This window comes from Psychromicrobium lacuslunae (assembly GCF_000950575.1).
Taxonomy (GTDB): domain Bacteria; phylum Actinomycetota; class Actinomycetes; order Actinomycetales; family Micrococcaceae; genus Renibacterium; species Renibacterium lacuslunae.
The window spans coordinates 2691450-3148285 of record NZ_CP011005.1 but is presented as its reverse complement, the minus strand read 5'-3'; the positions used below and the strand labels follow the sequence as shown (position 1 = coordinate 3148285).

Genomic DNA, 456836 nt, shown 5'->3' with positions numbered 1-456836 from the left:
GACCAGTAGACCGACCTGGCCTCCCGTGGAATCGCGGTACTGATCATGCCGCTGGCCAGAATGTATAACAGGATGATGTACTGGCCGCGGTCATGGGTGAGCTTGAAGCCGTCATCGATCTTGGCCTGGTCATACCAAGACGGCAGCTGGCGGGCCTTTTCAATGAAATCGTGCAAGTCTTTAGGCAGTCCATCCGGCAACGGCTGATTGTTCTTCTTCCAGGTCGCCAGTAACGCATTGACCTTGGCGGTCTCACCACGAGAAATTAGCCCGGCCACCACCGGGTCGGCTTCGTCATCCCAGACCCATCGCGGATCTGCCCCGGTCCCGGAGCCAACCACTGAACCGGTGGGCGACCACGACCAGGCATTGGCGGCGGTGGCGAGGCTCAGGGCTCCCACCGTTCCAGCAGCTCCGCCAGCACGCAGTAAATTGCGCCTATTGAGTTCCTCCATTGCAACCCATCTCCTCCAGGAGTGAAAACACTCGGATAGAATAAAATCTACATGAAACGATGATACAAATAATGTAACTTTGTATCAGGAAGGTAGCATGCGTCACACCGAGGCGCAAGGATTGCCGATGATAAACTACCTTTCCGCGAGCGCAATGGAGGCGATGGTGAGTTCACTTCTCCCGGACCGAGACGCGCTAGCTGCGCCCGGAACCCTCTTCGAACGAGCCTGGGCGGATCTGGTCGAGCGAGCCGATGAGGCGGACGAAACCACCACTCGAGTGCTTGACGCCGCACTAGAAGAGTTCTGCACGATCGGCATTCAGCGCACCACCATGGAAGGCATTGCCCGGCGCGCAGGAGTCTCCCGAATTACCGTCTACCGACGGTTCGCGAACAAAGACGTGATGATCGAGCGCGTGGTACGCCGGGAATTCCGGCGCTACTTTGAACAATTCTTGCTTGAGGTGGCTGGCGCCGATTCGGTGGCCGAGCGCGTGGTGATTGCCTTCGTCAGCTCGGTGCGAGCCATCCGTAGCAATCGACTGATTGGCGGACAACTGAGCGCCGAGCCAGGTTCGGTGCTTCCTTCGCTGATTGGCGATGGCGGCCAAACCTATGCCGCGGTCTGCCAATTCGTCGCTGGTCAGCTACGCCGCGAACAGCGGGCCGGAAATGTTTCCGGTGAGCTCAACGTCGACTTGGTCGCCGAGATGATGGTGCGACTGACCGCCTCGTTTCTACTGCTACCGCACCTCACCTTGGATCTTGATGGCGAGCAGGAACTCCGGGAGGTTGCCGAGCGATTCCTGGTGCCAATGCTGCAAATAAACTAGCGAGTCACCAGAGCAGGACCGGCTTGATCACACTTCCGCCGCGTTTCTGCGCGGCGACCGCCTGATTGATCTCCTGGTACTGATACCTGGTCACCAATTGGTCAATGCTGAAACCACCGCGCTGATGACGCCCCACCAATTCGGGGATAAACACCTTCGGGTCGGAATCCCCCTCCAGGGAACCACTTATTGTCTTTCCGTGGGCGAGCAGGTCCATTGCGTCGACGGAGAGCGGCCCCTGCGGAATGCCAACCATTACGAGCTTCCCCCGTCGTCGCAAGGAACTCAGCGCCGAGCTGAGCACCTGTGGAACACCGGTCGTGTCCAGCGCATGACTAGCGCCTCCGTCACTCAGTTCGCGAATCTTCGAAACAGCGTCTTCAGCGAGCGGGTCGATCGCAGCGCTCGCACCGAGCAAAAGAGCCAATTCACGTCTTTCAGCCGACGGGTCAACCGCAATAATGTTCAGCAATCCGGCGGATCGCGCCGCCAGCAGTGCAGCAAAACCAACCCCGCCAACGCCAAAGATGACCAGCGTAGACTCGGGCAGAGGTTGCAGCACATTCAGCACTGCACCCGCTCCGGTCTGAAAACCACAGCCCAACGCTGCCAGCACGGCAAGGTCTAAACCGTCCGGAACCTTTATCGCATTGTTCTGATGCACCACAGAATGACTGGCAAAACTGGACTGGCCAAAAAACGAACCAGCCAAGACCTCGCCGCTCTTGCGCAGGGTGGCCGAACCATCAGTGCGCAGTCCGGGACCGCCGAAAGCATTATTGAGCTCAGCTCCATGCCGGCAATAAGCAGGTGCACCGCGACGGCATTCGCCACACTGACCGCAGTGGCCAAAGGTCAGCACCACCGAGTCGCCCGGCATTAGCCCACTCACCGCGGCTCCCACCGCGATCACAATTCCGGCACCCTCATGACCCAGCACAATGGGACCGGAACTCCAAGCTTTGGCATGCAGGTCAGTGTGACAGATACCGGTGGCCACCAGTTTGACCAGCACCTCCTCCGGCCGGGGCTCGTCGAGATCGACCTCCTCAATCACAAACGGAGCGGTCGACGAAGGGGAAACCGCCGCGGTCACTTTCATCACGAGGCGTCCCCAACTAGCTCAAGGAAAAAGTAGTACAGCTTGCCTTCGAAAAGCACCCTGTTCGACTTGCCATTCATCACGCCGAGTAGGGTACGTTGATCAATTCGTTTGAAATGGTCGAGCACCGGCCAACCATCGTAGACCATGGTGGCGGTGACCTCACCGCGAAACTCGACCTCCCATAAACTCGCCTCGCCGTGAGCGGTTTCGGTGTCAGAAAACAGCCTGCCATCCTCGTCATATCTGATCAAAGGCTTGGCATCTTCGGCCGAATTGAAGGTTTTTCCATACCATTTCGAGGCTTTCAGAAGCTCGTGCGTCGGGTGCCCGGGACCGAAATCGCCACCCTTCCAGCGACCGAGAATTTCGTCGACGCGCACGGTTGGCAGGCTGGCCCACAAGGCATCCAGCTCTGCAGAGGCCATTTCACCGCGAGCCAATAATTGCTCAAAAGTCGTTCCTGTTCCGTTGCTCATGAGATGACCTTTCTGCGAAGGGTTGTCAGTGGAGTCAGCTGGGTCTATTGTGAATCCCAATTAACTTATCTGGCAAGCGAAGACGCTTAGGAGTAGTCCCATGACCGGTCTCAGCGGCACTAAAGACGACGCGGATTTAGTGATTCTCAACCCTCGGGACGGCAGCCTCGTCGCCAGTTATCCGATACTCGATCAGGAAGCCGTCACTGCCACGGTGAGCTCGGCACGGCAGGCTGCCAGCTGGTGGGCAGCCCAGGACTTCGCCGCCCGGAAACGATTATTGCTGGCTTGGAAAGCAGAAATCGCGCGCGATGCCGAAACCATTGCGAGCTCCATTGCTGCCGAGACCGGCAAACCAGCCGGGGATGCCCTGCTGGAGGTGATGCTCACCCTGGGGCATCTGGACTGGGCCGCCAAGAACGCGAAGAAGACCTTACGTCGACGCCGGATGCCGGCCGGGCTGATGAACTACAACCAGAGTGCCTCGCTGGGATATCAGCCTTTTGGCGTGGTAGGCGTGATCGGCCCCTGGAACTACCCGCTCTACACTCCGATGGGGTCGATTTCCTATGCGCTCGCCGCCGGTAACGCGGTGGTTTTCAAACCGAGCGAACTGACCCCCGGAGTAGCCACCTTACTCGCCGAAAAGTGGCAGCAGGTATGCCCAGAACCGGTATTTCAGGTAGTCACTGGTGATCGGCGTACCGGAGATGTGCTGGTGAGATCCGAGGTGGATAAGGTGGCTTTCACTGGTTCCACCGCCACCGCAAAGAAGATTATGGCCGCTTGTGCCGAATCACTCACCCCGCTGGTCGCCGAGTGTGGCGGTAAGGATGCGCTGATCGTCGCAGCCGATGCCGATCTGCAGGCAGCGGCAGATTTCATCGTCTTCGGCGCAATGGGTAACGCCGGACAAACCTGCGTCGGGGTGGAACGTGTCTACGTTGAAGCTCAGGTTCATCGCAAGCTGCTGGAACTGGTCGTTGCGGGGGTGGCTAAACTCTCTTTCGAAGGCGACGGCGCCGCTTATGGTCCACTGACCCTGGGCAGTCAGGCCGAAGTGGTCAGCGCACACGTTGCCGATGCCCTGGAACGTGGCGGAAGAGCCGCCTGGGGCGGTCCTGAATCGATCAGCGGACGCCGAGTGACACCCATCGTGCTGACCGACGTGCCGGAAGAATCACTTTCCATCCAGCAGGAAACCTTCGGCCCCACCGTGGTGATCAATCGGGTCGAGAGCATTGATGATGCAATAGCTCGGGCTAACGCCACCGCATACGGCCTCGGGGCCGCCGTGTTCACTCGTGACAAACGTCTCGGCTTGGCGATTGCCGAACAACTGCGGGCCGGGGCTGTCACGGTGAATTCGGTGCTCGGCTTCGCCAGCATTCCCGCTTTGCCCTTTGGCGGGGTCGGCGGTTCCGGCTTCGGCCGGATTCACGGGGCCAATGGATTACTGGAATTCAGCGTGGCTAAGTCGATTGCTCGGCAAAACCGCAAAGCCGCTTTGAACTTACTGACCATGGATCGCAGCGAGCGGGATATGAACCTGGTTTCCCGACTCATCCCGCTACTGCATGGTCGGGGAAAGCCAAGAAACTAGCCGGTTACACCAAGCGTCAGCAGCAGGAGTTTAGTCAGTCGGCGCTGAGTCGCAGCATTCGTGCGGTGGTGCAATAAGGTGCCGATATCCTGCACCACGCTCAGCGCGGCATGCACCAAAATCATCGCTTCCTTAGCGGTTAGCTCCGGTCGAGCCCCTTGCAGCAGCTCTACCCAGACACTCAAATGCTGTCTTTGCATGGTGCGTAGACCTCGCTGCACCGTCTCGCTCAGATTGCCGACCTCGGCAAAATAGACGGCGGCCAGCTGATAGTTCGCGAAAGAGTAGCGCACATAGTCATCGCAAAGAGCGGCGAGCGCATGGCCGGGATCGGCCGATGAGTTCACGGCGCGCGTCGCCGCTTGTTCAAGCTCTGCCGCCGCCCTAGAACAAGCCTGACGCAGAATGTCTGCCTTGCTTTCAAAGTGTCGGTAAACCCCGGAAGGAGTCAGCCGCACGGCGAGCGCTAAATCCTCAATCGTGGTCTCGTGATAACCCTGGGCATGGAATAGCGCGATGGCCTGAGTCATCAACTGCTCCCGGCGCTTCTTCGCCACCGGAAGCACACTTCGCTCGGCTGGCTCAGTGCCCGCCGCCGGCAGATCGCCGTCGAGGATGCGCCAGCAAGCAGCAGCCAGCAATTCGCGTAGCTTACGGGCCGCGACCACGGTGTGATGCACTGTGACACTGGAGATCACCGCCATCACTGCACCGGCCATCAGCCCTCGATCAACCTCGTCGAGGTCAGCCCGATAATTCGCCAAGGGAATCTGCAAGCGAGATCTCAACGCGGCAAAATCGCTGCCGAGTCTAGCCCGATCCGCCTCTTGCAGGTATCGCCCCTCCCAGCGATAAATCCCAGCCCTGGCGCGCAACTCAACTATCACCGAGATGAAGTCGTCGATCAGCGCGCCGAGCGCCTGTTCAGCTTCTTGACGAGAATTATGCGGCAGCTTCGCCGATTCTTCGGTGGCTTCAAAGAGCCTTGCCACCATGCCGAAAACCACTCTGACGAAAAGCGCGTATTTATTGGGTACATGACGATAGAGCGCTGGTGCGGAAATGTCGAGTACGTCAGCCAGGTCCTGCATGCTGACATTGTGATAGCCGGACTGCGCAAACGCTTCGGCGGCCACCGCCTCGATGGTTTGCTTCCGATTCCGAGGTCGTTTACGAGCCGGCGGCGACAGCGGCCCCTCAACTACGGCATCTCGAAGATCACTCACCCTGACACCCTATCCCCTCCGGCAGCTGACGCAGCGGCAGGCTCGGAGCAAAGCCCACAGCAGAGACCGCGGGAAAACACCGTTCGTAACGAGCTCAAAAAAAGTGAATCATCGTTAACAAATTGCTGACATTGGGCTAGCTTGGTGGAATACTAAATGAAAGCCACAGCCGCCACGGAGCGGCTGGGAAATCGTACAAAGATGTAGGAGAGGTGGCTCGATGTCATTGGACGCTGGGGGGATGATACCCGCCACGATGCGACGAAATCATTGGATGAACCAGGTGCTGGGACATGCCATTATGAAACCCGCAGAGACCGCTTTTAAATATCTCGGTGAGACCACCAATTGGTCTCAGGCCGCGCAGCGGATGGATGCCTTTGCGGCGGCCCTGCAACGTCGTGGTGTGAAATTCGGTGACCGAGTTTTGCTGCTGACGCTCAATCGTCCCGAAGCCATCGAAGCGGTGTTCGCAATCAACCGGCTTGGCGCAATTGCGGTGCCGATCAATATTCGACTGTCTCCGCCGGAGATCGCCTATATAGTGGACGACGCCGACGCCGACGTGCTGATTGTGGACGAACCGCTGGTTCCGCTGATCGGCACCCTCGCGCAGTTCACTGACCGTCCGCAAAGAATCGTGGTGATTGGCCCGGCTGGCACCGGACAGGAAGCTTTTGCTGACCTCGCGGCAGAGGATACGGCAGGATTCCAGGCCCCTGACGTCCCCGAGGACAGCACCTGCCTGATCATGTACACCTCAGGCACTACCGGTAAACCCAAGGGTGCCATGCTCAATCACATCAATATGTATTCCCAAGCGGTGACCTGCATTCGCGCCAATGACGTCTTCGATGAAAGCGACATTTCCTTCCTCACCGCCCCGCTCTTTCATATCGCCGGTCTCGGCTCGATCGCAGCGAACTTCATCATCGGCATACCCACCGTGATTCACCCACTCGGCGCTTTCAACCCCAGCGAATTACTTGATGCCTGGGAGCGGGAGAATGCCACCATTGTTTTCAATGTGCCGCAGCAATGGCAAGCAATTTGCGCTGAGCCCTCGGTCAAAGACCGGAATCTGAAGTTGCGGATCATTAGCTGGGGCGCGGCTCCGGCCTCGGACAGCTTGCTCAGAGCGATGGCTGATTCCTTTCCGCAGGCTACCAATGTTGCGGTTTTCGGGCAGACCGAGCTCTCCCCGATTACCTGCGTACTCAAGGGCGCGGATTCGCTGCGCAAACTAGGCTCGGTGGGCAAGCCAGTCCCCACTTTGCAGTACCGGATCGTAGACGCCGCGATGAACGATGTTGCACCCGGGGAAATCGGCGAGATCCTCTACCGTGGGCCGAACTTAATGTCTGGCTATTGGCGCAAGCCGGAAGCCACCGCCGAGGCGCTTGAGGGCGGCTGGTTTCACTCCGGAGACCTGGTACGCCAGGACCCCGAGGGTTTCGTCTGGGTGGTTGACCGGAAAAAGGACATGATCATTTCCGGCGGCGAAAACATCTATTGCGCTGAGGTTGAGAACGTACTTTTTGGGCATCCGAAAATTATTGAGGTGGCTATTTACGGCCGGGCCGATGAACGTTGGGGCGAGGTGCCGGTAGCTGCTCTCGCCTTGCATCCGGGTGAGGACATTTCGGTGGCAGAGTTGCAGGACTGGCTCAGTGACAAGCTGGCGAGATTTAAGCAACCCAAAGATCTGGTGATACTTGATGCCTTGCCGCGCAATGCTGCGGGCAAGGTCAATAAACTCGCCCTGCGCCAGGGCGACGCTCAATCGTTGACGGCCTAGGGACCGCCTTGGCTCAGCAGAGGGCTCAGAAAGGCGAGCAGCAGCCAAAAAATGACCAGTCTCTCATCAGTGGAGCGAGAGCTGAAGTTGGCGTGGTCAGCAACCGCGCTGAGGCACTGACGCTGCCCCGGCCAGCGCTGCTGGTCATTGAGCCGATTGAGAAGTACCTAGATGCCCGTGGCTTTGGTTCCGGGCCGTTGCGCTGGCGCAGAATAGGTGATGGTCAATCCAATATCACCTTCCTGATCGAACGTGATGGGCTGGTTTTAGTGCTGCGGCGCGGACCGCGCCCACCGCTACCGCCGTCCGCTCACGACATGGTTCGAGAGGCACGAATCCAGCAAGCGGCGGCAGCAGCGGGCTTACCGGTAGCTAAGATCCTCGATATCTGCGAGGATCTGGACTTGCTGGGTGTACCGTTCTACCTGATGGAGTTCGTCGACGGACTGGTCATCACCGATGAACTTCCGGAACAGTTCCACGACCCGTTGGAACATCGCGCGATTTCCGAATCCGCGGTGCTCACCCTCGCTCAGCTTCACCGCGCCGATGTTAGCGCCGGGCCGTTAGCGCAGTTAGGTAAGTCGGAAGGCTATTTGAGCCGTCAAGTGAAGAGGTTTAGCGCGCTCTGGCCGGGAAACACTCAGCGTGAGCTGCCACTCTTTGACCGCTTGAGTGATTGGCTCGCCGGTCACCTTCCTGAGTCCTCGGACGCTGCCTTAGTGCACGGCGATTACCGGATCGGAAACTTGCTTTACGCCCCGCACTGCCCTGCTCGGGTGAACTGTGTGCTGGACTGGGAGATGTCGACGCTGGGCGATCCGCTCGCTGATCTAGGGTACTTCCTGGCAACCTACTCGGCGCCCGGTGAGCAAGCCACCCCACTGGACCTCACACCGGTGACGGCGAACCCTGGGTTTCCGAATCGCTCGCAACTCGCCAAGCTCTATCAAGCAGAAACCGGCCGATCCATCGACAACCTGCCTTGGTACCAAGCCCTGGCACTGTGGAAAGGGGCGGTTTTTTGCGAAGCAATCTATTCGCGATGGTTACGGGGCGAACGGCCAGAGGACACCAGCTTTGCGCCGGGCCTGGCCAGCGGAGTGCCTCGTTTGCTGGAGGCCGCTAGGCAGACTCTCGAATTGGAACTCTAGCCGCACCAACAAGGTCGTAGCCGAGCAGCCGAGCTTATCGCAGCCTGGTCTAGGCGCGGCCGCCGTGCTCCCCCGCTCGGTTGAGCACAATATTTGAAAGCACTGTCCGCGGACTCATCCGAAGCAAAGCAGCGACAATTTCCACCAGATCGGAGACCGGGATCATGCTTTGCTGCGGAATGGTCTGTCGGGTCCAAGCACTCATTTCGGTGTCAACGTAGCCGGGTGAGAGCGCAGTGCCGGACACACCCGAAGCTGACTCCTCGGCATTCAACCCGGCGATCAGGGAGATCAGGGCCGCCTTGGCGGCACCATAAGCGGCTAGACCTGGCTCCGCGTGCACACCTGCTATCGAGGCCAGCGCGATAACCTTGGCCCCGATCTCTGGCCTGGCCGCGGCGGCGGCCCGAAGCGCCGGCAGGGTACCTTGAATGAGTTTGAAGGGAGCCCGTACGTCCACGGCAAAGGTCTTATCGTAACGGTGCGAGGGATACTCCGCGACCGTTCCGGCAGTCCCGACACCGGCCGAAAGAATAAGCGCATCTAGCCGTGAACTCCAGGCAGACTGGGCATCCAGTATGGCTTGCAGATCTTGATCACTCGCCATTTCGGCCGGCACCGTAAGCACCTGGGCCGCGCCCAAAGAAAGTAGCGCTTGGCGCGCCTCCTCGAGGCTCTCGAGGTTCCTGCCGCTGATTAATAAATGCCAGCCTTGGCTAGCTAGGTGTTCAGCGATGCCACGACCAATGCCGCGGCTGGCTCCGGTGATCAATGCGTGCATCGGTTTTTCCTTTACTGAGCTGGGCCGAGGAAGCGTTCGCTCGGCGTGCTGCCATTGAGATTTGCGCGTAGCACCCGTTTCGCCACCGACCATCGGTGGGTTTCACTAGGTCCGTCGTAGATCCGGAAGGCGCGGACTTCGGTCCAAATCCGGGCCAGTGGCAAGTCTTGCGACATACCCCTGCCGCCGCACAGTTGCATGGCACGATCGGCGATCCTACCGACCGCCTCGGAGACCCACACCTTGGCGGAAGCGGTGCTAATCCCGGCATCTAGGCCGGCGTCGAGATCCTGGCAGGCCTGCTCAATCAGCCCCTGACTAGCCGCAATATCAAGTTCATTGTCGGCGATTAGTTGCTGGGCCAGGCCCAGATCGCCGAGCCGCTGACCAAAGAGCCGCCGCTCGGCCACTGAGGCGACGGCTACGTCATGAGCGCGCAGCACCGCGCCAAGCCAGCGCATCGCGTGGGTGACCCGGGCTGGACCCAGCCGCACCTGAATCCCTGCCATTCCGGCGTCGACCTCACCTAAGACTTGCTCGTCGGGAATGAAGAGATTCTCGAACTTCACCTCACAGTGGCCGCCAAGCATCGAATTATCGATGGTCGGCAGGTGCCTGCCCACGGTAATACCTACCGCATCCGCGGGGCTGAGGAACATGGTGGCACCACCGGCGTCGCCCGGCGCCCCGGCGGTGCGCGCCATAATGATAAAAAAGGCGGCTCCAGTGGCTCCGGTAATGAAGGTCTTCGAGCCATTGATCCGCCAGCCACCAGGCACTCTCTCGGCTCGGGTGCTGAGCGCTCGCGGATCCGCCCCGGCGCCGGGGTGAGGTTCTGTCATGGCGAAGGAGGAGCGAACCTGCCCACTTGCCAGCGGTGCCAAATATTGTTCGCGCTGGGCGTCGCTGGCGAGCCGGTCCAGCAAGTGCACATTGCCTTCGTCTGGGGCTTGAATATTCATCGCCAGCGGCCCGAAAAGTGAATATCCGGAGGCTTGGAAAATTTTGGAGCGCGAACGCATGTCCAAGCCGAGTCCACCAAATTCGACCGGCGCATGCGGAGCAAACACCCCGGCTTCACGGGCTGCCGCCTGCAGACTTCGGCGGGCCTGGTCGCCGCCAGCCGCCTCGATATCGCCGCCAAAAGCGTCTTCCATCGGTAGCACTACCTCGTTGACGAGCGCCCGGGTACGAAGCAGCAATGCAGTGAGCTCTTCCGAGCTGCGAGGGCTATCTCGAATTTCCGCCGCGCTCATTACGCCTCCCTCATAATCAACGGCCGACCTTGCCGAAAAGCTTCGCGATTGGCGCCAAAATCAACGGACGCGCAGCAAACCAGGCTCCCGCAATCAGTAAGAGTGAGCAGGCGAAGATGACAAAACCGAACCAGTTCACCGCATCCTGATTACCATACATATGGTTCAGGTTCCGCAGCGCACCGGTCGCCAGCACCAGGGTGACGTGCACGATGATGAAGACCACGAAGTAGAGCATCACCGGGAAATGCACTGCTCGGGCCAGCCCGATCGGGTAGGCCTTACTCAGCCGCTTGGCCTTCTTTGGCCACAGCCCCGACATCCTGAACCCGCTCAAGGCGGCCAGCGGAGCGGCAATGAAAATTGTGGTGAAGTAAGCCAATAACTGCAAGGCGTTGTAGTTAACCCAGCCGTTTTCGGTCGGCCAGCTAAGCGAGGCATACTGCCAAGCGGCCGAAAGTGCGTTCGGGAAAACATCCCAGCTGGTCGGCACCACCCGCATCCACTGGCCGGTGCTGAACAGCAGCACCACGAAGATCACGCCATTCACCAGCCAGAGCAGGTCAAGGGCTTGATGGAACCAGAGCGTCAGGCTGATTTTCTTGCCGCCACCCTTAGGCCACCTACTCGTCCACGACAGCGGCGCGCGTTCTTGCGTGCGCACCTGCCAGCCGCTGCGAATGATCAGTACCATCAGGAAGACATTGAGGAAATGCTGCCACTGCAACCAGAGGGGTAGACCAACAGGGGCGTCCGAGGGCAAGGCACTCTGCCCGTGGTAGCTGGCAATGAAATGACGACCAAAATCGAAACCACGCAAACCACGTGCCAGCAGGACGATTCCGCCAGCAATTAACACCAGAGCTACCGCCCACCAAAGCAGCTTAGTGGTTTTGGAGCTGAGCCGGGGTTTCCGTGCCACCGCTAGTTCAGGTTCTTGCTCCGAAGTGGCTGGTTGAGCCTCCACCAGCAGCGGCGGGACGAGCGGGGCCGCCGCTGCGGAGACGACCGGAACCGAAGGTTCCTGCTCCGTTTGCTGATCGGCAAGCAGCGGCGCAGCTTCTGCTGCTAATGCCGCTGCTTTCGGCTCAGCAGCGCCACTCGGCTGAACCCGTTGTGGTGCCAGTGCGGCAGCGGGCCAGGGCTCTCCGCCCGGCGATCGTGGCAGGCCGCGGCGCAATGCCACCCCGTCAAGTGGTTGATCTTCGACGGCTGAGGACTGCTCCGCGGCCACCGCCGCCAATTGATCCGACTCTGCCTGATCAATGCTGATCGACACTGTCGCAGCTTGTACCTCAGTTCGCCGCGCCGTCACGGCGTCTTCGGACTCTGGCTGGCTAACGGTTGAAGGGGCTATTGCCACCTTGGCAACAGTGGGCGAACTTGGCTGCCCCACCGGAGCGGGTGGCCAGGGCTCACCGCCAGGCACTCGGGGCAGACCACGGCGCAGAGTTTGGAAGGTTGCCGTTGCCGGTTGTTCCGGCTGCTGAAGCTCGGCTGTGGCGTGAGCCTCGGTCGATGCGGCGCTAGCAGCCGAGGCCTCGGGAACTAAGAGTCCAACCGCGGCCGTCGGTGAGGCATCCGAAGTGGCGCTTTCGGCACTAGAGATCACCGGCGTCGCAGGTTCTGCCAAAGCTTGCCCGTTGGCAAATGGGCGGACGCCAGCGGGCGGCCATGGCTCACCACCAGGCTCACGCGGCAAGCCGCGTCGGATCGGCTGGGCTTCAGCCATCACTCAGCCTTTCCGCTGCTCGAGGGCCGAGATAAGTTGCGGCACCACGGTGAACACGTCGCCCACCACACCGAAATCGGCTATCTCAAAGATCGGTGCCTCTTTATCCTTATTGATCGCCACAATCGTTTTGGCGGTCTGCATTCCGGCCCGGTGCTGAATCGCGCCGGAGATTCCCAACGCAATATAAAGCTGAGGGGAGACCGAAACACCGGTCTGCCCGATCTGGCTGCTCTGCGGCACAAAACCGGCGTCGACCGCTGCCCGGGAAGCTCCGACCGCGGCACCCAGCGCATCGGCCAATTGATCGACTAAGACGAACTGCTCTACTGAACCTAAACCGCGGCCACCGGCGACGACCTTAGCAGCACCGCGCAGTTCCGGGCGGCTCGAAGTAGCGGGCGCATCATTCACCGCCGAAATTATCGCCACCGGCTTACCCGACCCCGTCACCTCAAGAACCTCGAGCTCTAGCGGCTGGGCTTCAGCTCGCTCCTCTACCGCTCCGGCTCGCACGGTAATAATCGGCGCGCCAAAAGTCGCCGCGCTATCGACATTGTACGAACCGCCATACACCGAGTGATGGGCCACCACACCCTCAGCATCACGGGAAACTCCGACCGCGTCGACGGCGAGCGCCGAACGGCTCCGGACCGCGTACCTACCGGCAATTTCCCGACCATCGACGGTATGAGATATCAAAATCGCCTGCGGTTTAACCAGCTCAGCCGCGCTGCTCAGCGCGTCAAGACCGGGAACAGTGATCTGTTTGAAATAGCTTTCGTCTTCGTATTGCAAGACCTGCCTTGCGCCCAAACTGGCTGCCTTCTCCGCGGCGGCTTGGCCGTAACCTGGACCTGCTAGCAGCAGCGCCACCGGGGTGCCTATTTGCGCTGCCGCACCGAGCAATCCGGCGGTGCTCGGGTGCACCTCACCCAGATGATTGGTCTCTACCAGCACCAAGATTGCGTCGTCAGGATAAGTCGTCATTGTCATTCTCCTTAGGCCAATCGGTTCTGTACCAGGAAGGCGGCAAGCTGCTCGCCAGCATCTCCCTCGTCAATAATCACGGTGCCGCTGCTCCGGGCTGGTCGCTCACCGGCCGCGATCATAATGGAGCGGGCAGCCTCTGGATCGTTCGGCTCAACGGCTAGCTCTTCGAGGGTCAAGGTCTCCAGCGGTTTCTTCTTGGCCGCCATAATTCCCTTGAAATTCGCGAACCGGAGGTCCGGCAATTGCTCGGTCACCGAGATCACCGCTGGCAAGCTCGCCGAGGCCTGCACCGTGCCGCCGTCGATGGCGCGCTCTCCGCTCACCTCGGCGTCGGTGATCGCCACCGAGTTCAGATTAGTCAGCTGTGGTAGCTCAAGGATTTCGGCGATCATCGCGTGCACCACGCCCGCTCCGCCATCGGTACTGCTATTCCCCGCGATCACCAGGTCGTAGTGGCCACGGGCTACCGCTGCCGCCAAAACCTGCGCGGTCAGCACGGTATCTGCACCCAGCAGTCCAGCGTCAAGCACGTGTACCGCGCTATCGGCACCAGCGGCTAAGCCTTTGCGCAACGTCACGGCCGCCGATTCCGGCCCCGCCCCGAGCAGCACCACCTCGGTGCCGGGATGTTCGGCGGCATAGCTAATTGCCACTTCCAGTGCTCGCTCGCTGACCTCGTCCATGACTTTGTCGCTGGAATCTCGCTCGGCCAAGCCGGTTTCTAGATTGAGGGTACGTTGGCCGTAAGTGTCTGGGACTTCTTTGGCTAAGACAACGATCTTCATGCCGCACTTCTCTCATTGTGATGGACAAGCAAACTCGCTAGGACTTCACTGAATGGTATGTCAAAAAAGCTACACCCGCAGTCCGCCAACCGCTCCGACGCCCAGACTCTTCGGCGCCGCACAGCGGAACTAAAAAGCCATCAATCTAGATTCATCCAGGCCAGCTGTTGTCCCACGAACGGTATTGGTACTAATGTGAATGTTAATTAACTTACAGCAAGTGAGCGAACAGTTCGAGCCCAAGAGGTCAATGAAGATCGGGAGAGATAAATGGTGTTGTCACGGAAGCTCTACCAGGAAGAACACGAGCAGTTCCGCGAAATAGTCCGCGCCTTCGTTGAAGAGTATGCGCGCCCCAACGTCGAGCGTTGGCAGCAAGAGGGGAAGGTGGACCGCTGGCTATTCACCGCAGCGGCCGAGGCCGGAATTCTGGGCTTCAGCATTCCGGAGGAGTTCGGCGGTGGCGGTTCGGATGACTTCCGCTTTAACGCCGTGATGGGTGAGGAACTGGCCAGGCACCCGGTCTCGGATGGGATGGCGGGGATAGCGCTCTCGAACGACATTGTGATTCCATATTTCCTCGATCTCACCAATGACGAGCAGAAGTCCAGATGGCTGCCCGGGATCGCTCGTGGCGAGCTGATCACCGCCGTCGCAATGACCGAACCCGGCACCGGCAGCGACCTGGCCGGAATCCGGACAAAAGCTGTGCGCGACGGCGATGACTACATCGTCAATGGCTCAAAAATCTTCATCTCCAACGGCCAGAACGCGGATTTAGTGGTGACCGCAGTACGTACCTCAGATGATCCGCACAAGGGCCTCAGCCTGTTGGTGATCGAAGGGAGCAGCGAGGGGTTTTTCCGCGGTAAGAACCTAGAAAAGATCGGCCTGCACGCCCAAGACACCAGCGAACTCATTTTCGATAACGTCCGGGTTCCGGCAGCTAATTTGCTCGGCGCTGAAGGTGCCGGCTTCCTCGGTCTGATGAAGAATCTGCCACAGGAACGCCTATCGATCGCCGCTGCCGGGGTGGCCGCCAGCGAGGGCATCTTGGAACGAACAATTACCTATGTGAAGGAACGCCAGGCCTTTGGTAAGTCCATCGGCTCCTTCCAGAACACTCGCTTCGAACTGGTGGAGATGCACACCGCAGTTCAGGCCAGCCGCGCCTATATCGACGAATGCATTACTCAGCACACCGCGGGAAAGCTCAGCGCCGTCGATGCCGCCGCGGCCAAATGGTGGACCACCGAGCAACTCGTCAATACCGTGAATCGTTGTTTACAGCTGCACGGTGGTTACGGCTACATGCTCGAATACCGGATCGCGCAGGACTATCTGGATGCCAGAATTACCACTATCTATGGCGGCACCACGGAGATCATGAAAGAAATTGTCGGCCGGGATCTCGGCCTGTAAATATCTAGCAGTTGCGAAAAATAGGAAGGCAGACCATGCCAGAGGCATACATTTACGACGCCGTTCGCACCCCTCGAGGTAAGAATAAAGGCGGTGCGCTGCACGGCACCAAGCCGGTTGACCTGGTAGTTGGGCTGATCAAGGCACTAGAAGCTCGCAATCCTGGGCTCGACCCGCAAGCCATCGACGATATTGTTCTCGGCGTGGTCTCCCCGGTTGGCGAGCAGGGCGGCGACATTGCCCGCACCGCAGCCTTGGTCGCCGAACTGCCGGAGACGGTGGCAGGTGTGCAGATCAACCGCTTCTGCGCCTCGGGCTTGGAAGCGGTCAACCTAGCCGCCCAGAAAGTCGCCTCCGGCTTCGAGGATTTGGTCTTAGCGGGTGGCGTCGAATCGATGTCCAGGGTGCCGATTGGCTCGGACGGTGGCCCCTACGCCCAGGACCCGACGACCGCCTATGATGCCTATTTTGTGCCACAGGGCATCGGTGCAGACTTAATTGCCACCCTGGAGGGCTTTAGCCGCGAAGACGTCGACGCCTTTGCCGCGCGCTCCCAGGCCCGAGCCGAGCAGGCTTGGCAAGAAGGGCGGTTTGAGCGCTCGATTGTACCGGTTAAAGATTTCAACGGCGTCACGCTCTTGGATACCGACGAGCATCGCCGCCCCGGCTCTAGCGTGGAGAGCCTCGGCAAGCTGCCGGCCTCCTTCGCAAAACTCGGCGAACAGGCCGGTTTCGACGCGGTTGCTCTGCAGAAATACCATCAGCTTGAGCGAATCAATCACGTCCATGGCCCAGGCAACTCTTCCGGCATCGTCGATGGCGCCTCGCTGCTGGTGATAGGTAGCGCCGAGATCGGTGAGCGGTTCGGCCTGACCCCACGGGCCCGGATTGTCTCGACCGCGGTAACCGGTTCAGAACCGACCATTATGCTCACCGGCCCCACTCCTGCCACTCAAAAAGCTCTTAAGAGAGCCGGTTTAGAAGTGGCAGACATCGACCTCTTCGAACTTAACGAGGCCTTCGCCGCCGTGGTGATGAAATGGCAGAAAGACCTCAACATTCCGGATGAGAAAGTCAATGTCAACGGCGGTGCTATCGCACTCGGCCATCCGCTTGGCGCTACCGGCGGGATGATCCTCGGCACCTTGCTTGACGAGTTGGAGCGTCGCGATCTCAAGCGCGGCCTGGCTACCCTCTGCGTCGGTGCCGGAATGGGCATCGCCACCATCATCGAACGTCTCTGACGCCCACCCACTACTTTGACCTTCTTGGAGGCAAGCATGACTGAATCAGCAGTCCGTTATTCACGTGCCGAGGACGGCATCGTGACGATTACCTTTGATGATCCCGACAGCGCGGTGAACACCATGAATGACGCCTATAAGCAGGGTCTCCACGAGGCGGTGAACCGTTTAGAAGCAGAGCTCGATTCCGTCACCGGAGTAATCCTGGCCTCGGCCAAGAAGAGCTTCTTCGCTGGCGGAGATCTGAATCGGCTGCGCGCCGCCGACCCTGAGCACGTCACCGAACAGACCCAATACGTCAATGAGGTCAAACAGGATTTCCGACGCCTGGAGACGCTTGGTCGGCCAGTGGTCGCAGCGCTCAACGGCACCGCCCTGGGCGGCGGCTACGAGGTCGCGCTCTCCGCGCATCACCGAATTGCCGCTGACGTGCGCGGCAGCCAGATCGGGCTGCCCGAGGTCAGCCTCGGCTTGCTACCGGGCGGCGGCGGAATCACCCGCACGGTGCGGATGCTCGGCTTACAGAAAGCGCTCACCGAAGTGATTCTGCCGGCCACCCGATTCAGCCCCAGCCAAGCCTTGGAGCTCGGCCTGGTGGACGAGATAGTGGACGACGTCGAGGCACTAGAACCCGCAGCGCGGGCCTGGATTTCGGCCCACCCCGATGCCGCCCAACCCTGGGACTTGAAAGGCTTCAAGATCCCCGGCGGTGCACCGACCAGTCCGGCACTCGCCTCGGCGCTACCCGCGTTTTCTTCGACCTTACGCAAGCAGCTCAAGGGCGCACCGCTACCGGCACCACGGGCCGCGCTGGCCGCAGCGGTGGAAGGCGCCTACGTCGACATCGATACGGCGCTATTAGTGGAGACTCGCTACCTGGTTAGCCTGACCATTGACCAAGTCGCCAAAAACATGATCAAGGCGCTGTTCTTCGATCTGCAACACATTAATTCCGGCGGCAGCCGCCCCCAGGGTTTCCCGAAACACACGGTGCAAAAACTCGGCGTGTTGGGCGCTGGCATGATGGGTGCCGCAATTGCCTACGTTTCGGCTAAAGCAGGCATTGAGGTGGTACTCAAAGACGTCAGCCTTGAAGCCGCTGAGAAGGGCAAAGGCTACGCTCAGGCGCTCGAGGAAAAGGCGTTGGCGGGTGGCAAAACCACTGCCGAAAAGTCAGCGGCACTGCTAGCCCGGATCACTCCGGCCGCCGAGGCCTCGGCCTTCGCCGGAGTCGACTTCGTGATTGAAGCGGTGTTCGAATCGGTACCGGTGAAACAGGGCGTCTTCCAGGAAATTCAGGACGTGGTGCAACCCGATGCCGTGCTCGGCTCAAACACCTCCACGCTGCCCATCAGCACCCTCGCCGAGGGGGTCAAGCGACAGAGCGACTTCATCGGCATTCACTTCTTCTCCCCCGTCGACAAGATGCCACTGGTGGAAATCGTCCGTGGTGAGAAAACTAGCGACGAAGTACTGGCAAAAGTTTTCGACTATGTGCTGCAAATTCGTAAAACCCCGATCGTGGTCAATGACTCCCGCGGTTTCTTCACCTCCCGGGTGATCGGTAAGTTCATCGCTGAGGCCGTCGCTGCGGTGGGTGAAGGAGTGGAGCCGGCGAGCATTGAGCAGGCCGCCTTGCAGGCCGGCTACCCCGCCGGTGCCCTACAGCTCCTCGATGAACTCACGCTTTCGCTGACCCAAAAGATCCGAGTAGAAACCCGTCAGGCTGAAGAAGCCGAAGGCAAGAGCTGGGTCGAGCACCCTTCCGAAGCGGTGATCGACTGGATGGTGGACGACGCCGGTCGGATCGGACGTCGCGAGGGCAAGGGCTTCTACGACTACGACGAAAATGGTCGGCGAACGGCGCTCTGGCCAGGTCTTCGGGACAAGTATGGTTCGGGAAAACGGGAACTGCCGCTCAAGGACCTGCAAGAGCGGATGCTGTTCGCGGAAGCTTTGGACGCCATCGACTGCCTGGACAACGGCGTACTCACCAGCGTTCAAGACGCCAATATCGGCTCGATCTACGGCATCGGCTTCCCGGTCTGGACCGGCGGCGTGCTGCAATATGTCAATCAGTACCAGGGTGGTTTGACCGGCTTCGTTGACCGGGCACGGGAGCTGGCAGTCAGTTACGGCGAACGGTTCGAACCTCCGGCGTCACTAGTGGCCCGAGCCCAATCAGGCGAAATCTACGAATAGGAGCGAAGCATGGAGCCACTAACTAAACCTCGACTGCGTAATCGCTTCACCGAGGCTCTCGGCATCGAGTATCCAGTGGTGCAGGGCGGCATGATGTGGGTGGGCCGAGCCGAGCTGGCCGCGGCCGTCTCGGAAGCCGGCGGCCTCGGCATGATCACCGCTCTGACCCAGCCGACACCCGCCGATCTGGCCGCAGAAATAGCTCGCGCCCGGACTCTCACCGACAAGCCGTTCGGCGTCAACCTCACTATCCTGCCCTCGATCAGCCCACCACCCTACGATGAGTATCGCCAAGTGATCGTGGATTCCGGGGTGAAAATCGTGGAGACCGCCGGCTCCAGCCCGGAGCCCCATATGCCGACTTTTGCGGCTGCTGGTATCAAGGTGATCCACAAGTGCACCAGCGTCCGGCACGCGCTCCGCGCCGAGAAACTCGGCGTCACTGCGGTATCGATTGACGGCTTCGAATGCGCCGGGCACCCGGGTGAGGACGATGTGCCGGGCTTGGTGCTGATTCCCGCCGCTGCGGACGCCTTGAGCATTCCGTTTATCGCCTCCGGCGGTTTTGCGGACGGGCGTGGCTTAGCTGCGGCGTTAACGCTCGGTGCGGACGGCGTAAATATGGGTACTCGATTTATGTGCACCACCGAATCGCCAATCTCGCAGACCGTCAAGGAACGAATAGTGGCGGCGAGCGAACTCGATACTAATTTGATCTTCCGCAGCTTGCGGAATACCGCCCGGGTGGCAAAAAATTCAATTAGCGATCAAGTCGTGGAGATCCTGTCCGCTGGTGGACAGTTCCCCGATGTGCAGCCCTTGGTGGCGGGTGCCCGGGGACGAAAGGTCTTCGAAAACGGCGACCTCGAGGCTGGAATCTGGTCTGTCGGCTTAGTGCAAGGACTGATCCGCGACATCCCCGACGCCGGAGAGTTAGTCCGGCGCATCGTCGTGGAGGCTCAGACGGTACTCACCGAACGCCTGAGGTTGTTTAGCTAACCGGCGTTAGTTAGTACTCACCAAGGGGTTCTGCTGGACGGCTGTGGAGCAGGTCTACCCCTTTGGCTTCATCAGGTCGGCGCGAAGCCATGGCGTGCGGATGGTCTTGCGAATCTGGGCGACTGCGTCAGGGCTAACGGCGGATAGGCCGAGTGTGTAGAGAAGGTTATCGCGTTCGCGCATGACAGTTTTAGAGATGCTTGGGTCGATGGCTTTGATTCTTTCAAAGATCTCGAGAAAGCGGGAATGATCCGCGACTGGCGGGATGCCGACAGCTTTCCTGATGGCCTCCGTGAGAACACGAAGCTGGATCAGTTCTGGTACTTGATTGGCGAGGGGATCATCACGGAAGAGTTCGAGCAGTTGATCGACGTCGCCAGCCTCAATCAACGGCGTGAAGGCATAACAGAGAAAAGCTTCACCGATGCGCTTATCAGCGGTAACTTTGACCGCTGCTTCCCAGCCCTGGTGAGCAGCGACACCGCTCACTAGGTACTGCTTGAGCCACGGCATGGAATGTTTTTGCTGACCCGCTTTGAAGTTTTTCCAGATAGCGAAGAACGCCTTGGTATCCCCACGGTCGGCATGGTACCGACCGATGCAGCGCCACCCGGACCACTCAAAACCGGCAATATCAGGATGACCGAGCTCGCTGGCTGCAGCCTCAAGGTCGTCCTCAGCAATGCGCCGGCTAACGATCGAGGCTTGAAGATTCCTCGCGTACAAAGCACTGTGCGGACGGGATGCCTCGACAATTTCGTGGGCCTCCTCGACGCTGAAGACGCCACCGCCAATCAGCACACAGACAGCATCATCAAGGCCAAACGGCCCGTTACGGTTCAGAACCAGATGGGCCATGCTCGCAAACCGTGCGCCGAGTCCGCCAGAACCCGGCGAAAATATCATCGGATTATCGTCCGGTTGTTCTACTCTCTCCTGCAGCACTGCCCTGGTCTGTTGCTCAAAGGGCACGATTCCGGACGGAGTCGGATACGACGGCGGGTACCGGCTATCCTCAATCTCGTTTTCAGTGGGTTGGTAACGCAGTGCATCGATAGCTAGAGACTTCAAATCCTGTTCTGGGCTCACACCACCATGATGGCACGCTCAACCGACAACGAATATCCAGCAGACCAGCATCCCAACTCCACTGGGCCGCTGGAGTGACCGCGACGGATACCGGAATCGAGCTTGCCGGGCTTGGTAATGCCGACACGCTCCTGCCCGTAGCTAGCCGAATTAATCGCAGTGGAGAGCGAGTCCTTCAACTGGCCAATCGTAAGGTTGCTGGTTGTGCAAACCATAAGAACATTCCAGTCTTTTGGCCTTTTTGGCTCAAATGGCCAAAGAGCCACTTTGCCATTGCGCAGGAGGGTTGGGGTTTCTCAACGGAATTTTCTTGATTCTGAAGTAGTTATGGCTATTGCTGGTTCACTTAAACTCTAAGGAGCTGCTATGAAACTCACTCCGGCATCATCGCGCACCAAGGCCGTGCACGGCCCAGGCTTCGGCAAAGTGCTGATGACCGCTACTTCGGTCTTCACCATGGTTTCGCCCTATTTAGCCGATTTCAACCACAGCCACGTCTTCAACCCGAAGTGGACTCCACACGCGAAGTTCCACAACGGCCAGACCATGAGTATGGGTGCCGCACTCGGTGCCAGCGCCCTAGTAGCGCTGTGGAAACGCGGCGAATTCACCCGAAATCGTTTAGACGCAGCAACAACCTTCGCCTCGTTGTACTGGCTAACTCAAGCTTCGGCAGTGCTCTACCCGGGTTCAAAGATGCTCGACGCCATCGACGATAAACCCGCCAGCAATAAGGCCCCGCAATGGGCAATTTTTGGCGGCATCCTGGCGCTCAATCTGGTGGCCTATCGAAGCGAGCGCCGAGGGTTGCGAAGAGTACAAGGAAATTCAAGCGACTGAGTGCTTGCCTCAGCCAGAAATGCTCGTAGGACAGGCATTTCTGTCTGTCCCACGAGCATTTCCGTATTAGCCCGCAGCTAACGCTTTACGGCGTGGGGGTTGCCCATTTGCCGCCGATAGTCCACGAGGTCATCTCGTTGTATTTGTCGGAGGAATCAGCGCCGCTGATTGAGCCACCGTTTTGCCCTGCATAAAGTACCCCAGAGTTATGGCGAAGCATCCGAGTCGCATTCGCGTACCACTGAAGCTGGTGCGAGTCCGCCCCATTCTTACCCAATCGCGCACACCAAGTAGCCAGATCTGCTTTCGGATTAGCGGTGACACCGACCTTGGCAGTGGAAGCATTCGCGTATAGATACTGGCCCGGCAGGTTGACCGCCTCAAAGCTGTAACACTTTGAATCCGCGAGACCTGGAACAATCTTCCAGCTCGCTTCTTGGCGGAGCGCAAGTGGCGAGCTTGCAGTAACTACAGCGAGATACCCCAACCCGTTTGAGTTGCGTACCGACGCACCCTTGGAGCCTTCGAGAGTCGCCTGGATAGAGATGAAATTATTGGGCTCGACCAAGTGGTAGTTGGCTTGGTTTACCACAACCGCTGTCCACTGCTGCTTGGCCCGGTTGGACAGCACACGCTGTGCCAATTTTTCCTCGACGCCTTGAGTTATCCCGTTTGCATCAATATAGAGCCCCGAACCAACGTTCTGAAGGACGAACTGGCCGCCACCAGCGGGAACCGCCTTCCAGTCCTGGAACTTATTTTGCGGATCACAGACCGCCTGGGTGATCGCAGAGAATTCCAATGAACTGCTTCCAGCAACGGAAAGACACTGTTTGGCGTACTCCTGCTTGAAATTGTAGTTACCTGCACCTGTTATTGAAACCTCCCAAAGCTCACGGGTGCTGACAGCGCAGGTGACGGACTGCTGCACAGTTTCAGCAGTCTGGGAGAAAATCGGAAGTCCGAGGCAAGTATTGGTAATACCGTTGTTCTTCAGTTGGATGATTGAGCCATCCGACACCCCGGGAAGCTTCTGTCCACCGGAGATGGTCTGCTGAATCCAGTCGCGAGCTGCAGCATCGTCGACCCGGGTGGCAAAAGCTCCATCCTTGGTCTGGGTGGAGCCGATGCAGGTCTTCTGCCAGGAGCGCGAGTTGAGCGCGACCAATTCTTGACCCTCGGGTGTGACCCGGATTCCCGGCGCACCAGAATCGCCCAGGCACAAGCTGGCATCACTCGGATTGAAGCCGGTGACAGTCACTTCTTTGGCGTTGACGGCGTCAACGTTGAAGGATGCCTTGTGCACTTCTTTAGGCACCCACTGGTCTTTGGTCCTGCCCCAACCGATGAAATCCAACTTATCCCCCGCCACCGGAGCAGTGCTGCCCAGTTTCATCGGAGTGAAGTTGAAAGCGGGCGTGGTCAGTTTAGCCAGAATAAGATCCCGGCCATCAGCGCCTTTATAAGGCACCACCCATGAAATCGGATTACCGGCGTTCTCCCGCCAGGTTGCTTCGGATCCAAAGAGAGCTTTTGCTGGCAGCGCTGGCTTACCGACGACGAGCGCCGGGTCGCTGGCGTAGTCGGCCGGGTTCTTGACGAAGCAGCTACTCACCGTAGCGACCCAGGAGGAATCGATCAGCACACCGGTACAGCTTCCGTAGCCGGTGACGACCTTGGCTACGTTGAGATTTTCGGTGTCGGGCGGCACGACATCGCTGGACAGCGCAGACGCCGGGATGGCACCAAGGCCAGCAACAGTTACTGCCGCGACGGCAATGATTCCCGCTACCCGGCCTCGATGACCTTTGAATGATTTAAACATCTGAATTCTTTCTACAAGTTGAGTCGGGGACGGTTTAGCTGAGGCGGATCTCAAAGAGTGTGACGTCGCCTTGGCTGCCGTTGAAAGTCTTTAGTCCGTTCGCCGCAACATTTGTCTCGACCCTTGGACCGTCGCCCTTCACGGTGTAGACCTTGATCGCTTTGTCGCCCGCAATTACTCCGGTAGAGCCGGGGATTTCCATCTTGAGCCAGCCCTGAGTGCCGGCGGTCTTGAAGCAAATCCCCTCCCCACTGATATAAGAACTAACTCGGATCTGGTTTCTCTGGTTCTGATCGCAAGTAGTTAGCGAAATATTGCCATCGCCCTCTTTCAAGAGGATGTTGGACTCGGCCGCAATCAGATCAGCATTGGGGTGGATGTAATTCTCTACGGTGTAGGTCGGTTCGAGCGGCGTACCGATTGGCTCCACGGTGTAGCCAGGCTCATCGGAATCAGCTGCAATGGCTTGAGGAGCCATCAGGCCCGCACCAGTAAGTACGGCGACTGCAGAGAAACCCCAACAGGCAATTTTCAACGTTCTAGATCTAGATCGCTTCGGTGTGTCTATAGTCATGCACATTCCCCTCGAATGGCAGGCAGCATCGCTGTCGTTGGTGGTGGAAGAGGTGCAACCAGTGATGATTGGCGGTTGCGTGCCACGAGCCTAGCAGCCGCCAATGAAGGTTTTCGACGAATATTGGGCCAACTAGAAAACTTCCAATGACTTCCAGAAAAACTTCCAATGGTTTTGCTGTGAAGGGTCATTTTGACGTGTGAGACTTACTTACGTTGCCAGCCGCAACATCTACCTCAGTCCCCCGACGGCGGAAAATTCTGCCCACTAGATCGGACCATCACAGTGCCTCACTGCCTCCGTCTCATCCAGCGTTTTGCTCCCGCTACGGGCCGAATAGGCTTAGGAATATTACTTGCCTTCGCTCTCGTCGCCGGACTCATTCCGGGCCTTTCCGGTATTACTGCGCCACCTGCCCAGGCGCTACCGAATGCGGTCACAACGGGAATCACAGCGGTGCAACCTGCGACCGACAAGGCAGGGGTCCTTGAACTGTGGAAAAAAGGTGGCCCGACCACCAAGTTGGCGGCCAAAGCGGCGCTACTAGCCGATGATGCTGGGCTCCAAGACTTCATTAGCACAGGCCAATATGTTGCCTTGCAGCAGGATTATCGAACAACCGCCTTGCAACTATCGCTGGTGGGTCGATACGCCACCCGAACCGCGGCAGAAGCAGCCATTAATGATGGTACTTGGCAGGCGCTGCAGAAATTCGTGACCACAGGCTGGCAGGCCGCCTGGCTGTTGGATGACCGTGCTGCCACTTTCGATGCCACCCAGGACGGCAGTCCGATGGTGAAGAAAGCAGCCGAAACCGCCCTGGCCTCCGGAGATATTGCGGTTCAGAATTTCATTGCTACTGGCAAGGCCAACATCGAAAAGAACGACAAGATCGCGGCAGTCTACGGCCTCACCGAAGCCACTCCCAACGTCTCGGCTGCGGCAGCAGAGGCGTTAAAGTCGAGCAACCCCGAAGCCATTGACGACTTCCTGCGCTACGGCCAGTTCGTGGCAGCCGCTCGCGATGCCGAGACTGCAACAGTTACCCAACTGGCAAATCAAGCGAAAAGTGCCTCTAGCTACGCCATTGCTTCCACCAAGAAAGCTCAACTCGCCTCTGACCAGGCGGTAAAAGCTGCTCAGCTAGCTAAAAAATCTGCTCAGCAGGCAGCGGCAGAAGCAAAGGCAGCAGCCGGTTCGGCGAAAATCGCCGGGGCAGCAGCATCTCGAGCCGCATCGCTGGCCAACCAGGCAGCGAAAGCCGCTCAACTAGCCGTCAGCGCAGCTCAAGAAGCGCGTCAAGCACTTTCCCAGGCTGCGGCAGCAGCGGCCAACGCGGCAGCCGCAGCGGCGCGCACCGAAGAAGCGGCGGCGAACGCTCAGAACGCCGCCGCCGACGCGGCCACCAATGCTGCCAAAGCGCAAGCGGCGAGGACCGCAGCCACTAATGCACGAACTGCCGCAGCTGGAGCACAGAAGGCAAGCGACGCCGCTAACCAGGCGATTATTGCTACGAATGCCTCCAAGGCAGCATCCAGCGCGGCAGCTGGCGCAGGCCAAGACTCTGCTGCAGCCGCGGCAGCGGCCGCAGAAGCCGCACAGCAATCCGGTGTCTCGGCGTCGGAAGCAGCTGAGGCGAATGCGGCGGCAGCTCGAGCGAATGCCGCTGCCAACCGAGCTACTCAGGCATCGGCAACTGTTGATTCGTTGGCAAACCAAGCTGCCCAGCAGGCTGATATTGCTGGAATCGCGGCCCGGGCAGCTGTTACCCACGCGAATGCCGCTGCCAACGCTGCCGACGATGCAGCGGGGCATGCCGTCGATGCCGCTACCGCGGCAACCAAGTCAAAGCAGTACGCGGCTGCAGCTAAAACAGCCGCCGATGCTGCCACTGCCGCTGCGGATAAAGCCGCTCTGGTGCAAACCCAGGCCCGTAAGGCAGATCAGGAAAGACTGGCCGCCGAACGTGAATACCTGTTGGCCAATGCCCGTGAAGATAAACAACTTGCCGACGCGCAGAAGAAGAGTAAGGATGACGCTCAAGCGCAGGCAACAGCTGCGGCGGCCACAACTAAGACCTTGATCTCTCAGCTGACCGCTCCGGGCGCAGATCTCAATGTTCGGCTGCCTGAGGTGAAGGCAGCCGTCTTCGGTGTACTGGAGATTGGCGGCCCTTGGCAGCAAGCCGGAGCGCAACAGGCGATTATTGGTGATCCAGAGACACTCAAGGCATTCATCGTTGATGGCTACAACAATGCCTTAGAACAGGATGAGTGGGATCAAGCCCTCGAGCTGGCAGAGAACGGTCCGGAGAAGCTCCGAGCTCCAGCAGAGGCAGTTCTCTACCAGGGGGCCGCTGCAATACACGACTTCCTCACGGAGGGCCGGTGGAAAATCACGCAGGCCGACGATACCGCCTTGGCTTATCAATACACGGAAAAGGGCGGTTACGCGGTAAAGAAGGCCGCTGAGACAGCGATTCGGGCTCAGACCACTGCTGCTCTTCGGGTCTTCTTTGAGCAAGAACTGGCTGTTGCGACGCTCGCAGATGAGCGGGCCACGATCTTTGACATCACCGCAACAGCGACGCCCGAACTGAAAGTTGCCGCTGAAGTAGCCCTTAGCGGTCCAGACTCCTATATCCACAAGTTCTTGACTGTTGGACGTCCTGAAGCGACCAAACGAGACCAAGAAACCGCCTCCTACAACGCTTCAATAGAAGTACTCGTGGCAAAGGCAAAGGCCGACGCTGCAATGGCGCGCAAGAATGCAGCACTTGCCGCCCAAGTGGCGGCGATTGCCAACAAGGCTGCTGCGGATGCTCAAAAAGCTGCCGACCAGGCGAAGGCCTACGCGGCCGACGCTAAGAAATCAGCCGACCTTGCTGTTGGCTATGCCGCTCAAGCGCAGCAGTCAGCGGACCAAGCTGCACAATCGGCACAGACCGCACGCACGGCCGCAAATCAGGCTCGCGCCGATGCTCAATCTGCGGCGATCGAGGCATCAAATGCGAATAACTCAGCTGCTCGAGCTCAGGGAGCCGCAGCCGCAGCTTCGGTGGCCGCCTCACAGGCGGCGGCCTCTGCTACTCAGGCTGGTAAGGATGCAAAGGAAGCTGCAGCGGCTGCGACCGCTACCTCCGCAATTGCTGCCAAAAAACAGCAGGAAGAGGAGGAGGCTCGTCGCGCCGCGTTGAAAAGTGGGCTCGGCAAGCCAGGTATGACCTCTGACGAGGAAGCCACCGCGCTCGCTACCGGCGGGCCTGAGGAGCTACAAAAACTCAAAGATGCCAAAGCCACGGTAAATGGTGGCGACATCACCCAGATCATCCTCCAAGAAGTTGGCTCCGCGCTGCTCGACGTGCTTGGTATCAACGACATCCTCAATTGCCTCAAAGGTGACATCTCTGCCTGTCTCTGGGCCGCTGTCGGGTTCATTCCGTGGGGCAAATTAGGTAAAGCAGTGGGTGCCATTGCCGGTTTGATTGCCAAGATTCCGAAGGTCATGGAACGCATTGACAAGTTCAATGACGCAATCAGATTCATTACCAAACACGCCGAAGAAGCTGTCCCCGCGGGTAACCTGAAGCCCATCCCGTGTAAGACCGGTTTCTCAGCGGCCTCGGCAATGCGAGTGGCAGCCAGCTGCCCGTTACCCTCAGTCAATGCGCATCCTGACAGCATTGCCCAGGCCGCAGATCCAGCGAATATCACGAAGAAATTACCCCAAGACACTAAGGTCAATCCAAAGGCACCAGATCTGTTGAGCACAGACCGTCCAGTAAGTCGCAATCCAATACAGAATCAGTTCGTCCAGGATCGTATTGCTTACCTCAAATCCCTAGGTATTGAAGACATTCGAGTCGATCAGCAGCAGCTAAGCCACGGGGTTCGTACCGGTATTAATCGTCCTGACTTGCAGTACACCTTCAACGGCAAGCAATACTACGAAGAGTTTGAAGCGCCCGGTTCTCCACGGGGACCGAAGCATCAACAAAGGCTACACGATAACGATCCGAACAGCTGGGTGTTTGTCTGGGAAGGCATAGGCTAGTCCGGTGATGATGTTATGAAGACGCTCGGCAATGAGGTTTATGCTCCGATCACCGATGCGATCGGTTTTCTCAAAGCTCCATTGGAGGTCGTCGTCGATACTTTGGTATCTTGGCGCATCCGTTTGGAACGTCAGGTCGAACTCTCTGAGGTCGATGGCGCGCTGAGTTCTTGGGAAAGTTCATTAGGACCCTTGGAGTCGGGGCCGCGTTCCCGAGAACTACTCATTGCTACCAAAGGTGATTGGATCGCTTGGGTGAGCAACAGCGCCCTCGGCACCAATCCATTCAGCGCAGTGGAGATGCTGGCGAAGTATTCTAGCTCCGCCGCCGTGATGGTTTCCGCCAAGCCGCACACCTTGAACAGTCCCAAACTCAAGGGCGTTAGCGCCGGACGCTACGGTGGATGTCGTTTCGACTACTGGGCGCCGGGCGCGAATGGAGAACTTGAGAAGCTGAAACACGTGATGGTCGCCCATTCCGGCGGCAGTAAGTGGCTCTTCTTCAACCAGGGTGAACCTCAGCCCTTCGAAGAACCCGAAGCTTACGAACGCCCCAGGGTTCGCGAACGCTTTACTTCCGAGATGCTGGAACGGTATTGCCAAGCCCTCGGCATCGATGTCTTCAACGAGGACTTCTACGGGCCACGAGCAGTCCTCGTAGACTCCAAAGTCAATGATGTTCCGCCCACTATCAGCAGAACCCTTAAAGAAACCCAAGAAATCATGGGCATCGTCCCCGGTCGTTCCGCAGAATTTCCCGGATGAGCAGTAGTCTCGCCCTCCACCACGCTCTTCAGGCGGCGGAGCTTCCGCTCCCCGCTGCTAAAGCTCAGTTACGCGGGCACGCTATTGCCATCTGGACCGAGCCGACCACCAATGTGCTAGCTTTTCTGGCCTTGCACGATTCCTTAAAGGATTGGCGATTCATTCTGTTGGGCTCAGACCCTTCGGTGCCAGTTCAGGATCTCATTGGGCAATGGCAGGAACTTTCCGCTGGTGTTTGCAACTCGTTCCAAGGCGCCTCTGGGATTACCGAAGCTCAGGCTCTTGCGGAGTTCGGAGTTTCGTCGTTGGAAAACTCGACGCTGGCAACTCAAATTCGGTCCAAAGGGCCGAATGTCAGCGAGTCGGCTAACCTGTCCGGCACTCTGATCGCGGTTCAGATCATTTCGCCGGCGACCTTACCCGCGCTGTTTGAATGGGAGGGCGCTGACAATCTCGGCTCCCGAGCTGCCCTCTCGGCGCTGCTGGCACGATGGCAGCGACTCTGGGGCGCTGAGTTGTTCAGGCTCTCTGACACCGACGAAGCAACCCTGAGCTTGCTGATCCGAAACTCGGGTCGAATCTCGGAAAAACAACTCGCTCTCCGCGCGGAACTTTTAGCCGCCTGTGACGAACTCAGAGTCACCAAGCTCTTGGACACAGCGGACGAAATCTACGAACTCTGGTGGGACTAGCCAAAAACAGCTACTCGACACACAAACAGAAAGGGTGGCCCGCCGGGTCGAGATAGACCCGGAAGCTGGTACCGGGCTGATTCTGATGCTTGGTAGCACCCAACTGGAGCACGGCGGCCTCCGCCACATCGAGATCGGCGACGAAAAAATCAAGATGAAATTGCTGAGGCACTTCTTGGTTCGGCCACTGCGGCGGGTTGTAGTCGGCGACCTGCTGGAAGCAGATGCTCTGCCCCAGACTGGATTCGAGTTCAGCCCAGTCATCAGAGAGATTCAGCCTGCCGTCCACTATTTCGGCGTAAAAACGCCCGAGTGCGGCGGGATCCGGACAGTCCAACACAACATTGGGGAATCGTGAACTAATCATGATCCCAGCCTAGGCACAATTGCGGACAGCTAGCGTCCTAGTCGCGGAAATCGGTCCTGTTGATCACGGCTCTGGTACCGCGACAGGCTTGCGAGTAGGCTCCGAGAAGTACGCTGCTACGACGAAAGAGAATCACCATGGGCACCCTCACCACCGCAATGTTCATGACCCTTGACGGGATGACCGAGACCCCCGAGGGCGCGATGATCGCACCAGCCTGGTCGGCGGATATGGAAAAATATTGGTCCGGCAGCAATGCCCGGGAAGGTCAAATGCTGCTTTACGGGAGTAAGGCCTTCGAGTTCAATGCGCAGTTCTGGCAGGAAGCCGCCGAGAATCCGAAGAACCCCGAGGAACATCGACGGTTCGCCCGCACCATGAATGCGCTGCCCAAAGTGGTGTTCTCTTCTAGCCTGTCCGAAGTCGGCTGGAATGCCAAGGTCGAGAGTCGTCCGGTCGCCGAGGCGGTGCCGCAGATTAAGGCGGAGTTCGATGGTGAGATCGTTGCCGTGGGCGGCATCAGCATCGTTTCCTCACTGATCGAGGCTCGACTGGTCGACACCTACAGATTTCTGCTGACTCCACAGATCGCTGGCGCGGGCCGGTCAATCTTCGATCAAATCAACACCACAACGAAACTTGAACTCATTTCGAGCCAGACCTTGGACACCGGCTCGGTGCTGCTCAACTACCAGCCAAGCGCTTCCTAAATCACCGTCAAACAGTTAGCAAGTTCGCGGCAAGGCTTAGCTCTGATCACTCTGATTCAAAGTTGGAGCAGATTAAGAGACTTTTCTCGGACAGCTGTCAGGCTTCCCTCCTATCGTTGTTGACTAACCCGGGCAAAGAAGCCCCGGTTGAATACCCCGATTGTCACAAAACGACGGAAGGTACCTCATGAAATTGGTAAGAATTGCCGCAGCGACGACCGCAGCCGCGGCCATCGCCCTGTCCGGCGCAGCTGTTTCCGCTGCCGCCCCTGCCCCGCAAGGTCGAGCCATTTCGGCCGTTCAGCCTAGCCCCGAGATTGTCGGCGGCAATAAGGCGAGCATTGCCGACGCACCGTTCGCTGCCTTGCAGCTGGTCAACGGTAGCGCCAACTGCTCCGGTTCACAGATCGCCGCGACCTGGGTAATCACCGCAAAGCACTGCATTGAGAACACTTCTGCCAGCTCAATGAGTGTGCAGCTCGGTGCCTCCGAAATCGGCGGCGGCACCACCGTCGAGGTCAAGAAGGCGGTTGGTTGGAGCGGCGGCGACGTGGCGCTGCTGGAATTGGTCAGCCCTTACCAGAACACCTATGCCTCGCTATCGGCGAGCAACCCGGCCACCGGTGCCGCAGCCAAGATCTTCGGTTGGGGTGCCATCAACACCACCCCGACCTACCCGGATTACTTGAAGAAGGCTTCGGTCTCCATCGTCGGCACCAATAGCAGCAACTGGCCTGGCCCGGCAATTGTTGAAAAGGGCGTTGACGGCCAGGCTCTATGGGGCGATTCCGGTGGACCGTTGATCGTCAACGGCAAGGTTGTCGGAGTTTGCTCCGGCCCGCTGCAGGGCGCTCCCGGCACCATTACCGGCACCGTGATGTACGCTTCGGTGATCGCTGCAGGCTCCTGGATCAAGAGCACCAGCGGAGTCTCCGGCTCCTAAGCTCAGCAACTGAGTTGTGGAGGGTGTCGGTTCGTGCCGATGCCCTCCACAACTTTTTAAGTCAGCAGACGATCGGCATGTTTTCTCGCTCAAGACACCAGATTGAGAGCAGCAGACCCTTCGCCGAGCAGTTGAGCGAGAGCCTGCAGCTGAGGGCTGCTCTGATCGGTACGCCAAATTAAAGCTAGCTGGCTTGAGCGTTCTAAGCCGCGCACCGGCACAAAGCGGACATCGCTTCGCCCGTGATGTTCGACCAGTGGTCGGCAAACCAGCAGGGCTTGCCGACCCGAGCTGACCAAGGCGATACCCTGCTGGATCGAACTGATTCCGGTGCTGGACTGGATCGGCGAACCGCCGGGAGTGACCGGTGGAGTGCGCGAGGTCTTCCAATAGTCGGGGGCATCGCCGGTCCGGTGTAAGAGGTCAACCCCAGCGAGTTCTTCTACGCCAACACTCAGCTGCTCGGCCAGCGGATGATCGATGCTGACGGCAATGAATTGGTCCTGTGGCGGGAAGCAGAAACCAATTGTCAGCTCCGGCTCATGCACCGGCAGTTCGGCGAGCGCGGCATCGACCTCGCCTTCCAGAACTGCGGCAAAGGGCGAGCCGAGCGGTAGATCTTGGCTGTGCACAGCGATGCCGTACCGCTCTTGCAATAGCCGAAAGGTGGCGGCTATTTCTTCATAAACCATGCCAGTGAAGCCAATCCGCAGTTCCTCGACCGCGCCACGCAGAGCGCGCTCTCGCGCCCTGCTAAAGGTCCTCATGAGCGACCGATAAGCCGGACGGACATCTCGGACGAATTGCTCGCCGATCCGGGTTAGTCCAACCCTTCTGCTGGTGCGTTCAACTAATCTGGCACCCACCCGCGCCTCTAGTTCGGCAATCAGCTGGCTCACCCGCGACTGCGAGTAACCCAGCCGTCCCGCAGTGCGGCCGAAGTGCAGTTCCTCAGCTAAAGTGATCAGGCACTCGATCTGCTGGATATTCGCCTGATGCATGGTTGGAAATTCAACGCTCACCCAATAAGTGTATCGATCAATCACTTTGGCTTATCGATCAAGTAGAAAATCGATGTTGTTCGCAACACCGATCGACGGTGAACTGAGAGATATGAGTTCACCGTCACGCATAGCTGTCGCAGTTCGCCAAGATCGAACTTCGGCTAGTCAATGGGCCGCCGTCGGCCTGCTCACCCTAGCCACCTTCCTCGCGGTGACCTCCGAGATGCTTCCGGTCGGCGTGCTCACCCCGATGGCGACGGGCCTTGGCATCCCGGCGGGTAACGCGGGAGCCAGCCTGACCATCACCGGACTGGTTTCCGCGGTGGCCGCACCGCTGGTACCGCGGTTATTGGGCGACCTTGATCGCCGAAAGGTCCTAGCCCTAGCAATGCTCGTCCTGGTGCTGGGCAACGCTCTCAGCTGCATCGCCAATGGTTTCGCACTATTGGCGATGTCACGCGTTGTGCTGGGCATCGGCATGGGCACGGTCTGGGGATTAGCGGCGGCCATCGCCGGCCGATTGGTGGCACCTCGTCATGCTGCCCTCGCGGTGTCCTTCACGGTCAGCGGCGTGGCTTCCGCTTCAGTTCTCGGAGTACCGCTAGGCACCTTAATCGGCAATTCCTTTGGCTCGCGTGCAGCCTTCGGTTCGCTCAGCGCCTTTGGCGTGCTCATTGCTGCTGCCCTGCTATTTTTCCTGCCGCCGCTGCACCGCCCCCAGCCGATCAAAATCGCTGGTTCGGCTGCCCCTTCCCTACCGTTGCTCCGTCCCGCTGTGATCGGCGGCCTTATCTTGGTGGTGCTACTAGTGGTTGCGCACTTTGCCAGCTACACCTATGTGCGTCCCATGCTCGAGCAACGCGCCGGCCTGGCCGCCGATCAGATCGCACTGCTGCTCTTGATCTATGGCGCCTTCGGGCTGCTCGGTAATTTCGCTGCCGGGGCGGCAGCAGCCCGACGGCCTCGGCTCACGGTCTTGCTCTTAGCGGTCGGGATCACGGCTTCGCTGGTCTTGCTAGCGCTCTTTGGCGGCAGCGCCCTTGCCGCCAGTCTGACTATTGGACTCTGGGGAGTTGCTTACGGCGGACTTTCGGTAGCTGCTCAGCTCTGGATGACGGCGGCAGCTCCGGATCGGGTGGAGCACATCACCGGGCTCTATGCCGGGGCCTTTAATGCCTCCATTGCAATAGGCGCCTTTGTTGGTGGCCTGCTGGTAGAAAACAGCGGGCTCTCCGCGCTGCTCTGGACCACCACGGCGCTGGCTCTGGCCGCCTTGCTCAGCGGGCTAGTCGGCCCCGGACCGAAAAGTGGAAATGCGCCAGACTAAACCCTGCGGTTCAGCCGATTCCGAGGATGCGTCGAACGTCCCAGAGATGATGATAAGCATCATGCGCATTGTTCCGGGCAATATCACTCGCCCGTTGAAGGCCACGAGCAGCATGTCTGAGCTCGATACCCTCCTGATGAGCTGCACCAAGCACAGCAACCCAGGCCTGGGCGCTAAGCTCCAACGACCAGAGCGCGGCGGCAAGCGGAATTGTAGGATAGCCGCGCGCAACAGCCAGCTCGTCTGGGTCGTAACCTGCAACCTCAAGCTGTCCGTCCAGCCTGGCTGCCTGCACTCGTTCAGACCATTGCCGCAGATTATCAGCCACATGACTGATGTATTCGGCGACCGACCAGCCAGAACCTGCCTCACGGCCCGAACTACCTGCACCGACCGCAGCGAATTCTGCTGGCATCTTGCTGACCCAGCCAATCGCCTGCTCAGAAGCCACCGACCAGTCAAAGCCACATTCCCGGCATGGATCTCCGAACAACGCAGCACCCCAAGTCTCCATACTGGAATCTTCTCACGGAGGCTAACTTGGCAGATAGCCGTCGGACGGCAACCAGTCCTTACTCAGAGATCCGGCAGCTTTCTTGTCGGCTCAGAGCTGTTTCATCTCAATCGCGACCTTGCCGTGGGCATGACGAGAGCGCTGGAATGCCACAGCTTCGGCGAACTGCTCGAGCGAATACACAGCTGCGATCGGCACCCCTAGTTCACCGCTGGCTATCAGATCGGTGAGTTCCTCAATGGCGCCCGGCCGGGCATCGGCACCGCCAATTGCTTGCACACCCGTCGGCGGGTTTTCGGATTCAATTGTGACAATGCGCCCAGCTGGGGCGCCTAGTTCCAATGCGACCAGCGCTACTTGGGTGCCGTAGAGGTCCGCAGCGGCATCGATCGAGCCGTTCGTCAACTCAATCAACTGCCTCTTCAAGTCGGTTGAGTAATCGACGGGTTCGGCTCCTAGCGATCGAAGATAGTCGAAAGAAGATGCCGACCCGGTGCCGATCACCCTGACCCCAGCCCGGACCAGGAGTTGGGTCAGAATCGATCCGACACCACCCGCCGCAGCGCCGACCAGTACGGTTTCGCCTGGCTGCACAGCGAGTGCATCCGCGACCGCAGAGGCGGTACGACCGGCAATATCGAGAACTGCCGCACTGAGATCGCTGATTGAATCCGGGGTACGACGCAGGCTTCGGTGATTTTCTTCCAGCACGATTGAGCTGGCCACGGCGGCACCACGGGCGCCGCCGAACACCCGATCGCCAACCCGCCAGCGCGTCACCTGCGGACCAATCTCGGTCACCACTCCGGAAAAGTCATTGCCGAAGCCAGCGGGTGTGCTGATACCGAACATCTCGGCAAGTTCCGCCGACTCAACAATCTGCCAGTCAACGGGGTTGAGGCCCGCGACCGAGACAGTAATGCGTAACTGGCTGTCCGCGAGCGGTTTTTCCGGCAGTTCACGAAGCTCCAGAGCCCCGACATCACCGAACCGATCATGCATCACTGCCTTGTTCGAAGTCATGCAGTTCACAGCAGCGAACCCATAGCAGTTATTCCTTTCGCTCACTCAGCGAACACCCAAATCAGGACAATTGCGGAGGTCTAGTCATCTTCGAGATCCATTTGGTTATTCTAGTGCTAGAATAACCAAATGGATCTCACCCCGGCAGAGCTCACGATTCTGGGCCTGGTAGTGGAACAAGCCCGGCACGGCTATGAGCTGGAGCAGCTAATCGAGCAGCGCGGCATTAGGCAATGGACCGATATTGGTTTCTCCTCGATTTACTATCTGCTCGGCAAACTGCAGACCAGTGATCTCGTGCAGACCGCCGAAGGTTCGACTGGCGCCAAGTCCCGCAGAGTCTTTCAAGCCACCGAGAAGGGCAAAAATGCCGCCGCCAGCGCCGCATTAGCGTTTATTGCCGAGGCTCAGCCGATTCCGCATCCGCTACTCGTCGGGCTTTCCAATATGTCGCTGCTCAGCGCCGACAATCTCCGGCTCGCGCTGGTTCAGCGCCTTGGCCAGATCGAAGTCCGAATCGCCACTGTCAAGGCTGCCGAAGAGCTGCAAGCACCGCTGCCGATGCCGGCCCGCGAAGTTTTCTCCTACTCCCTCAGTCTCTTAGAGGCGGAAAGGTCGTGGCTCGTGTCACGAGTACAGGTGTCATGATGAGCAAGCTCAACCATTCACTTCAGAGCCTGGCCGGTCAGCACTGTGAGACCACTGCCCTCGGCGTGCTGCTCTCCCATTCCGGAATCGACCTCTCAGAGCCGATGCTCTTCGGCTTGGGCAGCGGCCTGTCTTTCATCTACTGGGACTCGAAAAAACAAGACTTCCCGTTCCTTGGCGGCAGGGTGAAACCCTTCCAGCTGACACAGAGCCTGGCTGCCAGGCTTGGCCTGACTTTGCACAGCCAAGAGACAAGTTCCGCTCAGAAAGCCTGGGAGCAAGTGCGAAGTTCAGTCGATCAGGGCATTCCGGTTGGTCTGCAACTCGACAGCTATTACCTTGACTACTTCACCTCTCGGGTGCATTTCGCCGGCCATATGGTCGCGCTCTACGACTATGACGAGGAAACTGCTTTTATCGTCGACACTGAGCAGCAGGGTGGTTGCGTCTCAACAAGTCTGTCCAGCTTGCGGCTGGCACGAGCCGCAGGCGGAGCGATGTCGGCCCGGCATCGCTCGTTCACGCTCACGCTTCCAGACTCAGGGTCAATCAATCTGGCTTCCGCCATTATTCCGGCGATCACGGAATGCGCGCAAAGCTTCCTGGCACCGCCCATCGCCAATCTGGGTCATCGCGGCATTCGGACTACAGCGAGCCGGATCACCGGCTGGTTTGACCGAGTCGAAAATCCACACCGCGATCTGCCCATTATCGCCACCCTGATGGAGCGAGCTGGCACCGGCGGCGCACTATTTCGCAGGATCTACCGAGATTTCCTGACCGAATGCCTTCCGCTAGTAAGCGAAACTGGGTCCAGCGCGGCAAGCACATCGCTTGAGCGCGGTCGGGATCTCTTCGCCGAATCCGCTCAATTGTGGACCCAGGTCGCCGGGCTCATTGAGCGAGCCGGATTGGACGGTGACCCCGCCACCTTGCAGCAGGCGAGTGGCTTGCTGAACAGCATCGCAGAACTTGAGACCGCTGCGATGACACTACTCGCCTCACTCGACAGCTCAGCTTAGTTGTCCGCCTTGCTGGCGTTGCTTAGGGTCGCAGCAGAAACGCCTCAATCACTCGATGCACCTTATCGATAATTGAATGATCACCGAGGCGGAGCGAGGTGTTGGCCGAGCGAAGCAGCGCATCGATTTGGAAAGCCGTGAGTTCCGGGTCGATTGCGGCGATCTGCTCTTGACGGACCGCTTCAGCTAGCTCTGCGGCGAGCAGGTCAATCCAGTCCTGCTGGGCACGAACCAGAGCATCCCGTAGCGGCCCTGGTCGACTGTCGTACTCGGCCAGATTGGCCACTTGAAAGCAGCCACCGGCGAAAAGCGGGCGCTCGGCGTAGTCGATCCAACGCTCGATCAGGGCACGCAGCCTGGCGACACCCCGTGGCTTCGTCAGGGCGGGCCGAACGACGAAGTCGATGATCTGTTGATGGGCATGGTCAATGGCGGCCAGCTGTAGGGATTCTTTGCTGACAAAAAGACCTTGTACACCCGCTTTACTCAAGCCGGTGGCGGTAGCCAATCGGCCAAAGCTGAGTTGCTCTAGACTCTCCAGGGAAGCGATGTCGACAGCAGCGCTCAGGACTAGCTGACGCGAACGAGAGCCTCGAAGCATCCGCCGATCAGTCACGTCAGCCACTCGGGATGGCTCACCCTCCACGGAAGGTTCCTTCGATTGTTTGAGACCATCAACCATACGGTCGATTGTACGCTTCGTCGCCAGCACCGCCCACGGTTTTTAGCAGCTGGACAGCATTTCCTCAGATGCTGCAAGCGGTCAATACTTCGGCAATTTTCCTTCTAATATCTTGATTTAACAATCCGTCCGACCGTATTGTTAAGTCATGAATCCTGCAGATGATTTCTTTGCGGAATCAAGCGATTCCGAGGTGCTACCGCTGAGCACGGCCGTTGAGTTACTTCGCGGATCTGATTGGCGGCGGTTTGCGGTATTCGGCGACAGCCTCTCGCTGGGTGTCGGCGATGCGACCCCTGGCTATCGAGAGCTCGGCTGGCCGGACCGGCTCGCCCGAGTGCTTTGGGAGCTCGATCCGGAAATGCGGTACCTGAACACCGCACAAATCGGCGCCACCACGACGCAGGCACTCCAGACTCAGCGGCAGCAGATCGACTCGTTCCGGCCCGATCTGCTGCATCTGAACAGCGGAGCGAACGACATTATGCGGCGCCAACTCGACTGGGATGATATCGAGAGTAAGCTGCGCGCCATGTGGCAGTGGGCGGCCAGAACCGGCGCCCAGTTATCGGTTTTCACGCTAGGACGCGCCTTTGTCATACCGAAGATCGAGGATTGGACCAGTCGGATCACCAGGCTCAATGAGCTGACCAGGAACCTGGCCACTGAATTCAACGCAGCGCTCGGCGAGGCCTGGGACCACCCGCTTAACAATCGAGCTGAGTTGCTGAGCCAGGACCGTATTCACTTCTCCACCAGTGGCCAAGCCGTGCTCGCGAGCCTCATCGTTCAAGCTCTTGCCGATCGACTCAATCAGCCCTCAGTGCCAAAAGGATTGTCGATCAGATAACGCCAGAAGCCGTCCTCCCCGCGACTAGCCACATCTGTTGCGGTACCTCGCACATCGACAGAGTCCCCGGAGGCGTTGAGTCCGGAGATCTGCCAGTCCACAATGAGCAGAGCAATGTCATCCACCGAGTAAACCTGGCGAAGCTTGACGTCGATCGGCACACCCAGCGCCACCATCTCGGCATTTGCCGCGCTCCGGCTGGCCCCGACGGTCAAGTGCCCAGGGGCACTGATGAAGAGGCCTTGCGGGTGATAAAGCCGTTCGATCAGTTCCGGATCGCCGGTGTTGAAAGCCGCCGCAAAGGCGAGCGGCAAGGCTTCGGGACTGCTTGCTGAGAATGGATCGTGCTCGGCTGCGAGAATGTGCTTAGTCATATCTTCAGCGAAGCAGGAGGCGAAATGACTCACCAAACGGTAAGTCCCCGATGGGATCAGGAGCTTGTGCCAAGCGAGGCCGGGCAGAGCCAAGCACCGACACCGGATTGTCCGGTTGAGGTTGCGTTGGCCGCGGTTTCCGGCCGATGGACCACACTGCTGTTGCGCAATCTAATCTCCGGAGGCCCCCAGTCGTACTCCGAACTGGCGGCCTCACTACCAGAGCTCAGCGATAAGGTGCTCACCGAGCGACTGGATGAACTCCGAGCCGCCAGGTTCGTAGAAAAGACGCTGATCAGCGGCTTCCCGGCGCGGAGCAGCTATCGCATCACCGAGCACGGCCTCCGGCTGCGCCCGCTGTTGATTGAGTTATACCGCACCGGGACCGCGCTACAGGCAAGCTGAGCGCCGGCCGGTAAAGTTATTACTGGCTTACTTCACCTGACTGGTTACCGAGCTGACTGGTGACCGACTGTCGGGATTACCGGGTTACCGGGCCGAAGGTATAAGTAGCGCAGTAGCCGGTCGAGATCGGCCCGCGCTTGACCACAACCCGCCAGCTCGTACCCTTCGCCGCATTTGCGGTAAGTACCACCCCGGGCCGAGGCATGGTGTTTCTGACCTGCGTCACCCAACCGCTACTCGTTTTCTTTTGTAGCAACGCGAGGTCGCTAGTGCGCAAATTCGTCAAAACCGCCTGAATGCTTCCAGCGGGCCTGACCCACTGGAAGAGCGAAGGTTTGCTAAGACCATAAAGCGAAGCGGCGCAACCTGCGGTTGAGGCTTCAGCGGCAGGAGCGGCGCTCACCGCTGTCCCGAGGCTGCTAGCAACTAACGCCAAAACAGTCACACCGCGGACAAGATTTTTCTTCACGATTTCCCCTCAATAGATCTGGTACAAGAACCATAGGGGGTGCGCACAGGCGGAGCAATGGGCAGCAGTACCCATCAAAATAGGTAAATAACCTGGGTGTTCAAATCGGTTGAAGGACCGGGTTTGAACACCCGTGCGTTGGTGGGCCCTGAGGGGCTCGAACCCTCGACCCACGGATTAAAAGTCCGATGCTACTGAGTGGCTGGGGGTCTGCTGAGGTCACTGTTCGTTGAATTTAAGGCGATTTCTTTAATTTTGTGTGGCTGGGGGTCTGCCTGAATCCGATTCATAGGCCACCAAATAGGCCACCAAAATAAACAAAAAAGTAGCCCTCCACCGTCGCATGAGTGGAGGGCTACGTAGCTTCACGCCCTGGGGCGGTTGGCTCATGCCCACGCTCAGAGGCGGGCATGGTCGGGGAAGACGAGATCTAGTTTAAACCGGTGCAGGCCAAATTAATAGTGGGCGTAGAATTTTGGCATGTGCGGGCGACTGGTAGGCGTGAAAACTAAGCAGGGTATGGAGTATCGGCTGCAGATGTTGGCTGATCCGGCGTATTGGGCGTGGGTGAATAGGTTTTGGGCTGAGTTTGATCAGCGTATCCGGGTCGGGAATTACAATGCTGGCCCGATGCAGGAGCTCCCGATCATCCGCGAGCAACTGATTGAGGGTGAACCGCAGGGCAGTGTGGATATGGCTTTGTGGGGTTTGCTGCCGGTTTGGGCGAAAGAGAAGAAGCAGGCCGTCCGCGCATTCAACGCCCGCTCGGAGACTGCTGCGGAGAAGCCGACGTTCCGGAGCGCGTATAAGAAGCAGCGCGCCCTAATCCCGGCCAGTGGATACTACGAATGGCAGAAGCTCGACGCCAAGAACAAACAGCCGTTCTACATCTACCCCGAGGCCGGGGAAGTACTGTTCTTCGCTGGGCTGTATGAGTGGTGGCAAGAAGACAAGGACAACCCTGATTCGTGGATTCTTTCGACTACGATTCTGACCGCCGCTGCTTCGGATGATATGGCAGTGATTCATGACCGCATGCCTATTGTGATGCCGCCAGAGATGGGTAGGGATTGGATCGACTCGACACAGACGGACCCAATAGCCGTGACCGCAATGCTGGACGAAGCTGTGGCGCGCATGCCGGGCACGCTCACAACCCGCCCAGTCGGCCCCGAGGTCGGCAATATCCGCAATAACGGGCCGGAGCTGATCGAGTCAAGAGTCTAAGCTTGGCGACCGAGTGACTTGGGCGTTGGGCCGCTGGTCAAGCAGTCTAGCTGTCAGGGCGACGTACCAGCCTAGCGGCCTTGGTCCGGTCGGAATTTTTACGAATCCTTCCGATGCTTCTTTGTCCAGTAGCTCTTGAAGCTCAGCATCATGCTCGCCGCGAAGTTTTCGGATTGCGCTGACTTTAGCGGGCGATGGGGCATACATTCCAGATTCCCAGCCGCGAATCGTGCGTGGGTTAATGCCCAGATCTATTCCGAGTTCTTTGAAGGTCAAACCTACCAGGTGTCGTATCGCTGCAACTTGTGCGGGAGTCATAGTTTCTCCTGATCTGGGCGGGGAGGGCTAACCCTCCCCGCCTTGGCGTCAAAGGTTGAAGGTGACGATTCCCTCAATAGCATTTGTGTGAGGGTTGACGACGTTGAGGTCCACTGATCGATCAACTCCCAAGGATTCCTTCCAATTGGCGTGAGCTAGGACGGCTGCGCGAGCTTCATTATCTAAAACCACTCGAGCAGTCTGCGCGTTGTAGTCAACGGCCCAAATGGTAGGGAGTGAGGGAAGTGCCTGGTGGGAGGCAACGAACTTGGCGATTTGCTCCGGATTTGCGGTTTTGAGTTCATTCAACAACATTTTGGTTTCTACTCCTACCCTGCCTGGGACTTCCCCATTGGCTATACTTGAATCATAACACCCTAAAATAGGGTGCTGTCAAGTCGAGTGTAGAAATTTTTTCGTCACTTTTGCACCTTTGCGCCGCGACATCACGGCATGCAGCTCGCTTACCGTCGAGGGTTCCTGGCGGGTTGCCACTTGCCGCCGCGCCCGAACTCTGGCTGCTCAGCCTCGTGCCTGCGTCGCACGTTGAAAGCCGGGTACCAGCGAGTCACCCAGCCCGAGTAGTACTCCACGTGCTCCGAGTGCCCCACTTTGACAAACATTTTCGTCCACGCCCCGGCGATACCTTCTATCTCCATGGGCTTTTGATCAGGGTAGGTCAGCGTCACCCACACATAGACCCCTTTTGGTGGGCGGTGAATCTCTGACTCGTCAATCAGCTCTTCTGGTATGTGGCGCGGCACAGGAGCATCAAACTTCGGTGGGGTTCGGTCACCCGCCCACTGCTCCTGCTTTCCCATGCGGTTAAAGTTAGAACAAGTGTTCGAACGTTGCAAGGTGGTGGTCGGGGTGGGAAAGCTTTTGAGATTTCCTTGATAAGGGCTTGCAATGTCCTCTTTAGTGACATAGACTATTTTTATCAGGTTAGGGAAAAGCCCAAGACCAGAACCCTAAAAGGGGAGAACACCATGAACATCTTCGAAGCCGCAGTTTATTTGAACACCAGCGCTGATCAGGTCAAGTCCAAACTGGAGGAAATCGCTCAGGAATGGCTGGCCCTGGGCATTGAGACCCCCGTCATTGACAATGACGCTATCGACCCGGACGCATACCGCGAGCTACAAGAGCAGCTTTAGGACTGAGGGTGGCGAGCCCCCGAAGCTGGGGGTCGCCACCCTAATTTTTGGATGGAGTGAATAATCTTGAGTTCAACAAGAATCTCTGCGAATCTTTCGATTGCTGGTCAGTCAGCTGATAGTAGGAAGGCTAGCCGACTATCGACACAGCGTATAGAGCAGCTACCCCGTGAGGTGCGCCAAGCCGCGATCAGTGCCTTGGCAGATGACACCGCAGATGATGATGCTCTGGAGCCGTTGCTGGAAGCTTCTCAAGCTGCCCTAGAGGAAGTCGGCGCGACCTGGCCCGAGGGTACGAGCATTTTTGACGCCGAAATCCTTTACGACTTCAATGTCGAGGAAGCGATGACGGCTGCTGAGCTAAAAGTCGTGCGCGAATACCTCGGCCTGACCCGTGAGTGGTGTGCCGAATATTTCGACGTGGCCCTGCGCCAATGGAACCGGTACGAGTCAAGTGAGACACCCATCCCGGCGCGCATCCGGGAGGGTATGGAACACATCGAAGCGGAAACAGCAGAAAACGTTGGCCGGTATGTGGAAGCGTTAGAGGATGCCACGGACGTGGTAGTGCAAACCTACCGAGTCAACGCGGACTTCTGGGCTAAGCACCCAGAAACAACCTATTCAGCCCAATGGCATCGCGCCGTGATCGCCAGGGTCGCCCAAGAAGTGCCAGGCCTCACCATCGAGTTCTACACGCCCGTGATCGCAGCCGGAAATGACTCGTAATGGCTCGTCACTGGAGTGAGGAGGATGACCGTCGCCTGCTGGAGCTTTGGGGGCGCTGGGAAGAGGCATCGGAGGTGCTGGGAAGGAGCGTCAATGCAGTCCTCGCCCGCACCCGTGCGCTTAAGAATTATCGAGTCACCGAGAAATATGGTGTGGAGCCGAATGTTGGTCCTATCTGGACGAAGGAAGACGACGAAGCTCTTTCAGATCTTTGGTGGACCATCCAAAGAGATCCAAATAGTCGGGCCATGGTCGCTGGCACTCTGGGACGGACGGTGGGGGCCATTGAGGCGAGAGCAATGCGTATTGGTCTCAATGATGAAATTTCGAGGCCGTTTTCTTATGCCAGGTATTGGCAGCACAAGTACCTTGCTGATCGCGGATACTCAGCCCAGCAGATTGTGGAAATTTTAGGTGGCAATCAGTGGGTTGTCTATGATCTCTTAAACCGCCTCGGTTCCACGATGAAGCACCCAACCCGCGAAATGCGCTTCCCCAGGCTGTCCCGGTGCACCGTGTGCGATACGCCACCTCACCGGCTTGGACTGTGCCGGTTGCACTATCGACGGCTTTTGGGCGGTCAGCCATTGCACGAGCCGAAAGGCACCCGCCGTATGCGGGAGAGCACAGCCGAGCTAACTTCCCGCGTGGCGAATCTTCGGGAAACTGGCCTGACATGGAGAGAGATTGGTGAAATCCTTGGCAAGTCAGAGAGCCGTGTCCAAGAGATCGGCAAAAATGCTGGGTTCACTGGTGCTGTGGAAAAGCCAAAAAAGCATGGAATACCTGCCCGGTGGCAGGAAGGGTGCCGCTGCGACGAATGCATGACGGCGATGAACGAATACAAACGCTTGGAGCACGCCAAGGCTGCACAAAAAGCTGCCAATGCGCTCGAAGCAGGCGGACACCTACCAGGACAAGCCTGCCCCTGCGACCAGTGCCAGGCCGTCAAAGCCAAGCAACTCCGAGAACGCAACGGCCGCACACAGTTATCAGCAACCAACAACGGCAAGCCCTGGAGCGGCGACGAGGACGAATATATCCTGACCTCCACCGAACGTATCGAGGACAAAGCCGCAACCCTCGGACGCACTTACGCCGCAGTGGACAACCGCCTCCGCGCCCTACACAAAATGGGTCAGCAAATAGACTAATAGACTGACACCATGAGAATTGAAGCGCTGATACGTCCTACCGAGACCCGTGCACTCGAAGCAGAGGCCGACGACTACGAGACCGCCCTGTCCGCTGTGGAGGCCCAAGTACCCGACGGCTGGCAGATGATCCAGATTCGCAGGGCTAAGTAGCCATCTGGCCGCCTGCCGCCTACCGGGTTACTCACACACTCCGTAGGCGGCAGGTCTCTTAACGACGAAAAGCGGCCTCACCAATCCGCAAAGAATGGTGAGGCCGCTTTCACGTTTAGGAATTGCTATTGCTTGGGTGTTGCGCCGATGCCAATCTTGGTCAAGAACTCATTCACGACCGGTATGGCCATGACTCGAGTAATACCCCCGGTGACGAGTAGCACGGCTCCTGCTACGCCGGATGCTGCGGCAGGGTCGTGGTTGGTCGCTGCTTGGTAGATCAGCGGCGCGCCAGCGATAAGCGGCAGTATCAGTGCTAGACCTGTGCGAAAAGCTGTGCGCCAGGGGAAACGAGTTTGGGTAGGTTTGAGGGCTTCGTGATCGCCCATAGTTGCTCCTTAGAAGGGCAGGAAGGCAGTCAAGCCTTCGGTGAATGATTGAACCAAAGAAGCTGCGACGAACATCACCGCTGCAAAAATGACAAACACGGCTACCCAGCAGCCGCAGATAAGAGCAACCAGTACAACTGCTCTGGTAGCCCTACTGGGCTTCGGGTTGCGACTTGTCATTGACATTGACATCGACGGTCACCACAGACTCGGCCAGGGCCGCTGCGGCACCCTCCTTAGCCCACTGGGTGATCTCCTCCTGGGTGAACGTGGCACCCTGCTTTTGTGCTAGCTGGGTCACCATCTCATTGAGGACATTGAGCTTGGCGTGAGACTGGCCGTGCCAAATCTGATTCTGCCGAGCGTTCGCATTCACAGCTACAGCAAGGTTGTTCAGTTTGGAGTGGGTGAGGCCTTGCTGGCGTTGTATTTCGTCGTATTGTGCCACAGTAAAAAGCTCCTTCGGGGTTGGCTGGGTTGATCCTTGTTTTCTGGTGTAGGCGTCCCAGGCTGCTCGGTCGCCGGTGAAGATGTTGAGGTCGAGAGCGCCATTCCAGCCGGGCAGGCGTCCCGTGGCCGTGTATTGCCACAGTGCTGCTGACGGCCAGTGCACGAGGTGCGGCGGGGCAGAGAGTGCTCCGTATCCTTGAGCGCCGGAGGAAGGGTACTGCGCGATCCAGAGCGCGTAATCAGCGGCAACAACCGGGGACCAGTCGTAGGAGTTCTCAGCCGCCTGATTCATGTAAATCACTGGGCGCACACCGGTAGCAGCGTAGACGGTGTCGAGCCACGTTTTGGCCCAGCCCACATCTGCGACGTTGTCGCCCTCCCAGTCCAGCACGAGCATGGCTTCGCCGTGATAGCCCTTGGTTTGGGTCAGGAAGTGATTAGCTTCGCTGGTGGCGCTGCCCTGGTAACCGGCTTCGTGGGCGAAATGGTAGATCCCGCGCGGCTTGCCTAATGCTTTGGCTTGCTGGAATTGTGCGTCGCAGCCTTGGCTGACAAAACCGGTACCGCCTGTCGCTTTGATGATGACAAAGTCAGCAGGGACGGCGGCCAGATTAATCCCAGCCTGCCACCCTGAAATATCGATCCCATTCAGGCTCATGAGGTTCCTCCTGTCGGTGTAGTGGTCGGTGGTGTTTGGAGGACGCAGGCAATGTCTGTTGAACCAGGGGCGACGGGCGTGCAGAGCTGTTTGCTGCCGTCTGCGGCGGTGATTGTGATGCTTGATACCGGGTCGCCCTTCGGGCCCTGCGGGCCTGCCGGGCCTTGTGGACCTTGCGGGCCTTCTTTGCCGGGTGCGCCTTCTTTTCCTTGCGGACCCTCAGCTCCGGGTGCACCTGGTGCGCCGTCCACACCTGCCGGGCCTTGCGGCCCAGTAATGGTTTGACCAGCCACGCCGGGTTTACCATCTGGGCCAGGCTTGCCAGCGACTCCTTGGGGGCCGTCTTCACCTGCTGGCCCTTGTGGGCCTTCGAAGCCGCGCGGGCCTTGTGGGCCTTGGGCTCCGGCGACGGGCGGTGGCGTGTCTTGACCGGTTTGCTGTTTCACCTCGGATGCGACCTGGCACAAGTTTTTGCCCTGCTGATCTTGGACGATGAGTCCCTGCTTGCAGAGCTCCAGGGTACGGGTTGAGACTTCTTGGGCTTTGACCCGGTCGGCCTGCGCTTGGGCCAGTGCAGCGTCTTTCTGTCCGATCACGGCGGCGTTTTGATATAGCAGTCCACCGAGTAGCAGAATGACAAGAACGAGCAGTAGATACCCGATCAGGCTTCTTTTCCGCTCTAATTTAGTCATCGATCACGCCCTCTTTCGGTGGTTTTGGGTTCCGGTTCGGGTAGCGGCAGTCCATGAGAGCTTCATAAAGTTCACGATTCGCCGCTTCGAGTTCACTGATCCTGGAGTCCTTACTGGCGATAATGCCCGTTTTCTCGCCCCGCAAATCCTTCGAAGTGCGGAGGTACCAGATAGCGCACGCACCAATGACGACGATGATGAATCCGAAGACCCCCAACTGCGCGAACAGCCCACCGAGAGTCGTGCTAACCAGTCCGTCCACATGTATGTCCCTCCCTGGGTTAGCTGAGTAGTCCGCCGCGTCGGCGGGCGATGAAGTTCCGCACCAGGTGCACCGGGCCGGTGGCCGCGACGCCGGTTCTCAAGCCGACCCATGTTTGGCCTTGCAGGCTGGAGTCGGTGACGACAATGACTTGAATGTCTTCGATGTAGCAGCGGACGTTCCCGCCGACGTTGACCACCTTGAGTTTGTGGAAAACATTCGCCGGGGCCGACACGGCTGCGGTGCCGAGCTGGGTTGCGGTCCCACCGACGACTTTGTAGAGCCGGGCGTTGGCCCCGTTCGATTCGATGCCGAACATCAAATAGTTGTTGGCGTCTTGGACGCGGCAGAGCAGATAAACCCCTGACGCCCCGCCCCAAGCCACCTCAGCCTCTACCTCGTTATCGCCGGTGAGCGTGTTGGCATAGATGACATTGAAACCATCTGAGCGGTTGTCAAAAAGGGTGCCGCCGGAGATGACGGGGCCGGTACCGACCCAGTCAGTGCCGTTATCCGACTGCCCAATAGGCCCGTCAGCCCGATCAAACGCATCCGCGACAGCAACCGTGTTGGCGCGGTCAAGTGCTTTGTCGGCGAGCTTCGCTGCTGCGTCACCGTAGGGCGAGATCCCGCCGCCCTCAATCAGGTACCTCAAGGAAAGTTTCGAAATACTGGAACTCACCTCAACGGTGGTGGGGCAGAAGATTTGCCCCTTACCGACCTCGACCGGGCCTGAATAGGTCCAGAAGCCGGGGTTAGTGCGCTCCACCAGGTGCGGGGCCGTCCACGTCGCGCCGAGGTCTTGTGACACCCTCATCACACCGTGCTGAGCGACCTGCGCACCGGGCAGGTTCCGGTACACACAAATCAGCGTGTAATTCGAGGTGATCAGATTCGACGGTCGCCCCGAGCCCACGAAAGCGGGGGCCGGGTTCGTCCACGTCGTGCCGCCGTTGAGACTCTTGGTGATGCCGATCCGGTCCGCGTTCCCCCAGCGGAACATGATCACGACGTACTGGCCCTGAATGCTCGCGTAGGGCTCCTGGAAGTCGGTCCCGGCTTGGACGCCGTCAGCGAATTTCACTGGCGCACCCCAGGTGGTTCCGCCATTGGTGGACTTCGACCAAAACACGCTGTCCTTAGCATCGGAGGTGTTTTGCTTCCCATACCACGTCGCCAAAAGATTGCCATTGGGGAGGGTGATGATCGGTGCCGTGCCTGCACTGTACGGGTGCGGGTCAATCCTGATCTCGCTACCCCATGTCGCGCCCTGGTCTTGGGAGATCCGCAAGAAAAACCCTGCCGCATTCAGTGACGCGGTGCCCTTGATGTAGGTGACATAAAGGATTTTCTTATCCGGCGAGGTCGAGGTGGTGGGGTCACGCAAATCCACACCAGTTGTCGGGTCCGTGAAAATCGTGGTCGCCGCAGTCCAGGTCAATCCCTGATCCGATGAGTAGGCGGCCTTCACCACACCGTCACGGGCCGCAATATGGTCAGCACCTTCACGCCAGACCAGGAAAATCCGGCCATCAGCCAACACTGTCGCGGACGGAAACGCCGCATACTTGGAGTCGATGCCGGGCACGACACGGGTTTGCCCCACCCTGACCGTGCCGGTACCCGAGGACGGCAGGACCGTGGCCCCGGATTTGATCGCGTCAAACGCGGCTTTCTGCGCCACCGAAATCGGCTTATTGATGTCGGTGGTGTTGTCCACGTTGCTGAGCCCAACCAGGGCCTTGTCAGCGGTTGCCCATTCGGTCGTTGAGTTGTCGGATTTTCTCCGAAGGACCTGCAACGCTGCCCCGCCAGTGGGGACTCCTGCCCCGACCGGACCAGCATCGCCCTTATCGCCCTTGTCACCTTTCGGCAGGGTCAAGTTCAGGGTCTGGTTAGGTGGGTTACCGGTGATGCTCGCCCCAGCAGTCACACCACCAGTGACGGTACCAATGGCGAGTTGGTTGGCGGGGCCGGGCACGGTCGAATCAGCACCCGTATCCCCCTTATCCCCCTTGTCGCCTTTGGTGATAACCGCTGTTGGGCCTTGCTTGACGGCCAGCAGTTCAGAGAGTTGCCCGCCACTAGCGGGGACGTTGAAAACCATCGGCAACCGGGTTGTGCCTTGGGTTTGGTCGTCGCTGGTCGGCCAATCAATATCGAGCTGATACCAGCGCGCCGGATTCAACCCCTCGGTCGGGGTGAGATCCACACTGAACGAACCATCCCCGCCCGGTTTAATGATCTCTTTGCGCGGTGCCAGTAGCGTGCCTGCTTGGAATGATGCGCCGTCCATCCAGAACGTCAGCTTCACCCCTTCAATGGTTTGCGCGCCGAAGTCTTTGATATTGCCGGTAACGATAGCCAAGATAGGTCTCCTATTGTGGTGTTGCGAAAGTGTTAATGTCGGAGATCGTGCCGACGTGATCTGTTGAGCCGCCGTTCGGTCCAGCAGCAGCACCAGGGGCGAATTTCCACCGCACCCTGAGCCGATAAATGCCGGGCGGTACGATCACGTTTTTCATCATGGGTAAGGGCACTTGAGAGCCGCCGATAAACCCGTTCTGGTCAGTGTGCGAGACGGCTTGCACCGTCCCGGCGATCTGCACATCAGCGTCCGGGCCAGTGAGGTACATCTCAGCGAAGATCGTGGACTTGTAGCCATTGGCCTTGAATACCGCCGCGGTGGCTTGGAGGTTGATCCTGCCCGTCCGGCTCGTGAAAACGGGCGTGGAGACGATGAGTTGCCAATCCGATGCCGAACCACCCGAGGCAATCGTTTTCGTCAAAGTGCCCGGATACGCGCCGGTGGCTGAGCCGAAAGCCTGATCCGACAGTGGAACCATCTCCCCAGAGTTCGGGTCACGCAGCGACAAACCAATAGACGGGCCAACCAGCACTTGCAGCACATTGCCGGTGAAAACGGAAAGGTTATCGCCGGTGAGTTCGACCCGGTCGGGTCCGTCATTGGTGCGGATCGTCGCCCCAGTGACGACCATGCCGTCGATAGCCTCAGCCGCTAAACGGTCAGCACGGGACGCTTTGGCTTGCAGTACCTCAACCGCTTGGGCGAGGCGTGCCAGGGTTCCGGCGAAATCGGGAGGGTATTGGGTGCCCATTTAGCCCTCCTCAGCGTCGGTGGGTTCCTCAAACAAAAGTTGCGCGGTGTCTTTTTCGCCGCGTTTAGCGGGCTTGATCGTGTACCCGATACACCGGCGCACCTGGTCCAAGGTTGGGGTGCCGTCCTCCAAAGCTGGGTGCATCAAATCGACCAGCCGCACCCGCACATAAGCACCAAGAATGCCGGGATCGATCGCCTCCAGATCACACGTCACGTCCAGCAGCCTGGTGCTGCCGTTCATGGTGTCGCGTAAATGCGCGGCGTCGGCGTCGAGGTTCGCTTTGATACTCATGCCCTGACGGGTGACGGTCTTATCGGTGCGGAGCCCGCCAGCGGCCAGAATGTCGGTCGCGTCGAAAACATCCGACATGGGGGCGGGTACGTCGGTGCCACTGGAGCCTTCCGGTGCTTCACCACGTATCCGCCAGGACGTTGCCCCAGCGGTGCGGTCCCGCGTCTCCGTATAAGACCTAACAGCGGCGGCTGGGATGGTGTACCCGTTTGGGCGAGCCAGGGACGGGTAAGCCAGGATCAGGGTGCGTTGCCGCTCCCACGGCGTGCCGGTCACATCAATAACCCAGTCAAACCCGTCGGCACGGTTCGCCATCGTCGCCAGCATCGCACCCCATTTAGTGGAGTCCTCATCCTTGAAAGACAGCTGCCGTTTCACCCCGGATAACCCGCTATCAGGGATGGTCAGCCCAATATCGGAATCTGGCGTGCCCGTCGCTTCAATGACCATGCCGCGCGCCCACACGAACTGATCAGCAATCGATTCGTACTGGTTCCGGCGCGCTTCGCGCCGGTCAAGGTACCCCTCAAACGTGGCCCCGGCGAGAGTCACCGTGAGCTTTCCACCATCGGAGCTGATGGAGTCTTTATCGAGCAGCCCGCCCCACCAAATCAGATCGCCCTGCGCCAGATACATCGACAACGATGCTTCGGAGCCGACACAAGTCAGCAACCTGCGGGCAACATCTTCATTGGGGATTTCGATCTTGGCCGAAAGTTCACCAGCTTTGCCGATATATCGGGTCGCGGTCTCTACGTCGGCTTCGAACTGGCCCAGGGTTTCATCACCCCTGACGCGGGCGATGAATAGCCGCCAGGTCATTAGCCCTCCGCCGAGGTCGGGGTCATCTGAAACGCCTCAACGTCCACAGTGATCGTGAAGTTATTCGGTGCACCAGAAAGATTCTTTGACGTGAGCATGACCCACACCCCCTCAGTGGTGGCATCACGAACCGACACATCGAAGCGCTGCATGCCCGTAGGTAGGGAGCTGAGCGTCACCGACAGCAGCGGGGGCACGGTGAACCGTCCGACAGGGAAGCCAGCGAAGGCGTTGACGATCTGCTGACCCGAGGTCACCGTGACAGTGAGCTTTTGGGCGTGGGAGGCGTAGCGTTGCCCTGGACGCCACTGCCCCGGCAACCCATAAAGCTGTGCCGCTTTGTCCTGCACCGTCCACGACGTTGCCCCCGCTGGGACGGGGATTGTCCCCAACGACAGCGCACCAGCCGGGGTTAGCGGCGGTACCGGCGAGCCCGAAGCAGGGTAAGCACCGGGTAGGACGGTGATCACCGCTGAGGGAGTGCCCGCGCCACCGATTGCGTCCGGGTCAGTGACCTGGGCGATCAGCCGGTCAATGCGGTTCCGGGTCGCATCAGAGGTGCCGACGCTGAACGGCTCATCCTGGGTAATGGTTACCACGTACGCGCCCTGTGCGGTCGAAGCAGCAGGGACGACCATACGGCCTTGGGAAACGGTGCCGCTCATCCCCGACGTATTAGCCACCGTGCACCCGGAGGCCACCCCACCGACAACTGCGAGGCCGTTGCTTTGAACCATCGCCGCAAGAGCATTGCGATAAATCTGCCCGGTCACGCCGAAGCCCTGTGCCTGACCCTTCAGAGCGGAGACTACAAGAGACATAAAGTGCTCCTTAGATAATGGCGTCGCGCCAGTAAGCGGTCAGTGAAGCCTGGTCCGAACCGGTACCGTTCAGGGCCAGGGTTGATTCGCCCGGTGGAATGAAAAGATCCTCGATGAGTGCGCCCCGGATCGACCCGTACCGCGACGCCGAACCGTTCAGCACCACGGTCGAGGGCGCAGGCCGGATCACGAGGGTATCCCCGGCCTGGAGTGGGAACGCCACCCGATAAGCCCGGACCCGCTCCGGCGTATACAAGGTAAAAGCCGGGTCTTGAAGCGGACCCTTCAACTCGATGTTCAAGGGCGTGTCATACGTACCCTGATTCGTTAGTGTCGCCCGGTTACTGTACCCGCCCGTGTTCGCCGGGAAATCGAACGGCAAATCGAAATCAAAATCCAGGCCAGGCGGTGCCTGATAAGGGTGCAGGACTGCTTTGTGCTCCGACAGCGAGTAGCGGCGCGGGTCTTGAGCCTTCCACTGCAACGACACCGGCACGATATTCCCGAACCCAATAGGCAACGGGATGGATCGGCGGATGATCCTGGCGTTGACGAACTCGGGCCCGAACCCCTTATCCGTCAGCAACCGGCCAATCTGGTCAATGATCGGTGTGGCTCTGAGCAACGCCATCCGAAGCTCGTGGGTTTCTTGCTGGGTGTCTCCCACAATGTCCAGATCCAGGGTGACGGTGCGGGCAGTCGGCAAAAGCCTGCCATCCTGCCCGCCCGCCGACTGAGGATTAGCCGCCGAACCGTCATCAACCCCCGGATCGTCATCCCAGCCCTCAAGATTCTTCACGAAATACCCGGTACCGTCGCCCAGTTGAAGGCCGTTCCAGCTGACCCGGTACATGCCGGGTGTTGTTTGGTAGATCATGCGAACACCAAACCTCCCGCCTTCGCGCGTGCTTTGAACTCCAGCTCGTTCGCCACGTCGGCTGCTGTGTCGTCCTTCTGCACGTACTGGTTTTCGATGTGCACGAGAGGACTGTTGCGCTCTGACAGGCTCGCTGCGCCCAGCCCTCCGCCATACTCAGGCGCTGCTGGCCGGTAATGAGCGAGAGAAGGAAGCTTGGGCACTGTGACAAGGCTTCGGAGTGAAGCATCGACCTGAGCTACCCCGCCATCAATGCCTTCGACCAAACCGGCTGGGATCATCGCGCCGACCTCATCACGGAAAACGGTCGAGGGCGAATGGATCCCCAAAGCGGCTTTGAAAGGCTCCACAATCCAGCCCGGAATCATCCGAAGGAAGAAGTCGCCAATTCCGCGTAGCAGTGACCCAGCCCCGTCCAGGAGCCCCTGAATCATGTCCCGGCCAATATTCCACAGCGAGCTGCCGAGGCCACTCAGGAAGCCGAGGATCTGGCCTGGCATTTTCCGGAAGAAGTCGAGGAATCCGCCAATGAACCCGGACACACCGTTGGTGACGTTCCGCCACGTCGAGGCGAAGAAATTGCCTATAGCGCCAAGCACGTTGGACACAATTGACCGGGCAATGTTCAGCCCAGCACCGATGACCGAACCAACGATCTTAATAGCACCGGAGATCACGTTCACGATGGTGTTCCAGATCCCACCGAAAATGTTCTTGATCCCGGTCCACACCATCGACCAATTGCCCGAAATGATGCCGGTCACGACCTGGATCACGCCCTGGATGATCTGCATCACCGATGTGATGATTGAGGCGATCACCCCGAACACAGTGGTCACCACCGGCATGAGCGCATTAATGATCGGGATGAGCAAAGAAGCGATCTGTGTAATCAAAGGTGCAATCGCGGCGACGATGACGCCGAACAGGGTTGCGATAGGCGGCAGGACAGAACTCACCAGTTGCATTACCGGTGGGATGATCTTTTGGAACAGCCCAATCAGTGGCGGCAGGATTGCTGAGATGAGTGGACCAATCGCGCCGATAATGGTTGTGACGATTGAGGCCAAAGGCGGCAGGATCGAACTCACCAGGTTGGCCACCACCGGAATGAGCTGTGAGAACAGGCCCACCAGGGGCGGCAAGATCTGGCTGATCATCGGAGCGATAGCGGCCACAACCGAGCCGATCACTCCAGCCAGTGACCCGAGGGCTTGTCCGATGACGGGTACAAGGCTGGAGATCGCTGGCAGGATCGCCTGGAAGGCTTGTCCCAAACCGGTGGTGAGCGACTGGGCGACTTGCCCCAGTGCCGGGAGAACAGCCTTGAGTGCCGCACCCAGGGAGGTGGCCAGGGTCTGGCCGAGCTGGGAGAACATCGACCCTATTTGCGGCAGCAGCGGGGCTAGGGATTTGAAGATCAAACCCAGCGGCGACAGCGAAGAAGCTAGCTGGACGACTTGCGGGATGAGGGGGCCGAAGCTTTGCCCCAGCGTGCTGAAAACAGAACCAAGATTCAGACCAGTGAAGTAGCCTTTGATGTTGCTGAAGACTGCTCCTACCGCATCCCTGATGCTAAACAGCACGCCAACAATCTTCGAGTCCTCTTCAAGGCCGAGAGCCTTACGAAGACCGCCAGTGAAGTCGCCTTTAGTGAAGAGGGCAATCAATCCGGTGGTGATTGCGCCAATCCGGTCAGCCATCGCCTGGACATGACCGGCGAAGGCCAGCACCGGGGCACGCGCCGCTGAGAATCCACGGGCTATTAGTTGAATGACCGGGACCAGCACGGCGCGGCCAAGATTTCCGAAAGCGGTCAGTATTGGCAGCGCTGTGGACCCGACAGCCACCTTGAGTCCTTGCATGGACATGGTGAACTGGCGGATGGACGACTTCGACGCCCCAAAAATTTTCTGGTCAGTCTCATCCAGGACCAACCCCATTTTCCCGGCCTGCGCCGTCAGCTCAGCAATGCCCGCTGATCCTTTGTTCAGGAAGGGCAGGAGCGTAGCGCCGGAACGGCCAAAGAGCTGCATGGCGAGAGCGGTTTTTTGGGCACCGTCCGGCATGGCTTTGAACTTGTCAGACAGCGCGGGGAGGATCTCAGACATGGGCTTGACCTGCCCGGAAGCGTCCAGGAAGTTCGTGCCCAGGGTCTTGGCCATCGCGGCTGTTTTTGTGCCGTCCTGCGCAGCCTTACCCAGATTCTTGGAGAAGATCGTCATTGACGATTGGGCGGCGTTCACGTCAACACCGGAGAGTTGGATGGCTGCGCGCAGCCCCGAGAATTGCTGGACGGAGCCGCCCGCGATCCGACCGAAAGCGTTCACAGCACCCTGGTAAGACTGAAACTCTGCCACCGAGCCTTTGATGAACTTGCCGACGCTGAAGGCTGCCAAGGCACCGGCAACGGGGACTGCGAACTTCTTCAGCCCGCTAACAAAAGCACCACCGAGTGAACTGGAACCGGCCTGCCCGGCCTTCGCTGAGGCCGGGGCAAGCTGGTTCGTAATGCTCTGTTGAGCCCCCGGCATGGCCGGTATGAGGGTGATGAATGCCCGCGCAAGTTCAACGCCTGACGCCATTCTTGGCCTCCATCCATTCCTTCATGACGGCGAGATCTTGCGGTTCACCGCCGATCACACCTGTCTGCGCCCAGTTCTTTTCGAGTTCTTTGGGCTCGATCCGCTCTAGAGGCGGTTGCGGCCTTGGCAGTGGCTTCGGCCTGCGTCCCTTACCGCCACCCATCGCATGCGTGAGTAGTGCTAACTGGTCGAAGATGAGCGCCTGGATGTAGGTTTCTTCCGTCCAGGGAGTCCAGCCGGGTTGTGACCTTCTGAGTGCCGAATCATGCGGCCCCCACCTAATGGCCGCCCACACATCAGTCCACGAAACGTCGAAGCCGAGATCGTCTAGGCTGATCCCGGCTTGCAGTAGGTCGTAGCGAATGGCTGGGCGGTTTTCCTCTATGAGGCGGTAGAGGCCTCGGATTCCCCCAAGGACATTTCCGAAGCTTCTGACCACGCGTTGAAGAGCGCTTCGAGCTGGAAGATCTCGCCAAACTGTCCCAGCACTTCGGGGAGGTATTCAGCGAAAAGCTCGTTCATTGCTTGCGCCTGAGAGAGCGTTTCCATTTTGAGCAGCAGCTCAGGCTTCAGGAAGCTGAGCTTCGGGATTGAATGCACCTTTTTCGAACCCGGCATGGTGAACTCGAAACGGTTCTGCTTGTATCCAGCCTTAGAAGCTGGGACTTGAAAAACGGTCATTGCCTGGACCTTTCATAGTGGCTTGCCCGGACGGTTTGGTAGCGGCGGCGGGAAGGTCCGGGCAGGTAAAACCCGCCGCCGCTAGTTGTTAGGCCGCAGTGGTGTCTTCGATGAACAGGTAGGCTTTGTTACCTTCAGCATCGGGGGCGGCGGAGATGGTGATTTCGTAGCCGGAAGCGTCCTCATCGGTCCACTTCACTTCGCCAATGTCGGTGATCTTGCCGACCGGCACGACAACACGAATATCGAAATTGCCGTCGCGCATCTCGAAAGACCAGACACGGTTTTCCAACTCTTTCGAGTTGATCGAAACCTTGGTGAGCTTGCCAGTCACCGAAACGTTGTCCTTGTGGTAAACCTCGGCAAGGACGCCTTTAGTGGTTTCAATCAGCGTGAGTTTGTACTCAACGTCATGGCTGGTACGGATGACCTTTACCGTGTCGCCACCCCACGCCTTGATCTTGGCGCTGTCGGTGGCGATGGTCTGACTCAGGCCATCGTCGGAGACGTAGCCGAGACCGCCGAACGGTTCAGGTAGGGCGGTCGCTGCGGTGGTAGGTAGAGTGGTGCCGATATCAGCGACGTAGACGCCGCCAGTAGATTTCGGCTTTCCTACAAGAACTTTGGTGGCGTCGTTCGCCATGATTACCCCTCGTGGTCGTTGCCCGGACCTTGAAAGGGTTAGAGACTGATTTGTTTGCCCCGCACGCCAATCTGATAGGTGGCGATGTAGCGGGTCTGGGAGGTGAGCGGGTCAGGGAAGTTGGCTGGTGCGGCGAACTCATCCACCCGGTAGAACTGCACATCGTCTACTTGGTCGATGCGGTGAATGAACCCGCGACAAAGCTGTGCGATATCCTCGGCAGTCACCTCGTCATCGGCGTAAGCTTCGACAGTAATTTGCGCCCGGTCGTAGATAACGTTCTGACGCGCGCCCCCAGTGCGCAGCACACGAACAAACGCTCTCGGCCGCTTGACCGGGACCTTAGTCCCTGCCTTCACACCTGCTTGGTCGGTGAGCGCCAGCATGTTCGTCAAGTATTTGCAGAGAAGCTTCTCGATGTCGGGGAAGCGGATAATCTCAACGGCCACTGTCCACCGACCCTAGTAGTGAGTGATTGATGGCCTCGTCGCGTTTTGCTTCCGAAGTCTCGGTAGCAACGAACACCACAGGGCGACCTCCGCCATAGCCACCGCGAATCATCGTCACCTCGACACCATCACCGGCAGCAGAACGGATTCGCCCGCCGCGAGCGAGAAGGTCAGCGACCACAGCTGGATCAGCGAGTAAGGCTTTCGCCCCGGATGAGTTCATTTCGACTTTGAATTTCTGGGCCATTACCCCCTCCATTTCTTGAGGTAAATCACGGTGTGGTCAAGAACGCCGGTATCCCATCGCTCGGGTTCGCCGTCAATCTCGTACTCAACCCCTTGGTAAATCGCACGGTCGAGGGCCTGAACATCAGCCCCGGCTGGAGCGTGCACAGTGAACTGAATGAGCACACCGTTTCGGTTAGCTATGACCTCATCGGTTGCCCCTGGAGTGATGAGGCAGTTAGAAATCTCTAACGCCTGCGCCTTCGACCAATCCTGCGTCTCGTTGTCGTGACCGTCATCCACCAGCGGTGCTCGTAAACGAGTGAAGGATTGCCGCATGAGCGATGGGAGCATTACAACCTCCCAGTCAAGCGGTACGGTTCGAGCATGGCCCGTTCGTGTTCCATGAGCACTGTTCCACCCGCGACCCCAGGGGCCACGGTCGCGTAAGTTATTGACACCTGCCCCGCTTGCTCGCGGGTAATCCCAGCAGGCGACGAACCGGCGCGAGCGGCAACGGAGCGGATGATTTCAACAACATCAGGCGCAGCGTCGAAACCGTGTTTGACAGTAAGGCGCACACCTCGGAGCCGGTTGGTCCAGCGGCCCGTCGCCCGAACAAATCCAGACTTAGACCATTCAAGTGTTTGAGCATCTAAGGTGACGCCATCAACCACGGCCGCCGTGATTTCCTTGACCATCAGGCTAGGTAGTTGCAGCGTGCATGAACCAGAGCCGTCGAGAATCATCTCTTCGGTGATCACTGGTGCTATGTGCCAACCGCAGTAGGCTCTCACGGCAGCTTCAGCGGCCTCTAGGCGTGATTGTTCAGTGTTAGCGCTTGGATCGGGAAGCAGGCTTGGGAGCGTCATCTGCCACCGCCTTATCCTCTGGCTTGACAGCCTTATGCACAGGCTTGTCGGCTTTGACTTCGTTAGCTCCCTGGGGAACTTCTTCGTCATCGAACTGGTACGTGGAACCGGCGTACTCGTACTCTTTCAATCCCATAATTTTTCCTTCCGTGGAGGACGTGTTGGGCTCCCTTTCGGGGAGCCCAACACATCGATTAGGCGGTTGGCGCGGCCAAGGACACCTTGACGAAAGCGGACGGGCGACGAACTGCCAACAGCAAACGGCGTTCAGCCCGGATGGTGATCCGGTTATTTGTGAAGTCGTCTTCGTTGGAGTTCGTAGCATCCACGCGGACGCCTCCCTTAGAGACGGTGCTGGCAGCCTGCTTGAACGAGCCGACCAGCGCAGTTCCCTGCGCAATGGCGGGGGTCACAACGGTTGGCAAACCCCAAACAGGGGGCTTCTCCAGGATGGCTCCACTGCCGTACTGTCCTGCGAAGAACCCGCCGCCGAAGTACTGGCCGTTAGCGTCCTTGGACAGGCGTAGTGCTTGATAGTCGAGCGGGTGCATGACGACACCATCCGCCGACAAGCCAGAGCCGGTTTCGACCTTGGTGGATGCCGAGAAAATCGCGTCAGCGACGCTCAGCGAGTTAGCAGTCGTGCCACGGTCCTGGGTCTGGATGCCGGACCGGTTCAGCAAACCGCGCAGATTGTTGCCGGTGCCACTGCCATTGAGCAGCTGGTTTTCGATCATGAGCGCCAACTGGTACAGCAGACGTCCGTCGATAGCGGACTTCAAGAACGGCAGATCTTCCGCCAGCTCGTCAGATTCGCGAATCCAACCAGCAACCTTTTTCAACGCCTCAGTGACCGCAGTAGGGTCGCCGAAATGCAATTGCGGCTTCTGACCGTTTTCGTTGACCAACTCGAAGTCGCCCTCAACGAGAGCGTTCTCCACGAAGTAGGTCAAAGCAGCACCCGAAAGGGTTTCTGCACCGAGCAGATCCTCGATGGTCAACCGGCGACGTAACCCCGTAACAATGTTCTGATCAACCTGGGTCAGGATCGGTTTGGCCCACCCATCCGGACCGCCCGTCACCTGCGGGTCAGTTGCGGCCTTGTATTCGGGAGCGCTGATGTCGATCCGGGACTTACCGTTCGTGCTCTTCACTGCCACGAGCTGGTCCCCAGCGCTCTTGACGAACCAGTCCCCCAGGCTGGACGCCTTGACGCCGTCAACGGGCTCGACAGGTTCGCTACCGCTGAGCGAATCCAACAAGTCAGTTCCGCTCTTCACGGATGCCTCACGGGCCTTAGCGGCTTCAATGTCGGGCTGGATAGTGTCCAGCCGGGCGATCTGCTCAGGGGTGAGATTATCTTCCTTGGCGGCCTTGATCAGTGCTGCAAGTTCCGCCTTCAGTTCTGCGAGAGTTTTCACAGAAGTTCCTCCAATGCGAGAGTTTTCAGTGAGATCTCCAGCCCGCTGATATCGACGGACGCCTGAGCGGCAGGTTCCTGAGACTTGGCCGGTGAAGGCTCCTGGTCCGTGACCTGTTGGCTGGCGCTGGCCTTACCTTCGTCGCTGGTTGCTGCATCGAGCAGCGTTTTGAGTGCGGTTTTCGCCGCGTCGAGTGCGGTGATCGTGTTGTTCACGAGTTCCGCGTTTTTGGCCGATAAGACCCGGCCAGCCTTGACGCCGTTGATGGCACCAAGAAGTTCTGATTTGACCGATAAAAGCTCGGTGTCTTGGTTGGCCCCGACAAGGGTCGGCCCAACCTCGTACAACTTGAGGGCGCGCAGCTCGGTCGCTTTGACCCCGTCAATCTCGGTCGGGCCCGAGTCCATCACCGAGTAGGCGAAAGAAAACTGGGTAACCCTGCGTCCCTTGAGGAGTTTGTACACTTGGGCGGCTTTGGGATTATCTAGATCCAGCTGAGCCTTGACGAGTAAACCCGTGTCGGTTTCGGATGCCTCGGTGACCGTGCCAATGTGCGAAAACGGATCGGGCGAGTCATGTGACCACACCACCGGGATCGGGTCTCCCTTGGTTGCCCAGTCAGCCAGGGTGGCAGCAAACGCACCCTTAGCGACCACGTCGCCGTAAGAGTCGATGTTGCCGAACACCGACACAATGGCCTCGAATGTTCCGTCACCGCTTACGCCGACCTCTTTGAATTGGGCGTCAATATTTTTTGTCAGCATCGCGCCCTCCTAAGGGCATAAAAAAAGACCCTCAAAGGGGTCTCGATCATTTGGGTTAGCTCGTTCAGGGAACAGTGATCTCCACGGTGCAGGTGCAGTTAGCCACACCCTCCGCACCAAGAACCGGATCTCCCGGCCAGTTCGCTCCGTTCGAGAACGACTCACCGGCCGGCACCGTCTCGCCGTCCATCGCGGCATGCTCAGGTCGGGGATTAGCAGCGTTGACGACCCAAGTTTTAGTTGACTCGGCAGATTGCTGCTGAGCTGCCTCCGTAACGGCAAACCCACTGAAAGTAGTGCTTAGCGTGGTTGAGATGGAATCTCCGCGCGCGTCCTCAGCATCGTCAAAAACGGACTCTGGTGATGTCAGCGGGTCGCCGTTCTCGTCTTCTCCCGGATCGGCGAGTGCCTTCTGTAACTGGGCCAGGGTGGTTGCGTTGATCATTCCGGCCCGTGACTTGGCGACCGCTTTCAGGAACGCAAGTGTCCGATCAACGTCGTACTCGTCCGGGTCATAACCAAGCTGCGCCAGGGCATCAGCGCCGACTTTGCTACTGACTGCTACCGCCGCCTTGAACAGGTCGTCACCGAGTTCCTTGTCCCACCGGTCGCCATCCCACCAAAGCGGGTTGTCTGACTTCGCGCTGAGCCTGGAGAGCACAACTGAGCGTTGGCGTTTAAAGAATTTCTTCACCACCGCCGCAGTGGCCGCTACCGATTCGCTATCACCGCCCGCCTTCAGCTTCGTCCGCCCTGTCTTAGCCAGGACTTGGGAACCTTTAGGTGCTGAGTCGCGAGGGGATGCTTGACCTCCCACTAAGACGTTTAGGGGTGTCACCAATTGCGCCGCTTCGCCACCTAGTGCAGGCATGTTCTCCAGACCGCGCGCCTCGTCCGCTGTCATCCACGGACGACCAACGGAAGAGGAAAGGACCGCCGCCTGCTCATCAAAGCTGGCTGCGAGTTTCGCCTTCACATTGAATTCCATGTACACGCCGGGACGCGGGTCGATCAGAGGTACGAGCTTGGCGTTGATGCGGTCCTGGATCATTTTCAGCCAGGGTCCGAGCGTTTCCCCGTAGAGCATTTTGCGAAACTCTCGCACGTTTGCGTAGGAGACCCCGCCAGTTGCGCCGAGCATTGCCGGGTTGATGTGCCATGCCCGAGCCACCGTTTCAACGGCTAGCTGGGTGGCTTCGAGCCATTGCTCTTCGCGGGCGTTGAACCGAGGCGTGCTGATGATCATGCCGTCTTCAAGAACAGGCATGCTGCCCTCTTTGCCGCCATTCGCACGGTAGGCGGTGAGGTCTTCCTTGAAGCGTTTAGCGCCGTCATCAGTCCATTTAGGGGCGTCCTTCGGTCGGGCAATGTATTGGCCGATCTGACCGCCGTTCTTCCAGATCGCTGCCCTAAACTTTTGCGCCGCGAGCTGCTCCGCGAGCATGTCTTTCAGGGAGACCACGACAGGAGATCCCCTGTCGGAATAATTCGGTGTCCAGCTACGGAAATGCAGCAGGTTCTTCAGAGGAATCTCGACAGGAGACGTTGCGCCGGGGGCGACGTACCTGATTACGAGCGACCCATCAACCTCGGAACCTGAGGCGACCTGGATACCCGAAACAGCCAATGGACGGATCTGCCACCCTGCACTGTTCTGAGCAACCACCCACCACGCCTCGTCATATAGAGCGATGTCTGAGACGAGGGAAACTTTCAGGTCATACCCCGTCATTGCAGGGTTCGGGTTCTCCAACAGAGCCGAAACAGGCGAATCATTGAGGCGCACACGGTCAGTGTCAGAGACCCTCTGATAGACCGGCCAGCCGAGCTGGCCAATGTTGCGGGCCAAGAAATCAACCACCGTGCGCACGTTGGTCTGGGTCGCCCACAGTTGTGCCGGGGACATCCGATTGACCTTCTCGAAAAGCTCGATCATTTCGTGCCACGTCGGTTGTGGATTCGGAATGGTCACAGTGTCATAAGTCACTGAACCGGCAGGCTTGCGGAACATGTCCAGAATTCCCACTAGACCACCACCAAACCTCTAGAGTTGTACGAACTAACTGGCTGATCAGCCTCACGAACAGATGCCATGTCGAGAGCCCACATCGCCTGTGCGCAAGCAATCAGCGGTGGAACATCGACCGGCGAATTCTTCCGATCCCACACCGAAACATCCCCCAGCGGACGCATAACACCATCCGCCGCAGCGGCATCAAGGACCGGCTGGGGAACATGGAAAACGGTCCGCGCCTTCACCGCATCGAAGAAGCGTCCGTGAGCTGCGCCAAGATTTGAACCTTCGCACCGAATGACCGGCACGCCCGCCGCTTCCAAATGCTCAATGAGCGAGGACGCTGGAGCGCCACGGCCCTGGATGACCACGGCCTCGGCACCGGTCGCAGCGAAGTTCTCCGACAGGAACGGAACAATCCACTCCGTGCCAGCGCGCTGCGAGATCACCTCAACGTGGCGGTTGTTGTCCGGGCGCAAACCGGCAGCGGAAATGTAGCCCATTTCCCGGTTATGTGAAACATCGACGGAAAGGAAAATCTTGGAATCTTCAGCAATTGAGGAATCCGGTTGCGATCCGCCCTCCCACACGCCCTGACCGAACACCGACTCCACGGCGGCTGTAACCCACTGGCACAGATTCTCGGTGCGGAAAACGTGTTCAGGGACGCCGTCCTCTCCCTGAGCGCCCACAAGAGCAGCTTTAGAAGCCAGCATGTCCTCGGTGACGTAGGCGATGCCGTGTTCGTCCTCGTGCCCCATTGACGGGTTGGCCTGAGCCCACCCTTCACGATCCCAAATGTCGCAACCCTCAGGCGCTGACCATTCAAAAATCCCTATCGTAGTGTCGTGGCCGTTCGCGAACTGCTCCGCGTCCATCAAGCCAGCAGTCACATAGCGATCCCACTCATCCAGACGATCCAACGCCTGCTTCCGCAAACCACGCAACACAGCAGACTTGCCCGTGCCAGCATTCGACACCGCTATCGTCTGCGAAGAGAAACGAGCATTTGTAGTGTTAGTCAGCGCAGACCAAGACTCCCAATCCCGCTGCTGACGCAACTCATCAAAAGCAAGATCCGTCGTAGACAGCCCACGACCGCCATCATCCGAAGCGGCCTCACACTTATAACGAGACCCATTCGTCAACTCCAAGTACTTGTTACCGTTCACCGCAGACTTATGCGCCACATAGCCTCGAACCCTGGAACGCTGCAAAGCCTTCGTCGTCAGATCAAGGATCTCCTCAGCCGCATTCAACTTATGCGCTGCACCAAGGATGAGCGGCGGCTCCACTTCCGGGCCATCCCACATCAGCATTCGCCACAACAAGCGCGTAGACATGATGAACGACTTGCCGTTCTGTCGAGCCACCAAAAGCAAAACAGTCTTGAACCGCAAAACCGGGAACTCATCCGAAGCGAACGAACCGAGCGCTAACTCAAGGGAGTGAATCAGAAACCACTTCTGCCAAGGGTGAAGGCGACGGCCAACAAGCTCAGCAGCCTCAATAGCCTCGAACCCAAGAGAAGTCTCAGGCGTCAACTCCCGCAAAGGCCGCGTCCACAACCTCGGCTCAGTTTTACCCAGCCTTGGCTTTCGCTTTCCGCTTCTGCTTGAGTTCGTCAACAGGATCAACCTCCACGGCCTTATCGCCCGTCAACGCCTTACGCGAACCAGGAGTCAACCCCAAAGCCTCGCAGTACCGCAAAAAAGTGGGAAGAGAAGTGTTGTCATTCGCCGGAACCTTCGGACGATCCCCCGACTCCGCCGCGTCCTCAAAAGCCCAGCCAACAATTACATCCCACGCGTCGATCTTTCGAGCCAACGAAAGCAACGCCTCAACGGCGGCGGCATCAACACCATCACGGTCAACATGAGGGGCAGCCTCAATAGCCTTTACGCACGACTCGAAAACAGACACAAGCACCCCTCCCTGCTGCTAGAATCCTGCGCGCGACCCCAGGCCCAAACACGCGGGGGGAGAGGACAGTTACTGGGGCGAACCTGGCCGGTGAAATCTTTTGTGAAGACGTGGACGCCCCTACCCTGCTGGGTTGGGTTTGTTGAACCAGTTTCGGGTTAGTGTTCCGAGTCCGTGAAGATCGGTGTGTTGTTTGTTTGATCGTTGACGGTTGCATCCGCGGTGGCTGTGGCGGAGGTTCGTTGGGTCTTCAGCGAATTGCGGGTGGGTTGACCTTGGGTAGAAGTGGTCTGGTTCCCAAACATCGTCGTTGGTTTGGTCTGTGATTGTGTAGTCGATGGGTTGTCCGCATAGCCAGCAGGGAGCGTTGGCTTCTTCGCCTTGTGCTCTGAACTGTGGCCGGATCTTTGTCTTCCATCGTCGGCTTGTCTGCCCATCACCAGCCATGCAGCCCCCTAGTTTGCCACCTGAGCGGTGGTTCACTTGCGCTTCGGGTTAAATGGGTGATGGCCCGGGAGCTTAGCTCTACCGGGCCATCAGTGTGATTGATTCTGGAGACAGCTGTGCTGGCTACTCAATAGTTTAAGTGTTCGATGAGCGGATTACAACTGTGTAGTTTTGTTCGTGTCGGCGGGTTCGTAGTCGGTTGCTTCTTTCAGATACCAGAGCTGTTCGCCTTCCCATTGGGTGAGGCAGACAGCGCATTGTGCTGTCAGATTTTGGATGGTGACGGCGAGGTTGATTTCTCCTTCAGCGTTGATGACCTGTCGTGCACCGCATTGGGGGCAACTGATTTTGAGTTCAATGGTTTTGGGCGGGTCGAGTAGTGCCCTGATTTGGGTGTTCCAGTGTTCGACGGTGCGGGCGGCTTGGGTGATGTCGTGGTCGTTGGTGAGTGCGAGGGACCAGGCCTGGATGATTGATTCGAGTGTGCCGGTGGTAATGCCTTTATGTGCTGCTTTGAGTTGTTGCGCTTTGTAGGAGATCCGCTGGTAAAGGTCGTGCGCTGCCGGGTTGATGGGTATTGGTGCGCTGTTCGCACCTGATGCGCCCCTGCCGCCGCTGCCTTTTACAGCCTCCCTTAGTTGGTTCAGTAGTGACGCTTCGGTGGTGAATGTCTTGGACCCGTCGTCCCGGATAATGGTGGCCGCGTGCGGTCGGGTGAGTTCGTGCACTAACTGGTTGAGTTTCGTCGTCATTTATCGAGTGTTCCCGTCGTGATGGTTTTGATCTGGGAACGGAACCCAGCAACGATTTTGAGGGGTGTGTGCGGGTCGATGTTGTGGGCTAGAGCTGTCTGGATGAATTGGTGCAGCTCACCTAGTGTCATGCCGTCGCTGGTCTCTGCGTAACGGGTGATCTGAATCGGCATTCGCGCCTCCTTGGTCCGGTGTGGCTGTGAGTTGTCGGCGTGCATTGTGCTCGCCCAAGGCTTTGAGGAAGCCGGAGAAGGTTGCGATCACGTAATCGGATAGGAAGACGAGAGCCTTCCCGGCGATTTCCACTATTGCGTTTACGGTGCTTGGAAGAGTGGCTACCTGGTTCGCTAGCTCGTTGACGGCTCGTTTGCGTTCACGCCGGAACCTGCGCCTGCCAGCTCGGTCTTTCATTTTCGGAAAGAACTCCGGCGTTCTTGGCGTCTGGCCCCTACTCATCCGGGCTTCCTTGCTCAAGTTTCCTGCGACGACGCACAAGGATGTTCCTGACAATGCTGCGAACTGAGGTCGCGATAACGAGGATGTTGAGCACCAGCCCGAGAGTGAACGCTATAGGTGACCGCTCAACAGTGTTGGAGATGTTGGCGAGAATTGCCCCAAACCATAAAGCCAGAGTTAGCCGCCAGTCGAACTGCTCCCGCGTGATCTGTTCGTATTTGCGGGCAACAAGAGCATGTGTTGTCAGGGCTGCTGCTAAGGCTACCGATAAGCAGAGCAGCGACGTTGCTAGTAATTCCATTGTTGCCTCCTTTTGGGCATGAAAAAGGACCGCCGATAGACGGTCCATGGTGTGCGGTGGTGTTACCTGGCTGTCGCTTGTTCGAGTTTGCGGAGTCGGACTTCGATCTGGTTGTGCCAGGCGTAGTGTGCATTCCCTCGCGCTTTTAGCCTGCCCGGGTTTCGATCTTCGAAGAGTTGTCCGCATAGGTTGCAGATGTCTACCCACCCGTTGACCGGGGGCCGGTAGAGTTCATCACGCATAATTGGTTCTTGTTGTCGTCTGATGGCTTCGGCGGTGATGGCTTGGACTTGTTCCACGGTTACGCCTGCTTCTTTCGCGGCGGCTAGCTCTTGGTTGATTTGGGCCATTTGTGTTCTCCTTGGTGGGGGTGTTCTGCTAGTGCCCAGTCAATGTTTTGCTGAATGGCAGCGAGTGTTCCCCACATTTTGGCGTCTCGGTTTGATCCCGCTTTGACTAGTTCGGCTTCCTCTTCCTTTAGCACTAGCCCGATGCTTTCTCGAAGTGCCTGCATCGCTTCGTGAAGGTTCTCGTGTTTGGTCATTAGTTGCCTGCTTGGTCGTAGTTGGATGTGGTGACAAACTCTAGGGGCCTACTCATAACGCCACTCCATCCACGCTGAGGTAGCCGCTAATTTCCGTCCATGCGGCCTTGTCGCTTATTGGTGTGCCTTCTGGTGCGACCATCAGCACCCCTGTCTTTGATAAGGGCTTGTCATCGGGGCCGCCGATAAATTTTGCATCCCAGTTGATGCTGCGTAACCACTGCTCCAGCCGCCTCTTCGCTAACCGTCCGGCTGCGCGGTGTTTCATGCGTGGGAAGTCCGCGGGCGTGCGTGCAAGTTGGCCCCGGCTCATGAGGCATTATCCTCTCTGAATTCCTTGAGCCAGCCCTGAAACTCAGTGGGTTCTTCCCTGCGAAGCAAAGTCTCGTAGCCGGGCCACGAAAGGACGCGCAAAGGGAATCGGCGTTCTTCGAACTCGGTCAGCAGCACAGTGTGCGTGGTGTCTTCTTCGCCGTCTTCGTTCTCGGAGTACTTGGGCCTCCAAGCGTAGGTGACATCGTCCCACTCGTCGTCAGCGATGATCCAAGGCTGCCCCCAAGAATCAAGAACGACCATAGCCTTGTGTCCGCTGTAGCAGTCCCAGTCGTAGTAGTCCTGCATTGCTTGAGCTAGTGCAGTCTTGTCCTGGATGGTTACGATGCGGTAGCGCTGGTCATAGTGACACTTGGTGCAGTTCCCACACTGGCAATCAAAGTTGATCCCGCTCATGCTGCACCGTCTTGGTTGATTCGCCGCGCAGTGAGAGCCACATCACGCCATTTCTGCTTACTTCTCTCGCCAAGTAAGCGATAGGGAGCAACCCCCGATCCGCGCTCACCACCAGCCCAGGTCTCATAAAATCGTTGCGCTTCGGCCTCTAATGCGTTGCGGTCGGCTTCGGCTTCCATGTCCGCCAACCGTGCCGCCTCAGCCTTGACCGCGAATAGGTGCTTCCTCAGTTCCATGACGGCGTCACCGATAAAGACTTCTGACCCCGCGCCGAACCCAGCGGCTTCAAGCATGTTCAAAACCAGTTCAGGGACTTGATTGTCCGGAACATTGACACTGTAGCCTGAGGTGGTTATGACGATCTTCGGGGCGCGGGAAATGCCCCCAATCTCCAGAGTTTCGCCATCACTGTCGGTAAAGATGTAAGTCATCATTTGCTCGCTTTCTGCCATGCCCCGACTTGGCGGGTGATCAGCTCTTCGCCTGTGACCTCAGCAATATGGCGCGCTCCCGCCTCGTCCTCATAGACCCGGACAGTTCCTTGTTCGTCACGCGTGGCCCACTCGGTCGTGGTTTCCGGCTCCGGGAACGCGTTCAGGACTCTCTTTAGTTCTTGAATAACGCCCAAAGCGCCTTCGTCAAGACCCTCGTTGTAGTCGTCAGTGCGCTGCCCGGCATGGTCGTCTGCATCCCGCTCAACCGAAAGGATCAGCCGAAGTAGTGCTTGGCGTAGGTTGTCACTCATCGTTTTCATCCATCTGGTCGAACTCCTGAACTGCACGCATCAGAAGTTGGGGTTGAGCTGCGGCAAGAAGTGCCTTGAAGCCTTCAGTCCTGTTAGCGAAGCCTGAGACGTGGATCGTTATTTCGCTGCCGCTGTCCATTGTGAGTTTCAGTTCGAAAAAGTCTTGAGTCGTCTCACTCATCGTTGTCTCCTAGGTGTTTGGTGATGGCCTGCACGGTCGGGCACGGCCAGTTATCGTCGCAGCCTTTACACCAATGGGGTTTTTCATCGTCGCCGAAATAATCGCGGCTGTCATTGAATTCCCACACCCCTCCATCCCTGTGTACCTTTAGCACGTCTAAGACGGCTTGTGTGAGTGGTTGGAGGTTGTTCCGCGCCTCAATGATGAACTTGTCATCTTTTGGATCCTTTACCCATGGGTCGCCTGCGATGCTGGACGAAAGAAGCGGCTCACCGTCCGCGTCGACAAGGCAATCAAACCCGTTCACCGTCCAGGGTCCGGGTGTTGCTGCGGCCTCAACCGTAAGCAGGTCGCGTAGGCGCTCAGTAGCGGTCATAATGCTTCGTGTCCTTTTGGGGTGAGTGTGTAGTCGGGCCGGGCGTAGCGGGTGAAGCGGCTGATGAAGCCTTGAGTCTCTAACCATTCGAGAGCGGCCCAGTTCTCGGCAGTGAAAGCCAGCGCAGGGGTCATGCTGCTCGGCTCGTATAGGCGATTCTCAGCCACGGCTCGCAGTACGTGGACTTGGGTCGGGGTCAGGTCGCTCACAGTATTTCCTCCTTGGCACGGTCAGCCAACGTTCTGATTTGTCGGACCACCTTCCGCATAGCCTTGACCACGGCCGGAATTCTTATGAGGTGCTTTTGCTCAGCGTCGATGAGCTGCCAGTCTTCTTCAAGCCATCTGGCGGCTTCGTTGAGCGTTTCGGCCCTTATGCGTGCGTCACGGGCAGCAAGCCAGGGTGAAGCAATGATGTTGTCTGCAACAAATGCGCAGATCGTGGGGAAGAATTGGCTCCCAGATGATCGGTAGATGAGGGCGGCTAATTGTTCTTGTTCGCTCATGACCGCTCCTTCGTCTCGCTGCGGCGCTTCTTGCGCTCTTCCTCGATCAGTTCCCAGTTCTTCGCCCGGTCAAACGCGATGCGTGATTTACGCTCAAGAACCGACCTGACAACCAAGTTGGCCTGAGTGGTCGCTAGGTCAGCTATCTCGCTGTCACCCATTTCTTTCAAGCTGATCATCGGGGCTCCTGTTCGGTTGGTTGGGTGGCTTTGTGCTTCGGCTTGTGTTCACTGTCCCAGTGATGATCTTCAAGCTCCCGTGCATCGTCCTCAGAATCGACGGCCCGCGACTCCCACTCGCAGGCCCAACAAGTGCCAATGTGGAGCGTGATCATTTCGACTCCAGTTCGGTTGGTTCGGGGTATTCGACTCCCCAAGTTGGGTGGCAACGCGAAGTACGCTTTTCGCCGTCTAGCCGGACTCCGATGTACTGCTCAGGGAAAGAGACGATGACACCGGGCCGCCCCTCAACGGTCACTCTCACGCCGCGTTTAGCTGGCACACCGTAGTAGCGGCGAACATATGCCGCGCTCATTGCTCTGTCTCCTTGGTGGTGACGGTCGCAGGCAACCAGTCAGTGATGTGCTCCGGGTCGTGCCACGGGTAACCATCAACGTATTGGCTGGATATCCAGGGGCAGGCCTCGCCACTGGTGAGCATCATCCGCCACCCGTCCTCGTTCCTGACCCCGCGCACCTCATACGCAATAATCACGCTGCCAGGCTCGGTAGGCAGTTGCGGGGCCGGACGATCAATAAGGGTCAGCTCATCGTCTGGGCTGTAGTTTCTGATCACGCCCCTAGTCGTCGCAAGGCGAATCCACTTGCCATTCTTGTATGGTTCAACTTTGGCGACCGGGAACGTGAAGACCGCCGCCATGTCGGCTATATCGCGGTTTTCTCGCACGGTGTCGCCGGGCCGCACATCACGCGCAAGAATCGGGCGGCTCATGCTGACTCCCCGAAATCAAGCACACCCTGAGACAATCGCCGTGCCGCTATCTCGCAATACTTTTCCTCCAACTCGACCCCAATAGCTTTGCGACCTAGAGCCTTTGCCGCTATCAAAGTTGAGCCTGACCCAGTGAAAGGGTCTGCAATAATACCGGGGGGACATAGTGTGATTAATCGTTGGAGTACGTCTTGCGGCTTGGCGTGCGGATGGACTCCCTGGGCATACGACCTGTGGCTTCCCGCGCCAGTGGGGATAATTGAAGAATTTACCGCAGGGCGTTGAGGCCAGTTGCCGATCCTGAAAATCGGTTCCCAATCTTTGCGCCAGATTGTGGAGCCTTGGAGGCCGCTATCAGCTGGTTTCTTCCAGACCAGGACTCTTCGTGTTTCGTTGGGGAATGGCTTTCTGATATCGCCAAAAACTAATCCGGGCTTGGTCCCCCAGAGCTTCAGGGCGGCGTCTCGTGTGCTGATGTCTTCATCATTTTGGATGCCAGGATGAGGTCTGCCGTTGGAATATCCTGACTGCTGCCACCCTATCCCGTAAGGAGGATCGGCGACGAGGACATCGGCTGTGGTCCAATCGGTCTCTTCTAAACAGTCGCCGTGAAACAGAGTCACTTGATCATCCTGGTAATAAAGGCTCATTTCGTGGCCTCCGCTGCGATCTCGTGCTGGATCAAATCGGCGGGTACTTCGATGGTGGCGGTAGGTTCGAGTGGTTCGAACGCTGCGGCGGGGATGCGGAATCGGACCTTCACGATAATGGCACCAGGTTCAAGCCTGTCCGGCCTTTCTTGGGTGACCTTGATAACCCGAAGAGTCCTATAGTAGCCAGCTGAGCGATTGGCTAGCTGGACGAAACCAGTTGCTTCAAGATGTTGGGCGCTCATTTCGCGGCCTCCTTTAAGTAGGAAAGCCGCCCTGGGGCGGCTCGTTTTCGTTGTTTTTCTCATGAACGCGGCAAATGCGAAGTCAGAGTAGATCTTCGATCACCAGCTCAACCCTTGGCGTACCGGCAACGCCTCCTCGAACGTCTACCAACAGGTGTTTGTCGTCGTCATCAGGTAGTAGCCCATAGTCGATCAAGCCATCAATGATGGGTTTGATCGTCGGCGCGAAGTTGAGGGCGTCGGACCGGTTGGACCTTGCCCGGTGAATGGTGGCGGTGATCCGTGCTTTTTGCAGGTGTGGTAGCTTGGCCTTGATAGCGTAAACCTTGGCCGCTTCCCGCCAAGTTCGGCCTATCCTCCAGCGCGCCATATGGTGTCGCCGGTCATTGGAGTTCAACCACTCATCAGCCTTCGGAATGGTGAGCGTTACGAGCATGGTTCGATCTCCAATGCTGCGCGGTGGTCATCCTGGACTACTTCGAGAGCAGTCCTGAGAGCTGACTCCCAATCGTTGAAAGTCTCGTAGACGGGGTGAGGGTTGCCCACCCATGCGATATGCCACGTACTTCGACCTGGGGTCTTCGAGCGGTAGACAGACATCCTCGAATCGGGTTGCGGATCAGAAAGGCGGCTCATCATTGTTTGGCTCACCCCAGCTCGCATTCTGACTAGCAGTCGGGGTGGACCACGGGTTATCCCCATCCCCTGCTTTGGGTTTGTCGGTGATGATTTTCATCGCCGGGTCAGTGACCGCCAGGACGGACATGTTCTCCCCGTTTTGGCCCTGCCAAGTCTCGGTTTTCGATGGTCCCGAGATCTCAACGTGTGTCCCCTTTTTCAATCCGGCATTGCCCCACAGCTCAGCGAGAGCGCCGAAGAAGGTCACTTTCCACCAGGTGGTGCCGGTCTGATCCCATCCACCACTCTGGTTCCGTTTTGAATGGTTTTCGGGAACCTTCAAGGTCAGTATTGCTAGGCCGTTCTGACTGAATCTGAGATCCGTATCAGCGGACAGCCAGCCGTGAAAATTCACTTGAGCCATTAGTTGCTCCTTCCATAGGCTGGTTGCCAGCCTCGTTGTGTAATGCGGGAGTAGGCTCCCTCAAAAGTCAGTTCCACTGCGCCGGTAATGCCGTGACGGTTTTTAGCTACCGCGATATTCATCAATGATGGGTCGCCGTCCAGGTCGCGGTGCAAAAGCAAAACCACGTCGGCGTCCTGCTCCAACGCCCCGGTCTCGCGAAGATCGGCAATGGACGGGCGTTTGTCTGTTCGGGACTCTGACTGGCGGTTGAGCTGCGACAAAGCCAGAACGGGAACATCCAACTCTTTGGACAGAATCTTCAAACCCCTGGAGATCTCAGCTACCTGCTCTTGACGCGACCGACGATCCCCGGTGGGTGCCGAAATCAGTTGCACGTAGTCCACGACCACCCCGGCCAGTGGTCCTTTCCGTGCAACAGTCCGGGCAGCTGATCTGATGGAGGTGATGGTTTGGAAGGACCGGTCGTCAATAAAAAGTGACCGGTCAAGGTCTTTACGTGCCTTTGCTACCCGATCCCAAGCCTCATCAGTTAGTGAGCGCCGGTCAATGTCTTTCACGGACACTTTCGCGATCTGGGCTATCGCCCTGGACTGGAGTTCGTTACGGGTCATTTCCAGTGATGCGAAAAGCACGTTCCCGTGACGGGTCAGGTCCAAAGCCGACTGCAACCCGACCACCGTTTTGCCAACGCCGGGCCTGGCCCCGATCACCACCACCGCACCCGGACGCCACCCGCCGAGCAGGTAGGAAAGGTCATCCCACGCCGTTGGCGTGAATCTCACCGGTTCCGAAAGATCATTCAGCGTCTCGTCAATGGTTTCACCCATCGACCGCAAACTCCCCTCATCAGTGCGCACAGCCGAATCCACCAGGGATCGGGCCTCCTGCAACGCTGATTGGGAGTCAGCGCCACTCATCACCACCTGATGAGCCTTAGCCAAGGCCGCACTCAAGCGCCTCAACCCGGCCTTATTCGCCACAATCCCCGCATAGTACGACCCACTCGCCGCCGTCGGAACTGCTTGCACCAGTTCGTGAAGGTAGACTGCGTCGCCGCACTTGTGAAGTGTCCCCTGCGCGGACAGTTCAGCCGCAACCGTCACCGGATCAACTGGCTCCGAACGATTGAACAACCCCAGGCAGGCGGTAAAGATCATTTCATGTGCTGGACGGTAGAAATCCGCTGCGGACACGACCTCGACCACATCAACCAGTGCCGACCGGGAAAGCATCACACTGCCCAGCACCGACCGTTCAGCATCAAGGTCCGCTAAAGGCTGCGCCTCAACCATCCCGAACCACCGGACGCCAATACGCTGACGATGATTGCTGGACGGTGTCGTACTCGTCCATCCAGCTACCGGCGTTCAGCCAAGTCGCGGGTTGTTTCCAGAATTGACGGTCCCTGCCCTCAATGGCGACCAAGTACTTTTCGAGACCATCCATGATCTCGCCAAGGCTCGCTTTCTTCCGGGCTGCTTTGAACGCTCTCCTTGCAGCCTCCTTACCTTCCTTCTTCGGATACTTCGAATAGAACTGGGTGAATTCTTTCTCGTTCGATGCGTGAGCATCGGACAAGTGTTTGTTAACTGTTCCCCTGTTCCTCTGTTCCTCTGTTCCAGCACTGAGGATGCTTTGAGGACTCACTGAAGACTCAGTGAGTGGTTCGTGAGTTTCAGCATCGTCGCAGGTCGGAAGGGGGTACCGGCCCGGAGTTGGCCGATTTATCTTCTGATGAAGCTCCCAATTCGTGACATGCAAAAATCGCTTTCCAGAGACCGAATATCTGTGGATAAGTCCGGCAGAAAAAAGCCTGTCTAACCCTTCTTGAACGCTCACTGAGGACTCACTGAGTGGATCTTCCAACGCGAAAAGGTCAGCCTGAATGATCCGTGAGTCATCACGCCCAACCCCGTTATCATCCACATAGGACCACAAGCCGATGAACAGCAGACGGTCCGCGAGAGCCAGCGAGGCGATGTCCTCCGACCGCCAAAACTCTGGTTTGATCGTTCTGATCCTCACCTCTCACCCCACACGCCTCTGACCCTGCCGCCGAGTCCGTACCAGACGAAGTAATGGCGTCCAGTGTGGCCTTCACGGCGGTTGCACGCGTACTTGTTACCGCGAGACAGGCAGCATGTTTCTGGGCGCTTAGCGGGCACTGTGATCATTTCTTCCGCCACTTTCCAAAGCTCCCTAAATCCATTTCGTTCGGGTCACGCTCACCGCGCGCAAAATCAATGGCATACGCCTCGGCCTGAGTCAGCGCCGAGTTGATAACAGAGCGCGGAGCAAAGACTGGATGGCACCGACAGTCCTTATTTCCACAGCCGGTGAAGTTGTTGAAACACTTTGCGCAATGACCTCTTCCGCTCATGCTGCATCGCCTCCTATCCGGCTCATATTGATTCGGGTGCCCCGACTGGTGAGAGTCCATCTGACGCCCTCCCAGTCCTCTAAAGGTTCCTGGTCGGGTGCTTGCCCTACGCCGAGCCGGAAACCGCGTGCGGCTGCCTCCAGCGGGTGCGATTCGATAAACCCGTGACATTGTGTTGTGCCGGTTCCGTGGACGAGTACAAGGTTCGCCGGGCCGTTGACCCAGTCGGTTTTGGTCCCGCCCATGCCTCGGGCACGGCGGTGTTGGAGTGAGTACCAGCCCGAGTTCACATCGACCCATCCACCGCACCACTGGCAGCGAGAATCGTCCCGCAAAACGACGAGAGCCCGAACCCTTGGTTTTGGTCCGGTCACTTCTCCAACTCCAAAATCTGGGCCCAAGTCAGCGAACCGCTCTGAATGAGCAAGGGCAGGGTTTCGTCAATGTCTTTATCTGGGAGGGCCTTCACGTAGGAGGTTCCCAACCTTTTCTTCAGACCGGGGATCTCGTCCCCGCTGTCAGGATCAAAAGCGCCACCGTTAGCTTTCGCTCGCGCCTTCACATCAGCCACAGCTTGTTCGCTGACGTAGGTGACGGTTTTGAGCCATTCGGGCCGGTTGGCTTTCACCCATGCTTCGAAAGCTGCGAAGTCGGTGATGTCCCAGGACTCGGACTCTGCGGTTCTTGTCACTGAGCCGAGTTTGATCCGACCGACACCGTCAACGTCGATGGCTGCAACTCTCCGCTCGGTGGGTAGCATGGCGTCAGAGAAAGCGGCCTTGTGTCGCGTTTCCTCTTCCGTGACACGCTTACGCAAGGCGGCTAGGAGGACGTACTTGGATTCTTGCGAGAGTTCGCTCATGGGATAACGGTCCCTTCAATGGGTTTTTCGGTTGGTTTTGCGGCGTCCTCGATGAGTTTCAGGAGGTCAGTTTCGGTGCCAGCAGCTTTCGCTTCACGCCATGCGGTTTTGAGCCCGTCAAGGTTGCCTTTTTCCCACTTGATGCGGTTCTCCACCGTGGCCCGAGTCCACGGCTTCACGGCCGGGGCTGCCTGTTCGGCGGGTTCCTGATTTTCGTCTGGCTCTTCACCGCGCTTCTTCAGCAACGCCGCCTCGGATTTCGACCACAGGTAGGTGCCTACGCCGTGCCGCATGGCAGCGTTGCGCAGGAAGTCGCCAATCATTTCTTTGATCGCGTTCGGTCCGCTATTGCGTCCAGGGTCGCCGTAGCCGATCCTGGTCACCCCCAGGACAGTGAGCTTGCCCCACATGCCACCGTCGGACATCAGCGGGGTCCCCCCGGCAGTGAGGGCCATCGGCTCCCACACCCAGAACGGGTCAACCTCATTCAGGCGGTCGGTGATCCCCGCATGCCCCACATAATCAAGGTGGATGGAGCGTGCATGATAGCCGCCGCAAAAGTAGCCATCCGCACTAGCCACGGTTCCTTCCCGGCACTGGGCACGGTTCTGGTCATCCCGCTTCATCTGCCGGGGCAACTTCTCGATCTCGGACTGATCAAAGGGTTTGGACAGCAGAGCCCGCCGCTGCTCGAACTCTTTATCGGTCATGACCCGCCCGTCCGGCAGGTGCACTTCATTCGCTGGCATGGCAAGCCTTTCGATGATCCTCAGCGGCCTCGTCGGCGACATCGCTGAGCCCGCTGAGTAGGTCGGTTTCGTCGTCCCGCATCTCCAGGAGCAGGGACAGCATTTGGTCGTGGGAGGTCATGGCGCAATCACCGCGCTCAGATAGGAGGCGAAAGCTAATGGCCCAAAGAAAACGACGCACACCAGAACGGTGTGCGTCACTAGTCGGGCTAAGAATTGGCGGGCCTTCATTTCGCCTCACCGATCAGCGCGGCTAAGACTTCGACTCCGCCGCGTTGCCTACCCTTCTCAAGCATGAGGAAAAGGCGCGGATAAGCTTGCCGGAGAACGTCTTGGTTCTCATGATCCGCGTGCCCGTAAGCCTCGATCAGACGCTCAAAGAAGCTGCCCGGCCTCCAGCCGCGCGAATCCCCCAAAGCCCACAACGCCCACCGGACGCCGTCCTGCTCGCTCACCCAGTTATTGGAATCAACAAAAACGGACATCAGACCGACCGGCCTTTCAGCAGCCGTAAAGCCTTGCCCATGGCGCGTCGAGCTTCACGGTCCCGACCCGTTGCGATCAACACCTCAGCCCGGCCAATCAGCCGCCGAACAAGCAGATACTGTCGTACACTCATATCAGTACTCTTTTCTCTTTTTGGGTACACAAAAGGCGGTCACCCGGCATGGTGACCGCCTGTACTATTTCGTTAGATCAAAACTTCTTCAGGTCTCAACGGAGGATTATGTCTAAGGACACCTGCATGACCCTGGCCCAGATCCTCCCCGTGCTCCTACTTGCGCTAGCCTTCGAGCCCGGATCAATTTTTCGGAGACCGCCCGGCCACAAATACGCTTGGCTGGAACTGCCAATGAGGCTGTTTCTCGCTTTGGTGTTGTTCTGCCTGGTTTTCGGCGAAATTTGCATGGTTCTAGCTGTTCAGCTCGGCGGAACAAACGAGCCTATATTCCTTGTTTCATCGTTTGGGGGGTTAGTCAGCGCTCTACTCATCATCGGGTTCTCGATCTTCAACCGACTTTCGACACCGAGCCTTCAACGGCTCAACTATGTACGCAAGAAACACGGCCTTCCACCAAGGCCAGAGACCGCCGATCAAAACGAAACCAATCATGATGGGGAGCATCAACCAAGGATTGGCAAGCACGCTCGCAACCCAGACTAAGCCAGGATCACTATCCGAAGCTCCACACTGCCCTGCACTCAACGACATGCCTGCACCGCGTTCAAGGACGCCTCAATGTTCCTGAAAGCTTGCTGGGGTGTTGGGTCGGCGTGAGCGAAGATGCGCTCCAGATCAAGGTCCATCATCCTCGCCTGCCGTTTGCAAAGCTTGATAGCCAGGCGACGGGCCTTACTACGACCCAGCACTAGGAAATGCTCCGCAGCATACTCAAGCAACCTGCGCTCATAACCGGTCGCGGTTGCTGGCAAACTATTTTCGGGCATGACAAAAAACCTCTATTTCAACGTCCGTGGGCGAACCTCGGAACGGGGGGATGTGGGGTGGGGTTAGGTAGTTCGGCTTTCAATGAACGCTTGAAGATCATCAGCACGGATGCGCTTCTTCACCCTTGCGGAGCTTCCAACGTCGGCGACCCTTAGTTGGCCACTGTTGATTAGGTCGTAAACGTAGTCTCGGGATACGGCGAGCAACGTAGCCACTTCGGTGACTGGATACAGACGCACTGCGCCAGTCTCGCCACTCACGAAATGGCCCTAGCTGCGACAGAGCTTGAAGCGGCATCCAAGTCCTTTTTCCATTGACTAACAATCTTCAAGCTGGCATTGCTCAGATAAGCTTCACTAGCCTGAACTTTGCAGTTCTCAACTCGCGAAAGGTAGGAAGCGCTGGTGTTGGCGAGCTTCGCCACCTCTTCGAGAGTGAGGCCAGCCTGTTGCCGCAACTCCCTGAGTACCCAGCCGGATTCTTGTGTCGATCTCATGGAAAAAATAATGCGCTTTTTTGACAGCTTAGTCAAGTAGCTTGGGATCTTTTTGTCTCGTTCTAGTAAGCACTTGACAAATAGTTGTAGACTGATGTGCATGAACTCGCTAAGCTCTGACCAAGAGAAAAGATTGGGAAGTATCGATTGGGGTCGCACTTCTCTGAAAGATCGTTTGTCTTATGGAAGCTTGATCCGTGACCTACGAATCGGCAAGAACATCACGCAGGAAGGCCTCGCAGAGATCGCAGGCGTTTCGCGTCAAACTGTAAGCAACATCGAGTCGGGTAAGACAGCGGCTCAGCCTGCTGTCATGGAGAGCATCCTGCGCGGCCTAGGGGTGGGGCGTGCGAGTGATGTGTCACCAACGGCTAACCGTTATCTCGCGATCCTCGGACCGATGATCGACGCATTGGACGATGACGTGCTGGATGAAGCAATGGCAAAGGTTGTGAAGGTTTTAGTCGAGGCGATCTCGGACCCGAAGGGCGACAAGGCAGCTAAGTCCTCCGTTGATCGCATTGGAAGGCTACTCGGATGATTGCAGTAGTAACAACTCAGTGGATCGTTCTAGTGTTATACGTTCTTTCTATCTTGATGAGGCTGCCAGAGTTTGTTAGACCCCGCGCCAGTCAAGGTGAGGTTCCAAAGCGAAACTTAGCTTTGTTTTTCTTTTTCGTCCTCATAGCTGTAGCGATGGCCCTGTCTATCCCGATGTTTTATACCCCCATAGACCAATTCCTTGGAGGGCAGAATGTCGCCAATCTAATTCTCAGGTTTTGCCTTTACGGAGCCTTCCTCCTTCTCGGCAAGCGAGTAGCCGAAGCATACGAGTCCGATGTGGCAATCAAAGCTGTTGTCGGCCCGGTCGGCTGGATAATCTTCGCAGCGATGTCAGGGCTGCTCGTGGTGTTTTTCGTCCAAAGCTACACTCCATACAGTTTCGCAAGCTTAGGAGCATTTGAAGCGCAAAGTAGCGTCAAGCTGTACTCAATGCTGGGGTTCCTTTACCCAGCTTACGTCGCTGTGTGCATTATTGGCGTGATGTTCAGGAATACGATGCAGCGCACCATTCCCATAAGGTACCGGAGCGCATCGGTCATCATGTTAATTGGGTTGTTTGGCGTGTTCCTCTTGCCCGCCATCCAGTCGCTAACCTTCAGCATGAAGGAGCTAATTCCACTTCAAGGAATCCTTTCATACTCAAGCCTTGGGCTCATTGCAACCTCCTTCATAGTGCTGTGGTTCTCAGCGCGGTTACATCATCACGATCAAGAAGAGGAAGAGACTTACGAAAACGTGATCCACCTGCGGCGAGTCCAGGGTTCATTTCCTGACGACTCCCCAGCATAGGCCTTGGTTATGCTGGGACAATTAGCCTTGAGATTCCCAAACACTTGAACTAGGAGCGTAAAGATGGCAGATCAATTACTGCACAAATTCACATCACATATTGCGGGAAAGAATGCCCAAGTCAGCATTTTTGATGATCGTGTGGAGTGGGCTCGACCGCGTGGGATCTCTGGCGGAAAAATCACGGCTGGCATCCTGACAGGCGGCGTCTCAATGCTCGCCACCGGCGTGAAGGGCGGCAAAGCTGGCACAGAGATGATCCCGGTCAAGAGCATTACCAGCGTGGCCACGAAACGCGACGGAATGCTGAACACCATCGTGTCCATCATCACCTCCGGGAACAGTATCGACTTCAGGGTGTCCCATAACGAAGCGAGCATTGTGGCGACAATTGTTCGGCAACTTATTCTCGGACAGCACCCTTCCCAGTCCTTCGAAAACTCAATACAGAACGACGCACCTCAACAACCGCAATTCGCGACTCAGCCACCCACTGCGCCATCCAGCCCTGATGTTATGGCTCAACTGACCCAGCTCGGCCAACTCAAAGAGCAGGGAATCCTCACCCAGGCGGAATTTGATGCCAAAAAGGCCGAATTGCTCGGGCGGCTCTAATGGCCCGCCGCCGGTCGAAAGGTGAAGGAGTCGCAGCGTACCAGACTAGCGATGGCCGATGGCGCGCAGAAGTAAACCTGGGTACTACTGGCAGTGGCGCCCGGAAGCGGAAAACAATCTACGGGGCCAGCCGGGCCGAAGTGGACGCCGCTCTGCGAGCCGTACTCAACCAGCGGGATCAGGGCATTATGCAGCTCGGCAAGACCCCGACTCTGATCGGTTGGATGGACTACTATCTTGAGAACCTTTGCCAAGCTAGCACTCGAACCGTCGAAGAGTACAAGTCAAAGATCAACCTTTACCTGCGGCCAACGACAGCAGGAGGCAAGAAACTCAGCGACCTTGCATACACCGACTTCGAAGGCATCTATTCGGGGATGATCCGCAAAGGTCTCTCATCCACAACCGCTGCACATCTGCATCGCGCTCTCTCACCCGCGCTCAAAGAGGCAGTTCGGAAGGGCGTGTTGGCGGTAAATCCGCTATCGACGGTCAAAACGCCAAAGGTCAGTGAATTTGAGGCTGAGGTGATTGATACCGATGATGCTAGACGGCTGATCCAGGCTGCTGAACAGCAGGTGGATGGCGTGAAGTGGATGGTCGCGCTTGCCCTCGGACTGCGGCAGAGCGAGCGCCTAGCCCTCGGTCTGGATCAGGTCAATCTTGAGACAGCCACTTTACGTGTGAATCGTTCGCTGACACGTCCACGATGGCAACACGGTTGCAGCAGCGACCCCCGCACTCCTGTTTGCGGTAAGCAAGCCCATTGGTGCCCATCGAAACACAGTGGTGGGGTGCGTGTGAAAGTTCCAAAGTCTGAGGCTGGTAAGCGCACCATCTCCTTGCCGCAACCCATCGTGAAAGCGTTCCGCAAGCACATCAAGGCGCAGCAGAAACGCCACTTAGAGTTAGGCGGCTATTCTCAATTTGAATACGAGGGAGGCGCGCCTTACGATTTGGTTTTTTGCAAAGACAATGGGCGACCGCTAGAGGCATCCGCCGACAACAAGGCTTGGAAGGCGTTCCTACGCTCCGCAAACGTGCCAGAGGCTCGACTGCACGATGCGCGGCACACAGCCGCTACTACGCTTCTCCTGATGGGCGTTGATGGTCGCGTAGTGATGGACATTCTTGGCTGGTCTCAGATCAGCATGTTGAACCGCTATCAGCACATCATCAGCGAGATGAAACAGCGCGCCTCGGATGCAATGACCGAAGCGCTGTGGCAAAAGCCGGTCGAAACCGCGGAGGTCATCGACTTCACGGCGAGACGGCTAGCCAAGAAAGGCTAAATTTCGCCATAGGCCACCAAAAAGGCCACCAAAAACAAAAAGAACCGCAGGCTGGAAACTCTTCATGAGTCTCTGACCTGCGGTTTTGTTGGTGGGCCCTGAGGGGCTCGAACCCTCGACCCACGGATTAAAAGTCCGATGCTCTACCATCTGAGCTAAAGGCCCCGACCAGTCCGTAGCAGCCTGCCGGGAGGTCCCAGCCAGCTAGTACAAATGGACTTTAATACCTTACCGCACACCATGCCGGGATCGGCAATCGAGCTAACCCAGATAACCCAGCCAACCCAGCTCAGATAACACTGCGGGAGCAAAGCGGTGCGCATCCTCGACCACGTCGGCGCACAGGAGTATCGTCAAACCATGAGCGAAGATGCAGGAAACCGCAGTCCCAGGCCGCACCGACCGGTGCCATTGGCGCCCGCAGACTTCGAGCCATTCGCCGGTGGCGCCGACCCGGCCAGGGTGTCCGAGGCCGCGCATCTCGCCGCGCATGCCCTGGTTCATCACGGTCGCGCCAATGACGATCCAGAGGTCACCGCACGCTTAGTCAGCCTCGCCGATCAGCAAGGCCTTGAGGTCATCGCCGAGCTTTGGGCGGAGAGCCCGGCCCGTTCATTACCCGGCGCACTGTGGCGACTCTACGCACTCCGGGCGGCTACTCAGCGCGATCCGGAACGGGTTGCCGTCTACTTCAAGGCAGGCAAGGACACTGCCCAGGTTTCTCACGTAGTGGCCGGGGTCGCTGAACCGCCCGGCGCAGACGAACTCAAAACTATGACCGACGCCATCCTTTCGGGTGCCTTCGATGGAGATTTCGACGTCGCACTGGAACGCTCGGCAGCGTTTTGCCGAGTCGTGGCGCTCGGCCAGACCGAAGTCGCTGATCAGCGTGAGGCCAGCAACGAGGAGCATGCCAGCAAGCTCACTCTGAGCGCGCAGCGACTGGTAAAAACTGCCGAAGACCTAGAGCATGCCGCCTCGGCCTGGCGACGTGGAGAACTTGACTAAAAACCTGTTCAACCATTCGATGGAACAGTAGGCTGAGTGCATGATTCCGCAGCCCATGGCCGCCCCCGCACCAACTCCCTCAAGGACCATGCCGCGCCTGATCGGAGCACTCCTCGGCCTGGTGCTGACGCCACTCGGTTTGTGGCTCCTTGCCACTGGCGGTCTACAACTCAATCGGGCACTGCAACGATTTCAGCTCGAGGGCAGCAACTTCTGGTTGCCATTACTACTAATACTGCTCAGCGCGGTCATCCTGGCAACGGTCTGCGGATCCGCTAAGCTCAGCTCGCTCGCCCCGGGGGTAGCGGCAATCTGGGCCCTTCCACTGCTGATCACCATGTTGGCTCCGAGCAGCTACCTTGATTTCCGCAAGTTCCTCAACTCATTACAGATAAAAACTTTAGGCTTCGATCCGATGCTGAGCGGAATCGCTGGCTGCTTGGCTTTCATCTTTATTCTGCTCGCGATAGCCGCCGCCATCCTGCGACGGCGACAGTTCGGCAACGGTCTTGGCGCTCTCAGCGCACTGCTCAGCGCTGTGCTCACCGTAGCTGGCTTGCTGCTCTGCGCTGTCGGCTCCGAGCAATTACGAACCGAAATCCTGGAGCGATACAACCTGGACGGCGTTTCGATTATTAGCCTGCTGCCGGTGTTATCTGGTCTAGTGTTACTGGCGCTAGCCTTTGCCTGCGCGGCTCGCAGCGCCGCCGGTCTGATGATCGGCGGAGTGGTCACCTTTTTGTTCGGGCTCTGGTATCTGCTGTCGTATAGCAGGGGAAGCCTTCTGCCAATTCCGCGGTTCGGCATTGCAATAGACTCCGCGCTGATCAACCGAGCCGGTACCGGCATCATCTTCGCCAGCTCACTCATGCTGATCGGTAGCGGAATCGCGCTGTGGAGTATCCGGAATACCTCGCAACAAAGGGCGATGCTGAACGTTCAGCAGTCGTTTCCGCAACAGCCATTCTCAACGACGCGGTAACCAGGTTGTGACCAGGACTGTCCGGCTTCGTTGACATCGGCGGGCGAAGGCGGGAGACTAAAGGTGGTGTCGAACCGCGGAACCCCCGGGCTCCATCTTTTAGCCGCTTCGAGCGGCCTAACGCCGAGAGGCGCTCCCGGTTCGGCACCATTTTCATGCCGCCAACCGTTTTGCCGGTCACCTTGCTTAGCACGCCGCAGTTGGTAACTTTGAGGCGCTAGTATGTCTTTCAGCGCGGGAACGCCCCATCCCGGCATCGCAGTTGTAGACCGCAAGGACCCCCGTTGAAGTTTCGCCTCTTCCCCCAAGAACGCGCTGGCTTGAGCATTCTCGCTCAAATGGCCCAGCAGCTGGTCCTTGGCGTACACACGCTCTCCGAAATCTTCGGAGCACCACTCCGGGAATACCCGGCACTGACCGCACAGATCCGTGAGCGCGAGGCTGAATCCACCGAGCTACACTATGCCCTGCTCACTCATATGCGCACCAGTTTTATTAGCCCGCTGCCACGCGAGGACATTTACGCGCTATCCAGGATCTTGCATGAGGCTATGGAAACTCTCGATGGCGCCGCCGAATTATTGGCGGTCTACAAGATCGAACGGATCCCGCTTCGCGCCTCCGATCAGCTTGAGGTGATCGCACGGCAAGCCGAGTTGACGGTGAACGCGATGAATTCCCTCGACGACCTCGACGGCCTGGAAGATTACTGGCTGGAGATTCTCAGGCTCGCGAAACGCGCCGAACGCACCCATTTGGTGTTCTCTGCGGAGCTACTTCAGGAACACAAACCTAGTACTTATGTCAGGCACCGTGACTTTGCCAATCACTTGGTTGAGGTGACCAGAGGTTTCAGATTGCTGGCCACCAGAGTTGGCAGCATCATCGTCAAGGAATCCTGAGCATGGCGCTCGCCCTTTTTGTCGTGGTTTGTGTTCTGACCGCTGGTTTTACCGTCTTTAACGGCCTGCGGGATGCCCCTTCCACGGTCGCGGTGGCGGTACGGACCCGAGCCCTAACTCCGACCATCGCGGTAATCCTGGCCGCGTTTTTCAATCTCGTCGGCGCCCTCTTCAGTGGCGCTTTCGCGGCCACTCTTGGGGATCAGCTTTTTGTGCTCAGCCCCGGTACCGCAGGACTCGCGGTATTAATCGCAGCACTAGTTGCAGCGCTGCTCTGGGGGCTTTATCAGTGGTGGCTAGGCTTTCCGTCTTCCTCGACGCATGCCTTGATCGGCGGTATTGCCGGCGCTTCGGTGGCTGCCATGATCAAGGGCGAACAACCACCTAGCGGCTTGGTCGAAGCGGTGATCTGGTTGGTCGTGTTGCCATTGCTGATCTCCCCCGTGGTGGCCTTCTTGCTGTCCTATCTAGTGGTTTTCCCACTCGCCTGGTTGTCACGTTACGCCCAGCCAAACAACATCAACCGTCGGTTTCGCCGCGTCCAGGGCATTGCGGCTAGCGCCGTCGCCTTCGGGCATGGACTACAGGACGGTTCCCGGGTTGCCGCACTAATGCTCTTCGCAATTTCTGCACTGGGCATCGGCTTGCCCGACGAGTCCATCTGGTGGGTGGTGGCGGCCGCCGGAGTATTACTCACAGCTGGCACCCTGATCGGGGGCTGGCGGATTGCCTATACGCTGGCAAACCGGCTGGTTCGAGTGGATCCGCTGCGTGGCCTGGTGGCTCAGTCGGTGAGCGCCGTGATGTTATTCGTCGGAGGCTTCGGCTTGCACCTGCCACTGGCGACAACTCAACTCACCACCGCGGCTATTGTCGGGGCGGGAGCTAATCAACGTTTTGCCACCAGCAATGCCCGGCTGAGCGGAAAAATTGCCTTATCCTGGCTGCTCACTCCGGCATGCTGCGCAGTGGCGGGTGGCATTTTCTACCTAGCCCTCACTCCACTGTTCTAGGCGCAGCTCAGCCCAGCTAGCACCGGCCACCGTGGTGAACGGCCGAGTTCGCGGAAAAGTCTCGGATTCGCCAGTAATTACCAGCGAATCCGAGACTAAACCGCGAAGTCGACACTGTGGGAGGGCCCTAAGAGCGGGGCGCGAGGGCCCCACCGTGGCGACGAAGTCGACACCGTGGGAGCGCCCTGCTCGTTATCCGAAGCGGCCGGATACGTAGTCTTCGGTCGCCTTGACCGAGGGGTTGTTGAAGATCGTGGTGGTCTCCGCGTACTCGATCAACTTGCCTGGCTTACCGGTGCCAGCGATATTGAAGAATGCGGTCTTCTCCGAAACACGTGCAGCCTGCTGCATATTGTGCGTCACGATCACCACGGTGAAGTCAGACTTCAACTCGTTGATCAAATCCTCAACCGCCAGCGTGGAGATCGGATCGAGCGCCGAGCAAGGCTCATCCATCAGAATCACCTCGGGCTGTACGGCAATCGCACGCGCAATGCAGAGCCGCTGCTGCTGGCCGCCGGAGAGGCCTGAACCGGGCTTGTCCAGCCGATCCTTGACCTCGTTCCACAGGTTAGCGCCGCGTAGTGACTTCTCCACCAGGGCCGAGGCGTCGGATTTGGAGATTCGCTTATTATTCAGCTTCACCCCGGCCAACACATTGTCCCGGATCGACATGGTCGGGAACGGGTTAGGCCGTTGGAAGACCATGCCAACCTTGGTGCGCACGGTAACCGGGTCGACACCCGCACCGTAGAGGTCCTCGCCGTCCAGCAGCACCTCACCTTTCACACTGGCACCGGGAGTCACCTCGTGCATCCGGTTCAAGGTACGCAGGAAGGTCGTCTTGCCACAGCCGGAAGGGCCGATGAAGGCGGTTACCGAGCGAGGCTCAATATTGATGTTCACACCTTCGACGGCGAGGAAGTTGCCGTAGTAGACATTGAGGTCGTTGACGTCAATTCGCTTAGACATGATGGGGCTTTCTCTTAGTCGACAGCTCAGCGGCCGGTCTTGGGGGCAAAAATTCGGGCAATCAACCTGGCGATCAGGTTCAACAACATCACGATGATGATCAGCACCAGTGCAGCAGCCCAGGCTCGCTGATCGCTGGGGCCAATCGTGTTCGGTGAGGTCGGGTTGAGGATCTGGGTGTAAATGAAGGTGGGCAGTGAAGCCATCCAGCCCGCGAAAGCGTTAAAGTTGATCGAGGTGGCGAAACCTGCGGTAACCAGAATGGGTGCGGTCTCACCAATCACCCGGGCAATCGCCAAGGCAACGCCAGAAGCAATGCCGGAGATCGCCGTCGGGATGACCACCTTAGTGATAGTGCGCCACTTACGCACCCCGAGCGCGTAGCTAGCCTCGCGCAGCTCATTGGGCACGATCTTGAGCATTTCCTCCGAGGAACGCACCACCACCGGGATCATCAGCACTGAAAGCGCGACGGCAGCCACGAAACCGGTTTTGGTACCGGGGCCAAAAATCACGCCGAAGAGCGCCACCGAGAACAGGCCAGCGACAATTGAGGGGATACCGGTCATCACGTCCACGAAGAAGGTGATGGCTCGGGCCAGCGGTCCGCCCTTTGAGTACTCAACGAGATAAATAGCGGTCAGCAGACCAATCGGCACCGAAATAATTGTCGCCCACAGCGTGATCAGCAAGGTGCCGATAATTGCGTGATAAGCACCACCGAGCACCGGGCCGCCGGTCGCGGTGGCATTGTCCTCGACGCCCGTCACACCGTTCATCGAGGTGTTGAGGAAGCCGGGATCCAGCAAGCCGGGCACACCTTTTTGCAGCACAATCCAGACCACCGAAATAAGCGGTAGCACGGCAATAATGAAGGCACCATAAACCAAGAAGGTAATGAATTTATTGTTAGCCTTACGGCCGCCCTCTACCACTCGGGTCACAATCGTTGCCGCGATCACGAAGAAGATCGCGGTGAAGATGACAAAGCCGACCGGATTGAAACCAATCAGCGCGGAGAGCGCGGCACCGAGCACAGCAGCTCCGACGAGCACTAGCCAGAGCGCATAGGGAGGCAGTTGCCCTCGGGTCAGCGAGGACTTAGTTCTGGTCAAAGTAGCGTTGGCCATTTAGTTCGCCCCCGAGAATTCTTTGTGGCGGCTGACGATCCAGCGCGCAATCATGTTGACCACCAGGGTGATCACGAAGAGCACCAGGCCAGCAGCGATCAGCTCATTGAGCCTGGTGCCGAAAGCCTCCGGGAAGTTAAGTGCGATTTCCGCGGCAATGGTCTGGTTACCGGTCTTAATCAGGCTGGCGATCAGCGGGCCAGCGGAGAGCACTAGAGCCACCGCCATAGTCTCGCCAAGAGCACGGCCCAGGCCGAGCATAATTGCGCTAATAATGCCGGGGCGGCCGAAGGGAAGCACCGCAACTCGGATCATTTCCCAACGAGTCGCACCCAGCGCGAGTGCAGCTTCCTCGTGCAATTTAGGTGTCTGCAGGAAGATTTCACGACACAACGAGGTGATGATCGGAATCACCATCACCGCGAGCACGATGCCAACCGTCAACAAAGTGCGACCGGTGTTCGAGGCCGGTCCGGCGAAGATCGGAATCCAACCGAGATACTTTGCCAGCCATTCATACACCGCGGTCAGTTGCGGCGCTAAGAAGGCGACGCCCCAGGCGCCGTAGACCACCGAAGGAATTGCTGCCAGCAGGTCGATCAAATAGCCGAGCCCCTGGGCCAACCGCCGCGGTGCGAAGTGGGAAATAAAGAGCGCGACACCGATCGAAATCGGGGTAGCGATCACCAAAGCGATCACCGCGCCGATCAGGGTGCCAACAACGAGCGGCAGCACATAGTTGAAGAAACCTGCGCCACCGGTGAGGTCGGCCGGTTCGGCCAGAAAGGTCGGAAACGCTTGAACGAGGAGGAAGAGTGCGACCAGAAAGAGGACGGCGAGAATAAGACAACCAGCCACTAGAGCGGCGGTGGAGAAAATCTTGTCCCCAGCGCGATCGGCACTGGAACTTTTTGTCAGAGCAGGTGAACTCACCTAAGGCCCTTCCGGCTTGTTGGTGGAACTGCCAAACCGGTTGTGCCACACCTCAAGTGCGGCACAACCGGTTAGTCAGAAGCGGTTAGGAACCGACCTTGATGGAATCAATAGCCTTCTTGGCCTTCTCGGTCAAGGAGGCGGACAGCGGAGCATTCTTAGCGGCCGCTACAGCGTCCTTCTGACCCTGCTCGCTCACTACGTAGTTACCGAAAGCCTTGACCAAGTCAACGACCTTCTGGTCCTTGTAGGTCGAGCAGAATACCTGGTAGCTGACCAGTACGACGGGGTAAACGCCACTCGCGGTGGTGGTGCGATCCAGCTTGATAGCGACGTCATTCGGGCCGCGACCATCGGCGACCTTGGAGAGCTCAACAGCCTTAGAAGCGCCCTCAGCCGAGATCTTCACGAACTCGCTGCCGACCTTGATGCTGGCAGCGCCCAAGGCGCCCACTGCGGACTCATCGGCGTAGGTGATAGCACCGTCGGTCTGAGTAACCTGCTTGACCACGCCGGAAGTACCCTTAGCGTTCTCGCCACCGAGCGCGGACGGCCAGTCACCACTAGCCTTGTCCTTCCAGACCTCGGGAGCGGCCTGCGCCAGGTAATCGGTGAAGTTCTGGGTGGTGCCGGAGTTGTCCGAGCGGTGCACCGCGGTGATCGTGGTGGAGGGCAGCGTGACGCCGGAGTTCAGCGCGGCGATCGCCGGATCATTCCAGGTCTTGATCTCGCCACGGAAAATCTTGGCGGTGGTGGCCGCGTCCAGCTTCAGCTCCGGAACGTCCTTGAGGTTGTAAGCAACAGCGATCGGGGAGATGTAGACCGGAACGTCAATGGCGCCGTCGGGGCCGCAAACCTTCTTGGACTCGGTGAGTTCGTCGTCCTTCAGGTAAGCGTCCGAGCCAGCGAACTGAGCCGCACCGCTGATCAGCGCCTTACGGCCAGCGCCCGAGCCGTCGGGTGAGTACTGAACCTGGGCGCCCTGGTTTGCAGCGGCGAACTTGGTCTTCCAAGCGTCCATCGCGGAGGTCTGCGAGGAGGCCCCAATGCCGGTCAGGGTACCGGTGACCGAAGCGCCAGCGGGGCTGCTTCCGGTGTTGTTAGAGGAACCTGGGGTGGCGTTGTCCGTGCCACAAGCGGTCAAGGCGATGGCGCCTACCGCGATAACTGCCGCGACGCGGCCGTAGCGAAGTACCTTCACTGTATTGTGCCCCTTCCAGGGATCTAGCTGAACTGGCGAGCTCCCCCAAAGACAGGGCTGCACCTCAACTGTGTCTATATTTGTGTCTGCATTGCGTAGCTGTACAAGATTGAACTTAGGGGCCAGAGGTAAAGAGATTGATCGGAGTAGGTGAACAAAGGGTTAACAGATATTGGCTATTGCGTTCCACATAGACTTAAGCCATGCCTGCCATCCGGCGCCCCCTGCCGAGCACAGCAAATTTTCTGCGTAACCGGAGCCAGATCGGGCTGCGGCGCAGCGGCGACTCGATTGTGCCCGCCATTCAAATGACCATCTGCGCGGTGGCAGCTTATGCCTTCGCGGAGTATGTGCTTGGGCACAGCGGACCGATCTTTGCCGCCACCTCATCACTTATCGCACTCGGTTTTTCCCGAGACCCTCGGTTGCGGCGCGTGCTTGAAGTGGCAGTTGGCTGCACCCTGGGCATCATTATGGGAGAGCTGGTACTGAGCTGGGCCGGAAGCGGAATCTGGCAGGCAGCAGTGGTGCTCTTCCTCTCCATTATGTTGGCCCGGTTTCTCGACGGTGGCGTCATCTTCGCCACCCAGCTCGGCCTACAATCGGTTTTGGTGATCCTGCTGCCACTGCCCACTGGCGGCCCGTTTAGTCGCAGCTTGGATGCCGTGGTGGGCGGTTGCTTTGCCTTGATCATCACGCTGCTGACCCCGCGCGATCCACGGAAGGAGCCACAGCAGGATGCCCGAAAGCTGCTCGCCGAGCTCAGCGAAATTCTGCGCGGTTGCAGCCAAGCGCTGGTGAATAGCGATTCAACCGCGGCCTGGCACGCCCTGGTGCGAGCCAGGAACGCCCAGCCACTGATCGATCAAATGCGCAACACGCTGCGCGCCTCTGGCGAATTAGCCAGCATTTCCCCCGCCTACCGGCGTTATCGCGGTGAAATTGTCTCACTCAAGGATTCGCTGGAGTATATCGATTATGCGATGCGCAACGCCCGGGTATTCACCCGTCGGTTGACCAGCACAATCAATAATGCCGCGCTGAGCGATACCGCTGTACAGGGCATCAGTCAGCTCCTGGAGGACGCTGCCAATGCGGTAGACCTGCTGGCGGTGGGGCTTGCCGAACGGGATGCCACCGCAAGTGCCGTGAATCTGCACAGCGCCCGCGCTGAACTGGTGATGGTGGCCGCTGCCTTGCACCCCAAGACGCTTGGTGTGCAACGCATCGAAGGCGAAACTCTGGTAATGCTGTTTCGACCTTTAATGGTTGACCTACTCGAAGCCGCTGGGATGGAGACCGAGGAAGCTAAGCAAGCTCTGCCAAAGATTTAGCCAAAGATCTAAGCTAAAAATCTCGGTGGCCTAGCGCGGCCCGAGCACGCAAAAATCATTGCCTTCGGAATCGGCCAGGCACACCCAGGGCACCTCGCCCTGCCCCAGGTCAACCTCGGTGGCACCTAGAGCCAGCAACCTACTAACCTCGGCGGCCTGATCATCACCCGAATAAGGCATCAAGTCCAGATGTACCCGGCCTGATTCGGCCCTTAGCACCGGTGTGCGGACGAATTCCAAGTATGGTCCGACGCCCTCTGCCGAGCGCAGCCTGGCATGCTCATCACTCAGCTGGTGAACCTGCCAGTCGGTTGCTTCGCCCCAAAATCGGGCCATTTCGCGCGGGTCGGCGCAGCTCACCAGCACCGCGGCGATCGGGCCGGTGTCCCGGTAGATCGATCGCGGCTCCAAAACCCTGAATAAATTGCCTTCCGGATCGGTCAAAGCGACCCAGGGCACCTCACCCTGGCCAAGGTTGGCCGGGCTCGCGCCGAGCTCGACTAAGCGCTTTACCAGCGCCTGCTGCTCGGCCACTGAACTGGAGTTGAGATCGAGATGGAGCCGGTATTTCACCGTCTCCGGATCCGGGACTTTGACCACGTCGATGCACAGTGCGCTCGGGTCCGGCCAATTGAAGTTCAGTGGCTCGACGTTTGTCACGCCGGGACCCTCGCTGGCAATTCCCCAGTGCAGGGCTTCCGCCCAAAATCTGCCGAGCGCCGCATCATCGCGTGCCTTGAAATTCACCTGAACTGGTCGCAATGCCATAACGCCGATCCTATCTCAGCCGCCCACAGTGCTACTCGCCCGGCTCTGAGCGAGCCAGATGCGCCAGACGCGCCAGACGCGCCAGACGCTGCAGCGCAACAACAGCCGAGCGTCGGTGCTAGTCGGTAGGCTCGTAATATGGCAAAAACTGCGGGCTCCGTTTCCGGCCGACAAGGCAGTAGTTCTAGGAGCAATAGTTCAAAGGGCAATGCCTTCAAGTGCACCGAATGCGGCTGGACCACGGCGAAATGGGTTGGTCGTTGCGGCGAATGCCAAGCCTGGGGCACCGTTGAGGAGGTCGGTACCGTTGTCGCGCGGACCACCGCAGCCAGCAGCGTTACGGTGCCGGCGAGCAAGATCGCCGATATTGATGCCACCGAATCCGCCTATTTGCCAACCGGTGTCGGCGAACTCGACCGGGTGCTTGGCGGCGGTGTGGTGCCCGGTGCCGTGGTGCTACTGGCGGGCGAACCCGGCGTCGGTAAGTCAACGCTGCTGCTTGACGTAGCCGCAAAGTTCGCCCGCAATAATGGCACCGTTCTCTACGTCACCGGGGAAGAATCCGCTGCCCAGGTGAAACTCCGCGCACAACGCATCAATGCAATGGCTGATTCGCTCTACCTGGTGGCGGAAAATGATCTCGGTAGCGCGCTCGGCCAAGTCGAGCAGCTGAAACCTAGATTGCTGGTGGTCGATTCGGTGCAGACTCTCAGCAGCGCGGAAGTTGAAGGTTCGGCGGGCGGCGTCACTCAGGTCAGAGAGGTCGCGGCCTCGCTGATCGCGGCGGCGAAGCGGCTGAATATGACTACCCTGCTGGTCGGCCATGTCACCAAAGAGGGCTCGATCGCCGGACCGCGCTTACTTGAGCACCTGGTCGATGTAGTGTGCCAGTTCGAAGGCGAGCGACAATCCAGACTCCGGATGCTCCGCGCCGCGAAGAACCGCTACGGTCCGACCGATGAGGTGGGCTGTTTCGATCTCAGCGAGCAGGGCATTGAGGGACTTGCCGATCCCAGTGGGCTCTTCATCTCACGCACCAAGGAGCCGGTCTCCGGCACCTGCATTACGGTCGCTCTGGAAGGTAAACGACCGCTGCTTGCTGAGGTGCAAAGCTTGCTGGCGAAGAGTTTGACCTCGCAACCCCGGCGGGCGACCAGCGGACTAGATTCCTCACGAGTGGCGATGCTTCTCGCGGTTTTACAGCAACGCACCAAAGCGAACCTGAGCGAGGTTGACTCCTATGTGGCCACGGTGGGAGGCGTAAAACTCACCGAACCGGCTACCGATCTTTCGATTGCGCTCGCGGTGATGTCAGCGAACACCGGCAAGCCGCTTCCGGCCCGGCTAATCGCCTTCGGCGAGGTTGGTTTAGCCGGCGAGGTACGACCGGTGCCCGGTATTAATCAGCGCATCCAGGAGGCGCACCGACTCGGTTTCAGCCATGCGGTAGTGCCTGCCAGCCCGCATGGGCCCGGTCCGGTGCCCGAGGGTTTCTCGGTCCGTGAGGTGCATCAGCTCAGCGATGCGCTCGGCCTACTTTTTCCCTGAGCGGCATAAACACTCAATCGTTCGCGGCCTTCCGCGCAAGACACTACTATGGGGCTATTGGCCGGGAACTGGTTCCACGGTCGATTTCAGTTGAATAAGCGCCGCCAACCATGGCGAGAGCGCTTGACGAAAAGGAGCGGCCATGGTTCGCAGCCCCGAAGACTCATTGCGGGCGACGCTGGCTCGTGTTGCGCCGGGAACCGGGCTTCGTGATGGCCTAGAACGGATTCTGCGCGGTCGCACCGGCGCTTTGATTGTCTTGGGGTTCGACAAAACCATCGAGTCATTATGCTCTGGCGGCTTTGAGATTGACATCGACTTCGCCCCCACTCGACTGCGTGAACTGGCGAAGATGGACGGCGCGATCGTCTGCGATAAAGACGCCTCAAAAATTTTGCGCGCTGCTGTCCAGCTAGTACCCGATCCGAGTATTGAAACCCAGGAGTCCGGCACTAGGCATCGCACCGCTGAGCGGGTAGCTATTCAGACCGGTGCGCCGGTAATCTCGGTGAGCCAGTCCATGCAGATCATTGCGCTCTACGTTGACGGCCTGCGCCACGTTCTGGAAGGTTCCGAAAAAGTGCTCGCCCGCGCCAATCAGGCCCTGGCCACCCTGGAACGCTACCGGGCCCGACTGGATCAGGTCACCTCCTCGCTTTCAGCTCTGGAGATTGAGGCGATGGTGACGATCCGTGATGTCGCGGTAATCCTGCAGCGCCAGGAGATGGTGCGCCGGATTTCAGAGGAAATCGCCCAGTATGTGCTGGAACTCGGCGTCGACGGACGACTGCTCTCGCTGCAACTGGATGAACTGACCGTCGGCCGCGGTCCGGGCAGCGAAATGGTGATCCGTGACTATTCAGCGGCCGAAACCGGTCAGGAAGACATCGACCTGGCGGTCGCTGCGCTTCATGAGATCGGCCCCACCGAGCTGATTGACCTGGCTAAGATCGCCGGTATCGTCGGGCTAATGGATAGCAATGGCTCCTTGGAGACAGTGATCCATCCACGTGGCTACCGGCTGCTTTCCAGCTTCAAGGCGGTGCCTAGAGCGGTAGCTGATCGCTTAGTGGAGCATTTCGATGGTCTGCAGAATCTGATGGCTGCCACCATTGAAGAGCTGATGGCGGTTGAAGGTATTGGTGAGCAACGCGCCCGCACCGTGCGGGAAGGCCTTTCCCGAATTGCCGAAGCGAGTTTGCTGGATCGCTTCCTTTAGGAGAGCAGCTTAAACACCGCTTTGCCACTGGTTTTGTCCCCCAGTTTCACGGTCAGGGTGTATTGCGCGTTCGCTCCCACGCCTGGCTTAGCCGCAACCGCGCTGCAACCGGCTACCGTGCGGTTTCTGGGCCATGGGAAAACAGCTTTCTCCGAGCCACCCGGGGCAATGGTCTTCTTCAAGTCGCTGGGCTTGTCCTGGCAGTCCTTGGAAGAAAAGATTCGGTCCTCTCCACTGAGCACCAGAAACTCCATTTGTGAGGTACCTACATTGACTTCGCAAGGCGCCTCACCTGAATTGCTGACGGTCAGCGTAAAGACCGGGTTCTTTCCGGCCGAATAGCTCGCTGCATCGGTGGTTGCCTTGACCGTCACCTTGCTCTGATCACAACTCGGCCTTGCCGATGACGCCACACTCGGTGTGGTGTCTTTCGGCGCAGCGCTGGGCTGAGAATTAGTCGGGTTAGGCGAGTCTGCAGCCTGAGGTTTGCTGAAATGACCAACCAACATACTGATCACCGCGACTAAGGCGGCAATCACCAAAATAGCCAGCACACCGACTACCAAACGACGACGCCGATAAACCGCGGCTGAGGGGCGGCGCGCTGGGCCTCCGTTGTGATTCGCCATATCTCAAGGTTACGGAAAAACTCCCTCGGGACTGACCTGCCCACGCCGCCTCGACCGGATTAGCTTCTCAGCTTCAGGCCGAGTAAACGGTGACCTCAGCACTGCGGATGATGTCCCGTACCGCGTCGACGTCGCGTTCCTGATTAGCCGGTGAAATAGATCCGGTGAGCTGCACAGTATCGGTGAACTCACCGCTTTGAATGCTGGCGACCGCCATCACCTGAATCAAAGTACCGACCTGGGGGTGTACAAAAACATACTCATGGACATGCCAGTCCTGGCCGTTGAGCGTAACGTCAACGCTATCGAAGAGCTCTACCTCATTGAGTTGAGAGGTCGCCTGCTCAATGCTTTCGGTGGCCTCGGCCAGGCTGCGCGGTGTGGCTAGTCGGGTGATACTAAGCACCAGGTTCGAGGCGAACTCTCCTGATTCCTCGGGTCGCACCCAGGCGGCCAAGGTGTCTTGCACGGCCCGAGGTAGCCAGCCCTCAGGAACTTCGACGCTAACGGAGGGGAAACCAGGAAACTGTGCCGAGGGGAAACGTGAAACTGTCATTGTCAGTCCTTCAAGCTTTGAATTGAGTAATGGTCTAGAACCAGTTGCCAGGGTTCATATTGGAGATGATCTTACGCGGTGAGATCTTGAGTTCGCCGCCCACCGTTGCGCCGATTCCTAGAGCTGCTCCAATTTTGAAATCCACCTTCACTTCATCATAGGTAATTGATGCGCTGGCTTTGGCACGCGCGCCGACACCGGCCATTGCCGAGGCATCCACGCCAGCTTCCATACCGGCGATTTGAGCCTTGGCGGAAGCTTTTGCTTCCACCCCGGCGAAGGCGTCGGCGTTCGCCGAGGCACTGATGCCGTCAAGGCCAATATGAGCTTTAGCATCTGCTCCGGCCCGCGCACCAGCGAAGGCACTTGCATCTGCGCTGCCCGAGGCCAGGCCGTAAAGCGCCGAACCACCTGCATGCACCGACGCCTCGGCCCCGGCCATCGCACTTGCCTCTGCTTTGGCATTCAAGCCCTCGGCCAAACTGGCACTCGCTTCCGCGCTAGCACCGGCTTTAGCGCCAATAAAGGCTTTAGCGTTGGCGTCGCCCTTGGCCAGTCCACCGGCCACCTCGCCGGAAGCCTTCGCTTCGGCACCTGCGCCGATAGCTGCATTAGCTTTGGCCTCCGCCTTCGCGGTGCCGTTCTCCACGGTGGCTCCCGCGGTCGCCTCGGTTTTAGTACCAGCCCACGCCTCCGCCGAAGCCTTTCCGGTCAGCGCGCCGCCCAGCGCGGAACCTTTAGCTTCGGCCTTAGCATGCGGACCCCAATAGTTCACGGTGGAATTTGCGCCTGTCCCGGCGGTGCCCGGAGTGTCCTTGCCACCGCTCGAACGGCCACCCGCACCGTCGACCGCTGAGGCCTGCTCCTGCTCTTTGGCTTGCTCGATCAAGCCCTTGCTGGTGTTGCGCAGCATATCGGTGGCATTCATCAACTTTGGTCGGAAAGTTGATGACCAATTCCCACGGAAGGCGTGGGAATCCGGGCCGCCCCAGCGCACACTGGAGATCCTCCCTTGAATCCCTGATGCCGCTGCTTCCAGTTTCTCAGCCGAGGCATTCATTTGGCGTGCTAGGTCCCGCAAATCTTCGGGATTAGCGCCAAGCATTTCGCCAGCCATTGGCTCTCCTTGGTCTGTACGTGTAACTCTGTGCGTGGTCGGTTAGCTGTTCAAAATAGTAAGTCTCTTCAAAAGATATTACGTTTGACTCGATGAGAAACGCCATGGATAGAACTCCCCATTCAGCGCTACCGCTGTTACAACGAAGCATTACCGACTGGTTTTCGGCGCATGCTCGTGAATTGCCTTGGCGCTCCCCCAACCGTACTCCGTGGGGAGTGCTGGTCAGTGAAATCATGCTGCAGCAGACCCCGGTGGTTCGAGTGCTGCCCCGGTGGCAGGAGTGGTTGGATCGTTGGCCGACGCCGGCTGCACTGGCCGCAGAGCCAGCCGGTGAAGCGGTTCGGGCCTGGGGACGGCTAGGCTATCCACGCCGCGCGCTCCGTTTGCATGCCGCGGCCAGCAAGATCGTCGCCGACTACGACGGCGTGGTGCCCGGCACCGTCGAGGAACTGAAGTCCCTGCCCGGGATTGGCGATTACACCGCCGCCGCGGTCGCCGCCTTCGCCTTCGGCCGGAAGGCCACCGTGGTGGATACCAATATTCGTCGAGTGGAAGCCCGGCTGTTTTCCGGCACCGCACTCCCGGCGCCGAGCTTGAGCGCGGCAGAGATGGCGCTGGCTGAGGCGGTGTTGCCCGAGGCAGTGAGTGACTCGGTGGATTGGAACGCCGCCGTAATGGAGCTCGGTGCGCTGATTTGTACCGCGCGCTCGCCACAATGCCAGGAATGCCCGGTACGCACGGAGTGCGCTTGGATTGCCGCCGGCGAGCCGGAGCCTAACTACCAGCCCAAAGGGCAACCCTGGGCCGGCACCGATAGACAGTTGCGTGGCGCGGTGATGGCGGTGTTGCGTGCCGCCGAGGCCCCCACCCCCTGGGAAGTTTTTTTCCGTCCCGCAGTGCAGCTCGACCAGGCCGAACTGAGCCTGCCGCTCAAACATCTCCACGCGCTAGAGAGCGAGCCGAGTCGTTTGGAAAACATTTTGGAAGGCCTGCTCAAGGACGGTTTAGCAGAACGCAGCGAGGCGGGCTTGGCGTTGCCTCGCTAGTAATAAGTCGCGGCTAGCTAATTACGCCAGCCTGGTGACGCCCGCATGCTCCGCCCACTCCAAATCTAGGGCCCGGAGCAAGCCGTCAATCGAGAAGTAGCCGAGCAATCTGATGAGAACCAACTAACATCAAACCAGTATTTCCGATCTGGCTATTAAATAAGAAGCCAGAGGTCGAAACTATTGAAGGATGACTACCCGGACCGCGAATCAACGGAACCGCCCACCTAACAACGGTCTTCGGCGCATGAACGCGATAGAACAGTGGCAGGCTGGTCGCAAAGCTCGTCGGATACTTCAATTAGTCCTAGGTCTGCTGGGTTATGGTGCTGCAGTGATGACGCTGGTGCAGTCCGGCCTGGGTGCTGCTAGCTGGAATGTCCTTTCGGAGGGAGTCAGCCACACCTTTGGCATCTCCTACGGCTGGGCCACAAATGTGATCGCGGTGCTGGTACTGCTGGCCTGGATCCCATTACGGGAGCTACCGGGTCTTGGCACCGTCCTCAATGTGCTGATGGTTGGGGCGGCGGCTGATCTGACTGCCACACTGTTGCCGCAACCAAGTAATCTGACCGTTCAGTTCGGTTATCTGCTGATCGGCACGGTGGCGCTTGCCTTCTTCGATGCGCTCTATCTGGGCGCGCAATTTGGCTCCGGGCCAAGAGATGGCATCATGACTGGCTTGGTGCGGATCACAGGCTGGCCCATCGCCGTGGTCCGTACCTGTATTGAGGTCGTGGTTGCTTTTAGTGGCTGGTTGCTCGGCGGTACCCTCGGCTTCGGCACGGTTATCGTCGCTCTGTGCATGGGCCCACTGGTGGCGACTTTCCTGCCGCGAGTAGCGGTCCGGCTCCGCTAGCCGAGCAGCAGCAAGCTCATCTCTCCACAGATCAGCGATAACAGGGTCATCGCCCCTTGCTCTTCTCACCACGAAGGGTCATCACTGTGCTGATTACCCGAGCTACATTGCTGCCATCGGAGCGCTTTAGCTCGCATTGGTATCTCGAAATTGTGTGGCCGACTTGGATCGGCGTGGCTTCGGCACTGAGGGTATCCGACCAGACCGGACGTAGAAAGTCTGCATGGAGATCAATGCTGGTGAAGGATTCACCTGGAAGCATCAAGGTGGAGTGTGCGGTGCCAATAGCCGCATCCGCCAGTTCTACTAAGAGCCCACCATGAATGGTTCCTTGCTGATTACCGTGTTGTGCGGGCTCGACGACGAGTTGCAAAAGTGCAGTACCTCGGCCAACTTGAACGATCTCAATACCGAAAAACGTGGAAATGGCGGTTGGGTACCTCATCTCAGAAAGGCCAGAGGAGTCCTTGCCTGCCAAGTGCAGTTCTAGCTGCCTAAGCACCGGCAATTCGGTTGGTTGCTCAGCTTCACTCACCGACTCAGGATATCTGCTTCCCCGACCACATCTTAGATCTCGCCGAAACCGCTCGTTACCTCACTCCGCACCAAATCAACGGCACGCTGTGCGTCCGGACCGCTTGCCGTCACCTGCAGCGTGGTTCCCTGCCCTGCCCCCAGGGTCATCAACATCATCACCGATTGCCCGTCAACCCCGTTGATCTCTATTTCGACGTTCATCGCACCGAGTGCGGCGGCCAAGGTCGCCGCTGGCCGAGCGTGCAGGCCCATCGGATTGATCAGTTCGACGGCGGTGCTGATCACACCGCTATTCGCTGCCGCGTTGGTCTGCTGCTGCCCTTCAGTGAGAGTCGAATCGTCGGAGGTCCCGCCCAGTGGACTGGTGCCGAAGGCGGAAACAACACCGGAGGCCGATTCAGCCGCACTTTGCACCGCAGCCAAAGCGGCACCGGATTGCGCTGCCACCGCAGCGGCTACCGCCCCCTCGACGACTGGGGCTTCCGCCAGCCTGATCGACTCTGGGTTTCCCAGCAGTTCCAGCGCGGTCTCAGCCGTCATCACTGCCGATCCTAAGTCGGCTAGTACCAGCACACCGTCGCCGACATCGGCTGTGGCAAGAGCGGACGATATTTTTGTCAGCGAGGTGCCCAGAGCCGATTGCCCGGCGGCATCCGCGTCCATTCCTCCGGCGGCTAAGATCCGCACCTCGGGTGCCATCTGCCCAGCTAGTTCAACGACGCCCTCAGCGAGCTTTTGACTGTGCGAGACGATTACTAGCGATACAGTCATGCCGCCTCCCGGGCAGTCTGAGCCGCTGCCCCAAGGAGCAGAGCGGTCGATTGCGCACCCGGGTCACGATGCCCGGCGCTGCGCTCCCCTAGGTAGCTGGCTCGACCCTTGCGAGCGACTAGCGGCTCGGTATCCTTGGCGCCTTGTTGCGCTGCCGCCGCGGCAGCGAACAAAACTTCCATCTCACCGAGGCCGTTCTGCACCGCCTCATCGGCCGCCTCGACGGCCGGCGTCCAGGCATCGATCATCGTCTTATCGCGAAGTTCCGCCTTGCCGCGCGCGACTATGCCGTCGCGGGCGGCGGTGAGCGCCACGGCAACGGTCTCGGCATCCCAGTTAGCGGCCGTGCTGGTAGCGGAAGCAGCACGCAGAAAAGCTGTTCCGTAAAGCGGTCCGGCAGCACCACCAACCACCGACATCAGGGTCATCGCAACCATCTTGAGCACCTCTGCGGGGGTGTTATAGACGACATCCAGTTTGGCCACTACCGCTTGAAACCCACGGTCTAAATTCTCGCCGTGATCGCCATCGCCGATCAGCCGGTCCAGCTCACTCAGCGCCATCCTCTGCTCGGCAATTATTGCGGCACTCGCCCGCATCCAGGCCACCGCCCAGTTCGTGTCCAACATGCATCTACCTCTTCCGGCTCTTACGGTCGCTTCCTAAACTCCCCAGCGCAACGCCGCGGTGTGCACCGGCGCATCCCACAACTCGGTGAGCTCCTGATCCAGCCGCAAAACGGAGATCGAACAGCCTTGCATCTCCAGGGCAGTGATGTAGTTCCCCACCAAGGAGCGCTCAATGGTAAATCCTCGCTCGGCGAGCAACTGGCTGGCCCTGCGGTAGACAATGTACAGCTCGCTAAGCGGAGTGCCGCCCATTCCGTTGACGAAAAGCAAGACGGACTCTCCTGCTGACAGATTCAGATCCGTCAGCACCGGTTCCAGCAAGCGGTCGGCGATGCCATCGGCTGCCTCCATTGGTATCCGATGCCGCCCTGGTTCGCCGTGAATGCCAATACCGATCTCGATTTCATCATCGGCCAACTCGAAACTCGGCACTCCGGCATGTGGGACGGTGCAGGCACTCAGCGCGACGCCCATGGTGCGCACATTGTCATTCACCCGCTGCGCAATCGCGGTCACCTGTTCCAGATCGTCACCGCGTTCGGCGGCAGCACCGGCGATCTTTTCGACCAGCACCGTGCCCCCGACACCGCGACGTCCCGCGGTGTAAAGCGAATCTTCTACCGCTACATCGTCGTTTACCAACACAGTGCTTACCTGCACACCCTCAGCAGTCGCCATTTCGGCGGCCATTTCAAAGTTCAGCACGTCACCGGTGTAATTCTTGACGATCTGTAGGACGCCGGCCCCCGAGTCGGCGGCCAAGGTCGCCGGGATAATGGCATCCGGTGTGGGCGAGGTGAAGACAGCACCGGGTACCGCCGCGTCCAGCATGCCAAAGCCAACATAGCCTGCATGCAAGGGTTCGTGGCCGGAACCTCCGCCAGAAACCAAACCGACCTTATTACTCTTAGTCTGCTTGCGACTGATGAACAGCGGGTCTGGGTGAATGCTCACCAGATCCGGATGAGCTAAGCCAAAACCTTGAACAGATTCACTGACCACGTTTTTGGGGTCATTAATGAGCTTTTTCACAGCCACCTCTCTCCCTCGCGAGCGTGTACTAAGCCTATCGCTCGAGGGCCCCACGTCGAGCCTGCGAGACGAGGGAGAGCAGTAGGCGCTATCCCCATGGGCTCCCGAAACTCGTACCTCGTCTCAGGCCCCTCGCCCACGTGGCCCCAGCTCGAGGGCCCCACGTCGAGCCAGCGGCTAATCTCGCAGTCTCGCCGCGACACCTTCTAGTACCAGCTCCATAGCGAACTCGAAATGTTCATGCTCGGCGCCGTCATCGTCGCTGAATGCGTTGGCTTGCACCAAAGGTGCCAGCTCAGGGAATTCTGCCGCGGGCAAGAGGCTGGCTAAGGCGGCCTCAAACCGTTCACTCTCGTCCCGGCTGCTTTGTTGATTGCGGCCCTGGCGCATATCGCGAGTAAGCCGGGCATTAGCCATCGCCAAGGAACTCAAGGTGAGCGCGGTGTTGAGCTTTTCCCTGCCGCTGAGCGCCGTGCCAGAAAGGGCCTGTAGTGCAGACTCAAGCCAGCGAGTCTGGAAGTAGGTCATCGGTGCGCTACCGATCGGGATATCGGTCACCCAAGAGTGCTCCAAGATCCGGTAATAGACCGCCTCGGTCCAAGCGCGGCACTGAGCCTGCCAGCCGTGAGCGAGGTTGATGCTCGCCGGCACCGCACCGAACCCGGCATCCAGCATCAGAATGAGGAGATCCTCTTTTGAGCTGATGTAACGGTAAAGACTCATCGCAGTGAACCCGAGTCGGTCCGCCACGCTCTTCATGGATACCGCGGCTAAGCCACCTCGGTCAGCCAGCTGGATCGCCGCCTCAACAATCTTCGCGACACTCATTCCCGGTTTGGGCCCCCGGGTGCCGGTGGGCACTAAACCCCAGGAAAGCGCCACCCCAGCGGGCAGCAGTTCAAGCGGAGTTAGCTCTGCCGGTGCACCGCTCGGTCGCGAAGTATTAGCCATCAAATCTCCCTGCCCGCGACCATTTCACACCATCTACTCAAATCGTTTACCCGCTACACAATACCGTGAGTTCGTGGTTTAGTCTCGGAATCGTTGGTAATTACTAGCGAATTAGAGACTAAACCACGAACTCAGCGGGAGCCAGCTGCGGGGTTTAGAGCACTCGGAGCATTCGGGTATTGCCGAGTGTATTGGGTTTTACTCGGGCTAGGTCCAAGAATTCTGCAACGCCCTCGTCATGCGAGCGCAGCAGTTCCGAGTAAGTTTGCGGGTCCACCGCCGACTGATCCGGCATCACCTCAAAACCGTGGCGGCGGAAAAAATCAACCTCAAACGTCAGGCAGAATACCCGGCTAATACCCAGTGCCCGAGCACGCTCAATCAGCTCCTCCACCAGGGCATGCCCGACGCCGCGCCCCAGCCAATCAGGTGCGGTCGCCAAGGTGCGAATCTCAGCCAAGTCCTCCCACATCACGTGCAGAGCGCCGCATCCGATCACGCCGTCGGCGGCATCCTGCGATGCGGCCTCGGCGACGAGCATTTCTTGAATGCCTTCGAAATAGGCGACTGTTTCTTTAGCCATCAACACTCGGCGCGCCGCCAACGGAGCAACTAAGGCCTTGATGCTCGGCACATCGGTGGTACGCGCTGGTCGAATATTGAAACTACTCACCTAAATATCTTAGGCATCCAACCGAGCTCAGAGGCCAAGCTCCTTCACCGGATCAACCCTTTGGCCGAGTACATGCTCGGCCAGGAAACTCTCCACCACCGAATACCAGACCCGAGCGTGCTGCGGTTTCAAAATCCAATGATTTTCATCCGGGAAATACAGGAAGCGATGGACGGTATTGCCCTCATCGTCTGCGGGCCTACCGGAGGAGGCCAGCAACTCATACCAAAGCCGAAGACCCTCACCAATGGGCACCCGGTAATCTTTGTCTCCATGAATCACCAACACTGGGGAAACGATATTGGCCACGGCATGATGCGGTGAGTTCTCCGCGGCCATTTGGGCGCTCATTTCGCGACGCCAGTACATCGCCATATCGGTGCTGGTGCTGAAGCCAGGCAACTCCCACAGGCTGGCGTGGGTAACAATCGCTTTAAAACGATCGGTGTGACCGGCCACCCAGTTCGCCATGTAACCGCCGAATGAGCCACCCATGGCGGCAGTCCGTTCAGCATCAATGTCAGCTCTAGCCACCGCGGCATCCGTGATCGCCATCAGATCGCTAAACGGCTCGGCACCCCAGCGTCCCCAACCACGCTGAATGAAATCCTGTCCATAGCCAGTTGAGAGCGCGGGATCCGGCAATAGCACGGCATAGCCGCGGGCCGCCATAAGCATCGGGTTCCAACGCCAGGTCCAGGCATTCCATGAGCCCAATGGACCGCCGTGAATCCAAAGCAACAAAGGATGAGCGGTGCTGGTTTCCTCTTCGGGCAGCACCAGCCAAGCGCGCACGGTCGAGCCGTCCGCCACCGTGGTGCTAATTTCTTCGATTTTGCCTGGCAGCTCGGGGCGTTCCACCGGTCCGCGCAGGGCACTAACAGTGCCATCGGAAAGTTCTACCCGAACCACCTCAGCGGGGAATGCGTAGGAGCTTCGCAGTGCATAAACCTGCTGACCATCGGCTGAAACGTGCACATCGGTATAGGCGGCGTCGTCACTGGTGAGCTTACGAACCTGGTTCGTCTCGGTGTCAATCAAGAAGATCGGTGATCGGCCATTGTCATCGGCTGTCACCACCAGCGTCTTGTTATCGGGCAACCAGGCTGCAGGATTGCCCCAACGATCCCAATCCGCCGCTAGCGGCGTCAGTTCACCGCTGCTCAGCTCAAGCAACCAGAGGGTCATGGTCACCGCCTGCTCGGGGGTGCTGTCGCTCTCTTTGATAATGATCGCGCGCTTACCATCCGGGCTTATCGGCCCCGGATAACAGTCTTCGCTCCCGGCAGCAACGACAGTCCGCTCAGCGGTGTCTAGCTGAATCCGCTCAACCCTAATCCTGACGTCGGCCTTGGCCCCCGGAATGGAAACATTCACCAGGGCGAAGCTGCCGTCTGGGCTGAGCTCGACATGCTCCTCAAACAGGCCCTTGCCAATATCTGGCGTGACCGCACGCAGTTCGCTGCGGATCTGCTGTTCCTTAGTACCGGGAAATTCCGGATCTTGCTGTCGACGCTTCAGCACAAAGAGCCGGTTTTGATCCGGGCCGAGATCGTGATCCCAAAAACGAACCGGATAGCCCGAATGCAGAATGGCTGAGACTTTCCGCTCTTTCCGGGCTTTGCGCAGTTCCTCATCGCTCTGCTCGTCAGCAGCACCGGGCAAAACCGCCGCATTCACCAATACGGTTTCCGAGCTGGTGTTCACGCTGAAGCCATTTACCCCGCCCGCACGCTGATGCAGCAGCTCGGCCTCGCCACCGCTCGCCGGGAGATACCACAGCGCACTGCCATCCTGCTCGTCATCGGCGTCGGGGTCCGGCCGCGAGGAGGTGAACAGCAAACCACCGTCAGCGGTGAAAGCTGCCGATGACTCGCCCTTGGCGCTGCGGGTCAGTCGACGTGCTGGCGCAATACCCGCGGTGTCGATCTCCCAGAGGGCGTTTCGATATCCAGTTTTCTTAGTGTCCAGGGTGGCCACCGTAGTGACTAGACGACTGCCATCCGGGCTCAGAGTCAGTCCGTTCAGCCGCGGAATGGCGAGATAGTGATCAAGGTCGTGGAAGGGCGTTTTCGGCTTCGCTGCCGAAGGCTGATCTGTCATTCCTCTGGTCTATCACACCCGGTAGCTAGCCTGCAGCCTGCGCAGCGGCAGCATCCTCTGCGGCAAACCTGGCGGTTTCCCGGCTGACAAAGCGCCGCCACTGAACCCGGTTGAAGATTATGCTGACCGGAATGATCAGCAGCCACGAATAAAGTGCAATATCAGTGCTAATGAAGGCAAAAGGTATGGAGAGCAGGAAGACGCCCCAAACCGGCACGGTGGCATGCAGGGAATATCGATAGAGCGCTTCGGAGACTTTCTCGTCCATCAGCTCGGCACGTCGCGCATACCACCAAAGCAGGTTGAGACTGAGCGAAATTGCCGCCACCACAAAGGCGTAGAGCGCCACCGGCCACGGCGATCCGGCATTCACGAAAAGCAGGCTGGTGGGTACCGGCATGAAGGCGATAAAAAACAAGAACAGCAAATTGAGCTGTTGAAGTCTGCCGTCATACCGGGCGATCCCGCTGAATCGGCGATGATGGTTGATCCAATTGACGCCGACCAGAATAAATGAAAGCAGAAAGCCCGCAAAGGCCGGCATTTGCTCGACTATCGCCTCATTGATCTCTTCAACACTGGGGTTCGACGGCAGCTCCACCCGTAGATCCAAGACCAAGAGAGTCATCGCAATTGCGAAGACAGCATCCGAAAAGAAAACCGTCCGCTCAGTATTAGGCCCATGCCGCAACGCTTGGGCAGAAGCTGTGACACGGTCGGCAATGCTGGCACTCTGATCGTTCATAGGCCGATCATAACCGAGTGATCTAGCAGCAGAGTCGAAGAATCTGCGCCCCGCAGCTAACCCGCAGCTAACCAGTCACGCCGAACTGGTGCATTAGCCAAGGCAGATTGTTCGCCATCGCAGGTCGCCAGACATCCCAGGAATGACCACCCGCTACGGTCTGCAGAGTGACCTGCGCCTTGGCGCCCTTGAGCGCCCGATAAACTTCTTCACCCTGCGGTCGATACGGGTCGTCCTGTCCCACTAAGACAATCGCCTTCGACGACTCCAGCTTCTTGGTTTTCAGGACGTCCAGCGGGTTGACCGCGGCAAAAGCCGCTGCATCACCGTTGAAGTAGTCGTTGATGATTGCCGGGTCGCCACCCTTTAAGTAGGGCCCGCGCTCTCCCGAGAAATCCAAGAAGATCGGATACTCCTTGGCAGCGGTAACACCCAATTGCATGGCACAGGTGCCGCCATAGGAAAAACCGCCAATAGCAAACTGCTTGCCGCCGGCCAAGCCGAGCCCGAAAGTCTGACGCACATAATTTGGCACGTCGACCGAGAGGAAGGTGGCCCCCTTGGCTCGGGGTGAATCCATGCATAGCGGCCAGCTCACACTGCTTCCACTGGTCACATCCGGCATCACCACAAGAGGCGCCAGTCCCTTGTGTGCTGCAGCATAGCTGTTCATCACCGCGACGATTCCACCTCGTTGCCAGTCAATGGCACCTCCTGGATTGCCATGGATCAATACCAGCACCGGAACATTTGCCGGCGTCTTAGTCCGATAAGCCGGCGGTAGATAAATATAGGAATCTCCGGAATGCACTTGTGAGACGGTCGCCGGAATCTTGACCTTGAGCACCTTTCCTTCCTTGGGCATATCCGCGGGCGGCCGCCAACTGGAGGCCTTGACCAGCGGGGTGCTCTTGGTGATGGTGGACTTTTCCGCAGTGTCCGAGGAACTGATGCTCTGAATAGCCACTCCGTTATCGCCCCAGAGGCTACCCGCTGTCGGGAAATAGCCAAAGACCTGATTGATCTGCAAGCTGACCGCGAGCAATACCAGCAGCGTTGCCAAAGGAGCCAATAGCTTGGTGTACCAGCGTCGAGATTTCAACATCCGGGGTACCACGAGGGCCAATGCGGCAATTGCCAGGGCGGCGAAAATATAGGTCCGCCACCGTAGCGGCTCACCCCAGAGATTCAGCATGTTCTCTGTGAGGAATTTCAGCCCCAAGGCTAAGAGGCCGCCACCGACTAAGGCAAGCGGGACCGCGATCTTGAGATGCTTGACCGGACCGATGATTAGCCAGAGCAAGCCGAGCAGACCGAGTATCGGGAAGACAATTGAGACCCAGCCCGTAGTCAGCTGCAGCGCGGACAATAAACAACCTCCCTGAGACGCGAAACGCGCCCACAGTTGAGGTCGCCCTAATAGTTATACCGACTCAAAATGTGTGCGCGTTGTGAAAAGCAGTGGGCTGGGTCCGCCACTCGGGACGGACCCAGCCCACTGCTCTGTCAATCACTGCTCTGTCAATATCGGCTAAGCTCTCGCCGACGACGATTTTCTCGACTAAGAAATCGGAGCGATCTCCGGGATCCGCGGTTTGGCGTTCCCTTCGAAGGTGAACTTGGCTTCGTCTCCCTCCCCCTCGACGTCGATCACCACAATCTCACCGGCCTTGAGCTCACCGAACAGGATCTTCTCGGAGAGCTGATCCTCAATCTCACGCTGAATCGTCCGGCGTAGCGGTCGAGCTCCCATTGCAGGATCGTAGCCACGAGTCGCCAACAGGTTCTTGGCGGCGGTGGTCAGCTCGATGCCCATGTCCTTTTCTTTGAGTCGGTTCTCCAGTTTGACCACCATCAGATCGACAATCTCAATGATCTCTTCCTGGGTGAGCTGCGGGAACACCACCACGTCATCAACGCGGTTCAGGAACTCGGGGCGGAAATGCTGCTTGAGTTCCTCGGTGACCCGAGCCCGCATCCGGTTATAGCTGGTCTGGGTATCGGTGCCCGACTGGAAACCAGTGGCCACGCTCTTGGAGATATCGCGGGTACCCAAGTTGGTGGTCATAATGATGACCGTGTTCTTGAAGTCCACCACGCGGCCCTGAGAATCAGTCAGTCGACCATCTTCCAGGATCTGCAAAAGCGAGTTGAACAGATCAGCGTGAGCTTTCTCCACCTCGTCAAAGAGCACCACGGAGAACGGACGACGGCGGACCTTCTCGGTCAGTTGGCCGCCTTCTTCGTAACCAACGTAGCCTGGAGGGGCGCCGAACAGCCGGGAAACCGTGTGCTTCTCCGAGTACTCGGACATGTCCAGAGTGATCAGCGCGTCTTCCTCGCCGAACAGGAACTCTGCCAACGCCTTAGCCAACTCGGTCTTGCCGACGCCGGTTGGGCCGGCGAAGATGAACGAGCCACCGGGACGCTTGGGATCCTTGAGTCCAGCACGAGTACGACGGATAGCCTGTGAAAGCGATTTAATCGCCTCGTCCTGGCCCACCACTCGCTTGTGCAACTCATCTTCCATCTTGAGTAACCGGCTGGACTCTTCCTCGGTCAGCTTGAAGACCGGGATACCGGTGGAATTCGCCAGCACCTCGGCGATCAGTTCTTCGTCGACCTCGGAAACGCTATCCAAGCTGCCACTGCGCCAAGCGCGGTCCTTATCGGCCCGCTCTGTGATCAGTTTCTGCTCGGTATCGCGCAACGCCGCAGCGCCCTCGAAATCCTGAGCGTCGATGGCAGCTTCCTTCTGCACCTTGACCGCAGCGATTTCCTCATCCATCACCTTCAGCTCTGGCGGTGCTGTCATCCGACGAATGCGCAACCGGGCACCGGCCTCGTCAATCAGGTCGATGGCCTTATCAGGTAGGAAGCGATCCGAAATGTAGCGTTCAGCCAAAGTAGCGGCAGCGGTCAGAGCTCCGTCGGTGATAGAGACCCGATGGTGCGCTTCGTAGCGGTCGCGGAGCCCCTTGAGAATCTCAATGGCATGACCGACATTGGGTTCAGCCACCTGAATCGGCTGGAAGCGCCGCTCCAGGGCTGCATCCTTCTCGATGTGCTTACGGTACTCGTCAAGTGTGGTGGCACCGATGGTTTGTAGTTCACCACGGGCCAGCATCGGCTTCAGAATCGAAGCCGCATCAATCGCGCCCTCGGCTGCACCGGCACCAACCAGGGTGTGAATCTCGTCGATGAACAAGATGATGTCGCCGCGGGTACGAATTTCTTTGAGTACCTTTTTCAGTCGCTCTTCGAAATCGCCGCGGTAACGCGAACCGGCGACCAAGGACCCGAGGTCCAGGGTGTAAAGCTGCTTATCTTTGATAGTTTCCGGCACATCACCACGCACAATGGCCTGAGCCAAGCCCTCGACCACCGCGGTCTTACCAACGCCGGGCTCGCCGATCAGGACGGGGTTGTTCTTGGTGCGCCGCGAAAGCACCTGCATGACACGTTCCATCTCGTGTTCGCGGCCGATCACCGGATCGAGTTTGTTTTCACGAGCGGCCTGGGTGAGGTTGCGACCAAACTGATCCAGCACCACCGAGCCAGCCGGAGTACCTTCCTGCTGTCCCTGCCCGACGCCGGCGGCAGCCGACTCTTTGCCCTGGTAACCGGAAAGCAACTGAATGACCTGCTGCCGAACACGGCCCAGATCAGCGCCCAACTTGACCAGAACCTGGGCGGCAACACCCTCGCCCTCACGGATCAAGCCAAGCAGAATGTGCTCGGTGCCAATGTAATTGTGACCAAGCTGCAAAGCTTCACGCAGCGACAGTTCGAGCACCTTCTTGGCGCGCGGAGTAAAGGGAATATGGCCGCTCGGTGCCTGCTGCCCCTGGCCAATGATCTCCTGAACTTGCTCACGCACCGCATCGAGGGAAATATTGAGCGACTCCAGCGCCTTAGCGGCAATGCCCTCGCCCTCGTGAATGAGCCCGAGCAGAATGTGCTCGGTACCAATGTAATTATGGTTGAGCATGCGGGCTTCTTCTTGGGCCAGCACCACAACTCGCCGAGCTCTGTCGGTAAATCTTTCGAACATTTCGCCACACTCCTAGCTACTACTAGCCATCTCTAACAAAGATGCTACGCAGTTTCTGCCAGGAGTGTGGCGATGTTCGCCACAGGGAAAACTCGGGAATAAATTAAGCGTTCGCCTTGTGGTAGGCGGCGACGATGTCCGCCTGAATTCGGCCTCGATCACTGACCGTGTGGCCGTTCTCCCGGGCCCAGGAGCGGATCTGCGCTACCTCGTTGCTCCGGCTGGCGGCATTCTGCTGGCGAGCTTTTGGCCCACGCGCCGCTAATTTACGACCTACGGCCGCGAAGGGCTGAATGGCATCCCGCAATTGTGCGGCGTGCTTGCTGGACAAATCGACTTCGTAATTGACGCCGTCAAGTCCAAACCTAACCGTTTCCTCGGCGGTTCCCCCATCGAGGTCATCCACCAGGATGATCTTTACTTTTTGTGCCATTATTTCGCCCCTAGATTTTTTTATTACAGCACGACATCCATCGCGCCTAAATATTGATTATCTATTGCTCAGGGTCGCTAGTCAAAAATAAATTCCTGTAGGTCCTCTGTGTGGAGAATTGTGGATGATCCACCAAAAGTTCAAAATTTTTTAATCTCGCTTAAATACGCGACGCAGGTTGGCCTTATATTCATGGCAGATTTCAGTGGAGGCATGCACGGAATATGAATAAAACAGATTACTCGGTTTTTTTAATGCGTTGATCGGCCTCTTGCTCCGCCCGGGCCAGGGCTTGCCGCTCGGCTCGATCAGCATTGAAAATCGCTTTCATTGCGAAGAAAAACACCAGCCCCACGCCGAGCGATGGCACAATGACGGCTAAATACTCCATTGACTAGCTCCTCTGCGCATCGGGCTTGAGCAACGGAAAAAGAATAGTTTCCCGAATACCCGAATTCGTGAATAGCATGACAAGACGATCAATGCCCAAGCCGATTCCTCCCATCGGCGGCGCGCCATATTCCAGCGCACGCAAGAAGTCCTCATCCAATTGCATGGCCTCGGGATCACCTCCGGCAGCACGCAAGGATTGTTCGGTAAGCCGCTCTCGCTGGATTACTGGATCAATCAGTTCAGAAAAAGCGGTGCCCCGCTCCATTCCACCAATTATTAAATCCCATGCTTCGATAAGTCCTGGCTTACTACGATGCGGCCTGGCCAATGGTTGAGCCGAGGGCGGATAATCGTAAACAAAAGTAGGCTGCAATAACTGCGGCTCAACCAATTCACCGAATAGCTCTACCACGAGTTTCTCGGCGTCCCAGGCCGGATCGACCTTAATCTCATGACGAGCCGCCAGCGCGCGCAAGGTAGTCGCTTCGGTCTGCGGCGTGATCTCTTCGCCCACCGCTTCGGAGAGCCCGGGATAAACCGCCAGCCAGCGCCACTCGCCGTCTAGATCAATGGTGCCCTTTGCTGTTTCAATCTTCCGGCTGCCCAAAAGATCAGCGCAGTTCAAAATGATTTGCTTCATTCGCTCGGCCATCACGAATTGATCGGCATAGGCTTCGTAGCATTCCAGCATGGTGAACTCCGGGCTGTGCGTGGAGTCCACGCCCTCGTTGCGGAAGATTCTGCCCAGCTCATAGACCCGGTCAATACCGCCCACCACAGCTCGCTTGAGGTACAACTCCAAAGCGATTCGCAGAGTCATTTTCTGGTCGAAAGCGTTCACATGAGTCTCAAACGGACGTGCGCTGGCCCCGCCGTGCACCAACTGCAGCACGGGACCTTCTACCTCGACGTAGTCGAGGCCGTTCAGCGTCTCGCGAACAGCTCGAGTTATTGCCGCGCGGGTGTAAACCATCTGCCGGGCTTCCTCGCGAACCATCAGATCCACATATCGCTGGCGAACCCGGTTTTCCTCGTTCAACTCAGCGTGCAACACCGGCATCGGGCGCAACGCTTTCGACGCCATCTGCCAGGAATCAGCAAGCACCGATAGCTCGCCGCGCTTGGAAGAAATCACCTCGCCGTGCAGAAAGACATGATCGCCGAGGTCGACCAGGGCTTTCCAGTCCGCGAGCGCTGTTTCGCCAATCTTGGCCAGGCTCAGCATGCCTTGCAAGCGGGTACCATTCCCCTCCTGCAAGGTGACAAAGCATAATTTGCCGGTATTGCGGATGAAGACCACCCGGCCAACAATGCCGACCAGTTCGCCGGTAGTTTCATCGGCTTCCAGACTGCCGTACTTCTCCCGGATCTCGCTGAGACTGTGAGTTCGGGGTACACCGACCGGATACGCCTGATGCCCATCGGCCAGCAGACTGGCTCGTTTGTCCAGCCGAATCTGCATCTGTTCGGAAATCTGGTCTTCGGTGGGCGGGGTCTCTAATTCAGTCACGAAAACCTATTTTACCGGTAGCAGCGCTCCAGGCTCATTCCGGCTGAACTCTCCGCGCTGAGCACGGGCAGCCAGCAAAAATACCACCAGGCCGCAGAGCGTGACCACTGCCCCCGCCCAGAGCGGTGAGGTATAGCCCCAACCGGCAGCCAGGGTCAGCCCGCCGAGCCAAGCCCCGAAGGCGTTGCCCAGGTTAAAGGCTGCAATATTGGCTCCCGAAGCCAGCGTCGGCGCCTTATCCGCATACGCCATAATGCGCAGTTGCAAACCAGGCACCGTGGCAAAGCCGAAGAACCCCATCAATATCAGGCAAATGATCGTCATCAGCTGACTACTGGCGCTAAGCGCGAAGAGCACAAGTACCCCACTGAGCACGAAAAGCAGTATCAATAAGGTTCGTCCGAGCTGCTTATCGGCGGCTCGGCCACCGACAATATTGCCGATAAATAGACCGACGCCGAATAAGATCAGCAGCCAAGGCACGGTCGAGGGGCTGAATCCGCTGACCTCGGTCAGCGTGAAGGCAATGTAACTGAATCCACCAAACATCCCGCCATAGCCAAGCACCGTGATCAAAATAGAAAACCATACTTGAGGAATCCGGAAGGCAGCGAACTCGGTGCGCAAGGCGCCAGCCTGCGCCTTTTGCTCCGCGCCCACCCGATTCGGCACCAGGATGGCTATGCCAATAAACGCAATCACGCCAATGGCAGTGATAACCCAAAAAGTTGCCCGCCAGCCAGCCGCTTGCCCGAGCATAGTACCCAATGGGACGCCAAGAACATTGGAAATTGTCAGTCCGGCAAACATCATTGAAATGGCTGCGGCTTTGCGATTCAACGGCACCAGTTGAGCGGCCACCACCGCTCCGATGCCAAAGAAAGCACCGTGGCAAAGCGCAGCGACCACCCGGCCAAGCAGCATTAAGCCATAGCTAGGCGCGAGTGCTGACACCAGGTTGCCAGCGATAAAGAGAATCATCAGACCTAGCAGCGCCTTTTTGCGGTCAAGTCTGGTGAGGGCTGCGGTCACCGCGATAGCACCGACCGCGACGCTCAAGGCATAACCCGAAATCAGATAACCAGCAGCTGTTTCACTGACCTTGAAGTCGGCAGCGACTTCTGGCAGGAGGCCCATAATGACGAATTCGGTGAGCCCGATGCCGAAGCCCCCCAGCGCGAGAGCGAATAGTGCAATGGGCATACCAGATCTCCTCTGTGTGCAAATAAGTGCGCCTGCATTAATTGCACACGCTCGCTATATAGTTGCACACGCGCTATATCGGCGCAAGCTGTTAGTATTGTGCTGGAGTAGCTCCAGGAAGATTCCGGAGCGCCAAAGCAGGAAGGTCGGAAAGGTATCGTGTCGATCGCTGACGACGCCGTCGAGATCAGAGCGCAGGGTTGGCGTGCTCTGGCGGCGCTACACGGGATTATCGAAACCGCCTTAGAGAAATCACTACAGAGCGAGCATCAACTCTCTGTGGTCGAGTACACAGTGCTCGATGCGCTCAGCCGACAAGACGGCTGGCATATGAGAATGCAGCAACTAGCTCGCGCCGCCGCACTCTCCTCCAGCGCGACCACCCGCTTAGTTGCCAGACTTGAGGAACGAAATCTGCTCGCTCGCTATCTGTGTGCGGATGACCGCCGTGGGATTTACACCGAGCTGACGAAGGCCGGTCAACAATTACTCAAGCAGGCTAAACCCAGTCACGATCGCACCCTACATGCGGCCATTGCGGAGGCGTCGGAGACCCCTGAACTACAAGCTTTAACTCAAGCTTTCCAGCAGATCTATCCAGAGGCCGTGGCCGGGGCTCACTGAGCTTTCACGCTGAGCGGCATATTGTCTATCAGCCGGACCTGGCCCACCTGCGCGGCCAAAAGCGCCAAGGCTTTGCCCCTGAACGGGCTGTGCCGACAATTTTCCGCCAGCGGCACAAAGCTCTCCTGGTCGACCACTTCAAGGTAGTCGAGTTTTACCAAAGGCTCGCTCTCAATCAGAGCGATCGCTGAGTCGATATCGAGTGGCTCTTGGGCATCCGCCTGCGCGGCGAGCTGCCGCAAAGCACGTGATAGCACCAAGGCAGCGTCACGCTGCTCGGCGGAGAGGAATCTATTGCGGCTAGATAATGCCAGACCGTCCTCGGCCCGCACTGTGGGCACCCCAACGATCTGCACAGGAAAGTTGAGGTCGCTGACCATCCGGCGCACCAGGGCTAATTGCTGCGCGTCTTTTTGACCGAAATATGCCCGGTAACTGCCCATCGCAGGCGTACCGGCATGCAACAACTTGGCCACCACAGTGAGGGCACCATCGAAGTGCCCCGGCCTGGAAGCCCCCTCAAAAACCGTACCCAGCGCCCCGGAAGATACTCGCACCTGTGGTTCGCCCTGCGGATACATCTCTTGTAGCGGGGGTGCAAAAACTAATTTGACCCCCACCGATTCCAGCAACTCGGCATCAGCATCCAAATCACGGGGGTAACGCTCAAGATCGAGGGCATCCCCAAACTGCAAGGGATTGACGAAGATCGACGCCGCCACCACCGATTCAGAAACCACCGCCTGACGGGCTAACTCAGCATGTCCGGCGTGTAGCGCCCCCATCGTCGGCACTAAACCAAAAGACGGCGACTCGTAAGGGCTCAGAAGCTCGGCGCTAAGCTGCCGAAATTCAGCGATGGTTCGGGCTATCCTCACAGCTCCCCTTCCAGGGCTTGCGTTATTTCTGCTACTTGAGCGGCGCTGAGCTTATCCCGGGCGACGGCTCGTAGAGCGGTGCTTTTCGCCATCGCCTGGTAGGCCGTCAAGATCTCCGCCGACGATTCAGCGAGCGCTTGCACATGGGCCTGCACGGTACCACTGTCACCTCGGGCGACCGGGCCGGTCAAAGCATTCTCACCCGAGGCTAGAGCGTTCTCCAGGGATGCTCTTAGCAGCGGGCCGAGAAGCCGCTCCGGTTGCGGCACCCCGATTTTCTCAAGTAACTCACTGGACTGCGCCACCAAGGTGACGAGATGGTTAGCGCCATGCGCTAAGGCAGCATGGTAGAGCGCTCGATCGGCCTCCGCAATCGGCACCGGCTCGGCACCCATTTCGACCACCAGCGCTTGTGCAATCGGCAGCATGGCCGGGTCAGCGGTCACCCCGAAGCTGCAGTCCGTCAGTCTGGCCAGGTCCATGCTCAGACCGGAAAAAGTCATCGCCGGGTGAATGGCCAGTGGGATGGCCCCGGCTTCCCGCACCGGCGCCAGCACTCCGACACCAAATCTTCCAGAGGTATGGGCTACCAGTTGTCCCAGCTGCCAAGCCCCAGTTTGGGCTAATCCGCTCACCAATTGGCTGAGCGCATCGTCGGGCACCGCTAACAGTACAAGTTCAGAGCGTTCCACAAGTTCGGGAATCTCCAGGATCGGAATACCGGGCAGCAGGCTCTCGGCGCGATCTTTTGACTGCTGCGAGATAGCCGACACCCCGACGATGCCATGACCGGCTGCCCGCAAGGCAGCCCCCAACACCGCTCCGACCTTGCCTGCACCAATAATGCCGACGCCGAGCCGTCCCGGACGTTCAGCCGATCGATCCATCGGGCGCCTCCTGCTCCGTTTCAGCTGCCGCTGACTTGGCTGCAGACATCCAGTGTTCCGGCTTCGCTATCCGCCGAGCCTTTGCGGCCCGCTCGGCCTGTTCGGTGAAAAGTGCTTTAGCTGCCTCGAGGTCTAAATGACGGACTAGGGGTTTAATCGGACCGGGTGTTGAGTGCAATTCAAAGTCGGCCAAACGCAACCAGCGTTGCAGCAACCCTTGCTTTAATTGCAGCGACTGGGTTCTTTCGTGGGGCACCACTTGGAGGCGCCGGGTGAGCACGCCATGTCGGCACAGGAGCGCGGTCTCGGTGGCTCGGTAGGCATTGCGTCGCCACACGAATGGGCCGAGCCAGGCGGCACGACTCGGTGAATGATTGAAGCCTTCGGCCTCTCCCTTACCGCTCAGCCCGGCCGCAAAAACCTGCTGCGGATTAGCTACTCCGGGATCAGGGAAGACCAGCGATAACACCGAAAGCACCTGCTGCGCTGTGCCTACCGGCAGCAGCGTGCTGCGGTTTTCATGCGCTTCATTTCCGTATCCGGCAACATTGAGATGAATCCGATACCAGCCGAAGATCCGCCAAATCAGACCTTGGCTGATGCTGACTGCTTGCACCCGCCCCGGCGGAATGGTCTGGGAACGGGTTTCCAGCAGCCCATAGTGCAGCCGGACCCCATCTGGGGAGACCGCGACGCGGAAGTTAAAGTCCTTGCTAAAGGCCCCCCAATAGCCAGCGAAGAGACCGAGCAGTGCAGGTAGGAAGCCGATCAGTGCCGCCCACCAGCCTCGCAGCACCAGTATCACCAACACCACGCAGACAATCAACAGCGAGACGCTGAGCGCTGAGAAGACGGTCGCACCGATAATCCGCCCCGGTGAAAGCCGTAACACTTCCTGCTCGGGGGCTTCCTCAACTCGGCTGGGATGTTCCGGATCGATGGTGACCCCAGCCGCTCGCGCCAGAATCGCTGCGCGTAGCCGCTTCGCCTCATCCAGTTTCAGGAAGGAAAGCTTCATTGCCGATTTACCGGCGTCGGCGACTTCGAATTTCAGCTCCGCCAGATTGAAAATCCGAGCTAACAGCGGTTGCACCACGTCGATCGCCTGAACGCGGTCTATCCTGGCCTGCCGCTGCTGACGGAAGATGAAACCAGAGTTTATTCGAACGTGATCGTCAGTGACTTGGTAGCGCGTGAAGAACCAAGAAAGCACGAAAGCTACGCCAAAAATCAATATAGCGCCAAGGATCACCAGCAGCACCACCCATACCGGCAGACCGCCAGTGTCGGATCGCTTACCTGAAGCAGTGCTCTGGACGAGTTGTTCAATAAAATTTCGTCCGAAGATCACCATCACCGCAACTACCGCAAGCCAGCCGCGAATGGCCGGCGAGGCCGGATGGACACGATGCCACACATCGCTCGCGTCGGTGTGGAAAACGGGTTCGGCACTACCGTTGCTGGCGCTCATCGTGAGCTCACAGCCCGGCCAGCTTCGCCTCACCCAAGGAGGAGAGCTGCTCGCGTAGCCGCGCGGCCTGCTCGGCGGGCAAGCCTTCAATAGCGGCATTTGTGCCCGGCGAGGCAGTATGCAGTTTCAGAGTGGCTAAACCGAGCGCTCGTTCTATTGGGCCAACCGAGACGTCAACGTACTGCATCCGCCCGTAGGGCACCACAAGTACCTTCTGAAACAGCAATCCCCGGCGAATCAAGAGGTCTTCGGCTCGCTCGGCAAAGCCTAGCGCCCTTACTTGCCGCGGGATGAGCAGCAGCCGCCAAAGCTGGACCACGGCCGCGCCGATCAGCAATAACCAAGCCAGCCAGAGCGGGAAACCGGGCCAGATACCGAGCAGCCGGAAGCTCAGCGGCAGCGCAAATAGCAGCAATATCACCAGGCTGCCTATCCCCTCACGCAGGAAGCGGAGTTGTACCAGCTTTGGCGAAACTCTTAGCCATTGAATACCGGCCGGATCGATCGGCTCACTCACGCTGAACTCCTAGAAAACCATTGGGGGTCGAAAGAAACCTTACCGCGCCCGGGTCAATTGATGTGTCATTCCAGCCAGCTAGGGCCACGAATTTGCGCCGGTTAGGCCGAGCCTGCTGCCGAATCCGCGCCGTCTTCGGGTGGAATTCGGCAGAATCGCTCGACGATGATGCCCGCCGCGACCATCGCCAACGAGCCCAGCATAAGCGCCACCGGCGCGCCAAGCACTGAGATGGAAGCGCCGTAGAAGGTGGTGGTCAAAGCGTCCACTAAAGCCCCGAAATGCCAGCCCAAAATAATTGCCCCGGCATAAGCGCTGGCCTGCGCCAAAATCAAGGTGCGAGCGGCCAGGATAGGGCTGAGATCCTTTTCATGATTGCCGTTGCGCCAACGCCGCACTCGGACGCCCAAGATGACAACCAGCACAATCACCAGGGCCAAGGTGATTAGCGCACTATAGGGCAGCACTGGCGTCGGCAAGCCCGCCCGATTTGCCAGCACCGTGACCAGCCAGCCAAGTAACGCCGCTACCAGCGCGATGACCAGCAGCCAACGAAACTTGATCACCGACATCCTTGACTTCATGACTGCTCCATCGAGGCGTCGAAGTCTTCCACTCCGCCGAGATCCTCAGCCGCGGCGGCAAGTTGCCGGACCGGAACGCCTAGCAAGGTCGCCGCCGGGTCCATCAGCAACCACGGAACCAACACGAAGGCACGCTCTGCGGCTCGTGGATGTGGCAGAGTCAGCTCGGGGTCATCCTGCTCCAGCTGATCGTAAACAATAATGTCAATGTCCAAGGTGCGAGGCCCCCAGCGCACCACTCGTTCCCTGTGGTGTTTAGCCTCAACAGCTTGGCAATGCCGCAAGAGCTCAAGCGGCTCGAGATCAGTTTCGATCTCCATCACCATATTGAGATAAAGCGGCTGATCCTCAGGCCCGCCCACCGGCTCGGTCTGTACCACCGGCGAAACGTCACAGAGTCGGACCAGCGGATGGTCAACAATATCTGCAACCGCCTCGGCCAAAGTATCCGAGCGTTCGCCAAGGTTTGAGCCGAGCGCTAGGACTGCACGTACTGTCATCAGCGTTCCCGATAAACCGTGATCGAAACGTCGCCGAAAGGCACCTGAATGGGGGCTTTCGGCTTATGCACGGTGAGCTCAACGGCTTCGATGTCGAAGTCTTCTAGAATTCGCTGCGCGGTGCGTTCGGCCAAGGTCTCAATCAGATCGAAAACCTCGCCGGTGATCATCGCCTTTATCAGCTCAGCCACTTCGGCATAGTTGGCTGTTTTACCGAGCTCGTCATTGCGAGCCGCCGCTCGCACATCGGTGAATAACACCGCGTCAACGATAAATGGCTGGCCATCGCGTTTCTCCCGTTCGAAAACTCCGTGGTGGCCGATTGCGCTGACCCCGGTGATGCTGATTCGATCCGCTCGCTTGAGCGCAGTCACTAGTGTCGCGCCTGAGTGCTTTGGTGCGCGGCGTTCATTCGCGCGGCCACTTTCGCAGCATCTAAATTCCCCACCACGTCATGGACCCGGACGCCCCAAACACCTTTTGCCGCGACCAGCGCGGTGGTCGCCACCGTCGCCGCATCACGCTCAGCGGGGGCAGCCGCCTTGCCCGAGGTGGTTAGCAAGGAGCCGAGGAAGCGCTTCCGGGAAGTGCCGACCAGCAGCCGGTGACCCAGCTGATGAAACAGTTCTAGTTTGTCCAGCAGCTGCCAGTTCTGATCAGCGGTCTTGGAGAAACCAATACCCGGGTCGATGATCAACTGCTCAGGCTTTACCCCGGCGTCATAAAAAACCTGGCGGGCAGCGCTTAGTTCCGCGATCACGTCCTGCACGGTGTTTTCGTATTTAGTCAGCGAATCCATGGTTTGCGAATCGCCGCGTCGGTGCATCAACACATACGGCACCTGGCGGGCAGCAACCAGGGACACCATTTCAGGCGAAACACTCATACCGGAAACATCGTTAATAATCGCCGCGCCAGCGTCAATGGCTTTCGCTGCCGTCTCAGCATGCCGAGTATCGACGCTAACCAAAGCACCAGCCTTCACCATCGCCTCGACCACCGGCATAATCCGCTCTTGTTCGGTGGCCGGATCCACTTCATCGGCCCCCGGCCTGGTGGACTCACCACCAATATCAATCACGTCGGCGCCGGCGTAGAACATCCGCAGACCATGCGCAATAGCGGTGTCCAAAGAGTTGTAGGAACCGCCGTCGCTGAACGAATCGGGGGTGACGTTCAAGATACCGAATACCACCGCACGGTCAGTTGGCAGTCGATCAAAACTCGCCCGATCACGCGGTGGGCGGAGAGTGGGCAGGGGCGAGGTCGCCGGACCGGTTCCGGGAGCAGCAGCTAGCGAATCCATTGATTGATTACCTTCTATTTTCCTAAGATCAAGCTCATGGCCTCGGCGCGAGTAGCTGGTTCGTGCAGAATGCCACGAACCGCCGAGGTAACGGTCTTGGCACCCGGTTTACGGACGCCTCGCATGGACATACACATATGTTCGCACTCAACCACCACAATTGCACCGCGTGGTTTGAGGTGCTCCACCAATGCGTCCACAATCTGGGTGGTTAGTCGCTCCTGAACCTGCGGACGTTTCGCAAACACATCCACCAGCCGAGCCAGTTTACTCAGCCCGGTCACTTTTCCATCATGTGACGGAATGTAACCGACGTGGGCGAAGCCGTGGAATGGCACTAGGTGGTGCTCGCAGGTCGAGTAAAACGGAATGTCTTTGACCAGCACCAGCTCTTGATGAGAAATGTCGAAGGTCCTAGAAAGCACATCGGCCGGATCCTGCTGTAGACCTGAGAACACCTCGGCGTAAGCCCTGGCTACCCGAGCCGGGGTGTCCGCCAAACCACTGCGATCCGGGTCTTCACCAATCGCTAGCAGAATCTCTCGGACCGCCCGCTCTATTCTGGGTAGGTCCATCCCGAGCGCACTTTCACTAAACGTGGGTCTCTCGTCATCGTCTTCACACACGGGCACGATCCTATCTGGAATCCTTCGGCTTAGCTCGATCCGGACTGCGCCGGGCCTTCGGATCCGTGCCCCAACTGGCCGTCGGTTTCGCTGCTCTCACCGGGGGCCCCGTGCCCGCTACCGGGCTGGCCGAGCTCTCCGCCGGTACCGCCGCCTGGCGCATCCGATGGACCTAGCAGATTCGCTGATGCAAGCTGCTCCTGAGGCGAAACGCTATCCGGATCAGGCTCGCCAGCAGCAGCGGCATCTCGGCGTTCTCTTTCGGTGACCACCGGGGGAATATCAGAAACCGGGCGACTATCCGCGGAAAGCCAAATATCGCGCAATTCACGCTTCCGAATATCGTGGAAGACCTCTTCGATCTCCTGCTGGTTGAGTGTCTCCCGCTCCAAAAGCTCGAGCGCCAACCGGTCCAGCACATCACGGTTTTCGATCAGTACGGCATAGGCCTCATCGTGCGCCTGCTCAATAAGCTTGCGTACCTCAAGGTCGATAGTGGCAGCCACATCTTCGGAGTAGTCCCGCTCCCGGCCGGCGTCGCGACCCAGGAAAGGTTCGCCACTGCCACTACCAAGCTTGACCGCCCCGATCCGCTCGCTCATGCCATACTCCATCACCATCTTGCGAGCCGTGGCGGTTGCCTTCTCAATGTCGTTGGAAGCGCCCGTAGACGGATCGTGGAAGACAATCTCCTCAGCTACCCGGCCCCCCATCGCGTAGGACATCTGGTCCAGCAGCTCATTTCGAGTCACCGAATATTTATCGTCGTCAGGTACCACCATGGTGTACCCCAGGGCACGACCACGCGGCAAGATGGTGATTTTAGTAACCGGCGCGGAGTATCGCAGTGCAGCTGCCACTAGGGCGTGGCCGCCTTCGTGGTAGGCGGTGATCTTCCGCTCACGTTCCTTCATCACCCGAGTGCGCTTTTGCGGACCAGCCATCACTCGGTCAATTGCCTCGTCCAAGGCCCGGTCATCAATCAACTGGGCGTTGGAACGAGCGGTCAGCAAGGCCGCTTCATTGAGCACATTTGCCAGGTCAGCACCGGTATAGCCCGGAGTCTTCTTGGCAACGGCGTTCAGATCAACACCTTGCGCCATCGGCTTGCCCTTCGAGTGCACCTGCAGAATCTGCTCGCGGCCGATCCGGTCCGGGGCTTCCACCGGGATCTGCCGGTCAAAACGGCCCGGTCGGAGCAAGGCGGGATCGAGCACATCTGGTCGGTTGGTGGCAGCGATCAGAATCACATTGGTCTTCACATCGAAGCCGTCCATCTCAACCAGCAACTGGTTAAGGGTCTGCTCACGTTCATCGTTTCCGCCGCCAATGCCGGCACCACGGTGCCGACCAACGGCGTCGATCTCATCAACGAAGATAATCGCCGGGGAGTTAGCCTTGGCTTGCTCGAACAAGTCGCGAACACGGCTGGCGCCGACGCCGACGAACATCTCCACGAAGTCTGAACCGGAGATCGAGTAGAACGGCACCCCGGCCTCGCCGGCAACGGCGCGAGCGAGCAGGGTCTTACCGGTCCCGGGCGGCCCATAGAGCAGCACGCCTTTGGGGATTTTCGCGCCAACTGCCTGGAACTTCTGCGGCTCTTGAAGGAACTCTTTGATCTCGTGAAGTTCCTCAACGGCTTCATCAGCACCGGCCACATCGGCAAAAGTCACCTGCGGCATATCTTTGGAAATCAACTTGGCGCGGGATTTGCCGAACTGCATCACCTTCGAGCCGCCGCCCTGCATCCGGGAGATCAGGAACCAGAAGATTGCACCGATCACCAGGATGGGCAGCACCAGGGAGAGGAAGCTAGCCAGGAAGTTATTCTGCACCGGCTGATCGTCGTACTTAGCGACCTTGGCGGAGCTCAGATCGGAGATGACATCTTTAATCCGATCCTGCACCACGAAAAATTGAACATTCTTACCGAGGTTCTGATTGTCCTTGGAGAAGTCCTCCTTCAGGGTCAGATCAACTCGGCCCTCGGCATAGATCTTCGCCGATTCAACCTTCTGGTCGCTGATCAGTGAAATGCCGTCCGAGGTATCGACTCGTGCGGAACCCCCGATATTGAGCAAGGAAAACCCGAGAATCGCCAGTGCTAATACGACGACGATCCAGACGATCGGGCCCTTGAGGATCTTCTTAATATCCATGTACTCGAGGCTTAACCTCGTCCTTCCTAAATACTGATGCTCACTTCGGTCTGCGAACTCGGATAAGTTACACACCGTCCGCCAACATTCACGCACGACAAGGCTCTGAAGTTCCCCTAGATATCGCGCTGTTCCCTGAGAGCGGAAAGTAGGCTGATTACTAAGCCTTGATTACTCGTAAATGTGTGGTGCCAAGGTCCCGACAAAATCTAGGTTGCGATACTTCTCGGCGAAGTCCAAACCATAGCCGACAACGAATTCGTTGGGGATCTCATAGCCAACATATTTGACGTCGATCTCGACCTTAGCTGCATCGGGTTTGCGCAGCAGGGTGCAAATCTCAACGCTTGCCGGGCCGCGAGAAATCAGATTGGCACGCAGCCAGGAGAGGGTCAGGCCGGAATCGATGATGTCCTCCACAATGAGCACGTGTTTGCCCATCAGATCGGTCTCCAGATCCTTGAGAATCCGCACCACACCTGAAGACTGAGTGCCAGAGCCGTAGGACGATACCGCCATCCAGTCCATCGTGACGTGACTGTGCAAGGCCCGAGCCAGGTCGGCCATCACCATCACGGCGCCCTTCAGCACGCCAACAATGAGCAGATCGCGACCCGCGTAATCCGCATCGATTTGGGCCGCCAGCTCAGAAACTCGCTGCTGAATCTGTTCTTTGGTGTACAAAACGTGCTTGAGGTCTGCCTCGACGTCGCGTGAATCCACGATGCTCCTGAGTTGAATGATTAGGGTGCGGCTAACTGTCGCGTCTCACCACTAGCTTCCCATATTTAGCGGGCTGCTTTGAATCCTGCGCCAGCACAGCCCGGGAAAGCCGATAAACGCTAACACCACCGGAAAGCTGCACCGGCCCGGCGGAGCCCCTTCGATTCAACAAGGCCTCGGCAGCCAGCAGTCGTTCAAAACTGGGCTGGGATCCTGCCATCTCGGTCACCGCGAGCGCCAAAACTCGCTGCCGGATTGCCGGAGCCAGCTGGCGCAGCGCTTCCTCCGCTAAGAGAAGCTCATCGCGGTTCGGGGAGAATTCCACCAAGTCGCGGTAGGCGCGCTGTGCAAGTTCATCCAGATAATCCGCATCCTGGGACAGAATGCGAGCTGATCGGGCCAGCGACTCGGCGATTCCCGGGCCTAACTCTGCCTCCATGACCGGGAGCACTCGATAGCGAGCCCGGGAACGGGCAAACTGTGGATCTTGATTCGTCGGATCCAACCAGGGCCTGAGCTCCTCCAGCTGACAAATTTCCACAGTTTCGGCCCGTCGCAAGCTAAGAAAGGGCCGGGCGTATTGGACTCCGGAAGAACCCTGTCGACGTGCCGGCATACCGGCCAGTGAACGGGTTCCAGAACCACGCGCCAAGCCGAGCAGCACCTGCTCAGCCTGATCGTCTAGGGTGTGCCCGAGCATCACCATTGCGGCCCCGTGCTGATCGGCGGCGGCCTCTAACGCAGCGTATCGGGCTGTCCGCGCAGCTGCTTCAGGTCCCTGCCCTTCGAAAACTTGCACGGCGCGGACTTCTACCGGGCTCAGCCCGAGGCTCTGCAGGATCGCAGCGGTGCGCTTTGCAATGTCAGCGCTACCTTGCTGCAGGCCATGATCCACGACCACCGCACCCACCCGGACCGTGCCGCGTCGAGCGAAGAACGCGGCTACTGAGGCGAGGGCAAGTGAATCGGGGCCACCACTGCAAGCAATCAGCACCAGGTCATCAGAACGTAAATCAGCTATTTCCTGGCTCACCAGCGTCCGAGCCTTAGCGATCAGCGGGCGCAAGCGGCGGCGAGAGGGCGAAACGGAGAAGCCCTCCGTTGGCATCTTTAGATCCCCATCCTGGCTACCCATAGCTCTGGCTGATGAATCTCATCTTCGGTGGGAAGATTTTCGGCAGACTGCCAAACTCGGTTAAAGCCCGGCATCCCGACCTGATCCACCACGGCACGCACAAACTTCGCACCGTCGGTGTACTGCCGCATTTTGGCGTTCAGACCGAGCAGGTTCCGAATGAACTTTTCAATCGCACCCCGGTCCTTACCTCGCGAATTAAAGCGCTGGCGAATGGTTTTCACGGTTGGCACAATCGAGGCATCGACCGCATCCATCACCACATTGGCATGCCCCTCTAGGAGACTCATCACCGCGGTCAAATGCGATAAGGCCGCTTTTTCTTGCGGATCTTGCAGTAAATCCAGTAGTCCGCCGCGGGAAGAATCATTCGACTTCGCTGAGCCAGGCAAGCTTTTCATCGCTGCGCCCAGACGGTCTCCCAAGGAATCAATATTTCCCAGCAATAATCCGCTGAGCTTATCCACCTCGCTCAGCATGTGGTCGCGCAGCCAAGGGGCTGCCGCGAACTGGACTCTGTGAGTTTGTTCATGCAAGCAGACCCAGAGTCTGAAATCCGCCGGATCGACGCCAAGCTCGCGCTCCACTGAAATAATATTCGGGGCCACCAAGAGCAACCGCCCAGCGGCGGGCACCGTGGAATTACTGACCAAGGCAGCAAAGGGATCGTACTGCCCCAATACTTTGGAGGAAAGAAAAGCGAGAATACCGCCGAGTTGCGCACCCGTCACCGTGCCGCTCACCGTGCGTGCCATTGGGTTCAAAGCTTTTTGCGCCTTGGCTCTCTCCTCCACCCGTGCCAGGGTGGAGGCCAGCATCACCGAAAAGCCCTGAGTGTTCGCCTTGGCCCAGGAGGCTCTATCAACGATGAGAACCTGCGAATCCCGAAGGTCAGCTGCTGCGTCCAGACCAGTGATCTGATGAACGTAGGGCACCGACTTATCAGCCATTCTTCGCAAGTCAGCTACCGCATCGCTGATCTCCAGTCCGCTCAGGTTCGGGCCAGCCGGAGTCAGCTTGGCCGCCGTCGTCGCGGCTAGTTCCCAATTAATCAGTGTGCTCATAGAGCCATCACATCACAGAAGCCTACGAACCGGCACAGATTCTGCTCTCGGCCAGATTTAGGCTCAGCGGCAGCCACAGCCAGCCAGAATTGCCGCTGACTTATCAAGTATCGGGCGCACGCTAGCCGGGCCGTTGCTGAGGTCATTGGCCATAAACGAGAACACCAGCAATCGTCCGTCGCGGTCGACAACATAACCCGAGAGCGTCAGCACCGTGTTCAAGGTGCCCGTCTTTGCCCGCACTAGCCCAGCCCCGTCCGCGGTGGCGGGGTCGTTGAAGCGCTGACTCAGCGTACCGGTCAAACCGCCAATTGGCAGGCCGCCCAAGGCAGCATGTAAGACCGGGTTATCACTCGACGTCATTGCCCTGACGGCTTGAGTGAGTTGCGCTGCACTCACTCGATCTCGAATCGCCAGCCCGGAGCTATCAGCCAGCACCAAACCATCGGTGGCGATACCGAGGGCCCCGATGGTGGCGGTTGTCAGGGCTGTCGCCTCGGTGAAATCGCCTGCTTTGCCTTGCTGCACGGCGGCCAGCCTGGCCAGTACCTCAGCCAGGTAATTATCGGAGTTCGCCAACATGTAATTAACCTGCTCAGCAATCGTTGCGGACTCGACCTTGGCCAGCTCAGCACCCTTGTTAGTTGATTGGCCAGCCTGTGGTCTATCAACCTCGCTGCTGACCGCGACCCCCTGCTTAGCCAGCGCCGCAACAAATGCTTGGCCAGCAGCTAAGGCAGCATCCTGCGGTCTACCGGCACTCGCTTTGCTCTCGGGCTGCGCCGAGTTGAGTGCTATCGGGTAGATCGGCGCAATCTCACCGGCCGCGACGTCCTCTGGCTGCCATTCCGGGCTCAGCGCTGGCCCGCTGAAAAGCGAGTCATCGATAATTACACTGACCGGGGTGGAGACTTTACCCAGAGCTTTTGCAGTGAGCTGCGCCAAGGTCTGTAGCCCCGCATGCCCATTGATTTCCTCAGGTGTTGATGCGCCGCTGCCTAGCAGCACGTCTCCGCCAGCCTGCAAAACAATCTGATTAGGCTCTGCCCCGGCCAGCACCCGCGTGCTGAATCGCTTAGTGGAATCAATGTTTTTCAAGACACTCAGCGCGGTCAGTAACTTCAGATTGGAGCCAGGGATCACCGGCCGCTCGGACTGACGATCGTAAAGAGTTTGACCGCTGATACCGTCAACCACCTGACCGGTCATACTGCCAATCGGCGCACCGAGACTTGCGTCCAGCAGGACGGCAAGCTGGCTAGTAGTCGGCAGCGGCGCGTCCTTGCTCAGATTGCTGATCACCCCTAGCGGGCTGAGTTTCTGTGGCGGTCGCTGTGCCGCTGGCGGGCTTTGCTCGGCCTGAGCGTCAGGCGGCACTACAAAAGCTGGCACCGTATTGATGCCTACTGGAATCGCAAGTGCCGCCAATACGAGGGTGAGCAAGACGGCCCGGGACAGGCGGGCGGTTCGACTCATCCGATGCTTCTCCAGTTGCGTTAGTTTTTCAGGGCTTCACGAAGACTTGTATCCTCAATACTAAACGGAACGGTAGTTCGCAGTTGTTCTTAGATTCCACTCAAGGAGCCTTCATGAAGCATGATGTGACGATTGAAATCCCCCGCGGCTCGCGGGTCAAGTACGAAGTAGACCACGAAACTGGTCGAGTTCGCCTGGATCGGGTGCTTTTCACCTCGATGCAATACCCCACCCACTACGGTTTCTTCGATAACACCCTGGGCGAAGACGGTGACCCGCTGGATGCCCTGGTGCTCATGCAGGAATATGATCTTTACCCCGGAGTGATAGTTGAAGCACGTCCGATTGCGGTCTTTAATATGACCGATGACGGCGGTGGAGACGCCAAGGTGCTTTGCGTGGTCGACGACGTGCGTTACAACCACATTCAGGAACTGGCCGATGTCGACGAGTTCCTGGTGAAAGAAATCGAGCACTTCTTCACTCGCTATAAAGACCTGGAACCCGGCAAATGGGTTAAAGCTGAGGGCTGGGCTGATAAGGCGGCCGCCGAAGCCGAGCTTGAGGCTTCGATTAAGCGCTATGCCGATCACGGCTAAGTAATCAAACTCAATCAGTTGCCCGGATGATGCTTTCTTGATCATCCGGGCAACTTTTTTAACGGGTTTTGCCTGCGGCTTGCCCGGACGCTAGCAACGGGGAGTTCTGCCCATAGCCAGTAGCATCGTCGGCGGCTAGCATTTTGGCAGTATGCGGAGTTGTATCCGACAAGCCGCTAATCACCAGCAGGGGGAACCATGGAAGGCTTCATTGGAGCAAACCCGCAAGAGCTTCGCGATTTCGCTCAGCAGGTTTCCAAGACTGCGAGTAGCATCCGTGAGCAGGGCAATATTCTCACCGCAGCCATTAATTCCCCCCAGGGCTGGAAAGGCCCGGATGCTAACCAGTTCCGACAACACTGGAATTCCTCACAACATCCTTTGCTGAATAGCACTGCCGATTCCCTGCTCGATGTGGCTAAAACGTTAAACCGCAATGCAGCTGAGCAAGAGAAGACTAGTTCGGTAGACGCCGGAGGCGGAATCGGCTCAGCCGCAGGCGCAGGCGCAGCCGGAGGCGGAATCGGCTCAGCCGCAGGCGCAGGCGCAGCCGGAGGCGGAATCGGCTCAGCCGCAGGCGCAGGCGCAGCCGGAGGCGGAATCGGCTCAGCCGCAGGCGCAGGCGCAGCCGGAGGCGGAATCGGCTCAGCCGCAGGCGCAGGCGCAGCCGGAGGCGGAATCGGCTCAGCCGCAGGCGCAGGCGCAGCCGGAGGCGGAATCGGCTCAGCCGCAGGCGCAGGCGCAGCCGGAGGCGGAATCGGCTCAGCCGCAGGCGCAGGCGCAGCCGGAGGCGGAATCGGCTCAGCCGCAGGCGCAGGCGCAGCCGGAGGCGGAATCGGCTCAGCCGCAGGCGCAGGCGCAGCCGGAGGCGGAATCGGCTCAGCCGCAGGCGCAGGCGCAGCCGGAGGCGGAATCGGCTCAGCCGCAGGCGCAGGCGCAGCCGGAGGCGGAATCGGCTCAGCCGCAGGCGCAGGCGCAGCCGGAGGCGGAATCGGCTCAGCCGCAGGCGCAGGCGCAGCCGGAGGCGGAATCGGCTCAGCCGCAGGCGCAGGCGCAGCCGGAGGCGGAATCGGCTCAGCCGCAGGCGCAGGCGCAGCCGGAGGCGGAATCGGCTCAGCCGCAGGCGCAGGCGCAGCCGGAGGCGGAATCGGCTCAGCCGCAGGCGCAGGCGCAGCCGGAGGCGGAATCGGCTCAGCCGCAGGCGCAGGCGCAGCCGGAGGCGGAATCGGCTCAGCCGCAGGCGCAGGCGCAGCCGGAGGCGGAATCGGCTCAGCCGCAGGCGCAGGCGCAGCCGGAGGCGGAATCGGCTCAGCCGCAGGCGCAGGCGCAGCCGGAGGCGGAATCGGCTCAGCCGCAGGCGCAGGCGCAGACTAAGCCGACTCAAACTCCCGGTGGGGAGACCTCCCCATGGTCAACCCCCGCGCTGAGGGTTAGCATTTTTGACAGAGTGCGGCACCGCGAGTTGTGCGCCGTCGACGACGAAGAAGGGTGCCATGGAAGGCTTCATCGGAGCGAATCCGCAAGAACTGCGTGACTTCGCCAAACAAGTTTCCAATGCTGCAGGCATTATCCGCGATCAGGGTAATACCCTCACTGCCACCATTAACTCTGGTCGAGGCTGGAACGGTCCCGACGCCGGCCATTTCCGGCAGCGCTGGAACTCCTCCCAGCACCCGCTACTCAATAACACCGCAGACTCTCTGCTCGATGTCGCGAAAACCTTGAACCGCAACGCAGATGAACAAGAGAAGGCGAGCGCGGTCGACGGCGGGGGCGGCGGCACCGGAGGCCCCAACGGCGGTAGTGACGGCGGCGGCCTGATCAGTAAAGTGATGGGCATCGTCGGTTGGGGCTCGACAGCGATTGGGCTCGGATTGAAACTGAAGGACCTCAACACCTTCCTGCGCACCGCAGGCGGTATTACCAAAGGTGCCGAAGCATTGGCAGCCGGTAAATCTGTCTTGGCTGGGGCAGGCAATCTCGGCAGCCTTTCAGATGAATTCATAGCCGCTAGTAAGTTCGGAAAATTCGCCCGCATCGCTGGCGTGGTCGGCGCTCCGCTGGCTATCTTCGGCGGCATCCACGACATGATCAGTCCGGAACACGAGGGTTGGCGTGGCGGCGGCGACCGGGTGGCCGGTGGTTTGAGCGTTATCGCTGGCGGCGGTTCGCTCCTAATGGCTGCCGGTTTGCTGACTAATCCGGTGGGTATCGGCATCGTCGTGGGAGCAGGCGTGGTGGCGGGAGCCTGGGCACTCGGTAATATGATCGCGGACAGCGAATGGGGCAAAGCCGCTGGACGTTGGATTGGTAACACGGCCAGCAATATCGGCAGAGGCGTAGCGAACGTTGCTAGCGACATTGGCCATGGCGTTGCTAATGTAGCCAGTGACGTGGGTAAGGGCATCAAAAATGTTGCCAGCGGCGTGGCAAACGTCGTGAAGAATCCCATTAAGGCGCTAGGGGGCCTCTTCGGATGACCGAACAAGCTGCGGAAATCACCTGGACCCAGCATGACTTGGACTGTGCCCAGGCGGTAATTACCCTGAGCAGCCCCGAGAGCGACAACCTACCGACGCTCACCGATGAGGAAATCGTTGCGCTCGACGGTCTTGAACGAGAGCAATTCGTAGAACTCCCCTGGCTCGCCGAGCACCAAGATCAGAAGGAACTGGTCTGTAATGTTGCTCTCCGCACGCTGCTGACCAAGGGCTTCGCTTTTCCGCTGGTGAGTGAAGGGGAAACCTTGCCCAGCGCATTGGGCGCAACTGACAATATCGTCGGCGTGATGACACTGCGCCGTACCGGAGAACGAATCATCAGCGCCGAACTGACGAAATCCGACGATAAAGCGTGGCTCTACGGTTATCTGCACCAGGATCAGGTGCTTGAGGAATTGGTTGATTCGGCAGGCACTCATACCTTCACCGTGGTTCCGGCCGCAGAGTTCGGTGATCATCTGCTGCAGCTGGCCGACGCGGCAGACCTGGAGTCCGAAGACGGAGAACCGCAAACCTACAGTGAGGCAGAATTTGAAGCTGCTGCGCCGACCGTCCTGGCGGACGCCCGCGGCGTGACCGTAATTGCTGGCATTAGCGCCGCCGAAGACTCCTTCCGGCACTATACGATTTACACCACTTCCACCGAACTATTCGGACTGACCTCGGCGGAGAAGGATGGTGCGGCCGAACTGAGCTTGGCCAAGGTTTCTCGTTCGACAGCTGTTGAGGCAGCGAACCGAGTCATTTTCCCCACCAGCTAATCATCGGAGATCGTCATAACTAGCAGTCAGAACAGCAGTCAGAACAGCAGTCAGAACAGCAGTCAGAACAATCTATACGTCGAATTCAAAAATGGCAGCAGAGCCTTACGCGCCCCGGGGAAGGCGTACTTTGGTGCTTGGCTGATTGACTTCCTTCTGGTGCTGGCCCTGGCCGCTATTGTCTTCGCAGTGCTACCAAAGACCAATATTGGGCTATCCATTACGTTGGCAGTCCTGGCCTGGATCGTCATTTCCTGGCTTTACGGCTTCATCCTGCCCGGCAAACGGAGCCTGGGGTGCGTAATCTGCGGCACTCGGGTGGTCAAGCTCTCCGATGGCGGACGCCCAGGCTTCTGGCGTTCCGGTTGGGTTTCCTTCGTGCGCACCGTAGGAATTCTGGTGTTCTCGATTATTATCGTGGTTGGCGCTCTGGGCGGCGGAAGTTCAGGGAACCCCAAGGACAATCGCTGGCATGTGAGTATTAGCGAACGCTAAACGAGGCTTCGCAAAACCTTCGCCGCGCCATCCTGGTAAATCGACCCGGTCACCTCATCAGCTGCCTGCTGGACCTCAAGCGGGGCCTGCCCCATCGCGACTCCTCGACCAGCCCAAGCGAGCATCTGAAGATCATTGAAACCGTCACCCACCGCGATGGTCGACGCCTTGGGCAACCTGAGTTCGGCCCGTAACTGTTCGAGAGCGGTTGCTTTGGTCACCCCGGCGGCCGCGATATCCAGCCAGGACGACCAGCCAACAGAATAGGCCACGCCTTGCAGGCCAACACTGGCGATGGCCTGCTCAAACTCCTCAAGTGGGATCTCAGCGCTATGCACCACCACCCGAACCGCTTCCATATCGAGCAGTTCGTTGAAGCTCACGCTGCGCGCCTCGATGCCGAAACTAGCATCCTGAAAGCTGTGCGTGGAAAGAAACTCGCCGTCGACGTTCTCAAGCGCATACATCGCTTCCGGCAGCTTCCCGCTCAGCGCCACCAGTGCGGAGCGAGGTGAGAAGATTTCCCGGCGGATCACTTGATGCCCCTCCGGAAGGGAAGGGTCCAGCCGGAGTGTCACGGCGCCATTACAACAAACCCCATAGCCGCTCTCTAAGCCAATTTGGCGGATCACTGGCAGGGTCGCTCCAAGTGATCGGCCGGTGGCAATGATCACCTGATGACCAGCCGCCACTACGCCTCGGGCGGCCTCGCGCACCGCATCGCTCATCGCCCCATTGTGATCGATAAGAGTGCCGTCCACATCAAGAGCGACCATTTTCTGCTTCGTTTCTCTCTGGTCGTCGATGCCAGAGACTGAATATTCAGTCTGTAATGTCATGACTCCAGTGAAGCAGATTCCAGTGATAGCGGCCAGCACGGCGGCACCGTAGGCGGTGAACGGAAGGTGAATATTCACAAGCAATCCACACTGTGAATGTTTACCTTCCGGGCAGCGTGCTACACCAGTTCGAACTTCTGCAGACCACCCAAGTAGGGCTGCAAAGCCTCCGGAACGTTGACTGAACCGTCAGCATTCTGGTGATTCTCTAAGATCGCAACAATCCAGCGATCAGTTGCCAAGGTACCGTTCAGGGTGGCCACCGCCCTGGTCCCCTTTGACTCCTCACCGGGTATCCGCTCCCGAATATTCAGCCGCCGAGCCTGGTAGCTCGTGCAGTTCGAGGTCGAAGTCAATTCGCGGAATTTGCCCTGGCTAGGCACCCAAGCCTCACAATCAAATTTCCGCGCAGCTGAGTTTCCTAGATCGCCGGCCGCAGTGTCTATCACCCGGTAAGAAATATCGAGCTTGGCCAGCATCTCCTCTTCCCAAGCCAGCAGACGCGCATGCTCGGCTTCGGCCTCTTCGAGCGGCACATAGCTGAACATCTCTAGTTTGTTGAACTGGTGGACTCGGATGATGCCACGAGTGTCCTTGCCTGCCGAACCGGCCTCCCGGCGGTAGCAAGACGACCAGCCAGCGTAGCGGATCGGGCCGGCGCTGAGGTCGAGAATCTCGTCACTGTGATACCCGGCTAGGGCCACCTCAGAGGTGCCCACCAGGTAGAGATCGTCTTTTTCCAGGCGGTAGATCTCATCATCGTGCTTCACGTCGAAACCGGTACCGGCCATCGTCTCTGGACGCACCAAAGTAGGGGTGATCATCGGAATGAATCCGTAGCTCAGGGCCTGATCCAGACCCATGTTCATCAGCGCGATTTCCAACCGGGCAACCTGGCCCTTGAGAAAAGCGAAGCGGGCACCGGAGACTTTTGCACCGCGCTCCATATCGATGCCGCCGAGCAGTTCGCCGAGTTCCAGATGGTCGCGCGGCGCGAACCCTTCAGCAGCGAAATCACGCGGTTCACCAACTGTCTTGAGCACCACGAACTCATCCTCACCGCCGGCTGGAATTCCCTCGATGATGAGATTAGGAAAGGCGCGCAACAACTCTTCTTGCTCAAGCTGAGCCGCTTCGGCGGTTGCCGAGGCCTGCTTCACCTTGGCAGCCAAGTCTTTGACTTGTGCCAGCAGTGCTTGCTTTTCCTCGCCTTTGGCTGCCGCCACCAGCTTGCCAAAGGAATTCTGCTCGGCCCGCAAGGACTCATAAGAAGTGATTGCATTCTTCCTGCTAGCGGCCGCGGAGATGATTTTATCCACCTGCGACTCGTCGGCCCCGCGCGCACGTTGGCTGGCCCGATACTTTTCAGGATTCTCGGTGAGGTCTTTAACGTCAATCACTGACTAAGACTATCGCAGCGCCCCCACCTCGAGCCTGCGAGACGATGGAGGGCGATAAGCTGGTGCACTATGGACCTCTGGCTTTGGATTCTGCTGATTGTGCTGGTGGCCGCCATAGTAGTTCTGCTCAGCTGGCGGGGCGTTCGAAAGTTACGTCAGAAGCACACCAGGAGCGCAGTCAGCGAGGAACTCCAGGCAAGTCCTACCGGACCGCAAAAGGTAGCGGTGATCATTAATCCGGTCAAAGCGCAGGCCGAGACCGCCGCTACCCGGATTCGTGCCGCAGTAGCGCTCGCTTCCTGGCCGGAACCGCTTTTTCTTGAGACCACAGTCGATGACCCCGGATACTCGCAAACCAGACAAGCCCTGGAGTGGGGCGCCGATCTGGTCTTAGTTGGCGGCGGGGACGGCACCGTCAGGGTCGCCGCCGAGGTGCTCAAGAACACCGGGGTGGCGATGGGTCTTTTGCCATTAGGTACCGGCAATTTACTAGCCCGCAATCTGAGCCTGGACGTCAATGACCTCGACGGCAATGTGCATACCGCACTCTTTGGTCAGCAGAGGCTGATCGACACAGCGGTGATGGAAATTGAGAATTCGGTCTCTGGGGCGCACTCAAGCCATACTTTCCTGGTTATTGCCGGAATTGGCTTGGACGCCGAAGTGGTCGGCGATACCAATGACGATCTGAAGAAGTCCTTGGGTTGGCTCGCCTACAGCGAAGCCGGCGTCCGGCACCTGCCCGGGCGCCGGAAAAAAGTGAGTATCGCGCTCGATGATGAGCCTGCACAGCAGCGCAAGGTGCGTTCGGTACTGTTTGCCAATTGCGGGCTGTTGCCGGGAGGCATTGACTTCATCCCGGGAGCGTTGATCGATGACGGAGTGCTCGACGTGGTGGTGATGAGTCCGCGAAGCGCCTTGGGCTGGGCAGCAATGGGAGTGAAAATTCTCTTTCAACATCGCCGAAACCTGCCGGTGATAGATTTCTATCGCTCTCAGAAGGTGGTGCTCAAGGCGGCCGCGCCACAAGAAACTCAGCTCGATGGCGATCCCGCTGGCAAAGCCACCAAAGTCACTGTGGCAGTGGAGCCGCGGGCATTGCTGATTCGAGTCAACAGCTAACCGGCACGCCGCAAGCTCGACAAACTGGCGACAAGCAGTTCAAACCAGATATCCCTTTCCGTCGGCAAGCCGGGAACGCATTTCTTCTTTCATACCGGCGTCAATACCGCCATGCTCAGTCCAGGAGACGTCGAAGTTTGGACGCTGTTTCATTAACTCAGCATGCCGGGCCAATTGCTCTTCGGTTGAACCGATCACCTTGGCCGGGTTGCCGCCAACTATGGCTCCAGCCGGTACATCCTTGGTGACCACGCTGCCAGCCGCTACTACGGCTCCTTCGCCTACCGTCACCCCGGGCATGATCACCGCACGCGCACCAATAAAGGCTCCTCGGCAAATCCGAACCCGTCCGATCACGGTGTAACCCAGTGCTCGCTTAGTGCTGGCGTCGTGGGCTAAAAGATAGGCGAAAGGCGCGATGGTCACCGAATCTTCGATGTCGATCAGCCAGCAGTGACTGAAATCGAAAACAACTCCGTGCTGGATGTCCACATCGCTGCCAACTTTCATGCCGCGGCGGATCAGCCGATCGTAATCGTCAATGCGCAACAGTTTACGACGAGCCGCCTTGGCCGAAGCGATGAGCGAGCTGAGCGCCACGGCTAGCCCTCGGTAGGCTCGTCTTCAGCCTGCGCCTGCTCACGAATGAGAACTTCCTCTTCGTTGAATCGCAGATCGTTGGCCTCGTCGGCGACATCCCCCACTTGGTCGTAATCGAGTTCGGGATCGTAGACCGCACCCGGGTTGACGATGGTTCCGTCGTTATTGCTGTCAGTCATGATTCCTCCGCTGTCTATCTCTGTTCGTCACTGGTCTTAGCTCGCATGATTACTTACTTGCAGCACATCATATGGCTAAAACTATAGAACTCATTGTTCCGGGGTCTCCCCCGGGGTGAGCAAATCGGCAAGCCAACGCTGGGCGGCATCAAAAGCCCGATCAGTGGTGTGCGCCGGAACTTGCGGGTATTGCGCATCGGCCCTCGGATAAGAGCCCATGAAGCGTAGTTGCGGACTAATTCGGTGTAGCGCGCGGAGCGCATCAGCCATTCGAGCATCGGCAAGGTGGCCCTCGGCATCGATGCTGAAGAAGTAATGGCCGAGGAACTGACCGGTGGGCCGTGATTCAATCCGACTCAGATTCACCCCTCTGGTGGCGAACTGATCCAGAATTTCCATCAGCGCGCCGGGCCGGTCCTGCGGCAGCGGAATGGCGACCGTGGTCTTATCCGAACCGGTGGCAGCTGGCAGTACCCCGGGGCGAGAGACCAAGACAAACCTGGTCACCGCGCCGGTATTGTCTTCAATCCCCTCTGCCAGAACATCCAAGCCAAGTCGCTGTGCGACGAGCTTGGCACAGATCGCGGCCTGATAGGCCGGCTTGTCATTGAGCAGTTCGTGGGCGGCAGCAGCAGTGGAGGTCGCCGGGACATATTCTGCTTTCGGAATGTTTAGATCAACCCAGCCACGAGTCTGCGCCCAGGCATGTGGGTGAGTACCGATGCGGCTCACTCCAGAAAACTCAACACCGGGCCGCACAGCCAGCACGAAGCTCACTGGCACAATGGCTTCCCGGATGATCCTCAGCTCCTGGCCAGTAGCAATGGCGTCTAGGGTCGCAGAAACGCCGCCCTCGATTGAGTTTTCAATCGGCAGCATGGCGGCGTCAACCTCCCCGCTGCGCACCATTGCCAATGCGGCGACGGCACTACTTGAGGGCACTCGCCGCGCCTGGACTGCCCCGGGCACCTGGAGCAGGGCAGCTTCGGTGAAGGTGCCCTCGGGGCCGAGATAAGTGTAGGAATCCACTTTATATTCCCATCTAAGAATATCTTTTTATGATTCAGCGGACCTGTGGAACTTCACCATTTTCGGAGACCATGGGTTTCTCCGCGTCCTGCCAGGCACCCATCCCGCCCGCCACATTAAAGGCGGAATAGCCCTGGCCAATCAGCCACTGCACGGCCCGGAAGGATCTTCCTCCAGTGCGGCAGATGACGTAAAGATCCTCATCGGGATCAAGTTCCTCGAAACGCAGCGGCAAATCACCGAGCGGCAGATGAATGGCCCCGGCGATATGGCCCTCATCCCACTCGTATTGCTCTCGAACGTCAACAATAGTGCTGTCTGCGGTCAATTGCTCGACGGGTACGCTTTCAAATTCATTCATCTCAGAATCTAACTCTCGATCTTTCGGGAATTTCTGCCGCTGCGCCCAGCCTATAGTGGAGTCATGCCGACACAAGAACCGACAATTCTGGCTACCTCTGGCGGAATCCGCCCGGGCCACCGTAGCCGGGTGGAATTCAATTCATTGGTGCATCACGCTGTCGAACTTTCCGGAACCACAGGAACCACAGGAAACTCCGCCGGGCCGAGAGTCTGTCACATTGGCACCGCTTCCGGCGATCAGCGCTGGTGGGCGGGTGAGCTCAATGAAGCCGCGCGCATCGCCGGGTTCCGGCTCAGCCATCTGAATCTTTTCACCATGCCCAGTGTCGAGGATATTGAGGCCCACCTGCTCGAACAGGATGTGATCTGGGTCGGCGGTGGTTCGGTGGTCAACCTGCTTGCCGTCTGGCGGGCGCATGGCCTTGACCAGATTTTGCGGAGGGTCTGGCAAGCTGGCGTGGTGCTCACCGGCGTCTCAGCTGGCTCGATTTGCTGGTTCAACGGCGGCAGCACCGATTCTTTTGGACCCGAGTTGAGCGGCGTCGATAACGCCCTGGGCTTCCTGCCCTATGGAAATGGTGTGCATTATGACAGTGAGGCCCGTCGGCGACCGGTGATTCATGACCTGGTTGACCGTGGCGTGCTCGGCGAAACCCACTGCACCGATGACGGCGTAGGGCTGCTTTACCGCGGAACGACGCTGATCGAAGCGGTGAGCGAACAGCCAGGAAAGGGCGCATACTTGGTTCGCCGCAATGGCAACGAAGTCACCGAAGAGCGGATCGAACCGCGCTATCTCGGCTGAATCGCGGCACGGCTCGGTGTGACATGGCGTAATTACAATGCCAGAATGGGCTAAATGAGTAGACCCAGCCATGACGTGCTGTCCAGCAAAGCCCCCGGGGGAAAGACCTTTTTAGGCCACCCACTGCCACTTTTCAACCTGTTCAGCATCGAGCTGTGGGAGCGCTTCTCGTTCTACGGGATGCAGGCAATTTTGGCGTTCTACATGTACTACTCGGTGACCGATGGCGGTCTGGGGCTCGACCAGGATATGGCGGTCGGCCTGGTCGGCGCTTACGGCGGCGGCGTCTATCTCTCTACAATTCTCGGGGCTTGGCTAGCTGACCGTTTGCTCGGTTCGGAACGCGTCTTGTTCTACAGCGCCATGCTGATCATGCTGGGGCATATCGCCCTCGCGCTGCTCCCCGGTGCCATTGGTTTGACGGTTGGTCTAATCCTGGTGGCCATCGGTTCTGGCGGCCTGAAAGCGAATGCCACCTCAATCGTCGGCACCCTCTACAGCCAGCAGGACGAGCGGCGCGACGCCGGGTTCTCGATCTTCTACATGGGAGTTAACGCCGGCGGCTTTATCGGACCGCTGATCACCGGGTGGCTGCAAACCACAGCAGGATTCCATTGGGGCTTCGGCGCAGCGGCAATTGGTATGGCGCTAGGCCTGGTGCAATACGGGCTGACTCGCAAATCACTGCCCGAGCAGGCCCATCTGGTACCGAATCCCTTGCCTCGCCAGCAGCTTGGGCGCGCGATAAGCATCGCCGCCGTCGCCCTGGTTGTGATCGTGATTGCTGTGCTATTGGGCTGGATCAGGGCCGATAACCTCAAATGGGTGGTGGTCGGCGTCGTGGTTATTGCTGCCATTGCCTATTTCACTGTCATTCTGGCCAATAAACGCGTCAGTAGCGAGGAACGCAGCCGGGTCTTCGCTTTTATCCCGCTTTTCATCGCCAGCGCCGCGTTCTGGTCGCTCTACCAGCAGCAGTTCACTTTCTTACCGCGCTACGCTGACACCCGACTCGACCGGAATCTCTTCGGCTGGGAATTCCCAGCAGCCTGGGTACAGTCGATCAACCCGATTTTCATCATCGTCTTCGCCGGTGTCTTCGCCGTGCTCTGGACCAAGCTGGGGTCACGTCAGCCCAGCACTCCGATCAAGTTCAGTCTGGCACTGGTGATCATGGGTCTAGCCTTCCTGTGCTTCATTCCGCTCTCAGGTTTCAGCGCAGTGCCGCTACTGGCCCTAGTCGGAATTCTGTTCCTCTTCACCATGGCTGAGCTTTTGATTTCGCCGGTGGGCCTCTCGCTCGCCACTAAACTTGCTCCGCAGGCCTTCCATACTCAGATGGTCGCACTTTTCTTCTTATCGATCTCCTTGGGCACCACGCTCTCCGGAGTATTGGCCGGATTCTACAAAGCCGATAACGAGCTACCGTATTTCACCGCCATCGGAGGCGCCGCCATTGTGCTCGGCCTGGCCTTGGCGGCAGCTACCAAGCCGATCCGCAAGCTGATGGCTGGGGTTCACTAGAAAACCCGGGAGTCGTCAGTTCTGACCGATCGACGCAAGACCGAAGACGAGAGCGACCAGCAACGGTCCACCGACCACAAAAACCACCCAAATCAAAATTGCCAGGTAGTTCAGTATCAGCCCGGTCAGCGCAAAACCTCTGCCCTGGGGCTGCTCCTTAGACCAGCCGATATGAGAAAGAATCACCCCGACAATAGGTGGCACGATGAGCGCCGCGAAGCCCACAATGCTGGCTATGCCAAGGATCATGCCGGCGATGCTCAGGCCTTTGGGGCCAGCATCCGCGTAGACCATCGGCTGTATGACATAGCTCGGGTTGCTGTAGTAAACCGGCTGCGCTGGCACCTGCTGCTGATTCTGGCCCTGGAAAGCACCTTGTGATTGCTGCGGAGCACCGGGATACCCGGGCGGCGGCTGCTGGCCGTAGCCGCCCGGGTAACCCGGTGGAGGCGGCTGGAAGGGCTGCGCCGGCGGCTGGAAGGGCTGGTCTGGCTGGTTCGACATGGGAGGCCTCGAGTGTCAGGGAGCGAATGCATCTCAATGCTATGTGATTTCTGACAGTTCGCTCCTGGTTTTTAGCTAATTTTCTGGGATATTGCTGGCGTCATACAGAGCCGCAATATCCCGAATGGCTTTACTCTGGCATGCTTGCTTTATGGCCAGCCGAGCGGGCACAGTTGCCCTCCCCAGCGATCTAGTCGACCTTACCGCGCTCTTAGACGCGTATTACGACCTCAAACCTGATCCAGACAATCCGGATCAGCGAGTGGTTTTCGGCACGTCCGGGCATCGCGGCAGTAGCCTCAAGACATCTTTCAATGAGAACCATATTGCCGCCACCACTCAGGCAATAGTGGAGTATCGACGGCAGCAAGGCATCACTGGGCCGCTCTTTCTGGCGAAAGATACTCACGCGCTCTCCGAACCAGCGCAGAACACCGCTTTGGAAGTATTGGCCGCGAATAACGTCAATGTCCTTGTCGATGCTCGGCATGGCTTCACGCCGACTCCGGCGCTCAGCCACGCCATCTTGACCTACAACCATGGGCCTGAGAGTCACTCTGATCAAGCTGACGGCATCGTCGTCACTCCTTCACATAACCCGCCAGGCGATGGTGGTTTTAAATACAACCCGCCGCATGGCGGACCAGCCGATAGTGATGCCACCGGCTGGATTGCTCATCGAGCTAATGAGTTGCTTGAAACGGAGTTGGCCGGGGTGCGACGAGTAGCGCTCACCGAAGCCCTAAGCCGCGCGGGCAGCTTTGATTTTCTCTCCAGCTACGTTGACTCACTGCCCGAAGTCCTCGACCTCGACGCGATTCGGGCGGCCGGGCTGCGGATTGGCGCCGACCCGATGGGCGGGGCCTCAGTCGACTACTGGGGGGAGATCGGCGAACGGCACAACCTCGATTTGACCGTAGTGAACCCGACAATTGATCCGCAGTGGGCCTTTATGACCCTGGACTGGGACGAAAAGATCCGGATGGATTGCTCTTCACCCTGGGCAATGGCATCGCTGATCGCCCAGGCCAGTAAGTACGACATCGCCACCGGTAACGACGCCGACTCCGACCGACACGGCATCGTCACCCCGGATGCCGGATTGATGAATCCGAATCACTACCTCGCGGTGGCGATTCAATATCTTTACACCCACCGTTCGGCTTGGCCCAGCCAAGCCGGGGTAGGGAAAACCTTAGTCTCTTCCTCCATCATCGACCGCGTTGCTGTCGATTTGGGTCGCCAGTTGGTTGAAGTGCCGGTTGGCTTTAAATGGTTTGTGCCGGGACTACTTTCCGGTGAAGGCGTCTTCGGTGGCGAAGAATCAGCGGGGGCTTCCTTCGTGCGGAGAAATGGCAAGGTGTGGACCACCGATAAGGACGGCATCCTGCTAGCTCTGCTCGCCTCGGAAATCACCGCTGTCACCGATTCAACGCCTTCCCAGCATTACACCAAGCTGACTGAAAGGTTCGGCGCACCCGCCTACGCCCGAATCGATGCCGCCGCCAGCCGGGAGCAAAAAGCCGCCTTGGCGAAACTCTCAGCTGACGACGTCTCAGCCACCGAGCTGGCCGGTGAACCGATCACCGCAAAGCTCACCGAAGCGCCCGGAAACGGAGCTGCGATCGGCGGCCTAAAGGTTACTACCGAAAATGCTTGGTTCGCCGCCAGGCCGTCCGGCACCGAAGACGTCTACAAGATCTACGCCGAATCCTTCAAAGGTGCCGAGCACTTGTCGGAAGTTCAGAAGGCCGCCAAAGCACTGGTGGACGGGGTTATTTCTTAGGCCGCCACGCTACATCTGCCACGCTACATCTGCTCTGGCGTGCGGATCCCGAGCAGCCCTAAACCGGAACTCAAGACACCAAGAGTCAGCTGACACAACTTCAACCGGGCATCTCGTGAATGCTCAGATGCTGCGGTGAAGACCGGGCAGTGGTCGTAGAAACTTGAGAACGCCTGAGCTAGCTCAAAGAGGCAGTTCGCTAAACGATGTGGCTGTAGCGTCTGTGCCGACTGCTCCACAATGTGCGAATAGTTCAGCAAGGCAATAGCCAGCGATCTTTCCTGAGGTTCAGTCAGGTCTAAACCGGTCTCTTGGAAAGAGCTGCCGGCCTCGGCAGCCTTCCGCAACATTGCTTGAATCCGCGCCGCTGAGTATTGGATGTAGGGGGCTGTATTGCCGGTGAAGGCCAGCATTCTTTCCAGATCGAAGGTGTAATCAGAAGCGTGTCCGATAGATAGATCGGCATATTTAATTGCGCCGATACCGACTTGCTGGCCAATCTTGTGTTGAACTTCGGCCGGCAATTCGGGGCGGCTCTGCTCGACGGCACGATTCGCCCGAGTGAGTGCTTCTTCAACTAAGTCAGCCAGTTTTTGGGAATCACCGCTCCTGGTCCGCAGAATCTTGCCATCCGAGCCCAGTACGCTGCCGACCTTGACGTGAGAGAACTGGACCTGCTCGGTCAGCCAACCGGCCTTTCGTGCGGTTTCTTCAATCATCTGGAGGTGAAGTTCTTGCGCGGCACCAACTACGTAGATCAAATGATCCGCTTTCAGCACTTCGGTGCGGTAGCGGACCGCGGCCAAGTCCGTGGCAGCATAGCCATAGCCGCCGTCGCTCTTGCGCACGATCAGTGGCAGCGGCTCGCCCTCCCGACCTAGATAACCGTCGAGGAAGACGCAGACCGCCCCTCTGCTGATCACCGCGATCCCGGCATCCAATAGTTCCTGGGTGAGCCCGGCCAACATATCGTTATAGATACTTTCCCCGGCCAGGTGCTCGGCGCTCAGCGAGACTTCCAGCTGTTGGTAAATGCGCTCAAAATAATGTCGGGATAATTCGGTCAGCATCCGCCATTGCAGCAATGTAGGCTCATCGCCGGCCTGGAGTGCCACCACCCGCTGCCGTGAACGTTCGGCGAATTCGGCAGAGCTATCAAATTTTTCCCGCGCCGCTTGGTAGAAGCGGTTCGGCTGGGTCTCCAATAACTTTGCCTCCGCCGACTCTTCACCGACGTCAATGAGGTGCTCGATCAGCATTCCGAACGGCGTCCCCCAATCGCCGACGTGATTCTGCCGGATCACGGTAGTTCCTACCGCTTCAAGAAGTTTAGAGATTGCGTCACCAATAATGGTGGTGCGCAGATGTCCGACATGCATCTCCTTGGCCACATTGGGCGAGGAATAGTCAACGACGGCGGTCTGCTGATAGGCGTTGCCTGACGGGTCTCGGTGTTGCTCCGCCTGCACAGCGGCTTCCAGCCAAGCTTTGCTCACACTGAGATTGATGAACCCCGGGCCGGAGGCTTCTGCCGTCAACCACTCTTCTTTGGCGGTCAGCGTCGAGGCAAGCTGATCCGCGATCTGACGGGGGCTCTGACGCAGCGGTTTGGCCAGGCTGAAGGCCACTCCTGATTGAAAGTCCGAGAATTCGGAGCGGCGCAGGTCAACGTCGAAATCAGTTGGCAGGGGGCCGGCAAGGAATTCAATTGAATCCCTCAAGGTCTGGGAAATCTCGGCTAAGGACGCTTTCATTCAATAAATTCTATGGTGGTCAGTCATTGCTTTCACGCCGTTCAGCACCCGTTAGCCGTGCACGCCGTGTTCGTGTTCGGTGTGCTTTTCGGGTTCGAGTTGAAAGGTGGAATGTTCAATGCTGATCTCAAAGTGCTCAGCCACGCATTTTTGTAGCTGATCAAGCATCTGCGGCGCATGGCCGTCTTCGAAGCAGGAGGAATCCAAAACCACGTGCGCGGTCAGTACCGGCAGCCCGGTGGCTATTTGGGTGACATGCAGATCATGCACATCCAGCACGTGCGGCACATCGAGAATGTGCTGCCGCAGTTCTGCGACGTCCAAGCCCTTCGGTGTCGCTTCTAGCAACACATTAATGGTCTCCCAGAGCAGTTTGATGGTACGCGGCAAGATCAAAACGCCGATTAACATTGCCACCAGAGCATCCGCCTGGACGAAGCCGGTGGTCCAAATAATGACTGCCGCCACGATTACGGCTACTGAACCAAGCGCGTCGTTGAGCACCTCGAGGAAGGCGGCGCGCATATTGAAATTGGCGCCGCGACCGGCCGAAAGCACCAAGAGCGCAGCAATATTTCCTAATAAGCCGAGGGCGCCGAAGACCACCATCTCAGCGCTAGCGACCTCAGTCGGGGTAATCAGCCGTTGAATGCCTTCAACCAAAACGAAGAGCCCAACGCCGAGCAGCAATGCGGCCTGAGCGGTGGCGGCGAGCACCTCAGCACGGGCGAAGCCCCAACTGCGCTTATCCGAGGTCGGTCGGGAACTCAGCCAGGCGGCAATCAGCGCCATCACCAAACCAGTAGCGTCGGTGAGCACGTGAGCCGAATCAAAGAGCAGCGCGAGCGAGCCGGTGATGATCGAACCAATCACCTGGAAAACAAAAACCGCCAGGGTGATGCCTAGGGCGATCGCAATCCGCTTTCGGTGCACTCCGCCCCCGACCACTGGCCCGTGCTCATGATTATGTCCACTCATGTTTCAATAGTACATCAGATTATGTATTCACAAAATGCTGAACTAATTGATAACCGTACTCATTCTCAGGGGTATCGTTGAAGCATGGAGAAAATCACCAAAGGTGCCGTCTTAGCTCGATTCGGTTACGCCCTCTCCGATGCCACCCGAGCCCACATTCTAATGACCCTGGTGGAGAACCCGGCCTACCCCTCAGATTTGGCCGATCAGCTGGCAGTTTCTCGGCAGAGCATCTCGAATCACTTGGCATGCCTCCGTGATTGCGGCTTGGTGCTGGCCATCCCCGAAGGTCGCCGCACTCGTTACGAGCTCGCCGACGGCAAAATCGCCCACGCCCTGGAAGACTTGCTTAGCCTGGCACTGGCCGTCAACCCGGAGCATCAACCACTCAAGGCCTAAGCCGCCGCAAAGCGCGTCACGCACCCGACGCCGCAACACCGTATCGCACTAACCCGCCGCCGAGTGTGCAGATCTACATCTTAAAACCCGCTCAAAACGTGGAAAGCTGCACACTCGACGGGGCGTCAGCACCCGAGAAGAACCTCAGCGACTTAGCAGGGCATCCCAGGCAAATGAGGCTAGCCAGTGCGAGGAGACGAATTCATCGGTTTCAACAGCGCTCAGGCCGGCGGCCAGCAGGGTCTCGGCGCTTTCCCGGAGCCCGGCGTCTTGCAAGGCAGTAGAGATTCTGAACAGCGCCCCCGCCCGGGAGAGATTCAAGCCGTCGAGGTGTACCATTTGGGCGTCCGTCTTATCGGTCACCACGGCTGGTTGAACGACGTCGGCTGGCTCCGGCAGGAAGGCCGCGAACCACGAGGCGAACTCAGTCTCCGGCAGCACCCGGGAGAGCAAATCCGCCTCGGCTAGCCCCGCGGAAAGGAAGTCTTGACCGCTCAGCTCCCAACGGCCAGCCCAATTCTGATCGGCGGCAAATAGTCGTAATGCCGCTTGCTTGAGCATTGACGCGTCCTCAGTTCTGCCCAGCTGCTCGGCCGCCGTCAAAAGCAGACTCAGGCCGAAGGCAGTGTTCGAATGCACACCGTGCCGCACCGGGTGATTAATCGCTGCGGCCCACCGCGTGGCATTGCCAAAAACCGCCTCTGTCAGCGGCGCTAGCGCGCTACTCCAGCGCTGCGCATCGGCGTCTCCCTGCCGCCCGAAGGCCTCGCTGGAAGCCGCCAGCCGGGCCGCCCAGGCCCAACCATAGGGCCGCTCAAAAATCGAATTGGCTCGGAGGTACGCCGCTTCGACCTCGAGCTTTGACTCGGTCAGGTTCTCGTTCAAACGCGCCCGCAATGGTGCAGACTCCAGACCTGAGCGCAGCAGTTCAACCCCGAGCCAGTGCATATGCACACAGGAATGCCAGTCATAGGAGGTATGGAAGGCCGGATAGAGCTCCGCTGGTGAGCGCAGATCCGCAGTCGAACGCAGCATATGTACCAAGTGGTAGGGATGACTCTGTGAGAGGTTCTCAAGCACTATTGCTGCGTAGACCGGCGCTAATTCGTGGCTGGCTGGAATGTTCATTGTTCGCTCCTCTTTGCTGGCCTATTTGGGGAAACCGAAGAAGTACATGATCGCAATATTGGCCACCAAGATAATGCCAGCGGTGGGTAGTTGCGCGGTGATCACGCCGTACTTATTTTTCATCTCCAATAGCGCGGCCGGGACGATATTGAAGTTTGCCGCCATCGGCGTGCACAGGGTGCCACAGAACCCAGCCAGCATACCGACTGCGAAGATTACCGCCGGGTTGCCGTCGAAGCCCTGGACCAGCAGCGGCCAGCCAATGGCCGCGGTCATGATGGGGAACGCGGCGAAGGCGTTGCCCATCAGAATGGTGAATAGCGCCATCCCCACGCAGTAAGCGATCACCGCAAAGATCAATACTCCCGGCGGCACAATCGACTTCATAATGCTGCCTACCGCTGTGCCCACGCCGGCTTGGGTGAACAGGATGCCCAAAACCGAAAGCATTTGCGGCAAAATCGCCGCCCAACCGATGGTCTCCAACAGTCGCTTGCCTTCATACACCGAGGTCACCGGGCGGACCGGGCGAAGCAGAATCAGGCCGACCACGACGGCAATCACCGCTCCCAGGCCGAGGCCAATCAGGGTGGCGCTACCGGTGGCCAACAGCGGTTTTCCGGCGACCGTGAGGTAGGGTGCGGCGATCGTGACGGCAATGGTGACCAACGGAATCAGCAGCGCCGGAATGAAGAGTTTATTACCGTATTTGATCGCGCCGGCTTCACGCTGTTCGGTGGTTGTGGTTTGGGTAGTTCCGGCAAAAAGCAGCTTCGGTGTGGAACCTAAGATGACGATGGCTAGCACCACGATGCCCAGCGTCCACGGCGGAACCGCATTGACTGCCACCCAGGTGCCATAAATAAAGCTGGCGCCAATGAGCGACCAGAAGGCTCCGGAGGTGTAGCGCTTGGGGTTGGTCTTATCAGCGAAAATCAGCACGCCAAAGACCAGGAAGACCAGGCCAATCAGCCAGTAAACCGGCTCTGAGTTAATCATTTGCTCGCCCCGCTTTCGGTTGCCACGCTTCCGATGGCGGCATCGGACTTCACCAAGCGATCAAGTTGGCCGTCCAGTCTAAGCAGCCGGAAGCCGTGCACCAGGAAGGCGATAATCGCCGTCGGAATGGCCCAGAGCGCGAGCTGGATGGGTTCCAATTGCAGTTTGTATTGCGCGTCAACAAAGGAGGTGATCAGCAGGATGGAGCCAACCGCAACGAAGACGTCCTCGGCGAAGAAGTTTCCAACATTGTCCGCACCTGCGGCGTGACCCTTGATCTTGTCTTTGGTTTTCTCGGAGAGGTTGCCGTATTTCGCCTCAGCCGCACCCTCGGCCATCGGGTAGATCAGCGGCCGCACCATCTGTGGATGTCCGCCGATCGGCAGTCCCAGTGCAATGGTGATCTGCCGGATGGCTAGATAGAGGAAGATGATCCGCCCAGCGGTGAGCTTAGCGAGCTTACCGATCAATCGCTTCGCCTGTTGCTGAAGTCCGAATCGCTCGATTAGACCGATCACCGGCAGCAAGATGACGAAAATGGTCACCGATCTGCCGCTGGTGAAACCGGAGCCCAGCGCGTTGAGAATATCCAGCGGGCTGAGCCCACCGATCAACGCGGTGACAATGCCGGAGACGGCCACCACCAAGAGAGCATTGAGTCGGAGCGCGAAGCCGACGATGACGAGCGCGACACCGATCAGCACGAACATGATTGATCCACAGCAATTTCCTCCCAAGGGACGCAAGTGTGATTCACACTACATGTTGTTGAACAATCCTTCAATCAATTAATTTGCGATACAGTGAAGCAAACGTGGAAGGAGGGAGCGATGCCCGAGGTTGATTTCACCGAGCTATTTGCCCGTAAACGCCCTGATATTCGGCGCAGTGGCACCGGAGAGATGATCGCTGCGGTACTCAAGCAGCGCATTTTTGAGGGCGATTTACCTCCCGGCACCCAATTGGCTGAAGAGGCGCTCGCCGAGTCCCTTCAGGTCTCCAGGAACTCACTGCGTGAAGCGTTTCGGTTACTGGCCCACGAACGGCTGATCAATCACGAGCTGCACCGTGGCGTCTTTGTTCGGCGGCTGGGCCGGGTTGATGTGCTCGAGGTCTATTCGGCCCGAATGTTCTTGGAAGTATCAGCGGTTGCCCAATGTCCCGCTGATCATCCTCAGCTGCAGCAGGCGTTGCAGGCGGTGGAGCGGGCCGAGAGTGCGGCTCTTCGTGGCGACTGGACCGAGGTAGCCACCGACAATCTCGCTTTCCATCAGGCTCTGATGGAAAGTGTCGGCAGCAATCGAATCTCCGAAACCTCCCGGCAACTCATGGCCGAAGTCCGGCTAGCCTTCCACAGCATGGCCGATGCTCGGGCGTTTTTAGAGCCCTATATTTCGCGGAACCGACTGATCGTTGAGACGCTGTTGGCGGGGCAGCCCGGCCGGGCGGCTGAACTCATGCGAGTCTATCTCGACGACAGTAGAGAGCAGCTGTATGGCGCACTCGGCTTGGACTAGCTGAGCCGCTACGGTCTGGCCTCGACTAAGACTCGGGAACCACCGCGATCGCCTCAATCTCCAGCAAAAATTCCGGACGCACCAAGGCAGAGACTTCGACTAAGCTGGCCGCCGGTTTAGGGTCGGTTAAGCGGCTTCGCAGCACCTGCCGAAATTCCTCAAGCTGGGCCAGATCGGTCAAAAAATAGGTGATTTTCACTATCTGCTCAAGCGTTCCGCCGTGCTCTGCTAGCCGGTCTGCAAGCCGATCAAAGACCGCGTTGGCCTGCTCGGTCATGCCGCCGGTTACCAGCTCCCCGGCGTCGTCAACCGGCACTTGTCCGGAAATAAAAACCAGCCCCGCCGGACCGGTTCGAGTGTTGCTAAACAGCGCTCCGGACATCTTCTAGCTCCTTGGGTTTTTAGACTCGGCTTAATGCTGATATCTCGCAGACTACCCGAAGCAGCAGCAGCCGATACTCTTAGCTGAGCCCCTTGAGCACAGAGCAGGTTCAACGGCTAAGCCCGAGATGGAGGAAACGGCGATGAGCAACGTCGGAGTTCGTTGGAGTATTCACGGCAACGGTAAGACCATCACCCCTGGTGAAGTGGTTGCACCCAACGAGCGGCTGAGCTGGCCGCGCACCATTGGCATCGGCTTGCAGCACGTGGTGGCGATGTTCGGCGCCACCTTCCTGGTGCCGATCCTGACCGGAATGCCGCCAGCCACCACGCTGTTTTTCTCCGGCATCGGCACCATTGTGTTCCTGCTGTTGACCGCCGGTCGGATTCCCAGTTACCTGGGTTCCAGCTTCGCCTTTATCGCCCCAATCATGGCCTCCCAGGCTCAGTACGGCGTGGCCGGAGCGTTGGGTGGCGTGGTGATGGCCGGCGTCGTGCTATTCCTGATTGGCTTGGTAGTGCAACGCTTTGGTGCCAGTTGGATCAACCGTTTGATGCCACCGGCGGTGACCGGCACCATCGTGGCCCTAATTGGCCTCAACCTTGCCCCCTCGGCTAAGAGCAATTTTGATAAGGCACCGCTCACCGCGCTGATCACCTTGCTGGTGATCATTCTGGTGTCGGTACTCTTCCGCGGCATTCTGGGGCGACTTTCGATTCTGGTCGGCGTCGTGGTCGGCTATCTCGTAGCCATCCTGCAAGGTCAGGTCGACTTTTCGGCAATCGATAAGCAAGCCTGGATTGGCCTGCCACAATTCCAAACCCCAACCTTCAACCTTGCGGTGGCCGGGCTTTTCATCCCGGTGGTCTTGGTGCTGGTGGCTGAGAATATCGGCCACGTGAAATCGGTGGCCCTGATGACCAAGGAAGACCTCGATCCACTGGCCGGCCGCGCGCTGATGGCCGATGGGCTGGCCACCACGCTAGCCGGTTTCGGCGGCGGGTCCGGCACTACTACTTATGCCGAGAACATTGGTGTCATGGCGGCGACCAAGGTCTATTCGACGGCGGCTTATTGGGTGGCCGCAATTGCCGCGCTGCTGCTGAGCTTCTCGCCGAAGTTTGGTGCCCTGATCGCCACCGTACCGCCCGGCGTGCTGGGCGGTGCCGCTACTATGCTGTACGGCATGATCGGGGTGCTCGGGGTACGGATCTGGGTGCAGAACAAGGTCGACTTCGGTAACCCGGTAAACCTGACCACGGCCGCCGTTGCGCTGATCATTGGCATCGCCGACTACACCTGGACGCTGTCGGTGGGCGGTAACGAGCTGCAGTTCGCTGGTATCGCGCTCGGCACCGCGGCGGCGCTCTTGATCTACCACGGTATGCGTGGCCTACTCAGGCTCCGCACCGGTTCAACGCCGCCAGCCTAAGCTGCCGACTTCCACCATCGGATCGGCCCATTTCCGCCCTCGAGTGTGCAGATCTACACGTTTTGAGACGTCTTTAAGATGTAGAGCTGCACACTCAGCGCGAAACCGGGTGGTGGCTTAGATGCCGTTGAGGGCGTTTTCGGTGGCTTGGCGGAGGTAGCGCTCCGGCTCTGACATCGCCAGCTCTTCGCTGCGCGCGCTCTCCGCCGCGGAGGCGGCGGCCACCACTCCTAATTCACCCAAAACGTCGAGCCCGACGCTCAACTGCCCGGCGACCAAAACCACCGGCACGCCGAGCGCCTGCGCGGCCCGGGCCACCCCGATCGGGGTCTTTCCGGCTAGCGACTGTTCGTCCACGCTGCCCTCGCCCGTAATCACCAAATCGGCTTCGGCGATCTTCTCCCGTAGCCCCAGCAACTCTGCGACCAATTCCACACCCGATTCGATCGTCACCTCGGCAAGCCCCGAACCAGCTAATGCGAGGAAGGATGCCGGGAAGCCGCCCGCTGCACCGGCTCCGGGAACATCCACGTCCACCCCGAAAGACTCCCTCAGCAGCGAGGCTAGATTGCGCAGACCAGCGTCCAAAAGCTCGACACCATCCGCGTCAGCACCTTTTTGCGGAGCAAATACCTGGGCGGCTCCGAGCGGACCATAGAGCGGGTTGTCTACGTCTACGGCAATCCGGAACTTCACCGTGGCCAACCGCTGGTCTAAGCCACTGGCGTCAATCGCGACCACTTCGGCCAAAGAGCCACCACCCAAGGGCACGAAGGCGCCGTGTTGATCAAGCAGTTTCAAGCCCAGGGCACGCAACGCCCCGGTGCCGCCATCGGTCATTGCCGAGCCACCCAGGCCCAAAACTATTTCGCTGGCCCCGGCGTCGAGCGCAGCGGCAATCAACTGCCCACAACCATAGCTGTGAGCCCGCAGCGCATTTTCCGGACTCGGTTCGGCGAGAAGATAACCGCTTGCTTGCGCCGTCTCAATTACCGCGCTAACACCATTGACCGCCCAGACCGCGCCGGTCGGCCGCAGAATCGGTCCAACCACGGCGTTCAAGCGTTCCTCAAAACCTGCCGCCACAGCCGCCTCAACAGTGCCCTCGCCGCCATCAGCCATCGGCAGCACGGTCGTCACGGCCTCCGGGTAAATCCTCAGCGCGCCCTCGGCTATTGCGGCCGCGGCTTGGGCCGCGCTCAGGGTTCCTTTGAACTTATCCGGGGCTATCAAAACACGCATCTCTCCATCCTGCCATTCCGACCAAGGAAAGCCGATGCCGCAGCTTCTATGTGCGGTAATCTTCGCTACTGAGCAGTGGTGAAGCGCCCGAAAACCACGCAACGGACAGCAAGATCTTCAGCCAGTCTTTCGCCCAAGCCCTACCCGACTCCGCCACCATGCCAAGGCCCCGATGCCGATAGTGCCGGCTCCAATCAGGGCGACGAAGAAGAACACCGAACCATAACCCGTTGCGGGGTTCAGGAAGGGGTAAGGCACCCAGCCGTCAGTAGCACCGCGGATTAGCACCACAGTGCACCAAAGCGCTGGGTAGAGCAGTACGAACCACAAATCTCGCCACGCCAATGGCTGCCGATCAGGGCAACAGAGCCAATCGAGCAAGACGTAAACCGGCACCACGATATGCAAAATAGCGTTCGCCCAGGCCAGCTCGACCCCGCCCGGGAGGCCGATCAGCAAAGTGTTATAGACCAAGCCAACGATCACCATGTAAGTAGTAGCGCTGGCTCGAATGAGCATCCAGAGCCGCGAGCTTTTACTGCCACGCAGCGCAGCCAGACCGGCACCCACAAGAACCAGCATCATGATGATGTTGCTCTGCATGGTGAAGTAGCCAAAGAAATTGAACGGGTTAATTGCTGATCTGCTGGCGGTATCGGCGAAAGTCGCGAGCACCGCAAGCAAGATCGCCGCCGCGACCAGCAGACGCAGGACGCCGAAAACCCGGAGCAACGGCGTCATTGCGTGCTGCGGACTCACCAGTAGCCTCGTTCGCGCATCACTTCGGCCAATAGATCGGCCCGATCAGTCATCACACCGTCTACCCCTAGATCAAAAAGAGCATGCATTTGAGCCTTATCGTTAATTGTCCAGACATGCATTTTCAAGCCAAGCCGGTGGGCTCGCCGTACGGATTTCGCGGTCACCAACCGAAAAGGCCCGAAATTCACTGGTAATTGCAAGCAGTCGACATCGTGCAACACCCGGCTCAGCAACTTCCGTGGCAACCAAGCAGCCAATAAGACAAAAGCGGCAATAGAGGCCATCCCACCGGAACTCGTGGTCCGCCGAGATAGCCGTCGCAACACCGCTCGACGTCGCCGGTCAGCGAAGGAAGCTACACAGATTCGGTCATGCAAAGCGTGTCTTTCGATCACTTCGATAAGCGGCTCTACCGAGGCGCCGTCCTTCACATCGAAATTAATCCGAGCCTCCGGAAAAGCGAGCACCATATCTTCAAAGCGAGGAATCGGTTCGCTGCCACCAATCTTTAAGTGAGAAAGCTGCGCAGCGCTGTGTGCCGAAATTTTGCCACTGCCATCGGTGGCGCGATCAAGGCTCTCATCGTGAAAGACCAGTAAGACCCCGTCAGCTGAAGTGCGTAGATCGGTTTCCAGGTAGTCGAAGCCCTGATCAATAGCGGCCTTGAAGGAGCGTAAAGAATTCTCTACAGCCGTTCCGTGTGGAGAAAAACCGCGGTGCGCAAAGGCCAGCGGAACGTCAGAGTCCAGATATCCGGTGCCGGAATGAGTGCTCACGCGGCTAGCGTATCAAGCAGCGTGGATACTCAGACAGCTTCCAGCAGTAATTGTTCTAGAACCTGCGCCACACCGTCGTCCTCAATGCCTGGTGCCAGTAAATTAGCCGCTTGCTTTGCTTCCGGATGCCCGCTTGCCATCGCATAGCCTCGACCGGACCAACTGAGCATCTGGATATCGTTAGGCATATCGCCAAAGGCAACCACCTGACTTGCTGAAATGCCTTTCGACGCGGCGAACTGACTCAGCGTGGCGGCTTTATTCACGCCACGTAGCGACATTTCTAAAAGCGCCACATCGGGAGCCGAATGGGTGGCATCGACCCAGGGCGAAACCACCGGACGCACCTTGGCCAGAAACTCATCCGCGGTACTGTTTTGCACCTTAGCGAGGAACTTAACTACGCCGCACTCCGCCCTAAGTGATTCAGCTAAAGGCCGAGCTTCGATCTGTTTCAGCGCTTCCGGAGCGTTCTCGCCAATAAAATCCTCTTCCAGGTAGAGCCCTTCCAGAGTTTCAGCAGCAAAACTCGCCGAGGGGACTAATTGCTTGATCGCGGCACGCGCGGCCAACACATCAGGGATAGCAATGCACTGGCTGGAAACCACCTGCTCCGTGGCAAGGTCATAAACCAGCGCACCGTTGGAACAGATCACGGTGCCCAGATGCCCCAATTGCTCGCGCACCGGGGCCAGCCAGCGGGGCGGCCGACCGGTGACAAAAACCACTTCGACGCCGGCCGCGACACAAGCCTGGAAGGCGGCGATGGTTCGCGGGCTAATCTTGCCGTTATGCGCCAGGATTGTGCCGTCGATGTCGCTGGCCACCAATTTCATCTTCTCAGGTTATCGGCTTCCGGCAGCTTCGCTGCACGCACCGCAAATTCTCCCCCTCGCGCCCCGCCGCCGAGTGTGTAGATCTACATCTAAAAACCGGCTCAAAACCTGCAGATCTGCACACTCGGCGAGGGGAAGGACACGGTTAGGCCGGGCGGTCGGTGTAGCTTGCGGCGGCAAAGCCACTGAGCCAGAGCCAGCCCCGAGAGAGCGCAAAGCCAGCCGCAACAATCCAGAAAACCCAGCTATAGCCCAGAGTTGCCGCCAAGAAGCCACCAAGCGGAGCGCCGATAACGATCATCGACCGGTTGATTGATCGCATTGTTGCACTCAGCCTGGTCAGCAATCGGACCGGTGTGACCACCGCTCGATAGGCCATTTCATGGGCTCCACTGAGTCCCAGGCTGAAGCCGAAGAGCAACTGGCCCAGCACCAGTGGTATCCACAGTTGCCACCAGACATTGGATCCGCTCGATGCGGTGGGCCACAGACTGGCCTGCCCGGCGATCAGCACGAAGGCGGCGACGTCGAAAACACCGGAGAGGATGATGCACCGACCGGGCCCGATTCGTTGCCCCAGCCGAGTTGTTACCGAGGTGCCTAGCACCGCACCAACCCCCGCGCAGGTGAGGATCAGGCCGACCTGCCAAGCATCGAGTTTGAGCGAGTCGAGTAGGTAGACGGTGAAACTTACCCCCACCATGGCATTGAACAAAAACCACAGGTGGGTACTCAGAGCGAGGACTCGGAGTCTGGGTTGCTGATAAACCGCCGCTAGGCCTTCGAGGATCTGGCTGCGCAGACTCTTGGCAGTACCGACAACTCGCAAGGTGTCCGAGTCATCTACCTCAGCGGTGGGTGGTTCGTTCGATTGCGCTGCGGGCGTCTGCTCCTTGAAGGTCGGTGATTTGCTGCTAATCCGCCAAATCACCAGGGCAGAGAAGATGTAGGAAAGAGCATCGACCAGCAACGCCAGCGGCGCCTTAATCAGGTCGATCAGCAATCCGGCAAGTAGCTGCCCGGTGGTTTGCGCCACCGCATCGCTCTGCTCAATCCGAGCATTTGCTTTCACCAGCAAGCCACGCGGCACCAGGATCGGCAGGTAGGACTGATGTGCCACATCACCGAGTAAGGAAAGCACGCCAAAAAGGATCATCAGGGCGATCACGGTGGGAATGTTCAGTAATCCACTGAGCCCCAAAACGCTGATCAGGCCTAGCGCTAGGCCGCGAAGCAGGTCCACGCTCACTAGAAGCCGACGCTTGGACCAGTGTTCGACCAAGGCGCCGACGATCAAGCCGAGCGCGGCGTAGGGCAGCCAGCGCGCCGCGTTGACCCAGCCGACATCGGTTGAATTACCACCCAGGTTGACTACCACAATGACGGAGAGCGCCAGCGAGGTGACATAACTGCCAAAACTCGACACGGTGGAGGCGGTCCAGAGCAGCATGAAGGCCGGATGCTCCCGCAGCCTCATGCCGACTCCTTAGCTCGGGGGCGCTCCCCCCCCTCCTTGCCGCTCAAACCCTCGCCGAGTGTGCAGATCTACATCTTTTCGATCGGTCTTAAGATGTAGATCTGCACACTCGATACGTGGACGGCACCGGGTTTTTTAGATTTACTGGCTGAAGGTTCCGGTCAGCCTGGCCCGGGCAATGCCGTGCGCGAAAATATTGAAGCCCAGATAAGCCGGGGAACCTTCCGCGGGGATGTCCAAGCTCTCCACATCAAGCGCATGGACCGCGACAATATAGCGATGCGGACCGTGGCCAGCTGGCGGCGCGGCACCCACATAGCCCACAATCCCGGCGTCGTTACGCAACGTCACCGCGCCCGCTGGCAGCGCAGCTGAGCCCGGGCTGCCAGCACCGGCCGGCAGCGAAGTCACCGAGGCCGGAAGGTTGAACACCGACCAATGCCAAAAGCCGCTCGCGGTCGGGGCGTCGGGGTCGAAAACAGTGACCGCGAAGCTCTTCGTTTCGGCCGGAAAACCCGACCAGCTGAGTTCGGGTGACTCATCGGCCCCACCGGGAACACCCATCGCCGCTGAGGTTTGAGCCGCGGACAAGGTCTCGCCGTCGTTGAAGGAGGTGCTGCTCAACTCAAAGCTGGGCAATTGCGGTAAGGCATCGTACGGATCGTAACTAGACATTTTCGCCTTTCGACTTCTCTTCCGGGGTACTTTTCTGCTGAGGCCGAGCACAATTCAAGCCAGGTGCTGCTCAAGGCACCTACTTTTCAGATTAGTGCAGGCCGAGGCCGCGGAGTTCCTCACGACTGGGCGGATTAGCACCGGGCCGGGTCACCGTAATAGCGGCCGCCGCAGCCGCGAACTGCAGGATCTCATGCAATTGCTGCACGCTGATCGCAGCGAGCTGCTCACGCCGCTGCGCACCGTCCAGCTCTCGATCCACTATCGCCGAAAGCAGCGCCGACATAAAGGAATCGCCCGCACCTACGGTATCGGCAACCCGTGTGGCCGGCGCAACACACTGGGCCTCGCCGGCCGCGCTCACCGCCCACGGCCCGTCAACACCTCGGGTGACCACCACCACAGCTGGGCCTCGCTTCAACCAGCTCCGCGCCGAATCGAGCGGCTCGGCTCCGGGGTAGAGAGCCGCCAAATCCTCATCCGAAGCCTTCACCACATCAGCCAGGCTGACAAACTTCTCCGCCCACTCTCGGGCATACTCCACATTGCCAATAATGCTGGGTCGGTAATTCGGATCGTAGCTAATCGTGGCATGGCCACGGGCGGCCAGCACCGCATTTTTGACAGTTTCGACACCAGGTTCCAGCATTGCGGCAATCGATCCGGTGTGCAGCAAGGTGCTGCCTTGCAGCAGCCCTGCTTCTATCCGCGGCAAGATCCAGCTCAGCTCGAATTGGTAATCGGCAGCACCCGATTCATCGAGCTCGGCGCGGGCCACACTGCTCGGTGCCTGGTCAGCAGGCCACGGCAGCAAGACCGAATTAGTTCGCAAATGAGTGGAGATCAGCTGCCCGTAATGATCGCTTCCGTAGCGTCCCAGGAATTGCACCGGATGCCCCAGCCGAGCTAAGCCGACCGCCACGTTCATTGGGCTGCCGCCGACGTGCGGCACCGGCTCCGCGCCCGGGCGGACCACTTCATCAATCAGAGCCTCACCGATCACAGTCAGCATACGGCAAGCCTATAACGAGCGAGATAACCGGGTTTTCAGATGATCACCGCAACGGCTGTCTTCGGATTCGCTGAGAAATCGGCAGCTAATCGGGCTGTAGCAGATATCTTCCTCGGCAGAACCCGCCTAGGATGTTCAGACAGCGACGCCGAAAAAGCAGAAAAGACGGGACCTCACAGTGGCTGCAAAAAAGACCCTGGCACCCAGAATCAATGAAATATCGCTCCCAGAACTTAGCCCTTGCCGTGCCGAGGAGCTTGAGGCTGAAGGTTATTTCGAGGCAAAAAGCCTGGTGGGGCAAGATCTTTCGGATCTTGATTTGAGTGGCATCCAGTTTGTGGAATCAGCCCTGGAAGACATCAACCTCGACGGCACCAAGCTCAAGGCGGCCGCCTTCAAAGAAAGCACTCTCTCCCGGATCAACGCGGCCGCCTTCAGTGCGCCGCGCGGTCGCTGGGCCGATGTTCGATTGGAAAACTCTCGGCTCGGTTCGGTGGAAGTCTACGAAACCGGCTTTAATTCAGTGATCTTCAGCAACTGCAAGCTCGGCTACGTCAATATGCGCGGAGCTAACCTGCTGGATGTGATCTTTGAGAACTGCACCATCGACGAGCTGGATCTTGGCAACGCCAAGACTCATCGGGTGAGCCTTCCCGGCTGCAGAATTGGCCGCCTCGACATCACCCATGCGAGCTTTCAAGACGTCGATCTGCGAGCAGCCGACATCGCTGAATTGACCAGCCCAGAATCGCTCGCCGGTGCCACCCTGACCGAGCAACAGGTGATGTTCCTGGCGGTTTCGCTGGCACGGAATTTGGGGATTCGAATCGAAGGTTGAACTAGAAAGCGGAGATTAGCTCAACTGACTAAACTTTTCAGCTGCCTGCAGAATGAGCTGGCCGGACTTCTCGCTCCCGCTGTGCCCGGCTTCCTTAACGATGTGCAGTTCTGCTTCCGGCCAAGACTGGGCCAATAGCCAGGGCACGTCGACCGGGCTGCCCAGATCATGCTGACCGTGGATGAGGACCGCTGGAATGCCGCGCAGTCGGTCGATCTCACGGAGCAGTTGGCCTTCTTCAAGCCAAGCACCGTGATGGAAATAATGACTGACGATTCGGGCGAACTGCAGTCTGAAATCTTCGTCTTGAAAGCGTTCTGAAGGTTTCCAACCAGGCTCTAGCGAGAGAGCGGCGTCCTCCCAATCGCACCAGCGCTGCGCCGCCTCACGCCGCACACCGAGATCGTCCGATTCATTGAGCAACCGGTTGTACGCAGCAACCAGATCACCTTCCCGTTCGGCTTCCGGAACACCGTCGCGAAAGCGCTGCCACTGCTCCGGTAGGTAGCGCCCGGTCTCGTGGTAGAGCCAATGCACGTCACTGCGCCTGGTCATCGTCACAGAGATGAGGATCATCGCCACCACCCGCTCCGGATGCTTTTGGGCATAGGCCAGCGCCAGAGTGACTCCCCAAGAGCCTCCCCAGAGCACCCAGCGATCCACTCTTAAAAACTGCCGCAAAGATTCAATATCCGCGATCAGATAGTGCGTGGTGTTCAGCGCAAGATCAGTTGTTGGGTCGCTTGCCGAGGGCGTACTCCGCCCGCAATTGCGCTGGTCAAGTTGGATGATCCGATAACGAGCTGGATCCCAGTTCCGTCGGCCACCCGGCGTGGTACCCGAACCAGGACCACCATGCAGCACAAGCACCGGCAAGCCTTCCGGATTACCGCTCTCCTCCCAATACATCAGCTGGCCATCACCCACGTCGAGCATTCCACTACGGTAGGGCTCTATCGGTGCAAAACGCTCAATCATTCTTAAAATATAACAGCACTGTTATATTTTAAGAATGGAATCCGTAGATTTGATTGGCACCCGTCTAAAGCAAGTTCAGGATGCTCTCGACGGAGGATTGGCCGAGGTGTACGCAGAGCTGGGGCTCCCCGGATTCCGTTTGCGCTACACCCCGGTATTACAAGCCTTGCAAGCCCAGGATGGGCAGAGCATCGGGGAACTGGCGACCGCCGTCGGAGTGACTCATTCAGCGATGAGCCAAACCGTCGCTGCACTGCTCAAAGATGCTCTGGTGCTCAGCAGCCAGGGTCGCGATGCCCGTTCTCGACTGATCCGGCTCAGCGACGACGCTAAGAAACTGATGCCTTTGCTCGACGAAGAATGGCGGAGCACCGCGATCATGGCAAGACAGTTGGAGTCCGAGATGAGTTTCCCACTGAGCACAGCACTTGATGAAGTGCTCCAACTCCTCACAGAACGCCCCTATCGGGAACGCTTCGCGGCGGCCCGAGCACAGGTCCCGGCACGGATTGACGAATCAACGACACGGTGAAGCGCAGCGCCGATCAACTCGCGGATCAGAAATATGGTCGAGTGATGATCTCCAGCCCGTGCCCCGCCGGGTCCATAAAATAAACCCCTCGGCCGCCGTGCTCGGTGTTGGTTTCATTCGGCCGCTGCCGCTGCGGGTCAGCCCAATGCTCGACGCCGTTTTCTTGCAACCAGGTGTAAGCCCGGTCAAAGCGATCGTCATCCACCAGGAAAGCGTAATGCTGCATCTGGATTTCAACTGGCGGTTCCGCGAACTGCAGCAATACCCCGTCGTCAAGCTGAATATTAATAAACGGCCCCCAGCTGAGCGCCTCCGGGAGGCCAAAAATATCCCTATAGAACTTAGCTGATTCGTGCCGATCTTTGGCGGCAATAATGGTGTGATTAAAGCTAACTGTGATGATTTTCTCCTGAGTCAGAATGCCAGCGCCGCTAAGCCCCAGCATCCCTCTAGCAAATCAATCTTTCCGTTAGCTGACAAGGCATTGTCCACGCTGATCCCAAAGCCACAGTTGGCCAGTTCCCACAGTTGGCCAGTTCCCACAGTTGGCCAGTTCCCGCGGTTGACCGCCTCCCACAGTTGACCGGGTCCCGCGGTCGAGCTGCCCTACTCATCAAAGCAATTCGCGCAGCACCAACTCCCGGCAGCTCCGCCAAGCCACCGTGGTCGGATCGATCAAGGCGAAATGGTCCCCCGGCACCGCCACCAATTCAGCGTCTCCCCCGGCCGCCCGGGCAGCCGCCAGGTAGTCCTTGGAAAGCTGGGCCGGAACCGTATCGTCCGCCTCGCCGTAAACCGCCCAAATCTTGGCTGGCACCGGTACCTGCTGGATCGGATCGGCCCAATGATAGCGGGGATCATCAGGGTGCCCACCCAGAAAATTAAGCACTGCGCCGTCGCTCAGACCAAGCTGTCGTGCCGTCCCCAGGTCAAGCAATCCTGATTGGCTCACCACCGCATCTGGCAGCAGCCTTGGCTCAGCCCCTGGAACACCGGCTGGCAGCTTCGCCCGGCCAGCAGCCCAAGTGGCCAAATGACCGCCGGCGGAATGGCCGACAATAACAACTTTGTACAGATCCACTTCGAGATCGCACAAAATATCGATTCCGGCAGCCACGTCCTCAAAAGTTTCCGGCCAGCCCCCACCGTTTCCGGCCCGACGGTACTCCAAGTTCCAGCTTGTCACGCCGTGTGCGGCCAGGTCTGCGGCCAGCGGCCGGCCCAGCTCAGCGCCATAGCGCGAGCGCCAGTAGCCGCCGTGGATGATTATCGCGAGACCGGCCCGGCGGCCCGATTCCGGAGCGGGCACGCTCAGCTCCCCGTATTGACTCGGATCATCCCCGTAGTTGATGGTTCGCATCCTCGCCCCCTACTCCCGGCCGTAATATTCAGCGAAATTCCGTAAAATCCGAGCGGGTTCGAGCACCTTCGCGGCGAGCGCACGATTCTTCACTTGCTCGAATTCTTCGGCTGGGAAATATCCGGCATGCCGGTAGACATCGATCCGGGTCAGCAAACCCACCACGTCTAGTTCGGGATGGAACTGAGTTGCGTAGAGGTTCTTTCGGACCCGAAACATCTGTACTCGGCAGCTCTCTGAGGAAGCGAGCAAGGTGGCCTCCGGCGGCAAAACCGAACAAGCCTCTTTATGCCCCACGAAGGCTTGGAATCGTCGTGGCAGACCGCTCAGCAGTGGGTCCGCCATTCCGTCGTCGCTCAATTCAATCTCAACCGGCCCAATGGGTTCGCCAAACTTCTTATCAATCACAGCGCCCTGGTGTTTACCCAGCGTGCCCACCCCGTAACAAGCACCAAGAAAGGGGAAATCCAGCGCCACTACCTCATCCAAAAGCCAGCTCAGTTCAGCTTCAACCCGATTTTGGGTTGGGCTTTTATAGGAGGATGGATCGGAGGAGTTGAACGGACTACCACCCAGAATGATGCCCGAATAGTCTGCTAGCCGAACCTTCGGCAGCGGCGATGCTTCCAGTCGGTGCCAATGTAGCAATTGCTTACTCAAACCGGTGTAGCGCGCGAAAGCCTGCGCTTCCTCTAGGGCAGCAGCATCCTCGGCACGGGTAGAGATCAGCAGGAATGGCTTCACCCTTCCATGGTTTCACATCAGTTCTATATCAGCCGAGCAGGGGGTTCTGCCGCTGGATATCTCGGTTACCGGGGCTACGGTGTTAAGCTCATGCCATGGCCAGCAATTGGGAACGCCTCGATGAACGCCTGCGCCCATCGGTGGCCGCGAGCGTGGCAGAGTATGCCCGGATTAGGCCGGCTTTGAAACTGGTTACCGCTGAAATGGAAACCAGAATTCGGGAAATTTTCGCTGAGGCCGAAGCCAAACCGCTCTTCGTCTCCAGCCGGACCAAAACGGTTGAGTCCTTTCGAGAGAAGGCCTCCCGAATGCTTGAAGCCACTGAGCCGGACGGCGAACCGGTACTGCAGTTTCCCGAACCGCTCCGTAACCTCACCGATCTGGTCGGCGTCCGGGTGATCACCACGTTACCCAGCGAAAACGCCATGGCGGCCAATTTGATCAAGCGGCAGAGGCATACCTTCGACTGCCGTGGGGACCGGGAAAAGGACATCGGCTCCATCGAGTCCGGCACTTATGGATATTCGAGTCGGCACTTGATTTTGCGCAGCATTCAAAATCCGGTGGTGCGCGAGTTTCAGGAGCAGCTTGAGGGTGCCGTAAAGCCTAACGGTAGCTACCTCTTCGAATGTCAGATCCGTACCGTTTTCGCCCACGCTTGGAGCGAGATTGAGCACGATATTCGTTTCAAGGCCGAGGACCGGCGGGCTTGGAGCCCTTACTTCGATCGACAGTTCACCGCTACCGCAGCCATGTTGGAAGCCGTTGAGTCGGCATTCTCTGAGCTCCACGAGCGATACGAGACGGTGACGAGTTATTGGGACGAGGACGGAGAAGGCCAGCAACCACTCACCCCGGAACGGATTAAAGAGATCTGGGTAACGCTGCTGCCACACGTGGATCGGAAGTCCGACGACGACTGGGGCTGGGCGGCTGAACTATTGGCCGCGCACGGGCTAACCAAGACCATCGACCTGGCCGATTTGCTGCAGTCCGAATCGATTATTGATGTGCGGACCGCGCTGGACCATCGATATTCACCCGGCCCCGACCGGCTGCTGGATGATCTCTTGCTCTGGCGGTACGGTCCTGTGCACATTGAACTCACCGCTTCCGGCGAAGCCGGGAACAGTCGCCGAGAAAGCCTGCAACGACGCTGGCGGCAAATGCTCAGTTATCGAAAGTCCCGGGGTAACTAGCAAACTCCACCCATTGACTCATGGCCGAGTGTGCAGATCTACACGTTTTGAGAGCTTCAAACCATGTAGATCTGCACACTCGACGGAAAGAATAGAAAAGTGATCGAAGAACGTCGCGCCAAAGTTGCTGTTACCGTGTTCCCGCTGCTGGTGATTGCTGCCGGGATTCTGGGTTTCCTCTGGCCCGGTGGTTTCACCCCAATGGCTCCAGCAGTGCCGTATTTGCTCGGCGTGATTATGTTCTGCATGGGGCTGACCCTGACTCCGCCCGATTTCGCCTCCGTTGTGCGTCGCCCCTGGGCGGTTGGTCTCGGTATCCTGGCTCACTACGTGATTATGCCGGGCGCTGGTTGGCTGATCGCCGTCGCTCTGCACCTGGACCCAGCTCTTGCGGCCGGTGTCATTCTGGTGGGTTGCGCGCCGAGCGGCACCGCCTCGAATGTAATGGCCTTCTTAGCGAAAGGCGATGTCGCGCTCTCCGTCGCGGTGGCCACCGTCTCAACGCTGATCGCCCCGCTGGTCACGCCCGCCCTGGTGCTCTTGCTGGCCGGTAGCTTCCTCAATATCGACGCCGGGGCAATGGTGCTTGACATCGTCAAGACCGTCTTAATTCCGGTCATTGCCGGTCTCTTGGTACGACTTTTCCTGAAGAAACTGGTGGCCAAAGTTTTGCCGGCGCTGCCCTGGATCTCCGCACTGGTGATCGCCTTTATTGTCGCCATTGTGGTGGCTGGCAGCGCCAGCAAGATCGCCAGCGCCGCTGGGGTGGTCTTCCTCGCCGTGGTGCTACACAATGCTTTCGGCCTCGGCTTGGGCTACCTAGCCGGAAAGCTGGGCGGCTTGGATGTACGCGCCCGCCGCGCGCTGGCCTTCGAGGTCGGCATGCAGAACTCCGGGCTAGCCTCCTCGCTGGCGACAGCTCACTTCTCACCCCTCGCTGCACTTCCCGCCGCGATCTTCTCGGTCTGGCATAACGTCTCCGGAGCGATTGTTGCCGCTTTTATGGCTCGACGGGCCGAACCCAGCGAACCAAGCCCAGCCTCGGTTGAAGCTCAGGGAGCATCGGCCTAGGCTCGAAGAGTAGTAACCCCTACATTTTTGGAGGAAAAGTTATGAAAGCGTCCGAAACTCTCAGCGCAAATCTCCAGTCAGTTCTGGTCGATCTGATCGAACTTCATGTCCAAGGCAAGCAGGCTCACTGGAATATCGTGGGCAAGAACTTCCGTGATCTGCACTTGCAGCTCGACGAGATCATCGCCGACGCACGGGAATTTTCCGACACCATTGCAGAGCGGATGCGAGCGCTGCACGCGGTGCCGGATGGCCGCACGGCGACAGTTACCGCTAGTACCGCATTGCCTGCTTTCCCGTCGGGGCTGGTCGATACCGGCAAGGCCGTTGACCTGGTGGTGGAACGGCTCGATGCCGCGGCAGCCACGGCTCGCCGAGTGCACGACGAGGTCGACGCCGAAGACCCCACCTCGGCAGATTTGCTGCACGCGATTATTGAGAAGCTGGAGCAGTACTCCTGGATGGTCGGCGCCGAAAATATGAGCGCCTAAGCAAGGATTGCTCCCAGTTCCTCGCCCGCTTCCTCATCGCCCCCTTCCTTATCGAGTGTGCAGCTCTACACGTTAAACGGCGTTCAAATCGTGTAGAGCTGCACACTCGATGGAGGCTCGGCGGGAGCGTAGGGACTGGTCCGGACTACTTGGCCTGCCGGGATAGCTTCGAAGGCCACCAAATGGCTTTGCCGATATCGTAGGCCAGGGCTGGCACCAGGATGGAACGCACCAGCACGGTGTCCACCAGGACGCCGAAAGCCACGATGAATGAAATCTGCGCCAGAAAGAGAATCGGGATTACCCCGAGAGCGGCGAAGGTAGCCGCGAGCACTACCCCCGCGGAGGTGATCACCCCACCGGTGACGCCCAGCCCCCGCAGCACGCCGGGCCGAGTGCCCAGCTTGAATGACTCCTCCCGCACCCGGGTCATCAGGAAAATGTTGTAATCCACGCCGAGCGCCACCAGGAAAACGAAGCTGAAGAGCGGCACCGCTGCGTCCGCGCCAGGAAAGTGGAAGATCTGGTTGAACACCAGCGCTGAGACGCCTAGGGCAGCGAGATAGCTCAACACCACTGAACCAATCAACAGCACCGGCGCGAGCACCGAACGCAGCAAGAGCATCAGGATGAAGAGGATCACCAGTAACACAATCGGGATGATTTTGAGTAAGTCCTGTTGGGCGGTCTGATTGGTGTCTAGCGCCACCGCGGTCACTCCACCGATCAGAACGTCTTTGCCACTGAAAGCCTGGCGCAGCTCTTTGACCGTTTCTTCGGCCTCCGCCGAGTCAGCTGGCACGGTCAGCGTAGCGTCGATCATTTCCTTGCCATCTTTGACCACAGCTGGCGCACCCTGAGCCGGACGGCCGGGCCCTTGGTAGGCAGTGGCATCGGAAATATTGGCGTTCGCGGTCAAGGTTTTGATTGCCTCTTGGGCGGAGCCCTGCGGCACAATCACTACCAGAGGACTGCCGCTACCGGCATCGAAATGCTTAGCTAGTGCCTGCTGGCCATCGACGGCGTCTGACTGCTTGAGGATGAGCGCCGTCTGCGGAACACCGTTGGCTTGTAGTTGCAGCACCCCGGCCGCGCCGGCCAGCAAAAGGACTGAGGCGATAATCCAGCTCCACCGAGGGCGTCGCGAAATCAAGCCGCCCACCCGGGCCCACAGCCCGCTGATTCCCTCCAGGCCTGAAACCTCGGCCCGGTGCTGATGATGCTGGTCCGAGGCTTCCTGCAGTTTCGGTTTGAACGGCCAGAAAGCCACCCGGCCAAATACGACTAAAAGTGCGGGTAGGAAAGTTAGCGCTGCCGCGAGCGAAAAGACGATGCCGATGGCGGCAATGGGGCCGAGGCTGCGATTCGAATTGAGGTCCGAGATCAGTAGACACAGCAGGGCAACGATGACGGTACCACCGGAAGCCAGAATTGGCTCCCAGGCACCCCGGATGGCTCGGCCAATGGCGGCCCAGCGCTGCTCGGTGTGCTCAAGTGCCTCGCGGAAACGCGAGACTAAAAGCAGCGAATAGTCAGTGGCCGCGCCAATCACCAGAATGCTCAGAATTCCTTGACTCTGACCGTTCAACGTAATCCAGCCCCAGCTGGCGAAAGCGTAAACCAGCAGGATCGCTCCGGTGAGCGCAAAAACTGAGGTCAAGAGCACGATAAACGGCAAGACAATGGAGCGGTAGACAATCAGCAAAATCACCAGCACTGCGGCGAGCGCTACCACTAAAAGAATGCCGTCAATGCCACCGAAAGCGCTGACCAAATCGGCGCTCAATCCGGCTGGCCCGGTGACGTAGGCGCGCATCCCATCCGGAGCGAGATCATTGGCCACGGTGCGCAACTTTGCAATCACCGTTTTGCTCTCCGCGTCCTTGCTGACCGGCACAATGAATTCGACCGCCAAGCCGTCCTGAGACGGAATAGGACCGGCAATTGAACTAGTCGCCGGGGGCTGCGGAGCCTGCACTCCTCCCACCTCGGCAAAATTACTACTCGCCTTGGCCAGCACTCCGAGCTGCTCTGGACTTAATTTCTTCTCGGCGGTGATCAGGATGATCGCCGGCACCGCTTGAGTATCTGAGAACTTCTGCTGCCACTCCGAGGCTTTTGTGGACTCTGCACTAGCCGGCAGGAAGCTGGCTTGGTCATTCGTCGAGACGCCTGAGAGCTTGCCAAAGGTTGGCCCACCAAAGCTCGCGGCGACCAACCAGAGCACCAGGATCAGCGCTGGCAGCGTGATCCGAAGCCAACGTCGTGGAGAAAAATCCCCGCGCGTCTTGGCACTCTTGTAATATTCAGAGGCAGAACGTTCTCGGGGACTACTGGTACTATTTCCATCATCTAGTCTCTCCATAGTGGAGATAATACAATGAATCAGCAAGAAATACAGCAAAGCCAGTTAGAGCTAACCTTGCTGCTCCGCGAGCTTACGGTGCAAGCCGACAGATTCGTCGAAGTAGTGAGCTCTCGACACGGCCTGCACAGAACACATCTAAACGCCCTTGGCGTACTGTCCAAATCCCAAATCTCTGGTGAAGCAGTGACAGCTGGAAAGCTAGGGCACGAGTTAGGACTCAGCTCGCCAGCCACCACGGCACTCGTGGATCGGCTCGACCGGGCCGGACATGTGGAGCGAAAAAGAGATGCTGTGGACCGTCGCCAAGTGCATATTGTCAGCACACCGCCCGCTCAGGAGATGGGACGCAGACTGTTTTCGCCACTCGCCGAGCAGATGCGCCGAAGCATGTCTAACTATTCTGAAGATCAGTTGGCGCTGGTGCGGCAGTTCATCGACGATATGATCAGCGCAACCAAGGCGGCGCAAGATGAAGTCAGCAAAACACCGGTGAAACTAGAGCCATCGAGGAAAGACTAGCGTCGCTTTCCTGACTTACCGGGCTTACCAGATTTACTGGGTTTACTGGGTTTACTGGGTTTACCCGCTCGCTTAGTAGCAGCCGACTTCGCCGACGATTTCACCGACGACTTCGCCCCGGAGCGGCGGGACTGCTGCCCTTGTTTACCGTCAGCATTTTGACCCGCTGACTTCTTCTGCTGTTTTTGCTGTTTTTGTGGTGGGGTCGGCTCTTGCCGTGAGCTATTCACGGTACGCCCCCTGACGACGCCGATAAATTCTTCAATCTCTGGCTCCTCCCGGTCAGCAAGCCAGGCCAAGCCAATCTCACTCTCTGGCGCATCCAGTACCGGGCGGTACCGCAGTTGCTGGCGATGATGATGCCGCGCTAGAGATTGCGGTAGCAGTAATAAGCCGGCCCCCGCCTGCACCAGATCCAAGGCGGCCTCGATAGCCTCCGCCCCCTCAGCAGTTGGCAGCAGATTCTCGTCAACCAAATCTTTGAGCTCCAGCTCATCAAACGCCGTAATCTCATGATCCTTAGGCGCAAGCACTACGCCAATCTCCCGATAGAGCGGAATCACGTGCAACTGATCCCGGTCTATCGGCAGGCGCACGAAACACAGCTCGAACCGATTCTCCAGCAACGCAGAGCGCTGTTCCTGAACAGCGAGCAGCTGATATTCAAGCGGGTTCTCCGGATGCCTCTCAGCCCAGCGATGAAACCACTTATCCGGGCTCACTCCCGGCACAAATCCAATGCGTAGCACGGAACAAGCCTAGTTGACTGCCGCGCCAAAACAGTCGGAGCTCGCTGCTTTACTAGTTGACATGATCGAACATATCTTCGAATATAGATAGATGAGCGCTTTACCACAGGAACGTCAGTTCGAGATTGCGACACGCCGCAAATCTCAACTCTCTGCCGTGTCCGGGATGGGTTCCGCCATGCCGTCTGGGGAAGCGATCCAGCAGCTACAGTCTCAAATTCACCAGGCGCAGGGCTCACGACTAGAAACTCGCAGCCTACCGACTCACCCCGACCTTCGGCCACTCTTACCAGCTGGAACACTGCAGGCTGGCAGCAGTTATGCAGTACAGAACTCCACTAGCATTGCGATCGCGATGCTCGCCGGACCTTCTTCGGCGGGCCTGTGGTGCGGCGTGGTCGGGGTACCGGACTTCAACGTTGAGGCGGCCGCGGAGTTCGGCATCGACCTAGCGCACCTAGTACTCATCCCTCATCCCGGCGAAAATTGGTTAGCGGTCACCGCGGCCCTGGTCGACATCACCGCTGCGGTACTCATCAATCCCCCGGCCCAGCCTTCTGCCGGTCAAATGGCCAGACTCAGCGCCCGTTTGCGACAACGCGAAGCCGTCTTAATCAGCCAAGCTCCTTGGTCTACCGCCGAGGCGGAACTCCGAGCCGCCGGGAACTCCTGGCAGGGCCTCGATCAAGGCCACGGCCAGCTGAACGGTCGAAGCATAACTGTAGCTGCGGCCTGGCGAAGCCGGAAGAATCGAGCCGAAAAACGTGCCGAACTGAGGCTGCCAGGTTCGATGCCGCAGCTGCCGGGTTCGCAGGCACTCTCCGGAACTCAATCCGAGAAGACGCAGTCCGAGCCCCTGCAGCATCCCGCGCTGACCCTGGCGGTGGGACGATGAACCACCGAGCCATCGTGCTGTGGTGTCCGGACTGGCCGGTTACCGCGGTGATTCAAGAGCAAGGTCTAGACCCTGAAAAACCATTGGCGCTGGTGGACCGGGGGGAAGTTTTCGCTTGCTCCGCCGCGGCACGGCAGCACGGGGTGAAACGTGGCTTGAAAGTCAGAGAAGCTCAGGCTCGATGCACCACGCTGGAAGTTCTTGACTACGATCCCGCGATAGATAGCCGAGCTTTCGCGCCAATACTGGCTGCCATTGAACAGATTATGCCCGGAGTCCAGGTGCTGAGGCCCGGCACCTGCGCGATTCGGGCTAAGGGTCCGGCCCGCTACTTTGGCGGTGAACAGCAAGCAGCGGACGTATTGCGTGAGAGCTTATTGGGATTAGGCATCCCCTGGGTCAGCGTAGGCATTGCGGACGGTATTTTTGCCGCTGAACAGGCTGCCCGAAAAACTAGCACCAGTCGTATTGTGGCCCCCGGTGCTTCGCCGGATTTTCTCTCGACCCTGGGATTGGACGTTTTAGCTCAGCCCGAGCTCGCCACCCTGCTGCAGAGGCTAGGCTTGCAAACCTTGGGCGATTTTGCCGCGCTCACCGACCGGAAGGTACGAAACCGTTTTGGCGAAGAGGGCGCTCGGGCACATTTACTAGCCCGCGGCCTGGACCCGCGAGCAGTAAGACCCCGCACCCCACCACGAAATATGGATATTGCGCTCAGCTTTGAACCCGCTTTAGAGCGCGTTGATCAGCTGGCTTTTGCGGTCAAAACATCGGCGGAGAAATTTATCGATGGCATTGCTGAGACTGGTCAGGTCTGCACCGAACTCAGAGTGCAACTCTTTAGCGACTCCGGAGAGCAGCTGGAGCGGGTCTGGAAGCACCCGCAGTTCTTCGATGCTGAAGACGTTCTAGATCGAGTTCGATGGCAATTGCAAGGTAGCGTCGGGGTGCCGACAACTCTGGACGCGGAACTGAGCTCCGGCATTGTCAAAGTGGTGTTGAGCCCGGAGACTACCGATGATCGCGCCGCCCATGCCAGAGGTTTATGGGGAAACGGTCCGCAGGAACGCGTTCATCACGGGCTCTCCCGGATTCAGAGCATGGTAGGTCACGGAGCAGTGCTGACAGCGGTACTGACCGGCGGTCGAATGCTGGCACAACGCCGTGTTTTGATTCCTTGGGGCGATTCGCCGCCGCTCGTTGCCGAGCAAAAAAGTCGTTCCCAGCCGTGGCCTGGTGCGCTCTCCGGACCAGCACCCGCGACTCTCTTCGAACACCCGCCAGCCGTAACAGTATTAGACGCCGCAGGGCAGCCCATTACGGTAAATCAGCGTCTACAGCTCTCCGGATCACCCGCTTTTTTCGATCCACCGGCCTCTTCTGGTGTCGCAAAAACCCAGCAGCGGCTGATTAATGCTTGGGCTGGCCCATGGCCGGTCGATGAACGCTGGTGGGACGCCGCGGACCAGCAAATCCATCGTTTCCAGATCGTGGATAGTGCCGATACCGGCTGGCTCTTGTTTTGCCAGGCCGGCGAATGGCTCGCAGAAGCGAGGTATGACTAAATGTCACTCACTATGAGATTTCCGGAGGTACAGCATGGGATGGCATAACCCTCCAATGCCCTGGAAAGAATTTGAACGGAAGCTTTCCGGCCGACCAGCTCTCAACCATCCGGAAAAGAATGAAGCAGGGAAAGCGTCGCAATCCTTAAACGCGGCCTATCCTGAGGTTGACGGTGGCGATGCCCCGGCCTGGAGCTATCATCGCCCGCCCTATATTCCGGCTGAGATCGGCCCCCCGGCGGGCCCGGTGCTGCCCTATGCCGAACTGCATGCGCACTCGAATTTCAGTTTCCTCGACGGCGCCTCGGAGCCCGCTGAACTGGTCGAGGAAGCCGTCCGTCTCGGCCTGCATGCCCTAGCGATCACTGATCACGACGGTCTCTACGGGGCCGCCATTATGGCTGAGGCTGCTGCCAGCTACCCGCAACTCAAAACGATCTACGGTGCCGAACTCTCCCTAGGTCTGAGCAAACCGCAAAACGGCGAGGCCGATCCGGAAGGTAACCACCTGCTCATTCTGGCCCGTGGCATCGAGGGCTATCACCGGCTTTCCAGCGCCATCACCCAGGGCCAATTGGCTCATGGTGCGCAGAAGGGGCGGCCGCGTTACCAACTCAGCGAATTGGCCAATTGGGCGGACGGTCACTGGCTGATTTTGACCGGTTGCCGTAAGGGTGCGGTGCGCCGAGCATTAGCTGCTGGATTGACCGAGCAGGACGGCGGGGCCGCAGCCGAGCGGGAAGTCAGCAACTTAGTGGCACTCTTCGGCGCGGAAAACGTCGTCGTAGAACTCTACGATCACGGCAACCCGCAGGACAGCGCCACTAATGACCTGCTGGCAGGTATCGCCGCAAGGCTCGGTCTGCCCGTGGTGGCCACCAATAATGTGCATTACGCCCGGCCGGAACAGCATCGCACCGCAGCGGCTCTAGCCGCCGTCCGGGCCCGGCGCAGTCTGGACGAGCTAGATGGCTGGCTACCCTCCGGCCCAGGCGCTTTCATGCGTAGCGGCGCAGAAATGGAGAACCGCTTTGGCCGGTTTCGTAATCAGGACGGCAGCAGCGCCGTCGGCTATAGCGTCCAGCTCGCCGAGCAATTAGCCTTTCCGCTCAATAAAGCCAAGCCCCGGCTGCCTAAGCTGGCGCTGCCGGAGGGTGAAACTCAGATGAGTCATCTGCGGAACGAAGTCTGGCGAGGGGCGGCCGAGAAGTACCCGGATCTCAGCGAGGAGAAACGTCAGCGGATTGAGAATGAACTGGCGGTGATCGAGGCGAAGGACTTTCCAGGCTATTTCCTGATCGTGCACGAGATCGTGCAGTACGCCAAGAAGCAAGGCATCCTCTGCCAGGGCCGGGGCTCGGCGGCAAACTCGGCGGTCTGCTATTTGCTCGGCATCACCGCCGTCGATTCGATCAAATACGACCTGCCCTTTGAACGCTTCCTTTCCAGCATCCGGGACGAGGAACCCGATATTGACGTGGACTTCGACGCGCGCCGCCGCGAAGAAGTGATTCAGCACGTCTACGAAACTTATGGTCGGTTGAACGCCGCCCAGGTAGCCAATGTGATCAGTTACCGGCCCAAATTCGCGGTTCGCGATATGGCAAAGGCACTGGGCTATTCCAGCGGTCAGCAAGATGCTTGGTCGAAGCAACTGGAAAATCCTTATGGCGGCAGCGTGCGTGCGGCTTATGGCGTGCGTTCCAAAGCTCTGCAAGGCCTGCCCAAGACCCACACCACCGAACCGGAGAACGACATCCCAGAGGAGGTGCAACGCCTGGCCGCTGATATTAGTAAATTTCCCCGGCATTTGGGGATCCACTCCGGCGGCATGGTGCTTACCGAGCGTCCGGTCAGCGAGATCTGTCCGATTGAGCATGCCCGGATGGAGAACCGTACCGTGTTGCAGTGGGATAAGGATGCTTGCGCCTATATGGGGCTGGTGAAGTTCGATCTGCTCGGCCTAGGCATGCTCGCCGCACTGCAACACTGCTTCGATCTGGTTCGGGATAACTACGGTGAACAATGGACTCTGGACACCATCCCCAAAGAGGAGCAGGCCGTCTACGATCAGCTCTGCCTGGCCGATAGCATTGGGGTTTTCCAGGTCGAAAGCCGCGCCCAGATCAGCATTCTGCCGAGACTCAAGCCCCGCAAATTTTACGACTTGGTGGTCGAGGTGGCCTTGGTCCGGCCCGGCCCGATCCAGGGTGGGGCAGTGCATCCCTATATGCGGCAACGCGCTGCCAGAGTTCTCGATCCCGAGGCAGAGATCAGTTACGATCATCCGCTACTGGAACCGGTCTTGAAGCGCACGCTAGGGGTTCCCATCTTCCAGGAGCAGCTGATGCAAATGGCCATCGCGGTCGGTAACTGCACACCGGAGGACGCCGATCTGCTGCGCCGGGCGATGGGCTCCAAACGCGGCGAGGAACGCATTGAATCCCTCAAAGCCAAACTCTTCAACGGAATGGCCGAAAATGGCATCACTGGCGAGGCTGCTGAGGGGATCTACCAACAGATCGCCGCCTTTGCGAACTTTGGTTTTGCCGAGAGCCACTCGATTAGTTTCGCCTTGCTGGTCTACGTCAGCGCCTGGTTGCGATTGCACTACCCGGCAGCTTTTCTGGCTTCACTCTTACGCTCCCAGCCCATGGGTTTCTACTCCGCGCGCACCTTGGTGGAGGACGCCCGACGGCACGGTGTCGAGGTGAGGGGCCCAGACCTACTGCGTTCCGGCGTCGAGGCGGGGCTTGAATTCCTGACCGAGCCCGCCGATGAACCTGAAATCACTACGAGCGGACGGTCATCAAATCACTCACCTGACATCGGCCACCCGGCCAGTCCCGCTACCGAAGCAACTACGCAGAGTAACGATCATAACTGTCATAACAGTCATCTGGTCAGCGGCCTTGCCTCCTGCTTGGAGCACGAGCAGCCAGCAATCCGAAACTTCGATAAGGACGCCGATCACCACTTAGCCGACCACCGCCGGGACAAGGCCCACGTAGTGCGGCTAGGGCTTTCCAGCATTAAGGCGGTCAGCAGCACGCTGGCCGAACGCATTGTGGCAGAACGCGCAAAGGCACCTTTTAGCGATCTGGCTGACCTCTCCCGTCGAGTGGAGCCCAGCACCGCTCAGTTGGAGGCGCTGGCCGCGGCCGGAGCCCTTGAATCCTTAATCAACAGCCGGAGGGAAGCCCTTTGGCAGGCCGGGCCAGCTTCTCAAGAGCGTGCTGATCAGCTACCGGGCATCGCATTACAGTACGAGGCCCCGATGCTGCCGGTCTTCACCGAATTGGATCAGCTGGTTTCGGATATCTGGACCACCGGCATTTCGCCCAAAGATCACCCGCTCCGGCACCTCAGAAAGGAACTGCAAAAGCAAGGCATCGCCCGCGCCCTCGATTTGAAAACCCTAGAGCCCGGGCGCAGGATCCGAGTCGCCGGGGTGGTAACGCATCGACAACGCCCGGCAACCGCGAACAGCACGACCTTCATCAATGTCGAAGACGAGACCGGGCTGATCAACGTGGTCTGCTCAGAAGGAGCTTGGAACCGGCACCGTCGAGTAGTCAGAGAGTCAGCCGGGTTAATTGTTCGAGGCATTCTGGAGCGCTCCGCTGAGGGAGTGACGAATCTGCTGGCTGATCATTTCGAGGAGCTCACGTTACCGGTACAGATGCACTCGCGAGATTTTCGCTAGCCAGGAACTGTTAGCCAGGGACCGTACTGAGCGAGCTGAAACTGGTCTGAGCAGCTCACTAACCCCAATGCTTCCGCGCACCCTCAGTAATCAATTACTGAGGCAAGAACTAAAGGAACGCCGGGCGGTCGCTCATCTGAAGCCAAGCGCTGACAGAGGCGGTAGACTCCGAGAAACACCATCTGGCAAGCCAAGGATTTTTCGCCCGTGAAACTCACGCAAGCAGCTCTGGCAGAGCTCCCCCAGCAATTGGCCGTCCCCAGCTACGACCGCTCCCAGCTGCGCACCGGCATCGTGCACTTCGGCGTCGGCGGCTTTCATCGTGCTCATCAGGCGATGTATCTGGATCGCCTGATGAATCAGGGCAAGGCCCTGGACTGGGCGATTTGTGGGGTCGGCGTCTTACCGCACGACGAAAATATGGCTCAGGTAATGCAACGCCAGGACTGCCTTTACACCCTGGTACTCAAGAACCCTGATGGTAGCCGGGAAGCACGAGTGATCGGTTCCATTGCCGAGTACCTTTTCGCCCCGGCTGACCCGGAGGCCGTGATCGAGAAAATGGCCTCCCCCGAGGTGCGGATCGTCTCGCTGACTGTCACCGAAGGCGGCTACAACTTCCATCATGTGACCGGTGAATTCAATGCCGAAAATCCCGATGTACAGCACGATTTGCAACCCGGGGCCGCACCGAAAACTAGCTTCGGTCTGGTAATTGAAGCGCTGATCCGGCGTCGCGAACGCGGCGTGCCCCCTTTCACCGTGATGTCCTGCGACAATATTCAGGGCAATGGCGACGTCGCGAAAAAGATGTTCGGCGCTTACGCGGCACTCAAGGATCCTGCCTTTGCCGAGTGGATGGCCACCGAGGTGCCCTTCCCGAACTCAATGGTGGATCGGATCACCCCGGTCACCACCGATGAAGATCGCGCTAACATCGCCGAGGAGTTCGGTGTGGAAGACGAGTGGCCGGTGGTTTGCGAACCCTTCGCGCAGTGGGTGCTCGAAGATCATTTCAGCGATGGCCGGCCCAGCTACCAGGATGTCGGTGTCCAGCTGGTCGAGGATGTAGAACCCTATGAATTGATGAAGCTACGGCTGCTCAACGCCAGCCACCAGGGACAGTGCTATTTCGGTTATCTGGCCGGTTACCGCTACGCTCACGAGGTCTGCCAAGACCCGCTGTTTGCCGATTTCCTAATGGACTACATGGATCTAGAAGCCACCCCCACCTTGGCGCCGCTGCCCGGGGTTGATCTGCCGGCCTATAAACGCACCTTGATCGAGCGTTTTTCCAATGAATACGTGCGCGATACGCTTGCTCGGTTGTGTGCTGAAAGCTCGGATCGGATTCCCAAATGGTTGCTGCCGGTGGTTCGGATCAATCTCGATAATGGTGGCGAAATCAGCCGTAGTGCGGCGATCGTTGCCTCCTGGGCGCGCTACGCCGAGGGTATCGACGAAGCCGGTGAACCAATTACCATTGTCGATCAGCTCAGGGACGAACTCATGGCCGCTGCGGCGCGGCAGGTCCCCGACAGTCCGGACGGCGATAAACTCGCCTTCATCGCCAACCGTGCGGTATTCGGTGATTTGATCGATAACGAACGGTTTGTCGCGGCTTATTCAACGGCGCTGGACGATCTACACCGAGTGGGCTCCCGAGCCACCGTGCAGAGCCTGCAAACGGCCGCCCAAGGATGACAACCTCTCCGCTCAAGCTACCCGTTATCTCCACCAGCCTGGACCCGCAAAGCCGGAGCCGCCGGCTGGCGGATCTCGCCGCACAACAATTTCGCCAACTGGGTCATCACTCCGAGCTCATCGATCTCTCCGAGCTGAAGCTCGGCTTCTTCGACAATCACGAAATCTTCACCAGTCAGCAATACCAAACGCTGCACGAGGTGGTCAGCAGCGCGGACGCTATCGCTATTGCGGCCCCGGTTTATAACTGGTCGCTCGGAGCCAGCGCCAAGAATTTCATTGAAGCGACCGGAGCGACCGATTCCGACCGGAAGGCAGCCTGGTTCGATAAAGTGGTGACTTTTCTCTGCGCGGGCGGACTGCCGCACAGCTATATGGCCTTCACTGAACTAGCCGCTTCAATGATGCTCGACTTCAAATGCGTGATAAACCCCTACATGGTTTACACCACCGAGCGAGATTGGCAAGAGTCCGGCGATCTTACGCCCGAGCGCGCTGCCCGATTGGCTAAAACTTCGGTGGTACATGCCGAATTGGCGGAGCGACTTAGCTCCCGCAGCTACTCCTCGGACTGGGAGATCTAGCGACGCTCCCTAACCAGCCTCAGCAGTAGGAAAACGACGACAGCAACCAGTAGCGCCGCGAATAACCATAAGTATTCGAAACCAATAATTCCGCTGATGCTCACTCTGGGGAAATCGCAGAAGTCGATTCTCGAGCCGGTATCCGGATCGAATTTCGGACACTTATCAATGGCTTGGATCGGATACATCAGCAGGCCGCCGACGGCCCCGCAAAGCACGCTGATCACCGTCCGCCACCAGAGACTGAGCTTCCCCGTGTGCAACTGCCTCGAATGCGCCATGGCTACCCCCTCGTTGAGAAAAGGTTATTACCGGAGATCTGGAGTGTCGAGGCTCTGAAGGATCTCAGACTCCGTAAACCGCCTTCCGCGATTCCTGGTATCGGCCGCGCAACTCGGCACCCCAATCACTCTGCTCGGGTGCAAATCGCTGCTCGATCCGTCGCTTCCACTGCGGCAGCTCGCCGGTCGCTGCCCAGGCTGCCTGCCGTGCCGCCCCGAGTGCGACATACTCCGCGGCAGCCGGAATCTCAATGTCAACTCCCAGCACAGAAGCCGCGGCCTGTCGCAATGCCACGGATTTCGAGCCGCCACCGATCAAAAGCACCCGCTGCACCGGAACTCCGGCAGCCTTGATCAGGTCGACCGCGTCTGCCAGTGAGTTCAGCACCGCCAACACTGCGGCCCGGGCCAGATTCTCCGGCGTCATCGTCGAACGGCGTAAACCAAGCAGGGTCCCGCTGGCGGTCGGCAGGTTCGGCGTACGTTCGCCGTCCAAATAGGGCAGTAACAGCAAACCATCGGCGTCGACCGGTGCGGCCAAAGCCAGGCGGTCCAGCTCTGCTAGGTCGACCTGCAGCATAGTCGCGGTGGCGCTCAAGGTACGCGCTGAGTTCAGCATGGCAAGCAGCGGAAGATATTGACCGGTGGCATCAGCAAAACCCGCGATCTGACCGCTGGCGTCGTGAGTCGGTGTTCCCGAGGAGCTGAAAACAGTGCCGGAGGTGCCCACCGAAAGCACCACTTCCCCTTCGGCTAGGCCTAAGCCGAGCGCTGCCGCCGCGTTATCGCCCGCCCCAGCGGCCAATACAGCGTTCGGCAGTCCCCATTCATCTAATAGCCGACCAGCCTGTTGCTCGGGCGCCAGCACAGTGGGAAGTTCAGGAACCGCGCCAAAGTATCGCTGCATTAGCTCCGGTAGATAAGTGTTGCCGACCGGATCGAAATAACCGGTTCCGGAGGCATCGCTGCGGTCGGTGCTGAAAGTGCCAGCCAATTGCAGGTTCAACCAGTCGTGGGGTAAGCAAACTCGTGCCACCTGAGCTGCCAGTTCGGGGTGCTGGCGAGAGAGCCAGGCTAATTTGGTCAGTGTGAAGGAGGGTACCGGAACCAGACCGGTGCGTTTTGCCCACTCGGCTGCACCGAGCTCCGCCACCATCCGCTCTGCTTCGGGCGCACTCCGGGTATCGTTCCAGAGCAATGCGTCAAAAACCGGATGATTGCCGTGATCCAGCGCCACCATGCCGTGTTGCTGTGCGGCCACCGAGGCCGCCAGCACCGAGCTGCCGAAATCTGTCACCCGGCCCGCCGCCCAAGCCTCTTGCAGGGCCGAGGTCCAGACCCGCGGATCGACGGCGGTACCGTCGGGGTGCGCGGCGGAGCCGGCAGCAAGCAACTCGCCGGTCTCAGCGGAAACCACCACAACCTTGGTGGATTGGGTTGAAGAATCAACTCCCACTACCCGCTTCATGCGGCTAACTTCTTCAGCAGCTCAGCGGCTAAGGACTCATCGATCACCAGGGTGCTCACGATACCCGCAGCGATAGCGGCATAGACCGCTGTCGCTCGAGCGGCGCCCTGAGCCACCGCGATCACGGTAGGCGTTCGTTGCAACTGCTCGACGCTCACCGCGAGCACCCGCGAGTCGAGCTCCGAGCGCACCGGGCGACCGTCAGCGGCGAGCAGACGGCCCGAACATTCGGCCACCGCACCGGCCTTGAGGGCGCTATGCCGCACCACATTATCGACACGGTCCCAGACCGTGGAGAGCGCTGGCCCCCAGGAACCAATAGCCACCGCGGCCAGATCAAGCGAATCAGCTTTAGTCAGCGCGCTAGAGATCTCCGGTTGCTGTCGCAGCCCGTTCGCCGTCCTCGCACTATCCACCACTAACGGTGCCCAAAGCGGCCACACCGTGCCGTTCGAAACCCGGCCTAAACGCTGCACCAGTTCGAGGGGGTTTGAATTGCCGGAACCGGGCAGCGCGCCGGCGAGCTGCACCACCTCGCAACGCGGCAGTTCAGTAACATGCCGAGCCGCCATGTCGAGAGTACGAGACCAGGAAACCCCTACCGTCATACCTGACTTGGTGGACTTCATCAGCTCATTGGCCACTGCCTGCGCTAGCAAGTCTCGCTGCTGCAGCTCATCACTGAGCGAGCGAGTCAGCACTAGCTTCTTCACCCCGAGTTTCTCGGCAAGCGCGTGCTGATCAACCAGTTCCGGACTGCCTGGGAATCGGACCTCTATTTTGACGATCCCCTCCGCACGCGCTTCGTCCAATAACCGCGCCACTTGAAAACGGGAGATTCCATAGCGCTCGGCAATCTGCACCTTGGACAGGTTGTCCAGGTAATAGTCCTTGCCGATCAGGGCGAGCAAGCCCTCGTGATCAGATGCACTTACTGTCATTGCTTCTCGTGCCCCAATATCCGTACGTCATACCAAGACGAATGAGCGAAACCTCTTGCTCAAATGATCATATATGACTAAGGTCACTTAACAAATGAGCTACCAAGAAAGCTCATATGAGTGATTGTGTTGTCGACAGAGAAGGCCATCGATGAAGATACCTCGAAGCAGAGCTTTGCGACGTCGCTGGCTCGGCCTGTGCGCGGCGCTCAGCACCGCAGTGTTGCTGCTGGCGGGCTGCTCCGCCGCCGTGGACGCCAAAACCAGCATTACGGTAGCCATTGTGGCGAACCCGCAGATGAAAGACGCGATCAGCCTGCAGCAGGAATTCCGCCAAGCCCACCCCGACGTCAACGTCCGCTTTGTCTCACTTCCGGAAAACGAAGCGCGCGCCAAGATTACCGCCTCGGTGGCCACCGGCGGCGGCGAGTTCGACGTGGTGATGATCTCCAACTACGAAACCCAAATGTGGGCCGAGAACGGCTGGATCACTAATCTTCAGCCCTACGCCGATAAGACAGCCGGCTACGATGCGAATGACTTCATCCCCAATATCAAGGATGCGCTTAGTTATCAGGGTCAGCTCTACTCGGTGCCCTTCTACGGCGAATCCTCGTTCCTCGCCTATCGCAAAGACTTGTTTGAAAAAGCCGGTCTGACCATGCCAGCCAAGCCCAGTTGGGACGATATTAAAAACTTCGCGACCAAGCTCAATGATCCCAAGAATGACTTCGCCGGCATCTGTCTCCGCGGCCTGGCCGGCTGGGGCGAAGTAATGGCCCCCCTTGACACCATGATCAACACCTACGGCGGTCAGTGGTTCGATCAGGACTGGAATGCCAAGCTGGACTCGCCTGAGGTGGAGTCGGCGGTCAACGATTATGTAAATCTGCTGAACACCTCGGGGCAACCGGGGGCAGCGACCAGTGGCTACGGTGACTGCATCACCCGTTACAGCCAAGGCAAAGCGGCAATGTGGTACGACGCGACCGCAATGGTCTCCTCGGTTGAGGATCCGAAGTCCTCTAAAGTTTCAGGACTCACCGGCTATGCCCCCGCACCAACCAAAAACACTCAATCGGCCGGCTGGCTGTACAGCTGGTCGCTCGCCATCCCGCAAGTTTCGCAGCACAAGGACGCCGCCTGGGACTTCGTCTCCTGGATGACGAATAAGGACTACATCAAATTGGTTGGCGAGAAGATCGGCTGGGAACGGGTGCCACCCGGAAGCAGGCTCTCCACCTATCAATTGCCCGAGTACGCCCAGATCGCTAAGGCCTACGCCAAGCCAACGCTGGATGCAATGAACAACGCTTCGCAGTCGAATTCGATGCTGCATAAGGTCCCCTACTCGGGGCTCCAGTTCGTTGGCATCCCGGAGTTCCAGGATCTGGGTACCCAGGTTGCGCAACAGATATCGGCCGCTATCGCGGGGCAAAAAACCGTCAAAGAAGCGCTCGCCCAGGCCCAACAGTATGCTCAGGTGGTCGCTGAGTCCTACCAGAAGCAGCACAATGGAACGGCGGCCGGCCAATGACAACAGCTAAGACAACTATTAACCCAGCCAAGCTCGGCTCGTCGGGTTCACGCCGTGGCACCAGGGGGCGGAAGTCCCAGGCCGTCGATCCATCGCTGAACTTTTCAGCCGCAGAGGGCTGGCGACGCCGGGCTCCGCTGTTGCCAGCGCTGATCTTCACCATTGTGGTCACCCAGGTGCCCTTCCTCCTCACCATCTGGTACTCACTGCGGAACTGGAATCTGTTGCGACCGGGGAGTGACCAATTCGTCTTCCTCAAGAACTACGCCGATATTTTCTTGAACTCGACCTTCCGTAGTGCGGCCCTAAATTCCGTGCTGATCACCCTGGCTTGCGTACTGGTCGCCATGATTCTCGGCATTTTCTTGGCGATCCTGCTGGACCGCAGCTTCCGCGGCCGCTCGGTGGTGCGCACCCTGCTGATCACACCTTTTTTGATCATGCCAGCCGCTTCCGCCACGCTGTGGAGCGTCTCGATGCTCAACCCGAGTTTTGGCCTAGTCAACTGGCTCACTTCGCTGCTTGGCCTCCCGGCGGTGGATTGGACCTCCAAGTATCCGGTGCTATCAATTCTGATCGCCCTGGTCTGGCAGTGGACGCCGTTCATGATGCTGCTGGTGCTAGCCGGGCTGCAGGCACAACCTAAGGATGTTCTCGAGGCGGCACAGATCGACGGCGCCGGTTGGTGGAAAACCTTTGCCTTTGTCACCTTGCCGCAGCTACGTCGCTACATTGAACTCGGTGTCTTGCTCGGCGCCATCTACGTGGTGAATACCTTCGATCAGATCTATCTGATGACCGCTGGCGGGCCAGGCACGGCGAGCGCCAATTTGCCCTTCTATATTTATCAGCGAGCCTTCCTCGGCTTCGACATTGGCCAATCCGCCGCGATGGGCGTGGTAACAGTGATTGCCACCATCGTGATCGCCACCTTTGCCCTGCGCTTGATCTTCCGCAGCTTCGACACCAAGGACGCGCTATGACCGCCACCGTTAGCAGCCGCACCCCCGCCCGCCCGCTGAAGCAACGGAGCGAGAACTCACGGGCCAGAAAGAGCAAGGTTGGCGCTTCGGCGCTCACCACCCTTACCTGGCTGATCGCACTGATCTTCTTCGCCCCGGTGCTTTGGATGGTGCTGACCGCTTTCAAGCAGGAATCAGATGCCGCCTCCACGCCGCCCAAGTTCATCTTTGCACCAACGCTCGATCAGTTCTCTGCAGTTCTCAGCGCCGGTGCGGGCAGCTACTTCCTCAACTCCCTGATCGCCACTGGGCTCTCGACGATTTTGGTGATTATTCTCGCCGTACCGGCCTCCTACGCGCTCAGCATCCGGCCGGTGAAGAAAACCTCGGATGTGCTCTTCTTCTTCATCTCCACCAAAATGCTGCCAGTGGTGGCAGTGATCATGCCGATCTACGTGATTGCCGGGCAGCTTAAAGTGCTCGACAATATTGGCACCTTGGTGGTGCTCTACACCTCGATGAACCTGCCCATCGCGGTCTGGATGATGCGCTCCTTCTTCCAAGAAGTGCCAGCCGAAGTCCTCGAAGCCGCTCAAATGGACGGCGCAGGTCTGCTCAAAACCCTACGCACCATTCTGGTCCCGATGGTGGCTCCCGGGCTGGCCGCTACCGCTTTGATTTGCGTGATCTTCGCCTGGAATGAATTCTTCTTCGCCTTGAACCTGACCGCGGCCAATGCCGCCACGGTGCCGGTGTTCTTGGTCTCTCAGATGACCAGCGAGGGGCTCTTCCTGGCGAAGCTCTCGGCCGCTTCGGTGCTCGCCTCGCTGCCGGTGGTGATCGCCGGTTGGATCGCTCAAAAGCAGTTGGTCCGCGGCTTGTCGATGGGCGCGGTCAAGTAATACCTGCTGGCGCTCTGGCTAGGCACTCGGCACTGGGCGGCCTAGCCCTCACCGGACATCAGCCGCCAGCCACCGACTGGATGATCAGTACTTCAGCACCGGCTCGAACTTCGCTCTCCAAGCCGTTCAACCGCCGTGATTCCTCGCCGTCTAGGTACACGTTAACGAAGCGTCGCAACGCCCCGGTCTCGTCCCGAACTTTGCGGTTAAAAGCTGGAAAGTCCTCGGCAAGTTGATCGAAGATGCTGGCCAGCGTCATCGCTGAGCGATCGGGGAGCCGCAATTCAGCCTGTTCCAGAGTGTACTGACGCAGCACACTGGGAATGACGACGGTTGGCATTCCTGCTCAAACCTGAACAACTGCGGCCCGCACGCAGAGCACATCGGGCAGGTGTGAAAGCACCTCGCTGAAGCTCTCTCCTTCATCGGCACTGGCGTAGACCGAACCACCGCGAGTGCCGAAGTAAACACCCACCGTCTCGGCATCGTCGACCGCAGCGGCGTCGCGCAACACCACGTTGTACTCGAATTGCGGGAGGCCTTGATCGAGCCGTTTCCAGCTGCTGCCGCCGTCATCGGTACGGTGCACCGCAAGCTTGCCTTCCGGTGGAATCCGTTCCCCATCGGCCTTAATTGGAATCACCCAGGCGGTACCGGCGCGGCGCGGGTGCGTCAGCATCACAAAACCAAAATCGGCGGGCAGACCGTCGGCAATTGAACCCCAGTGATCACCGTTGTCCTCGGACCGGTACACCCCATGGTGATTCTGCGCATACAAGGTACTTGCCGTACCGGCGTCCCGCGCGATCTTATGCACGCACTGGCCGAACTCCGGCTGCGGGTCCGGCATGAAATAGGCAGATATGCCCTGATTTCGCGGCTGCCACGAGGTGCCACCGTCCTCAGAACGATAAACACCACCGGTGCTCATCGCCACCAATACCCGCTCCGAGTTCTCGGTAGGGGGTAGTACGGTGTGCACCGCCGCACCGCCAAATCCGGCGCCCCACTCCGAGCGGTGCGGGTGATCCCAGAGCCCTCGATTGAGCTCAAAGTGTTCACCGCCGTCGGTAGACTTCCACACCGAAATCGGTTCGCAACCGGCCCAGACCACGCCGGGTTCGTGGGCACCGCCGGGCTGCAGTTGCCAAACGCGTTCCAAGGCGGCGTCGTCAGTGGCGGCAAACCGGATTGCACCTTCCTCGGGCTCGGTCCAGGTCGAACCTAGATCATCCGAATGGGCAACAGTGGGCCCCCAGTGCTCGGAACGAACGCCGACCATCAGACGGCAGCCCTGACGAGTGTCAATAGCGATCGAGGGAATTTCCTGCATAAAGAAATGCGGTTCGGAGACCCGCCAGTGCTGGCGATCCTCACTTTGGGCAAGCCAGAGGCCTTTTTTGGTTCCAATGGCCAGAACTACGCTGTTCGAGCTATTCATCTACCCATTCGACCACTCAGCACCCCATCGTGCAATGCCTACCGCGCATTGCCTACCGGCGTAAGGTGGACAAAGTAGTCGGGGACAATGGCGAAGCCATTGTCGGGGAAGGGAAAATGCAGCAAAAGAACTCTTCGGGAAAACAAAGCGTCGGCCGCCCAGCGCTGATTTCACGGGCAACCATCGGCGAGGCCGCACTGGCCGAGTTAGACGGTATCTCCTCCACTAAGGTCGCCAAGCGACTTGGCGTCGCACAAAGCTCGCTTTACCGACATATCACCGACCGTGCCGATCTAATCCGGCTCGCCGTTGACTTCGCGCTAGCCAATCAAGAATGGCCGGAGCCAGAAGGTAACTGGCGAAAATATCTTCTCGACTACTCAGTCAGCTTTTGGAAATTCCTGGAAAAACATCCGGGCCTCAGCCAGGAGCTCGAACTAATGCGCCCCTCTCCGCAGAGCGTTATCGACCGACTGACTAAAGTGGCTGTCGACCTGCTGGGATTCGGTTTCAGCGCCGAGGACGCGAATATGGCCGTCGACCTGCTGGCACATGTCACCATTAGCTCAATGATCACCGAGCAAATTTTCAGCTCGAAAGGTCGACACGGCACCACAGTTCGGGACGAGAATCGGGACGCCTGGCTAAGCCAGGATCAACGTCTGGCCCGGCAAACCGCACGCTCGATGGAACAAGACATGTATCTGAACCTCCTGGAGCGGGTAGAACTCATCCTGGATGGCTTTGAAATGCGGCTCGGACGAAAAGAGAAAGCCACCGAGCACTCGACCTCGGGGACTCTACTGACCACCACGGTGGCCATTTCTGGAATAACCCCGGACCGTGGCATCGGCTCGGTGATTGACGAACTTCAGGCACTGCCCGGGGTCCAGACGGTCACCATTTCGGTTGCCGTCGAAGGTATTTCGACGGCAACCATCTACTCGGATCGCGCGCTAGAGCAGACCGAGATCGGCGAAGCAGTCGCCGAAGCTGGCTTCTTAGTGGTGGCTCAACGCGCCTGACGTTGGCGTTCCCAGACTGCTACTGCTTGGTTCAGGCAGCACTTCAGGAGCCTGCGGTAGTTCAGCATTGGCACGCAGCTCACCAATCCGCACCAGCACGACGCCGAGCATAATCAGCAGACCGCCGAACAACTGAATGGGGTGCGGCAGCTCCGAAAGTAGCAGCCACGCCCAAAGCACCGCGAAAAGCACTTCCATCAGCGACACAAAGGAAGAAACCCGGGTGCCGAGCCGGCGTACCGAGAGCACACCGGTGATGTAGGCAAAAACAGTCCCGAGCAGGGCCAAGCCGAGCACTGGGACCAGCCAACTCACACTCTGGCCGGCGAACACCACATTCTGCGTGCTGAAAGTCATCGGCATCACGCCAAAAACTCCGAGCGCCAAAATCAACAGCGCCCCGACGATTAGGCCGCCACCAATCATCAGCACCGGCGGAACGCCTTCCGCCTGATGCGCAGACATCACAAAGTAGAACGCCGAGCAGACTGCTGCTGCTAAGCCCCAGAGCACCCCGATCAGATCGACTGATTGGCTACCGCTCAAATCCAGCACCAGCAACAGGCCGGCCACCGCACTGACGGTGCCAGCAATGGTCGGGATGCCGGGGTGCTTGCGGCTGCGGGCCCAGCTGTAAAGCACCAGCAGCACGGGCGAAAGGTACTCGAGCAGCAGCGCAACGCCCACCGAGAGGTGCTGCACGGCATTGAAGAAAAAGAGCTGGCACAGCGCGATCGGCACCACCCCATACAGCGCAATACGCGGCAATTCGACGCGCACCGCTGGCCAGCGCTTAGCCAGCATAATGATCACCGGGATCAGCAGCACGACGGCGGCGCCGCCGATGCGCCCCAGAATCGCTGCCCCGGAGGACCAGCCGGTATCAAAAAGAGATTTGGCAAAACTGCCGGAAAAGCCAAAAGCCACTGCGGAGGCTAGCGCAAAGCCGAAACCGATGAGTGAAGTGCGCGAAGTGCCGGTCATTGGAGCCCCCTTGGGTGTCATGAGTAAAGTGAAGTACACTCATTACATTAGAGTATAGCCATGACAGGAGTCAAGATGCTTTTTACCCCTGACACAGAGTCGGCGCTTCGCTCAGTCGTCACCTTGGTCAACACGCTGCCCTCAGTGCACACCGAAAATATCGATAATCTCGCTGAGCTGGCGGATTTGGATCGTTTCATCGCCCAGGAGCAGTACTCCGGTTCACGCACCCACGATCAGAAGGAACTGAAGGCTGTTCAGGCTCTGCGGGCACCGCTCAGGGAGCTCTGGAGCGCCAGCGAAGACGAGGCCGTGCAGAAGGTCAATGCCATCTTGTTGCGGGCTAAGGCGATGCCGCAGCTATTCAAGCATGACGGCCTAGACTGGCACCTACATGCCACCTCACGAGAAGCACCCTTGGCCGAGCGAATCTCCGTAGAAGCGGCGATGGCAATGGTCGATGTGATCCGCTCCAAGGAGCTCGACAGGCTCCGGATCTGTGCTGCTCCGGACTGTGACGATGTGATGATTGACTTCTCCAAGAACCGCTCGCGACGTTTCTGCGACACCGGGAACTGCGCTAACCGGGTACACGTCGCCGCCTATCGGGCCCGGAGGGCTGCCAACTAGAACACCAGCACCACTTTGCCGCTCTTATTGGGTGCTCAGCTAGCTAGGCACCCAATAAGAGCGTTAAAACGGTGCTGCAGGCCCAGAAGAACTGGGACTGCAGCACCGTTTTAGCCTGAGCTTACTAGCTGAGACGTGCCGCCTAGCGACGTTTACTTCATCGTGCCCTGGCTCACCGAGCCTTGCAGCTGACGCTGGAAAATAACGTAGACGATCAGCACCGGCACCACGGTGATCACCACAGCAGCGAAAAGCGAGCCGTAGTCAACGTTGTAGTTGGCCCCGGTGGCGAAGGCACCGAGAGCTTGCGAAAGCAAGCGGTTCTCTGGGTACTTGGCATTGAGTGCCACCGCCAGAACGTACTGATTCCACAGACCGACGAAGTTCAAGATCGCCACCGAAGCCAGACCGGGTCTGGCCATCGGCAACATCACTTGGAAGAAGGTTCGCCACTCACCGGCCCCATCGATGGCCGCTGCTTCAGCGATCTCAAAGGGCAGCGATTTGAAAAAGGAGAACAGGAAGAACACCGTGAAGGGTAACGCGAAGGCGGTGAAGACCAGAATCAAGCCGACATGGGTACCCAGCAGTCCCAGACTCTGCAAAATCCCGAACAACGGGACAATGGCCAGGAACACCGGGAAGGTCAGGCCCGCCAGCATGGCGATGTAGATCGCTCGGCTACCCGGGAACTTGAAGCGAGCCAGTACGTAGGCGCACATCGAGCCGAGCAGCATCACCAGTACGAGGGCGCAGCCGACCACAATGACGGTGTTGAGGAAGGCGCCGCCAATCTTGGAGTCCGTCCAAGCATGCAGATAGTTCTCGAAGCGCCACACCGACGGCAGAGCGAAGGGGGCGTCGAAGATCTCCGAACTCGTCTTGAACGAGCTGAGCACCGTCCACAGCAACGGCACCACCACGATGATCGACCAGATCACCAGCACGCCGTGCGAGATACTGCCGACCACCTTATCGCCCACAGAGGACTTAGGCTTCCGGAACTCCGGAGTGCCGGTTCCTCCCGGCTCGGAGGCGTGTGAAGTGGAAATAGTCTGAGTAGCCATCAGTATGAAGTGTCCTTATTTCCGCCGGTCAACCGATTCACCAAAAAGACCAGACCCGCAAAACATAGCGTGAGAATGGCTGCCACCACGGCCATAGCACAGGCCAGGCCGAAATTCCCCTTGGTGAAAGCGGTGCGCAAGAGGTGCTGCGCCATGACCCAGGTGGAGTTCTCCGGGCCGCCGTCGGGGTTGAGCGCCGCCATATAGACGAAGGCGTCCAGGGCCAGGATGCCCATATAGATGAAGCCGGTCTGCACATTATCGCGAATCAGCGGGATGGTGATGGAGACCGCGATCCTGAATCTGCCCGCGCCATCGACCCGAGCTGCTTCATAGATTTCCGCTGGCACGCCCTTGATCGCGGCAATGAACAGCACCATATAAAAGCCGACCAAGCCCCAGACGATCACGAAAATGCTGGCACCCATCGCGGTGCTGCTATCGCCGAGCCAGTTCTTTTCGCCGAGCCCGAAGAGGCTGTTAATCAGTCCACCGTTAGGGGTATACGCCTGGGCCCAGATAATGCCAATCGCAATGGCCGGAATGACGTAGGGGAAGAAGGACACCACCCGATAGAAGCTCGAGCCCTTCAATCCCCGGATCTGCCCGCGGCTCGGTCCGCCGATAGTGACCATGGTGGAGAAGATCAAGGCGATCACAATGGTGATCAGTGGAACGACGATCGCCAGCAATAGATTGTTCATCATGGATTTGACGAACACATCATCCTGGAAAACCTTGACGAAGTTATCCAGGCCAATGAAGTTGAAGGTGGTGGTGAACCCCGACCAGTTGGTCAAGGAGTAATAAATCGCCTGCACAAAGGGCGACACCACGAAGAACAGATAGATGGCCAGCGGAAGCCCTAGGAACACCAGAAAGAAGCTCACCCGGTCGAGGGTCAGCTTTTTCCGGCCACGCCGGACAGCGACCGGGGAGTCGCTGTCCGAGCGTGGTTTGAGTGGAACTGAAGTCACTTCACTTCAACCTTCGTCACCGAGGAGTCGTTGCGGATTTTGTCGAAAATCTTCTGTGACTCGCTGGTCAGCGTCGCCACATCAGACTTGCCGTCAAGGAACGAGTTCCACAGCGTGAGCAGATCCTTATTGGTGCCGTAGAAGTCGTTGAAGTTGAAAGTAAAGACCTTATCGCCCGCACCGTCAATCATCTTGGATTGTGAAACCAGAGCGGTCGAACCAAAGCCATCAGCGGGGACGGTGCCTTTGACGATGGTCGGCGCCAGCTTGGTCTTAGCGAAGTTAGTCGCTGCGTCCTTGGAAAGCATGGTGCGCAGCAGCTCCTTGGCACCGGCCACGTTATTACCCTTCGATGGGATCATGAAGGGCTCGCCCGCAGCACTATGCAGCGCCTCGTAAGGCATCTTGGAGGAACTGCTCACGGTGGGGGCCGGAATACCGGTCATCTTGAAGCCAGCCTTGGTCTGATCCTTCATCTCGTTCTCAATCCACGAGCCGGAAGGGTAGAGCAGCGCATCCTGCTTATTGGTCCACTGCGCCTGTGCTGCCTTGAAGTCGGTGCCCGACCCGCCCGGCACGAAGTAACCCTTCTGCACGGCTTCGGCGATCTTGCCGAGCACGCTCTGAATCGCCGGGTGTGACCAGGCATCGGCCTTGAGGTTTTCCAGGCCGAGCCGGACCTCATCGCCGCCTTCCTTGATGGCCGAGGTGACAGCGAGTTCCATGTAGTAGGTTGCCGCCTGCTTGCCCCAGACGAAGAGCTTCTTGCCCTTGGCTGCAGCCTTGGCGCCCAAATCGAGCGCTTCATCCCAGGTCTTCGGCGGGGTCCAGCCGTTCTCTTCAAAGAGCGAGGCCGAGTACCAGACCGCGTAGACGGTCAGCGCGTAGTTCAGGGCGACGAACTTGCCGTCGAAGGTGCCGGGCTGAGTGACACCCGGGTACAGGGTGTCCTTGATCGCGGTGCCTTCCAGGTTTTTCGCCTCGATCACCGAGTTCAGGTCTTCCAGCTGCGCCAGGATGGTGCTGATGCCGATCGACTTCGCACCGGAGTTATCGAACAGATCCGGCGGAGTGCCACCGGCGAATCGCGGCTGCAGTTCACCGGAGATATCGGTGGAACCGGAGACCTTCGGCGTTACGGTGGAGTGGTTCTTCTTGACCAAATCTGCAGCGAACTGCACATAGTCGGTGCCGTAGCCGCCGTCGAAAACTACCGCGTCGATGGTGGAACTATCGGCCACACCGAACGGGTTGCCATCGGAGACTGCACCGGTCTGCTGGGTGGTACCACCGCCGCCACCGCTAGCGCAGGAAGCCAGCGTGCCGCCGAGCGGAACCAGCACGGCCGCGGCAAGCGCACCGCGCAGGAAACCGCGCCGTTCAAAAGATTTCTGCTGAAGAGACATTTTTAATACCTTTCATGGTTGGTGCGTTTGATTCGGGCTGCTCGTGCTCTCATCCGTCACGTCGGATTCGTTGCCCATAAAGCGCTTCCAGTACGTCATTGTGCTCATCGCCGCCGGGAACATTAGCCGAGATATAGACCGGCGGACGCTCACCGGAAGCAGCCAACCTGGCCACGGTGCCGATGGTGAACAATTGCGCAAGATAAGCCGCAGTGAGCGAAGACACGGCCCCCAGGCCCGTACCGTCCGCCGTTTCCAGGGTGCTATCGCCATAGGGAGCGAGGTTGTCGACGACGACGTCGGCCAGATCGCTAAGGCGTTTTCCGCTGGAGTGTTTCGTGTTCACCGCATTGGTGTGCTGCAGGCTAGTCACCGCAATCAACTGATGGCCGCGAGCCTTAACTTGCAATGCCAGCTCAACAATCGAGCCGTTCACCCCCGAATTGGAGGCAATAATGAACACGTCTTGGGGGTGTATCTCGGTCAGCTCCAGGAGCTCCGTGATACCGGCGGGGTTGCGCTCAAACGAGGAGCCGACCAAGTCATCCACCTGATGATTGCCGCGCAGCACCAAGGTGCGCAACGCAATTTTATTTGTCGGAATCAGACCGCCGGCACGACCGGCGACCTCCATCGCAAAGGCTTCCGAATGCCCGGTGCCGAAGACCTGGATCACTCCATTGTTCTTCACCGACTCGGCGAGCAAGTCAATGGCCGGATCGAAAGCACCGGCAGCCGCTGCCGCATCGAGTGCGCTGAGCCGGCTGGACACCTGCTGGTGAAACTGACTGAACAACTCGCGATCCACCGACTGCTGAGTATCAGATTGCTGTGCTGGCGCCAAGGCTCTGCCTCTTTCGCTCGACCGAATAAGGGGTGATTTGAGTCATCTGTTCAGCCGCGCTGCTGACCTTGCCGGGGCGTCGATGCGGCGCGACCGCAAGCGCCGAAGCCGCCAAGTTGGTGGTGGCGCTGGCAAAATTTTCCTGGGCCACCAGCAGGTAAAGCAGATCGAGAACCAGTAGCTGCACGTGCTTGGCGGAAAGATCATCGGGCTGCAGAAATTGCTCATGCGCGTTGGTGATGATTTGAAAGTCTGCGCCTTCGGCGAGCGGCGAATGCGGATTATTGCTCAACGCGATAGTGGTGGCGCCAGCGATCTGAGCCTGCCGGAGCATCTCGATAGTCTCCTCGGTGCGTCCGGTATTAGAAATACCAATCGCCACACAGCTAGCGTTCTGCCGCGAGGCACTCACCAAGCCGGTGTGTACTTCGGACCAGAAGTGGGAGGGGATGCCGATCCGGTATAGCCTACCTTGCAACTCGGCCGCCATCACCGCACTGCCGCCAATACCGTAAATATCGAGATGCTCACAGAGCGCTATCTGCCGCGCCAAATTCTTCATCAGCCGCAGGTCAAGGACGGCGGCGGTCTCCTGCAGCGAACGAGTGTGCGCATTCATTAAGGTACTGAGCACATCGCGCGGCGAATCATCCGGACCGAAAGCCCTACCAATATCGGTTTTCCACGACTCGCGAGCATCGGAACGACCAACAGCTGCGGCCACGCCAACCCGGAAGGGGGCGTAGCCGGTGTAGCCGATCAGGCGGCAGAATCGGGTGATAGTAGCCGCTGAAGTGCCCGTCTCTTTAGCAAGATCTTTGATAGAGAGCTCAAGCGGCGCCTGGGGCTTCTCGATCAGATAGCGGGCGATCTGCGACATCGCTCCACTCATTTCAGGCAGCTTCGCCTTAATCCGATTGACCACTCCGACCGCAGAATCAACCGCGTAAGGTAACGCTGTCGATCCAATTGCTGTCACAGTGAAAATCCATTTCTTGAAAATGAGTGATGTTGGAAAACTATTCTCATAAGCTAGTGTGTGTCAAGTCACAACCAACACAGATTGATAACAATGCATAATTCCTCGCTAATGCTGGCCATCGATGCAGGCGGCACATCGACCCGCGCGACGCTCCTGAACACCGCCGGTGAATGCTTGGGTTACGGCCGATCTGGGCCGGGAAACCCCGTATCTTCTGGACTTGACCGGGTGATGCACTCGTATCGCGAGGCAATTGAGCAGAGTCTAGAAATGGCCGGACGCGCCCTTGATGACTTCCGCAGCCTCACCATCGCAATGGCCGGGGGCTCTACCCACTCACCCATCAGCGGGATGGCTGAAGCGTTCAAAACAATCAATCCTTCGAGCGAAGTTGTGATTGAATCTGATCTTTTAGCCACGTATTTTTCCGGTACTTATCATGGCGATGGTTATGCTCTGGTCGCCGGAACTGGGGCGGTATGTGCTCGGATCAGGAATTTCAGCCTCGATCGGGTGACCGATGGTACCGGTTGGTTGCTCGGCGATCACGGCTCCGGGTATTGGATCGGCTACCACTGCGCTCGCGCCGTGGCCGCCGATCTCGACGGCATCGGCCCGGCCACCGCCATGACCGCTCTGCTTACCGAACAGCTGGGTTTGCAGCACAGTGCTGCAAGTTTCGAAGGTCGTCCGGCGAGACTGCAAGCCATGATCCAGACGATCTACGCGCTACGTCCTATCGAGCTGGCAGCCTTCGCCGTTATTGTCTTCCAGGCCGCTGCAGCCGGTGATTCGGTGGCCGGTGATCTGTTGAGTAAGGCGGGCCAATTGCTCAGCCATTCACTGCGCACAACCCGTTCCGCTGAAGTGACCGGACCATTGGTACTTGGTGGCAGCATCTTGTCCAGCCGTTCGGTGATTGAAGACGAGCTTGCCTCAGAGCTAGCCGGTCAGGCAGTGTTCCGAGTACCCGACGGTCTAGCTGGGGCCGCACTGCTGGCGCTCAGACATGCTGGGGTAAGAGTGGACCAGGAAATCTTCACTCGAATCGGCAGTAGCCTGAGTGCGCTACGCAGCTAACAAGCAGCCAACAGGCGGCTAATAAGCAGTTAAACAGTCAGGCTCTCGCCAGGGCCGGGCGCACTACCCGGCGCGATTAGCTAGAAGCTGGCGGCTCGGGCTCAGTCGAAGAATGATCCGGCTCAGTACTGGATTCGCGGCTGGCATCTTTGAGTTTCTTCAAGCGATCCTCGGAGCGTAAATTCACACCCGATCCTTCGCTGAGTTCGTCCGGGTTCTCCTTATGACTCATCAAAAGCATCGCGCAAATCACCAGGCAGACGATGAAGGTGACGCCGAAGGCGATGCCGCCGAGGTCGAATCTTATCGCCCGAGCGGAACCAGTACTCACTTTGGCTCCGGTGCCCCCAGTGGCAAAGAAAATCGTTACCACCCCGGCGATTAAAGCGAGCACAGCGGAGAAGATCAGCGGCCCTCTGATGCCCCTGATCTTACTGCTCGGCTTCGGCTGCTCCGCCCCCTCGGCAGAGGTAGCCGGAGTTTCACCGCCACCTTTTTGCTCGGCCACAACCGCTCCTTTATTACCTGCTAATAAGTTTTTCCGTACGCACTGCCCGAACTATTCTACGCCTCGTAGAGATGGATTCTGCCCAGCATCCTCGGTGCCGGGCTTGAGACCAGCCTCGTGTCGGTAACTCAACGCGGCGAGCACCGCCACCACTCCGATAATCACCGCAGAGCCGCCGAGCACCCCGATCGGTGCCCGCGCCGAGGTACCGGCCAAGCTCACCAGGAGAACAGCGGCAAGCAGCGCAATCGCACCAGTGATCAACCAATCCCTGCCCAATACCGTCTGCAGCCGATACCTAAAGCCCAGCACCAGCTCAATCATCCCGGTAACGAATAAGGCAACAGCTGCCGACCAGGCAAAAGCCCTGTTGTCCTGAAGGAAGAACAAAGCAATGCCGGCGATTGCGAACACTAGTAGCTCTAGCCAGAGCCAGCGATGCGCGGCCGGTAAGCCAGCACGAACCAGCAGCAATAGGGACAGTACTGCGGCTGCGGAGCCGAGGAAGTACACCCCGACCGCAATCGCCCGGAATAGGGGACTAATATCGGGCCAGAAAACCGTGAGCAAGCCGAAGGCCAAGGCAATGAGCGCGCGCCATAGAACCGGCCTCCATAAGTCTGGCTTCGCCGTCGGCCGACCGGCCTGCAGACTGCTCACTGAACCTCCATAGGGTGTGCTGAAAAACTCGCTTCGTTCCAGTCTATTCGCTGGGCAGCATTGCGCTAGCTGCACCCGGCACCCCGGTACGCTGCCAGGCGTCGGTACGCGCCCGCAGCAATAGCGTCGCAGCACGAGCCAGTAAATAGCCTCCCGAGAATGCCGCCCAAAGCCAGCCGAGGGCGGTCGAACCGTGCGCGCCTGAGGCACTCACCCAGCCAAGCAAAGGCAGGTAAACCAAAAGCGCCAGCAGGCCAGCCAAGGCCAGGTACCGGGCATCCCCAGCCCCAATCAACACACCGTCCAAGACAAACACCACCCCGGCTATTGGCTGGCTCAAAGCAAGTGCCAGCAATGCGGTGCCAAGGGCCTGATGTACCGAAGGATCGCTGCTAAAAATCCAGCCGAGCCAGGGCGCGCTCAGCAATACGAGGAGGCCGGTGATAACGCCAAAGCCAAGACCCCAGAGCACCATTCTCCGGGTCAACGCCTTGACCATCGGTAGATTTGCCGCCCCCAGCTCCTTGCCGATCAAGGCCTGGGCGGCGATCGCAATAGCGTCAAGGGCGAAGGCCAGGAAACTGAAGATGGTGATCGCAATTTGATGGGCGGCCAGATTGACCGGCCCCTGAGTCGTTGCCACCAGCACGGTGACCAGGATGGCTACCCGCAAGCTGAGGGTGCGCAGCAATAACCAGCTGCCCACCGAGGTCAAGGACAGCAAGCCACGCCAGTGGGGTGCCAGTGAAAGACGCGCGCGGCGGGCGGCGGCGAAGACGATCAGCAAATAGACGGCGGCCATCGCCCACTGGGCAATGGAAGTACCGATAGCCGAGCCAATCACGCCGAGTCCGAACGGATAGACCAGCAGCCAATTGAGCAGAGCGTTGAGCACAAAACCAGCCGCGGCGACCAGCAAGGGCGTCTTGGTGTCTTGCAGGCCGCGCAACACCCCGGTCGCTGCCAGCACCAAGAGCATGGCGGGCAGCCCAGGCATCGAGAACACTAAGTAATCACTCGCCGCCTGTAACACTGCGCCCTGCGCACCCATTAAGCGCAGCAACGGTTCGGCGCACCACGCACCGAGCAAGGCGAGCGCGGCACCGAGCAAAGCAGCCAGCCAGATGCCGTCGCGACCGACAGCGATCGCCTCCTGGCGGCGCCCGGCACCGAGTAATCTGGCCACCGCTGGCGTGGTGGAGTAGGCAAGGAAAACCATCAGCCCGACAGCAGTCTGCAGTAGGGTCGAGGCCAGCCCAACGCCGGCAAGTTGGTCCACCCCGAGGTGACCGATAATCGCGGAATCTGCGATCAGAAACAAGGGCTCGGCGATCAGTGCCCCGAAGGCGGGCAGCGCTAGTCGTAGGATTTCAGCATTAATGCCTTTGCGCATGCCGGTGAGGATCAGTTCTCAGCGTTGGCAGCCGCCACCAAGGAGGGAATTAGACCGGGAAATCGCTGTTCCAGAGCGAGTTCATTGAGTCGTTGTGAGACCACGTGCCCCTCCACCACTCTGGAAATAACGCCAGCCTCACGAAGCACCTTGAAGTGATGGGTTCCGGTGGAGCGAGAAATACCCTCGTATAGCCCGGAACACTGGATTTTATCGCCCGCCACACTCAGCCTGCGCACCATCTCCAACCGAATCGGATCGCTAATGGCAGTCAGCACTTGATTCAGTGGCGCCACCGGAAACTCATCCGGACCCTCAATAACTACATGATCCTGCTCGACTGTCATGGTCATATTCTAACGTGTTTGATGTTCATCAAACCAGCTGCTAGCCTGCTAGGTGTTCGATGGTCATCAAACACAAAGGGAAAACGATGACGACTCCTCGCCCTGCTCTCACTCCGACCACTACCCGGACCGGTAGTTACTGGCTAATGGCCGTGCTGCTCGGTTTAGCTTTAGCAGTCTCCGGCATTCCCTCGCCGCTCTATGCTCGGTATGCCGCTGAGTGGGGTTTCAGTTCGCTAATGCTCACCGTGGTGTTCGCCGCCTATGCGATTGCCGCGCTGATCAGCCTGCTAATAGTGGGCCCGATTACCGACGCGATTGGGCGTAAACCGGTTCTGCTTACGGCGGCCGGGCTGATCCTGATCGGATTGGTGGTCTTCGTGACCGCACAGAATGTGGTTGCCCTGCTGGCGGCTCGCATTGTGCATGGTGCGGCCATTGGTGCGGTGGTGGTGGCCGCGGGTGCCGCGATGCTCGACCTGCGGCCAGCCGATGGCGCACGCACCGGCCGGATCACCGGAGTAGCCTTCAGCATCGGGATGGCAGTTGGCATCTTCGGCACCGCGCTGGCGGCGGAGATGCTTCCCGCTCCGCTGGTAACGCCCTTCTTAATGGTCGGCGGAGTGATGGTTTTAGTCACTATTGCGCTGATTCTGACCGCCGAAACGCATACTCAACGCAGCCGGGCGCGGATTCGCCTTTCCCGGCCTTCGGTGCCGGGCCTGATCAGGACTGACTTCAGCTTCTCAGTATTAGGAGCCGCTGCTTCCTGGGTGGTGCTGGGGCTTTACTTATCCCTGTTTCCCACCCTTGCCGCTCAAGAGACCGGTATCCACTCACTGATCTTCAGCGCTGGAGTAATAGCGGTGCTGACCATCTCCTCGGCGCTGACTCAGTGGTTGCTGGGTGGGCTGTCGGCACGGCTGCTAGCGATTAGCGGTGATGCCCTGATGGCGATCAGCATTCTGCTCAGCATCCCGGTCATTCTCTCCGGGAGCCCCACGCTGATTATCCTCAGCGTTGTGCTGCTAGGCGCAGGCTTCGGACTTGCTTTCAGCGGATCATTCCGTCACCTAAACTCAGTGATCCCCGCCGAGGCCCGGGGCGGGGTGATCTCCGCTTTCTACCTGTGCTGCTACCTAGCCATGGCGGTACCAGCTGTGTTGGCTGGTTGGGCTGCCACAGGCTTCGCGCTGGCAACTGTCTTTACCGTTTTCGCGGTGGTGGTCGCCCTGCTCTGTGCGCTAGCAGCCCTGCTCGGGTTCAGGGTGCATCGAGCCACAACAAGCGCCGGATCCCGCGCGGTGTCCCCAGCTGCCATCGCAGCCGGGGACACCATCGCAGCCGAGCACACAGTGCAGGAAAAGGTCTAGCGTAAGACGTCGAATTGATCGATCACTGCACCGCCGGGGGTCAGTGCCTGAACGTGCATTTTCGAGCTGAGCCCGGCACTGGCCCGCGGGGTGACATCAATACGCAAGAAGGCGAATCCGGTGAAGCGCACCCTTGACCAGTCGATTGTCTCCTTGGTCTTCGCCCGCGGGCTTGACCAAAAATAGCTATCAACTTGCTGATGTTCCTTGAGATTGCCGGCATAGGTGTCCGGGGCCGGGAAGCTATAGAGGCTCTTACCAGCCGAACCAGCCGTGACGTAGACAATGCCGTCGGTCTCGGGCTTAGTGCTGCCACCGATCTCCAAGGGTTTAATCACCTTATTGGCGCGCAAGGAATCGGTGCGCTCATAGACGTGATTGTGTCCCTGGATCACCAGATCGACCTTGTATTGGTCGTAGAGCTTGCCGAAACTGTCCCGGACATGTCCATCGGAAGCGTGCTGATTGGTCGTCGAGTAGGCGCAATAGTGGTGATACGTAATGATGAAGTCAATACCCGGTTGGGCACGGAACTTCTTCAGTTCAGCCTCCAGCCAGATCAGCTGCTTACCCGCCGTATACCCGTTGTTTCCGGTGATCTCCCAGGAGTTGTCATTGCTATCCAGGCAGAGCACGGCGACATTGGAATAGGTGAAGGAATAGACGCTGGGCGCATTCGCAGCGTCAAAGCCGGTGCTCGGGAAATCGAAGCGCGCCTGGTGCCCGCCATAGCCATTGACCGAGTAATAGGCTTCAAGGTCGTGGTTTCCGGTTGCCACCATCCAGGGTGCGGACTGTGCCACCGGCTCGTTCTGAATGAAGAAACGGTCCCAGCTGGTCGCGTCATACTGGTCGCCCACCACGCCGCCGCCGGAGGGGTTGGCATAGCAAATATCGCCGGCGTGCAGGTGGAAGGCGGGCTTGATGCCTGCAATCGCTGTGACGTTGGCTGCCGCGTCCTTGGTGGTTCCTTGATCACCAAAGGCGGTGAACGTGAAGGGCAGACTGCCCGCCGGAGCGGTCTTGAACTCCACTGGAGTATCACCCTGAGCGATCGGATCGTACTCATCGCTGCCGACCAGATAGTAGTACTTGGTACCCGGAATGAGCTGGCTCAACGCGGCATGTAGATAGTACTGGTCAACCGCTTGGTAGGAGACCAGCTTTCCCGGGGTGATGCCGGTATGCAAGTGACGAACCTCGGCAGGCACTTTAGCGCTCAAGGCATTGCCGGAGGTCCCAAACCGCAGATAGGGATTGCGCACCGCCTTGGCGGTCTGCCAGGCCACTGCCACGGTTGTTTGGGGGTTGTTTCCCCAAGCCAGGTGGCGGCCCATTGGCTTGACCGAGGCATCAACCGTTCCGGTCTGCTGCACTAGCAGGGTGGGCGCCTGGAAAGTGCTTGACATGCCAGGTGCTAGGGCGGTGGCTGCCACTGCGGCAACCCCGGAAAAACGCAAGAAGTCACGCCGGTTGACGCCATTGCTCCGGCGATGACGACGGATCTTCTGCTGCAAATACTCATGCTGTTCGGCGATGCTCAGCCGCTCCATTAATTCGTACGGAACGCCCATCTCCGGGATATCGAGCTCATTCATTTCTTGGTCTCCTGAAGGCGAAGGGAACGACGGCGGGAAAACACCACGGCTGCGGCACCGAGCAATAGCAGGACGAAGCCAGCCACTCCCCACCACAGTCCGCTAACGCCGGTCTGGGCCAAATCCGAGGAGGGCGTCGTAGCCCCATCGTGGGGAGCAGCGGTCGAAGCGTCGCTCGGAGCTACTATCTGACTCGCGCTCGGGCTGCTACTTGGATCGGCTGTTGCCACCGGCGTGCTGCTCGGCGTCGCGGACGGGGATGCCGTTGAGCCGAGCACCGTGATGCTGCGCAACAAGGCAGGAGAGTCGGTGTGGCATTTGAAGAACTCATTAGTGGGCACTTCGGAGGCATCGCTGAAGGTGATGTTGACGGTGAAGTCAGCTGGCAGGCGGAGTTCTTTGGTGCCCGGAGTGTCAAAGTTGAACTCATTGAAGCTGAAGCTGCTCTGATAGCTCAGCCCACCATTATTCACCGGCACCTTAGCCTGCAGGGCATCGCCCTGAGTGACCTGCTTAGCGGCCACCTCGACGCCCGGATTAAGGAATACGTTTGCTGCGGTCCAGCCGCGATCAGCGGGAACCGAGTTCGCTGCCAGGCTGAAACTTCCATCGGCATTACCGATTTTGACCGGTTCGCCCGGCTTCACCGGGGCGATCTCGGCTATCCCCAACTTGAGCACTCCGCTGGCCTGAGGGACGTCCCGAGAGCTGCACTGGTAGCTCCCGCTCTGCGCGTCGGCAGCTTCGCTGGGTAAGCCGACAGCAGCCACCAGGGCCGCGGCCAGTGTTGCGGAGGCAAGCATCCGCAGTGGAAATTTCACGCTCATGGGCTTCCTATTCTGAACTGACGAACAATGTCACAGCGTTCAGAATAGGAAGCCTGGCTGAGAAAAGTAGCCTAAGTAAACGAAAGCTTCCAGATGTTCACTCAGGGTTCATTCTGCACACTCATCACCACCGTTTAATCCAATCGACTCGCGATTCGAGCTGCGGGTAGCCGACTTTCTGGAAGGCGGCGGCCATGGGGATATTGCTCATATCGGTATCGGCCACGATCTCCTCGACCCCGCTCTGAAACAACAGCTCGGTGGCCCAGGCGGCCAGTTGCGCAGCATAGCCGTTACCTCGGAAATCGGGATGTACACCGACAAAGGCGAGCGCCCCGCGCACCTCGCTCCAGCGAGCGGCAACCAACAGTCCCACATCATTACCTTGCCGGTCGACCGCGATTCGGAAGCTTTCAATGCCGTCCTGCAGCATATAGGACAGCTCTTCTTCGGAGACCTCAGCCGGGCTGTGGTGTTTCAGCCCCTCCAGATGATGGGCATCCAGGGAACCTTGCAACAGAGCCTGATGCAAGGTGCTGAGCCTGCTTCGATCAGCCGTGCTGAGCTGATCAAAATGCAGCTCGGTGGTACAAGGCTGGAAGGTGCCGTCGGCTTTGACGCATAAATAACTGCGTCGCTCTACGAGCAGCCGGAAGCCAGCCGCGGTGGCAGCTTGAGCAATGACCGGAAGGTCCTTGCTAGGGGTTTCGGATACCGGCGTTTTCACCACCAGTTCAAACTCGCCGAGTTGATACCGTTGTCGGACCGAGTCCGCTGCAGCACTCAGCAGAGCGGCAGCAATCTCCGGATGCTGCTCGGGAAGATCGAAGACATCCAGAATGTACGGCGCGGGATCTTCCCCCTCGGTGGGGCCTTGCGCTGCGATAAAACCGAGCTGCTGACCGCTGGCATCGAGAGCCTGCCAGCACCATTGCGGTCGGCGACGCCCGGCCTGTAAACCGGCGGCGGCGAAACCATCCGAAAAATACCTATTCTGGCTGGGTGTGAAAATGCGCTGAGTTGCTTGTTGCCAGGCGTTAATTGTTGCTTGGTTGTCCAGGGGCTGGACGATGTTAAAAGAGTTCACGGCTTTCCTCTCAGGAAAGTTAAGTGCTCTTCTCTTCCCTTCGCGAGGCCAACTCGGCCGGTCGGGTGGATTGAAGAGCAGAATTAATCGGGGTCAACACGGCGCTCTCCTTTCTCCTGGGGTCTTGCGGCTGAACAGCGACTGGTGACAGTCCTTCAAGACGACTACGCAAACCCTAACATGCGAGGATTGCTGGGTTTCTCGGCATTGAGTGATTATGCTGCCATCTAGAAGTCGGAGCTTTTAGCGATCGGAGCAGGCGTGCAGTTCGAGTTCAGCGGCCAGGTGATCCACTGGCGCGGCCCCTCGCCCTTCCATTTTGTCCGGCTGCCGGATGATCAAGCCGAAGAAATTCGCTCGGTGTCCAGCGCCGTCACTTACGGCTGGGGAATGATTCCGGTACAGGCCACGGTGGGAGCGACTAGTTGGAAGACCTCGCTGTTCCCTAAGGACGGTGGCTATTTACTGCCATTGAGGGACTTCGTTCGAGTCAATGAAGATCTTGAGGTAGGCGAAGCCGTTGACGCGCTGATCGAAATCTAACCTCAGGAAAAATTTATCGACTTAAATCTCCATTAGTACAATTGCAATTGCTCAAATTCTGATTTATCCTGTTCTGGAAAGCAGCTGCTGTCTGCTTTTTTACCGGACTGGTCTTAGCTAAAACCTTGCCCCCCAGCTCGATAGCTAAGGCCAGTTCCACAAACCAAGGGCGGCTGGTTGGAGTGACAACCAGCCGCCCTTTTTTGGCAACGACTCAGGAGCTAGGCCCGGCTCATCGGCTAAGCCTGCACCTCGGCCATCCAGGCTTCTATGCCGCTAGCATCAATGGGCAGTGCTTCGGAGAGTACCTCGGATCCGGTAGCCGTGACCAGCACATTGTCTTCCAGGCGGACACCCATTCCTCTCAGCTCAGGCGGCAGCACCAAATCGTGGGCGTGGAAATATAGTCCTGGCTCGACTGCCATCACCATTCCGGGAGCGAGTTCGGCACCAGAGTAAGCCTCCCTACTGGAACGCGAGCAGTCATGAACGTCTAGGCCTAGATGGTGGCCAATTCCGCAGGTCAAAAAGCGACGGTGATGCTGCCCTTCGGGTGAAAGCGCCTCATCAACCGAAACTGGCAGGATGCCCCAATCAAAGAGCCCCTGCGCAATCACTTCCATCGCGGCGTGATGGAAGTCAGTGAAGCGATTGCCTGGTCGCACCTGAGCGAGTCCGGCCCGATGAGCCTTTTCCACCAGGTCATGTACCTGGCGCTGAGTTTCATTGAATCTGCCCGAGGGCGGGAAGGTTCTGGTCACATCGGCGGTGTAAAAACTGTTCTCCTCAACCCCCATATCGAGCAACAGCAGTTCGTCAGCGAGCACCGGCCCATCGCAGCGGGTCCAATGCAGGGTTGGTGCGTGTTTTCCGCTACCCACAATGGTGCTGTAGCCAACACCGTTACCGTGGGTCCTGGCGTGCCGATCAAAGGTCCCCTGCAACCAGCGTTCGCCGAGCCCATTAACAGCCCGTGGGATTTCGCGGATGACTTCAGCGAAACCGGCGACCGTGTGGTTCACCGCTGATCGCAACTGGATCAGCTCCCAGTCATCCTTAATCATCCGCAGCTCGGAGAGGATCCGGCTGAGTTCCTGACTGCTCCCCAGCTGATGCCGTTCAGTCTGCCGACCGGAGAATTGCCCGGCCACTAGCTGATCTGCGCCGGCTGGAAGCTGGAGGGATTCCAAGTCTCGCACCGGAATCCCCAACGCCTCCGACCATTCCTTGGCGCCAGGAGCGGCACCCACCCACAATTCGCCATGACTCGCATCGGCGAAGAAACCGGGGTCACCAGGATAGGCGGGTTGCGGGGTGTAGAGCACTGCGTCGTGACCACCAGCCTTCGGAGTCAGCACTAAAATCGCATCTTCGATATCCGCACCGGTCAGCCAGTAGAAATTAGAGTCCGGGCGAAACAGGAAATCACAGTCATCGTTCCTGACCGGCGCCACGCCGGACCCCACCACGATAGTCTTGCCAGCCAAGACCTCGCTCAACCGCCCCCGGTGCGCAGCGGCGGCCGAGGCAGCACCTTGAACCACCTGCGGAGTGCGATCCGGAGTTCCCCAGCCGGTCGCCATATAATCGTTGAACGCCTTGATCTCAGAGAGCCTAGGCAGTCGCGGATCGGTCGGGATCCGCGGCGGTTGGATGGTCTCGGTGTTGTTCGCGTTCATCAGATACTTCCTCCATTGTCCGTAATCATCTGGCGCAACCGCTCAAATACTCCCGGCTGGCCAATTCCGTCGTGCTCGAATTCATTAGTCACCCAAGTGCGCAGATTCCCCACTCGTTCTGCCGTCTCGAGTTGCAGCTGGCAGTCGACATACATATCGTCAAAATAGACAGCCGCTGCCACTGGAACTTCATTACTCGCCAGCCGCTCCAAGTCATAGAGCGGTGCGTGCTGCTCGCGCTGGGCCAGCAGATCAGCGGCTGCCCTGAACGGAGCCAGCTCGGAGATCTCCTCGAACATCCAGCGGTAAATCATCTCTCCGGTGAACAGCAATGGCCGCTGATCGGCCGCGAAATCTGGGTGTCGCTGGGCCTCTCGATCGGCGGCCCAATTGGTTGCGCCGTTCGCACCGTGCCGGTAGATGTTCTCCTGTAGCACGGCGAAAAGCGGATTGCCCCGGAAACTGGTGCGGCGCTGCACCGCCTCCAAGAAACCGGAGGCCAGGCTCTCACCGTCGGCTTCAAAGGCTTCATCAAGCAGCCAGTGCAGTCGTTCAAAACCCGGCTTCATACCGAAGTCAAGACCCAAGCTCTGGAATCGTCGCACCGAAAGCCGGTCGCCGTCCGGTAGCCGGATATCTTGCTGCTGCAAAATGTCGGCAATCTTGGCCACCCGCTGCTGGTCATCAGGATATTGCTGGTAGAAGTTGGCGTTCTTTCGTCGGACGCGCGGATAGGTGCGACGGTAGACTTCCTCGGCGGACGGCAGCAACGAGGGCAATCCGCCAGCTATCAGGCAGGATCGTAAAGCCTCCGGGAAGAAACTCAGATAGCTCAGGGTCAAAAAGCCACCGTAGCTCTGCCCCAGGGTGGACCACTGCTGTCCTTGATAGCAGTGCTCCCTCAGGTATTCAGCGTCTCGGATAATTGAATCCGCGCCGAACTTGCTCAAGTAGTCAGCCGCAGATTCAGGCTCGCTGAATGAGGCAAACTGGGCAGCCGAGATCGGCTGGCTACGGCCGGTGCCACGCTGATCGAGAAGCACAATCCGGTAATACTGCAGGGCGGTCTTGATCCATCCCGAGGTCGGCGTCGGCCGCGGTCCCGAGCCGCCGGGCCCGCCCTGCAGGTAGAGCAGAACGGGTACCTCTCTGTCTTTATTTTCTGCTGAGGAAAGTTCCCGCACGAAAAGACTGATCTTCGCCGAATGCTGCGGCTGGGCCCAATCCAGCGGTACCTGGAACTGGCGATCCGTGACGGCAACACCAGCCGACCAATAAGACGAAACTTGCATATACGTTGAGCCTCTCCTCAAATCGCCGCAAACTCAGCGATCTGAATTATTATAATGTGATATTGCACTAATTCCTATAGAGAGCAGGCTTCTCCTACCCCTATTGGACTACCGCAGTTCAGGCCTTTGCCGACGCTCCCGCAACGGTTGCTGTACCGCTCTGATCTGCCGACCGGGTCTGTCGGATATGGTGATACACCAGCTCTTCCATCCCCTGCTGATTGCGCTTCAGGGCAAGCTCAATCATCTCCTGATGTTCTGCGCTCGAGCTACTCAACCTACCCTCGTCCGCAAGCTTTTCAAGACCATACAATCGGCTCATCGAACGCAATTGCCTGACCTGAGTGACAAGGGTTTCATTCCCAGCCAAGGCAAGGAACCTAGCGTGGAATTCAGTATCAAGCCGTAAGTAGGCGATCAAATCACCTTCCTCGGCACTTTTCTGCAAGGTCTGCGCCAACGGCCGCAAAGCATTGACCGACTCTGCTAAGGAATCTTCACAACGCTCAGCGATTGAGCCCATCACGGGCACCTCAATCAGTAACCGCAATTCCACCAGTTCGTCGAGCTTTGCCTGGGAGACTTCAGTGATCCGGAAGCCGGTATTCGGCACCACCTCAACCATGCCTTCACGGACCAACTCAAGCATTGCTTCGCGCACCGGAGTTGCCGAAACACCGAATTGTTCGGCCAGTACCGGTGCGGAATACACCAGCCCCGGCTTGAGGTGACCGGCAATCAGTGCGGCGCGCAACGCTTCCGCCACCTGAGAGCGAATATTGGTCCGCTCCCCAAAAGGTCGCATTGCTGCGAGCTGTGGGTTTGAAGCACGAAGTGAGGATTTTGCCCCCGCAATACTCATTTGCCGTCTTCCTCGAGTAAACAACTGTGAATGTGTCTAAAATCTTGACACTACAACACCAGCTTACCTTTGGCAGTAATTTCACCAGGGAAAGGTGAATATTACCGAGGTGGCAAAACATAGCGATCAGCCACGATTGTTTTGCCTACGCTTCACGCAGTTCGACGGGCAGCAGATGCTGCGGGAACCCTTGATACGCAATCGGGCGAAGGAAGCGAGAAACCGCCGCGGTACCCACCGAGGTACTAGTCACCGAGGTAGTTGCCGGGTAGGGGCCGCCATGCTGCTGGGCGTAGGTCACCGAGACTCCGGTGGGCCACTGATTCCAAAGGATACGACCCGCTTTGCGGCTCAATACCGAGATCAATTCGGCAGCGATCTGATCGTCATCATTGCCGATGATGGTGCTGGTCAGCTGACCTTCAAATACCTCGGCCGCCTGCACCAGCTCCTCCTCATGCTGATAGCTGACAACCAGTGCGGTAGGTCCGAAGACTTCGGCGGTGAGCTGCTTCGGATGTGCCAGCAAACTCTGCAAGGAGGTGCTCAACAAACTCGGGGCCGGCGAACCGTCGGGATCGTCGGCCGCTGAGACCACCAGCTCGACGCCGGGGGCACTGCTCAAATCGCTCAGCGAGTCTCGATAACCTTTCACAATGCGGTCATTCAACAGCGCGGCTGGTGCCGGCCAGGAAGCCGCTTTCAACGCCTCTAAAATTTGGGATTCATCCGGCACGAAGAGGATTCCCGGCTTAGTGCAGAATTGACCAGCACCTAAGGTCATCGAGGTGATGAACTCCTGGGCAATCTGCTCCGGCCGCTGTGCCGCTGCTGAGGCGGAAACGAAGACCGGATTGACGCTGCCCAGCTCACCATAGAACGGAATCGGTTCGGGCCTGGACTGGGCCAAATCGAAAAGCGCCCGGCCGCCTTGGATTGAACCAGTAAAGGAGCCAGCCTTGATCCGTGGATCACTGAGCGCTGCTTTTCCGGATTCCAAGCCGAAGATGACATGAAAAACGCCAAGCGGCGCGCCAGCCTGCTCGAGCGCTGCGCTGACGATCTCAGCCACCGCAAGCGAGAGTCGTGGGTGCCCTGAATGAGCTTTGAGGATGACGCTGCAGCCCGCGGCCAGTGCGGAGGCGGTATCGCCTCCGGCTACCGAAAAAGCGAAGGGGAAGTTGCTGGCGGCGAAAACCACAACCGGGCCCAGCGGGACCTGGCTGCGACGCAGATCCGGCCGGGGGGCACCCATCGGCCACTGCGGATCGGCGTGATCGATCCGCACCTCCAAATAGCTGCCATCCCGCAAGGTCTCGGCAAAAAGCCGGAGCTGAAAAGTAGTGCGCTGCAGTTCCGATCTCAGCCGCGCTTCGGCCAAATGGGTCTCTTGTTGGGCGATTGGCACTAACTGGTCGACCTTGGCGTCCAGCGCGTCGGCCATCGCTTCCAAGCCGCTGGCACGTTGCCCCGGATCGGTCTGTGCCCAAAGCCTGGAAGCAGTTTCCGAATGCGCAATAATCTCTGCCAGCTGTTCCGCGCTGGTGGGTGCTGGGCTGGTAGCTGCGGCTCTCGCCGGGCTGGCCTCTTGAGTGTCAAACATGGCGTCCTTCCGATTCTTGTGGAGTCTCTGTTACGTCGAGTTGGGCCAGTTCAGCGAGGCTGAGCGGCGCGGCGATGGGGCGTTTTTGAATGGGCGCTAACTGCTCTGTGCTGGCTTGGCAGCCCTTTCCCTGGGCACTTAGCTGGCTGGTTGCAAAGCCGCAGATTCGGCCTTGACACCAGCCCATCCCGGCCCGGCTGGTCAGCTTAGTCAGTCGCGGAGTTGACTCGCCTTGCCAGGCCATCGACTCGGAAAGTTCGGCAAAACTGGTTTCCTCACAGCGACAGACAATTGTCTCGGCAGTCAGCCAGCTCGACCATTGCTCAGGAACCGGATAGGCCTGATGCAGCGCGGCAGCAAACCGACCGGATCGGCCAACCGCCCGTGCCAGCCGACGATCCTGCGGCTCGGTTTGGCTCACCGCCGCAGTCTCCCGAACCGCGCTGCGGCCGGCTAACTCACCTTCCTTCAAGGCTTGTACCGAACCGCCTACTCCGGTCGCCTCACCGGCGATGTAGAGCCCCGGCACGCTGGAGCGCTGCCAGGAATCGACAACGGCAACCAAGGAGCCGTCGAGGTCGACCTTGGTTTTAGCGCCCAGGCCGATGATGAGCTCGAGTGCCGGAGTAAAACCCCAGCCCAAAGCCACCAGGTCAACATCTAAACGACGTGACTTGCTGGTGACTCGACCTCGCTGCTCAATACCTGAAAGCGTTACCCCAGAGACCTGATCGGTACCATGTACCTCGCGCACAATGGTGCGTAATTTATAGGGAATCCGGTGCCGCGCAAACGCTGTGGCGTACTGCACTGCCTCAACAGCTTTACCGCCTTGCGGTAGCGCGGCGGCCAAGTGCGGTAACCAGCGGGTAGGGCTGTTCGCCTCGCATACCGCCAACACCTTAACCCCGATTTCCGCTAAGCCGGCGGCAACCGGTAGCAGGAACGGTCCGGTGCCGGCCACCACCGCCCGAGTTCCAGGTGCTATTTGGTTTGCCTTAACCATGGCTTGCACGCCGCCTGCGGCCATCACGCCGGGCAGATCCCAACCCGGCACCGGCAGCTGCCGATCGGCGGCTCCGGTAGCCAATACGAGTCTCCGTGCTGACACGATTTGCTGATCATCGGGCTGGCTCTGCGTCGCATGCAGTCGCAGCGTGGCTGTGCTGCGGAGCAGGAATCCCGGTGCTGCCTGCTGCGCTGAGATGGTCCAGACCTGACGATTCGGCCAGTAGTCGATCAGACCGGCTTTGATCTGCTGAAACAGCGTGGCGCGTAGTGAGCGGTATTGACGCCAATGGTGATGTCCAGTGGATTCCGCCTCGTCGAAATGCTCCAGTTCCGCCTCGTTCGGGTGGCGCCAAAACTGTCCGCCGGTTTGCGCGGCGGAGTCAATCAGCACCACCGTGAGACCCGCCTTTGCTGCGGTGGTCGCCGCGCTGAGTCCGGCCGGACCGGCACCGACCACGGCGAGGTCGTAGCTCTGCTTTGGCTGCACTAAAGCTCCCCCTCGAACTCGGTCTGCTCAGCATGCTGAGCAGAATTGGGTTGAGTCGAATTGGTCTGGGCGCAATTGGTCTGGGCCGTCAGGCTGCTATCGCTGGAAAGCGTCAAGCCCTCTTGTGCCGAAACCAAGCAGGCCCGCTGATTTCGTTCACCATCCACCGTGATCAGACAATCGAAGCAGACCCCGATGCCGCAAAATAAGCCTCGAGGACGGCCGTTTTCCCGGGTAATCCGCCAAGATTTCACCCCGGAGCGGTAAAGTGCCGCGGCAACGCTCTCACCGGGTTTGAAAGGAATCTCCCGACCATCGAAATTGAGTGTCATGCCGGCTCCTCAAATCTCTCCACTGCGAACGGGCTGAGGTCCAGATCTGTCTTGATGCCGAGCAGAGCTTGCACCAGCAACCGAGCTGTGCCCACCGAAAGACCTATCCCCGCCCCCTCATGGCCGCAGGCATGCCACAGCCCGGGGGCTCGAGAATCGGCTCCAATTACCGGTAGATGATCCGGGCAGTAGGGACGGTATCCCCAGTATGTTCTTAGCGCCATCACCGAGCCCAACACCGGAAATAGTTCAATGGCGTTTCGGGCCAGCGCCGAGATCACCGGCACGGAGAGCCGATCGTCAAAACCAACCCGCTCCCTACTTGCACCGATCAGGATGGTGCCCGAGGGAGTGCCTTCGACGACCGGGGAAGTTTGCAAGGCAGCCTGCGAACTAGCCACATCGCCAACGTACTCCGCAGCATAGACCTTATGCCGCACGGTAGGCGGCAATGGTTCGGTGACCAGCACGAAGCCGCGCCGAGGCAGTACCGGTAGCTGAACCCCGGCCAGCTCGGCCACCTGCGCAGCCCACGTGCCAGCGGCGTTAATCACGTTAGCGGCAGCAAAGTCACCCGCAGTGGTGCGCACCCCGGTTAGCTTGTCGGCGGAACGCAAGAAACCGGTCACGGTGGTCATCGTGAACACCCTGGCACCGGCCTCACGAGCCAACCGCAATAAATGCGTGGTGACCAAGATTGGCTGCACTTGGGCGTCCTGGGGGTAATAAGCCGCACCGGCAATGCTGCGGTTCAAATGTGGCTCGCGCTTAAAGACTGCCTCACCCTCAAGTAACTCAACCTCAATACCCTGCTGCCGTTGCTCCTGGGCTAAATCGTGAAGCGTGGCGAGGCTGCGCTGGCTGCGAGCCACTACCAAACCACCCTTCGGCTCGTATTCCCAGAGTTCGGCGTATTCCGCCAATTCGGTGCGCCAAATCCGTTCCGAATACAGGGCCAAGTCGAGTTCCGGACCGGCTTCCTTATCGGAGACCAGCAAATTCCCCTCGCCCCGACTAGAGGTACCCGAGGCAATGCTGCCCTGCTCAATCACTGTCACGCTCAACCCAGCCTTGGCCGCATAATAGGCGCAGGCCGCGCCAACTATGCCGGCGCCGATAATCACCAGATCATCCATTTCATTCCGCATTTCGCTACTCGTTCCGTTGTCGCTAGCCTGGCTGCTCGCTAAAGCAAGAAGCCTTCCGGAAACGGATCACTGGGATCGAGGCGGTATTCGGCGGTGCCGGTAATCCAGGCCCGGCCGGTGACTGTGGGCAGCACCGCGGGAAAGCTACCGACGGTGGTTTCTTCCACCAGCTTCCCGATGAAACGGGTTCCGATGAAAGACTCGTTCACAAACTCCTGATTGAGCGGCAATTCGCCCCGGGCATGCAGTTGCGCCATCCTGGCACTGGTGCCGGTGCCACAAGGGGAGCGGTCGAACCAACCCGGGTGAATGGCCATCGCGTGCCGGGAATGCTGCGCTGTGGAGTCAGCCGCCTGCAGGTAGACGTGATGGCAGCCGACAATATCTGGCCGTTGCGGATGCACCGGCTGATTCTGTTCATTAATGGCGGCCATAATGTCCAGACCGGCAGCTAATAGCTGATCCTTGGCAGCGCGGTCGAAAGGCAGACCGAGCGATTCAAGCTCAACGATGGCGTAGAAGTTCCCGCCAAAAGCAAGATCATACTTAACCTCGCCAAGACCAGGAACGCTCACCCGTGCATCCAGTTGATAAGCAAAGGACGGCACATTGCGGATGGTCACCGAGGTGGCCTTCTTGCCGGATACCGCCACCTCGGCCACCACTAATCCGGCCGGGGTGTCTAGCCGGATCGTGGTGACCGGCTCGACCGCCTCAACCAGACCGGTTTCCAGCAATACCGTGGCCACCCCGATGGTGCCATGGCCACACATCGGCAAGCAGCCAGAAACCTCAATAAAAAGCACACCGAAGTCTGCGTCATCCCGCGTTGGCGGTTGCAAAATGGCACCGCTCATGGCCGCATGGCCGCGCGGCTCGTACATCAGGAAGGTACGCAGCTGATCAGCATGCTTCATGAACCATTCGCGACGTTCGGCCATGGTCTCACCGGGGAGTACACCTACCCCGTTGACAACCACTCTGGTAGGCATACCTTCGGTATGCGATTCCACTGTTTCAAAACGGCTTTCCGCAGTGAACTGCACGACCGCCCCGCTTCCTGATTAAGACGCTGAACTGATTAAGACACCGGGTACTAAAGGGCTAGCTGCCAGAACTACGACAGCCACACCATCGGAGCGTGCGCCACCGAGCGACTATTTGTAGCCCTTGGAGAGCACAGCTTCGGTGTCGGAAATGATCCGCTGCTTGATCGGCTCCGGCAACTCAAGCCGCGGCGGACGGGTAATGCCGCCTTTGCGTCCGGTCACGTCCTGGGAAAGCTTTATAGCCTGTACGAACTCAGTTTTGGAATCCCAGCGCAGCAGCGGGTGCAGATCGCGGTAAATGGTCAGCGCCTTCTTCCAATCCTCCGGCTCCTGGGAGGTCGAGAGCCGGTAGAGCTCCACCGTCGACTCCGGAATCGCGTTGGTGTAGCCGGCAATCCAGCCGACCGCGCCGGCAATGCCCAGCTCGAGCACGACGTCGTCTGAGCCGATCAGCACATCGAGATTAGGCGCGTACTCACGGGTTTCGTAGGCTCGGCGCACATCACCGGAAAATTCCTTGACCGAGACGATAAGTCCCTCCTGATGCAGCTGCGCGAGAATCTCAGGGGAAAGGTCGACCTTGGTGTCAATCGGGTTGTTGTAAGCCAAAATCGGCAGTCCAACTGCAGCAACCCGGCGGTAGTGATCAATAATGGACTCGGCATCTGCCCGGTAAGCATTCGGTGGCAGCAGCATTACCGCGGCCGCACCAGCCTCGGCGGCGTGCTCGGTCAGCCGCACGCTTTCCTGAGCGCCGTAGGAAGCCACTCCGGGAATCACGTTAAAACCTTGGGGCGCCGCTTCAATCGCAACTTCGACCACCCGATGACGTTCTTCAAGAGTCAGGGTTTGGTATTCGCCGAGCGAACCATTAGGGGCAACCCCATCGACACCAGAGGAGGCTAGGAACCGGACGTGGTCCGCATAGGCTTCATAGTCGACGGAAAGGTCATCCTTGAACGGCAGAGTGGTGGCGACGTTAACCCCGCGCCAGGGCTGGGGCTCTGTTTGTGGCTGTGTCATAGTTCCTTCTTTACTTCCTCAATTACGCGATTGACCGTCTAAATAACCGCCTCAGCGACGGCGCGAGGGCCCGCAAAGCCCAAGCGTGACTATCAGAGCGTCCGAAGGGAGCTAAACCCGAGGAGAGCTATGTGGCCACCATCACAGAATACATCGACTCAGAGATTGGTGCAATTGCAATGACACTGATTTTCTGGATAGTGCTTCAGTTTTGCTTAATGATTGCTGGACGTGGGCGGGCGGCGCCTCGCCAATCGGGGCACCGCCCGCCCGCATCGCGCTAATTCGCTAGCCACCGACATTATGTCCGGCGGGAGACGCTGGGCTCACAGTCGAACCCTAAACCTAGGCCGCAGCCAGTGGACAAGGGCCCGTTGAGTGATCCTGGCTTATTGCATCGTAACTATTGAACCGTGACTTTCCAGCCCTCGACATTAGTCGGAGCGTTGACATTATTGAGCGCGATATCTTCCTTCTGGCACTGATAGCTGTTCGCACCAACAGCACCCTTTGGCCAGATTCGGGTGTATTTCACGCCGGCGGCGTTGATGTTATACGCCTGAACACCATAGTCACCCTGAACGGTCTTTCCAGCCGGCACCGCAGTAGTGACCGAGACCCCGATCTGCGTTGTTGTGGAGTTAGTGATGGTGGCACTTACCGAAGCCGAGAGGAACTTCAAAAAGCTTGCCGAGACGCTGGCGGAAACCGAGAGCGTGAAGGTTTTGGACTGAGATGAAGTGAAGGTCGTGTTAATGTCCTGCATCGTGTTGTTCTGGGCGATACGAGAATCGCTGACATTGAAGGTCGGAGTGGCGTTGTAGAGCGTGTAGGCAAACTTATCTTGCTTTAGTGCGCCCTGCGAGCCAATCGGCTCCCAGCCGGAGGCGTCACTCCAGTTCACATCTCCACAGTTAACATAGGAGGCAGCCTGAGCAGTATTTGCGCCAATAAGCCCCAACGCTGGCGCGGCCAAGACCAGAGCCAAAGCCGAAGCTCCGGCTCGCGATTTTATTGATTTCACTGGTTTTCCTCTCGAGAAGATAACGTTTTGTAAAAGTTGATCACTTGATCAAGTTTTACAAAAAAGCGCCTTCCCGACAAGAGGTGACTTCTTAACGACAGCGGTCACCCTACGGTCGAGGAACGTGAACCGATTCACCTAGTGAGCTCGCTGTAGCGCGATGATCTCACTAAACGAGAGAACTTCGCGGGCCTGCGACGTGCCCTCCTGGCGGACGACCTACCGTTCGTCAAGCGGAAAGAGTCAACCGATTCCTCAAATAGTTCAATAACGCCGTAATTCATGCAGGACCCATTCGGCAAATTCGCATTTTCCGGACCGATCTTAATTCACCTCTAGAAATATCGAAAGAATGAATGAAGTACCTATCTCAATCAACTTGACTGACCTTCCCGGACCCCCCTCCCCAGACGTCATCTCACTTGCCCCGAACCCTCAGGGAAGCTTCCTCGGCAAAGCGATGGCCACCCACCACCCCAATAACAACGGGCGAAGTGGCTTCGATCGCAGCATCGACAGCCAGCGGTTCCGGCGCCCAAATCGGCGGAAATAAACCCTTATGGAGGTGCAATTTCACCCAATATAAATTCCCTTAGACTGTTTCAGGTGAATTGCCAGATTATTCCTGAGAAACTCCCAGCCTGCAGAGTTACGCTCCTGGAGGTTCCACTCGGAACCTACCGTTATTAACAAAGGAGTTAATTTCACTATGAAACGACGTAGTTTCTTCTCTACCCTCGCCGTTGCCACCACCGCGCTGGCTTTGGCCTCGGGGGCGGGCCTGGCTCAGGCAGCCACCACCGCACCAGCTATTCAGCCCAGCACCCAGCACAGCATCGACTCCGCGGGCAAGATCCATGGTCATGGCTTTGATGTCCAGGCTGCAAAGAAGGCTCACGCCAACAAGCCAGCGCCGGAACTCAAATTCGCGGCAGCACCGGCATCATATTCGCTCAAGCAGTACACCCTTTCTCCCGGCGATCAAGGACCTGTCGGCTCTTGCGTCACCTGGGCCACCGGCTACACCGGCTACGGCATTCTGATGAATGAAGCTAAGGCAAAAGGCGCCCCGATGGCCCCGATGTTCATCTACTCCCAGATCGTTAAGGAATACAACAACGGCCAGGATAACGGTACCTACGCCGCCATAGCGCTGAAGATGGAGAAGGAACGCGGTATCGATACCCAGTCTGACTACACTCAGGGCACTACCAACTACAAGACCCTGCCGACCGCGGCACAGAAGGCCAATGCCCTGCACTACAAGCTCGGCAGCTACACCGACCTGACTAACTCTGACCGCAAGGCTGGCATCAAGGCTGCTATCTCCCAGGGGCACCCGGTGGCCATTGGCTTCTCGGGCCGCGATAACTTCGATGGCCTAGATTCGGATAACTCCTACTACGATCCCTCCGAGGGCGAGTTAGCCGGCTGGGGTCACGAAGTGACCGTTATCGGCTACGACGCCAACGGCGTCACCGTGCAGAACAGCTGGGGCACCGGCTGGGGTGACGGCGGCTTCTTCACCGCACCGTGGTCCTGGATCACCGGCAGCGACGTCGATGAGGTCAACTCAATGAACACCTTGGCGCTCAGCTAAGAAAGGTCCTTAAGTAAACAGTAGTAAGCAGCCCTGCCGGTGCTCTCAACCCAGAGCACCGGCAGGGCTGACTTAAGTCCCAGCGGGTGCCACACTGAAGTTAGGTTTAATAGGTTCGCCCTTATCGGCATAATTCCTCGCAATTCCAGTGAATCGGCAACTCGCGCAACAATTCTTCATAATTCACTCCCTGTCGGCTCTTTCGCTGCTATATAAGCAAGTCTCGGCTGGCCGCAATGCGTCAGCTACCGACTATCTTGCGAACACCACCCAGCGCACCAGAATGGCAACTAGCCCCCGAGACCCCGTAACTTCGGGCCTGGAGCAGACGCTTAGCAATGCAAAACTTCGCCACTCGACTGTCAGAATTTGCTACTCAAAAGTAACAGTCTGTGCAATTTCACCTTCATGCGGCGAGTTACCAGATTATTCATATTGAACTTTCAGACTGCGGAGTTACGCTCCTGGAGGTTCCACTCGGAATCATCTGTTATTAACAAGGGAGTTAATTTCACTATGAACAAAAACAGGTTTTTCTCCGCTCTCGCAGTTGTCACTGCTGCGCTGACTCTGGCATCGGGCGCAGGGCTTGCCCAAGCAGCACCGACAACAGCTCTCGTGCAGCGCGGAGCACACTCCGTGGAGGTCTATGGCCACGGCTTCAATTTCAAGGCAGCCGCAGCAGATCAGGCCAAGCTGGCAAAGAAGCCAGCTGCTGAGCTGAAGTTCGCTGCCGCTCCGACGTCCTACTCGCTCAAGCAGTACGCCGTGACCCCGGGCAATCAGGGCAGAATTGGTTCCTGCGTTACCTGGGCCACCGGATATGCAGGCTATGGCATCTTGATGAATGAAGCGAACGCCCAGGGCGGCCCGATGGCTCCGATTTTCATCTACTCGCAAATCGTCGATGAATACAATGACGGCGAGGATTCGGGGACCTGGGCTTCCATCGCTTTGCCAATGGAGAAGGAACGCGGCATTGATACCAAGGCGCACTACAACTCTGACGTCAATGACTATCAGACATTGCCAACCGCTAGCCAGAAGGCAAATGCCCTGAACTACAAGCTGGGCAGCTTCACCAACCTGACCAATGCTGACCGCAAGGCCGGCATTAAGGCCGCCATCTCGCAAGGTCACCCGGTGCCGATTGGCTTCCGGGGGCGAAGCAACTTCGAGGGCCTTGACTCCAGTAATTCCTATTACGACCCGTCACAGGGAACCCTCCTGGATTGGGGTCATGAAGTGACCGTTGTAGGCTACGACGCCAATGGCGTCACCGTGCAGAACAGCTGGGGCACCGGCTGGGGTAACGGCGGCTTCTTCACCGCACCGTGGTCCTGGATCACCAGCAGCGACGTGAACGAAGTTCATTCGATGGATTCACTAGCTTTCAGCTAAATCCGCTGATCCGCCGAGAGCCCTGTTCGCATTCCGCCCCGAATGCAAACGGGGCTCTTGGTTTAATCGGGTGCTACATCCCGCCACCGGCGTCGGGTGCCATATTGGAGAATCTGGAATAGTGTCCTTGGAAGCCGACCACGATGGTTTTAGTCGGGCCATTACGGTGCTTGGCGACAATCACATCAGCCTCACCCGCTCGCGAGGATTCCTTATCGTAGATATCCTCACGATGCAGCAGGATCACCATATCCGCGTCCTGCTCAATGGAACCCGATTCACGTAGGTCGGATACCATCGGCTTCTTGTCATTACGCTGCTCGGAGCCACGGTTCAGCTGAGATAGCGCGATCACCGGCACCCCGAGTTCCTTGGCCAACAACTTCAAGGCCCGAGAAAATTCAGATACTTCTTGCTGACGCGACTCAACACGCTTTCCCGATGACATCAACTGCAGGTAATCCAGAACCACTAGCTTCAGGTCATGTTGCTGCTTGAGGCGCCGGCACTTTGCTCGGATTTCCATCAGTGACATATTCGGGCTGTCGTCAATGAAAAGCGGAGCTTCATTCAGGGGACCCATCACCTTGGCGATCTTCGCCCACTGTTCGTCTTTGACCGTGCCCTTACGCAAATCCTGAAGCTGAATGGTGGCCTCGGCACTCATTAAACGCATTGCGATTTCGGTGCGGCTCATTTCGAGCGAGAAGAAGACGGTGGCCATCTTGTTCTTAATTGCCGCGGACCGGGCAATGTCCAGTGCGAAAGTCGATTTACCGACGGCCGGGCGGGCGGCAATAACGATCATCTGTCCCGGGTGCAGGCCGTGCGTCAGATCATCGAGGTCATAGAAGCCAGTGGGCACCCCCACCATTCCCTCACCGCGATGGCCGGCGGCTTCGATCTCGTCCATCGCCGATTCCATTACCTCACCGAGCGGTACATAATCTTCCGCGGCCCGGCGTTCGGCGACCGCGAAGACCTCAGCCTGCGCGGCATTGACAATGTCTTCAACCTCGCCGTCATTACTGTAGCCAAGCTGCACGATCTTGGTGCCAGCATTGACCAAACGCCGCAGTACCGCACGCTCGCTGACAATCTGAGCGTAAAACCCGGCGTTCGCCGCTGTCGGCACCGATTGAATGAGCTGATGCAAATAGGCGGGACCACCGACTTTGGAGATCTCACCGCGTTTGGTTAGCTCATCCGCAACCGTCACGGCATCAGCTGGTTCTCCGCGCCCGTAAAGATCGAGCACCGCTTCGTAGATGTTTTCGTGGGCTGGTCGGTAGAAGTCTTGCCCTCGCAGCACCTCGACGACATCAGCAATGGCATCCTTGGAGAGCAGCATGCCGCCCAATACGCTCTGCTCGGCGACCAGGTCTTGAGGCGGCGTGCGGGCGAAATCTGGCTCACGAAGTGAGCTTGGCGAGGCATCGGGACTCGTGACGGACATTGCCGTGACCACCCCTTCACTAAATTCTGCGGTTTGGAAAATCGAGCCTCAACTCGGCAAACCGGCAACTGAACATCCTGATTATTTCTACCCTCAAGCACCGACATTTTCGTGTCCAAAGCAAGCTCAGATTCATACTCAGATTCATTGCCGAGCAGACTCACGGAACTAGTGAGGAGGATCGAATTTTGATACCTAGCAACGTTACCGCACACCACCGAGGAGCCCTGTGGATAAAATGTGGAGTGTGCGGCGTGTTGTGTGCACACGTTGGGGACAAGTCTGTGGATAAAGAAAAAGTTTTTGCAGAAATTGGCCTCTGACCTGCAGCAACGCTAACCACATCCTGTGGAGCAAATATTCTTTTTCAACAACCTTCATCCACAGCTTGCATGTTGACAACGTGTCAAAATCTGTTGTGAGTATTTGCTCGGCCCGGCCACGCGCCGCCGCGCCGAGCTAATTCTCAACTAGCCTGCCACCCCGCCTCCGGGCGATTGGTCAACCGCGCTTCTCACTCGGCCTCAAGGCCTGGAAGCGCCCCAATTCCTGCTATGCAGCACCTCACCGTCCGACTAGGATTGCCTAATGGAATGGTTCTTCGTGGTGCTGATCGCCATCGTAGGGTTGATCGTGCTGATCTGGGCGCTGCGCGTCGGGCGCAATAAGGGCCAGGGGGTCTCTGAGGCTGACCGCTATCTGCAGCAGCTCACCGCCAGGTCCCATTCGGCGCAGGTCTCCCGTCCGCAGAGCGCACCACCGGGCCAAGGACAGCAGGGCCAACCAGCGCAAGGTTACCCCGTGCAAGGCTACGCCGCGGCGGGCCGCCCGACTCAGCAGCCCATGCAACTCCCCCCGCAACTGGTGATGCAGGCGCAGGCTCTGGTACGTGGTGGCCGCAAAATTGAAGCCGTTAAGCTGATTCGGCAGGTCACCGGGCTCGATTTGGCGAGTGCGAAGCGGATCGCAGATAGCCTGTAGTCGGTAGTGAGAAGTCGATGAACGCTAAATCAAAGCAGAACAAAACTGTCGAAAATGACGCCTCGGTACAGTTATTCCTCGATTCAGTGCAGGACCCGGTGCGTCGCGCGGATGCCGAAACATTGGTGTCGCTGATGACCGAGGTAACCGGAGTGCAGCCGAAAATGTGGGGCAATGCCATCATCGGCTTTGGCCGTAATCACTATAAGTATGAAAGTGGCCGCGAAGGCGATCAGCCAGCGGTCGGGTTTTCACCCCGCAAAGCCAATCTGTCGATCTACGCTCTCAGCCACACCGACACTTCCCGGGCAGCCTTAGCGCGCTTGGGAAAACACAAGACCAGTGTTGCCTGCCTCTACGTCAACCGGCTCGAGCAGATTGACCTTGAGGTACTCAAGGAACTGGTCAAAGAATGCTTTGAGCTCTACAACGAGGTCTGAGCGAAAATTTCACCCTGATTGTGGGCGAGCAAGTCGCCGCAAGAAAAGCAAAAACGTCCGCTCCTTTGACCTGGACCTCGGCCTGATCAAAGGAGCGGACGCTCAGGATTGCTTAGTTATCGCGAAGCAACAACATTCAGATCGATAACAGCGGAAACGTCCTCGTGCAGACGAACGTTCGCCTGGTACTTCCCGGTGCTCTTAATGTGAGCGGGAAGTTCGACCTTGCGCTTGTCAATGCTGCCCAGGCCAGCGGCCTCAACAGCTTTTGCAACGTCCTCAGCCTTGACAGTGCCGAAGAGACGACCGGAAGCACCAGCCTTCACCTCGAGACGCACCGGGGCAGCGGAAAGTGCTGCAGCCTGGGTCTGAGCGGCTTCAACCGAAGCGTGCTCACGAGCGGCACGAGCAGCCTTGATGGACTCAACCTGCTTCTCACCGCCCTTGCTCCAAGCAAGCGCGAAACCGCGAGGCAGCAGGTAGTTACGGGCGTAACCGTTCTTCACCTCGACGATGTCGCCAGCGGCACCAAGACCAGTTACTTCGTGGGTCAAAATGAGCTTTGCCATGTGTTATCTCTCCTTAGTTGCCGCGGCCGGCGCCCGAGTAGGGCAGCAGTGCAACTTCGCGGGCGTTCTTGATCGCCAAAGCGATCTTGCGCTGCTCCTGCACGGTCACGCCGGTGACGCGACGAGCACGGATCTTTCCGCGGTCGGAGATGAACTTGCGCAGCAATGCGACGTCCTTGTAGTCGATGACGGTGACGTCAGCGGCCTTCAAGGGGTTGGACTTTGGTTTGGGCTTGCGAATTTCAGCCTTAGCCATCGTGGAGCTCCTTCGTGTTGTGGAGCCCGTGGATATTGATCCACGGGATGGAGAGTGGAACATTACAACAGAGCATGAACCAATGTGGCGCAGAACGACACTGCGGTAATGCCCTGATGGGTTTGTAGAGTGGTGCACAAGGGACCCGATGTGGCGACGGAGTCGACACTTCGGGGGTGCATCAATCTTTAGAAGGGCGGTTCGGACGAATCCGGGCCGTTGCCCCAACCGGAGTTACCGGAAGCGGGAGCGGCCCAAGGATCGTCGGCGGGAGCGGACTGCTGTCCTGGTGCTCCCCAACCCGAGTTTCCGCCGGAGTTACCTCCGCCGAAGCCACCGTTGCCACCAAAGTTCCCGCCGCCCTGCGCTCCTGAATTGGAGCGCTGAGTGCGATTCACCTTGGCATTGGCGTATCGCAACGAGGGGCCGATTTCATCGACCTCAAGTTCGATAACGGTACGCTTCTCGCCCTCTTTGGTTTCGTAGGAACGTGATTTCAAGCGGCCGGTAACAATAACGCGAGTTCCCTTAGTGAGGGACTCGGCTACGTTCTCGGCAGCCTCACGCCACACCGAAGCGCGCAAGAACAGCGTTTCGCCGTCCTTCCACTCATTCGAATTTCGATCGAATGTACGCGGGGTGGATGCAATGGTGAAGTTGGCCACCGCAGAACCGGACGGCGTGAACCGCAACTCCGGATCGTTGGTCAAGTTGCCAACCACGGTAATGGTGGTCTCGCCTGCCATATCTCCTGCTTCCTACAGTCTTAGATCTTGCTTGGATCTTGAGGTCAGTAGTTCACCGATTACTCGGCGACGACCTTCTGATCTTCGGGGCGGATGATCTTGGTGCGCAGAATGGTCTCGTTGAGGCCAAGCTGACGATCAAGTTCCTGAGCAGTGGCCGGTGCAGCAGTGAAGTTCACTACCGCGTAGATGCCCTCTGACTTCTTCTTGATGTCGTAGGCCAAGCGGCGACGACCCCAGATGTCCAACTTGTCAACGGTCCCGCCGTCGCCAGTGATCACCTTGAGAAACTTCTGCAGGGATGGCTCAACGGTACGCTCGTCGACCTCTGGGTCGATGATTACCATCAATTCGTAAGGACGCATATGTGAACCCACCTCCTTTGGGCTAAACGGTTACGGTCTTTCCGTAACAGGAGGTTCATTTGCGTGATCCTCTGGCCTCGCGTGGATTCCGAAAGGCACAAAGCATCGAGTCCGTGTAAACACAGACCTAGCAATGATACCGGACCGCGCCAGCCAACACCTAACGCCCTTGGTAACGTCCGTTCTCCCTGCCACAAGTGCCACCGTCGAGTTCGGAGATCTGCACCTTATGACGAACTCAATACGTGCAGATCTCCGAACTCGATTTGCTGTCAGCGGCGGGTGGCTCGCCAAAGCGCTGCCCACTGCTCCGCGTTGAGTTCCCTCGGCAGTGCTGCTGGCGGAAGCCGCAGCTCCCCTAATAAGGAAGTCGGCGGTTTGCGGCCTTGAGTTTTCCAGAGGATCTGTGAGATCCCTCGGCCGGGCCCGGTAAAGACCCGCTGAACAAAGTTGCGATACGAACACTTCGAGACGGAGTCAATGGGGACTAGTGGTTGCTGCCGACGCTCGATGCTGAACAGCCCGCCGTCGACACTGGGCCGCGGCATGAACGCCTGCGCCGGAACCTTGGCCAATAACGTGAACTCAAACCAGGGCCACACCTGAGCGGTCAATAGCGAAGCCCCGCCCACCGCCGTTCGACGTCGGGCGACCTCCCACTGAGTAAGCAGCACTGCATATTGCCAATCCGGTTCATTCAACAGCTTCCGCAGGATCGCTGTGGTGAGGTGGAACGGCAGATTGCCCACTACGACGTCGATGGAGCTTGGCATTCGATAGTCCAGATAGTCCGCCAGCACGATTTGCGCCGAGCCAGCCAAAGCGCGCTGCAAGCGGTCGGCAAACCGCGGATCGTATTCAACGATGGTTAGTTCTCGACCAAGTTTGGCGAGCTGCCGAGATATCGCCCCCGCTCCACCGCCTATTTCGAGAATGGCGCCTTGGGTGTTGTTTATTTCTTGGGTTAAACGGTTGATAATTTGGTGATCTTTGAGAAAATTTTGGCCGTTCTCATGCCGGCCGGAAGTGAATCGAGACATCTGTATGCTCCGTGCTCAAAAGCGGAGCCGGGCAGCGCAAAGGCGCGCCGGCTTGGGCGCGGAAGCGGCGACTTGACGTCAGAGGTGCTGGAATCGAGGCGCCGCTAAGAGCGGCGTAGCCGCCGACTCGGCAGCGCTGAAGCGGCAAAGCTCGCCGCACAGAAATTCACTATCACCTCTCAAGCGTATCGGTTCCGCCATGTCCCTGCTTCATCGAGTGTGCAGTTCTGCACCTTAAAGTGGCCCCAAAAGGTGTAGAACTGCACACTCGACGCCGGGAACGTGCGGACGCAACGCCGAGCGAAGACTCACTCCGGCAGCGGTTTGTGGGCGGTTTCCTTGAGTGCGAAAATGTAGACCAACAACGACACCACACAGAGCGCGGCCACATACCAACCAAAGTAGCCCGGCACGCCCCAGCTCTTCAGTAAAGTGCCCACGAAGGGTGCGGTACCACCGAACAGCGCCACGGTGAGCGAATACGGGAACCCAATTCCCGCGCTGCGGACGTGAGTGGGAATGATTTCGGCATTGACCGCTGCTGAAATCGCGGTGAATCCGCTAAGTACCAGCATGCCGAGCAGGGTAATCACCAAGGTTCCGGCGAACTCTGAGTGCGAGAACAGACTCAGCGCAGGCACAATGCCGAGCGCGAAAATTCCGGCGCAAGCAATCAGGAACGGCTTGCGACCCCAGCGGTCCGACAGGATACCGATCACCGGCTGAATCACCATGAAGAAGAAAAGTGCAATGGTGGAAATAATCAAGAACTGCCCAGAGTTTACCCCGCCGTTGGCCGGGACATAGGTGGCCAGGTAGGTGGTCCAGGTGTAGTAGAGAATCGTGCCAGCAATGGTGACACCAATGATCAGCAGCGAAGGTTTCGGATACTTCACCAGCGCGTCAAAGAGCTTGGGTCGCTCCGTAATGGCCTTCACCACGAGGGTTTCCTCAGTCCCACGACGTATCCACAGACCGACCAAGCTCAGCAGCGCTCCGACAATAAAGGGAATCCGCCAACCCCAGGCGCTCATATCCGCCGGACTCAAGATATTCACCAGCAGCGCCGCCAGGCCGGAGGCAAGTAGCTGCCCCAAGGTAGTCGAAACGTACTGGAAGGAGGAGTAAAAACCACGACGATTCGGCGGCGCGGATTCCACCAGGAAGACCGTATTAGCCGCAAACTCGCCGCCCACCGAAAGACCAGAAATCAGTCGCCCGAACACTAGAATAATTGGCGCCCAGACACCGACGGCTTCGAAAGTTGGGGTCAGCCCGACTATTAGCGAGCCCAGACCCATCGTGCTTATCGTCAGCACCAGGGTGTTTTTGCGGCCAATTCGATCGGCCAGATTGCCGACTAGCAAACCCCCGATGGGCCGCAATAGGAAGCTTGCCGCAAAGACCGCGAAAGCGGACAAGACGTCCGCGGTGGAATTTCCGGCATGGAAAATCTGTGGCGCGAAGACCGTCGCCAGGAAGCTGTAAACATACCAGTCGTACCATTCCACAGCGTTGCCGACGCCGGAAGCGACAATTTGCCGCAGATGCCTGGTGACTGGTTGAACTGTCGCGGTTTGGCTCATGGCCACATGCTACGCGCAGCGCGTCCCACCAGGCCGAAGATGACGTCAAAGTCGCCGCTCCCCGCACCGCAGCGTCGCCACTACGCGTCGAGTGTCGAGATCTGGGGCTTAAAGGCTCGAAATAAACCCCCAGATCTCGACACTCGGCAGGGGGTGCGGACGGTGAATGACGCGTAGGATCGAGCTGTGATGTCAGCCGTACGAGAAGATCAGCGAGGCCGTCGGGCCAAGCTCGCCCGGGCCCGCTTCCTGGTGATGCTATTGGCGGCTGCGATTGCTGGCTTGGTCACCGGGCTCCTCGATTCCTGGTTGCATGCCCCCGCCGTCGCCTGGGCAGCGGCGGCTGGCGTCTATAACCTGTGGGTATGGCTGGCCATTTCCCGGATGAATGCTGAGACCACCGCAGCCCACGCCACCGAAGAGGATCCGCGCCGCCCGACCGCGAATCTGCTCATTACCTTCTGTGCCTTAGCCAGTTTAGGCGCGGTCGCCGTGGTGGTGATTGACGCAAAGAACGCTGACGACGGCGGACGGCTAATCCTCGCAGCCCTGGCCTTGGGCACCACAGCACTTTCCTGGCTGATGGTGCACACGCTGTATACCCTGCGGTATGCCGAGATTTACTACACCAATACGCCCAAGCCCGGTGGTATTGACTTCAACCAGCCTGAGCTCCCGCAATACACCGACTTCGCCTATATGGCATTCAGCCTCGGTATGACCTACCAGGTCTCGGACACCAATATCAGCACCCGAGCAATGCGTTCGGCAGCGCTGCGCCATTCACTGCTGGCCTTTGTTTTCGGCACCGGAATTCTGGCCACCACCATTAACCTGGTGGTCAGCCTGGCCTCCTGAGCGAGGTGCTGCGGCTGGCTAAACAACTCTCCGTGGACAGCTCATGTTAGGCCTCAGGCCGCAGCCGACCGGGCGAAGCAAGCTTATCGACCAGTTGTCGCAGCGAAGAAGGCGCGGCCCAGCTGGCTGAGCCACAACGGATCCTGAACCCCTGACATCTCCCGAGCCGAATGCATCGACAGCAAGGGAACACCGACGTCAATGGTACGGATACCCAGCCGGGTAGCGGTCAGTGGACCTATAGTTGAACCACAAGGAATATCATTATTCGAAACAAATTCCTGGTATGGAATATTTTCTTGCCGAGCCAGTCTGGCAACTAAAGCGGCACCCTCGGCATCGGTGGCGTAGCGTTGATTCGCATTGATCTTCAGCAACGGACCAGCGTTGAGTTGCGGATGGTTGGCCGGATCGTGCCGGTCCGCATAGTTGGGGTGCACAGCGTGTCCAGCATCCGCAGAGAGACACCAAGAGGACGCCAGGGCACGATGCCAATCTTCAGAACCCGCTCCCAGGCTTGCCGAAATGCGCGCCAGGATATCTGCCAATATCGGCCCGCTGGCACCAGAGGTCGAGCCGCTGCCCACCTCCTCATGATCAAAGGCAGCCAGCACCGCGATCGGAGCTTCCGACTCCGAACCTGCATTCTCGGTCGTGTCAGCTAGCTCAATCAGCGCCTGCACGCCGGCATGCACCGAGCTCAGATTATCCAGCCGCCCCGAGGCGAAGAAGGCCTGATCAGCACCAAACACCTCGGGCTGTTGGGTGTCCGCCAAAACCACGTCATAGCCGGCTACCTGCGCTGCCTGCACCCCGGCCGACTCGGCAAGAACAGCTAGCAAATCGGCCTCGCTGGGATCTCCGAGCCCCCAAATCGGATTCATCTGATACTGGCGATCAAGCTTAAAACCTTCATTGACTGAACGATCCAGGTGTACGGCAAGTTGTGGAAACCGCAAAAGTGGCGTGGTCTGTGCTAACACCGTGCTGCCGTCCAGCAACACCAGCCGGCCCGCCAGGCATAGCTCGCGATCCAACCACGAATTCAGCAGCGGTCCACCGTAAACTTCTACACCCGCCTGCAACCAGCCGAAGCGTCCGGTGGTGGATTTCGGTTTCAGCTTAAAAGAGGGCGAATCGGTGTGCGCGCCAAAAATATTGAAGCCGGTCCGTGGCCCGGCCGTTGCCGGCAGTAGCCAAGCAAGCAGCGCCCCATGCCGGATCACAAAATAACTACCCGCTTCTTTCGGCCACTCCTGGCGTTCATCAAGCTGCTTGAAACCCGCCGCGCTGAGTCGGCGGGCGGCCTCGGCAGTGGCATGGAAACTAGACGGTGACGCAGAGACGAAGCGGCCTAGATCGCGGACATGGTCAAGCGCAGAGACTGTGGGCATGATTTGATTCAATCAGATTCCGCCAGCCTCGTCACACCCCAGCGAATGCCCTGACTCTTGCCGAAGCGAATGCCCTGACTCTTGCCGAACTCCTTCGATAGATATATCTTTCAGATATATCTATCGAAGAGGCATCATGACAGATCAGGCTCCCTTGACCCCCACCGCCTGGGCCATTATGGGATTTCTCTCGCTTGCCCCGCAGAGCGGTTACGACATTTTGCGGCAGGCAAAGGAATCGATAGCGGAATTCTGGGGCATCAGTCCCGGTCAGCTCTATCCGCAACTACAAGCCCTCTCGGCAAGGGGCTATATTCGCCCAATTGGTGAAGCACAAGGCCCGCACGCCAGGCAGCACTGGGAAATCACCGAGCAGGGCAGGGACGCCCTGCTCGACTGGTTAAAGGCCCCCAGTGCACCACTCCGGGTGCGCGATGAGCGGCTGGCCAAATTGTTTTTCGGCAGCCGCGCCGAGGACCCGGGAGTCCGAGACCAGGCCATCGCGGCACTACAGGAAGAGCGTCGCCGCCTGCTTGCGCATATTGACTCGGCTCTCGGCGTGTTGCTGCCTGATCAAGAACTTCCGCCACCCAGCGAGGCAGCTAAACTCGGCGCACCCGAGTTGGCTGTACGCTACGGTGCCCATGCGGCACGGACCGCCGAACATTGGGTACGGCGCGTGGTGGGCAGGAAGTTATAGCGATGGATCTGGTCTCGGTTATTTCATTGCCGCTCATCTTCTTATTTACCCTGCTCTTTGCGGTGATTGCCGCCTTTGTGGCACGGCGCATTTTAGGGGTACCGGTCGGCTGGCCACGCTCCATCGTGATCGGTCTATTGGTCAACTTCGGCGCCACGCCACTGATCACTGTCTTTCTTAGCGCTTCCGGACTGAACGATGCCGAATCACTCAGCCAGCCGCAGAATTTCGGTGGCGCGATGCTGATCGTTGGGCTATCTTTTGCCTGGGCCTTCGCCTTCGGGGTGGCGCTGCTCGTTGCCACTGAGGTGCTCTGGCCAACCGGCACAGTGCCCTCGCCTTTGGCCTTACTACGTGCTCGTCGAGCTTCTAAGGCCAGGCGACGTCGCTATTTCCAGGTAGCCGGTATTGCACTCAGAGCAGGCCTGCTGCGCCCGACCAGCATGAAAGCCATCCAGAGCGGAACCCCAGAGGCCGCTAGAACAGCCAAGGCACTGGCGAATACCCTCAATAAATCTGGAGTGACCTTCATCAAACTAGGCCAAATGATGTCAACCAGGGCGGATCTGCTGCCCGTCGAGTACATCACCGAGCTAGCCAAATTGCAGACCAAAGCCGAACCAGAGGAATGGCAAGCTCTCGAAGCACAGATTGACTCGGCCTTCGGGACGCCTTGGCGACAAGTACTTAACAGCATCTCCAGCAAACCGCTCGCCTCGGCCTCGGTTGCTCAGGTACATAGTGCCAAACTGCTCTCGGGCGAAGCTGTAGTGGTGAAGGTACAGCGGCCCGCAGCCTTGGCCCAGGTCAAAGTGGATCTGGATATTATTGAGCGATTTGCCCGACTGGTTGAGCGCAGCACTTCGTGGGGTCGTAGCATTGGCGTCGCTCGACTAGCGGCTGGCTTTGCGGCCTCATTACGTGAAGAGCTCGACTACCGCACCGAGTTAGACAATATGGTCGCCGTCGCAGCGGGCTCTTCCCGGATTCGCATTCCTCGGGCCTTTCCCGAGCTCTCTGGGCGTCAGGTCCTGGTGATGGAACAACTAGCCGGAATCCCGCTGGGTGACGCGGCAACTCAACTCGCCGGACTTCCGCAGCGCGAGCGACACCGGCTGGCCAGCACCCTGCTGAATGGGGTGCTGCAGCAGATCGTGGTCAACGGGATTTTCCACGCCGATCTGCACCCGGGAAACATCATTTTCCTGCCCGGAACGCTCGATTCTGCAGCCAGGGACAGCGACCCTGAGGCCCAGTTGGCGCTGCTCGACTTTGGTTCGGTGGGGCGTTTGGGTAAGGACACCAGATCCTCACTGGCGGCCTTTCTGGTCGCGGTGAAGGCGGAAGATAATATGGCCGCCGCGGATCGGCTGCTGGAAATGCTCGACGTACCAGAGAAACTCGATCGTCGTAGCTTTGAACGTGAAGTGGGCGTTCTGCTGACTTACTTGAACTCCTCAACCAGTTCGCTGGTGATGCGACTGTTCGCTCTAGTGCAAAAGCATGAACTAGGAATCCCGGCACAATTGGCTGCCGCGCTGCGTGCGATCGGGGCGCTGGAAGGCTCCATCCAACTCATCGAACCGGGTTTCAACGTGATCGCCGAAGCACAGGCACAGGCCTCAGCCCTCCTAGCAGAAATGTACTCGGCTGAATCAATTAAAAACCTGATCGCTTCCAATACGATCGGTCTCGTCAACAGTCTGCAGAGGCTACCTCGAAACCTCGCTAGCTTGAGCGAGAAAATCGAGAACGGCACCTTGCAGGTTCAGGTCAGGCAATTTTCGGAGCCCACGGACCGCGGGTTCCTGACCGGACTGGCTCATGAAGGCATTGTGGCGGCGATCTCCATCGCCGCAATTATCGGCAGCATCGTGCTGATTATCTCCGATACTGGCCCGCTGATTGCGCCACAACTGAGACTTTATTCATTCTTTGGTTACACGCTGGCGCTCGGCGGGTTTGTCTTCGGTCTCAGGGCCCTTATTCGGGCCTTCCGGGGTCGCTGAGACGGCGAGCCAAGTGCTTATTCGCTCCCCGGTACCACCACGCCGGACTCATAGGCCCAGACCACGACTTGAACTCGGTCACGCAGATCGAGTTTGGTCAGGATGCGCCGCACATGGGTCTTCACGGTAGCCTCCGAAAGGTAGAAGCGGTGAGCGATTTCGGCGTTCGACAACCCCTCGGCGAGCGCCCGAACCACCTCAACCTCACGGGAGGTCAACCCCATCTCGGAACCGTCGGAGACCGGGATAGCCGGGGTGGCCCGAACGAAGTTCTCAAGCAATCGTTGGGTGACCCGCGGCGCCACCACCGCCTCACCGCTGGACACCACGCGGACCGCGCCAACCAACTCGGCGGGAGCCACGTTTTTCAACAAAAAGGCACTGGCACCAGCTTGCAAGCCGGCGAAGGCATACTCATCCAAATCAAAAGTGGTCAAGATAATCACTCGCGCCGATGCCCCAGAAGCAACGATCTTGCGGGTGGCCTCGATGCCGTCCATTACTGGCATTCGGACGTCCATCAGCACCACATCGGGTTGCAGGCTGTCAACTAAGCGCACCGCCTCGGCACCGTCCACCGCCTCACCAACGATCTCAAAATCCGACTCACCCTCAAGGATCAGCCGAAAGCCCATTAACAGGAGCGGCTGATCATCAACCAGCAGGATTTTCATGAGTTCTCCCTTGCCACATTCACTTCGGTCTCCGGGCACGCCAGTCTAGCCTCAACCAGCCAGCCGCCGGAGCTTCGCGGACCGGCGGAGACCTCGCCGGCGTAGGCGGCGGCCCGCTCCCGCATGCCGATCAGGCCCTGGCCGCTGCCGCGCACAGCGCTCGCGCCTCTCGGCAGCCCGGCCCGACCGTCGTCGCTGACCAGGAGCTCGACGAACGGATGTAGATGTGAAATCTTCACCTCGACCCGGGAGACATGCTGTGCATAACGGAGAACGTTGGTCAGTGACTCTTGCACAATCCGGTAGACCGCGAGCTGAAATCCCGAGTCCACTGGCAGCGCGGGACCCGAAAAGGAAAACGATAACGGCATTCCAGCGGCCCGAAATCCGGCGAGTAGGCCCTCGATGTCGAAGTCTCTCGACAACGGCCGTCGCTCAACCTGCTCCACCGGCTCCTCACGTCGCAAGACGCCAAGCACGCGTTGCATATCGGCGAGCGCGCCACGACCGGTTTGCGAAAGTTTCTGCAAGGCTTCTTCAGCCCGCTCCGGTGATCTATTGAGCGCGACCTGAGCGCCGTCCGAAAGGGCAATCATCACCGAAAGCGAATGCGCCACCACATCGTGCATCTCGCGGGCAATTCGATTCCGCTCATTCGCCGAAGCCAGGCTGACATTTCTTCGCGCCCACTCCTGGACCTCCAAGTCATGCTTGCGATCCCGCCAAATCATCACCCCAATCCCGGTCGCGATGACATTTCCTAGGATCATGAAACCAACGGTGGAAATCCATAATGTCCACGGATAGATACCGTCAAACTGTGGCGGCAGCGTAATCCAGGAAAACGCCCAGAACATCAGCGCGCCAAGCGGCAGGCTTACCGCCGCGGTGGCAGAAAACCCGATCCGGGCACCTCGGGCCGCGGCCACCGCATAAAGCGCGAAGATCATCCCCCAGCCGCTGTTGTAAGGCTGATTCGGCGGGCTCAGCAGCACCAAGATTTCACAGGCACTGACCAGGATCAGTACCAGCAACGGCATCCTGCGCCGGAAAAACAAAAGCCCGGCCATCAGCAAACTAAAAATCAATGGCCAGAGATGGCCTTCGCTACTCGAAGAGACCGTATTAATAGCGGAAAACAGCAGAAAAATCAGCACCACGGTGAGGTCCATCAGCACCGGATGCTTGAAAAAGAAGCGCCGGACCGGGCCGCGGCGCTTAGTGCTGAATTCGGTGAGGTCGACGGCGGCCGTTCGCTCCGTCGCCGACCTCACCTGGTTTTTCGGGCTCATCCTCCGAGCTTAGACGTCCCGCTTCTTGAGCAGGAAGGCCGCTGGCACTAGCGCCACCAGTACCCAGCCGAGGTAGATCAATCCGGCCTGCCAGGCATCGAGCTTGCCGTCAACGTGCTCGGTGGCGCTGGCCATCCGTTCGCCAACCGAACTCGGGAAGTAATCCGGCAAATACTTCCAGAAATCACCCGGAATACTCGAGATGAAGCTACCGGCAATCGGTAGTACGAAGAAAATGCCGATCAGGATCACGATGGCGGCTGCGGAGTTCCTCAGCAAAACACCGAGCGCCAGGCCAATGACAACCGCACCAACAATGTAAAGCCCCATCAGGAAAATATGCGACAGGGTTCCTTTGCCATTGAGCGAGACGTCGAAACCATAAGCCTTGAAGATCGCCGCGTCCAGTAAGAAGGAGACGAAGAAGGCCGCCACCGAGAGCAGGTAGCCACAGACCGCAAGGATGATCGCCTTGGCCCAGAGCACCGGCAAGCGCTTCGGCACAGCCGAGAAGGTCGAGCGCACCATACCAGTGGAGTACTCAGAGGCGATGAACATCACCGCGAGTGCGCCAATCACTGGCACCCCGATATAGGCACCCACGGTCGCCACCGAACCGATAATGCTGTCCAAGTCGAGCATCGGCGGCGGGCCGGCCGGACCCGCCAGGTTTGGATTCTTCTGCAGCTCGCTCATTCCGAAAGCGTTGCCCCAGGCGCCGAAGGCGCTCAAGCCGATCATTGCCAAGAAACTGACCAGCAACAGGATCTTGGTGGAGACCAGCGACCAGAACTTGGTCAACTCACTCTGCACCACCCCGGCGAAACTCAAACCTCGAGTTCCAGCGGTTGAGCTGCGAGTCGGATTAATAGTCTGCGTTGTCATCTCAGTCACTTCCCCGGAGTTGCTACTGGACCGGCGGGCGGCAAGGTCGCGGTGCCACCGTCGATCTGCGAATGGTATTCAACCTCGTCTTTGGTGAGGTCAAAGTAGGCTTCCTCGAGAGAGGCCGAGAGCGGTGACAACTCATAGACGAGCACCTGGTTATCCAACGCGATCTGAGCGATCTGACGCGATTCCATCCCGGAGACCTCGAGGGTCTCGGCCTCGCTGGCGCTGATCGTTACCCCGTTGGCGGCCAGTAAGCGAGTCAGCTCAGTGGTTTGCGGCGTACGCACCCGCACCCGGTTGGCCCGGTTGCCGGCAATCAATTCGCTAATCGGCGCATCCGCGATGATCTTGCCGCGGCCGATCACAATGAGGTGGTCGGCGGTCTGTGCCATTTCGCTCATGAGATGTGAGGAGAGGAAGACCGTCTTACCTTCGCCAGCGAGGTAACGTACCAGATTACGAACCCACAGCACACCCTCCGGATCCAAGCCGTTGACCGGCTCGTCCAGGATAAGCGTCTGCGGGTCCCCCAAGAGCGCATTAGCGATACCCAATCGCTGCCCCATACCCAGTGAGAAACCGCCGGCTTTCTTCTTGGCCACCTGACCCAGGCCGGTCATTTCAATCACCTGATCGACGCGAGCCTTGGGGATACTGTGCGTGGCCGCCATTGCTCGCAGATGATTGTAGGCACTGCGCGAGGTGTGCACCGCCTTAGCATCGAGCAGCGCACCCACCTGATGCAGGGGGTTCTTGTGTTCCGCGTATTTCTTGCCGTTAACCGTCACGCTGCCATGATTAGGCCGGTCCAGGCCGACGATCATCCGCATCGTGGTGGACTTCCCGGCACCGTTCGGCCCTAGAAAGCCGGTCACCTTACCGGGCTGCACGGAAAAGGAGATCCCGTCCACGGCCGTCTTGGTGCCATAGTGCTTGGAGAGCTGGGTGGCTTCAATCATGAAAGCTCCTTAGGTCAGTTGTTCCATTTACCACAGTACGGATGACCAGCCCTCAAATCGCCCCGCTCAGGGATGAACTTGACTAAATCAACCGGTAATCCTTGAGGATGACCTAAGTGGCTCCGAGTTAGCTCATTCGATGTCTGCGGGCGGCGGTGCATAGACCGTGAGGGCTCCGGGCAGCACGCTGAACTCCGCCGAGTGCACCCCGTCGATCACTTCACCGTCAATGGCCAGCGCAAATGGTTCGCCAACTGATTCCAGCCTCAGCTTTTGCTCAGTTCCGATCGTGATCACCGGGGAAACCTCGGTACGTCCGGTCAGAATGGCGGCCAGCAGCCTGAGCCGGGAGAGCGCACTCCGCGCCGAAATATAGCGAATATCCAGCACGCCGTCATCCAGCACGGGTCGCTCCAATGGCGCGAAACCCCGCGGGTAGTAGCGACCACGGCCAAGGTAGATCAACCAGACCTTCGTCGCTTTACCATCGATTTTCAAGGTGCTGGGTTTCAGTACGGCAAAAGTTCTCAACCCAGCAATGATTGAGGCCAGGGGCTTACCCAAGGTTTGTTGCAAAGCTTCCCGGCGTTGCACCAACTCGGGATAGATCCCGACACTCGCAGTATTGAGCATTACCCGGGTCTCGGTGCCCTCGGCACGCTGCATGCTCACTTCGGCAATATCGGTGCGCAGCGCTGTGCCAGCTTGCACCGCCCGCTCAACGGTTTCAACATTGGCACTGTGTACATCCCGAGCAAAATGATTGAAAGTACCGCCGGGAAAAACCGCGAGTGGTAGCTCTTCGGCAAGGGCGCGCTGCGCCACCGCACCCACCGTGCCGTCGCCACCCCAAACCGCGAGCGCCTTAGCACCCGGTTTCTGCAAGGCCTGATCAATCACTTGTTCAAGTTCTTTATCCTCTTCGAGCTCGGCAATCTCAAGCTTGGGTAGCTCCCGCTTGAGCGCGGCGATCGAATCCTCGGTATATGAGCCGCTGCCCGGGTTGGCGACGAGCCTGAGTCCTTCGCCCTGTTCCAAGCTGGCGGCGGTGATCGGGCTAATCTTGGTCTCCGGCGTGACCTCGTGGGGCGGGAACCAGTTACGCACCACTAATCCGGCAGCCACCCCAATCGCCGAGCCAATCACCACATCGGAGGGCCAGTGCGCCCCGGTGTGCACGCGGGAATAGGCGACTCCGGCGGCCAGCGGCGCGAGTGCAAGTCCCATCGTCGGGCTGACCGTTGCTACTCCGGTGGCAAAGGCGAAGGCCGAGGCCGAGTGACCCGAGGGCAGGGAGGAACTAGTGGGTTGCGGGTTCACGAAGCGGAAAATTGGCAGCAACTCCGCAGCCGGCCGACGCCTCGGCAACAAGGTCTTGAACACCAGGTTGGTGGTCGCCGAGGCAATGCCCAAGGCCAGCAAGCCGCTCAGCGCTGCGCGACGCGGCTTGCCTGGCACCAGCGCAGCAGCGCCAGCAATCGCAAACCACAGTTTCCCCTTGGTTGCAGCCGCGGAGAGGCCACGCATCGTCTGGTCAATCGGTCCGGCTGGGATTTTGCTCACTGCCCGGACAATCCGACGATCGGCTCGGGCGAAGGGGCGTAGGACTTTGCGCATCGTTCCAGCCTAATCGAGGATGACTAGTGGTCTTCGCTGGGAGAATTCTTGAGGGGCCGAGCAGCCGGCACCACCAGAATGGATAGCAGGATCACCACACCAATCGCGAGCAGCGCAATCCGTAGGGTCAGATGATCACCGAGGAAGCCAATCACCGGCGGGCCGGCAATGAACGCCACGTAACCGACAGTAGAAACCACCGAGACCCTTTTGGCCGCGCGGGCCGGGTCATCAGCTGCCGCCGACATTCCGGTCGGGAAGCCCAGCGCGGCACCAGCACCCCAGAGCAGGGCACCGATAATGGCAATTCCAAGGTTTGGCGCAAAGACGAACACCAACAAGCCGAGCAAGGAACTGCCAAGACTGGCGTAGAGCACAGGAACCCGGCCCCAGCGATCAATCATTCTGCCTCCAATGAACCGCATCATGGTCATCGAAGCGATGAAGATAGCGAAAACCAGGGCACCCACGGCTTCACTGGTGCCCAAGCCGTCGACAGTGGCTTTCGCCATCCAGTCGTTGGCGGTGCCTTCGGTCAACGCCGCCCCGAGTACCACCAGTCCGATGAGCAAGGTGCGCGGCTCGAGCCACGGGTTCCTCGCCGGTGATTGAGTTTCTTTGACCACGGCTTCCCGATGGGCGAAATCAGGCAAAAAGTATCTGGTGCCAAGATAGATCGCGGTGATAGCCACCACTACCAAGCCAATCAGATGCCATTGCAGGGCGATGTTCAAACCGGAGAGCCCGGCACCTAAGAGCGCACCCAGGAACGCACCGCCCGAAAATGCAGCGTGAAACTTCGCCATTACACTGCGGTGAAGTTCGCGTTCAATCGCCGCACCTTCAACGTTCTGTGCGACATCCCATAAACCAATTCCGACACCGAAGAGGAAAAGGCCAATGACCGTTACCGGCACCGAACTGGTGGCCAAGGCGTAGGCCAGAATGAGCCCACCCACCGAGGAAATAGTGGCCCCGAGCCGCACCGTGTTGGCGGTACCAATGCGTGAAGCGACCGAACCGGCCAGCGGTAACGCAATCACCGAGCCGAGCGCCATAGTCAGCAATACCGCGCCCATCTGCCCGGTACTCAGGTCCAGGACGCGCGCTGCGGTGGGGATGCGCGCCGCCCAGCTCGCGAAGGCCAGTCCGTTGACGGCAAAGATCACCATAGTAGCGATCAAAGCGGGGCGCGGGTTGAGTTCTTGAGCAACACTCATAATGAAGTCACCTCCAGGTGGGCGAGCTTGGCTAGTTCCGATTCCTCGGCGCTGAGTCGATGGTCAGTGATGATTAAGTCAATGGCTTCGGCCGGGCTGACCACCACGGGGGACGGTCGATTCCATTTCTCCTGATGGCAGGCCACAATCACCCGTTGTGCTGAGGCTATTGCGGCCCGCTTGATCGCAGCATCTGCCAGATCATGACCCATGATGCCGGTTTTCAGATCGAAGGTGCAGGGCGTAATGATGGCCGTATCAAAACGCAGCGAGCGAATATTGGCTTCGGCCAACGGACCGCGTAAAGCGAGCTCCTGTTCAACCACAGTTCCGCCGGGCAAAATCACCTCGGCACGTCCTCCGGCTAATTCGCGGGCAGCGTGCAGGGAGTCGGGCATGACGGTGAGTGGTTGCTCCTTGAGCGCCACTGCGATCTGCGTCGCGGTGCTTCCACTGTCCAGAAAAACGAATTCCTGTGGGTTGAGCAGACCGGCCACCGCAAAGGCAATCCGGATCTTGGCTCGTTGGTTTTCCAGCGCACGCTGTTGGTAACCCGGCTCGGCACCGCCGACAATCAGCGATATCGCAGCGCCATGCACCCTTTTCAGCACCCCGCGCTGCTCGAGCAGATCAAGATCACGCCTTATGGTGGCCGTCGAGGTACCGCACAGTTCGGCAATTTCTTCTACCGTCGCCTGTTCCCGCCCGCGCAGTAGCTCGGTGATCCGGCGATGCCGTTCCTCTGCAGTCATCCTTAAACGATAACAGCGATGTTTATATAAACACATTCAATGCTCATATGAGCACAACTATTCTCGTTCGAAGATGTTGTCAGGCCTAGCGCTGCCGAACCACCCGGGTTTCATCCCACACCGGCTGATCCGACTCGTAAACCTTGCCATCCGAGCGAAAGACGAAGAACCTGTCAAAAGACCGCGCAAACCAGCGATCGTGAGTCACCGCGATCACGGTGCCTTCGAAGGCGTCGATACCCTTCTCCAAGGCCTCAGCCGAATGCAGATCGAGGTTGTCGGTCGGCTCATCGAGCAGCAGCAGGGTGGCACCAGAAAGCTCCAAGAGCAGAATCTGCAACCGCGCCTGTTGGCCCCCCGAAAGCGACTCAAAGAGCTGTTCCGACTGTTTGGCTAGGCCGTAACGGTCTAAGGCCCGGGCAGCTGGCTCTTGTGACATGCCGTCGCGATGCTCATCGCCACGATGCAGAATCTCTAGCAGAGTGCGGCCCTGCAAGTCCGGCCGAAGATGGGTTTGCGCAAAGAAACCAGGACGGATCCGGGCACCGAGCTTGACCTTGCCAGTGTGCGGCACCGCGTCGATCACCACTTCGGAGACCGGTAGGTGCTCGCGCTCGGGATCAGTACCACCCCCGGCCAAGAGCCGCAGGAAGTGCGACTTCCCCGAACCGTTGGAACCCAGTACCGCGACCCGGTCACCAAACCAGATTTCGGCGTCGAAGGGCTTCATCAAGCCGGTCAGTTCGAGCTTGGTTGCCACCACGGCACGCTTGCCGGTACGTCCGCCCGCCAGTCGCATATTCACGTTCTGCTCAATCGGCACCGCTTGCGGCGGGCCAGCCTCCTCAAACTTTCGCAGCCGAGTCTGCGCGGCCTGATAGCGCGAGGCCATGCTGTCGTTATAAGCAGCCTTGTTCTTATACATCAGCATCAGCTCGCGCAGTTTGGCATGGTCCTCATCCCAACGCTTGCGGAGCTCCTCAAAACGCAGGTTCCGGTCTTGCCGAGCCTGGTGATAACTGTTAAAGCCCGCACCGTGCGTCCAGGAAGTGGCCCCCAGTGCACCGGGTTCCAGGGTAATAATCCGATCAGCCGCATTGGCTAAGAGCTCGCGGTCGTGGCTGACGAAGAGCACCGACTTTGGCGAGGCATTGAGCATTCCTTCAAGCCAGCGCTTGCCGGGCACGTCGAGGTAGTTATCTGGCTCGTCGAGGAGCAGAATCTCGTCCGGACCGCGGAACAGCGCCTCCAGCACCAAACGCTTCTGCTCGCCGCCGCTGAGCGTCGAAGCGGCCCGGTACTGTGCCCGGTCATAAGGCATCCCCATTGCGGACATGGTCACTTCATCCCACACCGTCTCGATATCGTAGCCACCCGAGTCGCCCCAGTCGGCGAGCGCCTGGGCATAGTTGAGCTGGGTGGGTTCGTCATCGCGTTCCATCATGGCTAGCTCAGCGGCGTCCACCGCCTCACCAGCCGCACGAATCGCCGTTGGGGCCACGCTCAAAAGCAGGTCCCGTACCGTCGACTCGTCACGCACCTGGCCGATGAACTGGCGCATCACGCCAAGGCTGCCGCTCAGGGTGATCGCCCCGGCATCGGCTTTGAGGTCACCCGCCACGATCCGCAGCAGAGTGGTTTTGCCAGTACCGTTCGGTCCGATCAATGCGCTTTTCGCACCGTCACCGACCCGGAAACTGGCAGCATTGAGCAACTGCCTGCCATCGGAGAGGTAGTAGTCAATCTGGGCGACGTCAATATGGGCCACCGCACCAGTCTGCCAGCAAACATCGTCAACCAACCAGTCCTTCGCCCCACCCCACGCCTCCAGTCACCGTCGAGTGTCGAGATCTGGGGCTTATTTTGAGGCTTTAGACCCCAGATCTCGACACTCGACGGGATGCATAAGGTTAGTCAGCTCAGCTTAGGAAGTCAGCTTAGGAGCGACGCCGACGCCGCACTCCCAGGAGTAACAAGCCACCCGTGAGCATCACGCCTAGCGCTAGAACTGCGAGCGGCGCGCCATCGAAACCAGTACCGGGCATGGCACCGGAACCATCGACGCTGCCGTCAGTTGAACCCGGCCCGACGGCTCCCGGTTGACCAGAGCCAGGCTGTCCAGCACCCGGTTTCGCAGTTCCGGTACCGGGGTTACCCGGGTTCGGCCCAACCGGCTTCTGCTGCACGGTGAAGCCAATACTGACCGGCGCCTTGGAGACCAAGCCTGCCACCACCACTTCATGCTGACCGAGAACCGCATTCGGTGGCACCACGAAGGAGGTTCGTAGAATGCCATGGGCATCGGCTCGGGCGGTGACCAGCAGTAGCGGCTCAGAATGCAGTGTCACGGAGACCAGCTCATTCGGCGCGAAGCTGTCCCCGCTCAGCTGCACCTTTTCACCGCGTGCGGCGGCGCCCTGGCCGAGTTGAGCATTCGGGCGGTACACCACGGGAGGTACTGGGCTGCTCACCATTACCGTGCCAGAGACCGGAACTTTACTGCTCTCGCCCAGTAAGGTCACCGCGTAGGGGCCGGCTTTGGTCGCCGCGGGCACGGTGAACTCGAAGTTCACCACGCCCTGAGCGTTAGCCATGGCACTGAGTTGCAACGCCGGATCGGTGCTGAAGTTCAGACTGACCTTCTCACCGGCGTCGAACTTTGAGCCATTCACTCGGATCACGCTGCCGGGCAGCACCTTGCCAGTGCTCACGATCTTCAGCTCAGGTTTCGGTTTCGGCGGCACCGTGACGCTGACCGGAACCTGTACGGTGCTGGAGCCCAGCGCATCCGAGACCGTGAGACTCGCGGTGTAGGAACCAGCGGCAGCGTACTGATGCCGAGCGCTGATCGACGACACCGCAGAAGCGTTCGGCACTGCCAGCACCGCATCCTCGGTAACGCTGCCATCGCCCCAATTCACTCGCGCACTGTATTGCGCGGGCACCTTCTGACCCGCCCGCAAACCGGGTGAACCACCGGAAACGGTACCTAGTTCGGCCTGCAGCGGGCTCTGCGTATTCGCCTTTAGCACTGCCCCTGGGGTCACCTTGAGCTCGGGTAGCGGCAAAATCTTGCCGTCGGTCGCGATCGCAAAAACATGGATTCGGCCGGACTTTTCCTCGCCACTCTGTTGTGGCAGGGTGACCGTGTCAATGGTCTTACCGGCCGGAATCACGAACGGCGCGGTGGCAAACAGGAACGGCACCGCATTGTTCTTGGTTGACCCGGCCAGCCGGTACGCCGATTTCGCGACCACGGTATTGCCATAGAGCGGCGTACCACTAGGGTTACCGCCCAGCGTCCAATCGGAGAACTGCAAGGGAATCTTCGCAGAGCTGCCGTCGGTGAAGCTGACCGTGGCCTGAGTATCCTGATTGCCCTGAGTGCCGGTACCGATAAAGGAAATCGCCGTGCTCTCGGCACTGAGCGGCAGCTTGATCGCTTGACCATTGCCCATCGCGTTATCGGGCTCCCCGGCGGCCACCTTGGGAAGCGTGAAGCTGAAGGTCTTGCCACCCAGCGTCACGGTGTTCGCAGTGCCCTGGGTGATCCCGGCTGCGGCGAGCGCCTGGCGGGAGTAGGCATAACCCACGGCGTCGCAATCAGCGCTGCCAAAGCCACCGGGCACCGTGTTGTCGTCGCCCAAGCAAACTTTGTCGAACCCGGATTCTAGGGTTCCCACTTGTGGCACCGAGATAGTTACCGGAACCAGCACGCTCTGCTTGGACTTGCCGTCGGCGGCGGTCAACTGGATCTGATAAACACCCGGTTTGGCATAGACATGATTGCCGCTAATAGCTCGCACCGCACCACTCGGGGCTACCGTGCCAGTCGAGTCGGCACTGCCGTCACCCCAGTTGATCGTGGCAGTGTATCCGGCAGCTGCATTGCCGCCACCGACCGTGCCGAGATTGCCGGTGAGAACCTTGCCGACAGTGCCTTTGAGGTCTTTCGCCGCGCTAAGCACCAAGTCACCGGCGACGGCTTCACTGGCCTTAGCGAGCAGCTCTAGTTCGGAGAGCACCGGAAGTGAGCTGCCGTCCTTCGTTGCCGTAATGGTCAGTCGATAGTGCGCAAACGCGGTCGGCGTGGCGATCTGGAACGGTCGGGTCTGCAGGCGCCAGGCAAAACTCTGATCCTTCCGGCTGTCCAACTCCGTCCAACTCTTCCCGTCCTTTGAGCCCTCCAGGGTCCAGGCGCTCGGATCGGCACCCGCAGCCGCTGAACTCGAGGTCAGGGTATAAAAGCTAGCCTTTTGCGCGGCGGCGCTGAAGTTCAGACTCAGGGCGGGTTTTGCCGAGCTGAATGCCACCTGGCTGACCGAGTTATCGTCGGTCAAGTTCTTGAGGTCTTCGCCGCCCGAGCTGCTCAACACAGCTTGGCCGGTAGTATCCATCAAGGGCTCGGGAACCGCCGTCTTTGCCGCCGAAATGCTCCCCCACTTCGAGGGGTTCGGGCCCATCACAAAGTCGAGGGTGCCGCCGTTAGCAATCTCGCTCTGCTCCAAGGTGCTGGAGGGGTGGTCCTTGCCGTTGATGCTGAGGGACTGGACATAGACGTTCTTCGTTGAGTTGTTCGGCGCATTGATCACCAAATCCTTGCCGTTACCCCAGTGGATGGTGGCCTTGGTGAACTGCGGCGAGCCAATCGAGAATTGCGGAGAACCAACTTGCAGCGGATAGAAACCGAGCGAGGAGAAGATCGCCCAAGCGCTCATCTCACCATTGTCCTCATCGCCGGAGTAGCCCTGACCGATCTCCGAGCCAACGTAGAGGCGCTGCAGGATCTCCCGCACGGTGGCCTGAGTCTTGTAGGGCGCGGTGGTGTAGTTGTAGATATAGGGGATGTGGTGCGAGACCTGATTGCTCATGCCAAGCTGGCCCATCCGCACCGCCCGAGCTTCCAGCATTTCGTGGATCACGCCACCGTAGCCACCCGGCTTATCGGCATCTTCTGAGGTGGCAAAGAAGGCGTCAAGCTTATTCTGCAAACCCTGCGGACCACCGTACAGACTGGCCAAACCCTGGCCGTCCTGCGGCGCGTGGAAGGCAAAATTCCAGCCATCACTCTCGGTGAACAAGCCACCCCAGGATTCTGGATCCAGCCCGGCATTGAACTCGCCACTGGCACTCAGACCGTTGAAGAAGTCCTGCTTGGTGTCAAACATATTGACGTAATACTGCGCCCGGTTCAAGAAATAGGCGGATTCTTCCTTGAGCTGTGCTCGCCGACTTTGCGGCGTCGCCGGATCGACTGCTAGCTTCGCCGCCATATTGCCGAGGCCGAAGTCATTAATGAATCCCTCGAGTCCCCAAGAGACACTTTCACCGACCTTGGTACTGGTAAAGCCCTGGAAGATCGAGTTTGTCAGCCCCTTGCGACCCACTGCCGAGTCATTAGTGGAGGGCACACTGGCATTGCGTACCGCGGCGTCGTAGGCGCCCAGCGGGTCGGGCAACGGCACGCCCTTGAGATAAGCGTCAGCAAAGGCGACATCGGAGGAAGTCCCGGTCATCAGATCCGCGTATCCCGGCGAGGACCAGCGGGCAATCCAGCCGCCGTCGCGGTACTGCTGCACAAAGCCGTCCACCAGCTCGGCGGCTTTCTGGGGGTAGAGCAGCGAATAGGCAGGCCAGGCGGTGCGGTAAGTATCCCAAAAACCGTTATTGACGTAGATCTTGCCGTCGACAATCTTTCCTTGGCCGCCGGAGGAACTCACCGGGCTACGGTATTGCAGCTTGGGTGCAGCTGCGGTTCCGGTGTTCTCGAAACCGGAGTTCGGATAAAGGTTCAGTCGATACAGATTGGAGTACATAGTGGTCAGTTGCGGATCGTTCGCACCTTCGACGTCGATCACGCCGAGCCGATCGTTCCACTGTTGCTGCGCCGCGCTGCGGAGCTGCTCAAAGCTCTGCCCGGAAACTTCGAGGCCGAAGTTCTTCTTCGCCTGCTCCACGCTGATGAACGAGGTGGCGAAGCTCAGGGTCACTGTCTTAGTGCCCGAGGTGTCAAAGGCAGCATAGCGAGTCCCGCTGTTCGACGTGGTCACCGGGGTTTGGCTGAAGCTGCCATAGACGTACATATCGCCCTGGCCGGAGCCCCCGCCCGCGGGCACAGTACCGCTCAGCTCGCCGCCTTGCAGGGTGAAGGTGCCATTGCTCTGCGGGGTATCGAAAACCAGATTGCCGCGGTCGCCGGGGAAGTCGAACTTCATCATCGCACCATGATCACTCGGCGTCATTTCCGCCTTTACCAGCCCGGCTGAGCTATCGAGCTGCACCGAATAGAAATCCGGCTGCGCGATTTCGTTCTGATGACTGAACGGCAGCGCCCGGTTCGCTTTATTACTGCTCGGCGTACCGGCATCGTTCGTCGGCATCACCGAGAACTGATTTCGGTCGCCCATCCAGGGGCTGGGGATATGCGAAACCGCGAGACCCTGCAGAGTGGGTTTATTGTCAGCGTTATTGCTCGACTGATAGGAGTATTCCCAGTTGCTCGAGCTCGCATTGGTGACCGGGGTGAGGAAGTTGAAGCCATTGGGCACCGCAGTAAGCGGCAGATTATTGCCACGGGAGAAGGACCCGGAAGCATTGCTACCACGCCGAGTATCGACGTAGTTCGTCCGGCTGGAAGCGTCGATGCGCTGGGCCGCCCCCTCAATTTTCAAGTCATCAAGCCAACCGCTAAAGGTGCTCGACGCCGGGGCACTGCTATTGCTGAAGGAGAGCAGAATCCGGTCAATCGTCTTGCCCTGTGCCACCGCACCAAGTTCGCTTTGCACGTAATTCCACTGGCCGACGTAGAGAATCTTGCCATCGCCTTGACCTTGCGCGGTCAGCGGGATACCACTCTGGTCGACCGCGGAAAGTTGGGAAAGGTAGCTGCCATCGGTGAAATGCAGGTCAACGGCGACATAGGTGGAGAGATAGTTGGCGTAATCCTCGGCCGGAATCACTTTGTAGGAGAGCCGGGTTTGCGCACCAACCGGGATGTTGACGTCGAAAAGCTTATTGGTGGCGAACGCCTGCCCGGCTGCGGTCTTGGTACCGGCGTATTTCAATGCCCGAACTCCGGTGAATCCGGCATTCGCCTTAATATTGAACCCGGCCGAAGGTCCGTTTCCGACCACGGTATCCATCGCTTGAGCGGTCCCCGGGCCGGGCTGCACAATGCCCCCGGTAGCCACGTCCCAATCGGCCAACTGCACAATGCCAACGTTTCCGGTTTTGGTGATGTTCAGTCGGTAGTAGCTGTAACTACCCGGGATGGCGACCTCAAAGGCCTTTTTCAGGCCGCGTTGCGCAAAGCTCTGGGCGCTTTGGCTGTCCACAGTGGTCCAGGCATTGCCGTCATTCGAGCCCTGCAGTTGCCAGTCCTGCGGATCACGCTGCGGCACATCGTCCGCGCTGGTCAGCGAGTAACTCAGCACCTTCTTCGCCGCGTCCAGCCGATACTGCGCCCAGCCGGTATTGCTAAAAGCAAGCCATTTGGTTCCCGCCGCACTATCTTTCAAATTCGTGGCCAGCTCACCACCATTGGTGTTCTCGGCGCTCGCCTTCACCTCAGTCACCGAAGCCAGCACACTGTCCTTGAGTTGCACCTCGCTAACGCCACCACCGGCCACACCTTGTTGAACCGGCTTACCATCGGCGCCGATTTCCACCGTGTTTTGTGTCGGTTTGAGCGGCTCATTGTCTTCAAAGGAGTTATTGAAGTCACCAGCGACGGCGGGTGCAGCATTGGCTACCGAGGTCATACTCAATCCTGTCAGAAGCACCGCGGCTGCGGTAACCACGCCAACCAAAGGAAGAGACAGAGCGAGCCGAGTGGAGTGAATGCGAGACAAGTACGTCCTCCTTGACGTGCGGCGGTTATTTCACAAGCCTGAGATACGGCGATGAAAACGTTTCCAAACTGCTAGGAATCTACGGTGGCCGATCGGCTGATGTCAAGGGCTCCAGGCTAAAACGCTCAGATATTAGCCAGCATGGATCATGCGTAATCACAGCTGCGGTAACGTTTCCAGCATGAACACAGCCCGTACCCGAGCCACCATGAAGGATGTTGCCGCCCGGGCTGGCGTGGGACTCGCCACCGTTTCCCGCGTGGTCAATGGCGATGCCAATGTCAGCGAACAGACTCGATCAGCTGTACAAAACGCCATCGAAACCCTGGATTTCCGACGCAATGACAGCGCCCGGCTGCTCCGTCAGGGCATCGCGGCCAGCATTGGCGTGGTGCTGGACGATATGTCCGATCCATTTTTTTCCACCTTGAATCGAGCGATCGAGACCGAGGCCACTCTGCGGGGCACCCTGTCGATCACCGCTTCGAGTAGCAACGATACGGCTCATGCTCGCGAACTCATTCAAGCCCTCTGCGCACGACGCGTTGACGGCTTGATCGTCGCGGCACCCGGCGGTTTGGAGCAGAGTTTTCTGCAAGAGGAAATTCGGGCTGGCACCCCAATGGTTTTTGTTGATCGGCCACCGGAGGGCTTCGAAGCAGACACCGTGTTGAGCGATAACTTTGGCGGCGCAGTCGACGGCGTCAATCACCTAATCACCCAAGGGCACCGGAGAATTGCCTGTCTGAGCGACGGCAGTAAGCTCTACACCGTGCAGCAGCGGATCGACGGTTACTGGCAAGCATTACGGGGAGCCGGAATCTCCGCGGTGCCACAGTGGGAACACGCTGATCAATCCAGCGGCACTAGCCTGGCAGACTGGCTAACCAAGATGAGTCGTTGGTCTGTTCAGGAACGACCCACCGCTATTTTCTGCACTAATAGCCGCGCCTCGGTCGCTGTTCTGCGGGCGCTTCGTGCCTCGGATACTGACTGGCCAGCGCTGCTCTGTTTCGACGACTTTGAATTGGCCGACGTGATTAGGCCTGGGATCTCGGTGGTAGCGCAAGATCCCGCCGCCATCGGAAAGCGCGCCGCCGAACTGCTCTTCAGTCGTCTCGATGGATCAGCTGTCGGCAGCCAAGGTCCAGCACGCGCCATCACCGTCAAAACTCGGTTGATTCCGCGCGGCTCCGCCGAATCCCCAACAATCTAAGACCTCGAGTGTCGAGATATGGGGCTTATTTGGAGTCTCTAAGCCCCGTATCTCGACACTCGACGGAAGGGGTTACCAGGGACTACGGCTTAGAGAGCGTCGGACGGGCTGAGATCCGGCGCCGCTAGACCATAAACGTCTTTAAGCGCAGTTTGTGCGGCATACCATCCGCAGAGTCCATGCACACTAGGCCCCGGAGCCGTGGAGGAAGAACCGAGATACAGACCGGGTATCGGCGTGCGCCAAGGCCGCGCTGAGACCACCGGCCGTTTGAGTAGCTGCCGGATGGTTACCGCGCCGGCGCTGAAATCGCCGCCGATGTAGTTCGGGTTGTAGTGGGCGTATTCCGCCGCCGTTATCACCTTGCTTGCTAGCACCACATCGCGAAAACCCGGCGCAAAACGCTCGATTTGCCGCACCACGGCCTCCGTCATATCCACCGTCGAACCGGCCGGCACATGGCAGTAACTCCACAGCACCTGCTGCCCGAGCGGCGCCCGGGAAGCGTCATGAGGACTAGGTTGACTGACTAGGACGTAGGGCTGTTCTGGATGCTGACCAGCGGCGACTTGCGCTTCCGAACGGGCTATCTCGGCCTTGGTGCCAGCCAGGTGCAGGGTGGCTACTGCCGCCAATTCAGGATTCGTCCAAGGCACTGGCCCGGACAAGGCAAAGTCAACCTTGCATGCCCCGGGCCCGTAGCGAAAACGTCGCAAAGACCTGATGAATCGCGAGGGCAGTTCCGTCCCGGCGATCTCTAGTAAACCGCTCGCCGAAACATCAAGCAATTGAATTTTTGCGCCAGTTTCGGCCTTTAGCTGGGCAAGGCTTTCGACCCGGTGGTTGAGCACAATCTCACCACCATGGGCGGAAAAGTCAGCGGCCATGGCATCGGCAATCGCCTGCGAGCCACCAATCGGCACCGGCCAGCCACCCGCATGCGCCAAAGTGCCGAGCAATAAGCCTGCCCCGGCGGTCGCCAAACTCGGTATCTTTCCAATTGAATGCGCACTGACTCCGGCGATCATGGCCGGAGCTGCCTCCCCCCGGAACCGAAGATCCCCGAGCAGGCTACCCTGTTCTGCAACCGCCAGAGCATAACGAAAAGCAGCGATTGGATCAGCTGGAATTCGTAATAGCGGATGCTGGGTGAAGTCAGTTATGCCCTCCACCCTGGCCAGTAGAGGCGCAAACAAGCGACGATATGCCGCACCATCACGGCCTAATTCAGCCACCGTACGATTAAGATCCCGGTAGGCAATGCCAGCCCGACCGTCATCCAGCGGATGCGCGTAGGAAACCTCCGGAACCCGAAGCTCCATCCGTTCAGCCAAACCAAACTCTTGAAAAAAGGGCGAGGCCAGTGCCATTGGATGTACAGCAGAGCAAACATCGTGCAAAAACCCCGGTAGCGTCAACGCGGCACTTCGCGTCCCACCGCCGAGTTGGGAGGCGAGCTCATAGACCTTAACGGAAAGCCCTGCCCTGGCCAGAGTGACTGCAGCAGCCAGACCATTTGGTCCAGCCCCCACGACTACCGCATCGCTCATTCGAAGGAACCCTTCGAGGAGGCTAGCAGGGCCGCGTCCTGAGCTTCGTCAAAAGCATCCCGCGCCAGGACCATCTCCGAAACATTCGCTTCCGCCCAGTGGCGCAATGCCTTCAACGGTTCCAGCAAGGTTCGACCCAGCGGCGTCAACTCGTAATCAACGCGTGGCGGCACCTGGGCGAAAACCGTCCTCGTCAACAAACCATCACGCTCCAAAGAACGTAGCGTGTGAGTCAGCACCTTGGGGGTAATCACCGCAACCTTGCCACGCAAATCACTGAACCGCTGCGGGCCGTCCTCCAGCACCTGAATCACCAAAGTCGCCCACTTATCTCCGATCCGCTGAAAGACCAGACGAGAAGGACAGTTCGGATCCAAAATATTGGTTTCCATAGTTACCTCGTGGATACATAGTTTCATTGAAGCCATCAGTATCAATAGGATACTTTAAAAGTATCAACCACGCAGGAGGAATTATGAAAATCGCAGTCATTGGAGCGACCGGAATGGTCGGCCGCGAAGTAACCGCCGAGGCAGTACGCCGCGGCCACCGAGTTGTTGCCGCCAGCCGCAGCGGAAAGCCGGTCGAGTCAGCGAGCGCCGCCGAGCCAGCGGTTGTCGACCTAGCCGACGCGGAGGCGGTTAGCGCTCTCGCAGCGAAGAACGACGTCCTGGTGTTCGCTACCGGACCAAGCCGGACCGGTGGTGATCATCAGGAATGGCTAACGGCAAGCACACGGGCACTCGAGGCAGTCGGGTCGACTCCGGTCCTGGTGGTAGGCGGAGCTGGCTCGCTGCTCATTGACGGCGAGCGCCTGGTCGATAGCCCCAACTTCCCCGAGGCTTACCGCCCGGAAGCACTCACGCTGTCCGCTCTGCTGGAAGAACTCCGTAACGCTCCGGCAGAACTCAACTGGACGATGATCTCTCCCTCGCCGATGATCGCACCGGGAGAACGCACCGGCAGCTACACCCTGGGCTTGGACAGCCCGGCCGGGGAGCGCATTTCCAGCCAGGACTTCGCGGTCGCCATCCTTGATGAAGTTGAGAATCCGCAACACGCGGGTCGACGCTTCACTGCGGCGAACTAAGCAGCTTCATTACCCGGCTGATCTTGAGTTGAGGGCAGCCTTGTCAGCTAGCACACGGCCAGAGCTGCCCTCAATCGTGCTGTCTTAAATCGTGCTGTTTCGCCAGGTTGCCCGACAGATTGTTCGTCTGGTTGCCTGTTGGAGTATCCCCAGCAGGCAAGGTGCTCTCAGCCACCGCTAAGTGCGCCGGATGGCGTGACGGCCGACTTGGCGGCAGCTCCGGAAGCCACTGGAATAAGGGGTCATCAACACCGCGCCGTCGCACAATATCGTGCTCCGGATATAACACCTCACGCAACATCAGCCCGATAAGCGCTAGCGTAGCTAAGCCAGCTGCGAAGGCCGCCAAAACGAAATAGGGCATATCAATACCGTGCTGAGTGTTGTTGTCCCCCAAAATCACCCCAAGGTAGAGCAGCTGGCCGAGATACCAAAGCAGTCCGAAAACCTGCCAGATTAGCGCGGAACGCCAACGCGGCCTAGCCAAAGCCAGTAGCGGCAGGAGCCAGATCAAATGCTCGGGGGCGGCGAATTTGTCGACCAGCAAAAACCAGCCGACCAGCAAGAATGCCAATGTCGCCGCCCGCGGCGGCCGACTGGCCCGGAAGTTGAGCAATGAAATGGCTGCAATCCCAACACAGATCAACAGCAACGAGGTCCAGGAGGCGTCCAGGCCGGTGAAACCAACACCGCCGAGCCGTTCGCCGAGGGCCGTGACAATGGCATAGATCGATCCGGTAGCCGCCTCATTGTTCCAGCCATCCTGCCAATAGCTCAGCCAGCTTGAGGGATTGAGCATCAGCGGTGGCAGATTAATAATCAACCAGGCCAGTAAGGCGGCAGCCATGGTCGGCACTACCCGGAGCACCGCACCGCGCCGCCAGGCGGCCAGCAGCAAGGCTAATAAAACCAGTATCAGATATGGCTGAACAGCACAGCCCAAGCCAAGCACCACCCCAGCCCAGCCGGTTCGACGCCGGGAAAACAGAAAAAGCGCAACTGCGCCCAGTGCTGCCGCCCATAAATCCCAACTGCTGAAGGCAATGAAGAGCATCAGCGGTGAGGCAGCGAATATCGCGGCATCCCAGGGCCGAAGCCGATGAGTGCGAGCCAGCGCCAGCACGCCCAGAATCCAGACCACCGTGAGCAACACTGCATTGAGATCGAAGAACGCCAAGACTTGCGCGCCACCAGTACCGGCAAAGCCGCTCAACCAGGCAGTAACACCTGCAATAAACCCAGCGACGGGCGGGTAGCCAAACGATGAACCCGGTGAAAAATACGGAAATAGCCGAGCGAGGTCATGTTCCATAAAGGCGTTGGGAAGTTGTGAATAGCAGGCAGTGGAAAACTGGTCCGGCGTGAGCCAACCGAGTTGCCTGCAGTGGTCCTTGAAGATCAGGGCCAGCACTGCGGAGAGCAAAACCATGAGCAGCAAAACCCGCTCCACGCTGAAGAAACCAGTGCGAACCCTGCCCGGTGAGGTCCGTTCGCCCAGTGGCCCGCCAATCAGTTCGGTTGACTTGGCAAGCAAGCTGTCGTCTCTGCTGGGGATATCGATACCCCTAGGTCGCTGCATGATCCGAGCTTAGCCGTTGGAGCTGATCAGACAGCGTTTCTGCCCGCGACCGAACGATTCGAATCAGCTAAACCACGGGCCGCCTCATAACAACTAGTGGACAGCAGCAGTTATTACGAAGCGAAATAACTAAATCTTGAACTGCAATTGTAATTGCAATTAAGCTGGATGGCTGTCAATATGTGATCTGGGACACATTCGCGAAGTTGGGGAAGGGGTTCGTCAGATCGTGACGCAAGAAGAGGCTTCTTGCGTCACGAGGCTACGAGCCACACCAGCGTTGGGGGTTCTTGGAGCGTCCTAGACGTAGTCAATAACGAATCCACTAAAGCAGCATTAACACGTTACAAGGAGGTACCGTGAAGCTCTCTAAAAGTGCAATATTGATGACTATCGGCGTGCTATGTTTGGGCGCCAGCTCGGTAATGGCAATACCCGCTAACGCTTCCGAGGGGGACGATTACACCACACTGGTCGACGGCTATCGACCGGCGGATCAATCGGCGGATCCTTTCGCCTGGGCTGGCAAGCTGGTCGGCCCCGAATACTGCAGTGCGACTTTGGTCGGCCCGCACACCATTGTGACCGATGCACACTGCTTGGAGAACACCAGCTCGGGCTACACTTTTTACCTGCAATACAACAACGGCGCTTCGCCGAACTACGCAGGCTGCACGGTGAAGTCGAACTACTACATTCCCGAGCAATACCCCGATGACTTCTCCTACGATTGGGCCATCGCCAATCTGGATTGCAACCTCAATCCGAAAAACGGCAAGTACCCCTCAGTCAAGATGACCGGTTCGTCGTTCTTCACCAGCAATACCCAGTACATCAATATGGGTTACCCGTATGTTGATACCAAGGTCTCACAAAAGTGGAACGAAGATCGACAGTCCGCTGATGAGCCGCTTCGGTCAAACACCGAGATCTCCCGGCTCGCAGATGGGCAACTACTCCAGACCTGCGGCTACCTCAAGAGCGACTACACCTACCAAGCGGATCAGTGGGTTTCCCATAACAGCAAGGGAATTAAGTGCCGACTGGGCAGCGGCTCCAGCGGCGGCGGCTGGCTCTCTCCTGATCCCAATGACGATTCGGGCTACGCCCTAGTCGGTGTCAACGGTTTCGATAACAACGACATCCCCTACTACCAGTTCACCAACTACTGGGCGGCAAATGAGTTCGGCGCGGTGCTTAACTCCTATCTCAATGATTAGCACCGGTTCCTAGATAGCTGAGGGCTTTCAAGCGCGGGCGGTCGACACTGTGGTCGGCCGCCCGCACCTTCGCCTGCTATCCAAATGCTCCAGAGGCCATCAAACAGCTTTCCTTCGCGTCGTGACCCGCCACGCCCTGGGCACGGCATAAACTATTGCTCAACCCATCACCGCGAGGGGCCAAGAACCGAGGGATGTGCGATGTCTTTTACCGAAGCCATTCAGACCGGATTCCGTAAGTATGCCGACTTCGCTGGCCGCGCCACGCTCCCCGAATTCTGGTGGTGGATGCTCTTCAATCTGCTGGTCGCCGCGGCGCTGAATGTTTTCAGCGTTTTCGCCATCGGCGATAGCTCAAGCCTTGGCGCGGTGCTGACAAGTCTCTGGGGAATTGGCGTGTTGTTACCCAACTTAGCCGTGTCCGTTCGGCGCCTGCGAGACGCGGATTACAACTGGAAAAACATCTTCTGGCTCCTGGTACCCATCGCGGGAATCATCGTCTTAGTGATTTATTGGTTGAAGCCCAGCGTCAGCACCAAACCTGGGCTTCTCGAAGATAGCTGAGCCGTGTCGAGTTAAACGAAGAAGCCCACGCTGGGCGGCGTGGGCCTCTTGCACAGTTTGCGTTGTGCTTGGCTTTGATTGATCCATCAGAGCCTCCTTTGGAAGACTCAGCGGATATTCATGATGTTCATCGAGCGGAAGTCGTTCTCCACCCGATCACGCTGACGTTGCACACGCTCGGCGTCGACGGGCGAGAAGAAGACTCGCTTGATCGATGAGATCGAAGGCATGGGGCTCATGGCTGTCACCTCCCTAGCTGCTCGTTCGTTGAATGATGAATGGGTGCGATGAGCGTTAGACACAATAACTCCAGTTGTATTTTATTGAATGCGAGAATTGGTTTAATTAATTGAATTTGGCGCAACAATTAACACTGCTTTAATAAACAGTGTTACGGACGAAACGGGCGCGAATTAGTAACGTCGATAAGATTCAATACAGCAGCCAACGCTGCCATTCATCGAGAGTGCCGTAAGGCGGCTGCAGCTACGAAGCGCTGAGCAGGCCACCCAGAGGAGCCTCGATGACGGCGTTGCCGGTAATACCGTACGCATCCTGGGAAATTTTCATATCCATTTCAAGGTCTCCTTTCATCTGGTGGCGGTGGTCCAGGCGAGTGCGCTGAACTTCTGTTAATAACATACAGCATTAAAGCCGGTGCTCAATACCAAATCTGTAAATTAGCTGAAAAATTTCTAAAATCTTTCTCGGCAGCGAGCTAGAGCCCCCACTGTTCAATTGCCGGAGTGTGCTTGTCCCAACCGAGCGTACAAACTTTTGCGGTTCCGAGCACGAAGTGCTTCCCTTCGCGAGCATCTAACTCCAGCCAGCGGGCGGTAAGGATTCTCAGAAAGTGACCATGGGCTACCAACAGCGCATCCCGCACCACCTCGCCGGCGCAAGGTCCATCCGTCTGAGGGCTGATCACTCGAGCGATAACGGCATCCGCCCGAGCCGCGACCTGATCGATAGTCTCCCCGCCGGGCACCCCGTCTTTCCAGATCAAATAGCCGGGACGCTCTTGGCGTACCTGTGCACTATTGACCCCTTCGTACTCGCCATAATCCCATTCATGAGCCAGCGGTTCGAGTTCGGCCTGAGGATACCCGGCAAGCTCCGCAGTACGTCGAGCTCGCTGCAAGGGTGAACTGAGAACTAGGTCAAAATTGACCGCGGCAAGAGCAGGCCTGGCCGAACGTGCCTGTTCCTCGCCTCGTTCGGTCAACGGCAAATCAGTCAAACCGGTGTATTGGCCGCTACGCGACCATTCGGTTTCGCCATGTCGCAGTAGCCACAATTTCGGCAAAGTAACGTGATCCCAGGGAACTGACTCAGTGCTCATTGCCGCTTTCCATTGCCTTAGTATTGTCCGCCTGGTCCACAGGCTGGTGCTCTACCCACCACAACCGGAGCCGCCGTTCCGCTTCCGCTTCACCCAGCGGGCCGTCTTCCATTCTCTCATTGAGCAGGTATTTGTAAGCCTGCCCGACCTGAGGACCGGGACGGATTCCCAGCAACGACATGATTTGCGCACCATCCAAATCGGGCCGGATAGCAGCCAGTTCCTCCTGGGCGGCCAACTCAGTGATCCGGCTTTCAAGATCGTCATAGGCGAAAGCCAGCCGCTCAGCCTTTCGCTGATTTCGAGTGGTCACATCAGAACGAGTTAAACGGTGCAGGCGCTCCAGCAACTCTCCGGCATCGGCAACATATCGGCGTACCGCAGAATCGGTCCAACCCGCCTCACCGTATCCGTAGAAACGCATGTGCAACTCGACCAAACGGGCCACTGCCTTGATGGTGTCATTGTCAAAACGAAGCGCCTTCATTCGCTTCGCAGTGAGTTTCGCACCCACCACGTCGTGGTGCCGGAAGCTGACGCCGCCGGCCGCTTCAAAGCGCCTGGTGGCCGGCTTACCGACGTCATGCATCAGAGCCGCAAAACGCAGCACGAAGTCGGGACCCGGCACCGGGCCATCGGGTCCAGACTCCAGCGCAGCGGCCTGCTCGAGTACTTGTAGCGAATGCTGGTAGACATCTTTGTGCCGATGATGCTCATCCGTTTCCAGCCGCAGAGCGGAAACCTCCGGCAATACCTGATCCGCCAGTCCGGTGCTGACCAAGATATCGACACCCAACCTGGCCTGCGGTGCGCAAATCAGCTTGATTAGCTCATCTCGCACTCGCTCAGCGGAAATGATTTGGATTCGCTCAGCCATCTGAATCATTGCTCCCTCCACCTCAGGGTGGAGTGCTACCCCCAATTGGGCAACAAATCGGGCAGCGCGCATCATCCGCAAGGGATCGTCCGAGAAGGAGTCCTCGGCCCGACCCGGGGTACGCAAAACGCCCGCGTGCAGATCCTTAATCCCGCCATAGGGGTCAACTAGTTCAAGCGTCGGCAAGCGAAGCGCCATTGCATTCATGGTGAAGTCACGGCGACGCAGATCCGCTTCCAAGGAATCCCCGAAGGCCACCTCTGGCTTTCGGGAGTCCGGATCGTAAGCCTCAGCACGATAGGTGGTGACTTCAATGATGAAACCGGCCTTACGGAGCCCAATGGTGCCGAAGGCCCGGCCAATCTCCCACACCGCATCCGACCAGCCTTTCACCACCGAGAGGATTTCATCCGGGGTGGCGTTGGAGGTGAAATCTAGGTCCGGCGATTGGCGTCCCAAAAAAAGATCGCGAACCGGGCCGCCCACCAAGGACAGCTCGAATCCGGCGTCAACAAAGCGTTGTCCCAGCTCAAGGACAACCGGATCGAGTGTGGAGCTGTTCAGAACCTGCATCATAGTTCCTTATATCCTGCCAGATTTCGTTAGAGTGGGAGTCATGACCCACCCGGTTCCTAGTGCACCCAAGCGCACGCCCTTGCCTTCGGCACTGGGCGGGCAGCAGGCTGCCGGGCAACCGCTCAGCAGTGTTTCCGCGCTGCCAACTGTTGAGGAAGTTTCGGCTGGTGGCGTGGTGGTCGATCGGCACGACGGTGGGCTCCGAGTGGCCATTATTGCCAGGCTCAACCGAGGTGGCCGGGTCGAGTGGTGCTTGCCCAAGGGGCACCCTGAAGGCGTTGAGACGCATGAACAGGCAGCCGTCCGCGAAATTGCCGAGGAAACGGGCATCGAGGGTGACATTCTGGCCCCGCTGGGCAGCATTGATTACTGGTTCACCGTGACCGGGCACCGGGTTCATAAAACGGTGCATCACTTCCTGCTGCGCGCGACCGGCGGCGAGCTGACCATAGAGAACGATCCGGATCATGAGGCGATCGACGTGGCCTGGGTGGAGCTCGGTGATCTAGCTAAACGACTTTCCTTCCCGAATGAGCGTCGAATCGCCGATCTGGCGAATAGTAACTGGCCTAAGCACCAGTAGCATCCGCTTACCCGACAGCCGGCAATGGCTGTGCGATGATGATGGAGATGTCAACCTCTAAGAATGTGAGAGGCGCGGAAGGTCGTGCTGCTCAGCCCTCAGCTGCACGTTCCGGCATAGTGATGGCAGCGGGCACCCTAGTGTCGCGGGTACTGGGACTGGTCAAAGTCTCTCTGATTGCTGTTGCCCTGGCGGCAACGGGTCCGCTTTCGAGTATCTTCGATGCCGCTAATAACCTACCCAACCTGCTCTACATTATGCTCGCTGGCGGTGTCTTCAACGTCGTACTGGTACCGCAGATCATTAAAGCTAGTAAGTTGCCTGACCGAGGTGTTGACTATCTCAGCAGGCTGCTCACGCTTGGGGTGCTCTGTCTTTTGGTGATCACCGTCGTGCTCACGCTCTGCTCAAGCTTCCTGGTCGACTTACTCACCCAGTTCGAGGGCAGGCAGCAAGTGATCGCGGTGCACTTCTCGATCTGGCTGCTGCCGCAAATCTTTTTCTACGGCCTTTATGCTCTGGTGGGTCAAGCGCTGAACGCCAATGACCGCTTCGGTGCCTACACCTGGGCACCGGTGTTGAATAACGTCGTTGCGATCGCTGGCATTCTCAGTTTCATCACGCTCTGGGGAGGCCAAAACAAGGACCACCCCGCTCCTACCGTAGATAACTGGAGCAGCGCCCAGACCATGCTATTGGCCGGTACCACCACCCTCGGTGTGGTCTTACAAGCACTCATCCTGCTCTGGCCATTGCGTCGACTCGGGCTGAAATTGCGACCCAAATGGGGCTGGCGAGGGATGGGCTTCTCACATACCGGGAAGATCGCGGGCTGGGCGCTAGGCACCATGGTGATCGGGCAACTTTCCTACCTGCTAATCACCTGGGTCGCTACCGGTGCCACTAAGGCTCAGGACGGAAAATCCGTAGAGAACACCGCTGGGCTGTTCTTATTCAATCGGGCCAGCGATATTTACATCCTGCCGCATTCGATTATTGTGCTCTCGGTCGCGACCATCTTCTTCAATCGAATGTCACGCGCCTTCAGCGGTGATGACCGGAAGGCTTTTGTGGGTGCAGTCTCCCAACTGACCCGGACCGTGGGTGCGATCACCGTGTTCGGTTCTGCCGCTCTGATCGTGCTTTCCGGCCAGATCGGCACAGTGATGGGTGGTGGCGATCATCAAGCCGCGTTATCAATGGGTATTGCGGTCTGCATCCTGGCCATCAGCTCACCCTTCCTTAGCCTGAATTTCATGTTCAACCGCGTCTTCTATGTCACCGAAGATGCGCGCACCCCTTTCATCCTGCAGGCCTTCCTGATTATTTTCGGCATCGGCACCGCGTTGGCGGTTTTGCTGGTTCCGCGCGAATTTCAAATCTTCGCACTCTTAGCCACCGTATCGGCCGGAAATATCATCTCGCCGTTCCTTTCCGGATCGGTGCTACGTCGTAAGATCGGCGATTTCGAAGTCGCCCGAATCGTGCGCTCACACACCCAGTTTTTGGTGGCAGCCGTCTTCGCCGCCATTGTCGGAGCACTGGTGCTCGCCGCCATGGGGGGCGGTAGCTTCATCGGAGGAAGTTTCGACGGCTTCGCCTGGCGTTCCACTCTCACCGCCCTGGTGACCTTGGCGGTAGTCGGGATAGTAATGGCCGGGGTTTATTGGCTCGGCTTAAAGATGATGCGGAATCGCGAGCTCGACACCCTACTAACCCCGATTCTCGGCCGACTTTCCCGATTTGCACCGAGCCGCGGAAGCGATCTGCCCAAGGAGTCCTCTGAATCGGCGCTCAGCGACCCAGAACCGCCGGTCCAGGCCGCACCTGCAGCTCAGGAACGGCCAGTCGAGCAAACCGTGAAACTGCGCCAACGATATGACATCAGCGATATCGCGGTTGCCTCAGCGCACGGTGGATCGGTCTACCAAGGCGTTGACTCGTTATTGCACCGACCGATCCTGGTGCTTGCCGCCACACCGCAGGCAGCCAAGATTTTACGGCTCCGAATCCGCGAAATCCTGACTCTTCGTGAACATCCTGAGGCACTTCTCATTCTGGATATTTGGACCAGTGGGAGTGCTACCTACCTAGTTGCTACCCACACCACGAGTGATGAACTCCTCGACCTTATTGTTCAAACCGACACCTTTGTCGAGCCGCACTTCACTGAAGTTTTGGATCTCGGGTCCTTGCACCCGAGACAAGGTGGCTCTTAGATCGATGCTTAGAGCCGCTATTTCCTGCGACTGAGGTCAACAATCGGATAGGATCGGAAGCCAAGGAGGGCAGCATATTGTCGCAGTCTGGAGAAGTCGGTACGGTACTTGGCGGTCGCTACAAAGTCACCGCCAGCGTTTTGGTGTCCGCAGAAGGCGATCAGGTCCTTGATGGCGTCGACCAGGTGCTAAATCGTCCGGTGAGTATTGTCATCGCTGGCACTGAAAATGCCGAGAACCTCACTCAGGGCGCCCGTGAAGTAGCTACCGGTGAACGACATGCGGGATTCCAGATCCTGGACCTGGGATTGGGCGAGGGCACCGCTTATATGATCGCGAGCAAGAGCCAAGCCGCCGATCTGCTCGATTTACTGATTCCGACCACTCCATATACTGAACCGCAGTTCACCGATACGCTCGGAGTCGATATTTTCGGTGCTGAGCGGCCCAGCGAACCAGTCGCTGGGGACTACGACTATGTCTACGAGGACAACACTCCATATATCCCTGAAACGCCGACCACCGATAGAGCATCGAAATCATCTGTGCCCGTGCCACCACCGCCAGCCGTGGCACCTCGCTCGGCGGCAGCTACACCAGCAACTGACACCGCACCCGAGGTAGCTGCCAAACCCAAAGTCTCAAAATGGACCGATGAGGAAGCCTCGCTGAGCCCGGCACCCATTGTGGGCAGCTCTAGTTCTGACGCACGGGAATCCATACCAGAGGGGCGCAAGCCTGGAACCTTCCCCGCCAGCGCGGTGGCATCAGTGAGTCAGCAAAGCGATGAGGTGACCGAAGGGTTTGACGACGATGAGGCCAACGCACCGAAAAGTGGGCGCTGGCTGGTCGGTGGCATTCTATTGGTGATTTTGGCGCTCGCGGTCATCTTCGCGGTGGTACCCATCATTAGTAACTTCACCAATAATCAAGCCGCGCCCAGTCCGTCAAGCCCAACTACTAGCCAGACTTCACCGAGTAGTAGCGCTCCTCCCACCAGTTCAGCACCCACGGTTGCTCCATCAATTGCCGCCGTCACCCAGCAGGTTCAAGATATGAAGGACGCGTCGAGCTTCCCCGAAGGCAAACTAGCCAATCTCTTCGACGGGAATCCTGCCACCCTCTGGCAAACCTTCGAGTTCAGCAACGATGACTTCATCGGCGCTGCTAAGAGCATTGCCCTGGTGGTTCAGTTGAAGGAAATCTCCGATATCAGCACAGTGAGTATTGCCCAGTCTGGGAGTTCTGGAGGCAGCTTCGAGGTGCTGACAAACTCTAAACCCAGCCTGAGCGGTGCAAAACAAATAGGCACCGGAAGCTTCACCGGACCTAATATCACCGTTCCGGCACCGGCTGGCAGCAAGGCCCAGTATGTCATTATCAACTTCACCCAGTTGCCAAAGCTGCAGTCACCGCGCACCTACCCCTATGCGCTGAAAATCGGTGAGATCACCATCAAGTAGGCTGGTACTCAAGCCTCAGCTTGGAATAAGCCGGTTACTCAGACTGTTATACCGGCCGAAGTAATTCATCACCATACAAGGAGTTCTGCTTCCGTGAGCACTGAAACCACCCAGAGTGACGTTCGCGATGTGATCATTATCGGCTCTGGTCCGGCCGGCTACACCGCAGCTATCTACACAGCCCGCGCAGACCTGAAACCGCTGGTAATTGCCGGCTCGGTGACAGCTGGCGGCGAGCTAATGAACACCACCGATGTGGAGAACTTCCCGGGGTTTCCCGAAGGTGTGATGGGTCCCGATTTGATGGAGAACCTACAGCAGCAAGCCGAACGTTTTGGCGCTCAGATTGAATACGACGATGTCACCGAGGTCTCGCTGGATGGTGAGATCAAGCAAATCAGCACAGGTTCCGGTAAGAAGTACTCGGCCAAGACGGTGATCATCTCAACCGGCTCGGCCTATCGCGAGCTCGGTTTGGATGACGAAAAGCGCTTATCTGGTCGTGGCGTGAGTTGGTGCGCCACCTGCGACGGTTTCTTCTTCAAAGACCAGGAGATCGCTGTGGTCGGTGGTGGCGATTCCGCGATGGAGGAGGCCACCTTCCTGACAAAGTTCGCTAATTCAGTCACCGTGATCCACCGCCGCGACAGCCTGCGTGCTTCAAAGATCATGCAGGATCGTGCCCTGAATAATCCCAAGATCAAGTTCATCTGGGACAGCGAGGTGATCGGTATTGATGGTGACACTAAAGTCACTGGAGTGAAGCTGCGCAATCTGAAGACCTCCGAAGAGGCTGACCTTCCGGTCACCGGTCTTTTCGTTGCTATAGGCAACGATCCTCGAGTTGACCTAGTCCGTGGTGTCCTTGACCTCACCGAGGACAACACCATCGCGGTTCAGGGTCGTTCTTCACGAACCAATCTGCCGGGCGTTTTCGCAGCGGGCGACGTGATTGATCCGCATTATCGCCAAGCCGTAACCGCTGCCGGCTCAGGTTGTGTGGCCGCCCTCGACGTCGAGCATTATTTGGCAAGCCTGAACAAGAATGACACATCAGAACTCGATTTGATCCTTACCGACTCTGAAGGAGCCGCATCATGAGCAACGCCAAAGCCGTAACCGACGATACCTTCCAGAGCGAAGTAATAGACTCAGAGAAACCGGTTATTGTTGATTTCTGGGCAGAATGGTGTGGTCCTTGCCGTAAGCTTGGGCCCATTTTGGACGATATTTCAGTGCAATACGCTGATAAGGTCCAGGTCGTTAAAGTGGACGTTGATGAGAACCCCGCTGTCGCTGCGGAATACGGAATCACCTCCATCCCAGCCGTGTTCTTATTTGCTAATGGTGAGCTCAAGAACACAGTGATTGGCGCCAAACCAAAGCCGTTTTTTGAGCAGGAATTTGCTGACTACTTGAAGTAACCACTTATAGAAAAGAGCCGGTGTTTCACGTGAAACACCGGCTCTTTTTGTTCGCTACTGAGCTACGCCAGAGCTAGCCTTCTGGATTCAATACAGTCATAATTCGATTCAAGTCTTCAACAGAGGCAAATTCAATACTGACTTTGCCCTTTCGCGCACCAAGAGAAATCTTGACGCTGGTATCAAGACGATCCGCAAGTGAACTTGCCAAAAAGTCTAGGCGTTCGTGCCGGGCGGAAGTCCGCTCAGCGCTCGGACGGCGGCCGCTGGGTTGCTGCCAGAGTGCCACCGCTTCCTCAGTCGCTCGCACAGATAGTCCTTCCGCAACAATCTTCTGAGCGAGCTTCTCCATCGCCTCACTGTCAGGGAGAGATAACAACGCCCTGGCATGGCCGGCGGAGAGCACGCCCGCCGCCACTCGACGTTGCACTACCGGCGGTAGTTTCAATAGGCGCAGGGTATTCGAAACCTGGGGGCGGGATCGACCAATCCGGTCAGCCAGTTCTTCATGAGTAGTGCCAAAATCTTCCAATAGCTGCTGATAGGCGGCTGCCTCTTCGAGAGGATTCAACTGACTGCGATGAAGATTCTCTAAAAGCGCGTCACGAAGCAAATCATCATCAGACGTCTCGCGAATAATAGCGGGAATGGTTTCCAAGCCAGCTAGCTGGCTAGCTCGCCAGCGTCGCTCGCCCATAACCAGCTCATAGGACTCGCTACCCTTTGAACTGCTCTTGCGCACCACAATTGGCTGCAGTACGCCAATCTCACGCACCGAATGCACCAGCTCTGCCATATCATCTTCATCAAAGACCGAGCGGGGCTGCTTCTGATTCGGATGAATAGAACTAAGCGCTAGCTGGGCAAAGACGGCACCGGGAACCTCGACAAGCTCGGTTGTTTCACGTGAAACCTTAGTAGGAGCGGCTTTTTTTGCCGCTCCTTCCGGGAAAAAGAGATCCACCGGACGGGAGCCTGCTGCTTCCGTTTCACGTGAAACATCGGCTGAGGGTATGAGAGCACCAAGACCACGGCCCAAACCGCGGCGCTGCTTATCGGAGACTGTACGTTTTTCGGCCACAAAAACACCTAACTAGCTGGATCGGACTGTTATCCCTGTAGATACAATCCTAACCGTTCTAGTTAGCGCGTTCGGCCAATTCAGCTGCGGCTTCTAAATATCCCAGCGCGCCGGTCGAGGAGGGATCGTAGGTCATCACCGTCTGCTGGAAGCTTGGAGCTTCCGAGATCCGGACAGACCGGGGAATTACCGCCTTGAGCACAAGATCGGGGAAATGTTCTCGGACATCGGCAGCTACTTGAGCGGCAAGGTTCGTTCGACCGTCGTACATTGTTAGCAAAATCGTGGATACCGCAAGGTCACCATTCAAGTGCTTCTGAATCATGCTGACATTATTGAGCAGCTGACTCAAGCCCTCAAGCGCATAGTACTCACACTGAATAGGAATAAGAACCTCTGAGGCGGCACAAAACGCATTGACCGTGAGCAGACCTAGACTCGGCGGACAGTCAATAAAAACATAGTCGAGACGCGGCAGGCCCTCACGTTCACGATAATCCACATAGGCCGCAATCGCTTTACGTAAACGCTGCTCACGAGCTACCAAAGAGACAAGTTCCAAATCGGCCCCGGCAAGGTGAATGGTCGCGGGGGCGCAATACAGATTGTCTAAATCCGGACTTGCGGCCACCACCTCTGCAAGCGGTACATCGTCAATGAGCACATCATAAATACTCTCGACCTCAGCGCGATGGTTGATACCCAAGGCGGTGGAGGCATTGCCCTGAGGATCCATATCGATCACCAAAACCTGCAAACCCGCCGCCGCGAGTGCGGCGGCAATGTTCACAGCGGTGGTCGTCTTACCGACCCCACCTTTTTGATTAGCGACAGTCATAATCCGAGTACGGCCAGGTGTAGGCAACTTCCGTCCAAGTAGCTTCTCTCGACGTCGAGTTTCGTTAGCTAGCTCACGACCGATCGGACTATCATCGTCCACCTCATCAATCACACTCTTTGTGGACTTTGTTTCACGTGAAACCATCAACTCACCAAGCTTATCTACTGAATTAGATTGACTAACCCCTGAAATGGTCGAGCTGAGCGCGCTAAAAGTCGGTATACGCTGCGGTATAACCGGGCGTTTGGTCACTCGACGCACCTTCCAGAGTTCGGTCGATCTATATCGACAGTTCTAGCCTACCGGGCCAGGCTCGCCCACTTGAATACGAACCACCGTGGTGGGCTCAGCAAGCACATCTGCACCTGCCACTAGCACCTCAGCGGAGCGACCACCTAGTTTACGAATTGCCTTAGCCGCTGCAGCCACTTCCTCTTGCGCGCTCCGGCCTTTAATGGCGAGCAGCTGGCCATTGCCGTGCAACAAGGGGAGCGTTAAAGTCACCAGTTTGTCCAAGGCCGACACTGCCCGAGCGGTGACCACATCGCAATCAACGCTTTGTACTGCCTGCTCGGCGCGCGCCCGCAGCACCTCAACACCGCTTAACCCCAGGTCCGCGATGACCTCTTCCAACCACAGCACCCGCCGCTCAAGGGGTTCAATCAATGTCACCCGAAGATCCGGTCGAGCAATAGCAATACACAGGCCCGGTAGACCAGCACCGCTACCAACATCGGCAACATGCGCATCGGACGGAATGAACTCGGTGATGACTGCACAGTTCAGCACGTGCCTGTCCCACAATCGAGGAACCTCACGGGGACCAATAAGCCCTCGTTCAATACCGGAGCTGGCCAGATGCGCAACATAGCGTTCCGCTAACTCAAGCCGGTCAGCAAAAATCTGCGTGGCTACTCGGCCCGTCTCAATATCCATCTCCGACACGAGAATTATTCGGCGGCGCTGACCACAATATGCCGGCCAGCACCTTCGCCCTCTGATTCGCTGACAAAGCCGAGGTCAGCAATGGCGTCGTGTACGATCTTGCGCTCATAAGCACCCATCGGTTTCAACGAAACCGATGCCTCACCCTGCTTGACCTTCTCAACAGCGTCCCGCGCGATCTGAACCAGAACTCCCGCGCGCTCTTGGCGATAGCCGGTGATATCCAGCACGAGTCGAGAACGGTGCCCGGTGGCCGAGAGCACATTGAGTCGAGTCAGCTCCTGCAATGCCTCTAGCACTTCACCATCTCGTCCCACCAGGCCGGTCAGCGACTCGCTCTGCTGATCGGCAACGATGGAAAGATAGCTGCGGCCATTGCGCACCTCAATATCAATATCGCCATCAATATCCGCGATATCGAGCAGCTCCTCAAGATAATCAGCGGCTACATCGCCCTCTTCTTCGAGGCGGCTGGCAGCCGGGGCCTGCTCTTCAGCATCTTCACTCACTACGGCGTCTTCAACGGGCAATTCGGCGGTCATATTTATTTCTTCTTTCGGTTTTTACGTTGCGGCTGCACCCGCTGGCCCTTAGGTTCCTCAACCACTTCGGCTTCAGGTTCCGACTTCTTAATATTGCTGATCAGCGGCAACCCCTTTGCCTCGCGCCGCTTCATGTATTCGCGATAGGCGGGGGATCCAGGCGTCGGCATCCTTCGGATCACGAAGAACTGCTGACCCATTGTCCACAAGTTGGTGGTGGTCCAGTAGATCAGCACGCCGATCGGGAAGTTAATACCGCCCACACCGAAGACCAGGGGAAGGATGTAGAGCATCATCTTCTGTTGGCGCATGAACGGTGAGGCCATCGCCTCATCATTCATATTCTTCGCCATAATCTGCTTCTGGGTAATGAACTGCGAAGCGATCATCGCCAGGATCATGATCAACGAGAGAATGATCACCGAGACATTCGGGTTACCGTTTTGAATCATCGGCAGGAATGCGTCGGAAAGCCGCGCGCCAAAAATATCAGCATTATCGAACTGCTTGATTTGATCCGCGCTCAGCGCGAAGATTCCCTGATTGCTCTGGCTAGCGTGAGAAACACCGGACAGCACCTGAAACAACGAGAAGAAGAACGGCATCTGAATCAAAATAGGCAAACACGCCGAGAACGGGTTGGTGCCGTGAGACTTATACAAGGCCATCTGTTCTTGCGCCATTGCTTGACGGGAAAGCTGATCCGTCTTGCCCTTGTACTTGGCTTGGAGCTTCTTCATCTCGGGCTGCAAGGCCTGCATACCGCGCTGCGCCTTGATTTGACGCACGAAAACCGGAATAAGCGCTGCCCGGATCACCAACACCAGGCCGACGATGGAAAGAGTCCAGGTCCAGCCGGAGCCACTGGGCAGCCCGATGAAGGTGAAACCTTCATGAAAGGCCCACATGATCCAGGACACCAGCCATTTGAATGGTGTCAGGATCGTGCCGAAGAATCCAAAGAGATCCATTATTCGCTTTTTCCCCTCTAGGGCTTAGGCCGCTCGACTCAATGAGCCGTTGCCGTCGTGCGGGTGGTCAAGGTAACGCTCAGGATGGTTAAGCATCACGATCCGAGGCGTCTGATCGACTGAACGCCCGGCAAAATTCTTCTCTATATGTCGGTGAGCCGGCACATGATCAATGCCGCCGGCGCTCCACGGGTGGCAGCGCAGCAATCGGCGGACCGCTAAGTAGCTGCCCCGAACGGCACCGTGAACGGTAACTGCTTCAAGGGCGTAACCCGAGCAACTCGGAAAGTAGCGGCAGACCTGACCGTAAAGCGGCGAAATCAAAAACCGATAGCCTTTGAGTAAGCCGATCAGAACATTACGGGGCAGGTTCCAGATCAGGCGGCCGACAGCGAGCAGTGACCGCAATACGCTACTGCCCATCTCTCACCTTTCCTTCGGATCGTGTCGAATCCGATCGCCTGACCTTTTCCAAGTTCATCTGCAACGCCGAGTTATAGTCCTTAAGCAGTTCTGGCCAGCTAGCAGCTGCAGCTGCCGGCAGCGCCCGGACCACGATCTTCAAACCACTCGGCTGCGCAGATATGGTCTGAGCCGCGGCCGCACGCAAACGCCGTCTTACCCGATTACGGACTACCGCGTTACCCACTGTTTTAGCGACAATGAAGCCAACGCAACTCGGTCCCGTTGGTTCAACGACCGTATATAACACCAAGTTCCGGCGCCCTGATCGGACGCCGGAACGGACGGTATATGAAAATTCGTTCGCCGAACGGATGCGGTTAGCTGCGGGCAGCACGTCAGATCCTTGATCTCAAAACAGAACGAGGAGCATGCAACCAGCCCGAGAAAATCGACCTAAGCCGACAGCTCCACACGTCCCTTAGACCGACGTGCGGCGAGAATGGCGCGACCCGCACGGGTACGCATCCGCAGACGGAAGCCGTGCTTTTTGGCACGACGGCGGTTATTCGGCTGAAAAGTCCGCTTGCTCACGGTGTCAACTCCAAGAAAATCGTGGACGCGCCGAGGCTGTTGCGACTGGGGAAGAAACAGGCCGACGCTGAAATATCGCGTGCCTATTAGCAGGCACAAAGGACTTCCTAACGTTAGGCCATTGCGAGCCACTCAGTCAAACTGAGGCTCTCAGTACAAGCTGCCTCAAACCATTCGTCAACAGCCTAGGCATCAGTAATAGCCGGGTTGTAGTACGAGTTATCCACAAGCAGTCTACGATGGTTGAGGGCGCTACCAGTTGCTTCGGCAATCCCCTACTCTTGATGGATGACCCTACGCAGCGAGTCCTTGGTACTCGGTCATCTGCATCAGGTCCGGTAACTAAGACAGCGGGGAAAGCATGAGCACAGACGGTAAAGACGATGTCGCGACATCTTGGCGTAAGGTCGTCAAGCTTCTTGAGGCTGATGAACATGTTTCCCCGCGACAACGAGGATTCATCACGCTGGCGCAGGCGCAGGGACTGTTCGGCTCAACTTTATTGGTCGCGGTACCGAATGAACTGACGCGTGAAGTGCTGCAGAACCAGATAAAAGGTTCCTTAGAGCTGGCGCTCCGCGAAATCTTCGGTGAGGACATTTTGTGTGCAATCAGTATAGATACCGAGCTGGCACCACTAGTTGATGAAGAACCCAATCCTGAGGTAGCTGAATCCAGCAACAATACCGAGGAAGAGGCGCGTCCTCAGCCAACACCACCAAGCACCTCGAATGAGTTTGGCCGGCTGAACCCGAAATACATTTTCGATACCTTCGTCATCGGTCAATCCAACCGTTTTGCACATGCCGCGGCAGTGGCAGTCGCTGAGGCACCCGCCAAAGCGTACAACCCGCTCTTTATCTATGGAGACTCAGGACTCGGTAAAACCCATCTGCTGCACGCCATTGGCCATTATGCTCGCCGACTCTATAGCGGGATTCGGGTCCGATACGTCAACTCGGAAGAGTTCACCAATGAGTTCATCAACTCGATCCGCTATGACGAAGGCACGAGCTTCAAGACCACCTATCGCAACGTCGACATCCTGCTGATCGATGACATCCAGTTTCTCTCCGGCAAAGAGGCCACCCAGGAAGAGTTCTTCCATACCTTCAATGCCCTGCACAATCACAATAAGCAGGTTGTGATCACCTCCGATCTTCCGCCGAAGCAACTCTCCGGCTTCGAGGAACGAATGCGCTCCCGCTTTGAGTGGGGACTACTCACCGATGTGCAGCCTCCTGAATTGGAAACGCGAATCGCGATCTTACGCAAGAAGGCTATTGGCGAGGGGTTGCATGCCCCCGACGATGTGCTGGAATACATCGCCTCTAAGATCTCGACAAATATTCGTGAGCTCGAGGGTGCACTGATTAGGGTCACTGCCTTTGCCTCGCTGAACCGCCAACCTGTCGATGTCAATCTCGCGGAGACAGTGCTCAAGGACCTGATTACCGACGAGGGAGATCAACAAATCACCGCCTCGACAATCCTTGGTCAAACGGCCAAGTACTTCAAACTCAGCCTTGAAGAGCTGCAGTCCAAATCGAGAACCCGTACCCTGGTCAACGCCCGGCAGATCGCGATGTACCTCTGTCGAGAACTTACCGACCTCTCGCTGCCAAAAATTGGCCAGGAACTCGGCGGCCGAGATCACACCACGGTGATCCACGCCGATCGTAAAATCCGCGAACTGATGGCTGAACGCCGCACTATCTTCAACCAGGTCACCGAGCTCACCAATCTGATCAAACAACAGCAGCGCGAAGGTTGAAGCTCAAGTTGAAGGATAGTTTTTAACAGCTGTGGAAAAGGTTGTGGATTACGCCGTGGACAAATCGGTCAACTCTGCTAACAACCCGGCCAGATCTGTGGAAGCCAGTAAACACAAGGAAGTTTGTCCACCGAGACCAGTGCATTCCAACAGACTGAACCAACATGTTGTTCACACTTAAAACTCCGAGAATCAGCCGAAGAGCCGAGTTATCCACAGTTTCCACAACTGTTATTAACACTACGAATCCCAATTAATTTGTTCTTCCAAAAAACAACTACCCAGATCAGACTGCACCGAAACTAGACACTTTTCGGATCTAAGCTCACCTGAACTGAGCCGAGCTGACCTGCCAAAGAGCTGAGCTTGAAGCTTTGAGATGAACCACATAGACGAATGAGCCCTGGGAGCGGCTAAGCTGTTTGGGAGTATGTCATTTGGAGCAGCAACCTGGAGAGAAGGGGCACCCTAGCCGTGAAGTTTCGAGTCGAACGGGATGTTCTCAACGATGCGGTGGGATGGGCCGCTCGAGCATTGTCTCCCAGGCCACCGGTTCCGGTGCTTTCAGGGCTCCTGCTCAAGGCCGAAGCTGGCACCCTCAGTCTTTCAAGTTTCGATTATGAGATCTCTGCTCGACTAGAAATCCCAGCAGATATTGCTGAGGAAGGCACCATTTTGGTGTCCGGCCGCCTGCTCGCCGATATTTGCCGCAGCCTGCCGGCAGCGCCGGTCGAAGTTTTCACCGACGGGTCGAAAGTGACCTTGAGTTGCCGGAACTCGCGCTTCAATTTGGCCACCATGCCGGAAGCAGATTACCCAGAATTGCCGGCCCTACCTCAGCTGAGTGGAACGGTTCCCGGGGATGCTTTTGCCCGTGCTATTGCTCAAGTTACGGTGGCAGCCAGCAAGGATGACACGCTGCCTATCCTCGCCGGCGTGAAGCTGGAGATTGAGGATGACCTGATTACCCTGCTAGCTACCGACCGCTATCGCTTGGCGATGCGGGAAGTTCACTGGAAACCGGCCGTGCCCGGCATTTCAACGTCGGCTCTGGTCAAAGCCAAGACCCTCAGTGAGGTCGCAAAAACCCTGGGTGGAGCAGGGGATATCAATATCGCGCTTTCTGACAACTCCGAACTCATCGGTTTTGAAAGTGGCGGCCGTCGGACTACCTCGTTGCTGGTCGATGGTGACTATCCCAAGATTCGCTCGCTTTTCCCGGATAGCACGCCCATTCATGCCACGGTTGAAACGGCATCGCTGGTGGAAGCGGTCCGTCGTGTTGCCTTGGTGGCCGAGCGGAATACCCCGGTGCGACTTGCGTTCACCGACGGGCAACTAAGTTTGGACGCCGGCACCGGCGAAGATGCTCAAGCCTCGGAGGCCCTGGAAGCAGGTTTGTCCGGCGAAGAGATCACGGTGGCTTTCAACCCGCATTACCTGAGCGAAGGATTGGGTGCCTTCGAGAGCAAGTTTGTCCGATTCTCTTTCACTTCCGCGCCTAAACCGGTGATGATGACGGCGCAAAACGACATCGACGGTGACGATCAGGACGATTATCGCTACCTGGTGATGCCGGTCCGTTTGCCTAACCAATAATTCCCCGTCGAAAGAGTTTGAAAATGCACATTGGTCTGATTGGCCTTGGAAAAATGGGTTTCAATATGCGCGCCCGGCTGCGCCAAGGTGGCATTGAGGTAACCGGTTATGACCGGAACCCTGAGGTCACCGACGTGGCGACAGTTGAAGCGCTGGTTGAAGCGTTGCCTTCACCCAAAGTTGTCTGGGTGATGGTGCCTTCCGGACAGATTACCGATTCTGTGATTGATCAGTTGGCTTCATTGCTCAGCGCGGGTGATCTGATCATTGATGGTGGAAATTCTCGTTTCACCGAAGATCAGAAACATGCTGCTCAGCTTGCTGAAAAATCAATCCGCTTTGTCGATTGCGGAGTTTCTGGCGGAGTCTGGGGCCTGGAAAATGGCTATGGCCTGATGGCCGGCGGAAGTGATGCTGATATCGAAAGCCTGCTGCCGGTGTTTGATGCGCTCCGACCGGAAGGCGAGCGGGCCGATAGTTTTGTTCACGTCGGTGCGGTTGGTGCAGGACACTATGCCAAAATGGTGCACAACGGCATTGAATACGGGCTGATGCAGTCCTACGCCGAAGGCTACGAGTTACTCGCCGCGAAAGACATCATTACCGATCTCCCCGGTACTTTCAGGGCTTGGCAGAAGGGCACCGTAGTGCGCTCCTGGCTGCTGGATTTGATGGTCAAAGCCCTTGAAGAAGATCCCGGTCTGGCCTCTATCGACGATTATGTCGAAGATTCTGGTGAAGGTCGCTGGACGGTTGAAGAGGCGATCGCCAACGCGGTGCCAGCACCAGCGATTACCGCGGCGCTTTTTGCTCGATTTGCCTCTCGTGAGGACAGCTCACCGGCAAATAAGATGGTTTCTGCGCTGCGTAATCAGTTCGGTGGCCACGCCACGAAACCCGCTAAGTAGTGTGTATCTAGAAAAGCTTTCGCTGACCGATTTTCGGAGCTATCCGCAGGTCGATCTTGAGCTTGCACCTGGCGTCACAGTTTTTGTCGGCTCCAATGGCCTGGGGAAGACCAACCTGATTGAAGCCCTGGGTTACCTCAGTTCGCTGGCATCCCATCGGGTTTCTCAGGATGGGCCGCTGATCCGTTTCGGTGCGGAGCGCGCGATTATTCGCGGTGCCTTAGTACGTGCTCAGCAGCGATTGAGCCTCGAGGTCGAAATCAATGCGGGGCGAGCAAATCGGGCCCGAATTAACCGGGCCAACCCGGTGCGGGCTCGAGACATTCTGGGGCTCTGTCGGACTGTGCTTTTTGCGCCCGAGGATTTGGCTTTGGTGAAGGGAGATCCGGGGAATCGGCGGCGGTTTCTTGACGATCTCCTGCAATTACTGCATCCTCGCTTTGCTGGCCTGCGCGCCGACTACGATCGGGTACTCAAGCAGCGCAATGCACTACTCAAATCGGCCCGTAGTCATGGCGGATTTCGCAAGCAAGCTACCCCCGAGTTCGTCTCCACCATCGAAGTCTGGGATCAACATCTGGCTGCTGCGGCAGCGCAGCTGTTGGCAGCTCGACTAGAGCTGCTGGCTGGGTTACGAGGACCCCTTGCCGAGGCTTATGCTCAGTTGACCGATGGCTCAAAGGGACTGACCGCTAAATATCGCTCCAATTTGACCGGCTATGAGGAGGATAACGACTCGACTCCGACTGAAGCTACCGAAGCGGAGGGTCTAGCTGAGCTGAGCGAGCTGGAACTGACTGATCGTTATCTGAACGCTTTGAGCGCGGCGCGTTCGCGGGAGATGGACCGCGGTATTACCCTGATCGGACCGCATCGTGATGAGTTAGAGCTGCAACTAGGTGATGCCCCGGCGCGTGGCTATGCTTCCCACGGTGAGACCTGGTCAGTTGCTCTAGCACTGCGACTCGCCTCGTATCGGGTGCTGCGCGACGATGCTGAACAAGGTGTTCTGGGATCCGATCCGATCCTGATTCTGGACGATGTATTCGCCGAGCTCGATGTTGCTCGACGCACGAAATTGGCGAAAATGGTTGCTTCCGCCGAGCAAGTACTGGTTACCGCTGCGGTTGAGGACGATATCCCCGCCGAACTGAGCGGCCAGCGTATTCGTGTCATTTCCGCTGGTGTTATCGATGGTCAGTGATCAACCCCCGGAGTCAGATGGAGCCACTGAGTCCACAGATTCGGCGACGCAATCCGCTGCGGCGCGGCTTGGAAATCCCGATTCCGGAACAGCCGAAACCGAAGAGTTAGGCGAACAATTAGACGCCGCTCAAGCGGCACTCAATCGGATGAGACAGGCTGCCTCCGCTCGCGGCGAACGGCGAGTTCGCAGTGCCTCCGCGCATCGTCAGCAGAAGAAAAACCCGACTCGCCGTAACAGCCCAGGGCAATCCGCGAGAGACCCACAAGGGCTTGGCGGAATCATTGATCGAATGGTCGCAGAGCGGGGCTGGACTTCTCCGGTGGCCGTTGGGTCGGTAATGGCGCAATGGGATAGCCTGGTGGGCACCGAGATCGCAGCCCACTGTCAGCCGGAATCCTTCGAGGGCACCGTGTTACATGTACGCTGTGATTCGACCAGTTGGGCGACCCAGCTCAGGTTACTTTCGACCTCCCTCTTGGCTCGTTTTGACAGTGATTTAGGTTCTGGTGTGGTGACCAAAATACATGTTCTAGCCCCAACCGCACCTAATTGGCGCAAGGGCAGCCGAACGGTTAACGGCAGAGGTCCTCGAGATACCTACGGCTAATCGCACAAAGCGCTGTGAGAGCTTGAGAGCTCCACGAGCTGTCTAGGACCCATACGGCGAGTTTCAAATTCGTCCTGAGCGGGGTTACAGGCTGTTCAAGGGCATTTGTGTGTCGGTTTTAGCTCTAAAACTTCAAGACCCTGTAGAATAGTCCTTAAGAGTTATTTTAGCCGTTTTACATCTTTCCGGTCGTCAGCTGCGTCCGGGTGATGGTGTCAGAACTACGAACAAAATAAAGGGGTCGAGCACGCCTGTGTCCACCAGCAACTCAGAAAACCCGCAGAATCCGGAACCCACGGACGAAGAAGCGACCCAACTGGCGAAACAAGGGAAGCCTACTTCCCATGTTTCGCCTGAAGATTCCGACTATGGCGCTAGCGACATCACCGTTTTGGAAGGCTTGGAAGCTGTTCGTAAGCGTCCCGGCATGTATATCGGATCGACCGGGCCCCGTGGCTTACACCACTTGATCACCGAGATCGTCGATAACTCAGTTGATGAAGCCTTGGCCGGGTACTGCACGCATATTGAGATTACCTTGCAAGCTGATGGTGGCGTCCGGGTGGAAGACGATGGCCGTGGCATCCCGGTGGATATGCACCCCACCGAAGGTAAATCGACCGTCGAGGTGGTGATGACCATCTTGCACGCCGGCGGTAAATTCGGTGGCGGTGGTTATGCGGTTTCCGGTGGTCTGCACGGGGTGGGCGTCTCAGTGGTGAATGCGCTCTCCACCAAAATGGAGACCCGGATCAAACGGCAGGGCTTCACTTGGTATCAGTCCTTCAAGGATGGCGGTAAGCCGGTTGGTTCGCTTCGCAAGGGGGAACCGACCGAAGAGACCGGTACCACCCAGACCTTCTACGCTGATCCGGCCATTTTCGAAACCACTGATTATGATTTCGAGACACTGCGGGCTCGTTTCCAGCAGTACGCCTTCCTGAATAAGGGGCTGCGAATTACTCTGACCGACGAGCGAGTGGTTGAGGAAGTTGATGAGGAAATCGCCACGGATGAGGATTCGGCCGAGGAGACGCCGAGTCACCGTCAGGTGATTTACCAGTATGACAATGGTTTGATCGACTACGTTACCTACCTGAACTCGTCCAAGAAGGTTGAGGTCGTTAACCCTGATGTGATCGCTTTCGAGAGCGAGAACAAGGATAACGACGGCCGCTCGATCGCCTTGGAACTCGCGATGCAGTGGACTACCGCGTATTCAGAAAGCGTGCACACCTACGCCAACACGATCAACACGCACGAAGGCGGTACTCACGAAGAGGGGTTCCGTGCTGCCATGACCTCGTTGATCAATCGTTATGCCCGTGAGAAAAACATCATTAAAGAAAAGGATGAGAATCTCACCGGTGACGATATCCGTGAAGGCCTCACTGCGGTTATCTCGGTCAAACTCTCCGAACCGCAGTTCGAAGGCCAGACTAAAACTAAGCTCGGTAACTCCGAAGCCAAGGGTTTTGTGCAGCGGGTGGTGACCGATGAGTTGGGTGACTGGCTAGAACGGAATCCTGGGCCGGCGCGTGACGTTATTCGTAAGTCCATCCAGGCTGCTCAGGCTCGTTTGGCCGCGCGGAAAGCGCGCGAATCCACTCGCCGTAAGGGCCTCTTGGAATCTGGCGGGATGCCCGGAAAGCTCAAGGACTGCCAGTCGAAGGATCCTTCGAAGAGCGAGATCTACATCGTGGAGGGTGACTCCGCTGGTGGTTCCGCGGTACGTGGCCGCAACCCCGAGACCCAGGCGATCTTGCCGCTGCGTGGCAAGATCTTGAATGTTGAACGTGCTCGGCTTGACCGCGCCCTCGGCAATGCCGAAGTACAGGCCATGATCACGGCCTTTGGCGCTGGCATTGGTGAGGATTTCGACGTCGAGAAGGCGCGCTATCACAAGATCGTGTTGATGGCCGATGCCGATGTCGACGGCCAACACATCACTACTCTGTTGTTGACCTTGCTGTTCCGCTATATGCGTCCGCTGGTAGAAAGTGGCTACGTTTACTTGGCCCAGCCACCGCTGTATCGAATCAAGTGGTCCAATGCAGCCCATGATTATGTCTTCTCCGATAAGCAGCGAGACGAGGCATTGACCAAGGGCCTGGCCGCTGGTCACCGAATTCCGAAAGAAAACGGCATCCAGCGTTATAAGGGCCTCGGCGAGATGGACTACACCGAACTCTGGGACACCACGATGGATCCCGATCATCGCACCCTGTTGCAGGTCACCATGGAGGACGCGGCGGCCGCCGATCAAACCTTCTCGGTGCTGATGGGCGAAGATGTGGAGTCCCGTCGACACTTCATCCAGCAAAATGCCAAGGATGTCCGGTTCCTGGACATCTAAGCGACATTTCGGATCAGACTTTTAGTAGAGGAAGACAAAGATGAGTGACGCAACTGGCGGAGATCTGACAGACCGGATTGAACAGGTCGATCTGCAGACTGAAATGCAGCGATCCTATCTGGACTACGCGATGGCGGTTATTGTCGGTCGTGCGCTACCCGATGTGCGCGATGGTTTGAAACCCGTGCACCGACGGGTGCTGTACGCGATGTACGACGGCGGTTACCGGCCGGACCGGTCCTTCAATAAGTGCGCCCGCGTGGTCGGCGAGGTGATGGGTCAGTACCACCCACATGGCGACATGGCGATCTATGATGCCTTGGTTCGACTGATCCAGGACTGGACCATGCGCTACCCCTTGGCGCTGGGTCAAGGGAACTTCGGTTCGCCGGGTAATGATGGTGCCGCTGCACCGCGTTATACCGAAACCAAGATGGCGCCCTTGGCGATGGAAATGGTCCGCGATATCGACAAGGACACAGTCGATTTCCAAGACAACTATGACGGCAAGAACCAAGAGCCGATCATCCTGCCGGCCCGTTTCCCGAATCTCCTGGTGAACGGCTCCTCAGGTATCGCGGTGGGTATGGCCACCAATATTCCGCCGCATAACCTGCGCGAAGTAGCCGAGGGCGTGCAGTGGTACTTGCAGAACCCGACCGCCAGCAAGGAAGAACTGCTTGAGGCGCTGATCCAGCGGATCAAAGGCCCGGATTTCCCCACTGGCGCCCAGATCCTGGGGCATAAGGGTATCGAAGAGGCTTATCGCACTGGTCGTGGCTCAATCACCATGCGGGCCGTGGTCAATGTCGAAGAAATCCAGGGCCGCACCTGCCTGGTGGTCACTGAACTGCCGTACCAGGCGAACCCGGATAATCTCGCGGTGAAGATCGCCGAACTGGTCAAGGACGGCAAGATTGGCGGCATTGCCGATCTGCGTGACGAGACTTCAGGTCGTACTGGCCAGCGTTTGGTGATCGTGCTCAAACGCGACGCGGTGGCCAAAGTGGTGCTCAACAACCTCTACAAGCACACCTCGCTGCAGGAGAACTTCAGCGCGAATATGCTGGCCATAGTTGACGGCGTGCCCCGCACGCTGAGCCTTGACGCCTTCATTCGTCACTGGGTAACGCACCAGATGGAAGTCATTGTGCGTCGTACCCGCTTCCTGCTCCGTCAGGATGAGGCTCGTGCACACATCCTGCGTGGTCTGCTTAAAGCGCTGGATGCCCTGGACGAGGTAATTGCCTTGATCCGTCGTTCTCCTTCGGCAGAAGAAGCACGGGCCGGCTTGAAGGAACTGCTCGATATCGACGATCTGCAGGCCAACGCTATTTTGGATATGCAGCTTCGAAAACTTGCTGCGCTGGAACGCCAGAAGACCTTGGATGAGCACGCCGAGATTGAGGCCCGGATTGTCGAGTACAACCGGATTCTTGGTTCCGAGGATGTGCAGCGTGGCATTGTCAGCGAGGAGCTCGCTGAGATCGTGGCGAAGTACGGTGACGACAGGCGCAGCCAGATCATGCTCGGCTACGACGGTGATATGAGCATGGAAGACCTGATTCCCGAAGAGGAAATGGTGGTCACCATCACTCGCGGCGGTTACGTGAAGCGCACCCGCAGCGACAACTATCGTTCCCAGCATCGCGGCGGCAAGGGCATTAAGGGTGCCCAGCTACGCGGCGACGACGTCGTCGAACACTTCTTTGTCACCACCACCCATCACTGGTTGCTGTTCTTCACCAACCTGGGCCGGGTATATCGCGCTAAGGCTTATGAGCTGATAGAAGCTGGCCGGGATGCTAAGGGGCAGCATGTGGCTAATCTGCTGGCTTTCCAACCGGAGGAGAAGATCGCTCAGGTTCTCGATCTGCGAGATTACGCCCAGTCGCCGTATTTGGTGCTGGCCACCAAGAACGGCTTGGTCAAGAAGACTCGTTTGGAGGATTACGACACCAACCGGACCGCCGGTGTGATCGCGATCAACCTGCGCGACGAAGACGAACTGGTTTCCGCTCAGCTGGTCTCCGAGACCGACGACTTGCTGTTAGTTTCCCGCAAGGGGCAATCAATTCGCTTCACCGCCACCGACGAGGCACTGCGTCCGATGGGCCGCGCCACCTCAGGGGTGACCGGAATGAAGTTCCGGGAAAGCGATGAGTTGCTGGCCGCTGATGTGGTCACCGATGATTCCTACGTTTTCGTGGTCACCGAGGGCGGCTACGCTAAGCGCACCGCAGTGGACGAATATCGTACCCAGGGACGAGGCGGTCTGGGTATTAAGGTTGCCAAACTGGTTGAGGATCGCGGTGACTTGGTCGGCGCGCTCATTGTGAAAGATGACGACGAAGTGCTGGTGGTGATGGAAGGCGGCAAGGTGGTTCGTTCTAACGTTGCCGAAGTCCCCGCTAAGGGTCGTGACACCATGGGCGTGATCTTTGCTAAGCCGGATAAGAACGATCGGATCATTGAAGTCGCACGAAACAGCGAACGTGGTCTGGAGAGCTTAGTGGGCGAGAGCGAAGAAGATGAAGTACCGTTGACTGAAGACCAAACGGCAAGCCAGAGTGAAGCTGAGCCAGATAATGCCAGCCAGCAAGCGGCTGCTGACGAGGGAGGCAACGATTGAGCACGAACAACTCCGGAGCTAAAGTAGGCGCGCCGGCGCGTCCTACCCAGAGGCCGGCCTCGGCCACTAAGCCAGCGGCGGCACGGCCGGGCCTGGTGAAGCCAGCTCCCAAGGGCAAAGTGCGCCGAGCTCGGCTGCAAGTTTCCCGCTTGGATCCATGGTCGGTGCTCAAGATGGCCTTCCTGCTCTCGGTGGCACTTGGCATCATCACTGTGGTGGCAGCCATCGTGCTCTGGGGTGTGCTGGATCTGACCGGTGTTTTCGACCGGGTCAACTCATTACTGCAGGATTTCCAGGGCAGTGAGGGTGGGAAGGTCGATATTAAGTCCTTTGCCTCGCTTGGCTTGGTTGCTTCCTACGCGGTAATTCTCGCGGTGGTGAACGTGGTGCTGCTGACCGCGCTGTCCATGTTGGCCGCCGTGTTGTACAACATCTCGGCCACTTTGGTCGGCGGTATTGGGGTTACCCTGACCGACGACTGAAGTCCCCAGACCTTCCCTCGGCGCGTGCCTCGGTGCGGAGTCCTTGAGGGTGTGGGTCTTCACTGCGGTCCATTTGGAGAGGTCGGCAGTTTGCGGTAGAGTTTTATCTCGGCCCGAGAGGGTCGTGGGGGCGTATAGCTCAGGCGGTTAGAGCGCTTCGCTGATAACGAAGAGGTCCCAGGTTCAAGTCCTGGTACGCCCACGGAATCTTGAGGAGGTCCGATGAAAAAGCTGATCATCATCGCAGCTGCGGTGGCTGGTGTGATTTTTCTGAGAAAAAAACTTCAGGATTCCAATGCACAAAAGAACGTCTGGAACGAAGCAACTGATAAAGTTGAATAGCTTCCAGCACTGACGGGGGCATGGCGCAATTGGTAGCGCACCTGCTTTGCAAGCAGGGGGTTCGGGGTTCGAGTCCCCGTGCCTCCACCGTCGAAGGGCCGATCCACACCGGATCGGCCCTTTTCTTTCCGCGCAGATCGTTTGACGAACCCTGAGGTCTGGATAGGCTAAGCCGGTGAGCTACCTACGTTTCCAGAGCGCGGTTCCTAACCGTCATGGTCGGTATCCTGGGGTGTTTGCGATGGCCAATGGCCTGCATCGGCAAGGTATGCTCAGCAGCCCTGATGCGCGCTGGCTTCGAAAGACGAATGATTGGGCGAACGCCTTGTATTTGGATCCCTCGAGCGTGCAAGCTGAATGCTATGACCGGTGCTCAACCCGGGGGCGTGTTCCTGGTTTAGAGCTGGTGCCCAGCAGCTATTGGAGATGACCGAGCAGTACCTGGAATTACTTGATCGGTACCAGGTGCCGTGGACTGAGCTGAGGACAATGTCGCCGGGGAGAATCGTCTACCAGGATTCGAACCAGATTGTCGCCGTCCCCTATCAACACACCGACTGGCCGCTATAAACACTCGACGGTGGTGGAAGTAGCGGAGGACGCGGCTGAGTACCGTGAGAGGGGATTTCAGGGCTTGAGAGCGCCCCGGCGGGTCATTTGATTAACACTGGCGGTGTGTACAGCACGTAGTACCTTGGCCGGGAAGTACACCGAGAAGAACACCACCATGGGCGCTTTGAGGGCCAGGTTTTTCACATTGTGGGCCTTATAAGTACGCTCAAAGCGGCTGACATAGTAGCGATAGTCTCGGGGCGAATCCTCCAGTCGACGGGCGGACATGCCGCTTACCATCGCCGGGACATATTGCACCTTGAGTTCGTGATCGGCCAGATGCAGCGAAAGATCAATATCTTCATGCATCTCATCCTTCTCATCCCGACAGGTTTCAGCACGAATCTCCAACCACGCACTGCGGCGCAACGCCATATTGGAGCCGAAAAGGAAGTGGTACTGATGTTTCGCCAGCCGCAGCATGAGCTGACGCATCTTATCGTCGGCCTTTAATCCGAAGCGACGCATCGGCATATCGTAATAGACCACCGGTCCAGTGGCCGCCGAAACTTGCTGGTCCCGGAAGGCCTGTTGAACGTGCTCTACCCAGTCTGGTTCGAGCACGGAATCAGCATCAATCCGCCCCAGGACATCGCCGCTGGCGTGGTTGAGACCGAAGTTCCGGGTCGGGATCAGTCCTTGCTCTTCGTTCTGGTGCAGCAAGCGAATAGGGCTTTCGGGGTATTCCAGCTGCATTTGCTCGACAATCGCGCAGGTGGAATCGGTGGAACGATTGTCCACCACGATGATTTCATCGGCCGGTACCGATTGGTAAACGGCAGCGATCAAACACTGCCGAATCACGCTTTCCTCGTTAAAGGCGGGTATCACGATGGATACACTCGGCAGGCCCGCGGACGAGCCGCGGGCCGCTGAGTTGTTGCCGGACTCGGCTATGTCGCTTGGCATTATGTACCAAACTTAGCATCGAGACGCCGGGAAGCGGCGATATTTACTTCTCGGTGGCGTCTTTCACGTCCTTGGCGGCTTCCTCGACACCCGCCTTAACTTCTTCAGCCTTGTGCTTTACCGCGCTCTTAGTCTTATCCGCGGCCTCGGCAACCTTATCTTTGGCCTCGTCAACCGCGTCTTCCGCTTTTTCGGTGACTTTCTCTGCCTGCTCCTTGACGGATTCTTTCACCTCGGTTGCGGTTTCTGTCGCCTTCTCTGCCGCTTGCTTGACCGGAACCGGGGTCTTCCAAGGGTCCTCAACCGGACGAGAGGCCCGCCAGACTGCGGCACCAGCCGCCACCGCGGCAGCAATGATACCGAACACGATCCAGCCCTTGCCGCCGGACTTATTGGCCTTCTTCTGCTCACGCTTGAGCTGATCGGCCGCTTCTTTGGCGGCCTTTTCGGCGGCCTTCTGCGCTTTCTTCAAGGCGCCCTTGCTTTGCTTGACCACCGGAGCTACGGCGTCTGAGGCCTTGCTGACCAATTGGCTTGCGGCGGGTTCAACGTGTTCGTTCACGTATTCGGTAATGTTCTGATTTGCTCCGTCGAGTGCCTTACCCACTGCCTGAGCGGCATCGCCGAGCTTATCCGAGATCAGTGGTAGATATTCCTCAACCACTTTGTCCTTGGCACTTTGTAGGGCCGGGGTGGCTTTCTCCAACGCCTCGGCAATCTTCGGGGCAGCATCATCCACCGCCTCGGAAAGGCGGGGGCCGAATTTCTCTAAGCCCTCTTGAATCTTGGGAGTCACCGTGGCCACACCATCAGCGGTGAATTGCGCCGCTTTACGCAGGCCCTCTTGAACCTTAGGGGACGCGGATTCAATGCTCTTTTCCGCCCAGTTCCGCGCGGCTTCGACGCCGTTACTCAAGGTTTCATCAAAGTCACGAGCTACCTGGTCTGCCTTTTTCACAACTACCTCCCAATTTGTGGATTTCTCCCTAGCCTACGTCGATTAGGTCCGGCCTGCGAGTCTGCGCTCTCAGTGGAACCGGGCAAACTGCGATCTAGACGTGGAAGAATTGCGTTATGACTGCTATTCCTACCGCAAAAGCGACCCTTCATACCAATCACGGTGACATCGTGCTGAACCTGTTCGGTAACCACGCACCCAAAACCGTTGAGAACTTTGTTGGCCTGGCCACCGGCGAGAAGACCTGGACTCATCCGGGCACCGGGGAACAGAGCAATGAACCCTTCTACAACGGGGTGATCTTCCACCGCATTATCCGCCAGTTCATGCTGCAGGGCGGCGATCCGCTCGGCCAGGGCGTCGGCGGTCCGGGCTACACCTTTGACGATGAGATTCATCCCGAACTGGTTTACAACAAGCCCTACCTGCTTGCGATGGCGAATGCCGGCATCCAGATGGGTCATGGCACCAATGGTTCACAGTTCTTCATCACCACTGTGCCCACCCCGCATCTGCAGGGCAAGCACACGATCTTCGGTGAGGTAGCCGATGAGGCGTCCAAGGCCGTTGTGGACGAAATTGAGGCCGTTCCGACCGCTCGTGGTGATCGTCCGCTCGAGGACGTGGTGATCAATTCCGTGACCATCGAGAAGCTCTGAAACTAAAACCAAAGGTATAAAAACTGTGAGTTACGGAATTCCGACGGCAGCATCAGGGCAAGGCGCCGAAGTCCCGGTGTGTCCGAGACATCCAGACCGCGTCGCCTACGTGCGTTGTCAGCGGTGCGGCCGACCAGCCTGTACCGAGTGCCAGCGACAGGCTGCCGTCGGAATTCAATGCGTGGACTGCGTTCGAGAGACTGCTAAGACGGCACCAGTTAGCCGCGGTGCTTTTGGCGGGCTGGCCCGTGCTGGGCGGCCGGTGGTGACCTTTACCCTGATCGGCATCTGCGTGCTGGTGTTTATCGGTGAGTGGATTCCGGGCCTGAATCTGCTTGGCCAGTTCGTTTATGCGCCGGTCACCACCGAGACTGAGCCGTGGCGGATGGTGACCTCGATTTTCACTCATTCCACCGGGTTCTTGCTGCACATCCTGTTGAATATGTATTCGCTTTATGTGTTGGGGACTGTACTGGAACCGGTGCTAGGCAGACTTCGGTTTTCGGTGTTGTTCCTGGTTTCGGGCCTAGCTGGTTCGGTCGGCGTGCTGTTGCTGGGTGAGCCAGGTCAGGGCGTCGTTGGTGCTTCCGGCGCTATTTTTGGTCTTTTTGGCGCTCTCTTCGTACTGCAGCTAAAGCGCCGCGGTGATATCCGGCAGATTCTGGTGCTACTGGTCATCAATGGCGTGATCGGCTTCTTGCCCGGTACCAATATCGCCTGGCAAGCCCATCTTGGCGGCTTGATCGGCGGGGCTCTGGTTGGCCTGGTGCTGATTTATGCCCCGGCCGGGAAGAGCCAGCGGGTCTTGCAATGGGGCGGTGTGCTGGCTGTGTTGCTCATTCTGTTGGTCATCACGGTCTGGCGGACCGCTGCGCTGCACGAGATTAGCCAGCTTTACCAATTCTGAGTTATCCACAGATTTATTAACAGCTGGGTATAACTTACAGGCGTGTAGTTCGACGGGACCATGTAGTTTGAGGGACCGTGTAGTTTGACGGGACCGTGGCCCCGTAGCACTGTTATCCCCAGCATGTCGTGGGCATGACGACTACGACAGCCATAACAATAGCGGCGGCCCCTCCGATTGGTCGGAGGGGCCGCCGCTATTGTTATGAGTTACTTCGTCCAGATGATCGGGTTGTCCCGGTACTGGTTGTCGCTGTAACTCGCGTAGCTGAAGCGCGGGTCGTCGTAGCTCACCGAGCTAATCGCATCGCCCTTCGGAGCCAGGAAAATATTGCACGTCGTGGAGACGCTACCCACCTGGTAGCTCAGCGTGTCACCGCTGCCAGTGGTTTCAAAAGACTTGGTCTTGCACTGATCGAAGCTACCGATAACGAGCAGCTTCTGGGCATCGGTGCCATCTTTGAGTTGGGCATCTAAGGACGGTGCACTCAAACCCACGCCGGGCTTGTTCAGCGAAGTGAGCTTGTGGTCGGCGAAGACATAATAGGGAGTTTGGCCTGCATACTTAGCCGCGTCCTTGAACTTTGAGAGGTCCGCAGGACCACCGGCAACGATCTTGGTTACCGTGGTGGTGTAAGTGGCCTCTTTGTATTTAGCATCCTTGGGATCCTTGCCGGTATTGGCGTGAGTGTTAGCTGATTGGCCGACTTTCAGCTTGGTGCCAGGAGGAGTCAGGGCACCAGCCTTACCGGTATCGGCAGGAGCATTGCTCGCACTCTCTGAGGCGGTGCTCTCAGGAGAGCGGTCACTGCTGCTTTGCTCGCTCGAAGAGCTTTCCTCGCTGGAGCTCGTTTGCTCGCTTGCCGAGGTCTTTTCGCTAGACGTGCTAGTAGGAGCGGTTGAGCCACCTCCACCACAGCCGACCAGGGCGAATACGGCGATGGCAGCTACCCCAGTCAGTGCTGAAAATCGTGATAGGCCGGGTTTGATCTTGGTTATCGGCATGCTAAATCCCCATCATGTCGGAAACGCCAACGATTGGCGTAAGTCCTTTCAATTACATCGACTCAGCCCAGGCAAAGTCAACCTCAGCAAATTCACAGCTCTACGCCAGCAACACTGCGGTGACTCCGTGGCTACACAGCAGCAAGTTATCCACAGGCTTATTCACAACTGGGCATAACTTACACGCTTGTAGTTTGCTGCCGAGTTGAATTTTCTCGGTGTTTTCTCGGGGCTAGTTCGGGGCTAGTTACGGCGCAAACTACCTAGTCTCAGCGGTGAATAGTAGGGATTTTTTCCAAAAAATAGGGCACTTGCCGGAGGTAGCACTGCCACCTTAGAGAGAAATATTGAGTTCATCGGGACAGTCCATAGGAGGAACGATGAATATCATCCCAGCCCAGATTTCAAGCAGTTTAGCCGAGGCGGAGCAGCGAGAGCTGCGCAAAGAATTGGAGCTTCGTCGGATGATGAAGGAGGCGGCAGCGGAAGGCAGGTTGTCGAGGTCACAGCATAACTGGCTTGAGCGGCTAATCGCGGGTCTTGCGACCGGGCGGAGAGTGCGCAGCGGGCAGCTGCCGAACTGTGATTCAGCAGCCGCACTGCTCAAAGCCACCCAGTAGCTCACTCTGCGAGGCGGCAGCCGGTCAGCCGTCAGGAACGGTGATAATGCTGACTAGATTCGCTTAGCAACCATTGACTCCGCGTCGGTGGTCTATGAAACGATGAATTGATGAACGTACCGGTGAGCAGCCCAACGATGATCGGCCGCGAGGCCGATCTTTCGGTGCTAAGGCAGCTCTTCGAGGTGGTTGACGGAGGGGAACCGCGTGGCATCGTGCTCAGTGGCGAGGCGGGAATCGGTAAGACGCGGCTCATCACCGACTTTCGTCGAGAAGTGAAAGACAGCGCCTTGGTGATTCGGGGTCAATGTGTGGACCTGGGCCAAGTTGCCACTCCTTACGCTCCGGTGATCGATCTATTACGGGATTTGGTCGGCCAATTGGGCGCGGTTGCAGTACTGGACGCCGCCGGTCCGGGAAGGGACACCCTGGCCGCACTGCTACCCTCGCTGGCATCGAACGGGGAGATCGGCAGTCTAGAGAGTTCTTCTGGTTCCGGGGGTCTGGGCCGCCTACACGAAACGGTGGCCGTGGTACTGGAAACCTTGGCTCAAAAACGCACAGTAGTGGCGATCGTTGAGGATTTACATTGGGCGGATACCGCTACCTTGCGATTACTGTCCTTTGTGGTGCGGGCGCTCAGTTGTGATCGAGTGATGCTGTTGCTGAGTTATCGCAGTGAGGACGTACCACGCGGCCACCCGGTGCGCGGCTTCCTGACCGAGCTGGATCGCACCCGACGGGTTGCGCGACACGATATTGGCCGGCTTTCCCGAGATCAGGTGGCCGCTCAGGCGCAGGCAATTGTGGGTAGTGCACCGGCGAGTGCCGCGATAGATCGAGTATTTGAACGGAGTGAGGGGGTACCCTTCTTCGTTGAAGAGCTGCTGGGGCTTGATGAAACCTGTAGCGGAGATGACTTGCCGGATACTCTGCGGGAACTTCTGCTGGCACGTTACGAGCGGCTTTCGACGCTGGCTCAAAAAGTACTTCGGCTGATTTCGGTGGGCGGGATGTCAGTCGATCATCAGCTGCTGGAGCGGATCTTCGACGGTGACCTGGCTGAACTTGAACTCTCCTTGCGGGAGGCTGTGTCGGAGAGTGTGTTGATCGCCGAGGCGGATAGTTACACCTTCCGGCACGCTTTGGTGCGGGAAGCCATTTACGCCGACTTATTACCCGGTGAGCGGCTGAGGTTTCACGCCGGTTACGCCGTCGAACTAGCCCGTACTGCGACTGCGGTGCCGTCATCTGCCGAGATCTCCTATCACTGGATGTCGGCTCGAAACGCCCAACAAGCCTTCCCAGCCACGGTGGCCGCCATGCAGGAAGCACATGCCGGCTATGCCTTCGCCAGCGAGGCGCAGCTCGCCGAACGTTTACTTGAACTCTGGGATCAGTTGCCGGATGCCGCCGAGCTCGCCGGAGTATCGAGAGTTGAACTGATGAGGCGTGCCGCCAGCGCCTTGCGGAACGCCGGGGACAGCGACCGTGCTATTTCAACGCTCGATGCCGCTTTGGCCGATCCTGAGCCGCGGGAGGCGCTGACTCAGGTGAAATTGCTGCGCGATAAAGCTATGTATCTGACCACCATTAGCAGGTCCGGAAGCCTTGAACTGCTTGAGCAGGCGCTTACCCTGCTACCTGCCGATGCTCCCGCCTACTTACGAGCTAGTTTGCTCAATAACATTGCTGCCCGGCAGATGATCATGGGTAATTACCGGGAAGCGATTCGGGTCAGTGGCGAGGTCGAGCGGATAGCGCGTGGTCATTCCGCACGGGATCTTTCTATTGCTGCCAGCATTTCGGGTTGCAGTTTGGCTCAACTGGGCGAGTTGGACGAAGGACTAAAAACCCTTGCTTCTGCGGAACCGCTCGCCGAAGGTGACGCCAGCGCGCTGCTGAGGTATCGGGTCAACGCCTCGGATATGACCAACCTATTGGGTCGCTATGAGGAATCTGCGGAACTTGCCATTGAAGGCATTCGACGCGCCAAGGCGGTGGGCGTTGAACGCAGCTCGGGAGCCATTATGGCCTCTAATGCGGTGGAGCCGCTCATGGCATTGGGGCGTTGGGCCGAGGCCGAGGAGATGCTGGATCGCACCTTGGCGCTAGAACCGCCACTAGCTTTCCAGATCTACCTGCGGCAATCCAAGATGCTGCTTACACTCTGGCAGGGAGACCCCGAACGGTCGATGGAACTCTACCGCGGCTGGCGTGCCGCCACGGAGCGGCTTGCCGCGCAAGAATTGCAAACCAGAATGCAGAGCGCTCGGGCCACAATAGAAGTTCTACTCTCCGCTGGGGACCTTGAAACCGCGTGGCAACAAACTCGGTACCTGACCGTTGAACATTGTTTTGCACCAGCTTATGATCTGCCTCTGCTGGGAATCGCCGCCCGGCTGCTCGCCCGGGTACGGGAAAGAGTCTCCGGTTCGGGCTTTGCCATCGAAAGTAGTCTGGCCGGTCTTTCAGCCGAAGAGCTTGCAGCCACCGAGGCACAATGGCGGAACCTTTTGGAGGATTGCGCCTTTTGGCCGACCGCTGCCAGCTGGAGGAGTATTTTTGACGCCGAGCTTGGCGGATCCGCCGGAATCGGTGATGATCCGGAGCTTTGGCGGGCCGCTGTCGAGCAGCTTCAGGCGGCCGAAGCGCAGGCCATCTTCAGGCCCTATGCACGATATCGACTTGCCTTAGCCTGGCTTGCCCGGGGTGAGCGGGAGGCAGCCCAGCGGGAGTTCGATCAGGCCATTAGCGGCGCGAGGATGCTGGGCGCGCGACTGATCGAACAACACGCCTTCGACGCAGCGGAACTGGCCGGATTGGCCGTCGAAGGTAAGTCCAGGAAACGCGGCCCAGCAGACTCCTTGCAACTCACCGCGCGGGAGGCTCAGGTGCTGGCATTAATTTCTGAAGGATTAAGTAATCGCCAAATTGGCGAGCGTCTCTTCATCAGCACAAAAACCGCGAGCGTGCACGTCTCGGCGATCCTGCGCAAACTTGGCGCAAGCAGTCGAACAGAGGCAGCCGTGCTGGCTAGCTCTAGCTGATCCTCACCATGCCAAAGCTCAGCTGAGGGAGCTGAGGGCCGGTTGCAGCTGGCTGAGAAAGCCCTGCTTAGCTCGGCGGATCACCTCTTCGGCCGGGCTGTCCCAGATGTGCTGGTTGAAAATCTCAACCTCCACCGGCCCGAGATAGCCTGCCTCTGTGACCCATCGGGTCATGGTGCCAAAGTCAATATAACCGCTGCCCGGGTAACCGCGAGAGAGCAAGCTATCGGCCGCCAACGGCAGCACGAAGTCGCTGATCTGGTAGCTGGAAATTCGGCCAGTCCGGCCGGCCCGCAGAATCTGCTGTCTTAGCGCTGGGTCCCAGAAAACGTGGAAACTATCAACCACCACACCCACCGCGGCCGGATCGAACTGCTCGGCCAGGTCCAACGCCTGGCTCAGCGTGGAGAGCACCGCGCGATCAGCCACGTACATCGGGTGCAGAGGCTCAAGGGCGAGCCGGACCCCGTGGGCTAGGGCTTCGGGAACCAGGATAGAGATCGCTTCGGCCACCCGTTGGCGGGCATCGGCCAAATCCTTCTCGCCGGCAGTGAGCACCGGATATTGATTTGCCGAGGCCCGGCCCGCAATGGCTCCCGCGAAGTCAAAGAGCCCACCCGCCACGATCACCAGTTCGCTCGCTCCCAGTTCGGCCGCCTCAGCGATGGCCCGCCGATTGTCAGCTAGTGCCTCCGCTCTGGCCCGAGGGTCCCTGGTACTCAGAAAACCGCCGCGACACAGTGAGCTGACCCGCAGGCCGGCGTCGTCCAACCGTTCTCGAGCCTCCTTGACGCCCACCTCGGCGACCCGATCTCGCCAGAGCCCGATCCAGCCCAAGCCGGAGTGGGCCGTCAACGAGATTGCCTCAATTAATGAGCTCCGCTTAATGGTGGCGGTATTCAGCGAGAACCTGGTCAGTGATTCGGCGCTCATCGCTGCACTCCACAGACTCGCAACCAGTCGTCCATCCGGGAGCGGGCCAAACCAGGATCCTTGAGCACCCCGGCCAGGCTGGCCAGCCGGTGCAGCTCGCGCAAATGCGGCACCGAGCGGGCGGCATGCAGTCCGGCCACCATCTGGAAACCCGGTTGATCGCCATTAAGCCAGGATAGGAAGGCGATGCCGGTCTTGTAGTAGTAGGTCGGTTCGGCGAAGATATGCCGGCTGAGCTCTTCGGTAGTGGCCAGCAGAGCTCGGCCCTGCTCCGGTTCGCCGCGGTCATAGGCCGCTAGTGCCTCTGATGCCACCGGGGCAATCGCTGCGAAGGCGCCCAACAGTGCATCCGAGTGGCCGTATTCATCGCCGTGGATAAGCGATGAGTAGTTATAGTCATCTCCGGTGTACATTCTGACGCCGAGTGGTAGACGACGGCGCAATGAGATTTCGCGGCCCGGATCCAGCAGCGACATTTTGATGCCATCAACCTTTTCGGGATGCGCGCTGATGATCTGCAGCACGGTCTGCTCGGCGCTCTGCAGATCGGTCGAACCCCAATATCCGCGCAAGGCCGGATCAAACATATCGCCCAGCCAGTGCAGGATCGCTGGACGATCCAGTTCATCAAGCAGGGTGGAATACACCGTGAAATAGTCATCGGCATGCCTGGCTGCCTTAGCCAAAGCACGAGAAGCCATTAAAATTACTGTTCCACCGGCATTCTGCACCACATCGATTTGCTGCCGGTAAGCAGCCAGAATGCGTTTCAGAGCCTTGGCGCCACCGTCGCCGATGCTGGCTGGATCGAGTTGATCGGTGCCAGCTCCGCAGGCCAAGAGGCCGTTCACCGCTTGTGCCTCCTGGGCGGAACGTCGAATCAGTTCGGCACTGCTCGGCCAGTCCAGGCCCATACCGCGCTGCGCGGTATCCATTGCCTCTGCCACGCCAAGTCCGAGTTGCCAGAGCCGATGCCGGATTCGCAAGGTGGCGTCCCAGTCGAGTTTCACCGCGCCGCCCGGAGTGTTCTCAGCTTCGGCCTGGGGCACCACATGAGCAGCCGCATAGGCTCGGCGCGAATTGAAGACCGGAGCAGTACGGGGTGCCGCGTCGAGCTGGCCGAGGTTGCTCATAAGCCGATCTCCGGTACATCGACGGTGCGGCGCTCGCTGCTGGCCGCCAGGCCGAGCTCGGCCAACTGCACGCCGCGAGCCGCCGAGAGTAGATCGAAACGATGCTTCCGGCCAGCCAGACAGTCCCGCAAAAATTCCTGCCATTGTGCCGCGAACCCGTTCTCCAGGGCGGCATTGTCCGGCACCTCAAACCACTGCTCGCGAAAAGACTCGGCGACCGGCAGATCGGGATTCCAGACCGGTTTAGGAGTGTTCGCCCGGTGCTGAGCGACACAGTGGAAAAGCCCCGCGACGGCCGAGCCTTCGGTGCCGTCCAGCTGGAATTCCACCAGTTCATCGCGGTGCACCCGAACCGCCCAGGAGGAGTTAATCTGAGCTATTACCTGGCCGCCATCGGGGCCTTCCAATTCGAAACTGCCGTAGGCAGCATCGTCAGCGGTGACCTGGTAGGCCTTACCCTGCTCGTCCCAGCGCTGCGGAATATGGGTGACGATCTTGGCGTCGACGCTGCGCACCGGGCCAATCAGGCCCTCAAGTACGTAGTTCCAATGGCAGAACATATCGGTGGTAATACCACCGCCGTCCTCTTTCCGGTAGTTCCAGGAGGGTCGTTGCGCAGCCTGGGTGTCGCCTTCGAAAACCCAGTAACCAAACTCACCGCGCAGGGACAGCAAGCGGCCGAAAAATCCCTGGTCGATCAGCCGACGAAGCTTGACCAGGCCGGGCAGGTACAACTTGTCATGCACCACCCCGCTGGTGCGCTCCGAGCCCGCAGCGGCGCGGGCCAGGGAAATCGCAGTAGCTGAGTCGAGAGCAGTGGGTTTCTCGGAGTAAATGTGTTTACCCGCGGTGAGCGCTCGGTGCAAAAGGTCGGGTCGCATCGTCGTAGTGGCCGCGTCGAAGAAGACGTCGACCGATGGGTCGGTGAGCGCGGTAGCGACGTCGGTCGACCATTCCGCGATGTGATGCTTGCTGGCGAGCTCTTTGATTTTCCCTTGATCTCGGCCAAGGATCAGCAACTCGATCTCGACTTTACTACCGTCCTCCAGTAGCAGCCCGGTTTCGCGTAGCGGTAGCAGCGACCTTAGTAAGTGCTGACGATAGCCCATCCGGCCGGTCACCCCATGGGCGGCAATTTTGAGTGTCTTCTTAGCCCCGGGGTTGAGGTCAGTCGTTGTCATTGTGGTCCTCTCTTGACCAGCTCAGTGTCGTTTTGGCTAAAAAGTTTGAGTTCAGCTAGTGCCTCAAGGGCAGCGCCGAGTGGAGGTAATTCCGGGTGCCAGGCCGCTTCCCACTCCAGCGAATACCAGCTGTCCGCCCCGAGCAGCGCGACCGTCTCGCGTAACGGAAGCTCACCCTGACCGGGCAAGACCAGTTCTCCGTTGGACCGTAGATCCTTAAGCTGCAGATAACCGAGCCAGGGCCTGAGGAACTGGTAGGTCTCCGAGGGCAATTCGCCCGCTTGCCAGCTGTGTCTGAGGTCCCAGATCACCCTGACTTGGTGGCCGGGAAGGCTCTTGTCCAGTTGTAGCAGCACGCGGGCCAGGTCCCGACCGCGACGATATTGATCGTGGGTCTCTACCAGCACTTTGACGCCCAGAGCGGCGGCACGCTCAGAGAGCAGTAACAGGCTTTTCAGTAAATCCTGATCGCTCTGGGTGTCTACCGGCTGATCTGTCGCACCGCCGGGAAAGACTCGGAGACCGTAGGCCTGCAGATCTGCGGCCAAGGTGAGTTGCGCCTCCGCATCGTCGAGGTCATTGTCGACGCCACCACCGAGTAATCGCAGGTAGCTGGCTACGCTGAGCAGATGCAAGCCCTGGGCTTGGCAGCGTCTGCGTAGTTCGGTGCGGGTGGCCGGGCTCAGCCCGGGGTGCACGAGTTGGTCGTCACCCGAACGCAATTCGAGGCCGCGGACGCCGAAGCGGTTCGCCAATTCGAATACTTCATCGAGGCTCGCGGAGGGGCACCCCAGAGTAGAAAATGCTAGTGGCATTAGACCATCACATCCGGATTCGGCTCGGTCCAGCTCTGCTCCTCTGCCGCTGCGGTGGTCAGCTCGAAAACCAGTGTCTCCTCCGAGCTATTGCCCAGCTCAAGTTCGAAAAGCGAAGTCTCCAGCTCCTGAGGATTCAGTTGCAGGGCGGGTTCCCGCAAGAGGGTGGCAGCGAGTAACCGTTCACCCGCTGGCAACTGCAAGCGGAGCCGACGAGCGGTTGGCCATTTTGTCACTACCGCATACACGGTTTCCGAATCCGCCTCCTGGGTGTAATAACCCCAGCCTGGGTAACTCCAGTTCGTGGCCACGCCTTTGCCGTAGATTGCCGCCCCGTTCTGAGCCAGCCAATTGCCGATCTGCTCGGCTAGGGCGGCATCCTCCGGGTCAATAGAACCATCGCCGCGTGGCCCGAAGTTGAGCAGGAAGTTCCCGCTTAATGAGGTGCAGTGCGCGATCATATCGATCAGCTCCGCAGCGCTCTTCCGAGTTCGCTTCGCCCAGGGCCCGGCGTGGTAGCCCCAACTGGCCTGCGGAATCGTCATACACGCCTCCCAGTCCTGCTCGCAGACCGAGCGGTCCCAAGGGTCTGGCAGCCGACGTTCATAGCCGCTCTCGTAGTCACCCATCAGCGAGCCATTTGAATCACGATGCCGGGCTCCCAGGTCATCGGCGCGCAGTCGGCTGCTCACGATGAGCCCTGGGATGAGTTCCTTAAGTCGTTGTTCCACTTCCCAGGTCCAGCGGCCATTGGCCTTTACCGATTCGTCCCAGGTGCCGTCGAACCAGAAACCCTTCACGCTGGGGTAACGTTGCGCCAATTCCACCAGTTGGTTCATGGCAAAATCCAAATAACGCTTGAAGGCCTGCTGATCCTCGGCACTCTCCAGGCGATAGCGCCAATCCGGATGGTGCCAGTCCAGCACTGAATAGTAGAGGTAGACATCAATACCGTGTCGCTGATAGGCCGCGACTAGTTCGCCGATGAAGTCGCGGGCGGCCGGCGTGTTTCCGGAGTGGAAGTCGGTGTACTGGCTCGGCCAGAGGCAGAAGCCATCGTGATGTTTGGTAGTGAAGGTGGCATATTTGACCCCGCTGCGAGCTGCCAGAGCGGCCCAGGCATCGGCGTCGAAAGCCTCAGCACTGAACTGCTGAGCCAATTCCGCCCACTCCGGCTCCGGAATATTGGCGGTTTTTTGCAGAAATTCCGCCGCAAAACGATACTCTGTGCCCTGCCAGTAGCCGGCCGGCATGGCGTAAAGCCCCCAGTGCACGAACTGACCGAAGCGATGCTCACGAAACCGCTGCATCGCGGCATCTTGCCGGGGCTGCTGTCGGCTCGCGCCGTAATTGAGTTCAATCACCCGATGACCCTTTCGCTGAATCCTTTGAGCACGCCGTCCCAGGGCACAAAGCTGGCAATGTCGACCGTCCCGGATTCCCCGTCGACCCAGTTCCAGTGCACGCTCGAGCCCGCCACTTCGACCCTCACTACCTCGGCAGCCTGGCGCGGCGGTGCGCTGCGGCCCAAGCTGTGTAGCGCGATGTATACCGTAGGACCCGGAGAGCCGGTGGCCTGCAGGAAGGCCACTGCTGAGTGCTCACCGAGCGCATTGCACCCCTGGTAGCGCGCCGAGCTAATGCTTTGCCAGCCGTGCAGGCCGAGCAGCCCGCTACGCAGCTCGGCGGTTTCCAGCCGGGCGGCGAGGCCTTCGATGCTCAGCTCCGGTGGTTGCTCTGCGGCCAGCGCGAAGCTGCCTTCACGAAGGCTGTAATGCTCCGCCCCGTACACCAGGTGGCAGCGCAACTCATGGTCGGCGTGCAGAATTGACACGGTCAGCACCGCACTGCCGGGCAGGGTCTTGCCGTTGAGTTGTGGCAGCTGAACAGATCCGCTGATCGCGCCTTCACTGCGAGTTCCGCGCAGTGCGGCACGGCGGCTGGCCACGCCGTCGGCATTCAGTAGCGCCAGATGGCCGTCGATATTGTCCCGCCAGGCGGCACCGGTTCCCGGTGCGGTATGTGAGGAATAGGCGAATTTAGCGTAGTGCGGATCGTCCGGGTCGGCGCCTCCCTCCACCGGCAACCAGCAGTGATCGCTGCCATGGTTAATCAGCCTGACCACGCCATCGGCACGCGCCAGCGACCAGCCGAGGTCAGGCACTGAACGGATGACGGCGGCTGCGTTGGTGGTCTCAGCGCTCGGCTCGGGTTTGGTCCAGACCGGGTGATCGGCTGGCAGCGCTAAGCCTGAGAAGCCGATACCAGCCAGGAAGGGCGAGCCGAATCCGCTGTAGCTTTGGCAGCTGCCGAGGTGGGGCTGGTACCAGCCCAAGCTCAGCGGCTCGTCGACCCCGACACCCCGATCGATAAATCGGCTGAGCACGGCGGAGGCGAGGGCTCGGGACTCACCCGGACCGAGCGGGTTTACCCCGGCCGCTTCTGCACTCCACAGTGCGGCCAGGGCAGCGGTGCGATAGCTGAGCGAGCGACCAAAATGTAGCAGCGAACCATCGTCGGCGACGAAGCTGCCGAAACCTGCGACGAACTCGCTCAGCCGGCCAAGATGGCGTTGCCCTTCCGCGCTCTGCGTGGTTCCGGTCAGCCGATACCAGGCCTCTAAGTAGGGGTGAATAGCCCAAGCGTTGTAGTAGTCATAGGCGTGTTCCGGACCGTCCGTGTACCAACCCTCGTTCGTGTACCAACCCTCAACTCTCGCCACATTCCGGGAGTTATGCAGCCCACGGACGTCCTCACCCACCGAACGTAGGAAGCCCTCGGCGAGCGCCGGGAAAAGCTGCCAGTTGTTCTGCCAGACCTCTAGCGAGGCGTGATGACGCAGCCAGGCGGCCAGCTGAGCTTTTTCGGAATCGCTGAGCGGCTCCCAGAGCTGCTCAGTCGCGGTCGCCAGGGCATAGGAAATATTGGCGGCTTCCACGATGGAATTGGTCACCCCTTGCAAGGGCGTCCGACAGGAAACCCCCAGTGGCCAGGCCTCCGGCCCATCCGGGCTGGTTCCGCTAATCAGCGCCTGTCGGTACCAGGCTGCAAGCCGTTCACCGTCGGCACGTTCTTCGGCGGAGCTAGTGGACTGATGGGCACCAGCGATCCGCGGTGCCGCCAAGAGCAGGCTGCGGCCAATCAACTCCATGCTCTCCCGACGCTCGCCGTCGCGCGTCACCCGGCCCGGCAGCACCGGCAAGGCGTGTCCAGGACTGGCGGCGGCAAGCACCGGAGCCAGCCAGCGGTCGGCGGTGCGCCACCAGTGCTCTCGGGTCCAACCGGTCCGCGCGGATAGCACGGGATCGAGGGCAGGTAAGGCAAAAGGGGACGGTGACATGGTGAAAAAGTGTCCTTGAAGATTGGCCGGTCGCGGTGCGGGGAGAAGTGTTACTTGCTCAGTAGTTTCTCGTATTCTCCTCGGATAGTGTCTCCGCCGGACTGCTTCCATTTGTTGATCGAGTTTTTGAGGTCGTCCATGCTTTGCCGCCCGGCGATAAAGCCCTTCACTGTATCGGTGACGCCCTTGCTCAGGACGTTGCCCTTGGCCGCATCGGTGGCACTGAAAAGATTGGCGCAAGGATTCACCGAGGCGCCCGGAATGAGTTTGGTATAGGCAGCATGCAGAGTGTCCACCGGAGTTTTACCGAGTGGGCTGTAAATTGCCTGCTGCGGAGCGGCCAGGAATTTCCACGGTACCCCGGTGTGCTGCTGCGCCTGCGGGGTGGCCTGCGGATTACCTTTCGCGTCGAGAGTGTAGTCAGTGCCCTCAATGCCGTAGTTGATCAATAGGTACTCTTCGCTGCCGAAGGGTGCCGCCAGGAAGTTTGCCACCGAGAGCAGGTCTTTGATTTTGTTCTCGTCGTTCTTCTTGAACATTGTGGTTCCCACTACAACGTTGTCGATCCAGGCCTGCCCCTTACCGCCATCGTGCCCGAACGGAATAATTGGCATCGCTCGGTAGCTGGAGTTGGCCTGGGGTAGTGAGACCGCATAACCGGTGCTGCTCAGGTAGGCGGGCAGCCCGTCGTAGATCATGGTGACCTTGCCGGAGACGAAGGCGTTGACCATCTGACTCTTCGTCCAGCCGTCCGATCCTGGGCAGTAATAGCCGGCTTTGTAGAGGCCCGCAGCGTACTCAACCGCCGCCAGATATTCGTCGGTCTCAAAGTCCTTGACCAATTCATTTTGATCCAAGCGCCACTGGTAAGGAGTGCGGAAGATGTGGTGCAGGGTGGGCAGGCCGAAGCCGGTGCTACCTAGCGCCCATTGGTTCTGCTGTGGCCGGGTGAGTTCCTTGAGCACTGAGCTGAAATCGTCTTTGTTCTTGATCTGCTCGGTTGATTCAATGCCTGCCTGCTTCAGCAGGGTGTGGTTGAAGAAACCGGATCCTCCGGTCAGACCGCGCGGGATGGGCAGGAAATAGATCTTCCCGGCCTGTACGCAGGCCTTCCAATAGACCTCGGGAATCGCTGCCAGATTGGGGTAAGCCTTGATGTTTTCGCCACTGAGGAAAGGAGTCAGATCGGCACAACTGGACTGCAGGAAGCTGACAATATCGGGAATCGCGGCGCCATCGTTGAACATCATGTCCGGTAGGTTGCCACCCGCGATTTGGGTATTCAGCTTGGTGCCGTAGTCGTCGGAAGAGACCGCGGTGAGTTCAATGCTGCCGCCGAGGCGTTTTTCAATTTCCTGCCAGGCCGGGTTGTTGTTTTTAGCGTTGGCTACCGGACCGAAGAGCAGCGTCGTGGCGCTGTAGCTTTGGCCCTTGAGCGGTGGCGTACTGACTGTTTTGTAAGGTTTCGGATAGTTGTAGAAGGCCGCCGGTACACCGTCCTTGGTGCCAGCCAAGTCAGGCTTAAAATCTTTGGCCGGGGTGTACTGAGGCAGGGTGACATCTCCTCCGGTCACGTTGCCGGAGGGGGTGCGTTGACCGCAGCCGGTCAGGAAGGCAGTGCCAATGAATGCGGTACTCAGTCCCGCCAGTGCCAGAAAGGACCGGCGGCTGCTGTGGCTCAAGGATTCGGTCATGATTTCCTTCGGTAGTGGGATGGTTAGCTGGCCTGGTGCTGAGGACTCAGCCTTTGACGGCGCCGGTGAGGACGCCCTTGGTGAAGTAACGCTGGAGGAAAGGGAAGACCAGCACGATGGGGATCAGGCTGATCACCACGACAGCCATCTGGATGGCTTGTGATGGGGCCGCGATTTCGGCAGTATTTGCGCCGTCCGTCATCGGTTGACCGAGCAGGGCATATTGCCTCAGGATCATCGGCAGTGGCCATTGATCGGCGTCCAGATAGAGCATCGCGCTGAAGAAGGCATTCCAGTAATTGACCGCGTAAAACAGGCCGATTACCGCCAGCACACCTTTGGAGAGCGGCAGCACGATCCGGATCAGGATGCCGAAATCGCCCACACCGTCGATTCGCGCCGCTTCGATCAGCTCCTGGGGGAGGTTCTGAAAGAAGGAACGAATCACAATCAAATTGAAGGCAGAGATCATCACCGGCAGGATTAAAGCGGCGTAATTATTGAGCAAGCCCAGCTCCTTGACCACCAGGAAATTCGGGATGATGCCCGCGCTGAACAGCATGGTGAAAAGTGCCGCGGTGAGGAAGAACTTGCCGCCAACCAGGTCTCGCCTGGTCAGGCCGTAAGCCATTGCCACGGTGATGGCCAGCGAGGCAGCGGTTCCGACAATGGTGATCAGTAGCGATCTGAGGAGTGCACTGGTGACCACGCCGCCGGAGAAGATGGTCTGGTAGGCGTCGAAGGTGGGATGCAGGGGGAAGAGCACCAAGCCATTGTTCTGCGCTATTTCAGCCTGGCCGGAGAAGCTGGTGCCGAGCACCGCGAGCATCGGGTAAAGGGTCAGAAAAATGATTAATGCGATCGCCAGCAGCTTGAATATCAAGCTGACTGGGTGCGGTTTTTCCATCCAGGTGGGGCGCTCGCTGCGCTTGCTGTTCCGCCACCGCAGCGGGCGATCAACGACGTTGTTTGCCACTGGTGTAGATCCCTTCATGTCCGAATTTGTGGGCCAGCTTATTGGCACCGAGCACCAAGGCCAGGCCAACTACGCCCTTGATAAGTCCGGCGGCGGCCGCGATTCCCCATTGACCACCCTGGATACCGTTGAAGTAGACGTAAGTTTCAAGTACCTCACCGGCTTGCGGCCCGACATTATCGCGCTGCAGCAAGATCTGTTCGAAGCCAACCGAGAGAATGCTGCCCAATTGCAGGATGAACAGCAGCAGGATGACCGGGAAGATGCCGGGCAAGGTGATGTTGAATAGTCGGTGCCGGGCCTTCGCGCCGTCAACTGCGGCCGCTTCGTAGAGTTCTTGATCGATATTGGCGATGGCTGCTAGGAAGATGATGGTCCCCCAGCCCGCATCTTTCCAGATGCTCTGCAGGGTGATCAGGAAGGGGAAGAACTCAGGAGTGTTCATCGCATTGAAGCCGGGCAGCCCGAGAGATTCGAGGAAATGAGTCAACGCCCCACCCGCGCCCAGCATTTCGGAGAACAGCACCACGATGATCACCCAACCAATGAAGTGCGGCAGGTAGATCACGCTCTGAATGAACTTCCGCAGCCGCTTCGACATGATGCTGTTCAGGAACAAGGCGAGCAGGATCGGTACCGGGAAGAACAGCACTAGCTGTACCAAGGTGATTACCAGGGTATTGCGGAAGGCTTGCCAGAACGCGGGGTCGCTGAGCAGTGCGGCAAAGTTCTCCAAACCAACCCAGACGCTGTCAATGAAGCCGAGGTAGGGACGGTAGTCCAAGAAGGCAACAATATTGCCCAGCAGGGGGATGTAGTTGAAGACCACAAAGAACAGGAAGCCCGGCAGCACCAGCGCCAGCATTACTCGATCCCGCTTCAGGCGTTGCCGGAAGGAGCGTTTTCGCAGCTGTGGCACCGGTGGTTCGGTGGCTGCTTCGGCGGCGTGGCTCCGCGGGGGCGCATTCAGCACGGTCACTCTACAGCTCCTTGGATCGGCGACGAAAGCATAGTAAGCGGTTTCTAAGTCCCCAGTATGCTTGGAAGAGAATGTGATGTCAATAACAGTTTTTCAGATTAATTTCGCCTAAATATTGAGGAATGTAGCTGTAGCAAGCACTTTGTGGTTGAATATCTTTCTAGAAAACGCTTACTAAATTATCTAATGATTGGGGCGGTGATGGTCGTTGAGAATTGCAGCGAGCCGCTACCGGCTACCCAGGGAGGATGCGAGATGACGCGGGAGCTGGCCAGACCACATCGCCTTCGTGCGTTGTTGGCGATGGACGTAGATTCATCGTGTGAGCTCTTCGGCGCTGCTGAGTGGGCTGAGCTCAGCCAACTCGTTGAACTGAGCGACACTCAGCCAATCCAGAGCTTCGCCGAGGTTGACCCGGCAGAGTTGGCGCAACTCGAGGTGCTGATTACTGGCTGGGGCACACCGCGGATTAGCGCTACCGAGCTGAGCGCAATGCCTAAGCTGCGGTATGTCGTGCATGCCGCCGGCACTGTCAAGACCTTTTTGGCCCAAGAGGTTTTCAGTGCTGGTATTCAGGTGTCTTCGGCGGCGGTAGCGAACGCAGTCCCGGTGGCCGAGTACACGGTGGCGAGCGTCATTATGGGACTCAAGCGGGCGACCCGATTCCAGCACCAGCTGCGTAGCGGGGGTTCCTTCCGTGATCTTCGCCGGATGCCGCCGGTGGGTAGCTTTGGCGTGACGGTGGGCGTCGTCGGTGCTTCTCAAGTGGGGCGTAAGGTGCTTGAGTTACTGAAAAATTTTGAGTTACGAACCGTTGTCTACGATCCCTATCTATCGGCCGCGGAGGCGACTGCCCTTGGTGCCGAACAAGTCGAACTTGAGCAGCTCTGTCGGCAATCGCAGGTGGTGAGCCTGCATGCCCCGGCTACCCCGGAAACGATCAAGATGATTGGTGCCGCAGAGATGGCGGCAATGTGCGATGGCACCGTGTTGATCAATACCGCCCGCGGTAGCCTACTGGACACGGTCGCTTTGCTCCCGGAGGTGAGTTCCGGACGACTTGACGCCTTCCTTGACGTCACCGACCCGGAGCCGCTGCCCAGCAACTCGCCGCTGTACCGATTGCCCAATGTTTTTATCACCCCGCACATCGCCGGCGCGATGGGTAATGAGGTGCGACGGTTGGGCAGGCAAGCTATTTCCGAACTGCACCGACTGGCGCAGGGGCAGAACTTCCAATACCCGGTAATCGTCAATGATCTCTCCCGGATTGCATAATGTGAGGATGGGTGCATCCACAACCGAGCCTCAATCGGCGGCGCGAAACTCCCGACCAGTAGCCACCATTGCCGATGTGGCTGCCCAGGCCGGAGTTTCGGTGGCTACCGTTTCTAGGACGCTCAGCGCAAATTATCCGGTGGCCGAATCAACCAAATCCAGGGTGCTCGATGCCGTTGAAAAGCTGGGTTATGTTGCCAATGCTCACGCCCGGGCGCTTGCTGGTGCCACCACCCGAACGGTCGGCATTGTGATCGCCGATGTCGCTGACCCTTTTTTCGGCTATGTGGCCCGCGGTGTTGAGCGGCAGGCTAGCTCGGAGAACCGTTTGTGTTTGATTATGGCCACCGAGGCGGATCGTGATCGGGAACTCGCCATCGTGGATCTAATGCGCGAGCAACGTGCCGACGCCGTGATTTTGGTGGGCGGTGCCTCGGATCATGCTGGCTATCGTAAGAAAATGGCCGCACGAGCGAAGGCGTTGGCCGAAAACGGCTCGGTTCTGGTGCTGTGTGGTCGGCCCTCGCTCGGCGAGGAGGTACCAACCGTGAGTGTTAATTACGATAACTCGGGAGGTGCCTTCGCGGTCACCGATTATTTGATTTCTCAGGGGCACCGGAAGATCCTTTACCTGGGTGGCCCGGCAAACCTTTCCACGACGGCTGCCAGATTCGAGGGCTTTAATCGAGCATTACAAGCTCGGGGCATTGCACCGGACCCGGAACTGGTACATCTCGGTGAATTCGGTAGACCGTTTGGGTATCAGCGGATGCGCGAGATCCTGGCCTCAAAGACTGAGTTCACAGCGGTTTTCGGTGCTAATGACCTGGTCGCGGTGGGTGCGATGGAGGCCATCGCGGAGGCAGGTCTGCGGGTGCCTGAGGATATCTCAGTGGTGGGCTACGACAATATCCCGGTCTCCCGAGAGGTGCGACCGCGATTGACCACCGTGAATGTGCCGTTGGAAGACCTGGGCCGTGAGGCAGTCAAGGCGGCCTTGGGTCGCTTTGAGTATGGTTCTGAGTCGGCAAACTCGACTTTGGGAACCCATGTGGTGATTCGTGACTCGGTTCGCGCCATCTAAGTAGCGCTGCCGACCGCTCCGGCTGGAGCAGGCGTCAAACTCATCAGTAAACGTTTTCGCCAGAACGTGTAATCATCCGATCACTTTATGAACTGGCGTCATGGAAACCCTTTAATTCCGGGAACTATTGACAGTGGTAGTTGCTAAACATACTATGTTTGCCATAGTAAGCGCTTACTATACAACATTTTCATCCACCCATCGAAGGGTAATGTCATGTCTCACACCGTCCATAGATCCACACGATCACTGACTAAACACCGAGTCGGGTTAGCGTCTTTGACCCTCGGCCTACTGGTTCTATCGTTCGTCGCGCCATCATCGGCGAGTGCTGCGCCGACGCAGCCTTTTCCTGATTATGGAAGTACCACCAATCCTGCCCTGAAGAGCGGCCTGAACGGGGATATTGCCGGTTCTGCATTCGTCGATAATGATGGCGAATTCCACTGGATTAGCTCCTACTCTCTCTACACCAAACCCACCGATCCTTCGACTACCGATTCGGTGACCAAGACTTACACCAATTCCGACCTCGGTACGGTCAGCAGCGGGCTAGGCACCACAACCACCCTTAATACCGCCAATACCCACATGAACGAGCCGGGCTCGCTGTGCTACAAGGTCGATCAGAAGCCGGTGAACCCAGCCCCCTCGCTGTATCAGGATGATCATTGCGATGTGATCGGCATCTGGGTAGATCCGGCAACCGGCACCTGGTACGGCGCTGTCAATGATGAGTTCCAATTCAATCCTTGGGCGACCGGTAACCCGACTCCGAATGAGCGGGTCGGCAGCGGGATTCACTACAACCGGATTCTGATGGCCTCGTCATCGGACAAAGGCAAGACCTGGGATTATCAGGGTGCCATCGTCACCTCTCCCTACCAGCACAATGGCGTCGCCGATAGCACAGCTTTTCCGGCCAATACCTGGTCATACGGCATCGCCGGGGTGCGGCTCTTCATCGACCATGCGAGCGGCTACTTCTATCTGCTCTACAACGAGCAGATTATGACCAAACCGGGTTACACAGCCTTTGGGAAATGGTTCTCGATGGCCAGGGCGCCGATTAGCGGCAAGATGGCACCCGGCACTTGGAACAAGTACTCCAAGGGTAAATGGACCGAGCCTGGACTCGGCGGTCAGGACGGCATGATCGGCAGTTCGCTCGACCTTGATGCCTCCTATAACGCGGCCCAAGATTTGGTCAGCTACCAAGGTAGTGGTGCTGACGGCAGCGCGCTGTACTTCTCTAATTACAAGGTGCCGAGCACTGGGATTTTCGAGTTCGCCACCCCGCAAGGTACCAAGTACCAAGCAAATTCGGTGGCCGGTACCTTGACCGACGCCAGTGGGCAGGCGGTGAGCCAGGTGGAGTTCAATGACCCGGCTATCGGCGCCACCGTCTTGGTGCAGCCGACCGCGGATAAGAAGATCAACATCACGGTGACCAATAACAGTGGTGATAGCAGGTCTCAGCTCGTTTCGGCGGGCAAGAGCATCTATCAGAACGCCGCGTCGAAACGGCTCTATGTCCAAGAGTTCCGGATCGAGGAATCGATTATTAGTTATAACGCTTACTCGCAGCGCTACCGTGCGGTGAGCTACAACGGCTACGTCTACGAGACCGCTGACTTGGGCAAGCCGAACAGCTGGGTTCCGGTGGGCAAACAGCCAGCCGGCACCACGAACGCGTATCTATCGGGTATCGATAATGGCAGTCTGAGCAATCAGAACGTGAGCGGTCGGACCTATCGGACCCTCTCGGCGCTGACCCGGACGGTTTCGACGATTTCGCAGACTCCGCACAGTGCCTCGCAGCCGAGCTATTCAGTGGGGCGACTGCCTTTGGATTCGACCGGCAACGCGATCAATCCAGCTTCCAGCTACCAGCTTTCGCTCGGCAGCAACCAGCTCGTTATCGGCACCGGGAGCAATAAATGGAAGATTGTTCCGGTCAAGGACGAAAGCAACGCCGCCTACAACAGTGGCTTCTATCGCCTTCAAAACGTCTCCACCGGACAGTACCTGCAAATCGGCGCTAGCGGTGCTGCGGCAGCCAGGGCGCAGGGCGCTCAGGCGTCACTGGGGGCAGCATTGGCCGAGTTCAGTGCGGCCGGCAACGGTGGTAACGGTACCCCGGGAGGCAGCGATCAGTGGTACCTGCAACCGGTGACTGCCAATACCCCTAGCACCCTGACGGCTAGCTCTTCGCCCAGCACTCAGGCAGCGGCCTCGGTCACCGGTATTTCCGGTGTGAAACAGTATCGTCTGGTGAACCGCAATAGCGGCATGAGCTTGCAGCTTCAGGGCGGTAAGTTCGTCCTGGCCGGTCAGAACTTCGGCAATGCTGGTCAGATCTTGGCCATTAGCTTAGCGCCTTAGCCCGATAGCCGGCCCACTTCGGTGGATCGGTCGCCGGTTGGTGGGTTGTTGCTGATCAGGCAACAACCCACCACTGGCTTAATCCGCCAATCCGCTGCTTCGCTCCTTTAAATACTCGGCATTGCCACGGATCGCCGCTTCGTAACGCCTGATTTCGTCGCTATCGATCCGGTCAGCGCTGAGCAGCAGTAGCTCCGCCAAGGCCTGGTCATATTTCTCAGCGGCGTGTAGTGAGAGCGCCTGAAATACTCGGAGCGAGTCAGATTCGGGGAATTCGGCCCGTGCCTGGGCAAAGACCTCCAGAGAATCGGCAAAGCGGTCCAGGTTCCGCAGCGTCGAGCCGTATTGCAGCAGACAGCGGCGTCGGGTGTCCCCGCTCAGGCCTCCGGCCAAGGCCCGTTCGTAATAGCTGACCGCTCGTTCTTCCTGTCCGTCGGTGTCATAAGACCCGCCGACTTCGTAAAGCACGAAGGGATTATCGGGGTGCTCAGCGAGCAGGCGTTCAAAGTAGTCAATGGTGGGTGCCATATTTTCTCGATCACGCCGTTCGAAGCCCTCGCGGATTGCTGCCTCTAGGGCGGCGCTAGGTTCGGAGGTCATTTACTGTTCCTTTCGATGGCTTCAGAATTTTAGCCGCGCTTACCCGATAGTACTCAGTTGATGGTGCTCAGTTGACACCAGAACCGGGAACTCAACTGATTTCGACGAGGTGGCCCACCTCGCCAAGACTCTCCACTCGGCGATGGTGCGAGGCTGAATCCTCGCGTAATACGGTGATGCTGCCCGGGGCCGCTCGGAAATTCACATACCCCAGGGACTCGGGCGGCATCTTGATCCAGCTGGCGATCAGGAAGGTAACCGTGCCGCCGTGCGTCACCAGGATTTGATGCTCGCAGTCGCGAGAAAGGATCTCAGTCATTGCTTGGTATGCCCGCGCGGCGAAGGTTGCGATCGTCTCTGCGCCACGAACCCCATCCTGATAGTGCAATCGATCGCCCTCGGCGGGTGGCGGTCGGTAGCCGGGGGTTGACCCGACCGCTTTTCCTTCCGCCTCGCCATAGGATTTTTCCCGCAGTCTTCGATCAAGCATCGGCGTTAGTCGGAATCGCTGAGCGATCTCCTCGGCTGTGGCAACGGTGCGTTTCAGATCGGAGCTGAAGAGTTCGACGTCGGCGGTCTGAGGAATTCTTTTTCGTAGCTCTTCAGCAATTGCAACCGCAGCTCGCGCCCCGGCTGGGGTTAGTTCGGAGTCGTACCAGCCACCGACCAGACCCTCGGTGTGATGAGTGGCTTCCGGATGGGTGACCAGGTAGAGGGTACGCATCTCGGTCTCCTCTCTTCCCGTAGCAGCTGCACCAGATTACCGTTCTAAAACGGAGCCAGGATATCTCAGCACTGTTGTTGGGCTGCTAAGTGGTGCAGCCACTAAAGCTGATCTTGGACCGAATTCGGGGCTAAGTCGAGCCGTCGCAGCAACTGCGCGTTGGCGGCCACCACAATGGTGGAGAGTGACATCAGAATCGCGCCCACCGACATCGGTAGCACGAAGCCTATAGGTGCCAGCACCCCGGCCGCGAGCGGCACCGAGAGCAGGTTGTAGCCAGCTGCCCACCACAGGTTCTGCTTCATCTTGCGATAGCTGGCTTGCGAGAGCTTGATCACCGAGAGCACCGAGCGTGGGTCATCGCTGGCCAAGATCACGCCAGCGGAAGCAATCGCGACGTCGGTGCCGGCCCCAATGGCAATGCCAACCTCAGCTTGCGCCAGAGCGGGTGCGTCATTCACCCCGTCACCGACCATCGCCACCTTGCGCCCCTCCGCCTGGAGTTCCTTGACCTTGGCAGCCTTGTCTTCGGGCCGCACCCGGGCGAAGACCCGGTCAATTCCCAATGTGGCGGCCACCGATTCCGCCACTGCTTCGGCGTCGCCGGTGATCATCACCACCTGGATATTGCGGGCCTGCAAAGCCGCAACGGCCTGGCGTGACTCCTCGCGGATCTCATCGACGAGTTTGAGCGCCCCGATCACGATTCCATCGGCGAGCACATGCAAGATGATGGCGCCTTCAGCGCGCCACTGCTCTGCGACGGGCAGTTCGCTTTGCCCATGCTGTTCCAGCAATGCCGGGCCGCCAACACTGATTTGTTCGCCCGCGAGGCGAATGCTGACTCCAACGGCCGGAGAGGAAGTGAAATCTGTCCCCTGCGGAATCTCCACCCCTTGGGCCTGCGCAGTGCTCAGGATCGCCCGCGCTAAGGGATGTTCACTGGCGAATTCGGCTGCTGCAGCTAACTGCAACACTTGCTGCTCGGGGTAGCTCTCGGTGCTCGCAATCTGGCTCAGCGCCGGTTCGCCCTTGGTCAGGGTGCCGGTCTTGTCGAAGAGCACGGTGTCGATGGTACGCATACTCTCCAGCGCCATCCGGTCCTTGACCAGCACTCCGGCCTTGGCAGCTCGCTCGGTGGCAATCGAGACGACCAAGGGGATGGCCAGGCCTAGAGCGTGCGGGCAGGCAATGACTAGCACGGTGATGGTGCGTACCACCGCGATATCAGGTAGACCGATCACGCTCCAGACCAGGGCGGTCACTGCGGCGGCGCCGAGAGCAAACCAGAACAGCCACGCGGCGGCGGTGTCGGCCAATCGCTGCGCCCGGGAGGAGGAGTTTTGGGCTTCGGTGACCAAGCGTTGAATTCCGGCCAGCGCAGTATCCTCACCAACCGCTGTGACTTCGAGACGCAGCCCGGAGTCTATGCTCACGGTGCCAGCCACCAGCAAATCTCCCTGAGCACGCGCTACCGGGCGAGACTCGCCGGTCACCATGGATTCGTCGATTTGGGCGCTGCCCTCCAGGATTTTACCGTCGGCGGGGATTGATCCACCCGGGCGGACCAGCACCAGATCGCCGACTTTCAGCTCGGCCGGGGAAACTAGCACTACCTCGCCGTTCTCCAGCCGCTCGGCCTGATCCGGTAATAGCGCGGCGAGTGAATCGAGTGCCGAGGAGGTTTGAGCTAGCGAACGCATTTCGATCCAATGGCCCAGCAGCATAATCACGATCAGCAGCGCGAGTTCCCACCAGAAATCCAGTTCGTGATCTAGCAGGCCCAGCGTGGCGCCCCAGGAGGAAAGGAAAGCCACCGTGATGGCCAGCGCGATCAGCAACATCATGCCGGGCCGGCGGGATTTCAGCTCACTCAGTGCGCCGCTTAAGAATGGCTTGCCGCCCCAGAGGTAGAGCACCGTGCCGAGCACCGGCGGCACCCAGCTCAACCACTCTAGTTCGGGAAGTGAGTATCCAATGATCATCGCGAACATCGGGCTGAGTAGCACCACCGGGAGGGCGATCACCAGCATGATCCAGAACAGCCTACGGAACTGTGCCACATGGTCACCGTGCCCGCTTTGACCATCGTGCTCCGAGTGGTTCATCTGCCCCGAGTGTCCAGCACTCGCTTGATGCGCCGGATGATCGTGATGCACATGTTGATCATGGTCCTCGGTCCTCTGTTGGCCGGATTCCGTCATCTGCTGGTGTTGATCTGACATGTTCATACCTCCAAAATATACCCCTAGGGGGTATAAATCAATGTTAAAAATAGTGAGTCAAGGCACAGCGTTTTGACGTTTAGCCAGGGGTAGCTAGGTTTTAGAGCCCCGCCTCGCGAGCTCCCCGCGTGGCGGCGAAGCCGACGCGCGAAGTCTCGTGTCAAAGGGGCGGAAAACCTAGCTACCCCTGGCTCAGCGACTCAGTGGCTTGAAACCACGCAATCGCAGACTATTGCTCACCACGAAGACCGAGGAGAGAGCCATCGCAGCGCCCGCCAGCATTGGATTCAGCAGGCCGGCCGCGGCGAGAGGCAAGGCCGCAACGTTATAGGCGAAGGCCCAGAACAGATTTCCTTTAATTGTCGAAAGGGTGCGACGGGAGAGCCGGATTGCGTCGGCAGCCACTCTCAGGTCGCCGCGCACCAAGGTGAGGTCGCTGGCCTCGATAGCCACATCGGTGCCGGTGCCCATTGCGAGGCCGAGGTTCGCTTGGGCTAGCGCTGCTGCGTCATTAACGCCGTCGCCCACCATGGCGACAGTCTTGCCCTGAGTTTGTAGCTCCTTGACCACTTGAACTTTCTGCACCGGCAATACTTCGGCGATCACGGAGTCGGCGTCAATACCGACCTGTTCGGCCACCGCCTGCGCGGTATGTCGATGATCGCCGGTAAGCAAGATCGGCTTTAGACCGAGTGCTTTGAACCGCGAAATCGCCTCGGTCGAACTGTCTTTGATCGTGTCCGCTACCACCACAAGGCCACGAGCCCGAGCGTCCCATCCCACCAGCACGGCGGTGCCGCCAGCGGATTGCGCCCGCTTCAGCGCCTCGCTCAATTCGGCTGAAGTGTGGTAGCCCTGGTCATCCAGTAATTGCGGCCGACCCACAACAACGCGGCGCGGAACCGCGGCTTGGTTATCTGAGCGTTCTGCCGCTACCTCGCCCAGCACCCCGAGGCCCTCGATATTTTGGAAATCCGCGACCGCGCTCAAGCCGCCGGGCTGGGCCTTGGCAGCAGCCGCAATTGCTTGCGCAATGGGGTGCTCGGAGGCGTTTTCCAGACTGCCGGCCAGCCGCAATACAGTGCTTTCGGCCTCGCCATCGGCGGCAACTACCTCAAGAACGCTCATTCGACCGGTGGTCACGGTGCCGGTTTTGTCCAGCACAATGGTGTCGACGCGCTGGGTGGATTCAAGGACCTCTGGGCCTTTGATCAAAATGCCCAGTTGTGCGCCGCGGCCAGTGCCAACTAGCAGCGCGGTAGGTGTTGCCAGTCCTAGCGCGCAGGGGCAGGCAATAATGAGCACCGCGACGGCGGCGGTAAAGGCAGCTGAGAGGCCTTCGCCGAAACCGAGCCAGAAGCCCAGGGTAGCCACCGATAAGCCAATCACGATCGGCACGAAGATGCCGGAAATTCGATCAGCGAGCCGTTGTGCCTGCGCTTTGCCGTTCTGCGCGTCTTCCACCAGTCGCGCCATTCTGGCCAACTGGGTATCAGCACCCACCCTAGTCGCCCGCACAATCAATCGGCCGGCGCCATTAATAGTGGCTCCGGCGATCTGATCGCCAGCCGAGGCGTCGACCGGTAATGATTCGCCGGTCAACATCGAAACGTCTAAGGTCGAGTTGCCAGTCTCAATCACTCCGTCCGCTGCTACCTTTTCGCCTGGTCGCACCACAAAGCGATCCGCCACCGCGAGCTGTTCAATAGCGATTTTTTCCTCAGTGACGCCGGCCGGGCTCTCGCGTAGTACCGTCACCTCTTTAGCGCCGAGTTCAAGTAGAGCTCGCAGCGCGGCGCCGGCCTGGCGTTTGGAACGGGCCTCGAAATAGCGTCCGGCCAAAATGAAAGTGGTTACGCCGGCGGCGGCCTCCAGGTAGATATTTGCCGAACCGTCGGAGCGTTTGATGGTGAATTCAAAGGGGTGCGTCATTCCCGGCATCCCGGCGCTACCCCAAAAAAGTGCGTAAACCGACCAGCCAAGAGCGGCGATGGTGCCAACCGAGATTAGCGTGTCCATGGTGCTGGAGCCATGACGCAGGTTCTGCCAAGCAGCTCGATGGAAAGGCCAGCCACCCCAAACCACGACGGGGGCTGCCAGAGTCAGCGAGAGCCATTGCCAGTAGGTGAATTGCCAGGCGGGCACCATGGCAATTAGCACCACCGGGACCGAAAGTGCGGCCGAAATCAGCAATCTATTGCGGAGCGCCAAGGTAGCATCCGGCGCTTGCGCTTGCGATGTGCTCGACGCTGGAACGGGGAGTTGTGCTTGGTAACCGGCGGCCTCAACTTGGCTTACCAGATCGCTGGTACTGACGCTCTCCGGAAAACTAACCTTGGCTTTTTCGGTGGCATAGTTCACGGTGGCAGAAACGCCATCAAGCTTATTGAGTTTTCGCTCGATTCGATTGGCGCAGGAGGCGCAGGTCATACCTGTGATGTCGAGCTCGATGCTCTGCAGCGCCGACTCTGAGATGAGCGGTGACTTGGGTGTTACCGTGCTAGCCACTAGGTCCCTTTCCTCAGTTGGGCTGGATGAAATTCAAGGCAAAACTATTCGCGGCGAAGCTATTCAGGGCATGCTGCGGCTGATCAACCGTGTTCAGCGGTGCAAAGAGCTTTCCGATTCCGAAGGCCAGCGCGAAAGCGGCTAGCAGGATAGCCAGAAAGCCGAGAAGTTTCGCCGAGGTGCTCATACCAGCTGGTAGCCAGCTTCGGTGACCGCATCGCGGACCTGGGATTCCTCCAGCGGTTGCTCGCTGGTCACTGTGACCACGCCGGTTTCCAGCGCGACCTGAACATCGCTCACGCCGGGGATCTCGCTGACTTCTTCGGTGACCGAGGCGGCGCAGTGGCCGCAGGTCATGCCGGTGACGGTGTAGTTGGCGGTGGTGCTCATGGGGTGTTCCTTTCGGTTTTCACGCGGCTAGCGTGAGGTGTCCTTGTCTAGGATTTGACCAGTCTGGCAATGGCGTCGGAGGCTTCCTTGAGTTTGATCTCTGCCTCGCTGCCGCCAGCTTTTGCAGCATCTAGCACGCAATGATCCAGGTGTTCGTCCAATAAACCGAGGGCAAAGGATTGCAGCGCCTTAGTCATGGCCGAGACCTGTGTCAGGATGTCGATGCAGTACTTCTCTTCTTCGACCATCCTTTGCAGGCCACGAGCCTGACCCTCAAGCCGACGGAGTCGTCGAAGGTAGTCGTCCTTATTGTGGATGTATCCGTGTGGTGCAGCAGTTTCAGACATGTTCTTCCCATTCCATTGAGTGATACCTAATGGTACCCCCCTCAGGTATTTCAGATCTCAAACTTATACCCTCATGGGGTATGTGTGCAAGGGGGTAAGTTGGTAACAAGTTCTCAGCACTTATGCGACAGCTCGGTAACAACCCCGCACATCGGGCAGTAGCGCAGTTTAGACTGGCGACAGCGGAGCGCCGTGGTTGAGATTTCCGGCTGCTCGGGAGCGGTCGCCAGAAGTCACAGGAGTTGGTTTGGCAAAGATCTTGATCGTCGAGGACAGCCCCGAGATTAACGCTGCCTTCCGGCTGGCGCTTAGCCAGCGCGGTCACAGTGTGGAGGGAGTGTTCCTCGGCGCTGAAGGGGTGGCCAAGGCAATTGGCGGCAATCCGCCGGAGCTAGTCATCCTGGACCTGATGCTGCCAGATATCGATGGTTTGCAGGTCTGCCGGCTCATTCGGCAAAGCAGTCAGTTACCGATCATTATGATGACTGCACGGGGCGACGATGTTGATGTGATTCTCGGACTGGAAGCAGGTGCTGACGACTATGTGGTGAAACCGGTCGAGCCAGCGATTCTGGAGGCGAGAATCCGGGCGGTGCTGCGTCGTGGCGCGGTGGAAAAGAACGAGAATGAACCCGATGTGGTGCTCAGTCACTCGCTCAGGATTGACCGGGACGCCCTGCAGGTGAGCAAAGACGGCGCGGAACTCGCGCTCTCGCCAACCGAGATCCGGTTATTGCTGGAGCTGTCCCGCTACCCAGGGCAGGTGCGCAGCCGAGAACAGCTGCTTCAAGCGGTGTGGGGGGTCGAATATTTGCTGGAATCTAGGATGGTTGACGCCTCGATTCAAAGACTGCGGAGCAAGATCGAGGATGACCCGGCTCATCCGCAGATCGTGGTTACTGTCAGAGGGTTCGGATACCGCTTCGACCAGCAAAAATGAAGAAAGTCAAGCAACTTTTTGGCAGCCTGAGTTTTCGGCTCGGCGTAGGCTTCGCGTTGATTGCCGCGATTGCAGCGGGTACCGTGGGGGCGGCCACCACCTGGTCGGCGCGGGCCAATATCTTAGAGGCCGAACAAAACCGGCTGCTCGATGACTTCAACGCCATCTATGAAAACCTGCCCAGTTCCTGGCAGCGGGACAGCGTGGCCGGCAAGCCGCAAACCGACGAACAGATTTTTAATCAGTTACTTGGTCTGAGAGGGCCGACGGTGCTGAGCTTGCCAGCGCTTGGACTTAGCCACGGCATGTTGCCAATGAGTGAAATTCCCGAGAGCTTCCGGCCACCCGGCCTCGCTGGAGTGGTACCTAGCTTCGCTCGAATCAGCGAAGGCGGAGTTTCCTACTACTTGGTTAGTATGGCGAAACAGGTGAACATTTTCGAAAGCTCCGGACGGCCCGAAGCCGTGCCTGGCAGTGGTAGACCGACCTCGGCACCCGCATCGCCTTCAGCCACCCCCTCTGATGTTGGCCCTGAACCCGGTGAGGCAACGCAGAACGTGATGACCGTGGTGCTTTACGCAAAGTATCCGCTGGACAAACAGGACGCCCAAATCAATTCACTCACCCTTAATGCCGGACTGCTCACCCTGACGGTGGGACTCGCAGCGGCTTTCATCGGGGTGTTGCTGTCGCGTCAGCTACTCCGACCGGTGCTGAGTTTGCAGAAAGCTGTCGAAGACCTTGGTGCTTCCGGGGAGGCGGCAGAAATCAAGCCGAGTGGGGTCAGCGAGCTGAGCGGAGTGATCAACAGTTTCAATGACACCTCTAGCCGACTGCATCAGAGCATGACGGAGTTGGAAGCCTCTGAGGCCCGAGCCAAAAGATTCGTTGCGGATGTCGCCCATGAACTACGCACTCCCACCGCGGCGATGTTGGCCACCGCCGATGTGCTGGATAGTCCGGATACCGCCCCGGAAGACACCGCGGAGGCGGCGAAACTCACCGCATCTGCTTCCCGTCGGCTCGCCATTTTGATCGAGGATTTGCTGGAAATCTCACGCCTTGACGCTGGGCAGATCTCGCTGCAAAGACAGCGCTTCGACGTTGCTGAACGGCTCCAGCTACTGATCACCGAACGTGGTTGGCTCACTCTGGTCAGTTTGGAATCCGAAGGATCATCATGGATCGAGAGTGATCCGAGGCGCTTCGATGTGGTGATCGGCAATCTGGTATCCAATGCGCTCAATCACGGCGGGGGAAAGGCTCGGATAATACTCAGCGCGCTGGGCGATGACTGCGAGATCGCGGTCGAGGATAGCGGCGCCGGGATTCCGCCGGATGAGTTGCCTCAGTTGTTTGATCGCTTCTATAAGTCCGATCTCTCTCGACATCGAGGTAGCACCGGGCTGGGACTGAGTCTGGTGAAGGAGAACCTACGGGTACTCGGCGGCAGTATCTCGGTGCGTAGCGGATCCACTGGCAGCACTTTTACTGTTACTCTGCCAACCTCTCCCGGATCGTCCTCCACTCAGCTGTAGCAGAACGGTGACTTGGCCGTAGCCGAGCCCGGAAACTGGCCTCATAGCGTGAAAGCATGAGGAAAACAGCAGGATGGAAATTGCTGGTAACGCTGTCAACAGTTGCCGCACTTAGCGCCTGTGCGCTCAGCATCGACGGTCTACAGGCCAAGTCGGGTTCGACGAGCAGCCCGGAATTTGGTTTCACAGTGGACTGGGTGCCCGCGGCCGCGGGCATCATGCCGCTGGACGCTGCGCAGCCACTGCTGAACAAGCCGAACCAGTCACCGGCCCCGATTGCCAGCACAGCCAAGGTGATTACTGCACTTACCGTGCTACAGAAGTTTCCGCTAAAGGCCGGTGAAAACGGTCAGCTTATTGAGCTGGATCAGGCCGATGTGCAGCTCTATCACCAGTACCAGCAGATGAACGGCAGCGTGCTGCCGGTCTACCAAGGTATGCAGCTCAGCCAGCGGCAAATGCTCGAGGCAATGTTATTGCCCTCCGCCAATAATATTGCCGACACCTTGGCCATCTGGGCGTTCGGCTCATTGCCGGCCTACCGAGACGCCGCTACCGAGTACACCAAATCGCTAGGGCTTAGCTCGACCACGGTGGGCAGCGACGCCAGCGGTTACGACCCATCGACCACCAGCACGGCCCGTGATCTGAGCTTGCTCGCCGCCGCGGCATTAAAAAATCCCGTATTGGCCGCTATTGTCGGCGAACCCAGTGCCGTGCTGCCGGGATATGGACCGGTTGAAAACACTAATACCCTACTCGGCGTGGATGGTGTCATTGGTTTGAAAACTGGGACCAGTAACGAGGCTCGTGGGGTATTTCTGTTCGCCGCAAACACCGTTATTCGTGGGAAGCAGTTGGTGGTGGTCGGCGCGGTGCAAGGTGCCGGTCAGGCAGCTAAGGACGCGATGGCGGCGACAAAGCAACTGCTCGACTCAATCCGGGAACTACCGGGGGAAACTCCCTTGTCGAAGGCGGGCGGTCGGTGAGCGGGCAGTCGGTATCGCCTACCCGGAGTGTGCTGATCTTCTTGAGCCTTTCGGTGCTCTTAGCAGCTGGCCTGGCCGCAGCCGTAGGTCTCGGGATTTCGAATGCCCTGCCCGGGCGTCCAACTCAGTCTGCATCCTGTCCGACGGAGCCGATAGCCAGTCTGCAGGCCGCCGAAGTTTCGGTGAATGTCTACAATTCAACCTCAACCTCGGGACTGGCGGCAAAAACCGCCAAACAGCTCAAGGAACTGGGCATTAAGGTGCTGCTGATCGGCAATAAACCGGTGCCGCCGGTCGCTAACCGTCCGCAACCCCAGGTAGTACTGTCGGGGTCATCAGTCCAGTTGAGCTCCCTCGCTACCGTGCAAGGCTTCTTCCCGCAGGCCGGAGTGTTGTTGACTGCCAGTAAGTCCTCAGCGATTGATGTCTATCTGATCGGCACAAAACCGGCGCTCGCCGCTGGGCAACAACGAGTCAAGCTGCAATGCCTTAGGGCGGCAGCTGACTAGAGGCAACTTATGGCGGTGCCTTGACCCTATACTCACAGCTATGGCCGAAACACTAACCGTCGGTACGGGCAGTCGGATCGGAGCAATCCGGTGAAAATCCTCAAGTTGAGCGCGATTGTGCTGCTGCTTGCTGTACCGTCGCTGGTCCTTGCGCTCACCCCACTTCTACCGCTCGCCTTGCTGGCTTTTATCGGCGTGATCCCGGTGTTACTTGCCTCGCTGATCAGTATCCGGCTGGCAGCTTGGTGCAGCGGGCTGATTGGCTTCCTGGTGTTTTTAGTTGAACTAGCGAACCCCTGGCCCTGGGCGGCGGCGATGCTGATGGTGTTAGTAGGGCTTGGCATTGGCTGCTGCGCCTACCGTGGTTGGCACACCGTTGCGGTGATCGGGAGCATCTGGCCAGCCTCGCTCTTAGTGGGTGAAAGAGTCACGATCGATACACCGAGCCCGACGTGGTTCTCCGGCGGTTTCGGCGAGCTAGTGCTACCCGCCTTGGTGGTATTGCTGGGTGCCTTCTGGGCGCTGTTGGTGAGTAGTGCATTCCTCAAAGGGTTGCCACGATCTGAGCCCGAGCGGGTGGCCGCTGCGGACGCCCTGGTGTATGGCGTCGCGCTCGCTGTGTTACTCGGCTCCGCCACCCTTGCTATCTCGCTTTGGTTACCTGGCCCGAATGCGGGCTGGATTCTGCTCACTATCCTGGTGGTGGCCAGGCCGGGTTTTGCCGAGACCAAGCAGCGGATCATCACTCGTTCGCTGGGCACTGTAAGCGGCGGCTTGGCGGCAGCCATCCTGGCTGTGCTGCTGCCTTTCCCTGCGGTGCTCACCACCGCAGGATTGCTTGCCTTGTTTGCAACCATCCTTTTACAACTCAAAAATTCAAACTATGCTGTGTATGCCTTTGCGCTGACCGCGGCTGTTGTCTTGCTGAGTTCGGGTAACGGCAGTGTGCTCGAAGTCGATATTCAACGAGTGCTCTTCACCGTTATTGGTGCTTTGCTGACCGCGGTAGTCGCTGCGGCGCTGGAACTGGCACTGAGACCATTGATCAAGGCTTGCCAGGAAGGTCAAGTGGGTGCCGAGAAAGAGTTTATTGGGCGGTAGCCCAGGAGACCTGAGATGACTGAGATCCCTTATTTTCACCGTGCGGTCGACTCCGCTCCGGTGCGCTACGTGCATGGCCCTGATTCACAGCGGCAGCCTGGAGTTCCAGAAGGCACGCTGCACAGCTATCAGTGCACGGATAGCAGAATTTTTCCTGGCATCAGCCACAATTTCACCGTGCACGTGCCGCAGCAGTATTCGCCCGAGACACCGACTCGGCTGATGATTTTCCAGGACGGCACGCTCTATCAGGATCCGGAGGGGGAAGTTCGCGGCGGGATTGTGCTTGATAATTTGATTCATCAGCAACAAATTCCGGTGATGCTTGGTGTCTTTGTCGACCCCGGCCAGCCCGGAAATCGCAACGTCGAGTACGACGGCGACGATGACAAGTACGCTCGGTTCCTTCTAGAAGAGGTGATTCCTCAAGTCCGGGCGGATTTCAACGTCAGCGATGCGGTCGGAGACTGGGGAATCTGCGGCGGCAGTAGTGGTGGAGACTGTGCCTTCACAGCGGCCTGGACCCGTCCGGACCAATTTCGTCGAGCGATCAGCTTTCTCGGCAGTTTCGCTCAAATGCCGGCCGGTAATCCCTATCCGAAGGCTATTCGCGAAGAGGCTGCCAAACCGCTACGAATTTTCATGCAGGCTGCGCACCGTGATCTCAACTGGAATGCCGCCGAAATGAATTGGTTGAGTGAGAACCTTCAAGTTGCTGCCGCATTGGCCGAGCGAGGCTATGATTTTCGTTTTGTGCTCGGCGATGGCGGACACAGCCCTAACCATGGCGGCGTGCTGCTACCCGAAGCATTGCGGTGGCTTTGGCGCGCGGCTGAGTAGCTTGCCGGTATCCTGCTTGGCCGTGCGAATCACTCGACGCCATCTGAAGTTTGGCTAGCAGCCAGCGCAATGCTTTTGCCAGGGCTCGCGGGACCGATAAGCCTGCACTGCTCCCCGTTCGCAGAGTGAGGTCGAAATTCTGCAACACCGGTTGGGCTGGTTGGTACCCAAACTGAATTCCCGGGACTCTGCCAGCGCAACGGGCCGAGGTTCGCGGTCAGGGCTTGTTCGTCGGTCTGCGTGAACCACCTGCGATGTCCGGGCGGGTTCGGGCCCCCGCTGACTCAGCTGACTTTGGGAGCTGGTTAGCCGCGTGAGTAGATAGCCAAAGAGTCAGACCAGCTCGCGACCGGTAGTGGCGACGGCATCCTGAACTGTGCGTCTGCTCCGAGAGTCCCCAGCGCAGAACTCTCTTGATCACCGGGCGTGATGGCATAACGGTTCGGAATTCGCGGCCGTCCGATCAGCGCTCTTCGCAGCTTGGGGTAGCCTTCTTTCGCGGTTTTGGCCGGTGAGGGTTCTGGTCCTTTGTTCATCGGAGCGAGATGGGTTAATTAATGCGAATCACTGTTGCAAAAAACTTTCCCGGCGAAATCAAGAACTAAAACGGTTTTTTAGTTTACAAAACTTACTCTCATTTTTCCTCAGTTATTCAATTTGCATAGCGAGAAGGAAATAATACAGGGTGTGGATTTATGTTTCGACGATTGAGGAAAATGTAGATTTTTTACACACCTCCAGCGTTCTTGGTTTGATCTTCACGATTAACCGCCAGAAAATTACAGGCTGCTCGGTGCCGGTTATAGTTGATCCAGATAGTTCAACAGTTACTACTGCTACTACTGCGACGAAGCAGGACAAAGGGATCAACTATGCAACGTTTCTTGGCTAGCCGACGCTTGAGGCTCGCTGAACGCGGCCGCGGCGCTACCAAGTTGGCGATCCTGGCCGCCTTGCTTGGCTTATGTTTTCTACTGGCATCGTGTAGTAACTCGAACCCTCAACCCGGTCCGAGTTCAAGCACCAGCCCGAGCGTCGATTTGTCGAAACCAAATCCCAGCGCCTCCTCGCTGCCAAGCCGGACTGATCCGTTGATCGACCCCTCGGGAGCGAGCGATGAGTGTGCAATTTTCAGCAAGCTGGGTGAACTAACTAAGCAGGGGTACTACACCTCGGTGGCGCAGACCAGGAGTGAGATAAAGCCCCGCTTGGACATCATGCAGCGGACCTTCAGCAAGCTTGCTAAGGTCTCAGACAAGGGCAGTGGCTGGCAGCCGGTAGCGGATGCGGCCAAGAAGGCAAGTGATGCCTTCGTGGTCTATGGACAGGACGTTGGCAATAGCTCCTTCCTTGTTGAACTGGCTAAGTTCAATGCCGAGCTGACCAAGGCTTTGACGGCGAATAAGGACAGGATTGAAACAAGCTGCCAGCTGAAGTACTCCGATTTGGGACTTGGTTAAATAGGGTGGCGGCCGTGTACTCACGCTCAGTCAAGCAGTCCAGATCCCGAGGCGGACGAGGCGGTCTGGGCTGGCTTCCGCTCGTCCTGTTGGCGATTATTGGGCTTTCTCTGGCCGGCTGCCAAGGGACGTCAGCGCCCGCGCCCGCTAGCTCAACAGCGGTTTCTATGAACTCCTCGAGCCCCAGCTCGAGCGCTAGTGCAACGGCGAGCGCTAGTGCCTCCACTGAGCCAAGTTCAAGCCTGACCGCTGCGCAGACCAAGGTCTTCCTTGAGGCACAAAAGCGGCTTGCTGCGGTTCCGGGGTTTCAGCTGACACCAGTTATTAAGCTGCCGGGTGCTGCTATGAAGAGCACCATTGTGGTGGATCCACGATCACAGTCTTGGCGAGCATTGATCACCGCCAAGGACTATTCGATTGAGATGATCAGAACTGATGCGACCACCTGGGTGAAAGCCCCACAGCAATACTGGAAAGACTTCAAGTTGCCGGCTGATCTGGTGGCTAAGGCTGGGGCTGGCAAGTTCGTCGTGCTCACCGGGGACACCGGGAAGCGAGTTGCCGCTCAGTTCGATTACACGAACTTCTTGCTCACTTTGGCAAGTGCTAGCCAAACGAAGGCTACCTCGTTGCTGCCGCCACAGGCTGGCAGCCAGCTCGGCCCCCAGTATGTGGTGCAGGCGAACAACACCACAAACGTGGCGACTCTCGACGCCGCTGGCAATATTGCCTCAGTCTCGTTCGTCGACCCGGGCAAGGTGGAAACGGTGGTGCCGATCAAGGCGCTCGCCGGCAGCCCGAACATCACTCCGCCGGGCGTTAATGACATTGTTACCTTCCCGATGAGCACCCCTAGCAATTCGAAATAGTTAGATTTTCCTAATCTGGTTTTTGTTGGTTTAGTGTTCTTTTAAACCGAACCGAATGATTGTTTTAGGACTTCCTAGACTCTAAAAAATTCCTAATGGTACGATTTGACTCAGCTGTGGATCCACGGCTGCTTTTACTGTTGTTCTGGGGGTAGGACTTCTGTACAAGGTTTTGTGCACTTGTCACCTATTCCTAGTTCGGCAGTGAGCCTTACTGGTCCGAAGAATGGGTACTAGTCACCTCATTCATCGGCCTTGAAAAGAAACTGGGAACAACATGCAAAAATCGATAGACGTTAGGCAACGTCGCAAGCGGTGGAGTCGGGTGGTGGCCACTACAACGGTGTCTACCGTCGCGGCCGCCGCGATGATGGTGACCGCGAGTCCTGGAGCAATGGCTGCAGATCCGGTCGGAAACTTTAGTGGTGCGGTTCGAAGCTATGGTGCTTTTGCCGCAGCAGACATTCTCAACAATGCAATCTCGGCCCGTTTGAACATTTCTGAGGCTATCGCCATCGCGGACAGCCAAGGTCTTGCCAGTTACGCTGGCACCGGTGCCGGACAGTATGCAGTTCCTGCTCAGGTCACTGGCGATCCCACAGCTCGCTCTTACGCTCGTAGTAACCCTGTTGCTGCTGGTGCTATTGGCGCGCCGATCGGCATCACTCCGGCGGAGTCATTCTCCACTACGGTGGTCACCGGCGGGCCGGTAAACCGGAACTTCGGTGCTGTTAACCTTGGTCCGATCGGTACCCTGGACGCCTTCACCGGCGATGTGAACAGCCAGTGGAACTCGGTTGTCACCTCAGCTACCGGTGGTTTGCTGGCCTCCTCCTACAACAACACGGGGACTTTGCAGCTTGTTCCAGGCCTCCCGGTCCCGGTTCCGCTTCCGGTGAATATTTTCCCCTTGGGAGAAGCTGACCTGGGTCAGAACGGTGGTCAGGTTGAATTGATCGCTGCACCGACCCCGGCTTGCCCGACGGCTCTCGCCGTGAAGACCACTTCGCAGTGGAACTTCGCGGACGTGAAACTGTTCAATGGCCTGCTGGGTATTTCATGGGGTGGCACCACTGACCCGGCTCCGACCGCAACCATTGTTGCGACCGCTACCGGCTTGCCGAACGGTGCTCAGGTGACTGTGCCGGCGATGCCGAATATGTCGGTGAACATCGGAACTGCCAACATCACCTTGAACCCGGGTCTAACCCTGGATCTTGGCACTGTTTTCGATTCCGCTGGTCCAATCGGTGCGACTTTGAAGTCGATCATCAATGGTTCGATCTCTTACGAGGGTCTACAGAACATCGTAGAAGCTCCTGATGGAACTAATGCCTCGGCAACCATGAATGGCGCTACCGCCACTCTTCAGCTGCTGGCGATCCCGATTGTTGCTCCGAACGGCTTGGGTAATGCTGAGCTCGGCGTGATGAAGTCAGATGTGAAGTCCACCATCGATGCCGGTGGTATCAACTGTGGTGCGGTCAGTAATGTGAACGCTGCTGCTTCGGCCGCTGCTTCCGCTCAGGCTGATTCGAATGCTAACGCTGCTGCTCAGGCTGCCGCTGTTGCCGCTGCTAACGCCGACGCTTCGACCTCGGCTACCGCTGCCGCCGATGCGACCGCTAATGCTGCTGCTCAGGCCGCTGCAAACGCTGACGCTTCGACCTCGGCTTCGGCTACCGCAACCACGGCGGCTAACGCTTCGGCATTGACCGCTGCAAATGCTGCCGCGAACAACGACGCATCCTCGACGACCAATGCCACCGCATCGGCCGCCGCGAATGCTAATCCGAGTTCGGCTGCTCAGGCTGCTGCGACGGCTACCTCCTCGGCTGATGCCTCGGTGAACGCGGCCGCGAATGCTAATGCTGCTGCTACCGCGAACGCTAATGCTGCTGCATCTGCTTCCGCTTCGGCTCAGGCTGATGCGAATGCTAATGCTGCTGCTCAGGCTGCTGCTGTTGCTGCTGCCCAGGCTGATGCAACTACAGCTGCTTCGGCTGCTGCAACCGCTAACGCTCAGGCTGCTGCTCAAGCCGCTGCGACCGCGACCGCTTCGACGGATGCTTCGGCAACCTCGACCACGGCCGCCAACGCTGCTGCTCAGGTTTCGGCCCAGGCTGCTGCGAACAACGATGCAACCTCGAACGCTAACGCTGCTGCTTCGACTGCTGCAACCGCTAACGCCAACTCGGCAGCTCAGGCTGCAGCGACGGCTACCTCCTCGGCGCAGGCTTCGGCTACTGCTGCTGCGGACGCAAGTGCTGCGGCTAATCCGAATGCGGCGGCTAATGCTAACGCTAATGTGAATGCTGCTGCTTCGGCTTCCGCTTCGGCTCAGGCTGATGCGAATGCTAATGCTGCTGCTCAGGCTGCTGCTGTTGCCGCCGCTAATGCTGATGCGACCTCGGCTGCTTCGGCTGCTGCGACCGCTAACGCTCAGGCTGCTGCTCAGGCCGCTGCGACCGCGACCGCTTCGACGGATGCTTCGGCAACCTCGACCACGGCCGCCAACTCCTCGGCTCAGGCTGCTGCTCAGGCTGCTGCGAACAACGATGCAACCTCGAACGCTAACGCTGCTGCTTCGGCTGCTGCTACCGCGAACGCTAACGCTGCTGCTCAGGCTGCTGCGACGGCTACCTCATCGGCTGATGCTTCCAGCACTGCCTCGGCAGCTGCAAATGCGAACGCAACCGCTGATCCGAACGCTGCCGCAACCGCTAACCCGAATGCTGCTGCGACCTCCACGGCCACTGCGAATACCAACGCTGCTGCTTCCACTGCTGCAACGGCTTCGGCTTCGGCCAATGCCTCTGCTGCGGCCTCGGCAACTGCTTCGGCTTCCGCTTCGGCTGATGCATCCGCTGCTGCTTCCTCGGAAGCTTCGACGAATGCCTCCTCCGCTGCTAATAGCAATGGGGGCGCGGATGGCTCGTTGCCGAACACCGGTGCTAGCAACCCGATCTGGTTCGCGGCTGGCGGCGCTTTGCTGCTCCTGCTGGGTGCCGCGATCGTGAGCGTTCTGGCAGTGCGTAAGCGTAAAGAAGAGAGCCTGTCGATCTAAGTTAGCCGACACTTTCTGCTGAATGATGTTCCGAAGCTGTTTTGAGCTAGGAGCAGTTACGCAAAAGAAATAGACTGTGTGCTGGCCGGTATTTTCGGTCAGCACACAGTCGTGTTGAAGGGTAGTTCAATGGCCGAAGCAGCAAAGCCAGCGCGGAAGAAAATAGTACGCGCCACCATGATTGTCGCGGTACTCCTCGCCGCCTGGCATATTTTTGCCTCATTCCTCTGGATCGCCCCACCATCGCCGCTACGACAGGTGGTGCCGGGCACCGCACTAACTAACTACATGATTCCCTTCTTCGGCCAGTCATGGAGTGTCTTTGCCCCTGAGCCCATCAACGGTGACTACACCCTGCTGGTACGCGCGAAGGTGGATAAAGACGGCAAGCAAGAAACCACCGATTGGGTGAACGCCACCAAGGTAGAGATCTCGATGATCCACTACAACCTTTTCCCGCCCCGCGCGGGCATCCAGAGCACCGAGCTCGCCTCCGAGTTCAAAGGAAACTGGGATGCGCTGACCGCCGATCACAAGGTCATTGTGAAGCTCGGCTACTTCAACGGAACTGACTGGCGAAATCGCCTTGACGCTAAGCTCAAGAGCTACCCCTCGGCAAACCTGGTTCCCGCCTATATGGGCTCCGAATACATGATCACCGCCTATTCAACCCAGGTCGCCAAGGCGGTCTGGGGGGATAAGGTTTCGCAGGTGCAATTCCAGGTCTACCGACAGAACGTCACCCCCTTCGAGAATCGAAACACCCCGGGCCAGGAGCCACAGCCCAAGCAGATTGCCGATGTTGGTTGGCGGGGCCTGATTACCGCGCCCGGGCAGTCCGACGAAGACTTCAGCAGCGTGTTTAAGGCTGCCTACGATAGGTTGCAGAAATGACGACGTCGAAAACCGAACGTCCGGAGAAGTCGACGGCGAAGAAACCGGCAAACGTCGCACCGGCGAAAGTTAGCCAGCAACCGGAATCTGCCTCAGCGGCCGGCAACGGTTTCAGCGAGGGCCTGGGAAATCTCTTCCGTGGCCTGGGACTCTTTATTGCCAGCCTGTGGAAGCAGTTCTTTGGCGTCATCGGCAAGGTGCTCAAACAAGGTTATGACTTTGTTGAGTCTTGGTTATTGGACGGCAAGAAGTCTCTTTACGGCCTGGCGATGACCAGAATTGTCTTGGGCATCACCGGCTTCGGTCTGCTGTTCTTCAACTTCAATACTCGGCTCTACAGTTTCGGTGCTGGCGCGGCCTGGAATCTGGAGGCGATGGTCGCCAAGAGCGACTTTCCGAAGATTTGGATTTTCAGCCTCTTCCACGACGTGATGCTGAACGACTCGGTGTACACACTCTGCTATCTGCTGCTGATGGCAGTGGCCGTGCTGTTCACCATCGGCTGGCGTTTCAAGTTCGTGCTGCCGGTGTATTTCGTGCTCTGGGTGAGCTTTATCGAGGCGAACGACATGTTGGGCGACCAGGGCGACAATATGTACCGAATCGCGCTGATCTTCCTGTTCTTTGCCGACCCAGCCGCTCGGATCTCGCTGGACTGGCGCCGTCGGAGGAAGTATCAAGCCAAGCCGGAAACCGCCTGGATCGTGCGTAAGTGGAAGGGTGAACCGCTTTTCGACGCCCAGATCGGTAGCCTCTTCCATAATCTTGCCCTGGTGGTGCTTACCGCCCAGGTGTGTTTTGTTTACGTTTCCGGAGCGCTTTATAAGGCTGGCGGCAAGCCCTGGCAGAACGGCTGGGCCATTTATAGCCCCCTGAGCACCGATCGTTTCGGCACCTGGCCGGCACTGAGTGATCTTTTCACTTTCTGGGGCCCGGTGGTGGTCGCGATTAGCTGGGGATCGATCATCATTCAGATGTGCTTCCCGCTGATGCTGCTGACCAGGCCGACCCGGATCGTGGCGCTGCTGGCGATCATGTCCTTCCACGTCGGTATTGCCGTGCTGATGGGACTGCCCTGGTTCTCCCTGACAATGATCGCGATTGACTTCATCTTCATTAGGGATCGCACCTGGAAGTCGATCGGCGCCCGGATCAGAGATAGTTTCCGGAAGTCCATGTTGCGGGCCAGATCGAAGGAACCCCTCGAAGGCGAGGCAGATGAGGTAGGGAACGCAGACGAGGCCAGCGTCGACACCGCTACCGAGCCGAATGCGGAAAAGCCGACCGCGGAGAAGGCTACTGCGCCGAAAGCTGCTAAGGACAAACCGAAGGTGACTGTCCAAGACGCTTCGTCATGACAGATGTTGCGGTTGTCGGCTCGGGGCCGAATGGCTTAGCTGCGGCTGTGCTGTTCGCCCGAGCCGGCCTTTCGGTCGAGGTCTTTGAGGCACAAAGCGAGCCGGGCGGTGGCACCCGAACCCGGCAGAGCATCCTGCCTGATCATTGGCATGACATTTGCTCGGCCGTTCACCCGATGGCCTTCGCCTCGCCGTTCTTCAAAGAGTTCGAACTGGGCTCGCGTCTTGACTGGGTGGTGCCTGAGGTTTCCTACGCCCATCCGCTTGATCATGGCCGGGCGGCTTTGGCCTACCTAGACTTTGAGCGCACGGTGGCTGAGTTGGGCCAGGACGGCAGCCGCTACGCCAGGCTGATCAGCCCATTGATCAAGCATTCCGAAACGGTGATGAAAACCGCGCTGGGCAGTCTACTGCGAGTGCCGGCCGGAATTACCGGTCCACTGAACCTTGGCCTTGGTGCGCTTTGGCAAGGCGGACCGTGCTGGAATGCGGGCTTCGCCACTGCCGAGTTGCCGGCCATGTTGAGCGGCGTCGCCGCGCATTCGGTGGGCAAACTCCCCAATTTCGTCTCAGCGGCCGCCGGTTTGGTCCTAGGGCATCTGGCCCACACCACCGGCTGGCCCATCCCGGTTGGCGGCTCACGACGCATTGCCGAGGCACTGGTGGCCGACCTGCAAGCGCATGGCGGGCGAGTGCATACCGGACAGGAAATCACCTCTCTCGCCGAGCTTTCACCGGCTCGGGCGATTTTTCTCGACGTTTCTCCGCAATCGCTGCTCGCCATTGCGGGGGATCGGTTGCCGCAGAACTATCAGAACGCACTACGCCGCTTTCGGTACAACAATGCCGCCTGCAAGGTTGATTTCATCCTTTCCGAGCCGGTGCCGTGGCAAAATCCTGGACTAGCCTTGGCAGGCAGTGTGCACGCGGTTGGTAGCCGGGCCGATACGGTTCGCGCCGAAGCTGAAGTGGCGCGCGGCGTGCACCCGGAGCGGCCCTATGTGTTGCTCTCCCAGCCCAGTCAGTTCGACGCCAGCCGAGCCCCGGCCGGGCATCATGTGCTGTGGTCTTACTGTCATGTGCCGGCCGGTTCTGATCGGGATATGACCGAGCAGATCACCGCGCAGATCGAACGTTTTGCACCCGGATTTCGTGACACCGTGCTGCACAGCAAGGTGACCACGGCGGCGGAGCTAGCCAGTTACAACGCCAATTATGTCGGCGGTGACTTTGGTTCTGGAACCGTTGACCTGCGCCAGCTACTGGCCCGTCCGGTGTTCAGCGCACAGCCATGGAAAACTCCGATACCAGGGGTTTATCTTTGCTCCGCTTCCACACCGCCCGGGCTAGGGGTGCACGGGATGTCGGGCATGCATGCTGCTCGGCTCGGCCTTAAAGAGGTCTTCGGCCTGGCGATGCCGACGCTCAAATCCTAGTTGCTGGCTTCGGATCCGGCCTGGGGCCTGAAACCCAGACTGAAACGGCCGGTGGAGCGTGAGCTTGGGGTCACACGCTCCACCGACCTTTGCCGCAAGTGGGGACTTGCGGCAAGTAACGCGGTGTCCATCTGGGGAACGGATCAACCGCGCCGGGCGAGGGGGAACCTCGCCCTTGGGACCAGGAATATGACAGTTCCTGGGGCTTAGAGAGCTTTCAACGCGAAGTGCTGGGCGAGTGCCGTGGTGCACTGCAGGGCGGCGGTGCCGTCGCCGTAGGGATTGGCGGCTTCGGTCATTCGCTGGTATTCGGCGGGAACGTCCAAGAGCAGCCGGGCTTCTTTGACAATGCGGTCGGCGTTGGTGCCAATCAGTTTGACGTTTCCGGACTCCACGCCTTCCGCGCGTTCGGTGGTTTCGCGCAGCACCAATACCGGCTTCCCCAGCGAGGGAGCTTCTTCTTGAACTCCGCCGGAGTCAGTCAGAATGAGGTGCGAGCGGTTGATCAACCGAGCGAACTGGGCATAATCGAGTGGTTCCAGCAGGTGGACATTGCTGAGCCCAGCCAGGGTGGATTGCAATACTTCGCGGACCGCCGGATTCTTATGCATCGGCACCACAAAACCAGTGCTGGGATAGAGCTGAGCTAACTCGGCAATCGCAGTGGCAATTTGTTGCAGTGGTTCACCCCAGTTTTCCCGCCGATGAGTGGTTACCAGCACGATCTGCCGGTTGGCGTCCTCGGTCGCCTGCTGCAGCTGTGGGTCGGTGAAGTCGCCGGGCAGTTGTGCGGTGTGCAGCAGCGCATCAATCACGGTGTTTCCGGTCACCACGATATCGTCCGGGTTGACGCCATCGCGTAGCAAGGCCTCACGGTTTGCCGCCGTGGGGGCGAAGTGCAGCGCCGCGATCTGGCTGATCAATTTACGATTAGCTTCTTCCGGGAAAGGGTTCATGATGTTTCCGCTGCGCAGTCCAGCTTCTAAATGGAAGACCGGAATCTGTTGGTAGAAAGCGGCCAGCGCGCCGGCGAATGCCGAAGTGGTGTCGCCTTGCACGATCACCCCGTCCGGGGCGAGCGACGTCAACAGCGGAGCAAGACCTTCCAGCACCTTGGTGGTAATACTGGTCAGCGATTGGCCCGGGCTACTGATATCGAGATCGTGATCGGCCGTGATGCCAAACAGCGAATTGACCTGATCAAGCATTTCTCGGTGCTGGCCGGTGACGATCACGGTGACTTCAAAGCGATTATCGGCCTTGAGCGCGGCGATCAGCGGAGCCATTTTGATGGCTTCCGGTCGGGTGCCGTAGATAGCGGCAATTTTTTTCATGATGTTCCCTTGCGAAGATCTTAGGTGTCTTTGGCGACCGGGCCGCCGAGGTGGAGTTCTGCGTTGCGCTTGGTCTTCAACCAGCCGTTCCGACCGCTAAAGATACGGAAGAAGGCGCGCACCTGGCAGATGTACATGTAGTAGACGTAAAGCCACATCCCGATGCTCCAGCCAATGGCTTGCCACCAGCTGGCTTTCGGTTCGCAGCGGATCTTATAGATCGGTCCCCACATGGCAAACGGCAGGATGCCGAAGATCAGGCTCATCAGCAATACCCAGCCAATATTCGTGAAGTCGAAGGAGAGACCGCCACCGGAAGCCAAATTGATGAAAAACAGCACCGCGAACACTATCCAAGCCAGCAGCCCGATCATCTGCAGGAAAGGCAGGATCAGGTAGTAGCAGGACTCAACCACCCCGGAATTAGAAAAGTGCTTGGACTTGACGATCTCCGGAAGGTACTTAATGCACTGGATATTTCCCTGGGCCCAGCGGGTGCGCTGAGTCAGCAGCCGACGGGTACTGGTGAGTGCTTCCTGAGCCACATAGGACTCCAGAATGTGCCGGTTCTCGTAGCCGGCGAGCAGCACGTGAACACCGAGTTCATAGTCCTCGAGCAGCGCGCCATGCCAGGGTTCGCCCGCCTCCTCGGCAATTTTCTGCAAAACCGAAAGTCGGGTGAACTGCCCATTACCGCCAAGCCCGACGGAAGAGGTCTTTTCCCGCAGACTTTGCATGGCCGCGATCACGGTGCGGAACTCAATATCTTGCATTCGCAGTAATCCGCGGGTGTAGAAGTTGCGGATTGGCTTGCCCGGACCGAGCGGCTCGCGATCATCGCGGTTCTTCATCCAGACCGAGGTCTGAGCCGCACCGACCTTGGGATTACCGAAGACATCAGGGCCGGCGGCTTGCTCGAGCACGTTGCTGGCAAGTTCGCCGTCGGCGTCAACCACGCAGACGATCAATCGATCCGGGTCCACCTCGGGACCGAGAGTGCGGAGCATCGCGTGATAAGCGGCGTTCAAGGCATCGCCTTTGCCCGTTCGGGCATTCGGCAGCCTCCGCTGCACCAAGTGCACGAAGCTATTACGCTCGGCATAGCTTTGCACGATGGCTGAGGTGGCGTCCTCGCTATCGTCGTCGATCACCCAGACGTGAGTGTTTGGGAAGGTGCCGGTAACCCGATCAATGGTATTGCCGATCACCGCTGCCTCGTCCCGGCAAGGGATCAGGAAGTGCCATTCGAATTCTGTTGAGTCGCCGGCTGGATTAGGTTTGCGCCGAAAGTAGGGCACCACAATGGAAACGATGTAGGCGATGAAGCTAATCATCAAAAAGATAGCTATGCCCTGTGCAATAGCGCTCATCGCGCGATTCGTTTCTTACCGAAGGACAGCCGCAGGAACACTAGGATGCCGGTGGCGAAGGCTAACAGCGCGAAGATGCTGCCGTAACCCAGGTGCACGGCGTTGAAGCCCTGCTGGCCAAAGCGGTCCCAGCCGAAGGCGATCATCGCCATCCGGAGCAGATTGGCGACCACCACAATGCCAAGACCAATGGCCAAGGCGATCAGTACGGTGGAAACCTTGAACCGCTTGAGCAGCATCATCAGAGCTGCCAAGATCAGCAACGGTGCGACCACCACAATAGCTGAGCAGAGCTCGGTGATATCGATACCTCGTGGGGTATCGGTGCCCATCCCGAAGTAGGCCACCTGACCGATCGCAAAAGACTTACCGGGAGTGACAAAACTCATCGCGAGAGCGGAGCCGGCCGCTTCCCACTGTCTAACAATGTTGCTGAAGACTACTGCCAAAACCCCAGCGGAGGCGAGTAGTAGTGCTAGGGCAACCCTGGAGACGTAGGCGAAATTAACGCCTCCCCGTTTTTCGTCTCCCGTGCTGTGCTTACCCATGACAATTTCCGTTTCTTTAGATCAAAATTTTGTGAGCTGAGATCCGGCGGGTCCCCCCAGAGACGACCCGCCGGACCAGTTCTCAGCTAGTTCTTCTCAGCCGAGGCCTTGTGTTTGCGGCCGCGGATCAGCAAAAGGCCGCCCACGATCATCACCACGGCAATGATCGCGATCAGACCGCCACTGAAACCGGTTGAGGCTAAAACGCCACCACCGGTCACTGCGCCAACAATGGGGCCGGCACCGCCGCCCGGATTTGCGCCGTACATTAGAGCTGCCCCTGCGCGGTTGCCGAGTTATCACGACGACGCACGAAGAAGAGCACGCCCGCTACCAGCAGCAACGCAGCTAGGCCGATCAACAGCACCTGCGGTGAGACTGCCGGACCAGGTTCGGTCGGCACCAAGGTGTTCGGGCCAACCGTCGAGTTGGCCAATGAGATCGACATGGCGCCACCGGCCAGACCCGGGAACAGGCTCGCCTTGATTGCCGACTGGGTGTAAGCACCATTGGCGCTTGTCGCAGTCGGCTTGATCACGAACGATCCCAGCGTCGATGCAACGCCGGTGAAAGCGGTTGCAGCGAGGTTCGTCACGGTGTTTGCAGCGGTCTGCAAGGTTGCCAAGGCAGCCTTAGCAGGAACATTCAGCGGGAAAGGCAGTGCATTTACCGCAGCCTGCGCCGGGCCGAGAATGGTGGCAACGGCGGAGTTGATCTTATCGGCCATCAACTGCGGTAGTAGCTTCACCAGGTCGGTATTCGGCGGAACCTGTTCCCAGCTCGGCACGCCCATGGCATTCAGGAACTGGTCCTGACCAATCGTGATGCCGTTCGGCCCAATCGGGTTGGTGAACGGGGTCAGGCCGGGAACCAAAGCGCCCAGGGCGTTGTAGGCGGTCTGCAAGGCAGTCAGCGGACCTCGCAGGGCGTCAACGGCGCTACCGCCGATCACGGCATCGGTGATGGAGACCGTTGCCGAGCTGGTCGGATTGCCGTTGGCATCCAGATGGGCCTCTGAGGAGAACTGACCCACGTTGAACTGCGCGGTGAAAACATCAGGCAGACCAACGATGCTCGGCTTGATGTTGAAGGAAGCGGTCGACGAACCCGGTGTACCCGAGGCGGTGACTCCGCCGGCGTAAGCGTCGGAGCTGCCGTCAGCGCTGGCCTCAACATAGCGTCCAAGACCTTGCAGGGTCAGGATCTGGCCGATCGGGCCGGGAATGGTGATACCACCTTCCCCGCCTGAGGTGACCGTGGACTGCTGGCCGGTGTTATCCACGCTAACCGCGCCGAGAGCACCAATGGTGGTACCGAGTACGGAGCCGGACACCAGGTTGGAGTCTGCGTGGGAAATCACCGGAGCGGCTGAGGCAAGTGATGCCCCAGCCGTGATCATCCCGGCTGCGATTAGCGCAGCCGCACCGGTTTTCACACCGGTCTTTGCTGCCCCCCGAATTCTCATCGTCAGGGGAGAGTGTTCTTTCATATCTACTCCTTGAATTGACCGCATGCCCCCCAATAGCGGCAGACTGACGGTCGATCACGCCCCGGAAAATCTCCGGTGCTATCAGAGAAGTGGGGCAACCGATCAAAGAGTGACGAAAATTTCCTAAATTATTTTTTTCCGACGATATCGTGACGCAACTTGAGCAGAGAGGCGCGGAAATGAGCACCTGAGCGATACCGCACCGGGTCGAGGTAGTAGCGTTTGTTTTCTTGGACAACGCAAACTACCTTGCCGGCTTGGAAGGCACGGGCCGCTGCCCAGCTGGTGCCCCAGCGGCTCAGCTTGCTTCGACGAAATCCCCAGCTCAGGAAACTTCCGCTGTCCGGGCTGGTTTTCTGGTTACGGCTCATCGACGGAAACTATCCAGAAATGAATAGGTGTCTCGAGCATCTTCGGAGAGTGCCTGATGCTCCAGGGTGGTTACACCTGGTGTCTCGCCCAGCACCTCGACCAGGGCCACCTGAAGATTGAGTAGTGCAGTGAAGTTCTCAGTTGAACGGCTCATTAAGACCAGCAAAACGCCCTGATCATAGGCCAGGGTGGCTGCCGTGTCGGCGAGCCGCTGGGTGCAGATCTCACCCAATAAGGCTTCGAACTCCCATGATCTGACGCCATGGCTCGGCGGCTGCTGAGTGAACCGCACAGCCGCGAGTAGGTATTGCGCTGACCTTTCCGGTGACCGGAGCAGATCAGAAACCAGGCGGTGAAGGTGCGCGGTGGTAGCCAGGCCAGTCCGTGGGTTGGTGCAGGAGATTACCGGTTCGGGATCCCAGCCGGTCACCCAGCCTTCGACAAAGGCTTGCAGCGAGTCTAGATTCACTGGCTTGGCTGCCGCCTGGTAGAGCAGGCGGAAATCATGCACGGATTCCGAAATGCCGACCCCAGTCATAGCGCGAGATCTCCCCAGCTGGTGGGCCAGTGGCTCCGAAACCTGGCCTTCAGCGGCAATCATTTCGGCGGATATCTCAGCCTCAGTACTCCGCCAGTCGCCGTTTGATCGCCAGCATTCAGCCAGCGAGAGTTGCTGCCAGCGAAGCATTAAGTCTTGAGCGCGGTTGAGCTCTCGAGCGCCGAACAGTCTATGAACGTCCATATCAAGGGGTATCGCTGTGTGCGGTTTAGTGACGTATTTTCGTTCAACTTTTTTTGAATGCTTGATAGAACGAAGGTTTTTTCCGAATTTTGCGTCACGAATCGCTACTCGCCAGTACTTACTAGTTGAGGCAAGCAATCACCCGGGGGGGCTGGACTTGAGTACTACCACGCGCGAAGAGCAGGGCGACGGTCAACTGATCGCGCAGGTTCGGGGCGGTAATGCCCGTGCTTTTGATGAACTCTATCGGCGACATCGTGCGGTGGCGATCGGTACTGCTCACCATATTCTCGATAATCCCAGCGATGTCGAGGACGTGGTTGCTGACTCCTTCGCGTATCTCTTCAGCAAGCTCAAGGCCGGTCAAGGACCCGACAACTTTTTCCGCGGCTATCTGCTGACCGCGGTGCGACGTAATTCTTACAGTCGGAATAAGGCCTCCGCCAAAACCAGATTGCCTGAGCAAGAGGAAGCTCTCGACCGGCCGGTGATTGATCCGGATCGGCTGATCGAAGAGTTTGAATCCGGCGCCATTGTCAAGGCATTTTCCGCGCTCCCCGAACGCTGGCAAAGTGTTTTGTGGTACCTCGATGTGGAGCAGGAGAGCACCCAAACAGTGGCCCAGCGGATGGGAATGAGTGCTAACTCGGTCTCGGCCTTGGTGATGCGGGCGCGCGACGGCCTGCGAGCTAGTTATCTGCAACAGCATGTGGTGCCGGGGCAAAACCCTGAGTGCCAGCCCTATGTAGCCAAGCTGGCAAAGTATGCTGCAAAAACCCTCAGCCTTCCGGTTCGGAGCAAGGTCGAGGCGCACCTGGACAACTGTGGACATTGCACCGCGGTGCTGGCGAATCTGCGTGATTCCACCCCGGCCTTGCGTGCGGCGCTGGTGCCAGCCATTGCCGGAATTGGCTGGTTGGCCTATCAAAGCACTGTCTCGACGGCACCGGCGGCCGCTCAGCTTGCCTTGGGGCATGGTGTGATTGCCCGCGGCCTTGGACAGTTATTGCGATCCGGTCAGGGGGCCGGTCACACTGCTGCAGGGCTGGTCGCTCCGGCGTTGACCGCTGCAGCGGGGATAGCAGTGGCAATCGCAATTCCCGCTTTCCTGGTTGGGCCTATCTCCACAATTCAGCAGTCGGTGCTGCCGGCCGATGCGGCTCAATCGGTTTTGCCGGGTGCGCAGGGGCAGCTCAACGACACCGATCTTCAAAAGTTCGAAGCTCTCGGGCAGCACGCAAGCCAATCTCAGGTCGATGCGTTGTCGGCAGGAGCCCAGCCGGCACCTTCCTCGATTAGCAGTCCGCTATCGAATTTGCCGGTCAGTCCGGCCAAATCTCTAGTCACGCCCGTGTTATCAGCCGAGACCCCGCAGGTAGTGGCGAATGATGGTGCACTGCACAGCGGGTCTGAACAGCTGACCGAGGCCGGCCAGGAATTCGATGAGTCCCTGGCCGGTGGAGCTGCCAGTACACCAGCTAAGCCAATACAGCCGAGCAAGCCGGTGCTCCCGGTCAAACCGGTTTCGCCAATTAAGCCGGTGGTGCCGGTCAAGCCGACCGATCCGTCGACCCCGACAAATCCCAGTACGCCAGGGCCGACCACCCCGGTCACCCCGACTAATCCGAACACCGAATTGCCGAACCCGGAGAAGCTGCTGGTGAGCAGCAGTACCGAGGTGCAGAAATTGCCATTGGGTGGCCGCAAGTTGCTGACAACTCTGGTGCTGCCGGAGGGTGCCACGGTCACCTCCCTGAGAGTCAATTTTCGGCTTGACGCGGTCTCGGTCTTTGCCAGTCAGCAAACCGAGATACCGGCAGGCTGGGAATGCCAGCGAACGAGTCCTCGAAACTACAGCTGCACTATCGCTGCGGCGAGCGGCACCGTGGTCTTCGAGCAGCTGGCCAGTTATCCCGACCTGACTAAATCACCATCCCTGCAGGTTTCAGTAACCGGCGACAATATCGTCGAACTCCGTCAGGAGATCGCGATCTAAGCAGCTGGCGGTTAGTTGCCTCGTTGAGGCAGAGCGCTCGCGGTCGGAAATGGCCCCAGGGTTCAATGAGAGTTCGACTGCTGACCGGTTTCGATGAGTAATACCCCGGCAATGACTAAGAGAATGCCGATGAGCATTGGCCAAGTCAGCGGTTCTTTGAAAATCAGCCAACCGAGCAGTGCGGTCAGCGCGACGCCTGCTGCGGCCCACACGCCATAGGCTACGCCGACCGGGAGCCCCATTTTCAATACCTGAGCCAGCAATCCGAAGGCGCCGAGGTAACCAATCCCAGTGGGGATTAGCCAGGGCCAGCGGCTCAGCCCATCCGAAGCGCGCAGGGAAAGGGTCGCCGCGACCTCTAAGACAATGGCTCCAGTAAGAAATAGCCAGGCGAGCATGGCAACCCCAATTCACTCGAAAGAGTTATATGTGTTTTTACTGTACCGCACATGCGGTACAGTAAAAACATGCATAGCAACACACCGGCTGTCCGGCAGAATATTCTGGCCGCCGCCCGAAGAGTCATTTCGCGAGATGGCGCTGAAGCTTTGACGATTTCCTCAGTCGCTGAAGAGGCAGGGTTGAGCGTCGGCGGGCTCCGCTATCATTTTCGGTCTAAGCATGAGCTACTGGCTGCCTTGGTAGACGCAATGGTCGCTTCCTTTGATCAGGCGCTCAATTCTGCTGGTGTGGAGCCCGGAGCGAAAACGCGAGCTTATATCTCCGCAACCCTTGACGTTGAGAGCTCCGCTCAAGGCTCCACGGCAAGCACTGGCTTACTCGCCGCCGTCGCTCTCGATTCCTCATTGCTTGAGGTGCTACGGAAGCATTTTCAGCGTTGGCAGGAAATGCTTGATCATGACGGCATCGATCCGAGCATTACCACCGTGGTCCGATTAGCCATTGATGGCTGGTGGCTAGCCGCCTTCTTGGGCCTGGCAGCCCCCGATGCTCGACGTACCTCGGCGGCTCGGGAAGTGCTGGAATCGATGCTCGGGGGAGCTACCGATGACTAAGCTCCGCCGGGAGGTGCGGATAAAGCGCACCATGATGTGGACCGATCTCGGCTTCTTGAGCTATTGGGTGGCCTCCGCCTTGGGGGTGATCAGCGTTGGTGGCGAAGCCATTATGCAAGACTGGAATTGGTCATTTCTTGGTCTCGACCTGATCGCCATCGGTACTGGCTTGGCAAGTTTGCTACTGGCGCGATTCGGCCATCCCTCGGCAGCGACACTGATGACAATCTCACTGGCACTGACCAGCGCTGCCGGCCTGATGGCCCTGAATTTCTACGCCTTGCGCTGCCAATTCGACCCTGCCTGGTGGTTGCCGAACCTCTGGCTTTTCCTCTTCCCAGTAGTGGCGTTATTGCTGATGAATTGTCCCAGTCGGCGCAGTACGCCAAGTCACTGAGCCGATTAGCCAATAGCGGAGTGCCGGGGCTTGCTTGGCCGGTGGCGTTGCCCGAGCAGATTTCGGATCACGCTGCCGACAACGGCTATCGCCAGAGCTAAAGCCACCGGTAATAGAGCTGTGTCGAGCGAGCCAAGCGCGGCTCGCAGCACCTCGATGAAGTAGTTCGCCATTTCGACGGGATCACCAGCAAGCACCCGAGAGCCCAGGGCCGCGCTGAGCGCGGTAAAAAGGGCTGGCAGCAACCAGAGCAACAAGAGATTCGCTGCCCAGACGATCAACCGGATGGCTGGCCTGGTCCCGCACCAGATGAGCGCCAGGCCAATAACCACCGCGGGGGACCAACGCTGCAGGTAAGGTAACCATTGCGGCGTCTGAGCAATCGGCGAGAAGTAAGCGAACCATAGCACCAACCAGGAAGCCAGCGGCACCGCAGCAAGGCCTAAAGCCAAGGCGTTGGACGCCGGATTCTGAGCGCGCAGCAGGGCGAACACTGCGAGGCCAATCAGCACAGTCGCTATCACGCCGACTAACAAACCGTAGAAGTAGCCATTCACCAATCGTCCGCTCTGCGCAGAGAGTTCTAGGCCCGAGCCGAGCGTATAAAAGCTCTGCAGGCTGGCCGCAATCTGCACTGCGAGTAGGCCCAAACCAACAAACCAACTTGCTGATCGACGGCGGCGCGCCGGCCAGCAGCGGGCGATGATTCCGGCGGCTAAGGCGCCAACCAGCAAAAGCCCGAGCAGGTCGGTCACCATGTACTGGTTCAGTGGCAGCCAAGCAATCGGCATAGCGTTCGCGGGGGTGTCTAATTGCCAGAGATTTTGCAGTGGCAATCTCTGGCCGCTGAGCAGCCAAGGCAGCAGGCCTAGTATTCCGGCGGCGCACCCTGCAAATATTGCGAGCAGGTATTCGGTCGCGGATTTGTCAGGCTCAGTTTCCTCAGTTTCTTTAGCTTCCCTGTCGCTCTTATTTTGCAGGTTCGACGAGTCGGAGGCGTTCTCGGTCATCCTCCAAGCGTAGTGCGCGGAAAAATTTGGCAGAGATTTAGCATAGGCTTACCTAATAAAGTAATGATCATTGAGTCTGATGAGGAGTTCGAGGTCCGTGCGAGACCATTCCCGGGGCGCCGCCCCGCTTCCCCGGTTCCGTAGCGTGCGGGTTCGGCACTGTCAGTGGCTGCGGAGTCCAAAGGTGAGGACTCAGCGGCTCAGCGTCAGGCTGGCCCCGGCGCACCGTTTAGCGCGGCGCTGAGGCGGTATGGCTAGGCAGTTCCCCGCAGCGCAGACCTCGCACGAACGATCGCCTCAGAGTCCGGGCCGATTGTTCGCATTCGCACTCTTCCATCGCGGTCGCTGGTGGCGATTAGCACTCAGCACAGCGTCCTTCATCATTCACGAGTTTTGCGAAGCGGCGGTGCCGATCATGATCGGCATCACCATTGACCTTGCCCTAGTGCCCGGAAATCAGCTGATGTTGCTGGTTTGTTTAGCCGTATTGGCTGTGATTTTCCTCGCACTTTCCTGGTCTTATCAACGTGGTGCACTGGCCATGGTGCGAGTTTACGGCGGCGCCGAACACGATCTCCGTCAGTCGGTGCTCCGCCGCTTACTTAACCCGCGCGGATTGTCCGAACGGAAGAGCGCTGGCGAGGCACTGTCCCTGGTGACCTCTGATGCTTACCGGGTTGCAGGGGTGTCTTGGAGCATTGCCGAACAAGGTTCGGTACTGGCCGCGGTGGCGACTTCGGTCACCGCACTATTGCTCATCTCGGTGCCGCTGGGGCTCGGTGTCCTGCTGGGATCGGTGATTGTGGTGGCGGGAATGCATAGGCTGTCAATGCCGCTTGAGGCCCGAGGCTTGGCCGAGCAGCGTTCGGCGGCTCGGGCTAGCGAAGTGGCAGCAGATGCGATGGCTGGCCTGCGAGTTCTACTCGGCATGGGTGCGCAGCGCGAAGCCGCACGCCGCTATCGGCTGGCCAGCGCTGAGTCGAAACAAGGTGCGGTGCGCGCCGCCCAGACGCTGGCTGCCTACTCGGCTCTCAGCCTGCTGCTCTCCGGATTGCTACTCGCCGCAATAGCCGTCGCCGGAGGTGTGCTGACCTTGAATGGTGCGATTAGCATTGGGCAGCTCATCACCGTGTTGGGCCTGGCGCAATATTTGCAGGGCGCACTGGCCTATGCGGGAACCTTTGCCTCGTCCTGGTCGCATAAGCGGGCATCCGCTCGACGCTTGCACACCTTCCATGCTCAGCCGGAGTTACTGCCCTTGGCGCGGACCGGGCAGGCTGAGTCCGAAAGGACAAAGACCGTCATCGATGAGCTAACAGCCGATCAAGAGTTCCCTAGCGATCAGTCTGTTCCGGCCATCGTCTTGCACAGCGACTCCGCAACCTTCACCGTCTATCCGGGGGAGTTAGTCGGTGTTGTGGCGGGCAGCCCGGCACGCGCCCGTGCTTTTAGCGAGCGACTCGGTTACCGAGTTCCGCTGGCGGCTGGCGAGCTAACCGTGTTGGGCGCCGACGCGCTTGACCTTGGCCCCGAGAACCTTCGGGCCGCAGTGACTGCGCAGCCACATCATGGCACCGTGTTCTCTGGTTCGCTCAACGAAAATCTGGTTCCGCCGGGAATCTCCATCAATACGGAGATGCTTGAACGTGCCGCACTTGACGACGTGATTGAACAAGTGGGCGGACTGGATGCTCAGGTGGGCGAAGCCGGCCTGCGGCTCTCGGGTGGCCAACGTCAACGACTGTTGCTGGCGCGTGCTTTGCACTCAACAGCCCCGGTCTTGGTGCTTGACGAGCCAACCACAGCCATCGATTCGGCGACCGAGCGCCGAATTGCGGAGGGGCTTCGAACGCTAGGACGAACTACAGTGCTGGTCACCGACAGCCCGGTGCTATTAAGAGTCTGTCACCGCGTGGTGACACTGAGCGGCGAGGAGGAGGCGCGGTGAGAAAGCTGACGGTGGAGCCCGAAGACGGTTCACAGCCCAGCGGCTTATTACCGATTGCCAATACTGGCCAGACTCGCCGAGACCTGGTGCGCCGACTGTTGCGGCGGCGCTGGCGGTTGGCAGGCACCTTAGCGCTCTTGCTGGCCGGGACCGCAAGTGGACTCACCGCGCCGGCCCTGCTCGGCCGCCTGGTCGATGCGGTCTCGCAACCCCAGCCAAATACTGACTTAGGCTCGCTGCTCTGGGGCAGCGGCCTGGCCTGGATCACCGCTGCCTTAGTGGCGGCGGCCGTTGCTGCTGCAGCGTTAACTTTCGCTGGGGCCCGCGCCTTGGCTCGGCTGGTCCAGGAGGTTCTCGCCGAACTGCGTGAAGAGGTCTTCGCTGCCGCCGTTGAGCTGCCAGTGCGCGCACTCGATGAGGCTGGCAGCTCGGACGTCGTCTCAAGAGTCACCCGTGATGTTGAGGCGGTAAGCGAAGCGGGATCGGAAGCATTACCGAAGATTATCGGTGCTTGTTTCACCATTGTGCTGACCGTGGCGGGGCTAGCGATTCTCGACTATCGACTGGCGATTGCCGGGCTGCTTTGTCTGCCGATTCATATTCTCGCCACCCGGCAATTCTTGCGTGGCTCAAAACCGGTCTACAGCGAGCTCCGGGTCTTGGAAGCCAGCCGTGGACAAGCGATCCTTGAGGCGGTACACGGTGCCGCAACCGTGGTCTCCCGTGGCGAACAGCAACATCATTTGGCGGTGATCGCCGAACGTAGCGAACGTGCCATCGAACGACAGCGAGACGGCGCTCGGCTGCGCAACCGCTTCTACGGCTGGCTCAATACCGCTGAATTTGTCGGCCTGGCGGCAATCCTGGTCACTGGTTTCTGGCTGGTGTCCAATCAATCAATTAGCATCGGTGCGGCCACCGCCGCGGCCCTGTATTTTCACCGGCTCTTCGACCCGATCGGAAACTTATTGACCAGTTTGGACGATGTGCAGCGAGCCGTGGTCGGGCTGGCCCGACTGGTCGGGATTTCTCGGCTGGGCACAGCGGAGTCCAGCGCGGCGAGTGCGGTCGGAATCGGCGCTGCACCTGGCATTCGTCTTCGCGATCTGCATTTCAGCTATCCGCATCGACCGGCAATTCGCGGCATTAGCCTGGACGTTCCCGCGGGTGCTCGGGTCGCCCTGGTGGGTACGAGTGGTTCCGGTAAAAGTACACTGGCCAGATTAATCGCCGGAATTTTGGAACCGCAACGGGGAGAGCTCGAAATCGCCGGTCGGTCGGCCGCAGAATTACGTCAGAACTCTCCAGGTTCGGTGTACCTGGTCTCGCAGGAGGTGCACCTTTTTACCGGTAGTGTGGCTGAAAATCTGCGACTCGCGGCTCCGCGGGCAAGCCAGCAGGAGCTGCTCACGGCGCTAGATCGGGTCGGCGCTGGGTGGGTTCATGAGTTGGCGGAGGGGCTGGAAACCGTACTCGGGGCTTCGGGCCTGGAACTCGACGACGGTGCTGCGCAGCACCTGGCGCTGGCCAGGGTGCTGTTGGCGAATCCCGCTTTGGTGGTGCTCGACGAGGCGACCGCTGAGTCCGGCAGGGACCGTCGTGCCTCCTTGGATCAGGCGGTGAGCGAAGTGGTGGCTGGTCGCACCAGCGTGACGGTGGCGCATCGCTTAGACCAGGCCCGAGAAGCCGATCTAATTCTGGTCATGCAGCAGGGCCGGGTGATCGAGCAAGGTTCCCATCAGCAGTTGGTAGCGGCGGCCGGTGAGTATGCTCGGCTCTGGAGTGCCTACGCGACCGCGTGACGTGCGGCAGTAACACGCGACGCCCGATGAACGATCTAGGCCGGTCAAGTCAGCCCCTCATCAGTATTGCAATTTTCTTTTGACAGTTGATTAGCTAGAAGTTCCAAGAAAAGATGAGCGTGAATTCGGTCCATCACATTGATTCAGGATTCCTCTGGTGTATCGAAAGGCAGCGGTGTGACTAAAGGGCGGCTTTTGCCGACACAAGGTATGGATCTCGATGACCCGGCGGCCCGGGTACTCGGCGACCTTGGCGTGCTATTGCTTGATTCAGGTGTTTCGGTCACCGATGTGCGACACTCCTTACTCGAAGTGGCGGCCGCTGCCGGGTTCAAAAGACTCGCTTTTACCGTGTTGCCCGAAATCGTCATTGTCAGCGATCCCGAAACCGGTGGTGCAAAGCTCGCCAATACCCACTCTGGTGAGCTTTCTTTTTTGCAGGCGGCACACGCGAATCGCTTAGTTCAGCGGCTCAGCTCGGGTGAGTTGAGCATCAACGAGATTCCACGGCAAGTGGCCGAAATTCGTCGAATCCCTCGTCGTCATGCGGTCTTCACCTGGATGCTGGGAAGCGCGCTCACCTCCGCCGGGCTGGCTATTCTCTTCCGCTGTGCTTGGTGGGCGATTGCAGTGGCCGCCGTGGTTGGCGGGCTCGTCGGGTTGATCGCGGTGCTGGCGCATCGACGCAGCGGAGCGGCCGCTATCTTGCCCTTTGTCACGGCGCTGGGCTCCACCTTGCTGGTTGGCGCGCTGGCGGCAGTCTTCGGTCTGGGCTCGGTGCCGCTGTTTGCGGTCTCCGCCCCGGTGGCCATTCTGGTGCCTGGTGCGCTGATTACCAATGCATTATTGGAGCTCACCGCCGCCGATATCGTCACCGGCTCGGCAAGGCTGATCTACGGTTTGATCAGCCTTGGCTTTATGGCGGTCGGTATTTCCACCGGTGCCGCCCTCACCGGCTTGAAGATCGACCCCGGATCGGCCGCGTTGGTGGGACAGATAGCTCACATTAGCGCAGACAATAACGGCTGGGCGGCCTTACCGCCGCTCTGGCTGTCCTGGATTGGGGTGGCGATCTTGGCCATCGGAATAGGACTCTTCTTCGGGGCTGGCCGCTCTTTGATCGTGATCAGTGTTATCGCGATGACTTGTACTTACGCCCTGCTGGTACTGCTCACCCCGGTGTTGGGTAGCGTCGCTGCGGCTGGCATCGTGGCCGGATTCCTGTTCATCTTCGCTCGTATTCTGGAGCGCTTCACGCTGTCTATCCCGGCTACCGTATCCTTTCAACCGGCGTTCTTGTTGCTCGTGCCGGGCACCGTCGGCCTCGTCGCGGTCGCCACCTTCGACAGCGCTGCTCTTTCCGCTGCGCTGACGACTTTCGTCAGTATCTGTATCGGTATTAAAGTCGCGGCACTCATCGTTGAGGTGATCCACAAACCATGGAGTCGGCGGGGTCGCCAGCCGGGCGGACGAGTCGAAGAACCGTCACCGAACTAAACCCAACTGGAGATCGCTAGCCAAGAAGGAGAAATACTATGAGCAGGCCCTTCGCGTTAACCAATGCCAGCGTCGTCGTGGGAGATCGCGAGGGCAGCACGCTGTCAGAGACCACAGTTGTGGTGAATGGCGCGGGAATGATTGAGAATATCGGCCCGAGTAGCGAACTGGATGTGCCGTCGGGATATCGCCAGATCGACCTCAGCGGGCGTTTTGTGCTGCCCGGCCTGATCAACGCCCATGCTCATTTGTTTTCGAACGGCAAACCGCTCCCGCCGCTGCTGACCAGCGAATCGGCAGAGAACTTGGTGGCCGGCTTCATGCGTAGTTTTATCGGCAAGAGGGTGGTGAAAAAGCGAGCTCGGACCAATATTCTGACCCAGTTGAACTCCGGCGTGACCACGCTGCGTAGCCTGGGCGATGTGGGTTATGAGGCGGTGGAGGTCAGGAATGAGATCGAGCGCGGCGATTACCTCGGCCCCCGAGTGTTCGCCTCAGGTCCGTTGCTGGCGATCAGCGGAGGCCATGGCGCGCCGCAGATCGCCCTGATCAGCGATTCTCCGTGGGAAGCTCGGCGGAACGTGCGGATTAACCTCAGGGCCGGAACCACCGCGATTAAGATTTCAGCCACCGGTGGGGTCACCGATGCGCGGGCGATTGGCGAAGCTGGCAGGCCGCAAATGACTGAAGAGGAAATGACGGCGATCTGCGAGGAAGCCCATAACGCTGGGATTGTGGTGGCGGCGCATGCGCAGAGCCCGGAGGGGCTGAAAGCCGCGCTACGGGCTGGGGTAGACACCATTGAGCACGGCAGCAGTATGGATCAGGAGATTATTGAACTTTTCAAGCACAACCCGCGCTCTCTACACGGCTCCTCTGCCCTAATCCCGACCTTGCAAGCTTGTTTGCCGCTGGTGAAACTCGAGCAGCAGGTGACCGGCATTGACGATATTGTGCGGGCGAACGCTGAAATGATTTATGAGGAGATGTTGCAGGGAATTCAGACCGCACGCGATAACGACATCACCATCGGGATGGGTACTGACTCGGCCCTGACCTACGTCACGCACTACAACACCTGGCGGGAAATGGACTATGTAGTGCGTTATGGCGGACTGAGCACAGCAGCAGAACTGCACGCTGCCACCGAGGCAAATGCGCGGATTCTTGGCATCGATCAGGAAACTGGTTCGGTGCGGATTGGCAAAGCTGCGGATCTATTGGTGGTTGGCAGCAATCCCTTGACGGGCTTCCGGGCCCTGGCGGATCCGCAGTTGGTGATTGTCCGGGGCGAGATTATTGAGCAGCCGAAGACCGAAAAATACCCCGAGCTGGACGAAAAACTTGACTCTTTCTAGGCTCTGCCCGGTGTTCGGTCAGTTCTCAGTCAATTAACTGAATGGATCGACGGAAGTTCTGCAGGGCGCGATGTAGTTGTTGCTGATTGGGGGCTTCCGGCTGACATTCGGAACTCGCCCAAGCGCTAATAATGCTGCGCAGACCGCCAATTACCCCTGTGGTCAAACCCTCCGCTGGGACGTAGCCCGGACGATAGTGTCCCCAAGCTTGGCGCAGATACTCCTCGGACCGCAGAAACATCTTTCGGCGCGCTAACTCGACGGCGGGAGTGGTTGCCGCTCCGTGCCCGAACAGCACGATGGCGTGACGCCTATCATCACCGAAGGCGTGTGCCAGAGCAGAAATTAGACGATCCCGCCCCGCGTCCTCAGCTTCGGGTGCTTGGCGTAGCTCTTCTTGCATGCGGCGAATCAAGGTGGTGTTGCAGCGCTGCATAAGAGCTAGATAGCACTGTTCCCGGTCCGCAAAGATACCGTAAAAGCTTTTCGTGCTCACGCCAGCGCTCTGGCACAACTGCTCGATCGAGGTGGAGGAATAGCCGAGCGAGGAAAATAATTCTAGTGCGGCATCCAACAGCGCATCTTTGCGTTGCTGTTTACGTTGTTCCGCGTCTAATCCGAGGACGATTCTGGCCATGAACCGAACCTACAACAAAGCGGACATTCCGGGAAATTGCAATGGTGAGGTGGCTTGGCAAGCATCGAATGAGCCGTCCGATTCCCGCCAGCGGGGCGGCTGCCCGACGGCGATGATGAAAAGGTGAATAGTCAAGCGAGTGCGCCCGTCGGGCAATGGAAAGTGGGTCTGCAGTTCCTACTGCTCTCGGTGGCCTGGGGCTCCAGCTTTCTTTTCATGAAGGTGTCCCTAACCGGCCTCTCACCGGTGCAATTGGTGGTGGGGCGGTTATTTTTCGGGGCTTTGGCGCTGTCGCTGGTGATGGTTTTTACGAAGCGAAAGTGGATCCGGGAGCTGCGGATCTGGGCACACTTGGTGGTGGTCGCGCTCTTGCTTTGCGTCTTGCCGTTCCTGCTCTATGCCTGGGCGGAGCAATACCTTTCATCAGGTTTGGCGAGCATCTACAACGCCGTCACGCCGATCATGACTTTGCTGGTGGCCGCGGCGGCGTTGCCCGGGGAACGGCTTAATCGCTGGCAAACGCTGGGAATTCTGACCAGCGCGCTCGGGGTCATTGTGCTCTCCGCGCCCTGGCGCTACCTGGGCGATCAAGGGAATCCAATGAGCTTGCCAGCGCAACTGGCCTGCCTTGGCTCAGCAGTCTGCTATGGCGTGGCCTATGTCTACCTCAGACGTTTTATTGCTCATCGCGGCTACGACAGCACCGTCCTTGCCGCCGGTCAGGTCAGTGTTGCGGCGGTGATCATGCTCCTGGTACTGCCCTTTGCCGGTGCTCAGTCAATCCAGCTCAGTCCCCAGATCGGCCTCAGTATTCTTCTGTTGGGCGCAGTTGGCACCGGGTTTGCTTATATCTGGAATACCAATATTTTGCTTGCTTGGGGTGCACCGATTGCCTCAATGGTCACCTATCTTTCGCCGGTGATAGGAGTGGCCCTAGGAATGATTATTTTGGCTGAGCCGCTGCATTGGAATGAACCTCTGGGCGGACTAGTGGTGATCATAGGCATCATCGCCACTAAGCTGACAGCCGGAATAAGCTCCCCACCGCCGAGTGGCAAGGTTGTAGCAGATCAGCGCAGTAACAGCCGAAGCTAATTGAAGGACGTTCTGTCCGAACCCGGCGCTGTTCCGGATGACTTTGCTGGCAGGCTGCCCGGCCCGCACTGGTATCGTCTCCCTCAAGAAAGGGGCGGTCATGGCGCTAAAAATTGCGGCTCTGCAAACTGCAGGTACGCCGGGTGATGTGGCGGCTAACCTCGCCGAACTATCAGTAGCGGCTCAGAGGGCCTCCCAGTCGGGTGCCGAGCTGCTGATCACTCCGGAGTTGTTCCTGACCGGTTACAACATCGGTGACTTGACCTATCAGCTAGCTGGTCAAGATCTGCTCACCGAGGCGCGGCAAATAGCGGCCGGCGAAGGTATTGCCATCGTGCTCGGGGTGCCCGAACAAGCTGGTCAGCAAATCTACAACACCGCGGTATTCATTGATGACAACGGGGCAATTCTCGGCCGGCACCGAAAAACCCATCTCTTCGGTGGACTTGACCGGAAGTACTTCACTCCGGGCGAGACACTCGTCTCAGTTGTCGAATTTCGCGGCGTAAAGATTGCCATGCTGATTTGCTATGACGTGGAATTCCCAGAATCTACCCGTGCCGCTGCCGCTGCCGGCGCTCAGCTGATCGCGGTACCTACCGCCCAGATGACGCCCTACGAATTCGTTGCCGAAGAAGTTATTAGGGCTCGAGCCTGGGAAAACCAGGTGTATCTGGCGTATGTGAACCATGCGGGCAGCGAGGCAGAGCTGAATTACGTTGGCCGGAGCCGGATCGTTGACCCCTTCGCTCAAGTCCTTGACTCTGTCGCGACCGAAACTGCTCTTCTGTTCGCTGAGGTCGATCCCTCAGTGGTGACTCGAGCGCAACGAGAAAACCCTTACCTCCTTGACCGGCGACTGGATCTCTACTAATCAGCCTTGTTCAGCAACGAAGGGCAATATGGTGACTGACAGCAATATCGCTCAGCAGGTCCCGCGGACCGCCAACCTTTCCGGGCGTTTGGGAGTCGGCAGCATTGTCTTCATGGTGATTGCTGCCGCCGCACCGCTGACGGTGATCGGCGGAAATGTGCCACTTGCGATTGGCGAAGGAAACGGCGCTGGCGCGCCAATGGGGTTCATTATTGCTGCCGTGGTGCTGCTGGTTTTCTCCGTCGGCTTTGTCACCATGGCGCCACACGTGAAGGAGGCCGGTGCCTTTTATGCCTATATCAGTGCCGGCCTGGGCAATCGGCTCGGCAAAGGTGCGGCTTTCACCGCCCTGGTTTCTTATACCGCCATCCAACTTGGTGTCTACGGCTATCTGGGCTGGGCAGTGAACGACGCGGTTCGACGGATTGGCGGACCGGAGTTGCCATGGTGGGGATATGCGCTGCTCGCGCTGCTGGTGGTCGCCTTCCTCGGCTACCGTCATATCGAACTGAGCGCCAAGGTGCTCGGGGTGGCACTGATCCTTGAAATCGCTGTGGTGGTGGTGATGGATGCGGCGATCTTCCTACACGGTGGGGCGGCCGGAATTAGCGCCGAATCATTCACCCCGGAAGCTGTATTTTCCGGGCCGCTGGGAGTTGCGGTGCTCTTTGCGCTCACCGGATTCATCGGCTTCGAAGCGACGGCGGTGTTCCGTGACGAGGCGAGGAACCCAGCCCGCACCATTCCTCGTGCTACCTATTTGGCTGTGCTGATTATCGGTGTGTTCTATGCCCTTTCCTGCTGGGCGATAATAGAAGGGGTCAGTCCAAGCCAGGCCGTCGCAGTAGCTCAGCAGACCCTGAATGGGGAGGCAAATATGCTGCTGGATACTGCCGAAACCTATACCGGAGTGGTAGTCAGGGACGTGATGAACGTGCTGCTACTCTCCAGCTTGTTCGCCTGCGTGCTCTCTTTTCATAATGTGATTGCTCGATATCAATTTGTGCTCTCTCGGAAGGGACAGTTGCCCGGCGCGCTGGGTAAATCCCATCCCGTGCACCACTCTCCGGCTATCTCCTCAATCGTGCAGAGCGGTACCGCGCTGCTGATTCTGGCGATCTTCGCAGTGCTCGGCCTTGACCCGCTAGTGGGTGTGTTTAGCGCGATGGCAGGGGTCTCTACGGTTGGTATGGTGCTGCTGATGTTGCTGACCTCGGTCGCGATTCTGGTCTTTTTCAACCGTAGATCCACGCCGCGACTGGCGGCTCGCTGGAAGACCACGGTGGCACCTGTTTTGGCGGTGCTAGGTCTGGCGGTCTCACTGTGGCTGGTGATTCAGAATTTCACCCTGGTCACCGCCGCCTCGGTTGGAGTGAGTGTCATCCTCGGAATTATTCCGGTGTTGGCGCTCGCGGTCGGCTGGATCATCGGGCATCGCGGCAAGCGGGAAGTCCCTGAGAATTCTGCTTAACGCCGTGTCTCTGGGCGGTTAGCTAGCCACGCAGTTCGCTCAGTGCGCAGGCGCAAATCTGGTCGAGCTAACAGGCTGGCAGGTCCTTCGCCCACGAGTTGTGCCAGACGGGCCTGGTCGGCGTCGGAGAGGCTATCGCTCACGGTGGGCTGAATTCGCTTGAAATAGCTTTGCGCGTAGCGGCCGCCTAGTGGCTCAGCTGCCAGCGCAAGATCTACCCGGCGCACTCTCTTTTCAACGCCGAGGTAACCGCTGCTGGCGAGCTGCTGAGACCAATCAGGGTAATTATTGTGTCCAGCAGTGCGGGCTCGTAAAACCTGCTGCAAACGTTCCTCAAAACCATTATCACTATCATGGTCAAGAAAACGCGGTGCCGAGGCCATTTCGCTGATTGCCAGTAGGCCGCCCGGCCTCAGTAGTTGAAAAGCTTTGGCTAGTACGGCCTCCGGGTGCTCAACTTCGTGAAGGAACGCTGCTGCCCAGACTAGGTCGAACCGACCTAGTTCCGGCCAATGATCATTGAGATCGAGCTGCAGCGTCGAGACCCGGTCGCCGAGTTGCTTAGCCTCGGCTCGTTGCTGCAGCCCGCTCAGCAACTCTGCGGAAAAGTCGATGGCGAGAAGCTCGGCGGCCGGGAAGCGTTCGGCCAGAGCGATGGTGCCGTTCCCGGTGCCCGCGCCGAGATCGAGAATTTTCCTCGGCGGCAACTGACCATTGCGATCCTGCAACCAGTCGAGAGTCGCGGTCAGTTCCCGATGCAAGACGGCTGAGTCCAGGTCAAGTAAATCGGCGATGCTTCCGTGCTGGTGAGTGTGAGCTGAGTGTGCCATAACCTCAAGCCTAGAAGCGTATTGCTCAAATCGCATATCATATTGCTTATGGAGCAAGATGTGGATATTGATTCCTTGGTGAGGCGGCGAATTCGAGTGCTCCGGTTGGCCCGAGGCTGGTCGCTTGATGCCCTGGCGGAACGGACTTTCTTGAGTCCTTCAAATCTAAGCAGGATCGAAACCGGTTCGCGCAGGATCGCGCTGGATCAGTTGCTGCCGATTGCCAAAGCGCTAGAGGTGACTGTCGATCAGTTGATTGAATCCTCTGACGGAAATGACGTGGTGATTCGTCCGCGGCGGGTCGAGCAGCTGGGCACCACCATTTGGTCATTGGCGCGAGAGCGAAACCCCTTCCAGATGTCAATTGCCAAAATGCGGATCAGCACACCGGTTACCAAAGCAACGGAGCTTGGCGTGCACCCGGGGCGAGACTGGTTCATTGTGCTTTCGGGCACCGCCGAGCTCAGGCTGGGGGAGCGCACCATGCTGGTGGAGGCTGGGAATGCTGCCGAGTTTTCTACCATGACACCCCACGCCATTGGCGCCCATGAAGGGCCAGTGGAGATTCTAACTATTTTGAGTAGCGACGGTGAGAGGGCGCATCTGCACGGCTCGTTGACCGATTCTGAAGTAGATTCCTAATTGAGATATATACCCTCTTGGGGTATTTTTAGGAGGGTCAGTCGGCGGGACAGGAATGAGGCGGGTGTTTCAAGGACGATGCAGCTCGAAGGCTCCAACCGGCCCGCTCCGTCTCGCCGCGGCTGCTTGCTGCTGTTCCTGATCCTGACACTAAGTCTGGGCTTGCTGGCGATGCATTCCGTGTCGATGGGACCTAGCCCAATAGCAATTTCTTCCGGCGTGGCTTTGCATCAGCCGGATAGTGGAGTGATCAAAAGTGGTTCTGCCGGAATGGCGCATCACGCCGCCTCGAGCCCGGCCGAGACCAGCCAAGCGGTCTGCTGTCCTGATCCCGATGCCGGAGACCACTCAATGGCGGCCTCCTGCGCGCCGCTGCCAACCCCGGGCTGGCAGCTCACTGAACCGCAACCTTGCGAACTGGGACTAACCCTCGGCATTGAACGGCTCGATGAGATTTCACTTCCCGCGCAGGGGCGTCCGGCTCACCCGCCGTCGTTATTGCAGCTTTCCATTAGTCGTAGATAAACCGGCGCCGTTCAGCACATTCTGGCCGCACTCGGTTGCTAAAACCCGGGCTACTAAAACCCGGGTTACTCGATCCTGGGTTACCGAGGCTTCTGCCGCCAGTACGCCTGTCATTGGGCAGGTGGGGAATGACGTCCAGACGACTTTTGAGAAGGAAGAACGATGAAACGAAAAATTACCCAGATATCTGCTGGCCTGCTGCTAACAGCATTTCTTGCTGGTTGTTCGACAGCTACCGGTGGCGGCTCCATGCCCGGCATGGATCACGGCGCCTCAACGCCAGCGACTAGCTCGGCTTCGATGAGCACGGGCACCGGCACTGCCCAGGCCGGGCAGCACAATGCCGCCGACACCATGTTTGCGCAGATGATGATCGTGCATCATCAGCAGGCGGTGGAAATGAGTAACACGATGCTTGCCAAGAAGGGGACCAGCCAGCGAATAAGAGATTTGGCCGCCGCGATTAAACTCGCCCAGGGGCCGGAGATCGAGAAGATGAAGTCAATGCTGGCAAGCTGGGGCGAAGCCGAAACGATGGCGGCCGAAATGCCAATGCCCGGGATGATGTCCGCGGCTGAGCTCAAGAAGCTTGCCGCGACGAATGGAACTGCCGCAGACAGACTGTTTCTGACCCAGATGATCGCGCACCATCAGGGTGCGCTGGAATCGGCGAAGGCCGAACAGCAGAACGGTCAGAACGCCGAGGCGGTGCAGCTTGCGCAGGGCATCATGAAGAATCAACAGCCAGAAATAGATCAGATGAACAAGCTGCTCGGCGAGCTTTGACCTACAAACAGGCTCGATGAGTGTTTGCGGAGCGGTGCTGTTTGCTGCCCGCTCCGCAAACCAGCCTATTGAGAGCCGCGAATGATTCGTCGTTGAGTCGCTACCGCTATTGCCGCCGTTCGATTGTCTACGCCGAGCTTGTCGTAAATATGTACCAAATGGGTTTTCACTGTTGCCTCGGAGATAAATACTCGCTGCGCAATTGCTCTGTTCGATAGACCGGTCGAGAGCAACTCAAGCAGCTGAACCTCTCGATTCGTTAGGCTGATGCTCGGATTGCTAATTCGTTCGATCAGGAGTGCGCTGACTCGCGGAGTAAGCGCACTCTGCCCGGCGGCAGCTGCCAGCACCGCCGACAAGATCTGCTCGGGTGGCGCGTCTTTGAGTAGGTAGCCGCTTGCCCCGGCTTCTACCGCAGCTAGAATATCGGCGTCGGTGTCGTAGGTGGTCAGGATCAATACGGCCGGAGGTTGCGCGAGTCGGCGAATCTTCGCTGTCGTGGCTACCCCGTCCAGGCCGTCGCCCATCTGCAGGTCCATCAGAACCAGCTGCACTTTTTCGCCCAACGCGGCCAGCCGGTGTAATTCCTGAAGTGCGGCATCACCATCGGCGGCTTCGGCGAGCACGCTGACGCCGTCGAAACCGCTCAGCATGGCGCGTAATCCGGCGCGAACCACTGGGTGGTCGTCGACCAACAGAACGCCGATATCAGTCATTCCCACCCTATCGAGCCTCTTCGATATGCTTTTTCAGGCCTAGCCGGATCGCTACCACGGTGCCTCCACCGGATGCAGATTCCAGGGCGAAAGCACCGCCTAGCGCTATTACACGTTCCCGAACCGAGTGAATGCCGAAACCAGTGCCGTTGGCCCGGCCGACAGCTGCGGGCGCAGCGGCGTCGAAGCCGATGCCGTCATCATAGACATCCATGGTGACTTCATTGTCCTGAAACGCCAAGGTAAGCACCGCCCGCCGAGCCTGTGCATGCTCGATCACATTGCCAAGGCTGGCTTGGGCAGCGCGCAACAGCGTCACTTGATAGGCCTGCGGCAGTTCTAGCGGCGTTCCATCGGTTTCGAGAATACAGTTCAACTGCTGGCCTCGGGCAGCGGCGCTGGTTTCGATTTGTCGAGTCAGCCGGTGCAGGGCCTCCAGCAGAGAGCTATTGAGCAATTGCGGTGAAGATAACTCGCGAACAAAATTCCGGGCTTCAGCTAGATTCTCCGCTGCGGTTTGGCCGATCAACCTGAGTCGGTCAAGGGCGGTGTCACTATCATCGGTCGCCAACGACTGCTCGACCGCGCGGGCCACCAGAACAATACTCGAAAAGCCCTGGGCCAGGGTGTCATGGATTTCTCTGGCAAGCCGCTCTCGCTCTGCCAGCGCTCCAGCCTGGCGTTGGGAGGCTACGAGTTCAGCCCGGGTGCGCCGCAGTTCATCGGCCGCTCGGCGCTGGCTTTCTGCTTCGCGATAGAGCGCTCGGTACGCCACTCCGGTGACCACCGAGAATGCAGCGCCGAAGAGTGGCCCTAAAACCATGGCGAGCTGCGGCATCGGCAGCCCACTGGCGCCCCACTGGGCGGCGATGACGCCAACAGTAATGAGCGAGATGCTGAGCAATGCGAGCGCTCGCGGCAGTAAATGCAGGTGCAGGAAGAACAGCGGGAAAGCGAGCCAACTGAAATCAGCATTCCCGATCAGCAATAGAGCCCACAGCGTGGTGATCACAGTCAGCCAAAGCCAGCTATAGCGCCTCGGATCAGATTGCGTCTCGGCGGCGGCAAAACGTTTCTCGCGCACCGTGCCAAACAGGTAAACGCAGGCCAAGAGCAGGGCGAGTCCGAGCAAGAGGTAGCGAAGGGGCTGTCCCTCTTTGTTCAGTAGTCGAAAGACAGCAATGGCGAGCAGCGCTGCGAAGCCCACGTGCAGCGTCACCCGCAATACACGCAAAATGGTGAGCGTCGGCGTCGCTGCAGCTGGCTCAGCGGCTGATTTTTTCGTCCCGATGCTGCCGGGAAGCTTGGTGGCGGGCACTTGCTCAGTTTAACCGGTGCTTAGCTGGGCCGGATCAACCGAATGGTTGATAGAGAGATCGACCAAGTCCACGATGTCGGCGTGCCGATAGCGCGGGAGAGTGGAAAAAGGGCCGATCGGCCGCTGCTTCTGAGCGAAAGAAGGACATCGTGTTTCTCGCCATCCGGGATATTCGTTTTGCCAAGGGTCGTTTTGTCCTGATGGGCGGGGTAGTTGCTCTGATCACGCTGCTGCTCGTGATGCTCTCTGGCCTGACCGCCGGACTCGCTGATCAGTCGACGTCCGCATTGAGTAAGCTCGGCACTGCCGAGGGTGACGGGCAGACATCTCGAGCGGTGGATTCGATTGTTTTCGGTGCTCCTGCTGGTGCCGAAGCGAAAGCGTCCTTCACCGAGAGCGAAGTGAGTTCGGCCCAGCTAGCGCACTGGCGAAGTGCGCCAGGGGTGTCCTCGGTCGAAGCATTGGGGATTAGTCAGGCTCGTCTTCAGACGGCACAAACCGGCAACGGGGCTGGCACCGGCAACGTAGCGCTTTTCGGAGTATCGCCGACGGGCGGGCTGGCGCCGGTGGGTTTCGGTTCGGACACCGTGGTGATCGGGCAAGGTTTGGCAAAGCAGCTTGCGCTCGCGGTGGGGGACAAGGTCCTGATCGCCGGGAAAGAACTGTCAGTTGCCGCGATAGTACCCGATCAGTGGTACTCGCATACCAGTGTGGTCTGGCTACCGTTGGCTAGCTGGCGAGAAATCGCGCACCTCGATGCTGGCAAGGTCGGCACCGTGGCAGCGGTTAGCTACCGGCCGGACACCAGCGTTGACGAGACCGCGATGAACTCACAGGCCGGTACGGTGAGTACTTCGCGCACGGGCTCTTTTCAGGCGCTGAGCTCGTATCGAAGCGAGAACGGTTCGCTCCTGCTGATGCAGGCCTTTCTCTACGGTATCTCTGCGTTGGTGATCATTGCTTTTCTGACTGTGTGGACCATTCAGCGGACCCGCGATATTGCGGTACTTAAGGCGATCGGCGCTTCTAGCGGATATTTGCTCCGCGATGCTATCGCGCAGGCAGCAGTAGTTTTGCTGGTGGGGGCTGGGATTGGCACTGGAGTTGGCGCCTTGGGCGGCTTACTTGCAGCTCAGGCCGCGCCCTTCTCACTGAACGCTGGCAGCACACTGCTGCCAATGCTGGGGGTTATCTTGCTCGGATTGCTCGGTGCCGGTTTCGCAGTAGGGCAGGTCACCAGGATTGATCCCTTAATTGCGCTTGGCGGCAACTAAATCGGCATGAGTCAGCAGGTAAGTTTCATCGCGTCCTGTCGAGGTCTCACTCGAAGTCCCAGTGAAAGGAAAATAGATGTCAGTAAACCTGGCTCTTGAACTCATCGATATCACCTTGGCATACCCGGATGGCGACGGGCAGGTGATCGCTTTGGACGCTGTTAACCTAGCTGTTCAAAAAGGTCAGATGTGCGCCCTGATTGGACCTTCAGGCTCTGGGAAGTCTAGCCTTTTGGCGGTCGCAGCCACACTGATAAAGCCTAGTCGCGGAACCGTAGTGATTGACGGCGTCAGTGCCGCCGCGCTTGCCGAGCGGGAGCTCAGTGGGCTACGTCGGGAGAAGGTCGGGATTATTTTTCAACAGCCCAACCTGATCACTTCCCTCACTGCCGTGGAGCAGTTGGTGATTGCTGATCGCTTGCGCGGCAAATCCGCGAAAGCCTCTGCTAGCAAGGCGGTTAAACTGCTCGAACTCGTCGGGCTTGGTGACAGCATGCGCAAGTTTCCACACCAACTTTCCGGCGGCCAACGGCAGCGGGTAAATATTGCTCGTGCGCTGATGGGGAGCCCGCGGCTGCTCTTGGTCGATGAGCCGACAGCTGCCCTGGATCACCAGCGCAGCGAGTCAATTGTGAGGTTGTTGGTTCGGCTGACCAAGGAATTCGAGGTAGCCACCGTAATGGTCACTCATGACACCGAGTTCGTGCCGCTGAGCGATACAGTAGCCAGCATGCGCGACGGTAAATTAGAACCCAACCACCCTCGACGCTCGACGGGTGTGCAGCGACTGGTTTAGTGCTGTCCGAGATAGCTGATCGAGAAAACTAGGTGAGATGTTTAGTCATTTTGATAACGCTGGGTGTTTGATCCTCTCCGGCACGCCGGCGGCCGGAAAGTCCACGGTGGCGCGTTTGCTTTGCGAGCGGATGACCCGCTCGGCGCATGTCAAAGGCGACGACGTGAGTCCGATGATTGTCTCCGGCGGCGTCGCGGTGAACGCGGAACCCAGGGCGGAGGCTGAACGTCAGCTATTACTCCGGGCGCATAATATTTGCGCGCTGGCCAATAACTTTTCGGAATTTGGCTTCTATCCCGTGCTCGATCATGTGTTGCCAAATCGTGGCGTGCTGAATTTGATGCTCAGCCTACTCCGCCCCCGGCCGGTGCTACTGGTGACTTTGGCGCCGTCAATAGAGGTTGCCACTCAGCGTAACGCCGATCGCCAAGCGCAGGAGCGAGTTCACTATGGTTTTGCCGAGCTACGCGCAGAAATGAAAGCGGAATTTGCCGACTGCGGCTGGTACTTCGACACCTCGGAACTCAGCGCGGAGGAAACCGCGGATGCGATCCAGCGCGAAGCCTCCACTCGTGCCCTGGTAGCACCTCGAGTGTCGAGATATGGGGCTTAAAACCTCAGAATAAGCCCCCATATCTCGACACTCGGCGGCGGAGGGATGGGTTGTTTGGGGTGGGGGCGAGGAGGAGTGTCTGGCTTACCCGTGGCGGCTCAGGGATTTTCTTGGCGACGCACTATCTCATTGATCCAGATCGGCGCGAAGGGCGAAGTGCAGTTTGGCGGCGTTGGATAGTCTTTCAGCACCTCCAGTCGCTCACCGATATCGATAGCCCGCTGACGGTACTCGGGATAGCCAATGCCAATTTGCGCCAGGCAGTTATTCATCGCCCATTGCAGGCGGTCCGAGGCGTCCTTCATCTCGGTCTCGATGGTATCCAGGAGGCCAGACAGGTCGAGGCCTTCGGGGTTCTTCACCACTCGCTCGGCGGTCAATGCCCAGCCTGCGCTGGCCACCACTGGATCTGAATCATTGAACCAGCTCAGTCTCAGGTCCTCGACGTGCTGGTTCTTCTTCACCACATAGTTCACCAGCCAGTCATGCACTTTGGGCGCGCGGGCCTGGCGCAACATGGTGTCGAGTTCCTCGGCACTAAAAGACTTTGGTCGGCAAATCAGTAGCGCCAAGAGTCTGGCACCGGTGTTGTCGGTTTGCCAGAGTTCCTGGGCTAACTCCTGCTGGGTCTTAAGTCGCTTGGCTATGGCCCGCAGCTTGCCAAGGTTAATGCCATGGTCGTCGCCGTGCTTTTCGTTCACCGCGCGAGCCCTTGGGTCTTCGAGCGCAGCCAGCTCAGCCAATAGCTCCGATACCGTTGTCTCAATAAGAGGTGTCTGTACCACTTCCGGCCCCCGTCCATTCCGTTAGGTCTAGTTTACGAGGCTTTCGGTGGCGACTCCCATGCCGGACCGCGTTATTCCAGTATGCTCGGAGTCGAGTTCTCATTTCAGCTCGCCGCTTTCAAGGCGTCTGAGGAAAACCTGAGGAAAACCGGAGAAAAATCCGAGGAAAATAGGATGAAAGTACTTGGCGTGATCAGCCTTCTGCTGGGACTGGGTCTCTTAGTTCTTGGCTTCGGTCTACTCAGCGGAAATATCGAGTTAGCTAATGCGCCGGGCTCGATGCCGCGCTACCTGCCAACGGAAATGCAGGGCCTGTTCCGCTGGCTGCTTGGCGTATTCTGTTGGTCAGCCGCCCTGTTTTTCACAATAGCGTGGCTTGCGATCCGTGAGTTACCCGGTCTGTCGTGGCTGTCGTTGATCCTCTTAGTGCTGTTCTTCCCCTTGTATATTTTCGGCGGCGCGCTGATGCCAGATTTCAGTTTGTCGCTCATGATGCTGCTAATTTTGGCTGTTTTATTGCCAATTCTGCTGAGTGCCATCGCCTCGTTGATTGCCGGTGCGGTGCGAAGAAGCCGATTGCGGAAGCGGGCCTTCGGACATTCTGTTCACTAGTGGGAGGGCGCATGGGATTAGCGTCATCGGACTACCTGATGTGCGCTTTAATGAAGCCGGCTGAGGTTGCCTCGCTCAGCGCGGCAAGATCACCGGAGTGCCGTCGTCGGGGTCTGGGATGACCCGGGCGTTGAGGCCAAAGGTGCTGAGTAAGCGCTCTGCGTTCAGCACTTCGGCGGGGGTGCCCTGGGCCTCGATGCGTCCGGCCTTCATCATCACGATCCGGGTTGCGTAACGAGCGGCCAGATTGAGCTCGTGTAGCACCGCCACTACCGTCCGGCCCTGTCGCTGTAGTTCGCGGATCAGGTCGAGCAGTTCGATTTGATAGGCCATATCGAGAAAGGTGGTTGGCTCGTCGAGCAGAATTAGCGGAGTTTGCTGAGCCAGGGCCATCGCAATCCAGACACGCTGTCGTTGGCCGCCCGAAAGTTCATCGACATAGCGGTGACGCAGCTGCGTGGTCCCGGTGTCGGCAAGTGCCTGCTCGACCGCTGCCTGATCTTGTTTCGACCACTGGGAGAATACCGATTGATGCGGGTAGCGGCCACGGGCGACCAGATCGCCGACCGTGATACCTTCCGGAGATGTCGCGGTCTGCGGCAGGAAACCCAGGGTTTTCGCCACCTCGCGACGCGGCAGCGAATGGATGCTTTGGCCGTCCAGCAGCACACTGCCCCGACCCGGCCGGAGTACCCGAGCGAGTGTTTTGAGCAGCGTTGATTTACCGCAGGCATTTGGACCCACAATAACTGTTAGCTCGCCCTCCAGAATGCGTAGATCGAGGTCTTCAATGATCGGGGTGTCATCGTAGCCGACGGACAGGCCTTGCGCGGCAAGGCGGGTGGCGGTGATGGTATGCGTCACTTTCGCTCAACCTCTCGTAGTGGGAGCCAGACCAGGTATAAACCACCCAGGCAGATGGTGACCGCGCCCACGGGGAGGGTCACTCCGCTGAGCGCGTGTTGAGCCAGCAGATCGGAGACCAGCAGGAGTAAGGCGCCGACCGCCGCCGAACCAAGCAAGCCGAGTGCACTGTGCTGCCGCCAGAGTCGGCGAGCGATATGCGGTGCGACTAAGGCGACAAAGGCAATCGGTCCGGCGGCTGCGGTAACTACAGCGGTCAGCGCGACGCCGATCACAATGATCACCACCTTCGCTTTCTCCACCGGAACGCCAGCCATCGCGGCCACCTCGTCACCCATTTGAAGCTGCCGTAACCATCGTGAAATCAGCGGTAAGAACATGCTGATCAGCAAGATCACTAGGCTAGAGAGCAGTAGCTGCTCCCAGCTGACCAGCTGGAGTGTGCCAGCACCCCAGGAAGCAGCGCGCAATGCGGTATCGAGGTCAACATTGACCGAGAACCAGGTATTGAGCGAGGAGAGGAAGGCGCTCGCGGCAATGCCGACAATGATGAAGCGGAAGCCACGCACCCCGCGCCGGAAAGCCAGCACGTAGATCACCGCGGCGGTCAGTAAGCCGCCGGATAGTGCCCCGAGGGACATGGCAGCGAAGCTGCTGCCCCCCAACAACATCACGACAATGACGCCGGTGAAGGCGCCGGTATTGAAGCCGATAATGTCCGGACTGGCGAGCGGATTACGAACCAGGGATTGGAAGAGGGTGCCGCTGATCCCCAGGGCCGCGCCAAAGAGCACTGCCGCCACAATGCGCGGTGCCCGCCATTCGAGCACTACCTTCCGGATCATCGCGCTGGACTCCCCGGTGATCGCCGCCCAGACCTGGTCGAGCCCGAGCCCGGCCTTGCCGAGGGTCAGGCCGAGCATTGCGAAGCCGAGGATTAGCAGCGCGAAAACCGCGAGCAGGATCATTGACCGGCTCGACCAGAGCAGACTCAGGCCCCTGAATCGCAATACTTTTGGTGATCCCACCGCGCTCATAGTTCGCTCAGCCGGCGCCGACGGACGAGCAGGATCAGTACCGGCGCACCGATCAGAGCTGTGACGATGCCGACCTGAAGTTCGCCCTGTTGCATCACCCGGCCAAGCAGATCGGCGAGTAGTAGCAGGGCTGGGGCGGCCAGGGCGGTGAGGGCCAGGATCCAGCGCTGATCGGGCCCAGTGAACCAGCGCACCAGATGAGGCACCATCAGACCGATGAAGCTAATTGGTCCGGCCGCTGCGGTTCCTGCACCGCAAAGCAGGGTGATGGCGACGATGCAGCCAAGCCGGGTTCGGAGGATGCTTGTACCGAAGGAAGTGGCAAGCTCTTCCCCCAGCGCCATCGCATTAAGTGGTCTGGCCAGCAGGGCGCTGAGAACCAGCCCACCGACGATGAAGGGCAACACGGCGAGAATGGTGCCCGCGGGCCGGTCCGCAATGGTCCCGGCACCCCAATAACGCATTCGGTCGAAGGTGTTCGGGTCAATCAGTGCCAGGGTGTTGGAGATTCCGCTCAGTACTGCGGCGACGGCAATGCCGACTAAGGTCAACCGGACGGGTGTTGGCCCGCCCCGACCTCGGGCTGCTACCCGGTACACCGCCAGGGTAGTCAACACGGCCCCGAGCAGTGCGAACCAAAGGTAGGTGGAGATCTGGGTGATACCGAAGACAGCGACCCCCAGGGTGACGGTGAAAGCCGCCCCGGCGTTGACGCCGAGGATGCCTGGATCGGCTAAGGGGTTACGGGTTAGCGCTTGAATAAGTGCTCCGGCCACGCCCATTGCGCTGCCCACCAGCAGGCCGAGTAGCGTCCGGGGGACTCGGAAGTCCCAGACGATTGTGCTCTCCATCGAATCATCAGGAGCCAGCAGCACTTGCCAGACCCGGTCAAAGGGCACCCAGCCCGAACCGATCAGCAAGCTGCTGAGGCCGATCAATGCCAGCAGCGAAAGAGCGATGACCAAGCCGTACCAGCGACGTTGCCGCTCTGGAGCTGAGCCCAAGCCTGGTTCCTCCGGGACATTCACCGAACTCTGCAATGAGTTCGCGAGGCCACTCATGCCAACACAGTCCCTACTAACTGAGGATGTTGGGCCGATCGGGCTACTCGCAGCAGTTCGATAAAAGTAGTTTTGTGCACAGTTCAAACTTAGCTTAGGCTAAGCTAAGTAATCAATTTTCTGCCTCAGGGAGTCTCTGTGCCTGCCTCTGTCCTTGCGCCTCGCCATGCATCGCGCCGAATGCTGCTAGGCTTTCTCGCCGCACTGTTAGCATTCGTCACTTTGCTGACCGGTTGTTCCTCCGCTTCCCAGGGCGGTACTGCCGCTAGCGAGGGATCGCAGCGTGTCGTCAAGACCGAAAAGGGTGATGTCTCAATACCCGTCAAACCCGAGCGGGTGGTGTTGCTGAACTTTGCTTTGGCTGGTTATCTTTACGATCTTGGCGCCCCGGTCAAGGCAATGACCCCGGAATTCACCGATGCCAAGGACCCGCAATTCGCCGAATTCTGGAAAGCAGACGCCGAGAAGGCTGGAACCAGCTTCCTGCCCTGGGGGTCCAGCGGTTTCGATTTGGAAGCTATCCTGGCCGCCAAACCAGATTTGATCATTGCTGGCGGTATGGGATTCCCCTATGCGCAGGCGAGCGATGTTTACCAGCAGCTAACTGATATTGCGCCGACTGTGATGGTCAATAAGAAATACACCACCTGGCAAGAACAGCTGAAGTTCCTGGCCACCGATGTCTTCGGCCAGCCAGACCTCTACCAGCATCACCTGGATGCCTACCAAAAGCGCAAGCAGGAGGTGAAAGCAGCCATCACGCTACCACCCGGGCCGGTCAGCTACCTTTCGATCACCGCCGATGCAAAGCCCTATGTGCTGATGGAAGACCAGGGACTGCCGATCGAATTGCAGGAACTGGGATTCAAGCCCGCACCGCTCTATCAGCAGTACAAATTCGAGCCCTACACCAAGGGCGGCGATATGTTCAAGCTTTCCCCGGAGCAGATTACTAAGTACCTGACCATGCCGACCGTCTTCGTGATGGGCTTCAACCGAGACACCTTTAAGCTGGACGAGCTGAAGGCTAAATCGCCGTATTCCAAGTTGCCGGCCGTTACCGCGAACCGGATGTACCAACTGCCTTACTGGGTGGTGCGCGGTGACTATGACGAGTCGATGGCATTGCTTGACCAGCTCCAAAAGTATTTCAGCTGAGCCATGGCACATCACGAACTTCGCACCTACCCTTTGGTGCTGCGTAACCTCTCGGTACTGCGCAGCACCAAAGTTTCTGAGACCATGCTGCGGGTCACCCTCGGCGGCGAGGAGCTGGCCGTCCGGGAACGAGATGGCCTGCGGCTCGCGGCCTTTGACTCGGCTGGTTTCGATGATCACGTCAAACTGATCTTTGGCTCTACCGTAGTTGAGGGTAGTCAGCCCGAACTCGGGGTGTTGCCGGTTCAGCAGTCCGGAGGGATCGACTGGCCGGTCTCCGAGCATCGGCAGACCAGGGACTACACGCCGCGCCGCTTCGACCCAGAACTCGGTGAGCTGGACCTGGACTTCGTACTGCACGGCGACGGGCCGGCCGCGCAATGGGCGCTTGGCACTAAGCCCGGCAGCGATGTCTGGTTGGTTGGCCCGAAGTCCACGACACTGCTGCCGGATGACTTGGACTGGATCTGGCTGGTGGGCGACGAGACTGCGCTGCCCGCGATCGCCAGGTTCCTGGCTGAGCGGCCCAGTCAGGCTGCGGTTCGAGCGATTATCGTGGTGCCCACCGAATCCTCTGAGCAAGAGCTGAATCTTGGCCCGCAGGACGAAGTGCTCTGGTTACACGGTTCGGCGACGGATCGAGAGCTGATCGAGACCGCGGTGCGCGCTCAGCCAGCGCCAGCCGGAACCGGGTATTTCTGGGCCGCCGGGGAAAGCCGCACTCTGCTTGGACTGCGTCGTTTCGCGCGGAAAATTCTAGAGTTGCCGCCCTCCCATATCAATATCACCGGCTACTGGCATCAAGAGGAGGAAGTCCAGCCCTCGGCTTCGGGGCAGTCCGTCGCCGCAGCGCCTGCTGAGCAGGGCGAGGCTCCCAGTGTACCGCTGGTGGCCGGAGCCACCAGCGGTCACGGGGAACCCGCATCGCCGCTTGGCTGGTTTGTGCTGCGCGCTGCTTTGCAGCTCGGCATGCTGGACGCGCTCGCCGACGCACCAGCCGGGCTGAGCCGGACAAAACTCGCCGAGACGCTCGGCGTGCCGCTGCCCCGCTTAGCCGTGCTGTTCGATCAGTTGGAGCAGGATGGTGTGCTGCTGAGCTCAGCGGTGGACGGTTCAGCGCCCGGCGTGGAGTCCATCCTCAATCTGGGCCGCTATGCCGAAGAGCTGGTGGAAGATGAGCATGAACGCGAGAAATATGAAGGTTTCTACGCGCAGACAGTGCTTGCCATGCAGGAACTAGGTCCGGCACTCAGGGAGGGAATCTCGGCTTGGTCAGCCCACCACGGCCAGACCTTGCGGCAGCAGGCTTTGCAGAGCGAGGAGATTGCCGCCGAGTTGGTGGAGGAGGCGGAACGGATCAGATTCGTTTCCGCCAGTTTGCTACCACTCGGTCTGTGGCACGGCTTGAAGCGGGTGACGTTGACCGGTCCAGGTAGTGCCGCCCTGGCTGCGGACTTGCAGTTGGCTGAGCCGTCGATCAGCTGGTCGGTCACTGAGGAGCCGATCTTCCTGGAAGCCTTCCGTGCTGATCTGAGCCAGAGTCCTCGCCACAGCACGGTCGATCAGGGTGCGCAGCCGGGCGGTCCGATTGGCTTCAGTGCTCGTTGGCAGCCTGCCGAATTGATCGTCAGTGTGCTGGAGCTGTCACTGTTTAGCGATGCCGAGCTTCTCACCCGCCTACAGCACTACGCCGAACACACCAGACGCCTATTAGTGATCGAGGGGCTGCGGCCAGATGGCTTAAGTCCCAACGGCCGACAGCAGCTGGTGTTCCGGGAGGTGCGCACCGCCTCCGGCGGGCGCGGCCCTGCCGAATTCGGTGCGCTTGCCGCCCAGGCCGGGTGGACGATCAGCAGGAGCGAAGCACTGGGGTGGGATATTGAGGTCTTTGAACTGTTGCGTGCTTAGGGCCGATGGGGAGCCGAATCGCTGAGGTTCCGGCGCTCCAGGAAGGACTGCGCGAAGAAATCGGTCAGCTCACCTCGGGCGTTCAGCGGCAGCACCGCGGCCACGTACTGATCGGGTCGCACCACCACGATGGCACCATCGTGGGAGATGCCTCGTTCGGCGAAAATATTGCTTGTCGTCCAGGCGCTGGGAGCCGCGGCATAGATCTTCTCCCAGTCGGTTAGTCCGAGTGGCCCGGTTTTAGGTAGGAAGATGTCGGGCACCAGCGGGATTTCGACCTCTTCGTAGGCTTGTTGGTAGATCACCTTGAGATCGAAGATGGCGTCAATATCAGCCTCTGCTGGGGTGAATCGGTGGATCGGTGACTCTGCCGAACCCAGCCATTCGGCAAGCTCAGCCAGCTTTGAGCTTTGTCCAGCGGTCGGGGCGTCGGCGAAGGCGTAAATACGCCAGCGGCCGTCGGCCTTAGCATGGTGGCCCAGATGAACCGCATTGCCGTCGCAGACGCGGACCACCTCGGCTGATTTGAATCGCTTGCCCAGTGGGAATCCCTCGGCCAAAGACTGGTGGGTCGCACTGCCGATGATGCTTGAAGGTCCGTACTGAGTCATAAAGCCGGAGGGGAATTCGGCGGTCGCCAGGTAGTAGTTGGCCAGTTCTTGCGGGTCGGAGATCTCTTCCGGTTTGCGCGCCATCAGGGAAGACCATTCGCGGTCAAAGTCAATGAGTTGCTGCGCCACCGGTTGCCGCTCAGCCGAGTAGCTGGCTAGCAGGTTCTCGGGGCTGCGCCCGGTCAATACCTGGCCGAGCTTCCAGCCCAGGTTAAAACCGTCCTGCATTGAGACATTCATGCCCTGACCGGCTTTGGCGCTGTGCGTATGGCAGGCATCGCCGGTGAGAAACACCCGCGGCGACTGGGTCGAGCCTTCGGGCACGTTGTCGAACTTATCGGTGACCCGGTGACCAACCTCGTAGACGCTATGCCAGGCGACCTCTTTAACGTCAAGGGTGTAGGGGTGCAGGATGTCGTTGGCCTTGCGGATGATTTCTTCAATCGGAGTCTGCCGGACGCGATGATTATCGTCATCGGCAACCTCACCGAGGTCGATATACATCCGGCAGAGATAGCCGCCCTCGCGCGGAATGTGAAGGATGTTTCCGGCCTCGGAATTGATCGCGCATTTGGTCCGCCAGTCCGGGAAATCGGTGTTCACGAGCACATCCATCACCCCCCAGGCATGCAACGAAACGGCGCCGAGATGCTTTCGTCCGATAGCTTCCCGCACCCCACTGCGGGCGCCGTCGCAGCCCGCGACGTACTTGGTGCGCACCGTGCGCTCCTGACCGAGGCGTTCGCCGGTGGTGTACCGAAACCGCACCTCAACCGGATATTCGCCCTCCGAGTGCACCGTGAGGCCAAGGAATTCGACGCCATAATCTGGTGCGATCCTGGCTGGGCCATCCGCAGCGGCCTCCGCGAAGTAGTCAAGCACACGGGCTTGGTTCACGATGAGGTGCGGGAATTCGCTGATTTTGAAGGCGTAGTCTTCGGTGCGCGCGGTGCGGATAATGTTTTCCGGCTGTTGCGGGTCCGGGGTCCAGAAGTTCATGTAACCGATATTGTAGGCCTCGGCCACGATCCGTTCGGCAAAGCCAAAGGCCTGGAAAGTTTCCACGCTACGCGGTTGGATGCCGTCCGCCTGACCTAGCGGCAGACGTCCTTCGCGACGCTCAATAATCCGCGTGTTGACTTCCGGGAATTGGGATAACTGAGCGGCTAGCAGCATGCCGGCCGGACCCGAGCCGACAATCAGCAAGTCCATCTGCTCAGGGAGCTCATCGGGGCGGTGCAGGCCCTCGGCGGCAGCGTTTTGCACCCGGGGATCACCCGAAACGTAGCCGTGATGGTGGAATTGCATGAGGCTGACCCTTCCGACGCCGATGTCGAGGCTCGGTTGAGAGCCTGCCAGAACATATTGTTCGATATTAGAACACGTCGTTCTACTGTTGAACAGATCGTAGTCGATTCGGCTGGCTGGCTCAAGGGTGCCAGCTCTTATGGGCCGACGGGGCGTTGGTGTTATGGTTCGCGGCAGTGCGCTAAGGGTGTTTAGCTTCCAATCCTTGGTTCCCAGTTTTCGGGAGCCTCTAGTGGCGTCTCCCGGCTTTCATCCGAGCTCTGTTTGGCGGTCCGGGTTCGACTGGGTTGTTGTCTGCGTCGTTTAGCGGCGTGGGCGGTCCGCAGGCTCTCTTTGAGGACCGCCAGTTCTTGCTGTTCGCGACTTTGATGGGTGCTCATGGGGTGCCTTCTCTTTATGCCGCAGCGTCTCAAAAATTCGAAATTTGCTGTCCTGATGCTTCGAAGCGTGCTGGAAGTCCGGTAAGATATATGGATAAAAGAAAGGTAGCTTGTCTAGCTACCTTGAGTCAATGGTTAGATGTTTAGGACTGTTGGGGGAAATATGGCGCTCGAAATCATCCACAGTATGTGGAGCGAGAAGCAGGACGAACTGCCCCTCGCAGTGCTAGACCTATTGCGCGAATTCAAGCTCGCTGATCTTGCCGTGGCTGAGCAGACCAGGCAGCAGCTTCATATCGGGGATAAGGACCTGGCGGCGTTACGTTTTTTGCTAGTAGCGGCTGATCGGGACGAGCCGGTCAGTCCGAGTGCTTTAGGGGCTCACCTCGGCATTACCTCAGCATCGACGACGACGCTGATCAAACGCCTGGAAGCAGCAGGCTATGTGCAACGTGAGCCGCATCCCAAGGATCGGCGCGGTCAATATCTTAGGGCCTCCGCGGCAGCTCGTACGGCGATGCAGCCAGCATTACTTAGTCGCGTTGACCATATCTTGCAGGCCGCTTCTGAATTCAGCGAGCGGGATTTACAAACCGTGAAGCGATTTCTTGAGGCAATGATCAGTTCGATCCAAGACGGCGCCTTGTCGCAGAAGGCTTGAATCAGTTAGTTACTAGTGCCCACTAAGCGCTTGAGCGAGCCAGGCATCGGTCAATCGGTGTTTGGACTGCAGGCTGCCTTGGCGATGTAGCTTCCGCAAACCCGGATCGATATAAGCGGAGGCAGCCACCGCCACCGTATTGTTCAGCACTGAAGCGACCTGTTGAGTCGCCTTCGCCCACGCTGCTTCGTCGTCGCTGTCCGCGCTTCGCAGGGTACGTGCCGCGGTCATCGTGCCTTGCCAGGTACGGAAGTCCTTGGCGCTGAAGCGTCTGCCCGCCAAGTCTTTGATGTGCTTGTTGACTTCATCTGGACTGAGTGGAGTGCGACCTTCTTTTCCTTGATAGGCGATGAGGGATTCCCGGGGGCTGCCTTGCGCTAACCGGGAGAGTTGAGCTGCAAGCTCTTGATCTTTAATTTTTAGGTGCCAGCGCTGCCCGGATTTGCCGGGGAAATCAAGGATTACCGTGCCGTCCTGGATGCTCAGGTGTTCACACCGCAGTGTGGTCACCCCGAAAGTGCCGTGATTCTTGGCGTAGGCACGGTTGCCGATCCGGATATGGGCATAATCGACTAATAACACCGCGAGTGCCAGCGCCCGGAGCTGGTCATCGTCCCCTTGACGCAATTCTTGTCGCAGGACGCGGCGCAGCCGGTTAATTCGGTGACCGAGCTTGCGCGCTCGCCGAAACTTTTTTCGGCTTCCTTGTTTGAGGTAATCGGGATGGTAGAGATACTGTCGGCGCTCAGCGTCATCAGTGCCGACCGCTTGAATGTGGTCGGTGGCAAGCGGCGAAATCCAGACTTCGCGCCAGGCCGGTGGGATCACCAAGGCGCGAATGCGTTCCTTGGTCGCTTTATCGAGAGTGCCGCGTTGCGCATCCCGGTATTCGAAGCCTCGTCCGCGCTTGATCCGTTGAATACCCGGTGTTTCAAGGTCAGCCGTGGTCAGTCGTTGCTTCACCCGCGCGCCTCCTGATGATTTCTCAGTCACGTTGCAGGGTGGTGCGGGATTGGCGTTGAAAAGAGAAGGGCACCACGATTAAAAGCAGCATCAGGAAGAGGGCGAAAATCCCCAAACTTACCCAGCCCGCAATGTCGCCAAGAACCAAGGTGAAGACCAGGCCGAGGCCGCCAGCAATCAGCAGACCAAGAGCGCCCAGTACGACTTTTTCGGTCAGATCTGCCGTTTTCACTACCGCGAGTTTTCGGTGATGCCGGAAGAGTCGACGATGCACCGCTACCGGCATCAAGGTTAATGCGGTAGCGAGTGCAGCGATCACGACGAGCGAAAGATAAAGCGTTCGGCCAGCGCTATCCAATTCCGAAAACTTCGATTGAAACGGCAAGGTCAGCAAGAAGCCGCCGATAATTTGCACCCCGGTCTGTAAAACTCGAAGCTCTTGCAGCAGCTCAAGCCAATTTCGATCGGACTTCTCATCGCCGCTTTCATGCCGCTGGTCCGTCAGCCCCTCGTGAGGTTGTTCGGTTCGCTCGCCGCTCATGGACTCCCCTGCTGATGAATTAAGGCGAGGGGGTCCCGCCATTGACATTGAGGGTCTCGCCGACGACATAGCTGGATTCGGCAGAGGCCAAGAAGACAAAGCAAGGCGCCACCTCGGCCGGCTGACCGGCGCGGCCGAGCGGAGTATCGTGACCGAACTCCGGTAATGCCTCTTTGGGCTGACCGTCACTGACTTGCAGCGGTGTCCAAATTGGTCCAGGGGCAACGGCATTGACCCTGATACCCTGAGGCGCCAATTGCTGGGCCAGGCCTTTGGTGAAGTTATTAATACCGGCCTTGGTGAGTGCGTAATCCAGCAGATGGGCCGAGGGCTTATAGGCCTGAATCGAGGTGGTATTAATGATCGTCGAGCCGGCGGGCAAATGCGGCAGCGCCGCTTGGCATAGCCAGTACATTGCGTAGAGGTTCGTCTTCAACGTTTCATCGAATTGTTCGCTGGGCAGGTCCCCGAGGTTCTGCACAGAGATCTGCTTTCCAGCGTTGTTCACCAGAATATCCAGACCACCCAGTTGTTCAACGGCGGTCTTCACCAGCTCTCGACATTGCTCGGGGTCTTTGAGGTCCGCCGGGAAGGGCACCGCGCGTTGGCCCGCCTCCTCGACTAGGGTGGCGATCCGCTCGGCGTCTTCTGCTTCGTCGGGCAGATAGCAAAGCACCACATCGGCACCTTCCCGAGCAAAGGCAATAGCAGTGGCTGCGCCGATGCCGGAGTCGGCGCCGGTGACGATTGCCTTCCGGCCCTGCAGTCTGCCGGTACCGCGATAGGATTGCTCGCCTAGATCCGCGCGTGGATCTAGGCGAGCATCCAGACCGGGTTCAGGCTGGTGTTGCTCGGGTGGTGAAACCTTTGGATACCGGGTTACCGGATTCTGAAAAGTGTACTGATCAGCCATTGAGGTTCTCCCCTCCGCATGTGAGTCGTAGCTATTGTTCTAGCTACTTTTCCGGCTTTCTAGCTATTTGCCTTCCGACCGGTAATGGCTCCGTAGATCCCCGCAACCACTAGGCCGCCAACGATGGCCAAGATCCAGGAGCCGAGGTTCCAGAATTCCATCTTGCCGGAGTTGAAGAGCAGGTTACCGATCCAGCCGCCGACGATTGCCCCGACTACGCCAAGGATCAGGCTGGTGATCCAGCCGCCGCCGACCTTGCCCGGCATGATGGCCTTGACGATCACGCCGACAATCAAACCGAGTACGATCCATCCGATAAAACCCATGAGAAACTCCTTAGCGATGTTTTCTGTTGATGTTGCGGTGGCTTCGGCAGCTTTCTACGGCCGGTTGCCAAAATAGCAACATCATTAGCGATTATGTTCCTCAGAAAGGTAGCTTGACTAGCGACCTTAAGTCAACGAGGCTGGAAGGGTAAGTCAGGGCAAGATCAGAGAAGTTCTCGCGATCCCGAATATGGAGGGTGATCTGATGCCAGCGAAGAAGAACCCATCCCTCAAGGATGAGGAGCTCTACGAGAAGCTACGCGAGGAAGGTGCCTCTAAACAGAAAGCTGCCAGGATCTCCAATGCGGCGGCCAAGGAGGGGCGAGGGGTCATTGGCAGACGCGGAGGCGAGGCCGGTGACTATGAAGATTGGACAGTTACTGAGCTTCGAAAACGCGCCAAAGAACTTGGTCTGAAGGGCTATTCTTCGCAGCGAAAGACCGAGCTGATCGAGGCGCTCCGCAATTCCTGAAATCTAGACAATCCTTCTTGGGTAGCGTTGAATATAGTTAGCTAGTCTCGCTACCTACATAGGAGTTGTCGTGCATGTGATCGATAGAACCAGGAATCACGACGAGCGAGACAGCGCTAAGCGGGAAATCAAGCCGACGGCGATTAGTTGCTCAACCTGCGGGGCCACAGCAGCTCTGATGGTCGAAAGTATCCTGCTCTACCGAACTGACCACTCATTGGCGCACATTGAGTACAGTTGCCTGAAATGCGATTGCGTTTATACCGAAACCATTGACCGGACGGATTTGCGTCAGATCTTTCTGGGTGATGTGCCGTTGCGGGACTTACGCGGTACTACTCTGGCGCACTGTGGGGAGGCTCTTAAAGCAGGCCAGTCATTAGCTGAGTCAACAGAGTCGGGACTGAGCGGATTCGAAATTTTACGCTGCCGCTGCGGATTCCAAGTAGAGCTGAACTATTTCATGGGAATGCCGGGCTGACCCCCAGGGCTGAGGGTGCGCGGTGTCGCTCCGCTCAGCCGGTCGTCGGCCCAGTCTCCTGAGCCGACGACCGAATAGCTCAAACTCCGGCGGTGGCCTTAATCCAGGCGCGCGGAGCGGTCAGCGTAACGTTGGTGTAGTTCACCGTCGAAGTGGTGCTGCTGGAGCAGTTGCCCGGCCCGTTCGAGGTGACACCGATGATCTGGTTCGGTGAGCTGGCCAGCGTCAAGGGGCCGCCCGAATCGCCGTGGTTAGCAATGCCGTTGACACCCTTGACTAGGATCGCGGTTCCGCCGTAGGCATCGGTACTGGCCTTCTGCACGGTGACATTCGCCTTATAAAGCCAATCTGCGCGGACCGGCTCAATCGGGCAGCTCGGAATGCCGCCCTCTTTACGCAGTCCGTAGCCCTGGATCACGCCGGCATCCGAGGCTTTCGGGGTGTAGCTGGCGCCAATGGTGGGGTAGGAGGAGAGGCCATTTGAGGTGCCGACGTGCACCAAGGCGAGATCGCCGCCGGACCACACCTTGACCTGATCGGCGAAGACCCGCTTAGCCGGGTCCTGAATATCTGCGGTGTTGTTGGTCTTCACGATGAAGATGTCAGCTGCAGCCGCGACCGACGTCGTGTCGTTAGGGTCTTTCAAGACGCAGTGCTTCGCGGTGAGTACCCAGCTGTTACTCAATGCCTCCGCGGTACAGAGCTGGCCATTACCGGTAGAGCGGTCCACTGTCGCCAATTGGAAGGCCCACGGATTGCTGGCCTTTTGGCCGCCAATAATCTCCGGCGCCGGGCTGGGCGTGGCAGCATTTGCCGGTACGACAAATGAGCCGAGCACCCCTGCCGACATTGCCGCGACCACTGCGGCAGAGGCGAGAATTTTTGCTGTTTTCTTCATGACTCTCCTTCGGTTCAGCTAGTCCCGCGGATGTTGAGGACCAAACTGCTGCTATCGGGTGGAGTCGAATATATCGGTTTAGTGGCGGCGTAAGACCACATTTCAGAAGATTGAGAGTCAACTGTCAGCTAACTTCCAGCTTGTCGGGAACCCGTGGATCTACTAGTAGCTGTGGTTGTGGTTGTGGTTTAGTGTGCCGTTGCTCAGTCCTGAGATCTGGAGGGGCCGGAGTCCGAAGGGCTCGGCGGGATCAGCTCAGTGAGCGTAGTAGCGAGATGACTTCCGGAGTCACCGGATCGACGGAGTCCTGAAGCTCCGGATGTTTTTGTAGATATCGCGCCACCACCGGGCGGACCGCGACGATCCTGCGTTTGGCCGCTTGAGTGTCGGCGAGGGCCTGTCGAACCAGAATGCTGCTTAGGCCGTGGCCGGAGAACTCCTCGTCGATCACGGTATGCGGAAAGATCCGTTGCTGGTCGGTATCCAGGAAAATTGTAAAACCGGCAAGTTTCTCGCCCAGATAGATTTCATATCGTCCGGCTTCGTCATTGCGGACAACTGATGGTTCATCAGTTGAGTTGGCTGCATTCTCAGGCGTCGCGGTCATTTTTCTCCTCCGGCTATCGGTTCTGCTCTCCTTCGCACCCTAGACCACCGGCGCTACTGGACCAAAGGTGCGTTGAAACAGGATGCCCGCCGAGCCGACCCCTTAAAGCTGGCACCCCTCTCTAGGCTCAGTGCCTGGTCAATGAGGTCAGCATGGTTTTCAAGGCCATGTATTGCGCGGTCTGCTGCCAAGCCTTCAACTCTACTAAGCCGGCTCCTTCGCCGAGGATATTCGTAACATTGACTGCGAAGCTGGATTTCAGATTCCCGGATACGTCAAATTGAGACGGGGCAATGCCGTAGTTGCCTTTGCTCCTGTCCTCGAGTCGCATAGTCACCTCGGTGAACCCGGAATAGACGTTGTAGCTGAGGTAGTAACCCACCGTGCTTCCGGCGTTGTACATCATGTTCGGCGTCTTTTGCTGGTCCAGCACCTGCTGTTGCGGTGCCGGACCGGAGGCGCCATCACCGGAGACCCGTTCGGTGAGATAACCGAGCTGGATGCCATTGGCCGCGTAGATGGCGACTTCCACCGCATTGCCCCCACTTGCCTGGCTGCCCGCCAGACTAGGGGTTTCTTTTACCGTGAACCCCTTCGGCAGCTTGAAGGAGAACAGCCCAGAACGTGTTGTGTAGGTGGTGTATTGCTGGGCCTGACTGTCGGTTGCTGGCGCAGTCGGGCTGGACGGTTGGGTTGCTGGCGGTGGCAGCGGTGGCAGAGTTGCCTGACTAAAGATCACTCCCAGAGCTACCCCGATGACCAGCACCGTGGCGGCGGCTGCAATGGCAAACCAGGATCGCCGCGCCCGGCTCGGGCCGGTGTTGGGCAGAACGCTGGTCCGTGGGGCGGAGATTCGTTCCACGGCTGGCTCATTGAGTGTGTCAAAAAAGGCCAGCGGAGGCGGAGATTCCTCCTTCGCCACCGGATTCACGCTACGAACTAGCTGTTCGAGACGATCCATCTCAGTCCTCACCTCCGGATGTCAACTGCGGCGAAAGTATTTTCGCCAACTCTTTGCGAGCCCGGAATAGCCGTACTCCGGCTGCTGATTCGGAGCAGCCAAGCACTCGGGCTATTTGGGCCAGACTGAGTTCTTCCCAGTAGCTCAGCAGCAGCACTTCTTGATCGCGCTGCCGGAGTCTGGCGATGCCGGTAGCTACCTTGTCAGCTGCCGTGTTGCTATTGGTTTGGCTGTTCAGCTGGAGATGCTCAGATAGTCGTTGCACCAGCTCTTTTCGGCGCTGCCCGCTGCGATATTCATTGCCGATCACGTTGCGCGCCACCGAGAGCAGCCAGGCAATTGACGGCTCGGCCCCTTTGCCCTGCTTCTGCCAGGCAATTCTAAAGACGTCGTTGGCGAGTTCCTCGGCAATTTCCGGAGCGGAGACTCGGCGACGAATATAGTTGTGGACTTGATGTTGGAACGCCCGGTAGAGCTCAATGAATTCCTGTTCCGCTGACATGGACTCAGGCTTTTTCATTGAGCTCTACCGGTGCGCCGTGGCGATGCTTAGGCGTCATATTTAGGCGAACTATGCCGATTGATCTGACGATGGCTCAATTGACCGTTAGGGAGCTCAGCATAGTTTTGAGAGCTGCGTACTGCGCGGTGTGCTGCCACGCTTTGACCTGCTGTGGTGAACTGATATCGCCGAGAATATTAGCAACATTGACGGTGAAAACCGAGATGAAGTTCCCGGTCACCTCGAATTGGGAAGGGGCGACCCCATAGCTGCCTTTGTTCCGGTCCTCGAGCCGCATCGTCACCTCGCCAAAACCAGAATAACTGTTGTAACTCAGATAATAATTTATGGTAGCTCCGGGGCTATAGTGCATATTCGGCGTGGCAGCCTGATCCAAGATGAGTTGTTTGGGTGCCGGGCCACTGGCGCCGTCAGCGTAATAACGTTCGGCTAAGTAACCGATCTGCAGACCCTTTGCGGAGTAAATATAGATATCGACTACCTGCCGACCAAGCTGCTCGCTTAGCCATTGATTGGCTTGTTCTTTGACTGTGTAGCCCTTCGGCAGCTTGAAGGAGAACAGCCCGGAGTTGGTCCGGTAAATGCTGAACTTTGGGTTTTTCGACTCGACGATAGCTTTGCTATGCGCAGCCCGATCGACAATGGGCGCGGCCGGGTTAGCCTGCGCCATGCTGGAGCCGAGCAGTAGGGCGGGAATCGCGAGCGCGGCAACACCAAGCACGCTGTACTGCCTTTTTAGGGTGGTGAACATGATTCTCCTTGGGATGAAACGAATAAGTGAATGCTGGCTGCCAACATCCCTTACATTTCCGAATCCGGGGAGATCTTTACCGGCCGAACAGAAGATTTGAGAAATTTTATGAAAGTTCAGCGATTACCCACTGCGAGTCCCCGCACCAGAGCGAGCAAGCCGACATTGAATTCGTGGTCTTGGCCGAGTTCGCCGACGCGCTGAGCGATCTCGCGAAGCCGCTCAAGCTGTGGTGTCTGATGGTCTTTCGGGATCAGAATTTCCCCGCGGTCCCTTGCGGTTTGCTGCTCAATGGCAGCGCCGATCGTGTAACGAGAAACCGCGATCAGCGCCAAAACGGCTTCCGTTCCGCTGAAGCCTGCCTTTTCGAGTAACGAAATTTGGGCAATAGCATTCTGCGGGTTTGGGCTGCGTGAACCGGTCGAAGCGAGTAGCCGCGCGCCATCGCGGATGCTCAGCAGTGCTCGGCGAAGGCTCTGTGCGTTCCGGATGATGAACTCATCCCACTTCTCTTGCTCTCGCGGCAGCCGAGCGGTGTGCCAGCGTTCAAGCACTTCATCGGCGACGGCATCGAGTAACTCGGATTTATTGCTGAAGTGATGGTAAAGGCCGGGTTGGCGGACCCCCAGACGAGCCGCGATAGCGCGCAAGGACAAGCTATCCAAACCACTTTCCGCTAGCTCATCGATGGCTGCCGAGACGATCGATGTTCGATCGGTGCGCGCTGGATAGGGCATAACTGTCAATATACCCATTGCGAATCAAGATTATCGACGATAACCTTGATCTTATTCAAGCTGAGACGAGGAAAAAAATGCCATTAGAAGACGCCTGGAGCGGCACCGTGGTGAAAAAATCTCGGGGACTTCTCGACGGTTCAAACCTCTACCGACGGGTGGTTGTCCGCACTGATCAGGACCAAACCGGGAAGCTCAAAGTTGATCGTGATTTATGGGATGAACTCCAACTCGGGGACCGTCTGGTTAAGCAGGCTGGTGAGCCGCCCCGCAAGGCTTGACTGCCTGGTTGAGCTTGACGGGCCGGCCGAGAAGGAGCATTCTCTGAGTCAGGCGACGGAGCCAGGCAGCATCGTCGGGCTTGCCTCCGAGTGCACTCTGCCAACCGCTTAGATGAACCATTTGGATAAATTCGAGACTAGGAGTAGCAAGTATGCGCAAGCTCATTGTGAAAATGTCGATATCTCTCGACGGTTATGTGGTCGGACCGCACGGTGATTCTGAGTGGATGTTCCGTCATCGAAGTGAGGACTCTTCCGCTTGGGTGCTGGAGACCATCCAGCAGGCTGGTCTGCATGCCATGGGTAGCGTCACCTATCGGATTATGTCCAATTTCTGGCCGAGCGGAACCGATCAGATGGCGGCGGCAATGAATGAGATTCCGAAAGTGGTCTTTACCAGGCAGGAGTCCTTCGACGCTCAGGTGCCCCCTGCAGTAGCGGCCTCGGCCGGGGCCAGTAGTTGGAATGCAAGCCGGGTTGCCAATGGTGACTTGGCGGAGGAAGTGGGCCGACTCAAGCAGGAATCGGGCGGCTACATTCTGGTGCATGGCGGCGCGAACTTCGTGAGCAGTTTGATTCAGCATGGCCTAGTCGATGAGTACCGGCTCGCAGTGCACCCGGTGGCGCTCGGCGGCGGGTTGCCCATCTTCGCAGATCTGGCTCAACCATTGAATTTGGCATTAATCAGCAGTACCCGGTTCGACGGCGGCGTGATAGCCCAGGTTTACCGACCCGAGCGCGAATGAATCGTTGGCGAGCTGTCAGCGATTCAGTGTGCTCGCCGGATGGCTACTTTAGGTCGATCCAGCAGATCAATTCAAGCGTTCGGTGAGGTGAATGGTGACATCGTCGCCGTCGGTCTTTTTGATCTGCCGCCGGATCACTGCGGCGACCGGCAGTTTGTGAGTGCCGTCTCCTAGGGCCATGAACGCGCCACGGAAGGGCACGCCATCGACGGTGCCTGCCACTTTTACCAGGCCGCGGGTGCCGAAGATTGCCGCCGATTCCGGAAGCTGCACGCAGGTCCACGTATCGCCTTCACGCACCTTTCCGAGCGTCGCCGTGAAGGTCAGGTCGAGGGGTGTTGTCTCTTTCATGGTCGAATGCTCCGTTCGTGGTTTTTAGCGGAAAATTCCAATAATGATGCCGATTAGGGTGAGCTTAATCGCCCAATCCAGCAGGTGAACGCCGGCGACCGGAACTGCTGTGTTCTCGTGCACCACGCCCCCCATCAGCAGAATCAGCGGTAGTGCGGTCAGCGAGAGCCCTAATAAGGCCCCGGCGCCAACTCCTTGCCAATGTGCAGCCGTCATTAAGCCAGCTACTAGACATGATGCAATCAGGCTGCGTAGCAGCACAGAGATCATCTGGATGGCGCGAGAGAGCCCAGCTCGGGGGGTGCTGGCGCCGGACACTAACGCCGATACCGGCGGGATGGCGTACAGTGCCGCGGATGCGATGAATGATGCGATGGTAGCGATAGCGATTCCGACGATGATCATCCTGACCTCCATTTAGTACCGATTAGTACTAAAGGAGTTTCTCTGTTTAGAACTGTCAAGTACTAAACTTGATTTCATGACGTCGAAGTTGCGCGCTCAGGGCAGACCCGCGGGGAAGACCGGGGAGGAGTTAATCTCTGTTGCTCGCGAGGTGTTTCTGGAATATGGCTATGAGCGAGCCTCCATGGATGAGATCGCCAAGCGCGCCAGCATCTCCAAAGCCTCGCTATACCGGGAGCATCCGGCCAAGACTGCGCTCTACGCGGCTGTGGTCAGGCACTGGTCTGTTGCCGGGAGGAATGCCATGAGACCAGCGCTGGAGCGGCTTCGAATGAACCCGGAAATCCGCGCGGGACTGATTGAGCTGGCTGAAACTATGCAGCGTGGCATCCTGAGCCCGCCGGTGTTGGCAATGCGCCGCCTGGTTACCGCCGAAGCCCCTGCGCATCCGGAGGTCGCTGCGGATTATCTCCAGGAAAGCTGGAACACCAATATTGGCGACCTCGCAGCGACGCTTCAATTCATCTCGACGGAGGGGAGGCTGACCCTCGATGACGCCGCCGCAGCAGCGGACCAATTCACGTGGCTGGTAATAGGCGCACCGTTGAACGCGAGCATGCTCGACGGCCAGCCAACTGATCGACCCGCCGCACCCGCCGTTGACCTCTTCCTGGCTGGCTACGCGCCGGAGCGATCCGAGCTCGCCGCGTTGAGGTCAAAGACCGCCCAAGCAAGACCGGGGAACGAGAAAGCTGAGTGATGTTTCCCGGTGATGGTTGGTGTTATGCGGTGCTGACTACTTCTTCTGGAGGGTGACCTTGCCGGCGTAAAGCAGGCTGCCGTTGAGCTGACGCTCACCAAAGCACCAAGCCGCGGTTACCGTATAGTAGCCGCCATTGTTGTAGGTGCGGACCACATTATTGAGTAATTCCATGCAGTGACTGTAGGTGGTGACGTTCTGTACCGCTCGCACGGTGGTGGTTGCTGCCGATGCCGGTAGCGCTGTACCGGCCACCAGGGCCGCTCCGATGGCTGTTGCTGCGGTGATTCTTTTCCAGTTCATGATTTTCCCTCAAGACGGTGCTGGGCGGCGTCCTCTTAGGCTATCAAATGTGGAAAGCGCCTCGACTGTTTGGTCGACTGTTTGGTCATGGCCATTCGGTCAGGAGCTGATCGTCATGAAAATGGTACTTAATTCGAGACCCAAGAGCTAGCAAAGTCGCCGACCTGGCATAGATTTAGAAGAGTCGCATCTGGTCAAATAAGGGGAGAAGGTCACAGTGAGTGCTGCACCTGGTTGGTACGACGCGGGAACGCCGGGACGGCTTCGCTGGTGGGATGGCACCCAGTGGACTGAGCACGAGAGCGTGGCGCAGTCCGGGCCAGCTACTCCGGTGCCCGGCTGGTACCAGACCAGGAATGGCAGCGTGCGGTGGTGGGACGGTCACTTCTGGACGGGAATGCGGTTCAGGAAAGGGGTGCCTGGCACTGACTGGGCTGCGATTGAGCAGCCGAGTTTGGCCTGGGGTTTAGGGGTGTTCTTCCTTTTCCTTGCCGCTGCCCAGTTTGGCTTGGGTGCTTTGACTCGCAGCTTCTCGATCAACGGACTTACCACCTTCTTGCTGGCCGTCTTATGGCTAGCAATGGCGGCGCAAACAACAGCAGTGCGCCGGACGCCGAGTCCTACTGGGGAGCCGTTAGTTGCTGACTTGGTTCGACCATTACCGGGGGAGCAGGAAGCCCCGGGTAGTGGCTGGTACCCGGTCGCTAGAAACGACACACACCGCTGGTGGACTGGGCAGCGCTGGGCGCAGTACACCAGCAACAGATTCGGGATCCGGCCGAGTTTCCATGGCAGGCAAGCTTATCGACGCTACCTAGTAGTCATCGCCGTGATCGGAGCAATCGCTCTCATCTCAGCAATCCTCGGCCTCGTATTTCTCAGTCTCGGTTCAAGCGCAGAGCCTCGTGGGTTGTCGACAGTCTTAGGCATTTCCTTGCTAGCCGGAGGCGTCCTCTTTCTCATCCTCAGTTCGGTTCTGCTGGCAATGCGGAAGAATCAGCGGAATGTCCTGCTGCTACCCCCAGCACCGCCACAACCGACCTACTGAACAAACTGAGTTAAGGCCCTTGGGGGATGATCACAAGCCGTGCCGGGGAGAAGGCGCAAACCGCTGGATGTGCTGGCTCCGGCACCCATCTCGAGACATGAATGGGAGTAGAGAGGTTTCAAGAGTTCCCCACAACTTTCTCCACAAGGTGAATAAGTTACACACATGTAATTCCACACCTGTGGATAACCCCGGGCGGGCAAAGTGCGGAAGTCTGAGATTTTCCCCACAGAGTTATTCACACTGTGGATAACTTTCCGCACAGGGTGTGTACCGAGAAAGTAACCGTGAGGCAGGCACTCGCCCATGGGTCATGACATGGCTTTCAAGTGGCCCAGAGCTAGAGCCCGTCGGGCTGTTTGATTATCCAAAACGCGCGGTGGCAGCCGCGGCCACGAAGCCGATCGCGGCGGGGATTAGGCAGCCGATGGCGAAAGATTTTCCCGAGCGGGCGGGTGCGAAGAGGCTGGCCCGCTCAATTCGGTGCGATTCCCATCGGTCTTCTTCCTCCGCCGTCGGCTGCCTAGCCGATGGCGACCAGACTGTTTCAATCAGCGGAGAGAGATCGGACAGCCAGTTCCAGAATGCTGGTTCCGTCAGGGAAAGCTGGTGGCGCGCGATGATGAAGATCCGCCCGGCAGTGATCTCGATATCGCAGCGCCCGGCCAGTTCCCCTACGACCGCGCGGGCTTCTGACGTCACTATCCGCCTCACCGCCGCCTCGTCCTGGGGCTCGCAATACACTCGGAAGTGTTCCATGGCGTCGTCTGCAAGCTTCATTTCACGCTGCTCACGTGGTGGCACTGCGGGCTGCCCCCAGACGTCTCCAGCCCGAGTCACCAGCGTCATTGGCGGCGCACCCGCGGGCGACTCGAAGGCAATGAGGCAAGCGGTGTGCGGCATCCTGGTGCGCGCCGTAGTCGTCTCGTAGCTGTAGTTCGAGACCTGGAAGGTGAGCGGTGAAGCCGAACTGAGGATGTCCACCATCGAGCCGCCGTGGCGGAATACCGAGACGGGAAGTTTAGGAGACTGCTCGCTTGGCAGATAACTCAGGCCATTGGCCGTGGCGAAGCGGGAGAGACGGTACCAGCGTGCCTCGTCGTCGTGATAGTCAGCCTTCGCGCGGCGTAGCTGCGAGACCGCTAGTGGAACCATCATCGCTGCCGCGATTAGCCAGGTAAAAATGTTCGCACCAGCGCCGCCGAAGAAAAGCTGTACGCACATCACGCCGATAGCGGCAAGCAAACCAACGCCCACGATGAGAACCAGCAAACGGAAGATGAAGGTGCCTCGGTTCCACGCCCGGCCGTGCCTACCGGCGTACTTTAGGATCAACTGTTCCGCTTCGACCGATGCGAGCTGCGGGTCGATAGGGGCCAGTAGTGCAGTGATGTCAAAGCGCAATGCGGCCATTCTTCACCACCCTTCAGCGCTCTTGCCGGTTGCTAAACCGGGAGTGGTAAAGCTTGATGACTCGGGAGGCAATATCCTCGCGGATCAAGCGCATCCGCGCCATCCCTTCGATACCTCTGGCCGAGGGCTCGTCGGTCAGCCAGCGTTCTTGTTCGACGCCGGGCGTCTCCAGGGTTACCTCGGAGCCGACCAGCACCACCAGCCGCACCTGCGCCAACAACTCCGCGGTCACTGGTTTCGGTTGCTCGCCGGCGACCGAAGCGCCGACCTCAGTCAGCGACTCGGCCGACTGGGCGTTGAGCCCGGTGCCAGGGTGCGTTCCGGCGCTGAAGACGGCCACCGAATCCCCGGCCAGTTGCCGCATTAGTGCTGCAGCCATTTGAGATTTACCACTGTTTTTAACGCAGACAAAGAGCACTCCCGGGCTTTGCTGGTCAGTCATACCTCGATCTTCTCATTCAAACCAAGACCAGCGGCCAGATTTCGGTTGCGAGGAGTTTCACTGAAGCAGAGGGCCCGACCGTCCACGCGGGAAATGGTTTGCCAGGCTGGCCATCAAGCGAAGAGTGCGTGAACTCATGATGAACCATTCTCGACGCTTCCCAGTAACGGGCAGCTATTTCAAAGGCAGGCTCGGCAGGCTCCCAGAAAGTATTCAGATTTCTCGGTTAGGTTGCTTGCGGCTATCCGTCGCGTGGGGGCGATCCGGTGGGCATTCCAACCCTCAGGACAGACAATCGAAGGTGAATCATGAGCAAGAAGAAACCAGAGACCAGCAATCCAGCAATTAGCTGGCCCGCAGCGCCGCCGCTGCAGCCGGAGCAAATGAGTGCCAGCCAGCTACCACCGGGTTTGAGTAGACGGGCCGCGCTCGCCTTGGGTGTCGCCTCGATAGCCGCCGGGGTGGCCAGTATTAATGCTGCGGCGCCCGCCGCCGCACAGCAGGCTCGAACCGCTGCCGCGTTGACCGGCACCATCGCCGACGTTAAGCATGTGGTGATCCTGATGCAGGAAAATCGGTCATTCGATCACTACTACGGCAATTTATCCGGGGTTCGTGGGCTCAGTGACAAGCAAGCTCTTGAGCTACCCAATAACGGTTCGGTGCTGGCACAGCCGGCCCCGAGCCGCAAAGACGGCGGGGTGCTGCTGCCCTTCCACTTGGATTCAGCGAAGTACAACTCACAGAACGCCGGTGGTCTAGATCATTCCTGGTCGGGCGGGCACAAAGCCTGGAACAACGGAGCCTGGAACGCCTGGGTGAACGCCAAGACACCGCAGACGATGGGCTATTTCACTCGGGACGATCTGCCCTATCACTACGCACTGGCCGATGCCTTCACCATTTGTGACCACTATTTCTGCTCGGTCACCGGCCCGACTACGCCGAATCGGCTCTACCAGTGGACCGGAAGTATCAATGCCGCCGGCGGCAAGGGAGGCCCGGCCACCAGCAATCCCGCCGACTACAAGCCGGTGTATTCCTGGGGCACCTACGGTGAGGAACTTGAGAAGGCTGGCAAGAGCTGGAAAACCTATGCCAATGACGAAGTTGGCGATTCCGGCTCGCACCCCTATGTCGGAGATTACGGTGATAACCCGCTCTGGCTGTTCCAGGCATATCACGACTCATTGCAATCGAAGGATCCGAAGCTAAGGGCCCTGGCTAGCCACGGTGGCTTGCACGATGGTTGGAAGCCCGATTCGGGCAAGGGCCTCGATGTCAATCACCTGCTCGCTGACTTCGGTGCAGACTGTGCTGCTGGCACGCTGCCCGAGGTGAGCTATGTGGTCGCGCCCTACGGCTGGTCTGAACACCCGGCTGCTAGCCCGGACTACGGTGCGCACTTCACCAATGCGGTGGTGCAGGCGATCTTCAGCAATCCGGAGACCTGGCAGAACACCGTCTTGCTGATCAACTATGACGAGAACGATGGCTATTTTGACCATGTGGTTCCGCCGACGCCCGAGCCGGGTACCGCTGATGAATTCGTTGAGGGACTACCGATCGGGCTGGGGGTTCGGGTGCCGCTGACGGTTGTCTCACCCTGGAGCCGTGGCGGCTGGGTGAACTCGCAGGTCTTTGACCATACTTCGGTGATTCGCTTCCTGGAAGCCTGGAGCGGCGTGAAGGACCACAATATCTCCGCCTGGCGACGTGAGATCTGTGGCGATCTGACCAGCTGCTTCGACTTCGCGCATCCGGACTATTCAATTCCGAAGCTGCCTGACACTGCGCCCCTGGTGGCTGCCGCTAATGCGGATATGTTGAAACCAGCGATTAAGATCCCGGCGACTGGCCAGCAGAAAGCACCTCAGCAGGAGAGCGGCAGCCGGCAGCGACGTGCGATTCCTTATCTGCAAAACGCAAATCTCACCGTCGACCAACAGCAGGACACGCTCAACTTGGCACTACGGAATGCCGGTCAACAGGCGGTCTCGATGGCGCTTTACCTCAATGACCAGCAACCCTTTGCGGCACGCCCCTTCGATGTCTCGGCTAGCTCACCGCGCGACTATCATTGGAAAGTCAGCACCGTCGCGGGTAGCTACGATGTCAGTGTCTACGGGCCTGATCGTTTCCTGCGTCGTTTCGCCGGGAACGTCAATGCCACCGGGCAAGCCGCAATTCCTGCGGTGACGGCGAATGTCAGCAACGGTGCCCTTGAGCTTGTGCTGACGAATCAGGGTGCCAGCAAGCTCACCTTCACCCTGCAGTCAAACGATTTCGCGATGCAGCACAAAAGTGTTGAACTCGCTGCCCAAGACAGTGAATCGCTGAGTTGGCCGCTGCTGGGCGGTTACTACGATGTGGTGGTCAGTGCCGATGACGGCAGCGGCTTCCGCTATCGTTTTGCCGGTCATGCCGGTCATGCCGGTCATGCCGGTTAGTCCGCGACGGTAGCTGCGCGGCTTCTATGCGCAGCTCAGGGTAGCGGCTGGGGCGCCGACGGACCGATATAACGAGCGGATGGTCTGAAGATCTTCGAATCATCTGACTGTTCGAGCACGTTGGCGCACCAGCCGAGTACCCGAGCTGCCGCGAAGGTGGGGGAGAACAGCGACCTTTCCAAGCCGCAGATTTCCATCACAATGGCCGCATACCATTCCAGATTGGTGTGTAATTCGCGCCCGGGTTTGAGTTGCTCCAGCAAGACCGGAATGCGTTCCTCGACAGCGACGGCGAAATCCACTCTTGGTCCGCCAAAGCTGCGGGCTACCTGCTTCAGTAAGGCCGAACGCGGATCCTCGGTGCGGTAGACGGGGTGACCGAAACCCATAATCCGCTTGCCAGCTAACACCTGCTCGGTGATCCAGGGATCGATATTTTCTATCGAGCCGATGGCGTCCAAGGTGTCTAGGGCGCGACTCGGCGCGCCGCCGTGCAGCGGCCCGGAGAGCGAGCCCAGTGCGCCGACCAGACAGGAAGCGGCGTCGGCTCCGGTGGAAGCGATCACCCGAGCGGTAAAAGTGGAGGCATTGAAACCATGATCGATAGCTGCCACTAGATAGTTGCTGAGTGCGGCGGTGTGTGCGGGCTCGGGGCGTTCGCCACTGAGCAGATAAAGATAGTTCTCCACATAGCTCAGGGCCGGCTGAGCGCTGAGAGGTTGCTGGCCTCGATGCAGTCTATGCAAGGCCGCGACGATGCCGGTGACTTTTGCAGCCAGTGAGATCAGTGATTCGATCCGTTCCTCGCGGGAGAGATCATAGAGCGGGGCGAGCCCGGCTCGACTACCCTCGAAGGCCAGTGCGGTTCGCAACCCGGCGAGCACATCGAATTCAGCCTCGGCAGGCGAAGCGGCGCTGCGAGGCTTAGCTAGCAAGGCCAGCAAATCAATGAGTTCGGGTGAGAGAGTTGCCTGCCGGGCGATCCGCCGCCGAAATTCGGTGAGCTGCTCGGCGCCAGGCAATTCTCCAAAGAGCAATAAATGCCAGACCTCCTCCACCGACTTATATTTGGCTAGCTCAATCGCCGAGTATTGCCGGTAATGGTAGAAACCCTGCTGACCATTGACATCACTCAGCATCGTTTCTGTGACCACTACATTACTTAGACCGCGAGGAACCTCTAGCGGCGTGTTATCTAGTCTGGCTGCCGTCTGCATAGTCGATATGCAATCATCAATATTGACTGTTGAGTAATCAATATTGATTCAATCAATAGAAGGTGGTGGCATGACACGATTGAGCACCGCGCAGGCAGCAGCCCGGCTCGGAGTCAAGCCTGCGACGCTCTACGCCTATGTTTCGCGTGGCTTGATTAGCAGCGAACGCGCCGTTGACCATTCGGGCTCGACCTTTGACCCCCTGGAAGTTGAGGCCTTGGCCCGGTCAAGAAGTCGTCAGACAGCCGAACGGGCGCAGAGCGGCGACACCTTGAGTGGCACCCCGCTGATGGTGCTGGATTCCCCGATCACCCTGTTGCAGAACGATCAGCTTTACCTTCGTGGCTTGCCAGCCACCGAGCTAGCCTCCCGGTATAGCTTTGAGCAGGTAGCAAGTTGGCTCTGGGGAGCAGTCAGCCAACCCAGCGACAGCAGCGAGCCGTTTCGGGCTTCGGCCGAGGTCATTGCCGCAGTGCGTCAAAGCCAGCATGCATTGGGTCCTGAGGCCCGCGGCATTGATCATATGCAGCTTGCGTTGCTGCTCGCGGCAAGCCACGATTCGCTCAAGCGGGACCTGGGAGACCAGTCGATAGCCGCACTCGGGCGGAGGATCATTGGATTGCTCGTGCAAGCGCTGCCCGGTCCGGCAGCGCTGAGCCACAATATTGCTGAGCAGCTGTGGGAGAAATTAGCTGATCGCCCGGCAGAAGCGTTGGATCTCGAACTAATGAACACCGCGCTGGTGCTGCTAGTGGATCACGACTTAGCTGCTTCGACACTGGCCGCCCGAGTAGCCGCTAGCGCCCGGGCTCACCCTTATGCCGCCTTGCTTTCCTCACTGGCCGCCTTTGACTCTCATCTACATGGCTCGGTCAGTGTTGATGCTGCCGGGATGCTCCGGCAGGTTATTGACGGCAGCACTCCGGAGCAGGCAATTTCGCAGCAACTGAGCAGAGGAAGTAGACAGGGCGGCAGCTGGATTCCTGGGTTCGGGCATCGAATTTATCAGCACCGAGATCCGCGCGCCGGTGCCCTGCTCGGCCTATTACAGAGCGGCTCGCACTATCAGGAGGCCATGCGCGCGGCAGCGGCGGTGATTAGCGTGGTGCGCGCTAGGACCGAGCAATTAGTCAATGTCGATTTTGCCATTGCGGTCTTGATGATCGGGGCCGGAATGCGCAGCGACGCCGGGCAGACAATTTTTGCGCATGCTCGCACTGTCGGTTGGCTGGCGCACATTATGGATGAATACGGTCAGGCCGCGCTGCGGCTTCGTCCGGTGGGCCAGTACAGCGGTCCGTTGCCGAATCACCCGCTCTAGAGAGTGGCAGCGGGGCAGCTAAGACGGCTTGAGATGGCTAAGACAGCGAGCTGGTTTAGCTGCGCCAGCGAGTGGTCATCAAGAAACCGACGATGGCGATGCCGAAGCCGATCACAATGTTCCAGGCGCCAATGCCGGGGATTGGCAACTGGGTTGGCGTATTGGAGGTGATGTAGAAGGTAATGATCCAGAGCAGGCCGATAATCATCAAGCCGAACATCACCGGCTTGTACCAAACGGCATTCGGCTTGACCGCCTTGCTGCCCTCTGGCGTAGTGGGGCGGGCGGGGCGACGACGGGACTTCGACTCGGGCACAGGTTCTCCTTGACGGGCGGGCAGCAAAGCAAACAATCACAGAACCAGCAAATGCGGGCTGGCTAGTGCAGTTGGTATCCTGCTAACAGCACGATTGCTGTTGATCCACTTGGTTTCTCGCAGCAATTCTAGCGTCAAATTCGTGAGCCGGGTCTCAGTAGCACCGGAACCGGAAATATTCAGGAGCTGCAGTGGAGAGATCACCCGGGGGAAACTCAGAGAACGTGGGGTTCGATGAGCTGGTCGACTCAGCCGATCGTCGTGACCGCGGACGCCGCGCGGCCAGAGCCAAGCCGGTGCAGCGCAAAGGCGTTTTCCGCACCATTGTGCAAGTTTTTGGTGAGTTACTGATCACCCTCGGGGTGATTCTGATGCTCTTCGTCGGCTGGGAACTGTGGTGGACCAACCTGGCTGCTGACCAGACACAGCAGCAAGCGGTGCAGCAGTTCGCCAAGGATCTCAACGCCCCGGTGACGCCGCCGAGCGCACCCAAGGACTACGGCGACCCGGTGGTCTCGAAAGATCATCCGGATGATATGCAAACCTTCGGGGTAGTCTTCATTCCGCGGTTCGGACCGAACTATGAGCCGCGACCGATTGTGCAGGGAACCGATCAGCAGGAGCTGGACACCCTTGGCCTCGGTCACTATCAAAGTAGTGCGATGCCCGGGGCGGTCGGTAACTTTGCGGTGGCGGGTCACCGGCAGACCCATGGGGCGGTGCTGGATAACATTCACACCCTGGTTCCCGGGGACAAGATCTACGTGCAAACCAAAGACGGTTATTACACCTATGTGTTCCGCAATACCGAAATCGTGCTGCCCACTCAGACCAGTGTGCTGCTGCCGGTACCGACAGTGAAGGGCGCCGAGGCCAAGGAACGAATTATGACCATGACGAGTTGTAATCCACGCTTTGGCGCTCAGGAACGAATCATCGCTTATTCGGTGATGGAATCGTGGCAGCCGCTGAGCGCCGGACCGCCAGCCGCCATCGCCGCTCAAGTCAAGAAGATCGCAGAGAAGGGTTAGCACCGTGTACGGATGGATTTTTCGAGCCTTGCCCGGGCCGCTCTGGCTGCGGATCATTTTCGCGGTGATGCTGATCGCCGCGGTGCTGGCCGTGCTGGTGATCTGGGTTTTCCCCTGGCTGTCGCTCTATAACCCCTTCACCGACTCGACGATTGGCTCACCGTGACTACTCGCATTCTGGTCATTGATAATTACGACAGCTTTGTCTACACCCTGGTCGGTTATCTGCAGCAACTCGGTGCCGAAACCACGGTAGTGCGAAATGACGCCGTGACGCTTGACGAGGCAATTGAGCTGGCCGCTGCTCGCGATGGTGTACTGCTTTCGCCGGGCCCCGGCAACCCCGCTGAAGCGGGCGTCTGCATCGAGCTGATCCGTTGGTGCGGCGAGCAACAGAAGCCAATGTTCGGGGTCTGCTTGGGCCATCAGGCTTTAGCGGAGGCTTATGGTGGCACCGTGACGCATGCTCCGGAACTGATGCATGGCAAGACCTCCCTGGTGGAGCATCAGGGAGGGGCACCTTTTGAAGGATTGCCATCCCCGTTCACCGCGACCCGGTACCATTCCCTGGCTGCGCTTCGTGAAACCATCCCGGCCGAGCTGGAGATTACCGCTCAGACCGCTAGCGGCGTGATTATGGGCCTGGCGCACCGCAGCGCGCCATTGCTCGGAGTGCAATTCCACCCCGAATCGGTGTTGACCGAAGGTGGCTACCGGATGCTTGGCAATTGGCTGGAGTCACTCGGTAAGGTCGGAGCGGCGGAAGCCTCCGCAAAACTTAGCCCGCTGATCCATCAGTAGCGCGGCTTCGAGTCGTCGCTAACTTGTGGCTCCTTGGGCCTCAGCAATAGCGGTCCAAGGAGCACCAGCTAAGGCTTCTGACTGGGGCTGTCGGTACTACAGTCAGTCGGCGGACTGCTCGCCCCGGGGCTTGCTGTGCAGCTTGAGCTCGACGTCGGGGTGGGGCTTGGCTTCTCCGGTTCCTTGGCCAGGGTGATGGTCACCGGGCTGCCTTGATCGACGTCCTTATTGGCTGCCGGGTCCTGACCGGTGACTTTCCCAGCTTTGACCTGAGAATTCTCCTCCTCGACAAAACTCACCACCAGAGTCGGCGAAGCTTCCTTGAGGGCTTTGGCGGCCTCATCCTTCGTTTTGCCGATCACCGAAGGCATCGTCACTTTGCCGCTCGAGATATTCAGGTTCACGATCGCGCCCGCCTCGACCATTTTGCCTAACGCGGGCGAAGTGGAAACCAATTGGCCCTGCGGAATGCTGGGGTCATTGACCACCGTAGTGGTGCCCGGGGTGAGTCCGATCTGCCTCAATTGATCGCGTGCAGCGCTCTCAGTGGTCTTAGCCAGCGAAGTGGGGATCACGATATTAGCCGGACCCTTGGAGATCTTCACCGTGACCTCGGAATTTGGTGGCACCTCGGTTCCCTCGGCAGGGTCGGTGCTGATCGCTTTTCCGCTTTCCACTGTGTCGCTATTGACCTGGATAACCCGGGGTCGCAGTGGAACATTGCTCAGCGTGATCACCGCGTCGGTCTCTAGCTTGCCGGCCACCGTAGGGACCGGCACGGTGGGCTCGGCGGCAGGCTTCGCGGTCATCTGGTTGAAAAGATAGAAACCACCGCCACCGAGGACCAGGGCGAGCACCACGAACAGTGTGACGATCCAGGCCCGACGACGCCGTTTAGTGGCTTTGTCGATTTCCTTGGATTCCAGCAGGGACAGCGGGAGCTGTTCGGGCTCCTCCTCGGTGCTCTCGGTGGTGAGTGAGCCACCGCTGAGAACTTTCGCCATCGCCCGGGTGGCAGGTCCTTCCTCGCTAATCGGAGTCGATACCACCGGCGGCGGGCTAGCTGGCAGTTTGGTCGGCACCTCAGCGGCCAGCTGATCGGTAATTAGCGGTTTAACCGGGCTGAGTTCTACCCCGGCCTTGGCCGCACGCAGCGCCCGCCGGAATGATGCAGCGTCCTGAAAACGATCCTGTCGGTCTTTCTGCAAGGCACGCGCCAATACGCTGTCTAGCGCGGCTGAGACCTCGGAATTAAAATGACTCGGCGCTTCAGCGGTCTCTCGAACGTGCTGGTACGCCACTGAGACCGGACTGTCACCAATAAAGGGGGGTCGTCCGGTGAGCATTTCATAGAAAAGACAAGCTGCGGAATACAGGTCACTGCGTGCATCGACCGTTTCGCCGCGTGCTTGCTCTGGGGAGAGGTATTGCGCAGTGCCAATCACCGCCTGGGTCTGCGTCATAGTGGCAGAGGAATCGGCGATAGCCCGGGCGATGCCGAAGTCCATCACCTTAACGGCCGAGCCATCCTGAGTGACCATCACATTGGCGGGTTTGATATCTCGATGGACGATGCCCGCTCGATGACTGTACTCCAGGGCGGAGAGCACACCTAAGGCATAGTCGATGGCGTGATCAATGCTGAGATCGCCCTGCCGGATCAGCTCGCGTAGCGTGCGTCCTTCGACGTACTCCATCACGATATAGGGCACCCTGGTCTGCTCACTCTGATGGCCGGTGAGGTCGGTGGAGGCGTCCCCGGTATCATAAACGGCGACGATGGAAGGATGGTTAAGCCCCGCTACTGCCTGAGCTTCGCGTCGGAACCTAGCCTGGAATTGCGGATCGCGCGCCAAATCGGCTCGCAATAACTTGACCGCGATGGTGCGGCCCAGCCGAATATCCTTACCGAGGTAAACATCCGCCATTCCGCCACGGCCGAGTAGTTTGTCCAATTCATAACGACCATTGAGCACACGTGGTTCAGTCAAGACGCGAACTCCTCTCTGATCGTGATGAACGAGCTATCTGGATGAGTTGAAACAACACTGCCGACCGATTCCCTGCCCGCTGCTTTAAGAGCCAGTGGTCGGCGCATTGGTGCTGGGTTGATTAGACGGAGTGGGTTGCCCGGTGGAGACGATGTAGTTGACGGTTGAGCCCTTCTCCACCTGGGTATTAGGCGCCGGGCTGGCGGAGATCACCTGTCCAGCCGGCACACTAGCCGAGGGCTGACTGGTCATCGCCGGCACCAGGCCAGCGGCGGTCAGCTCGTTATTGTACTGCTGGGCGTTTTTCCCCGAGAAGCTGGGTACTGAGACTTTCTCAGTGCCCTTGGAATAGGTAACTTTAATCGCGTCACCCTTCTTCACCGCTCCGGTGGGGGAGATCTTCAGCACCGTACCGGCCGGGCTGTCGTCAAAAATCTCTTCGGGGTCGACCTGCATACCCAGCGCGATCAGTTGATTCTGCACATCGCTGAACTGCTTACCTAAATACTGATCCGGCAGGATCGTCACGGTGTCCGGGGTCGGAGTGCTGGGCGGAGTGCTTTGCGTGGTGGGCGCGGTGCTTGAAGTGGTGGGCGAGGCCGAGCTACTAGTTGGGTTCGAAGAACTGACCGAAGGGCTAGTGCTTTGCTTTGAACCGCCGAACAGGCCAGCCTGATTTGCAATCAGGGCACCAATGCCGACCAAAACAATCAGGATCAAAGCCACTAGGGGCAGCGTCCAGGGGCTCCGCTTACGCTGCACCGGTGCCTCCTCAACCGGCTCTTCTTCCTCCGGTTGCCACTGCCGTTCGGCCGCTAAGGCTTCAGCACGGCTGACCGCAGGTAGCGCGGAGGTGGCTGGGGCGGTGCTTGCCACCGGGGCGCCGACCACTGAGGTCGGCGCGGTACCGGCGTAATCCACCGGCGCGGTGATCGGCCCGGTGCTGGACTCGAAGAGCAGCATGCCGGGAACCGCAGCGTGCGCCGCCTGAATATCGCCATTGCGGATCGCTTCTGCGGCTTCGGCAAGTTTGGTGGCATTGGCAGGTCGATTCGCCGGGTCCTTGGCGAGCATCGACATCAAGAGGGCCCGAACCGGGCGCGGCAAGCTATCCGGCAGTGGCGGTGGTGCGTCGTTCACCTGAGCTAGGGCAATCGCGATCTGCGATTCGCCGGAAAACGGACGATGTCCGGTCAGGCATTCATAGCCGATGATGCCGAGCGAGTAGATATCGCTCGAGCCGGTGGCGGATTGACCGGTGGCTTGTTCGGGAGCCAGGTACTGGGCGGTGCCCATTACCTGGCCGGTCTGGGTCAACGGCACTTGATCGGCCAGTCGGGCAATGCCGAAATCAGTGATTTTGACTTTGTTTTCCGGGGTTATTAGCAAGTTTCCCGGTTTGATATCGCGATGCACTAGACCCTGGGCGTGTGCTGCGGCCAGAGCTTGAGCGGTCTGCGCGATGATGCTCAGCGTGCGATCGGGGGAAAGCACGTGTTCATGTTCAATGATGGTGGACAGTGGCTCGCCCGGCACCAGTTCCATCACTAAATAGGCGGAACCGCCCTCTTCGCCGTAGTCGAAGACATTGGCAATACCGGGGTGGTTCAGCAGAGCGGTGTGCCGAGCCTCGGCGCGAAAGCGCTCAAGGAAGCCGGGGTCCCCGGTGTACTCCTCTTTGAGGATCTTAATCGCCACGGTTCGCCCGAGCAGTTGATCCTGAGCGCGCCACACCTCGCCCATCCCACCGATGGCAATCCGCGAAGTGAGCTGGAATCTGCCGCCTAAGGTGATGCCTGATGTAGGTCTCACTTGTTCAACACCGCCTTGATGAGTTTTGCTGCGTTCGGACTGGTCAAAGTATTACTGGTCAGAATGTCCTGGCCCTGCACCATGATGGACACCACCACTTGAGGGTCATTGGCTGGCGCGAACCCGGTGAACCAGGAATTCTTCGACGAGTCTGGGATATCAGTCACGGTCTCCGCGGTGCCGGTCTTTCCCGCCACCTTAATTCCCGGAACTTGGGCTCCACTGGCAATGCCGTTGTCCACTACGCTGGTCATCCATTCGGTGAGTTGCTTGGCGATTTCCGGGCTGGTGGATTGGCGCAGCACTTCTGGTTTGAAATCGTAGCTGGCCACCGGCTTCAGGTCAGGGGTGCGCACGCCTTGTACGATCTTCGGCTTCATCTGTACGCCACCATTGGCAATGGCTGCCGTCATCATGGCGACCTGCAGTGGTGTGGCCTGGACGTCTTGCTGACCGATGGCACTCCGAGCCAGTTCGGCCGGTCCTAGGTTGCCGCCACTACCGCCCGGGAATTTACTCGCCGGTGCCTTGGTGTTGACGTTCGAATTATTGGCGATATTGAGATTCGGGTCATTGAAACCGAACTTAGTTGCCTGATCGGTAATGGCTTGCTGACCAAGGTCGAGCGCTATGCCGGCGAAAGGGGTATTGCAGGACTGCTCAAGGGCAAAGGCGAAGCTGGCCTGGCTACGAGCCGCACAACCACCGCTGACGTAGTTGGGCAGACCGACCGGATCGCCCGGAATATTCAGCGTCGCCGGGTTGGGCAGTACCGAGTCTTTGTTGTACTTACCCGAAGCCAGTGCGGCCGCGGTGTCCACCAATTTGAAGACAGATCCTGGGGAATAGGTGCGTTTGTAGGCTGCGCTGCCGTACATATTGCCATTCTGCTGGAAATTGGCGTACTGCGGCGAATTGGTCAACTGATTGAAGTTCTTGGCCACCTGACTGCGGTTGTGGCCGGCCATCAGGTTGGTATCGTAGCTCGGCGTGGAGACCATTGCGATAATTGCCCCTGTTTTGGGGTTCATCACCACAATTGATCCGGTGACGCCCTGGGGAATCATGCTGTAGGCGAGCTTTTGGATTTTGGGATCGATGGTGAGCTCCACCGATGACCCCTTGGGTTGCGATCCGGTGAGGATCTGTGAGATCTGGTCGTAGAACAACTCAGGGGCCTGGCCAGTTAGTGGCTCATCGAGGCTGGCTTCTAGCGCGGTCGAGCCGAAGTCCTTTGAGTAGTAGCCGGTCAGCCCGGCATAAACCTCTGGATCAGTGTATTTCCTGATGAATTTGCAGGAATCATCTGCCGGTGAGGGCACCGATTGCGCAATGGCTTGGCCGCCGACCACAATCGCGCCACGCTCATTGCAGTAGGTCTGCTCCAGGCTGCGAGTGTTCCAGTCATTGGTACGCAAGGAGTCCACGGCAAAGAATTGCACATAGGTCACCGAGCCGAGAATCAGCGCGAACAGTGCGATGGCGACTACCCAAGAAGAACGAATAGCCTGATTCATGATGTACTCACCGCCTCTGCCGAGTCCTTAGTAATACTGATGGTGGGGTTTTTACTGTTGCCATCGGCCGCTGGTTGCGGATCGTCAGCCAGCGGAGTGGTTGAGATTGGCCGCCGCGCCGCGTCGGAGATCAGCAGCAATAGCGCCACAATGATCCAGTTTGCCAGCAAAGAGGAGCCGCCAGCCGCCAAGAACGGAGTGGTCAGTCCGGTCAGTGGGATAAGCCGGGTGACACCGCCGATGACCACGAAACATTGCAGGCCAATGGCGAAGGAAAGTCCGCAAGCCAGCAGCTTTCCGAAAGCGTCGCGGGTGCCCAGCGCGGCCCGGAAGCCCCGGGTGACCAACAGGGTGTAGAGCATAATGATGGCGAGCAGGCCGATCATGCCGAGTTCTTCGCCGAAGGAGGCAATGATCATGTCGGAGTTAGCGAATGGCACGGTTTGGGGCACACCCTGGCCCAAGCCGGTACCGAATAGCCCGCCGCTGGCCATGCCGAAGAGACCGTTGACTATTTGCGCACTGCCACCGGGGGTTCGGTTGTAAACGTCCGGGTCGAAGGCATTGATCCAGGAATCGATCCGCAGCGCCACGTGGTCGAAAATCTTGACCGCCAGGAAGCCGCCGACGGCGACCAGCAGGGCGCCGATAATCACCCAGCTGATCCTGCTGGTGGCGACATAGATCATGGTGATGAAAAGGCCGAAGAACAGGATTGATGAACCGATATCGCGCTGGAAGACCAAAACCCCTACGCTGGCCAGCCAGGCTACAATCATTGGTCCGAGGTCGCGGGCGCGAGGCAATTGCAGTCGGCCGATCTTCTTACCCGCCAAGAGGATGAGATCCCGGTTGGAGGAAAGATAACCAGCGAAGAAGATGGCCAGCGTGATTTTGGCGATCTCACCGGGTTGGAAAGTGGCTGGACCGAGCTTAATCCAGACCCGGGCGCCATTCACATCCCCTGCGGTAATACCGGGAATGAGCGGCAGCAGCAATAGCAGAACACTGACCGCAAGCGAGATATAGGTGAATCTGCGCAGGATCTTATGATCGCGCAGCAGCCAGATCACCACTATCGCGGCAATTGCCGCCACCGACGTCCACAACCATTGCCGAGCTCCCGCACTATCCCCCGTTGCGACGTCCAGTCGATGGATCATCGCCAGTCCCATGCCATTGAGCGCAATCACGATTGGAAGGATGACTGGATCGGCATATTTAGCTCTGATTCGCAGCACAATGTGCATGGCCAAGCCAAGGACCGTGAGAATGGCGGCCTGCAGGTAGAAATCTGAGTCCAACGGAACGTTCAGGTTGATATCCACCAAGGCATAGCCGCCGATGGCGATGATCAAAGCAAAGATCAACAGCACCAGTTCGGTATTCCGGCGTGGTTTGGGCACGGTGATGACCTGACTCATCAGCGACCTCCCTGGCAAGGTGTGGGTCCGGCAGTCTTAACTGGCTTAGCTGGCGTTGAGCCACCAGTGGCTGTCGGACAGTCGGTTGACTTAGCCGAATTCCCGGTCGCCGGTGGCGACTTCGCCGGACTCGTACCCGGACTAGCGGAGTTGCTCGGGCTTTTGCTTGGCTGCGGGTTATCCCCGGTACCCGGTGGACTGACAATGCCGAGCTGTAGATCAGAAACAATCTGCTTAGCATCCGTCAGGGTGGCGGCCGAAAGTGTCTGTTGCAGTCGTTGCCTGGAGAATTCGGGCAGGGAATCTACCGTGACGGCCGTCTCGGTGTAGACGTGCGAGAGCTGGATTGGCCCTAGTGACTGAGAGATTCCATTGAAAATTGCGACTTTCCCGTTGTACTCGCCGACATAATAGCGAGTCTGGGTCCAGGCATAGCCGAACCAGGCACCGCCAATAATGATCAGTACCGCAAGCGCGCTCGCTATTAATCCGAACCAACGTCGTCGTCGGGGTGGCTCGCCCGGCCCCCGGTCTTCCTCGTATTGTTCTGGCTTGTGGGTGAGCACTGCAGCCGCGCGTCGCGACGCGGAGCGGCCGCTGATCAGCGGAATCTTGCCTTCGGCGGCGGCGGTTACCGCAGCACCAACCAACTCGTGTGGTCGATGTGCTAGATCCTCGCGGATCACATCAGCAACGATATGCGCGCCAAGCGAGTCTTGCTGCCTGGATTCGACAGCACTCGGCTGATCACCAGCTGACTCTTCGCCAGCTGAGTTTTCGCCCGGTGACTCCTGGTCGCTTTGCCGTGCCACAAGATCTGGATCTTCATCCACCGACAGCGCGGCCGCCGGAACCACGCTCGGGGTCTCAGCTGCCAGAGGCACTACCTCGAGTTGATCGGTACGCAGGTCGTCGCTGGTACTTTCCGCTACCTCAAGCACCACCACGGTGACGTTATCCGGCGAGCCTGCGGCCAAGGTGAGTTCAATGAGTTTTTCGGCGCACTCACTCAACGATGCGGTCTGCCGGAAAACTTGTTCCACTACGTCGGTTTCGACAAAGTTCAGGCCATCGGAGCAGAGCAGCCAGCGTTCACCCACCGAGGCTTCAAAACTCGTCAAATCGAGTTCGGGGGAGGCGTCGACGTCTCCCAGCACTCGCATCAAAACGTTTTTATGCGGGTGGGTTTCGGCCTCTTCGGGGCTGAGTCTGCCCTCGTCGATCAATCGCTGCACAAAGGTGTGATCGGTACTGATCTGCTCGAAAACGCCGTCCTTAAGTCGATAGGCGCGGGAGTCACCAATATGGGCGAATTCGAGTCGTCCCTCGGAGAGCAGCAGCGCGGTGACGGTAGTGCCCATCCCGGTCAATTTAGGATTGACGTGCACCATTTCCGACAATAGCGAATTGGCGGTTTGAATCTCATCGGCAAGCATGGTGCCAGCGTTGCCTTGGTAGCCGTCCTGGTCTAGATGGATGAGATCCAGCACCGTTGAGGCGCTTGCCACATCACCACCGGCATGGCCACCCATACCATCGGCGACCACGGCGAGAAACTGCCCGGCGTAGGCAGAATCGTCGTTTTTTGCGCGGATCTTGCCGACGTCGGAGCGCGCGGCGTAGCGAAGTAGTAGCGGAGCGGCCATTATGGCCTCAATTCGATGACCGTCTTACCGATCCGAACGGGGACGCCGATTTCCACCGGAAGTGAACGCGTGAGCTGCTGATCAGCCAGATAGGTACCGTTGGTCGAACCGAGGTCTTCGATAAACCAGCGGCTGCCTTGCGGAAATAGCCTGGCATGCCGACCGGAGGCATAATCGTCCTCCAGGACCAAGGTGGACTCTTGAGCCCGGCCCAATAAAATCGGGCTGTTGCCCAGATCGATCACCTGGCCGCTCAGTGGGCCTTCGATGACCACCAAGCGGTGCGCCTGCTGGCGCGCTGGCGGTTCCTCAACAAGCTCTGGATGTTTACGTACTTGTCGAGCCGTTGGGGCACCAGTACGCGCCTTGCGGCCAATCGCGAGATCGCGACGCATGGCGGCCACAATACTGAAAATCAAGATCCAGAGCAGCAGCAGAAAACCAAAGCGCAGGACGGTGAGGGTCAGGGTGCTGGTTTCAATCATCCGCGACCTGCCCTGCTGGGGAGCCAACGGAAGATCATCTTGGTTCTACCGATAGAAATCACCGAACCATCGTTCAGCTCTGTGCTGCCGTTCACTCGGGAACCATTCACAAAACTGCCGTTAGTAGAACCCAGATCGACCGCGGTGGCCCGGCCCGGAGCGGTACGAATCTCCAGGTGTTGGCGGGAGACCCCGGTATCGTCGACCAGAATGTCAGCCTCGGAAGAGCGCCCCAACACGATTGAGGAGGCATTCAAAGAGTAACGTTGCCCATCGATATCCAGTACCGCTTGCAGGTTTTCAGCGGCCGGTGCCTGCGGCGCGGGTGGGGCTGGCCTTCGCGGAGTATGACTCGGCTGCGCGCCGGGATAACTGGGTGGCAGCTGCTGAGCTTGCTGTTGCGGCTTGCCGCCGGTTTTCTCGGTGCTGGAGATGATCTTGAAGTGGCCAGCCTTGAGCTCCGGCTCTTGTGTGAAGGAGACCCGAACCGGCCCTTGTAAGGTGTAGCCCTGCGAGCGGGCGTGCCGAATGGCGACGTCGCAGAGTTCTTCGGCGAGCGCCACTCCCCAAGAGCGGGCTCGCTCGAAATCTGCTTCGCTCAACCGAGTGTCGAAGACATTAGGTGCCAGGGTGCGACCCGCGGCCAAGGTCATTGCCTTATCATCCATTTCGCGACGCAAGGCGCTGGCAATTTCTACCGGTTGTACCTGGGATTTAGAACCGCGGGCAAAGGCGCCGCGGACGGCTTTTTCTAAGCCACGCTCCACGTTATCGAGTATTCCCATCGGCACCTCCTTTCCACTCGCGGTGTCTAAGACACAGTCAGAAAAGCGGGTAGCAGTTACCGCCCGCTGAATTACTTATCGCCTAGATACTACTTGGTGGAGCTGTTAAAGACCTTAAAGCGTGGCCTAAGGGTCAACGTCTGACACGGCTTGAAAGTTCTTCGCAGCGGCAATGCAGAGCTCGTTGTACGCTCTCAAGAACCGCCAAATGACGCGGTTTCGGGGGTCTGTTTAGGCGGATCACGCATCTTTCCGCTATGCTTATTTTCGCTGCGATTCCCATTGAGCAATGTGCTTGAAGCGGAATTGACACTTCGCGCGAGTGGCGGAACGGCAGACGCGCTGGCTTCAGGTGCCAGTATCCGAAAGGGTGTGGGGGTTCAAATCCCCCCTCGCGCACGGCAGACCCCGGTTCGAATTCGAACCGGGGTCTTTTCTTTAAGTCTGTTGAGCGCCGTGGCCTTTGCAGGCTGGCCGAGGCCTGGCCGAGGCGCTATTTGAACGCCGCGATCAGGTCTTCAACGAAGAGGTCGACATCGGATTCCTGGGTATCGAAGGAACACACCCAGCGAACCACCCCGGCGGCCTCATCCCAGTCGTAGAAGCGGTGTTTGGTGCGTAGCTGCTCGGTCACCGCTTTGGGTAGCTGGGCGAAGAGCGAATTCACCTGAGTGGGGTGCATGAACCGCAGGCCTTCTGCTTGCCCATTGGCGATTGCCGCGTCGAGGGCGGTGCGCATCCGGCTGGCCATTGCATTTGCGTGCGCCGCGGAGCGCAACCAGAGCTCGTCTTCCAGCAACGCCAGGAACTGGGCGGAGACGAAACGCATCTTCGAGGCGAGCTGCATGCTGGTCTTCCGGATGAACTTTGAACCCTTGGAGGCTTCGGGATTCAGCACCACCACGGCCTCACCGAGCACCAGGCCATTCTTGGTGCCGCCGAAACTGAGCACGTCAACGCCGGCGTCCGAGGTGAATTCACGCAACGGAACGTTCAGTGCCGCGGCCGCGTTGGCCACTCGAGAGCCGTCCATATGTAGTGACATACCGAGGGAGTGCACGTGCTCGGCGATGGCTCGAACCTCGGCTGCGGTGTAAAGAGTGCCGACCTCGCTGGACTGGGTAATAGTGACCGCTGAGGGCTGGGCACGGTGCTCGTCGCCCCAACCGTAGGCTTCGGTGTCAATCAGTTCGGGGGTGAGTTTGCCGTCTTCGGTGGGGATGGCGAGCAACTTGAGGCCTGCCATTTTTTCTGGCGCGCCTCCTTCATCCACATTCACATGGGCGGTTTGTGCGCAGATCACCGAGCCCCAACGCGGCACTAGGGTTTGCAGTCCGACCACATTCGCCCCGGTTCCGTTGAAAACGGGGTAGACCTCGGCGGCTACCCCGAATTCTGCTGAGAGCCGCTCCTGGAGACGCGTGGTGTAAGCATCTTCACCGTAGGCAATCTGCTGCCGAACATTGGCGGCGACTAGTGCTTCTAGAACCTCCGGATGGGCTCCGGAGTAATTGTCCGACGCAAAACTATGGGTTTTCGCCGTCTCGATGTCTTCAAACACGTCGTTCTTGCCTTTCAGTACTGATTCTTGAGCGAGCGGTGACTGATTCAGCAGTCACTAACTGTGGTGTTGAGCGCGGCTGATGCTACCGATTTGCCGCAGACATGCAGGTACACCATGTCGTAGGAGTATTGATCAGCACTCAGACTCCGGTGCTCGGCATAGCGTGCTCAGCGTCAAGCTCGTTTTCAGTGTAATTGCACCAAATTATGCCACCTTGTAATTTAATACCACACCGCCCGGAGTTCAGCTGAAATCGGGCGCTTCGGGGTGCCCCTCAAGGTGCACGGAGAGACCGGTTTCAGCGGGTTTGAGTTCCGTCTTGAGCTCCCAATCGGGGGTGTACTGCCCGCTGTAGAGCGGCCGATACGGCAGTACCGGATCGCTGAATAAGCAGTCAAGACGCCGAAGGAATCGTCGTTCGACCTCGGCGTAGTGCTGTTCGGTCAGCTGATCGGCGCTCGGCAATGCCCAGGGTTGTAGCACCTTCATTCCGGTGTAAGCGAAGGTGCCATGGAGCAGTCCGAAGAGTAACTCGTTGAGTTCTCCGCTCTTACCACGAGGGCCAATCGAGGCCGCCCGGTCCCCCAGCGTGGTCATTGCCAGCGCACGCTTGGCGACGAAGGGCCCCTGTTCAAATCTCAGTCTGCGGCCATTCACCGGGTCTTTGCCGAACGCAAAGCCGCTCACAAAAACCCGATCAAACCAGCCTTTCAGAATGGCAGGTAGGCCGTACCACCAGAGCGGGAACTGCACGATCAGGGCGTCGGCCTCGATGATTTTTTGCTGCTCACGCGCGACATCTTCCGGTTGGCTGCGCTGCAGAAACGCTCGACGAGTATCACTCGTCACGCTGATTGGCTGCCCGGCCATCGGCACCGGTTGCAGCACCGGATTCCAGCCCATTCGGTAGAGATCTGATTCAACCACCCGATGCCCACTAGCTGCTAGTCGCGATATACCGGCCCGGCGCAAGCTGCCAGTCAGCGAACGTGCTTCAGGGTGAGCGCTCAGCCAGAGGATGTTTTTGTTTTCCGCCATGATTCCAGCTTTGAATCACAGAGACAGATTGTCTAGTACGGTCATTTTTGTCACTATGGATGAATGAGGAGCAGCCGATGAGAGCGAGTGTCAGCCAAGCACTCCAGGTCTGCCCGGTAGAGGTGGCGATTGCGGTAGCCGGCGGTTCGTGGAAGCTCACCGTGGTGAAGCATCTTTTGCAGGGCACTCGCAGATTTGGCGAATTACATCGACTGCTGCCATTGGTGAGCATTAAGACCTTGACCAGGCAGCTGCGCGCCTTAGAAACAGATGGCATTGTGCAGCGAGAAGTCTTTCCCCAGGTGCCGCCCAAGGTTGAGTATTCGCTTACCGAATTGGGCTTCAGCCTTGCCGGGGTAGTGCAGGCAATGGATCAGTGGGGCGCTGAGTATGAGCGATCAATCCTTGCCGACTAAGTTGGGCTGACCGGGTGAAAAATGGCCTACTTAGCTTATTGCTTTAAAAACTTCCAATAGTTTCCAATAAAACTTCCAATTATTTCTTGTTCCAAATTCGCTATTTGATGGAAATCTAAGAGATATCAACTGCGGAGCTGAGTTAGCAGCAGTTTTCTCATAACGTATCAATTGCGCCGGCCAGGGACGTCGGACGAGGCGTTTGCAGGCTGTCGTTGACAGAGATCTGGGCTGACTCAAGTTTCGCTCATGCTCCACCTTTTTGAGGAGAAATATTGTGAAAGCTGTTTTTTCCAAGAGATCGGCACTGGCTCTGCTGGCTAGTTTTGGCGTAATCGGAGCGATAATGACGCCTGCGGCCACCGCTGCGACCGATCACAACCACAGCTCGGCCGCGGTTCCTCTTTCGGTTCAACAGACTATGGCTGGCGAGCCGAGCGCCGAATTATCAGCGCTATGCAATCAGATCAATGATTTCTTAGCCAAACACCCAGCAGTTTTTTCGGGTAGTTATCTCAGCGCCGATTCTCGACTGGTCAATATTGGTGTCGCCACTCAAGAGGACCCCGCAGTCAAGGAACTCAAGGCCTTGCTGGCAAAAATAGATCCACGATCGAAGTTCACCCGATTGACGGTGGCAAAAAATTCAATGACGCAGCTTGAGGAGGCACGTAGCGCTATTGTTCGTGACTACCTCGGCAAAGCCGGTAGCTCGGTAAAGTCGGTAGGCATCGATGCCTCGCAAGACAGCGTGGTGGTCGGCGTAGTGCCGCAAAGTGAGGCCTTCGCAGCCAAAGATGTTCCGGCAGCTAGCACTATTTCGGCCAGCTTTGGTGACCGGGTGGTGTTTAGTAAACAGACCAACCAAGGTCTGGCGGCCTCCAGTCGTTATGACACCTCACCGCACTATGGCGGGGCCGGCTACCAGTGGTACAACGCCTCCGGATCAGCAATTTCTCAAGCAATCTGCTCACTGAGCTTCCCGATTAAAATTGGTACGATTACTTACGGGTTGACCGCTGGGCACTGTCGTCAAGGGACTCAAAGCAATTATCTCAATGCCTACTCTGAGGGCGGCGGAGTGAGTGCTGCGTATAGTTTTGGGCATCACGAGACCACGACCTGGGTAGGTACCCAGGATACTTACGGTGACTTCTCGCTGCTGGCTGGCTCGAACTATCAATCCAGGGTTTACAACGGCCCGATTGGCTCTGAGAGTTCTGTCGACGTGGTAGGGGCTTCCTGGAACTTCCCCAGCATTGGTGCTGGTATGTGCACAAGTGGTCGGACTAGCGGCCAGGTTTGTCGGTATAAGGTCTTGCAGACGAATTTCTGTGCGACCTATGGTATTGCTGGCCAGCCGCAGTATCCGAATTGTGAGTTATTCATGATGGGCTCTGATCAGAATCTTGACGGCGCGTATGACTGCAATGGCTTCATTCCTGGCGATTCGGGTGGTGCTGTCTACTCGGCCGCCCCGGGCGGTGGGGTGACTGGATACGGTATCGTTTCGGCAATCTTGGGTAATTGTCAGTATGTAGCGACCTCCTTGCACGGAGTGCGGAAGTGGAGCCCGACGGCTACGATGCCTTAGGCTTCCTCTAAATAGGCACGAAGCAGGACGGCGGCCCCCACCAAGTGGGAGCCGCCGTCCTGCTTTCTAATCAGAGATGATCAGATACGCGATTTGATATCGGCAGCGTAGGTGGTTACTCGGGTGTAGACGCCCGGGTAGCCAGCGAGTGCGCAGCCGTTGCCCCAGGAGACAATGCCGACCAGCTTGCCACCGATGACCAGCGGGCCACCGGAGTCGCCCTGGCAGGAGTCCTTGCCGCCCTGGGTCAGGCCGGCACAGACCATTGAGGCGGCATCAAAATCAGAGCCGTAGGCCGAAGCGCAGCTGGAGTCGCTGGTGATCGGCACGGTCACCTTGCGCAGCTTGTCCTGGTAGGTGGCATTACCGGTGGTGTCGCCCCAGCCGAGCACGGTGGCGTTGGTGCCAGCGGCGTAGACCGAGGAGTTGGTTTCCAGCGTGGCTACCGGTCCGCTGAAGGCGGTGTTGAGAGTCAAAATTGCGTAGTCGCCCTCACCGGTGCTGGCATAGTTCGGGTTCGCCCAAACACTGCTCACCGTTGAGGTGTTGGGTCCGCCGGTCCGGTTAGCACTGCCACCATTGACCTTGAAGAAGCTGGTTGGGCGCTTGCTGCCGCTACTGGTCAGCACGCAGTGTGCAGCGGTGAGTACCTTGGTGGGTGCGACCAGCGTGCCGCCGCACCAGTTATCTCCGTTGGAGGCTTGATTGACTGCGACGATGGGTGCAAAGTCGCTAATGCTGGCGGTGGTCCCGCCGACGATTTCGGGGGAAGGTACGGCTGCGTTCGCGGTCGCCCCTCCGGTCAGGATGAGGCCAAGTGCGGCCAGCCCAAGCATCGTCGCTTTGACAGTTTTACGCATTATTGCCTTTCGTGGTAGTTGTCCCCTAATCAACAAATGATTGCTATTAAAAACCCTAGGGGAATCCACAGCTGGCAGCCTGCCAGCTAGCTGTCAATTAGCTGCAAATTGACTGACAGTGGGGTGTTCTGGTCACTCCGAGAGCTCAGCGCAAGGGGGCGGCGAAGAAGTCTCGCTCGTACTCGGCGGAGACGATGAAGGCCTGCAGCATCCGCGCACGAATCTCGGTAGTAGTCTGAGCCGCTGCCGTCACCACCAAGTCGATGGCCTGCCGGGTGGCTTCGGCAAAGGACTGGTCAGCATAGGTCTCCAGCCAGCTACGGTAGGGATGCTCGGGGTGCGAGGCCACCTGCAACCGGGTACCCACATCGTGATACAGCCAGAAGCAGGGCAGTAATGCCGCAATCAGAATCGGGTAGCTGTCCCTCGCCGCGTTAAGGTGGTTCAGGTAACCGGTTGTGGTCTTGCTTGGCTGGTGTTCAAACATGTTTCCGGCCGGAATCCAACTTTCATGGAGCTCAAGTTCGGTAACAATCGCGCCGTGCGCACTATTTGCCCAGAATGCCTGTTCTCGGGTGGTCGGGGCTAGCCGGCTCGCTTCAGCCAAAGCCCGAGAGTAATCGCGTAGATAAAGTGCGTCTTGGGCTAAGTACCAGCGGAACGCCGAGTCCTCTAGAGTGCCACTGGCAAGGCCATCGATAAAAGGAAGCGCATCAATATCGGCGCGGACTGGGGCGATCCGCTGCCACCAATCCTGTTCTAGCTCAGCGGCGGTCGGTGCGGTTTCCAGGCCGCCGCGCTGCCAGAGTCCGGCAAAGTGGCTGACTGGACCGCTACCTTGGCCAACTCGAAGGTCTGCGCCGTGCTGGATACTCTCGGTCAGCCAGCGTTTGGCTTGCCGCACCGCTTCCGGCCAGGTCTCACCGGCCGCGCGACGGGTCGCCAAGGCTGAGGAAAGCGAGCAGCCGGTGCCGTGGGTATTGCTGGTTTGTACCCGGCGGCCCGGGAAATGACTGATCGTGGTTCCCTCAACCAGTGCGTCTGGGGCAAGGTCCCCATCGAGGTGTCCGCCTTTGGCCAACACGGCGACCTGAAACTTGAGCGATAGCTTGGTTGCTTGCTCAAGTGCTTCGGCCCAGTCGGTGGCCTGGGCCGAGTCGCTGAGGATGGCAAGCTCGGGCAGATTTGGGGTGACCAGATCGGCGTACCTCAGCAACTTCCGGAGCGCATCTTCGGCCTCGGCATCCAACAGCCGATCACCACTGGTGGCCACCATCACCGGGTCGATCACCACAATCGGCGGTCGTTGTTGCTCAAGCCATTTAGCGACCACCGCAATCACCTGTTGATTGGCCAGCATGCCGATTTTGACCGCGTCGATCTGCACATCATCGCTGACTGCGTTGAGCTGTTCGGCGAGGAATTCGACCGGCGGAAGGTGTACCGAGCGCACCCCTTGAGTGTTCTGCGCTACCAAGGCCGTCACCGCGGCCATGCCATAGCCGCCTTGCGCGGCAATGCTCTTCAGGTCGGCTTGGATTCCTGCGCCACCACTTGGATCGGTGCCGGCGATGCTGAGTACCCGGGGAATCTCGGTGGTTGAGGTGTCTAGTATTTGACTGCTCATGCTTTTCCTCGCCAGGCGATTGAGAGTTGACGGGCGGCGAGCTGGGGGTCCGCCGCCGAACAGATGGCGGAAACCACCGCTGCCCCGGCTGCCCCGGCCTGACGGAGACCGGGCAGATCTTCGACCCTTACGCCGCCGATGGCCACCGCCGGGAGAGTGCAGAACTCCAACAGTGCGCTGAAGCCTGCCAGGCTCAGTGCCGGTGGGGCATCGAGCTTTGTGGAAGTTGGATGCAGGGCTCCGATGCCAATGTAATCGACGCGCCCTGGTTCTTGGGCGGCCGACCGCAGTTCTTCAACGGTGCCGGCGCTCAAACCGATGACCGCCTCGGGGCCCAGGATCTTCCGAGCCAGTGAGACTGGCAGATCAGCCTGCCCAAGGTGCACGCCGTCGACCTTAATGCCCGATTCCCGAGCCGCCAGGAAGATGTCGATTCGGTCATTGATTAGCAGTGGAACGTGGCTCGGTAAGACTGCTGCCACCTCGCCCACGGTTTTGAGAAAAGCTGCCGCCGGGGCGTCCTTTTCACGGATTTGCACAATGGTTACTCCGCCGGCCACCGCTTGATGCACTATCTCAGCGAGTGGGCGTCCCTGTGCTGCAGCCTGTTTCGAATCGGTGACCAGATAGATAGAAAGATCAAGGGTCATTGGCCGACCTGCACAACCGTCAGTTTGGCACGGGCGGCCAGGTCATCGGGACCGATAGAGGCCAGGCTGTCCAGGAAGGCGGGGGCGAAACTGCCCGGTCCTTGGCTGTTACTGCTAGCGATCTCGGCGGCCACGGTGTAGACCGAGACGGCAGCGACAGTACTGGCCAGCCGATCGTTGCTCAATCCGGCGAAAGCCGCCATCACCGCCCCTAGCGCGCATCCTCCGCCGGTGATTCTGGTCAGTATTGGCGTTCCGTTGGAGCTGAGCACCCGCTGCTGCTGGTCAAGGATTAAATCTGTCGGGCCGGAGACCGCAACTACACTCCCTGCAGCAGCTAGAGTGATAGCTGACTCTTGTGCAGCCGCCACCTCGTCGGCAGCGTCCACGCCTCGCCCGCCCCTGCCGCTCCCGGCCAGCGCAATGATTTCGGAGGCATTGCCGCGAATCACGCTAGGGCGTAGCCCGCGGAGTTGTTGCGCAAGTGCCGTCCGGACTGGCAACGAGCCAACCGCCACCGGATCGAGCAGCCAAGGGCTGTCCGCGCGGTTAGCGCCCGAAACCGCTTCAAGCATTGCCTCACGCTGTTCGGCATGCGGGGTGCCGAGATTGATCAGCAGGCCGGAGGCAAGCTCCGCGAAAGAGCCAGCCTCCTTCGGAATGTCAACCATGGCGGGCGCTGCCCCCAGCGCCAACAGCACATTAGCGGTGAAGTTGGTCACTACGGTATTGGTGATGCATTGCACCAGGGGAGAGCGTTCGCGCAGTTCAAGCAGGGCAGACTGGCTGAAGCTGAGGAGTTGTTCTGGCGTGCGCATGGTGCGCGACATCCCTTCGCTAGTACGAACTAGATCAGGTTCGACGGGTGTGTTCTCAGCCTTCGGGGCACCCCGTGTCACGTGTTAACACCACGATAGCGCACCGGCTACCAACAGAGCTGCTGGGGGGTGCTGCTGGGGGGGTGCTGCTGGGGGGTGCTGCTAGGTGTTAATAGCGAAGGGCCGGCCCGAGCACCGAAGTGGTGTTCAAACCGACCCGCGCGGTGAGTGGCCGCGGCTCTCCGCTTCCGCTAGTTATTGCCTGTTATTCAGCAGCGCCGGTGATATTGACCAGCCAGTCGATACCGAATTTATCGGTGAGCATGCCAAAGGAGTCACCCCAGGGGGCCTTCTCCAGCGGCATTGAGACGGTGCCGCCCTCGGTGAGCTTGTCCCAGTAACCGCGTAGCTCGGCATCGTCGTCGCCACTGAGCGAGACTGAGAAGTTATTGCCCTCCTTGAGTTCACCCATATGCGCCGGAGTGTCCGAGGCCATCAGGGTGAAGCCGCTAGGGGTTTCCAGTTGGGAATGCATAATCAAATCGAGTTCTGCTGGCTCCACCGGTGCCTGGAATTCGCCGAAGGTGCTGGAGGTCAGTTCGCCGCCAAGTACAGACTGGTAAAACTCCATTGCCTCCTTCGCTTTGCCGTTGAAGCTGATGTAAGGGTTGAGTCGAGTGGCCATCTGAATCCTCCAATGTGTGAATGGTTACTCAGATCGTACTGCGGCCCTCCGACAAGGTCGATAGCTGCCAGCGCAAGCCTTGGATGATTGCTGCCAGGCCCAGTTCGAAAGCGGGGGCCGCGGTGTAGCGACCAAAGCGAGTTTCCCTGCTGGCCACCGCACGGCTAATCACCGGTGCCTCCGCCTGCAGCTCGCCGACATCAAAAATATTCTCCGGGGCGGTGACGTCCAAGGCCGAGCCGAAGATAAAGGATTCCAGCGCGACAATGGCATTCACGATCTCATCCTCAGGCCAGCCCGCGCGCTGAAAGCCCCGCGCCACTGCTTCATAGATCCTCAACGTCTGCGGGGAGTTGGTAATCGGCTGGACCGCTATCAATGGAATCAGCGGAGTGTGGTGGGCGAAGACGTCGCGATACGACCGAGCCCAGTCTTGAATGGCTTCATCCCAGGGCTTGCTGTCGAAACAGGCTACCTCAACCAAGGACATCAGGTGATCCTGGATCAGGATCAGCAGCTCCTGTTTTGAGCGCACGTGGTTGTAGAGCGCTGAGGGCGCCACATTGAGACGTTTGGCAAGCGCCGACATGGTGAGACCCTGGTAGCCCTCCTGACGGACCAGCTTGAGCGCGGTCTGAGTGATCCGGCCAAGCTCAAGCACCGCCTTAGTCGGTCGACCGGCCTTTCGGCGGACCTCGCTCTGCCGCCCTGCCGGGTCACTCGCCATGTTATTTCCTCCAGAAGTCAAGAATCGATTATCTCATCCGATAGCAGGCTGTCCTTTTTGCCAAATGTGACGTAAGCTACAATTAAATGAATTATATTCATTTAATTGTCAACGCCTAATGGCAGGCGCCTAACTATAGGCAGCTAGCTGTAGTCGCTAGCTGTGGCGGTAATACGGGTAGTGGGCACTAGCTACCGAGAGCAGAGTTGCAAGGGGAGTCATGAGCGTATTGAGCAGAGATGTCGTCATTGTCGGAGCCGGACCCTCGGGTCTGAGCGCCGCTCGTAAGCTGCGCCAGTCCGGTCTGAGCGTCGTGGTGTTAGAGGCGAGGGACCGGGTGGGAGGTCGAACCTGGACGAATCAGATCGACGGTGCCACCCTCGAAATCGGCGGACAGTGGGTTTCGCCTGATCAGACCGCGTTGCTCGGCCTACTCGAAGAACTCGGCCTGCAGACGTTTAGCCGCTATCGCGAGGGTGAGTCGGTCTATCTCTCGGCCGAGGGGCAGCGCACCCGTTATACCGGCGAATTGTTCCCGGTCTCGGCGCATACCGCAGCCGAGATGGAGAAGCTCACCGTGCTGTTGGATGAACTGGCCGCCGAGATTGGCGCCGAGGAGCCCTGGGCGCACCCCAGGGCCCGTGAGCTCGACACGATTTCCTTTCACCACTGGTTGCGTCAGCAGTCGGATGATGAAGAGGCCTGTAACTGCATCGGTCTGTTCATCGCCGGCGGCATGTTGACCAAGCCAGCGCACGCCTTCTCTGTTCTACAAGCCGTGCTGATGTCGGCCTCCGCTGGTTCGTTCAGCAACCTGGTGGATGACGCTTTCATTCTGGATAAGCGAGTGGTGGGTGGCATGCAGCAGGTCTCCGAGTTAATGGCGGCCGAGCTAGCTGAGGACGTAATACTCAACGCTCCGGTGCGCACTATCAGCTGGCAGCAGGACTCGGTGCGGGTGGAGGCCGAGGGCGTGAGCGTTGAGGCGCGTCGGGTAGTGATGGCAGTGCCGCCGAATCTCTATTCCCGGGTTTCCTTCAATCCGCCGTTGCCGCGTCGCCAGCATCAGATGCACCAGCATCAGTCGCTCGGCCTGGTGATCAAGGTCCATGCTGTCTACGACACCCCGTTCTGGCGTGCCGACGGGCTGTCCGGTACCGGTTTTGGTGCCGCAGAATTAGTGCAGGAAGTGTACGACAACACCAACTATGAGGATCCGCGAGGCACTCTAGTGGGCTTTGTTTCCGACGAAAAAGCCGATCATGCTTTTACGCTCAGTGCGGCGGAGCGCAAAGCTGCGATTCTGCAGTCGATCGCCAATTACCTCGGCCCGCAAGCGCTGGAGCCAGTGGTTTACTACGAATCGGATTGGGGCTCCGAAGAGTGGACCCGCGGTGCCTATGCCGCCAGCTATGACCTGGGCGGCCTACACCGCTACGGTGCCGATCAACGCACTCCGGTGGGGCCGATTCACTGGTCCAGTTCCGATCTGGCCGCAGAGGGCTATCAGCACGTGGATGGCGCGGTGCGCATTGGCCAGGCTACCGCGACTAATATCATCGCTGAGTTGGCTAGCTCGTCGGTAAATCCGGCGCAGTCGGCTCCATCATCGGCTGGTGCCTGATGCGTTACGTGGTCTGCTACCAGGCGAATGCCAGGGGGCAGGAGGCGCTGAACCTTTCGATTGCGCTAGCTCGGCGGCAAGAGGCCGAGCTAGAGATTGTGCTGGTGCTGCCGGAAGAGTCCCCCTTCGGGGCGGTCTACCCACCCGCGCCAGCCTCTCTGGTACAGCAACAGGCCGAACGCTGGCTGGCCGAAGCGCTCGCGATGGTGCCGAGCGATGTGCCAGCTCGGGCTCAGTTGCGTCACGGCGAATCCGAAGCCGAAGCGCTGATTGCTGCTGCCGAGGAGTTTGACGCTGCGTTACTGGTGATCGGTGCGGCCAGCCACGGTCTGTTCAAGCGATTCACCGTGGGCAGTACGGCGAGTTCGCTCTTACACGCGGCCAAGGTGCCGGTCGCCTTGGTGCCACAGGGATATCAGAATCAAGAAGCCATCACCAGGATGAGCGCTGGCATCGGCAGCCGGGCCGGTGCCGACGAGGTGCTTGAGTTAGCTCTTGACTCGGCGCAGCGCCGCGGTCTGCCGCTCCGGCTGATCTCGCTGCTACCACTGGATGGTGTGCAAACCGCCGCGCGGGAGAACTTGCAGAGCAAGCTCAACGCTGCGCTGGACTCCCGGCCGGAGCTAAATCTCGAACCGGAAGTCGTGGTGGCGCAGGGCGACAGCATTGAACAGGCCATCGACGCGCTGTCTTGGGAGCAGCCGGGCGAGATCCTGTTGATCGGATCGAGCCGACTCGCACCGGCCAGATCACTCTTTTTGGGTAGCACAGCGCAACGAATCCTGCGAGCACTTCCGGTGCCGATGATCGTGTTGCCGCGCGGCCATCAATCGCGAATCACACCTTAAGGCACGAGGAAAAGAGAAGAGAGTCCGATGAGCAATTCTTCAGCAACGGAGCTGAGCGATAAGAGCGATAAGAGCAGTAAGAGCAGTACAGGTCTGAGTGAAAAAGGCCTCAAGGCGGGATCGGTTGGCCTGTTGGGGGCGGTGGTGATCGGTATCTCGTGCATCGCCCCCGCTTACACCCTGACCGCGGCGCTGGGGCCGACTGTCTCGGTGGTTGGGGTGCATCTGCCAGCGATTTTCTTGGTCGGCTTCATCCCGATGCTGCTGGTCGCTTTTGGCTATCGCGAGCTCAATAACGCGATGCCGGATTCCGGTACTTCCTTTACCTGGGCGAGCCGCGCCTTCGGGCCGTGGATCGGCTGGATGGGCGGCTGGGGATTGATTGCCGCGACCATTATCGTGCTCTCGAATCTTGCCGCCGTGGCAGTTGATTTCTTCTACTTAATGTTGGCGCAGATCTTTGCTAATCCGGAGCTCGGCGAGCTGAGTAAGAACTTACCGCTGAACATCGCCACCACCTTCGTCTTCATTGCCTTGGCATGCTGGATTTCCTATCGGGGTATGGAGACCACCAAAAGCTTCCAGTACATCCTGGTGGCTTTCCAGCTACTCGTGCTGGGCTGGTTCGCGGTCTCGGCTTTTATTCATGTGTCCTCCGGAACGGCTTTCGATGCCACCGCGATCACCGCAGACTGGTTCAACCCTTTCGCGGTGAGTTCGTTCTCCGATTTCGCCGCCGGGGTCTCGCTGTCAATCTTCATCTACTGGGGCTGGGACGTCACTTTGACGATGAATGAAGAGGCAAAGAACCCGGAGAAGACACCCGGACGTGCGGCCACTCTTACCGTGGTGATCATCGTCGCGATCTATCTAGTGGTGGCGCTCGCCACGCTATCCTTTGCGGGTATCGGTGATACCGGTCTCGGCGCCGGAAACCCAGAGAACCAAGCAAGTATTTTCGCGGTGCTAGCCGGTCCAGTGATGGGGCCGTTCGCCATTCTGATGTCCTTGGCGATCCTCTCCAGCTCGGCGGCATCATTGCAGTCGACCTTCGTTTCGCCTGGCCGCACTCTGCTCGCGATGGGCCATTATCGGGCGCTGCCAAAATCCTTCGGCCGGATTAGCCCGAGCTATAAATCTCCCTCGGTCGCCACCATCGCCTCGGCGATTGCCGCAGCCGGTTTCTATGCGCTGACCCGGATCATCTCGGAGAATGCACTCTGGGACACCATCACCGCACTGGGTATGATGATCTGCTTCTACTACGGGATCACCGCGCTGGCCTGCGTGTGGTTCTTCCGCAAGCGTTGGCTGCGTTCCGCGCGGGACTTCTTTTTCGCTTTTCTCTTCCCGCTGCTCGGTGGCGTGATCCTGTTGGTGATGTTCGTCAAAACGGCCGTCGACTCAATGGATCCCAGCTACGGCTCCGGCTCAGAGATCGCGGGCCTCGGTCTGGTCTTCATCCTGGGTATTGGCGTGATTTTGCTCGGTGCCGTGCTGATGCTGGTGATGTATCTACGCAAGCCTGAGTTCTTCCGTGGCCAGGTGCTCAAGGTCGGATCGGCAGACTAAGCTCGCGGGCCGGCTTTCTCAAATGTTTCTGCCGGGCCGCCGACACAGCCAGCGGTGCCCGGGCTGGAGACGCACCGGCGAGATGGGTAGAATGGTGCGCGGCCTGGGTGCAGACGGGCTTCCGAATAGCTCAAACCCCAGGAATCCCATGAAAACCAGCGCACCCGCCCACTACGCCAGCCTTGGCAGTCGTTATTTTGGCATCTTGCTCGCCGTGATGGCGGTGATCGTGGTGCTCTCCGGTATTGGCGCTGTGAAAGGCGTGCAATTCGGTCCGATCATCACCGACGGCGGCTTCTTCCTGTTCCCTTTCGCCTACATCCTCGGCGATGTGGTGAGCGAGATCTACGGTTTCAAGGTTGCCCGGCGAGCGGTGTTCACCTGTTTTGCGCTTTCGCTATTTTCCTCACTGTGTTACTGGATTATCATCATCCTGCCCGGTTTCGACGACGATTTCGGTCATACGCGGCAGGCGGCTCTGGAGAATGTGCTCGGCCCAATACCGCTCTTAGTGATGGGCTCACTGATTGCCTTCCTGGCCGGGCAGCTGACCAATTCGTTCATCATGTCTCGGTTAAAGGCCAGGCAGGGTGAGCGTCGGCTCTGGGTGCGGTTGCTGAGTTCCTCGGGCGCTGGAGAACTCATCGACACCTTGATCTTCTGCACCGTGGCGGCTCCGGTGATTGGTATTACCGATGTCGGCGGCTGGGCCAATTACGTAATTGTCGGCTTCGTCTACAAGGTTGCCGTGCAGTATTTGTTCGTGCCGGTGACCGCCGTAGTAATCGCCTGGATCAAGAAGCGCGAGCCGAGCTATGGTCAATCCGTTGCCGAGAGCGTGAGCGTCTAGCCACCCAACATCCCCTTGGCGTAGGCGGCCTGGCCGACGTGCTGGGAGCAGTCGGAGAGCACGCTGACCAACCGCGCGCCGAGTGTTACGGGCGGGTTCCAGCGGGTGTCGACCACTCGATCCAGGTCTTGATCGCTCAGGCTGGCTACGTAGTCTTGGCTCATTCGATGCACCGCTGCGTGATACTCCGAGAGCAGTTGCGGGCTGTCGAAGACGACCGAGGCAGCATCGTCGGGATTGTGGCCATAACCGGTATCGGCGTCCCGCAGGGGCAGACCGGCGCGCTCCGCGAAACCTTGCGCGGTCCATAATTGCTCGGTGCCCGCGACGTCGGCAAGATGGTCATCTTGGATCCGACTGAGATGCCAGAGCAGCCAGCTAATCGAATTGGAACGTTCTCGACCGGCTGCCGCGGGCTGAGTATTCATGGTTTGGGTGGCCAGGCCCTTGAGCACGTCTCGGACCTCTTCGTCGATTCGATTGAAAGCGTCGGTCAACAGCTCGGTGGTTTTCAAAGCACTCTCTTTCTTCGCAAGTCTCAGCTGGTGTAAGTCATTGTGACTGTTTGGCATTCCCGTGCCCAGGGCCTAGCGCCCGGCGGCGTATCCCTGCATGCCACGCGGATTTGCTGCCGCGTAGAAAACTCCGGTCTCCGGATCGACGCCAACTACTGAGAGTCTGCCCAGGGCCCAATCGCCGGCCCGGCTCACCCGGTGTCCGCGACGCTGCAGTTCCTGAATGACCTCTTCACCCAGCCGGTTCTCAACTACCACCCCCGCCGGTTCCCAGGTCCGGGGCCAGAAGGAACCGGCCAGCGAGGTGGTGTGTAGCGCCGGTGCGTCGATGGCCTGTTGTGGAGAATAGCCGCCCACCAGGGTACGGAGCAGATAAAGCAGTTGCCATTGATCCTGCTGATCGCCGCCTGGCGAGCCGAGGGCTGCCACCGGCCTGTTATTTTTGAGCAGCAACGTTGGTGTCAGGGTAGTGCGAGGCCGCTTGCCGGCTTGCAGGGTCGCTGGGCCGCCCTCCTCCAGCCAGTTCATCTGCAGTCTGGTGCCAAGGCAAAACCCGACCTCGGGAATGTACGGTGAACTCTGTAGCCAACCACCGGACGGGGTGGCCGAGATGATATTGCCAGCCGCGTCGATCACATCCAGATGGCAGGTATCACCACGAGTCTCGCCATTCGAACGCACCGTCGGTTCACCGACTCCGAGCTGGTTCATGCCCGGGGCGGTATATTCCAAACGGAGCGGTGGTAAGAAGGCCTTAGTGCCAGGAATATCGCCGGGGCGGAACTCCCGACTTGCCAACTCGGAGATTTGCTCGCGTCGGCCCTGAGCATAGTGTTCCGAGAGAAGTTCCGCTAAGGGAATATCTTCGCGGTCACCGTAGTAGGCATCTCGATCCGCGTAAGCGAGCTTTTGCGCCTCGATAATGTGGTGAGCGCCCAGCGCTGTCGACGGGTCAAGTTCAGCATCCGGATAGCCGTCAAGAATCTTCAGGCTCTGCAGCAGCGCTGGCCCTTGACTCCAGGGGCCGACCTTGGCGATCACGTGGCCGCGAAAGTTACCGAGAACCGGTTCTTCGTAGCCTGCCGAAAAAGTCTGGAAATCCGCGGCGCTGATTACCCCGGCGTGATCGGTGCCGGAGGAGTGCCGATGTGGCATGGCGGCAAAGCGTTCAACGGCCTCGGCGACCTGGTGCCGCCAGAACTGCCGGGTGGCCTCGATTTGGGTGGTCCGATCGCCCTCCGGTGCTGCGCTGCAGAGATTCTTCAGAGTCGCCGCCCAGGGCCGGTTGTAGATCAGCTCACCGGCCTGAGGAACTCGTCCTTCGGGCAGCCATTGCGAGGTTGAGCTCGGCCAGTGCTCGATGAAGAGTTCCTGAACGGTTTCGATGGTACGTTGCACCCCGGCGGCCATGGGATGACCGTTCTCGGCATAGCCGATGGCGTATTCCAGTACCTCGCTCAGTGACCAACTGCCGTAATCGCGCAATAGCAGCAGCCAGGCGTCAACGGCGCCGGGTACTGCTGCCGCTAGGGCGCCTGAGCCGGGTACCAATTCCAGTCCTTCAGCCAAATAATGTTCGCGACTTGCCGCCGCCGGTGCCGGTCCCTGGCCCATTAGCACCTTGGGGGCGGGGTCTTCGGCGCTGGCGAAGATTGCGGTCAGGTCGCCGCCCGGTCCGTTCAGATGGGGCTCCACCACCTGCAGCACAAAGGCGGCCGCGGTTGCCGCATCGAAGGCGTTGCCGCCACGTTCCAACACCGACTGTGCACTCGCGGTGGCCAGCCAGTGCGTGCTGGCGGCCATCCCGAAGGTGCCTCGCAGAGTAGGACGAGTGCTGAAGCTAGCGGGCGGCGTAAAACTCATACCGTCAACCTAACACCAGCCGACTCCTGGCGGTTTGCTGCAGTCCTGGCCTTAGCTTGAGTAGTAGTTCCCCAGCGTCTCAGCCTTGAAATCGAAAAAGCTGCCATCCTCAATCGCCAGCCGGGCATCGTCAACCATTTTGACCACGAAGCGTTCGTTATGGATGGAGATCAGGGTGTGCGAGAGCATTTCCTTGGCCTTGTAAAGGTGATGGATGTAGGCGCGAGAGTAGCTTCCGCAGGTGTAGCAATCGCAGCCTTCCATCAGCGGGCCGAAGTCTCTTTTGTACTTGGCGTTGGAGAGGTTCTTTCGGCCGTACGGGGTGTAGAACGCCGAGTTGCGAGCGACTCGAGTCGGGGAGACGCAATCGAAAGTGTCGGCACCGTTTTCGATGGCGACGAAAATATCGTCCGGTTCTGAAATGCCCAGTAGATGTTTCGGCTTGTTCTCGGGTAGTTCCTCGCAGCACCAGCGCACGATGGTGCCAAGATTTTCTTTTTCTAAGGCCCCGCCCAGCCCGAAACCATCGAACTGCGTCTCAGCGATCTCCATGTTGCCCAGGTCTCGGCAGGCCTTGCGGCGCAGATCTTCGTACTGGGCGCCCTGAATCACGCCGAATAGTGCCTGATACGGCTTGCTGTGCCGCTCTTCGGTGAGCCGGCGATGTTCGGCTAGGCAGCGTTCAGCCCACAGCCGGGTGCGTTCCAGCGCATTTTCCTGATACCCCCGCGAATTATGCAAGGTGGTGAGCTCGTCAAAAGCGAACATAATGTCGGCACCGAGTTGGTGCTGCACCTGCATAGAAACTTCCGGTGTGAACCGGTGCCGCGAGCCGTCAAGGTGGGATTTGAACCAGACGCCGTCATCATCGATATGAGCTAGCCGCTCCCGTCCGGCAGCTACTCGGTCATCAGCGCCTGCATTGTCCACCGCATCCATATTGATCACTTTTTTGAAGCCCGAACCCAGGCTCATCACTTGGAAGCCCCCGGAGTCGGTGAAGGTGGGGCCAGCCCAGTTCATGAAACTGCCCAAACCACCGGCTTCGTCGACGATGTCCGGGCCGGGTTGCAGGTAAAGGTGGTAGGCATTGGCTAGCAATGCCTGGGCACCGAGCTCGGCCATTGACTCGGGCTGGACCGCCTTGACCGTGGCCTTGGTGCCAACGGCGATGAAGGCTGGTGTTTGAATCTCTCCGTGCGGGGTATTGATGGTGCCGGTACGACCAAGGAATTCACCCGCCGCGGGCACGGTATCGCTCAATCGGGTTTGCGTGGTGAAGCTGAAATCAGGTGAAGACACCTGTCTATTCTCGCCGATCAATGGTGGATTCACATTTCGTGATAAATGCAAATGATAATCATTATCGATAGTATGAAACGAAGCCACGTAGAAAGAACACCATGATCCTTACTGATCGACGGCGTCTGCGCCGTCGGTATCTCTCTTGTCTTGCCGTGCTGGGGGCGTTAGCGTTGCTCGCCGCTTGCGCCGTCAATCCAACTTTTCAGAACGAAGACCATCGGCTCAAGGTGGTGACCACCACCGGGATCATTGCCGACTTAGCACGCAATGTCGCCGGAGAGCGGGCGAACGTGATTTCCCTCGTGCCTGAGGGTGCTGATCCGCACACTTATGAGCCGAGCCTGCGCGATGTGCGGAATATCGCTTATGCGAATCTCGCCTTGACCAACCATCTGCTGCTCGAAGAGCACAATCTGATTAAGTCCCTCGACGCCAATTTATCGCCCGGCGTGCCAAATATCTCGCTTGCCGAGGCGAGCGAAAAGTATGGTGCGCACATCATTCCGCTGATGGAAAGTCTCACCCTGGATACCATTTGGCTCGGCCTGCGGGTGCGCGGCACTGGAATCCAGCTGGGTGCGGATCGTTCATCGGACGTTCGGTTGCGAGCGACCAAAGTAGAGGGGCCCGGGGCGCTGATCGCCTATGGCACCGAATCGTTTGGTAAAACCGAAATCTATTTCAACTCCGCCGACGGCCTTGACGATCAGGATCAGACCACCTTGCCGCCGGACGCCCACACCCACCTGAGCTGGGCTTTCACTAAGCCGGGGATCTACCGACTAACCGTTGGCGCCGAGTTGCTGGTGCGACCGACCACCGCTCCGCAGCAGCTGGGCGAACAGGAGTTCAGCTTCGCCGTCGGAGTCGATCCCGCGCAGGCCGGTCCAGGCAGCAATGGCAAAGCCCGGCAGGTGCTCAGTAGCGGCCATGCTGACGTTACCGCAGATCTGGACCGGCACAGCTTGTACTTTTACGCCGACCCCGAGGGCTCGGGTGATTTAACCCAAACTGTATTTGATCCGAATAACAGCATTATCGAGGTGCCGAACAAAGCATTGCACGAGGTGCCGGCAGGCCCCAGCTACCGCTTTCTGGGCGATTCGGGCGCCTCGATCTACCAATTGCCTCAAGCCGTGCTCGGTAAGCATTTGCACGGCGAAATCGACCCGCACCTATGGCAAGACGTGCACAATGCGAAAGCTTATGTTGGCGTCATCCAGGATGCCTTGATCAAGGCCGATCCGACGGGAGAGGCGAGCTATCGGGAGAATGCGCGCCGTTATCTCAGCCAGCTGGATCAGCTCGACTCTTATATCGAAGCGAAAATCGACACCATCCCCGCCGCGCAACGTCAGCTCATCACCACTCACGATGCTTTCGGGTATTTCGCCGATCGCTATCACCTCACTATCGCTGGCTTTGTTACGCCCAACCCAGCGGTTGAGCCGAGCATTGCGGAACGCCAAAAACTCACTCAGACGATGAGTAATCTCAAGGTCAACGCGGTTTTCCTGGAACCCAATTTGCGTAGCCGTTCCTCCACCCTGAGTCAGGTCGCCGCCGAACTCGGCGTCCAGGTCTGCCCAATCTACGGCGATACCTTCGACGAGCACGTTGGCTCTTATTTAGAGATGATGCGCGCCAATGCCGACTCAATCGCCACTTGCCTGAAACCCTCAAAGAAAGTCACCCCATGAAATTGATTTCCTCGGTGGCGGCATCAATCCTTGCCGCCGCGGTGCTGAGCACGCCGCTCTTGCCGCCCTCGCCAACCGCGCCCACTGTTCAGAACACTCCGCAGACCATCGCTCCTGACGAGCCAGCGGTGAATGGTCAGGCGGTGATCTCCAATGGTCACGTCGATATCGGTCCACGCTTCAGCCAGGGGCCGAACGAGAACTGGGCCGTTCAACTGCACGATGACTCTGGCGCGAAGCCTGTCTGGCGTTCGCTTCCCGATGTGGTGCTCCAGGTCTCCGATCAGGCCAAGCAGGCTGTGCCGGATGACCCGAGTTACCGATTCCTCGGTATCCCGGCGGGTCAGGAAGTCTATGTGGTGCCGCAAACCCAGCAGCCCGGCGTGGTCTGGGTGGGTTGGAATACCCAGGATCCCCGGGTCATTGCGTCGATCAAGCGACAGGCGAGATTCAGTCTAGTCTCGGCGCAGGGCCCCGGTTCGGTGCTGATGTATTTGCAATCCGGAGACCTCAGCGCTCCCCAAATCCTATGGAACTCCACGAAGGCTGCCCGTCAAGACATTTACATGGACGCCAATGTGCATACTCACGCCAACTGGGTTTTTAGTAAACCCGGTAGTTACCTGTTGACGGTCGAGTTCGCGGCTGAGCTCAGCAACGGCAAGACCAGCGTAGATCGGCAAGTGCTGCGCTTCGCGGTCGGATCAGGCACCAATCCGCAGGACGTTTTCAACACTGCGGTACAGCAGCCATCTCAGCCCGCTGGCTCAGCTGCGGATGCCGCTACGGATCAAACAGGGCAAGGACTGATCTGGCTGGCTGCGGGTGGTGCGGCGGCGCTCGCCGTGCTGCTGATCGTGGTGTTGTTATTGCGTTCGCTAGTAAAAAGCCGCCGCGCCAAACTGGCGGTGGAGAACAGTGCTATCGATTCTTCCTCCGGTGGGCGGTCATGACGGCGAGAGCGAGGGACGCCGTTGATCTGCCGGATCGAGACGTGGAGGCCCTGCTGGTCAAGGGGCTTGAGGTGGAGTTGGCGGGCCGGCCAGTGCTTCGCGGTCTCGACCTGAGCATCAAGGCGGGTGAGCAGGTCGGTTTACTGGGGCCGAACGGAGCCGGGAAAACGACCTTGCTGCGTTCCATCCTCGGCCTAGTTCGTAGCCGAGGTAGTGTCCGGATAGCCGGTGTCTCCCGGGCTGCAGGACGGCAGCGCATTGGCTACGTTCCGCAGCGCCACGAGTTTTCTTGGGACTTCCCGATTACCGTTGAAGCGGTGGTGATGACCGGCCGAGTCGCGCGAATCGGCTGGTGGCGTCGTCCCGGGGAGCCGGACTACCGGGCAGTGCGAGCAGCTGTGCACCGGGTCGGCCTGGATGATTTGCGGGCTCGCCCGGTCGGTGAGCTTTCCGGCGGTCAGCGCCAGCGCGTCCTGGTGGCCCGTGCCCTCGCGCTCAACCCGGAATTATTATTGCTGGACGAGCCCTTCACCGGGCTTGACGTGCCAACTCAGGAGTTGCTCACCGATCTCTTCCGTCAGCTCGCCGCTGAGGGGAAGGCGTTATTGATGACCACTCACGACCTCTACAGTGCCGCTCTGGAATGCAGTCGAATCGCCCTGCTGGATGGCAAGATCCTGATCGACGCGCCACCACGAGAGGTACTCAGCTCGGAACATTGGCGACGGGTCTTTGGCAGTCGGGTGGTGTTGCCGGAATTACCTGATGTTCCCGGGCTTGCTGAGGTGCTTCGATGACTCCCGTAGATTTCCTTCAGGACCTGACTAACCCGACCTTGAGTTTCTTGCCCAAGGCGTTGTTAGTTTCGCTGTTCTCCTCGATTATTTGCGGGGTGATCGGCTGCTTCGTGGTGCTACGCGGCATGGCCTTTATTGGCGACGCCGTCTCTCATGCGGTTTTCCCCGGTTTAGCGATGGCTTTCGTGGTGCAGGGGAATTTATTACTTGGCGGGGCGGCGGCGGGAATTCTTACCGCCATCTTTGTCGCGATTTTTTCGCAAAACCGCCGAATCCGGGAAGACAGCCTGATTGGCGTGATTTTTGCTGCGGCTTTCGCGCTGGGCATTATCGTGATCTCTCGGGCGCCTGGCTATGCCGGCTCGCTGGAGTCCTTCCTCTTTGGATCGATCACCGGTATTCCGGTGGAAGACGTGTGGACGGTGGGGCTGGGAGGTGCAGCCGTGCTCCTCATCATCGCTTTATTGGCTAAGGAGCTGATTGCGGTGAGTGTGGATCGAGAGATGGCCCGCGCTTTGGGACTGCCCGTGCTTTGGCTTGATATGGCGCTCTACATTCTGGTGTCCATCGTGGTGGTGCTTTCGATTCAGACCATCGGGAACATCCTGGTGCTTGCCTTGCTGATCACCCCGGCGGCGGCCGCCCGGCTGCTCACGGATCGGCTCTGGGTGATGATGCTGGTGTCGCCGATGATCGGTGCCTTCTCCGCCGTGGCCGGCCTATATATTTCCTGGAGCCTGGACTTTCCAGTGGGCGGCACCATCGTCTTGGTGGCCACCGCGGTGTTTGTCCTGGCTTGGTTGTTAGGACCTAAACACGGCCTTCTGGGCAAGGTGTTACGGGGCAAGACGCATCTTGTTGACAATCGTTCTCAATTAATCAAAGATGAAGTTGTTGAGAATCATTCTCAACAACTTCATCCCCTCGACGCTAGAAAGAGCGCATCGTGACTATCAGCCACACTCTGGAATCTTCCCCAACCACCAAGCGATTCAGCCGGACCGGACGCCGGGCGGGTATCGCAGCTACCGTTTTCGCCGGCATTGCCGCCCTGACGCTGGCGGCAGGTGCCCCCGCCCAAGCCGCTACCGTCATCACTGAAGGTCATATCGACGTCGTCCGTGCTTCGATCAGCAGCGATGGCAGCAAGCTGGTGCTCGGCACCAATGATGAAAACAAGGGCAACTACTACACTGCGGCGCAAGCTAGCTCAGTGGAGTTCGACGTGACAAAGAAGGAGGGCACCAACTGGATCATCCCGGCAAGCCAGACCGGCAACGAGCTGTTCACTGGTTTTGCGGGCTCCGGTAACGAAGCCCCCGGGGCCGATTCCGGTGAAAAGGGCCTGTATACGAAGCTGGCCGGCGGCGATCACATTAAGTTCACGGTCACCCCCGCTGCGAGCAACCCCGGCACCCTGAGCTTGAATTTCCCCAGCACCACCGGAGTGGTGACAGCCGGGAATAGCTACACCGTCGCTCTGAAGGCTGGTGAAGATGAGGCCTTCCACGCTCATCCCAAGTGGACCTTCAGCGCCAAGGGCACTTACTCGGTCACCGTGACCGCGAGTAACCCCGAAGGCAAGGTGGCTAATTCTGGAGCCATCACCTTGAAGTTCGTCACCAAATAAGGCGACGAACTAACCGGTTCACGCCGGGTGCGCAAACGTCTCATTGCCCCCGCCAAGGCGTTTGCGCACCCGGCGTGGCCGCGATTAGCACGAGAAAATACATGGAAAGAATTCAGTGAAATTTCGCCCCGTCTTGCGCCAGGCTTCGATCATCCTCGGTATTTCTATGGCGGCAGGGACGATCCTGCTACCAGCTCTCCCGGTGCAAGCAGCACCGGCAACGCCCTCGCCGGTAGTTCTTGACGCGGGCTACCTTCAGTTCGCTCCCTTAGTGAAGGCTTTTGACGGCAACCCAGGCCGGGTGGAATCTTTCACCCCGGGCATCGCCGTGAATAAGAAGTCCTGGTTAGAAGACGCTGAGACGAAGAACTTCAGCGCAGAAACCTTTCTTCCAGCTAACCAAGCGATTATTCATCTTGGAGAGCCGGATCGAAATGCGGCGGGAGGCTATGGCACACCGGCCACCGAGAACTTCCTGGCTGGCGGAGCGCTGAAAGGAAGTAAGCAGAGTGGAGCTGACTACATCGCGGCGGGGAGGCTCTTGCTAGGGAGCGGAACCTTAATGTCCAAAGGAGCCGACAAGAGCAGTTCGGAACTCAACGCTCGCGGCGAGACGACGCGAGATTTCACCGGTAGTAACTCGGCTAATGCCATGAAACTCACTGCGGTCAGCGGGCCCAGCGGAGCCACCGCCGTCGTCACCGGCAGTGCGGGCGGCACCGAAAACAGCTGGGATAGCGGCAAGCTCAGTTCCGGAGCCGCTCAGCCAGCCCTCGAAATGAACATTACCGGTTCACTCGCTACCCACTTCAGTGCAGCCGGTCGCTATTGCCTGACGATCGAGCAAACCATTAAGAGCAAACAAAGTGGCTTGCTTAGCGCTTCTGCTACCTACACCGTCTATGCCGGTAAGCTACCCGCTCAACCGACGTTGTGCGAAGGCTCTCAACCGGATCCGGACCCGGGCACTCCGGACCCGAACAACCCCGATCCAGGGACGCCTTCCGCACCCGTCAAGGTGCTCGGCTCGGGGCACCTTGATATCAGGGCGCCGCTCAGCGGCAACGGTAAGTCCTTGCAGCTCCAAGCCGCCAACTCGCAACAGCGAGTCCCCTTCAAAGACCTGGTGCTGACCGGCGTCCGCTCGGGCAAGGTCCCGTTGACAAATTCCCAGCAGAACTTCAGCGTGGTCGGGTCGCCCGGAACACCGTACTGGTATTACGGCCAGGGCGAAGAAGATCTGGAGCACCATGTCTGGCCTGGCTTTAGCGGCGAGGACTTTGCTCCCGCCGACCTCGCCTTCGGCTTCGAGGATGCCAGCCTAACCAAAGTATTAGGGCCGGTCGGAGGGCATTTTGCAATGTTCTTCAACGATGCGGTGACCGATCGGCTACGTCCGGATGCGGTCTATTTCGATACTCGGCAAGGCATGCCGCAAAGCTATCCGATCGGCGCTGCCAGCCATAATCACTTCAATTGGACGTTCACTCAGCCCGGAAAGTACTGCCTGGCCTTTGAAGCGAAGGCCTTGCGCTCCTCGGGAGCTTGGGCGAGCGACATCGCACAGCTCACCGTCTGGGTTGGCGATCCGGCGCTCGCCGCCTCCCAAATACCGTGTGACCGAAGCGGAGGGACGTCAGGTTTGAGTGTTCTTTCCCGCCCTAAAACGGCGCCCGCTCCGCAGCGCATCAGCCCGGTACAGCAAGCCGGCATGATCACGCTGGAACCAGCGCTGGAGGCAGGCCAGCTGGGACTAAATGCTCGGGTGCAGGGCAATACCGCGCAAGCCTCGCGCGACGTGCTCCCTGGGAATCTGATCCTGTCTTCCAGCTTGCTCTCCGGCGGTAAGTACCTCTTCGACTCCGGGGACGGCGAATCCTCGCCAGCGCTTTTGTTCGATTCGGCCAGAATTACACCGAGTTCGTTGAGCGGTCTTCTTGAAATTTCCTTTGGCAAGGTCGCCGGCCCGGGCAATGTCGAACTGCTTCGGGGCAATACCGCAATCCTCTCTAGCGACGCTCGCCGCGGCTTGCCGCAGACTCTGCTGGCGGCCCAATCTCGTGATAATAGTGTCCGCTGGGCTTTCGATCAGCCCGGCGTGTACTGCGTTCCGGTGAACCTTTCCGCCCAGCTCCCCGGTTCAACCCAGCCGCTACGCTCCAGCAGCGTGCTGAGTTTTGTTGTTGGTTCGACCGATCCGTCGGCGAGCGATTACGTGAACCGCTCACAGCTCAAGGCCTGTGCGCAAGGCGGTCGGCCAAGTAAGCCCGGGGACGCCGTCAAGCCCGGAGGTTGGGGGACGGAGCCAGGAGCTCAGAAGCCGGTGGGTGTCACGGTGATCTCGGAGGGTCATGTCGACATCGCGAGCCGCGCCGCGGGAAACGGCATGACCACGCAGATCAAAGACTCATCACAGGGCTCAGTGGTTTATCGGAATCCTGCGAAGACCGTTTTTCAGGTGAAAAATCAGGCGAAGCGGACCATTCAAGCCGGGTCCAGTTTCGGCTTTCTCGGCAAGTCAGGGTCTCAGGTCTATCTCCTCGGTCAAACCCAGGAGAGCGGTTTGCTATGGCCGGGTTGGTCAACCGAAGAGGTCCCGGAGCTAGGGCCGGTGACCTGGACCCTGACCAAGTTGGGTACGCTTGGCTCGGGGCCCGCGCCGGGAAATTTTGCGATGTACCAATTGGGCGATCTGGGCCAGCCGGAAATCAAGTTCAATTCGGCTGCCGGGGTCAATCAATTTACCATCCCCGCCGCAGTTCATCAGCACGGTTCCTGGGTATTTTCGGCTCCCGGTGTGTATTGCACTGCTTTCCATCGAGGCGCAGCCAATGGTGCGAGCAGCGACTTCACCGTGGCCTGGGCGGTGGGGGAGCAGCTGGACGCCAGTATGGTTGATCCGGCTCGCTGTTTTGCGGGCGAGAAAGTGCAGGGCTTGCCCGACACCGTAAAGAGCGCGGGTGAGGCGCCTGATATTGCCGCGGCTGCTAATGCCGGTGCCGCCCAGTCCTCGGCTCCTGTGATGTGCCTGGCTGGCACGACCTCGACAACGCTACCTACGGGGGCGACAATTCTGGACCAGGGCCACGTGGATTTTGCGACCCGGGTAGTGGACGGTCGTTTGCGCTCGCAAATCAAAGATGGCACTACCGGAACCGTGCAGTGGCGGGAGCCTGCGAGCACCGTGATCAAGCTCAAACCGGCCGCCAAGATCACCTCGCCCGGAGGAGCCTTTGACTTTCTTGGTCCGGCTGGCAGCTCGATTTACCAGATTCCTCAGACGCAGCGCCCGGGATTGGTCTGGCTCGGCTGGAATACAGAAGAACTCGGTTCAGGCCAAGTCTCCGGTCCGGTGACCTGGAGCTTGGACGCCGTCGAGGGGCCGGGGCAAGTTCACATTTTTGAACTTAGTGCCTTTGGATCACCCATCCAGGTGCTGAGCGCTGGGAGTAGTTACCAGATTCCGTTGAACACGCATGCCCATGGCAATTGGGCGTTTAGCGAGCCGGGCCTTTACCGGCTCAAGATGACGCAAGAAGCGGTGCTTTCGGGCGGTCCGCGAGTCAGCGACAGCCAGGTGCTGACGGTTTTGGTGGGAGATGCCCCCGCCGCGATCGCGGCCAAGCCAGTAAACTCCGCCTCGGGTTCGACGGCAGTCAAGGCGCCGAAGAGCGGTCAGGCAAATTGCGTTGCCAGCGCCGTGCAGAAGAAGACCACGCTCAAGCCGGCCAGCAAGGCACCCTCGGGACTAACTCAGGCCTCGGTTCCGCTCGAGGCTGACGGTAACACCACGGCGCAAGCAGCATGGCCCTTGTGGTGGTGGATCGCGCTGGGTGCCGGGGTCTTGCTCCTGGGCGCCGGGTTCGGCACCGGAGGAACAATCTGGGTGTTGCGGAAGAAGTAATCAGCTCGTGGCGATCCCGGCGAACGCTAGGGCTTGACGCACTAGCTCGCCGCGGCCGCCGTCGAATTCGGCTTGCACACCGGGGCTAAGGACATCTTCCGGGGTCATCCAGGTTAGCTCCAGGGCGTCCTGACGAGGGCTGCATTCTCCGGTGACCGGGACGATGTAGACCAATGCCACCGCGTGTTGCCGCTCGTCGGTGAAGCTGGTCTGCGAAGGAGCCGGAAAATATTCGGCCACCGTGAACGGAACCGGGCTGATCGGCAGCTGCGGGAAGGCGAGGGCGCCCAAGTCTTTCTCAATGTGCCGCAGTAACGCGGCCCTGATGGTTTCTCGATAGAGCACTCGGCCGGACACTAGAGTGCGCACCATGCTGCCGTCCTCATCGGCCTGCAATAGCAGCCCGATCTCGTTGACGTAGCCAAGCGGGTCCAGTCGCACCGGCACGGCTTCGACGTAAACCATCGGCAGCCGGTTTCTGGCCTCGTAGAGATCTTCTTCGGAAAGCCAGCCGGGATACGGGTCGGGGGTGCGTACGCTCATGATTCAGTTTTACCGGAAATTCGCACGGAAGTATGAACCCTCGTTGCTCGAGCCCTCGCCGACCCTCCGTCGAGTGTGCAGATTTACATCTTTTGAGGCGTCCAAAAGATGTAGAACTGCACACTCGAGCATTGCTGCGAGGGGAGCAGCTGAGATCTTAGTGCTTGAGGTAGCCGTAGTGGTCCTCTTGATCCTCTTCATTGATCCAGATGGTTGCTCCGGTGGGGTTATTGGGCAGCTCCGCGTAGTCCGGATTGCTCAGGTGCAGGGTTCGGCCATAGCTTTCATCAATGATGTGAGCTTGCACCTGGTGTGCCTGTAACCGTTCGAGAAGGACCTCTAGTTTGCCGTGATAGCCGAAGCCCAGCCCGCCGTGTGCTGGTTTCTCAGCGATATGTACCAGGACCTTGCCGCCATTTTTCGCCTTGAAGTCGGCGAATTGGCCATTCTTCGCGGTGCTCACCGGGATGGCTCCGATGTTTCCTAAGTCCTGCGCCGCAGCTGCCACTTCTGGGGTGTACCACAGCGCGTTGACTGACAGCTGCGGATTTGCGGTTGCAACAGTTTCTAGGTGATCTGTGGGGTCAACCATGAATTCCAAGCCGTCGCGAGCGGTGATTTTGGCGGTTCTGCCGTGTGCTTCCTGAAGGATCTCAGCCTGGCTTCCGGCAACGCGGGTGCGTTCGGCAAAGACGTCGAGGTCCTTGACCTGGAATCCCAGATAGGTGACCCCGTCGTCGGTGGAATCGGCCGCAGTACGGTGTAGGGCGACACTGCCAGAACCGGCGTCGAACTCAAGCCAGTCGACATCGTTAACCACTCTGACTAAGCCAAGGGCATCAAAGAGGGCAGAGAATTCCTGCACCCGAGAGGTGAAGTGGATGGGACGGACGCGCAGCATTATTGCTCTCCTTCGGTGGCTTGGCTTATCTCCGTTTGCAGGTAGTGTCGCAGAGCCTTCTCGACCAGGGCGGAGAGGCTAGTGCTTTCATCGACGCCGCGATGTTTAATATCGCGGACTAGTGCGGCGGGTAAATAGACGTTGAACTGCACCTTGCCGTCACTCATTCTAGAATGCTAGCAAGCTAAGGAACTAAGATCAATGCTCTTGAGATGATCAGGACTACCATGGGCGAATGGCTATTGAATTGCCCGAGTTAGTCTTGCGTGATGTGGCGCAGTGGCGAGAATGGCTGCTGCAGAACCACCGCGACAGTCCTGGCGTCTGGCTGGCGCATCACAAAAAAGGCGGCCAGGTCACCGAGATAACCTACCAACTAGCCCTCGAGGAGGCGCTGTGTTTTGGTTGGATTGATGGGCAGGTGAGAAGGCGGGACGAGCAGAGCACCTTCCAACGTTGGACTCCGCGTGGGCCGAAGAGCATCTGGTCGGAACGCAATACCGAGATCATTGCTCGGCTGGAGAACGAGGGCAGGCTACAGCCTGCGGGTCTTGCTGCCGTCGAGGCGGCCAAAGCCGACGGTCGTTGGGAGCGGGCTTACGCACGTTCGAGCGAGGCCGTGCTCCCCGCCGAAATGCTCGCCGCTATCGCTGCCAACGCCGAGGCGCAGAATATGTTCGAGTTACTGACCGCACAAAACCGCTTTGCGCTCTATTTCCGCTATAGCCAGCTCAAGACGGAGGCGGCTAAACAACGCAAGATCGCCAGCTTTGTCGAGATGCTGGCCCGTCACGAAACTCCCTACCCGCAACGGGCAAAGCCGAAGAACTGAAGCTAAACCGTTGTTGAAAGAGTTCCGGTGATAGCCAATTGGCTATGAGTTAGAGCTGGCACAGCGCTCACCCAGTTTTTTCAGGCAAGATAAATAGGTGAGATCCCTGCAATTCAGCGCTTGGCCCATCGATCGTTCCCGAGGGCTCTTGATTCTCAGCGGAACGCTGGTGTTGCTGGGCATCGCAGGATTCATCGCGGTCTACAGCATGGTGCACACCGGGGGTGGCTTAGCCAGCTTGGATCGGCTGGCGTTCCAAGACCTGCTGCGTCAACGTAGCCGAGGCTGGACGATCTTCTTTGCCGTGATCAGCACCTTGGGTTCGCCGCCCTGGCTAGCCAGCATTGTGCTGATCAGTGCGGGCCTCTGGCTGTTGATCAGCCGGGATTGGTGGCGACCCATGCTGTGGGTCGCGGCGATGGCCCTGGGCGCCGCGACTTCGAATATCATCAAGCATCTGGTTGGTCGACGTCGACCACCGCTGGTCGATATGGCCACCGGCGCCAATCACTCCTTCTCCTTCCCCTCCGGGCACACCCTGGGTATCTCGATCTTTATTTTGGCCCTCGGCTATCTGCTGCTCAGCCGTAAGTTCTCCAGGCTGAAATTACTGTTGTGGATAGTCTCAGCGGCGCTGCTGATCAGCTTGATGGCGCTAAGCAGAATGTACCTGGGATATCACTGGCTGACCGATATCAGCGCTTCGATTCCGATCGCTGTCTTCTTCCTTGGGGTGCTGATAGCCGTCGACGTGTTCAGGCCAAGGCGAGCTGATGTGCCACTTCGAAAATCATCCAAGCCTGCAGCTGAGTCGATAGATCGACAGCCCCCGCCCCAGGAAACGCCTGATCAGCGCTGATCCCCAGCCGGTCGGTAAAAAGCAGTGGTTGCTCGCTCGAGCGCGACTCCCAGAGCGCCTCGGCGGTGTCGAAAACCATCTGGCGGGCGGTGGACCTGCTGGACTCCGGTAACGAGCTGGTGCGTGCGGCAATTGAGAGGTAGCGAGCCAGGATTCCGGTGAACAGGCCCGGATCACCGTCGCCGTGCAAACGTAGTGCGCCATTGTCCAGTAAACCGCGTTCCACGCCATCGATGACCTCGGCGGCCAGTACGAGATTTTCCGGGGTGGGCAGCGCACAAAGCGCACCGAGCACTGGTCCCTGGTTATAACTCCAAATAGTTTCCTCACGTTCCGGGCCATCGAGACGCAGGTGAACGCCGTCAATGTAGAGCTGGCGTTCCGGATCCCAGAGATACTCACGCATCCAATCCAGGATCCGCTGGGCCCGGCTGGCATCGCCGGTCCGGGCGAAATAGAGGGCGCCGGGGCCATTCACCGGGGCATTCTTGTAATCTCGCTGCTTTGACCAGAACATACCGCCGCCCAGTTCATCACTGAAGGCTTTGCGTAGCTGCGGTTCCAGGCTTCGTCGCACCGCACGGGCCTGTGGCAGGGCTTTCCCCTCGGCCTTGCGCCGCAGCGCATCGGCCCGGCCCGCAGCTAGCGCCAGCCAGGCCATATCGTCAAAGAAGCTATTGCTGAAACGCAGGAAATTTCGCAGTCGGATGGTTCTTGGCAGGGCTTTGATCCGACGCATGCTGAGCCGCAGGGCTTCATTCTCGTGAGCTAGATATTCCCGCCAGCCAGCGTCGACCAGACAATCCAGGTAGTGCGCCTGCCACCAATAGTGCCATTCGGTGCGTTGCACCCCAGCGCTGGAAATTCGGCCTAGCCAAGTGCCAGGTAGGCCGAAAAGGCGATGGCCGAAGCGAGTGTTCACCGCAGCACCCGCCGCTGCGGCGCGTGCTGCCCACTCCTCGGCGCTGGTCATGCCACCACCTTATCTCGGACACTGAACGAATCCTGCTGCAATCAAAGAGCTGGGCTGCTGTGTTCCTTCGAGCGGTTAGTAATCTCAGTTAGGATTCTTTAACGGAAAAGTTTCTGAGGAGGACTTGTGGACCTGACTAGTTTGGCGAACGAAAACGCAACGGCTCTGATTACCGGTGGTGCCTCCGGGCTCGGTGCCGCGACGGCTCGTCGCCTGCACGCAGCCGGGCTGACCGTGGTGCTCATTGATTTGCCTACCTCGAACGGGGCGGAACTAGCCCGGGAACTGAGTGCGCAACGCGAGAAGAGCGCGGTATTCGTGCCCGCGAACGTGTTGCACGACCAAGAAGTCAAAGAGGCGATCGAAATTGCCGGCCAATTGGGTCCGCTCCGAGTCGTGGTGAACTGTGCCGGAATTGCTACCCCGGGCAAGGTACTGGGCAAGGAAGGGGTGCTGCCGATCGAGGCCTTTGTCAGGGTCATTCAGGTCAACCTGATTGGTACTTTCAATGTGCTCCGGCTGGCCGCCGCGAAGATGGCTGAGAATTCGCCGACCGTGGGCGAGTTCGAGACCGAGGAACGCGGCGTGGTGGTGAACACCGCCTCGGTGGCCGCCTTCGACGGTCAGATCGGTCAGGCTGCTTATTCGGCCTCTAAAGGTGCGGTGGCTGCGATGACGTTGCCGGTAGCGCGCGAACTGGCCAGGTCCCAGATCCGGGTGATGACGATTGCACCGGGTATTTTTGAAACCCCGATGATGGCTGGGCTGCCGCAAGCCGCCCAGGACTCCCTAGCTGCTCAGGTACCGCATCCCTCGAGGCTCGGTAAGCCCGAGGAGTACGCTGCCTTGGTGGAGCATATTGTGGCGAATGCGATGCTCAATGGCGAGACCATCCGGCTCGACGGCGCAATCAGGATGCAGCCCAAATGACAGTCGATCAGCTCGCCGCCGATGCCGGGCTACCGACCGCCGATTTCTTCTCCTTAGAGGCCGGGTTGACCGGCTTCGAGCAGCAGAAGCTCGGCCGCCTGCGGGAATTTCTCGCCGAACAGGTGGCTCCCTATTGCGTCGATTGGTGGAACGCCGCCGAATTCCCTGAGCACATCCTGCCAGAACTGGCCAAGCTAGGGCTCTCCACCGCAATTCAACAGGGCTACAGTCCACTGTTCTCGGGTTTGGTAATAGCCGAGATGACCCGGGTGGACACCTCATTGGCGACCTTCTTCCTGGTGCATCACGACCTTTTCGTGGAGTCGCTTTATCAGTTCGGTAATGACGAGCAGCGTGAGCGGTACCTCGCCGATGCGCTCGCCTTGCGCAGCACGGGAGCTTTCGCACTCACCGAACCGGAGCACGGTTCCGACGTCGCTGGCGGGATGGCCACTACAGCCCGTCGCGATGGTGATTCTTGGCTGATTAACGGAGCGAAGCGTTGGATCGGCAATGGCACTTTTTGCGATTACATGCTGCTCTGGGCCCGGGATGAAGAGACTCGGCAGATGCGTGGATTCATTTTAGATGCCCGGTTGCCAGGGGTCAGCCGGGAGAAGATCGAAAATAAAATTGCGCTTCGCACCGTGCAGAATGCGCATATCTTGCTCAACGATGTAAGGATCTCCGAGGCGGATCGCTTCCAGGGCATTGACTCCTTCAAAGACACCAATGTGCTGCTGCAGGGCTCGCGCATTATGGTGGCTTGGCAGGCGGTTGGCCAGCAATTGGGTGCCTTTGATATTGCTCGGCAGTACGCGCTGGAACGCCTGCAATTTGGTCGCCCGCTGGCCTCATTTCAGCTGATTCAAGCTCAGCTAGTGAAAATGCTCGGCAATGCCACTGCCTCGCTGACCATGATGGCCCAGCTCACCTCGCTGCCCGAGGTGGCGATGGAGCAGGTTGCGCTGGCTAAGGCTTTCACCACTGATCGGATGCGGGAGACGGTGGCGATGGGCCGCTCCATTCTGGGCGGCAATGGCATCGTGACGGATTACCGGATGGCCAAGTGCTTTGCCGATGCTGAAGCTATCTTCACCTATGAAGGTTCTTACGAGGTGAACACTTTGATCGCCGGGCGTGCCATCACCGGAATTTCTGCCATCGTCTAAAGCCGCTTGGTGGTTCCTAGCGACGCTATTGATCCTGGTTTAGCCCGCCCTGTATCAGAGGTGTTTCTCTCCGGCGAGTACCGGGACGTCGAGGGTGTTCTCGGCGAGCGGTCGCGGGCAGGTGCCAAAAGCGCTAAAGCCGCTTGGCCAGTTCAGCGCGTAGTTGAAGTCGAGCTGGACCGCGCCGGCATCATCAGGGGCTTTGACGGTCAGGAAACGCCATCCCGCGGTTTGCTCACCGTTGCTCGTGTCGTGGAAGTTGACCAGTAGATCGTCACCGTTCTGCTGGGCGAGCAAGGTGTGCGATTGTCCGGCCAATTCGAAGCTGATCTCACCAACAATTTCGGCCTGACCAGGCACCCGCGGATTCGCGGTGGCAATCTCGCGTAACTGCGGCGTCGGGTAGCGAACGAACTGGCCGTCGGCGATGAACTCGTCGGCGTAGTCGAAGGTGGGCACTCCTTTGAAGCCGTTCAGCGTGGGCGCTGCCGAATCTCTGGTTCGGATTGCGTAGCTACCACCGCGCTTGGCGAGTTCGATCAGCACAGTGCCGAAACGAAGCCAGTTCACCGATTCGTTTTCGGCCAGCTCAGCGCGCAATTCTCCGTCGAGGGGTGCTTCGCTGCTCAACACCTGCAAGCCATCTTGGGCAGTAGCGCTGACCTTGGCCAGCTCACCGCTGACACTCCATAACCCCGGTACACCGTCCAGTTTCCCGGGCTCATTGGGTAGCCACTGCAGAGAGGTCAGGCTCAGCCAGCCGTGCGGGCTGGGTAGGCTCTGGTTGCGGTGGTCGCGGAATTGTTGCCAACTACTGTTTGCCATATTTGGTGAACCTCGATGCGGGGAGACAAATTCCTTCGACCCCAGCCTAGGACCGGCGCCTCGTTCTCGGAAACGGCCCGTCATGGCTGGTCACCGCGCGTCATCCCGCGTCATCCACCACTATTGGCCGCCGAGTTCGGAGATCTGCACGTTATCTGGGCCTGGAAACGTGCAGATCTCCGAACTCGATGGGGGGATGGTCGTGCCCTGGACAGTTTGAAACACTCGGCGAATACTGGAAAGAGAGGTGAAATCATGAGCGGGAAAGACTTAGGCACTCTTGAGGAATTGGAGGATGGCCGCTTTAAGCTGAGTTTTCGACGTTTTTACACTCAGCCGGTTGCCGTGCTCTGGTTAGCACTGACCGATCCGGAGCGGACGAAGCTGTGGTGGGCAGAGGCGCGCGGCGTGCTGGAGGCTGGTGCGGCCTGGGACTTGCGTTGGCAGAACACGCCGCCCGGTGAAGCGCCAATGGATTGGTGGCCGGGCACTCTACTTGAAGTGATACCCGAACAGGTATTTGAGATGGACAATAGCGCGCACGGCGTGTTGCGCTGGGAGCTACGTCCCGGACAGCGCGAGGCCCAGTCTTCTTCCGATGAAGTCCAAGGCACCGAGGTGCGCTTCACCGCCATCGTCGACGCTCCGGATGAGGCGACCCGACTGAGTGTTTTGGCTGGGTGGCATCTGCATCTGGACCATCTCGATACCGTGCTCAACGGTGGGTCGGTGGACTGGGAATCCTGGTACCAAGAGCATTACCCGCGTTGGCAACAAACTAACGATGAATACGCCAGAACTGTCGGCGGCAGCACATAGGCTTATTCGGTGCCTTCCTACCGCGCCGTCTTGCAAATCACCGGACTACGCCCGGGACACGCTCCCGAAGTGGTGATGAAAACCGCTATCGAGACGCTCTCTTCGATTCACTTGGTTGAGGCGAATCAGCTCGACGTGGTGGGCCGCGTTCCGGTGATCACGCTGAGGTTCCTGGTGGAAACCAGTACCGACAGTGAGGAGGACGCACAGGCGATGGCCGCCTGCGGCCAGCTGCGCGAGGCGGTTGAGCAGGTGGCGACCACGGGAAGACTCACCACGCTGCGCCGTCGCGGCGGCAAGTGGCTCTTCGTCGGCTAGGCGGCCTCGCTCAACGTCAGCTGGCTTTCAAAGCAGACCGGACGGTGGCTCAACGGATCGGTGAACTCCAGGCGATGCGCCAGAAGTTGTAAGGGTTTGTCGTAGTCGTCGGGGGCTTGGTCAAGCAAACGTGGATAGAAGGGATCGTTGACGATGCCCAGGCCGAGTGAAGCCAGATGGACGCGCAGTTGATGCGTCTTCCCGGAATGTGGCTCAAGCTGGTAGAGACCGCGCTCACCGAACTCGGTAGGCCAGCTAGTTAATAACGAAATCCGGGTTTCCGCATTGGGCTCGCCCGGTAGTTCCTGGCTCAGCAGGTAACTGCGCGATTTGTAGATTCTGCTTCGGATGGTCAATGGCAGTGCTAGGTCGGTTCGTACCCCAGCCACCGCTTGATAGCTTTTTCGAACCTGGCGGCGCTCAAAGAGAAGTTGATACTTTCCTCGAGTTAGTGGATTCGCAGCGAACAGCAGCACCCCTGCGGTCATCCGATCCAGCCGGTGGATCGGCACCAGCTCGGGCAGGCCCAGTAACAACCGCAGTCGTACCAACGCCGATTCGGCCACGTACATGCCGCCCGGCGTGGTGGGCAGGAAATGCGGTTTATCGACCACTACCAAGTGCTCGTCTTGATGAAGCACGCTCACCTCGACCGGTAGCCGCTTTTCCACCGGAAGTTCGCGGTAGTACCAGAGGAAGGTGTGAGCGTTCAACGGAGTGGTCGGAGTGATCACTTCGCCGCCCAGTGCGCGGACCTCACCTCGTTCAAACCGGTCAATAATGCCCTGCGGGTCGACGTGGTCAAAGCGATCAAGCAGGTATTCCATCGCGGTTTGCCAGGGTCCGGAATCCGGCAATCTCAGGCGAGTGGCGTTGACGCCATTGCGCACCGGGAGCGGGGATTCCATCACTCCCTGATTTTACCGGTTGCACTGGGTTGGGCGGGCAGCGGTTGGCAACGAGGGCAGCTGTAGATCGGCCGAGAATCGAAATCCGCTTTCACGATCAGCGCGCCACAACGCAGACACGGTTCGTGTGCGCGAGCGTAAACCCAGGACTGTAACCGGCTTTGGCCACCCGTGGTGTTTCGCTGCGCGCGCTGCTTATTCGCCTCTAATAGCCGTTTGGCCTGGTCCACCATCCGGGCCAGATCAGCCACTTCGCGGACCGGCCGGGTGGGGTGAATACGGCTCAGGAAACACAGCTCATTGCGATAAATATTGCCAATTCCGGCGAGATTGCGCTGATCCAGCAGGGCGAGGCCAATAGCCCGTTGGGGCTCGCTGAGTAAACGACTTAATGCCTCCGCAGCATCCCAGTCTGGGCCAAGCAGATCTGGGCCGAGGAAACTCAATTCCTGTTCGGCTGCTTCGGGGCTGAGCAGCTGGAGGATACCGAGCGAGAAGCCGACCGCCACGGTATCTGCGGTGTGCAACACAATCCGCGCGGTGTGGGCAGGTCGCCGCCATCGCTCGCCAGCCCGATACAGCTGCCAGCTGCCTTCCATTTTGAGGTGTGAATGGATGAGCACTGGCTCGCCCTGCCCTGGCTCGCCCGGCCTCGGCTCGCAGCGCAGCAGCAGATGTTTGCCGCGAGCTATTGAAGAGGTCACGGTGTAACCAGAAAGGTCGGCGGTGGCGAAGGCTGGTACCCGTAGGTCGGAGGCTGTGAGGACCTTGCCTAACAGCGCGTTCTCGAGGCGCTTGGCCTGCCGCCAGACGGTATCTCCTTCAGGCACGGATTCGCACCCCGCGTGGCGTTGAATAAGCGCCAGCAGCTAGCAGAGCCGTGGCCAGCACGGTACCCAGCACCTCAACGCCATTGACCTTTTCAATCGCCAATCTATCCACCGCTGCGCGCTGCACGACGCTTACCAGGGCCTGGGCCGCCGCCGCTATTTCGACTTCATCAGTGCTGAAGCAGAGCACGGTTTTTCCGCCACGTTCGATATAAAGCACCAGCTCGCCGTCCACCAGCACCACCAGGGCGCCGGCTTTGCGGCCCGGACGGTGGCCCACTTCGAGAGCCGGCCAAGCAAGTGCCGCGCCATAGGGATTAGCCGGATCGGTGGCGGCGAGGGTCACCGCCTGATAGGGCCGGGCGTCGCTTGGGAAGTCGGTGACGAAGGCTCGCAGCCGATCTACGGTGGCCGGTACCGCGAACTGGGCGGCACCCAATTTTTCAATAAAGTAGCCGCGACGGCAGCGACCCTGCTCCTCCAGCCGTGCCAAAACCTTGTACATCAGCGCGAAACCGCCCGGCTCGCCTTCCACCGCAACGGCACCACGAGTCACCACACCATAGCGGTCCAGCAGTAGTTCGGCCATTTCGTGTGCGCGCAAGGTGGGGTCCAGCTCGGGCACATTCAGCGCACTCCAGCGCCCGCTGAGCATACTCGAAACGACCGGTTGCGAGCCATTGGGGCGGCCTAGCCCGGAATAGCGTCCGGAGCTGCGCAGCGAACTGAGTCGTTGCGGTCTGAGCCTGGGAGCGGATGGCTTCTGCCGGTGCGCCGTATGTCCTCCGGCGAGCATGGCACGCACCGGAGCGAAGGTGTCATTGCTGATTTTGCCCGCCCACACCAGTTCCCAGAGCAGTGCGGTGAGTTGTCCCTCCTCTGGCATCTCGTTTGGACCGAGGGCTTCAGCTAAGCCCTCTCGGAGCTGGTGAAGGAAATAGGCACCGCCGGGCAGCAGTAGTTTGAGTAGCGCGCTGGCCGTCGCGCTCGGTTCATGATCAGGTTCAGGGCGCAGCGTGAGAGCAGCGGAGTCGGCCAGGTGCAGCGATATCCAGCCATCATTGCCTGGCAACGCTCCGGCCCCGGCCCAGAGCACTTCGCCGGAGGCCATCAACTCATCCAAAATGGCGGGTGAATAATCGCGTACCCTTTGCGCCAGCACCAAGCTCTCCAGAGCGGAGGCTGGCACCGCAACTCCGGCCAGCTGGTCGATCACGGTGAGTACCCCGTCGACGCCGCGCAGGCTAGTCGAGCCGGTGCCCGAGACGTGCTGCCAACTCGGCAAGAACCGAGCGTAAGCGGCGCGATCAACGGGCTCCACCTCGGAGCGCAAGGCGGCGAGTGAGCGTTGCCGAATTCTGCGCAACACTTGGGCGTCGCACCATTCGAGTCCGTCAGTGAAATCGCGGGTAATTGTTTCGGTAGCTGTCGCTTCGGCGGCAGCTTCAGCACTCGTAGCGGAGCCAGCGGCGGTACCGCCGGGCAGGAATTCGCCCTGCACCACCCGGCCATCAGCCGCCAACCGGTCGAGCGTCGAAAGCACCACGGCTATGCCGAGGCCAAAGTGGTTCGCGACTTCTCTGGCGAGGAACGGTCCGTGCGTGCGGGCATAGCGAGAAACCAGGTCACCGAGCGGATCGGCCACCGGTTCAATGAAGGCTAGCGGGATGCCGATTGGCAGCGGCGTGCCGAGCGCGTCCCGCAGCCGGGCCGCATCCTCGACTGCTGCATAGATCGGTCTGCCAGCAATGGTTGCTTGAAAAGCCCGATTGGCCTTGACCAGGGCTTCGAGGGCCTCGAGGGCTTGCCGGGCGAGTTGCTCGGCTGCGTGGTTCTCGACGGATTCAGTTGGCTGATCCGCCGGAGAATCGAGCTCAGATTCGATCCGACCGGCCACCTGCTGCGCACTCAGCGGCCCGAGCTGCCGCAGCAGATCGGCGACTCCTTCAATTCCTTTGGCTTGCCGCCCGGCTGCTGTTCTCTGCAGCTCAGCCTCGGTGAGCGCAATCACCTCTGGGTCGAGCAATTCACGAAGTTCTGCCCGGCCGAGCAACTCGTTCAATAACGCCGGATCAAGCGAGAGAGCAGCTGCCCGTCGCTCGGCCAAGGGTGAGTCGCCCTCGTAGAGGAAGCTGGCGACATAACCGAAGAGCAGCGAACGAGCGAAGGGTGAGGGCTGCTGAGTGGTGGTCTCCAATAGCCGCAGTTCCCGGCGTTCAAGGGCCTGAGTCAGGGCTTTAAGCGCCGGGAGATCGTAAACGTCCTGCAGACATTCCCGGACCGTTTCGAGAATGATCGGGAAGCTGGGATATTTGCGAGCGACATCGAGCAACTGGGCGGAACGTTGGCGCTGCTGCCACAGCGGTGAACGCTTGGCCGGGTTCTGCCGGGGCAATAATAAGGCTCGAGCCGCGCACTCCCGGAACCGGGCGGCAAATAATGCTGAACCGCCGACCTGGGCGGTCACTATTGACTCCAGCTCTTCGGCGTCGAATTGGAACAATTCCGCTCCCGGCGGCTCATCGTCCATCATCGGCACTCGCAGCACGATGCCGTCGTCAGAAGCCATTGCCGATCCGTCCAGGTCATACCGTTCCTGCAGGCGGGCTCCCACCGCCAACGCCCAGGGCGCATGCACCGGCATCCCGAAAGGGCTGTGCAGCACTACCCGCCAGTCTCCCAGTTCGTCATGAAAACGCTCCACCAGCAGGGTGCGATCATCGGGCACCAACCCGGTCGCCTGGCGTTGTTCTTCGAGGTAGCCCAGGAGATTATTGGCCGCGTAGTCATCCAGCCCGGTCGCCTGGCATCGGGCCAGCGCCGCTTCCTTCGGGGCGGCTGAGAGCTCCCTGACGAAGCCGCCAATGGCATGGCCGAGGTCCACTGGTCGGCCCAATGAATCGCCCTTCCAGAAGGGCAGCTTGCCGGGTTGTCCAAAGGCGGGCGAGACCAGTACCCGATCATGAGTAATGTCCTCGATTCGCCAACTGGTGGCACCCAGGGCGAAAACATCGCCGACTCGTGATTCGTAAACCATCTCCTCGTCGAGTTCGCCGACCCGGCGACTATTTTTGCTGCCCTCCGCCTCGGCGCCGACGAGATAGACCCCGAACAGCCCACGATCCGGAATGGTACCCCCAGAGGTGACGGCAAGCCGTTGCGCGCCGGGTCGCCCGGTGATGGTGCCAGCATTACGATCCCACACGATCCTGGGCCGCAATTCGGCGAATTCATCGGAAGGGTAGCGACCAGCGAGTAGATCGAGTGTGGCATCGTAAGCCGAGCGCGGTAAGGCATTAAAAGGGGCGCTACGGCGTACCGTGTCAAACCACTCTTCGACGTCGATGCTGCCCAGCGCTGCCGCGGCAACGGTTTGCTGAGCCAAGATATCAAGCGGGTTGGCCGGGATGAAGAGCGGTTCGATTCGGCCGGCCAGCATGCGTTCCACGGTGACGGTGGAGTGCAGCAGATCCGCGCGATGCTTCGGGAAGAGCACCCCCTGGGAGACTTCGCCGACTTGGTGCCCGGCGCGGCCAACCCGCTGTAGTCCGCTGGCCACCGAGGGCGGAGACTCGACTTGGATCACTAGGTCGACCAGGCCCATATCGATACCGAGCTCCAGGCTGGAGGTGGCCACCACACAACGCAGCCGGCCGGATTTCAAATCGTCCTCAATGAGTGCGCGCTGTTCTTTGGAGACCGATCCGTGATGGGCTTTGGCGAGTACCGGTTCGGCGCCGGAGGAACTGCCAGCCTGGGCCATCATCTCGGCCGGTGTGCCTGGTCTGCCGGGTTTCTCCGCCGTCGTTTCGCTAGCTCCGGGCTCGGCTTGGCGCTCCAGGTAGATCTCATTGAGCCGTCCGGTCAACCGCTCAGCCAAGCGCCGGGAGTTGGCAAACACAATGGTCGACTGATTCTGCACAACGAGATCGACGATTTGTTCTTCTACGTGGGGCCAAATCGAGGCATTGGGTTGCAGACCGGAGGCTGGACCCAAATCGTGAGCCGCCGCTGCGGAGGCCAGATCGGTCATGTCCTCCACCGGTACGGTGACTTTCAAATCCCAGGTCTTGCTGGCAGCCGGTGCAACAATCTGGCAGGGAGCTCCGCCGGTCAGGAACCTGGCTACTGTTTCCAGAGGTTCAACGGTGGCGGAAAGCCCGATGCGCTGCATCGGCTTAGCTAACAGCGCATCCAGCCGTTCGAGTGAAACCGCCAGGTGGGCGCCGCGTTTCGTCCCGGCGACCGCGTGCACTTCATCAATGATCACGGTGTGCACGGTGCGAAGGGTCTCGCGAGCCTGTGAAGTGAGCATCAGGAAAAGCGATTCGGGTGTGGTGATCAAAATATTCGGCGGATGACTCAGCAGCCGCCGTCGATCCGTGGCAGTGGTGTCGCCGCTGCGGACTCCGACGCTGATCGATGGTACCTCGATGCCGAGCCGGGCCGCCGTCTGGGTGAGGCCGATCAGGGGTGCCCGCAAATTGCGTTCAACGTCGACGCCGAGCGCCTTCAGCGGCGAAATGTAGAGCACCTTGCTGCCCTTGGGAGCCGTATTCTGGCTGCCCTTCGCAGAGTTGCTCCGATTGGAGGGCTGGGCGGCCCCAGTACCCTCTTTGACCAGGGTGTCAAGGGCCCAGAGAAAGGCCGCCAGTGTTTTGCCGGAGCCGGTGGGGGCGACCACCAGGGCATTGGCGCCCGCCGAAATTGCCTGCCAGGCCCCCTGCTGAGCAGGGGTGGGCTGCGAGAAGGCGGCGAGGAACCAATCGCGAGTCGGCGGGCTGAATTGAGCCATCACCTGCTCTGCAGCGACCGAACTCGCGGCACTCGACGCCGACTTGGAGACACCACTCATTCGACCATCATCGCGCATCGCACCGACAACTATGGTCCGGAAGCTGTTGGTGAGTCCGCTCAGCAGGCCTTGCGGTGAGCAAGTTGAACATTCTTAACAACTCAACCGCTCAGCTACTCAGCACTAAATGGCCCAGTTAGGTAAATGGCCCGGTTAGGCCTGATGGAAAGCGCCAATGTGTAGCAGCACCACCGACTTCTCGTTACAGGCGTTGATCGGATTCAGTGAATTTGGGATGTACAGCGCGTCGGTGGCGCTGGGCGGATAGACCCGGAAGCCATCGGCTTTCACCAGGGTGCAGCTAGCGCCATAGTTCTCGGCCCGGGTGTACAGCAACTGAGCGGCTGCGCTTGCTCCGGCGGCTAGTAGAACAGCGCCGGTGGAGGGCTGGTTGGGGTCTCGATCGGCGGCAGCTCCCAATTGGGTTCCGTTCCCCTTGCCCACCAGGGACACACCGGGGTAGCCGTTAATGCTGCAGGGCTGAGCGGTCTTGTTCTTCACCACCAGGTTCATATACACACTGCCAGCAGCACCGCCGCCACCCTCCGCAATCGAACCGCTTAACATGGCGGCGGTGCAGAGTGCTGGTGAGGCATTTGACGATGTGTTACTGGGTTTGCCGGTGGTCGATGCTGTTGCGGAGCCGCTCGGAGTCGATGAGGGCGCAGTTGACGGAGAACTCGGACTGTCGCTAGCGGTGCTGCTGTCACTGGGGCTTGCACTGGGCTGATTATTGCCGGCCGGGGTGCAAGCGGCCAGCACCACGGCAGCGACGAACACGGTGCCGAGAGTGGTCAGGAAACGGGGAACGGGGGAAGTGAAATGTGACATACTTTCACCCTTCTCTTAAGCGGCAGCTGAGTCAATCAGCCAGGCGGGTGGAATCTGAATTGAGACCTTCTGTCTACCGATTCGGATCCCGCCCGCCCAGCTTCAGCGGCTTGGCTTAGCCGTGCTCCGCGGCTCACTTGCCCGCGGCTTGAGCAGATGGAGCTTTAACCTACTGGGTGTTCGACTTGCGCGTCCTGAATAGAGCAAAGGCGCCCATCAGCAGGCCCAACAGCCCGGCGGCCAGGCCGATCCAGCCGGGGGCCTGCGAGCCAGCGTTGTTGTCGCTATTGGCAGGCTGTGCTGCTGCGCTAGGTTGCGCGGCATGATCCTCAGTGTCTGCGGCAGTTAGCGTGACAAACGGCGCCGGGTCTTCTACTGCGTCGTGATCCTGGCCTGGTTTAACCAGATTCGACCAGTTGGTCTGGCCCTTGACGCAGCTTTGCAGTACCGGGAAATTCAATTGGCTGCCGGCCTTTTCAGGTAGTTTCACCGAGAGCACCAAGGCATCACGAAGTTCCGGATCTAGCGGTGTTTTAGCGGTGTAAACCACTTGGGTGGTGCGTTCGGAGACCTTGCTGCCATTTTCCAGGGTTTTTGGCTGGGCGAGTTTCTCGGTGACCTTGCTGGCGGTCCAATTCGGGTTGACGGTTGGCGTCGCATCGTCAATGCCCTCAGGCAGTGAGATGGCGACCTTTGTGGTTGCTGAGCCGTCGCAGCCGTGCGGAACGCTAAAAGTCAGCAGAGTGTAGGAATTGGCGGCCGTGCTGGAGGCGCTCACCGTGACGTGCGCAGCGGCTGCTGAGATGCCTAGGCCCATCAGCCCCAGGGTCCCGACGGCGATCAGGGTGGTTTTAGCGACCAGTTTTTTGGGCGCGAAGGAATTCTTTTTCAATTTTCGGTAACTTTCGTCTGGATTTCGCGGCGAATGCTGTTGATCCGTCCGCTGGGGTGTCAGAAGATGAGGGACAACCCGGTCGAGGGTGGGCCGCGCCAGCGGGCCGCCCTCAGGAAACGCTGCGGTTTGGCGCGTTCAGTCGGAGCCGAAGCGGCGGCTGGCTGCCTGGGTACCGGCAGGACTGCTGGCACAAGCAATCTCAGCAGCGGACGTAGCCAGTCGCCCAGTGCCCATAACACTGACTCGCCGCGGGCTACCATTAGCCCGACGATGATCGTCGCGATGACGTGTGCGAGCAGCATGCCCAAGCCAGCTGAATCGGCAGAATGAGCCGAGTGGGCTGGCAGCATGGCCGGCAGTTCCACGAGCGCCGAGCCGTGCTGGTGCTGGTGTGGCGTTGAACTGGCCCCGGTCATTGGGCTGAAGGCAAACCATTCGAAGCACTGATGCAGGCTGAGCTGGCTCAAAGCCAGGATGCCCAGAATCGATACCGGACCAAGTTTCCAGCGAGACACCAGGGTGCTGGCCAGTAGGGTCAGCGCGATCATAGCGGTGAAGATCAGCGGCTCCGGTAGGGTGCCGCCCGCTGCCGTGTGCGCCGCCGAGGCCAGGCAGAGCGAGGAGCCAGCAATGATTGAGCTGCGCAGTAGGCGAAAAGGCGCAGTTGTAGCCATTCTCAACCCCTTCCTCGCAAGCACGATCCCAGCGACCGACTCAAGCAGATTTTACTCGGTATCTGTGCCGTACACCTCAGCCAGCAGTTCTTAGCTACTGGTAGGTCGTTATCAACGATCTGAATTGTGATTAATACGTTATTTAGGGTAATCTTGCGAGGACGATATTTAGGCTCTATATTGACTGGGCCATTTTGGTATCGAACTTACTGCTGTCTTTGGGGGATAAGCATGCATAAAATTCAGGTCATCCCGGGCGCTCGAAAGAGGCCCTTTTATTTTGTCGCCTTGCTGCTCGCGGCTCTTCTTGCGATTTTCGGCCTGAATGTGCTGGCGCAGCCAGCTCAGGCTGCTGAGATCCCGGGTGCCGTGACCAAGGTCACCGTGACGCCGAGTAACCCGGGACAATACGACCCGATCACCGTGAACGCGAGCTGGTCGGTGCCGAACGGCTCAAAACCTGGCGATACTTTCAGCTTGACGCTGCCCGATGAACTGGTCGCATTGACTAGTAATTTCGACCTTAAAGACGCTGACGGCCAGGTGGTCGCTACCGCCAAAGTAGTCGACGGTGTAGTGGTTTTCACGCTTACCGACTATGTGACGACGCATAGGAACGTGCGAGGAACCGCAACTTTCACCACTCAGCTTGATCAAACCGTAACTCCCGGGGAACCGATCGAGCTGGATTTCGGGACCGCCGGAAAGGTCACCATCACACCGGCCCCAGGCACCCCCATTGACCGGGCAAAACCGGTGAAGTACGGCAACTGGGTGGATCAGGCGGGCAATGTTTCGGCCACCCCGACCGGCCGGATTCGTTGGGTGATTGAGTCGCCGATCGGGCCCTTTGATACCGCGACCTTTACGGATCATCAAGGTGCCGGACAGACCCTGGATTGTTCAACTCTCAGCGGCCGGACGTCAACTGGCTTCAATACCCAGGGCGAAGTGGCTGGCTGGGCTCCAATGCCAGCCGAGGGCGTGAGTATTGAAAAGTGCACCGCTGAAGGTTTCACCGTGACACTGAGCCCAGTGCCCGAGGACAAAGTGGTTTCGGTGAGCTATATCGTGGCGGTGACCGATCCGAGCTTGCTGGTCTATAGCAATAGCGCCGAGGTCACAGTGAATGGCACCACGTTGCCGGTGACCTCGGAGATTCGTCGCTATCAGTCCGGTGGCGATGGCAGCGGCGAAGCTATTAAGCCCACCCCGACCACCAGTGCGCCAACCGTACCGCCGACTGTACCGCCAACCACGGCGCCACCGACCACCAGTGCGCCGTCGACCACTACGACGTCCAACAGCAGCTCTCCCGCGGTTGTTCAGTCGTCAAGTACCAGCCCCGCTGATCAAGGCGAGTTAGCAAACACCGGCTCTGCGGGTCTGCTGCCGCTGCTTGGGATCGCTGGCGCTGCGATGATGGCGGGACTCGCCCTGCTGCTGATCCGCCGTCGAGCGCACTAGGCTCTCGCTCGTTCGTGAAAAAGTCTCGGATTCGCTAGAAATTACCGGCGAATCCGAGACTTTCCTGCGAACTCATGGCGGCTAGCCAAGCCTTGAGGTTGATGCTTGTCGACCGATTTCCTGGGCCGCGCTCGCTACCGCCCGTCCGTATTCTTCGAATTTGTCAGAGGTAATCCGATTGGACGGACCCGAGATGGACACGCAGGCTATCGGTAGCTTGCTGTTCCCGCCGATAACTGCCGCGCCCACCGAGGTGATGCCGGTGCTGAGACCTTCCTCGTTGATTGAGTAACCGCGCTCGCGAATCTGGTTAATCTCAACCCAGAGCGCAGCCTCTGTGGTGATTGATCTGCCGGAAATGTTTTCCAGCGGGCGACTGAGGTAATCGGTGATGAAGGAATCCTCCGAAGCGGCTAGGAAGGCCAGGCCGGTGCCGGAGGCATGCATCGGCACCCTGGTACCTAGGGCGAGGAACGCCCGGAGCACATGGGAAGTGTCTAACCGCTCGATAACTACCAGTTCCTGACCGTCGGGAACCGCCAGATGGATGGTTTCAGTGGTGTCGAGTTGCAGGCCGTTCATCGGTCCCAGCGCAATTTCGCGAAGGCTGGAGACGGTGCCGTTGCGAGCTACTACGGCGTAGGCGTGAAAAGTCATTGACCAACTCGCTTCCACTCCACTGCTCTGGGTGACCCAGCCCAGTTCGCTGAGAGTGCTCAGCATCCTGAGCACTGTCGCTTTAGAGGCGTTCAGCTGTCGCGCTAGAGCCGAGAGGCCGACCGGTTGTAACTCTGAAAGCGACTCCAAGACTCGAATCGCGGTGACGACACTAGCGGTGCTCACAGGCATCCTCTCTGGGGCTTGACCGGTTTTATTTAGTGCTATACCTTACCTCCGAAACGATGAAATGAACCAGTGGTTCATTCTATGAACCACTGATCTTCAACAGTATTGACGGTGGAAAGAACGGAGCGAGAACGTGTTGCCACTGAACGGGATCCGCATTATCGACCTGAGCCGGGCCTTGGCCGGACCCTACTGCACCGCGCTGCTCGCCGATCTTGGTGCCGAAATTATTAAGGTGGAATCAATCACCGGCGGCGATAGCTCACGTTCTTGGCCGCCGTTTCAAGGAGACCACAGCCTCTACTTCGACTCCGCGAATCGCAATAAGAAGTCGATCGCGCTGGACCTCTACAGCGAGGCTGGCCGGGAAGTGCTGAGCAGACTGCTCAGCGAGGCAGAAGCCTTAGTAGAGAACTTTAAACCGGGGACCTTGGCGAAGATGGGTTTCAGTGCTGAAGTGTTAAAAACCATTAACCCTCGGCTAATAACTACCTCAATCAATGGTTATGGCGATCATGGTCCGTTGCGCCAGCGGGCTGGCCTAGACCAGGTGGTGCAGGCCATCTCCGGGCTCACCTCGGTGACCGGCAGCAGTGCCGAGAACACCTATCGGGTTGGCGTTCCGATCGTCGACATTTCAAGTGGAATGATCGCCGCAGTCGGGCTGGCGGCGGCCTTGCTGGGCAGAGAACGCGGGGTTGAAGTGGAGCGGGTTTCCACCTCGTTGTTCGAAACTGCGCTTGGCTTGGCTGTCTTCCAAGGCCAGCGTGCGCTGAGCTTAGCGGAGGTGCCTGAGCCGCCCGGAAATGATCATCCGACAATCAGTCCTTATGGAGTCTTCCGTAGTGGCACCGAGGCGCTGGTGATCGCTGTCGGCACCGAGCAGCAATGGTCGAGGTTCTGCGTGGAACTCGGCCAGCCGGGACTGGCTCAGGATGAGCGCTTCAGCACCGGGAGGGACCGTACCGCCAATCGGGCGGAACTCAACGACATTATTACTACCTTGCTTGCTGAACAGCCAGCCAGCTATTGGATTGATCGGCTCAGCGCCGCCGGCATTCCGTGTGGGCCGATCAATAACTACTTGCAGGCCGTAGAGAGCGAACAAGCGGCAGCATTGGGCATGGTTCAGCAGGTCAGCAGAGCTGATGGCTCGGAATTGCGGTTACTTCGCGGGCCGCTGAGTATTGATTCGGTGCCGGTCTCGATCACTGCCGCGCCACCGGCCCTCGGTGAACAGACTCGGCAGATTCTGGCCGCCGCCGGGTATCAGCAGGAACAGGTTGCGGATTTATTAAGAGCTGGAGTCGCCGGAGCCACTGAACAACTTGAGCGGGCCGAGCGGATTGAACAGGCATTGACGCATCAAGGCGGTGCTAAGTGGTGACCGGGACTGAACAGATAACGGCTAGCCGGACTGGCCAAGGCAGGATTCAGTCGAGGGTCGATCAGAGCGTTGGCTGGATTGTGATTGACAATCCGGCGAAGAGAAACGCGTTGAGTTCTCAGATGTGTCTCGCGCTGATCGAAGCGATAGAGCTGCTGAGCAATGATCAAGCGGTCAAGGTGATCGCGCTGACCGGTGCCGGAACGGATTTCTCGGCGGGCGTCGATATTTCGGAACTGCCCGAGGTGCTTTTCGACCAGGAGGCCCCCGAGGGTCCGCAGGACCACCTGAGTGCGGTGGATATGGCGCTCAGTTCTGTGTCCAAACCAACCTTTGCCCTGGTCGCGGGCATTTGCATGGGCGGGGCATGGCAACTCGCTTCGGCCTGCGACGTGCTGCTCGCCTGCACAAATACCAGGCTTGCCATCACCCCGGCGAAGCTGGGCATAATCTACCCGCAGCGGGGAGTCGAGCGCCTGCTGCAACGAGTGGGGCTTGACCGGGCGAAGTATCTATTGTTCAGCGGAAACGAGATTCCCGCCGCGCTCGCTGAGCGTTGGGGATTATTCACCGAGTTGATCCCGGAGGATTCGTTTCAGCAGCGCGCCACTGAGCTTTTGCAGACCGTGGCCCGTCGTTCGCAATTCACCATCCACACCATGAAAGCGCTGATCGACCCCGCTGCTTCGACTGGGGTGCCAGCCGCGGACGCGGCGCGATTGCAGGCCGCCTGGCAAGCAGCCTGGCTCGACTCGGTTGACGGAGAAGATTTTAAGATTGGCCGGAGGGCGTTTCTGGCCGGCGAAGTCCCCGAGTTTCGGTGGCAGCCAGCGGTTTGAACCCGGACCTGCTGAGCTAATTCGGATGCGAAACTCGTAGCGTCGCTCTCTCGGAGAACTCAAGGCCAAGGTGTTTTGAATAGCTAGACTAGCAAGTTACTATTTGGTGAGTGGCCAAGCCACTCGTGTGTGACCGACGATCAGGTCCCCCCTCCTCGAAGGTGGTCACACAAAAACGGAGGGCGCCAACCTAAGCTCGGCGCCCTCCGTTGGCGCATAGTCTTCGGGGTGACAGGTTCCTGGCTTAGGCGGCCAGTGATGTGTTGATACCGGTGAGATGGCTGGAAACGCGAGGTTATTGGAAATAGACGTCGTTACGGTAGCCGCAATTGCAGGTGAGTTCCGCATAGTCCCGTCCGGCCCCGCCAGCTCCGAGGGTCATAGGTTTACCGCAGTGGACGAACATGGCACCGTAGAGATCGCGGATGGGTGACCCATCGTTGACCAGCTGACAGCGGAGGTCGAAGGGGAGACGGTGGTGGTAGGCGCTGCCGCAATTCATGCAATCGGCATCGATGACGATTTCGAGGTCATTCTTCTGGTCTAGTTTGTAGCTCTCAATGACCATGACAGCTGTATCCCTGCAGTGTGGACAGATGCAGGGATGTTCATAGCGCGGCTCAGCGGCCGCCGTAGTGAGTGTACTCATTTTGAAAGTCTTCCGGTGGGGCTTGCAACTCGGGTTCCAAACGCCTGCCTGGTACTCGACGAATAAGAGTTTGATCAGCTTTTTGTGATCACTAAAAGTTCTCAGGTTGAGGTGGCGGCACAGGCCGCCACCTCAACCACTGCCGAGTTAGGACTCGATGGCCTGTGCTGACGGCTTGGTAGCGTGACTGATCTCAATGCGCCGCGGCTTGGCCTTCTCGGCAAGCGGGATGATTAGCGATAATACGCCGTTGTCGTACAGCGCGGTGATGTTATCGCGATCAACGCCCTCACCAAGGGCTAATTCGCGCCGGTATTGGCCCGAGAATCGTTCGCTGGCCAGCCAATGAACGCCGTCTTCGGAGCGAGCCGTGCGCTGTGCCGAAATGCTCAGAGTGCCGTTGTCCACTGAGATCTCGATTGATCCCGGGTCGATGCCGGGGAGGTCAGCATCCACAACATAATGGTCGTCGACCTTGTATAAATCCATCGGCATGAAACGTGGGGAGCGACGGCTACCCTCGTCACTGAGAAGAGACCTGGTCATCGCTTCAACATTGCCGAACGGGTCAAAACGGAGCACAGTAATCACCTCCTATACACACCTGCCCACCACCTCGACGGGCAGTATCAACTGTGCAAAATTTAAGTTAGCACTCTCGTTCGAGAGTGCCAAGTTTTTGTCAAAAATTCCCTAGATTTCCGGAACTAATGAGGGTCGAATAATGACGCTCCGTCCGTTTTTCTAGCCCGGGGAGTAGGCCGCGGAGTGCACCAGGAGAATGTATCCGGAGCGCGCCGCATGGTTCGGCCACGGTCGCCTCATCGGAATGAATATTCGGTGTCACCTGGCTCGTTGAACTCAATACTCCCGGATCCAGGCCCGTTGAATGTGTGGCAGTCTGTCAAGAAAACGTGGTTGGAAGATTGTGTTTGGCGCAAAGCAAAAGGCCTCTGTCCCATGTAAATAAAAGGAATCAGAGGCCTTCGCTGTTGGCGGTGACGGTGGGATTTGAACCCACGTTAGGCTCTCACCTAAACAACATTTCGAGTGTTGCACCTTCGGCCGCTCGGACACGTCACCAACCTGAATACTCTACTTCACCAGTGCGCTCTGGCCCAAAACCAGCCCGCCGCACTGTTTAGCAGTCGAGATGGCAGAATGTCGGCATGACGACTAAGCAACGTGCCTGGGCTTGGCATCGACAGGGCCTGGATGGTTCGCAGCTGGGGGCAGCTGCCGCAACGGTGATCGCGAACACCGGCTGGCTGCGGTCGGTGGGTGGTGCGAACCCTTATCTCAGTTTGTTTGCTCGGGCCGGACTGCGTCGAGAACAGGTCGATGCCGAGGTTGCCCGGCTTGCCGTGCATGAGTTACCGGTGGTGCGCGGCTGTACCTATGTGGTGTCCGCCGAGGATTTCAGTTGGGCCCTGCAGCTGGGGCGCGAGGCGGCCGAAGTTCCGGTGCGGGTCTTGACGAAGCTTGGTGTGAGCCGCACCGAAATCGATGAGCTGCTCACGGCGGTCGTTGAGCAGCTTCAGCCCGGTGAAAAGCTTGATCCTCAGCAACTCAAGCAAGTTCTTGGTGCTGCGGTCCGCAGCCTGGGTGAGGAAGGCAAGAAGAAGGGGGCTTCCACCACCTTGCCGGCCGCGCTCGGGATCCTGCAGTCGGAAGGAAGAATTCGGCGGGTTCCACTCAATGGCAGACTGGATCAGCAGCGGTACGCCTATCAATATTGGGGATTGGCGCAGAGTGGTCTCTCTGATCAACAGGCCCGCAGCAAAATCATCGCCAAATATTTGCACTGGACCGGTGGCGCGACCATTAAGCAGAGTCAGTGGTTCACCGCCTTCACGGTGGCGCAGATAAAGACCGCCTTGCTCGAGTTGAAGGCTGAGGAGTCAGGAGGCCTCTGGATGCTGCCGGGCGACCGAGAAAGCTACGAAAGCTTCAAGGTGCCGGATCAGCAGCAGATCCAATTGCTTGCCGGTAGCGACGGTTTAGCGCTGCTCAGGCGCAATGCTCCCGATCTATTGGCGGAGCAGGACCGGGGCAAATCTCTGCTCGGCGAAAAGTCACTTGCACTGGTGGCGGATTTACCGGATCACCCCATTGTTGACCGTGGCCAGATCGTCGGTTTGTGGCAGTATGATCCGGGGCGGGCTGAAATAGTGCCTTGGATTTTCGGTCAGGCCACGACTGCGATCAAGCAGCGGATTGCACAAGTGCAGGACTACATCCGGCAGGATTTGACTGATTTCAGGTCCTTCAGCCTGGATTCGCCGGCTTCCCGGCAGAAACGCATTGATGCATTGCGGGCGGCCCAGTCAGGCTAAGCCAGGCTTAGGCCCCTACTGCGGGCATCTGCAGTCCCAGGCCGGGGAGTAGAAATCCCCACATAGCATCGATCCGCTCATGCAGTTCTGGTAGCGCGTCCAGTGCCGAGGCCACCACGTGGGTCCCGGTGAACGATCCGATCACCACGCTGGCAGCCGAATCAATATCCAGCTCCTTATTGCTGCCGCTTTCTGCTACCGCTCGTTTCAACAAGATCCGGCCCACTTCGATCCAGTCCACGTACGGCTTCACCGCCGGTTCGTTGAAAACATTTATCGATTCGGTGACCAGGCGCAGCCCGGCCCGCATCACTGGCTCGGTGATGAGCGCCTCGCCGAGATCATGTGAGATGCCGATCATGCTCTGTACGCCCGGGTCGGTCGAGTTCACTCTTGCAGTACCCAGGGCGAACGCCAGGTCATGTTGGCGTTTGACGATTTCGTAGGCCAGATCAATTTTTGAATCGAAGTGGAAATACAGTGATCCTTGGGTCACCCCGGCTAGCTTGAGAATGTCCGCCATGGACGCCTCAGCAAAGCTAGACTCTGCGAAAACCTGGGCGGCCGCTGCGATGATCTTTTCTCGAGTTTCGATCGCGCGTTTTTGCATAGCCATAAGAACTTAAGACTCCTCGCAAGTGCTCGTACCCCGTTGAACCGTTCGATCGAACCACGCCGGTCGAACAAGCAGCGCCCCCAGCGCATCCCGATCAGGTGCAATGGCTCCAATGGAGCACCATTAGGCCGTCCTAAATGAGACTTATTCAGTATTCCACTGAGCCCGCTGACAGGACAAACTCTTTTCCACGTGCTTCCTCACCAAAACTGATCGCTTGTGGCCAGATCCGTCCGGTTCCCGTCCTTCTCAACCCTCCTGTACCGGTTTTTTCGCGCCTAGCCTTGAAGTATGAAAGCACTTCTGGTGATAGATGTTCAAGAGTCATTCCGACAGCGGGAGAACTGGGCCGCGATCTCTCAGTCCGACATCGTTGGTCAGGTCACCAAGCTGGTCGACCATGCCCGGCAGGGCGGGGATCAAGTGGTCTGGATTGTCCACCACGAACCGGGCTCGGCAGGGGTTTTCGATCCTGAACTTGGCTTCACCCGACTCATCGACGGCTTAGTGCCGAGGGCAGCGGAACCGCTGTTCAGCAAAACCTCCCATAACGCCTTTAGCACCACTGGGCTGCAACAGTACCTGGTAACACAGGGCATTACCGACTTGCAGATCTGCGGCATCCGAACCGAACAGTGTTGCGAAACTACCGCCCGGGTGGCCAGCGATTTAGGTTATTCGGTGGAGTTCGTGGTTGACGCCACCGCTACGCAGCCGATTGAGCACTGGAATGCGCCAAAAGATCGCCAGCTCCAAGAGGTGTTGGCCGATCCGCTCACTCTTGACGTGGAGAGCATTATTCAACGCACTTGCTACGCGCTATCCGGCAGATTCGCCACCATCCGAACCGTACAAGAGGTGTTGGCTGGCTAGCCGCGCAGCCAGGCCACGCAGACCCTAGACTTCAAGTCATGACTGCAATCGTCATTCCGTTGATGGATACCGTGCATTTGCTGGACTTCGCCGGTCCCGCTCAAGTCTTCGGTGATGCCGCCCGGCTCGGTGCGAAGTTCTCGCTGCATTTCGTCGCCGACGCGGAGCGTCCAGTGAATTCGGCGCAAGGGCTGGCTCTACTGCCGGAAGCTCAGTGGCCGGAGCTTAACACTGATGATGTGATTCTGGTCCCCGGGGGCCGTGCGCTCAGTCTGCGCACGGCCGCTCATCTCGGCGTCGCTTCAACGCAGCGGCTGATCGAGCACCACCAATCTGGTGGGCGAGTAGCCAGCGTCTGCTCGGGTGCACTGTCATTGGGGTTGGCCGGTCTGCTGGATGGGCGTCGTTGCACGACGCACCATCAGCTCCAGACAGAGCTGGCGAAGAGCTTTCCGCGAGCCAAAGTGATCTCGGACGTACTGTACACCGAGGATGACGGCGTGCTGAGCTCAGCGGGGATAGCCAGCGGAATCGACCTTTCACTGCACCTTGTCGCTCAGCAGGAGGGTCCGGCGCTCGCCGCCAGGGTGGCGCGTGGAATGGTGATGTACACCCGTCGTAATGGAAATGCTCCGCAACTAAGCGGCATATTGCGGCACCGGGCGCATCTGGTTGACGTGGTGCATCAGGTGCAGGATCTGCTCGACGAACGATTTCGGGAACGGCTATTACTCGCTGAGATTGCCCAGACCGTGGGGATCAGCCAGCGTAGCCTTAGTCGAGTATTCGGTCAGGTGATAGGCCTTTCACCGCTGCGTTACCAGCAGATGTTGCGGCTTGAGGAGGCGGAGTCCTTGATCCAGCACGGCAGCACCGTGGAGGCGGCAGCGGGCGCTGTCGGTTTTGACGATGCCCGGATGCTGCGTCGACTACGGGCGCGTCGAGCGGTCAGCCAGCTCGGTGGCCGCTAAAGAAATCGGTCAATAGCTCAGCACACTCAGTTTCCCTTACCCCGGCGAAGACTTCTACCCAGTGGTTCAAACGACGTTCCCGCAAAACATCGAAAACCGAGCCGGCCGCGCCTGCCTTGTCATCCCAGGCGCCGAACACCACTCTTGGTAGCCGAGCCAGCACAATGGCCCCCGCGCACATTGCGCAAGGCTCTAGGGTGACCACCAGGGTACAGTTCTCTAACCGCCAGCTGCCCAGCGCCCAAGCTGCGGCACGGATCGCCAGTACCTCGGCATGCGCGGTTGGGTCCTGATCTGCCTCGCGCTGATTGCGGCCGGTGCCGATCACGTGGCCGTTGCCGTCGAGCACCACCGCCCCAATCGGGACATCGGCTGTCTTCAGCGCGGCCTGCGCCTCGGTGAGGGCCAAGCCCATCCAGGAATCGAAAGCGGCACCAGCAGTCATCACACAATGGTAACTTTTAGCTATGCGTGTACTGGTCGTCGATCACCCCCTTGTTGCCCATAAACTCACCGTGTTGCGAGATAAGAACACTCCCTCCCCGGTGTTCCGGCTGCTCACCGAGGAATTGGTGACTCTGCTGGCGTATGAAGCCACCCGTGAAGTGCGGGTCGAGGAGGTCAGCATTGAAACTCCGGTGACCCGTGCCGTGGGCACCGGCTTGGTGAAACCCACCCCGTTGGTGGTGCCGATCCTGCGCGCCGGTTTGGGCATGCTTGAAGGGATGACCAGATTACTGCCCACCGCCGAGGTCGGCTTTCTCGGCATGGCTCGCAATGAGGAGACCTTAGAGGCGATCACCTATGCCGAGCGGCTGCCCGATGATCTCACCGGGCGTCAGGTCTATGTGTTGGATCCAATGCTGGCCACCGGCGGCACCTTGAAGGAAGCCATTAAGTTCCTCTTTGATCGGGGCGCGATGGACATTACCTGTATTTGTTTGCTGGGCGCACCGGAGGGAATTGAAGCGCTCAGGGAGCAGCATGAGGGTGCCAATGTCACCATTGTGCTGGCTTCGGTGGATCAGGGCCTGAATGAAAAGTCCTATATTGTCCCCGGCTTGGGCGATGCTGGTGACCGGCTCTACGGTGTCGTCGGTTAAGCTGCGGTTCGGCGGAGACGCCGACGTCGAAAGCTGCCTGATGCTGTGGCGATCCGCGGTGTTACTGCGGGATGGTGCCGAAGCGGATCAGCTCGGGCTGGAAGCACAGCTACTTCGCTCTCGGGAACAGTTCGAGCGTGTCGATCGGATTTTGCTGCTCGCCACGGATGACCGAGGGCTGGCTGGCTTTGTCTTGGGCTTCCCCGATCCCGGGCAGGGCGGCAGCCATCTGGTGTTGATTGCCACCGACCCTCGGAGTCAAGGGCAAGGAGTAGCTGGCAGTTTGTTGGCCGAGTTTGCCAAGCTCAGACAGAGTCGGGGAGATCATTGGCTGGATCTCAGGGTATTGGTGAACAACTTCGCCGCTCAACGACTCTATGAACGGCTCGGGTGGCTAGCCGTTGGTGAACCCGAACCGCATGAAGTGACCGGCAAACTGTTTCAGTGGTACAAACTCGCGTTGAGCTAGGGGCAGTGCTTCAGGCCGTATTTTGTCAGTAGCGGCCACCGCTGCAGACGATGCTAGTTCTGCCGCAATGCAGCCTGGATGCAGCTCACGTAGATCGTGGCACCTTGCTGGCCCGGATGGATTCCGTCGCTCGCGAAGTCAGTTACTTGCGCTCTGACCTCGTCCCAGCGCGCAATCTTGACCGCGGGGTGTGCGAGTCCAAAATCTTTGATCTTGTCCCGAGCCTGCGGTATCCAGTCACGTGGTCCGCTCGGGGTGATCAGCACTAAGCGGCGCTCCGGGCCAAGTATCCTTTGGGCGTCCTCAAGTACTGTGGGGGAGAAGTCTCCATTGCTGCCCAAGCCAACCAGCAGCACCGGGCGGAGGGCTTTTGACTGTTTGAGCTGCTGCAATAGCGCGGGTAAATCCCACATTTGTCGGCCTACCTGGGCATTAATATCAATACCGGGAAAGCCGCTGAGTAATTGCGGCGCGCTCGCTAACATTACCGAGTCACCAATGGCCAGAATCTCCGTTCCGCTGACCGGTCGCGGCTTAGAGCTGGCAGGGGCAGGGGGCTTGCCGCTGGGGGGAGTAGCTGGCTGGCTACTCGGCGGGGCGGCGGGAAGCTGGGACTGTTGAGCAATGGCCTGCTGTCCCTGGCTGATGCTGGCCTGCAACTCGGTTTGTTGGGGGGAGAGCAGCGTCGCCACGCTGGCGAGGCTGCCGATCATTCCGATCGCGGTCAGGCCGCTGATTAGCTGCCAGCGTCTCTCTGGCCGCTGCCGCCAGACTTCTTGGCAGCGTCGCCACGCCGTTCGATAACCGGAGGCAATGAGCGGTTGTTCCAGGTACTTCCAGCTCAGACTGCTGGCCAGCAGGGTGAGGGGAATTACCACGCTGGCGGTCGCCCACGGCACTGAGCTGCCAATTAATTGATGACAGAGCACGGTGAGTGGCCAGTGCCAGAGGTAGATGCCGTAGCTCCGCTGTGCCAACCAATGCAACGGTGAAATCGACAGTAGCCGGGCACCGAGGCCGCGGTCGGTGCTCAATAACACAATCAACAAGGCGGAGATCAGCGTCACCAGCGGAATTCCGCCGCGAAAGGCCCACCAGGAACGCTCGGAGAGGCTGATCAGCAGGTAACCCAGCGGCAGCAACAGGATGAGCACCGCACTGCTGCGTAGCCACGGAGCCAGTCGGGGGTTGAGCCATTGACCGAGAAATGCTGCCGCGGCACCAAAGAACAAACCGAAGCTATGACTGTCACTGCCGAAATAGCCCCGGTCGCTATGGCCGTTGAGCGCGAAAAACGTGAGCAATCCGGCGGAGAGAAGGCCCATCGAGGCGGTGAGTAAAACTCTCCAACGTCGCCTCGGTAGAGCGGCCAGAGCAATGAAAAGTATTGGCCAGAGCAGGTAAAACTGCTCTTCGACACCGAGTGACCAGAGATGTTGCAGCAGAGGTGGCTCGGCGGTGTCAAAGTAGCCTTGACCGGAGATTGCATACCACCAGTTGCTACTGAAGCTCAGAGCTGAGAGGCTCTGCGGCAGCAGTCTGCTGCCCGCCGCCCCGCCTACCAGAGCAGCCAGCAACAGTGCGACAGGGAGCATGAGCAGCAGCGGAGGCAAGATCCGGCGAGCCCTCTTGAGCCAGAAAACCTTGAGCACCGGTTTGCCGGAGGCACGTCGATTAAGCAGACTGCCGGTGATGAAATAGCCGCTGAGTACAAAGAACAGATCGACGCCGAGATAGCCGCCGGGAATCTGTTGAGGAAACAGATGAAACGCTACGACAGCCGTCACCGCCAGACCGCGTAGGCCGTCAAGGGCGAAGATTCGTCGAGCCGGGACGGCATCGTGGCGGGCGCGGGGCACAGAGGTCGGCGGAAGAGTCACTCCTCCAAAGTGCCGCTACCCGATCACAATGTGATGTGGGCTGTATTTCACTTGTCCGTCAAAAAACTTGCGGGATAGTGAATAGATTCTTACCCGAAAGTCATCGCTCTGTGAAGATAATGTGATGTTGGGCTGGCTAACTGAAGGTTGGCCCAATAATCGGGCGAACTATTGAGGGGTGAGACCGATGAGAAGTCGAAGTCTGCTTTATGTTGCCCTGTGCAGCGCTTTGATGTTGCTCGGAATCACTGCATGTTCGGCGGAGGGAAGCGGTCTGACGGTGGTCAGCTCTGGAGCTGTCGCCACTGTCTCTGCCACCCCGGTTCCGTTCTCCGCTAACTCTTCGGCACCGCCCTCGGTTGATGCCAAATCAACGGAGGCAGTGCGCGGCGCGCTCAGCCAGGAATCGGCGGTCAAGACGTTACCTAAGGACGTTGCCGATGAGGTGCTCAAGTCAATGCGGCGTTGTCCTTATTGCCTAATGCTCACCGGCAGCACGATTATTGACGGCGATACCTATCAGCTGGTCAAAATCATTTCCGGCGCTGACTCGGTGGGTTACGCGGCCTTCGTGCTGCGCTATCAACCCGACGGGAAGGCGACGGTTGTGCTGGCCTTAGCTGGCACCGGGATATCGTTGACAGTCGGTGCGAACGACACCTTGGTGGCACAGGAAGCGATCTATTTGCCTAACGACGCGATGTGTTGCGCCTCAGGTCAGTCGGTGACGATTTACCGGTATCACGGATCTCAATTCATCGCCGGGGAAAAGTTCAGCAAACTGAACGCCAGTACGCAAGGGAGTCAGCACAGTGACTGAAGACCGTTCCGCAGGCCAAGTCGTTCTTGTCGAGGACGATCCGGTCATCCGCGAGGCAACCATTATGGGCCTGCAGCGCTTCGGCTATTCGGTAACTAGTTATGCGGACGGCCTGCAAGCGCTCGACGCCGTCTTGGCGCAGCCACCGGAGGTGCTGCTGCTCGACGTCATGTTGCCCGGGCTCAACGGGGTTTCGATCTGCCGCAAAGTTCGCGAGAAGTTCCTGATCCCGATCATTATGCTCTCGGCGCGAGACGATGCCATTGACGTGGTGCAAGGCTTGGAAGCGGGTGCCGACGATTACGTGGCTAAGCCCTTTGACCTTGAGGTATTGCATGCCCGGATCCAAAGCGTGCAACGACGCCAGGGGCAGCAAGCTAGTTCGGCCGAGGTGCGGCCGCCCAATGCCGTGCAACGAGGCAGTCTGCTAATCGACCTGGACCGGATGCGGGTCAGCCGGGCTGGTGAGCCACTGACCCTGACCAGCACCGAGTTCAAGATCCTGATTGCGCTCGCCACAGAAGAGGGCATTGTGCTCAGCCGATCCAAAATCACTCGGGAGGTCTGGGGCTACGATTGGGCCGGCGACCAACGCTTGGTGGATGTGCACATCCAGCGGTTGCGGGCAAAACTAGGCGAGGGCTTGATCGAGACGGTGCGTGGCTTCGGTTACCGGTTGGTCGAAGAGCCGTGAAACTTCGATGGAAGCTGTTGCTGACCATCGCCGGCACGGTGCTCTTCGCCCTTTTACTGTCAGGTCTGCTGATCCGAGCCTTGGTGAGCAGCAGTGAAAACGACCGGATGCGCAGCAGCATCCTGAACCAACTCAACGATGCCCAGGCGATAATGGTCAGCAGCGGGATCCGGTCCTTGGGCGCGACAATAGACAGTCCCGACCTGCCAGCAGATCTCGCCAGCCAGGCTAAGGCCGGGTACACTGCGATCTACTGGCCTGAAGGAGCCTCGGAGATCTGGGCTGCTAAACCAATCGTTCTGGGCAGCTATCAAGCGGTGATTGCGGTGCGCTCAGATGTTTCAGCGTCCGTGACCATTGTGCAGAATGTCGATCGCGCATTGTGGATTGGCGGTGTCGCCTCGGTATTGGCTGCCAGCGCAATCGCGGTCTTCACTAGCAGCCGATTGTCTCGCCGACTGGTCAGCGGGGCTGCCGCGGCCGAGCGCATCTCCGATGGCCATGCCACTGAGGTATTGGGGGAGATTAGCCAGGGCAAGGACGAGGTAGCTCGCTTTGCTGGTGCCGTCGATCGGATGGCGGCGGAACTGCGACAAAAGGCTGAGGATGAGCAACGTTTTAGCGCCGATCTAGCCCATGAACTGCGAACTCCGCTGACCGGTTTAGTGGCTGCGGCAGCATTATTAGAGGATTCGCGGCCAGCGCAGATGGTTAAGGAGCGCACCGCGCGGCTGCGCAGGCTGGTGGAAGAATTGCTGGAAATCTCGCGTCTGGATGGCGCGCAGCATGAAATTATCCGCGAACCAGCCTCGATTCGAATCCTGCTGGACGACGTCAGTGCTGAGCTCGCCGCAGCAGATTTGGCTCAATCCATCACCGTACTGTTCGCTGCTGATGCCGAGGAGATGATCCTGGATACTGACGAGCGGCGGCTCTCCAGGGTGCTGCTCAATTTGCTCCGGAATGCGGCCGAACATGGCCAGCCGCCGATTCAGCTGACCGTGAGCCGGGACGAATTGGCAATTCGCGACCACGGTTTGGGCTATCCGCAGAGCATTATCGACAACGGTCCTTCGCGGTTTAAAAGCGAAGGTGGTTGGGGGCTCGGCCTGTTAATAGCAATCAGGCAGGCCGAAGTCTTGGGTTACCGGTTGAGCTTTGAGAACGCCACCGACGGCGGCGCTATTGCCACCCTGTCTTGGGCGAAGACTGAAACCCATTAGCAACTCGCTAACGGTTCGGTCTCGGCGCGGGCATTGGCCGGAGATTGCACTAGGCTCTAGTGCTATGGACCAGTTTCAGCCGCCAAACAATGCACCGAACCAGCCTCAGCAACCGCAATACGGCCAGCAACCACAGTATGGACAGCAACAGCCCGGGCAGTTTGGGCAGCAGCCGCCTCAGTATGGTCAACAACAGCCCGGCCAGGCACCGCAATACCCGCAGCAACAGTTCCCCGGCTACCCCGGAAACGGTTCGGCGATCTCGCCAATCGCGCCAGTGGAGAAGCCGCAGACGCTGAAGAATGCCGTCATTTTGATGTACGTGGGAGCCGCCTTGAGCGTGATTGGGGGCATCTTCACGCTATTCCAGGTTAATCAGTTGGTAGATATGGCAATTGCTCAGGCTCAGACCCAAAATTCGGGTCTCAGCGGCAGCACCATCGAGTCGGTCAAGTCGATTACCCAGGCGACAACTTATGCCAGCATGATCTTCGGCCTGATCATCGGCACCGGCTTGTGGATTTGGATGGCCTTGGCGAACGGTGCGGGAAAGTCGTGGGCCCGAGTGGTGGCCACTGTATTCGCGGCTATTTCAATTCTGAGTGGGATCTACTCACTGATCGCAAGCTCCATCAGTAAAACCATTTTCGTCAGTAGCCTGATCATCGGCATTATTACGCTACTGGTCTCGATCACCGCTCTGGTGCTGATCTGGCTCAAGCCGTCCAGCGATTACTACAAATTCAAGAGCCAGAAGGTTCTTTACTGAACCTGAGACGAACGGCTCAGTACCATCCGGTGGCCTGGGAATGTCCCCAGGCGCCGCATGGTGAGCCATAACGCTCCTTGATATAACCCAAGCCCCAGGTGATCTGGGTTTTGTAGTTAGTGCGGTAATCGGAGCCGACGCTGGCCATCTTCTCGGCGGGTAGGGACTGTGCGATGCCATAGGCCAGGCTGGAAGGATTCTCAGCCGTGGTCTGCCAGCTGGATTCCTTGGTCCACAAGGAGCTTAGACAGCTCATCTGATCCGGACCCCAACCGAAGTCGGCCAATTTTGTCGCTGCGAAAGCCTGCGCGGCCTCGGGGTCATTTACTGCCTTGATTTGGTTGATGTCGCTGGAGGCGCTGTCTGCGCCCGGCTTGCCGGTACTGGGTGTTTTGGCAGCGGGCTTGGAGCTCGCGGTGACTCGACTGAAAACTAGTTCAGCGTTGGCAGCTGCAGAGACTGTCTCCATTGCTGATTTCTGTGCCACCGGTGTTGAGGCGGGGGTGTCCGGATTCTGCTGCGAGGCACTCACCGAGGCGACTAAGACGCCAGCGATGGCGATAGCGGCTACCTGCTGCACAGGCAGCTTGGAGCTGGCTTCACGGAGCAGGCTAAGAGAGGACTTTTGCGGGGTGGCGCGACGCCGACCGGTAGATTTCCCCGGAACTGAGCGCGACGTCGGAGTGCTGGGCGCGGCATGCCGCGCCCGATCACGACGTGGCTGATCCATGCTCTGAGCCACTGAACTGCCTCTCTTTTGCCTGCGAGGTGAGCTGTCGGATTCGGCTGAGAAGGCCGGCCCTGCGCTGCAGGACTTCACCCCAAGACCGTGCGAACACGGCCAAAAGTGGTTTCCCCGTCTCTGCCATAAGTTCTGACGTCCCTCTTTGAGTGGCAGAGCTCGGCGTCTCGTAGAGAGGTGCACGGTTACTATCGCGCACCTCTCTACGATACCGGCATTACCTAGATAAGTCACATTTAGATAACGGAAGCCCAGTGCTCGCTATTTACTTAGCAAAGGTAATGACTTATGCTAAGTAAATGGAGTCAGGGAGACGAGCGCCGTTAGCGGTTGAGTTGCGGATGGCAGTGATGCGTACCGCTCGGAGACTGCGTACCGAAGCCACTAGCGAGAGCGTCGGGCCCGGCCAATTCAGCGTGTTGTCGATCCTGAGTAATGGTCAGCAGACGCTCAGGCAGTTGGCAGATAAAGAGCATGTGCAGGCGCCGACAATGACTAGAACGGTCAATGCACTAGAGGAATCCGGCTTAGTCAGCAGACGCTCAGACCCTAGTGATGGGCGACAGGTTTTGGTGGAGCTCACCGAGGCTGGCCGCGAAGTGCTGAGGGATACCCGGCAACGTCGCACCGAATGGTTGGAGCGGCGGCTCGCGGGGTTGAGTCCCGCGGAACGCAAGGTGCTGCGTGAAGCAGCACAAATACTGCAAAGAATGAGTGCGAAATAAGTGTTTAGTGCGCTGAAGGTCTTCAACTATCGGCTCTGGGTCTCTGGGGCCCTGGTTTCCAATATTGGTACCTGGATGCAGCGAGTGGCTCAGGACTGGTTGGTCCTGACGGTGCTAACCAATCAGTCCGGCACCGCGGTGGGCATCACCACCGGTCTGCAATTCTTGCCGATCTTGATCCTCGGCCCATGGGCCGGGCTGCTCGGGGATAGATATTCGAAACGTAAGATCCTCTTGATCACGCAATCGGCGATGGGTTTTTGTGCCTTGCTGCTGGGCCTTTTGGTGGTGACAAATACGGTTCAGCTTTGGCATGTTTATCTGCTGGCGCTGCTCCTCGGTATCGGTAGCGCGATTGACGCTCCATCCCGGCAAGCCTTCGTTTC

At 58.7% G+C, this 456836-nt stretch carries 460 protein-coding genes, 5 tRNA genes and 2 riboswitches (2 of these 467 cut by a window edge); of the genes, 178 read left to right on the top strand and 287 right to left on the bottom strand.

The window, feature by feature from the left end:
- Nucleotides 1-455, bottom strand: the start of a protein-coding gene (locus UM93_RS14900; RefSeq protein ID WP_045076322.1) for an oxygenase MpaB family protein. Its footprint begins 760 nt before the window's first position; 455 of the gene's 1215 nt are visible here — the first part of the coding sequence; the start codon lies at nt 453-455; the stop codon falls past the left edge of the window.
- Nucleotides 456-552: 97 nt separating this feature from the next.
- Between UM93_RS14900 and UM93_RS14895 the strand changes: the two genes are divergently transcribed.
- On the top strand, nt 553-1290 hold the full coding sequence (locus UM93_RS14895; protein ID WP_199921769.1) for a TetR/AcrR family transcriptional regulator: 738 nt from the start codon (nt 553-555) through the stop codon (nt 1288-1290).
- A gap of 4 nt (nt 1291-1294) precedes the next feature.
- On the opposite strand, the gene UM93_RS14890 is transcribed toward UM93_RS14895, so the two are convergent.
- Nucleotides 1295-2392, bottom strand: coding sequence for an NAD(P)-dependent alcohol dehydrogenase (locus UM93_RS14890; RefSeq protein ID WP_045076321.1), 1098 nt, complete (start codon nt 2390-2392; stop codon nt 1295-1297).
- Nucleotides 2392-2871 (bottom strand): DUF4334 domain-containing protein, encoded by a 480-nt coding sequence (locus UM93_RS14885; RefSeq protein WP_045076320.1) that lies wholly within the window; start codon nt 2869-2871, stop codon nt 2392-2394. Before UM93_RS14885 ends, UM93_RS14890 begins: the two co-directional genes overlap by 1 nt.
- 100 nt (nt 2872-2971) lie before the next feature.
- On the opposite strand from UM93_RS14885, the gene UM93_RS14880 reads away from it, so the two are divergent.
- Nucleotides 2972-4474 (top strand): aldehyde dehydrogenase family protein, encoded by a 1503-nt coding sequence (locus tag UM93_RS14880; protein ID WP_045076319.1) that lies wholly within the window; start codon nt 2972-2974, stop codon nt 4472-4474.
- Here the strand turns inward: UM93_RS14880 and UM93_RS14875 are convergent.
- On the bottom strand, nt 4471-5700 hold the full coding sequence (locus UM93_RS14875; RefSeq protein WP_045076318.1) for a TetR/AcrR family transcriptional regulator: 1230 nt from the start codon (nt 5698-5700) through the stop codon (nt 4471-4473). The two genes, UM93_RS14880 and UM93_RS14875, sit on opposite strands and share 4 nt — an antisense overlap.
- A 220-nt stretch (nt 5701-5920) precedes the next feature.
- Between UM93_RS14875 and UM93_RS14870 the strand changes: the two genes are divergently transcribed.
- The gene (locus tag UM93_RS14870; protein WP_045076317.1) at nt 5921-7498 is read left to right on the top strand and encodes a long-chain-fatty-acid--CoA ligase; all 1578 of its coding nucleotides are present in this window, start codon (nt 5921-5923) and stop codon (nt 7496-7498) included.
- A 92-nt stretch (nt 7499-7590) separates the two neighbouring features.
- On the top strand, nt 7591-8652 hold the full coding sequence (locus tag UM93_RS14865; RefSeq protein WP_199921767.1) for a phosphotransferase family protein: 1062 nt from the start codon (nt 7591-7593) through the stop codon (nt 8650-8652).
- A 49-nt stretch (nt 8653-8701) separates the two neighbouring features.
- Here the strand turns inward: UM93_RS14865 and UM93_RS14860 are convergent, their stop codons facing one another.
- The 5 genes from UM93_RS14860 to UM93_RS14840 are packed head-to-tail and all read right to left on the bottom strand — an operon-like array spanning nt 8702 to nt 14199.
- Nucleotides 8702-9433 carry an SDR family NAD(P)-dependent oxidoreductase gene (locus tag UM93_RS14860; protein WP_045076314.1) on the bottom strand — a complete coding sequence of 244 codons (732 nt, stop codon included), beginning with the start codon at nt 9431-9433 and terminating at the stop codon, nt 8702-8704.
- Between the two features lie 11 nt (nt 9434-9444).
- Nucleotides 9445-10689, bottom strand: a complete 1245-nt coding sequence (locus tag UM93_RS14855) for an acyl-CoA dehydrogenase family protein (RefSeq protein ID WP_045076312.1) — start codon at nt 10687-10689, stop codon at nt 9445-9447.
- Nucleotides 10690-10705: 16 nt separating this feature from the next.
- Nucleotides 10706-12421 carry a cytochrome b/b6 domain-containing protein gene (locus tag UM93_RS17525; protein WP_045077548.1) on the bottom strand — a complete coding sequence of 572 codons (1716 nt, stop codon included), beginning with the start codon at nt 12419-12421 and terminating at the stop codon, nt 10706-10708.
- A 3-nt stretch (nt 12422-12424) separates the two neighbouring features.
- Nucleotides 12425-13411, bottom strand: coding sequence for an electron transfer flavoprotein subunit alpha/FixB family protein (locus tag UM93_RS14845; RefSeq protein WP_045076311.1), 987 nt, complete (start codon nt 13409-13411; stop codon nt 12425-12427).
- Nucleotides 13412-13422: 11 nt separating this feature from the next.
- Nucleotides 13423-14199 carry an electron transfer flavoprotein subunit beta/FixA family protein gene (locus UM93_RS14840; protein ID WP_045076310.1) on the bottom strand — a complete coding sequence of 259 codons (777 nt, stop codon included), beginning with the start codon at nt 14197-14199 and terminating at the stop codon, nt 13423-13425.
- Nucleotides 14200-14469: 270 nt separating this feature from the next.
- On the opposite strand from UM93_RS14840, the gene UM93_RS14835 reads away from it, so the two are divergent.
- Genes UM93_RS14835 through UM93_RS14820 form a run of 4 tightly spaced genes read left to right on the top strand, consistent with a single transcriptional unit; the run spans nt 14470 to nt 20066 of the window.
- Nucleotides 14470-15621: an acyl-CoA dehydrogenase family protein gene (locus UM93_RS14835; RefSeq protein WP_045076309.1), complete on the top strand. Its 1152-nt coding sequence runs from the start codon at nt 14470-14472 to the stop codon at nt 15619-15621.
- Nucleotides 15622-15656: 35 nt separating this feature from the next.
- Nucleotides 15657-16865: an acetyl-CoA C-acetyltransferase gene (locus UM93_RS14830; protein ID WP_045076308.1), complete on the top strand. Its 1209-nt coding sequence runs from the start codon at nt 15657-15659 to the stop codon at nt 16863-16865.
- Between the two features lie 36 nt (nt 16866-16901).
- Entirely contained in the window at nt 16902-19067 is a 2166-nt protein-coding gene (locus UM93_RS14825; RefSeq protein WP_045076307.1) for a 3-hydroxyacyl-CoA dehydrogenase NAD-binding domain-containing protein, read from the top strand.
- 9 nt (nt 19068-19076) lie between these two features.
- Nucleotides 19077-20066, top strand: coding sequence for an NAD(P)H-dependent flavin oxidoreductase (locus UM93_RS14820; RefSeq protein ID WP_045076306.1), 990 nt, complete (start codon nt 19077-19079; stop codon nt 20064-20066).
- A gap of 54 nt (nt 20067-20120) precedes the next feature.
- On the opposite strand, the gene UM93_RS14815 is transcribed toward UM93_RS14820, so the two are convergent.
- Together UM93_RS14815 and UM93_RS14810 are read right to left on the bottom strand one after the other, a co-directional pair.
- Nucleotides 20121-21155, bottom strand: coding sequence for a hypothetical protein (locus UM93_RS14815; protein WP_045076305.1), 1035 nt, complete (start codon nt 21153-21155; stop codon nt 20121-20123).
- Complete coding sequence (locus UM93_RS14810) at nt 21152-21370, bottom strand: hypothetical protein (protein ID WP_045076304.1); 219 nt, start codon at nt 21368-21370, stop codon at nt 21152-21154. The genes UM93_RS14815 and UM93_RS14810 overlap by 4 nt, the downstream gene beginning before the upstream one ends.
- 151 nt (nt 21371-21521) lie before the next feature.
- Between UM93_RS14810 and UM93_RS14805 the strand changes: the two genes are divergently transcribed.
- Nucleotides 21522-21995: a DUF6640 family protein gene (locus UM93_RS14805; protein ID WP_199921766.1), complete on the top strand. Its 474-nt coding sequence runs from the start codon at nt 21522-21524 to the stop codon at nt 21993-21995.
- A gap of 85 nt (nt 21996-22080) precedes the next feature.
- Here the strand turns inward: UM93_RS14805 and UM93_RS17315 are convergent, their stop codons facing one another.
- Nucleotides 22081-23820, bottom strand: a complete 1740-nt coding sequence (locus UM93_RS17315) for an AbfB domain-containing protein (protein WP_052663829.1) — start codon at nt 23818-23820, stop codon at nt 22081-22083.
- A 34-nt stretch (nt 23821-23854) separates the two neighbouring features.
- Nucleotides 23855-24298 (bottom strand): hypothetical protein, encoded by a 444-nt coding sequence (locus UM93_RS17310; protein WP_052663828.1) that lies wholly within the window; start codon nt 24296-24298, stop codon nt 23855-23857.
- A 552-nt stretch (nt 24299-24850) separates the two neighbouring features.
- Between UM93_RS17310 and UM93_RS17305 the strand changes: the two genes are divergently transcribed.
- The 3 genes from UM93_RS17305 to UM93_RS14780 are packed head-to-tail and all read left to right on the top strand — an operon-like array spanning nt 24851 to nt 29904.
- The gene (locus UM93_RS17305) at nt 24851-28447 is read left to right on the top strand and encodes an ALF repeat-containing protein (RefSeq protein ID WP_052663827.1); all 3597 of its coding nucleotides are present in this window, start codon (nt 24851-24853) and stop codon (nt 28445-28447) included.
- A gap of 15 nt (nt 28448-28462) precedes the next feature.
- A complete protein-coding gene (locus tag UM93_RS14785) occupies nt 28463-29212 on the top strand; it encodes a hypothetical protein (protein ID WP_045076303.1) in 750 nt (249 codons plus the stop codon).
- Complete coding sequence (locus UM93_RS14780) at nt 29209-29904, top strand: hypothetical protein (protein ID WP_045076302.1); 696 nt, start codon at nt 29209-29211, stop codon at nt 29902-29904. Before UM93_RS14785 ends, UM93_RS14780 begins: the two co-directional genes overlap by 4 nt.
- 10 nt (nt 29905-29914) lie before the next feature.
- Here the strand turns inward: UM93_RS14780 and UM93_RS14775 are convergent, their stop codons facing one another.
- Nucleotides 29915-30271 carry a VOC family protein gene (locus UM93_RS14775; RefSeq protein WP_045076300.1) on the bottom strand — a complete coding sequence of 119 codons (357 nt, stop codon included), beginning with the start codon at nt 30269-30271 and terminating at the stop codon, nt 29915-29917.
- A 137-nt stretch (nt 30272-30408) separates the two neighbouring features.
- Here UM93_RS14775 and UM93_RS14770 point away from each other — a divergent pair, with 137 nt between their 5' ends.
- Both UM93_RS14770 and UM93_RS14765 read left to right on the top strand, forming a co-directional pair.
- Nucleotides 30409-30981: a dihydrofolate reductase family protein gene (locus UM93_RS14770; RefSeq protein ID WP_045076299.1), complete on the top strand. Its 573-nt coding sequence runs from the start codon at nt 30409-30411 to the stop codon at nt 30979-30981.
- Between the two features lie 187 nt (nt 30982-31168).
- The gene (locus UM93_RS14765; protein ID WP_045076298.1) at nt 31169-31924 is read left to right on the top strand and encodes a S1 family peptidase; all 756 of its coding nucleotides are present in this window, start codon (nt 31169-31171) and stop codon (nt 31922-31924) included.
- Between the two features lie 89 nt (nt 31925-32013).
- On the opposite strand, the gene UM93_RS14760 is transcribed toward UM93_RS14765, so the two are convergent.
- Nucleotides 32014-32946 (bottom strand): LysR family transcriptional regulator, encoded by a 933-nt coding sequence (locus UM93_RS14760; protein ID WP_199921765.1) that lies wholly within the window; start codon nt 32944-32946, stop codon nt 32014-32016.
- Nucleotides 32947-33037: 91 nt separating this feature from the next.
- On the opposite strand from UM93_RS14760, the gene UM93_RS14755 reads away from it, so the two are divergent.
- Entirely contained in the window at nt 33038-34255 is a 1218-nt protein-coding gene (locus UM93_RS14755; RefSeq protein WP_045077540.1) for an MFS transporter, read from the top strand.
- Nucleotides 34256-34265: 10 nt separating this feature from the next.
- Here UM93_RS14755 and UM93_RS14750 read toward each other — a convergent pair whose 3' ends face one another.
- The gene (locus tag UM93_RS14750) at nt 34266-34769 is read right to left on the bottom strand and encodes a hypothetical protein (protein ID WP_045076294.1); all 504 of its coding nucleotides are present in this window, start codon (nt 34767-34769) and stop codon (nt 34266-34268) included.
- 90 nt (nt 34770-34859) lie between these two features.
- The gene (locus UM93_RS14745) at nt 34860-35792 is read right to left on the bottom strand and encodes an NADP-dependent oxidoreductase (RefSeq protein WP_045076292.1); all 933 of its coding nucleotides are present in this window, start codon (nt 35790-35792) and stop codon (nt 34860-34862) included.
- 129 nt (nt 35793-35921) lie between these two features.
- Here UM93_RS14745 and UM93_RS14740 point away from each other — a divergent pair, with 129 nt between their 5' ends.
- Both UM93_RS14740 and UM93_RS14735 read left to right on the top strand, forming a co-directional pair.
- Nucleotides 35922-36440: a PadR family transcriptional regulator gene (locus UM93_RS14740; RefSeq protein WP_045076291.1), complete on the top strand. Its 519-nt coding sequence runs from the start codon at nt 35922-35924 to the stop codon at nt 36438-36440.
- Nucleotides 36440-37462: a BtrH N-terminal domain-containing protein gene (locus UM93_RS14735; RefSeq protein ID WP_045076290.1), complete on the top strand. Its 1023-nt coding sequence runs from the start codon at nt 36440-36442 to the stop codon at nt 37460-37462. Before UM93_RS14740 ends, UM93_RS14735 begins: the two co-directional genes overlap by 1 nt.
- Nucleotides 37463-37484: 22 nt before the next feature.
- Here UM93_RS14735 and UM93_RS14730 read toward each other — a convergent pair whose 3' ends face one another.
- The gene (locus tag UM93_RS14730) at nt 37485-38108 is read right to left on the bottom strand and encodes a TetR/AcrR family transcriptional regulator (RefSeq protein ID WP_234399326.1); all 624 of its coding nucleotides are present in this window, start codon (nt 38106-38108) and stop codon (nt 37485-37487) included.
- Between the two features lie 184 nt (nt 38109-38292).
- Here UM93_RS14730 and UM93_RS14725 point away from each other — a divergent pair, with 184 nt between their 5' ends.
- Nucleotides 38293-38994, top strand: a complete 702-nt coding sequence (locus UM93_RS14725) for an SGNH/GDSL hydrolase family protein (RefSeq protein ID WP_045076289.1) — start codon at nt 38293-38295, stop codon at nt 38992-38994.
- Here UM93_RS14725 and UM93_RS14720 read toward each other — a convergent pair.
- Nucleotides 38958-39368 (bottom strand): YybH family protein, encoded by a 411-nt coding sequence (locus UM93_RS14720; RefSeq protein ID WP_082057176.1) that lies wholly within the window; start codon nt 39366-39368, stop codon nt 38958-38960. The genes UM93_RS14725 and UM93_RS14720 overlap by 37 nt on opposite strands.
- A 24-nt stretch (nt 39369-39392) precedes the next feature.
- Between UM93_RS14720 and UM93_RS14715 the strand changes: the two genes are divergently transcribed.
- Entirely contained in the window at nt 39393-39773 is a 381-nt protein-coding gene (locus tag UM93_RS14715; protein WP_052663826.1) for a winged helix-turn-helix transcriptional regulator, read from the top strand.
- A 76-nt stretch (nt 39774-39849) separates the two neighbouring features.
- Here the strand turns inward: UM93_RS14715 and UM93_RS14710 are convergent, their stop codons facing one another.
- A complete protein-coding gene (locus tag UM93_RS14710; RefSeq protein WP_157874170.1) occupies nt 39850-40242 on the bottom strand; it encodes a hypothetical protein in 393 nt (130 codons plus the stop codon).
- A 480-nt stretch (nt 40243-40722) separates the two neighbouring features.
- On the opposite strand from UM93_RS14710, the gene UM93_RS14700 reads away from it, so the two are divergent.
- On the top strand, nt 40723-41469 hold the full coding sequence (locus tag UM93_RS14700) for an SOS response-associated peptidase (RefSeq protein ID WP_045076286.1): 747 nt from the start codon (nt 40723-40725) through the stop codon (nt 41467-41469).
- 366 nt (nt 41470-41835) lie between these two features.
- On the opposite strand, the gene UM93_RS14690 is transcribed toward UM93_RS14700, so the two are convergent.
- A complete protein-coding gene (locus tag UM93_RS14690) occupies nt 41836-42102 on the bottom strand; it encodes a hypothetical protein (protein WP_045076284.1) in 267 nt (88 codons plus the stop codon).
- 149 nt (nt 42103-42251) lie between these two features.
- A complete protein-coding gene (locus UM93_RS14685; protein WP_045076283.1) occupies nt 42252-42608 on the bottom strand; it encodes a hypothetical protein in 357 nt (118 codons plus the stop codon).
- Nucleotides 42609-42776: 168 nt separating this feature from the next.
- On the opposite strand from UM93_RS14685, the gene UM93_RS17760 reads away from it, so the two are divergent.
- From UM93_RS17760 to UM93_RS17865, 4 genes are all read left to right on the top strand, one after another.
- On the top strand, nt 42777-42944 hold the full coding sequence (locus UM93_RS17760) for a hypothetical protein (RefSeq protein WP_157874169.1): 168 nt from the start codon (nt 42777-42779) through the stop codon (nt 42942-42944).
- A gap of 174 nt (nt 42945-43118) precedes the next feature.
- Nucleotides 43119-43673: an Aca2/YdiL-like domain-containing protein gene (locus UM93_RS14680; protein ID WP_052663825.1), complete on the top strand. Its 555-nt coding sequence runs from the start codon at nt 43119-43121 to the stop codon at nt 43671-43673.
- The gene (locus UM93_RS14675) at nt 43673-44827 is read left to right on the top strand and encodes a hypothetical protein (protein WP_045076281.1); all 1155 of its coding nucleotides are present in this window, start codon (nt 43673-43675) and stop codon (nt 44825-44827) included. Before UM93_RS14680 ends, UM93_RS14675 begins: the two co-directional genes overlap by 1 nt.
- 12 nt (nt 44828-44839) lie before the next feature.
- Nucleotides 44840-44980 (top strand): hypothetical protein, encoded by a 141-nt coding sequence (locus UM93_RS17865; protein ID WP_199921763.1) that lies wholly within the window; start codon nt 44840-44842, stop codon nt 44978-44980.
- Between the two features lie 125 nt (nt 44981-45105).
- Here UM93_RS17865 and UM93_RS14670 read toward each other — a convergent pair whose 3' ends face one another.
- From UM93_RS14670 to UM93_RS14420, 51 genes are all read right to left on the bottom strand, one after another.
- Nucleotides 45106-45369: a hypothetical protein gene (locus UM93_RS14670; protein ID WP_045076280.1), complete on the bottom strand. Its 264-nt coding sequence runs from the start codon at nt 45367-45369 to the stop codon at nt 45106-45108.
- A gap of 151 nt (nt 45370-45520) precedes the next feature.
- Nucleotides 45521-46477: a GH25 family lysozyme gene (locus tag UM93_RS17300; protein ID WP_052663824.1), complete on the bottom strand. Its 957-nt coding sequence runs from the start codon at nt 46475-46477 to the stop codon at nt 45521-45523.
- The gene (locus tag UM93_RS17295) at nt 46474-47169 is read right to left on the bottom strand and encodes a collagen-like domain-containing protein (RefSeq protein WP_052663823.1); all 696 of its coding nucleotides are present in this window, start codon (nt 47167-47169) and stop codon (nt 46474-46476) included. Before UM93_RS17295 ends, UM93_RS17300 begins: the two co-directional genes overlap by 4 nt.
- Entirely contained in the window at nt 47162-47431 is a 270-nt protein-coding gene (locus UM93_RS14655; protein WP_045076279.1) for a hypothetical protein, read from the bottom strand. Before UM93_RS14655 ends, UM93_RS17295 begins: the two co-directional genes overlap by 8 nt.
- A 19-nt stretch (nt 47432-47450) precedes the next feature.
- Nucleotides 47451-49799 (bottom strand): sialidase family protein, encoded by a 2349-nt coding sequence (locus tag UM93_RS17290; protein ID WP_052663822.1) that lies wholly within the window; start codon nt 49797-49799, stop codon nt 47451-47453.
- 10 nt (nt 49800-49809) lie between these two features.
- Complete coding sequence (locus UM93_RS14645) at nt 49810-50550, bottom strand: hypothetical protein (RefSeq protein ID WP_045076278.1); 741 nt, start codon at nt 50548-50550, stop codon at nt 49810-49812.
- Complete coding sequence (locus tag UM93_RS14640) at nt 50551-51666, bottom strand: hypothetical protein (RefSeq protein ID WP_045076277.1); 1116 nt, start codon at nt 51664-51666, stop codon at nt 50551-50553.
- The gene (locus UM93_RS14635) at nt 51666-52487 is read right to left on the bottom strand and encodes a hypothetical protein (RefSeq protein ID WP_045076276.1); all 822 of its coding nucleotides are present in this window, start codon (nt 52485-52487) and stop codon (nt 51666-51668) included. Before UM93_RS14635 ends, UM93_RS14640 begins: the two co-directional genes overlap by 1 nt.
- Before the next feature lie 10 nt (nt 52488-52497).
- On the bottom strand, nt 52498-53364 hold the full coding sequence (locus tag UM93_RS14630; protein ID WP_045076275.1) for a phage tail family protein: 867 nt from the start codon (nt 53362-53364) through the stop codon (nt 52498-52500).
- Complete coding sequence (locus UM93_RS14625) at nt 53361-55949, bottom strand: phage tail protein (protein ID WP_045076274.1); 2589 nt, start codon at nt 55947-55949, stop codon at nt 53361-53363. Before UM93_RS14625 ends, UM93_RS14630 begins: the two co-directional genes overlap by 4 nt.
- Nucleotides 55950-56330: 381 nt before the next feature.
- A complete protein-coding gene (locus UM93_RS14615; RefSeq protein ID WP_045076271.1) occupies nt 56331-56630 on the bottom strand; it encodes a hypothetical protein in 300 nt (99 codons plus the stop codon).
- Between the two features lie 88 nt (nt 56631-56718).
- Nucleotides 56719-57273: a phage tail tube protein gene (locus UM93_RS14610; protein WP_045076270.1), complete on the bottom strand. Its 555-nt coding sequence runs from the start codon at nt 57271-57273 to the stop codon at nt 56719-56721.
- Between the two features lie 38 nt (nt 57274-57311).
- Nucleotides 57312-57722 carry a hypothetical protein gene (locus UM93_RS14605; protein WP_045076269.1) on the bottom strand — a complete coding sequence of 137 codons (411 nt, stop codon included), beginning with the start codon at nt 57720-57722 and terminating at the stop codon, nt 57312-57314.
- Nucleotides 57712-57969, bottom strand: a complete 258-nt coding sequence (locus UM93_RS14600; protein WP_045076268.1) for a hypothetical protein — start codon at nt 57967-57969, stop codon at nt 57712-57714. Before UM93_RS14600 ends, UM93_RS14605 begins: the two co-directional genes overlap by 11 nt.
- Nucleotides 57969-58301: a hypothetical protein gene (locus UM93_RS14595; RefSeq protein WP_045076267.1), complete on the bottom strand. Its 333-nt coding sequence runs from the start codon at nt 58299-58301 to the stop codon at nt 57969-57971. Before UM93_RS14595 ends, UM93_RS14600 begins: the two co-directional genes overlap by 1 nt.
- Nucleotides 58301-58711, bottom strand: a complete 411-nt coding sequence (locus UM93_RS17285; RefSeq protein ID WP_157874168.1) for a hypothetical protein — start codon at nt 58709-58711, stop codon at nt 58301-58303. The genes UM93_RS14595 and UM93_RS17285 overlap by 1 nt, the downstream gene beginning before the upstream one ends.
- 70 nt (nt 58712-58781) lie before the next feature.
- Complete coding sequence (locus UM93_RS17755) at nt 58782-58955, bottom strand: hypothetical protein (RefSeq protein WP_157874167.1); 174 nt, start codon at nt 58953-58955, stop codon at nt 58782-58784.
- A gap of 58 nt (nt 58956-59013) precedes the next feature.
- A complete protein-coding gene (locus tag UM93_RS14585; RefSeq protein ID WP_045076266.1) occupies nt 59014-60240 on the bottom strand; it encodes a phage major capsid protein in 1227 nt (408 codons plus the stop codon).
- A complete protein-coding gene (locus UM93_RS14580) occupies nt 60237-61004 on the bottom strand; it encodes an HK97 family phage prohead protease (protein ID WP_045076265.1) in 768 nt (255 codons plus the stop codon). Before UM93_RS14580 ends, UM93_RS14585 begins: the two co-directional genes overlap by 4 nt.
- 64 nt (nt 61005-61068) lie before the next feature.
- Nucleotides 61069-63030, bottom strand: coding sequence for a phage portal protein (locus tag UM93_RS17280; RefSeq protein ID WP_052663820.1), 1962 nt, complete (start codon nt 63028-63030; stop codon nt 61069-61071).
- The gene (locus UM93_RS14570; protein WP_267884346.1) at nt 63030-64418 is read right to left on the bottom strand and encodes a terminase large subunit domain-containing protein; all 1389 of its coding nucleotides are present in this window, start codon (nt 64416-64418) and stop codon (nt 63030-63032) included. Before UM93_RS14570 ends, UM93_RS17280 begins: the two co-directional genes overlap by 1 nt.
- Before the next feature lie 181 nt (nt 64419-64599).
- A complete protein-coding gene (locus UM93_RS14565) occupies nt 64600-64941 on the bottom strand; it encodes a terminase small subunit (RefSeq protein ID WP_157874164.1) in 342 nt (113 codons plus the stop codon).
- A gap of 602 nt (nt 64942-65543) precedes the next feature.
- A complete protein-coding gene (locus tag UM93_RS14560) occupies nt 65544-66140 on the bottom strand; it encodes a DUF7341 domain-containing protein (protein WP_045076263.1) in 597 nt (198 codons plus the stop codon).
- A complete protein-coding gene (locus UM93_RS17750; protein WP_157874163.1) occupies nt 66137-66313 on the bottom strand; it encodes a hypothetical protein in 177 nt (58 codons plus the stop codon). Before UM93_RS17750 ends, UM93_RS14560 begins: the two co-directional genes overlap by 4 nt.
- Before the next feature lie 275 nt (nt 66314-66588).
- The gene (locus UM93_RS14555) at nt 66589-66897 is read right to left on the bottom strand and encodes a hypothetical protein (protein WP_157874162.1); all 309 of its coding nucleotides are present in this window, start codon (nt 66895-66897) and stop codon (nt 66589-66591) included.
- Nucleotides 66898-66959: 62 nt separating this feature from the next.
- Nucleotides 66960-67247: a hypothetical protein gene (locus UM93_RS14550; RefSeq protein ID WP_045076260.1), complete on the bottom strand. Its 288-nt coding sequence runs from the start codon at nt 67245-67247 to the stop codon at nt 66960-66962.
- 246 nt (nt 67248-67493) lie between these two features.
- The gene (locus tag UM93_RS14540; protein ID WP_157874161.1) at nt 67494-67709 is read right to left on the bottom strand and encodes an MBT domain-containing protein; all 216 of its coding nucleotides are present in this window, start codon (nt 67707-67709) and stop codon (nt 67494-67496) included.
- A 41-nt stretch (nt 67710-67750) separates the two neighbouring features.
- Nucleotides 67751-68170 (bottom strand): hypothetical protein, encoded by a 420-nt coding sequence (locus tag UM93_RS14535; protein WP_045076256.1) that lies wholly within the window; start codon nt 68168-68170, stop codon nt 67751-67753.
- Nucleotides 68167-68622 carry a hypothetical protein gene (locus UM93_RS14530; protein WP_157874160.1) on the bottom strand — a complete coding sequence of 152 codons (456 nt, stop codon included), beginning with the start codon at nt 68620-68622 and terminating at the stop codon, nt 68167-68169. The genes UM93_RS14535 and UM93_RS14530 overlap by 4 nt, the downstream gene beginning before the upstream one ends.
- A complete protein-coding gene (locus UM93_RS14525) occupies nt 68601-68915 on the bottom strand; it encodes a hypothetical protein (RefSeq protein WP_045076254.1) in 315 nt (104 codons plus the stop codon). Before UM93_RS14525 ends, UM93_RS14530 begins: the two co-directional genes overlap by 22 nt.
- Nucleotides 68908-69096 carry a hypothetical protein gene (locus UM93_RS14520; protein WP_045076252.1) on the bottom strand — a complete coding sequence of 63 codons (189 nt, stop codon included), beginning with the start codon at nt 69094-69096 and terminating at the stop codon, nt 68908-68910. Before UM93_RS14520 ends, UM93_RS14525 begins: the two co-directional genes overlap by 8 nt.
- Nucleotides 69089-69472: a hypothetical protein gene (locus tag UM93_RS14515; RefSeq protein WP_045076251.1), complete on the bottom strand. Its 384-nt coding sequence runs from the start codon at nt 69470-69472 to the stop codon at nt 69089-69091. Before UM93_RS14515 ends, UM93_RS14520 begins: the two co-directional genes overlap by 8 nt.
- Nucleotides 69469-69681, bottom strand: a complete 213-nt coding sequence (locus UM93_RS14510; protein ID WP_045076249.1) for a helix-turn-helix domain-containing protein — start codon at nt 69679-69681, stop codon at nt 69469-69471. The genes UM93_RS14515 and UM93_RS14510 overlap by 4 nt, the downstream gene beginning before the upstream one ends.
- A complete protein-coding gene (locus UM93_RS14505; protein ID WP_045076248.1) occupies nt 69678-69977 on the bottom strand; it encodes a hypothetical protein in 300 nt (99 codons plus the stop codon). Before UM93_RS14505 ends, UM93_RS14510 begins: the two co-directional genes overlap by 4 nt.
- Nucleotides 69974-70156 (bottom strand): hypothetical protein, encoded by a 183-nt coding sequence (locus UM93_RS14500; RefSeq protein ID WP_045076246.1) that lies wholly within the window; start codon nt 70154-70156, stop codon nt 69974-69976. Before UM93_RS14500 ends, UM93_RS14505 begins: the two co-directional genes overlap by 4 nt.
- Before the next feature lie 151 nt (nt 70157-70307).
- Nucleotides 70308-70511 carry a hypothetical protein gene (locus UM93_RS17520; RefSeq protein WP_045076245.1) on the bottom strand — a complete coding sequence of 68 codons (204 nt, stop codon included), beginning with the start codon at nt 70509-70511 and terminating at the stop codon, nt 70308-70310.
- Nucleotides 70508-70927, bottom strand: coding sequence for a hypothetical protein (locus UM93_RS14490; protein ID WP_045076244.1), 420 nt, complete (start codon nt 70925-70927; stop codon nt 70508-70510). The genes UM93_RS17520 and UM93_RS14490 overlap by 4 nt, the downstream gene beginning before the upstream one ends.
- The gene (locus tag UM93_RS18050; protein ID WP_045076243.1) at nt 70924-71577 is read right to left on the bottom strand and encodes a DNA-methyltransferase; all 654 of its coding nucleotides are present in this window, start codon (nt 71575-71577) and stop codon (nt 70924-70926) included. The genes UM93_RS14490 and UM93_RS18050 overlap by 4 nt, the downstream gene beginning before the upstream one ends.
- Entirely contained in the window at nt 71574-71822 is a 249-nt protein-coding gene (locus UM93_RS14480; protein WP_045076242.1) for a hypothetical protein, read from the bottom strand. The genes UM93_RS18050 and UM93_RS14480 overlap by 4 nt, the downstream gene beginning before the upstream one ends.
- A gap of 82 nt (nt 71823-71904) precedes the next feature.
- Complete coding sequence (locus tag UM93_RS14475; protein ID WP_045076241.1) at nt 71905-72258, bottom strand: hypothetical protein; 354 nt, start codon at nt 72256-72258, stop codon at nt 71905-71907.
- A 183-nt stretch (nt 72259-72441) separates the two neighbouring features.
- Nucleotides 72442-72864, bottom strand: coding sequence for a single-stranded DNA-binding protein (locus tag UM93_RS14470; RefSeq protein WP_045076240.1), 423 nt, complete (start codon nt 72862-72864; stop codon nt 72442-72444).
- Complete coding sequence (locus UM93_RS14465; protein WP_045076239.1) at nt 72864-74159, bottom strand: replicative DNA helicase; 1296 nt, start codon at nt 74157-74159, stop codon at nt 72864-72866. The genes UM93_RS14470 and UM93_RS14465 overlap by 1 nt, the downstream gene beginning before the upstream one ends.
- Nucleotides 74152-74313, bottom strand: a complete 162-nt coding sequence (locus tag UM93_RS17745; RefSeq protein WP_157874159.1) for a hypothetical protein — start codon at nt 74311-74313, stop codon at nt 74152-74154. The genes UM93_RS14465 and UM93_RS17745 overlap by 8 nt, the downstream gene beginning before the upstream one ends.
- Before the next feature lie 1304 nt (nt 74314-75617).
- Complete coding sequence (locus UM93_RS14450; protein WP_045076237.1) at nt 75618-76109, bottom strand: hypothetical protein; 492 nt, start codon at nt 76107-76109, stop codon at nt 75618-75620.
- The gene (locus tag UM93_RS17270; protein WP_052663817.1) at nt 76106-76858 is read right to left on the bottom strand and encodes a hypothetical protein; all 753 of its coding nucleotides are present in this window, start codon (nt 76856-76858) and stop codon (nt 76106-76108) included. Before UM93_RS17270 ends, UM93_RS14450 begins: the two co-directional genes overlap by 4 nt.
- On the bottom strand, nt 76845-76979 hold the full coding sequence (locus UM93_RS18045) for a hypothetical protein (RefSeq protein ID WP_267884324.1): 135 nt from the start codon (nt 76977-76979) through the stop codon (nt 76845-76847). The genes UM93_RS17270 and UM93_RS18045 overlap by 14 nt, the downstream gene beginning before the upstream one ends.
- A gap of 106 nt (nt 76980-77085) precedes the next feature.
- A complete protein-coding gene (locus UM93_RS14440) occupies nt 77086-77343 on the bottom strand; it encodes a hypothetical protein (protein ID WP_045076236.1) in 258 nt (85 codons plus the stop codon).
- Complete coding sequence (locus UM93_RS18040) at nt 77343-77477, bottom strand: hypothetical protein (RefSeq protein ID WP_267884323.1); 135 nt, start codon at nt 77475-77477, stop codon at nt 77343-77345. The genes UM93_RS14440 and UM93_RS18040 overlap by 1 nt, the downstream gene beginning before the upstream one ends.
- Before the next feature lie 584 nt (nt 77478-78061).
- Nucleotides 78062-78307, bottom strand: coding sequence for a hypothetical protein (locus tag UM93_RS14430; RefSeq protein ID WP_045076234.1), 246 nt, complete (start codon nt 78305-78307; stop codon nt 78062-78064).
- 63 nt (nt 78308-78370) lie between these two features.
- Nucleotides 78371-78523 (bottom strand): helix-turn-helix domain-containing protein, encoded by a 153-nt coding sequence (locus UM93_RS18135; RefSeq protein WP_422784959.1) that lies wholly within the window; start codon nt 78521-78523, stop codon nt 78371-78373.
- Between the two features lie 41 nt (nt 78524-78564).
- Nucleotides 78565-78804 carry a helix-turn-helix domain-containing protein gene (locus tag UM93_RS14420; protein ID WP_157874158.1) on the bottom strand — a complete coding sequence of 80 codons (240 nt, stop codon included), beginning with the start codon at nt 78802-78804 and terminating at the stop codon, nt 78565-78567.
- A 100-nt stretch (nt 78805-78904) separates the two neighbouring features.
- On the opposite strand from UM93_RS14420, the gene UM93_RS14415 reads away from it, so the two are divergent.
- The 4 genes from UM93_RS14415 to UM93_RS14400 all read left to right on the top strand — a co-directional run bounded on the left by UM93_RS14415 (nt 78905) and on the right by UM93_RS14400 (nt 82064).
- Nucleotides 78905-79345: a helix-turn-helix transcriptional regulator gene (locus tag UM93_RS14415; RefSeq protein WP_045076231.1), complete on the top strand. Its 441-nt coding sequence runs from the start codon at nt 78905-78907 to the stop codon at nt 79343-79345.
- Entirely contained in the window at nt 79342-80157 is an 816-nt protein-coding gene (locus UM93_RS14410; RefSeq protein ID WP_045076230.1) for a hypothetical protein, read from the top strand. The genes UM93_RS14415 and UM93_RS14410 overlap by 4 nt, the downstream gene beginning before the upstream one ends.
- Before the next feature lie 63 nt (nt 80158-80220).
- The gene (locus UM93_RS17970) at nt 80221-80772 is read left to right on the top strand and encodes an SHOCT domain-containing protein (RefSeq protein ID WP_052663816.1); all 552 of its coding nucleotides are present in this window, start codon (nt 80221-80223) and stop codon (nt 80770-80772) included.
- The gene (locus UM93_RS14400) at nt 80772-82064 is read left to right on the top strand and encodes a tyrosine-type recombinase/integrase (protein WP_052663815.1); all 1293 of its coding nucleotides are present in this window, start codon (nt 80772-80774) and stop codon (nt 82062-82064) included. Before UM93_RS17970 ends, UM93_RS14400 begins: the two co-directional genes overlap by 1 nt.
- Before the next feature lie 89 nt (nt 82065-82153).
- Here the strand turns inward: UM93_RS14400 and UM93_RS14395 are convergent.
- Nucleotides 82154-82229, bottom strand: a tRNA-Lys gene (locus tag UM93_RS14395).
- Between the two features lie 195 nt (nt 82230-82424).
- Between UM93_RS14395 and UM93_RS14390 the strand changes: the two genes are divergently transcribed.
- From UM93_RS14390 to UM93_RS14375, 4 genes are all read left to right on the top strand, one after another.
- Complete coding sequence (locus UM93_RS14390) at nt 82425-83072, top strand: hypothetical protein (RefSeq protein ID WP_045076229.1); 648 nt, start codon at nt 82425-82427, stop codon at nt 83070-83072.
- Between the two features lie 40 nt (nt 83073-83112).
- A complete protein-coding gene (locus tag UM93_RS14385; protein WP_045076228.1) occupies nt 83113-84054 on the top strand; it encodes a hypothetical protein in 942 nt (313 codons plus the stop codon).
- Between the two features lie 284 nt (nt 84055-84338).
- Nucleotides 84339-84956 (top strand): DUF47 domain-containing protein, encoded by a 618-nt coding sequence (locus UM93_RS14380; RefSeq protein ID WP_045076227.1) that lies wholly within the window; start codon nt 84339-84341, stop codon nt 84954-84956.
- A 2-nt stretch (nt 84957-84958) separates the two neighbouring features.
- A complete protein-coding gene (locus tag UM93_RS14375) occupies nt 84959-85969 on the top strand; it encodes an inorganic phosphate transporter (protein ID WP_045076226.1) in 1011 nt (336 codons plus the stop codon).
- Nucleotides 85970-86161: 192 nt separating this feature from the next.
- On the opposite strand, the gene pstB is transcribed toward UM93_RS14375, so the two are convergent.
- The 4 genes from pstB to pstS form a co-directional block, all read right to left on the bottom strand.
- Entirely contained in the window at nt 86162-86941 is a 780-nt protein-coding gene (gene pstB, locus UM93_RS14370) for a phosphate ABC transporter ATP-binding protein PstB (RefSeq protein ID WP_045076225.1), read from the bottom strand.
- 26 nt (nt 86942-86967) lie between these two features.
- Nucleotides 86968-88071, bottom strand: a complete 1104-nt coding sequence (gene pstA, locus UM93_RS14365; RefSeq protein WP_045076224.1) for a phosphate ABC transporter permease PstA — start codon at nt 88069-88071, stop codon at nt 86968-86970.
- Nucleotides 88072-89004 (bottom strand): phosphate ABC transporter permease subunit PstC, encoded by a 933-nt coding sequence (gene pstC, locus UM93_RS14360; RefSeq protein WP_045076223.1) that lies wholly within the window; start codon nt 89002-89004, stop codon nt 88072-88074. It lies immediately after the preceding gene.
- 85 nt (nt 89005-89089) lie between these two features.
- A complete protein-coding gene (pstS, locus tag UM93_RS14355) occupies nt 89090-90205 on the bottom strand; it encodes a phosphate ABC transporter substrate-binding protein PstS (RefSeq protein ID WP_045076222.1) in 1116 nt (371 codons plus the stop codon).
- Between the two features lie 203 nt (nt 90206-90408).
- Here pstS and UM93_RS14350 point away from each other — a divergent pair, with 203 nt between their 5' ends.
- Nucleotides 90409-91539 carry an FUSC family protein gene (locus tag UM93_RS14350; protein ID WP_045076221.1) on the top strand — a complete coding sequence of 377 codons (1131 nt, stop codon included), beginning with the start codon at nt 90409-90411 and terminating at the stop codon, nt 91537-91539.
- A 30-nt stretch (nt 91540-91569) separates the two neighbouring features.
- Here UM93_RS14350 and UM93_RS14345 read toward each other — a convergent pair whose 3' ends face one another.
- A complete protein-coding gene (locus tag UM93_RS14345; RefSeq protein WP_045076220.1) occupies nt 91570-92307 on the bottom strand; it encodes a VOC family protein in 738 nt (245 codons plus the stop codon).
- Nucleotides 92308-92445: 138 nt separating this feature from the next.
- Between UM93_RS14345 and radA the strand changes: the two genes are divergently transcribed.
- Nucleotides 92446-93855, top strand: coding sequence for a DNA repair protein RadA (gene radA, locus UM93_RS14340; RefSeq protein ID WP_045076219.1), 1410 nt, complete (start codon nt 92446-92448; stop codon nt 93853-93855).
- A gap of 142 nt (nt 93856-93997) precedes the next feature.
- The gene (gene disA / locus UM93_RS14335) at nt 93998-95074 is read left to right on the top strand and encodes a DNA integrity scanning diadenylate cyclase DisA (RefSeq protein ID WP_045076218.1); all 1077 of its coding nucleotides are present in this window, start codon (nt 93998-94000) and stop codon (nt 95072-95074) included.
- On the opposite strand, the gene UM93_RS14330 is transcribed toward disA, so the two are convergent.
- From UM93_RS14330 to UM93_RS17260, 3 genes are all read right to left on the bottom strand, one after another.
- On the bottom strand, nt 95071-95703 hold the full coding sequence (locus tag UM93_RS14330) for a hypothetical protein (RefSeq protein ID WP_045076217.1): 633 nt from the start codon (nt 95701-95703) through the stop codon (nt 95071-95073). The genes disA and UM93_RS14330 overlap by 4 nt on opposite strands.
- Nucleotides 95704-95776: 73 nt before the next feature.
- On the bottom strand, nt 95777-96259 hold the full coding sequence (locus tag UM93_RS14325) for a hypothetical protein (protein ID WP_045076216.1): 483 nt from the start codon (nt 96257-96259) through the stop codon (nt 95777-95779).
- A 34-nt stretch (nt 96260-96293) separates the two neighbouring features.
- Nucleotides 96294-97376, bottom strand: a complete 1083-nt coding sequence (locus UM93_RS17260) for a hypothetical protein (protein ID WP_052663814.1) — start codon at nt 97374-97376, stop codon at nt 96294-96296.
- A 104-nt stretch (nt 97377-97480) separates the two neighbouring features.
- On the opposite strand from UM93_RS17260, the gene UM93_RS14315 reads away from it, so the two are divergent.
- Both UM93_RS14315 and yczE read left to right on the top strand, forming a co-directional pair.
- Entirely contained in the window at nt 97481-98425 is a 945-nt protein-coding gene (locus UM93_RS14315) for an HhH-GPD family protein (RefSeq protein ID WP_045076215.1), read from the top strand.
- A gap of 247 nt (nt 98426-98672) precedes the next feature.
- Nucleotides 98673-99284, top strand: coding sequence for a membrane protein YczE (yczE, locus tag UM93_RS14310; RefSeq protein WP_045076214.1), 612 nt, complete (start codon nt 98673-98675; stop codon nt 99282-99284).
- Nucleotides 99285-99330: 46 nt separating this feature from the next.
- Here the strand turns inward: yczE and UM93_RS14305 are convergent, their stop codons facing one another.
- From UM93_RS14305 to UM93_RS14245, 14 genes are all read right to left on the bottom strand, one after another.
- Nucleotides 99331-99819, bottom strand: coding sequence for a PaaI family thioesterase (locus UM93_RS14305; RefSeq protein WP_199921761.1), 489 nt, complete (start codon nt 99817-99819; stop codon nt 99331-99333).
- A 32-nt stretch (nt 99820-99851) separates the two neighbouring features.
- A complete protein-coding gene (gene dhaM, locus UM93_RS14300; protein ID WP_045076213.1) occupies nt 99852-100592 on the bottom strand; it encodes a dihydroxyacetone kinase phosphoryl donor subunit DhaM in 741 nt (246 codons plus the stop codon).
- Nucleotides 100589-101221, bottom strand: coding sequence for a dihydroxyacetone kinase subunit DhaL (gene dhaL / locus UM93_RS14295; RefSeq protein ID WP_045076212.1), 633 nt, complete (start codon nt 101219-101221; stop codon nt 100589-100591). Before dhaL ends, dhaM begins: the two co-directional genes overlap by 4 nt.
- 33 nt (nt 101222-101254) lie before the next feature.
- Nucleotides 101255-102253, bottom strand: a complete 999-nt coding sequence (dhaK, locus tag UM93_RS14290; RefSeq protein WP_045077514.1) for a dihydroxyacetone kinase subunit DhaK — start codon at nt 102251-102253, stop codon at nt 101255-101257.
- A 177-nt stretch (nt 102254-102430) separates the two neighbouring features.
- Nucleotides 102431-103204 carry a TetR/AcrR family transcriptional regulator gene (locus UM93_RS14285; protein ID WP_045076211.1) on the bottom strand — a complete coding sequence of 258 codons (774 nt, stop codon included), beginning with the start codon at nt 103202-103204 and terminating at the stop codon, nt 102431-102433.
- 154 nt (nt 103205-103358) lie between these two features.
- Nucleotides 103359-103877: an amino-acid N-acetyltransferase gene (locus UM93_RS14280; RefSeq protein WP_045076210.1), complete on the bottom strand. Its 519-nt coding sequence runs from the start codon at nt 103875-103877 to the stop codon at nt 103359-103361.
- 27 nt (nt 103878-103904) lie between these two features.
- The gene (locus tag UM93_RS14275) at nt 103905-105980 is read right to left on the bottom strand and encodes an alpha/beta hydrolase family protein (RefSeq protein ID WP_045076209.1); all 2076 of its coding nucleotides are present in this window, start codon (nt 105978-105980) and stop codon (nt 103905-103907) included.
- A 25-nt stretch (nt 105981-106005) separates the two neighbouring features.
- The gene (locus UM93_RS14270) at nt 106006-106725 is read right to left on the bottom strand and encodes a TMEM175 family protein (RefSeq protein ID WP_082057173.1); all 720 of its coding nucleotides are present in this window, start codon (nt 106723-106725) and stop codon (nt 106006-106008) included.
- A 67-nt stretch (nt 106726-106792) separates the two neighbouring features.
- Complete coding sequence (locus UM93_RS14265; RefSeq protein ID WP_045076208.1) at nt 106793-108094, bottom strand: alpha/beta hydrolase; 1302 nt, start codon at nt 108092-108094, stop codon at nt 106793-106795.
- Between the two features lie 192 nt (nt 108095-108286).
- Nucleotides 108287-110779 (bottom strand): ATP-dependent Clp protease ATP-binding subunit, encoded by a 2493-nt coding sequence (locus tag UM93_RS14260; protein WP_045076207.1) that lies wholly within the window; start codon nt 110777-110779, stop codon nt 108287-108289.
- Between the two features lie 103 nt (nt 110780-110882).
- On the bottom strand, nt 110883-111212 hold the full coding sequence (locus UM93_RS14255) for a histone-like nucleoid-structuring protein Lsr2 (protein ID WP_045076206.1): 330 nt from the start codon (nt 111210-111212) through the stop codon (nt 110883-110885).
- Between the two features lie 238 nt (nt 111213-111450).
- The gene (locus UM93_RS17860) at nt 111451-111603 is read right to left on the bottom strand and encodes a hypothetical protein (RefSeq protein WP_199921760.1); all 153 of its coding nucleotides are present in this window, start codon (nt 111601-111603) and stop codon (nt 111451-111453) included.
- 3 nt (nt 111604-111606) lie between these two features.
- On the bottom strand, nt 111607-113067 hold the full coding sequence (lysS, locus tag UM93_RS14250; RefSeq protein ID WP_082057294.1) for a lysine--tRNA ligase: 1461 nt from the start codon (nt 113065-113067) through the stop codon (nt 111607-111609).
- A 54-nt stretch (nt 113068-113121) separates the two neighbouring features.
- Nucleotides 113122-114318, bottom strand: a complete 1197-nt coding sequence (locus tag UM93_RS14245) for an MFS transporter (protein ID WP_045076203.1) — start codon at nt 114316-114318, stop codon at nt 113122-113124.
- 159 nt (nt 114319-114477) lie between these two features.
- Here UM93_RS14245 and UM93_RS14240 point away from each other — a divergent pair, with 159 nt between their 5' ends.
- The gene (locus tag UM93_RS14240) at nt 114478-114942 is read left to right on the top strand and encodes a MarR family winged helix-turn-helix transcriptional regulator (RefSeq protein ID WP_045076201.1); all 465 of its coding nucleotides are present in this window, start codon (nt 114478-114480) and stop codon (nt 114940-114942) included.
- On the opposite strand, the gene panC is transcribed toward UM93_RS14240, so the two are convergent.
- From panC to dacB, 14 genes are all read right to left on the bottom strand, one after another.
- A complete protein-coding gene (gene panC, locus UM93_RS14235) occupies nt 114936-115820 on the bottom strand; it encodes a pantoate--beta-alanine ligase (protein ID WP_045076200.1) in 885 nt (294 codons plus the stop codon). The genes UM93_RS14240 and panC overlap by 7 nt on opposite strands.
- A complete protein-coding gene (locus UM93_RS14230) occupies nt 115817-116707 on the bottom strand; it encodes a Rossmann-like and DUF2520 domain-containing protein (RefSeq protein WP_045076199.1) in 891 nt (296 codons plus the stop codon). Before UM93_RS14230 ends, panC begins: the two co-directional genes overlap by 4 nt.
- Entirely contained in the window at nt 116691-118178 is a 1488-nt protein-coding gene (locus tag UM93_RS14225; protein ID WP_045076198.1) for a PH domain-containing protein, read from the bottom strand. Before UM93_RS14225 ends, UM93_RS14230 begins: the two co-directional genes overlap by 17 nt.
- Before the next feature lie 7 nt (nt 118179-118185).
- Complete coding sequence (locus UM93_RS14220; RefSeq protein ID WP_045076197.1) at nt 118186-118695, bottom strand: PH domain-containing protein; 510 nt, start codon at nt 118693-118695, stop codon at nt 118186-118188.
- Between the two features lie 101 nt (nt 118696-118796).
- Entirely contained in the window at nt 118797-119279 is a 483-nt protein-coding gene (locus UM93_RS14215) for a DUF3180 domain-containing protein (protein WP_045076195.1), read from the bottom strand.
- The gene (folK, locus tag UM93_RS14210; protein WP_045076194.1) at nt 119276-119779 is read right to left on the bottom strand and encodes a 2-amino-4-hydroxy-6-hydroxymethyldihydropteridine diphosphokinase; all 504 of its coding nucleotides are present in this window, start codon (nt 119777-119779) and stop codon (nt 119276-119278) included. Before folK ends, UM93_RS14215 begins: the two co-directional genes overlap by 4 nt.
- Nucleotides 119779-120153 (bottom strand): dihydroneopterin aldolase, encoded by a 375-nt coding sequence (folB, locus tag UM93_RS14205; RefSeq protein ID WP_045076193.1) that lies wholly within the window; start codon nt 120151-120153, stop codon nt 119779-119781. The genes folK and folB overlap by 1 nt, the downstream gene beginning before the upstream one ends.
- Nucleotides 120153-121085, bottom strand: coding sequence for a dihydropteroate synthase (gene folP / locus UM93_RS14200; RefSeq protein WP_045076192.1), 933 nt, complete (start codon nt 121083-121085; stop codon nt 120153-120155). Before folP ends, folB begins: the two co-directional genes overlap by 1 nt.
- A gap of 14 nt (nt 121086-121099) precedes the next feature.
- Nucleotides 121100-121660: a GTP cyclohydrolase I FolE gene (folE, locus tag UM93_RS14195; RefSeq protein ID WP_082057172.1), complete on the bottom strand. Its 561-nt coding sequence runs from the start codon at nt 121658-121660 to the stop codon at nt 121100-121102.
- Nucleotides 121661-121740: 80 nt separating this feature from the next.
- On the bottom strand, nt 121741-123873 hold the full coding sequence (ftsH, locus tag UM93_RS14190) for an ATP-dependent zinc metalloprotease FtsH (protein ID WP_045076190.1): 2133 nt from the start codon (nt 123871-123873) through the stop codon (nt 121741-121743).
- 171 nt (nt 123874-124044) lie between these two features.
- Entirely contained in the window at nt 124045-124596 is a 552-nt protein-coding gene (gene hpt / locus UM93_RS14185) for a hypoxanthine phosphoribosyltransferase (RefSeq protein ID WP_045076188.1), read from the bottom strand.
- A gap of 31 nt (nt 124597-124627) precedes the next feature.
- Complete coding sequence (gene tilS, locus UM93_RS14180) at nt 124628-125704, bottom strand: tRNA lysidine(34) synthetase TilS (RefSeq protein WP_052663813.1); 1077 nt, start codon at nt 125702-125704, stop codon at nt 124628-124630.
- A 2-nt stretch (nt 125705-125706) separates the two neighbouring features.
- Nucleotides 125707-126795, bottom strand: a complete 1089-nt coding sequence (locus tag UM93_RS14175) for a zinc-dependent metalloprotease (RefSeq protein WP_045076187.1) — start codon at nt 126793-126795, stop codon at nt 125707-125709.
- 63 nt (nt 126796-126858) lie between these two features.
- A complete protein-coding gene (gene dacB, locus UM93_RS14170) occupies nt 126859-128271 on the bottom strand; it encodes a D-alanyl-D-alanine carboxypeptidase/D-alanyl-D-alanine endopeptidase (RefSeq protein ID WP_045076186.1) in 1413 nt (470 codons plus the stop codon).
- Nucleotides 128272-128384: 113 nt separating this feature from the next.
- On the opposite strand from dacB, the gene UM93_RS14165 reads away from it, so the two are divergent.
- The gene (locus UM93_RS14165) at nt 128385-128870 is read left to right on the top strand and encodes an inorganic diphosphatase (RefSeq protein ID WP_045076185.1); all 486 of its coding nucleotides are present in this window, start codon (nt 128385-128387) and stop codon (nt 128868-128870) included.
- A gap of 457 nt (nt 128871-129327) precedes the next feature.
- Here the strand turns inward: UM93_RS14165 and UM93_RS17965 are convergent, their stop codons facing one another.
- The gene (locus UM93_RS17965) at nt 129328-130254 is read right to left on the bottom strand and encodes a hypothetical protein (protein WP_157874157.1); all 927 of its coding nucleotides are present in this window, start codon (nt 130252-130254) and stop codon (nt 129328-129330) included.
- A 109-nt stretch (nt 130255-130363) separates the two neighbouring features.
- Between UM93_RS17965 and UM93_RS14155 the strand changes: the two genes are divergently transcribed.
- From UM93_RS14155 to UM93_RS14145, 3 genes are read left to right on the top strand one after another with little or no spacing between them, the layout of a single operon-like run.
- Complete coding sequence (locus UM93_RS14155) at nt 130364-131350, top strand: WXG100 family type VII secretion target (RefSeq protein WP_045076184.1); 987 nt, start codon at nt 130364-130366, stop codon at nt 131348-131350.
- Nucleotides 131347-132132 (top strand): hypothetical protein, encoded by a 786-nt coding sequence (locus tag UM93_RS14150; protein WP_052663811.1) that lies wholly within the window; start codon nt 131347-131349, stop codon nt 132130-132132. Before UM93_RS14155 ends, UM93_RS14150 begins: the two co-directional genes overlap by 4 nt.
- 9 nt (nt 132133-132141) lie before the next feature.
- Nucleotides 132142-132627 (top strand): RDD family protein, encoded by a 486-nt coding sequence (locus UM93_RS14145; protein WP_082057170.1) that lies wholly within the window; start codon nt 132142-132144, stop codon nt 132625-132627.
- Here UM93_RS14145 and UM93_RS14140 read toward each other — a convergent pair.
- Both UM93_RS14140 and serS read right to left on the bottom strand, forming a co-directional pair.
- On the bottom strand, nt 132624-133466 hold the full coding sequence (locus UM93_RS14140; protein WP_045077506.1) for an HAD family hydrolase: 843 nt from the start codon (nt 133464-133466) through the stop codon (nt 132624-132626). The genes UM93_RS14145 and UM93_RS14140 overlap by 4 nt on opposite strands.
- 119 nt (nt 133467-133585) lie before the next feature.
- The gene (gene serS, locus UM93_RS14135; protein ID WP_045076181.1) at nt 133586-134866 is read right to left on the bottom strand and encodes a serine--tRNA ligase; all 1281 of its coding nucleotides are present in this window, start codon (nt 134864-134866) and stop codon (nt 133586-133588) included.
- Nucleotides 134867-134935: 69 nt separating this feature from the next.
- On the opposite strand from serS, the gene UM93_RS14130 reads away from it, so the two are divergent.
- A complete protein-coding gene (locus UM93_RS14130) occupies nt 134936-135988 on the top strand; it encodes a diacylglycerol/lipid kinase family protein (protein WP_045076180.1) in 1053 nt (350 codons plus the stop codon).
- A 39-nt stretch (nt 135989-136027) separates the two neighbouring features.
- Here UM93_RS14130 and UM93_RS18075 read toward each other — a convergent pair whose 3' ends face one another.
- The 4 genes from UM93_RS18075 to UM93_RS14115 all read right to left on the bottom strand — a co-directional run bounded on the left by UM93_RS18075 (nt 136028) and on the right by UM93_RS14115 (nt 138157).
- Nucleotides 136028-136498, bottom strand: coding sequence for an acyltransferase (locus tag UM93_RS18075; protein ID WP_157874233.1), 471 nt, complete (start codon nt 136496-136498; stop codon nt 136028-136030).
- Nucleotides 136499-136590: 92 nt separating this feature from the next.
- On the bottom strand, nt 136591-136767 hold the full coding sequence (locus UM93_RS17850; RefSeq protein ID WP_199921759.1) for a hypothetical protein: 177 nt from the start codon (nt 136765-136767) through the stop codon (nt 136591-136593).
- 90 nt (nt 136768-136857) lie between these two features.
- The gene (gene pheA / locus UM93_RS14120; RefSeq protein ID WP_045076179.1) at nt 136858-137796 is read right to left on the bottom strand and encodes a prephenate dehydratase; all 939 of its coding nucleotides are present in this window, start codon (nt 137794-137796) and stop codon (nt 136858-136860) included.
- Between the two features lie 34 nt (nt 137797-137830).
- Nucleotides 137831-138157, bottom strand: coding sequence for a rhodanese-like domain-containing protein (locus UM93_RS14115; protein WP_045076178.1), 327 nt, complete (start codon nt 138155-138157; stop codon nt 137831-137833).
- 63 nt (nt 138158-138220) lie between these two features.
- On the opposite strand from UM93_RS14115, the gene UM93_RS14110 reads away from it, so the two are divergent.
- Nucleotides 138221-138964: a Type 1 glutamine amidotransferase-like domain-containing protein gene (locus tag UM93_RS14110; protein ID WP_045076177.1), complete on the top strand. Its 744-nt coding sequence runs from the start codon at nt 138221-138223 to the stop codon at nt 138962-138964.
- Nucleotides 138965-139018: 54 nt separating this feature from the next.
- Entirely contained in the window at nt 139019-140488 is a 1470-nt protein-coding gene (locus UM93_RS14105) for a peptide MFS transporter (protein ID WP_045076176.1), read from the top strand.
- A 15-nt stretch (nt 140489-140503) separates the two neighbouring features.
- Here UM93_RS14105 and UM93_RS14100 read toward each other — a convergent pair whose 3' ends face one another.
- Entirely contained in the window at nt 140504-140992 is a 489-nt protein-coding gene (locus tag UM93_RS14100) for a DUF4190 domain-containing protein (RefSeq protein ID WP_052663809.1), read from the bottom strand.
- 151 nt (nt 140993-141143) lie between these two features.
- Here UM93_RS14100 and pgm point away from each other — a divergent pair, with 151 nt between their 5' ends.
- Nucleotides 141144-142778 (top strand): phosphoglucomutase (alpha-D-glucose-1,6-bisphosphate-dependent), encoded by a 1635-nt coding sequence (pgm, locus tag UM93_RS14095; RefSeq protein WP_045076175.1) that lies wholly within the window; start codon nt 141144-141146, stop codon nt 142776-142778.
- 23 nt (nt 142779-142801) lie between these two features.
- Here the strand turns inward: pgm and argS are convergent, their stop codons facing one another.
- On the bottom strand, nt 142802-144532 hold the full coding sequence (gene argS, locus UM93_RS14090) for an arginine--tRNA ligase (RefSeq protein ID WP_045076174.1): 1731 nt from the start codon (nt 144530-144532) through the stop codon (nt 142802-142804).
- A gap of 51 nt (nt 144533-144583) precedes the next feature.
- Nucleotides 144584-145510, bottom strand: a complete 927-nt coding sequence (locus UM93_RS14085; protein WP_045076173.1) for a cation diffusion facilitator family transporter — start codon at nt 145508-145510, stop codon at nt 144584-144586.
- Nucleotides 145511-145594: 84 nt separating this feature from the next.
- On the opposite strand from UM93_RS14085, the gene UM93_RS14080 reads away from it, so the two are divergent.
- On the top strand, nt 145595-145909 hold the full coding sequence (locus UM93_RS14080) for an ArsR/SmtB family transcription factor (RefSeq protein WP_045076172.1): 315 nt from the start codon (nt 145595-145597) through the stop codon (nt 145907-145909).
- Nucleotides 145910-146053: 144 nt separating this feature from the next.
- Here the strand turns inward: UM93_RS14080 and UM93_RS14075 are convergent, their stop codons facing one another.
- From UM93_RS14075 to UM93_RS14065, 3 genes are read right to left on the bottom strand one after another with little or no spacing between them, the layout of a single operon-like run.
- Nucleotides 146054-147037, bottom strand: a complete 984-nt coding sequence (locus UM93_RS14075) for a DUF2891 family protein (RefSeq protein WP_045076171.1) — start codon at nt 147035-147037, stop codon at nt 146054-146056.
- A gap of 21 nt (nt 147038-147058) precedes the next feature.
- Nucleotides 147059-148036 (bottom strand): DUF979 domain-containing protein, encoded by a 978-nt coding sequence (locus UM93_RS14070; RefSeq protein WP_045076170.1) that lies wholly within the window; start codon nt 148034-148036, stop codon nt 147059-147061.
- Complete coding sequence (locus UM93_RS14065; RefSeq protein WP_045076169.1) at nt 148033-148746, bottom strand: DUF969 domain-containing protein; 714 nt, start codon at nt 148744-148746, stop codon at nt 148033-148035. Before UM93_RS14065 ends, UM93_RS14070 begins: the two co-directional genes overlap by 4 nt.
- 120 nt (nt 148747-148866) lie before the next feature.
- Here UM93_RS14065 and UM93_RS14060 point away from each other — a divergent pair, with 120 nt between their 5' ends.
- Nucleotides 148867-149553, top strand: coding sequence for a GntR family transcriptional regulator (locus tag UM93_RS14060; protein ID WP_045076168.1), 687 nt, complete (start codon nt 148867-148869; stop codon nt 149551-149553).
- Between the two features lie 25 nt (nt 149554-149578).
- On the opposite strand, the gene UM93_RS14055 is transcribed toward UM93_RS14060, so the two are convergent.
- Nucleotides 149579-149935 (bottom strand): RidA family protein, encoded by a 357-nt coding sequence (locus UM93_RS14055; RefSeq protein WP_045076166.1) that lies wholly within the window; start codon nt 149933-149935, stop codon nt 149579-149581.
- Nucleotides 149936-150077: 142 nt separating this feature from the next.
- On the opposite strand from UM93_RS14055, the gene UM93_RS14050 reads away from it, so the two are divergent.
- Nucleotides 150078-151367 carry a uracil-xanthine permease family protein gene (locus tag UM93_RS14050; RefSeq protein ID WP_045076165.1) on the top strand — a complete coding sequence of 430 codons (1290 nt, stop codon included), beginning with the start codon at nt 150078-150080 and terminating at the stop codon, nt 151365-151367.
- A gap of 117 nt (nt 151368-151484) precedes the next feature.
- Here UM93_RS14050 and UM93_RS14045 read toward each other — a convergent pair whose 3' ends face one another.
- The 7 genes from UM93_RS14045 to UM93_RS14015 form a co-directional block, all read right to left on the bottom strand.
- Nucleotides 151485-152609, bottom strand: a complete 1125-nt coding sequence (locus UM93_RS14045; protein WP_045076163.1) for a glycerate kinase — start codon at nt 152607-152609, stop codon at nt 151485-151487.
- 117 nt (nt 152610-152726) lie between these two features.
- The gene (locus UM93_RS14040) at nt 152727-153368 is read right to left on the bottom strand and encodes a Pr6Pr family membrane protein (RefSeq protein WP_199921758.1); all 642 of its coding nucleotides are present in this window, start codon (nt 153366-153368) and stop codon (nt 152727-152729) included.
- Nucleotides 153365-154147, bottom strand: a complete 783-nt coding sequence (locus UM93_RS14035) for a glycerophosphodiester phosphodiesterase family protein (RefSeq protein ID WP_045076161.1) — start codon at nt 154145-154147, stop codon at nt 153365-153367. The genes UM93_RS14040 and UM93_RS14035 overlap by 4 nt, the downstream gene beginning before the upstream one ends.
- Before the next feature lie 29 nt (nt 154148-154176).
- Nucleotides 154177-154983: an HAD family hydrolase gene (locus tag UM93_RS14030; protein WP_045076159.1), complete on the bottom strand. Its 807-nt coding sequence runs from the start codon at nt 154981-154983 to the stop codon at nt 154177-154179.
- Between the two features lie 145 nt (nt 154984-155128).
- Nucleotides 155129-156460, bottom strand: a complete 1332-nt coding sequence (locus UM93_RS14025; protein WP_045076158.1) for an MFS transporter — start codon at nt 156458-156460, stop codon at nt 155129-155131.
- Between the two features lie 141 nt (nt 156461-156601).
- On the bottom strand, nt 156602-157135 hold the full coding sequence (locus tag UM93_RS14020; protein WP_045076156.1) for a YbhB/YbcL family Raf kinase inhibitor-like protein: 534 nt from the start codon (nt 157133-157135) through the stop codon (nt 156602-156604).
- 91 nt (nt 157136-157226) lie between these two features.
- Nucleotides 157227-158147 carry a carbohydrate kinase family protein gene (locus UM93_RS14015; RefSeq protein ID WP_045076155.1) on the bottom strand — a complete coding sequence of 307 codons (921 nt, stop codon included), beginning with the start codon at nt 158145-158147 and terminating at the stop codon, nt 157227-157229.
- A gap of 178 nt (nt 158148-158325) precedes the next feature.
- On the opposite strand from UM93_RS14015, the gene UM93_RS14010 reads away from it, so the two are divergent.
- Nucleotides 158326-158985 (top strand): pentapeptide repeat-containing protein, encoded by a 660-nt coding sequence (locus UM93_RS14010; protein ID WP_045076154.1) that lies wholly within the window; start codon nt 158326-158328, stop codon nt 158983-158985.
- 15 nt (nt 158986-159000) lie between these two features.
- Here UM93_RS14010 and pip read toward each other — a convergent pair whose 3' ends face one another.
- Nucleotides 159001-159963, bottom strand: a complete 963-nt coding sequence (gene pip, locus UM93_RS14005) for a prolyl aminopeptidase (protein WP_045076153.1) — start codon at nt 159961-159963, stop codon at nt 159001-159003.
- A 34-nt stretch (nt 159964-159997) separates the two neighbouring features.
- On the opposite strand from pip, the gene UM93_RS14000 reads away from it, so the two are divergent.
- Nucleotides 159998-160495 (top strand): MarR family winged helix-turn-helix transcriptional regulator, encoded by a 498-nt coding sequence (locus tag UM93_RS14000; protein ID WP_045076152.1) that lies wholly within the window; start codon nt 159998-160000, stop codon nt 160493-160495.
- 25 nt (nt 160496-160520) lie between these two features.
- On the opposite strand, the gene UM93_RS13995 is transcribed toward UM93_RS14000, so the two are convergent.
- From UM93_RS13995 to UM93_RS13985, 3 genes are all read right to left on the bottom strand, one after another.
- Complete coding sequence (locus UM93_RS13995) at nt 160521-160940, bottom strand: VOC family protein (RefSeq protein ID WP_234399324.1); 420 nt, start codon at nt 160938-160940, stop codon at nt 160521-160523.
- Between the two features lie 168 nt (nt 160941-161108).
- Nucleotides 161109-161855 carry an alpha/beta hydrolase gene (locus UM93_RS13990; RefSeq protein ID WP_045076151.1) on the bottom strand — a complete coding sequence of 249 codons (747 nt, stop codon included), beginning with the start codon at nt 161853-161855 and terminating at the stop codon, nt 161109-161111.
- Nucleotides 161856-161864: 9 nt separating this feature from the next.
- Nucleotides 161865-162599, bottom strand: coding sequence for a glutamine amidotransferase (locus UM93_RS13985; protein WP_045076150.1), 735 nt, complete (start codon nt 162597-162599; stop codon nt 161865-161867).
- Between the two features lie 95 nt (nt 162600-162694).
- Between UM93_RS13985 and UM93_RS13980 the strand changes: the two genes are divergently transcribed.
- The 3 genes from UM93_RS13980 (at nt 162695) to UM93_RS13970 (ending at nt 165360) form a co-directional block, all read left to right on the top strand.
- Nucleotides 162695-163798 carry a GTP pyrophosphokinase gene (locus tag UM93_RS13980; protein ID WP_045076149.1) on the top strand — a complete coding sequence of 368 codons (1104 nt, stop codon included), beginning with the start codon at nt 162695-162697 and terminating at the stop codon, nt 163796-163798.
- Between the two features lie 99 nt (nt 163799-163897).
- Nucleotides 163898-164869 carry a bile acid:sodium symporter family protein gene (locus tag UM93_RS13975; RefSeq protein WP_234399323.1) on the top strand — a complete coding sequence of 324 codons (972 nt, stop codon included), beginning with the start codon at nt 163898-163900 and terminating at the stop codon, nt 164867-164869.
- A 41-nt stretch (nt 164870-164910) separates the two neighbouring features.
- Complete coding sequence (locus UM93_RS13970; RefSeq protein WP_045076146.1) at nt 164911-165360, top strand: Dps family protein; 450 nt, start codon at nt 164911-164913, stop codon at nt 165358-165360.
- Between the two features lie 145 nt (nt 165361-165505).
- On the opposite strand, the gene UM93_RS13965 is transcribed toward UM93_RS13970, so the two are convergent.
- Complete coding sequence (locus tag UM93_RS13965; RefSeq protein ID WP_082057169.1) at nt 165506-167725, bottom strand: MMPL family transporter; 2220 nt, start codon at nt 167723-167725, stop codon at nt 165506-165508.
- Between the two features lie 15 nt (nt 167726-167740).
- On the opposite strand from UM93_RS13965, the gene UM93_RS13960 reads away from it, so the two are divergent.
- Nucleotides 167741-168247, top strand: coding sequence for a MarR family winged helix-turn-helix transcriptional regulator (locus tag UM93_RS13960; protein WP_045076145.1), 507 nt, complete (start codon nt 167741-167743; stop codon nt 168245-168247).
- Here the strand turns inward: UM93_RS13960 and UM93_RS13955 are convergent.
- On the bottom strand, nt 168244-168996 hold the full coding sequence (locus UM93_RS13955) for a LysR substrate-binding domain-containing protein (RefSeq protein ID WP_045076144.1): 753 nt from the start codon (nt 168994-168996) through the stop codon (nt 168244-168246). The genes UM93_RS13960 and UM93_RS13955 overlap by 4 nt on opposite strands.
- A 91-nt stretch (nt 168997-169087) precedes the next feature.
- Here UM93_RS13955 and UM93_RS13950 point away from each other — a divergent pair, with 91 nt between their 5' ends.
- From UM93_RS13950 to UM93_RS13930, 5 genes are all read left to right on the top strand, one after another.
- On the top strand, nt 169088-169891 hold the full coding sequence (locus UM93_RS13950; RefSeq protein WP_157874156.1) for a hypothetical protein: 804 nt from the start codon (nt 169088-169090) through the stop codon (nt 169889-169891).
- Complete coding sequence (locus UM93_RS13945) at nt 169888-171456, top strand: DNA polymerase Y family protein (RefSeq protein WP_045076142.1); 1569 nt, start codon at nt 169888-169890, stop codon at nt 171454-171456. The genes UM93_RS13950 and UM93_RS13945 overlap by 4 nt, the downstream gene beginning before the upstream one ends.
- A 34-nt stretch (nt 171457-171490) precedes the next feature.
- Nucleotides 171491-175162: an error-prone DNA polymerase gene (locus UM93_RS13940; RefSeq protein ID WP_045076140.1), complete on the top strand. Its 3672-nt coding sequence runs from the start codon at nt 171491-171493 to the stop codon at nt 175160-175162.
- A 207-nt stretch (nt 175163-175369) separates the two neighbouring features.
- Nucleotides 175370-176866: a mannitol dehydrogenase family protein gene (locus tag UM93_RS13935; RefSeq protein WP_045076139.1), complete on the top strand. Its 1497-nt coding sequence runs from the start codon at nt 175370-175372 to the stop codon at nt 176864-176866.
- Nucleotides 176863-177450, top strand: a complete 588-nt coding sequence (locus UM93_RS13930; protein ID WP_045076138.1) for an NADPH-dependent FMN reductase — start codon at nt 176863-176865, stop codon at nt 177448-177450. The genes UM93_RS13935 and UM93_RS13930 overlap by 4 nt, the downstream gene beginning before the upstream one ends.
- Here the strand turns inward: UM93_RS13930 and UM93_RS13925 are convergent.
- The 3 genes from UM93_RS13925 to UM93_RS13915 form a co-directional block, all read right to left on the bottom strand.
- Nucleotides 177447-177731: a hypothetical protein gene (locus tag UM93_RS13925; RefSeq protein WP_045076137.1), complete on the bottom strand. Its 285-nt coding sequence runs from the start codon at nt 177729-177731 to the stop codon at nt 177447-177449. The genes UM93_RS13930 and UM93_RS13925 overlap by 4 nt on opposite strands.
- A gap of 64 nt (nt 177732-177795) precedes the next feature.
- Nucleotides 177796-179199 (bottom strand): xylulokinase, encoded by a 1404-nt coding sequence (gene xylB, locus UM93_RS13920; RefSeq protein ID WP_045076136.1) that lies wholly within the window; start codon nt 179197-179199, stop codon nt 177796-177798.
- Nucleotides 179196-180140 (bottom strand): sugar-binding transcriptional regulator, encoded by a 945-nt coding sequence (locus tag UM93_RS13915; RefSeq protein WP_045076135.1) that lies wholly within the window; start codon nt 180138-180140, stop codon nt 179196-179198. The genes xylB and UM93_RS13915 overlap by 4 nt, the downstream gene beginning before the upstream one ends.
- A 151-nt stretch (nt 180141-180291) precedes the next feature.
- Here UM93_RS13915 and UM93_RS13910 point away from each other — a divergent pair, with 151 nt between their 5' ends.
- The 3 genes from UM93_RS13910 to UM93_RS13900 are packed head-to-tail and all read left to right on the top strand — an operon-like array spanning nt 180292 to nt 183541.
- Nucleotides 180292-181677, top strand: a complete 1386-nt coding sequence (locus UM93_RS13910) for an ABC transporter substrate-binding protein (RefSeq protein ID WP_045076134.1) — start codon at nt 180292-180294, stop codon at nt 181675-181677.
- Entirely contained in the window at nt 181674-182660 is a 987-nt protein-coding gene (locus UM93_RS13905; RefSeq protein ID WP_082057168.1) for a carbohydrate ABC transporter permease, read from the top strand. Before UM93_RS13910 ends, UM93_RS13905 begins: the two co-directional genes overlap by 4 nt.
- Nucleotides 182657-183541, top strand: a complete 885-nt coding sequence (locus UM93_RS13900) for a carbohydrate ABC transporter permease (RefSeq protein WP_045076132.1) — start codon at nt 182657-182659, stop codon at nt 183539-183541. Before UM93_RS13905 ends, UM93_RS13900 begins: the two co-directional genes overlap by 4 nt.
- A gap of 58 nt (nt 183542-183599) precedes the next feature.
- Here the strand turns inward: UM93_RS13900 and UM93_RS13895 are convergent, their stop codons facing one another.
- Nucleotides 183600-183881 carry a MoaD/ThiS family protein gene (locus tag UM93_RS13895; protein WP_045076131.1) on the bottom strand — a complete coding sequence of 94 codons (282 nt, stop codon included), beginning with the start codon at nt 183879-183881 and terminating at the stop codon, nt 183600-183602.
- A 6-nt stretch (nt 183882-183887) separates the two neighbouring features.
- Nucleotides 183888-184982 carry a WD40/YVTN/BNR-like repeat-containing protein gene (locus UM93_RS13890; protein ID WP_045076130.1) on the bottom strand — a complete coding sequence of 365 codons (1095 nt, stop codon included), beginning with the start codon at nt 184980-184982 and terminating at the stop codon, nt 183888-183890.
- Between the two features lie 65 nt (nt 184983-185047).
- On the opposite strand from UM93_RS13890, the gene UM93_RS17955 reads away from it, so the two are divergent.
- Nucleotides 185048-186007: a hypothetical protein gene (locus UM93_RS17955; RefSeq protein WP_052663808.1), complete on the top strand. Its 960-nt coding sequence runs from the start codon at nt 185048-185050 to the stop codon at nt 186005-186007.
- On the opposite strand, the gene UM93_RS13880 is transcribed toward UM93_RS17955, so the two are convergent.
- Entirely contained in the window at nt 185984-186991 is a 1008-nt protein-coding gene (locus UM93_RS13880) for an EamA family transporter (RefSeq protein ID WP_045076128.1), read from the bottom strand. The genes UM93_RS17955 and UM93_RS13880 overlap by 24 nt on opposite strands.
- A 75-nt stretch (nt 186992-187066) precedes the next feature.
- On the opposite strand from UM93_RS13880, the gene UM93_RS13875 reads away from it, so the two are divergent.
- A complete protein-coding gene (locus UM93_RS13875) occupies nt 187067-187621 on the top strand; it encodes a CGNR zinc finger domain-containing protein (protein WP_045076127.1) in 555 nt (184 codons plus the stop codon).
- A 152-nt stretch (nt 187622-187773) separates the two neighbouring features.
- Here UM93_RS13875 and UM93_RS13870 read toward each other — a convergent pair whose 3' ends face one another.
- The 5 genes from UM93_RS13870 to UM93_RS13850 are packed head-to-tail and all read right to left on the bottom strand — an operon-like array spanning nt 187774 to nt 192894.
- Nucleotides 187774-188688, bottom strand: coding sequence for a carbohydrate ABC transporter permease (locus UM93_RS13870; protein ID WP_082057166.1), 915 nt, complete (start codon nt 188686-188688; stop codon nt 187774-187776).
- On the bottom strand, nt 188688-189665 hold the full coding sequence (locus UM93_RS13865) for a carbohydrate ABC transporter permease (protein ID WP_045076126.1): 978 nt from the start codon (nt 189663-189665) through the stop codon (nt 188688-188690). The genes UM93_RS13870 and UM93_RS13865 overlap by 1 nt, the downstream gene beginning before the upstream one ends.
- The gene (gene ngcE, locus UM93_RS13860; RefSeq protein WP_045076125.1) at nt 189662-191071 is read right to left on the bottom strand and encodes an N-acetylglucosamine/diacetylchitobiose ABC transporter substrate-binding protein; all 1410 of its coding nucleotides are present in this window, start codon (nt 191069-191071) and stop codon (nt 189662-189664) included. Before ngcE ends, UM93_RS13865 begins: the two co-directional genes overlap by 4 nt.
- 49 nt (nt 191072-191120) lie before the next feature.
- A complete protein-coding gene (locus UM93_RS13855) occupies nt 191121-191915 on the bottom strand; it encodes a sugar isomerase domain-containing protein (protein WP_234399322.1) in 795 nt (264 codons plus the stop codon).
- Nucleotides 191893-192894, bottom strand: a complete 1002-nt coding sequence (locus UM93_RS13850; RefSeq protein ID WP_045076124.1) for a MurR/RpiR family transcriptional regulator — start codon at nt 192892-192894, stop codon at nt 191893-191895. The genes UM93_RS13855 and UM93_RS13850 overlap by 23 nt, the downstream gene beginning before the upstream one ends.
- A 93-nt stretch (nt 192895-192987) precedes the next feature.
- On the opposite strand from UM93_RS13850, the gene UM93_RS13845 reads away from it, so the two are divergent.
- Nucleotides 192988-193977: an N-acetylglucosamine kinase gene (locus UM93_RS13845; RefSeq protein WP_045076123.1), complete on the top strand. Its 990-nt coding sequence runs from the start codon at nt 192988-192990 to the stop codon at nt 193975-193977.
- A gap of 76 nt (nt 193978-194053) precedes the next feature.
- On the opposite strand, the gene UM93_RS17845 is transcribed toward UM93_RS13845, so the two are convergent.
- Genes UM93_RS17845 through UM93_RS13825 form a run of 4 tightly spaced genes read right to left on the bottom strand, consistent with a single transcriptional unit; the run spans nt 194054 to nt 196885 of the window.
- A complete protein-coding gene (locus UM93_RS17845) occupies nt 194054-194485 on the bottom strand; it encodes a hypothetical protein (RefSeq protein ID WP_199921757.1) in 432 nt (143 codons plus the stop codon).
- Between the two features lie 51 nt (nt 194486-194536).
- A complete protein-coding gene (locus UM93_RS13835; protein ID WP_052663806.1) occupies nt 194537-195145 on the bottom strand; it encodes a hypothetical protein in 609 nt (202 codons plus the stop codon).
- A gap of 43 nt (nt 195146-195188) precedes the next feature.
- Complete coding sequence (locus UM93_RS13830) at nt 195189-196538, bottom strand: MATE family efflux transporter (RefSeq protein ID WP_045076122.1); 1350 nt, start codon at nt 196536-196538, stop codon at nt 195189-195191.
- 11 nt (nt 196539-196549) lie between these two features.
- Nucleotides 196550-196885 carry an ArsR/SmtB family transcription factor gene (locus UM93_RS13825; RefSeq protein ID WP_045076120.1) on the bottom strand — a complete coding sequence of 112 codons (336 nt, stop codon included), beginning with the start codon at nt 196883-196885 and terminating at the stop codon, nt 196550-196552.
- Nucleotides 196886-196971: 86 nt separating this feature from the next.
- On the opposite strand from UM93_RS13825, the gene UM93_RS13820 reads away from it, so the two are divergent.
- Complete coding sequence (locus UM93_RS13820) at nt 196972-198258, top strand: MFS transporter (protein ID WP_082057292.1); 1287 nt, start codon at nt 196972-196974, stop codon at nt 198256-198258.
- On the opposite strand, the gene UM93_RS13815 is transcribed toward UM93_RS13820, so the two are convergent.
- From UM93_RS13815 to UM93_RS13805, 3 genes are all read right to left on the bottom strand, one after another.
- Complete coding sequence (locus tag UM93_RS13815; protein ID WP_045076119.1) at nt 198255-199856, bottom strand: purple acid phosphatase family protein; 1602 nt, start codon at nt 199854-199856, stop codon at nt 198255-198257. The two genes, UM93_RS13820 and UM93_RS13815, sit on opposite strands and share 4 nt — an antisense overlap.
- Nucleotides 199853-200683 carry an LPXTG cell wall anchor domain-containing protein gene (locus tag UM93_RS13810; RefSeq protein WP_045076117.1) on the bottom strand — a complete coding sequence of 277 codons (831 nt, stop codon included), beginning with the start codon at nt 200681-200683 and terminating at the stop codon, nt 199853-199855. The genes UM93_RS13815 and UM93_RS13810 overlap by 4 nt, the downstream gene beginning before the upstream one ends.
- A gap of 124 nt (nt 200684-200807) precedes the next feature.
- Entirely contained in the window at nt 200808-201770 is a 963-nt protein-coding gene (locus tag UM93_RS13805; protein WP_045076116.1) for a GNAT family N-acetyltransferase, read from the bottom strand.
- Between the two features lie 261 nt (nt 201771-202031).
- On the opposite strand from UM93_RS13805, the gene UM93_RS13800 reads away from it, so the two are divergent.
- Complete coding sequence (locus UM93_RS13800; protein ID WP_045076114.1) at nt 202032-202313, top strand: DUF1905 domain-containing protein; 282 nt, start codon at nt 202032-202034, stop codon at nt 202311-202313.
- Between the two features lie 239 nt (nt 202314-202552).
- On the opposite strand, the gene UM93_RS13795 is transcribed toward UM93_RS13800, so the two are convergent.
- From UM93_RS13795 to UM93_RS13750, 10 genes are all read right to left on the bottom strand, one after another.
- Nucleotides 202553-203992 (bottom strand): aminopeptidase P family protein, encoded by a 1440-nt coding sequence (locus UM93_RS13795; RefSeq protein ID WP_045076113.1) that lies wholly within the window; start codon nt 203990-203992, stop codon nt 202553-202555.
- Entirely contained in the window at nt 203992-205284 is a 1293-nt protein-coding gene (locus tag UM93_RS13790; RefSeq protein WP_045076112.1) for an alpha/beta fold hydrolase, read from the bottom strand. The genes UM93_RS13795 and UM93_RS13790 overlap by 1 nt, the downstream gene beginning before the upstream one ends.
- 118 nt (nt 205285-205402) lie before the next feature.
- On the bottom strand, nt 205403-206146 hold the full coding sequence (locus UM93_RS13785; protein WP_045076111.1) for a GntR family transcriptional regulator: 744 nt from the start codon (nt 206144-206146) through the stop codon (nt 205403-205405).
- Nucleotides 206147-206291: 145 nt separating this feature from the next.
- Nucleotides 206292-207749: an aldehyde dehydrogenase (NADP(+)) gene (locus UM93_RS13780; RefSeq protein WP_045076110.1), complete on the bottom strand. Its 1458-nt coding sequence runs from the start codon at nt 207747-207749 to the stop codon at nt 206292-206294.
- On the bottom strand, nt 207742-209247 hold the full coding sequence (locus UM93_RS13775; RefSeq protein ID WP_045076108.1) for an FAD-dependent oxidoreductase: 1506 nt from the start codon (nt 209245-209247) through the stop codon (nt 207742-207744). Before UM93_RS13775 ends, UM93_RS13780 begins: the two co-directional genes overlap by 8 nt.
- Nucleotides 209247-209579, bottom strand: a complete 333-nt coding sequence (locus UM93_RS13770) for a (2Fe-2S)-binding protein (RefSeq protein WP_082057163.1) — start codon at nt 209577-209579, stop codon at nt 209247-209249. The genes UM93_RS13775 and UM93_RS13770 overlap by 1 nt, the downstream gene beginning before the upstream one ends.
- Nucleotides 209576-210727: an NAD(P)/FAD-dependent oxidoreductase gene (locus UM93_RS13765; protein ID WP_045076107.1), complete on the bottom strand. Its 1152-nt coding sequence runs from the start codon at nt 210725-210727 to the stop codon at nt 209576-209578. The genes UM93_RS13770 and UM93_RS13765 overlap by 4 nt, the downstream gene beginning before the upstream one ends.
- Before the next feature lie 38 nt (nt 210728-210765).
- Nucleotides 210766-211773: a proline racemase family protein gene (locus UM93_RS13760; protein WP_267884322.1), complete on the bottom strand. Its 1008-nt coding sequence runs from the start codon at nt 211771-211773 to the stop codon at nt 210766-210768.
- Nucleotides 211774-211884: 111 nt separating this feature from the next.
- Complete coding sequence (locus UM93_RS13755) at nt 211885-212799, bottom strand: dihydrodipicolinate synthase family protein (protein ID WP_045076106.1); 915 nt, start codon at nt 212797-212799, stop codon at nt 211885-211887.
- 403 nt (nt 212800-213202) lie between these two features.
- Complete coding sequence (locus UM93_RS13750; RefSeq protein WP_045076105.1) at nt 213203-213823, bottom strand: hypothetical protein; 621 nt, start codon at nt 213821-213823, stop codon at nt 213203-213205.
- A 709-nt stretch (nt 213824-214532) separates the two neighbouring features.
- Here UM93_RS13750 and UM93_RS13745 point away from each other — a divergent pair.
- Nucleotides 214533-215423, top strand: coding sequence for a C1 family peptidase (locus UM93_RS13745; RefSeq protein ID WP_082057162.1), 891 nt, complete (start codon nt 214533-214535; stop codon nt 215421-215423).
- A 516-nt stretch (nt 215424-215939) separates the two neighbouring features.
- The gene (locus tag UM93_RS13740) at nt 215940-216824 is read left to right on the top strand and encodes a C1 family peptidase (protein ID WP_082057161.1); all 885 of its coding nucleotides are present in this window, start codon (nt 215940-215942) and stop codon (nt 216822-216824) included.
- A 73-nt stretch (nt 216825-216897) separates the two neighbouring features.
- Here the strand turns inward: UM93_RS13740 and dnaB are convergent, their stop codons facing one another.
- A complete protein-coding gene (gene dnaB, locus UM93_RS13735) occupies nt 216898-218280 on the bottom strand; it encodes a replicative DNA helicase (protein WP_045076104.1) in 1383 nt (460 codons plus the stop codon).
- 588 nt (nt 218281-218868) lie between these two features.
- Here dnaB and UM93_RS13730 point away from each other — a divergent pair.
- Both UM93_RS13730 and UM93_RS13725 read left to right on the top strand, forming a co-directional pair.
- Nucleotides 218869-219261 (top strand): hypothetical protein, encoded by a 393-nt coding sequence (locus UM93_RS13730; RefSeq protein WP_045076102.1) that lies wholly within the window; start codon nt 218869-218871, stop codon nt 219259-219261.
- Between the two features lie 17 nt (nt 219262-219278).
- Entirely contained in the window at nt 219279-219701 is a 423-nt protein-coding gene (locus UM93_RS13725) for a DUF1801 domain-containing protein (protein WP_045076100.1), read from the top strand.
- A 116-nt stretch (nt 219702-219817) separates the two neighbouring features.
- On the opposite strand, the gene rplI is transcribed toward UM93_RS13725, so the two are convergent.
- The 6 genes from rplI to UM93_RS13695 all read right to left on the bottom strand — a co-directional run bounded on the left by rplI (nt 219818) and on the right by UM93_RS13695 (nt 224263).
- Nucleotides 219818-220270 (bottom strand): 50S ribosomal protein L9, encoded by a 453-nt coding sequence (gene rplI, locus UM93_RS13720; RefSeq protein WP_045076099.1) that lies wholly within the window; start codon nt 220268-220270, stop codon nt 219818-219820.
- A 13-nt stretch (nt 220271-220283) separates the two neighbouring features.
- Nucleotides 220284-220526 carry a 30S ribosomal protein S18 gene (gene rpsR, locus UM93_RS13715; protein WP_045076098.1) on the bottom strand — a complete coding sequence of 81 codons (243 nt, stop codon included), beginning with the start codon at nt 220524-220526 and terminating at the stop codon, nt 220284-220286.
- Nucleotides 220527-220714: 188 nt separating this feature from the next.
- The gene (locus UM93_RS13710; RefSeq protein WP_045076096.1) at nt 220715-221272 is read right to left on the bottom strand and encodes a single-stranded DNA-binding protein; all 558 of its coding nucleotides are present in this window, start codon (nt 221270-221272) and stop codon (nt 220715-220717) included.
- A 59-nt stretch (nt 221273-221331) separates the two neighbouring features.
- Nucleotides 221332-221637 carry a 30S ribosomal protein S6 gene (rpsF, locus tag UM93_RS13705; RefSeq protein WP_045076095.1) on the bottom strand — a complete coding sequence of 102 codons (306 nt, stop codon included), beginning with the start codon at nt 221635-221637 and terminating at the stop codon, nt 221332-221334.
- Between the two features lie 272 nt (nt 221638-221909).
- Nucleotides 221910-222677 (bottom strand): 23S ribosomal RNA methyltransferase Erm, encoded by a 768-nt coding sequence (erm, locus tag UM93_RS13700; protein WP_045076094.1) that lies wholly within the window; start codon nt 222675-222677, stop codon nt 221910-221912.
- A 308-nt stretch (nt 222678-222985) separates the two neighbouring features.
- The gene (locus UM93_RS13695; RefSeq protein WP_045076093.1) at nt 222986-224263 is read right to left on the bottom strand and encodes an MFS transporter; all 1278 of its coding nucleotides are present in this window, start codon (nt 224261-224263) and stop codon (nt 222986-222988) included.
- Nucleotides 224264-224452: 189 nt separating this feature from the next.
- Between UM93_RS13695 and UM93_RS13690 the strand changes: the two genes are divergently transcribed.
- Nucleotides 224453-225121 (top strand): DUF1345 domain-containing protein, encoded by a 669-nt coding sequence (locus UM93_RS13690; RefSeq protein ID WP_045076092.1) that lies wholly within the window; start codon nt 224453-224455, stop codon nt 225119-225121.
- Between the two features lie 83 nt (nt 225122-225204).
- Here UM93_RS13690 and UM93_RS13685 read toward each other — a convergent pair whose 3' ends face one another.
- Nucleotides 225205-226515, bottom strand: a complete 1311-nt coding sequence (locus UM93_RS13685) for a M18 family aminopeptidase (RefSeq protein ID WP_045076091.1) — start codon at nt 226513-226515, stop codon at nt 225205-225207.
- Between the two features lie 136 nt (nt 226516-226651).
- Between UM93_RS13685 and UM93_RS17250 the strand changes: the two genes are divergently transcribed.
- A complete protein-coding gene (locus tag UM93_RS17250) occupies nt 226652-227215 on the top strand; it encodes a PadR family transcriptional regulator (RefSeq protein ID WP_052663805.1) in 564 nt (187 codons plus the stop codon).
- Between the two features lie 2 nt (nt 227216-227217).
- Nucleotides 227218-229224: an ABC1 kinase family protein gene (locus UM93_RS13675; protein ID WP_045076089.1), complete on the top strand. Its 2007-nt coding sequence runs from the start codon at nt 227218-227220 to the stop codon at nt 229222-229224.
- Between the two features lie 17 nt (nt 229225-229241).
- On the opposite strand, the gene UM93_RS13670 is transcribed toward UM93_RS13675, so the two are convergent.
- From UM93_RS13670 to UM93_RS13630, 9 genes are all read right to left on the bottom strand, one after another.
- On the bottom strand, nt 229242-229898 hold the full coding sequence (locus UM93_RS13670; protein WP_045076088.1) for a response regulator: 657 nt from the start codon (nt 229896-229898) through the stop codon (nt 229242-229244).
- Nucleotides 229895-231190: a sensor histidine kinase gene (locus UM93_RS13665; RefSeq protein WP_045076086.1), complete on the bottom strand. Its 1296-nt coding sequence runs from the start codon at nt 231188-231190 to the stop codon at nt 229895-229897. The genes UM93_RS13670 and UM93_RS13665 overlap by 4 nt, the downstream gene beginning before the upstream one ends.
- Nucleotides 231191-231199: 9 nt before the next feature.
- Nucleotides 231200-232075, bottom strand: a complete 876-nt coding sequence (locus UM93_RS13660; RefSeq protein WP_045077477.1) for an ABC-2 transporter permease — start codon at nt 232073-232075, stop codon at nt 231200-231202.
- A gap of 5 nt (nt 232076-232080) precedes the next feature.
- Nucleotides 232081-233040, bottom strand: coding sequence for an ABC transporter ATP-binding protein (locus UM93_RS13655; protein WP_045076085.1), 960 nt, complete (start codon nt 233038-233040; stop codon nt 232081-232083).
- Nucleotides 233041-233172: 132 nt separating this feature from the next.
- Nucleotides 233173-234657 carry a bifunctional phosphatase PAP2/diacylglycerol kinase family protein gene (locus tag UM93_RS13650; RefSeq protein ID WP_045076084.1) on the bottom strand — a complete coding sequence of 495 codons (1485 nt, stop codon included), beginning with the start codon at nt 234655-234657 and terminating at the stop codon, nt 233173-233175.
- Between the two features lie 23 nt (nt 234658-234680).
- Nucleotides 234681-235877, bottom strand: coding sequence for an MFS transporter (locus UM93_RS13645; protein WP_045076083.1), 1197 nt, complete (start codon nt 235875-235877; stop codon nt 234681-234683).
- Nucleotides 235874-236629, bottom strand: a complete 756-nt coding sequence (locus UM93_RS13640; RefSeq protein WP_045076082.1) for a DeoR/GlpR family DNA-binding transcription regulator — start codon at nt 236627-236629, stop codon at nt 235874-235876. The genes UM93_RS13645 and UM93_RS13640 overlap by 4 nt, the downstream gene beginning before the upstream one ends.
- Before the next feature lie 85 nt (nt 236630-236714).
- A complete protein-coding gene (locus UM93_RS13635) occupies nt 236715-238397 on the bottom strand; it encodes an ABC-F family ATP-binding cassette domain-containing protein (protein ID WP_045077475.1) in 1683 nt (560 codons plus the stop codon).
- A gap of 169 nt (nt 238398-238566) precedes the next feature.
- Complete coding sequence (locus tag UM93_RS13630; protein WP_082057160.1) at nt 238567-244389, bottom strand: GH92 family glycosyl hydrolase; 5823 nt, start codon at nt 244387-244389, stop codon at nt 238567-238569.
- 271 nt (nt 244390-244660) lie between these two features.
- Here UM93_RS13630 and UM93_RS13625 point away from each other — a divergent pair, with 271 nt between their 5' ends.
- Entirely contained in the window at nt 244661-245695 is a 1035-nt protein-coding gene (locus UM93_RS13625; protein ID WP_234399321.1) for a LacI family DNA-binding transcriptional regulator, read from the top strand.
- 89 nt (nt 245696-245784) lie between these two features.
- Here UM93_RS13625 and UM93_RS13620 read toward each other — a convergent pair whose 3' ends face one another.
- Nucleotides 245785-247245 carry a phytoene desaturase family protein gene (locus UM93_RS13620; protein WP_045076080.1) on the bottom strand — a complete coding sequence of 487 codons (1461 nt, stop codon included), beginning with the start codon at nt 247243-247245 and terminating at the stop codon, nt 245785-245787.
- On the bottom strand, nt 247242-247637 hold the full coding sequence (locus UM93_RS13615) for a winged helix-turn-helix transcriptional regulator (RefSeq protein ID WP_045076079.1): 396 nt from the start codon (nt 247635-247637) through the stop codon (nt 247242-247244). Before UM93_RS13615 ends, UM93_RS13620 begins: the two co-directional genes overlap by 4 nt.
- A gap of 83 nt (nt 247638-247720) precedes the next feature.
- Here UM93_RS13615 and UM93_RS13610 point away from each other — a divergent pair, with 83 nt between their 5' ends.
- Nucleotides 247721-248335: an NAD(P)-dependent oxidoreductase gene (locus UM93_RS13610; RefSeq protein WP_045076078.1), complete on the top strand. Its 615-nt coding sequence runs from the start codon at nt 247721-247723 to the stop codon at nt 248333-248335.
- A gap of 70 nt (nt 248336-248405) precedes the next feature.
- Here UM93_RS13610 and UM93_RS13605 read toward each other — a convergent pair whose 3' ends face one another.
- Nucleotides 248406-249914, bottom strand: a complete 1509-nt coding sequence (locus UM93_RS13605; RefSeq protein ID WP_082057159.1) for a glycosyltransferase family 87 protein — start codon at nt 249912-249914, stop codon at nt 248406-248408.
- A 359-nt stretch (nt 249915-250273) separates the two neighbouring features.
- Between UM93_RS13605 and UM93_RS13600 the strand changes: the two genes are divergently transcribed.
- Nucleotides 250274-251134 carry a trypsin-like serine peptidase gene (locus UM93_RS13600; protein WP_157874155.1) on the top strand — a complete coding sequence of 287 codons (861 nt, stop codon included), beginning with the start codon at nt 250274-250276 and terminating at the stop codon, nt 251132-251134.
- A gap of 201 nt (nt 251135-251335) precedes the next feature.
- Nucleotides 251336-251698: a DUF805 domain-containing protein gene (locus tag UM93_RS13595; RefSeq protein WP_045076076.1), complete on the top strand. Its 363-nt coding sequence runs from the start codon at nt 251336-251338 to the stop codon at nt 251696-251698.
- 107 nt (nt 251699-251805) lie between these two features.
- On the opposite strand, the gene UM93_RS18035 is transcribed toward UM93_RS13595, so the two are convergent.
- From UM93_RS18035 to UM93_RS13585, 3 genes are all read right to left on the bottom strand, one after another.
- On the bottom strand, nt 251806-251937 hold the full coding sequence (locus UM93_RS18035; protein WP_267884321.1) for a hypothetical protein: 132 nt from the start codon (nt 251935-251937) through the stop codon (nt 251806-251808).
- A gap of 479 nt (nt 251938-252416) precedes the next feature.
- Entirely contained in the window at nt 252417-253040 is a 624-nt protein-coding gene (locus UM93_RS13590; RefSeq protein ID WP_045076075.1) for a histidine phosphatase family protein, read from the bottom strand.
- A complete protein-coding gene (locus UM93_RS13585; protein WP_045076074.1) occupies nt 253030-254493 on the bottom strand; it encodes a CCA tRNA nucleotidyltransferase in 1464 nt (487 codons plus the stop codon). Before UM93_RS13585 ends, UM93_RS13590 begins: the two co-directional genes overlap by 11 nt.
- A 40-nt stretch (nt 254494-254533) precedes the next feature.
- Here UM93_RS13585 and UM93_RS13580 point away from each other — a divergent pair, with 40 nt between their 5' ends.
- From UM93_RS13580 to trxA, 5 genes are all read left to right on the top strand, one after another.
- Nucleotides 254534-255076, top strand: coding sequence for an NUDIX hydrolase (locus UM93_RS13580; RefSeq protein WP_045076073.1), 543 nt, complete (start codon nt 254534-254536; stop codon nt 255074-255076).
- A gap of 47 nt (nt 255077-255123) precedes the next feature.
- The gene (gene murJ, locus UM93_RS13575; protein WP_157874154.1) at nt 255124-257295 is read left to right on the top strand and encodes a murein biosynthesis integral membrane protein MurJ; all 2172 of its coding nucleotides are present in this window, start codon (nt 255124-255126) and stop codon (nt 257293-257295) included.
- A 77-nt stretch (nt 257296-257372) separates the two neighbouring features.
- Entirely contained in the window at nt 257373-258758 is a 1386-nt protein-coding gene (locus UM93_RS13570; RefSeq protein WP_045076072.1) for a hypothetical protein, read from the top strand.
- Nucleotides 258759-258851: 93 nt separating this feature from the next.
- Nucleotides 258852-259859, top strand: a complete 1008-nt coding sequence (trxB, locus tag UM93_RS13565) for a thioredoxin-disulfide reductase (protein WP_045076071.1) — start codon at nt 258852-258854, stop codon at nt 259857-259859.
- Nucleotides 259856-260182 carry a thioredoxin gene (gene trxA, locus UM93_RS13560; protein ID WP_045076070.1) on the top strand — a complete coding sequence of 109 codons (327 nt, stop codon included), beginning with the start codon at nt 259856-259858 and terminating at the stop codon, nt 260180-260182. The genes trxB and trxA overlap by 4 nt, the downstream gene beginning before the upstream one ends.
- A 73-nt stretch (nt 260183-260255) precedes the next feature.
- Here the strand turns inward: trxA and UM93_RS13555 are convergent, their stop codons facing one another.
- From UM93_RS13555 to rpmH, 8 genes are all read right to left on the bottom strand, one after another.
- Complete coding sequence (locus tag UM93_RS13555; protein ID WP_045076069.1) at nt 260256-261263, bottom strand: ParB/RepB/Spo0J family partition protein; 1008 nt, start codon at nt 261261-261263, stop codon at nt 260256-260258.
- Between the two features lie 58 nt (nt 261264-261321).
- Nucleotides 261322-262296: a ParA family protein gene (locus UM93_RS13550; RefSeq protein ID WP_422784958.1), complete on the bottom strand. Its 975-nt coding sequence runs from the start codon at nt 262294-262296 to the stop codon at nt 261322-261324.
- 102 nt (nt 262297-262398) lie between these two features.
- Nucleotides 262399-263040 carry a 16S rRNA (guanine(527)-N(7))-methyltransferase RsmG gene (gene rsmG, locus UM93_RS13545; protein WP_045076068.1) on the bottom strand — a complete coding sequence of 214 codons (642 nt, stop codon included), beginning with the start codon at nt 263038-263040 and terminating at the stop codon, nt 262399-262401.
- A gap of 14 nt (nt 263041-263054) precedes the next feature.
- Nucleotides 263055-263591 (bottom strand): Jag family protein, encoded by a 537-nt coding sequence (locus UM93_RS13540; RefSeq protein ID WP_045076067.1) that lies wholly within the window; start codon nt 263589-263591, stop codon nt 263055-263057.
- Nucleotides 263592-263593: 2 nt separating this feature from the next.
- The gene (gene yidC, locus UM93_RS13535; RefSeq protein WP_045076066.1) at nt 263594-264562 is read right to left on the bottom strand and encodes a membrane protein insertase YidC; all 969 of its coding nucleotides are present in this window, start codon (nt 264560-264562) and stop codon (nt 263594-263596) included.
- Nucleotides 264563-264586: 24 nt separating this feature from the next.
- Complete coding sequence (gene yidD / locus UM93_RS13530; RefSeq protein WP_045076065.1) at nt 264587-264985, bottom strand: membrane protein insertion efficiency factor YidD; 399 nt, start codon at nt 264983-264985, stop codon at nt 264587-264589.
- Nucleotides 264975-265361, bottom strand: coding sequence for a ribonuclease P protein component (gene rnpA, locus UM93_RS13525; RefSeq protein ID WP_045076064.1), 387 nt, complete (start codon nt 265359-265361; stop codon nt 264975-264977). The genes yidD and rnpA overlap by 11 nt, the downstream gene beginning before the upstream one ends.
- Before the next feature lie 59 nt (nt 265362-265420).
- Nucleotides 265421-265558, bottom strand: coding sequence for a 50S ribosomal protein L34 (rpmH, locus tag UM93_RS17500; RefSeq protein ID WP_074588526.1), 138 nt, complete (start codon nt 265556-265558; stop codon nt 265421-265423).
- A gap of 361 nt (nt 265559-265919) precedes the next feature.
- On the opposite strand from rpmH, the gene dnaA reads away from it, so the two are divergent.
- The 12 genes from dnaA to UM93_RS17945 all read left to right on the top strand — a co-directional run bounded on the left by dnaA (nt 265920) and on the right by UM93_RS17945 (nt 278035).
- On the top strand, nt 265920-267332 hold the full coding sequence (gene dnaA / locus UM93_RS13520) for a chromosomal replication initiator protein DnaA (RefSeq protein ID WP_045076063.1): 1413 nt from the start codon (nt 265920-265922) through the stop codon (nt 267330-267332).
- Nucleotides 267333-267806: 474 nt separating this feature from the next.
- Nucleotides 267807-268931: a DNA polymerase III subunit beta gene (gene dnaN / locus UM93_RS13515; RefSeq protein ID WP_045076062.1), complete on the top strand. Its 1125-nt coding sequence runs from the start codon at nt 267807-267809 to the stop codon at nt 268929-268931.
- Nucleotides 268932-268954: 23 nt separating this feature from the next.
- Nucleotides 268955-269839 carry a phosphogluconate dehydrogenase (NAD(+)-dependent, decarboxylating) gene (gene gnd, locus UM93_RS13510; RefSeq protein ID WP_045076061.1) on the top strand — a complete coding sequence of 295 codons (885 nt, stop codon included), beginning with the start codon at nt 268955-268957 and terminating at the stop codon, nt 269837-269839.
- A gap of 1 nt (nt 269840) precedes the next feature.
- Nucleotides 269841-271043 (top strand): DNA replication/repair protein RecF, encoded by a 1203-nt coding sequence (gene recF / locus UM93_RS13505; protein WP_045076060.1) that lies wholly within the window; start codon nt 269841-269843, stop codon nt 271041-271043.
- A complete protein-coding gene (locus UM93_RS13500) occupies nt 271033-271653 on the top strand; it encodes a DciA family protein (RefSeq protein ID WP_082057158.1) in 621 nt (206 codons plus the stop codon). Before recF ends, UM93_RS13500 begins: the two co-directional genes overlap by 11 nt.
- 316 nt (nt 271654-271969) lie before the next feature.
- A complete protein-coding gene (gene gyrB / locus UM93_RS13495) occupies nt 271970-274009 on the top strand; it encodes a DNA topoisomerase (ATP-hydrolyzing) subunit B (RefSeq protein ID WP_045077465.1) in 2040 nt (679 codons plus the stop codon).
- Between the two features lie 40 nt (nt 274010-274049).
- Entirely contained in the window at nt 274050-276641 is a 2592-nt protein-coding gene (gyrA, locus tag UM93_RS13490; RefSeq protein ID WP_045076059.1) for a DNA gyrase subunit A, read from the top strand.
- Nucleotides 276638-277123: a DUF3566 domain-containing protein gene (locus UM93_RS13485; protein ID WP_045076058.1), complete on the top strand. Its 486-nt coding sequence runs from the start codon at nt 276638-276640 to the stop codon at nt 277121-277123. Before gyrA ends, UM93_RS13485 begins: the two co-directional genes overlap by 4 nt.
- A gap of 128 nt (nt 277124-277251) precedes the next feature.
- Nucleotides 277252-277325, top strand: a tRNA-Ile gene (locus tag UM93_RS13480).
- Nucleotides 277326-277345: 20 nt separating this feature from the next.
- Nucleotides 277346-277465, top strand: a complete 120-nt coding sequence (locus tag UM93_RS17950; protein ID WP_234399320.1) for a DLW-39 family protein — start codon at nt 277346-277348, stop codon at nt 277463-277465.
- Between the two features lie 14 nt (nt 277466-277479).
- Nucleotides 277480-277552, top strand: a tRNA-Ala gene (locus UM93_RS13475).
- Nucleotides 277553-277891: 339 nt separating this feature from the next.
- Nucleotides 277892-278035 (top strand): hypothetical protein, encoded by a 144-nt coding sequence (locus tag UM93_RS17945; RefSeq protein WP_234399319.1) that lies wholly within the window; start codon nt 277892-277894, stop codon nt 278033-278035.
- A 57-nt stretch (nt 278036-278092) separates the two neighbouring features.
- On the opposite strand, the gene UM93_RS13465 is transcribed toward UM93_RS17945, so the two are convergent.
- Both UM93_RS13465 and UM93_RS13460 read right to left on the bottom strand, forming a co-directional pair.
- Nucleotides 278093-278986 carry a glycosyltransferase family 2 protein gene (locus UM93_RS13465; RefSeq protein WP_082057156.1) on the bottom strand — a complete coding sequence of 298 codons (894 nt, stop codon included), beginning with the start codon at nt 278984-278986 and terminating at the stop codon, nt 278093-278095.
- A 43-nt stretch (nt 278987-279029) separates the two neighbouring features.
- Nucleotides 279030-279944: a hypothetical protein gene (locus UM93_RS13460; protein ID WP_045076057.1), complete on the bottom strand. Its 915-nt coding sequence runs from the start codon at nt 279942-279944 to the stop codon at nt 279030-279032.
- Between the two features lie 116 nt (nt 279945-280060).
- On the opposite strand from UM93_RS13460, the gene UM93_RS13455 reads away from it, so the two are divergent.
- Entirely contained in the window at nt 280061-280603 is a 543-nt protein-coding gene (locus UM93_RS13455; RefSeq protein ID WP_045076056.1) for a peptidylprolyl isomerase, read from the top strand.
- A 25-nt stretch (nt 280604-280628) separates the two neighbouring features.
- Complete coding sequence (locus UM93_RS13450) at nt 280629-281510, top strand: rhomboid family intramembrane serine protease (protein ID WP_045076055.1); 882 nt, start codon at nt 280629-280631, stop codon at nt 281508-281510.
- A 209-nt stretch (nt 281511-281719) separates the two neighbouring features.
- On the opposite strand, the gene UM93_RS13445 is transcribed toward UM93_RS13450, so the two are convergent.
- Nucleotides 281720-282514, bottom strand: a complete 795-nt coding sequence (locus tag UM93_RS13445; protein WP_045076054.1) for a hypothetical protein — start codon at nt 282512-282514, stop codon at nt 281720-281722.
- 380 nt (nt 282515-282894) lie between these two features.
- On the opposite strand from UM93_RS13445, the gene UM93_RS13440 reads away from it, so the two are divergent.
- Both UM93_RS13440 and UM93_RS13435 read left to right on the top strand, forming a co-directional pair.
- Entirely contained in the window at nt 282895-283134 is a 240-nt protein-coding gene (locus UM93_RS13440; protein ID WP_045076053.1) for a hypothetical protein, read from the top strand.
- Nucleotides 283135-283244: 110 nt separating this feature from the next.
- The gene (locus UM93_RS13435) at nt 283245-286184 is read left to right on the top strand and encodes a helix-turn-helix transcriptional regulator (RefSeq protein WP_045076052.1); all 2940 of its coding nucleotides are present in this window, start codon (nt 283245-283247) and stop codon (nt 286182-286184) included.
- Between the two features lie 18 nt (nt 286185-286202).
- Here UM93_RS13435 and UM93_RS13430 read toward each other — a convergent pair whose 3' ends face one another.
- From UM93_RS13430 to UM93_RS13390, 9 genes are read right to left on the bottom strand one after another with little or no spacing between them, the layout of a single operon-like run.
- Nucleotides 286203-287117 carry a sugar phosphate isomerase/epimerase family protein gene (locus UM93_RS13430; protein WP_045076051.1) on the bottom strand — a complete coding sequence of 305 codons (915 nt, stop codon included), beginning with the start codon at nt 287115-287117 and terminating at the stop codon, nt 286203-286205.
- Nucleotides 287114-288250, bottom strand: a complete 1137-nt coding sequence (locus tag UM93_RS13425) for a dihydrodipicolinate synthase family protein (RefSeq protein WP_045076050.1) — start codon at nt 288248-288250, stop codon at nt 287114-287116. The genes UM93_RS13430 and UM93_RS13425 overlap by 4 nt, the downstream gene beginning before the upstream one ends.
- Nucleotides 288247-289431: a Gfo/Idh/MocA family protein gene (locus UM93_RS13420; RefSeq protein WP_045076049.1), complete on the bottom strand. Its 1185-nt coding sequence runs from the start codon at nt 289429-289431 to the stop codon at nt 288247-288249. The genes UM93_RS13425 and UM93_RS13420 overlap by 4 nt, the downstream gene beginning before the upstream one ends.
- The gene (locus tag UM93_RS13415) at nt 289428-290246 is read right to left on the bottom strand and encodes a sugar phosphate isomerase/epimerase family protein (RefSeq protein WP_045076047.1); all 819 of its coding nucleotides are present in this window, start codon (nt 290244-290246) and stop codon (nt 289428-289430) included. The genes UM93_RS13420 and UM93_RS13415 overlap by 4 nt, the downstream gene beginning before the upstream one ends.
- Nucleotides 290246-291610 carry an alpha-L-fucosidase gene (locus tag UM93_RS13410; RefSeq protein WP_234399318.1) on the bottom strand — a complete coding sequence of 455 codons (1365 nt, stop codon included), beginning with the start codon at nt 291608-291610 and terminating at the stop codon, nt 290246-290248. The genes UM93_RS13415 and UM93_RS13410 overlap by 1 nt, the downstream gene beginning before the upstream one ends.
- Nucleotides 291607-293586, bottom strand: a complete 1980-nt coding sequence (locus UM93_RS13405; RefSeq protein WP_045076046.1) for a DUF2264 domain-containing protein — start codon at nt 293584-293586, stop codon at nt 291607-291609. Before UM93_RS13405 ends, UM93_RS13410 begins: the two co-directional genes overlap by 4 nt.
- Before the next feature lie 50 nt (nt 293587-293636).
- The gene (locus UM93_RS13400) at nt 293637-295280 is read right to left on the bottom strand and encodes an extracellular solute-binding protein (protein WP_052663801.1); all 1644 of its coding nucleotides are present in this window, start codon (nt 295278-295280) and stop codon (nt 293637-293639) included.
- 46 nt (nt 295281-295326) lie between these two features.
- On the bottom strand, nt 295327-296256 hold the full coding sequence (locus tag UM93_RS13395) for a carbohydrate ABC transporter permease (RefSeq protein ID WP_234399317.1): 930 nt from the start codon (nt 296254-296256) through the stop codon (nt 295327-295329).
- The gene (locus UM93_RS13390) at nt 296237-297235 is read right to left on the bottom strand and encodes an ABC transporter permease (RefSeq protein WP_234399316.1); all 999 of its coding nucleotides are present in this window, start codon (nt 297233-297235) and stop codon (nt 296237-296239) included. The genes UM93_RS13395 and UM93_RS13390 overlap by 20 nt, the downstream gene beginning before the upstream one ends.
- Before the next feature lie 255 nt (nt 297236-297490).
- On the opposite strand from UM93_RS13390, the gene UM93_RS13385 reads away from it, so the two are divergent.
- The 3 genes from UM93_RS13385 (at nt 297491) to UM93_RS13375 (ending at nt 301982) form a co-directional block, all read left to right on the top strand.
- A complete protein-coding gene (locus UM93_RS13385) occupies nt 297491-298513 on the top strand; it encodes a hydroxyacid dehydrogenase (protein WP_045077457.1) in 1023 nt (340 codons plus the stop codon).
- A 7-nt stretch (nt 298514-298520) separates the two neighbouring features.
- Nucleotides 298521-299597, top strand: a complete 1077-nt coding sequence (locus UM93_RS13380) for a LacI family DNA-binding transcriptional regulator (RefSeq protein ID WP_045076044.1) — start codon at nt 298521-298523, stop codon at nt 299595-299597.
- Nucleotides 299598-299813: 216 nt separating this feature from the next.
- The gene (locus tag UM93_RS13375; protein ID WP_157874152.1) at nt 299814-301982 is read left to right on the top strand and encodes a hypothetical protein; all 2169 of its coding nucleotides are present in this window, start codon (nt 299814-299816) and stop codon (nt 301980-301982) included.
- A 78-nt stretch (nt 301983-302060) separates the two neighbouring features.
- On the opposite strand, the gene UM93_RS13370 is transcribed toward UM93_RS13375, so the two are convergent.
- The 7 genes from UM93_RS13370 to UM93_RS13345 form a co-directional block, all read right to left on the bottom strand.
- A complete protein-coding gene (locus tag UM93_RS13370; RefSeq protein WP_045076041.1) occupies nt 302061-302582 on the bottom strand; it encodes a tetratricopeptide repeat protein in 522 nt (173 codons plus the stop codon).
- A 91-nt stretch (nt 302583-302673) separates the two neighbouring features.
- Nucleotides 302674-303306: a histidine phosphatase family protein gene (locus UM93_RS13365; RefSeq protein WP_045076040.1), complete on the bottom strand. Its 633-nt coding sequence runs from the start codon at nt 303304-303306 to the stop codon at nt 302674-302676.
- A gap of 101 nt (nt 303307-303407) precedes the next feature.
- Entirely contained in the window at nt 303408-305531 is a 2124-nt protein-coding gene (locus tag UM93_RS13360) for a heavy metal translocating P-type ATPase (protein ID WP_045076039.1), read from the bottom strand.
- Between the two features lie 192 nt (nt 305532-305723).
- Nucleotides 305724-308039 carry a heavy metal translocating P-type ATPase gene (locus UM93_RS13355; RefSeq protein ID WP_267884320.1) on the bottom strand — a complete coding sequence of 772 codons (2316 nt, stop codon included), beginning with the start codon at nt 308037-308039 and terminating at the stop codon, nt 305724-305726.
- Nucleotides 308040-308052: 13 nt separating this feature from the next.
- Nucleotides 308053-308226, bottom strand: a complete 174-nt coding sequence (locus tag UM93_RS17725) for a hypothetical protein (RefSeq protein WP_157874151.1) — start codon at nt 308224-308226, stop codon at nt 308053-308055.
- Nucleotides 308223-308429 carry a heavy-metal-associated domain-containing protein gene (locus UM93_RS13350; protein ID WP_045076038.1) on the bottom strand — a complete coding sequence of 69 codons (207 nt, stop codon included), beginning with the start codon at nt 308427-308429 and terminating at the stop codon, nt 308223-308225. Before UM93_RS13350 ends, UM93_RS17725 begins: the two co-directional genes overlap by 4 nt.
- 47 nt (nt 308430-308476) lie before the next feature.
- Nucleotides 308477-308776: a metal-sensitive transcriptional regulator gene (locus UM93_RS13345; RefSeq protein WP_045076036.1), complete on the bottom strand. Its 300-nt coding sequence runs from the start codon at nt 308774-308776 to the stop codon at nt 308477-308479.
- 247 nt (nt 308777-309023) lie between these two features.
- On the opposite strand from UM93_RS13345, the gene UM93_RS13340 reads away from it, so the two are divergent.
- The 12 genes from UM93_RS13340 (at nt 309024) to UM93_RS13285 (ending at nt 323777) form a co-directional block, all read left to right on the top strand.
- Nucleotides 309024-309716 carry a response regulator transcription factor gene (locus tag UM93_RS13340; RefSeq protein ID WP_045076035.1) on the top strand — a complete coding sequence of 231 codons (693 nt, stop codon included), beginning with the start codon at nt 309024-309026 and terminating at the stop codon, nt 309714-309716.
- Nucleotides 309713-311254, top strand: coding sequence for a sensor histidine kinase (locus tag UM93_RS17245; RefSeq protein WP_052663800.1), 1542 nt, complete (start codon nt 309713-309715; stop codon nt 311252-311254). The genes UM93_RS13340 and UM93_RS17245 overlap by 4 nt, the downstream gene beginning before the upstream one ends.
- A 56-nt stretch (nt 311255-311310) precedes the next feature.
- Nucleotides 311311-312243, top strand: a complete 933-nt coding sequence (locus tag UM93_RS13330) for a D-alanyl-D-alanine carboxypeptidase family protein (protein WP_082057155.1) — start codon at nt 311311-311313, stop codon at nt 312241-312243.
- On the top strand, nt 312240-312752 hold the full coding sequence (locus tag UM93_RS13325; RefSeq protein ID WP_082057154.1) for a LytR C-terminal domain-containing protein: 513 nt from the start codon (nt 312240-312242) through the stop codon (nt 312750-312752). Before UM93_RS13330 ends, UM93_RS13325 begins: the two co-directional genes overlap by 4 nt.
- Before the next feature lie 90 nt (nt 312753-312842).
- Nucleotides 312843-313853 carry an FUSC family protein gene (locus tag UM93_RS13320; protein WP_045076032.1) on the top strand — a complete coding sequence of 337 codons (1011 nt, stop codon included), beginning with the start codon at nt 312843-312845 and terminating at the stop codon, nt 313851-313853.
- Between the two features lie 15 nt (nt 313854-313868).
- Entirely contained in the window at nt 313869-314693 is an 825-nt protein-coding gene (locus tag UM93_RS13315; RefSeq protein WP_045076031.1) for an alpha/beta hydrolase, read from the top strand.
- 872 nt (nt 314694-315565) lie between these two features.
- Nucleotides 315566-316153 (top strand): hypothetical protein, encoded by a 588-nt coding sequence (locus UM93_RS13310; protein ID WP_045076030.1) that lies wholly within the window; start codon nt 315566-315568, stop codon nt 316151-316153.
- 167 nt (nt 316154-316320) lie between these two features.
- Nucleotides 316321-317022 carry a hypothetical protein gene (locus UM93_RS13305; protein ID WP_045076029.1) on the top strand — a complete coding sequence of 234 codons (702 nt, stop codon included), beginning with the start codon at nt 316321-316323 and terminating at the stop codon, nt 317020-317022.
- Between the two features lie 277 nt (nt 317023-317299).
- Complete coding sequence (locus UM93_RS17240) at nt 317300-320089, top strand: LPXTG cell wall anchor domain-containing protein (protein WP_082057153.1); 2790 nt, start codon at nt 317300-317302, stop codon at nt 320087-320089.
- A gap of 129 nt (nt 320090-320218) precedes the next feature.
- Nucleotides 320219-320983: a DUF5819 family protein gene (locus tag UM93_RS13295; protein ID WP_045077449.1), complete on the top strand. Its 765-nt coding sequence runs from the start codon at nt 320219-320221 to the stop codon at nt 320981-320983.
- Complete coding sequence (locus tag UM93_RS13290; RefSeq protein ID WP_082057152.1) at nt 320980-322341, top strand: HTTM domain-containing protein; 1362 nt, start codon at nt 320980-320982, stop codon at nt 322339-322341. The genes UM93_RS13295 and UM93_RS13290 overlap by 4 nt, the downstream gene beginning before the upstream one ends.
- Nucleotides 322338-323777 carry a phytoene desaturase family protein gene (locus UM93_RS13285; protein WP_045076028.1) on the top strand — a complete coding sequence of 480 codons (1440 nt, stop codon included), beginning with the start codon at nt 322338-322340 and terminating at the stop codon, nt 323775-323777. The genes UM93_RS13290 and UM93_RS13285 overlap by 4 nt, the downstream gene beginning before the upstream one ends.
- A 206-nt stretch (nt 323778-323983) precedes the next feature.
- On the opposite strand, the gene wecB is transcribed toward UM93_RS13285, so the two are convergent.
- The 7 genes from wecB to UM93_RS13250 all read right to left on the bottom strand — a co-directional run bounded on the left by wecB (nt 323984) and on the right by UM93_RS13250 (nt 329632).
- On the bottom strand, nt 323984-325111 hold the full coding sequence (gene wecB / locus UM93_RS13280) for a non-hydrolyzing UDP-N-acetylglucosamine 2-epimerase (protein WP_045076027.1): 1128 nt from the start codon (nt 325109-325111) through the stop codon (nt 323984-323986).
- A gap of 20 nt (nt 325112-325131) precedes the next feature.
- Nucleotides 325132-326481: an XrtP-associated glycosyltransferase gene (locus UM93_RS13275; RefSeq protein ID WP_045076025.1), complete on the bottom strand. Its 1350-nt coding sequence runs from the start codon at nt 326479-326481 to the stop codon at nt 325132-325134.
- Entirely contained in the window at nt 326478-327029 is a 552-nt protein-coding gene (gene xrtS / locus UM93_RS17235; RefSeq protein ID WP_052663797.1) for an exosortase S, read from the bottom strand. Before xrtS ends, UM93_RS13275 begins: the two co-directional genes overlap by 4 nt.
- A gap of 86 nt (nt 327030-327115) precedes the next feature.
- Complete coding sequence (locus UM93_RS13265; RefSeq protein ID WP_045076024.1) at nt 327116-327298, bottom strand: LPXTG cell wall anchor domain-containing protein; 183 nt, start codon at nt 327296-327298, stop codon at nt 327116-327118.
- Nucleotides 327298-328518 carry a hypothetical protein gene (locus tag UM93_RS13260; protein ID WP_157874150.1) on the bottom strand — a complete coding sequence of 407 codons (1221 nt, stop codon included), beginning with the start codon at nt 328516-328518 and terminating at the stop codon, nt 327298-327300. Before UM93_RS13260 ends, UM93_RS13265 begins: the two co-directional genes overlap by 1 nt.
- 128 nt (nt 328519-328646) lie before the next feature.
- Nucleotides 328647-328889: a hypothetical protein gene (locus UM93_RS13255; protein WP_045076021.1), complete on the bottom strand. Its 243-nt coding sequence runs from the start codon at nt 328887-328889 to the stop codon at nt 328647-328649.
- Entirely contained in the window at nt 328886-329632 is a 747-nt protein-coding gene (locus UM93_RS13250; protein ID WP_045076020.1) for a hypothetical protein, read from the bottom strand. The genes UM93_RS13255 and UM93_RS13250 overlap by 4 nt, the downstream gene beginning before the upstream one ends.
- Nucleotides 329633-329789: 157 nt before the next feature.
- Here UM93_RS13250 and UM93_RS17800 point away from each other — a divergent pair, with 157 nt between their 5' ends.
- The gene (locus UM93_RS17800; protein ID WP_052663796.1) at nt 329790-331628 is read left to right on the top strand and encodes a sigma-70 family RNA polymerase sigma factor; all 1839 of its coding nucleotides are present in this window, start codon (nt 329790-329792) and stop codon (nt 331626-331628) included.
- A gap of 62 nt (nt 331629-331690) precedes the next feature.
- On the opposite strand, the gene UM93_RS13240 is transcribed toward UM93_RS17800, so the two are convergent.
- Entirely contained in the window at nt 331691-332026 is a 336-nt protein-coding gene (locus tag UM93_RS13240; protein ID WP_045076018.1) for a DMT family transporter, read from the bottom strand.
- A gap of 69 nt (nt 332027-332095) precedes the next feature.
- Here UM93_RS13240 and UM93_RS13235 point away from each other — a divergent pair, with 69 nt between their 5' ends.
- Nucleotides 332096-332644, top strand: coding sequence for a TetR/AcrR family transcriptional regulator (locus UM93_RS13235; protein WP_157874149.1), 549 nt, complete (start codon nt 332096-332098; stop codon nt 332642-332644).
- Nucleotides 332637-333041: a DUF5360 family protein gene (locus tag UM93_RS13230; RefSeq protein WP_045076015.1), complete on the top strand. Its 405-nt coding sequence runs from the start codon at nt 332637-332639 to the stop codon at nt 333039-333041. The genes UM93_RS13235 and UM93_RS13230 overlap by 8 nt, the downstream gene beginning before the upstream one ends.
- Before the next feature lie 5 nt (nt 333042-333046).
- Here the strand turns inward: UM93_RS13230 and UM93_RS13225 are convergent, their stop codons facing one another.
- Nucleotides 333047-334051, bottom strand: coding sequence for a hypothetical protein (locus UM93_RS13225; RefSeq protein ID WP_052663795.1), 1005 nt, complete (start codon nt 334049-334051; stop codon nt 333047-333049).
- 250 nt (nt 334052-334301) lie between these two features.
- Between UM93_RS13225 and UM93_RS13220 the strand changes: the two genes are divergently transcribed.
- The 4 genes from UM93_RS13220 (at nt 334302) to UM93_RS13205 (ending at nt 340656) form a co-directional block, all read left to right on the top strand.
- Nucleotides 334302-335999 carry an ABC transporter transmembrane domain-containing protein gene (locus tag UM93_RS13220; RefSeq protein WP_045076014.1) on the top strand — a complete coding sequence of 566 codons (1698 nt, stop codon included), beginning with the start codon at nt 334302-334304 and terminating at the stop codon, nt 335997-335999.
- Nucleotides 335996-337801 carry an ABC transporter ATP-binding protein gene (locus tag UM93_RS13215; RefSeq protein ID WP_199921755.1) on the top strand — a complete coding sequence of 602 codons (1806 nt, stop codon included), beginning with the start codon at nt 335996-335998 and terminating at the stop codon, nt 337799-337801. Before UM93_RS13220 ends, UM93_RS13215 begins: the two co-directional genes overlap by 4 nt.
- A 177-nt stretch (nt 337802-337978) precedes the next feature.
- Nucleotides 337979-339298 carry a threonine/serine exporter family protein gene (locus tag UM93_RS13210; RefSeq protein WP_199921754.1) on the top strand — a complete coding sequence of 440 codons (1320 nt, stop codon included), beginning with the start codon at nt 337979-337981 and terminating at the stop codon, nt 339296-339298.
- A 38-nt stretch (nt 339299-339336) separates the two neighbouring features.
- Nucleotides 339337-340656 carry a metal-dependent hydrolase family protein gene (locus UM93_RS13205; protein ID WP_045076011.1) on the top strand — a complete coding sequence of 440 codons (1320 nt, stop codon included), beginning with the start codon at nt 339337-339339 and terminating at the stop codon, nt 340654-340656.
- A 25-nt stretch (nt 340657-340681) separates the two neighbouring features.
- Here UM93_RS13205 and UM93_RS17225 read toward each other — a convergent pair whose 3' ends face one another.
- On the bottom strand, nt 340682-341293 hold the full coding sequence (locus UM93_RS17225; RefSeq protein WP_052663794.1) for a TetR/AcrR family transcriptional regulator: 612 nt from the start codon (nt 341291-341293) through the stop codon (nt 340682-340684).
- Between the two features lie 123 nt (nt 341294-341416).
- Between UM93_RS17225 and UM93_RS13195 the strand changes: the two genes are divergently transcribed.
- From UM93_RS13195 to UM93_RS13185, 3 genes are all read left to right on the top strand, one after another.
- On the top strand, nt 341417-342388 hold the full coding sequence (locus UM93_RS13195) for a DMT family transporter (protein ID WP_234399315.1): 972 nt from the start codon (nt 341417-341419) through the stop codon (nt 342386-342388).
- Between the two features lie 100 nt (nt 342389-342488).
- The gene (locus UM93_RS13190) at nt 342489-343262 is read left to right on the top strand and encodes a carbon-nitrogen hydrolase family protein (protein ID WP_045077436.1); all 774 of its coding nucleotides are present in this window, start codon (nt 342489-342491) and stop codon (nt 343260-343262) included.
- Nucleotides 343263-343290: 28 nt separating this feature from the next.
- On the top strand, nt 343291-344733 hold the full coding sequence (locus UM93_RS13185) for an APC family permease (protein ID WP_045076010.1): 1443 nt from the start codon (nt 343291-343293) through the stop codon (nt 344731-344733).
- Here UM93_RS13185 and UM93_RS13180 read toward each other — a convergent pair.
- A complete protein-coding gene (locus UM93_RS13180; protein WP_045077435.1) occupies nt 344730-345563 on the bottom strand; it encodes a class I SAM-dependent methyltransferase in 834 nt (277 codons plus the stop codon). The genes UM93_RS13185 and UM93_RS13180 overlap by 4 nt on opposite strands.
- 48 nt (nt 345564-345611) lie before the next feature.
- Here UM93_RS13180 and UM93_RS13175 point away from each other — a divergent pair, with 48 nt between their 5' ends.
- The 3 genes from UM93_RS13175 to UM93_RS13165 all read left to right on the top strand — a co-directional run bounded on the left by UM93_RS13175 (nt 345612) and on the right by UM93_RS13165 (nt 347516).
- Complete coding sequence (locus UM93_RS13175) at nt 345612-346205, top strand: XRE family transcriptional regulator (protein ID WP_045076009.1); 594 nt, start codon at nt 345612-345614, stop codon at nt 346203-346205.
- Between the two features lie 78 nt (nt 346206-346283).
- Entirely contained in the window at nt 346284-346730 is a 447-nt protein-coding gene (locus UM93_RS13170; RefSeq protein WP_045076008.1) for a hypothetical protein, read from the top strand.
- 162 nt (nt 346731-346892) lie between these two features.
- Nucleotides 346893-347516: a DUF305 domain-containing protein gene (locus UM93_RS13165; protein ID WP_045076007.1), complete on the top strand. Its 624-nt coding sequence runs from the start codon at nt 346893-346895 to the stop codon at nt 347514-347516.
- A 65-nt stretch (nt 347517-347581) separates the two neighbouring features.
- On the opposite strand, the gene UM93_RS13160 is transcribed toward UM93_RS13165, so the two are convergent.
- Both UM93_RS13160 and UM93_RS13155 read right to left on the bottom strand, forming a co-directional pair.
- Nucleotides 347582-348232 (bottom strand): response regulator, encoded by a 651-nt coding sequence (locus tag UM93_RS13160; RefSeq protein ID WP_045076006.1) that lies wholly within the window; start codon nt 348230-348232, stop codon nt 347582-347584.
- Between the two features lie 7 nt (nt 348233-348239).
- Nucleotides 348240-349550: a sensor histidine kinase gene (locus UM93_RS13155; protein WP_422784940.1), complete on the bottom strand. Its 1311-nt coding sequence runs from the start codon at nt 349548-349550 to the stop codon at nt 348240-348242.
- Nucleotides 349551-349699: 149 nt separating this feature from the next.
- On the opposite strand from UM93_RS13155, the gene UM93_RS13150 reads away from it, so the two are divergent.
- The 3 genes from UM93_RS13150 (at nt 349700) to UM93_RS13140 (ending at nt 352233) form a co-directional block, all read left to right on the top strand.
- Nucleotides 349700-350824: an ABC transporter permease gene (locus UM93_RS13150; RefSeq protein ID WP_045076005.1), complete on the top strand. Its 1125-nt coding sequence runs from the start codon at nt 349700-349702 to the stop codon at nt 350822-350824.
- A 76-nt stretch (nt 350825-350900) separates the two neighbouring features.
- Complete coding sequence (locus UM93_RS13145; protein WP_045076004.1) at nt 350901-351620, top strand: ABC transporter ATP-binding protein; 720 nt, start codon at nt 350901-350903, stop codon at nt 351618-351620.
- Between the two features lie 37 nt (nt 351621-351657).
- Entirely contained in the window at nt 351658-352233 is a 576-nt protein-coding gene (locus tag UM93_RS13140) for a phosphotransferase-like protein (protein WP_045076002.1), read from the top strand.
- A 98-nt stretch (nt 352234-352331) separates the two neighbouring features.
- Here the strand turns inward: UM93_RS13140 and UM93_RS13135 are convergent, their stop codons facing one another.
- The gene (locus UM93_RS13135; RefSeq protein WP_045076000.1) at nt 352332-353018 is read right to left on the bottom strand and encodes a DNA alkylation repair protein; all 687 of its coding nucleotides are present in this window, start codon (nt 353016-353018) and stop codon (nt 352332-352334) included.
- A gap of 81 nt (nt 353019-353099) precedes the next feature.
- On the opposite strand from UM93_RS13135, the gene UM93_RS13130 reads away from it, so the two are divergent.
- Nucleotides 353100-353630 (top strand): hypothetical protein, encoded by a 531-nt coding sequence (locus UM93_RS13130; RefSeq protein ID WP_045075999.1) that lies wholly within the window; start codon nt 353100-353102, stop codon nt 353628-353630.
- Between the two features lie 75 nt (nt 353631-353705).
- Here the strand turns inward: UM93_RS13130 and UM93_RS13125 are convergent, their stop codons facing one another.
- Genes UM93_RS13125 through UM93_RS13115 form a run of 3 tightly spaced genes read right to left on the bottom strand, consistent with a single transcriptional unit; the run spans nt 353706 to nt 356592 of the window.
- The gene (locus UM93_RS13125; protein ID WP_045075998.1) at nt 353706-354494 is read right to left on the bottom strand and encodes an ABC transporter ATP-binding protein; all 789 of its coding nucleotides are present in this window, start codon (nt 354492-354494) and stop codon (nt 353706-353708) included.
- Entirely contained in the window at nt 354491-355522 is a 1032-nt protein-coding gene (locus UM93_RS13120; protein ID WP_234399314.1) for a FecCD family ABC transporter permease, read from the bottom strand. The genes UM93_RS13125 and UM93_RS13120 overlap by 4 nt, the downstream gene beginning before the upstream one ends.
- A 5-nt stretch (nt 355523-355527) precedes the next feature.
- Complete coding sequence (locus UM93_RS13115) at nt 355528-356592, bottom strand: iron chelate uptake ABC transporter family permease subunit (protein ID WP_082057150.1); 1065 nt, start codon at nt 356590-356592, stop codon at nt 355528-355530.
- A 138-nt stretch (nt 356593-356730) separates the two neighbouring features.
- Between UM93_RS13115 and UM93_RS13110 the strand changes: the two genes are divergently transcribed.
- A complete protein-coding gene (locus UM93_RS13110; protein ID WP_199921752.1) occupies nt 356731-357750 on the top strand; it encodes a Fe2+-enterobactin ABC transporter substrate-binding protein in 1020 nt (339 codons plus the stop codon).
- A gap of 3 nt (nt 357751-357753) precedes the next feature.
- The gene (locus UM93_RS13105) at nt 357754-359658 is read left to right on the top strand and encodes a siderophore-interacting protein (protein WP_045075995.1); all 1905 of its coding nucleotides are present in this window, start codon (nt 357754-357756) and stop codon (nt 359656-359658) included.
- Here the strand turns inward: UM93_RS13105 and UM93_RS13100 are convergent.
- A complete protein-coding gene (locus tag UM93_RS13100) occupies nt 359655-361577 on the bottom strand; it encodes an FAD-binding monooxygenase (RefSeq protein ID WP_045075994.1) in 1923 nt (640 codons plus the stop codon). The genes UM93_RS13105 and UM93_RS13100 overlap by 4 nt on opposite strands.
- A gap of 519 nt (nt 361578-362096) precedes the next feature.
- Here UM93_RS13100 and UM93_RS13090 point away from each other — a divergent pair.
- Complete coding sequence (locus UM93_RS13090) at nt 362097-362618, top strand: MarR family winged helix-turn-helix transcriptional regulator (protein ID WP_082057149.1); 522 nt, start codon at nt 362097-362099, stop codon at nt 362616-362618.
- A 12-nt stretch (nt 362619-362630) separates the two neighbouring features.
- On the opposite strand, the gene UM93_RS13085 is transcribed toward UM93_RS13090, so the two are convergent.
- Genes UM93_RS13085 through UM93_RS13070 form a run of 4 tightly spaced genes read right to left on the bottom strand, consistent with a single transcriptional unit; the run spans nt 362631 to nt 365361 of the window.
- Nucleotides 362631-363581: a DNA topoisomerase IB gene (locus tag UM93_RS13085; protein WP_052663792.1), complete on the bottom strand. Its 951-nt coding sequence runs from the start codon at nt 363579-363581 to the stop codon at nt 362631-362633.
- A gap of 22 nt (nt 363582-363603) precedes the next feature.
- Entirely contained in the window at nt 363604-364122 is a 519-nt protein-coding gene (locus UM93_RS13080) for a DUF6328 family protein (protein WP_045075991.1), read from the bottom strand.
- 19 nt (nt 364123-364141) lie between these two features.
- Nucleotides 364142-365035 (bottom strand): SDR family oxidoreductase, encoded by an 894-nt coding sequence (locus UM93_RS13075; protein ID WP_045075990.1) that lies wholly within the window; start codon nt 365033-365035, stop codon nt 364142-364144.
- Between the two features lie 59 nt (nt 365036-365094).
- Nucleotides 365095-365361, bottom strand: a complete 267-nt coding sequence (locus tag UM93_RS13070; protein WP_045075989.1) for a GlsB/YeaQ/YmgE family stress response membrane protein — start codon at nt 365359-365361, stop codon at nt 365095-365097.
- A gap of 205 nt (nt 365362-365566) precedes the next feature.
- On the opposite strand from UM93_RS13070, the gene UM93_RS13065 reads away from it, so the two are divergent.
- Entirely contained in the window at nt 365567-365833 is a 267-nt protein-coding gene (locus UM93_RS13065; RefSeq protein ID WP_045077428.1) for a DUF7218 family protein, read from the top strand.
- Between the two features lie 560 nt (nt 365834-366393).
- On the opposite strand, the gene UM93_RS13055 is transcribed toward UM93_RS13065, so the two are convergent.
- From UM93_RS13055 to UM93_RS13030, 6 genes are all read right to left on the bottom strand, one after another.
- A complete protein-coding gene (locus UM93_RS13055) occupies nt 366394-367212 on the bottom strand; it encodes a S1 family peptidase (protein WP_045075987.1) in 819 nt (272 codons plus the stop codon).
- A 250-nt stretch (nt 367213-367462) separates the two neighbouring features.
- The gene (locus UM93_RS13050) at nt 367463-367819 is read right to left on the bottom strand and encodes a GNAT family N-acetyltransferase (protein WP_082057147.1); all 357 of its coding nucleotides are present in this window, start codon (nt 367817-367819) and stop codon (nt 367463-367465) included.
- Nucleotides 367820-367946: 127 nt separating this feature from the next.
- The gene (locus UM93_RS13045) at nt 367947-368780 is read right to left on the bottom strand and encodes a hypothetical protein (protein ID WP_045075986.1); all 834 of its coding nucleotides are present in this window, start codon (nt 368778-368780) and stop codon (nt 367947-367949) included.
- Between the two features lies 1 nt (nt 368781).
- The gene (locus tag UM93_RS13040) at nt 368782-369282 is read right to left on the bottom strand and encodes an RNA polymerase sigma factor (protein WP_045075985.1); all 501 of its coding nucleotides are present in this window, start codon (nt 369280-369282) and stop codon (nt 368782-368784) included.
- A 94-nt stretch (nt 369283-369376) separates the two neighbouring features.
- Nucleotides 369377-370054 (bottom strand): hypothetical protein, encoded by a 678-nt coding sequence (locus tag UM93_RS13035; RefSeq protein WP_045075984.1) that lies wholly within the window; start codon nt 370052-370054, stop codon nt 369377-369379.
- 116 nt (nt 370055-370170) lie between these two features.
- Complete coding sequence (locus UM93_RS13030) at nt 370171-370791, bottom strand: TetR/AcrR family transcriptional regulator C-terminal domain-containing protein (RefSeq protein ID WP_045075983.1); 621 nt, start codon at nt 370789-370791, stop codon at nt 370171-370173.
- 77 nt (nt 370792-370868) lie between these two features.
- Between UM93_RS13030 and UM93_RS13025 the strand changes: the two genes are divergently transcribed.
- Nucleotides 370869-371072 (top strand): DUF7489 domain-containing protein, encoded by a 204-nt coding sequence (locus UM93_RS13025; RefSeq protein WP_045075982.1) that lies wholly within the window; start codon nt 370869-370871, stop codon nt 371070-371072.
- 152 nt (nt 371073-371224) lie between these two features.
- Nucleotides 371225-371818, top strand: a complete 594-nt coding sequence (locus UM93_RS13020; protein ID WP_045075981.1) for a dihydrofolate reductase family protein — start codon at nt 371225-371227, stop codon at nt 371816-371818.
- A gap of 66 nt (nt 371819-371884) precedes the next feature.
- On the opposite strand, the gene UM93_RS13015 is transcribed toward UM93_RS13020, so the two are convergent.
- Nucleotides 371885-372169: a DUF1905 domain-containing protein gene (locus tag UM93_RS13015; RefSeq protein WP_045075980.1), complete on the bottom strand. Its 285-nt coding sequence runs from the start codon at nt 372167-372169 to the stop codon at nt 371885-371887.
- A gap of 24 nt (nt 372170-372193) precedes the next feature.
- Entirely contained in the window at nt 372194-372574 is a 381-nt protein-coding gene (locus UM93_RS13010; RefSeq protein ID WP_045077424.1) for a DUF1761 family protein, read from the bottom strand.
- A gap of 76 nt (nt 372575-372650) precedes the next feature.
- On the opposite strand from UM93_RS13010, the gene UM93_RS13005 reads away from it, so the two are divergent.
- Complete coding sequence (locus UM93_RS13005; protein ID WP_082057144.1) at nt 372651-373334, top strand: TetR/AcrR family transcriptional regulator; 684 nt, start codon at nt 372651-372653, stop codon at nt 373332-373334.
- Between the two features lie 36 nt (nt 373335-373370).
- Here UM93_RS13005 and UM93_RS13000 read toward each other — a convergent pair whose 3' ends face one another.
- A complete protein-coding gene (locus tag UM93_RS13000; RefSeq protein WP_045075979.1) occupies nt 373371-373637 on the bottom strand; it encodes a hypothetical protein in 267 nt (88 codons plus the stop codon).
- Nucleotides 373638-373854: 217 nt separating this feature from the next.
- On the opposite strand from UM93_RS13000, the gene UM93_RS12995 reads away from it, so the two are divergent.
- On the top strand, nt 373855-374685 hold the full coding sequence (locus tag UM93_RS12995; RefSeq protein WP_045075978.1) for a DUF2510 domain-containing protein: 831 nt from the start codon (nt 373855-373857) through the stop codon (nt 374683-374685).
- 363 nt (nt 374686-375048) lie between these two features.
- On the opposite strand, the gene UM93_RS12990 is transcribed toward UM93_RS12995, so the two are convergent.
- On the bottom strand, nt 375049-376098 hold the full coding sequence (locus UM93_RS12990; RefSeq protein WP_045075977.1) for a hypothetical protein: 1050 nt from the start codon (nt 376096-376098) through the stop codon (nt 375049-375051).
- Nucleotides 376099-376111: 13 nt separating this feature from the next.
- Nucleotides 376112-376540 carry an arsenate-mycothiol transferase ArsC gene (locus tag UM93_RS12985; protein ID WP_045075976.1) on the bottom strand — a complete coding sequence of 143 codons (429 nt, stop codon included), beginning with the start codon at nt 376538-376540 and terminating at the stop codon, nt 376112-376114.
- A 308-nt stretch (nt 376541-376848) separates the two neighbouring features.
- On the opposite strand from UM93_RS12985, the gene UM93_RS12980 reads away from it, so the two are divergent.
- A complete protein-coding gene (locus UM93_RS12980; RefSeq protein ID WP_045075975.1) occupies nt 376849-378990 on the top strand; it encodes a phosphocholine-specific phospholipase C in 2142 nt (713 codons plus the stop codon).
- Nucleotides 378991-379025: 35 nt separating this feature from the next.
- Here UM93_RS12980 and UM93_RS12975 read toward each other — a convergent pair whose 3' ends face one another.
- Nucleotides 379026-380207 carry a citrate/2-methylcitrate synthase gene (locus UM93_RS12975; protein WP_045075974.1) on the bottom strand — a complete coding sequence of 394 codons (1182 nt, stop codon included), beginning with the start codon at nt 380205-380207 and terminating at the stop codon, nt 379026-379028.
- Nucleotides 380208-380277: 70 nt separating this feature from the next.
- On the opposite strand from UM93_RS12975, the gene UM93_RS12970 reads away from it, so the two are divergent.
- A complete protein-coding gene (locus UM93_RS12970; RefSeq protein WP_045075973.1) occupies nt 380278-381528 on the top strand; it encodes a citrate synthase in 1251 nt (416 codons plus the stop codon).
- Between the two features lie 55 nt (nt 381529-381583).
- Here UM93_RS12970 and UM93_RS12965 read toward each other — a convergent pair whose 3' ends face one another.
- Nucleotides 381584-381844, bottom strand: a complete 261-nt coding sequence (locus tag UM93_RS12965; protein WP_045075972.1) for a cell division protein CrgA — start codon at nt 381842-381844, stop codon at nt 381584-381586.
- Between the two features lie 239 nt (nt 381845-382083).
- Between UM93_RS12965 and UM93_RS12960 the strand changes: the two genes are divergently transcribed.
- Genes UM93_RS12960 through UM93_RS12950 form a run of 3 tightly spaced genes read left to right on the top strand, consistent with a single transcriptional unit; the run spans nt 382084 to nt 383676 of the window.
- Nucleotides 382084-382875, top strand: coding sequence for a class E sortase (locus tag UM93_RS12960; protein ID WP_045077420.1), 792 nt, complete (start codon nt 382084-382086; stop codon nt 382873-382875).
- 4 nt (nt 382876-382879) lie between these two features.
- Nucleotides 382880-383041, top strand: coding sequence for a hypothetical protein (locus tag UM93_RS17840; protein WP_045075971.1), 162 nt, complete (start codon nt 382880-382882; stop codon nt 383039-383041).
- A complete protein-coding gene (locus UM93_RS12950) occupies nt 383038-383676 on the top strand; it encodes an aminodeoxychorismate/anthranilate synthase component II (RefSeq protein WP_045075970.1) in 639 nt (212 codons plus the stop codon). Before UM93_RS17840 ends, UM93_RS12950 begins: the two co-directional genes overlap by 4 nt.
- Nucleotides 383677-383744: 68 nt before the next feature.
- Here the strand turns inward: UM93_RS12950 and pknB are convergent, their stop codons facing one another.
- The 7 genes from pknB to UM93_RS12915 all read right to left on the bottom strand — a co-directional run bounded on the left by pknB (nt 383745) and on the right by UM93_RS12915 (nt 393336).
- On the bottom strand, nt 383745-385667 hold the full coding sequence (pknB, locus tag UM93_RS12945) for a Stk1 family PASTA domain-containing Ser/Thr kinase (RefSeq protein WP_045075969.1): 1923 nt from the start codon (nt 385665-385667) through the stop codon (nt 383745-383747).
- Between the two features lie 84 nt (nt 385668-385751).
- On the bottom strand, nt 385752-387479 hold the full coding sequence (locus UM93_RS12940; RefSeq protein ID WP_045075968.1) for a protein kinase domain-containing protein: 1728 nt from the start codon (nt 387477-387479) through the stop codon (nt 385752-385754).
- A complete protein-coding gene (locus tag UM93_RS12935) occupies nt 387476-388996 on the bottom strand; it encodes a peptidoglycan D,D-transpeptidase FtsI family protein (protein ID WP_045075967.1) in 1521 nt (506 codons plus the stop codon). Before UM93_RS12935 ends, UM93_RS12940 begins: the two co-directional genes overlap by 4 nt.
- Complete coding sequence (locus UM93_RS12930; RefSeq protein ID WP_045075966.1) at nt 388993-390420, bottom strand: FtsW/RodA/SpoVE family cell cycle protein; 1428 nt, start codon at nt 390418-390420, stop codon at nt 388993-388995. The genes UM93_RS12935 and UM93_RS12930 overlap by 4 nt, the downstream gene beginning before the upstream one ends.
- Nucleotides 390420-392066 (bottom strand): PP2C family protein-serine/threonine phosphatase, encoded by a 1647-nt coding sequence (locus UM93_RS12925; RefSeq protein WP_045075965.1) that lies wholly within the window; start codon nt 392064-392066, stop codon nt 390420-390422. The genes UM93_RS12930 and UM93_RS12925 overlap by 1 nt, the downstream gene beginning before the upstream one ends.
- Entirely contained in the window at nt 392066-392551 is a 486-nt protein-coding gene (locus tag UM93_RS12920; protein WP_045075964.1) for an FHA domain-containing protein FhaB/FipA, read from the bottom strand. Before UM93_RS12920 ends, UM93_RS12925 begins: the two co-directional genes overlap by 1 nt.
- On the bottom strand, nt 392548-393336 hold the full coding sequence (locus UM93_RS12915; RefSeq protein ID WP_045075963.1) for an FhaA domain-containing protein: 789 nt from the start codon (nt 393334-393336) through the stop codon (nt 392548-392550). The genes UM93_RS12920 and UM93_RS12915 overlap by 4 nt, the downstream gene beginning before the upstream one ends.
- Nucleotides 393337-393652: 316 nt before the next feature.
- Between UM93_RS12915 and UM93_RS12910 the strand changes: the two genes are divergently transcribed.
- A tRNA-Leu gene (locus UM93_RS12910) sits at nt 393653-393735 on the top strand.
- Between the two features lie 94 nt (nt 393736-393829).
- On the opposite strand, the gene UM93_RS12905 is transcribed toward UM93_RS12910, so the two are convergent.
- Together UM93_RS12905 and UM93_RS12900 are read right to left on the bottom strand one after the other, a co-directional pair.
- Entirely contained in the window at nt 393830-394897 is a 1068-nt protein-coding gene (locus UM93_RS12905; protein ID WP_045075962.1) for a threonine aldolase family protein, read from the bottom strand.
- Nucleotides 394898-395143: 246 nt separating this feature from the next.
- The gene (locus tag UM93_RS12900; protein WP_199921751.1) at nt 395144-395938 is read right to left on the bottom strand and encodes an NAD(P)H-dependent oxidoreductase; all 795 of its coding nucleotides are present in this window, start codon (nt 395936-395938) and stop codon (nt 395144-395146) included.
- A 77-nt stretch (nt 395939-396015) separates the two neighbouring features.
- Here UM93_RS12900 and UM93_RS12895 point away from each other — a divergent pair, with 77 nt between their 5' ends.
- The gene (locus UM93_RS12895; RefSeq protein WP_045077416.1) at nt 396016-396354 is read left to right on the top strand and encodes a winged helix-turn-helix transcriptional regulator; all 339 of its coding nucleotides are present in this window, start codon (nt 396016-396018) and stop codon (nt 396352-396354) included.
- A gap of 277 nt (nt 396355-396631) precedes the next feature.
- Nucleotides 396632-397948: a chymotrypsin family serine protease gene (locus UM93_RS12890; protein WP_045075961.1), complete on the top strand. Its 1317-nt coding sequence runs from the start codon at nt 396632-396634 to the stop codon at nt 397946-397948.
- Between the two features lie 80 nt (nt 397949-398028).
- Here UM93_RS12890 and UM93_RS12885 read toward each other — a convergent pair whose 3' ends face one another.
- The 6 genes from UM93_RS12885 to UM93_RS12860 form a co-directional block, all read right to left on the bottom strand.
- Nucleotides 398029-398808 carry a S1 family peptidase gene (locus UM93_RS12885; protein WP_052663789.1) on the bottom strand — a complete coding sequence of 260 codons (780 nt, stop codon included), beginning with the start codon at nt 398806-398808 and terminating at the stop codon, nt 398029-398031.
- Between the two features lie 145 nt (nt 398809-398953).
- Nucleotides 398954-400435: a bifunctional hydroxymethylpyrimidine kinase/phosphomethylpyrimidine kinase gene (locus UM93_RS12880; protein ID WP_045075960.1), complete on the bottom strand. Its 1482-nt coding sequence runs from the start codon at nt 400433-400435 to the stop codon at nt 398954-398956.
- Nucleotides 400432-401085: a thiamine phosphate synthase gene (gene thiE, locus UM93_RS12875; RefSeq protein ID WP_045075959.1), complete on the bottom strand. Its 654-nt coding sequence runs from the start codon at nt 401083-401085 to the stop codon at nt 400432-400434. Before thiE ends, UM93_RS12880 begins: the two co-directional genes overlap by 4 nt.
- Nucleotides 401082-401903, bottom strand: coding sequence for a hydroxyethylthiazole kinase (gene thiM, locus UM93_RS12870; protein ID WP_082057285.1), 822 nt, complete (start codon nt 401901-401903; stop codon nt 401082-401084). The genes thiE and thiM overlap by 4 nt, the downstream gene beginning before the upstream one ends.
- Nucleotides 401898-401988, bottom strand: a riboswitch (TPP riboswitch). Its footprint overlaps the gene before it by 6 nt.
- A 180-nt stretch (nt 401989-402168) precedes the next feature.
- Nucleotides 402169-402588: a VOC family protein gene (locus UM93_RS12865; protein WP_045075957.1), complete on the bottom strand. Its 420-nt coding sequence runs from the start codon at nt 402586-402588 to the stop codon at nt 402169-402171.
- Nucleotides 402589-402616: 28 nt separating this feature from the next.
- Nucleotides 402617-403315: a TetR/AcrR family transcriptional regulator gene (locus UM93_RS12860; protein ID WP_045075956.1), complete on the bottom strand. Its 699-nt coding sequence runs from the start codon at nt 403313-403315 to the stop codon at nt 402617-402619.
- Nucleotides 403316-403535: 220 nt separating this feature from the next.
- Between UM93_RS12860 and UM93_RS12855 the strand changes: the two genes are divergently transcribed.
- The 4 genes from UM93_RS12855 (at nt 403536) to UM93_RS12840 (ending at nt 408209) form a co-directional block, all read left to right on the top strand.
- Complete coding sequence (locus tag UM93_RS12855) at nt 403536-404939, top strand: flavin monoamine oxidase family protein (protein WP_045075955.1); 1404 nt, start codon at nt 403536-403538, stop codon at nt 404937-404939.
- Nucleotides 404939-405787, top strand: a complete 849-nt coding sequence (locus tag UM93_RS12850) for a universal stress protein (RefSeq protein WP_045075954.1) — start codon at nt 404939-404941, stop codon at nt 405785-405787. Before UM93_RS12855 ends, UM93_RS12850 begins: the two co-directional genes overlap by 1 nt.
- A gap of 27 nt (nt 405788-405814) precedes the next feature.
- Entirely contained in the window at nt 405815-407359 is a 1545-nt protein-coding gene (locus UM93_RS12845) for an APC family permease (protein WP_045075953.1), read from the top strand.
- A gap of 148 nt (nt 407360-407507) precedes the next feature.
- Nucleotides 407508-408209: a queuosine precursor transporter gene (locus tag UM93_RS12840; protein ID WP_045075952.1), complete on the top strand. Its 702-nt coding sequence runs from the start codon at nt 407508-407510 to the stop codon at nt 408207-408209.
- Here the strand turns inward: UM93_RS12840 and UM93_RS12835 are convergent.
- The 3 genes from UM93_RS12835 to tgt form a co-directional block, all read right to left on the bottom strand.
- Nucleotides 408206-408724, bottom strand: coding sequence for a mycothiol transferase (locus UM93_RS12835; protein ID WP_045077412.1), 519 nt, complete (start codon nt 408722-408724; stop codon nt 408206-408208). The genes UM93_RS12840 and UM93_RS12835 overlap by 4 nt on opposite strands.
- A 72-nt stretch (nt 408725-408796) precedes the next feature.
- Complete coding sequence (locus tag UM93_RS12830; protein WP_045075951.1) at nt 408797-410587, bottom strand: gamma-glutamyltransferase family protein; 1791 nt, start codon at nt 410585-410587, stop codon at nt 408797-408799.
- Between the two features lie 51 nt (nt 410588-410638).
- Nucleotides 410639-411889, bottom strand: a complete 1251-nt coding sequence (gene tgt, locus UM93_RS12825; RefSeq protein ID WP_234399312.1) for a tRNA guanosine(34) transglycosylase Tgt — start codon at nt 411887-411889, stop codon at nt 410639-410641.
- A 101-nt stretch (nt 411890-411990) separates the two neighbouring features.
- On the opposite strand from tgt, the gene UM93_RS12820 reads away from it, so the two are divergent.
- The 6 genes from UM93_RS12820 (at nt 411991) to UM93_RS12795 (ending at nt 420876) form a co-directional block, all read left to right on the top strand.
- A complete protein-coding gene (locus tag UM93_RS12820; protein WP_052663788.1) occupies nt 411991-413592 on the top strand; it encodes an anchored repeat ABC transporter, substrate-binding protein in 1602 nt (533 codons plus the stop codon).
- Nucleotides 413589-414545, top strand: coding sequence for a choice-of-anchor M domain-containing protein (locus UM93_RS12815; RefSeq protein WP_045075950.1), 957 nt, complete (start codon nt 413589-413591; stop codon nt 414543-414545). Before UM93_RS12820 ends, UM93_RS12815 begins: the two co-directional genes overlap by 4 nt.
- Nucleotides 414542-415342: an anchored repeat-type ABC transporter ATP-binding subunit gene (locus tag UM93_RS12810; protein WP_199921750.1), complete on the top strand. Its 801-nt coding sequence runs from the start codon at nt 414542-414544 to the stop codon at nt 415340-415342. Before UM93_RS12815 ends, UM93_RS12810 begins: the two co-directional genes overlap by 4 nt.
- On the top strand, nt 415339-416292 hold the full coding sequence (locus UM93_RS12805; RefSeq protein WP_082057143.1) for an anchored repeat-type ABC transporter permease subunit: 954 nt from the start codon (nt 415339-415341) through the stop codon (nt 416290-416292). Before UM93_RS12810 ends, UM93_RS12805 begins: the two co-directional genes overlap by 4 nt.
- Complete coding sequence (locus UM93_RS12800; RefSeq protein ID WP_045075949.1) at nt 416289-416972, top strand: TIGR03769 domain-containing protein; 684 nt, start codon at nt 416289-416291, stop codon at nt 416970-416972. The genes UM93_RS12805 and UM93_RS12800 overlap by 4 nt, the downstream gene beginning before the upstream one ends.
- A 115-nt stretch (nt 416973-417087) precedes the next feature.
- Complete coding sequence (locus UM93_RS12795) at nt 417088-420876, top strand: TIGR03773 family transporter-associated surface protein (protein ID WP_045075948.1); 3789 nt, start codon at nt 417088-417090, stop codon at nt 420874-420876.
- Here the strand turns inward: UM93_RS12795 and UM93_RS12790 are convergent, their stop codons facing one another.
- From UM93_RS12790 to UM93_RS12780, 3 genes are all read right to left on the bottom strand, one after another.
- A complete protein-coding gene (locus UM93_RS12790) occupies nt 420877-421419 on the bottom strand; it encodes an NUDIX hydrolase family protein (protein ID WP_045075947.1) in 543 nt (180 codons plus the stop codon).
- 157 nt (nt 421420-421576) lie between these two features.
- Entirely contained in the window at nt 421577-422320 is a 744-nt protein-coding gene (locus UM93_RS12785) for a VOC family protein (protein ID WP_045075946.1), read from the bottom strand.
- Nucleotides 422320-422487, bottom strand: coding sequence for a hypothetical protein (locus UM93_RS12780; RefSeq protein ID WP_045075945.1), 168 nt, complete (start codon nt 422485-422487; stop codon nt 422320-422322). The genes UM93_RS12785 and UM93_RS12780 overlap by 1 nt, the downstream gene beginning before the upstream one ends.
- 68 nt (nt 422488-422555) lie before the next feature.
- Here UM93_RS12780 and UM93_RS12775 point away from each other — a divergent pair, with 68 nt between their 5' ends.
- Both UM93_RS12775 and UM93_RS17495 read left to right on the top strand, forming a co-directional pair.
- The gene (locus tag UM93_RS12775) at nt 422556-423152 is read left to right on the top strand and encodes a YdeI/OmpD-associated family protein (RefSeq protein ID WP_045075944.1); all 597 of its coding nucleotides are present in this window, start codon (nt 422556-422558) and stop codon (nt 423150-423152) included.
- 97 nt (nt 423153-423249) lie between these two features.
- Nucleotides 423250-424011 (top strand): phosphatase PAP2 family protein, encoded by a 762-nt coding sequence (locus tag UM93_RS17495; RefSeq protein WP_082057142.1) that lies wholly within the window; start codon nt 423250-423252, stop codon nt 424009-424011.
- On the opposite strand, the gene UM93_RS12765 is transcribed toward UM93_RS17495, so the two are convergent.
- Nucleotides 423908-424984 (bottom strand): glycoside hydrolase family 76 protein, encoded by a 1077-nt coding sequence (locus UM93_RS12765; protein ID WP_045075942.1) that lies wholly within the window; start codon nt 424982-424984, stop codon nt 423908-423910. The two genes, UM93_RS17495 and UM93_RS12765, sit on opposite strands and share 104 nt — an antisense overlap.
- 126 nt (nt 424985-425110) lie before the next feature.
- Here UM93_RS12765 and UM93_RS12760 point away from each other — a divergent pair, with 126 nt between their 5' ends.
- Both UM93_RS12760 and UM93_RS12755 read left to right on the top strand, forming a co-directional pair.
- Nucleotides 425111-425914 (top strand): SDR family NAD(P)-dependent oxidoreductase, encoded by an 804-nt coding sequence (locus tag UM93_RS12760; RefSeq protein ID WP_045075941.1) that lies wholly within the window; start codon nt 425111-425113, stop codon nt 425912-425914.
- Nucleotides 425911-427086 (top strand): acyl-CoA dehydrogenase family protein, encoded by a 1176-nt coding sequence (locus UM93_RS12755; RefSeq protein ID WP_045075940.1) that lies wholly within the window; start codon nt 425911-425913, stop codon nt 427084-427086. Before UM93_RS12760 ends, UM93_RS12755 begins: the two co-directional genes overlap by 4 nt.
- Nucleotides 427087-427140: 54 nt before the next feature.
- Here the strand turns inward: UM93_RS12755 and UM93_RS12750 are convergent, their stop codons facing one another.
- On the bottom strand, nt 427141-427911 hold the full coding sequence (locus tag UM93_RS12750) for a DUF1684 domain-containing protein (protein WP_045075939.1): 771 nt from the start codon (nt 427909-427911) through the stop codon (nt 427141-427143).
- A gap of 255 nt (nt 427912-428166) precedes the next feature.
- Between UM93_RS12750 and UM93_RS17220 the strand changes: the two genes are divergently transcribed.
- Nucleotides 428167-428730: an SRPBCC domain-containing protein gene (locus tag UM93_RS17220; protein WP_052663787.1), complete on the top strand. Its 564-nt coding sequence runs from the start codon at nt 428167-428169 to the stop codon at nt 428728-428730.
- Nucleotides 428731-428739: 9 nt separating this feature from the next.
- Nucleotides 428740-429048 carry a hypothetical protein gene (locus UM93_RS12740; RefSeq protein WP_045075938.1) on the top strand — a complete coding sequence of 103 codons (309 nt, stop codon included), beginning with the start codon at nt 428740-428742 and terminating at the stop codon, nt 429046-429048.
- Here UM93_RS12740 and UM93_RS12735 read toward each other — a convergent pair.
- From UM93_RS12735 to UM93_RS12710, 6 genes are all read right to left on the bottom strand, one after another.
- Nucleotides 429045-429956 (bottom strand): pseudouridine synthase, encoded by a 912-nt coding sequence (locus tag UM93_RS12735; RefSeq protein ID WP_045075937.1) that lies wholly within the window; start codon nt 429954-429956, stop codon nt 429045-429047. The two genes, UM93_RS12740 and UM93_RS12735, sit on opposite strands and share 4 nt — an antisense overlap.
- Nucleotides 429956-430786, bottom strand: coding sequence for an Fpg/Nei family DNA glycosylase (locus tag UM93_RS12730; RefSeq protein ID WP_045075936.1), 831 nt, complete (start codon nt 430784-430786; stop codon nt 429956-429958). Before UM93_RS12730 ends, UM93_RS12735 begins: the two co-directional genes overlap by 1 nt.
- Nucleotides 430779-435641 carry an ATP-dependent helicase gene (locus UM93_RS12725; RefSeq protein ID WP_045075935.1) on the bottom strand — a complete coding sequence of 1621 codons (4863 nt, stop codon included), beginning with the start codon at nt 435639-435641 and terminating at the stop codon, nt 430779-430781. The genes UM93_RS12730 and UM93_RS12725 overlap by 8 nt, the downstream gene beginning before the upstream one ends.
- Before the next feature lie 153 nt (nt 435642-435794).
- Entirely contained in the window at nt 435795-436472 is a 678-nt protein-coding gene (locus tag UM93_RS17490; protein ID WP_045075934.1) for a DUF4232 domain-containing protein, read from the bottom strand.
- Nucleotides 436473-436641: 169 nt separating this feature from the next.
- Entirely contained in the window at nt 436642-437364 is a 723-nt protein-coding gene (locus UM93_RS12715; RefSeq protein WP_234399311.1) for a YcnI family copper-binding membrane protein, read from the bottom strand.
- 59 nt (nt 437365-437423) lie between these two features.
- The gene (locus UM93_RS12710) at nt 437424-438041 is read right to left on the bottom strand and encodes a hypothetical protein (protein WP_045075933.1); all 618 of its coding nucleotides are present in this window, start codon (nt 438039-438041) and stop codon (nt 437424-437426) included.
- 231 nt (nt 438042-438272) lie between these two features.
- Between UM93_RS12710 and UM93_RS12705 the strand changes: the two genes are divergently transcribed.
- Nucleotides 438273-439508, top strand: coding sequence for an Ig-like domain-containing protein (locus UM93_RS12705; protein WP_045075932.1), 1236 nt, complete (start codon nt 438273-438275; stop codon nt 439506-439508).
- An 81-nt stretch (nt 439509-439589) separates the two neighbouring features.
- Here UM93_RS12705 and UM93_RS12700 read toward each other — a convergent pair whose 3' ends face one another.
- Nucleotides 439590-440351, bottom strand: coding sequence for an IclR family transcriptional regulator (locus tag UM93_RS12700; protein ID WP_052663785.1), 762 nt, complete (start codon nt 440349-440351; stop codon nt 439590-439592).
- 136 nt (nt 440352-440487) lie between these two features.
- Between UM93_RS12700 and UM93_RS12695 the strand changes: the two genes are divergently transcribed.
- Nucleotides 440488-441741 carry a CaiB/BaiF CoA transferase family protein gene (locus tag UM93_RS12695; protein ID WP_082057139.1) on the top strand — a complete coding sequence of 418 codons (1254 nt, stop codon included), beginning with the start codon at nt 440488-440490 and terminating at the stop codon, nt 441739-441741.
- A complete protein-coding gene (locus UM93_RS12690; RefSeq protein WP_052663784.1) occupies nt 441735-442580 on the top strand; it encodes an enoyl-CoA hydratase/isomerase family protein in 846 nt (281 codons plus the stop codon). The genes UM93_RS12695 and UM93_RS12690 overlap by 7 nt, the downstream gene beginning before the upstream one ends.
- Before the next feature lie 295 nt (nt 442581-442875).
- Here UM93_RS12690 and UM93_RS12685 read toward each other — a convergent pair whose 3' ends face one another.
- The 3 genes from UM93_RS12685 to UM93_RS12675 all read right to left on the bottom strand — a co-directional run bounded on the left by UM93_RS12685 (nt 442876) and on the right by UM93_RS12675 (nt 444312).
- On the bottom strand, nt 442876-443229 hold the full coding sequence (locus UM93_RS12685; protein ID WP_157874147.1) for a hypothetical protein: 354 nt from the start codon (nt 443227-443229) through the stop codon (nt 442876-442878).
- A 147-nt stretch (nt 443230-443376) separates the two neighbouring features.
- On the bottom strand, nt 443377-443775 hold the full coding sequence (locus UM93_RS12680; protein WP_199921749.1) for an Hsp20/alpha crystallin family protein: 399 nt from the start codon (nt 443773-443775) through the stop codon (nt 443377-443379).
- A 447-nt stretch (nt 443776-444222) separates the two neighbouring features.
- Nucleotides 444223-444312: transfer RNA gene (locus tag UM93_RS12675), tRNA-Ser, on the bottom strand.
- Nucleotides 444313-444398: 86 nt separating this feature from the next.
- Here UM93_RS12675 and UM93_RS12670 point away from each other — a divergent pair.
- A complete protein-coding gene (locus UM93_RS12670; RefSeq protein WP_045075928.1) occupies nt 444399-445565 on the top strand; it encodes a DNA glycosylase AlkZ-like family protein in 1167 nt (388 codons plus the stop codon).
- A 7-nt stretch (nt 445566-445572) separates the two neighbouring features.
- Here the strand turns inward: UM93_RS12670 and UM93_RS12665 are convergent, their stop codons facing one another.
- The gene (locus UM93_RS12665; RefSeq protein ID WP_045075927.1) at nt 445573-446181 is read right to left on the bottom strand and encodes a ScbR family autoregulator-binding transcription factor; all 609 of its coding nucleotides are present in this window, start codon (nt 446179-446181) and stop codon (nt 445573-445575) included.
- A 291-nt stretch (nt 446182-446472) separates the two neighbouring features.
- Here UM93_RS12665 and UM93_RS12660 point away from each other — a divergent pair, with 291 nt between their 5' ends.
- Together UM93_RS12660 and UM93_RS12655 are read left to right on the top strand one after the other, a co-directional pair.
- On the top strand, nt 446473-447054 hold the full coding sequence (locus UM93_RS12660) for a cysteine hydrolase family protein (RefSeq protein WP_199921748.1): 582 nt from the start codon (nt 446473-446475) through the stop codon (nt 447052-447054).
- Nucleotides 447055-447092: 38 nt separating this feature from the next.
- Nucleotides 447093-448025 carry a GlxA family transcriptional regulator gene (locus tag UM93_RS12655; protein ID WP_045075926.1) on the top strand — a complete coding sequence of 311 codons (933 nt, stop codon included), beginning with the start codon at nt 447093-447095 and terminating at the stop codon, nt 448023-448025.
- Here the strand turns inward: UM93_RS12655 and tadA are convergent.
- Nucleotides 448003-448470 carry a tRNA adenosine(34) deaminase TadA gene (gene tadA, locus UM93_RS12650; protein ID WP_045075925.1) on the bottom strand — a complete coding sequence of 156 codons (468 nt, stop codon included), beginning with the start codon at nt 448468-448470 and terminating at the stop codon, nt 448003-448005. The genes UM93_RS12655 and tadA overlap by 23 nt on opposite strands.
- Before the next feature lie 22 nt (nt 448471-448492).
- On the opposite strand from tadA, the gene upp reads away from it, so the two are divergent.
- Both upp and UM93_RS12640 read left to right on the top strand, forming a co-directional pair.
- Nucleotides 448493-449128, top strand: a complete 636-nt coding sequence (gene upp, locus UM93_RS12645; protein WP_045075924.1) for a uracil phosphoribosyltransferase — start codon at nt 448493-448495, stop codon at nt 449126-449128.
- Entirely contained in the window at nt 449115-449597 is a 483-nt protein-coding gene (locus UM93_RS12640) for a GNAT family N-acetyltransferase (RefSeq protein WP_162183385.1), read from the top strand. Before upp ends, UM93_RS12640 begins: the two co-directional genes overlap by 14 nt.
- Before the next feature lie 53 nt (nt 449598-449650).
- Here the strand turns inward: UM93_RS12640 and UM93_RS12635 are convergent, their stop codons facing one another.
- Complete coding sequence (locus UM93_RS12635) at nt 449651-451477, bottom strand: acyltransferase family protein (protein WP_082057137.1); 1827 nt, start codon at nt 451475-451477, stop codon at nt 449651-449653.
- A gap of 187 nt (nt 451478-451664) precedes the next feature.
- Between UM93_RS12635 and UM93_RS17715 the strand changes: the two genes are divergently transcribed.
- The 4 genes from UM93_RS17715 (at nt 451665) to UM93_RS12610 (ending at nt 454983) form a co-directional block, all read left to right on the top strand.
- Nucleotides 451665-452297: a hypothetical protein gene (locus UM93_RS17715; protein WP_157874145.1), complete on the top strand. Its 633-nt coding sequence runs from the start codon at nt 451665-451667 to the stop codon at nt 452295-452297.
- Entirely contained in the window at nt 452290-452991 is a 702-nt protein-coding gene (locus tag UM93_RS12620; protein WP_234399310.1) for a response regulator transcription factor, read from the top strand. Before UM93_RS17715 ends, UM93_RS12620 begins: the two co-directional genes overlap by 8 nt.
- A complete protein-coding gene (locus tag UM93_RS12615) occupies nt 452988-454214 on the top strand; it encodes a sensor histidine kinase (RefSeq protein WP_045075919.1) in 1227 nt (408 codons plus the stop codon). The genes UM93_RS12620 and UM93_RS12615 overlap by 4 nt, the downstream gene beginning before the upstream one ends.
- A gap of 64 nt (nt 454215-454278) precedes the next feature.
- Complete coding sequence (locus UM93_RS12610) at nt 454279-454983, top strand: hypothetical protein (protein WP_045075918.1); 705 nt, start codon at nt 454279-454281, stop codon at nt 454981-454983.
- Nucleotides 454984-454999: 16 nt separating this feature from the next.
- On the opposite strand, the gene UM93_RS12605 is transcribed toward UM93_RS12610, so the two are convergent.
- Nucleotides 455000-455725 carry an aggregation-promoting factor C-terminal-like domain-containing protein gene (locus UM93_RS12605; RefSeq protein ID WP_234399309.1) on the bottom strand — a complete coding sequence of 242 codons (726 nt, stop codon included), beginning with the start codon at nt 455723-455725 and terminating at the stop codon, nt 455000-455002.
- Between the two features lie 3 nt (nt 455726-455728).
- Nucleotides 455729-455872, bottom strand: a riboswitch (cyclic di-AMP (ydaO/yuaA leader).
- 152 nt (nt 455873-456024) lie between these two features.
- Here UM93_RS12605 and UM93_RS17835 point away from each other — a divergent pair.
- Complete coding sequence (locus UM93_RS17835; RefSeq protein WP_045075917.1) at nt 456025-456450, top strand: MarR family winged helix-turn-helix transcriptional regulator; 426 nt, start codon at nt 456025-456027, stop codon at nt 456448-456450.
- Nucleotides 456451-456836 carry the 5' end (the start) of an MFS transporter gene (locus tag UM93_RS12595; RefSeq protein ID WP_045075916.1) on the top strand. It continues 859 nt past the right edge of the window, so 386 of the gene's 1245 nt are visible here — the first part of the coding sequence; it begins with the start codon at nt 456451-456453; the stop codon falls past the right edge of the window.

Coding starts and splice junctions, on each gene's coding strand:
- UM93_RS14390 (WP_045076229.1), top strand. CDS start 82,425: ATGAGCGAAGATGCAGGAAACCGCAGTCCCAGGCCGCACCGACCGGTG.
- UM93_RS13745 (WP_082057162.1), top strand. CDS start 214,533: ATGAAACGACGTAGTTTCTTCTCTACCCTCGCCGTTGCCACCACCGCG.
- UM93_RS13230 (WP_045076015.1), top strand. CDS start 332,637: ATGACTAAGCTCCGCCGGGAGGTGCGGATAAAGCGCACCATGATGTGG.
- UM93_RS13970 (WP_045076146.1), top strand. CDS start 164,911: ATGAAAGCGTCCGAAACTCTCAGCGCAAATCTCCAGTCAGTTCTGGTC.
- UM93_RS13160 (WP_045076006.1), bottom strand. CDS start 348,232: ATGACTGATATCGGCGTTCTGTTGGTCGACGACCACCCAGTGGTTCGC.
- UM93_RS14105 (WP_045076176.1), top strand. CDS start 139,019: ATGAGTAGACCCAGCCATGACGTGCTGTCCAGCAAAGCCCCCGGGGGA.
- UM93_RS14885 (WP_045076320.1), bottom strand. CDS start 2,871: ATGAGCAACGGAACAGGAACGACTTTTGAGCAATTATTGGCTCGCGGT.
- UM93_RS13385 (WP_045077457.1), top strand. CDS start 297,491: ATGACGCGGGAGCTGGCCAGACCACATCGCCTTCGTGCGTTGTTGGCG.
- UM93_RS13180 (WP_045077435.1), bottom strand. CDS start 345,563: ATGGCACACTCAGCTCACACTCACCAGCACGGAAGCATCGCCGATTTA.
- dnaA (WP_045076063.1), top strand. CDS start 265,920: ATGAGCACAGACGGTAAAGACGATGTCGCGACATCTTGGCGTAAGGTC.
- UM93_RS13420 (WP_045076049.1), bottom strand. CDS start 289,431: ATGACAACGACTGACCTCAACCCCGGGGCTAAGAAGACACTCAAAATT.
- UM93_RS13710 (WP_045076096.1), bottom strand. CDS start 221,272: ATGGCAGGCGAGACCACCATTACCGTGGTTGGCAACTTGACCAACGAT.
- UM93_RS14385 (WP_045076228.1), top strand. CDS start 83,113: ATGATTCCGCAGCCCATGGCCGCCCCCGCACCAACTCCCTCAAGGACC.
- UM93_RS17760 (WP_157874169.1), top strand. CDS start 42,777: ATGAACATCTTCGAAGCCGCAGTTTATTTGAACACCAGCGCTGATCAG.
- UM93_RS14050 (WP_045076165.1), top strand. CDS start 150,078: ATGAGCAACGTCGGAGTTCGTTGGAGTATTCACGGCAACGGTAAGACC.
- UM93_RS13050 (WP_082057147.1), bottom strand. CDS start 367,819: ATGACCGCGACGCCTGAGAATGCAGCCAACTCAACTGATGAACCATCA.
- yczE (WP_045076214.1), top strand. CDS start 98,673: ATGAACGCGATAGAACAGTGGCAGGCTGGTCGCAAAGCTCGTCGGATA.
- UM93_RS14275 (WP_045076209.1), bottom strand. CDS start 105,980: ATGACAGATCAGCCTTCGGCAGCGAAGCCGAAAACGCCCTTCCACGAC.
- UM93_RS14670 (WP_045076280.1), bottom strand. CDS start 45,369: ATGGGCGATCACGAAGCCCTCAAACCTACCCAAACTCGTTTCCCCTGG.
- UM93_RS17745 (WP_157874159.1), bottom strand. CDS start 74,313: ATGGATGGTCTCGAAAAGTACTTGGTCGCCATTGAGGGCAGGGACCGT.
- UM93_RS14345 (WP_045076220.1), bottom strand. CDS start 92,307: ATGGCATTGCGACCAGTTCAGGTGAATTTCAAGGCACGCGATGATGCG.
- UM93_RS14260 (WP_045076207.1), bottom strand. CDS start 110,779: ATGTTCGAAAGATTTACCGACAGAGCTCGGCGAGTTGTGGTGCTGGCC.
- UM93_RS12845 (WP_045075953.1), top strand. CDS start 405,815: ATGAGCAATTCTTCAGCAACGGAGCTGAGCGATAAGAGCGATAAGAGC.
- UM93_RS13915 (WP_045076135.1), bottom strand. CDS start 180,140: ATGACAGTAAGTGCATCTGATCACGAGGGCTTGCTCGCCCTGATCGGC.
- UM93_RS13290 (WP_082057152.1), top strand. CDS start 320,980: ATGACGACGTCGAAAACCGAACGTCCGGAGAAGTCGACGGCGAAGAAA.
- UM93_RS12985 (WP_045075976.1), bottom strand. CDS start 376,540: ATGACTGACCAGCAAAGCCCGGGAGTGCTCTTTGTCTGCGTTAAAAAC.
- UM93_RS12840 (WP_045075952.1), top strand. CDS start 407,508: ATGAAAACCAGCGCACCCGCCCACTACGCCAGCCTTGGCAGTCGTTAT.
- rpsF (WP_045076095.1), bottom strand. CDS start 221,637: ATGCGTCCTTACGAATTGATGGTAATCATCGACCCAGAGGTCGACGAG.
- UM93_RS14480 (WP_045076242.1), bottom strand. CDS start 71,822: ATGAGCGCCCAACATCTTGAAGCAACTGGTTTCGTCCAGCTAGCCAAT.
- UM93_RS14150 (WP_052663811.1), top strand. CDS start 131,347: ATGACCGAACAAGCTGCGGAAATCACCTGGACCCAGCATGACTTGGAC.
- UM93_RS13040 (WP_045075985.1), bottom strand. CDS start 369,282: ATGTCAGCGGAACAGGAATTCATTGAGCTCTACCGGGCGTTCCAACAT.
- UM93_RS13830 (WP_045076122.1), bottom strand. CDS start 196,538: ATGCGCAAAGGCATTAATGCTGAAATCCTACGACTAGCGCTGCCCGCC.
- dnaB (WP_045076104.1), bottom strand. CDS start 218,280: ATGTCCGTCACGAGTCCCGATGCCTCGCCAAGCTCACTTCGTGAGCCA.
- UM93_RS14330 (WP_045076217.1), bottom strand. CDS start 95,703: ATGGCGAATCACAACGGAGGCCCAGCGCGCCGCCCCTCAGCCGCGGTT.
- UM93_RS12830 (WP_045075951.1), bottom strand. CDS start 410,587: ATGAGTTTTACGCCGCCCGCTAGCTTCAGCACTCGTCCTACTCTGCGA.
- UM93_RS13350 (WP_045076038.1), bottom strand. CDS start 308,429: ATGAGCACCACCGCCAACTACACCGTCACCGGCATGACCTGCGGCCAC.
- UM93_RS14030 (WP_045076159.1), bottom strand. CDS start 154,983: ATGAAATTGGTGGCCAGCGACATCGACGGCACAATCCTGGCGCATAAC.
- UM93_RS13075 (WP_045075990.1), bottom strand. CDS start 365,035: ATGGCTGATCAGTACACTTTTCAGAATCCGGTAACCCGGTATCCAAAG.
- UM93_RS12865 (WP_045075957.1), bottom strand. CDS start 402,588: ATGGCCACTCGACTCAACCCTTACATCAGCTTCAACGGCAAAGCGAAG.
- UM93_RS13400 (WP_052663801.1), bottom strand. CDS start 295,280: ATGACCGAATCCTTGAGCCACAGCAGCCGCCGGTCCTTTCTGGCACTG.
- UM93_RS13580 (WP_045076073.1), top strand. CDS start 254,534: ATGACCCACCCGGTTCCTAGTGCACCCAAGCGCACGCCCTTGCCTTCG.
- UM93_RS13770 (WP_082057163.1), bottom strand. CDS start 209,579: ATGACACTCAATTTCGATGGTCGGGAGATTCCTTTCAAACCCGGTGAG.
- UM93_RS13605 (WP_082057159.1), bottom strand. CDS start 249,914: ATGCAGCGACCTAGGGGTATCGATATCCCCAGCAGAGACGACAGCTTG.
- UM93_RS14055 (WP_045076166.1), bottom strand. CDS start 149,935: ATGTCCGGAGCGCTGTTTAGCAACACTCGAACCGGTCCGGCGGGGCTG.
- UM93_RS12980 (WP_045075975.1), top strand. CDS start 376,849: ATGAGCAAGAAGAAACCAGAGACCAGCAATCCAGCAATTAGCTGGCCC.
- UM93_RS17755 (WP_157874167.1), bottom strand. CDS start 58,955: ATGGGATTGAAAGAGTACGAGTACGCCGGTTCCACGTACCAGTTCGAT.
- UM93_RS13670 (WP_045076088.1), bottom strand. CDS start 229,898: ATGAAAATCCTGCTGGTTGATGATCAGCCGCTCCTGTTAATGGGCTTT.
- UM93_RS13205 (WP_045076011.1), top strand. CDS start 339,337: ATGAGCAGGCCCTTCGCGTTAACCAATGCCAGCGTCGTCGTGGGAGAT.
- UM93_RS13755 (WP_045076106.1), bottom strand. CDS start 212,799: ATGACACAGCCACAAACAGAGCCCCAGCCCTGGCGCGGGGTTAACGTC.
- UM93_RS14350 (WP_045076221.1), top strand. CDS start 90,409: ATGCCTGCCATCCGGCGCCCCCTGCCGAGCACAGCAAATTTTCTGCGT.
- UM93_RS13765 (WP_045076107.1), bottom strand. CDS start 210,727: ATGCGGAATGAAATGGATGATCTGGTGATTATCGGCGCCGGCATAGTT.
- UM93_RS13890 (WP_045076130.1), bottom strand. CDS start 184,982: ATGAATAGCTCGAACAGCGTAGTTCTGGCCATTGGAACCAAAAAAGGC.
- UM93_RS12880 (WP_045075960.1), bottom strand. CDS start 400,435: ATGAGCAGTCAAATACTAGACACCTCAACCACCGAGATTCCCCGGGTA.
- UM93_RS14555 (WP_157874162.1), bottom strand. CDS start 66,897: ATGGAATTACTAGCAACGTCGCTGCTCTGCTTATCGGTAGCCTTAGCA.
- UM93_RS13235 (WP_157874149.1), top strand. CDS start 332,096: ATGCATAGCAACACACCGGCTGTCCGGCAGAATATTCTGGCCGCCGCC.
- UM93_RS12725 (WP_045075935.1), bottom strand. CDS start 435,641: ATGAGTGGTGTCTCCAAGTCGGCGTCGAGTGCCGCGAGTTCGGTCGCT.
- UM93_RS13140 (WP_045076002.1), top strand. CDS start 351,658: ATGTTTAGTCATTTTGATAACGCTGGGTGTTTGATCCTCTCCGGCACG.
- UM93_RS12790 (WP_045075947.1), bottom strand. CDS start 421,419: ATGAGCGTACGCACCCCCGACCCGTATCCCGGCTGGCTTTCCGAAGAA.
- UM93_RS13620 (WP_045076080.1), bottom strand. CDS start 247,245: ATGAGCGATGCGGTAGTCGTGGGGGCTGGACCAAATGGTCTGGCTGCT.
- UM93_RS12915 (WP_045075963.1), bottom strand. CDS start 393,336: ATGGGAATACTCGATAACGTGGAGCGTGGCTTAGAAAAAGCCGTCCGC.
- UM93_RS12885 (WP_052663789.1), bottom strand. CDS start 398,808: ATGCGTAAAACTGTCAAAGCGACGATGCTTGGGCTGGCCGCACTTGGC.
- UM93_RS14595 (WP_045076267.1), bottom strand. CDS start 58,301: ATGCTCCCATCGCTCATGCGGCAATCCTTCACTCGTTTACGAGCACCG.
- UM93_RS14025 (WP_045076158.1), bottom strand. CDS start 156,460: ATGAGGCTGCGGGAGCATCCGGCCTTCATGCTGCTCTGGACCGCCTCC.
- UM93_RS12655 (WP_045075926.1), top strand. CDS start 447,093: ATGACTGCAATCGTCATTCCGTTGATGGATACCGTGCATTTGCTGGAC.
- UM93_RS14830 (WP_045076308.1), top strand. CDS start 15,657: ATGCCAGAGGCATACATTTACGACGCCGTTCGCACCCCTCGAGGTAAG.
- UM93_RS13020 (WP_045075981.1), top strand. CDS start 371,225: ATGCGCAAGCTCATTGTGAAAATGTCGATATCTCTCGACGGTTATGTG.
- UM93_RS14770 (WP_045076299.1), top strand. CDS start 30,409: ATGGGCACCCTCACCACCGCAATGTTCATGACCCTTGACGGGATGACC.
- UM93_RS14020 (WP_045076156.1), bottom strand. CDS start 157,135: ATGTCTAGTTACGATCCGTACGATGCCTTACCGCAATTGCCCAGCTTT.
- UM93_RS13170 (WP_045076008.1), top strand. CDS start 346,284: ATGCAGCTCGAAGGCTCCAACCGGCCCGCTCCGTCTCGCCGCGGCTGC.
- UM93_RS13425 (WP_045076050.1), bottom strand. CDS start 288,250: ATGAGCAACCTCGGCCAGCTCGACGCGGCACCCCGTACTGCTCCGGTC.
- UM93_RS14000 (WP_045076152.1), top strand. CDS start 159,998: ATGGAATCCGTAGATTTGATTGGCACCCGTCTAAAGCAAGTTCAGGAT.
- UM93_RS14640 (WP_045076277.1), bottom strand. CDS start 51,666: ATGACCTGGCGGCTATTCATCGCCCGCGTCAGGGGTGATGAAACCCTG.
- UM93_RS13255 (WP_045076021.1), bottom strand. CDS start 328,889: ATGAGCCGTAACCAGAAAACCAGCCCGGACAGCGGAAGTTTCCTGAGC.
- UM93_RS13345 (WP_045076036.1), bottom strand. CDS start 308,776: ATGTCTGAAACTGCTGCACCACACGGATACATCCACAATAAGGACGAC.
- UM93_RS17240 (WP_082057153.1), top strand. CDS start 317,300: ATGCAAAAATCGATAGACGTTAGGCAACGTCGCAAGCGGTGGAGTCGG.
- UM93_RS14700 (WP_045076286.1), top strand. CDS start 40,723: ATGTGCGGGCGACTGGTAGGCGTGAAAACTAAGCAGGGTATGGAGTAT.
- UM93_RS14615 (WP_045076271.1), bottom strand. CDS start 56,630: ATGACCGTTTTTCAAGTCCCAGCTTCTAAGGCTGGATACAAGCAGAAC.
- UM93_RS12990 (WP_045075977.1), bottom strand. CDS start 376,098: ATGGCCGCATTGCGCTTTGACATCACTGCACTACTGGCCCCTATCGAC.
- UM93_RS14045 (WP_045076163.1), bottom strand. CDS start 152,609: ATGCGTGTTTTGATAGCCCCGGATAAGTTCAAAGGAACCCTGAGCGCG.
- UM93_RS14825 (WP_045076307.1), top strand. CDS start 16,902: ATGACTGAATCAGCAGTCCGTTATTCACGTGCCGAGGACGGCATCGTG.
- UM93_RS17850 (WP_199921759.1), bottom strand. CDS start 136,767: ATGACTGACAGCAATAACGACGGAACCATCGTCAACCCGGGTGCGGTC.
- UM93_RS14270 (WP_082057173.1), bottom strand. CDS start 106,725: ATGAACGATCAGAGTGCCAGCATTGCCGACCGTGTCACAGCTTCTGCC.
- UM93_RS14070 (WP_045076170.1), bottom strand. CDS start 148,036: ATGATTAACTCAGAGCCGGTTTACTGGCTGATTGGCCTGGTCTTCCTG.
- UM93_RS13250 (WP_045076020.1), bottom strand. CDS start 329,632: ATGGACGTTCATAGACTGTTCGGCGCTCGAGAGCTCAACCGCGCTCAA.
- UM93_RS12735 (WP_045075937.1), bottom strand. CDS start 429,956: ATGGAATCCCCGCTCCCGGTGCGCAATGGCGTCAACGCCACTCGCCTG.
- UM93_RS14430 (WP_045076234.1), bottom strand. CDS start 78,307: ATGCCCGAAAATAGTTTGCCAGCAACCGCGACCGGTTATGAGCGCAGG.
- UM93_RS17525 (WP_045077548.1), bottom strand. CDS start 12,421: ATGGCTGAAGCCCAGCCGATCCGACGCGGCTTGCCGCGTGAGCCTGGT.
- UM93_RS14465 (WP_045076239.1), bottom strand. CDS start 74,159: ATGGTTGAGGCGCAGCCTTTAGCGGACCTTGATGCTGAACGGTCGGTG.
- UM93_RS12755 (WP_045075940.1), top strand. CDS start 425,911: ATGACAGTCGATCAGCTCGCCGCCGATGCCGGGCTACCGACCGCCGAT.
- UM93_RS13415 (WP_045076047.1), bottom strand. CDS start 290,246: ATGCCACTAGCATTTTCTACTCTGGGGTGCCCCTCCGCGAGCCTCGAT.
- UM93_RS18045 (WP_267884324.1), bottom strand. CDS start 76,979: ATGACCTCCCACGACCAAATGCTGTCCCTGCTCCTGGAGATGCGGGAC.
- UM93_RS12855 (WP_045075955.1), top strand. CDS start 403,536: ATGAGCGTATTGAGCAGAGATGTCGTCATTGTCGGAGCCGGACCCTCG.
- UM93_RS14525 (WP_045076254.1), bottom strand. CDS start 68,915: ATGAGTGACAACCTACGCCAAGCACTACTTCGGCTGATCCTTTCGGTT.
- UM93_RS13685 (WP_045076091.1), bottom strand. CDS start 226,515: ATGCCCACAGTCTCTGCGCTTGACCATGTCCGCGATCTAGGCCGCTTC.
- UM93_RS13795 (WP_045076113.1), bottom strand. CDS start 203,992: ATGAACGCGAACAACACCGAGACCATCCAACCGCCGCGGATCCCGACC.
- UM93_RS13900 (WP_045076132.1), top strand. CDS start 182,657: ATGACCGCCACCGTTAGCAGCCGCACCCCCGCCCGCCCGCTGAAGCAA.
- UM93_RS17250 (WP_052663805.1), top strand. CDS start 226,652: ATGACAGATCAGGCTCCCTTGACCCCCACCGCCTGGGCCATTATGGGA.
- UM93_RS17300 (WP_052663824.1), bottom strand. CDS start 46,477: ATGAGCCTGAATGGGATCGATATTTCAGGGTGGCAGGCTGGGATTAAT.
- UM93_RS14140 (WP_045077506.1), bottom strand. CDS start 133,466: ATGACATTACAGACTGAATATTCAGTCTCTGGCATCGACGACCAGAGA.
- UM93_RS17220 (WP_052663787.1), top strand. CDS start 428,167: ATGAGCGGGAAAGACTTAGGCACTCTTGAGGAATTGGAGGATGGCCGC.
- UM93_RS13440 (WP_045076053.1), top strand. CDS start 282,895: ATGAATATCATCCCAGCCCAGATTTCAAGCAGTTTAGCCGAGGCGGAG.
- UM93_RS14805 (WP_199921766.1), top strand. CDS start 21,522: ATGAAACTCACTCCGGCATCATCGCGCACCAAGGCCGTGCACGGCCCA.
- UM93_RS14375 (WP_045076226.1), top strand. CDS start 84,959: ATGGCGCTCGCCCTTTTTGTCGTGGTTTGTGTTCTGACCGCTGGTTTT.
- tadA (WP_045075925.1), bottom strand. CDS start 448,470: ATGACTGCTGGTGCCGCTTTCGATTCCTGGATGGGCTTGGCCCTCACC.
- tilS (WP_052663813.1), bottom strand. CDS start 125,704: ATGCCAACGGAGGGCTTCTCCGTTTCGCCCTCTCGCCGCCGCTTGCGC.
- UM93_RS14225 (WP_045076198.1), bottom strand. CDS start 118,178: ATGAGCGCCAGCAACGGTAGTGCCGAACCCGTTTTCCACACCGACGCG.
- UM93_RS13430 (WP_045076051.1), bottom strand. CDS start 287,117: ATGAGCGCCGAATCACTGACCAGGTTCTCGCTGAATACCGCCACCATT.
- UM93_RS13615 (WP_045076079.1), bottom strand. CDS start 247,637: ATGGAAACCAATATTTTGGATCCGAACTGTCCTTCTCGTCTGGTCTTT.
- UM93_RS14840 (WP_045076310.1), bottom strand. CDS start 14,199: ATGAAGATCGTTGTCTTAGCCAAAGAAGTCCCAGACACTTACGGCCAA.
- UM93_RS13790 (WP_045076112.1), bottom strand. CDS start 205,284: ATGCAAGTTTCGTCTTATTGGTCGGCTGGTGTTGCCGTCACGGATCGC.
- UM93_RS14165 (WP_045076185.1), top strand. CDS start 128,385: ATGAAGCATGATGTGACGATTGAAATCCCCCGCGGCTCGCGGGTCAAG.
- UM93_RS14745 (WP_045076292.1), bottom strand. CDS start 35,792: ATGACTTCGAACAAGGCAGTGATGCATGATCGGTTCGGTGATGTCGGG.
- UM93_RS13945 (WP_045076142.1), top strand. CDS start 169,888: ATGAACCACCGAGCCATCGTGCTGTGGTGTCCGGACTGGCCGGTTACC.
- UM93_RS12970 (WP_045075973.1), top strand. CDS start 380,278: ATGACACGATTGAGCACCGCGCAGGCAGCAGCCCGGCTCGGAGTCAAG.
- rplI (WP_045076099.1), bottom strand. CDS start 220,270: ATGGCAAAGCTCATTTTGACCCACGAAGTAACTGGTCTTGGTGCCGCT.
- UM93_RS13895 (WP_045076131.1), bottom strand. CDS start 183,881: ATGCCAACCGTCGTCATTCCCAGTGTGCTGCGTCAGTACACTCTGGAA.
- UM93_RS14230 (WP_045076199.1), bottom strand. CDS start 116,707: ATGGATCGATCGGCTGAACGTCCGGGACGGCTCGGCGTCGGCATTATT.
- murJ (WP_157874154.1), top strand. CDS start 255,124: ATGTCAACCTCTAAGAATGTGAGAGGCGCGGAAGGTCGTGCTGCTCAG.
- UM93_RS14075 (WP_045076171.1), bottom strand. CDS start 147,037: ATGAACATTCCAGCCAGCCACGAATTAGCGCCGGTCTACGCAGCAATA.
- UM93_RS13610 (WP_045076078.1), top strand. CDS start 247,721: ATGAAAATCGCAGTCATTGGAGCGACCGGAATGGTCGGCCGCGAAGTA.
- UM93_RS14500 (WP_045076246.1), bottom strand. CDS start 70,156: ATGATCAGCTTGAAAGAAATGGGTGACAGCGAGATAGCTGACCTAGCG.
- UM93_RS13810 (WP_045076117.1), bottom strand. CDS start 200,683: ATGAGCGTGAAATTTCCACTGCGGATGCTTGCCTCCGCAACACTGGCC.
- UM93_RS12805 (WP_082057143.1), top strand. CDS start 415,339: ATGACTCCCGTAGATTTCCTTCAGGACCTGACTAACCCGACCTTGAGT.
- UM93_RS12665 (WP_045075927.1), bottom strand. CDS start 446,181: ATGGCTATGCAAAAACGCGCGATCGAAACTCGAGAAAAGATCATCGCA.
- UM93_RS13585 (WP_045076074.1), bottom strand. CDS start 254,493: ATGATGCAGGTTCTGAACAGCTCCACACTCGATCCGGTTGTCCTTGAG.
- UM93_RS13925 (WP_045076137.1), bottom strand. CDS start 177,731: ATGGCGCATTCGAGGCAGTTGCACACGGGGAAGCTCAGTCTCTGGTGG.
- UM93_RS17225 (WP_052663794.1), bottom strand. CDS start 341,293: ATGGCCAGAATCGTCCTCGGATTAGACGCGGAACAACGTAAACAGCAA.
- UM93_RS14065 (WP_045076169.1), bottom strand. CDS start 148,746: ATGTTCGTGCTGATCGGTGTCGCGCTCGTCATCGTCGGCTTCGCGCTC.
- UM93_RS14675 (WP_045076281.1), top strand. CDS start 43,673: ATGGCTCGTCACTGGAGTGAGGAGGATGACCGTCGCCTGCTGGAGCTT.
- UM93_RS14470 (WP_045076240.1), bottom strand. CDS start 72,864: ATGGCTCAAGTGAATTTTCACGGCTGGCTGTCCGCTGATACGGATCTC.
- UM93_RS13690 (WP_045076092.1), top strand. CDS start 224,453: ATGTCAGCCGTACGAGAAGATCAGCGAGGCCGTCGGGCCAAGCTCGCC.
- UM93_RS13995 (WP_234399324.1), bottom strand. CDS start 160,940: ATGCTGGGGCTTAGCGGCGCTGGCATTCTGACTCAGGAGAAAATCATC.
- UM93_RS13965 (WP_082057169.1), bottom strand. CDS start 167,725: ATGGAGAGACTAGATGATGGAAATAGTACCAGTAGTCCCCGAGAACGT.
- UM93_RS14775 (WP_045076300.1), bottom strand. CDS start 30,271: ATGATTAGTTCACGATTCCCCAATGTTGTGTTGGACTGTCCGGATCCC.
- UM93_RS14580 (WP_045076265.1), bottom strand. CDS start 61,004: ATGCTGACAAAAAATATTGACGCCCAATTCAAAGAGGTCGGCGTAAGC.
- UM93_RS14060 (WP_045076168.1), top strand. CDS start 148,867: ATGCCCGAGGTTGATTTCACCGAGCTATTTGCCCGTAAACGCCCTGAT.
- UM93_RS13540 (WP_045076067.1), bottom strand. CDS start 263,591: ATGACCGCCGAATTGCCCGTTGAAGACGCCGTAGTGAGTGAAGATGCT.
- UM93_RS12680 (WP_199921749.1), bottom strand. CDS start 443,775: ATGACCAGGTCTCTTCTCAGTGACGAGGGTAGCCGTCGCTCCCCACGT.
- UM93_RS14080 (WP_045076172.1), top strand. CDS start 145,595: ATGGAGAAAATCACCAAAGGTGCCGTCTTAGCTCGATTCGGTTACGCC.
- radA (WP_045076219.1), top strand. CDS start 92,446: ATGGCAAAAACTGCGGGCTCCGTTTCCGGCCGACAAGGCAGTAGTTCT.
- UM93_RS14490 (WP_045076244.1), bottom strand. CDS start 70,927: ATGAGCCGCCCGATTCTTGCGCGTGATGTGCGGCCCGGCGACACCGTG.
- UM93_RS14735 (WP_045076290.1), top strand. CDS start 36,440: ATGAGCAAGCTCAACCATTCACTTCAGAGCCTGGCCGGTCAGCACTGT.
- UM93_RS13875 (WP_045076127.1), top strand. CDS start 187,067: ATGCTTTTTACCCCTGACACAGAGTCGGCGCTTCGCTCAGTCGTCACC.
- UM93_RS12710 (WP_045075933.1), bottom strand. CDS start 438,041: ATGGCTACAACTGCGCCTTTTCGCCTACTGCGCAGCTCAATCATTGCT.
- UM93_RS14420 (WP_157874158.1), bottom strand. CDS start 78,804: ATGAGATCGACACAAGAATCCGGCTGGGTACTCAGGGAGTTGCGGCAA.
- UM93_RS12775 (WP_045075944.1), top strand. CDS start 422,556: ATGGCTATTGAATTGCCCGAGTTAGTCTTGCGTGATGTGGCGCAGTGG.
- UM93_RS12610 (WP_045075918.1), top strand. CDS start 454,279: ATGGACCAGTTTCAGCCGCCAAACAATGCACCGAACCAGCCTCAGCAA.
- UM93_RS13000 (WP_045075979.1), bottom strand. CDS start 373,637: ATGAACTGGAAAAGAATCACCGCAGCAACAGCCATCGGAGCGGCCCTG.
- UM93_RS14835 (WP_045076309.1), top strand. CDS start 14,470: ATGGTGTTGTCACGGAAGCTCTACCAGGAAGAACACGAGCAGTTCCGC.
- UM93_RS13360 (WP_045076039.1), bottom strand. CDS start 305,531: ATGTCAGATCAACACCAGCAGATGACGGAATCCGGCCAACAGAGGACC.
- thiE (WP_045075959.1), bottom strand. CDS start 401,085: ATGACCCTTGATCTTTCTATCTATCTGGTCACCGATTCGAAACAGGCT.
- UM93_RS14685 (WP_045076283.1), bottom strand. CDS start 42,608: ATGGGAAAGCAGGAGCAGTGGGCGGGTGACCGAACCCCACCGAAGTTT.
- UM93_RS14550 (WP_045076260.1), bottom strand. CDS start 67,247: ATGGCCCAAATCAACCAAGAGCTAGCCGCCGCGAAAGAAGCAGGCGTA.
- UM93_RS17715 (WP_157874145.1), top strand. CDS start 451,665: ATGAGAAGTCGAAGTCTGCTTTATGTTGCCCTGTGCAGCGCTTTGATG.
- dhaM (WP_045076213.1), bottom strand. CDS start 100,592: ATGACTGTATCGCTAGTAATCGTCTCGCACAGTCAAAAGCTCGCTGAG.
- UM93_RS14750 (WP_045076294.1), bottom strand. CDS start 34,769: ATGGAGACTTGGGGTGCTGCGTTGTTCGGAGATCCATGCCGGGAATGT.
- UM93_RS14755 (WP_045077540.1), top strand. CDS start 33,038: ATGAGTTCACCGTCACGCATAGCTGTCGCAGTTCGCCAAGATCGAACT.
- UM93_RS13370 (WP_045076041.1), bottom strand. CDS start 302,582: ATGACCTCCGAACCTAGCGCCGCCCTAGAGGCAGCAATCCGCGAGGGC.
- UM93_RS13905 (WP_082057168.1), top strand. CDS start 181,674: ATGACAACAGCTAAGACAACTATTAACCCAGCCAAGCTCGGCTCGTCG.
- UM93_RS13295 (WP_045077449.1), top strand. CDS start 320,219: ATGGCCGAAGCAGCAAAGCCAGCGCGGAAGAAAATAGTACGCGCCACC.
- UM93_RS14400 (WP_052663815.1), top strand. CDS start 80,772: ATGGCCCGCCGCCGGTCGAAAGGTGAAGGAGTCGCAGCGTACCAGACT.
- UM93_RS14155 (WP_045076184.1), top strand. CDS start 130,364: ATGGAAGGCTTCATCGGAGCGAATCCGCAAGAACTGCGTGACTTCGCC.
- xrtS (WP_052663797.1), bottom strand. CDS start 327,029: ATGGGTAAGCACAGCACGGGAGACGAAAAACGGGGAGGCGTTAATTTC.
- lysS (WP_082057294.1), bottom strand. CDS start 113,067: ATGCAGATTCGGCTGGACAAACGAGCCAGTCTGCTGGCCGATGGGCAT.
- UM93_RS14845 (WP_045076311.1), bottom strand. CDS start 13,411: ATGACGACTTATCCTGACGACGCAATCTTGGTGCTGGTAGAGACCAAT.
- gyrA (WP_045076059.1), top strand. CDS start 274,050: ATGAGTGACGCAACTGGCGGAGATCTGACAGACCGGATTGAACAGGTC.
- UM93_RS13185 (WP_045076010.1), top strand. CDS start 343,291: ATGGTGACTGACAGCAATATCGCTCAGCAGGTCCCGCGGACCGCCAAC.
- UM93_RS14520 (WP_045076252.1), bottom strand. CDS start 69,096: ATGAGTGAGACGACTCAAGACTTTTTCGAACTGAAACTCACAATGGAC.
- UM93_RS13435 (WP_045076052.1), top strand. CDS start 283,245: ATGAACGTACCGGTGAGCAGCCCAACGATGATCGGCCGCGAGGCCGAT.
- UM93_RS13445 (WP_045076054.1), bottom strand. CDS start 282,514: ATGCCGATAACCAAGATCAAACCCGGCCTATCACGATTTTCAGCACTG.
- UM93_RS14625 (WP_045076274.1), bottom strand. CDS start 55,949: ATGGCGTCAGGCGTTGAACTTGCGCGGGCATTCATCACCCTCATACCG.
- UM93_RS14890 (WP_045076321.1), bottom strand. CDS start 2,392: ATGAAAGTGACCGCGGCGGTTTCCCCTTCGTCGACCGCTCCGTTTGTG.
- UM93_RS14130 (WP_045076180.1), top strand. CDS start 134,936: ATGGACCTCTGGCTTTGGATTCTGCTGATTGTGCTGGTGGCCGCCATA.
- UM93_RS14635 (WP_045076276.1), bottom strand. CDS start 52,487: ATGTCTCTTGTAGTCTCCGCTCTGAAGGGTCAGGCACAGGGCTTCGGC.
- yidD (WP_045076065.1), bottom strand. CDS start 264,985: ATGGGCAGTAGCGTATTGCGGTCACTGCTCGCTGTCGGCCGCCTGATC.
- UM93_RS13455 (WP_045076056.1), top strand. CDS start 280,061: ATGACTGCTATTCCTACCGCAAAAGCGACCCTTCATACCAATCACGGT.
- UM93_RS14115 (WP_045076178.1), bottom strand. CDS start 138,157: ATGAATGAATTTGAAAGCGTACCCGTCGAGCAATTGACCGCAGACAGC.
- UM93_RS12685 (WP_157874147.1), bottom strand. CDS start 443,229: ATGAGTACACTCACTACGGCGGCCGCTGAGCCGCGCTATGAACATCCC.
- UM93_RS13305 (WP_045076029.1), top strand. CDS start 316,321: ATGAACTCCTCGAGCCCCAGCTCGAGCGCTAGTGCAACGGCGAGCGCT.
- UM93_RS17725 (WP_157874151.1), bottom strand. CDS start 308,226: ATGAGCACCTCGGCGAAACTTCTCGGCTTTCTGGCTATCCTGCTAGCC.
- UM93_RS12780 (WP_045075945.1), bottom strand. CDS start 422,487: ATGAGTGACGGCAAGGTGCAGTTCAACGTCTATTTACCCGCCGCACTA.
- UM93_RS17245 (WP_052663800.1), top strand. CDS start 309,713: ATGAAGAAAGTCAAGCAACTTTTTGGCAGCCTGAGTTTTCGGCTCGGC.
- UM93_RS13045 (WP_045075986.1), bottom strand. CDS start 368,780: ATGGATCGTCTCGAACAGCTAGTTCGTAGCGTGAATCCGGTGGCGAAG.
- UM93_RS13145 (WP_045076004.1), top strand. CDS start 350,901: ATGTCAGTAAACCTGGCTCTTGAACTCATCGATATCACCTTGGCATAC.
- UM93_RS18035 (WP_267884321.1), bottom strand. CDS start 251,937: ATGAGCCCCATGCCTTCGATCTCATCGATCAAGCGAGTCTTCTTCTCG.
- UM93_RS13130 (WP_045075999.1), top strand. CDS start 353,100: ATGCTCGGAGTCGAGTTCTCATTTCAGCTCGCCGCTTTCAAGGCGTCT.
- UM93_RS14530 (WP_157874160.1), bottom strand. CDS start 68,622: ATGGCAGAAAGCGAGCAAATGATGACTTACATCTTTACCGACAGTGAT.
- UM93_RS17315 (WP_052663829.1), bottom strand. CDS start 23,820: ATGTTTAAATCATTCAAAGGTCATCGAGGCCGGGTAGCGGGAATCATT.
- UM93_RS17945 (WP_234399319.1), top strand. CDS start 277,892: ATGACCGAGCAGTACCTGGAATTACTTGATCGGTACCAGGTGCCGTGG.
- UM93_RS13725 (WP_045076100.1), top strand. CDS start 219,279: ATGAACGCTAAATCAAAGCAGAACAAAACTGTCGAAAATGACGCCTCG.
- UM93_RS13655 (WP_045076085.1), bottom strand. CDS start 233,040: ATGATTGAAGCCACCCAGCTCTCCAAGCACTATGGCACCAAGACGGCC.
- UM93_RS13815 (WP_045076119.1), bottom strand. CDS start 199,856: ATGAATGAGCTCGATATCCCGGAGATGGGCGTTCCGTACGAATTAATG.
- UM93_RS17310 (WP_052663828.1), bottom strand. CDS start 24,298: ATGGCTCCTCAAGCCATTGCAGCTGATTCCGATGAGCCTGGCTACACC.
- UM93_RS17970 (WP_052663816.1), top strand. CDS start 80,221: ATGGCAGATCAATTACTGCACAAATTCACATCACATATTGCGGGAAAG.
- UM93_RS13100 (WP_045075994.1), bottom strand. CDS start 361,577: ATGCAATTCCACCATCACGGCTACGTTTCGGGTGATCCCCGGGTGCAA.
- UM93_RS14015 (WP_045076155.1), bottom strand. CDS start 158,147: ATGCTGACTGTGATCGGTGAGGCTCTGATTGATGAAGTGGTCCGCCCG.
- UM93_RS13380 (WP_045076044.1), top strand. CDS start 298,521: ATGGGTGCATCCACAACCGAGCCTCAATCGGCGGCGCGAAACTCCCGA.
- UM93_RS14175 (WP_045076187.1), bottom strand. CDS start 126,795: ATGAGCACACTGATTAATTGGGAACTAGCCGCGACGACGGCGGCCAAG.
- pstA (WP_045076224.1), bottom strand. CDS start 88,071: ATGGCCAACGCTACTTTGACCAGAACTAAGTCCTCGCTGACCCGAGGG.
- erm (WP_045076094.1), bottom strand. CDS start 222,677: ATGTCTCGATTCACTTCCGGCCGGCATGAGAACGGCCAAAATTTTCTC.
- UM93_RS13990 (WP_045076151.1), bottom strand. CDS start 161,855: ATGCGAACCATCAACTACGGGGATGATCCGAGTCAATACGGGGAGCTG.
- UM93_RS13780 (WP_045076110.1), bottom strand. CDS start 207,749: ATGTTTGACACTCAAGAGGCCAGCCCGGCGAGAGCCGCAGCTACCAGC.
- UM93_RS13675 (WP_045076089.1), top strand. CDS start 227,218: ATGGATCTGGTCTCGGTTATTTCATTGCCGCTCATCTTCTTATTTACC.
- UM93_RS14215 (WP_045076195.1), bottom strand. CDS start 119,279: ATGAAGTCAAGGATGTCGGTGATCAAGTTTCGTTGGCTGCTGGTCATC.
- thiM (WP_082057285.1), bottom strand. CDS start 401,903: ATGCGCACGCCAGAACAACTCCTCAGCTTCAGCCAGTCTGCCCTGCTT.
- UM93_RS12810 (WP_199921750.1), top strand. CDS start 414,542: ATGACGGCGAGAGCGAGGGACGCCGTTGATCTGCCGGATCGAGACGTG.
- UM93_RS14765 (WP_045076298.1), top strand. CDS start 31,169: ATGAAATTGGTAAGAATTGCCGCAGCGACGACCGCAGCCGCGGCCATC.
- UM93_RS14855 (WP_045076312.1), bottom strand. CDS start 10,689: ATGAGCGCGGCGGAAATTCGAGATAGCCCTCGCAGCTCGGAAGAGCTC.
- UM93_RS14100 (WP_052663809.1), bottom strand. CDS start 140,992: ATGTCGAACCAGCCAGACCAGCCCTTCCAGCCGCCGGCGCAGCCCTTC.
- UM93_RS12705 (WP_045075932.1), top strand. CDS start 438,273: ATGCATAAAATTCAGGTCATCCCGGGCGCTCGAAAGAGGCCCTTTTAT.
- UM93_RS13375 (WP_157874152.1), top strand. CDS start 299,814: ATGTCTCACACCGTCCATAGATCCACACGATCACTGACTAAACACCGA.
- UM93_RS18040 (WP_267884323.1), bottom strand. CDS start 77,477: ATGAGTGTACGACAGTATCTGCTTGTTCGGCGGCTGATTGGCCGGGCT.
- folP (WP_045076192.1), bottom strand. CDS start 121,085: ATGGATTCGCTAGCTGCTGCTCCCGGAACCGGTCCGGCGACCTCGCCC.
- UM93_RS14535 (WP_045076256.1), bottom strand. CDS start 68,170: ATGAGCGGGATCAACTTTGATTGCCAGTGTGGGAACTGCACCAAGTGT.
- dhaL (WP_045076212.1), bottom strand. CDS start 101,221: ATGTTGGACACGAACTGGGCGGTGGCCTGGATGCGGGCGAGTGCCGCA.
- UM93_RS13980 (WP_045076149.1), top strand. CDS start 162,695: ATGGCCAGCAATTGGGAACGCCTCGATGAACGCCTGCGCCCATCGGTG.
- UM93_RS14690 (WP_045076284.1), bottom strand. CDS start 42,102: ATGTTGTTGAATGAACTCAAAACCGCAAATCCGGAGCAAATCGCCAAG.
- UM93_RS13960 (WP_045076145.1), top strand. CDS start 167,741: ATGAATCAGCAAGAAATACAGCAAAGCCAGTTAGAGCTAACCTTGCTG.
- UM93_RS13330 (WP_082057155.1), top strand. CDS start 311,311: ATGAGGAAAACAGCAGGATGGAAATTGCTGGTAACGCTGTCAACAGTT.
- UM93_RS12860 (WP_045075956.1), bottom strand. CDS start 403,315: ATGGCGAGTGACCCGGCAGGGCGGCAGAGCGAGGTCCGCCGAAAGGCC.
- UM93_RS13870 (WP_082057166.1), bottom strand. CDS start 188,688: ATGGCTACTCAGACTATTTCCACTTCACACGCCTCCGAGCCGGGAGGA.
- UM93_RS14870 (WP_045076317.1), top strand. CDS start 5,921: ATGTCATTGGACGCTGGGGGGATGATACCCGCCACGATGCGACGAAAT.
- UM93_RS13630 (WP_082057160.1), bottom strand. CDS start 244,389: ATGACCTCGGTAGCCAATGCTGCACCCGCCGTCGCTGGTGACTTCAAT.
- UM93_RS13595 (WP_045076076.1), top strand. CDS start 251,336: ATGTCTTTTACCGAAGCCATTCAGACCGGATTCCGTAAGTATGCCGAC.
- UM93_RS13015 (WP_045075980.1), bottom strand. CDS start 372,169: ATGAAAGAGACAACACCCCTCGACCTGACCTTCACGGCGACGCTCGGA.
- UM93_RS13025 (WP_045075982.1), top strand. CDS start 370,869: ATGCCATTAGAAGACGCCTGGAGCGGCACCGTGGTGAAAAAATCTCGG.
- UM93_RS13065 (WP_045077428.1), top strand. CDS start 365,567: ATGCCAGCGAAGAAGAACCCATCCCTCAAGGATGAGGAGCTCTACGAG.
- trxA (WP_045076070.1), top strand. CDS start 259,856: ATGAGCAACGCCAAAGCCGTAACCGACGATACCTTCCAGAGCGAAGTA.
- UM93_RS12785 (WP_045075946.1), bottom strand. CDS start 422,320: ATGCTGCGCGTCCGTCCCATCCACTTCACCTCTCGGGTGCAGGAATTC.
- UM93_RS12975 (WP_045075974.1), bottom strand. CDS start 380,207: ATGCAGACGGCAGCCAGACTAGATAACACGCCGCTAGAGGTTCCTCGC.
- UM93_RS14505 (WP_045076248.1), bottom strand. CDS start 69,977: ATGAGCGAACAAGAACAATTAGCCGCCCTCATCTACCGATCATCTGGG.
- UM93_RS13275 (WP_045076025.1), bottom strand. CDS start 326,481: ATGAGCGCTATTGCACAGGGCATAGCTATCTTTTTGATGATTAGCTTC.
- UM93_RS13465 (WP_082057156.1), bottom strand. CDS start 278,986: ATGCCAAGCGACATAGCCGAGTCCGGCAACAACTCAGCGGCCCGCGGC.
- UM93_RS14285 (WP_045076211.1), bottom strand. CDS start 103,204: ATGGCTAATACTTCGCGACCGAGCGGTGCACCGGCAGAGCTAACTCCG.
- UM93_RS13845 (WP_045076123.1), top strand. CDS start 192,988: ATGCATAATTCCTCGCTAATGCTGGCCATCGATGCAGGCGGCACATCG.
- UM93_RS12660 (WP_199921748.1), top strand. CDS start 446,473: ATGAAAGCACTTCTGGTGATAGATGTTCAAGAGTCATTCCGACAGCGG.
- UM93_RS13665 (WP_045076086.1), bottom strand. CDS start 231,190: ATGAGCCCGAAAAACCAGGTGAGGTCGGCGACGGAGCGAACGGCCGCC.
- UM93_RS13650 (WP_045076084.1), bottom strand. CDS start 234,657: ATGCGCAAAGTCCTACGCCCCTTCGCCCGAGCCGATCGTCGGATTGTC.
- UM93_RS14415 (WP_045076231.1), top strand. CDS start 78,905: ATGAACTCGCTAAGCTCTGACCAAGAGAAAAGATTGGGAAGTATCGAT.
- UM93_RS14645 (WP_045076278.1), bottom strand. CDS start 50,550: ATGGGCACCCAATACCCTCCCGATTTCGCCGGAACCCTGGCACGCCTC.
- UM93_RS13500 (WP_082057158.1), top strand. CDS start 271,033: ATGGTCAGTGATCAACCCCCGGAGTCAGATGGAGCCACTGAGTCCACA.
- UM93_RS12925 (WP_045075965.1), bottom strand. CDS start 392,066: ATGGCCGCTCCGCTACTACTTCGCTACGCCGCGCGCTCCGACGTCGGC.
- UM93_RS12850 (WP_045075954.1), top strand. CDS start 404,939: ATGCGTTACGTGGTCTGCTACCAGGCGAATGCCAGGGGGCAGGAGGCG.
- UM93_RS17860 (WP_199921760.1), bottom strand. CDS start 111,603: ATGGAGTATTTAGCCGTCATTGTGCCATCGCTCGGCGTGGGGCTGGTG.
- UM93_RS13695 (WP_045076093.1), bottom strand. CDS start 224,263: ATGAGCCAAACCGCGACAGTTCAACCAGTCACCAGGCATCTGCGGCAA.
- UM93_RS17750 (WP_157874163.1), bottom strand. CDS start 66,313: ATGCCGATTCAGATCACCCGTTACGCAGAGACCAGCGACGGCATGACA.
- UM93_RS13930 (WP_045076138.1), top strand. CDS start 176,863: ATGACAACCTCTCCGCTCAAGCTACCCGTTATCTCCACCAGCCTGGAC.
- UM93_RS14255 (WP_045076206.1), bottom strand. CDS start 111,212: ATGGCACAAAAAGTAAAGATCATCCTGGTGGATGACCTCGATGGGGGA.
- UM93_RS14810 (WP_045076304.1), bottom strand. CDS start 21,370: ATGGTTTGCACAACCAGCAACCTTACGATTGGCCAGTTGAAGGACTCG.
- UM93_RS12750 (WP_045075939.1), bottom strand. CDS start 427,911: ATGGCAAACAGTAGTTGGCAACAATTCCGCGACCACCGCAACCAGAGC.
- UM93_RS14720 (WP_082057176.1), bottom strand. CDS start 39,368: ATGACTAAGCACATTCTCGCAGCCGAGCACGATCCATTCTCAGCAAGC.
- UM93_RS13220 (WP_045076014.1), top strand. CDS start 334,302: ATGGCTAGGCAGTTCCCCGCAGCGCAGACCTCGCACGAACGATCGCCT.
- UM93_RS13225 (WP_052663795.1), bottom strand. CDS start 334,051: ATGACCGAGAACGCCTCCGACTCGTCGAACCTGCAAAATAAGAGCGAC.
- UM93_RS13880 (WP_045076128.1), bottom strand. CDS start 186,991: ATGACCGGCACTTCGCGCACTTCACTCATCGGTTTCGGCTTTGCGCTA.
- UM93_RS14630 (WP_045076275.1), bottom strand. CDS start 53,364: ATGATCTACCAAACAACACCCGGCATGTACCGGGTCAGCTGGAACGGC.
- UM93_RS14450 (WP_045076237.1), bottom strand. CDS start 76,109: ATGAGCGAACTCTCGCAAGAATCCAAGTACGTCCTCCTAGCCGCCTTG.
- UM93_RS14475 (WP_045076241.1), bottom strand. CDS start 72,258: ATGCTCGTAACGCTCACCATTCCGAAGGCTGATGAGTGGTTGAACTCC.
- UM93_RS14740 (WP_045076291.1), top strand. CDS start 35,922: ATGGATCTCACCCCGGCAGAGCTCACGATTCTGGGCCTGGTAGTGGAA.
- UM93_RS13740 (WP_082057161.1), top strand. CDS start 215,940: ATGAACAAAAACAGGTTTTTCTCCGCTCTCGCAGTTGTCACTGCTGCG.
- UM93_RS13115 (WP_082057150.1), bottom strand. CDS start 356,592: ATGAGTGGCCTCGCGAACTCATTGCAGAGTTCGGTGAATGTCCCGGAG.
- UM93_RS12895 (WP_045077416.1), top strand. CDS start 396,016: ATGAGAGCGAGTGTCAGCCAAGCACTCCAGGTCTGCCCGGTAGAGGTG.
- UM93_RS14785 (WP_045076303.1), top strand. CDS start 28,463: ATGAAGACGCTCGGCAATGAGGTTTATGCTCCGATCACCGATGCGATC.
- UM93_RS17865 (WP_199921763.1), top strand. CDS start 44,840: ATGAGAATTGAAGCGCTGATACGTCCTACCGAGACCCGTGCACTCGAA.
- UM93_RS13055 (WP_045075987.1), bottom strand. CDS start 367,212: ATGAAGAAAACAGCAAAAATTCTCGCCTCTGCCGCAGTGGTCGCGGCA.
- UM93_RS14560 (WP_045076263.1), bottom strand. CDS start 66,140: ATGACGACGAAACTCAACCAGTTAGTGCACGAACTCACCCGACCGCAC.
- UM93_RS14540 (WP_157874161.1), bottom strand. CDS start 67,709: ATGAAACACCGCGCAGCCGGACGGTTAGCGAAGAGGCGGCTGGAGCAG.
- UM93_RS12815 (WP_045075950.1), top strand. CDS start 413,589: ATGAAATTGATTTCCTCGGTGGCGGCATCAATCCTTGCCGCCGCGGTG.
- UM93_RS13910 (WP_045076134.1), top strand. CDS start 180,292: ATGAAGATACCTCGAAGCAGAGCTTTGCGACGTCGCTGGCTCGGCCTG.
- UM93_RS13940 (WP_045076140.1), top strand. CDS start 171,491: ATGGGATGGCATAACCCTCCAATGCCCTGGAAAGAATTTGAACGGAAG.
- UM93_RS14715 (WP_052663826.1), top strand. CDS start 39,393: ATGACTCACCAAACGGTAAGTCCCCGATGGGATCAGGAGCTTGTGCCA.
- UM93_RS17260 (WP_052663814.1), bottom strand. CDS start 97,376: ATGGCTGGCGAAATGCTTGGCGCTAATCCCGAAGATTTGCGGGACCTA.
- UM93_RS13240 (WP_045076018.1), bottom strand. CDS start 332,026: ATGCTCGCCTGGCTATTTCTTACTGGAGCCATTGTCTTAGAGGTCGCG.
- UM93_RS13035 (WP_045075984.1), bottom strand. CDS start 370,054: ATGTTCACCACCCTAAAAAGGCAGTACAGCGTGCTTGGTGTTGCCGCG.
- UM93_RS14895 (WP_199921769.1), top strand. CDS start 553: ATGCGTCACACCGAGGCGCAAGGATTGCCGATGATAAACTACCTTTCC.
- UM93_RS13310 (WP_045076030.1), top strand. CDS start 315,566: ATGCAACGTTTCTTGGCTAGCCGACGCTTGAGGCTCGCTGAACGCGGC.
- UM93_RS13175 (WP_045076009.1), top strand. CDS start 345,612: ATGGAGCAAGATGTGGATATTGATTCCTTGGTGAGGCGGCGAATTCGA.
- UM93_RS13165 (WP_045076007.1), top strand. CDS start 346,893: ATGAAACGAAAAATTACCCAGATATCTGCTGGCCTGCTGCTAACAGCA.
- disA (WP_045076218.1), top strand. CDS start 93,998: ATGGTTCGCAGCCCCGAAGACTCATTGCGGGCGACGCTGGCTCGTGTT.
- UM93_RS17950 (WP_234399320.1), top strand. CDS start 277,346: ATGAAAAAGCTGATCATCATCGCAGCTGCGGTGGCTGGTGTGATTTTT.
- UM93_RS13820 (WP_082057292.1), top strand. CDS start 196,972: ATGACGACTCCTCGCCCTGCTCTCACTCCGACCACTACCCGGACCGGT.
- UM93_RS12930 (WP_045075966.1), bottom strand. CDS start 390,420: ATGAGTCAGGTCATCACCGTGCCCAAACCACGCCGGAATACCGAACTG.
- UM93_RS14860 (WP_045076314.1), bottom strand. CDS start 9,433: ATGCACGCATTGATCACCGGAGCCAGCCGCGGCATTGGTCGTGGCATC.
- pgm (WP_045076175.1), top strand. CDS start 141,144: ATGGCCAGCCGAGCGGGCACAGTTGCCCTCCCCAGCGATCTAGTCGAC.
- rpsR (WP_045076098.1), bottom strand. CDS start 220,526: ATGGCTAAGGCTGAAATTCGCAAGCCCAAACCAAAGTCCAACCCCTTG.
- UM93_RS13590 (WP_045076075.1), bottom strand. CDS start 253,040: ATGAGCACTGAGTCAGTTCCCTGGGATCACGTTACTTTGCCGAAATTG.
- UM93_RS13090 (WP_082057149.1), top strand. CDS start 362,097: ATGTTTAGGACTGTTGGGGGAAATATGGCGCTCGAAATCATCCACAGT.
- UM93_RS14880 (WP_045076319.1), top strand. CDS start 2,972: ATGACCGGTCTCAGCGGCACTAAAGACGACGCGGATTTAGTGATTCTC.
- yidC (WP_045076066.1), bottom strand. CDS start 264,562: ATGGATCTCTTTGGATTCTTCGGCACGATCCTGACACCATTCAAATGG.
- argS (WP_045076174.1), bottom strand. CDS start 144,532: ATGAAAGCGTCCTTAGCCGAGATTTCCCAGACCTTGAGGGATTCAATT.
- UM93_RS14315 (WP_045076215.1), top strand. CDS start 97,481: ATGGATAGAACTCCCCATTCAGCGCTACCGCTGTTACAACGAAGCATT.
- UM93_RS17270 (WP_052663817.1), bottom strand. CDS start 76,858: ATGCCAGCGAATGAAGTGCACCTGCCGGACGGGCGGGTCATGACCGAT.
- UM93_RS14780 (WP_045076302.1), top strand. CDS start 29,209: ATGAGCAGTAGTCTCGCCCTCCACCACGCTCTTCAGGCGGCGGAGCTT.
- gnd (WP_045076061.1), top strand. CDS start 268,955: ATGCACATTGGTCTGATTGGCCTTGGAAAAATGGGTTTCAATATGCGC.
- UM93_RS14725 (WP_045076289.1), top strand. CDS start 38,293: ATGAATCCTGCAGATGATTTCTTTGCGGAATCAAGCGATTCCGAGGTG.
- UM93_RS13640 (WP_045076082.1), bottom strand. CDS start 236,629: ATGACTGCAGAGGAACGGCATCGCCGGATCACCGAGCTACTGCGCGGG.
- UM93_RS13660 (WP_045077477.1), bottom strand. CDS start 232,075: ATGACAACGCAGACTATTAATCCGACTCGCAGCTCAACCGCTGGAACT.
- UM93_RS13030 (WP_045075983.1), bottom strand. CDS start 370,791: ATGCCCTATCCAGCGCGCACCGATCGAACATCGATCGTCTCGGCAGCC.
- UM93_RS13950 (WP_157874156.1), top strand. CDS start 169,088: ATGAGCGCTTTACCACAGGAACGTCAGTTCGAGATTGCGACACGCCGC.
- UM93_RS13315 (WP_045076031.1), top strand. CDS start 313,869: ATGACTGAGATCCCTTATTTTCACCGTGCGGTCGACTCCGCTCCGGTG.
- UM93_RS12765 (WP_045075942.1), bottom strand. CDS start 424,984: ATGACCAGCGCCGAGGAGTGGGCAGCACGCGCCGCAGCGGCGGGTGCT.
- UM93_RS12935 (WP_045075967.1), bottom strand. CDS start 388,996: ATGAATCAGGCTATTCGTTCTTCTTGGGTAGTCGCCATCGCACTGTTC.
- UM93_RS13730 (WP_045076102.1), top strand. CDS start 218,869: ATGGAATGGTTCTTCGTGGTGCTGATCGCCATCGTAGGGTTGATCGTG.
- UM93_RS13645 (WP_045076083.1), bottom strand. CDS start 235,877: ATGAGTGTTGCTCAAGAACTCAACCCGCGCCCCGCTTTGATCGCTACT.
- wecB (WP_045076027.1), bottom strand. CDS start 325,111: ATGAAAAAAATTGCCGCTATCTACGGCACCCGACCGGAAGCCATCAAA.
- UM93_RS14820 (WP_045076306.1), top strand. CDS start 19,077: ATGGAGCCACTAACTAAACCTCGACTGCGTAATCGCTTCACCGAGGCT.
- UM93_RS13405 (WP_045076046.1), bottom strand. CDS start 293,586: ATGTCACCGTCCCCTTTTGCCTTACCTGCCCTCGATCCCGTGCTATCC.
- UM93_RS14600 (WP_045076268.1), bottom strand. CDS start 57,969: ATGGCCCAGAAATTCAAAGTCGAAATGAACTCATCCGGGGCGAAAGCC.
- folK (WP_045076194.1), bottom strand. CDS start 119,779: ATGACAGTACGTGCAGTCCTAGCGCTCGGCTCAAACCTTGGCGAACGC.
- UM93_RS12820 (WP_052663788.1), top strand. CDS start 411,991: ATGATCCTTACTGATCGACGGCGTCTGCGCCGTCGGTATCTCTCTTGT.
- upp (WP_045075924.1), top strand. CDS start 448,493: ATGCGTGTACTGGTCGTCGATCACCCCCTTGTTGCCCATAAACTCACC.
- UM93_RS18050 (WP_045076243.1), bottom strand. CDS start 71,577: ATGAGCCTTTATTACCAGGATGATCAAGTGACTCTGTTTCACGGCGAC.
- UM93_RS14610 (WP_045076270.1), bottom strand. CDS start 57,273: ATGGCGAACGACGCCACCAAAGTTCTTGTAGGAAAGCCGAAATCTACT.
- UM93_RS14085 (WP_045076173.1), bottom strand. CDS start 145,510: ATGAGTGGACATAATCATGAGCACGGGCCAGTGGTCGGGGGCGGAGTG.
- UM93_RS17295 (WP_052663823.1), bottom strand. CDS start 47,169: ATGACTAAATTAGAGCGGAAAAGAAGCCTGATCGGGTATCTACTGCTC.
- UM93_RS18075 (WP_157874233.1), bottom strand. CDS start 136,498: ATGAAAGTTGGCAGCGATGTGGACATCCAGCACGGAGTTGTTTTCGAT.
- xylB (WP_045076136.1), bottom strand. CDS start 179,199: ATGAAGCGGGTAGTGGGAGTTGATTCTTCAACCCAATCCACCAAGGTT.
- rsmG (WP_045076068.1), bottom strand. CDS start 263,040: ATGGATATTGAGACGGGCCGAGTAGCCACGCAGATTTTTGCTGACCGG.
- UM93_RS13070 (WP_045075989.1), bottom strand. CDS start 365,361: ATGGGTTTTATCGGATGGATCGTACTCGGTTTGATTGTCGGCGTGATC.
- UM93_RS13825 (WP_045076120.1), bottom strand. CDS start 196,885: ATGACAGTCGAGCAGGATCATGTAGTTATTGAGGGTCCGGATGAGTTT.
- UM93_RS14245 (WP_045076203.1), bottom strand. CDS start 114,318: ATGCCCATTGCACTATTCGCTCTCGCGCTGGGGGGCTTCGGCATCGGG.
- UM93_RS14515 (WP_045076251.1), bottom strand. CDS start 69,472: ATGACCGCTACTGAGCGCCTACGCGACCTGCTTACGGTTGAGGCCGCA.
- UM93_RS14440 (WP_045076236.1), bottom strand. CDS start 77,343: ATGTCCGTTTTTGTTGATTCCAATAACTGGGTGAGCGAGCAGGACGGC.
- dacB (WP_045076186.1), bottom strand. CDS start 128,271: ATGAGTCGAACCGCCCGCCTGTCCCGGGCCGTCTTGCTCACCCTCGTA.
- UM93_RS13010 (WP_045077424.1), bottom strand. CDS start 372,574: ATGATCATCGTCGGAATCGCTATCGCTACCATCGCATCATTCATCGCA.
- UM93_RS14325 (WP_045076216.1), bottom strand. CDS start 96,259: ATGACAGTTTCACGTTTCCCCTCGGCACAGTTTCCTGGTTTCCCCTCC.
- UM93_RS17490 (WP_045075934.1), bottom strand. CDS start 436,472: ATGTCACATTTCACTTCCCCCGTTCCCCGTTTCCTGACCACTCTCGGC.
- UM93_RS13285 (WP_045076028.1), top strand. CDS start 322,338: ATGACAGATGTTGCGGTTGTCGGCTCGGGGCCGAATGGCTTAGCTGCG.
- UM93_RS14110 (WP_045076177.1), top strand. CDS start 138,221: ATGCCGACACAAGAACCGACAATTCTGGCTACCTCTGGCGGAATCCGC.
- UM93_RS13260 (WP_157874150.1), bottom strand. CDS start 328,518: ATGAAAGAACACTCTCCCCTGACGATGAGAATTCGGGGGGCAGCAAAG.
- pip (WP_045076153.1), bottom strand. CDS start 159,963: ATGATTGAGCGTTTTGCACCGATAGAGCCCTACCGTAGTGGAATGCTC.
- UM93_RS13785 (WP_045076111.1), bottom strand. CDS start 206,146: ATGAGTATTGCGGGGGCAAAATCCTCACTTCGTGCTTCAAACCCACAG.
- UM93_RS13080 (WP_045075991.1), bottom strand. CDS start 364,122: ATGAGCGGCGAGCGAACCGAACAACCTCACGAGGGGCTGACGGACCAG.
- UM93_RS17835 (WP_045075917.1), top strand. CDS start 456,025: ATGGAGTCAGGGAGACGAGCGCCGTTAGCGGTTGAGTTGCGGATGGCA.
- ftsH (WP_045076190.1), bottom strand. CDS start 123,873: ATGGATATTAAGAAGATCCTCAAGGGCCCGATCGTCTGGATCGTCGTC.
- pstB (WP_045076225.1), bottom strand. CDS start 86,941: ATGTCTAAGCGAATTGACGTCAACGACCTCAATGTCTACTACGGCAAC.
- UM93_RS13365 (WP_045076040.1), bottom strand. CDS start 303,306: ATGCGTACCCTCTACCTGGTCACCCATCCGGAAGCCACTCATCACACC.
- UM93_RS13190 (WP_045077436.1), top strand. CDS start 342,489: ATGGCGCTAAAAATTGCGGCTCTGCAAACTGCAGGTACGCCGGGTGAT.
- UM93_RS13005 (WP_082057144.1), top strand. CDS start 372,651: ATGACGTCGAAGTTGCGCGCTCAGGGCAGACCCGCGGGGAAGACCGGG.
- folE (WP_082057172.1), bottom strand. CDS start 121,660: ATGGACCTACCCAGAATAGAGCGGGCGGTCCGAGAGATTCTGCTAGCG.
- UM93_RS13265 (WP_045076024.1), bottom strand. CDS start 327,298: ATGTACGGCGCAAATCCGGGCGGCGGTGCCGGCCCCATTGTTGGCGCA.
- UM93_RS14410 (WP_045076230.1), top strand. CDS start 79,342: ATGATTGCAGTAGTAACAACTCAGTGGATCGTTCTAGTGTTATACGTT.
- UM93_RS13105 (WP_045075995.1), top strand. CDS start 357,754: ATGGCACATCACGAACTTCGCACCTACCCTTTGGTGCTGCGTAACCTC.
- UM93_RS12920 (WP_045075964.1), bottom strand. CDS start 392,551: ATGATTGAAACCAGCACCCTGACCCTCACCGTCCTGCGCTTTGGTTTT.
- UM93_RS17520 (WP_045076245.1), bottom strand. CDS start 70,511: ATGAGCGCGGCATATGTTCGCCGCTACTACGGTGTGCCAGCTAAACGC.
- UM93_RS13625 (WP_234399321.1), top strand. CDS start 244,661: ATGAACACAGCCCGTACCCGAGCCACCATGAAGGATGTTGCCGCCCGG.
- UM93_RS12900 (WP_199921751.1), bottom strand. CDS start 395,938: ATGGCGGAAAACAAAAACATCCTCTGGCTGAGCGCTCACCCTGAAGCA.
- ngcE (WP_045076125.1), bottom strand. CDS start 191,071: ATGTCTCTTCAGCAGAAATCTTTTGAACGGCGCGGTTTCCTGCGCGGT.
- UM93_RS12670 (WP_045075928.1), top strand. CDS start 444,399: ATGACGACTAAGCAACGTGCCTGGGCTTGGCATCGACAGGGCCTGGAT.